Genomic DNA, 461,373 nt, shown 5'->3' on the forward strand with positions numbered 1-461,373 from the left:
ATTAACTGACCAAAACGGAAACCCGCTAAATGACAAAACAGTAGTCCTATCATACGCTGTTGGAGGCAGCGACTCATGGTACGATATAGGTTCAGCCCAAACAGATTCAACAGGACAATACAGTATTCAATGGATAATCGAAGCTTCAGGCACATTCACCCTAAAAACACAATATATGGGAGACACAAACTATAGTGCCTCAAGCGATAGCATGACTCTGAGTTTTCTGCCCTATCAAGAACAGAAAGTTTTCTTTGTAGAATCCAACAGCACTGTTACAGGACTCAACTTCAACAGCAGCACCTCAGAATTAGGCTTTACTGTCAGCGGTGAGACAGGAACAAACGGCTACACCAGAGTCACCATAGCAGATACTTTAGTGCCTAACTTCACTGGTTTTACTGTAACGTTGGATGGACAACAAATAGATTGTACCGTAACTCATTCAGGCGACTGCTGGATAGTAACATTCAACTACAGCCACAGTACACACCAAGTAACCATAAACCTAAACGCAGAAACAACCCCAAAACAAACACCAATCGACACCAACCTTCTAATTGCAGCATCAATCACAACAATAATAATTGCATTACTTGGAATCATAGCCCTTAGAAACAGACGTAAAAACCACTAACCTTTTTCCTATCCACAAATTTTTAGCATATACTTACTGGACAGACCAAAAAAGATAGATTTTAGACTGCGCAATAAACCCAAGTTTTTTTAGAGATATGGCAAGCTCCGAAGGCTTGAGTTGAGTGATTTTTTCTGCGAATTCTGGATGCCGTGGATAGACATTTTTTATGTTAACTAACCTTCTGCGCACACCCGCATCCTTCTGAGAAAGCTCCAACAAAACCGTCTTAACCGCTTCCGCACCTACCTGCTCCATTTTCCGCTCCGAAATGCTTGTTGCCGAAAGCAATGCTGTGTCAAAGCCGAGTTTTTCCAGTTTCTCAAGCGCCGCTGTTACGTGTTTGCTGGGTTGGCTTTCCGTAATTTTCCTCATGCCCGCGTTCTCAAAGAAGGGGTTGTATTTTGCCATGACCGCAACGGTTTCAACATTGGTTCCCACAAGAGACAGCGTTTCTGCAACAAGTTTTTCGCCTAAGCCAATGCTGCGGTATTTAGGGTGAATTACAACGCGGCTGATGGTTGTGATTTCCTTGTTGAGTTGTTGCATGTTGCCTTTCCAGACTTTGGCGCGTCCAAAACATATCGGAGGCGGGTTGCTGTAGACGATGACTCCGCAGAGTTCGTCTTTGCGTTTTAGGGTGAAGATTTTTTTGGGTGGGGGTAGGCGGGTTTCGCGGTAATGGAATTGGCTGAGGGTTTTGTAGTCTGCGGTTGTTCCTTGCGTGATTTCCATTTGTCGGGTTAGGCTGCATTTTTTTGTTTTAGCCCGTGGGTGGTATTTGATGGTGATTTCTTTGCCGTAGCGTTTGTGAATGTGCACGTTTGGCGCAAAATCTTTGAGAATATCCTGATGTGTTGTTGCGGCAATTACTGCTTTTCCCATTTTTCGGGCCAATTTTTGAATGTTAAACGCTAAAATCTTGGCAGTATCGCGGTCAAGGCTGCTGGTGAACTCGTCAAGAACCCAAAACGGCTTACCCGAAGCAGCAAGCAGAGCGGTTTGGTAGCGGTGCTTTTGCCCATCGCTGAGTTGCTGGTATGGGCGTAGGAATAGGAAGGCATCGTTTAAGCCGACTTGGCTTAGGATTTGAATTGCCTGTGTGGTGTTTTCTCCGATGGTTTCGATTATTGGGATTTCTGCGTTTATTGGAACATCTTTTGCGTCTATAGCTTCCTCGCCTAAATCGGCTTTTATGGCTTTAAGCAGTGCGGATTTGCCGCTTCCGCTGTCCCCCGTGATTAGCACTACATCAGTTGGGCTGATTTTGATGTTAACGTTGTCATAGAGGGTGAATTGGCGGGTTTGGTCAACTCCTAATCCGAAGGCTTCGGCAACTTCTTTTGAACGCTCCGTTAAGGTGGCTGGTGCTGTTTGGTAGCTGATGTTGATGTTGAAGGTGCCTGTTTGGCGGTTGTAGGTGCGTTTTAGCCTGTTGATGCAAAACTGCTCGGGTCTGCGTCTTGTCATTTTTGTATCACCCAAAACTTTGGCGAAGGCACCGTCCTGGTCGCGTAGGCTGCCAGCGCGAGTGCCCAAAAGCGGTCATCATGCGGTCCCTGCGGATGGGAAAGAAGGAGTCGCCCGTCTTTGGATAACTCGTAGGTTTCAAGGTTTAACTCTGCAATTAGGCTGCTATCGTAGGGTATTAGGAGGCGTTTTTCTGTGACTGCCTGTTTTAGGTGCTGTGCCATTTCCTGCTTGGACTGCACCGTAAATGTGACGCCCTCAATGTTGTTTAGGCCTGTGTTGGTCATGTCCTCGGTGATGTAGTCTCCTACGCCGCTGCTGTCGACGAGGATTTTATGGATATATTGCCAGCGGTCACTGATGGTTTTCACGTAACCAATAACGCTGGCGTACGGTGTCTCCAGGGGGAAGCGGCGCATGTGGATGAGGCTGATTTTTTGTTGCTCAACTTTCACGATTGCCATTACGCTTGGGTCTTGGTGTTTGCCAAGGTCTATTCCTGCGTAAAAGTTGCCTTTGGCTTTTGTGTCAAATCCGACGTATTCGAGTTGGTGGTTGATGCATGGGGTGATTTGGGCTTGTGTGAGCCAGCTGTTTTGGTTTTCTGCCCAGTCGGCTTGCATTTCGCGTTGCCATCGGCAGGGGTCGCCTTCGAGTTGTCGTTTTATGCGTGTGAGGATTTGCTGTTTTAGGGGTCCGTTGGGTTCGAGGGCTTCTTGCCATGTTATGTGGGATTTGGCGTAATCTGCGTATGCTTGGTTGTGGAAGATTTTATAGAAGATGCTGTCGGTTCGCCAGGGCGTGCTGGTGCAGACGAATTTGCCGTTGGTGGTTCCCAGCGTGAAAAGCATTGCATCGTAGAGTTCTTCATCGTTTGGGATGAAGTTAAATTCGTCGGCGTAGACGATGTGGAGTTTGGGTCCTCGGATGGTTTCGGGGTTGTTTGGGTATGCTTCGATGCTGCTGCCGTTGGTGAGGGTGACGCTGGTTCTTTGGGGTTTTTTGTAGGCGGTTTTGGGGAGTTTTTGTAGGAAATTGTTGATGTGTTTGATTATGAGTTTGGTTTGTCGCCAGCTTGGGCCGACGATGCCGATGTTGCTGTTGGGGTTAGATAATGCATAGTGGAGTAGGAGGGCGCTGATGGTGTGGCTTTTGCCTGTTTGGCGTGCCCATCGTGCGGCGGTGAATTGGCTGCTTTGGAATTGGTGGATGAGTTCGGTTTGGTAGACTGTGGGTGTGAAGCCCAGAGTTTGCTGGCAGAAAATGATGGGGTCTTTGGGGAGGTTGAGTTTTTGTTTTTTGTCCTCAAAATCCATCTTTGCCCTGTTTATGTCGCGCTCCAGCTGCGATAGGGTCATTTTTTATCCATTTCCGCAATGGCTTTTTTGAGCGTTTCAAGTTCATCCTTGATTTGCGTGACATCATAAGTCTTGCTAATGCCATTGATTACTTGGCTAATGTATGTTGCAAGTTTTATCCAATTTTGACGTTCTACTGCCTTGTTACCGCCTGTAGAGCGCGCCTGTTCTGTTGCTATTTCTAAAAGGCTTCTGAGCTCCAAGATAAGTTGGCTGCGAATAGTTTGGGTGTCGCCATCAAATTTTTCAGCCAAATTGGATATTTTTCGTTGAATAAACCGTTTAGGCTGCCCTCGACCCCTCCTATAGGTTTTCTGCATAGGTTGGCTATTAGGCTCCAAATATGTCCGTCTCCTAAGCCTTTTGGGAAATCAAAATCCCCATAACCGTACCCGCCATACCCGTAATGCCCGCAAAAACCTCACTATTCCAGCATCCTGTAACCGCCAAATTCGCAATCTCCACTGCCGAGAGACAAAACGTGAACGCAATCGCAAATTTCGTCCCAAGCACCAGTCGCTCATCAGGCTCCAGTGTGAGTTGCTCTTGCAGGGCGGTTTTGTCGCTGATTCGCCGTGTTAATGCTTTTTTTACCCAATCCGTCAATGGATTCTCACCCTTTGCTGGTGGCATCTGCCTCGGTTGCTGGTGGATTTGTCGCTTTTGGCTTTTTCGTTGAGCGTGAAACTGTGCAGTAGTACCTGTGCTTCATCGGCTTGGACGTGGCTGTTTTGGATTAGGGTGCCGCTGGTTGCCCAAGGCAACGGAATCGCCGTGTAATCGATGTCGTAGAGTCCGTCGGTGTAGCGGAAAGCGTTCTGCGCCAAAATCACATGCTCACGCCGCTTCCCCATAATGCCGATAAAAACGCCCCACGACTTGACGGGAACATCAATGCCCGCTGCGCCGTTGCTTAGGCTTTTGCCGATGCTTGCGTCACACCACTCGATGCAGACTAGGTCGCCTGCTTGTAGGTTTTTGATTTGGTTGGTTATTTCTTTCAATGTCCTTCTCTTCCTCCTCAACCAAGAAAGGACTGAGTCTTGAATATAAAGACTCACGAAATTCAGAAATTTACAAATTATTAAATTTACAAGTACAGACAACTACTCATTTACAAGCTACAGCTTTTTTAACAAAGTTAGCTATTTCATCAGGAACAACTTTATCATTTTTTAGCTGATTAATTATCAAACTTCTTAAAGCTTCGATATTAAGCGTTCTTTTTTCAGGTGTCACAATTTTATTTATTAACTCTTTTAGAACGAGTTTTCCATCACAAAGTTTCAACCAGTCTTTTTCCCACAAGGAGTTAACAACGATTTCTTTTTCTTCAACCAGTTCCTGTAGGGATTTTCTATCCAATTGTTCAGAAAGTCTACCCTTTTTAGTCTCACCAAAAGTAACAACAGCATCTTCTAACTGTTGGAGGGATTTGCCAATTGCCGGAAAATTAAAAGAGTTGGATAATAATCTACGATTAATTTCTAAACCAACCAATGAAGCGATAACCTCCATTTTTAATGAATCTGCAATATTTTTTAATATTTTATCTAATTCATCAGGTGAAGATATAGATTTGACACCCAAGGCAGTAAAAACCTTGAATATTATTTGAGAATCTAAAAGATAGTTTTCCATTGTCCTTCGACTTAGAACTAGAACTTTTTCACCATATTTTTTGTAGATATCACTAACTTTCTCATCTGAGAGCAAATCTCGATCTCTGATCATATAAAATGAATCGTACTGAGCTACCTGATCTAAAAGCGCTGTTACTACTTGACTTAAATTATTGTTAGCTTTAACGCCTTCCGTCTTAACGAAGCTGACCCTATCCAAATGATCTTCAAATAAATTCTCAAAAAACTCTTTATCGGTGGGTCCTTCTACAAAAATAATTTTGTCTGAGATAAGTTGAATTCCTGTAGATGCGCCGAGCAGTTTTAGAGTTTCAAACCGGCTTTTCTTACGTGAACAAAGTTCAATTTGGTTGTTTCCACTTTCGTCGTCAACATTTAATTTATAAAGGTTTTCAAGTGGAATTGAACCAATAATTTCAAGTGAATGTGTGGTTGCCCATATTTGGTTGCCTTCCTCAGCCATCTTTTTAAGATAATGTAATACTTTTCGCTCAAGCGCTGCATTTAAGTGAACATCAGGCTCATCAAAGAGTATTATCGAACCAAAGAGTTTATTCTTGAGAATATTAGCATAGCACATTAAAATTTCTTTTTCACCAGAACTCAAAAAATCAATTTCATGAACACCACACGGTGTTTTTACAGGGAAGTGCCATTGAAAAGCTTTATCTACGGTAACTCCATCAAACTCTTTTGGCTCAAAAAAATCTTTAAAAAATTCTTTTATTCTTGGCAAAAATTGACTAGCTTCATCAGATAGACTTAGCTTATCAAAAACAAACATAGTAACCAAATAATTCTTTAATTTATGAAATTTTTGTTGGGATTTAGCAATTCGCTCTAATGACTCTTCGTCATTAGCAATTAAAAGATCAGCAATACTATTTCTTGAAATAGGTAGTTCCCTATGAGACGGGATGTATTCGAATAAACCAATTTTATCGTTAGGATCATAATGTCCAAAAATTTCAGTTAAAAGCTCGGAGGTAATGATATTTTTAATTTCTCCGCTCTTCCCAATTCTTATAGTGGCGGTTAAAAGCCCATTATTTTTTAATAATTCAATTTTAAATTTTTCGGACAGCTGAGATAAATAAATTTTTTCTTCAGAAGACAATTCAATTACTAGCCCAATTTCAGCAAAGTTTGCGTTAATTTTGACTACATTTTTTAAATCACTTTTAAAATCGTTAGATTTTATGCTATACAACTCACTATTTCCATAAGGACCTATAGCTGCTTTAAATACCCTTATTGCATCAAAAATCGCAGTTTTTCCACAGCCATTTGGTCCAGCTATAACGACAAGATTAGGTAAACTCACCATTTTTAATTGAGCGATACTCTTAAAGTTTTTAATTTCTAATTCTTTTATTTTAAACTTGAGTACACCTTGTTTAAAAGTACCGATTTAGCTTTTAATTCTTTGCTTGTTCCTTGCTATTTTTAAGTATCTTTAGTTTGTTTTTGTATTTGTTGTATTGGTTCTTTTAGTGTTGGGATGTTGGTTTTGATTGCTTTCCAGAGGGTTTCTGTGTCTACTCCGAAGTAGGCGTGGATTAGTTTGTCTCGCATTCCCGCCATTTGTTTCCATGGAAGCTCAGGATACTGGGTCTTTATTTGTTCGGGGATGTTTTTGGAGGCTTCTCCGATGATTTCTATGCTGCGTACGACGGCGTTGAGGGTTTTGCGGTCTTTAACAAATTCCTCATAGCGCATATTGCCCACAAAGGTTTCCACGTCATCGATGGCAACCAAAATGTCCTGCAAATAATCCCGAAAGTCGCGGCGTTTCATACCATGACGACTTCCTCAAGAATCCGCTCACCAATATGTGGCTTGAGCGCTTTTTTAGACACCAAGTCAACTTTTACACCCAGCAAACCTGCGAGGTACATTTCCAAATCCATAAACTCAAACAAGCCCACGGGTTCCTCAAATTCCACCAGCACATCCACATCACTTTTTTGCCGTTGTTCACCGCGCACATAGGAGCCAAACACGCCGATGGTTTTCACTTTGAAGCGCTTTTTTATTTCGCCTTTGTGCTGTGAAAGGGTGTGTTTGATGTCCTCGATGGTTTGCATACTTCAAACTCTGAGAGCAGGGGATTTAAGCTTTTTCAAAATTGGGTTAGTTTGTTTTTTCTTGTGTTTTTCTGTACAGTGCCTTATCGATTATGCGCACGGGGAGGTTTTGTTTTTTTGCGGTTTTGCGCAGTGCTGCCAGCAGTCGGGTGTAGCTTTGGGGGGTTTGTATGCCTGGGGGTACGTTGCCAAGGAGCGGTTTCCATGTGGCTGCATCTAAAACGCCAAATTCTTGGGGATTAAAAAATGTGAGTATTACGCTTGCAATAGCTGGGCTGACGCCTTCTAGTGTGGTTAGGCAGTTTATGCGGAAGATGTCATCGGCTTGGGGTAGGCTGAGGGCTTGGCTGGTTACGCGCTCCACTCTTTCGGGGTCATTGCGGGCGACCAGTTCTTTGGCTCGAGCGACTTTTTCAGCGTCCCCTTTATACTTCCACTCCGCAACCACCAACAGGTCGGATAGTGTGAGTTGTTTGTTTTTTCGGATTTTTGCGCCAAGGTCCCGTTCGCGTCCTGCTTGCCATCCGTAGGCTTTGTCGTATTTGCGGCTCCACATTAGAAAGTCAGCTTTGTCCACACAATTCACCAATGCACAGTAGGTGGGTTTTGGGGTTTTTTTGGGTTGCCCTAAAATTTTTTCAAAAATAAGAGGTGGGGGATTAGTTTTGGTCTACTAGATGGGCTGTGCCGTCGGGGCAATACACTTTTTCACCCTTACCAACACGCTTGTATCGTTCGCTGCAGATGTGAATCATTTCACAGCCGTCGCAGTCTCTGCTCAACATTTTTTCGCCTCCTTTGGGGCGTTGGTGTTGGGCATTTTTTGCATTTAAGGTTTTGTAACATGGACGTATATACAGAGACAAAAATTTTGGGTAAAAAACAAGCGGGGTTATATTGGGGGGTTAGAAGGAGCAGGGGGTGGCTGTCTTTGTTGGCAATTAGCTGTATTGTGCTGCAAGATTGGGCTTGGTGCCAAAGGACTTGAGCGCATGTGCCACGCGGAACCGGACGTACACAATAATCAGGAAGGGCACTAAGCCAAACCTGTACACGCCAATACGGTTAACTCCAAACTTGACACGCCATTTTCCTCTTTGTTTGTTTTGCTCTGGAAAACAAGTATGCATGATTGCGCATTTAAAGGGTTTTGAGAAATGTTCATAAAAATTAAGAAATACCCTACACACGTCAACAAACCATCAGAAACAAGAAGCAGTCTTCCAGTTTCTAGCCCACACAACTAAACAATTAACACGACGTCGCCACGTACTAATCCAAAAAAACATTCAAATCCTCAACCCTAAAACAAACCCACACAACATCCCCAACAGTCACACCCAAGTGCTTGATAAACTGAGAAGAAACCCGCGTCTTCAAAATAAACCCTAAATCCAAAGTAACCATCGTAGTAGAGCGCATCTGAACCATCTCCGAAATAACCGCCCGAACAGAGTTCAAACCCGATTGATTAACAGGCTGCACTGAAAGAGTTACATCATCAGGTTTAACGGTGACTGCCACACGTTTACCCACAAACTCCGAAGCACCAAGAGCCAAAAACTGCATGCCACCCGCATCAACCTGCAGCAGCCCATCCACTGTTTTAGCAGCTTTGCCCTCAAACACGTTAATACCCAAGAATTTGGCGACGTATCGGGAAGAGGGTTTTTCAAAAACGTCAATTTTACCACCGATTTGCTCGATGTGACCGTTTCCCATGACGGCTATGCGGTTTGACATCACGTAGGCTTCAGAGAGGTTATGCGTCACGTATAGCACGGTGATTTTGAGGGATTGCAGATAATTTTTGAGTTCCAATCTGAAGGATTCGCGGAGTTGGGGGTCAACTGCCGAGACAGGCTCATCCAGCAGCAGGACATGGGGTTCGGTGGCTAATGAACGGGCAAGGGCGACGCGTTGTTTTTGTCCACCGCTAAGTTGAGAAGGATAAAACTCTGCATGGTCTTTGAGTCCGACGAGGTCGAGCATATTTTGGGTTTTTTGTTTGATTTCTTGCTGTGACAGGTGTAGGGTTTTTAGGCCGTAGGCAACGTTGTCTTTGGCTTTCATGTTAGGGAAAAGTCCGAAGGTTTGGAAGACGTAGCCGATTTTTCGGTCGCAGGGTTTGGTGCAGACTGTTTTTGTGCCTGCTACTCCGTTAACTAGTACGTTGTTTATGGTGATGGTTCCTTGGTCGGGTTTTATGAGTCCCGCGATTATGTTTAGCAGGGTGGTTTTTCCTACCCCGTTTGGTCCGAGCAGCGAGACGATTTCGTTGTTTTTGATTTCTAAATTCAGGTTGTCAATGATTTTCTTGTTTTTGTAGGATTTGGTGAGGTTTTCTATTGTTATCATTGTTTAACCCCGAATTTTTTCTGCTCCAATAGTTTAATGAGAACAATAACTGCAAAGGAAATGGCAATAAGAATAACGGATAACATTACGCCTGCAAACGGGTCAGAACTCATCAGCACATAAATTGCCAGCGGCATCGTCTGTGTTAACCCCGGCAGGTTCCCCGCAAACATCAAAGTTGCACCAAACTCACCCATTGCACGCGCCCAAGTCAGCATTGTTCCCGAGATAATTGCACTTGAGGTGAGAGGGAGCGAGATAGTGAGGAAAACTCGAAGTCTTGAGCCTGAGAGGATTTTGGCGCTGTTGATGACGTCTTTGTCGAGTTTTTCAAACCCGGTTTTGGCAGCTCGCAGCAGGAAAGGGGAGGCAACGAAGGCTTGGGCTAATATGACAGCGGTGGTGCTGCCTAGAACCTGTAAGCCTAAGAGGTCTATTAGGGGTCCAAAGATGCCTTTTGGCGCAAATGCGTAGAGGAGCGCAACACCTGCGACTGCTGGCGGCAAAACAATGGGTAAATCCACGATGGTGTCAAGTATGGCTTTTCCGGGGAATTTTCTTGTTGCCATAAAGTAGGCTGTGGGAACTGCCAGCACAAATGCAAACGCGGTTGCTATGGCAGAGGTGAATAGGCTTAGTTTGATTGCGTCAATGATTACGCCGTTTTGAAGTTGGTTGCTGACTTGTTGGGGGTCAACTCTTGCGAATATGCCAAAAATAGGCATTATGATAAAAATCATGTAGGTTAATACTATAAGTGCCAAGAATACGAGTGTGATTTTGTTGGATAGTGAAGTTGTGAGGTTTTTGGTCAATATTTTACACCGAGAGAGCCTGATTAATTAAAAAAAGGGGAGAGATATATCATTTTATATTCCGAACCCAAATTGGTTTAGTAATGCTTGCCCGTCAGTGGATAGCCAGAAATCAACAAATTCCTGTGCCAGTTCTGGATGGGTTGTTGTACCGATTGAGGCTATTCCATAAGTGCCGATGGTGTTGACTAAGTCAGGGATTGCCAGAAATTGAACGTTTGCACCTGTCATGGCTCCATAAGTTGCATCTGAACTAAAAGCGATTCCTGCATCACAAGCGCCTAAGTCAAGCGAGATTTTTCCGACAAGATTAGCTACACTTGTCTCGTATGAAACCACGTTTTGGTGTACAGTGGCGTTATAGTTTACGTATTCACCAGTGCTTACATAGTCTGGACTGTTGGGGTTTCCCCAGCTTTGATCGATTTTCCAAAGGGTCTTGTTTGCGTATGATCCGACAGGTATTGAGGGGTCACCTAATACGACGCGTACACCTGATTTTGCTAAGTCGGATAGTGTTTGGATGTTTTGTGTGTTTCCTTCAGCAATTATTACGGATAGACTGTTTGAGGTGAAGTTTGAGTAGGTGTTGTCAAGGGTTAGTGCGTCGTCGGTTAGTTTTATTGTCCATTTGGTGTCTGCGGACATGAAAACGTCGCAGGGGTATCCTTCTGTGATTTGGGTGTAGAGAGTGCTTGAGCCCGCAGAGTTTATTACTAGATGGCAATTGTGTTCTTGTTCGAATGCTTCGGTCATGTTGGCGACTACGTTGTTTAGGCTTGAAGCTATTGAAATGTAAAGTGTGGGTTTTTCGCCTGAGTTGCCGGATAATGCTCCGCTGTAAAAGGCATAACCGGCGATTGAGGCACAGGCTATAACTATGATTACAACCGTGGCTACTATTTTGTTGTTCATTTTGATTCATCCCGATGTTATCGGAGAATCACTTCGTTGGAGATTATAAACGTTTCTCGACCAACAAAAACAAGCAAACATCGAAAGCACCAAAAAATCACATCGCCGCTCAAACAAAAACCAAAAAACACTAAAAAAATAAAGAAATTGGTTAAATTAAGGGTTTACGTATCAGCAAACCTTCAATTGACCGCAACAACTGATAACCAAACAGTATCGCGGCAAAGTAGGTAGGCCACAAAATCACTGGCCAATCACCTGGCGTGTAATGCCACAGCCCCATGGATACTGCAAAAAATTCCATAAGTGCAAGAGAGGCCATGCCGCCAAACGCAAGAAAAACCTGCTCTTTAGCTTCATGTACTGCACCAAACTTGCGCCTTACAAGTGATAGAATTGCCCATGCTGCAAGGAATGCACCGAGCAGTAGGTACCAGTTTAAGTTAAAGTCAAAAAATACATTCATTTAATTCTCACCGTTTTGTTGTTTTTTTCTTTCTCTTTTTCGTTTTTGGTTTGGATTTGCGGTTTGATGGTTTATGGTTTGCCCAGCATTTTTGGCAGTACACGGGTTTGTCTGCTTTAGGCTGGAAAGGTACTTCACATTCTTCGCCGCAACCACTACAAACCGCAGTAAAAGTGGTGTTGGCTTCTTTGTGATAGGGTTTGAAGATTTGGTAGTTTTTTAGTTTAGGCCAACCTGTTTTTGCATACTTTAGCATTTCAGGGTTGTCTTTTAGCCAGCGCATCATGTGGAAAAAGCTTTTACCCCGCTTCTCCTCACGTTCCGCTAAGGGCTCATAGCCTAAATTGCGGATTTCATCCAAATAAGAAATTTCAATTAGCCGTTGGGCTTCACCGATAACTTTTATTCGCTTAACGCGGTCTTCACCGTAAACTTTCCTAAGGTCCTCAGCAGCTACGTCAAAGATGCAGCCTTGGCAAATATGAATTTCTTCGTCTGGAGAAAGGTTAAAGTTTGCGACAAGCTTGGCGACCACTCGGCTGGATTCTTGCAGGTATTCTTTTTCGCAGAAAAGTTCCTGATAGAACCGCACATCAATGAGGTCATATTTGAACTCAGATGTTTCTTCACGGTATGCACCGATTACAACGCCAAAAAGCAAGTCTCCACTGCCTGCGTCGTCAACGATAACTGTCAATTAACTACGGTCCCTCTCTTATCCTTGCCAAGGCAAAACGGCACGCATCTATAAAAATAATTTTCTCAAAAAGAAAGAAAAAACAGGGAAACCGGCATCAACAGAGAAAAAAATCATTCGGAATCACCTCTGAATAAGGGCTAACGCTTAAGCTGCCGAATCAATGCCTTTAACCGTTCCTCATCAGAGAGGCAATCCTTGAGAAGAGCATTTGCCAAAAAATAAATTTTCAAATCGTTCAAAACCGCAAGTTTACGCAGTTCCTTGTGCAGTTCCACTTCAACTTCAATGACCACGCGCTTGTTCAAAATTAGCCCCCTCTCTTTGAGGTTTTGTAGCGGCTCAAGCTTTCAGTTTTAGTTTTCAAAGCGTAAACGTAGTCTGCCAGCAAAGGCTTTTCTCGGCCAAGCTCCAACGAAACCGTCAACATCTGAGTTTTCCCATCCACCAAGTACTCAGCACTAAGCACCCTAAAATAGCCTGAAACATCCTCCTTTGGCAACTCCACAAATACTTTGTCACCAGCCAAAATGGGAGAAGAACCAAAATCAAGCACACTACTCTGCACAGTTAAGCTATCCGCGGGGTCTTTACTGTTTGCCAGCAACGCTTTTGCGTGGGATTCACATTCGGTTTTACTGTAGAGTTCCTCGTTAACCTCAACCAGTTCCCGAACGCCAAAACTTGCTTGGCTCGCGGCGTCCTGTTGTAGGCTGCTGTAGCGGCAACCGCCAAAAAACAAGCCATCCACCCAGAAACTGCCCGTGCCTGTAGTTGCAAACCAGCAGTCCACACGCACCCGCCAAATCTGTGTCCAATCAAACCCGCTGGTTACCTGCCACAAATCCGCGTTTGCGCTGCCCACGGCGATTTGGGTTTGGAACCACTTTTCTGAGCCCATGGTGATTTCGTGTTGGGCGGCTTTGTCGGTGGTATCAAATAGGGTGGGGGTTATGTTGCCGTTGAATGTGTCGTCTCGGCTAAGCCATAGGTTGAGGGTTGGGTAGATTTCTGTGTTTACGATTTTTCCTGCGTTGAGCGTGAATAGACAGCCTGCGCCGTAGAGGTTTTGTGCGTTAGTTTTGATGCTTGCAGAACCCCTAACCTTGTTTGAGGCATCCAAGCTTACTACGCCTGAAACCGCAGTCCATGCACCATCCGAAGGTGTTAAGCTCTCAGTCCAAGCATCCTTATCAGCTGGTGTACTGCAATCAGCGGCGCCATACACGGTGATTTTATTTCGCACTGCACTGATTTCTCGGCTAAACTCGCTACTCTCAATTTTTTCATTAAGGCTGATGGGGCTGGTTTTGCTGTTTTGAGGGAAAAACTCGAATTTGCCGTCAGGAGCCACGCGAAAGTCATAACCTATCACGCCGGATTTATCGCTACTCTTGGCGATTTGGCGTAGGACGTCAAAGACGGGAGTGTCGGAAAAGTCCAGTTTTGTGTAGGTTGTGTCGGTGTCTTCCACGAGTTCACTGCTACCTCTTACATGGCTTAATCCGACATAATAATCCAGCAGGTCACAGATGATGGCCTCACCTTTCATGTTCGCGTATGTTTTAGACACTACACTGCGGAAAAGCCGTTCCCCCCAGCACCTACCCGACACTCGCAAGTAATTTTCCAGTGGAGTTGACTCGTACTTGACGCTTTCCACTCTGCAAGTCAACAAAAGTGGACAGGTGGCGCCTCTGCCAACGCTGATGCTGCCGTCTAATCCGACATTGATAGGGTAGGTGCCGTTGGGGCCGTATTTGCCATTCCAGTTCTGTAGTATAACCTCAAAACTGCTGACCTCCCGAGTGCAACCCAAATGCACTCGAAGTGAAATCACATCGCCTTGAGAAGGGGCAACACTGCCAAAAGCAACTGCAACCGTTGGCGTATCTAAACTCACCTTACTCAACTCCTCGGCGGTACAACTCGTCTTCGCCTGCACGCATTATGCTTCGGCTTCGGGCGGGCATCTCGGCTGCTGTGCTGTTGAAGTTTTGCACACTTGAAGTAGCACTGTTCATACTGTTAGCAAAACTGGCCATTGCGGCGGCTGCGGCAACAATCACAGCAATTCCCACACCAGTCAATGCCAAAAACGTGCCAAAGCTGATGTTTAGGCTGTTTTGAACCATCGTGGCAAATGCGGTTGCGGCAGCGTAAATTTTTTGAGCAGCAGCTACACCCGCGCTAGTTCGCAAAAACGTTCCCATAACGGTAATCATCATCAAAGCACTTGCGATAACTCTTGTTTGGGAATCATCCAGCAAACCGAACTGATTGGCAACATACGCAATTGCTGTTCCTGACGCGCCAATACCGATGATTGCAGAACCCAAATTTTTGATTTTTATAGCTAATTGTTCAGCGTCGGTTCGGATGTTAGCGAATTCGGTGCTTGCACGGTTGACGGCGTTGATGGTTATGGCGATTTCACTAAAGCTCATAGTTGCGCCTCCATCTTTGCTGAGTTTAGGGCTTCGCGTATAACCTGTTCCAGACGGGGTTTGTGCTCTTCAATTGCAGGTCTTAGAAAAGGGTCAGGGTAATGATTGCGTGTACCAAACTCGACTGCAGCAGCATACGCCGCGTAGGCGCCAACTTTCATTTGCCAATTGTGGCTCTCAACGGTGATTGAGCTTCGCAAATAGCCTGTGCGTATAGGTGCTTCCCGTTCCGCTTCAGACTTAACTGCTTCAGCCCAGGCTTCCAGTTGCTCTTGCACTTTTCTTTGCATCTCAACATCAAACCGCTTCATCGCAGCAACAAACTGCTCTGCACCTGCAACATCAACATCAATGGAAACGCTCATGCCGTTTTGCCTCCCGCTCCGCCTTCTGCTTTTCTTCTTCCACTTGCCTGTCTACCTCGTTTAGGATAATGGTGAATTGGTGAATTTTTTGGGCTGACTGCCTGCCGAGTTGACTGGGTGTCCACCCGAATTCTTTGCAGAGGCGGAATTCGGTGATTGCTGGGTGGGGTTTTTGCCGTCGGATTGCTCGGATAAAAAATTGGTTTCCTCCCTGCTGAGCGCGCATAAGCCGTTGACAACCTGCGAGAACAATTCGCCAAGCGCTATGGGAACACCGTTTTCTTCACCCAAAAGTTTCTCCAGAGAGAGAGGATTGCCTTCGGGTTGCTCGCGTAGGGCTGCCCAGATGGTTTCGGCTTGGATAGCTATGAAGTCGCTGTTTTGCACTTGTCCAGTTAGGGAGTGATATTTGGTGTGTTTTTGGATGATGCGGCTGCGTTTTGCCCAGGTGATTTCACCAAAAACGTACTTGCCGGCGTATTCTGCGCCGAATTCTTGTCCTAAAATCATTGTTTGTTTACGCATAACAGGTTGCTCCTTAGGTGATTGTTACTGTTTTTGCTACGAATTGGGTTTTGAGGCTGACGAGGTCTTCGATGCGTGTTGGGGCTGTGGCGTTTTCCCATTTGCAACCGCTGAATGTAGCTTTGGATGTGCCGCCTAAGCCAAATTCTAAGGCGAATTCTTCGTCGTTTATGATGTCGTCGAATTCTTCTTTGGATTCAAACTCGAAAACTACTTCACCTGTGAGGTTACGTTGGCGATTAGGCAAATACTTTAGAATGTTGCCGTTTGAGGCGCGGATGACGGGGACGGCTTTGAGGTTATTTTCTATGCTGAATTTCCAATCGGTGACGCGTTCGAGCACGATTGAGTCTTTTTTGACGTAGCTTTCATAGAAAGGCACGGCTCCTGAGTAATCGTTGTAGGTTGCGCCGTCAATTTTTGCTTCGCCAACAGATAGGTTTTGGCTGAGAAGCTCCACTTCTGCTTTAATTACGTCTTCAATGCTGCATTGAACAGTTGCGCGGTTAAACTTGCAACCACTATAAAGCAGCGAAACTATGTCGGTTGCGGAAGAGAAAACACCCTTAAAATACAGCGCCTGAACGCTCAAAGATTTTCCCAGATCCATCTTTGCGTATTGCAGAAAATTAATTGGGGCATCACTGGGTAGCACATAGCTGATTTTGAGGCTTGGCGCCAACGTGCCCTGTTTGATGGCTTGCAAATCTGCTGAGCCTCCGCCGCGGAGTTTTATGTTGTTGGGGTTTACTGTGGGTTCTATGCTCTGGGCGGGGGCGCTTAGCATTGTGGGGGTTGTGGGGGTTTCTCCATAGGTTGATTCGTCAACGTAGAAGAATTTGCTCTCATTTGAAGTGTATATTTCGGTCATTTTTTTATTCTCCGATGTTTTCGATGAACCATGATTTTAGGGTGAATTCGGTACGGTAAATTGGGGGTTTGAGGTCCACGCGATCATTGTTGCGGTAGCTTGCAACGTCGCAGTAGGTTATCCCGTTGGTTGAGAGAGTACAAGAAACATAATCGCAGAAGAGTTGTGCTGGTTCCTCGCCGTCGCTTGCACCTAAGGTGGAAGCAAAAAACCAAACGTAGCCGTCTTCATCAACATAGTTGGGTATGCTGGACGTGAGCGTTAATGTTCTGGTTTTGTCGCCGGAGGGTGTTATGCTGGTTTGAAAGTTCTGCCAAGCGCCAACTGCCTGATTCCAAACTGCAATTTCATAACCGTTTATTTCAGGTGCAAACCCACAACCTTCAAACTCAAAAACCACGGATTTAGCATCACTTGCTCTACAACCCAGTTTAACTTGGAAAAGCAACGTGGCGAATTCACCGTTTCCACTGCTGATAACTTGATGACGCAGGTCATCACTGTACCAGAGGTTTTCTTTTTGGGCATCCGACAGTTCAACCCAGTTTTCCGTATTAGGGGCAGCTTGACTGTCACCCACGTAGGCTTTGCAGACTGTTTCTCCGACAGCAGGTGTTGCAAAATCGTAAGTTACTGTGTTGGGTGTTGCACGGTTTTGTCGGATTACTCGGTTTACTTCATCCACAATTTTTGTCCGCATTGCTTTTCCTTTTTCTGATATATTTGGCGTGTCGGTTGCCCAAATATTAACTTTTACAGTCTGCATTCTTCGGCGCAGTTTGCCGCTTAACTCAATTTTCTGGTCTAAACTTTCAATTAATCCGACAGTAACTTGACCACCCAATCCCTTCAATGCATCAATGTTTTGGTATTCACCAGACACACTAACCGCTGCTAAGACGCCACTGTCCTTAACGACACGTAACTTGTTTTTTAGCAATCGGGCAATTGTTGCGGTTGGGTCTTCACAGGTGCTCATTGGTTATGCAGTCTCCTAAGGGCAGCTTTTATGAAAGCAGGCTGATTTTGGAAAACGAAATCCTGCACGCTAACAACCTCATAATCTACGCCGTTTCGGCAAATCCTGTCCATTCTGCGAACTGGGGCAAAAACGTGCAAAATCACATAATCATCAACGACATAGCCGGGTTCAAGCAGGATGTTTTCGGCTCTTTGGGGTACAACAACAGCTTTCAAATCCACGCCTGCACCAAAACTTTGGGAATCTCCTGCCTTTGTAATGGAGAAAAGCGTGAGAGTTTCGCCTTTGCTCGCCAGCACCTGCGTAAACCGCGTAACTGGCGCTTGGAAATCCAGCAAAAACTGGCCCAACCAACAAACCGTCGCCATCGCCTGCTTAACCTCCACGTAAGCTAAGTCTGCGTGTTTGGCACCCCAGAACATGAAAGCCTCCGCATTTGCAAGAATGATATTGGCGCTGTGGCTGTAGCTGATTTTATCGTACCCTTCTCGGATTTTTGCGAGGATCCCTGCGGAAACAGAGTCATAGTAGTCGCATGCGGGGGTTTTGGCTTGCACATTTAGATATCCCGCCCAGCAGATTGCGGGGTTGTATGCGGGGTAGATCTGGTTTGCACTTATTGCGGTTAAGGCTTGGTAGGTTTTCTGCACCGTTGGGCTGTAACCTTCATTGTCGTAGAACCCCAGTAGCGCGTATGCGATTGAGTCATCATAAACCTGGTCCTCACCGACGCCTGTGCGGTGCCACTGTCCGTCGCCGTCTGGTTTTGGGTCAAAATAAAGTTGCAAACCCTCAAGCCCATCACGGTAAAAGTCTACAGCATCCCCAATCATACCCTGATACAATTCACGATTTGTGGGATCAGATTCACAAAGCATCTTTAGACCAATTAGGCCATAAAGTGCTTCAACATCCATTTGGCTCAGCCACGCATCCTCCAAGGTGACTGCTCGTGCAAATCCGCCATAGAATTGGTCATGGACACCCAACTGGCTGGGATTGTGTTGCATGTTGAAAAGAAAGGTTCCGGCTGCCAGTTTTGCACTGGCAAGATAGGAGGCGTTGGTGGTTAGTTCGTAGGCTTTCAAGAGTGCGGGCAACACGCGGCAGGCATCCACACTGTAGCAGGCTGTGCTGGTTTCGCTGCTCAAGAAGCCGCCGTATGCTTGTTTTTGGTTGTCTGTGACCTGCTGGGAAATGATGAAGTCGGCGAGTTCAGCGATTTTTTCTTCTATTTCGGCGCTTCGAGTGTCGAACTGGGCGTTGGAGTAGGCTTCGTAGAGGAAATCTACGGCGAAGGCAGCTGAAAAGGCAGCTTTACCCCAAGATAAATCAGGACCCGACTGCGGATTCACATACAAATAAGGCGCATAATCCATGACGAAGTCAAAGTAGGCTTCGGGAACGGGCATTGCTATGCACTCCGAAGGATAGGCTGTTTTAAGCCTTTGAGGACTCGTTCAAGTTCCTGCTGCAAAACATTAAGCGGAGGAGCCCCACCTGCAACGGAGATATTTTCGCCGCCCACACTAAAACTTAAACCCACTGCTGAGCCACCAGTTAAAAAGCAAATCGCGTAAACTGCTGCGAGGAGGGTGATGAATTCTTTTTCGGGTTCGGTGCAGTCTGTGCTATCCACGGATCTGCCCAGTTCGAGTTGTAGGGTGGTTTCTGCACGTTTTATCATTTTTTGCAGTTTACTGTCGGGGATGTCGGTTTCTGAGAGGTTGATTGTGTCTCGTACATCGCTTGGGGTTACGGTTGCCATTTTGGTTTCCTCAAACACCTCTATGCTGAAACGGCAAATTTAACCATTTTTGGCAAATTAAAACCCATATCAAACTGTGTTTAACAAATAACTATTAATTCAAAAGCTTTTTTCTCAATTAAGCATTATTTAATGCTTATTAAAAAAACAAAGGCAACAAAAATTCTGAAAAAAGCAAAGACAGAAAATAAATAAAAAATAAAAAGAAAAATTATTGTTTATTGGTTAGATGTTAAGCTGGAAGGGCTTAGTATCTGCGTGGGGGTCTGCGTTTTGCGTAGCACTCACGGCAGTAAACTGGCCTTGTACCGTCGGGCTTGAATGGAACTTGACATTCTTGACCGCAGTCTGCGCAGGTTGCCTTGTGCATTTCTCGGTTACCATATGACATTTTGCTATTTCAACTCCTAAACTATTGCTTGTGCAAAAAGGACGCTTTTCGCACGTTCCCATCTACAGTGCGGCGATGCTTATAAATACATGCCTTCTGATTTTTGCAGGAAGGGAGGAGACGCTGGTTTTCGGGTAACTGCCCAAAAAACGTTTAAATCCACTTTTTCGGGCAGAAACACGATTTTTTTACGGGTACACTAATATAGGTAAAGTTTGTATGATAAAGAGTATTGTTTAAGGATTATTGAGAAAAAGGAACCGGATATACTGCTTTTTCTCGGATTCTAACAGTAAATGGAGGGGGATATTTGAGACAGAAAAAATCTGCTTTAGGTGAGCATATAGCTCTTATCTCAGTGAAATACAATGTGTACCCTGCTGAGATTTTCCAAGCCTTAATTCAAGCAAGAGAATGTGGTAGAGCAACCTGTGGAGAACTTCACATAGAATACCGAGGACAAATAAAAGGAGAAACCATCTTTTTAATTAAGAGAAATCAAAGTGTTCTGGCTCAGTTCCGTGTAGACGAGCAAGTTCTGCTACGGAAAGATAACCCGTTTGAAAGCTGGATGAGCACAGACAAAATTAAAAAGAAACTCGCTAAACAAAACACTGAAGCCGTATACACCAGCATTGACGACTTACGCTCAGGCATGAAACGCATCAACGTAAAAGCCGAAGTTATCGAAATGCCCAAACCGGCACAAGTGCATACTCAATTCGGCAACACCGTGATGGTTGTCAACGCAGTTGTTGGTGACGATACAGGAACAATAAAACTGTGCCTTTGGGATAACCAAATAAGCGACTTAAGCAACGGGGATGCCATCGAAATCAAAAACGCGCAAGTCTGCACTTTCCGCGGTGAACGCCAACTAAGGCTTGGCAAAAATGGCTCTCTAAATATTGGTCCACAACTCAAAGCCATGAACAATTAAAATGGCTATTTCCATGTGGCTCGACGCTGAGACCACACAAACTTCTTTTTAACATTCAGATTTTGTTTTGGCCGGTTTTTTTGGGTTTTGTGTTTTGAGAGGCATTCTTTGCAGTAGATGGGTTTGCCTTCTTTAGGTTTAAAGGGCACAGTGGTTATTCTGCCACACTCTGAGCATTTCACTTGAGTTACAATTTTTTGCCCCATAAAAACCAGCCTAAAATCGGAACCCTTAATCAGATATGGGTTTGTTCGGTAATTAAACGTATGTTACAATATTAGGATACAACGGCGTTCCCGTTTGCTCTCACACACGTAGACTACCATGTTCAGTAAAGAAATCACTAATATCTGCTATCAGTAGATTCAGGCTTGCTCAAAATGTCTATAATGTATTTTGAAACTGATGGTACAACCTTTTCATCAATTGAAACAATACCTGCTTCTTTCGTGAAGCCACCTGACGAAGCGCTATAGAGATTCATTGAAGAAACAATTGCAACTGTATCATCAATAACTATAATCTTTGCATGTATCTGATTGTCATAATGAATTAGCATCCCCGCCTTCTTCAGACTTGCTTGACACTCTCTTTTGGTAATGTCATCATTATTTTCCTTAGGACGACGAGCGACAACCTTAACACTGATTTTTCTTAAAACGGCGTTTTCAAGATTTTTCGTAAGGTGACAGCTATCAATGAAGGGATTTGTAACTAAAATTTGATGTTGCGCCTTTCCTATCAACACCCTTGCTAACTCATCTAAATATTCGCCTTCAAGAAAGAAATGTCTTGACTCTATTGGGAAGTTGAGATTCCGCATTTCACGCCATTGAATTATCCATTGAATCAAACCAACCTCTTTATTTACAGAAGATACTGGTATGCCTTGTTTTGCTTCCATTACTACTTGTTGTAGTTTTTGCCCTAAATCCGATGAAATATTAGTTGCAAGGTATTTTGTCCATTCTTGCCTAATTACCTCATCAACTAAAAAATAATTTTTGCCTTCATACCTAATTACATTCGCTTGACGAAGCGGAGCTAAGGCTCTTAACAAGGCTTTTGGCGGGAATTCTGTTTCTTCCATTAATTTATTAAAACTAACTGGTTCTTTTCCATGTAAAACGAGTGATTTAATTACTTTCCCTTGCCAAGTCCCCAAATACTTAGGATTTTGTGACAATGACACTCACTTTTAATAATTAGATTTAAGCAATGAATTTAAGACTTGTTAATCTAACGCTAATACTAAACATGTATGCTAACGAATTTTACAACAAACACTTACAACTAATTGTTTAGAACACCAAAAACTCATGCCCTCTTAAGGATAGCGTTTCCCTTGACATAGAGGGAACCAGCAATTGAACCAAAGTAGCCCCGTGCGTGTAGGTATTTTAATTAATTATGCAATGATGCTACTACTCTTCGAGGATGAAAAGCATGGAACCTAAAATCGTACCAGCATCAACCATCAAAGAATATTTGACCCCTGAACACTGCTACATTTTTGAGAACTGGGGCAGCCCCAAAGTCAGCATCGCCCGCGCCCGAGTTGAACCCGGCGTCACCACCGTGCCCCATCACCTAATAGGCGTAGACGAATACTACCTCATCGCTCAAGGCGAAGGAACCACAAAAATCGGGAACCTACAATCTCAAAAAATCGGTGTCGGAGACGTTGTTGCGATACCCGCAGGGGTCAGTCAAAGCGTAACCAACACAGGAAAAGTGGACTTGATTTTCCATTGCATTTGCACGCCAAGGTTCACCCAAGAATGTTACGTAGATGAGTCAAAAGAGAAATTATAAAAGCCTTGATTTTGCCACATTAAACCCGTTTTTGTTTCCGAAAGCTACTTAAGCACTTTTTTGTAAACAATTTTTAAGAGCAACTATTTCTCACAGAAATACTTCAGCAGTTTAGGGAGAGAGCATCGTGCAGTTTGAGCTTGTTGCACCATTCAAAACTTCGCCAGGACAGGAAAAAGCCGTTGAAGAGTTAGTGGAGAACTTCAAAAGCAAAGACAAGCAGACACTTCTGGGCATTACGGGCAGTGGCAAAACCTTCATCATGGCAAACGTGATAAACAGGCTGCAGAAGCCCACGCTGATTATTGCGCATAACAAGATTTTAGCAGCTCAACTCTATGCTGAACTCAAGGAACTTTTTCCCAAAAACCGCGTTGAATACTTCATTAGTTTTTATGATTATTACCAGCCCGAATCCTATCTTCCAGCGCAGGACATGTACATCGAAAAAGACTCTGATGTGAACGACCAAATCGAGCAGATGCGCATGCACGCCGTCAGCAGCATAGTTAGCCGAAACGACACCATCATCGTCGCGTCAATCAGCTGTATCTACAGCTTGGGCAACCCCGAAGATTTCAGAAGCATGTCTTTGAGGCTTGAAGTCGGTGCGCATCTGACCAGGCAGGAACTTCTCCATCAGCTTGTGGACATGCAGTACGAGCGCAATGACATGGTGCTGGAGTCAGGCAGGTTCCGCGTCCGAGGCGACACCATCGACATCGTACCCGCATACGAAAACGACATCATCCGCGTTGAACTTGCAGGAAACCAAATCGCAAAAATCAAAGAAGTCCAACTTTTGACGGGCAACGTGAAGGTTTCCGTGGATAAACTCACGCTTTATCCTGCACGGCAGTACGTGGTGCCTGAGGAGAAGCAGGCTTTGGCGCTTGAGCATATTGAACAGGAATTAGAGCGTCGACTGCAAGAACTACCGCCGTTGGAGGCTCAGCGGCTTAAACAGCGCACAAACTACGATTTAGAAATGATTAAGGAGATGGGTTTCTGTAGTGGCATGGAGAATTACAGCCGCCACTTTGATGGACGCAGACCAGGCGAGCCACCCTTCACGCTGATGGATTACTTCCCCAAAGACTACCTCTTAATCATTGACGAGAGCCACCAAACAATTCCACAAGCCCGCGCCATGTACAACGGCGACTACAGCCGCAAAAAAAACCTCGTCGACTACGGCTTCCGCTTACCCAGCGCAATAGACAACCGCCCCCTCAAATTCGAAGAGTTCGAAAAGAAAATCGGCAAAGCTATGTTTGTTTCTGCCACACCTGCCGAGTACGAACTGGAAAAAAGCGGCGCACCCGTCGAACTCATCACAAGACCCACAGGGCTTTTAGACCCCATAATTGAGTTGCAGCCAATAGCTGGGCAAATGGAGCATCTAATGGCGGAAGCACGCAGAACCATTGAGCAAGGCAACCGTGTCCTAATAACCACCCTCACAAAGCGCATGGCAGAAGACCTCACCGATTACCTCGTCAAAGAGGGCTTGCGCGTGCGTTACATGCACAGTGACGTGGACAGCCTTGACCGTATTGAGCTGGTGCGGCAGTTACGCGTGGGCGATTTTGACGTGCTGGTAGGCATTAACTTGCTGCGTGAAGGCTTAGACATTCCCGAAGTCGCTACGATTTTCATTTTGGACGCTGACAAAGAAGGCTTCCTACGTGACGAACGCAGCTTAATTCAAACCATTGGCAGGGCAGCCCGCAATGAAAACGGCAAAGTAATCCTTTACGCCGACGTCCAAACCAACTCGATAAAGCGTGCCATGGAAATCACTGCTTACCGCCGAGCATTCCAGCAAAAATACAACCAACAATACGGCATCACCCCCAAAACCATCGTGAAAAGCGTCAGTCAGCAAGAAGGCAAAATTCATGGCATCAAACACCTTGCCAAATCTGATGTGCGTCACCAGTTGATTGAGATGGAGTCGCAGATGCGGGAGGCAGCTGAAAAATTGAATTTTGAGAAGGCGATTGAATTGCGAGATGCGATTGCAGAGTTAACGATGGCACTGTCTCGGAAAGAGGAAAATGAGCAGTATACCCAGAAAATTGAGGGGTTTAATGCAACAAAGTTGAAAAGTCCCCATAGTAAAAGAAGAAGGAAATAGTAGTCTGATCGTGTTATGAGAGATAACATTTCTATAAAAGGTGCCCGCGAGCACAACCTCAAAAACATTGACTTGGAACTTCCAAGAAACAAGTTCATAGTTATAACTGGGCTTTCAGGCTCAGGCAAATCCACCCTCGCATTTGACACCATATACGCGGAGGGACAACGCCGCTACGTGGAAAGCCTATCCGCTTACGCGCGGCAGTTTCTAGGGCTCATGGATAAACCCGACGTGGACTCCATCGAAGGACTGTCGCCAGCGATTAGTATTGAGCAGAAAAGCACCAGCAAAAATCCGCGTTCAACAGTGGGCACCGTCACCGAAATCTACGATTACCTCAGACTACTTTTTGCCCACATCGGCACGCATCATTGTCCCAAATGTGGCAGCAGCATTCACCCGCAAAGCCCAGAAAATATCACCAGCATGATAATGGCTGAAAAAGACAAAACCCTGATTTTTCTTGCGCCAGTAATCCGTGGCATTAAGGGCACACATGAGCAGGTGTTTGATGATCTTAAAAAGCAGGGCTACACCAAAATCCGTGTTGACCAAAAAATCTACGAGTCCGATACCATCAAAGAAGAGGTCAAACTGGTTCGTTATGAGAAGCACTGGATAGAAGCAGTCATAGACACTGTAACCATCAGTGAAGATGAGCACGCACGCATCTCTGAGGCTGTTGAAGCGGCGTTGCAGATGGATAAGGGTACCATGATAGTTATCGACGCGTCCAAGCAGGACGGCGAGAAAAAGAAGGAACTTGAACGGTTCCAAGATGAAACAATGTACAGCACTTTTGGTGCGTGCCCAAATCATCCCGAAATCGTCTTTGAAAGCTTAGAACCCAGAATGTTTAGCTTCAACAGTCCATTTGGAGCTTGCCCAGTCTGCCACGGCTTAGGTGAAATCAGCGAAGTTAGTGAGGATTTGGTCATTCCCGACAAGAATCTCTCCATTATGGATGGTGCATTGGCGGTTTATGGTAAGATGGATTTGAGCTGGCGTGCCCAACAACTTGCGGCAGTCGGCAAAAAGCATGGCTTTGACGTTTTCACGCCCATGAAAGACCTCACCAAAGAGCAACTCAAAGTTCTCTTGCAAGGTGACCGTGAACCCATGACGGCGCAGTGGTCAAACGGTGCGAACATGTGGATGCGGGACGGTTGGGAAGGCGTGATACCGCAGACCATGCGGTTGTACCGTCAAACCGAGAGTGAATGGCGCAAAGAAGACATCGAAAAATTCATGACCAGCAAACCCTGCACGGCCTGTCATGGCAAAAAGCTCCAGCCGGTCGTGCTCGCAGTTAAAGTGCTGGATAAAAGCATAATCGACGTAACCGACTTATCCATAGAGGAAGCCGTGGACTTCTTCCTAAACTTGCCACCTCAGCTTAACGAGAAAGAATTAATCATCGCCAAACAGGTGCTCAAAGAAATCAACCAGCGCCTTGGCTTTCTAAAAAACGTTGGCTTGGGCTACCTGTCGCTTTCACGCGCAGCCAAAACGCTTTCTGGTGGTGAGGCACAACGCATCCGCTTGGCAACGCAAATTGGCAGCAACCTCATGGGTGTCCTATACATCCTAGACGAACCCAGCATCGGCTTGCACCAGCGCGACAACGCCAAACTCATCAGCACCCTGCATCGGCTCCGTGACTTGGGCAACACGCTGATTGTGGTGGAGCATGATGAGGAAACCATTCGCAACGCTGACTACATTGTGGATATGGGACCAGGCGCAGGCGTTCACGGTGGTCACATCGTTGCAGAAGGAGCGCCAGAGGAAATCATGCAGAACACGCGTAGCCTAACGGGCAAGTATCTTTCAGGCGAACTAAAAATCGACATCCCCATTCAGCGCCGCAAACCAGTCGGTTACCTCACCGTAAAAGGCGCACAAGAAAATAACCTTAAACAGCTCAATACACAGTTGCCACTGGGTGTCCTGTGTGGTATCACAGGGGTTTCAGGTTCGGGAAAAAGCACCCTGATGAACCAAACCGTTATTCCTGCGTTGCGGCAGATGTTTGGGGAACGTGTTGACAAGGTGGGCAAGCATGAGGGCATTGAGGTTCCAGAGATAGTGCGCAACGTTATTGTCATTGACCAAGATCCCATTGGCAGAACCCCACGAAGCAATCCAGCTACCTACACTAAGCTCTTTGATGAAATCCGAAACATTTTTGCGTCAACCAAAGAAGCAAAAGCCCGCGGTTACAAGCCGGGACGCTTCAGCTTTAACGTGAAGGGCGGAAGATGTGAAACCTGCCAAGGAGACGGCGTCTTGCGTATCGAAATGAACTTTTTGCCCGACGTTTACGTACAGTGCAGCGACTGCAAGGGCAAACGCTACAACAAAGAAACCCTCGCCGTGCTGTATAAAGGCAAAAACATTGCCGAGGTCTTGGACATGACGGTTGAGGAAGCTGCGGAATTCTTCAAAAACACTCCAAGCGTAGCCCGCAAACTAAACACACTGCTGGATGTCGGATTAGGCTACATTAAGCTGGGACAAAGCAGCACGCAATTGTCGGGCGGAGAGAGCCAACGCATCAAAATTACTCGTGAACTCAGCAAACACAAGAGCGGACATGTCGTTTACATGTTGGATGAACCGACAACTGGGCTGCATTTTGACGACACCAAACGCTTAATCAAAGTGCTCAATCGCCTCGTGGATAATGGCAACACAGTATTTATCATTGAACATAACTTGGACGTGATTAAGAGCTGCGATTACATTGTGGATTTGGGTCCTGAGGGCGGCGCGGCAGGCGGAAAAGTGCTGGCAAAGGGAACCCCTGAGGAAGTCGCTATGGTTTCGGGTTCTTACACGGGCATGTTTTTGGAAAAGATACTCCAGATTCCAGAAAAAAGAGTAATGGCAAAGCAACCTGAATGAGCCTGCAAGAGTCCAGAAGGACTTAGAAGCACATTTTTTTATCGCCAAACCCTGTGGGTAAGGATCAAAAGTGACAAAGCTATCATAGCTATTCCAAGCGGAAGAGGCACTATCGCAAAGGACAGGTAACCTACAGAATTTGAGGAAGAGGAAACAGACGCGCTCTCTGCAGGGGGGCTAGAGGATATGAGAGCTAAAAATATACCAATAACAGCACTGATTAAAAGAATCCCCACAAGCAACAGACCGATGGCTACCACCATTCTTAATCCTGATTGATGTGTCTTATTTTCTGCGGGTGCGCGTTCGGGAAAGGTCTTTAGTAAATTGGCAGCGAGCGCGCCTTTTTCTGTGAGATGATATTTTCCCTGGTCATCTTTGGATATGAGAGCGCCTAAAGCTTTGAGATGATAGTTGAGTCTGCCCGTGTTGGTAACTTGTAGAAGAACCATGATTTCAGTGTAGCTAAGGGCATCCTTCTCCACTAGTAGCTCCAAGATGTTTCTTCTTGTTGCATCGTTGAGAATCTTGTGCAGGGCTGACCAGTCAACTTGCTCCATTTTCTATCATTCCATTGAGCCTTCTTTTATTTTATTTCATTTTAACGTTTTTGATAACAGTGGTTATCTAAGAATTATCAAACAACCCCGCGACGTAAACAGGACAATTTATGGCTGCTTAGAGGAAATACTTAATGCATTCTAATACCAGTCAAATAAACAGCGACAAGAGCCCATGATTAAACTGTCCAACCCATCAGAATTCAAAGCCAGCGACATCCCAACCAGCCCAGGCGTCTACATATACAAAAACGAGCAAGACGAAATTCTCTACATCGGCAAAGCCAAAAACTTGCGCTCACGCGTCAGCAGCTACTTTAAAGGCAAAGACCAACCAATCAAAACCCGCCGTCTCGTAGAGTGTATTCGTCAAATCGACTGGGTTCTTGTCAACAATGAGGTTGAAGCGCTACTTTTAGAAAACAAACTCATCAAACAGCACACGCCCAAATACAATATTAACCTTAAAGACGCCAAAACCTACGCCTATATCGCCCTAACCAAAGAACCCATCCCCCGAATCCTGACAAGCAGAAAAGTCAGCCGCAAACTCGAATCTTTTGGTCCCTATACGGACGGGTTTGTACGTCAGGATTTGCAACGGCTGGTAACTCGCGTTTTCAAGCTTAGAACATGCAAAACCATGCCCAAACGCGCCTGCCTCAACTACCATATTCACCTCTGCACTGCACCATGCAGCGGAAACGTCACTGCCGAACAGTACAATGAGCAGGTTGAGAAGGCACGGTCTTTTTTGAATGGGAACTATGAACAGACAATTGAGCAGTTGAAAGCCCAGATGCAGACTTCCTCTGAGCAGCAGAAGTATGAGGATTGTGTGGAGTTGCGTAATCAGATTAACTCAATTTACCTTTTGACTCAGCATCAAATTGTGGATAATGAACGCCGTTTTGACCAAGATGTTTTGGTGTTTCGGCGGGTGGGCGAGAAGGTGCTGGTGGTTCAGATGGGCGTGCGCAAAGGCGTGCTATTGGGTAAAAAAGAGTTCACAGTGGATTTGCAGCCCCAAATCGAACAGGAGTTCCTAAAGGCGTTTTACACGACAAATCAGCTTCCCCGCGAAATCCTCCTAAACAAGCCCTGCTGGCAAAGTCCCGAAGAAAAAACTGCGCTGGAAGAGTTTTTGTCCACGGAACGTTGTGCACCTGTATCATTAATTATTCCTAGACGCGCAAGCAAACTGGAACTGGTCAGATTAGCAGAGAAAAACTTAGAGTCCACCTTGGAAACCGACAGCGCCCTTGTAGATTTACAAAACGCGCTCAATCTGCCTGTGCTGCCACGTATCATCGAATGCTTTGACATATCCAACTTGGGCAAAGAACACGTAGTCTCAGGCATGGTCACCTTCAAAGACGCCAAACCTGACAAGAAAAATTACCGCAAATTCAAAATCAAAACGTTTGTGGGACAGGACGATTTCGCTGCCATGCACGAGGTTGTAACCCGCAGATACAAGCGGGTGATGGAGGAGCGAGATCGCCTGCCTGACTTGGTTATGGTGGATGGCGGTGCTGGGCAGGTTGCTGCTGCTAAATCTGCTTTGGAAAGGCTGGGTTTGTTGTTGCCGTTAATTGGGTTGGCGAAGGAGCGGGAGGAGATTTATTTGCCCGATGAGCAAACGCCACAGTGTTTTGATAAAAACAACCGTATGATGCTACTGCTACGGCGAATACGTGACGCAACACACGAGTTCTCGCTGGGATATAACAAGAAAAGAAGAGAAATGAAACTGCGAGAAGAATTCAAAAAGTAAAAAACCTAAAAACCCTTTTTTGCGAAAGTAGTTTTAGGTGTCACTTTTGTTAGGTTGTGGTTTGGCAGTTTTAGTAAGCCTTAAATCCTTAAAATGTAAATAGTTTATTATTTACAAAGGTTGATTTGAGTTGACTACAACAAAAACAGTAATCAACAAAATACGCGGGTGGTTTCCTCAAGAAACCATACTGCCAAAAAATCTCAGAGCACTACAGCAATCGACCAAAAAAATAAACATGGTAAAAATCGGCGTTTGATTTTGGTAATGTAACAAACGCCAAGGTGGACATGAGTGGGGGAAGCATTGGGGACATGATGATTTATGGGAGATTAGATGCTAACCTTAATGACCTCGCAGAACTGTATTATGATGGTACTCCTACGCTTGGTTTTATCAACACTTGGGGTGGGGCACGCCTGAGCAAAATAAACTATAACAGCACCACATCTTGAACCTTAATTTTCCAGTCAACGCTCGTCTATCAAGCCCGCAATTGCAAGTTTTTCGGATTTTCAGAAAGTTTAGGTACAGAAGGCTTGGATGAAAATTGGTCGATTATTCGATTATAAAAACTTCGTCGTTGGCTTCCTCCAATAATACCACCCACAACTGTGACAAAAACAGCCGCATGATGTTGTTGCTACGACAAATCAGGGATGCTACGCATGACTTCTCTTTGGGTTACAACAAGAAACTGTGAGAAATGAAGTTGCGGAAAGAATTTAACTATAAAAAATAGTGGGGGGCTAATTGTATATTAGCCTACGACGATGTTCTGGACGACGTTGCCGTCGACAACAAAACTGTTTATGGTGACGACTGTAAATGTTGGACCTGTTTTGGGTTGCACCTTCAACGTGTATGTACCGGCAGGAGCAGTTGTAAAATAGTAGCCGTCGCTTTTTGAGTACCAACCAGAAATGTGGCTATCTAAGGAGACAAGGGCTCCAAAAACTGGGTTTCCTGAAGAATCAGTTATGTAGCCAGATACTTTGCAACCTTCGGTTAAAGTGAAGTCTCTATTGATGTCGCCTGTAACTGTGAAAGATTTATCTCTGTAACTGAGGAAATTAGAATCAAAAGATGGCCAAATGCAGAAATCGTAAGTGCCTGCTGGTGCATAAGCTTCAAAGTATCCTGCGTTGTTTGTTAGAACACTTGGGATAAGGTCGGGAACACTGAAAATAATTTTTGCGCCTGCAATTCCATTTCCACTTGCATCTTTAACGTAGCCTGAAACTTTGAATCCTGATGGGCTTGGGATGAGAATATCTTTGCTGATGTCGCCATTAACAATGACACCTGATTCTGTATAGATTTCAAAAGTTGGACCTGTCTTCGGCTGAACCTTCAGCGTGTACGTACCAGCGGGAGCAGTGACAAAATAGTGACCATCACTTTTTGAATACCAACCAGAAATATGATCATCTAAAGAGACCAAAGCACCAAAGATGAGGTCTCCTGAAGAATCCGTAAGATAACCTGACACCTTATGACCTAACTCTAAAGTCATGTTCTTAGCCATGTCTGCATTGACAACAAAGTTTGGCTCATCATAACTGAGGTAACTTGAATCAAAAGGAGGCCAAACATCCAAATGATAAACCCCCGAAGGAGCGGTAATTTGATAATATCCTGAATTGTCAGAGCGGACACTTGGAACAATATCTGGAACTCCGAAAATTATGTCTGCACCTGCCAAGCCGTTTCCATTTGAATCCAAAATGTAGCCTGAGACGATAAAGGTGGATTGGGTACTGCTGGGTGTTGCAGTTGGTTCGCTGTTTTCAGCGGGTATAGCGGTGGGCAATGGTGTGCTTGTGCTTGCGGGGGTTGGTGTGGATTGAGTGGAAGGTAGAGACTTTTGAAGTTGGTCGGCTATTGGTGGGGCAAGGGTGGAGCTTAAGGCAAGAATTGAAGAGGCCAAAATTGAAACGGCAAGAACGGTTACTGTTACAAAGATTATTATGGGTTTGGAGTATTGCCGCAACATTGTGTAACGTGGAGGTTCTGGGCAGGGGCACCATTTAAAGAATTTTTTAAACTGGTGTATCATTTTCTTTTTCTCCCAATATTTTTGAAAATAAAACTTCAGCAAGTCTGGATGGTGAAATTTGGTTTATATCTTCGGTTAAGAGAAAGTTTCTGGCTTTAGCTTCGGAAACAAGCATTTCTCTGCATGTTTTAAGCCGTTTGCAGGTTTGGCAGTGGCCCTCGTGTTTGTACCAGACTTGGACGCCGTTTTTTGCTGAGAAGGTGACAAATGCTGGGGTTTTGAAGTGGGGGCTGTATCCAGATAAGAAGCCTTTGGAGGTGTTGAGGGTTTGTATTTCGATGTTGTTTAGTTGGGCTGCTTCGGTTAGTGCTTCGGTAATTCGCAGGTTGGCAGTGTTTACGGCTTTGTGTACTGTTTGGCGTGTGATGTTTAGTTCACGGGCTATGCTGGCTTCTTGTTGTCCTTTGCTTTTTAGTCCCCAAATGACGCGTTGTTTAGATGTGAGGTAAGCCGCGCTTAAGCTCATGGATTTCACCGCAGTAAGCCTATATAAGCTTACAAAGTAAGATAGACAAGGTTACCATATAAGCTTTTCCAAAACCACAACCAACCAAAAACAAAAAAACATCAGGCAAATAAGTGCTCCAGCAAAATCCTCAAACCAATAAGAATCAGCACGATGCCGCCGACAATTTTTATACGGTGCCCCAACCGTTGACCCAAACCACAACCAAAATAGAACCCAATCAAAGAAAGCCCAAAAGTTACGACCCCAATCGCGACGATAGGCGTAAAAAGGGATACCTGCAAAAATGCAAAACTGAGCCCAACCATTAAAGCGTCAATACTTGTGGCAACTACCAAAACCAGCAGCGTTTTCAGTTTAAGGCTGGTGGGTCCGCCTTTTGTTTCTTCTTTTTTGATGCCGTCGTAGAACATTTTTGCGCCGATAAAAGCAAGAAGACCAAACGCTACCCAATGGTCAACGCTGGTTATGATGCTTTCAAAACTTAGTCCCGCCGCATACCCGATGACAGGCATGATCATTTGGAAACTGCCAAACGCTGTCGCCGTTAAAAGAGCGGATTTGCGTCTGTTTTCTTTTATGGTCAGACCGCTTGCTATTGAAACCGCGAACGCATCCATCGCTAATCCGACAGCGATTAGGTGGATTGTTAGTGCGTCCACAGTTTGCACCGTTAGCCTTTGGTGTCTTGATAAATATAGGTTTTTTGAAAAAAAGGGTTAGATAAACTTCTTTAATGCCCCTTCTAACTCATTGAACCCCTTAATTATTATGTCTGAATGGTAAACTATCCAGGGGCTGAGGCATTTTATTGGAGACACAACGATGACGTTTTTGCCTTTGCGTTTAGCATAAAACATTTCCATACATGCTCCCGCAGATAAAATAGGAAAATAAACCACCATAATGTCACATCGGTCCGCATCATCCAAATCCCGCTGTACAAAATCAAATGTTGGCACCTTATCCCACCAGCATTCCTCCGTGCCATTGTAGAGGACGCGCTCGCGCTTCCAGGGGTCAATAACGTCTAAGCCCAGTTTCTGGCAGATTTCGGTGATTGGTTTTCGGTAGTCTTGCTGTTTTTCCATGCCAAGGATGGGTCCTGAAATGAATACTTGCTTACTCAAGGTAATCAACGGTAGAACCAATGAAACGCTTGATATTATTCTTTCTGAGGGCAATCAATATATCGAAAATGGGAATGAGAGTTTATAACAAGTATGCAATCGTAATATGCCAGAGGGTAAAATATGAAAAAACAAAAAACCCAAACAATCATACTCACCGCTACCCTGCTAATCATTCTCAGTTTAACTGCAGCAAATTTAGCAAGCGCAGCAAAACCCCCCGTATTCACCATCAGTCAAGACAGCGGATGTGTCGGGGACATAATCACGGTTTCTGGAGAAAAATTTGCGCCAAACAGCAACGTGAAAATTGAACTATTCATGTTTGAAACAAAAACTGATGAAAAAGGCAAATTCAACGATGAACTCACCATACCAGGAGAGGGGTTGCTGTGTGCTGGCGAGTACGAAGTTGTAGCAATTGACGACAAAGGAAACAAAGATTCCACAACCTTCAAAATAATGCCCTCAATTGTTTTAACGCCAAACTGTGGCGCGGTTGATTCAAAGGTTAAAGTTCATGGCGACTGCTTCCCAGACGGAAAAATCAAAGAGATATCCATCACTTTTGATGATAAACTGCTTTTGACAATTAAGGAGTATCCGATGGGCATGTTTGACGCGGAAATTACAATTCCAAAAGCATCAGTTGGCGAACACACCATAAAAGCAACAACTTATTATGGAGATACAGCTCAAGCAACCTTCATGGTAACACCTCAAATACCTCTGCCAGAGTACCCCTTTGGCGCCATCGCTGCAATAGCCGCCTGCATTGGAGCATATGCAGTTATTAAAAAAGGAAAAAGCAGACTAAATTATAACAGCCTCATTTAACGACCGCAAAAAAGCTATTTACAAAGAAAAACAGATAAAAATAAACTTGAAAATTAAAAAAAGAAAAGAAGATTACTCAGTTTTCTCAGTATCTTCTGTAGCGGCGGTAGCGTCTACTTCTGTATCTGCGGCTTGTTCCTCGACGACCTCGACTGTCTCGATCGTTTCGGTTGTTGTTTCCACCGCTTCTGGTTGCGCCTCCCCGGGCGCTATGGTAGGGTGGGCTTGAGTTGGCGCTTCCTCTGCTGTAAAATTTTCAATCAAGGTTTCCACAACAGGCACATTTTCTGGAGTGAAATCAATGAGTTTCTCAGTATTTTCAGGAGCAACTTCAGCGGCTACTTCTGACTCTGGAGCGGCTTCCTCAATTGTTACTGCCGGTTCTTCTGGGGATACTTCAACAATTTCTGGCTCAGCGGCGATAACTTCAGATGCTGATTCCTCAATAACTTCTGGCTCTACTGGAGCTTCTTCCACTGCAGATTCTTCAACAACTAATTCAGCAGGTGTATCTTCAACTACTGGTTCTGCTGCTTCAATTATTGGAGCTTCCTCTACCACTGGAGCTTCTTCAACCGCTACAACTGCTTCCTCAACTACTGCTGCTTCAACAGGGGCAGCTTCTTCAACTGGAGCCACCTCTGCTTCGACAGGTGTGTCGGTTACATAGGTTACTGTTTCGTCTGCAACAACTTCTGCGGGAGCAACTTCAGCTTCAACTGCTGGTGCTGCCTCTTCGACTGGAGATACTTCGGTTGCAACTTCAACGGGAGCGGCAGCCTCAATTGCTGGTTCTGCCTCAACAGGTGCAACTTCAGCAGGCACTTCGACTACGGGGGTAGCCTCAACAGCAGGGGTTTCTTCTACAGGGGCATCTTCCACAGCGGGAGCTGCGTCGGCAGGAGCTTCCTCAACTACTGCAGGTTGTAGAACCACTGGAGCAGATGCTTCAACAATTGGAACCTCAACAAGTGTTTCAGTCACAACTGGTGCAGCAGGCGCTACTTCTACGGGGGCAGTTTCTTCAACAACTGGTGTGGGTGCAACTTCAACAGCAACCTCTGCTTGTGGTTCATCAACTGGAGCGGCCTCAACTGGTACACACTCAATTGCTGGCGCAACTTCTGCGGGCGCTTCAATTACAGGAGCAGCCTCAATTTGCGGAGCAACAGGAGCGGGAATTTCAATTGTTGGAGCAGTTGGCTCAGGGGTTACGGGAGCTTCAGGAGCCACTACTGCTGGCGTGTTTAGGGTTGATACTGCTTGCTGGATAGTCACCAATTCATTCTTGGCTGTATCAAGACCAGTGTTTAGAAGGCTGATTTCTCGGCTGTAGGTTTCTTCTTCTATTTCGCCTACTGCATGTTGAATCTCATAGTTTGCTAGGAGAATTTCAAGGGTTTTTACTTGGTCTTGGAGTTCTTGGGTTTTTGCAGTCATTTTATCTAGAAGTTCTTTTTGCTGCTTTTCGATTTCTTCAATTGCGGCAATTATATCTTTATTAAATGAGTCTCGGGTAGCTTGAGAAATTTTTCCGGTCGTATATAAGTTGTCTAGCGCACTCTTTTTCTTGTTCGCTATTTCGTGTTCTTCTTTTAATCTCTTAAATGAGTATTTCCATGAAATCAATTTTAGGCACCGTAGCTTTTTACTGCAAAACTGGAAATAACTTTTGTTAACATGGACATATATCGGTAACTATTAAAAAGACGTTTTATGGTCTGAAAAATGAAATTTATACGTCTAAATTCCAGTTTTGTAGTGGCTGTTTTAGCATTTTTCTATAAATAATTTTAGGCATCAGACAGTCTGCATTAACAGGTTTATGTGAAACGGATTTCTTGTTCGCTTGTACAGTTTGCTTTAAACATCAAAGACCTTGTGTCACATTTTTGGGATTTTCAACCAGAAAAACAGTTTAAATTATCTAAACATTTTAGGGTTTATTCATATAAGTTATTCTAAATTAGAACAAATCTTAAATAGTTAAACAAGACATAACATGCAAACGCAAGGGAAAAACTATGTTAATGTCATCAAGCATAAGCAGTATCGAACGCTCCGAACCAAGAATAGTCAAACGCATACACGAAAAAATAATCAAAAACTTCATGGACACCATAATACTATCCGAACTCCGAACCGGACCAATAAGCGGATACGACGCCATAACCTTCATCCACAACAAATACGGCTTTCTCGTCAGTTCAGGAACAATATACTCAATGATGTACTCGCTGGAAAGAAACGGGTTAATCAAAGGCATAGACCAAGAAAGAAAAAGAGTCTATAAACTCACCGAAAAAGGCGCCAAAACTCTCGAAATCATATTGCACTCCCAAGACAAAATCAAATTCCTAATAAACAACATCCTCAAAGCCTAAAAAACACCAAAACCCTAGCTTTTAGCCCATTCAGAATCGAAACGCTAAAAAACCCCCCTGCTGTTTTCTATCAACGCAACAAATATTCGGCGGGTCCGTAGCTCAGTCAGGCTAGAGCATCGGACTTTTAATCCGAGGGTCGCGGGTTCAATTCCCGTCGGACCCGCCTATATGCACACTAGTTATACTAATGACAGCATTTTTTTGATGAATTTTAGCTGTTTAGAATTGTTTAACTGGAGTAAGAAGTCTTGGTTTTTTGGGCATTCTATAGGTTAAATTTTAAAATTAAAAGCTCAATGTTAGACCCATAGTGAGCCACGAAACGCCCTACTGCTATACCAAGAGGGCGCACTGTTATGATACACAAAGACATTGTCGTAGCGGCGGTCAGCAAAGATGGCCCCGCCTAGTTTTCTAATATCAGAGGGCGTTTTCAGCCAGCTCGATGTCTTTGTATCAAAACTCCCAAGTTTCTGCAACTCGCTGTATTGTTCTTTCGTTAAAAGCTCAATACCCATTGCAGTTGCCATATCAACAGCGTTGCCTTCTGGACGCGCCCCTCGTTTTTCTGCAATCAGTTGCCCTTCATGGTCGTAACAAACCTTTCTGCGACCCAAAGGACTTTCCGCCGAACAATCATAAAAAACATATTCACTAAGCTTTTCATCGTCACCAACAACATCCGGTTCACCACCAGTCCTTTCCATTTCGTTGAGTGACCAAAGTTTTTCAGGATTAGCTTGTAGCTTTGTTTGTATTTTAGCCCATTCAGAACCTTTATGGCGGTTCATGTTTTTCTCAAAACGGGTTTTCAACACATTTAACAATTCTTCAGGTTGCTTTGGCGATAGCCCTTTTTCTGATGGCCTGCGCATAATTACAGTATTAAGTCTAGGTTTATAAAATCAGTTATCAGGGCGACTTTACTGTACAGTTAACTGAAAACCGAAAGGACTACAGGAAAATACTATACCTACAAAGTCCAAGGAATAAACAAAAGGCTATCTATCTCATGTGATGAGTTAGCAAAGCTTTATTATAAACAAAGAAAAAGTAAAATCAACCAAATAAAGGCTTACAATTTTTTGGATTGAACGGTGCTTTGACTGTACAGATGGAGGATTTGGGCTTCTCAAAAGGCATAATTGAAGAAGTTGTACTATCAACCTGCAGCGTTGATGGGCAACCAAACGCCGCGCCTATGGGTGTCACGCTCCAAGACGAGCAACACTTCAGTGTTGACTTATTTAGTCCATCTCAAACATTTCGCAACATCAAAACCAACCGCTACGCCGTCATAAACCTAATCAGCAACATAGAAGCGTTCTATCGTTCAGCTTTTAAAGAAACAAATCCTGAGGGGAAGCTGCCGACAGAATGGTTTGAGAAGAGCCACTGCGTTAATGCACCCAAGCTTTGTTTTGCTGATGCAACAGTTGAGGTCTCAGTTGAGCACATGGAACCTAATGCCGCAGAAAACACAGGGAAGACAAGGGTGATGTTTAAGGTTGAGTTTGTAGATGCGCCAATGAAGTATCCTCAAGCGTTTAACCGTGCCATGTCTCTGACAATGGAGGCAATAATCAACGCGACCAGAGTCAAAGCCTTTCTTGATGACCCCGAACAGCAATATCAGGTTGCGAAACTTTTGGAAGCTATTAATAACTACCGTCAGATAGTTAATCGGGTGGCACCTAACTCGGCTTACTCAGCAGTTATGGATGACTTGACCAGCCGAATTGACATGTGGAAAAAACTCCAGTAAGACTCATTTTCAGGAAAATAACAAAAGAAGGGGCAGTTTACAGTTTTCCGAACATTTTTAGCCCGTTGGCAACCTGCTCTCCAAAGTAAAGGTTGCTGAAAACTGTGCCTTCGCTTTCACGCAATCGCATAGCTTCAACCAGAGGCGCGTATTTTCCGCCTGCTAACCCGTTGGCAAACACTGCAGCGCCCTCAGCAGCTTGCTTAGTGACTTTTGCGTTGCTCTTAAGAACTGTGACACCAGCTTTTACGCCTGTTTGCTCAAAAAATTCCGTGAAGCACCTGGTTAAGTCTGATAGGAACTGTGGTATTCTGATGAATCTGCCGCTGAGAATTATTTCCCTTGGCATAACGGAGGGCAACAGAGAGGAGACATCTTTCACCACTGACTCCAGCATCATCTTATAGCCAGCATTGCTCTGCGAGTTTGTCTGCGCGTTGTTGATGAAGTCGTCCAGTGGTTTGGTTGGGTCAACTTTGGCAAATGAAGACACACCACCTGCAAACAGCATTTGCTTTGAGAAGTCGTCAAGTACGTTGGCTAAAACGTAGGCTACTTCTGAATCAAAAAAGCCGCTTCCAAGAAACGATGGGAATCCTGCGGTGCCAGCCATTGCGTCTACGATTTGCCCATCCTTAACCGCCATTGCGGATGTGTACCCAAAACCTACCTCGACCAGAACAAACGACGTATCAGTGTATGGAATGTTTAGTCTTTCCGCTTGGTCTTTAGCGGCTAAAACCACACTTAAAATCTTGTCCGATGTGCCCATATCGATTTTATTGGCTTTTCGGTACTGAGGCACAGTTTTCAGATGGATTACACCCTGCGTAAAGTAAGTATTCAAATCCTTGGCATCACGAAGCAACAACATAAGCTCACGTAAGCCAATAATTCGTAGTCGTCGTTTCACGTCAGCATCCGTTACAAAGGTTGCCTGAGCAATTTCCTTATTGGTTGCGTCTTGTGCCCGTTTTAGTTGCATGCCATATCCAGAAGGTCCGACGATGGCATCTATTTTGCCTACACGGCTTTCTACTTCTCGTAGTTTTTCTACGACGAGTTGAGCGCTTTTTGTTATTTCATCTCTGGGAATAGCAAGATCAATTATGGTGCTGCCATCTTGGTCATCGAATCCGTAAATGTCCATCGTTTTTGTTCCGGAATCAATCCCTATGGTGCGAACCAAGGTTACTTGCCCCCGATTATGGCTCCAGTGTTGCAGGCTTTGGTGACGAAGACTTCTCCGCCGCCGTTTTTATCCAGGTAATCTTGGAGTTCTTGGTGCAGTGTTTCTGCTGTGCTTGCACTGTCAACTATGCCGTATATGGTTGGTCCCCAAGAGGTTTGGCAGGCGCAGGTGCTTCTTTTAAGCATGATTTTTACTGCGTCCTCAACAACTGGGTGACAGTAGGTTCTGCCGCATTGATACTGGTTCCAGAATTTACCGAGTTCCGAGTTAAACGCTGTTAAACCTTCACCGAAGGATTTGAGGTCTTTTTCAATAATTGCGGGCATGATTTTTACAAGAACTATTCTTGATAGCATATCAGAGGTTTCTTTTGGCATCAAATGCAGGTTTCTAAGGATATTGTCCTCGTCCTCTCGCATTTTGATGATTTTTTCCTGCGGCACATTAGCTATGGCTATAACAAATTGCCAGTTATCAGGAACAGGCTGCTGGAAAATCATGGGGGGAATCATTTTTTCCCGTTGATCCACGCGAAAACCGCCTTCAACAATAAAGCCGCCGACCTTAAAGGCATGTACGCCAATGCTTGTTATTGCGCCTCTTTGCATGGTTAATGCGATTTGTTCAGTGGTTAAGTTTAATCCGTAAATTTTTGCCAGAGCAGCCCCGATTGAGAGCGCCAGGGTAGTGTGGTAGCCCATTCCCACGAATTTGGGGATGCTCTTTTTTACGGTGACCTCGGCGCCTTCCAAATTGTAAGCTTCAACAAAACGTTTTGCGAAAATTATGGCGTCTTTGTCGTCAGATTTTACGCCTTTGCATTTACCAACTTCAACCTCAAGCATTCTGTCAACGGCAAAACCAACTGTTCCATAAAGTCTGCCTAAATCTCCGGTCATGTCAAAATTGCCTGTGTGCAAGTGTGCAGGCGCTTTTACTGTAACTTTGATAGCTTCTTGCATGTTACCCACTGAGTTGATGCTGGGACTTTGGGAATTAAAAGGTTTTCGTTGGCAAAAAAATAACCAACAACTCAAACGCATGGTTTAGTAACACATTAAGGGCTATGTGAAACCTTTACTGTTGCCCCGTGATTGATTACTTTAGAAACAAAAACCTGACCGCCAGCACCTTTATCCAGAAAACCCTGAATTTCTGCTCGCATACTTTTGGCTTCACCACGCATAACCAAGCCATAAACTGTTGGTCCCCAAGAACTCTGCCCTGCACCATAAACACCATTCTCAAGCATGAACTCAATACACTGAGACACAGGATTGCTTGAGTATCTGCCACCTTGAGCAGATGCAAAGCTATCGCCGACGATGCACTGTATCTGCGTCATGGCTTCCCCAAAGTTTTTGATGTTCTCTTCCATGACTGAGGGTAATAGTTTTAGTAAAATAAGCCTGCAAATCTTTCCGACTTCAGTTGCGGGCATTGGAGGCAACTTTTGAAAAGCAGAAGTTTCAGCCTCATTTGCCAGACCTTTTTGCACATTAGGGATTGCTACAACAAACCGCCAGTCTTTTGGGAAGGCTTGTCGGCAAATCAGAGGTATACTTTTCTGGGTTGAATCCTGAGTGTTTTTTCCAGCATCCACAACTAATCCGCCATGCGCAAAAACTGCGGTGCCTATACCTGACTGAGCGGTTCTGCCCATTGCCACAGCCAAATCAGTCACTGAGGCAGCCACATTGTATAGTCGAGCTATAGCGGTTGCGACTGCCAGCGCCAACTGGGTTCCAGAGCCAAGTCCAACATGCTCAGGAATGGCTTCTTTGATGTTTAAAGAAACGTACCCACGTATGCCATACGCATCCAAAAATCGTGAGGCTAAATTTTTGACTAATTCAACCCTCTCACCACTCGCGGTCAGTTCTGGGGCTTTCCGGGCTTCTAAAACTACGTTGGGATGGTCAATGGCAACACCCAGTCCACCAAAAAGTCGCCCCAAATCACCGTTTAAGTCAATAAGACCCAGATGCAGTCTCGCCGAAGTTTTAACCTGAACCTTCATCAGAGTAGTTCTCCCATTAAATCGTCTGCTTTGACGTTTACGCTGATTTCTGATGGGTTATACTTTAATTCGGAAAGCAGCTTTGAAATCGTTTTTTTGTGAATTGGATGCATCAGGTTTGGGGCAATTTCTGTTAAGGGAACAAGAACGAAATCTCTTTCCTCAATTTTAGGATGAGGAACCTTTAAACCATCTTCATCTATAACCTGCTGCCCGTAGAATAGGATGTCTAAATCAATGATTCGGGGACCATTTCGTTCAACACAAACCCGACCCATCCTCTGCTCGATATCTTTAAAAAATCGCAAAAGCTTTTGGGGCGCTAAATCTGTTTCAACTTTGACGACGCCGTTTAGGAACATTCCCTGATTTTCGATGTACATGGGTTTGTTTTCGTAAAGTGCTGAGACTTGGAGAATTTTTAATTTTTCAGTCAGAAATTGGAGGGCTTTTTTGATGTTTACTTTGCGGTCTCCAATGTTAGAACCTAAGGCAATGTATGCCTCAGTCATGGCGACCCCTGTGCAGTTCAATTCCAATAATCGGCGCAACAGAGTACTTTTCCTTCTTAACTGCCACACTTATACCAGAAACAGCCAAATTCTCCAAAACCTGTGAGGCAACTTTCTCAACAAGACGCTCAAGCAATACAAATTCGCCCTTTGTCACCGTGGTAGTTGCAATTTCCACAATTTTTTCATAGTCAATTCCTTTGAGAAAGTCATCAGTAGCGCCAGCTTGCCTTAAGTCACAGAAAACTTCAATGTCCAAAATAACATTTTGAATATTTGAACGCTCATCCTCGGTTACACCGACTTTGCAGGGCAACACCAGATTTTTGACAAAAATTTTATCCATAAGCGCTATTCCTTGCTTTTTGTTTCGAAGTATTCGCACCAGGTTTTTGGTGTTTCCCAAACTCTAACCTTCTCCACCGTAGTTTCTTTTGGGAGGTCAGTTTTGATTTTTTCGTAGATGTAGCGGGAGAGGTTTTCGGTTGTTGGGTTTTTTAATTCTTTACAGTCGTTTAGGCATGTGTGGTCAAACTGTTCGGTTATTTTAAGCAGTTCCTCTTTTAGAGTGCGCAGGTCAGCGGAGACGCCGATTGAATCAAGTTTTTCTGAGAGGAAAAAAGCTTCAACACGGTAGGTGTGTCCATGTAAATTGGCGCATTTACCAGGATACCCTTCGATTTTGTGTGCTGCATCGAATTCGGATTCAACTCTTAACCTAAACATTTTGGTACCTTACCTTTAGAGCATACCGCGCCATTCTGAATAGGCGTTATGGTCGTGAATAGACTCATAACTTGAGCATTTGACGACACAGTTTCTTTCCGAGTATTTTTCTCGAAGAGACTTAACGCATTTTCTTACAACATCTTCAACAAATCGTGCATTTTCATGCATTTGCTCAACAAGCCACTTTTCTTCAGGACGCTTCAAAATTGAGAAAGCCTGCGAACTAAAACTTTCATTGCAAATCCTAATTATGTCTGATATTTCAACGCCGTCTTTTGTGACATCAAGTTCAACACGCAAATTGCCCCGCTGATTATGCGTCAATCCATTGCACATTTCTTTTGAACAAGGACAGGCACGTGCACCATTAACAGAAACACCGATAAGTTTGATTTTTGAAAGAGTTGAGTATCTAGCAAACATTTTAGCTATGCCAGTTTCTTTTTCACCATTTGGTCTTGTTCTTTCAAAGGGTACTTCGCAGAAAACTTTTGTACAGCAGTCAAAATGGTGTCTTTCAAGGGCGCTTTGTGAGATTTTTTTGGCAAGGTTTTCGATTGAGGTGGTTTCCTTGGGGATGTCTTCTATTGATTCTGCAAACCTGCTCATGTGTACGCCTCGCAGGTTGGAGGACAGTTTAATGTAACTGTTGATAGTGACGATTGTATGATAGTTTTGTGTTGGGCTTTTTACCACAACATATTTTCTTAGTCCTTGAACTCCTACTTTGTTTAGTTCTATTTCGTTTTCTGGTTTCTCGTTTTGAACATCTTTCAACATTAAGTCCTCTTTGCCTAATCTTTCGGTTGTTCAATCATTATGAGGGCAAGAAGGTGCCTTGCGTGTAGCGTGTTAATTCACTCAACATTGCACCCTCACGCGGGTTTGCATTATTTTTCAACGTTATGTAGTTTTTTACAGTGGGCAATAAAAAAACTTTTCCCATCAAGCAACACCCTTTTTTGAAGGCTAAAATCAAACAAAACCACACCAGTTAGCATCTGTTTGCCAAAGAGGGTTTATTGAAGGGACACAATAATATCAAGGGAGAATCAGAGCATTGCATGCAGAAATGAAGCACAAGATGCCAATGGAAAACATGCAAGGAATGCATGCGGATTCATCAATGCACATGATGCATACTGGAATGTTTAGAAAAAGATTTTTTGTTTGCCTAATTTTAACCGTGCCTGTTCTGCTTTTCTCCCAAACCATTCAAACATGGCTCCATTACACCCTAACAGTACCATACCAACCATTCATTCTGTTGATTTTAGCCGCAACAATTTACGTTTATGGAGGTTGGCCATTTCTTGTGGGTTTAACGCAAGAGATAAAGAAGCTTCAACCAGGAATGATGACGCTAATTGCAACTGCAATATCGGTTGCTTTCTTCTTTTCAGCAGTCACCGTCTTTGTTCCGGTTGGGTCCGACTTTTTTTGGGAACTTGCCACATTAATCGACGTGATGCTTTTAGGACACTGGATTGAAGCAAGAAGCGTGCTTGGTGCCTCAAGAGCACTTGAAGAACTCGTAAAAATAATGCCCACAATGGCGCATGTTGTTGTGGATGGGGACGTAAGAGAGGTAGCGGTTTCTGAATTAAAAACAGGAGACCTAATTCTGATTCGACCAGGAGAAAAAGTTCCCTCCGATGGCGTCGTCACAGAAGGGGAATCCTACATTAACGAAGCATTACTCACAGGAGAATCCAAACCCGTTCACAAGACAAACCAAGACAAAGTCATCGGCGGCTCAATAAACAGGGACGGAGCCCTGAAAGTCAAAATTGAAAAAACAGGCAAAGAGACATATCTGGCACAGGTAATTGAGCTTGTTGGTCAAGCGCAGAAAAGCAGGTCAAGAACCCAAGACCTCGCCAACAGGGCTGCTGCACTTCTGTTTTACGTTGCCGTTACAGTGGGCGTGATTACTTTTGTGGCGTGGGCTGTTTTGGGAAGTGCCCAGTTTGCGCTTACGCGAACGGTCACGGTTTTGGTTATTGCTTGTCCTCATGCACTTGGGCTTGCAATTCCTCTAGTTGTAGCTCTTTCAACATCTATAACTGCCAAAAGTGGAATGCTCATACGCGACAGAAAAGCTTTTGAAACGGTCAAAGATGTCAAAGCTGTAGTTTTTGACAAGACTGGGACCTTGACAAAGGGTCAATTTGGTGTGAGTGACGTGGTCTCTTACATTTCTGAGGATGAACTTTTGCGTTTAACAGGCTCAATTGAGAAAAAGTCAGAACACATAATCGCTAAAGCCATCATTAACTATGCCAACCAAAAGAAAACTAAAATTCCTGAAGCAAAAGACTTCAAAGCTATTCCTGGTAAGGGCGCAGAAGGAAACGTTGAAGGCAAAAAAGTGCACGTTGGAAGCCCAAGTCTTCTTAAGGAGTTAAAACTGGAATCAAACGACAAAAAAGTAGCTGCTTTACAAGAAAGCGGCAAAACAGTGGTTTTCACGGTGGTTAATGGTGAGCTTGCCGGCGCTTTTGCTTTAGCAGACGAAATACGAGAGGAATCACGCGAAGCTATCAGTAATTTGAAGTCAAATGGCGTGAAAGTGTACATGCTTACTGGCGATGCTGAAGCTGTTGCGAGGGATGTTTCAAGAGAACTTGGAATTGATGATTATTTTGCCCAAGTTTTGCCAGACCAAAAAGCAGACAAAATCAAATCATTAAAAGAAAAAGGTTACCGAGTTGCTATGGTTGGCGACGGCATCAATGACGCGCCAGCTTTGGTTACAGCTGATGTGGGCATTGCCATAGGTGCTGGAACAGATGTTGCAATTGAAAGCGCAGATATTATTTTGGTCAAAAATGACCCACGTGATGTGCCCACAGTGGCGGACTTATCTAAGAAAACTTATGCTAAGATGTTGCAGAATCTTTGGTGGGCAGCAGGTTATAACATCTTTGCTATTCCACTAGCAGCAGGTATTCTGGTTAATTTTGGGGTTGTGATAGACCCTGCAGTTGGGGCAATTTTGATGTCGTTGAGCACGGTGATAGTGGCTATAAACAGCCAAACTCTACGTAGATACCAGCCCAAAACTGAAACATCAACAACAGAAATGCAAATGGAAAAACACATGCACTAATCACTTTTTCAATTTTCCAAGGTACGAGCACTTTGTTTTTTGGTTTTCCTAAGGAAGATTTAAGAGCCTAATCATTCAGCATCTTTTCCAGCAAGAACGCAGAGTTTGACCTGAATGAAGTTTGGCATAATGACGCGTAACATGGAGGCTTGGAGCAGTACCCAAGTACGAGAGGCACTCACAAAACGGGGAATCCCTTATGAGTGCTTCACTTTCCCAAGGCTTGTTGCCCGATTAGCCTACAAACCCTACTTCAAAGTAAACGGCACAAGCATCATAGAAGATCTTGATGCACTAATTATTCGACCCATTGGACGTGGAAGCCTTGAAGAACTCGTTTTCCGCATGGACATGCTCTACAAGCTGGAACGCCAAGGCTTCTACATGGTAAACCCTCCAACCGCCATTGAACACTGCGTAGACAAATACGACATACTCGCGCTACTGGAAGATGAGGGCATCCCTGTTCCCCGCACACTCGCCACAGAAAGCGTCAATGAAGCATTGGCGGCTTTTGAGGAGTTAGGCGGTGACATCGTGGTTAAACCCATCTTTGGCAGCCGCGGGCAAGGAGCAACACGCATAATAGACAAAGACGTCGCCGACACCATATTCAAAGCCATCACTTTCCACCACGGCGTCATCTACATGCAAGAATTCGTCCCGCACGGAACCAGCGACATCCGCGCCTTTGTCATAAAAGACCAAGTTGTCGCGTCGATGCGTCGTGTCGCACAGGGCTGGAAAACCAATTACAGCCAAGGAGCAAAACCAGCAGCCGCAGAAATCAGCGAAGACTTCAAAGAAATCGCCATAAAAGCTTCTCAGGCGGTAGGCTGCAAAATCGCGGGCGTAGACATCTTAGAAAGCCCTGATGGTCCCCGAATTGTGGACGTGAACAGTCAGCCAGGATGGAAGGGATTACAGGCGGTTTCCAAAGTTAACATCGCCGATGAAATCATCAAATTCGTGCTCTCTGAACTTAAAAATAGTTAGTCACGGCTTGCCATTAGCTGCGTGTAGGGGTCAACGGCGGATGCTGGAAAAAGCGTCTCCTTCCCAGCTTTTGTCAAAAGTCTGCATTTATCAAAAGTGAATGTTCCCAAGAAATACGCAGGCAACCCCAAAAGACTCAACACATCAATAACTTGCTGTTTAACCTGAGGAGCAACCGCTGCCAGAATGGTTCCTGTAGAGGAAAGCGCCAAAACCTGCTCATCACTTAACCCAAAATGCTTCTGAAGCGCAAAGACTTCTTTGGATATGGGAAAATCGTTCCAATTAACCCTAAACCCAACATGCGACGCGTCAGCCAGCTCGTTTAGCGCGGTTAAAACGCCACCTTCAGTTGCGTCATGCATCGCATGCACCCCATTGATTTTGGAGAGGGAGAGGGCTTCTTTTACGCAGCTTTGCATAGACACCTGCTGGGTAAGTTCTTGCTGTTTTGTGCCAAAAAGTTCTGTTGCCACAGAGGGGTGGGTAATAGAGAAGATAGAGAGAGTTTCGAGCCCGACGGGTTTAGTGCATAAGATTAAGTCGCCGTCTTTGGCGTATCCAGGAGTTATTAAACCTTCAGGCTCAACAGTGCCATAAACAGTGCAGACACCTACCAAGTCTTTTAGGCTGTCATACATGCCAGTGTGACCGCGCACAACTGCAATTTCTAGTTCATCTGCGGCTTTGCAGGTCTGCTGCATTATCATCTGAAAAAACTCGGGATTTGAGGGTCGGGGTCCCAGCAGGGTTATTGTACAAAAAGCGGGTTTAGCTCCAAACAGTGCCACGTCGGACGCGGCGTAGTTGATTAGGAGCCACCCAAACCAGTCCATTGGTACCCCCGTGCAGGGGTCAGTGGCGACAACCACGTATTTACCGTCAAGCAGGTGCACTCCCGCGTCATAGCCAATCATCGGCGGAATTACCACTTGCTCGTTTTTCTTTATGCAGTTGAGCAGTTTTTGGAGTTCATCGCCACTGAGTTTCATAGTTTGCGCCTTACAGGTAAGCGTTTAGCACGTTGCTTTTCTGCAGCAGATATAGCACAAACCCGCTTATTATCAGTTCGGGCAAAAGGTAACTGCCATTATACACTGCAGAGTACACATACGGATTCAAATCTGGCGCATAAATTGGAGCCCAAGAAATCACTCCCGCAATAAAATGCAAAACAAACCGCAGTGAAATCCCAACCGCCGCGCCAATCACAGGCCATCTCTTAAAGAACCCTGCCACCCCCAAAACTCCAAAAGCCAAGGGGTAATCCAGCAAAATCTGCAGGGGATCAGCTATGTAGGGTAAAAGGACAAATTGGATGAGTCCGTAAAGAATACCTGCGGCAACGCCGATTTTTGGACCTCTGCGTAACGCAAGCCAGATTAGGGGCACCATAGAAGCTGCCGTGATGGAGCCGCCCTGTGGCATGGTGTAAACCACGATTAAGCTTAGGGCTGTGGATAGTGCAACAAAAATAGCTATTTCAGCTAGCACTTGGGAATTTGAGGAAAATCTAGTATTATTTAATGTATTGTTCACTTGTTTTTCCCTCCGCCAGTATTACCTGGTTCAGGTTCGTTGGGTCGACCGCAAAAGCAGTCCTCTCAGCCGACTCAATTGTCAGCTCCCCATGACCTTGCAAAAAAAGATATAGCGCTACCATATTAGTTTTTCCGAAGAAAGTCTCCATGTAGATGAGGAAATTTCTGTCCCGCCGCAGGTTGCAAAAAACGCACGCCAACACTACCCGTTACCTCTCCCCTCTAAGGTATCTGCATTCATCAACTATTTGGAGCCTAATAGGTTGGTGAAAAACGCACCCAAACAAACAAAAAACGCAACAACCACAGCACCTTCCGCATATCCAAACGGGGTACCTTCCAATACAAAAACTAAAATCTGCTGCCAATCCACACCCACACCAGCTTGTAGGAGTTACAGTGACTTCGTTGCTGTTTCAGATTGCCGTCTCGCATGAAACCCTTTTTTATGCATAGTTTTTTAACGCTATTCTGCGTAATTTGTTGTTAAACTGAAGTTGATAAAACAGTGAGAAAAACAGTAATGCTTCTAGCAGCCGCAGCACTCATAATAGTAATGGTAATCGCCACCGTATTCATAGTTGACAGCATGAGCCTGCAGGAAAAACAGCCGTTCTATGTCGGCGTAACCTACTGCGGAGACAGCGCCGATGAAGCTAAACAACTCATTGATAAAGTAAAAGGGTACACTAATCTGTTTGTTGTGCAGTCAGGTCCGTTACAACATTACATTACAGAGTTAGAAGCTACATGTGATTATGCTGTAGATGCAGGATTAAACATTATTGTTTACTTTGGTTCAGACCCGTATCCGTACTTAAGAGACAACATTGTGGATTTCATTGCTGCTGCACCAGCGCGTTGGGGTGACCAGTTTTTAGGAGTGTATTACGGCGATGAACCGGGCGGAAAAATGCTGGATTTAGACCAAATAACCCTGTATACTGCAAGTAACGAAAAACAAGAAGCAAACATAAAAATCGTTAAAGGCGAGCATGGCTACATAGCGGTTAACAATCAAGAAACAGATTCCCCTGAAAACAGATTTCTTTATAACAGCACCAGTATAAGATTTTTTGCGGATGGACAAATTAGCATCCAAAAAAACTACCAAAACAATGACCAAAAAAATCTTGATCAAAAATTTGAGATAACCACATATTTTCCAAACGGAACAATCGCTTATCGTAGAATAAGCGCAGGTGATGCGGACACATTTTTTGGTCCATACAGCTATCAACCAGACGGCACTGTGCAGGATGAAAAGGGCACCGCCGTAACTGGTCAAGGCGACATTTCCCAGTTTGAACCTTACCAGCAAGTTTTAGATTCAAATCCGCTTCAAACAACCTCAAAACTAGCAGACGCTTTTGCAAAAAGCCTACAAATAAGCATCGATGCAGTAAAAAACCAGTCATGCACATTTTTCACTTCTGATTATGGGCTTTACTGGTGGGATTATCAAGGCGGCTATGACGTGGTATTTGGCGAGTTAGGCTGGAACCACACCACAGCACAAGACATCGCGCTTGTTCGGGGAGCAGCTAACCTGCAAAACAAGGACTGGGGCACAATCATAACTTGGAAGTACACACACTCACCATACTTGGCTGATGGCCAAGAAGTCTTTGAACAAATGCGCATGTCATACGAGTGCGGCGCCAAATATCTGGTGATTTTCAATTACGCTGAAAACATGACTGGCCCATGCGGAACATTACAGGATGAGCATTTTGAGGCGCTGGAGCGGTTCTGGAATGATGTAGTGCAGAACCCATGGGTGAACCCGGGAAGCGTTCAGGCTGATGCCGTGCTGGTTTTGCCAGAGGATTTTGGATGGGGCATGCGCAGACCAGATGATAGCATCTGGGGGTTATGGCCTGCAAACAGCACCTCAACGCAAATCTGGACCCAACTCCAAAATATGTTACAGCAGTACGGCACAAAACTAGACATAATCTACAATGACCCGCAATACCCCGTTACAGGGAAATATGCTCAAGTCTACTACTGGAACCAATAGCACATAGAAAAGGGGAAATTATTTTTCTAACAATGTTTGAAGCAGTTTTATTGCTGCCCATGCTGCCAGTGCGCTGGTGTGGGGGTTGTCGGGGTGGGGCTGGTTTTGGAATTGCAGGTGCATTTCGCCATATTGCCATCGGACGTGGATTTCATGCGTGTTGCGGGTGACGTTTGGGTCGCTGATGACTTGAACGTGGACTTTGGCGGGTTTAACCGTGATTGCGAGTGTTGCGGCTACGTTCATTTCGCGTGGAAACTTTTTGGCGGCTTCCTCGGCTGTGCCCTCATAAACAACCTGCTCGGCGGTATTGGTTAGGTTGAAGGCTTTTGGAGGTTTGCGACTGGTTAAAGTAACATTGTCGATGCCTGCGAGGGCGGCACTGGATATGGCATCTAAGCCACCGATTGCACCTGAAGGCACATGCACCCTGCTCATGTCGACATCTAAATCCAGAAGGGCGCCTGTACTCATCACAATTATTGGGATATTGGTTTGGGCGATTTTGGGTACGTACTGTTTGGTGGCTTCTTGTGAGGCTGCTTCCACGATGACTTTGGGCTTAGCCGCGATTAACTCATCTATGCTGTCAACGATGGTTACTGGAAATTTGAGTGCACTCTTAAGCTTCTTTGCCCGTGAAACATCAACATCGTAAACCACCAGTTCATCACAAACCACCAGCCTGCGCTCGATGGCTTCTGCGAGAACCGTGCCGATTGCGCCTGCTCCAATTAGTCCAACTTTTTTCGTTTCTGTCGCCTCAATACTCGATTTTAACTGTGATTTCAGTTTGACCCACAACGCGTCCTTCAACGCTTTTTTCGGAAAGAATTTGGAGGTTTTCAACTTTCAGGGTTGCTGCAAGGTCAGCTTTGCCCGCCTCTATCATTGTGGCTGTTTTGGCATCAGCGGCGTAAACTGTGATGTTTTTGACGGGCGCGTTTAGGGATTTTTTGTTTTCGGCTTTGTCTTTGCGTACCTCAGCCATTACCGCGATGATGGCATCGCCAGCAACTTCTGCCTCAGCGTTTACCAGTGCGGAGTTGAATTTTGGCCATTCTGAGATTTGTATGCTTGCGTAGCCCTTGTTTTCCTTGTAGAGGTACTGATAAATTTCCTCGGTTAAATGCGGGATTACAGGAGCCAGCAACTGCAACATACGATAAATCACCTCATAGAGTGTGAACTGCGCGGCTTGTTTTTTGGGTGAACCTTCTAAGTCGGGGTTGTAGAGGCGGTCTTTTACTGCTTCCAAATAGTAGTCGCATAGGACATGCCAGAAGAAGTTGCGGGTGTCCTCTACGGCAACATTGAATTGACATTTTTCGAGGCTCTCAGTGACTTTTTGTGTGAGGTTTTCGGTTTTGCTAATTATCCATTGGTCAAGGAGTTCAAGCTGCACATCACCAAAGCTGACGGGTTGGTAATCGGCTAAGAGTTTGCTTGCGAATCCTGAAGCATTCCACAGTTTAACTAGGAAACGTCTGCCGTATTCCACGTCTTGGACTCTGTAGGGAATGTCGGAACCTGTAGCTCCACCACCAGCAGCCCACTGTCGGATTGCGTCGGCACCATTCTTGTTGAGTGCTTCGGGCGCTGCGGCATAGTTTTTGAGGGATTTGCTCATTTTTCGTCCGTCAGGACCAAGTACCATGCCGTTGATTAGGACGCTGTTGAAGGGGCGCTCATCAAAGAGTGCGAGGTGGCGTACCATGAGGTAGTATGCCCATGTGCGGATGATGTCGGTTCCGCTGGGGTGCATGCTTGCGGGGAATAGGTGATGCCAATCTTCGCGGTCAGGCCAGCCCGCGTGCACAGCACAGGTGATTGAGCTGTCCATCCATGTGTCCATCACGTCCTGCTCAGCAGCAAAGTCTTTACCGCCACATTTGGGGCAGGAATCAATTCTTGGTCCTTCGAGTTTAGGGTCAATTGGAACCCATTCAGGCGTTGCAACAATGATTTCGCCACAACCCGTACAGTACCAAACAGGAATTGGCGTGGCAAAGAGGCGTTGACGGCTGATTACCCAGTCCCAATCCAGCGCCCGTGCCCAATCGATTAGGCGGTTTTTCATGTAATCGGGGTACCAGGGGATTTGGTTGGCGACTTCCTCAACCTTCCCAGACAGGGGCAATGTTTTCATAAACCACTGTTTGCGCTCAAGAATTTCGACGTGGGTTTTGCATCGGTCGCAGACGCCGACTTCCTGCTGGATTTTCTCGGTTTTTTCAAGAAGCCCAGCGGCTTGGAGGTCCTCGACGATGGCGGCGCGTGCCTTGTTGAGGTAGAGTCCAGCGTATTTGCATCCTGCTTCGGTGATTTTGCCGCTTTCATTTATGAGGCGGATAACTGGGAGTTTGTGTTTTATGACGGTTTTCACGTCGTCTTTGTCGCCGTAGGTGCAGATTTGCACAACGCCTGTGCCGAATTTGGGGTCTACGTTTTCTTCGCCGATGATGGTGACGCTGCGGTTCATGAGAGGCACCGCGATTTTTCTGCCGATGTATTGTTTGTAGCGTTCATCTTTGGGATTGACCTCGACGGCGACGCATGCGGGGATGAATTCAGGACGTGACGTGGCGATTAAGAGGTATTCGCCGTTTGTGCCGTCTAAGGGGAACTTGACGTAATGTAGGATGCCGTCTTTTTTGACGTGGTCTACTTCTGCGTCGGCTATGGCAGTTTCGTCTCTTGGGCACCAGTTTACAGGGTGGGTTCCCTGATACATGAAACCTTTGCCATAAAGCATTATGAAGCTTAGTTGGGTCCGACGCCAATAATCAGAATCCATTGTTTTGTACTCAGTTGACCAGTCAATGCTGCAGCCAAGTTTTAGGATACCTTCCTTCATCATCGCAATGTATTTTTCAACTAACGCCATGCACATGCCTCTGAACTGTGCAGGTGGAAGGTCGCGTTTGCGGATGTTGTTGGCTTTTTCAACTTGAATTTCTATGCCCAATCCGTGGCAGTCCCAGCCCTGCGGAAACAGCACATTAAATCCCTGCATTCGTTTGAAGCGGGCGACTATGTCAAAGTATGTCCAGTTGAGCACGTTGCCCATGTGAAGTTCGCCTGATGGGTACGGTGGGGGCGTGTCAATGCTGAATGGCTGGCGGGCAGTGTCGTTCCAGTCGTATTGGTAGATGCCCATTTCTTCCCATTGTTTTTGCCATTTGGCTTCGATTTCAGTGAATTTGTAATCTTTTGGCAGAGGCTGCATGTTAATCAAACCTATGTTAATTTTTGCTTTAACAAGCTAAGCTAAACCTAAAAAGATTATCCTGAAAAAACCAACGTAACTCAAGGGCTGAAGAAAAAACTGCTATTCACTGATGTTTTTTGGCTTGAGAAGTCGCCATTAGTGACCTCCTCTCTATTGTTTCTGCATGGAATTTCTAATAGGCTCCAAATAGGTGGGTTATGTGGGTTTGGTTGATGCATGCTTAAAATGAAACACAACTAAGCCCGCAACAGCAATAACCGTAACGGCTACGATTATTCCCGCAATAACTGCCCTGCCGCCACCTTCCGTCTGAGATATGGTTTCCCAACTGTTCTCTACTGATGCTTGGCCATAACCCAAATTGGGAAAGAAAATAAAACAAGCTGCTACAAGGATAAAACAAAGAAGCACAGAGCAAACCCTATTCATACCTTGTCCCTCAACAACAAAAATAGTCATTGACCTTTCTTTATAAAACTTGATTAAAAAAAGGGGTTAACTGCAGAGTTAACGGTGATAGCGCCTAAAAAAGACCAAACTGATAGCAATAATTGATGCTATCATCAAGCCGCTAAACAAAATCAGTGATGATGAGATGTCTAGTGAATTGCGGGGTGGTTGAGTTGTTTCTTGTGGAGTAGCGGTAGTTAGAGATGGCGAAATTGAGGATTCTTCGGTGCTGGAGATTTTGTGGGGCGACAGAAGGGGGTGGTTGTCTTGGTTGTTTACGTTTATGTAATAGGGTGTGTTGGCGGTGTTTCCGCTTTTTGTTGCGTCGGGGTATAGGGTGTTGTAGTCGCTCCAGTAGTTGCCCTCATTGCCGTTGTCCCAATTGTTGGCGGCTCCGTCTACGTGTCGTGGGCGATGGGTTTCGTCATAGAGATAATTTTCGGGGTACACTATCGTGGTTGTGATGAATGCTTGGGGTTGACCGTGATTGTTGTTGATGAAATTGTTGTGGTAGAGGATGTTGTCATGTTGACTGCCTTCCAAGCGTATACTCAAACCCTCATTTTCTGATACATCGTTAGATATTATGGTGTTCTGGTAAGCATTGCTAATCCAGAGACCGTTACCATTCTTTGAGATGATGTTGCCTCGCACTAAACCGCCGGGACCATACCCAAATCCAACCCCGCAGCCCTTGTTTTGGGTAATGGTGTTGCTGATAATTTGGGCGTTATGAATATCCTTAAAGAAAATACCGTTTCCCCCATTTCCTGAAACAGTATTGTCCTTTACAAGGCAGTCAACTCCTGATTGGGAATCAGCATTTATGCCATCTGCTGTATTGTCTGTGATTTGATTGTTTAGAATTTCCTCGCCATGAGTGTAGGAGGAGCTTATGCCGTAATTATTGCCGGTTATGATGTTGTTTGTTATTTGGTTATCGTGGGAGTCGTATTGGTTGATGCCGTGTTCTTTGTTGTTTGTTATGTGGTTGTTGTTTATCTGGTTGTTATGGGATTGTTGTAGGTTAATTCCGATTGTATTTTGAGATATCATGTTTTTAGTTATGATTGAGTCAGTGGTGTCAACCAGTAAAACGCCGTTTCCGTTGCCTTTAAGGTTCAAGTTTTCTACTTTGATATTGCTACAGTGGATAAGTATCACTAACCCAGCATTTGAGGGCACGGTTAGGTCATGTTTGTCATACCAGTAATAGGCGGGTTTTCCGTTAACCGTGTTGGAAGTATCCATATCGTTGCCTCCATATTCATCATGAAAGGCGTATTGGTTTGCTTCAAAACAGTTATTTCGGTAGACATCGGAGCCGTGCGATGCCCATACCCCATACGTGTTATCGGCTATGCGGTTGTTTGTTATTTGGCAATCTTGTGACCTAAAAAAGCAGATGCCATAGGAATTGTTAGTTACAGTACAGGATTGGACACTGCAATTGTTGTTATTATTTGAGGTTCCGTACAGGATAGTGAATTTTATTCCGAATTGAAAATTTTGAATATTAAAATTCTTTATTACTAAGTTGCTTCTTTCTTGAACCCAGATACCTGATGAGTCACCGCTTCCCCGTAGAGTGTAGCCTGAACCATCCAGCACTATGCCGTCACGGTGGATAACAATTGGGCAATTGATGTCACCTGTGAGAGTGTAAATGGCCCCGTCACGGCGAAGTTTTTCTCCGGAAAATGTGCCGTCACTGTTAATTACATAACCTGATGGCGGCGGGTCTTCGGGAATAAAATTTGCAGTGCCACACTCAAATGTGCCTATTTCAAGCACAACTGAAAGTAACAGAACCAGAACAATTGTTGATGCACAGTTTTTTCATACCTACCGCCTCCTGGGGGTTTTGACAGCAGTAGCGCATACAATTGAATACGCACGCTAACAGAGCACAACTCAACAGGTGCCCACACCAGTTACTTAATTTGAATGGCTTAAAAAATTTTTGAATAAAAAGGGTTTTGTATAACCAGGTAACCGCTAATGTTTAAGGTATAGAAACCAAGGCGTGCTTGTTTTATTTTGAGTGATTTGGTACCAGTTGTTGGGTGATGAATTTAGTTGGTATGTTAGCTACGCGATGGCGTATTTTCGTTGTAGCCCTTAGTATGAGGATACAAACAAACACTTACTTTCTTTTCAACAAAGCCACCACAACAACAACTAACACAACCACCACCGCCCCAATAATCAAAGCCAATGTCAGGGTATTGTTTGGTTCAGGCGGAAGAGTTGGAATAGAAGTAACTGGATGAGAGAGCTGGCTGAAAGTGTTTACTTGAGCTACCTCAGAAGTGTCACCCCAGATGTCCACCTGCACGCCGTCAATGTAGCCGACCTGTGCAGTGAAATAAACAAAAGCGTTCCAGTACGGATACAACCCTAAAGGCTCACGGGTCACACTGGAGTTAACAAAGTTTAACGCGTCATTTACAGAGTTGTTGAAGGTTTGTCCAGGAATCATGTTTAAGCTGATTTCCACGCGGGAGCTTGACCAATCAGGATTCACGGGGATGCTTGTGCCGTTTTGGGAGGTCAGGGTTATGGCGTAATCTTGAGCTGCCTGCAACGCCAGCGCCTCAGCTTGCTCTTGGCTGATTGAGTTCTGCGCCGCCACGCTATAGAGGCCCCAAGTGTCCGCAAACAAAAAAGAGGACCCAAAACTCAACCCCAATCCCCTACTACGCACATCCACGTCATCAAAGGTGTAGCCAAAGCCGATTTCCACTCCCGAAGCGACCATGCGCATGTTACCCGATGTTGCATTTATGGGTGTGAAGCCGCTAACACCGTAAAAGTTCTGGTTGCTCTGGCTTGATGCAGGTGCGTCTTGAGCTTTATCCAGCAGGGTTAAGGCATCAGAAACTTTGGATACATCTAAGCCGTTGTTTTGCGCCCAAGTTTGGTAGGCGACTAAAATCTGCTGTGCCTGGGCAACGCCGCTGTCTTGGGGCTGCCCGCTGAAAAAGATGTCGCCTGATACGGGGCGGACTTGAAGATATGTAATGTATCCGTTGAGCAGAACCACGCTCACTGATATTTGACTGTCTACGCTGTTTAGGGTGAAGCTGTAGCTTTCCTGCTTTGCAGTTCCTCCGTACTGCGGGGGGGTAGGTTTCGCCGTATCCTTCATCTGTCAAGGTGTATTGGGTCAGGTCGATTTGGAGCACATCACCAAGGAACAGGGGGATTTTTGTTTTTGTGCTATCTTGCGTGGTTTCTGCCTGTGCCGTGCAGCCCCATAATGCAAAAACCATCAAGAGCCCAAGTAAAATAATTGTTAAAATCGGAACTTTTTTGGTCATGCTAGCCCTCCACATACGGGAAAATCAGGTTTGAATTACCCAGCACACGCATTTGGCAGTACCAGTAACCAGTCATGCCCGAACCTAAATTATTTTGGTGCCAATAACCAGTGTTAAGCAGTGAACTGTCAAAGTTGTAAGGTACCCAAAAGCTGTCATAACCAAACGTCATAAATGAAGCATAATCCAGTGAGTCATGAATTGTGTTGTGTTTGCCACTTCCATCCTGCCCCAAAGCGTACTGATAGAAATACACTGGGAAGTAACCAAACTGATAATTTGTGCTGCTCCAATCAGCTGGAACAGGCCATGAAAGCGCGGGGGAATCATTTTCAAAGCCAATGTAGCAGTAGGCTCCGTTGTCGCTGTTGCTGTAACCTGAAGTGCTCATGCCTAAGGTGCCAGTTAGTGCGTAGGGTACGCCAACAATCATTTGGTTGGGGTAGATTGAGCCGTAATACGTGTTAAGGTTAACTGGGGGGGTTGTGGTTGGTGTTTCGAGGGGGTAGGAGATGCCTGGGATAAATAGTTGGTTGCCGTTGGTGTCGTTCCATTGCAGGCCACCATTTACGCAGGTCCAGATTACGTTGATGTATTGGATGCTTTCGTTGGGGGTGTTGGCGTAATTGTAAATGTCAAAATCATAAATGGCTGAATCAGCTGCACCGCCATAAGTGTTAAAGCCATAACTCCACGGGTCAGCATTGTTAGCTGTAAAGTCTCCCACCCAAAACATGCTTGCCCAATCCTTCTCGCCTTGGGGGTTTTGAGCGGTTAGCAGAGCGTTTTGGAAGTTGGTGCTTGTTGTAGCGTCCCAGTAATTGTTTTGGCTGCTGTAGCCTGCGTTTGTGAAGTATGTGTTAATTAGGCTGCAAATTTGATTGCCCCATTGGTATTCGTTTAGGCTGTAGCCGTCAGCTAGGTGTCCCCATTGTGTGGAGACCTGTGCAGTTGCTGCCTCAAAGAATATGGGGTGAAACAGTAAAATCACTCCAAACAGCAGGGCGGCAATAATGATGAGGGGTTTAGTTTTCATTCTTCATCCTTTGGGAAATCGGATTGTATAGGAAAAATGGGTTTGTTTGTTTTTAAGGTTTATTATAAAACCTGCTTTTAGATAGAATTCGGAGGATAAGCATCTTTTGGTGGTCTATATATTTTGCATGGCATAGTTTTATATGAAAAACCTTACACTGGAATATACAAGGTAAGATAATGGTTGAAAAGTTACATCCCTATGTAGTATTTCTTCCAACAGAAAAAAAAGACAAAATCCTAAGCGCAATCTTTGGCAGCAAAGCAGGCGTTGACCTACTACGATTCGCACTAAAACAAGGCATCCAAAAAAACCTCTACCAAAAAGACCTCGTAGCCAAACTAAACTACTCCAACAAAACCATAATTGAAAACCTCAAAACCCTCACTGCGCTTGGCGTTCTAACTGAATATATGGAGAAAAACGAGCGGGAAGACCGAATAACATGGGTAAAAACGTATCAGCTTACAGATTTGGGCAGATGGTTTGCGCTGCTACTTGCAGAGGAAACAGAACTTAATGAAAAAGAAAAAGATGAAATCATGAAAAGCCTATTTCGCACTTACGTTAAGCAGGTTAAAAGATTAGCTGAAGAAATTGGAATAAACAACAAGACACTTGAAGAAATCGTGCGTCAAGAAATCAAAAATAGTGCCTAACAGATACCTTGAGAAGGCGAAAATCTAAAAAGAATGGAGCACCACACATATGTGGGCTAATTACCTACTGTTTAAATATCTCTGGGGGTATGGTGTAGTTTATGACTTATCGAGCGCAAACTGGTTCGCGCAGGGGTTCTGGCAAAAAACCCCAGAAAACCACGCGAAAAACAAAAGCAAAACCTAAAACAAAACAAGCAAAAACAACCAAACGAATTTACACACGCAAAGAAGAGCCTGTTGTTTTGCCCAAAGAAGTAGCGGAGAAAACTGTTGCTAACCTCAACAGGTTAGGAGCCCAAACCTTTGCAGTTTCACCATTTAGCAATTATTTTGATGAGTGGTTAACAAATCTGCGGATGGCAATTTCAGAGTTTGAATCCAGCCCGCAAATCACCGCAGATGAAGAGTTTAACAAGCAACGAGCCCAAATTTTCCTTGATATTGAACGTGAATTGGCTGATAAGCGAATACAAGAAACCGACCTGACAGGAGACGCTAAAACCCTGCATGACCAAAACCATTTGCTGGGCGATTTAGACGCTGAATATGCTAATAAGAACCGTGAGTTAAGTGACAAACGCAATGCAGACGTGCAAAGATTAACTAATAAAGTCCACGAGTTGGAAGTCGCGTTGGATGAGGAGCAAACAAAGAAATTTGGCTTTTTCCAAGTGAGCGCAAAACGGGAATCGGCAAAGAAAATCAGTCAGTTAACTGAAGATTTAGCAAAAGGCAAAAGCGAACTAGAGGTTACTTTGCAGAATTTTGATGTAGAGCAAGAGAAGCTTCATGACAATTATGAGAAGAAAAAGCAGGATGTTATGCAGACGATTCGGGAACTGGAAAAGAAGCTTGAATGGCTTGAAACTGACGCTTCAGTGCAGGCAAGAAAAACAGCTTGTGACGCTTTAGTATCTGCTGTGAACACTTTAATTGGAAGAATATCACCTGTCAAGGATGCAGCCGATAAGTAAATATCGGTGATTCGTTGATAAGTGTTGTTTTTATATAAGAAATGGCAAAGTAAACATGACGATTAAACTCTTATCTCGTTGGACTGTGTATTAATGAGAAAGACTATATTTAAAAAACTTGAAGCTCAAGGCTTAATAGCCAACTATAACAGGCTACGTAAGAACCTGCCGCCTAAGCTTCCAGACAGAGTCTTCATTTGGGATGAAACATTCAGGGAAGGCATAAAGTCACCAACAGTTTTTCTAACCTATGTTGAACAAGTAAAACTTGCCAAGTTAATGGATGAAACAGGCGTATCCATAATTAACGTTGGGTTCCCCGCCATATCCGAAGAAGAAAAACGCAACGTCAAACGCATCGTCAACGAAAGCTTCCAACACGCAAAACTCACCGCTTCAGCTGAACCCACCAAAAACAGCATAGATGCTTGTCTTGAATGTGGCATAAAAGAAATCACTCTTGAAACCCCAATTAACGGATTAAATCTTCAATGTAGACTAAAAACAACCAAAGAACAAGCTACACAAAAAATCTTAGACAGCATCGACTACGCTAAAGACCATGGAGCAAACTTGAACTTTGTGCTTATGGATGGCACACGAACCCCCCTTGAAGACATTTTAATGATTTTTGAAAAAGTTGCTCAGGCAAAAGTGCAACGCATCGGCATTGCTGACAGCGTTGGCTTCATGAGACCCCTTTCTATGCGTTATCTAATTTCACATATTCGGGACGGATTACCTGACGCAGTTAAAAAGAAGATTCCGCTTTCAATTCACTGCCACAATGACTTTGGGCTAGCCACCGCGAATACACTAGCAGCGGTTGAAGAAGGCATCGCGTATGTGCACACATGCATCGCAGGCTTTGGCGAACGCGCGGGCATCGCACCTTTTGAAGAAGTAGTCACTTCACTGGAGCTGCTCTATAATATTGACACAGGCATTGACCTGGGCAAAATCAGCCGTGTAGCACAAACCGCAGAGAAAGCCTTTGCATTGCCAATTCAATTCCACAAACCCATCATCGGCGAAAACATTTTCGCACACGAAGTGGAAGAGGACGTGGATGAAATGCTGGCACATCCGCTGGTTTATGAGCCGTATCCACCTGAAATTGTTGGTAAAGAAACCTCAATTTTTGTCGGCAGAAACACGGGGCAAACCATGATTCAGCAGTTGCTTGAAAAAGCAGGTATTCGTGCGTCTCCGCGGCAGATGGATGAGTTGTTCCGTAGAATTAAAGGTCCACAGGAAAGCCTTGACAAAGGCGAAGCCCAAATGACCTATTATCAGGTCAAAAAGCTTATGCGGGACCTCTTAAAAGGCTACAGCATGGATGAGTTCTGGCGTTTAGCAGAGCAGGTTACAAGACAAAAACCGAAAATACCTAAACCAGAAAAAGGCTCCCATTCAGGGTCATATCAAGGATGCTAAATCAGCCTTTATTTTCTCTATCTCTTTTTTAGTTGGCACCCACGGATAATTGTAAATGGGTCCTGAAGGTTTTTCGTTATAGAAGGGTCGATTGCAGTTTGGGCAACCGCTGGTCTGAAAAGCCGCTCCCCGCTCAACAACACTGTTTAGAGCATCGGGGTTTAATCCGAAACTGGCGATTTGATATTTTTCGTCAAAGACAAAATTGTCCGCGTGTCCTTTGCCGTTTACGATTAAGTAACGTGCAAGCTGAACTCGCCTGTAAGAGCCAAGGTTGGGCGGCGGATGCGTCTCCATTGCAGTTCCACGGACAGGTGTAAACGCGAACAGTGCAGGCAAAACCCCCAAATCCACGCATTTCTGGATGAACTGCACTGCTTCTTTTTCAGTTTCACCCAAACCCACAATCAGATGCGTACTCACATTACCCACACCAAAAACCGCCAACGCCTCCTCAAGCAACCCCAACACATCATCCCAGCGGTAGCAACCACCAGACGCCTCTCCCTTGATAATGTCAAAAAGCTCAGGGGTTGCCGCATCCAAGGCGATTCCGATTCTGTCTGCACCTGCCGGTTTGAGGAGTTGGATGTTTTTGGTGTTGAGGGGTTGGCAGGAAACCGAAACAGGAACCGCCACACAAGATTTTATCGCTGTTATTAGCGCGTAGAGGTCGAGGAAGACTTCGGGGTAGTTGAGGGCTTGGATGCAGACGCGGTAAATTTTTCCAGTTTCAACTGCTTTAGCGAGCGCAGATAGAACGTTTTGGGTTGGAAATGTTGGCCATATCACGCGGGAGAGCAACTCAGTTTTGCTTTGGCTGCCTCGGGCTTGGGGACAGAACCCACAGTTTCCCACGCACTTGCCCGTGTGATGGGTCATGAGGTACGCGGTTGTGGGCGATGCATCCAACTTGCCCTCCGCGAGTCCAAGAACGATGGCGCTGCCTACCGAAACCCTAACAAGTTCAGGCAACGCAGACGTTTTGCTCATGCTATCTCCCGTTTGTTGTTTAGTGGCTAAAGGCGGATTTATCAATAATGGTCAAATTCAACATACTAATGCACTTGAAATCAGCCAATATGGACCTACCCTCTTAGGACTTTAGACCCCTCTATAGTTCCTGCATTGAATTTCTATTAGGAGCCTAATAGGAAATGTTAACGATTCATCTGTCATACCTGAAAAGGAACTAAGCTTTTTTTGATAGACTAATTATGCGGCTTGCTAGCGAAACCAGCCAAAACCCAAGATAGGCGTACTGCACAAACAGGTAAACAGCTTGAGTTGGCAGTAGCAGAGTTAAGACAACGCCGATGTAGAGTGCGCTGCCCATGTATTTGCCGACTAGGTCGTAAACTTTTTGGGTTAAACGGCTGGTAACCACAAAAATCACAAACGAGGCAACAATAAGCAGAGGCAACCAAACAGGATAAAACCCTTCAACGGTGAAAAACACGAAAACCCCAAACATCAACACAAAATCCGTCGCCGCATCCAAAAAAGCTCCAAATCCCGAAGCCACCCGCAATTTGCGCGCTAAGTAACCATCAAAAAAATCCGTAGCCGCCGCAAAAGCCAGCAGTCCCAAACAGGCGTAAATGTTGCCGACTGTGAAAAGGTACACGAAGAAAGGCAAAACTGCCACTCGCAATGAGCTGATGGCAGCGGGAAGAAGGATTTTTGTGTCCGTATTGTTCACCTATGGTTCTAGTTGGCTTGCTTCTTGCTGTAGATATGGCTTGTTGTCTTCGCCGCGGTATGCCTGCAAGGACGCAATCACTGTGCCGTTATAGTCCTGCACTATCTGAATCATTTGTGCCTGAGCATTAAAGGGGTCCATGCCACCTGCAACCACGACTATCACGGTGTTGGTTTGGTTTAGGTCTCCGATTCTTTGCAGTTGCGTAGTGATTGTGGGTCCAGGACTAAAATCGTAGATTGGCCAAAACAGCCCCAGCAAACTATAGTTGCCAATGTCTGTGGGGGCTTCTGGACTGGCAGTGGCGATTTCCACGCGCCAACCCACCGATGCCAACCCTTCTGCGTATGCGTAGGTGTTGTCATATGCGTAGCTGGTTAAGCCTGGATGATAAATTAGAAGTGCGGTTTTTGTGCCGTCCGCGTTTAGCACATCCGTTGGGGTGGCTACTTCACGGTACACACTATACTCTAAAACTCCAACGACTACCAAGAAAGCTGCAAGCAGAACTAAGAAGACTGCAAGAACGATTTTTTTCCATTTTTTCTGTGGCCAAAACCTCATCTTTTCACCTCCACCAGTTGTGTTACCGCATCACATCAAGAGGGTCTGCCAACTCTGAGAGGTTTCCCAAAAAGGGCAAGCAGCACGTAGAAGTAGGTTCATTTTTTGTTTTTGGTTGTGCTCTTTGAACTCTTCTATAAGTTGGATGCTTTGTTATAGCTATTTTAAGTAAGAATTTGTATTTGTGCGTTTCCTTTTTTGCTGGTTTGACAAGCCACGCCCGCAATGCTGTTATGTTTGAGCGGTTCGGTTGAATAAACAAACAAAAAAAGAAAAAGAGACGCCTAAGCGCCTAAAACTTACCCTTACGCGATGAAAACACATCCATGTTAAATCGCGACAGAATAATCAACGCAATCCCCAACCCAATTGGTATGGTATAGAGAGCCACGGTAGCATTAAACACGCCAATAAAAGGCAAAGCCAACACAGCAGCCTCTTGAGGCATTGTAAAACCGAAAGGATAATTCTGTGGAAGGGTAACAAAATTTACAACTGACATCAGAGCAACGCGCAATAGAATACCCAAAGCTGTACCTGTGATAATCACCATTTTGAGGTTTTGCCGCAATTTTTGAGTCAAGTCACCAGTTTTAATGTCGCGAGTAGAAAGCATGTACGGGATATAGACACCTAATAGCATTGACAGTACTGCTGCGAGATTATAGAATGGTCCTGCTGGCAGTGGACCTGGGTTGACTGCTAACAATACAAATGAGTTAATTATGGCAATCAAAACGCCTTCTTTGTACCCTATAGCGAAGAATGCCACAACAAGAGGAATTTCCCATAGTTGATATTGCAGGTATGGTGCGTATGGTGCAGGGAATTTTGGTCCGACAAGGGTGATGGCTACGGTTAATGCAGTGAAAATTATGATTAGGGATAGTTTTTTTGTGTTCATTATTGTTTCACTTGGTGCTTAATGTTCAGGGTTAACTATTTAAGAGTAGCTACTCAAAAAAAAGTACCAAAATTGGGTAAACTGATAAATCATGCCACACCAAAATATCATCGGTGAAAAGCTTGTCGGAAACCACCACCTTCTCAAACATTAACCAAGCAAAAAACTGGCTTCAAACAGAATCAGCAACCACACTAAACCCAGTTCAAGCCAAAGCCAAACAACTCAAAGAAGATCTAGAAGCAACAATACAAAACCTCTCCGAAGCCAGCAAAATGCTACTTGACAACAGCCAACGGGAAATCGAAAAACGCAACATGAAAGTCTACAACCGCGCCCGCGCCCTTAGCAAAATCAGCCAAACCTTCATCGACCGCATCAAAAAACTTGACACACCCCAAACCATCACCTACGACAAACTAAACATGTACGCGCAAGAAACCCAAAAAATCATCCAAGTCACCGAACAAGACACCAAAAACTGGTTCCCCAAAATTTCACCATTCTTCATCATGGACCGACGAAAATTCCTACAGATTCTTGAACGCACAAAACTAACCCACAACACCCTAACCAACTTCTTAAACAAGGAATACATAAAAACCAAAACGCTCGAAGACGCCGTAAACCTTCTGGGCGAATCTGAAACGTTGGAGGAGCAGCTTAACCAAGCCAAGCAAGACATAGAAAACGTGAAAGATGAGCTGGCACCTGTCGAGAGCGAAAGTTTAGCGCTAGAGCAGAAAGTAGACGATTTAAAAACTGACGAGTTAATCAACAAACTCAACAGCGTAAACCAAGAAATAGAAAACCAAAACGCCGAACTCAAAAATGTGCTGCGTCACATGCAGAAGCCATTTTTGAAGATGCAAGCGTTGGCGTCGTTTGGCGGCGGCGCAGGAACTACACCTGAGGAGTCTCAGAAGCTTAACCTGTACATGGAAAACCCGTTTGAAGCATTTTCCAGCGAGCCCCAAGGGTACCCTGTCCTTAAGAGTATTCTTCGCAAGCTATCAGGCTTAATTGAAGAGGATAAGCTTAAACTAAAAAGTGATAAAGCCCGAAAAGCCGAGCAATCCATAGGAGAAATCCTGCAAAACGACACGCTCAAGCAGCTTCAGGTACGCTGCATCGAATTGGCGAAATCAAGACAGGAAATCTCGAACTCTCCGGTGATGGAACAGATAAAATCTGACTTGTCCACGTCACAGGAGCAGCTGGATTTGATTTCTGCCCGAAAAAGCAGCATCCAAACCCTACAAGAAACCAAAGAACAAGCATACAATGAAATATTGGAAAAAATTAACGCCAACAAGCGTACTGTGGAAAAGGACGTGTTGGAATCGTTGGGAAAGAAAATACAAATCCAATAACCCAAGATTCTTGAATTAAAACCTCAACAAACAAAGCCCTTAAAAACAAAACCCATCAAATACTGCTTACATGAAAACGCTCACAGTTGTTGCCAGTTCAGTCCTCATATTATTTTTAGTGTTTTCAGTACTTAACATCAGCATCGTCCAATCATGGTATTATATAAATTCGTCGTTTAATGCACAAAAAGTTTCCGTTGGCATTAATAGCGCTCTTGCTTTAAGCCCTAACGACAATCCAATCATAGTTTTCAACAACCAAGGAATAAAATACGCATATTGGACCGGCTCACAATGGAACATACAAACAGTTGACACATCCACAGACAAAAACACCTACCCATCCCTTGCCCTAGACTCAAAAGGCAACCCCCACATATGCTACACAGGACAAAACCAAGAACTAAAATACGCCACCCTAACCAACACAACATGGAACATACAAACAATAAACTCAACCCATAGCTATGACGGAACCCCCTCCATCGCAATAGACACAAAAGACAAACCCCACATATACTATGCTCAAGCAATGAATGCAGGACCCTTCAAATCATCCGTGAAATATGCTAGCTGGAACAGCACTACCTGGGACATACAAACTGTTGACCAAAACGGTTGGATGGGGCATCTTGTTTTAGACTCAACCGGAACACCCCACATAGCCTACCACAGTACATCTGGAGAGCTAAGATACGCCACTTGGAACGGCACCAACTGGGACACCAAAACGCTATACCGACTTGCAGGTTATTCTTCTCTTGCCTTAGACCCCTCTGGAAACCCACAAATTATCTTTTCGGGAGCATATGGTATAGAGAAAGCTGTTAAAACAGGCACCACATGGAACATACAAATCTTAAGTAGTTCAGACTACTACGGGGGTTTCATATCATTAAAGCTTGATGCCAACACAAAACCACAAATAATTCATTCAGGCGATGGAGGTTTGAAATATTTAAACGGTTCAAGTTTTGAAAAACAGTTTGTATACCATTATAGCAAAGGCATTACATCTATTGAAGGGGGCTCTTTTGTTTTGGATTCAGAAGAAAACCCGCACATAAGCTTTACACATACTGGCGATTTGATGTATGCTTCTTTTGGAACAACCCAAGAAACACCAACAGTCACACCAACAGAAAACCCCACACCAACCAGCCCCACGTGCACTGTCGTCTACATACTCATAGGTGCAGTTGTCATAGTTTTGGTTTTGGCGGTTTTGCTACGGCAAAAAAGAAAAAAGAATTAGCCTTTTAAGAGGAAATGCCAAAGCCAACACCAATACATGTTTTCTGGGATTTCCAAAGTTCTTAAAAGCAAAAAGGCATGCATAGTGTTATAGACGCTTACATGAGTAAATCTGCCTTAACCTGCATAGTTCTCTTCATAATCTTAGCATTTACCCTTGTTTGCAATTCAACCTATGCAACAGACCAAGAATGGAATATGGAAAATTTAGCCAAAAATACGTGGGGGGCTTCACTTGTTTTGGATTCTTATGGCAATCCTCACATCAGTTATAGTGAACTAAGGGGGGATTTGAAGTATATTTGGTGGACAGGAACGAATTGGAATAATCAAACGGTGAAAATAGGCGCTAATCCGGGCTCTATTTCTCTTGCTTTGGATGCAAATAATAATCCCCAAATAGCTTATGCACCTAACGGTGCAGGCGGCATAGCATATGCTAACTGGACAGGAACAAAATGGGACATACAGCTCGTTGCTCGATCCGCTATGTTAGGCAATATCGTCTTAGATTCACAAGAAAATCCACACATAAGCTATACTACTGCAGACGCCAACATCTTAATGTACGCCAATTGGAACGGAGCAACCTGGGACATACAAACAGTCGATGAAACACCCGGAAGTTGGCCGTCCTCTCTTGTTTTGGACCCATCAGGAAACCCCCATATCAGCTACGATAATGACGGTTTAAAGTATGCCAGTTGGACAAACTCAAAATGGACCATACAAGCCATCGATACAAACGCTTATTCAAGTGGTTCTCTGGCATTAGATTTTCAGGGTAAACCCCACATCTGTTATGTTGATTATTTTTCTAACGGTTCAGATAGCTATATTGTTGCCTTAAAGTATGCCAGCTGGACAGGCACAGACTGGAACACGCAAACAGTATACTCCGCTGATAACGTGGACTTTGGAGGTATTTCGCTTGTTTTAGATGCAAAAAATAACCCACACATAACCTATTGTATTGGTAACCCTTATCGTGCAGGTCAAATTCATATTTTCAGCCTAAAATATGCATATTGGGATTCGGAATCTTGGGAGACACAAACAGTAGACCACAGCGGCGGTGGCAGCATTCTAGCCTTAGACTCAACGGGAAACCCACACATATGCTACAGCTATTACTACAATTATGAATTAGGCTTGAAATATGCCTACGTTGGTGCACCAATGGAAACACCCGAACCAACACCAAACAACCATGAGGTACCTGCTGAATACATCTACGCGATAGTTATTGGTTTAATTGCACTGATTTTAGCAGTTTTACTCTTACTTAAGAAGCAGACAAAAAATCAAAAATCCACAAACCCACTTAACTAACAGAAGCCCCTTAATGGCTCTTGATATACGGTGAGAACAACAGGAGTTAGAGAAAAAGTGTTTTTGGGTTGTGGGGTTTGGAGATAGTTTGAGGGGGAGAAGGGAGAGCGTACGAAAATTATTAGTCTCTCCAAACCTTTCCACCCAACCCGATGTCCGGTTCCTTTTTGCCCTCCGTTACGATGATTCTACAGTGCCTTGAATGCCTCAAACCATCTGGTATAGCTGGTTAGCATATCCAGTGAGACACTTGGTTTTCGTTCTTCGAGGATTTTGTGGAAATCAGTCATTTTAAGCGCTCGCGGCTTAGCTTCTTTATCTGCCGCTTTGCCTGACTCAAAGAATTCACCAATTAGGCGCAGTTGTGCTGATTGGCAAACGTCTCGGATGTCGCTGCTGCTAAAGCCGTCTGCAAGTCTTGCCAACTCGTTTAGGTCCACATCAGATGCGATGCGCAGATTACTTGAGTAAATCTTGAACATGTTTAGGCGTGTTTGTTGGTCTGCTAGTGGAACTAAGATACGTTTCTGGAAACGTCTGATAAAAGCCCAATCCAAATCCCAAGGCTTGTTAGTTGCACCAATCACGTAAACGTGCAGGTTTTTGCCCTTGTCAGTGATGCCGTCCATTTCTTTGAGGAATTGGTTTCTGACACGAATTTCGCCGCCGACCTCGTTACTGTGAGTGCCCATAAGAGAGTCCAACTCATCCACGAATACAATGGCAGCTTTGCCTTCTGTTGCGTTTTTGCGTGCAGCATTAAACAGTTTAGACACATTCTGCTCAGCTTCACCAAGCCACTTACTCATAACTGAAGCAGCATCAATACTGTAAAAGTTCGCATCAATCTCAGTTGCAACCGCAGCCGCCAACAAAGTCTTACCGCAACCAGGAGGACCAAACAACAAAATTCCACGAGGCCACCCCAACGGGAACAAGTCAGGACGCTGAACAGGATAAACAATGGCTTCTTTCACAGCTTTCTTTGCAGTTTCCAAGCCGACAACCTCATTCCAGCTGACGTTTGGACGCTCATTAACCACGAGTTCCTCAGCTGGTTTGCCGCCGCTTCCGCCGCCTTCCATTGTAGCACCGCCGCCCTGTGCATCTTCATTGGTTACTTCTCGCATTTCGTTACTGGAAACTGCGCCTTGCAGGGCTTTGATGCGTTCTTGATAGGCGATTGCTCGTTGGACGTAAACCTTGTTTAATCCGTAATCGGGGTAAAGCTGCACAAGTTGCAGCAGGCTTTCGATGGCTTTTTGGTACAGGGTTATTGCTCTGCCTTTTTGGCCTTGTTTATCCATTTTGACAGCTTCCAGCGCATATGCTGTTGCTGCCTTTTCAAGTTCATGTGAAGCGCTCATTTGGTTCCCTCTCCTTGGTTTGGTTTTTACTCTGGCGATTTTACTTCTATCTTAATTTTCCCTTGACTTCCCAAATTCTCTAAGGCATGCTCAATGTCCTCGTTGGAAGCTTGCAACTCATTTGAACAACGACTAAGGTCAATTTCACCGTTAGTTTTACGAACATACTCCAATAGCACATCCTCAAGGGTTTGCTGTTTTACCTTCATGGTTATTTCTTTAATCTCAGATTTCTTGTAAGTAAACATGGTTTTGGAAACATCAAAACCAGATTCCTCAGTGACTTTGCGTCCAGAAGCTGAAGATGACGTAGCTGACAGGGCAACCAGTTCCTTGACAGGCATCTTCTTCTTTTCTTTCACTGGAGCAGCATTAATTGGTGGTTCAGGCAATTCTTGAGCAAGTTTTTGCTCGATGAACCCTGAAACTTCCTTGAGGATTTCTTCGCCACTTTCAGTCTTCTTGCCAACAGGAACTAAAGTTTCAGCATCCTGCTGCATCTTAGTAGCGTGAAGTGTTTCTTGAATAGTTGAGTTAACATTATCTAATTCCGAACTGACATCAGGCAAAACCTGGAAGAGATCTGAAGACACGTTGGAGAGTAGTTTAAGCGCGGGTTTTAAGTCCACAACTATGTCGCTTAACTCTTTGATAGTGTCTAAGCGTAAAATGACACGTTCAATTGCGAGTTGTACATTGCTTAAGAACTGAATTAGTTTGCGTACTTCTGCAATTTCGTTAGCGCACATTGCAGCTCGGTCTTTATTGTTCTTCTTGAGTGCGCTCATACAGTTTTCGAAAAGAATGCGGTCCCGCTCACGAAGGCGGAAACTTGCTTGTTCTAGCTTATTCTGCTGAACTTTAAGCGTATAAATGGATTTTGTAGCAATCTCACGGATAGGTGGAGGGTTAGAATTAGTTAGACCTTTAATCGTCTTGTTCCTCCTTGCCCTCGTATCCATGAATTTTTTTCAGGTTATAGTCCTGATTTTCCGACGTCTTTTACGTAAACGACAACTGGTGGTTCTGGAAGGTCAGTCTTTGTGTTTGTGCTCTGGTTTGCGTTTGTTGTGCTGACGGTTTCTGCGTAAACCTTGTTGGTTTTTGGTGGACTTGTCTCTGGTGGGGGTGAAATGTCGCCAAGAAGGGTCGATGCGATTTTGCTTTTCATCGCTTCAAGGTCTGCTTTTTCAGCGGTTATGCGTTTCTGGTTGTCCAACAACATTGCAGATGAGGTTTTGTATGTATCATCGTCAATTTGTCCGATGCCGTGCTCAATTTCGAGGTTTGCGAGTGCATAATTTAGAGCTTTTAGTGCTTCGTTGCAGTTGTCTATTTCGATTGTTGCCTCGTCTGTTGTAACCTGCGCATCTTTTTTGAGTTGTTCTAGGGCGTTTTCAAAAGACACGTGAAGTTCTTCATAAACTTCAGCTGGAATTCTGTGTTTTTCCATTGCTTCTTTTGCAGCTTGGTCTTTTCGCCAGATGAGGGGAATTTGGTCACAGAGCATAAGGGCTTGAGTTTTAATTTTTGAAAGGAAAGTGATTTCGGAGCCTACAACTTTTAGGTGTTCAATAGGCATTTTTGAGAATTTACCGTTACCAAATTCGATGAAGACTGCATCAAATTTTCCGTTTGGGGTAAGTGTAAAGGAAGCTATTTTTCCGATTATTTTACCATATTCGTTTTTCACGGGTTTACCAAGAGAAAGAAAAAGATTGGGGGTAGACATTTTCTTTTTTTATTCCTCCTATTTTAGAATCCTTCGGTTCTTTGGGCTTGAGAAGCTGGGCTGGCTGGCATTCCTGCGGGTAGGTCTGGGAATTTGTCTTTGATTTTCTGTTCTGCAACTGTTGCTGCTTCGACTAGAATCTTGGATGCATCGTCGTTTACTGCGTCAAAGTTAAGGGTCATTCCGCTGCCTTGGCCTGCTTCAATCATGATTCCACTTAGCATGTTTCCGATTTCCCCAAGTTCATTTTCTGCTTCGGGGAATACGCTGACTAGTCCACTGCGGACTGAACGAAGGACACCAACTGCTGGTCCTAATGTGGATACTACATCACCCAATTCTGAGACGGTACGTAATCTTAATGTGATTTGTTCAAGAGCAAGTTTGGCATTCATGATTAATTTGGACATTTTGCGGACTTCGGCTAGCTCGTTTGCAAAAACGTTTGCTCTTGCAGTGTCGTGTTTTGTGTATGCATCAACGATTCTTGCGAAAATTGCTTTGTCTCTTTGGCTGAATCGGTCGGTTGCTTGGTCAAGTTTTTGGACTTGAAGCTCGATGCGTCTTACTGCAAAATCAAGTCGTGGTTTTAGTGGTCCTGGCGGGTTAACGGCGTCTTTTATGTGGTTCCCGAGGGGTTGTTCATCCCGTTTAGCTTCCCATTTTTTTGCGAATCGTTCTGACAATTAATATTCCTCCTAACTGCATTGAACTGCAGGAAACAATCTTATACATTGTTAATATGGCAGAAATATGCACGTATATACGTAGGTGTATATGCTACGTGAAATTGCCTTTTTTGCTTTAACTTTATGATTAAATGCTGAACGTGACGCATGGTAAATTATACATAAATATGTTAGTTAGACTAAAAAGACGCATGATGTAATTGCTAGACAAAGGTGAAAACATTGAACGACAGATTAAAAGTATTCGTCATCATCGGGGTTCTCGGTTTTGTCGCAGGCATCATCGCCTATTCAGTAGCCACATATTTCATCCCATGGCTCATCGAAGTTATGCCATCAATCAGTGGAGTAGCACCCTTCCTAATATCAGGAATTGTCGGCGCCATATTGACAGTATTGCTGGTAGCCATCTGGGCAATGTTAACAGGCAAACGAAACTACCAATAAACACAGAGCCAAAAGGCTCGACCTTTCTTTAAAAAACCAGTAAACACTCTTTCTTCTCAGCCAAAATTTTTTTGTTCTTTCTGAAAGCAACACAACTCAACTGCCAAACAGGTTTCCTGCAAGACATGTGTAGGGGTAATCTTGAATTTTTAGGGAAATAATATAAATCTTAGACTGAAGCTAACTTTTAAAAGTCAAAGAAAGATATGCACATTTAGCGGTAAAGTGCCTATGGCAGAAAAAAAAGACTATTACGAAGTTCTCGGCGTAGAAAAAAAAGCATCTGACAGCGAAATCAAAGATGCCTACAGAAAACTAGCCATGCAATACCACCCTGACCGCAACAAATCAGCGGACGCAGAGGAAAAATTCAAAGAAATCAGCGAAGCCTACGCGGTACTCTCTGACCCACAAAAACGTCAACAATACGACCAACTTGGACACTCAGGCTTTGACCAACGCTACAGCTCAGAAGACATTTTCCGAGGTGCAGATTTTGACTCAGTTTTTCGCGACATGGGCTTTGGTGACTTATTCCGAACTATTTTCGGAGGCGGATTCCAAACTGAACGCATCAACCGCGGTCAAGACCTTGAATATTTACTAGATATTTCTCTTGAACAGGCAGCAACGGGCATTGAGAAAGAAATTGAGGTGCCCCGAAGTGAGCACTGTGATGTTTGTGGCGGCAGCGGCGCTCAGCCAGGAACTAACCCTAAAACTTGCCCCCGATGTGGCGGACAGGGCAGAGTTCAGAGTATGCGGCAGACCCCATTGGGAACGTTTATGCAGGTAACGAGTTGCCCGATGTGTCGTGGACGGGGAAAAATCATTGAAACCCCCTGCAGCAACTGCCGAGGCTCAGGTATAGTTAAGAAACGCCGAAAAATCACAGTAAAAGTCCCCCCGGGCATGGAAGATGGAATGCATCTGCGTTTGCGAGGCGAAGGCGAAACCCCACCAAACAATGGAGAACCAGGCGACCTCTACGTAGGCGTACGCGTAAACCCCAACCCCGACTTCATCAGAGACCAAGACGACCTCTACCACGTCGAAATGATAAGCTACCCCCAGGCGGCACTGGGCGCAGAAATCACCGTACCAACCCTCATCGACGGCGAACAAACCGTGCGCATTCACGCGGGCACTCAGGTGGGCGAAACCATCAGGTTACGCGGCAAAGGCATGCCACGATTCCGAGGCTACGGCAGAGGCGACCTCATCATCCGTGTGGGCATAGCGGTACCAGAAAAACTCACCAAAAAACAAAAAGAACTCCTCGAAGAACTCGCAAAAGAATTGGGTACTGAAGTATCAAAAGGCAGAAAATTCAGACTATAACTTCTTACATTGCTTTTTATCAAAAAAGCTTTTTCAAGTAAGTAATTGAAGGTTTAACTGCTTTGCCAGTGCCTTGTACCTGTTTCTAACTGTAACTTCGGTGACTCCAGCTGCTTCAGCAATGTCTTTTTGCGTTTTCTTCTCATTGTTTTGTAGACATGCGATGTAGAGCGCTGCGGCAGCCAACCCCATAGGGTCTTTCCCCGCAGCAACACGCTTACGTCTAGACTCCCGAAGAATCGCTATAGCTGCACCTATTGTTTTACCTGAAATTTCATTTTTTTCTGCAATTTTGGAAACATAAATCAATGAGTCAGCAACGGGCATATGAACATTAAGCTCTTGAAGCAGTAACCTATAGCAGCGGGCAACGTCTTTCTTGTCAACCAGGCTAGCTTCAGAGATTTCATGAAGTGACCGGGGTATTCCGCTTTCGCGGCAAGCCGCATAAAGTGCAGCTGCAGAGATAGAGTTGATTGACCTGCCTCTGACTAAGCCTTTTTCTAAGGCTTTACGGTAGGTAACAGCTGCTTTTTCTTTGATTGGTTGAGAGACACCAATATTGCTTGATAAACGTTCAATTTCAGACATTGCTTGTGCAAGGTTTCTATCAACTGACGAATGCACACGACTGCGGATTTGTCATTTCCTTAGACGCCACATTTGAAGCCTAGTTGAGAGGGGAAGTTTTCGTCCGAAGGCATCTCTGTCCACTTGGCTAATTGCAGTGGATAAACCCTTGTCGTGAATTGAATATAAGGTGGGCATACCAACACGACTTCGGGAGGCTTTCTCTTGTACAGTAAAGGCACGCCATTCAGGTCCTTTATCTAACATCTGTTCATATAAGACAAGACCACAGTCTCCACAGATGGTTTCGCCTGTGTCGTAATCGTGAACAAGATTTTTGCTTGCACACTCTGGGCAGGTATCAACTAAACGCTGATGCGGTTTAACTGTTTCTTTGGCTGTACTTAATCGGGTTATACTCATTTTTCCAATTCCATTTTTTCTTGCCCAGAACCATTACTGAATCAGAAAAGCAACATAAGGCAGAAAAGTGAATAATGTAATCTGTGCACCCATTTTCTAAGAGGCACATACCATATATGGCTTTGCCATCAACAATAGGAATATTATACTCTTAGTTGTCCTTAAAACAAGCAAGACAACAAATGCCACGATTCCACGGTTACGGCAGAGGCGACGCCCCCAAAGAAATTGCGATAAAGGTTAAGTCTTAACAGGTTTTGTTATAGCTCGCTCATTCGTGTGCTTAAGCCATCCAACAGTCATAATGAGAGCGCCAATAAAAATTGAAATCATCATTCCATAAACCATGTAGCCATTGTACCAAATTTTAGTGAGAAGGCTAACTTCCTGAAAGACTCCAGCTATAAGCATTACTGCAAGTCCAAGTATAGTTATTTTTAAACCACGACTCAGGTGCAAAATATCGCCAAGTAAATTTGATTTTTGTAGATTTAAGACTTTGTGAAGTTACAATTTCTGCTCTAAAATAAAAACAAAAAAGGCACAAAAAAGAAAAAAGGAAAGGTTCCTTGGAACTACTTTACTTTATAGTCTTCTGAGTCGACCACGTCAGGTCCTTCTTGTCCTTGGTCGCCGCTTGGGGGCGGTGTTGGTCCCGCGCCTGCGCCGGGTTGGGCTCCTGGTTGTTGCTGCTGTTTGGCGTAGTCCTGTGCGGCTTGCTGATACACTTTGGTTCCGACTTCCTGCAGCACCTTCTGCAATTCATCGGATTTGGCTTTGATTGCTGCCATGTCGTTGCTGGCTAAGGCGTTTTTGAGTTCGGTTACTGCAGCGTCGATTTTGCCTGATTCTTCTGTGCTGATTTTTCCTGCAAGGTCGCTCTTGGTTTTCTCAGCGGTGTAGACTAGGCTGTCGGCGGTGTTGCGTGTTTCGGCTTCTTCTTTCTTTTTGCGGTCTTGTTCTTGGAATTGTTCGGCGTCTTTGATTAGGCGTTCTTTTTCTTCTTTGCTGAGTTTGGTTGAGGCGGTGATGCGGATTTTGTTTTCTTTACCTGTTCCACGGTCTTTAGCGGTAACGTTTAGAATGCCGTTGGCGTCAATGTCAAAGGTAACCTCGATTTGGGGTACGCCTCTGGGTGCGGGGGGCAAATCCACAAGATTGAACATGCCCAATGAAACGTTGTCTGCGGACATTGTACGTTCCCCTTGGAGTACGTGGATTGTGACTGCGGTTTGGAAGTCCGCGGCTGTTGTGAACACTTGGCTGCGTTTAGTGGGGATGGTGGTGTTTTTGTCTAGGACTTTGGTCATTACGCCGCCCATGGTTTCAACACCCAAAGATAGCGGAGTAACATCCAGTAGCAATAGGTCGGTGACTTCGCCTGACACGACTCCTCCTTGGATTGCTGCGCCGATGGCGACGCTTTCCATTGGGTCGATTCCGCGTTCAGATGCTTTGCCCAAGATTTGCTCGACAAAGCGTTGCACTAGGGGCATTCTGGTCATGCCGCCGATTAGGATGATTTTATCTACTTGCTGGGGTGTGAGTTTTGCATCTTCAAGAGCCTTAAGCAGTGTTGGTCTTGTGCGTTCCACGATGGGCTGTGCAAGAGATTCAAGCTTGGTTCTTGTCAGGGTCATGTGTAGGTGCTGTGGTCCCTGAGCGTTAGCTGTAAGGAAAGGCAGGTCGATATCTGTGCTCATAAGTGTGGAGAGTTCGATTTTGGCTTTCTCCGCCGCGTCCTTAAGACGAGACATTGCCATTTTGTCGTTGCTGACATCTACGCCTGTTTGGCGTTTGAACTCTTCTAGAATGTAGCTCATGACTGCTTTGTCCACGTCGGTTCCGCCCAACTGGGTGTCGCCGCTGGTAGATAGGACTTGGAAGACTCCTTTGCCAAAGTCCATTAAGGTTACGTCGTGGGTGCCGCCGCCGAAGCTAAAGACGAGAATTTTCATTTCGTGCTGGAGTTTGTCGATGCCATAGGCTAGGCATGCTGCGGTTGGTTCGTTGATGATGCGCATTACCTCGAAGCCTGCGATTTCGCCTGCGTCTTTGGTGGCTTGGCGCTGGTTATCGTTAAAGTGTGCTGGAACCGTGATTACTGCCTTGCTTACGTTTGTGCCAAGGTAGGTTTCTGCGTCTTTTTTGATTTTTTGTAAGATAAAAGCTGAGAGTTGTTGTGGGGTGTATTCTTTGCCGTAAATTTGGGCTTTGTAGTCGCTGCCCATTTTGCGTTTTATTTCAAAAACTGTTCCTTCTGCGTTAGTTGTGGCTTGGCGTTTTGCGGATTCACCTACCAGCAACTGTCCGTCTTTGGTGAAGGCGACAACTGAGGGGAACATTTTTCCCGCCATTGTTGGTCCTTCTGCGCTTGGTATGACCGTGGCGTGTCCACCTTCGTAGATAGCGGCTGCCGAGTTGGTTGTTCCAAGGTCTATTCCTAAAACTTTTTGGGTTTTTGTACTACTATTTTGGTTGCTCAATTTTTTTGTCCTCCATTTGTGACTTTGATGGTTTTACTGATACTTTGACGATGCAGGGTCGGATTAGGCGTTCTTTGAGTTTGTAGCCTTTGCGGATTTGCTCCATTACAGTATTGGGTTCTGCATCGTCACATTCCACGGTGGCTACAGCGTGGTGACATGTGGGGTCAAAAATTTTGCCCTTTGTGTCTTCTACTGTTGTGACGCCTTCTTGCTCAAGAACTTTTCTTAACTTCTTTAATGTCATTTCCACACCATCAACGAGCGATTTTTGTGCGGAATCTGCTGAAACACAAAGAGCAAGCTCTAACTCATCTACCACATCAAGAAGCGCCATAACCAAACGTTCATTCGCGTACGCTTTTGCTTGTTGGGCTTCGCGTTCATAACGTTTTTTTAGGTTCTCCAAATCCGCCTGTAAATATGCCAGCTTGTTGAGGTATTCTTCAGAACGTTTTTTCTCGCATTCCAACTGTTTTTCTAGGTTGGCGTGCGCTTCTTGTTTTTTATCCATAAATAGCTGCAACCTCGCGGTATTACTAATAAGCGTACAGTCTGAGAATAAAAATTTTCTCTTTTATAAACGGACTTTTTAACGTACAATATCAAGAGTTAACGCTTGTTCTTTTGTTTGTTGGAGTTTTGGTTTTTCTGGTGCAGTACATTATTTTTTGGCAATTTTTGGGGGGTTTGGGTTTGTTTTGGCAACAAGTTTATATATCAATTGTGATATCAGTAGCGATAATCAGTAATGATATCAATAGTGATATGAAATGTTTGGCGAAGATAAAGAAGACAGAAAAGAATTTCGGGAACAAATGCGACACGAAAGACGCCACATGTTCCACAAACACAACTGGATGCGCCACAACGCCATGGTCCCCAAAGGCTTCCTACGCTACCACGTCCTAGAAGCCCTAAAAGAAAAACCCATGTCAGGCAGCGAACTCATGGAAGAAATCGGCAAAAACATGGGCGGACAATGGAAACCCAGCCCCGGCTCAATTTATCCCCTGCTGGCATGGCTACAAGACAACACCTACATACAGGAGTTGCCTACCGAAAACGGAATGAAACGCTACCAGCTCACCCAAAGCGGCAAAGACCTGCTAGAAGAGCAAAAGAAGGTACGGGAAAAATTCCAATCCGACTTTGGCTTCATGGGAACCCCATGGTTTAACCACTCATTAGGAAAGATCCCTAAAGAAAAAAGCAACCAAGTACAAACCACAATGAAACAACTGCTCACCTCAGCACTTAGGCTGGGCAAAACCTTGTGTGAAAACTATTCCGAGAAAGATTTAGAGGAAGCCCTCAAAATCATCGATGACGCCAGCAAAAAACTCGATGAAATAAACAACAAACTTCAAGGCGAAAAACAATGAGCCAAGTAAAAGAGAATGTCATAACCGTTGAGGGTTTAACTAAAACATTCAACACTCTAACCGCCGTAGACCACATCAACTTCAACGTCAAAAAAGGCGAAATATTCGGATTTTTAGGTCCAAACGGGGCAGGCAAAACCACCACCATCAAAATGCTAATCACCGTACTCCGCCCCAGTGAAGGCAAAGCAACCATACTCGGAGGCGACATCAGAAAACAAAGCATGGACGTTCGCGCTTCAATCGGCGTGGTCCCTCAAGAATACACTGCAGATGAAGACCTAACCGCTTATGAGAACATTTTGCTATGCGCAGATCTATATGGTATTCCCCGCTCGGTTTCCAAGAAGCGGGCAGAGGACCTGTTGGAGCTGGTGGAGTTAACTGCTTTTAAGAAGAAGCGCGTGCAAACTTTTTCGGGGGGCATGAGACGCAGATTAGAGTTGGCTTGTGGCTTGATTAACCGCCCCAAAGTGCTTTTCCTTGATGAGCCCACGTTTGGTTTGGACGTGCAGACAAGAGCGGCAACTTGGAATTATGTGAAGATGCTAAAGAAAGAGTTTGGCATGACCCTATTCTTGACAACACACTATTTGGAGGAAGCGGATGCTTTGTGTGACCGCGTTGCCATTATTGACCATGGCAAAATCGTTGTGATAGGCTCCCCAACTGAGCTTAAAGACAGCTTAGGTGGCGACATCATCACGTTATCCATTCAGAAAGATGAGGACATCAGCGATTTAATCAGTAAAGTCGAGCACGTAAAAGAAGTTACAAAAGAAGACGGCGAATACAGAATTAAAGCGTCCAACGGCGAATTAACCACACCCCTAATCATCGAAGCCCTACGAAACAATGGACACGTAGTCACCAAGCTATCCCTAACCAAACCCACACTAAACGAGGTTTACTTACAGTATACGGGTAGGTCTATGCGTGATGCAGAAGAATCAAAAGAAGGCGTTATGTCTCAGCGTATGATGATACGGAGGTCTCATGCATGATTCAAGACCCTGAGACACAGGTTTCAAAAAGCCGCTTTCATGGACTTTGGGCATTAACCCATCGGGAACTCAAAAAATGGTATCAGCAACCGTTTGTGTTCATCATGGGCATTGTTCAGCCAATTCTATGGCTTGCCCTGCTGGGTAAAGCAATGAACATAAGCGCCATGTTCACAGGCTCCTCACTGCCACCGCTGCCCGCAATGGATCCAGCATTAACACCTGGACAAATGCAAGTCCTTAGCACATACTTTGCCAGCATGCAAAACTCAATAATGACCTCAACCTTTGGCACAACCGATTACTTCTCATTCATGGCAATGGGTATGGTAGCCTTTACCGTAGTCTTCACAACAGCGTTTACGGGCATGTCGGTGGTTTGGGATAGACGTTTAGGCTTCTTAAACAAAGTCTTAAGCACGCCTGTTTCGCGGTCATCAATAATCCTCTCAAAAGTGCTATCAGCAAGCATACGCGCAATATTTCAATCCGCAATCGTCGCAGTCATAGCGTTTGCAATGGGACTCGTTGTAGGCACTAACTTTGGCTGGTACAGCATATTGGGAATTTTTGCCATCGTGTTCATGGTAAGCGTAGGCTTGTCTTCGATGTTCACGGCGTTAACGTTGCGTTCCACCCGAATGGAAACCCCACAGGCAATCATTCAGTTAATCACGATGCCATTGATGTTTGCAAGCAGCGCATATTTCCCCATCGACAAAATGCCCAGTTGGCTACAAAGCATCGCAAGCGTAAACCCAATCTCCTACACCATCGACGCAGTACGCAGACTCATGATATTTAGTGACGGCTTTGGTCCCCTAGCATTGGACTTCGCGTTTGTTGGAGCATTCGCGGTCATTGTCACGGTGATTTGCGTGGTGCTATCGTGGAGATACCTAAACAAGTAAGGGTCATCCCGTCTTTCCCCTTTTTAGTTCATGTTAGGTAAATAGTCTTTATAAGAAACCTTAATGTCAAAACAGAAAAGAGGAAAAAATCATGTCTTTTCCAGTCGTAGAAGCAATAGACGTTAAAAAAACGTACATGCTGGGTAAAATCCCAGTGGAAGCCCTGCGAGGCGTAAACCTCAAAGTTGAAGCAGGCGACTTCATCTCAATTCTTGGTCCCTCAGGAAGCGGCAAATCAACCATGTTAAACCTGATAGGTGCATTAGATAAGCCTACAGCAGGCACACTGCTAATTGATGGCGTTGACATTGGCAAACTCAACGATAATCAATTGGCAGATTTGCGGCTTAAAATCGGGTTTGTGTTCCAATTCTTCAACCTAATTCCTCGCCTCACCGCCAAAGACAACGTGGAGTTATCCATGTCTATAGCAAGCCTTGGCAAGGCACAGCGGAAACAACGTGCAATGGAACTGCTAGAAACAGTGGGATTAAAAGACAGAGTAAACCACAAACCCGCCGAACTCAGCGGAGGACAACAGCAACGTGTAGCAATCGCGCGGGCGTTAGCAAACAACCCCAAATTTCTGCTACTTGATGAGCCAACAGGGAACGTGGACTCCAAAACAGCCAATGAAGTTATCACCTTAATCAAGAAGCTAAACAAAGAAGATAACGTCAGCATCATCATGGTTACTCATGACCAACATTTGGCAAGCGAAGCTAAACGAACAGTGCAAATGTTTGACGGAAAAATCACATTTGATGAGGTGAACCATCAATGAAGTCCATAGATATTTTAGGGTACTCCTTTAGCGCCATAAAACTGCGTAAGCTCAGAGCGGGTTTAACTACTCTTGGTGTAGTCATCGGCATTGCAGCCATCGTTGCCTTGCTCTCAATCACACAAGGTCTACAAGCAACCATCACTGACCAGCTAAACCAAGGCTTATCCGCCAACAGCCTAATCATAACAGCGGGCAGTGGAGGCTTAGGAGGCGCAGGAGCTGGTCTGGGTGGTCAAACCTCTGGATTTAAGCTTCACACCAACGATACCTTAGCAATTAATGAGCTCTCGCCTGACATAGACGTCTCGCTGGCTATGATTAGCAGGCAAGGATACATTTGGGTTGGCGATACGAACCGTTCGGTTACGATTTACGGCGTGGACTATGAAACATACGCAAGAGTCTACGGTACAACCTTTGTTGCTGAAAACGGAACCATACCCACAAACCCAAACGACACAGACCTTGTTGCAGGCTACAACTTAGCTACGGCACAAGAAACCCGTGGAACAGTCACGGCTGAACCCTTCAATGCAGGAAGCAACATCAACATAGTCTGGACCAACACCAGCACTCTGCCACCCAAAAACGAAACCTACACTGCATACGTAACTGCGACCCTGCCCAAAATCGGCGGCGTTGGCATCGGCGGACCATCCGACAACAGCATCTACATCCCCATTAGCCACGCAGAAAACATCTTTGGAACCGACGAATGCGACCTAATAATCGTGCAACTAAAAAACAGTGACAACACAACAGTCACTAACGTAACCAAAGCCATAACCGACTACTTCGGCGACCAAGTCACCGTCATATCATCAACCGCAGTCCTAAGCCTACTCACCAGCGTGTTCGGAACAATCCAGCTATTCCTTGGAGGCATCGCAGCCATAAGCCTCCTTGTCGCGGGCATTGGCATTATGAACATCATGATAGTGTCCCTGATTGAGCGCACACGCGAAATCGGCATCCTCAAAGCGTTAGGCATGAAAAGCCGAACTGTCCTAACCATATTCCTTGGCGAATCCGTAATCATCGGCTTAATGGGTGCAATCATCGGCATAGCGCTTGGATGGGGACTGGCACTCGCAACCGCACAAGTGCTGGGCGGCGGATTCATCGGTGGTGGGACCGCAGCATTTGCGATAACCCCGTTGCTTACGCCAGAAGTGCTCTTAGGCGCTTTAGGATTCGGCATCGGCGTGAGCGTTATCTTTGCGTTGTACCCTGCGTGGCGCGCGTCAAAACTAAAACCAGTAGACGCTCTGCGTTACGAGTAAACGCTCCTCTTTTTCCTTATTTTTTATAGTTTCTGTCCTCAAAGTTTAAGACACCAGTTTACAATGATTTTGTGGAGATTTACATTTGAAAAGAATGTATCCTGAGCAGCCAGTGGTAGGCATAGGCTCAGTCATACTCAAAGAAGGCGAAATTGTCCTGATACAGCGGGGCAACGAACCGGGCAGAGGAAAATGGACCATCCCCGGCGGCTTAGTGGAGGTTGGCGAGCACCTTGAGCAAACGGTGATTCGTGAAACCAAAGAAGAAATCAACCTAGACGTGATAAACCCCACACTGGTTGATGTTGTAGATAACGTGGATTATGATGCACAAGGCAAAATCAAGTATCACTACGTCATCCTACAATACCACGTGCAAGTCATAGGGGGCAAACTAAAAGCCGACAGCGACGCCCTAGACGTCCAATGGGTACACATTGACAACGTAGAAGAATATGACTTAACTGCGTCGTTTCGTGCTTTTTTTAGGAAAAACAAAAGAAAACTCGAAAAACTCACCTCATACCCCGAAAAAACAGCCGTGTTTCACCACCAGCCTTAACATCCAAAGCGCGGACGCGGGTGACTATTGGGAAGTCATGCACAACTTTTCCCAGCGTGAGACAATGATGCGGTGGTAAATCACGCGCAATACTCCGCACGGTTTCTGCATCCACCCGAGCAGCTCGGCTTACAACGTCGAGGTCGTGCTCATTGGTGAAGTTGAAGAGGAAGATGTTGTCTGCTTGGCGGTAGATGGTTTCTTGGATGGTGTCGGGCTGATTTGTGATGAATGTGGTGAAGATGCCATAATGCCGCATGCGAGTTACGATGTCATCCCAGTAAGTCTCGCGCAAATACAGGTGGGCTTCCTCAGCGAAAAGGAAAACCGCCTGCAACCGCCAATTCGACAGCGAATCCACCAATTTGCCCAGAACATACTCAACCACGATTTGGCGGTCAATATTGCTGGTGTTTTTGAGGTTAATCACAATCGCGCCGCCGTAGTCTTTGGCTTTTAGCAGGCTCTCATCCAGCAAAGTTGCCTCACCAGGGCAATCTGTGAAGAATCCCGAGTTAGCAAAGCTGTGAAACCTTGAAGCCAACGCATCCCGAACGTGCTGGTTGCAGTTTAGGTCACGGATGGCGTCTCCGAGTTCTTGCATAGTGAGTTTGCCCCGTTCTTTAAGAGATTTCCATAGGCGGCGGAACTCACGGGCAGAAGTTCCAGGCAAGTGTAACGCGTTTACCAGTATGCCCATGACGGTGTTTAGGTGGAGCTGGTCAAGGGCGACTTTGAAGTTTTGGCTGGGGGCGAGGGTGTGGATTTTGTCGTAGTACATGTTGCGTTTGCCATCGTTGGTTAAGCCCAGATTGCTGTATTCGCCGTTGAGGTCAAAAATTACTACAGCGGCTTTGTATCCGACAAGGTTGGTCATGAGTAGTTTGCTGAGGTGGCTTTTGCCGCAGCCCTTTTTGCCCGTGATGATGTTGAGTGTACCATCCACGCTTGAAGCATCAATGGTTAGTAGGCTGGAGTCTTTGGTTCCGCCCAAAATAATTGGCAAACGCCCATCCATTTTTGCCAACTTCATCAGCATGGGCACACTGAGCTTTTTGATGAGTGATTGGGAACGGCTGGGTAACCAACTGCTACTGGGGCTAAGCATGTTGTTTTCTAGGGTGGCGCGTATTTTGCACACCAGCAAAGTGGCATCTTGAATGTAGGTTATATGAGGCGCAATTTCCATTGGGTCAATGTCCTCGCCCTGTAATGGCTCGCCACCATCAGGCAACGTACGCAAAAGCTCCTCTAAAACTCCTGGAACAGCAGCGAACTGCACATCAATAACCTGCGCAATAAGGGCTTTGCCAGCATCAGCATCTTCGACCAGTAGGTAATCGCCTTTCTCAGCGCTCTCGGTTGGAAAACTGATGATTTGCAGAACGTTGCCTTCTTTTTTGTAGAGCTTCATGCCGAAAACTCCCTACCAAAGGCGCCAAAGAGCAGCCGATGCATGTCGGGGCGGTTGATGATGTTGATACCGTGCTTGCGGGTTATGAAGTGCTTGATGGCGAGGACTTCGTTTGCGGTGAAGGTGCATAGGATGTGGCTGAGGCGAAGCGTTTCGGGGTAGCTCTGCGAGTACAAATCGTTGCCCAATAGCTTGGATACTGCGTCTAACCGCTGAGTTTCTTCAACCTCACGGTCCACATCAAGCCGAAAAGCCAAGTTTGCCTTGTTTAGCCGCGCAACATACACATCACCCAGCAACACAGTAGGAGGTCTGCTGCGCACTCCCGTGGTTTCCAGCAAATAGGGGGGGTCACGGTTGGGAAGCTGCTCAGTGATGAGCACACCGTTTGAGCGCAGCGTGGTTGCTTTGGAAAAGGCGAGCACTGTGCTGTGGTTGCGTCTTGCGTAACTGAGGATTTCTCGGAGGCGCTGGGCGGGCGTGTCGATTCCCGCGGTTAAGCTGCCGTCAAAGAGGATTACGCCGCCATTGATGGTTTTGGCTATCATGGTTTGCATCCACCGCTCCAACAGTCCCGCAAGGCGCGTGGGCATCTGCATCAGGTTCGGCGCGGAGGGGTGTACGGTGCCGTAAGTGGTGGTGAAGTAGGAGTGCTCCAGCGTGTTGTAGACTTGGGATTTGTTGTCTTCGGTTATGTGAAAAACAAATGGTCCCAGCCGCGAGTATTTGTAGTTGTGGTTTTCGCGCCATGTGATTGCGCCGCGTATGGCTATGATTATGCCTGTGGTTGTTTCGCCGATTTTTATGGTGGAGCTGTCTACTGCGGCGATTAGGGTGTCTTGGTGGTTGGGTTTTAGGGGGAGGGGTTGGGTTTTGAGTTGTAGGTTGCTGGTGTAGGGTTCGGTGCCAAATTGTGGGGTTTGTTGTTGTAGTGGGTGTTGTACTTGTTTGAGTGAGTATAGGGATTGTTCTAGGAAGCGTTGGGGGAGTGCTGTGTCGATGGTTGGTTGGGGAAAGTTATATTTGTTAGGTATTGCATATTGTTCAATCACCATGATTCACCAATATACAATAGTGTTGATGGTGAAATATTTAAGTATTGTGCATGTGCATCTTGCACAATTCAATATACAATAGGCGATAACTTGACAGAAAAAACGCAAAACCCACCAATACGCGTAAAAATGAAAATCGGCGAAATCGAATTCGAAATAGAAGCCCAACCCGACCAAATCCAACCCACAGTCGACAACATCCTCGCCACCGTCACAGACCGCCTAAAAAACACCAATCTCAGCCAAGTCACCCAACGAGAAGCCCCACCCCCACGCGCCGAAACCTGCAAAGGCGTCATCCAAAAACTCTGGGAAGACCAATACTTCAGTGAACCCCACGGATTAGACGAAGTCCACAGCGAACTCGCACGCAGAGGCTTCCACTACGACCGCACCGCCGTAGCCCACGCACTGGTTGATTTAGTTAAGGACAATATTTTAACACGGATTGGCAAGCCCCGACGGTATCAGTACGCACAAAAAAGACCAGCAACATAAGTCTGAAAATAACCTCAGCACCTCAAAGGGATTTTGAGTGGATTATTTTGATTAGTTCTTTGGGTTCAGCTATAACGACTTTGCATTTTTGACAGGTTTCAACTTTTAAGGCTTCGTACATTGGGATGAAAACGTGGACTTTGGGTTCGGAGGTTTTTTGTTCAACAAACAGCTTGTTTACTTCTATATGATTCCATTCCCCGCACTTGGGGCATTTCATTCTGAGCCTCAGAGATAACCCTTCAGAGATTTTGTTGATAACTGCTATTTAGCATCCATTTGAATTCCCTATCCAGAACGGTCACTCTTTCCAGCGTCTTCATCCAGTCGCACTGCAGGCTTTTGGCGATTTCGGTTTCAATTTGGCTGTGGGTTGCTTCTTTGGCTTCGGGGACTAATTCGATTACGATTATGGCTATTTTTTCCAATTTAAGCACCATTTAGAGGTAAGTCGCGTGTCATATTAATATTGTGTAACCAAATAAGTTATGCATATTGCTTAACGGAAAATGTCATGTGTGTGGGAAACTGTGAAACCAAATAAGGTAACTAAAATGCAAGAAGGCACAGGAAAATTCGTCAACCACCCCACACAAACAGGAAAAAAACTCTACGACAAATTTTACGTATACATCCCAACACAAGTCGCAAAGGACGGAACATTCCCCTTCAAAGAAGGCGAAAAAGTCAAAGTAGAAATTAAAGGAAAAACCGTGGTAATAACAAAAGCCAAAGAATAACCAGCATCAACCAACCTATTTGGAGCCTAATAGCCAAGGTATGCAGAAACAATAGAGAGAGGGTCTATTTGGAGCCTATTAGAAATACTATGCAGAACCTATAGAGGGAGGAGCTGCTTCAAGATGCTTTTGGGCTAAAGCCTTAAAACCATAACCTGCATTCTTATGGCACGAGGAACCCCAAGTGAAGATTATCAGTGGACCAGCATCCAAAGAACTTGCAGAAAAAGTCTCCCAGCAAACCGGTTACCCAAACGTGCCTGTGGCATCCAAAATTTTTCCCGACGGCGAATCCTACGTGCGCTTAGAAGGCAGCGTTGAAGGCGAAGATGTCGCAATCATACAAACCACCTGTCCACCTGGTCAAGATGGCAGGCTTTTTCAGCTCTCGTTTATGGCGGATGCGGCAAAACGTGGCGGCGCAAAATCCGTCACCGCAGTGGTACCCTATCTTGCGTATGCGCGTCAAGACAAAATGTTTCTGTCAGGCGAAGGAATCAGCGTAGAAACAATAGCGCGGATGATTAATGCTTCGGGGGTAGACCAGTTGTTAACTGTTAACCTTCACTCTGAAGCTTCCCTCTCCAAGTTCACGTTCCCAGCAAAAACCGCAAGCGCAATCCCCCTAATCGCTCAGTATTTTGTTGATAAAGGCTTTAGTGGCGCATTTGCGCTCTCACCTGACAAGGGCGCTATGTATATTGCTAAGCAGGCACAGGCGGTTCTGGGCGGTGACGTGGGGCATCTTAGCAAAACCCGCGACCGCTACACAGGACAAACCGTGCAAACCGCGGAAGGCTTAAACGTTAAAGACCAAACCGTCATCATCCTTGACGACATCATCAGCACAGGCGGAACCATCGTGGGAGCAGCAAAAATCCTGCGCGAACAAGGCGCCAAGCACGTTTTCTGTGCATGTGTCCACGGTTTGCTGATTGGGAATGCAGCTGAGAAGATTTTGGCAGCGGGTGTAGAAGAAATCATCAGCACAGACAGCGTACCCAATGCCTACAGCAAAGTTTCGCTGGCACCGCTAATAAGCAGTGAATTAAAGGCGTAAAATTAGTGCCCAAGCTCTTTTTTTTACTCTCAGGCGAAAACCCAACCCTTCCAGCAGCGGAAGTCAAAGCTATTCTTGAAGCAGAAGACTACCCCTACAAAAATCCTGCAGAGTATGACCAAGTTCTCAGTTTAGACGCTGACGATGCATGTGTGCACATGATTCAAATACGTTCTGCTTTCACCCGAGTCTGCGCAAAACAAGTTTTCCTCTCCGATGCCACAAACGAAGAAATCTTGAAAACTGCTGCTCAAACCGATTTTAGTGAGGTTTTGTCTGAGGGTGAGAGTTTTGTGGTGCGTATCAACCGCATAAAAAACTATGCCGATGAAGACTTGAACACGATGACGCTTGAGGGTGAATTGGGCGGAATCATCAAAGAAAACAATCCTGGCACGCGCGTCAACCTAAGTCATCCAGACAAAACTTTTATCGGCATAATTACCAGCGACAAACTCATTTTTGGGCTTAAACTAACCGAAATCCAAACCAAAACCTTCAGCGAACGCCGGCCCAGAAAAAAACCCTTCTTCCACCCCTCCGCAATGCCCAGCAAACTCGCGCGGTGTATGATAAATCTGGCACATGCAAAGGCGGACGCGCTGGTTTTGGACCCCTTCTGCGGTACAGGAAGCAGCCTTATCGAAGCCACCTACATTGGATGCAGTGCTGTTGGTGTGGATGCTCAGAAGCGGATGATTTATGGTTGCAGAAAAAACCTGCGTTTCTTTAACATTTCCGCGGAGGGTTTAGTTTTGGGTGATGCGCGCAAACTGCCTTTTTCAAGGGTGGATTGTGTGGTGACTGACCCGCCGTATGGGCGAAGTGCGAGTACGTTGAAGGCGACGACGCGGCAGTTGGTGGTGGATGTTCTTGCGGCTTCTTATGGCTTGTTGGGTGTGGGGCAACGGATTTGTATAGCTTCGCCTAAAACGTTAGGTATAAGCAAAATTGGTGAAGAGTTGGGGTTTAAGCATTTGCAGTCACATTTCGCGTACGTGCACCGAACATTGACACGGGAAATTGCAGTGTTTGAAAAGGTGAATCAGCAATGAGTGTTCGGGTGGTTTTTTTGGGAACCAGCGGCAGCGTACCCACGTTAAAACGTAGTCTGCCCTGTATTGTGGTTCAAACCGACAAGGGCTTGTGGATGTTTGACTGCGGCGAAGGTGCACAGAGGCAAATGATGCAAAACAAAGTCAGCTTCCACAAAAAACTCAAAATCCTAATAACACACCTGCATGGCGACCACATGTTGGGCTTGCCGGGGCTTTTACAAACAATGGCATTAATGGACCGAAAAGAACCCGTGCAGGTTTATGGACCCGTGGGATTGGCGACGTTTTTGCAGTGCACCAAGGACACTCTAAACTTTGGGTTAACTTACCCTGTTGAAATCTACGAAATTATGGGTGAAGGCACAGTTTGCGAAGAGGACGAATGCACTCTGCAAGCGGTTAAATCAAACCATTCCATTGAGGGGTTCTGTTTTGCGTTGATTGAGAAGCCGCGACCTGGCAGGTTTTATCCGCAGAAAGCCAAAGCGTTAGGTGTTCCAGCGGGTGAGTTGTGGTCAAAGCTGCAACAGGGCGAAGAAATTGTTGTTGATGAAAAAACTGTTTTGCCCAGTCAAGTTATGGGTCCAGTGCGTGCGGGCAGAAAAATCGTTTACACAGGCGACACCAAACCCTTCGCGGGGTTTGCAGAGTTTGCGCGGGATGCGGATTTGCTGATTCACGAGTGCACTTTTGATGATTCGATGGTTGAGCGGGCGGATGTAGATGGGCATTCAACGCCAAAACAAGCTGCGGGTCAAGCTAAAGCTGCCAAAGCTAAACGGTTGGTGCTTACCCATATCAGCGCCCGATACAGCGACGCCACTGTGCTTTTAGAGCAGGCAAAAACAGTTTTTGCGGATGTGGTTGTGGCTGAGGATGGGTTGGTTTTGGAGTTGCCCCTAAGCGAGTAGTTGCTGAAGTTTTGTTAGGCTCTGAGGTACCTGAGTGGTGGATTCGATTATTATGTTGCGGTTGTAGCCTGTTTTCTTGATGATTTCCGCGAACCATTTGTAGTCGATGTTGCCCATGCCAATGCCAAGGTGCTCATCGTCGTTGCCGTGGTTGTCGCTGGCGTGGATGTGTATGATTTTGTCTGTTAGCATGTTAAAGAAAGGTTGATTTTGTGCTTCTAGATGTGCGTGTCCCAAATCCAACACGATGCCTATGGGCAGGTTAGTTTCGCGGTAGAAACGCTGGTACGCTTCAGGTGAGTTCATTAAAAACCAGTATTTGCCAGGCAGATTTTCCATGGCAATGTTTACCCCTAATTCTTCGGATTCTGCATAAATTTGCTGGATGCTTTCCATGTTTTGCTGCCATTGTTTGCCGGGGTAGAATTGGCTGATTCCTGTTTGCTGTCCGGGGTGGAATACCCAGAGTTTAGCGTCTAAGGCGTTGGCGTTTTGGAGAGATTGTTTGAGGCGTTTGTGTATAATCTGTAGCATGGTTTTGTTTGGGGAGGCAATGTTTATGTCTGCAAAGGGCGCGTGGATTGAGTATTCGAGGTTGTAGCTTTTAGCGGTTTCCCGTAGTAGCTGTATGCGGGCTTTGTTTAGCTCGTGTGTTCCGTCATCTACAATTTCTATGTATCGTGTTCCGATTGTGCCCAGGCGCTTAACCATGCGGTTGAAGGGTTCGCCAAGACAATAAAGCATTGAAACCCCAATTTTAGCAGTCATTATGCATCACTTTGTTTCTGGTTAAGAATGAAACCTCAGATAAATAACTTAACCTAACAAAATAGAGAATCAAACCAGCCAAGGAGGTTTCTGTTGCTTTTTCTTTTCTGTTCGGTTTAGCAGCCGCATGGGGAACAGCAATTGACAACGAAATCTACGACGCATGTACATATGAACAATGTAAGGACACAGTAAAGAATTAGTAAAAAAATATTTAAGGATGAAAAAAGGGTTATGCTCAAGGTTACATTGTTTGTTCTCCAACCATTGCTACTTTGGGCATAAGCACTTTGTCAATAGCATGACAGACTCCGTTATCCACAACCAAATCTGCCTTGATAATGTTTGCATCGTTAACTTTGATGTTTCGATGTAAATGCCAACGCTTCGCATCAATCCGCAGTTCCCCACCGTTTAACGCTTGCAAATACGTGTGTTTTTCTAAATCTGAAGCCATCATTTTTCCTTCGGCAACATGGAAAGTTAAAACGTTTTTGAGCTGGGCGGTATCTTTGAGGAGCGCGTCAAGGTCGCCTTTGGGGATTTTAGAAAATGCTTCGTCTGTTGGCGCAAAAACTGTGAAGGGACCTTGTCCTTTAAGGGTTTCAACAAGTCCTGCTGCTTTAACTGCTTCAACCAGCGTTTTAAACTCGCTTGAAGCCATTGCTGTTTCAACAATATCCATAAAATTCACCTCCGCTTACAGTTAAGGCAAGAAAAAACATGATTATATGTGCTTTAATTGAAGTATAAACCTTAGCCAACCTGTATGTTTATAGACCACATCGTTAATTTATTGGAAGCGGCTCTAAAAGTAAGGAGATTGTTTAATGGCTGAAGCAACTTTTTCCCAGCTACTCGTGAACGTCGTAATCATAGCAGTCGCCTTTGTTATTTTGAACTGGGCAAGCAATCTCACAATCAATAATGCCGTTAAAGTCTCAAACATAACTAAACTGGGCAAAACCGCTGTTGGCTTTAGCCTGCTTGCCTTCACAACATCTCTGCCTGAACTAACCGTAGCGTTGATAGCGGCCTTTTCAGGAGGCGTTGCACTTTCAATCGGTAACATTTTAGGCTCAAACATTGCAAATATCTGTGTAGTTGTGGGTATAGCAGCTTTCATAGTATTCTATCATAGCAGAAGAGTGAAAGGCAAACACATAGACCGCAACATCATACCCTCGTTTGCTCAGTCTGAATTAAGCAGCATCCACTTTGGACTGTTCATTTCCTCAATTATACCTATTCTTCTAATTTACCTCGCCACCTCATCTTGGATAGTTGGATTAATTTTGATATGCATATTCGTAGGCTACATGTATCAGCTATCCAAAGTTAGAATACCCACAGACGAGGAAGAACCAGTGACCAGTGAAGAAAAAAGCAAGCTATCTCGTTTCCTAATTTTCACTATTGCAGGTGCACTTGGCGTGGTTGGAAGCGCCTATTTTCTGGTAGAATCCGCTGTTGTTATCGCGGAAGCTGCAGGGCTGTCACAGCAAGTGATTGGCGCTACAGTAATTGCGATTGGTACAAGTCTTCCTGAGCTAGTTTTATCAGTGAAATCCATTCTACGTGGGCATTCTGGGCTTGCTTTTGGAGGCATAATCGGTAGCAGCTTTGTTAATATCACCTTAATTTTAGGTGTTAGCATTTTTGTTCCCGCGCTCTTAGGTACGTCTATAGTTCTACAAACTGGTGTCTTCCAAAACATAGTGCTGTTTTCGATTATGACAAACATGTTCTTCTGGTACTTCCTCTCCAGGGGCTACATTGGACACAAAGAAGGCGCCGTTTTTCTCTTCATCTACATCCTTTTCATTATAACTACCATTGGTGCATTATAGCCTCAACTTTTCCCCAAAGTCGCTGCCATAGGCTATCTAAGCTTTCTGTAGCCCCAACAAAAAAGGGGTAATCAACAACTTTAAGCATTGACAAGTCATTTGGTCCATTACCAACCCCAACAAACTTCAAAGAACCACATGTTTCCACAAAAAAATCTCTCAAAATCGTAACTGCTGCCCCTTTATCATGCATACCCATCAAATGATAGTATCTATCACCCTTAACACACCGCAGTTGCTCTGCATCGGCAGCATCAAAGAGGACTTTTTCATCCAAAATCTCTCCGTTAAATGGTTCACTGTATTCCCTTTGCCTGGCTAATAATGCAAATTCTTTAGGCAGCCCCGTGGTCTTGGCGATTTCTTCAGCAGTCAAGTCACCAAAGCCAGTCAGTGCAAAGCCTGTTTTCTTTTTTATCCGCTCAAAACCTTTCCTAATGACGCTGTAGGGAACACCTAACTCAACAACCTCATAATTACCTTTTTTACACGTGAAAAAATTGTTTTTAGAAAAGTATCCTTTTGGAATAAAAATTGCTGCACCATTCTCAGAAACAAACGGGTCATCAACACCAAGCGTTTGCCTGTAATACTCAATCTCTGCCCGGGTTTTGCTACTACAAAAAATCAGGCAAAAACCATTTTCTTGAAGCTTTTCCACGTAGGGTTTGACTGCATGGTAACTATAGTTTTTATCGAGCACTGTTCCATCCATGTCAGCAAAAACTGCAATGCGGCACTGCTTCATTTTTCCATGGACGCCTCTCTTAATTTTTCACGGGCATCAGGCATCGCAGAAAGAATACGCAACCAATCGGGCAACTGTGCACTGGTGGGTTTTTGCAGGTATCTTTTCCCCGCCTGCACAATCACTTCAGATAATGCGTCCACAGTGGTTTCTTCTTGATGTCTGTCGTAATCTAAAGAGTTGCATAGTGCGTCAGCTTGATACTGCCGTATTCTGTCTTGTGCAAACCGCCGATAAATAACCTCCAAACTAAGCAAAAACGCGTTTGAAACATCTATGCCCTCAGTTTCAGTTAGAGTTCGTAGTAAAGTTGTGAAGCTGTCTTCTGCAGTTTTCAGCAATGCTTCATGACTGATTGCTTTATGTTTGTGCTCGAAAAATCCAAGGTCTACTTCGCATATCCGTTTGTTAGACACATTACGATATAGTTCTGCGAGTATGCCGATTTCCAGTCCCCAGTCGCTTGGGCTTCGCAAGTTCAAGGCTAAGTCGGTGTAGATTGCCATTTCTCCTGAGAGGGGGTAACGGAATGCTTGGAGGTAACGGATAAATGTTGATCTGTTGTCGAGTTTTTTCTGCAGTGCCGCTAGCAGAGGATTAATGAAGAGGCGGTATATTCTGCCATACATCTTTTTATTTTCAAGATTTACCCGTGCATAGTAACCCTTAGAGAAAGTGAAGTCTAATCGGGGATCCACTATCGTGTAGAGCAGTTTGGTTGGATATGCTTCTGAATACGTTAGAATATCTGCGTCATGGATTGCTATTGCATGAAGCTCCAGTGAAGCTATGCCTGTTGTCAACCAGACGTCTTTTCCTTTTCCGTTTAGCCCTGTTACGTCTAACCCTTTCTTTTTTAAATCCGCAAGAATCAGCTCAACTTGTGGTCTGTTGCACCATATTACATCGCAGGGAATTTCTATTTTGGAAGTAGCCTTAAGAGTTTGGTTATATTCTGATTCGTCTGCTGCTGAAAGTGCAATGTAGACTTTTTTTAGATACTCACACTTGTTTAATCCCTTAATAATTTTGGGTAAGGCTGGGCTCTCCAAATCCTGCCCAATTATTGGTATAATTACGCCTGAGGGATATTTGTCGCTTAACTCATTTAGTCTGTTTTTGAGGGTTTCAAAATTTATCGAGTAATCATGTATACGCCCAATACGTTCCTGTTCGATATCCAACGCGGGTCTACTCCATAATAATAAGTGCTTTTGTTTATATAAGAATTACAGAAAAATTCTAAAGATAAAAGTAATTTTCCATGGATTCAGAAAATTCTTAAGTACTCGGCTTGCAACTCATACATGATGGCCCTTGGCTGATATCGTTTCCGTAGCTCTCATAATCAGCTCCTTAATTATTCTAATCGGATTCATAGGAAACTATATTTTCAAAAAAACAGGCCTCCCCGACATGCTTATCCTAATTTTCATAGGCATACTTTGCGGTCCAATTTTAGGCATTTTTGACCCTGTAGCCGTTAATAGCTTTGCCCCATTTCTAGCTGCACTAGCCTTAGCTTACATCTTGTTTGATGGCGGAATGGGCTTAAATATTGGAAAAGTGATGCGGAACAGCCCCAAAGCAGTTATGCTGGCAATTGTAGGTTTTATTTTCAGTGTTTTGGGCGTTTGCGCTTTCATGGTGTTTGTGTTTAATGTGCCCTTGGTTTACGGGTTGCTGTTTGGCAGCATGTTTGGCGGAAGTAGCTCTGTTGCGGTTATCTCCTTATCTTCAAAAATAAAAATTGGCGACAAAGGCGCAATCATTTTAATTTTAGAATCCGCAATCACAGACATCTTATGCGTAGTTATCAGTTTATCCTTAATTGATGTTTTAGTAACGGGGCAAGCAGACGTAGCTTTCATCGGTTTAGGTATAGCTGAAAAATTCGTAATCGGCGCTCTAATAGGTGTAGGCTTAAGTTTAGCTTGGTTATTTGCACTGCGAAAAGTCGGTTCAATGCCTTTCTCCTACATCCTAACCTTGGGCATTGTCCTGTTTGGTTACGCGGCATCAGAAAGTTTAGGTGGCAGCGGAGCCCTGAGTGCTTTGCTTTTCGGTTTAATTTTAGGCAATGAAGTGGGTGTGTTGAGATTCTTTAAGATGGATGGGAAAGACACCGTTATTGGTCCTTTTTCTTTAGCGGTCAGTAAAGGTCTGAAACGATTTGAAGCTGAAATTGCTTTTCTGATTCGCACATTCTTCTTTGTTTTCCTTGGCATAATTGCTTCTTTTTCAAGTATAGCTCTGCTGATTTCTGGAGTTGTGGTCTCCTTTATTCTTCTTGCCACCCGTTATGGCACAGTTTGGCTAGCAACCCGCAACAGTGTCCTTGAAATAGACCACAAAATAATGACTGTGATTTTGACGCGTGGTTTAGCCGCAGCAGTTTTAGCTACATTGCCTGCTCAGTATGGATTGCCCTATTCAGGATTGTTTGTAGACATTGCAGTGGTCGTTATCGTGACAACCGCCGTAATAGCAACTGTGGGGTCAATATGGCTTGCACACCAAAAAACTCCAAACCCAATTCCTCCGCCACCACAAGAAATAACCACTTAACATTGATTAAATTTGTGCGCCTGCAACAATCACTTTTGACGTCAACACTTTGTCAATTGCATGGCATACCCCATTATCAGCTACTATGTCAGGTTTTATAACTATCGCATCATTAACTTTTAAGCGACTCATCAGGTTCCAAAATGAAGCATCAATTTTTAATTCGCCGCCTGAAATCGTTTGTAAATAATCCACCATCGCTAAATCAGATGATGTAAATTTGCCTTCAACAATATGGAAATTCAGCAGCGACCTTAACTTTTCAGGGTCACGCAAAAGAACCGATAATTCATGTTTGGGTACGTTTGAGAAGGCTTCATCAGTGGGTGCAAAAACCGTGAATGGACCGGGGCTTTTGAGTTTATCAACTAAACCAGCTATTCTTGCGGCTTCAATTAAAGTGTTAAACATGCCTGTGGCAGATGCAGCTTCAACTAGGTCAGTCAAAACGCTCTCACCTCCCTTTATACACAAATCTGGCTGAAAGATGAAAGGGTGAGGAGAGGCAATAAACATTTTTACAATTTAGAGGTTGACGCTAAAAACGTCAAATTCGAATACGGTGTTTCCAACCGCGGCTCTTGGAAGGGTAATCCACTATTTGGCTTTCTAAAGGCTCCAAGGCCGGAGCAAACACAACGGTTTACGCTGTTGACCCCTGATTTTCAAACGCTTCTACAGCATAACCGTACTCTACAAAAGATACAACACACTGGAAACGAAAACCAGAATAATAAACTAAACCTCTGCACCCAGCAAACGCGCCCTCTTTGAGGTGCAATTCGCGGATTGGACGACTTTCCTGATAAACCCCATTTTAAGGCAAGAACGGTGTGGCTTGGAAATCTGCCATCAGGGACCTCCCCTCTATAGTTTCTGCAAGGATGTTACAGAGGAGTAAGGTGTTCCTGATGACTTGGCTGATTTAGGATGAAAACCAGACTAATACTTGTAACAGTAAATACAGAAGAATAACCAATGTTTTTTCAACTTCGTAGCACCAAATTAGGTTTAGAAAACATTTGGTTTAGTTTTTGTCAAGGTTTCTGACTACACCAGTCAAACTTTCTTGACCAAACAAAAACTGCCTTCAAAGTCACGCGTGGTTTGTTTGGTTGTTTATGAAAACGCTTTTTAGGTTTATTTGCTGCTAAGGTACCGTAAGGGTTACTGGATGTACACTGACAAACTTGTTATTGGATTAACTGGCATGCCCGGCGCAGGCAAAAGCATAGTTGTGCAGGCAACCAAAGACTGGGGATACAATGTCGTTGTTATGGGTGACGTAATACGGGAGGAAACCAGAAACCGCGGCTTAGAACTCACCCCACAAAACGTGGGCAAAGTCATGCTGCAACTTCGAGAAGAATCAGGTCCAAACGTGATTGCCCAAAAATGCGTCCCCAAAATCGCCGCTCAGAACAACCATAAAATCATCATTGATGGCCTGCGCAGTTACGCAGAAGCAGAAGTTTTCATGGCTAATTTTGCCAATTTCGTGTTGGTAACGGTTCATGCGCCGCCCCAGTTGCGGTTTGAAAGGTTAAACGCTAGGGGTAGAAGTGATGATTCGCCAAGTTTTGAGGTTTTTCATGAGCGTGACATGCGTGAGCTCGGCGTGGGAATGGGCGCGGCAATTGGTTTGTCGGAGTATGTTATTGTTAATGATGGAACAATAGATGAGGTTAAATGCAAGGCTAAAGCTGTGTTGGGAAGGATTGAGGAGAAATGGAGCAAGTAAAGATTCACGTAGAGGTTGAAATTAACCCAACTGAAAGCACCGAGAAAGTGCAAGCTGCAATCGGCACTATACTTGAGGGTACCAAGGTTGAGGTTAGAGAAGCCAGAAAAGGCGCAGTCTTAATTGCAACTGCAGAGGGACACGAAAAACTAATCAAACTACGAAAAGCCCTACGCAATGACCGTATACGCGACGCCGCAAGAAAACAGTTACTCCGAGCAATACGCGGCAACACCGTGAGTTTTTGCTTAAATAAGCAGGTTGCTTTTGCTGGTCACATTTCGTTTTGTGAGGAAACTGCCGAGTCACCTCTTGGTCCAATAAAAATTTTAATTGAATCGGATAATCCAACGCAACTGGTTGAGTGGCTTGCCCAAAAAACCTGACAGCCAAAACGATTATGCACCTCATAAGGCGCTAGTTGCAAAAAACGGAGCAGTGCTGCTTGGAGACAGTGTTTCCTGCGATGCCCATGACGCATCTCGTTCATTGCGAGTTGTCACACACGCACATGCTGACCACCTGATGGGGCTCCGTCGGAGTCTAAAGAACTGCCAGAAAGTTCTCATGACCGAAGCAACCAAAGATTTAATCCAAACCATAAACCCCCAATTCAACCTCAACTGTGAATCCGTTCAAACCGTAAAATACGGCAAAACCACAAAGTTTGAAGACGAAAAAATCACCCTACATAAAGCAGACCACATTTTAGGAGCAGCACAGGTGCTGGTTGAGGATGCGGGGGGAATTCGGATTGCCTACAGCGGCGACTTCAAACTGGATAGTACCCCTGTGGTTGAGTGCGATGTTTTGGTGGTTGATGCCACGTATGGTACCCCTCAGTGCAGACGCCATTTTGACGTGGATGTGAAGGAGTTGCTGGTTTCGATGATTGAGCAGCGACTACGGGGCGGAACCGTTTACGTGTTTGGGTTTCATGGCAAACTCCAAGAAGTCATGCAAATTCTCACCGACGCCGCCGTAACCGTTCCCTTTGTAATGCCCGAGCATGTCTACAACATCTCCAAAGTCTGCGAAAAACACGGCATGCACCTCGGATGCCTAACCAGCAGCACCAGCAAAGAAGGACACACACTGCTAAATGAGAACTTGCCTTGTGTCGCCTTTTACCACGTAAACCAGCGCCAACACGTCGGACTAAAAAATGCGCGGATTTGTGTGAGCGGATGGGAGTTTCATAAGCCGTGTCGGCAGATTGGTGACCGCGAGTATTTGGTAGCGTTTAGTGACCACTGCGACTTCGACGGCACTGTTGAATATGTGAAGCAGACACGAGCAAAACAGGTCATAACGGACAATTACCGCGGCGGTTACGGTACGGTTTTGGCGTGTGAGCTTAGTAAGCGGTTGGGAGTTTCTGCGACGGCTATGCCTCGGGACATGGGGCAGACAACTCTTTAAGATGATTCGTTGGGCTTGTGGTGTAAGCTTAAAAAGCAACAATCTAAACTTACATCATCAGCACAAATAGGATTTGAAATCAAATGACAAAGTCATCAGTAATTTCTGGCTTCTACAAGCTCGCGCCCAAAGAACGTTTAAACATCGTTAAGGACTTTGCAGATTTAACACAAGAAGAATGTGACCTACTCGCTCAATCTTGCTCGTTGCCGCTGGATTTGGCGGACCACATGGTTGAAAACGTGGTAGGCACAATCCCAACACCCTTTGGCATCGGAGTAAACTTCCAAATCAACGACAAAGACTACCTTGTTCCTATGGCAACTGAAGAACCCAGCGTAATTGCAGCAGCAAGCTATGCGGCAAAGATGGTTCGGGATGGTGGCGGATTTAAAACCAGCAGCACCGCGCCAGTTATGATTGGACAAATTCAACTGGTAAACCTACCAAACGCGCAACAAGCTAAAGAAAACGTCTTAGCCAAAAAAGAGGAAATCCTAAAAAAAGCCAACGAGCAAGACCCAGTGCTTAACAGTTTTGGTGGAGGCGCAAAAGACCTTGACGCCCGAGTCATCAAAACAACTGTTGGCGACATGGTAATTGTGCATCTTTACGTGGACTGCCGAGATGCCATGGGTGCTAACGCAGTGAATACGATGGCTGAGGCAGTAGCGCCTATGCTTGAACAACTTTCAGGCGGACACGTGTACCTACGTATTATCAGCAACTTAGCAGTAAGACGTCTTGCAAAAGCCACATGCACGGTTCCCAAAGAAGCCGTGGGCGGCGAAGCAATCGTGGATGGCATCGTTTACGCTTCAGCCTTTGCAGCAGCAGACCCCTACAGGGCGGCAACTCACAATAAAGGTGCCATGAACGGCATAATCGCAGTTGTGTTAGCCACGGGCAATGACCATCGAGCCATTGAAGCAGGCGGACACGCATACGCATCACTAAACGGGCAATACACCAGCCTCTCAAAGTGGACCAAAAACCAAAACGGCGACTTAGAAGGCTCAATCGAGTTACCCATGGCAGTCGGATTGATTGGCGGCGCAGTGAAAACTCACCCAATCGCACGCATCGCCGTAAAAATCTTGAATGTCAAGTCTGCTAACGAGTTCGCTGAGATTTTAGCCGCGGTTGGTTTAGCTCAAAATCTTGCCGCGCTCAGGGCACTTGCAAGTGAGGGTATTCAGCGGGGGCACATGTCTCTTCACGCCAGAAACATCGCGGTTACAGCGGGGGCAACTGGGGATTTGGTTGATGTTGTGGCGGCGCAGATGGTTAAGGAGCGTAAGGTTCGCGTTGATAGGGCTAAGGAGATTTTGGAGCAATTAACCAAAAATTAGCCTGTTTCAACCCCGTTTTTGTTTTTTCCCTGTTTTTTGTTCCCTGTTAATCTTTATAACCCCGAAATTCCCTATTTCTTGTGGGATAAGCATGTTTTTGCACAGAGCCGCTTTTGTTTTAGCTGCTATCATCTTGGCAGCAATCATCATTGTCCCCTTGGTTTTCATCAACTTTCAAACCCAAAACATCCTGCAACAGCAAGCAAAGTTTGAACATTCCACCCGAACCAACGCTACTGGAATCCTAATTAACCTCTCAGAACAGCAACAGGCACTTTTTACCACAGTTTTCGTAATTGATATTGTTTTAGCAGTGCTTTTCGGGGTTACCTTATGGTACGCACTTAAAACGCATCGGGAAAAACTTCTCTCTTCAACACCGCCAACTTAGCCTATGACTTGGATGGAGCGGACAAGCATGACCCAAGTGTGCCCATTGATTATCAGATCCTCCGAACCAACACTGCCATATTACATCCCAAAGAGGTTACATGAAAAAGTTCGTCAAACCAACCAACACATACTGAACAGCAATCGCCGCAATAATTAGCGCCATCGCACGAGCAATCACCATCGAACCCGTTTTACCAAGCACCCGATAAACCTCACCGATAAAACGCAAAATAACCCAAGTCAAAACAATCACAACAAGAATCGCTATCGCAGTTACCACTGCACCGTACTGTTGTAGGCTTAAAATCGAAGTTGTTATGGCTCCAGGTCCAACCAGAAGAGGCATAGCTATGGGAACGGCACCTATACTTTCGGGGGACTCCACGGTTTCATGTGAGCCACCAGTAATCAAAATCCTTATGGCAATAATTAATAGCAAAATGCCGCCTGCCACTTCAAAACTTTCAATAGAAATGCCAAACACCATAAAGATTTCCCTGCCCAGAAAAGCAAAAATCAAAAGCACAATAAAACCGACAATACAGGCTGTGTTGAAGATTTTTCGGCGCTCTTCCTTACCCATTTTCTCAGTTAGGCTCATGAGTATGGGGATGCTGCCAAACGGGTCAACGATTATGAATAGAACAATTATGGTTCGGGCAAGGTTTATGGCAAAATCCTCAGGAAAAAAAGACATCAAAATCCAACTAAACTATGATTTGCCCCCGATATTAACCCTACCCAGCCAGCCACCACACAAGTTTAATTAACAAATTCCGCAATCACAACAAAGCATGGTGACACGTAACCCTTTAGCGACGCTCAAACGGATAGACAGGTGGCAGATTTGCCTAATCATCCTCGGCGTAGTTTACGGTGCAGTTCTTGCCACTAATCTGCAGACAAATTCGATGGCGTGGGATGAAGTCGCACACCTAAACGGGGGCTTACTGCTCTCTCGCGGGCAAGTTGTGACGTGGGCGTTGACTAACTCGTTTTATCCGCCAATCTATGACCTGTTTGCCGCGGGTTATTTTCTGGTTTTGGGTCCGAGCTTATTTTCGGCAAGACTGGTTGCGGCTACGTTTTCGGTTCTAACACTGTTTGTTATCTACGCCATTGCCAACTTTCTCTACAGCAACAAGAAAACCGCGTTTTTAGCCGCCATCTTTTTTGCAGTTATGCCTGGGATTTTTTGGCTCTCCAAGCTGGCGATGATTGAGACCATGCTGATTTTTGTTTTGTCGCTGTCAATGTTTTATTTTTTCCGCTGGCTCAAACTGGGCAACGGCAAAGACCGCACAAAAAGCCTCGCCGCAGTTGTGGTTGGGGTGGTGGTGAAGTATCAGATGCTGGTTATTGCGCCGTTAATCATGATTTTTGGCACGTTTTTTTGGAGGAAGGAGAATTTTTGGGCGGATTTCAAAAAATGGTTTGCCCCTAAACGCTTAGCCCTAATGGTCACGGTTTTGGCGGTGGTTGGCGTTGTGTTGCTGGTTTTGTACTCGCTTGGGCTTTTGGATTTGATGCTGTACGCATTTGGCGTAGGCAGTCAAGGCAAATCCGTCTACAGCACACGATATCCGCTACCAATTTTTTACTTGCTCGAAATGGTTCAGGTTGAAAACCCAATACACCCCATCTCGCTTGTGCTGTACGTTTTGAGTCTTGCAGGGTTAGGCTGGATGGTGTACAAGCGAAAGTTCGGCGACAAACTCTTGCTACTCTGGTTTGCGGTAGTATATGTGGTGTTTACGGTGGTTTCTAATCGGGAATGGCGCTACGTCGTCATCCTGTTCCCCGTGCTCGCGATTGCCGCCTCAAACCTAACCATAACCGCGCTGGAGAAACTGTGTAAAACATGGCAGACCGCTGTGGGTTTCATGAGCAAATACGGCACCAAAATCGCCGCAGGTCTGCTAATTGCCTTTGTGGGAGCGGGGCTTTGCTTTAGCTGTGTGGATGCTTACAATTGGCAGATCAGAGACGAAATCGTTGTGCCCATCGAGCAAGCCACCCTCTACGCCGCGCAGGATTTGGGTCCAAACCAGACGGTTGCGGTTGTGTGCTCCGTGAATCATTTCAGCAAATACATGGTGCAGTTTTACCTTGACGTGCAGACTGGGAGGAATCTGAATCAGACGTGGCAGTACCCCTTCAACGCCGCCGACAGCTTCACCCCCAACTTCGACGTAGTCGAGCTCACAGGCATCTGCCAACGCTTAGACACAAAATACGTGATGCTCTACGAATACGGCAACCTAAACTACTACAACACAGAACTAAACCAACAAACAATCCAAAACCTGCTAACGCAGAGCAATTATTTTACGCTGGCAGAAACTTTTGGGGAATCCTCGAATAGAGTTTTCGTGTTTAGATTTAACCAATCAGATTAAGACGACAGCGCTACCTTGCTTTAATTTCCAATGCAGAAAACATAAAAGTCCGTAATCGAAACTAGTTACTGCGCAACCAATACTGTTCGCAACTGTTTTGCCATAAATTCTGCATCTTTCCATCATTAAATTTTCTTTACTGAAGCAGAAAACGCGCAACAAAAATGGAGGAAAAAATTATGGAAAATAATGAGAAAAATCTTTTGCGGTCTGTACCACCTGAGCAGGGTTTTCATTTTTATCGTGATATGGAAAACTGTACTGAAGTGACTAGTTACAGCTTAGAAGAGCTTTGTGGAGCCATTAGTTACGTGTGTAATGAGGCTATTTTGTTTCATTTTGAGCGGGGCGATTTTCAGAATTGGATAAGAAACGTGATTGGTGATGATGAATTGGCTCAGAGTATTGATGAAATAAGCGCGTGTTCGCGTGAGCTTTCTGCGCAGACTTGCAGGGAGGAACTATCTGAGAGGATTAGTATTCGGATTTCTCAGTTGCAGACAAGTGGACCACCGTTTTTTAGTGGAAAAAAAGGATACAAAAAAGATTTTACTGTGCCAACAAGTACGCATTGAGGAATTTTCCTATCAGTTAAAGCTGTTTAAGAAACGCAAATAGATAAATGTTGGACGATTTCCTAAAAGGTTGGACGATGAGGAAATCGAGGTACGGCGAGGTCCAACGGCGGGGACTTAGGCCGTGACTGATGAGAGCTTTTTCCGCTACCGAGTCCATGCAACTAAGCTTATATTCCCTGAGCTTCAATAGTTCTGGATGGTGCTTTGATGAGTTTATTCAAGTTACCATCAATGAGCCGCAGAGAAATTGACGACTTAATTGCTGAGCAGTTTTTGTGCAGAATCGCCTTCACTGGCAAGGCTGGTCCGTATATTGCGCCTTTTCAGTACGTGTTTTTCAACAAACGCCTCTACTTTCACTTTACTGATTATGGCAATAAGATGATGTTTTTCAAGGAGGGCAATCAGGTTTGTGTAGAAATCGAAAAGTACCTGTCTGACATGAGTCAGTATGCCTTTGTGATTTTAACAGGAAACCTCAAACTGGTCACTGACGAAAACGAGCGAGCCATGGCGATTGAGAAGCTGTCACAAGCGGGAGCAGAAAAACTTTCCACAAAATTCTTGGGTGCGCATGGTTTTGATACTGAGGCAGGATGGTCAGCGTTGAATCCAAAGCAGCCGATTTTGATTTTGAAACTGGAAAAAGTCACTTCAATTAAGGGGTTGAAGTCTCCGTAGGTGAACATTGATGGCGCCGCTGGGTAGACTTGAAGTGCTAAACAGCAAACCTTTGGGGAATGGCGAGTTTGTGCTGTATTGGATGCAAGCATCCCATCGTGCACAAGAAAATTGGGCATTAGACTATGCAATTGAGGAAGCAAACCTGAGAGGATTGCCTGTTGTTGTGTTTTTTGGGTTAACAGAGTATCCCGAGGCTAACCTGCGTCATTACCTCTTCATGCTACAGGGTTTGCGGGAAGCTAAAGAGGAACTAAGAGGGCTGGGCATACGATTGGTGATTCAGCAGGTTTCGCCTGAATTGGGCGTTTTGGAGTTAGCCAAAAAAGCATCTCAAATCGTGGTGGACAAGGCTTACCTGCGCACAAACAGGCAATGGGTCGGTTATGTGGCAAAAAAAGCACAGGTTCCACTGGTTCAGGTTGAAGACAACGCCGTGATTCCCGTAGAGGAAGCCTCACAAAAAGAAGAATACACCGCTGCCACATTGCGCCCCAAAATCCTTGCCAAACTCAACAATTACCTTGAAGTACCCCCAAAACTAAACCCCAAAAAATCCTCACTTAAAATGAATCTGCCTTCGCTGCTTCTTACGGACTTGGATAAGGCGTTGTCAGGATTAAAAATCAATAGAACCGTAGACAAAGCACCTTTTCAGGGCGGAACCAGCAAAGCTAAAACCCTGCTGGAAACCTTCATAGCACAAAAACTGGAAACCTACGAGCAAAAAGGCAGCACACCCGACAACGACTGCGCCTCAGAATTAAGTCCATTTTTGCATTTTGGACAAATCTCACCCATCTATGTTGCCGCAAGAATTCTAAAAACAAACACTGCAGATAGGCACAGGTTTTTGGAGCAACTCATAGTCCGACGAGAACTAGCCATCAATTTTGCACACTACAACCCGAACTATGACTCAATTGCTTGTTTGCCACGCTGGGCACAAGAAACCCTAAACCAGCATGCAACAGACCAGAGAAGCAACATCTACAGCCCAAAGCAACTGGAAAATGCACAAACCCATGACCCCTACTGGAACGCAGCACAAAAAGAGATGACGGCTACTGGGAAAATGAATGGATACATGCGGATGTACTGGGGCAAAAAAATCATCGAATGGACACAGAACCCAGAAGAAGCCTACAAAACCACATTGTATCTAAACAACAAATACGAGCTGGATGGCAGAGACCCAAACGGTTACGCTGGGGTGGCGTGGTGTTTTGGTAAGCATGACCGCCCATGGAAGGAACGTGAAATCTTTGGCAAAGTCAGATTCATGAACAGTGCAGGACTACAGAGAAAGTTTGATATGAACTTGTATCTGCAAAAAGTAAACACGTTATGAGTGGGCGTTGGAAAAAGGTTTATTTTGCCCCGTTCTACTATGTTTGGAACTTAGGCGGATCATCATGGTCCGTAGGGATGTGGTCCCCCAGGGGACTGAACCGCAAACAAAAAACACATACAGGAGAAAAACCAGAAATGGCATACAAGTATATTGCCGAAGAATGGGCAAATCCCGAAGAAAGCTTCGTGGCAGAGCTCATGCGCCAACGCTTAATACTGTGGCGTAAACAACCAACAACCCTTAGAATAGAAAACCCAACACGCCTCGATAAGGCACACCAACTGGGCTACAAAGCAAAACAAGGCTTCGTGATTGCACGAACCAAAGTACGCCGTGGAGGATTACGCAAAATCCGTCCAAAGTCAGGACGCCGCCCAAAACGTATGGGTGTTGCTAAATTCAAGCCTGCAAAAAGCATCAGACTGATTGCTGAGGAACGAACTGCAAAGAAATTCCCCAACCTTGAAGTGCTTAACAGTTACTGGGTTGGTCAAGATGGCAGGCACAAGTGGTTTGAAGTTATCATGGTTGACCCCTCAAGTCCATCAATAAAAGCGGACAAAGATATCAACTGGATAGCTCAGAAGCAACACAAGAAACGCGTTTTCCGTAGCATGACCAGTGCAGGCAAAAAAGTTAGAAGCCTAAGACGTCGAGGAATTGGTGCAGAAAAAGTAAGACCCAGCCACCAGCGAGGGGCTAAAAAAGGAGCATAGACAATGCACCACATAAAACCAATCATAACTAAGCACAGCGGCAAACAAGTTAAGGGCAAAGGATTTAGCCCAAACGAGATGAAAGCTGCAGGCGTAAACAAAAACCAAATGCGCAAAATGGGCATGCCAATCGATTACAAGCGTAAAAGTGAACACGCTGAAAACGTGGAAGCCATCAAAGCGCACGCGGCACAAACAAAAGCCTAAACCCCCTTCTTATCTTTCTTCAATTTTTCATTTTTAACCAATTTTGCTGTCTCTTGCAGGGTTAAAAAGAAAATCCCTATATGCCACATCAGGCAACTAAACAGCAAAGGGAATTTCCATGGAAAAATCAGGTGCCCAAACAAACAAAATCGCGCAAATAAACATCCGTGTATCCTCACACGCAACCGAAGACCCAGAAAAAGTCCAAACTGCCATCCGCAACATGCTACCCGAAGAAAACGCACAAGACATAGTTTTTGAGAAAACCAGTTTAACAGGGCATCATGGTAACCCAATCATACTCTTTAGCACAACAATAACAGACAAAAATGTACTTCCAAAAATCGTGGATTTGCTAGGTTTAAAGCTTGCCAGTCTTGACAAAGAAACGCTTTTGCAAGATTTAGCAATGCATTTGGAAAAGTCTAACATGTTTTTACGGTTTGATAAGCAAGCTGCCTTTATGGGTTCAGCACATTTTTCCAGTGTTGACCCCATTCATTTTAAAATTCATTTCAAAACCAAAAACGAGGACGAAATAAAACAAATCCTGCAAAATTCAGGTTTGCTACCATGACCAAAACCTTCTGCGACCTGCATTTGCGCATGAACCCCAAAGACTTGCAGAGTTGTCAGCATGCACTATGTAGAGCCGCAGAATTTGGCTACAAACAAATCTCCATCCCCTTCAACAACAACGCCTCTCAACAGGAAATCGACCAACTCAAAACCGCTGCAGAAGAGGCTGGTTTGGATTTTGTGTCCCGCGTGGATTTGCAACCTAAGAACCAAAACGAACTCATGCAGGGGTTGCGTGCGTTGAGAAGAAAATTTGAGGTTATCTGTGTGGTTTGTGAGGTAAAGGATGTGGCAAGGCAAGCAGCTAAAGACCGCCGAGTGGATTTGCTTAATTTTCCCAGTTTAGATTATCATTACCGCTTTTTTGACCGCGCTGAAGCTGAATTGGCAAGTTCTTGTTTGGCAGCGTTGGAGATTGATGTTAAGCCATTGTTTGTGTTGTCTGGTCCAGCGCGGGTTAGGTTTTTGTCTACTTTGCGTCGTGAAGTAACTATTGCTAAAGAGTTTGGGGTGCCCCTGGTGCTTTCTAGTGGTGTGGGGGAGGAATTGTTTATGCGTATGCCCCGTGACATGGCAAGTTTAGGGTTATTGTTTGGTTTTAACGAAGAGCAAGCCCTAAATGCCGTATCTGTGAATCCAGCGGGGATTGTTTTGCGTAATCGTGAGAAGATGAGTTCAAGTTTTGTGGCTCCGGGGATTCGTGTTGTTAAGGAGGGCAGGGACTGTTGAAGCGTTCGAAGCGTCGTTATTTGGCTTTGAAGCTGGAATGTGAAGGTTTGCCCAGTGAACGTGAGTTTATGGATGCCTTGTGGGGTTCAGTTACGCGGTTGTATGGAGAGGTCGGTGCGAGCCAAGCAGGGTTGGTGTTGATTGATTGTGATGCTGAACGCAAGATTTTTGTGGTTCGGGCTTCGCTTGTAAGTTTGGATTGTGTTCGGGCGTCTGTTGCGTTGGTTACGAGTGTTGCTGGTGTTGCTGCGTGTGTGCATGTTTTGGCGGTTTCGGGTACGATTAAGGCTTTGTTGGCGGGTTTGTAATTTTTTCTGTGTAAAGGCTATGTTTACTTAAGACAATAGTTTTTGAAACTCTGTCATGTATGTCTGTTGACAATCTTACAAACAATAAACAGCAACGTTTATCAATTCTACACAACCGTTTGATAACATTACATTATGACAACATCTTAAAGGTAGAACATCAATGGAACTAGACCAATTCTATTACAAACTAAAACTAAAAACAACCCCAATAATAGACGATTCCACACTTCGCGACGGCATACAAATGCCCGGATTAGCAGTTGGACCCAAAGAATCAGCAAAAATAGCCCAACTACTCTGCGACATAGGAACCGAAAGAATTGAACTATTCCACTACCAAGAACCCGACAAAAAAGCCGTAAAACAAATCTTCGACCAAAACCTACCCATACGAGTAGCCGCATGGTGCAGATCCATCAAAGAAGACATCGACAGCGCCGTCACACTCGGCTTTAACGAAATAGGCATATCCCATCCAGTCTCAAATATACACTTCCAAGCAAAATGGCCCGAAAAAACCCATGAGCAAATCCTTGCAAACATCGTGGATGTGGTAGAGTACGCGGCAAAAACCTGCGGATTACGGACTTTTGTGCATGGAGAGGACAGCACACGGGCAGATTGGGAGTTTGAACGCGAACTAATCAATGCTGTGGCATCGGCGGGTGCGGAGTGTTACCGTATCTGTGACACTGTCGGTATTGGATTGTCGGCTCCTGAAGCGCCATTGCCCAATGGCATCACCGCCAAAGTGGTGGCAATCAAAAAAGAAACCAAAATAGGCGCCATAGAAGGTCATGCACATGACGATTTTGGCAACGCCGTTGAAAACACTATGGCTGCTATTCGAGCGGCGAGCGGGGTTTGGGATAAAATTTACGCCAGCACAACATGTCTAGGGATTGGTGAACGTGCAGGAAATGCAGAAACTGAAAAAATCATCCTTAACTTGTACCTGCATTATGGCATCGAAAAGTTTGCAGGCAAAACAGTAAAGCTCAAAGAGTCAGCAGATTACATCGGAAAAGCCGCAGGATACATTGTCCCACCAAACAAGGCCATTGTTGGTGATTATGGGTTTGCGCATGAGTCGGGTATTCACACGCATGGCGTTATCAGTGACCCTTGGACTTATGAGCCTTACCCGCCTGAACTGGTGGGCAACACACGACGATTAACCATTGGGAAACAGTCAGGCAAAGGCATCATGAAGTACAAAATCCAAGAACTCTCAGGCAATGAACCCGACGAAGCAACAGTAGCGCTGGTTGTGGAGAAGATTAAAGATATATACGCCAACGGCAGACGTGCCTCGCTTAAAGAGGAAGAGTTCAAGAAAATCCTGCATAATCTGAAAATTTTGCCTGAAAATGGCAAAGGAAACTGCTAAGTCTCGCCTTATTTCTTTTTTGCTCATATTTTTGCTTGTGAAAGTAGCCATTACGGGTCCTCCCCTCTATGGTTTCTGCATTGACTTTCTAATAGGCTCCAAATAGACTTTGACCTCTCTCTATCCTTTCTGCAATGATTGGCTATTAGGCTCCAAATAGACAGGTTGAGGCGACAAAATTTGGGCACTACGTTACAGACGCTTTGGGTCTTCCAGAACCTTTAAGTTTTTATTCGTGCACACATTGACTCTAACCCGAATTTGAAAGGGTGCAACCTGTGGGGCCGTCGTCTAGCATGGTTCAGGATACATGCCTGGGGCGTATGCGATCCTGGGTTCAAATCCCAGCGGCCCCACCACACTCTCAGCGACCCTATTTTGTAGGGTTTAGTTACGATAAGAGGCAAATTTTTCTAAACATTTCTTTCTTCCTTTTCCTAAAGAGTTTACTTTGTTAATTCAGAATGAAATCGAATTTTTAATAAAAAAATAAAAGAAAAAGTGGGTCTTCTACTGAACCCATGTTGGGGTTACCAATAACTGAGTCGTAGAAAACTAATATCACTTGAAATAGAGGGTGCGGGGTATTCGCCAGTGAGGTTAATCGATTCTAGGTTATAAGCAATCTTGTCAATCTGGAGATTGTTGAGAGTTGATTGATGGGAACTAGAATATCCAGGAATTAAATACTCATGGTCACAGACAAATTGCAAGAGTCCTTTAACGTTAATGCTATATTGAACTGTGCCATCGGAATAAGCAGTTCTAGTTGTGTAGTGTGGACATTCATTTAGGTTCATTAGCAAGTTGTAGTACTCACCTGGTTGTTTGAGCCACCATGAATTATCGTCAGCTGCGAATCCTCCTCCAGCTATAGGACTGAAAAGTTTCCAATTTGCATTGCCGCCGCCTCTGCTAATATAAAGCTCCATAAAGATGCTGTAACCGCCTGGTTCTATTGCGTACACATAAAACATGGCGCCAGTCGCAGAAAGAGTAGTAACATGAAACTTATTATTGACAATATTACTTACAACGCCTTCAAGGTTTATGCTTGTTTTGCCAGCCACGCTAAGCAGAGGAGGTTGATATTCGTAACTTGAACCATCGTGACTTCCCTGAGTTAAGTCAGTACATTTCCAAGCATCAATAAGCAGGAGGTCACTGGAAGTTCCATGTACCAATCCATTATGAACAAAAGTCATACAATTGTAGCTGTCTCCAGAATATTCAGTTCCAAGTCCAAAGGGGTACCAGAGAAATGAGTGCGTCTTCCAATATTGGGGGGCAGGCTGTCCACCGGTTAGACTAGGGTTGAGGTTCCAAGAGGTTCCTCCGTTGTGGGTTATCGCATTACTCGAAAAGGCTAAAGAGGGTCCTTGTAAATTTACATCCCTAAATAACGTCACAAACCCTTGCACTTTAAGGGAAAGGACACGATCATTCCATGAAACCCCATTATTAAATGTATGCGGGTACCTAATCAAACCAGAATCAGGTATATCAATTAAACCAACATACATTACATAAATGGATCCACTGCAATCCGTTGTAGGATACAAGTAAACAACTCCGTCAACCCAAAGGGAGCTTGCACAACCTAGGCCATCTGTACCACCAAAATCGTAGAGGACTGAGCCTAAATCATGAAACTCAGCATATGTCGTTCCCTGAACTTGAGCAAATAGAGGCATAAACATGCTTGATATTAAAACAAAAAATAATACAGAAGCAATGAGTGAACGCTTCAAGTTACAACCCTCCTCTTCAAGTTGACCAAACTGAAGTCAGGGGATGTTCTTTTTAAGAAAGTTGCAGGAATAAGATATACGTGTGTTTTTATCAAACAGTATTCCTCAAAGCGATTTAGAGGTAAGATGCTTATATAATTTCAGTTAACAAAAATTAATCACATATTTATCTACAAAAAGTGAAATTTCACCCAGAATTGTTTAATTTTTTACAATAATTAAAAATACTCAATAAATCAGTAGTTCTTGTTTTTTGTGAGTGTTAATAACCAAGTTATGCGTAGAATTAGTATTGGAGATATGTTGTTTGTCGGGTGAATTTGAGAAGCAAGTTAAAAAGTTAAAGCTTGACCCTGTGTTTGAGCAAAAACTACTTGAAATGTTCAACGAAGCCAGTAACGAAGACCCCTGTGCGAGTTGTGAATCTAGAGAGGGCTGCGAGAATTTTAAATGGCACAAAAAATGGCTAAACACTGACCGTTGCAATAGCTGCCCCTAACCCCACTTTTGGCTTCTGAATGTAGGGATGAATTGTTTTGTCCCAGATTTTGGAATAGGAGAGCTTGTCAAAATTTTGAAGAATTGAAGAAAAAAAGAAGAAATACCTTGTCTCTGAAATTGTGCAATTACCAGTGTCTTTCGGTTCTTATGTCGCTGCGAAGTTTTTCAAATTCTGCATCGGTAAACTCTTCTTTTAAAGTTATATTGTCCTCGTGTATGGGCCCCATTTTTTCAGCTGGCAAGGGTACAATCTTCTTTTCTAGAAAACCTGCCTTTTCACCGTAAATTTTTGCTACGTCCTCATTCATCTTAACATCAACGACTTTTACCGACCAGTTATTGTCATCGACTTCAACATCTTCAACTTTGCCGATTTTTACGCCACGCCTAGCATAGACGTCAGTTCCTTTCAGTTTATCTAGACTAACCAATTTTTTCACCATATTGTTGGTGGACAGCCGTTCTAAAAAGCGTGTGTAGGCGCACCAATGCTACAACAACTAGTTAAACACACTTTGTAGGAAGCATTTGTAATTTTGAGCTGCAAAAAAGCTGTTTAATAACTGTTAAGCTTATTTAGCGGTAATCTTTAGTTCTGTTGCTATTATGTACCAGTCACAAAAGCTTATACCCTAAGTTAATCCGTCTTTTCTTTAGGCAAAGGCGTAATTGTCAGGCAGAATCAAAGAGCACAAAACGTCCGTAAAGTAGGAGGTGACTTGTATTTCTAAAACGTTAGCAAATATTGGCTTCATTTTAGCCTTAATAGGTAGCATAATTTTAATACTGCTTGGACTCGGAGCAATATTTGGAATCTTTCTGTTAATTTTTTATCCAGTGTACGCTCTGGGCTCATTCTTCTGGGGCATCGCTATGTTAATCGTTGGCATTTTGGCAGCGGCGGCTTCAAGGTTTGTTAGCAATGTTGGTGCAGCAATCTGGTTGATAATTCTCGCAGTCATCGCCAGCATCTTCGGAGCAGCTTTTGTGGCTTGGTTGATTATTATAGGTGCAATACTTGGACTGCTATCACGACTATAACCTTGGCATTTTTAAGTTCAATTAAAATGGAAGGAAAGAGATGGGAGAAAAAGCATCACACAAACTAAGTCATATACTAAAGGTGTTCATTGTTGTATTAGCAATCTTAACCATTCTTTCTCTTCAAGCAGTGCAGACCTGTGCCCAACAACCCGATCAAACTTCTATAAATGAGGTTGATTTTGAAAATAACACAGTGTACATAGGTATCTGGTTGAACAACATCTACAGGTATGAGTATACCGCAGGCGCCTACATTATCGACTTTTACCTGTACTTTTTCTGGATAGACCAAAACATAGAAACAATCGAATGGTACCTGCTAAATGGCTACCCCGTTAATCCAGCAACCACTGTTCTGGTAAACAGCAACCTAACAGGCGAAGTCAAATATGAGATATACCGTATTACTGCAGCTTGTAGCATAACCCCTGATGCAAAGGATTTTCCCTTTGACTCAATTGAGTTAGCCATTGTCATCGAAATACTTACCCATGGACAAAACATAGATTTTGTATGGCTAGAAAACGAGACAGGTGTCGACCCAAATTTTGTCAACGCAGGTTGGGTAACCACTAATATTGATTTGACCACATCAAATCATGTTTACCCTCTGGATGCTGAACTGCCTCGAGCTGAAATGGTCGTAAGCCAGCAAAGACAACTAGTAATATCCAGTATTCAGGGGCTTATTCCGCCTCTAATTTTTGCGGTATTGTCTGCTTTTTCTTTTCTGTTCAACCTCAAAGATGCCTCCTCGGTGGGTTTACGGTTGGGGCTTAACACTTCGATGTTGGTCACAACTTTATTGTTTAATTTCACAATAGCTTCAAGTGTTCCGCCGTCTTCAACGATTACGCTCTATGGCTTGTTTATCATTTCAGTTCTGATTTTTACTGTGATGAACCTTATCGTTACTATTGCAGGTTATGTGCAGTGGTTCTATTATAAAAATGAGCAACAAACAAAGGCGACTAATCGCTGGGGGTTCCTTTTCTCATTAATAGTTCCTGTAGTGTTCTTTTTATTGCTATATTTTTTCAGAGGTTAAGCCCATAATAAGCTCTCTTTTCATGTGATTTACTCTAGTCAGTCACATAACTATATGTCCTCTTTTCTCTTCTGTTATCCTCAGAATTTTTTGGAGGTTCAAATTTTTGTCCCTAAATGAGTATAAACCTGGAAGCCGATTTTCTGGCATTATCGGACGCACTGTTGACCAATCTAGCCCAGCGTGGCCCATGCCGCTAAGAGCCAAAGAAGGTGTACCAAATGTTCTTTTCATAATCTTAGATGACACAGGATTTGGACAACTTGGATGCTATGGAAGCCCCATATCAACCCCAAACATAGACAATTTAGCTGCAAACGGGCTGCTCTACAATAATATGCACACCACTGCCCTTTGTTCCCCAACACGTTCCTGTATCTTAACAGGTAGGAACCATCATTCAAACGGAATGGCGGGAATCACTGAAATATCCACGGGGTATCCTGACTACAACGGGTACATTCCCTTCGAGAATGGTTTTCTTTCCGAGATGCTTCTGCAGAAAGGCTACAGTACCTATGCAGTTGGCAAATGGCACTTGACTCCCGCTAACGAAATTTCAGGTGCAGGCCCCTATGACCGCTGGCCCTTATCTAGAGGATTTGAAAGGTACTACGGTTTTCTATGTGGTGACACTAACCAGTATTATCCTGATTTAACGTCTGACAATCATAGTGTGATGCCGCCTAAATCCCCCGAGGAAGGTTATCACTTAACTGAGGATATAGTGGATGTTGCTATCTCGTTTATTGCTGACTCAAAACAAGTGGCACCCAGAAAACCGTTCTTTTTGTACTTCTGTACTGGTGCAATGCATGCACCCCATCACGTTCCAAAAGAATGGGCTGACAAATACAAAGGACAATTCGATGATGGATGGGATGCATATCGCGAAAAAGTTTTCAAAAGACAAAAAGAACTTGGAATAATGCCAGCAAATGCCGAGCTTTCACGCCATGACCCCGATGTTAAACAATGGAGTGAATGTACTGATGAGGAAAAGAAAGTTTATTCCCGTATGATGGAGGTTTTTGCGGGTTTTCTTTCTCACACTGATTATCACATTGGCAGGCTTCTTAACTTCTTAAAAACCATTGGTGAATTTGATAATACACTTATCATGGTTCTTTCTGATAACGGAGCAAGCGCTGAAGGGGGTCCACAAGGTTCAATCAATGAAAATCTTTTCTTCAATAATGTTCCCGAACTGCTTGAAGACAACATTAAAATGCTTGACAAAATAGGGGGACCCGAAACTTTTAACCATTACCCGTGGGGCTGGACGTGGGCTGGCAACACACCTTTCCGCCGCTGGAAACGAGAAACCTATCGTGGCGGCATAAGTGACCCCTTCATTGTGCATTGGTCCAACGGAATCAAAGCAAAAGGCGAAATCCGAACACAATACGCTCATGCAATTGACTTGGTACCCACTGTTCTTGAAGCGTTAGACATAGAACCTCCTTCTATGATTCGGGGCGTTGCGCAGTCTCCTATTCAAGGCGTTAGTTTTGCTCACACTTTTGATAGCCCCAATGCTTCAAGTAAACATCATACGCAATATTTTGAGATGCTTGGTCACCGCTCAATCTACAAAAACGGCTGGCGAGCAGTTTGTCCATGGCCTGGACCCTCCTTTGCAGAAGCAGGAAAGCCATTTGGCATGCCCATCTCTGCAGATGAATTAACACAGTTGGATGCAAAAGGCTGGGAGCTCTACAACATCAATGAAGATGTAACGGAAAACAAAAACATCGCCGCAGACAATCGACCTCACTTAATAGAAATGATTGCACAGTGGTACGTCGAAGCGGGTAAATATAATGTATTACCTGTTGACGGACGCGGTGTACAGCGGTTTGCTGAGGAACGCCCCCAGATTGCGTTGGAACGCACAAGCTACACCTATTATCCTAACACCCAGCCGATGCCATCTGATGGCGCTGTAAAGGTTCTCAACAGGCCTCACACAATCATCATAGACGCAGAAATAAGCGAGGGCACAGACGGGTTAATAGTGTCACATGGCGCCAGTGAAGGCGGTTATGCTCTGTATGTAAAAGATGGAAAACTGATTTTTGCCCACAACTACCTAGCCAAAGCTATTTACTATGTCAAATCAGAAAAAAATGTGCCCACAGGCAGACATAAACTGCGTTATACATTTGAAGTCACAGGCAAACCTGACCCGGCAAATGGAAAAGGCACTCCTGGACGGGGAAAACTCTACTTTGACGACGAATTGGTTGGGCAAAACGATATACCTGTAACTATTCCTATAGCGATTGGGCTAAGCGGCAGATTCTCAATCGGAGCAGCTCCCAGTGCACCTATAACTCCCGACTATAATGGCGCCTTTAAGTTTAAAGGAAAAATCTACAGCGTAACTGTGGATGTTGGCGGAGAAAACATCGAAGATTCTAGCGCAAAAATGCGCAATGTAATGGCGAGACAATAAACATGCAGAAGAAGGAGCGTTTTTGTCAGAAGTAGGTTCAATCCTAATCCCTCTTTTTGCTTTAGTATTCGTAGTTGGCAGCATGCTGGCTATGGGGTTGAGTCTTACCATTCAAATGATAGCTAAGCCCTTAAAAAAAGTAAAAACTGTAGCTTTTGCTTTGTTCGCTAACTTTGTTGTCATGCCTCTAGTCACGATTGGTGTGCTCTCTGTTTTGCCCTTGCAAGAGGATATTCAAATTGCCTTCTATATTTTGGCTTTAGCTGCTGGAGCCCCGTTTCTTCCAAAACTGGCACAGTTCGCAAAAGCAGACATTGCATTTGCCGTTGGATTAATGACGCTTCTCATGGTGGCCACAGTGATTATTTTACCAATATTTTTGCCCTTGATGCTTTCTGGCATAACAATAAACCCCTGGGATATCGTTCGTCCTTTGCTGTTTCTTTTGCTTCTCCCCCTTGGAATTGGTCTATTAGTCCGACAACGCTATGAAGAATTCGCCAAACACACAGCTAAACTTCTAAACTCGGTAACAACTGTTAGCTTACTGGCGCTGCTTTTCCTCTTCTTCATTGCATACTGGGACGCAATCATCAGCACATTTGGAACAGGCGCAATTGCCTTCTCCATCTTTTTTATTGCTTTTGCACTGGTTGCGGGTTACCTAATCAGCCCAAAAGAGACAGGCATAAGACGGGTATCCAGTTTGGGTACTGCTCAACGTAATATTTCAGTGGGCATTCTTGTTGCTGCAGTAAACTTTGCAGACCAACCTTTGGTGGGCGTCACGGTGTTAATTGTCTCCTTAGTCGGGCTAGTTTTCTTGATGGTTACCGCGGGAGAGTGGGGCAGAAAAAGTCAAAAAGAAAAACAATCAGGCTAAACATAAAAAGAGAGCTGACTTTTGAGTTTTCTAAGTACAGCAGAGGATGTTTTTTCAAACGTTGCTTCTTGGCTGAAGTTAGCCGCGGAGATTTCAAGCGTTGTCCTAATCGGGATAGGTTTAGTGGTTAGCATTTATTTTTTGATACAGCTACTTTTCTCAAAACAAAAAAAGAAGCAGTATCTCAAGCTGCGGTTGAATCTTGGACGTTTTCTTGTCTTAGCCTTGGAGCTTCAATTAGCCGCTGATATCATTGGAACCGCCATTGCTCCAAGTGTGGAACAGATTGGACAACTTGCCGCGATAGCTTTGATTAGAACATTTCTTAACTACTTCCTTAACCGAGAAATTCAAACGGAAGAAAAAGAGAGCACTGAACAAGAAAGCCGCTAATTGTTTGAGTTTAAAAACAGTCAGAAACGGTTAAGTTCACCGGTTTTCTGTTGTGACATTTTGCGCCCACACAATTTAATATCTCCAAAAAAACCTCTAAACTGGTGCTTTTAATAGGAGGGATACTTGTGGCAGACGCTTTAGCCTTCTGGAAAGATACAAACACAAAACAAACCATAGTAAATTACATCTCAAAGGTAACTGACCCACAAAGCAGCCACTTTGTTCCACTACAAGATAGAACGCCATTTTCGATAACGACGGCAAATTGTGGACCGAGTGGTTCAGCATGACGATGAAAAACATGAATATGCCTATAGTGCAGGTACAGAAAAAGAAAAACTGCTGCGAGTGAACATGGCTGGGTTAAGATAAGTATGAAAAATGACTGGAAAACAATTTTCTAGATGCCTGCTCGTTTCTGGAATGTTAAATCTTTTGAAGTTGAACTGAGCAAAGAATAGGTGAGTCTAAATCAGCTACGACTTAACAACAATTGATTTGATTGCAGCGTCTACAAACGCTTTTGCTGGTGCTCTTTTAGCTAGGCGTCCAGATCATTACAAGGGCTATACGCGTATTGGAATTGTGCTTCTTGCCGTAATTGCAGGTATCGGCGGAGGGGTTGTTAGAGATATTATCTTAAATCAAGTGCCTGCGGCGTTTACCAATCCTCTCTATGTAATTTTATGCACCATAATGGGGGTTTTGGCGCTGACAATATCTTATAGAGCGGGACGAAAAACCTACAGGAAACGGAGCGAGGAAGGAAATAATGTCAAGGAAGGTGCCCTAAATTATATGGCTACTTTTTCGTTACCTTGGTATGCGGCTGTAGGCGTAGATAAAGCTCTTACTGCTGGAGTACCCGTATTTCCCGCAATCATAATCGGAATCATTGGACCCACGACTGGTCGGTTTATCGTTGACCTCACGTCAGGAGTGACCCCTAAACATTTCGTCAAAGGAGAATTCTTCGTTACGACAGCAATCCTAACAAGTATCATTTATTACTTACTTTACGTCGCAGGATTATCTATTTGGCCAGCAACGTTAATTTCGGTGGCTTTTGGGTTCACTTTCCGTACAATTACATGGAGAAAAGGCTGGGAAGAAAAAGAACCCTGGGAACCAAAAAGCAGCTTGAAGGTTGCAAAACCTAAAGTTTAGAAGATTAGTATACCTACATGATTACAACATACGCTTTTATTTGCTATAAACAAGTTTAAAGTTAAGAATTTTACCCCTGCCTCTTTTGCAGGTTACTGCTAAGTATTTTCATGGGAACTAGAAGTATGTGCAGTTGGGGTTTTTTCCTGCAAACTTTGTGCTCTTTGCATCATGTATTTTTTCAAATATCGCGACAGCAAAAACCCCGTGATTGAAGCTATAGTGATTGTGGGAATCAAATTAATCTGAGACATTAATGAGACCAGAAGAATAACTGAAATGGGCAAGGGAAAAAGCGCACTTGCAATGGCTGCCATGCCTGCGGTGACTGCAACTCCCTGCGGAATGAACGGTAACACTTGAGTAATAGCTAAACCCATTGTGCCTCCCATGAAAAGATATGGGAAAACGGGTCCTCCTTTGAAGACTGTGTTAAAAGAAAGCGCTGTAACTATGGATTTACCGAACATAAGAAGCAATAAGAACCCAAAACTATAGGCACTGCTTTGGAATAGTATAGAAATTATTTCGTTTTGCCCTGAATAGAGCAACAGCGGAACAAATGAGCCAATAAATCCTACGGTTAAGCCGCCGATTAAGCCTCGTTTAATTGGGCTACTTTCAAATCGTATAAACACATGTTTATGCAGTTTAACGTACAACCACTGATGGTACGCACCAAAAAATCCGCCGATTACACCGATTAAAAGAGCCCATAAGAGGTCAATGAATAAGGGTGAAGCGTATGGCGGGAAAATCAAAATTCCAGATATGGAAACGTTGAAAACATGATAGTAAACTAAGAAACCCACAGTGGCTGAAATTAAACCGGGAACAAGCAGTTCTACATAGGGTATGCCTTGGATAAACAGGTATTCCATGGCTACGAAGGCACCTATAAGTGGGCTTCCAAAGAAGGAACCGAAACTACCTGCCACGCCACAGTAAGTCACAAAAATCACTGCATTAGTTCGGATTTTAAGTTTATCAGCAAGCAGCGTAGATGCGCCTCCGCCTAAATCTGCCAGCCCTCCCTCTGGACCAATTGAAGCACCTGCCCATAGAGAAAGAATACATTGTGTTATTATGCTTGGCAAGTGACGGTAATTGAGGCGTCCTTTGGTTTCAGAAAACTCCTTTTGGGTCGAGCCGAGATGGATGTGTTCTCCCGCATATTTGATTGTTAAGCCTATCAATACTCCGCCTATTGTCAGCAAGATTAGTGGCCAAAACAGGGCATAAGGTGTGCCTTCAAAGGGAGCTTCAAAAAATGATTCCCCCCAACCTGCTAAGAACAAGTAACCTATTGTTAGTAGGCTTGCTAGGGCACCTATGCCGGCGGCTAAAATCAATACTTTAAACAGATAGAGTCCTGAAGCAAAAATAGAATTTTTGTCACTTGCCAATTTATGAACCCAAAAAATTAGTGATGCCTAAAAGTAGGAGCATTGTTTCTTGTTGATAAGACTTTGTTATTGTTAATGTGTAGTCATTATTTTCATCTGAACTTAAGTGAATGTGTTTATCTTGGATGGTTATCTTAGATGGGATGGTTTCCTTAAGGTTTAAAAACGCCTTTCTCTTCTTCTCTAAAAGGGAATATTTGCCCATTTTCTGTCTTGTCTAATTTTTTGGCGGTAAGTATGTCAAAGAATTTTTCGTGGGTTGAACTTCAAAGTTGGCTTCTTGGGTCACGATATTTAATTGTAACCTTGTCAATAATGAGTTTTCTAATTATCCTCCCCTACACTTTTACCCAGTATGTTTATTTCGGACGCATCGTGCTTGCTTTTTGGCTTGCTCTTATATTAGTTGCTCTTAGCCTTTCAGTTTACCGTATAAAGATAGGCGGAAAGATTGGGTTACTATTAATAGCTGTAAATTTAGCTGCGACTATTCTTAATTTGAGTCTTGGGAGTTACCCGATTGCGGTGATAAACAGACTTCTGAATTTTATCACTTTTTCTTTTGTATCAATAATCATTTTTGTTGATTTAGCGACGGTTTATGTTGAAAAGCGCGGGAGATCCGATTACGTCTGGGGCGGCATCGCTATTTACCTATTAATCGGATTAACGTGGGGTGCCCTGTATAATTTAGTGGAATTGGTTACGCCGGGGTCATTTTTAGGTCCAGAATCTTTAGGCACCATAGAGTTTCCACTTTTTGTCTACTTTAGCTACTATGTGTTGACCACCGTTGGCGGTGTTTTAACTCCTATCACTTTGCAGGCTCAATCTTTGGTTATGATAGAACCAATAGTTGGAACTCTGTACGTTGCCATATTAGTTGCTCGACTTGTTAACCATATATCTGCCAGAAAACAAGCAAAACCAGACAGTTCCGAGCAGTCTACAAAATAGCGTTCGTCAGAAACCCTGATTCTGTAATATTGTATTAAGTGTACTTTTTGGATATAAATTGATAAAATCAGAATTGCTCTTAAATAAAAAAGGAAGAGAAAAAAAGTTTTTTTTAAAGGTTTAAGCCGGGATTACTGTTTCCTTCGCAGGTTTGGTTTCAACAATCCGCGTTATTTTATTTACCACTTGGTTTTCAACATCAAAGTTCCAGACCATCTCAGGTATGTTAATGAGAAGGAACAAGCCGCCAGTCATAACTGCCTCAACAGCGGTCACTGCTAAGTTCTGTATCCATTTCCCGATACCCACTTGAACTTCAAAATCGTTTGGTTCGCCTTCAATAAGAATAGTGATTGCTCGCGTTGCTGTTAGTATATCTCTAAGTAGGTCTTCTTTTTTGGCTTGAATTACATAGCCTTTTGATGTGCTGGCAATTTGAGTCTGGAAATCGTCACGCTGCAAGGATGCTTCTATTTTACTCGATAACTCATTTAGGTCCCAATTCCTGTTTACAAAACGTAGTGTTTTTACAGATACCATATAAAAAATCACCAAAAAATATCTCCGAGTAAAAAGATTTAAGGATTTGTGGATACGCTAAGTGGCAACAATAAACGAAAATCTCGTTTTAAATTTACCACGCCACTGTTAAAACAATCCGATTACACTTAGCGGGCCATATTGCTGTCTGATTGCGAATAGTTTGGGATACACGTTAGTTGGCGGAATAGATTGGTGTTGTGTCAAAGTAATCACAAACTAATAAGTAAAAGATTACGTTGATTCAAAATGTTTTTCTTGCGTTTTTTGAGGTGTTTATATGAGTCAAAATAAGAAACCTAATATTCTTGTAATGTGGGGCGACGACATAGGCTGGTGGAACATCAGCTACAACAACAAAGGCCAAATGGGCTACCGCACACCAAACATCGACCGCATAGCAAATGAAGGAATCTCTTTCACCGATTATTACGGGCAACAAAGCTGCACCGCTGGTCGCGCCGCATTCATTACAGGCCAAAACCCTATTAGAACAGGCTTAACAAAAGTTGGCATGCCCGGGGCTAACTTAGGGTTACAATCTGAAGATCCAACAATCGCTGATTTGCTCAAACCCTTAGGCTATGCCACAGGTCAATTCGGCAAAAACCACTTAGGTGACAGAGATGAATTTTTGCCCACAAATCACGGGTTTGACGAGTTTTTCGGCAACTTGTATCATTTAAATGCAGAGGAAGAACCTGAAGACCCCGATTATCCCAAAGACCCTGAATTTAGAAAGAAGTTTGGCCCTCGTGGGGTTATTCATAGTTTTGCTGGTGGCAAAATTGAAGATACAGGACCCTTAACCAAGAAAAGAATGGAGACAATTGACGATGAAATAACTGAAAATGCAATAAGGTATATTGAAGATAACGGCAAGTCGGGTAAACCGTTTTTTGTGTGGTATAACACTACAGCGATGCATTTCAGAACACATCCAGCCCCTAAGCATCTTGGAAAAAGTGGCAAAGGCGGCTTCTACAACGATGTAATGGTTGCTCACGATGAAAACATCGGTAAACTCCTTAGCAAACTCGACGAACTCGGTATCGCAGATGACACTATCGTTATGTATTCTACGGATAATGGCCCACACTATAACGCTTGGCCAGATGGTGCAATAACGCCATTTAGGAGCGAGAAAAACACGAATTGGGAGGGTGCTTGGCGGGTTCCAACATTTGCTCGCTGGCCTAACAAATTCCCGGCAGGTCTGGTTCTTAATGGTATTGTTTCTCATCAAGATTGGCTTCCGACGCTTTTAGCAGCTGCAGGCGAGCCGAACATAAAAGAAAAACTATTGCAAGGGCATACTGCAGGTGTAAAGAATTTCAAAGTACACCTCGACGGGCACAACATGCTGCCTTACTTTATGGGGCAAGAAAAAGACAGCCCACGCCAATCCTTCTTCTACATAAATGATGACGGGCAACTTGTAGCTCTTAGGTACAATGATTGGAAGCTTGTTTTCTTGGAACAGAGAGCTAAAACAATGGCGTTGTGGGGTGAACCTTTCGTATCCCTGCGTATTCCAAAAATGTTTAATTTACGCAGAGACCCATTCGAACGCGCTGACCTTAACTCGAACACATATTGGGACTGGCTTATTGAACACGCATTCTTACTAATTCCTGCCCAAGCTTTTGTTGCAGAACAAATCCAATCTTTAAAAGAGTTCCCACCACGTCAAAAGCCTTCCTCATTCAATCTTGATCGCGTGATGGAACACCTACAAGATGCAGCAGGTGCTGGCCAACATTAACAATCACACTAAGTAGTGATAGTTCAGCACCTTCTTTTCTTTTTAACAGTAATTGAGATTCGATAGATGTGAACAAAAAAGAGCAGAAAATTCAAGCTTTTCATGTAATGGCTAAACCTACAGGCTCCAGATGTAATTTGAATTGTGCCTATTGTTTTTACTTAAAAAAGAAACAGCTCTATCCGAAGAGTAATTTTCAAATGTCAGAGGAAATTATGGAAAAGTACATCCGACAAACCCTTCAAGCCCACAACTCACCCAGCGTAACCATTGCTTGGCAGGGTGGTGAACCAACGCTGATGGGTTTAGACTTTTTCCGCCACGCCACTAATGTGATAAAACAAAATGTTCGTCCAGGCGTAACAGTTGAGAATACTTTGCAAACCAACGGTGTTTTGATTGATGATGAATGGTGCAAGTTTTTGCATGACAACCATTTTTTGGTAGGTTTAAGCAGTGATGGCCCAAAACAAATGCATGATGCTTATCGAAAAGACAAAACAGGGCGTTCAGTTTTTGATAAGGTGATACACAGTGCTCATCTTATGCAGAGATATAATGTTGAATTTAACATTCTTTGCACAGTAAATGCCGTGAACAGTCAGCATCCCCTTGAAGTTTACCGGTTTTTCCGTGATGAACTAAAAACGCCTTATCTGCAGTTTATCCCCATTGTTGAGCGAGATAACGAAACAGGAAATCAAGAAGGCAACTGTATCACTGAACGTTCAGTGAATCCAAAGCAGTATGGAAAGTTTTTGATTGAAGTCTTTGATGAATGGGTTACTAATGATGTGGGTAAGATGTTTGTTTTGTTTTTCGATGGAGTATTAGCTTCCTATGTTAGGGGGTACTCGTCTCTTTGCATATTGAGCCCTAAATGTGGGGAAGGTGTTGTTCTTGAACATAACGGCGATGTTTATAGTTGCGACCATTTTGTGGAACCAAACTACTTTTTAGGAAACATTTCAAACACTTCCATAGCCGACCTTGTTTTTAGTCAAAGGCAAAGAGATTTTGGGGATTATAAATGGAAAACTCTGCCTCGTTACTGCCGAGAATGCGAGTTCTTGTTTACTTGTTATGGTGAATGCCCAAAAAATCGGGTTCTTAAAACGCCTGACGGCGAAGAAAACTTAAATTGGCTATGTGAAGGCTTGAAAGCATTTTTTGTCCATACAAAAGAGCCCATGCAGATGATGGCAAACTTGTTGCTTAGAGGTCGACCTGCTTCAGATATAATGCAAATCTGGCATGAAAAAACAGTTCAATAAATTAATTATGTGTTTGGCACGAGAATATCTTTGAAATAGTGGCTTACAAGTTCTGCCTCAGACATTACTTCTATTTCTTTTTTATGAATCAATTTGCGTATTGATCTTGTTTTTCTTACTTTTCGATATGATGAAAAACTCATGTAAGTGCCAAAAACGGTAAGGCATGTCAAAAAGACAAAAAAGATAATTTCAAATTGAGATGTCTCGGGAAAATAGCTAAATGCGTACGATAAAGTTGCTGCGGCTGAAGGAGCAATTACGGCAAGTGATAACCCCGTGCGTAATTGAGAGAGTTGAGTTCTTTCTATAGCTAGATAGTTCCTTTCTGCTGCAAGCAGTGTACGTATAAGCGCTAAACGTGTGTTATCATTCAAAAAAATCCCCTTTATGTATTATACTATTTGAGGTATATCTTCTTTTTTGCATAAGAATTAGGAAGTAAGTGACTTAGTCACCCCTAATGCAGAAAAACATCAACCGAAAACTCTTTTGGGAAAAAAACAGGCAGAACCCCGCTCGATTGTACCCTCGGCAAAACAATATAATTTTGGATGAGAATAAGTAATACAAAGTTTTAGGTGGTGAAATTTTTTGGTTAGTGTCGATGAGGTTTCTGGACGAAAAGTTGTTAGCATAAAAGGGGATGAAATAGGTGAAATCAAGGATGTCGAGTTTGACATAAAAAAATGGGAAGTTACACACATGGTACTGAAACTTTCTAACAAAGCTGCGGTTTCATTAGGCTACAAGAAGACTATTGGAAGTTATGATGTTTGCATGCCCGTAAGTTTGATATCTTCAGTTGGTGATGTAGTGACAATAAACAAAACTTTGCTTGAGATAGCAGAAAATTTGGATATAAAAGAATGCCCACCGAGAACAATGCATCGCGGGATGACTATTGGACTTTAAATTTTCTTTCATCAACTACAAACCCTTTTTTTGGATAGCTTCAATCAATAAAAAGAAACCTGTACAGGGGGCTTTATTCAGTCAATTTCTTCTTGAGAGTGTATCTTGTGCACCTATGAACAGTTACCAAAATATGTCCCTGCTGCCAATACCTCATGCAGGTTGTGCATTGTTCGTAGCTGTGGGGCTTTACGGCGTTGATTGATGAATTGTTGTGATTTTGTGTAGTGTGTTTGTTTAGTTGTTCATTTTGTTGGTTTGTGTGTGAATGTTTTGCTGGGTGTTTGCTGCACATTCAGGGGTTAAAAACATGTTTGTTCAGTTTATATTTTATAAACTCTATATATGTCCAGGTTTATGCTAAATTGATAGATACATGTTTATTTGCTTAGGTAATTTGTGAACACTTGTGAAAGTTTCACAACTAAGCTTTTAAAGCGTCCCCCCATGAAACTGTGAGGGAGTTAAAAAATGAGACAAATCGCAATATACGGAAAAGGTGGTATAGGAAAAAGCACCACAACCCAAAACACAGTTGCAGCACTAGCTGAAATGGACAAAAAAGTTCTGCTACTGGACTGTGACCCTAAAGCAGACTGCACCCGCTTACTACTACATGGAAAACGGCAACCCACAGTACTAGACGTGCTACGTGACGGTGGCGGCGAATGCTCAGCTGAGATGATTTCAACCAAAGGCTTTGGAGGGGTAACCTGCGTTGAATCAGGTGGACCTGAACCCGGAGTTGGTTGCGGCGGCAGAGGCATTATCACATCAATTCAGACACTTCATGATTTAGACATGTACAGTGAAGACCTAGACTTTGTGTTCTATGATGTTCTTGGCGATGTGGTTTGTGGAGGTTTCGCTATGCCTATACGTGAAGGATACGCCCAAGAAATCTATATTGTTGCCTCGGGTGAATACATGGCACTTTATGCAGCCAACAACATCTGCAAAGGCATCAAAAAATTTGCTGAAGCAGGACACACACGGCTTGGCGGCATCATCTGCAATTCAAGAAAAGTCGAAAACGAAGAAGCCCTGGTTGCGCAGTTTGCTAAGCGCATAAACAGCAAGCTAGTACAGTTTATCCCAAGAGACAACATTGTGCAGCGTGCAGAAATTAACCGAAAAACCGTGATAGATTACGATTCTTTCTCTACCCAAGCTGATGTCTATCGAAGTGTTGCCCGCAAAATAGTCTACAACAAGGACTTCACGATTCCAAACCCCATGACTCTTGATGAGCTTGAAAACCTGATGCGGGAATTCGGAATCGCTGATTAATGGTGCTGTCTATGAAGCAAGCAACTCTCACGTACACTCAATACAAGAGTCCCCAAAAGAAGAGCTACGCTGAAATAATTCAGGAACATCCCTGCTACGACTCTAAAGCACACTTCAAATTTGGCAGAGTTCACCTTCCAGTCGCGGCAGGATGCAACATAGGATGCAACTATTGCGTCCGAAAATACGACTGCGCCAACGAAAACCGACCGGGAGTCACAAGTAAACTCTTAGATGCAAAAGAAGCTATAGAAAAAGTTCGCTGTACAGTGAAGCATGACCCGCGGCTTCGTGTTGTAGGCATTTCTGGACCGGGCGACCCGTTGACCAGTGACACAACATTTGAAGTGTTTGAACAGGTTCACAATGAGTTTCCAGATTTAACGCTTTGTCTTTCAACCAACGGCTTATTGTTACCGCAAAAATTAAGCCAAATCAAGAAAGTAGGCGTTAACGCACTTACAATCACCATAAACGCAGTAGACCCAGATGTGGGTTCAAAAATCTACTCGTTTGTTAACTATCAAGGCAAAACCCTGCACGACAAAGAAGCCTTCCAAGTGCTAAGCAAAAACCAGCTAGATGGCCTTCGAGAAGCTGCCGCTGCAGACATAGCCGTAAAAGTCAACACAGTATACATTCCAACCATAAATGCGGAACACATCCCCGAAATCGCCAAAACCGTCCGCAGCCTAAAAGCTTACATAATGAACATCATACCCCTAATTCCACAGGGCAAATTTGCACACATACCCGCACCCACCCAGCAAGACATCCACACCATCCGACAAGCCTGCCAAGACACCTTGATTCAATTCCACAATTGCGTGCAATGCCGAGCTGACGCTACAGGTGTACCTGGAGAAGAAGCCTGCGGTAGCCGCTTGCCCAATTTTGAACAACATCTAAAAACAAAGGAGACACCATAGATGCCGCTAATTTTACCTGACTGCGACAAAACTGTACCTGAACGCCAAAAGCACGTCTACATAAAAGACTCCAGCGACCCCTTCATGATTCCAGCCTGCAACATTGCCACTGTACCTGGTGACTTAACTGAGCGTGGATGCACTTATGCTGGCTGCCGAGGAGTTGTTGGTGGTCCCGTTAAGGATGTGATTCAGCTTCAGCATGGTCCTATCGGTTGTGCTTATTATCCTTGGGATGCTCGACCCCACGTTGCCACAGGCACCAACTTCCACTTAGCTAACGTGTTCTCTACGGACTTACGCGAATCCAACATTGTCTTTGGCGGCGAAAAAAAACTCTACGATTCAATCATAGAATCCAACAAAGCTTTCCCTGATGCACAAGGCGTATTCGTATATGCCACCTGCGTTGCAGGCTTGATTGGCGATGACATCGAAGCCATAGCAAAGCGTGCAAGCAAAGCCATAGGCAAACCTGTAGTAGCTTTCAACTGTCCCGGTTTTCGTGGCGTAAGCCAAAGCTTGGGTCATCACATAGGCAACGAGATGCTCTTTAACAAAATCGTCGGCACAGAGGAACTCAAAGAGAAAACGCCTTACGACATAAACCTGATTGGTGAGTACAACATTCGCGGTGATGACTGGCTGATTTTGTCCCTGCTTGAATCCGTGGGGTTACGGGTGGTCTGCACTTTCACTGGTGACTCGTCTATCCATGACATTGCCAAGATGCATGCTGCAAAACTCAACGTAATTCGCTGTGCACGTAGCGCCAAATACATAGCTGAGATGATGAAAGAAAAATACGGCACGCCCCATATGGAAGTTGACCTCTACGGTATCGAACAAACCGCTGAGGATTTGCGTCAAATCGCCAAGTTTTTTGGGTTAGAAGCCAAAGCCGAGGAAGTCATTGCTAAGGAGACTGCTGAAATCAAAGAGGAGATGGATTTTTACCGTGAAAAGTTCAAGGGTAAAACTGTCATGATTTATCAGGGTGGTCCGCGTAGTTGGCACTGGCCAAGCTTTATGGCGGAGTTGGGCATGGAGGTCAAAGTGGTCGCTACAACCTTTGGACATGAGGATGACTACGAAAAAATCGTTAAGCGAGTCAAAGACGGCACTGTGGTTATCGATAACCCAAACGCACCCGAGTTCGAAGAGATGATATTTAAGTACAAGCCTGACCTGTTCATCGCGGGGCAAAAAGAGAAGTACCTCAGTTACAAGTACGGTGTTCCCTTCCTTAATGGTCACACATACGAAAGCAAAGGCGGCTACATGGCATTTAAGGGCACAGTGCGTTTTGCCCGTGACATCTATCAGGCGCTCTATTCGCCAGCGTGGCGGTTCATACGAAAAACCGAGGAGGAACACCAGTAATGGTGGTTATCACAAAAACCCGCAGCGTCGCCATCAACGCTCCCAAAATGTGCCAGCCAATCGGCGCAATCTGGGCAACCCTTGGTGTACATGGTAGCGTGCCCCTAGTGCATGGTTCACAGGGATGCTCCACGTACCCGCGTAACTTGATGGGGCGGCATTTCCGTGAACCAATCGAAGTCGCCATCACTTCACTTCACGAAAAAGCAACAATCTTCGGTGGTGCATCTAACCTTAAGCAGGCACTTGCCAACATCATCATACGCCAGCAGCCCGAGCTCATAACAGTCATAACTACTTGCCTTAGCGAAACCACAGGCGATGACATCCACGGCATCGTTAAAGCTTTCCGCGCAGAAAAACCTGAACTTGCCAAGCAATCAAAAATCGTTACAGTCAACACCCCCAGCTACGTTGGAACCCATGTGGTTGGCTATGATAATGCAGTAAAAGCAATGGTGTCTCAGCTCTCAACAGGTAAGGACCGCCCAAGTGACAAAGTCAACGTAATCCCTGGTATAATAAACCCTGGTGACGTAATGGAGCTCAAACACATATTCTCCGAAATGGGCGTACCTGCCATATACATAACAGACATCTCACAAACCCTCAACGCGCCCCTGCGTCTGCCAAAGCCCCATTTCCCACGAGGAGGAACAACAGTGGAGGAAATCGCAGACTGCGCCAACTCGCTGGGTACGATAGCGGTTTGCAAGCATCAAGGGCAGGGTGCAGTTAATTATCTTAAGGATAAGTTTAGTGTACCTGGGCAGTTGTGTGAGACGCCAATTGGTGTAGAAGCAACGGAGGATTTCCTTGAACACATCACCCGCTTTACAGGCAAGAAAGTGCCTGAATCATTGCTTGACGAGCGTGACCTGCTGGTAGATGCAATGGTGGACTCCAGCCACATCACATTTGGCACTAAAGTCGCTATTTTCGGTGATCCTGACGTAGCCTTTGCTCTGGCACGATTCACCTATGAACTGGGTATGCAGCCAATTCACGTGATGACAACTCTGGAAACCCCCAAGTTTGCGCCTGATATGAAAGCGTTAGCAACCGATTACGGCACAGGCGAAGACCAAAACAACCTCATTGTCGGCGGCGACCTCTACGAACTACACCAGAAAATCAAAGAAAAACCCGTTGACCTCTTAATCGGTGACTACAAAGGCAAATACATCGCCAAAGAAGAACACATCCCACTGGTCCGCGTCGGATTCCCTCAAGCTGACCGCTTCGGTTACCAACGAAGAGCAATGCTTGGTTTCCGCGGCTCACTGCAACTACTGGACACACTGGTGAACACTGTAATGGATACCAAAGATTAAAGGGGGGTGGGCACTCTGAAGCTGGACGATTTTTTCTTTAAAATGCCCAGTCTCAAAACCGACCCCATCATCGATGACACTACCCTACGAGATGGCATGCAAATGCCTGGCTTAGCCGCCAAACCCAAAGATGCTGAAAAAATCGCTCAAGCTCTCACCGAAGTCGGAGCCCAACGCATTGAACTCTTCCATTACCAAGATGTTGACAAGAAAGCCGCTAAACGGATTCTCGCCAAAAAACTGGACTGCCGCATTGCTGGCTGGTGCCGCACCCTTAAAGCAGACGTTGACAGTGCAGTTGATTTAGGCTTTGATGAAGTTGGCATTTCTCATCCTGTTTCTTATGCACATCTAAACGCAAAGTGGCCCAACAAAACCTCCGCTGAGTTGTTGGCGAACTTGGTTGATGTGGTAGAGTACGCCGCGAAAACACATGGACTGCGAACGTTTGTGCATGGAGAAGATGGTACGCGAGCTGAATGGAGCTTTGAGAAGCAACTGGTTAATGCGGTTGCAGATGCTGGGGCGGAGTGTTACCGTGTCTGTGACACTGTAGGCATTGGATTACCTGAACTGGATGCACCTCTACCTGTAGGTATCCCCGCGAAAATTAAAGCTCTAAAGAAGGAAACCAGTATAAAATCCATAGAAATCCACACTCATGATGACTTAGGCAATGCTGTAGCTAACGTTATCGCTGCTATACGCGCCGCTTCTGGTTTGTATGATAAAATCTACATAAACACTACCTACTTGGGAATTGGTGAACGGGCAGGGAATGCTGAAACCGAAAAAATCATTCTTAATCTTTACCTGAACTATGGCATAAAAAAATATGAATCAAAAATTGGCAAGCTTAAAGAAACCGCGGATTTCATTAGCCAAGCCATTGGTTTTACAGTACCTCGCAAACAAGCTATTGTAGGTAAACACGGTTTTACCCATGAGTCGGGCATCCACACTTATGGTGTCCTTACCAACCCTTGGACTTATGAGCCCTATCCGCCAGAACTGGTCGGCAACAGCCGAAGCCTAACGATAGGCAAACAATCAGGTAAAAATATAATCAAACATAAAATCATTGAAGTCACTGGTTGCGTGCCCAGCAGTGAAACTGTTGCTGTTGTGGTGGAGCGGGTTAAAGCGGCTTATGCGACTGGACGACGAAAATCGCTTAGCGATAAAGAATTTGAGCGTATGCTAAAAGACCTCAACTTGTTTAACGTAGACCCTGTTGCTGGAGCTATGTTTGTTCAAAATGTTGCTTAAGGGTGTCTGTTTAGAGGTGTTGATGAATAGGCTGTAAGTGATTTGCCTTTATTTGTGGGTTACGTGGTAATTACGGCCATAGTGTAAACTTTTTACGATAATTACAGTTGTTTAGTGGATTTTTTACAGTTTTTCATAATTTTTATGAGAAAACCTCAACTATGTTTAAATCAGGCATCACCAAATCATCTTGACAAACAAACACAACCGTGGAGATTTAGTCATGTGCGGCATAGCAGGAATATTCAACATATCCGAGCCACTCCCAGTAGCCAGAGACAAAGCCCTAAGAATGGCAACCAAAATCAGGCACCGAGGTCCCGACTGGAGCGGCATATACAACGATGACAAAGCCATCCTAGCCCATGAACGCCTCTCAATAGTAGACGTCGAACACGGCGCCCAACCCCTCTTTGACAAGAAAACAGGCAACGCGCTTGCCGTAAACGGGGAAATCTACAACCACATACAACTGCGCAAAGAGCTAAAATGTGAACACTTGTGGCAGACAAAATCAGACTGCGAAATCATCCTATATCTGTACGATGAGTATGGTCCTGACTTTCTTAACATGCTAAACGGCATGTTCGCCTTCATCCTATACGACAAAGCAAAAGGCACATACTTTATTGCTCGAGACCACATCGGAATTATACCCTTGTATGTGGGCTATGATGATAAAGGAACACTGTACGTAGCAAGCGAAATGAAAGCCCTAACCGAGTACTGCACCACAGTTAAAGAGTTCCCGCCGGAACACTACATGCTGGGCAACCACAAGTTTGTTCAATGGTACAAACCTAAATGGGCAACAAAAGCACCAACTAAAAAACTTGTGCTCTCCGATTTACATAAAGCACTGGAAAAGTCTGTTCGTGGACAGATGATGTCTGATGTTCCTTACGGCGTACTTATCTCTGGCGGGTTAGATTCCTCACTAATAGCATCTATCGCTTCAAAGTACCGCAAAAAACGGGTTGAGTCAGGCGGTAAAGAGGAGGCATGGTGGCCAAGGCTACACTCGTTCTCTGTTGGCTTAGCGGATTCACCCGACCTTAAATATGCACGAAAAGTTGCCGATTACATTGGCACAGTTCATCATGAAATCATTTTCACCATTCAGGAAGGCTTTGACGCCATAAAAGACGTCATATACCACATAGAAACCTTTGATGTAACCACCATACGCGCCGCAACCCCGATGTATCTGATGGCACGCAAAATCAAATCCATGGGCATCAAAATGGTGCTCAGCGGCGAGGGCGCAGATGAGGTTTTTGGCGGATATCTCTACTTTCACAAGGCACCCAACAAGCAAGAATTTTACGAGGAAACTGTGCGCAAACTCTTCATGTTAAGCAAATACGACTGCCTCAGAGCTAACAAGGCAACTGCGGCATGGGGTGTGGAAACTCGTGTGCCATTTTTGGATCGGGAATTTTTGGATTTTGCTATGAACTTTGACCCTCAAGAAAAAATGTGCACAGGAGACAGAATTGAAAAGTACGTGCTACGAAAAGCATTTGAAGGCTACATTCCCGACGAGATATTGTGGCGGCAAAAAGAGCAGTTCAGCGACGGCGTAGGGTACGGCTGGATTGACTACCTCAAACGGCACGCAGAGTCTGCAGTTACTGATGAAATGATGGCAAATGCTAAAACGCGTTTTCCAGTGCAAACCCCCAACTCTAAGGAGGAGTACTATTATCGGCAAATCTTTGATGGTTTCTTCTCGTGTCCAGCTGCTGCGTTAACTGTTCCTGTGGGTCCAACGATTGCTTGCTCAACTCCAACTGCTTTTCGTTGGAGTAAAGAGTTCGCTAACACTCCTGACCCTTCAGGTCGTTCAATTAGAGAACATAAGGATGAAGCCGCCCAAAGCCTTGGCAACTAACCTCCACCTTTATTATTTGCTCATCATGTGTTTGGTTATTTTTGCTACTCTTTTTCGGGGCAGGAGTTTTATTAGAAAATGTTGTGTTTTATTGTAAAGCCCAGGCACCACGACTCGTTTGTTTTTCATTAAGCCGTCGTATCCTATTTGAGCTACTTGTTTTGCTTCCATGACGTGGGATTTGAAAAATTTTATGTCTTGGTTTTTGGCGCGTTTGGTAAATTCTGTTTTTGTCGCTCCTGGACAAAGAGCTGTCACCGTTACGCCTGTTCCATCCAACTCCTCAGCGAGACCCTCAGAAAAATTAAGAACATACGCTTTGGTTGCGCAATACACAATGTTTAGAGGTCCTGGTACGAAAGCGCCTATGGATGAGATGTTGAGGATTTTACCTGAACTGTTTGTTTTCATTTTTGGCAAAAAAAGCTTTGTTAATTTGGTTAGTGAGACCATGTTTACTTGCATCATTTCCATTTCTTCTTCAAGGTTAGTGTTTGAGAATTCGCCATAGACATCAAATCCTGCGTTGTTAACTAAAACATCAATCTGTAGCTCTTGTTTTCCGATTTCATTGAAAATTTCGTTTGCTGAGTTGGGGTGTGATAGGTCTTTGGATATGATTTTTGTTTCAACTTTGTACTCTTTGTTTATTTCATATGCAAGTGCTGAAAGTTTTTCTTCATTTCGAGAGACTATTACGGTGTTGTAGCCGTTTTTTTCAAATAGCTTGCTTAGTTCGTAGCCGATTCCTGAGCTTGCGCCTGTTATTAGTGCTGTTTTTTGGCTCATGTTTTTTCCTCCGTTGTTACTATTATTTTGTGTGTTAAGTAACAAAAGCCTTACTCTCAGTAAACAACTTGTAAGTTGTGGGAAAACAAAAGAAAAATACTTGCAAACCAAATAATACCTGTTAGAGGCTTGATGTTGAGCGAATCAAAAATTCTAACCACTATGGGCTTATCCAACTATGAAGCCAACGCTTACTCTGCGCTTCTCTATAATGGTGTAACCACAGCTGAAAAAATCAGTACCTCCACAAAAATACCCAACGGACGAATCTATGATGTGCTTGATTCTCTTGTCAAAAAAGGGTTAATCAACGTACAAAAATCTCGTCCAAAACTCTTTGTTGCCGTAGAGCCTCAGATTGCGCTAAAAAGACTCCTTGAAGCCAAAAAAACCGATTTAGACCGCGAATACTCCCATATGCTCCTGCTTGCATCTGTAGCAGAAAACCAACTGAAAAACAAACTTGCCCCAGCATCCAAACCCAGCATGTTCTGGACAGTTGTAGTTGGGAAAAAAGAGGTTATGCAGTTGCTTGAGCGAACAATTGATGAAGCTAAAGAGGAAGTTCTTTTTTATGGCGCAAATCTTCAAGCGCAGCTTCCTGAATTGGCAAGTCTAGTAGAAGCCTTGGCTCAAAAATATGTTAAAGGTTCAGCGGTTAGTTTCAAGTTTCTTTTTGGGTTATCTGACATTTCAGTGATTTCGCAGATTTTAGGTGAAAAATCTTTCTCTGAACTGATACGCAGCAATGAGGTAACTGCTCAAATCCGCTTTATCGAGGACAGCCCTCTTTGTTATGATGTTATAGATGGGGAACGTGTTCTAATCAAAATAGCTAACCCTCTCAATCCAAGTGAGTATTTTGCGGCAATATCTGTATGGGATAAAAATCTTGCAGTGGAATTAAAAAAGAAGTTTGAAGTACTGTGGCTAAACGGTAAACAACTCGACATTAATGCTATTGAGCAGTTATCTTCTACAGATACACCTTTTCAATTGCGTTAGCACACTAATGATAACGAGCAAAGCCGCGGGTGTTGCTAGCTTTTGGCGTGCATAAACTCTAAAAACTTGCGGCCCATTATTACTGTGAAGTCGTATGAAACTTGACAGCAGGTTTAGCATAATAACCCTAACTACCTTACTAATCCTCTCAACATTGTACATCACAGCAATCGCTCAAACCCCCTCCTTCACTGTTAACACCACAACCGCAATCATCTACAAAGATGGATTAGCACACATAACACAAACACTCACCGCCGACGAGTTGCTCCCCGAAATAATCATACCCATCTTATCATCATCCACCGAAAACATACTCATTCTTGACCAAAACAACCAAGCGATTGACTATCAAACAAACACCACACACCTAACAATATTCACACTGGGTGCTACTCAGATTTTAGTCGAATACGACACCGTACTACTCACCAACAAAAATGCGGACCTATGGACACTGACACTAAACAACCCCTATGACCTAACAGTAATTTTGCCCAAAAACTCCACAATCATGTACCTAAACAATGTACCCGACGCAATAGAAACAACAGGAACTGAATTATCTTTATCTTTAAGCCCAGGGCAATGGGAAATATCGTATAATGTTCCCCTGCAAACAGATGAACAAGCCAGTAACGAGCCAGCAACCGTATTTCCAAGCGAATACCTGTTAATTGGCGGCATCATCACAGCAGTAATAATTGTTGCTATAGTAGTGTTTGTTTTTCTGCAAAAAAAGAAAATTAACACTAAAAAAATCATAAAACAAAACCCAAGTCTGGTTGCCGAAGATATTGCAGTAATTGAATTTTTGGCTCAGCAAAAAGGTAAAGCTTTCGAGGCAGAAATACGCCAAAAGTTTCCAGAGATGCCCCGCACATCCCTGTGGAGATTAGTTAGGCGTCTTGAAGGTTTAGAAATTGTTGAAGTTAAAAAAATAGGACTTGAAAATCAAGTTCAACTCAAAAAATAAAATTAAAGATTTAATTGCCGCCTTTGCCGTTAGAGCCGCCATTGTTGTTGGAGCCTTGACCGTTTCCGTTGCCATTTCCGCCTGCATTGTTTTGTCCTTGATGTTGGGTTATTTCTTGGTTAAGTGATTGTTCCATCTGTTGAACCAGCTGGCTTAGGTCTTGGCAGTTCTGCAGTACTTCTGCAAAGTTGGGGTTGTGTGTTAATGCTTCAATCCTGTTTTGTAGAGCATTCATAAATTGGTTTTTGCTTTGGAAGCCGTGTGCGTTTAGTGCACGGGTGAAGTTAATTCCGTTTTCTTCGCTATATTGGAATTTTTCTTGGATTTTTCGTTGTAGTTTCTCAGTGAAGTTGGCTACTCTCCAACTGTTGGATTCTTCGGCATTAGTTTTCAGGTACTGGTGAATTTGCAGTATAATTTGTTTAGCATCGTGATAGGCTGCTTTGGCCTGCGTTGTGTTACCTTGTAGCAGTAAACTTCGGGCATCATTTAGCAAGTTCTTTGCGTCCTCAAGCTGTGTTAAGATTTCTTGGGGTGTCTCGTTTGGAAGGATATCGCTGAGTTGGTCTGCTCTTTGAAGTTCACGCGCGATTGCTTCAAGTAATCCTGAATTCTCTACTAAGTCACCTTTCTGAAGGTCTGCTGTGTCAAGGATGTTGTGTATTTCACTAAAGGTTTGTCTGAAAACTCTAAAAGCAGCAAAAGCATAATCAACGGCGCCGTCAAAGTCATTTGCGGCAAGCGCATTTTGGGCTGCTGTCAAATTGCCTAAGCCGTCTATTTCGTAGAGGGCTATGTTTTCTTCAAAACTGCTTGTCAGGTTGTATGCGTCTATTTGGTCAAGGGCTGTGTCGTTTGATTTTATTGTGTCGATTAAGTTTTTGACTTGGTAAGATGCTTTTTCCGCAATTGAGACCAGTTGGGTTGCAGGTGACGTTTGAACTTGGGCTTGTGCCAAAAACATCATCGGCGTAGCGGCTAAGATGACAAGGATTAATGCTGTGCCTGTAATGATTTTTCTTTTTTCGTGCATTTTTATTACCGAACTTATGATGCGCGGTGTTGTAGTTAAGGGACACTTTGAAACGAGCGTTTCAAACCAAAAAATAAACAAAAAGGTGGGTGTAAGTGTGCTTTGATTCTGGTGTTAATCAGAAGCCGCTTCCGTCGGGATTTCCGTCGCCTGAGTTAGGTGCGGGTCCCATTCCTGGCGTGTTGGGTTTGGTTATTCCGCTTCCGTCTGGTGTGCCATCACCAGAGTTTGGGGCAGGTCCAGTCGTGTTGGCTGCTGCTACGACTCCGCAAAAAATGCTTGCAACAACTAACAGGATTATCGCGATGCTTGCAATTTTCTTCATTTTCATTCGGCAATATGTTAATGTTTTTTGTATTTAAGTGACGCTGTTAAATTGTGGCGTGTGTTGTATTGTTCTGTTAAACTCCTCTCTTCTGTTTCTTAAAAAAAGTGCAATTGCGCACGTATTTTTTTATTGCCACTATATGTGTCTGATGTTGTGGCTTTTTGAGGTGAATTTGTTTACTTTTTTGTGTTTTTTGTGAATGGTTGTGAACATTTCATAAATAAGCTTTTAAGCACTCACACCATCAAACTGTACGGGTGAAAAGTAATGAACACTATACCTACATGGGATAGAACAGAAATGCGCAAAAAGAGTTGCGCCCGATTAATAGAAAAACACCTCTGCAATGGTGGCGGAGCCCAATACAAATTTAGCAGACTACACTTACCGGTATTATCTGACTACAACGTTGGCTACAACTACTCTCCATCAAGACACATCGTTGGAACAAGTCAACCTGCTGTAGGTACAGTAGATGAAGCAATAGAAAATGTACGAATTGCAGCAAAAACTGACCCCCGCTTACGCATTGTGAGCATATATGGTCCAGGTGACCCATTAGCCACAGATGTCACCTTCAAAACGCTCCAGTTCGTTCAAGATGAGTACTCATACATGACACGATGCGTCGGAACCAACGGGTTACTATTACCCAAAAAAGTAGAAGAATTACAAGAGGCTGGTGTAGCTGCACTAACCCTGACAATTAACGCTATTGACCCCGATATCGGTTCACAAATTTACTCCTACGTCCGCAAAAACGGCGAAACCTTACGAGGCAAAGAAGCCTTCGAAGAGCTGAGCATTAACCAGCTGGAAGGATTACAAAACGCTGCCGAAGCAGGCATGATGGTTAAAGTAAAATCCGTCTATATCCCAGGCGTAAACTCTGAACATCTCATCGAGGTTGCAAAAATAGTTCGCCGCTTAGGAGCCTACATAATGAACATTACCCCAGTGGTGCCACAAGGCAAATTCGCAAACCTACCCACGCCCTCAATTCAAGAAGTAGAAGACCTCCGCAACATCTGCTCAAACATAATCTATCAATTCCACACTTGCGAACACTGCGGCGCTGACGTAATCGACGTACCTGACTAACCCTTCTTTTGGGTTTTTAACCCCTCTAATTTTTGTGTGCACCACTTTTCCATCGTTTATTTTACAAAAGGTCTAATTAGGTTAGGTTTATCCTTGCATACAAGTGACTGTTGTCATGTTGGAGATTGATATTGCAGGGTTTGGACGTTTGCAATTGAATTTTCTGGTTTCAGATTTTAATGGAACCTTAGCCTTAGATGGTAAGTTGCCTCTTGAAGTTAAACAAAAACTAAACGCCTTATCCAAGCACCTAAAACTATACGTGTTAACCTCCGACGAATTCGGATTAGCCAAACAGGAACTCGCAGACGTCAATTGTGAACTGCACATTTTAGAAGAAAAAGACATGGTGGCTCAAAAAGCAGATTTTGTTGTTGCGTTGGGCGCTGAGCATGTGGTGGCTTTTGGCAACGGAATGAACGACAGAGACATGCTCAAAGCTGCGAGGCTCGGCGTGATTATTTTAGGCAGAGAAGGCTGCTCGGTGCAAAGTTTGCTTGCTGCGGATGTGCAGGTGCCCAGCATTTTGGATGGTTTGGATTTGCTGTTGTGCCCTAAACGGTTGCGGGCAACACTAAAATTCTAAGAAAGTAAGTGGTTAAGCGGGCACTTTTTTGGTTGCCCGTTTTTTAGTTGGTGCTTTTGGTTTTGTTTTTTCTGCTTTGTCTAAGGATTGTTTTAGTTTTGTTACAGCCTTCTTGGGGATTCCTGCTTTTTCAGCCTTAATCAACCTGATTTCTGCGAGGATTTTTTGAAGAATCTCCTCATCATTTGGCACGCCTTGCGGTGGGTCCACAACCTTTTTCACCATAATTGGCACGTGGTCCATGCGGTATGCTGTGCCCTCGTATTCGATGCCGCACCACTGTGTTGGAAACACGACATCGCCGAGTCTTGAGGTGCAGTTCCAGTCAGGGTTGATGACGATTAAGGGATGCTCCATCATTTTCTTCAATGATGGCTTAGGGAAGTGCGCACCTGGGTCAGAGCCAATAACTAGAGTTGCGTCATTATCACCGTTCTTTAGCAAGTCAATAGTTGAGAACTCACCTGGATTATATTGAGGGTAACCTTGAGAGAAGTCCATCGCATACGGATAACCTGTTCGCCAAGTAAAAGCCACGTTTGCTCCTGTAATGTTGAAGTGTCCCCTCATAGGCATGATGACGAATTTTGTTTTCTTGTTAAGGTCGCGGGTTAGTTTGACTGCAACTTCGATGTTTCGGAATCTGCCTGCGCTCGCGGTTAAGCCCAACCCGAAAAATATCGCGCCAAAATTGCAGTTCACCATTGCATCGGCGACATCTTTTAAGTACTCAACTGGAACGCCACCTACCTTGTCCACGTCCAATTCTTGGTCGTTAATTAGGCAGCGTAGAGCTTGGAATATTTCGTAGTCCTTGTTAGGTTGGACCTGTACAAAATAGTCTGCTGCTTCTGCTGTCATGGTTTTGATGGGGTCAAACACAATCAGTTTACGACCTTCCTTTTGAATGGACTGCGGTGGCGCATTTACAGTGCATACGTTTGGAGGAATTGGGGGTCTGTGCTGGGCTATGAGCCTGCGGGATGCCGCCTCAACTTTTTTGCGGCTGGTTCCCCCTTTCAGCTTTTCCATGTAACTGTTCCATTCGCTTCGCTCAAAGCGTCCCTCGGGAAAGGCGGTGTAGCGTTCAACGTGGCGAGGGTGTGAAGCCCAAGGATTGCTGCCCCAATAAATTATTAGGTCAGCACGGTGCCGTACCTGCCCAAGGGTACAACCGGGAATACCTGCTTCTTGAACACCCATCATAGAAGGACCATGACAAATACTACAAACATTATCTAAGGCGCAGCCCAATTCTTCTGCCATTTCCACGCCAATGCCCTGAACTTCACCTGTACAGCATTCCCAGCCGAACAACAAGGGATATTTAGCGTCCGTTAGAATTTGAGCTGCTTTGTGCACGGCTTCATCCAGTGATACTGGAACGAGTTTGCCATCTTTGCGTATGTGAGGCTCCATGATACGTTCTTCTTTGTAACCGTGAACCATTTTAGCTTCGCATACGGCACACCCGTTTTTCATTTTTACAATTTCATTGTTTTTCACGGTTACTTCTAGGTCATCACAGAGGCAACCGCAGATTGGACAAACAACAGATTTTACAATGGTCATGGCATTTCCTTTCCGTATTCTTCTTTTAGAAGCTCGTTTACAGTCAAGATGGGCTCGTCTTTTGCGGGTTCAACTTCAACGGGAAAGCCTTTGAAGAGCGGCATGCCCATGCTATAGGTGTCATCGCCACAGACGACGTTTGCCCATAGTCCGCAGGGCATAAAAATTAGTCCAGGATGTGCACCTCGGGGGAACTCTTCAGCTTTTACTATGACTGAGCCAAATCTGGAGGTTACTTGTACGTTACGGTTGCTTCTGATGCCGAGTTTAATTAGGTCTGTTTTATCTAGGTAACAGATTGCGGCTGTGTCAAAATATCGTTGGGTGCCTTTGCCCATTTCTTTGCCTACACCCTGATCTATTGTGCGCCCAGTGATTAGGGTAAGTTTTAGTTTTTTAGCCATCATGCCTCTCACGAGCGCTATTAAATTTTTTAATAGACAATATTAAATTTTTTGATAATAAAATGCAAAACAGACCGTATACATAAGCACAATTGCCGTCAACTCTGTTAATGCTTGTTAAACGGTGTTTTGTATGCGGCTTTTCAGGGTCACCGTTTAGTTGACATTAAGAATATATCTTAAGTAGGCAATACTTGTAAGAGGTATTTCATGAGAGGGGAAAAGGTCATGATAAAAAGTGAATTAAAAAAGTACCGAATCGACATTGGTGCTTACGGCAGCATCGCCATTGAGGCACCAACAAAAGAGGAATGCTTAGACCTATTCAAAGAAGTCACCAAAACCAAACGGGACTCAAAAATCGACCAAGCCATACGATAATCAACAAACCCTTTGAAACACTAAAGAAAAAGGGAGAAAGGTGATGCCTTATTCTATTTTCCACCTTTTAGCTACCTTCATCACCACGATCACAATGAGTGCTACAATGATGAAAGTAACTAATGCAACAATGAAGTTACCGACACCAAACACTTGATTATTGAGCGTCACCGAAAACGTTGCCAAATCCGACATTCCCGGTATTGCAAGACCAATCAAGGGTATAATGAAATCTGTAGCCAATGATTTAACAACTGCACCTAAGTACAAGCCTAAAATGAACGCGACAGCTAATCCAAGAATTTTATATTTTGACAGAAAAGCTTTGAACTCATTTGCGAATCCTTGTGGGGGAGCAGGGGGTGGAGCTTTTTCTACGGCAGCTCTGATTTTTTTTAGTTCCTCTAACATTTCATCTTCTTTAACCAAAACTAACACCGATGGATTACTAATGTAGCGAAGTGTTTTTAAACTTAAGTTTTCAAAAAATCGCTAACTTTTTTGTTGATTAATTAGCAAATCACCTTATCAAAGGTTATTTTCTTAATCACAAAAAGCTCCGCTCTCTACACAAAACAAATGTATCATGTAAAGCCAAAAAAACCGTTTTTTCATCACACCACTGCTACTTTTTTGAAATAAACGCTTATTTTTTGTCCTTTTTAGGTTAGGCGTTAATGATAACCTGCTGTTAACGGTTAGCCCTTGCCGAAGAGTAGGAGGCTAACCTGTATGAGTTTGTGCTTGTTTAAACGGATTCCCGTAGAGGATGTTAAGGCAGCGGCACATGCTGTCTGGGCGGATTCAGAGCTTGCTGACCAAATTGCTAAGGAAACAATTTTGATATTCAATAAGGCGTTTTATCGCAAATTTTCTTTTTTTAATGGTAGACGCGCGAAAAGTTTGGTGGGCGGCATGTTTTATCTTTTAGGTTACAGGTATGACGCGGTTAAGAAGCAAAATGAATTAGCTGATGTGTTGGGAACTACTGATGTGAGCATCAGGACGTCTTACCGATTATGGTTAGAAACTTTCCCAGACTTATTTGTAGATGTGATTGCAAAGTTTGCTCAGGTTAAAGACCTGCGCAGTTACATCTTGTTTACTTTCAAAAATAATGTAGTTACCCCTTAACCTTGCTATACTCTTTCCTCGATTATGTTTGCTATTGCTTCAATGCTTATCTCTTCGTTGAAGGGGGCAAAGTCCATTTTTTCCCACACAAAACCTGTTGATACACTAACATCATTAACGTTTAGGCTTTCAAATATTGCATTTATGCTCTGAATTAATTCGCCTTCATTACCCTTTGTGCAGAAAGCAACCAAAGCCACAGTGTGTTGCCCGTATGTTCGCCATAGGAACCTGACGTTTTTGTGGGCTGTGAGCAGGTTTAGTGTTTTGTCTAACTCGTTTATTGGAACTTTTGCTCCAAAGATGATGGGTGTTATGTCGAGGTGGTCAAAATTTACGGTGCATCGGATTGTGTTTTTTATTATCCCCTTGTTTTCAAGGGCAGTTATTCTGCGGTATATTGTGTTTCTTGTTACGCCGCATTGTTTTGCTAACTGTTCGTATGAATTAGTGCCAGCGGATAGGTGTTGTATTATTTTTTTGTCTATGGTGTCTAAATTCATAATACAACATTTAAGGTGTATGATTGGTTGAACTTATAAGTTGCTGTTGGCAGTACTGCCACAAAAATATCAAAATTTTCATGGTGTTGAAAAAAATAACGTAACTTATTAATATCTGATTCAACCAACACTAAAACTATGTTTATCGGGGACGAAGACATCAAAACCCTCACAGGTCTAGGTGTAAACGGGACCCAAGCAAAAATATTTCTCACCCTCATAAAAGCAGGCACATCAACAATCCGAGAAGTTGCAGAACTCTCTGGCGTAGCACGCCCAGACACATACCGCGCTCTCTCCGAACTACAAAACATGTCTTTAGTCAAAAAAATTGCGGCCACACCCACCAGATACAAACCACTCCCGCTATCCGAAGCAGTCTCCATGCTAATAGGACAACGTGAAAAAGAAAACACGCTACTACAAGAGAAACTAAGAACATTAATCAAAGATTACGAAAAGCAGCAACCTGAAAAGGAAAAAATGAAGGGCGGTGAATTTATTTTAGTGCCGGCGGGCACTGCCAGTTCAAGCAGGCTGGAAAAGCTGATAGAGAATGCTCAAAAAAGCATACTTATTATGGCATCTCAACGTAAAGTAACACGTTTTTTGGAGAAGTATCAGGTACTTCTAAAAGACGCTTTAGAGCGAGATGTTAAAATTAAAATAGCAACGGAAACCATAAAACACAACGGTATAAACAAAAAAAAATTGGGATTTCAGCAAAAAGCTAACTTAGAAATCAGGCACTTGGTAGTTTTGCCGCCTGCGACTTTTTTTATCTTTGACGGAAAAGAAGCCATCCTCTTTGCTACAAACCAAATCACCAAAGAAAGCCAGATTTCTGTTCTCTCAACTAATTCAAGCATTGTAGAATTAACCCAAAACTATTTTGATACTGCATGGTTCTCAGCAGCTGAACCACAAAGTCAAACCTTCAAACGAGACAAACGGCAATTTGATTTCCTAGTTGAGAACATGATGATTGGTTTTATATATTGCCGATACATTTTAGACAAAAAAGGAAAAATAGTTGACTTCAAAATTCTTCAAGCCAACGAAACCTTCGAAAAAATAACCAAATTCAGAAGAAATGAAATAATTGGTCAAACTGCTTCACAAATTATGCCCAGCTTAGTCGTTAAAACACCTGCAATAACTCAAGCATACGACCAAATGCTTAAAACAAGAAAAAGCCAAAAATTGGAACATTTCTTCAAAAAAATAGGCGTTTGGTTTTCCCTTTCTATCTACAGGCCAAAAAGAGGCTACTGTGTATTCTTATTTGAAGACATCAATGAACGGAAAACAACTGAATTGCAAGTGCTGGAAGAAAAAAATCGCGCCGAGCAATACCTAAAGGTTGTATCCCATATTATTTTAGCCTTGAATACTGAGGGGCAGATCACGTTGATAAACAAGAAGGGCTGTGAAGTTCTGGGGTATGAAGAGGAAGAGTTGTTGGGTGAAGACTGGGTTGAAAAATGCATACCCATAAGTGAACGAAAAAATGGTGCAGCGTTAATTGCTGAATTTAGCAAAAACCATGTTCCTCAACTCCATGAAAGCCTAGTCATAACAAAGAAAGGGCAAACCCGCATTTTCCTTTGGCACAATATTCCCTTAAAAAATCAGGATGGCAACCTGATTGGGCTGTTGTGTTCTGGAACTGATGTAACTGAGCAGCGAAAAGCTGAAAAAATAATTTTGGAGTCCGAGAAAAAATATTGTTCTTTTTTCAAAAATAGCGAAGTCCCAGTTGCCCTAATTAAAGCAGATGGCACCGTGTTAGTAGCCAACAGTCAAATGTGCAACATACTTGAAAAAGACGAAACTATGCTTAAAAAATCGGGTTTAAGCTATCTTTTCGAGGTAAACAAAGAACTGCAGGATAAGTTACAGGTAAAAAATGGTGCGACAAACGTGCCCATTCAGTTTAAACGAAAAGATGGCTCAACATTTTACGGGGACGTTTTTCTAAGCGTTTTTGAAGACATTGACATAGAAACCAAATTCATAATGGCAATAAAAGACGTGACAAAGCAAAAACAAATTCAAGAAGCCCTAAAAGAAAAAGCAACCCTAAACCAAATATTACTTGATGCGTTCCCATTTATTGCTATGGTTGTGAACTCTAAAACCCGCGAAATTGTTATCGCAAACAAAGTAGCCGCCAAAATAGGCGTTAGCCCAGGGAAACTGTGCTATGTTGCATGGAAAAAAAGAGTTAAGCCCTGCGTGGGATGTCTTGCACCACAGCTTTTAGAAACAGGCAAACCTCAACATCAAGACATCAAAATAAACGGGGTCACATGGGAAGTTACATGGTTATCTGTAAATGAGCAATGTTTTATGCATTATGCTTTTCCAAAATAAGATTGAATCAAAAAAAGAAAAGGATTATGTTATGGCGAGTTTTTTGCTTTTCTTAGGTTCTTTTTTAGGCAACGTTACTTCTAGGATGCCGTTGTTTACGCATGCTTTTGCATCATCAGAAACCACCATTTCTGGCAGGGGCACACGTCGGTAATACGCCTGTGAGGACCTTTCTTGGCGTACGTAATTCTTTTTCTTTTCTTCCTCTGACATAGTTTTTTTGGCTTGTATGGTTACAGCGTCTTCGGTGACTTCAACGTCAACATCTTCCTTGCTAAACCCAGGCAAATCCACAGTCAAACGGTAGTCCTTTCCTTGGTCTTCCAAATCCACAGACGGCAACATCATCGGCGGAAAAACATGGTGGTGCCTAAATCCATGTCCCCACCTTGCGGGTGGTGTTACCCAGAAATCGTCAAACGCGCGTTGGAACCGCTGCATCATATTGTCAAAGTCTCTTTGGAAAGGGTACAGTTCTCCTTCTGGTTCAGCTTTTTTTATTTCTCCTGCTTTTTTTTCTTTACCACCATAATAATAGTAGTATTTTTTCTTTTTTTCATCTTCAGACAATTTGGGTTACCTCAAAAGCGGATTGCTTCACTTTTTAATTTAAGTTTTTGTGGGCTACACACGCTAGCAACAAGCAACGTCTATTTGGAGCCTATTAGTTAATCATTGTAGAACCTATAGAGGGGAGGGTCACTAATGGCGCTTTTCCAACCAAAAAAGATAACACAATACACTAAAAATTAGATGTTTGGCACGATTTGGATTTGGTAGAGGCTGGGCCAGTTTTTCCCTGTTACAATTAAGGCGCCGTTTTGTGGGTTATAGGCGATTCCGTTTAAGCAATTGATGCTGTCTGCAGAAGTATACAGTCCAGTCAGGTCTATCCATGCCAAAATTTGTCCATCCTGCGGGTTGATTTGAGCAATTTTGTTTTGTTGCCAGATGTTAGCATAAATGGTTCCGTTGACATATTCGAGCTCGTTTAGCTGGTCAATGGGTAAGTTGCCGTCTTTTACGGTGATTTGCCCTGTGACTTTGAAGGTTTCGGGGTTTAGGAAATACAGGTTTGGGCTACCATTGCTCATTATCAGGTTTTGACCATCAAAGGTTAAGCCCCAACCAGCCATGTTGTAGGTGAATTGTTTTATTAAGGTAAAGTTTTCTTTGTCATAAACGAATGCAACCTGGTTTTGCCATGTTAATTGAATGATAGTTCCGTTGACAACGGTTATGCCTTCTCCAAAGTAGTTGCTGTTCAACTCTATGCTTTGCACGATTTCGCCTGTTTCAAGGCTAATTTTTTTCAAAGATGAAGCACCCGTTAAACCCGTGCTTTCGAGCAGGTAGTTTTCGTCAAAGGTTAAGCCTTCAGTGAATGAGTTAGTGCTGTGTGGAAAAGTTTGTTGCACTGTGTAGCTGTAGATTGGGGTGGTTATGGATTGGGGTTCGGGTGTTGATAAAAAAATTATGCTGGAAACCAGAATTATTAATAAAAAAACGGTTACGGTGGCTACTAAACGAATTTTTTCCATAGAGCCTTCATCAGGCTTCAAACTTATATTTTAATTGGTTATGAAGCGGTAAATCATTTAAGCGAAACCCTTAAGTGTATAGAAAATCTAATCTTGTCCGTAACTAAAATACAGGTGTTGAATCAATTGGCAGTAGAAGGTTTTTTCGAAAACAAAAGGCAACCCGTAGATGTTAAAGTCGGAGAGTTAACCCCACAATCTAAAGCGGTTAACGTATTGGCCAAAGTAGTTTCCAAAACAGAAATCAGAGAAATCCCAATGGGCAGAGACGGCTCAGCACACAAAGTCTGCGACGCACTCATCGGTGACGAAACAGGCGTTGTTTACCTGACACTTTGGGATGACAACATCGAAAAAGTCAACGAGGGCGACAGCATAAAAATCGAAAATGGCTACGTAACCCTCTTCAAAGGCAACATACGCCTAAACACTGGCAAATACGGCAAACTAGAAGCAGCAGAAGAACCCCTCAGCGTCGAAGTAAACGAGGAAAACAACATATCAAGCAAAACATACGAACAACCAAGAAGACCATTCAGAGGCAGAGGCGGCGGTGGACGCAGCTTCGGCGGACGAGACAGACGCGGTGGCGGTGGATTCGGCGGCGGCAGAGACCGAAGAGGCTCTGGTGGCGGCGGTTACCGACCAAGATATTAAACTTCTACTATTGTGAAGTTTTTATTTTCTTTTTTTAAATTTTGTTTCAATTTAGTTCATAAAAACACGAAATAATCAGAAGAGTTTTTCAAGAAAACTTAGAGAATCAAGTCTAAAGCTGCTTTTACACTGTTTATAGCGATGGCTCTTGTCTTGGTTATTAACTGTAGAACTGTGGGTTCAGCTTGTTTACCAACGGTTGCAATAGCTTCACCCATATATGATAGAGTTACTGTAAAACCATTGTTGCTTAGAACTTCAGCAATCTCTTTGGCGATTTCCAGTGAACCTGCGAGGGTGTCAGTTTTTTCTGAACTAAAGTTTTTTTGGCTGATGAAGTCTCCTGCCAGTTTGATGAGTTCTTTTACGAAGTCTTTGTTTTCTATGTCAATGTTAATGTTTTTGTTTTGGGCGTCTACTTTAGCAATATTTCTATCTTGACCTGCTAAAACTATGCGTACGCCTTCAAAGGGCTGTTTTGTGGGTTCAGACATTTGGCTTCCTTCCTCACCCATTAGTGTAGGTTTTGAGGTAAATAAGGCTTAATTTGCTTTCACCTACAGCCAACCCTTGAGAAAATACACTGACCGAATAAGTAAAGATGTAAATAATCACAAGTAAACTAGAAAATAAAAATTAAAAAAATTTTGTTGGAAACTTGGCTCTTTTTGTTGTTACCAACCCAACTGCACCAACAGCTGCAAAGCAGGCTAATATCGCTGCGACTGGTGAAGCGTCAGGCAACTCTGCAGGAGTGCTTACAACATGAACTATGACTTCGGTGTATGCACCATCAACGCCTCCACCTGAGCATAGCCAACGGAACTTGTAGTATCCAACTTCGTTAAGGGTTTTTTCAAAATACACTGGAACGCCACTGTCTAGCACTGGACTGTGCTTTGTTCCGGTTCCCCCGTCCCAGTAGTGCAAGGTTGACCAGGAGTCAAATGCATCTGGATCTGAGAGGTCACTTGCGGGTCCACTCATCATAAGTGTACCTGTTCCTTGAACACTCTCAGAACTATTGTAAGTACAGGTTAATGTAACTGTTCCGCCTACAACAATAACACTGTCACTAGCACCGATGCTTCCAGTAACTACTGCAGCATAAGCATAGCTTACAGTAAAACATAATGCTATAGTTAACAACGATAGTACTGATACCAATTTTCGATTCATTATTACGCCTTCTCCTAATTTTGATAGGAGTAACCGTTCAAGCGCATTTAAGCCTTGTGTAAACTTGTACATTCAGATATGATACAAAAAAAATTACCGTTTGACGCATTGTTGGGTTGCAACGTCTAAATGGTTTGTTTTCCCGTAATCACAGTTTTTGCAGTCGTTTCGGTAATCTTGTCCAAATGGGCAACCTTTCAAATCAGCCATTACAATTCATCCAACAAAAGTAATCTTGCAAAACTGAAAGATAAAGGATTCTGCAAAAAAAATTTGCTAAAGCAAGCGAAGCAACAGCAAAGAATTAAGCGCTATACCAATTTTTTACTTGGGTAAAATCAATCTAAAAGCCCAAGATTAACCGCGGTTTTCTTGAAAGTTTTATATATACCGCCGTTTATGTGATTTGTTGAGTGTCATGGCTGAAGTTTGTTAGACATGCGGGCTTCCAAAGGATTTATGTGTTTGTGGAGAAATCGAAAAGGAACAGCAACGTATCCGCATAAGACTTGAAACGCGAAAATTCGGCAGACCAACCACCATTGTTGATGGCATGGATGACAAAAACAGCAATCTGCATAATATAGCTCAAAAGCTCAAGTCTTTTTGTGCATGCGGCGGAACCAGCAAAAATGGTTTAATCATGCTGCAAGGCGATCACAGAGACCGCATCCGCGAGTTCCTGATAAAGAGCGGTTATCCACAAGAAAACATTGAACTCCAGTAAGCAAGCAACCATTAAGGTGCAAGCCCAAAGATGAAAAAGTTAGATGGGTTACGAGACGTATTCAAGAACACCAAGCATAAGAAAATAACCACTATTTATTGTCCAAAATGCGCCAGCACAAAAATTCACCTCGCACACAGCTTAGATTACTGGTTAACACCTAAACAGTATCTGTGCGATGAATGCGGCTATCATGGCCCAATTGTTATGGAACTTGAAAAAGAGGAAACAAAAGAAGAATAAAAGTTGCCAGAAAAAAATTAGTCTGGCAGCTCAAGATTTAACTGCTTTTTTAGTGTCTTGTAGCGGTTACGTACTGTAACTTCTGTTACGCCAGCAGCTTCAGCAATGTCTTTTTGGGTTTTTTTCTCATTATTCTGCAGACATGCAATATAGAGAGCTGCGGCAGCTAAGCCCATGGGGTCTTTTCCCGCGGCAGCACGTTTCCTTCTTGCGTCCCTGAGAATCTGGATTGCTGCACCCTGTGTTTTTCCTGAAATGCCGGTTTTTTCGGCGATTTTGGAAACGTATGTTAATGGATCTGCAATTGGCATGTGTACTTCAAGTTCGCGTAGCAGTAACCTGTAGCATCTTGCAACGTCCTTCTTGTCAACAAGGCTGGCTTCTGCAATTTCCCGAAGCGTTCGTGGTGTTCCGCTTCCTCTGCACGCGGCATATAGAGCTGCGGCAGCGATGGCGGCGATGGATCGTCCGCGAACTAAGCCTTTGTCGAGGGCTTTTCGGTATACGACGGCGGCTTTTTCTTTGATTGGTGGTGGAATGTAAACTTTGTCTGAGAGCCTGTCTAGTTCTGCCATTGCTTGGGCAAGGTTTCGGTCGATTGATGAGTGGACGCGGCTTCGGATTTGCCATTTTCGCAGTCGCCACATTTGAAGCCTAGTGGATAAGGGGAGCTTTCGTCCAAATGCGTCTCTGTCCACTTGGCTGATAGCGGTGGATAAGCCTTTATCGTGTACGGAATAGGATGTGGGTACTCCAACTCTGCTTCTAGAAGCTTTTTCTTCTTGGGTGAATGCGCGCCATTCGGGTCCTTTATCCATCATTTGCTCGTATAAGACAAGCCCGCAGTCACCGCAAACTGTTTCTCCTGTATCGTAATCGTGAACTAAGTTGTCACTACCGCACTCTGGACACTTATCAGCTAGTCGCGGTCTAGGTTGGTCTTTTCTGCTCAAGTTTTTCACTCCGATTTATAGCGTAGAACCTTCACTTCGCCAAGAGGCAATAAAAACAGTACATATGGCCTGCGCAAATCTAACCAAAGTTAATATCTAAGTATTTAAGTTTTGCGGTTTTATTAATCTATTGCACACATACCTTCACAATAACCAATCAAACCAGCAACTGAACAATGGTAAAATTTGAAAAAAAGTGTATATTGCGGACAAACAAAACGATTTTTGTATAAGGAATGCTTATTAAGAAAAAAAGTGCCCATCTAAACCTCTAAGCATAAATAAAAGAAACGTTGTGAATAAACAGACACGCAGCCCGGTGGTGTAGTGGTCAAGCATAGCGGGCTTTGGACCCGTTGACGAGAGTTCGAATCTCTCCCGGGCTACCACCAACCAACATAAAAGTTAAGGGCTATTTTGAGTTAACATACGACATTTCTTGGAGATGAACCTTTGAAGTTTGAAGCACCAGTGCAAGAAATAATAATTCATAACCCCGACGTTATAAGCGTAAGATTTGCTAAACCCAAAGATTTCACCTACAAACCTGGACAATATATGCTAGTAACACTCAACGCAAACGGTAAATCTCTAATGCATCCCTTAACCATGTCTAGCAGTCCAACACAAAACTTCTTAGAGTTCACCAAACGGCTATCCACCAGCGAGTTTTCAAACACGCTCCGAACCCTAAAAGAAGGCGACCCAATATTGCTAGACACACCCTACGGTAAATTCACATTTATGGGCGAAACCACAAAAATCACGTTTTTAGCAGGCGGCATAGGCATAACCCCATTTAAAAGCATAATCCAATACTGCACCGACACAAAGCAAACCGCAAACATCACACTGTTCTACGGTGTAAAAACGGACAAGGACTGCACGTTCAAAGAGGAATTTGAACAAATGCAAACCCGCAACCCCCACCTCAACCTTGTGTTAGTCGCCTCTGAAGCTGGCAACGAGTGGACGGGCAAAAGAGGATACATCAACGCCGACCTCATCAAAACAGAACTACCTGATTATAAGGAGCACATGTTTTACGCTTGTGGACCACCCGGCATGGTAGCGGCAATGCAAAAACTCGTCGCGGATATGGGATTGCCACCGAGCCAGTTGAAGCTGGAAGTGCTGGTTGGGCACAATTAAGAGGAGCTATTCCAAAAAAGAAAAAAATCAAAAAATAAGAGAAACAAGAAGAATATTAGGGGTAGAATCGTCTTGTTGTTCTTGGAAACGGAATCGCATCAATAATGTTTTCTAAGTCCAGCATCCAAATCAGCAATCGTTCCAAACCCATACCAAACCCAACATGCGGAACCGTGCCGTAGCGGCGCAGGTCAAGATACCACTCGTAATCTTCAGGATTAAGTCCCTGCTCTTTCATGCGGGCTATCAGGGTGTCTTTGTTGTCTTCTCTTGCACCGCCTGTGCTGATTTCGCCAACACGAGGCACCATCATGTCCACTGATTTTGCAATTTCAGGGTGATCATCGTAGGTTTTGCAGTAGAATGCCTTAATTTCGGTTGGGTAATCATACACGAAAAATGGTTTGCCAAACTCGTCTGATAAGACTTTTTCGTCTTCATAGCCAAGGTCTGAGCCCCATTTAAGCTCAGGGTTTTTGGGTTGTAATCGTTCGATGGCTTCTTTGTAAGTGATTCGTGGAAACGGGGTTTTTACGGCTTTGACTTTCTCAATATCCGCGCCCAATTCGGCAAATTCTTTTTGGCATTTCTCAGCCACATCTTGACAGATGTACTCCATTAGGCCTTCTTCAAATTTCATCAAGTCTTCCAAGTCTGCAAATGGCCATTCACCTTCCATATGCCAGTACTCGGTAAGGTGGCGGATGGTTCGGCTTTTCTCCGCGCGAAATGAAGGTGCTATGCAGTAGACTTTCTCTAAGCTATACATGAGGATTTCAAGGTACAATTGACTGCTCTGTGTTAGGTAGAGCTCTTGGTCAAAATATTTGAGTTTGAAAAGTGTTGAGCCGCCTTCCACCGCCGCGGATATGAACATTGGTGGGGAAACCTCGGTGAAAGTTTGCTGCTTAAAGTATGCACGCGCAGACTCTATAATTTGAGCGCGAACCTTCATGACAAGATTCATTTTTCTGCTTCTTAGCCAGAGGTGGCGCATGTCACGGATGAACTCTTCACTTTTGTCTTTGCTTATTGGAAAATTCTCGGCAAGTCCAACAATTTCAAGAGTCTCAGCGGCGATTTCGTAACCTCCAGGCGCGCGTGTATCAGGTCTAGCGGTGCCTTCCAAGGTTAGGCTGGATTCGATGGTGAGTTTTTGAGCTTCACCCCAGCAGGGATTGTCTTTTTTGATGGTGCATTGGATTACGCCTGTTGAGTCTCGGATAAGCAGGAAAATTAGCGCTTTTCCTTCGCGTTTACGGTACACCCAACCTCGTATCTGCACTTTCTGGTCTGGGCAGCAACCGTCTAGGATTTCGCGGATTTTCTTTAGAGCCATCGCAATCAACTGTTTTTCTTAACTATTGCTTTCAACCCTAAATGCCTATCGTTTCAGATTTCCTTAACCGTGGGTTCCTGAACCTTCAAAAACACGAAAACCGCTACTGGAACCATAACCACCGCCAACAAAAGAAAAGGTAACCAAGGAGCAACAAACGCATACAAAAACCCAACCAGCACCAGCAAAACCGCCTGCATAATAAATGCGAAAAACTGCATACAGCCAGTTGCTGTTCCTCTCAAGCTGCGTGGAATCAGATCGCCCATCAGAATCTGATAACTGTTAAGTTGAAGAGCGTTTCCCAAGCCGAACAGGAAGAAGGCAAGGAGTAGCGTGTAGAAGTTGCCGTTGAGAAACAGGAGCATGCCTGGGACGCAGAGGAGGTAGCCTGCGATTAGGAAGTGTTTTCTGCCGATTTTATCCATGAAAAATCCTGCGGCAATCACTGGGACAAAGATGCTTAGATACATGAAGGTTTGAATTATTGCCCACTGATAATTGGACATTTGAAGAACTGAAGTTGCATAAACAACAAAATACATCATACAACTCACCACCAAACCGCTCACGGTAATTATTGCTAAGAAAAGGTAAAACGCGGATTTGGGAACTTTACGCCAAACGTTAAAGCTATCTTTTACAGAGCGGGGATAATCGCGGAGCACATCAAGAACTGTAGGCTTTTGGCTGTTGCCGTTTGCAGGCAAAGTCTCCTTTAATCCAAGCCGCAACATTGCAGCCGCAAAATAAGCAATCGTCAAAATCGCGTAAGCAACCCGCATGCCCAAAGTAAAACCAAAATACGACACCAAAAAACTGGCAATCAAAGGTCCAGGTAAATAAACAAGGTTAGTAACGGCGGATTGGAAGCTGAAGCCTGCACCACGGTTTTGCGGAGGCAGAGAATCAAACACCATCGCCATTAATGCTGGACCGTAAATCGCGCAGATGTTCTGGATAATCATTCCCAAAACAATGAAGTGCCATGATGGTGCAAACACAAAAAATAAGCTACCTATTGCTAACCCGAAGGTCATCCAAACCACAAGCCACCTCCGCCCATGCTTATCCGCTAAGTAGCCACCGGGAAGCTGAACTATCGCGATTGCCAATGAACCTGCGACACCAATTATGGAGATGAGGAAGTCACTGGCTCCGAGGTCTTTGTAGTAGAGGCTGGCGTAGGTACCTGAGATGGGAGATGCGCCGAACATGATTATCCAACTCAGCGTGATGAGAAGGAAGTTTCCTCGCAGGACTGCGGATTCGCCTTGGAAGAGTTTTGAGAGCGCCATCATTGTGAAAGCATCAGTTAACCTTTATTTAAATCAACCCAAATTTATCAACCAGAAATCAAATGAGAAATCTGTTTTGCATGGCAAATCTTAAATCACCCTTCAATAAGTAAATTTTCATAACAATGCAAAGCCAAGAAAGCTCTACGAAATTAAGAGCCCTAAAAATTTCGGCTATTGCAATCTTTAGTGTTGTAGTGGTTGAAGTTGTTATAGGATTGTTAGTGAACAGTTTAGCAGTGCTAAGTGATGGCTTGCATGCACTTTTAGATGTTGTTTCTAGTGTAATGTTATTTTTTGCGGCAAGAGCAGCACTTAAACCTCCAGATGAAGAGCATACTTATGGGCATGAAAAGTTTGAAGCGATAGGTGGATTAATCGCTGGAATAATCCTCATTGGCGTAGCCCTACTCATTTTTTATGAAGCAGGAGTGCGGTTAATGTCTAATGCCCAAGTTAATGAAGGCGTAGAATTTGCAGGTTTCATCGCCATAGGATACACACTTTGCATTGATGTTGTCAGAATCACAGTTTTTAGCAAAACCCGACACATAGAGGGCGCCTCAGTCAAAGCAGGCTTCTATGATGCCATCTCTGATTTCAGTTCCACCCTGATTGCCCTTGCTGGATTCGGCTTAGCCACAATTGGTTTTTCAAACATGGATTCAATAGCGTCAATTTTCCTTGGCTTCATGCTCACTTACCTGAGCGTTAAACTGGTTAAATCCAGCATAAACGAATTAAGCGACACAGCAAGCAGAGACCTTGTTTCAAAAATAAAAAAGTGCATCCACGCATACCCGGACGTGGATAAAATCGGGAACCTAAAAGTTAGAAAAGTTAGCTCAAAAATATTTGTGGATGCAACAATCCAAGTTCCCAGTGCAATGAGTCTTGAAGATGCCCACACACTTGCTTCCGACCTTGAAATTAAACTAAAAACAGAATGCGGAAACGTAGATGCCACAATACACATTGAACCCTCAGAAAAAGAAGTAAAACTTGAACAACTCGTACAAAAGCTTGCAAGTGTGGAAGGGGTACATCATGTGCATGAAATCAGCACTGTTTACGTTGAAGGAAAACTCTACATTACTTTACATGTATATGTTAATCCTGCACTTTCAGTGGAAGAAGCCCACAAAATCGCTGAAAAAATTGAGCAGAAAATACACGCGGGAATTAAGCATCTTGAAAACGTCACAGTTCATGTTGAGCCTTCAGGTGTAATGCAAGGGGTTGAGGCTGATGAGGAACAGGTTGAACAGGTTGTTTATGAGGTTGCAAGGATTATCGCGCAAACTCTACATGTTAAACGTGTTGTCACTTATTCTGCCGAGGGAAAACGTTACATCAACATTGACTGTTGCTTCACTAAACAGGTAAAGATTACTGAGGCTCACAAGATGGCCTCGCAGCTTGAAAAAGAAACAAAAGAGCATTTTTCAAACTCTGTGGTTACAGTTCATATTGAACCAGAACGCGCTGATTAGGGCAGGTTAACTCTGTCTATAACGGTAAAGTTTCCTGACAGGTTGTTTAGTTGCACCATCGATTTTGAGATTGTGTAGACTGTTTGGTTTATGTATGCTGTACTAGTAATTGCTTTATTGCTGAGCAGTGTGTAATAGTCGTGTACGTTTGTTGAGTTGGCGTCAATTTGTGTTATGGTGCCTTTGAAGACAACGCCATTTTTAACTGTTACATTAAAAACGTATGCACCCTGCCAAGAATAAGCAGGTAAATCTGCACTACCTGGAATTGAAGGAGCAACAATCTTGTTTATGAACACTGGGATAGTTAGCATACCGTTTTCTGGATTAAATAGAAATGCATGAGGATCATATAGTGCTGGTGTGTTTGAGCCGTTACCAAAGACAAAGTATGATAGCTCAACTGGCTTGTTGAGGTCTGTGATGTTAAAGAGGGAAAGTTTAAAGCCGCTGTTTTGTTTGCCTATGCCGATAACATAGTTTTCATCGTATGGGTATAGATAGCTGGTGTATGCTGGAATCTTGATTTGTCCGGCAATTTTAGGGTCAGCGGGTTTGCTTAAGTCTACGATGTAGAATGGCTCGGTTTGTTTGTAGGTTATAAAGTAGCATTTGTCCTCTACGAATCGGACCGTGTATATACGTTCATTTATTTCGAGGTTTTCTATTTTGCCAACAGTGGTTAGGTTACTGTTTAGTATGTAGAGGCTGTTTTGTTGCTCTTGGTTAATCCATGAACCTGTAGTTATACATGTTGCGATTCTGAAGTAACCGTTGTATTCATCCATTGAATACTGATTTAGGATGTATCCTGGAACTTTACCTTTATCTTCAAAAGCCAATGAGGTACCTTTTATGCTTATTCTGTAAATCACTGTCCCCTGTTCATCTTGATCTGGTGAAGGGAACGTTACATACATGTTATTTTGAGAAACATACATGTTACTTGTTTCACCCATTAACATGGTAACGGTGGAAACATTTGGGGTACCATTGGAAATATCTAAGCCTATAAAAGACGTGTAAGTGAAATATGAGCCTGACTGATCAATGTAGTAAATGTTTTCGGGTGAAATCGTATATGATTGAGCCCCATTATAAATTGTTGGTAAATCTACAGTGTCATTTGAAACTTTGGCTTGTTGACTAACCACTGTATAGAGGTAGTTTCCCACCATTCGCGAATTAAAGTAACTGCCGCTAATTGCAAAGTTTTTAGTTAACTGTGGAACACTTTTGTTGGTTATGTCATAAACCTTAACAAATGTTCGCGCATTTTGGATTATATGCTGATAAATTGAGTCTCCGACTTCTCCGCCATAAGGTGTAGGAACATCCTCAGAGAATGGGTCGTCATATTGGCTTCCTATAACAATCAATCTACAACTGGCTTGGTCAAGAAATAGTCCAGCAGCATATGAGGTGTTGTTTAGTTCAATTTTAGATAAAACTGTGGCGTTTTGTGGGTCAGCATCCAAGATGTAGATTATGTTTTGGACAGAGAAATAGAGGTAGGTTCCGTCTGTTTTCATGTTATCAGCTTCATCTACTCCTGCAAACTGAATTTGAGTTGAAGAATCAATTGGGTTAGTTGAAGGGGAAGATGTTGGAATTGGAGAAGTTGCATTTATTTCATTTATTAATTGCTGGTCAAGCGGTCCTCCCGGATATACTGATGAACTGCTAAATTCTGTATTAGCTACTATGTAATTTTTTATTTCATCACTTGATGAGAAAGTTTTTAGAGAAGCCACATTTGGGGATATTTGGATTGGAGAAGCAACCACATAAATCATTGAGATAAGAAGCACCGCTGATAATATCGCCACTAACCCGTAAATTTTCGTTCTTTTTTGTACTTCTTGCTGCAACATTCTTGTATCTACTTACCCCATTGTACCTATTTTATATTATGCTATCTACACGAACACCGTGTACTAACTGTTAGAATGGTCTCATAGCCCATACTCGATACGCCTCATACCAAAATATGCTACAAACAATGATTCCAAATGTTAAAATAAACAGGTTATCCCTGCTAAAGGTCTGCAAAAGCAGGAAAACATAGCCCAAAAAGAACACTGTAGAGAACAAAGCGTAAAAGAAAAACCTTGGAAACAGCACTTTACCAAGCTTAACATAATGCTTTAGAACACCGATTTTGACTTCTCCAACAAGCACATACTGTCCGCCAGTTTCTTGCTTTTGAACCAGCCCTAAATTTCGAAGTTGCTCCAGATGGTGAAAAGCTACGCTTGGACTACTGAAGTGTAGTGCACGCTGAACCTCTCTTACGCTGGCAGGGTTACCTTTCTTGAGCAGGAACCAGTAAACCTTCCATGCTTTACCTCTAAGCGCGTATTCTAATTCTGTGTCATGTTCCTTTTCTGCACTAGGCAAGAGCTATTGCGCCCTCTCTTCTACAAGTTAGAAGTAAAAGAGCTTTAATAAGTTGACTAAAAAAACTCCAAAAAACATCCTTAACCCTTATAGAACAAAAAAGAAAAATTGAAAACAAAAATGAAAAGAAAAGGGTGTTAAGAAAGAAAACAGCATTAAGCTTTTGATTTGTCGCTACCGGTAGAAAGACCTGGAGGCAAATCTGGGAAGTTCGCGCTTACTTTCTGCTCTGCAACCACAGCTGCTTCATTTAGGATTTGGGCGGCGTCTTCATTTACGTTGTTGAAGTTTAATGAATTACCACCGTTTAAGCCTGCATCCATCATAAGCCCGCTTAGCATGTTTCCGATTTCGCCCAGTTCGTTTTCTGCTTCTGGCAGTACACCGCACATTCCTGCGTTAACGCTGCGAAGCACTCCAATGCATGGTCCAAGGTTTGATACCAAATCGCCAAACTCTGTGATTGTTCGCATACGCAGAGATACTTGGTCTAGGGCTAATCTTGCGTTCATTATGAGTTTGGACATTTTGCGGATTTCTGCTAGTTCTGTAGCATAAATGTTGGCGTGCGCTGTGTCATGCTGCGTGTAGGCATCCACTAGTTTAGCAAAGAGTGCTTTGTCTTTTGTTGTGAAGCGTTCGTTTGCTTGGTCAAGCTTGTTAATTTGTAGGTCGAGTTTTTTTAGTGCCATATCAAGTCGCGGTTTTAATGGTGCTTGTGGCTGCACTGTTTGTTTTACTTGGCTGAGGAAGGAGTCTCCTTCTTTTTTAGGTTCCCATTTTTTAGCAAACCGTTCAGACATTTTGTTAACATCCTGTCAACTTTGAACATGACATGTCTAAGTATTTACGTGTTTTTAACATGCACATATATATGTAGAAGGCTATTTTGAAAAAACGGGCGGGTTTACAAAGATTTTCTGTTCAAACACACAATTTAGCATCATCTTAATATCAACAGAATGTTTCTTTTATTGAACAGCATGACTTTTCAACATAAAACTCGATCGGAAAAACCCAGCCATACAGAAAGCGAAAACAAGAAAGTCATGGTTGCCTTCGCTGTTCTTTTGGGCATAACTGTTCTGGTAGGCGGCGTACTGGATATTTTCTTTCAGGGCGTCCCTTTAGGGTTTAATATTCCTGTAATTAACATGCAGGCAACAGTCACAGCGATTTTGTACTATGTTTCCGTGCTGATTGTTGCAGTATACATCGGCATAACTGGTCTAAAAGAACTCATTATAGAACACAGATTCAGCGTCGAGTTTCTGATGGCAACCGCTGCTTTGGGCGCGCTGTATCTTGATGCCCGATTTGAAGCTGCAACAGTGCTTTTTCTTTACTCAATAGCTGAGTATTTTGAAGGCTACATCGAAGACAGGGCAAGACGCACCATAGAAAAACTCAGCAAATTCATGCCTGATAAAGCCCGAATAATTGCTGATGATACAGAAAAAAGTGTTCCAGTTAGCACCGTGGAGCCTAACATGATGCTGCTTGTGAAGCCTGGTGAGCGTATTCCATTGGATGACAGTGTAGTGGAAGGGTTTTCTCATGTGGATCAGGCGGTTGTAACGGGGGAGTCTGTGCCTGTAGTAAAGAAAGTTAGTGACACGGTTTATGCTGGAACACTTAATATCAGCGGTGTTTTGCGGGTTTTGGTGACTAAGAAAGCCAGTGAAACCTTGGTCTCCAGAATTATTGACCTTGTAGTGGAGTCAGGAAAAAAGAAGGCATCCATCGAGAAGTTGGTTACGCGCTTCTCAAAAATTTATGTTCCCATAGTGATTTTGCTTGCAGTTTTAACCGCGACTGTGCCGACTCTTTTGGGCGCTGGAACCTTTGACAGTTGGCTGTATCGTTCCTTGATTTTGCTGGTGGTTTCCTGCCCAAGCGCGTTTATCATTTCTGTGCCAGCCACAGTGTTTATGGCAATCACCATCGCAGCCAAGCGAGGCGTAGTGATTAAAGGCGGAATTTACATTGAAAAACTAGCCAAAGTTAAACAGGTTGTTTTTGACAAGACAGGCACGTTAACGATGGGCAGACCAAGCGTGCATAAAGTCAGGCTTGTTCAACAAAAAGAAGAAAAAGAAGCCATCGCTTACGCTGCGGCGCTTGAGCAGTTCTCAAATCATCCTGTCGCGCAAGCCATCGTACGCAGAGCAGAAGAAAGAGGCATTGACCTCAGCAAGATAAAAGTCACCGATGTCACCGAAATCTCAGGCAAAGGCATAGTGGGCAACGTGAATGGCAACTTTGTGGCGGTGGGCACGCTTGAGTTGATGAAGGATTTTGGCTGTAACTGCAAAGAGGCTTTTGAGATAAACACTGGCGATGTACATACGACGATTTGTGTCTCTGTAGGTAAAGAGGGTTTAGCGTCGGTTTGTGTGGTTGACCAAGTAAGAGAAGATTCTCTTAGAGCAGTTAGCAAATTGAAGAAAAATGGTGTAAAAACAGCCATGCTCACAGGCGACCGCACAGAAATCGCAAACGAGACTGCTCAAGCACTCAAAATTGATGAAGCTCACGCTGAGCTTTTCCCTGAAGACAAACTGCGCCTAATTGAGGAGATGAAGGCTAAAACTGACGGTTTGGTTGCTATGATTGGGGATGGTGTAAATGATGCGCCTGCGTTGGCGGCGTCTGATGTGGGGATTGCAATGGGTGCAGCAGGTGTGGATGCAGCGTTAGAGTCGGCTGATGTTGTGCTGGTTAAGGATGAATTGGCGCAGGTTCCTTATCTTTTGGAGCTTAGCAAAAAAACCATGACTATAGCCAAACAAAACATTGCTGCATCCTTAATTGTTAAACTGGTTCTGGGTGCTTTGGGCTTGATGGGTTTGATTCCGCTGTGGTTTACGGTTGCTTCGGGCGATGATGGCGTGACAATGCTGCTATTGTTGAATTCGCTAAGACTGGAAAGGCTAAAGGAGTAATCGCACCGACCCGCTTTCGGACTAAAAATTTGCCATTAGTGACCTCCCCTCTATCGTTTCTGCAATGAATTTCTAATAGGAACCAAATAGACAGGGTTGACCTCTCTCTATGTTTTCTGCATAAGTTGGATATTTGGAGCCTAATAGGTGGCAAATAGACCTGTTGCTTTATGGAATAATTTACGCCGCAAAACCAGCAGGTGCACGGGCATCAAACGTAAACTACTTGAGGTAGTGTGGTTAAATATGAATAGGTGAGCATTGTGGTTTTTGAGAAAATAGCTGAAACACAAGAAATACCTTCTGGGCAGATGAAAGCCGTTAAACTTGGCTCAGAAACGGTTTTAGTTGCAAACGTAAACGGCACCTACTACGCGATTGGAAATACTTGTACGCATCAAGGCGGAAACCTATCCAAAGGAACCCTGCAGGGAAACATCGTAACCTGCCCCAGACACAAATCACAATTCGATGTGACATCGGGCAAAGTGGTTTCTGGACCAAAGATGCCCTTGTTGCATCCAAAAATCAAAGATGCAACAACCTACGCCGTGAAAATTGAAGAAACAGCAATACTCATAGAACCAAAATAACAGGCTATGCAATAGTTTACTACCCAGCTTAACGTTGGTGAAAAGCGTAAACATAAACTACCTACGATAAACTGTCTCTTTACTTTTGATATCAAACATTAAATCAATTTTGAAAAAAGATTGTCTCGTTGTGGCATAATACAAAAATATTCCTTTTCTGAAGCTATAAAATATGTCAACAGAACTTGAGCTAAATGTAGCGTTGATTCTTCACTATCTAAGAGAATCTAATACATATGTGACAGGTAATGATATCCAATTGGCTACTGGATTAGAACCTTTTCGAATAAATCATGCAGTAGCATTTTTGAAAGATGACCATCTCATTGAAAGTATACAAAGTTACGATATACCCCCATTTATCTTTCATTCGGTAAAACTTACTGCCAAAGGTAATGAAGAAATTGAACGTAAAAGATGGCAAAGAATACTAAAACCCTTGGAGAAAAAACATGAACCATATGCTACTAATGTTTCAACCATAGAACGTCCAGTTGGTTCACCTTTTGGATTCACTGATAACGATTGGCGAGCCATCTCCGTTTGGAAAAAAAGGAAAAACATTCTTTACGTAGTTTTCGGGTGTAAGTTTGCGTCTGATTATTGTAATTATTCTGAGTTGGGAAAAAATATCAAAAAATTGTTCAAAGAATCCGTTGCACGTTATAATAAAGAGAATCATGAGGATATCGTTGAATTGAAATATAGCTCGTTACATGCGGGTTATGGTGAACACCTATTCAACGAAATTGCACGAGAAATTATTTCATCAGACATAGCCGTTTTTGAGACATCGGATATGGCACCTAATGTCTTCATAGAAATTGGCGTTGCCTTAACATGGGGTTCCAGTGTACTTCTCATTAAAAATGCTAAGTGTCCAATACCGCCTTCCGATATTTCGGGTCAAACATATGCAGATTATAGCGATAATGGAAAAAAATTTGCTGATTCAGATTACTCTGAAAAAATATATCGAATGGTCGAAAAAGCTGTCAGGAAAAAATGTTAGAAACATTTCTCAATCTTTTCATATACTATGGTAATGTTTTAATTGTTATTTTGGGTGTATCGGTAAGTCGAAGGTAATAAGTTTGAGTAGTGATGGTGTTAAGTGTTCTAAGCCTGAGTGCGATAAGTTCGTCGCAATTAATGAGTTAGCTAAACGTAGAGGCTTTTTCTGGTCATCGTTTGAGATTTATGGGGGCGCTGGCGGATTTGTCACTTATGGTCCCTTGGGTACGCGCCTAAAGCAAAACGTAGAAGCAAGATTACGAGAATTATTTGTGAAGAAAATCGGCATTTTCGAGATGGAATCATCCGTTATTGCCCCAGGCAAAGTGTTTCAAGCCAGCGGTCACGTGGATCACTTCAAAGAACCCATGGTGGAATGCCAAAACTGTCACACTCGCTTCCGAGCTGACCACCTCATTGAAGAAAAGGGCATTTCATCTAAAGAGGCGGAAAAGATGACGCTGGATGAGGTGGAAACTGAGATTGCTCATCACGAAATAGTTTGCCCAGACTGCAAAGGCACATTTGGCAAACCTACACGCTACCTCACAATGTTTGAAACCACCATCGGCCCATACGCAGGCTCCGTCGGCTATGGTCGTCCAGAGGCAGCGCAGAACATTTTCGTCGAATTCAACCGCCTATTCATAGCTGCACGTGAACGTTTACCGTTTGGATGCATAAACATTGGCAAGGCACTACGCAACGAAATCTCGCCAAGACAGGGCTTAATTCGCTTGCGTGAATTCACCATTGCGGATTTGGAGTTCTTCTTTGACCCCGCTGAGGGCACATGTAGCAAGCTCTGTGAGGTTGAAGATGAGGTTTTGCCCATTTTGCTCTGTGATACACGCCTCAAAGAATGCGAAGATGTAACCAACTTCACCGTGCGCGAAGCATTAGATAAGAAAATTATCCGTTGTGAATGGCAAGCCTACTTTATGGCTATGGCTAAACGTTTGCTGGAGGAGTTGGGGGTTCCTGTTGAGAGGCAGCGTTTCTTAGAGAAGCTCACTTGGGAGAAAGCCCACTACAGCACACAAAGCTTTGACCAAGAAGTCCTCGTGGACCGCTGGGGCTGGGTGGAAGTTTCCGGTCACGCATATCGAACAGATTTTGACTTGTCCTGTCACATGAAAGCCAGCGGCGTAGACATGTCCGTATATAAAGAGTACAAAACCCCCATAGAAAAAGAAGCACTCACAGTAAAGCCGATAATGGCAAAGCTGGGTCCCGTCTACAAAGGCGATGCAGGCAAGGTCGCGGCGATTCTTGCCAAGGCTGACCCCAACGAGGTTGCCAAGCAAATGGCTGAACAAGGCAGCTACATGGCAGACAATTACCAAGTGCTCCCCGACCAAGTAGAAATTGGTGAGCAGAAGATTGTGGAACGCGGAACCCGTTTTGTGCCACATGTGGTTGAACCCAGTTTTGGTTTGGACCGCCTGTTCTATGTGACACTTGAGTACGCTTATGGCTTGAAGGATGACCGTGTCGTGATGAGTTTTCCACGCCGCCTCGCACCCATTCAGGTTGGAATTTATCCGTTGATGAGCAGAGACGGTTTAGACTGCAAGGCACAAGAAATCCAAAAACTTCTCAGCAATGAGGGTTTCATGACCGAGTATGACGAGGCAGGCAGCATCGGCAGAAGATACGCACGCGCTGACGAAGCAGGCATCGCGTTGGGTATAACGGTGGATTATGATACGCTAAGTGACCAGACCGTGACGATTCGTGACCGTGACTCTTGGATGCAGGTGCGCGCGCCAATTGAGGAGTTGCCAAAGCTGCTGAAGGAGTACTTTGAGGGCAAAATAAACTTCGAAAACTTGGGTATAGTCATTAAAGGTTAATTACTACCATTTTTTTATATCACTTTATACATAGTTTAGTTAGTGTTTAGGCGGTTAAGAGAGTGGTCCTTCCATCAGAAACAGAAGAGCGCGTGAAGCGTAGAGCATTGAACGCTTGTCAAGATAACCTTCGTAAAGTAGTAGATGTATCTAGAAAAATTCCTCAACTATCAGAATATTTTGCCAGCGGAGACCGCGAATCCGCCAAACGATTACTTAGCGAAATCAGAGCAGGAGAAGAAGAAGTCATCAAAGCACGCCGCATGGTCAGCCAAGAGCTCGCATCCATCGGCGCAATCCTAAGCAGCCGAGAAGACTTCCTACGGTTCACTAATCAATCCAGCGAAATCGCCGACTTCTCCGAAGGTATAGCCTTTTACCTTGTCGAAATCATGGAGCACAACTGGGTTATCTCCTCAGACATAAAAAAAGACCTTCTCAAACTCTCCGTTGCCGTGCTCGACAGCGTACTAAAACTACGCGAAACCATGATGGTACTCAACTACGGCTCACAAAAAACCCTAGAAAAAGCCAAGGAAGTAGAAATTGCCGAACGCATAGTGGATGACCAGTACCGCCAGTTAACCATCAAAGCCCTAACTAGCAAACTGGACACGCCTGCGCTTCTGCTACTCCGTGAGGCTTTACAACTTATGGAGAACTCTGCAGATAAAGCAGAGGACGCGGCGGATACGGCACGCATGATATCATTCATCATGTAGTGAAACTGAATGCCTAAAACCAAAGTTGAACTAATCGACAATTACCTAGTCGTTTGGGACCCAGCGGAAGGCTCACAGCTCTACAAGGAAGGCTACTACGGGAAACCTTTAGGCATTCCTAAACCAAAAATCCCCGAATTTTCTGTACCCCTAATTTTGGATTTAATGGAGGGCGTATATCTTGCGGAACAGAAAAAAATCGCCGTCTACGAGACTCAACAGAAAAAAGCTGTAGGACTTAAAAAACTACAACAAAAAGCGCGAGAACTCTACAGTGAATTTGAAGAAAAATATGCGGTTTATCAAGATTTACGCAATAATAATTTGATTGTAACGCCAGGCATAAAGTTTGGCTGTGACTTTGCCGTCTACAAGTATGGACCAGGAGTGGAGCATGCACCGTACATGGTATCGGTAAAGCAGCAAGGCGCAGATATTTCAGCCACAGAAATCGTGAAGGCAGGGCGGTTGGCGACCACTGTTCGTAAACGTTTCATCATAGCCGTGCCCGATATTGAGGGTGACAGCGTGAAGTATCTGATTTTTAAATGGTTTAAGGCTTAGTTGGCGATTACGGTTTGGTTTTGGAATTCGTCACGTAGTTTCTGGTGCGGGTATACTTTTGAGGTTGCCAGTGAACAGCCTTCTTCTAAGGTTACATCGTCTGCAACAACTGATACGGCGGTGATTCGGGTTCTTTTGCAAGGAGACGATTTAACAACCACGTGCCTGCCGATTATGCTGTCATGAATTTCTGCGCATTCTCCAATTATTACACGATCCATTATTGCAGAGTTGGTGACTACAGCATTTTTCTCTATACGGGTAAAGTTGTCTATGCAACTGTTAACGATTCTTGCGCCATCGTCGATGTGTACATGGCGTCCGATGAGGCAGGAGCCTTCAATCTGGATTTTTTTCTGTTTGATTTTGCGGATTATTTCATCGCGGCGTTTTTCAGAATCATTGCTTTCACCCTGCACAAAAATTTGGCTGCCCTCACATAGTCTGCCGCCGAAGTCTTTTAGGGTAGAAAATCGCCCGTGGAGCAAGTTACTCATGGCTTCTAGATAATTTTTGGGTGTACCAACATCAAACCAGCTGCCTTTTAGTGTGTAACCGTAAACGGGACGTCCAGATTTAATGACGTATGGGATGAAATCGTAGCCGAAGTCGAGACGGTTTTTTTCTTTGATTATTTGTTGCACACCTTTTTCTTTGAAAATCTTGCGTACTTCAGGCGAGAGTACATAAAGGCCAGTGTTGGCAAGGTTGCTTGGGGCATCTTTGGGAAGAGGTTTTTCGACAAAATTTTGGATTCTGCCGCATTTGTCTATGTCGGCGATTCCTAAGCCTTCAACGTTTTCGACTTCACGTAGCACTATGGTTAGGCAGGATTCTTTTTCTTTGTGAAAATCCATCAGTTTCTTTACTTTTATGTCAAAAATGTTGTCGCCTTGCACTGCGAAAATGGGGTTTACCAAGTCAAAGTATTCCATGTTTATTTGTGCGGAGTCTGCACTGCCGAGGTCGTCCACGTTGGGCTGATATTTTATGTGTATACGGGGTTTAATGTTGTATCTTACTGAGAAGCCTAATCCTGACTGAAAATAATCGTATAGGTCACGATAGTTCGTGTAGCCCTTTACACCAAAGACGAAGTTTCTAACTCCCTGAGAAGCCAGCGAAAGCAGTGAAAATTCTACCAGTGGCCTGTTGAGTAGGCGCAGTGCAGCTTTGCTGGTTTCCGCTGTTAAGGGCAGAAGCCGCGTGGCTTTTCCGCCGACAGGAATTATAACTCGAAGTTTCTCTGGAGCATAACAGTCCCCAACTAGGGGTGCATAATTGTCACCCAACAGTTAACACCTCTTTTTACCTGTACTAGCCAGATTAACCATTTTAATCTATCTACACAGCAAAAAACCGCTTACTTCTGGTAAACTACTCGTCAAATAGTCGTGCACTTGTCGGTTTATTGATTATATGAAGACTTGACTTTTTGGCGGTTTTCTCTTTCTAGCAAAGTACAAGGCAGGTGCTACTATGAAGCCTGCTATAATTAGTATAAACAGGGAGTTTTCAAGTGAGCTGTCGTCTGTATTTGTAGGAGTTGGTAGAGTATTTGAGAACCAGTTAAAGGTGTTTTGGGGAGAAACATAATCATAATCCACCGTGAACGTTACTGTCAAAGTCATTTCTTCGCCGTCAGTAGCGTGTGAATAAACAATAAGCTTGTGGGTGCCCTCAGCTAAGTCATCTAAGGATGCGTCTGCCACAAAAGCTGTACCGTGTTCCAGAACGCTATCGGGGCTTGTCCAGTACAATCTGTTATCAATTCTTGTTAAATTAGTAAAGGTAACATTGGCAGTGCCATCTATGCTGTAACTGATGGATGTAACATCTGGCTTATCGGTTTCAATGTTGACGATAACTTGAAGCGGAACAGAAGAATTAGCATACACTTTTGCAGAAAGAGGAGAGGGTATTTCGATGGATGGGGGCGGAAAATAGTTTGCTTTAACCAATTGCGAGGAGGCTATTAGTGAAATTGCCAAGAGTATAATAATTGTTAACCCTAATCTGCGATTTTTCATAACTCTACCTAAGTTGATAGCTTTTCTATTTTCGGTTGATTATACAGAAAGCCAGTTATATGTACCTTGCTATGGGAGCACACAAGGGCTTCTGGCTTATCAAAACGCGAGTTTCGACCTCTTTCTAATAAAAAACAAAACAGTCACTGAGGATGCAGCAATAAACGCGATGACAATGAGCCAAAGAGAGTTTTTGAGCTGAAGGAGTCCTTCATTTTCTGTTGGAGGCAGTGTTTCTGTTTGAGAGGATGAGGGAAGTGGGGGCCAGCTAACAGTGCTGCGTGTTGGAGGCACATAAGAATAGTCCACTGTGAAATCTACGGATTTGGTCATTTCGTTACCTTCAGAATCACGTGAATAAACAGTCACTGTGTGCGTGCCCTCAGTTGAGATAGTCATAGATGTGTTTGCCCTAAACGCAGTACCCTGTACAGAGACTCCTTCTGTGCTGGTCCAGTACCACATATTCTCCTCTCTATCTATATTGGAAAGCGTAACAGGAGCTTTACCGTCTATGCTGTAACTAATACGGGTAATATCTGGCGCGTCTGGTTCAACGTTAACAACAACTTGAAGGGGAACAGGCGAGTCGGAATAGATGGCGGGGGCAGAGACAGGTAAGACAATTTCAAGTGATGGAGGCGGCAAATAGTTTGCGTTAGCCAATGGTAAGGAAGCCATTAGTGAGACTGCAAAGATTAGAACAAACAGTAACCCTGATTTTTGAGGCTTCATTGCTCCATCAAGTTTTGGTGCATCAGTTTTCAATAAAAATTTTTGCTATATCCCGTGTTTCTCAAGCTAACTCTATATATGAGTTGAGGAATTTTTGGTGAGCAAGGAGCAAACCATTTTGCATCTGGAAGAAATGAAAAAAGAAATCGAAAACCTCGTAATAACTAAAGGCTTCTACAACAAACCAGAAGACATCCCCAAAAAACTCCTCTTCGCCTTCATCGAACTAGGCGAAGCAAGTGATGCATGGAAAAAAGGAGAGCCAGAAGAAAAAATCGGCGAAGAACTCATCGACGTAATGTTTTACCTATTAGACGCAAGCCGTTTGGCGTGTCCCAGCGTGAACATGGATGAGATGTTTGTTAAAAAACTTGCTAAAAACCTTGGGCGACCTTACCAGTACGGGGAAGGACATCGCAACAAACCACCCTAACAATTTTCCTAAAATTCTAACTTAAGCCTATTCAGGTGACAGGTTAGGGTGAGATTTTGAACAACCAGAATTTTTGTGAATCTGAAGCTTGACTTGTTTGGTTCCATGTACCTACACAGATGTAGCCGCCATCGCTGGTTTGAATCGCGCGGTTAATGGTTGAATAGTAGGCGGTAATGTTTTGCTCAATTTTTAGTTGAGCTTCAAGATTGCCGTTGCTGTCGGTTTTAGCTAGCCAAGAAGTCACTCTGCTGCCATCGTCAGAGTAGATTACGCCAACAAGTACGAATCCGCCGCCTTGAGTGTTAGCAACCGAATGAATAGCGGTGACTTGAGGATATGTTTTGTTCCAAAGCATTGTCCCTTGCAGGTCAGTTTTTACTAGCCAGCCTTTTTCTGGATTTACCAAACTGCCCGCCAGAATATAGCCATCATCGTCTGTTATTACGCCTGAGCTTTCATACGAGGAAATTGCATCTCCCTGATAATCCTTTGACCATAAAAGAGTGCCGTTAAAGTCAAGCTTTGTTAACATATACTTGGTTCCGCCACCGCTTGCTTGATGACTAGCAAAGAAAATGTATCCATCATCTACAGGCTCCATTGAACTGGCTGCACCTACAGAGACTTCTTTTGAAAAAAATGCGTTGCCAGAAGCATCAGTCTTCACCAGATAACCGTGAGAAACCCCATGATAATCCCACGAAAGAGTCCAAACACCAAACAGAACATAACCATCATCTTCTGTCTGGAATAGGCTAATGAAAGCAGTGTTGGTAGCATTTGAGGGGGAAGTGTAAGTTTTTGTCCAAGTAATATTTCCGTCTGAATCAAGTTTGATTAAACAGAATTTACTATACGGAGTGTTAGGGTATATTTGGTCAGGCGAGGTTATGCCACCGATTACCGCATAGCCTCCATCGTTTGTTTGGGCGATATTGTAAAGTTTGGGTGTTAAGTCTTCGACTTGAAAGGTCTGTTGCCATTGCACATTTCCAGAGCTGTTGGTTTTAACCAGAATTGGCTGATTGTTAACAAAAACAGTTTCGTTTGAGGTGTTCTTTGAGAGTTCAGCGGTTGTTCCAAGAGCTAAATAGCCCCCATCAGAGGTTTGGATTACTTTTTCGCCGGTTATGTCGGGCAAAAAGGTTTGCCATTCTACCTGAAGCGTTTCCTCGTTGCCGTTAAACAAGGGGGTAAACAAAGCAAGCAATATGCAAACTACCGCAATAATTGCTAACAAAGTAGATAGCGTGATTACCAATTTTGACTTTTGCATAGTGAATAGGGGTTGGTGCTGTTTGCTTAAATAATTTGTCAATAGTTAAGGTCAAAAAGTTGCATCATGTTTATTTTCGCCAGTTCAATGTAACTGTTGATTATTGTGTCCTTCAATTACCCCCAATGCCAGTTTGAATGCACAAAATGCGGATTATGCTGCGGCGACACCGAGCAAAAAACAAGGCATATTCTGCTTTTAGAAGCTGAAGCAGAAGAAATCAGCCAACAAACCAGCACGCCAAAACATGATTTCTGTGAACCCATCACAGGCAAAGAACCCTACATTTACGAAATGAAAAAAACTGCGGGCAAATGCATTTTCCTAAAAAACAATCAATGCACCGTTTACGAGCTGCGTCCTCTTATCTGCAGATTCTACCCCTTTGAATTCAAGTTTTCAACCGACCAAGACTGCTACCTGTTTGAGGAAACACTGGAATGCGTCGGAATCGGCAAGGGTAAACTCATGAATAGAGCGTATTTTGAGCAGCTTTTCTTGTTGGCACAGCAGCGTTTGGGTTAGATTTGTTCCATAACGTTTGCTTGTTCGAGTATGGTACCGCAGTAGTGGCATTTTAGCATTAGAGGTTCAGGGTTTTTGACGTAAAATTTTGAGTTCACGGGTTCGCCGCTGTTGCTGATGCATGCGGGGTTTATGCATTTGATTATACCCTCAATTTTCTGGGGCAACTTTACTTCTTGTTTTGCTAGGACTTGATAGTTGCGGATTATGTTAATTGTCGCATGGGGGGCAACTAGGGCGATTTTGTTGACTTCCTGTGGGTTAATGGCTCTGCCCTCGATTTTGAGCACGTCTTTGATTTTGAAGCATTTACTTGGAACATTAATGGCTATGGTGATGGTGTGTTTTTCTTTTCCTGTTATTCCCAAAATCCGCACCACATCCAAAGCGTAGCCAGCACGTATGTGGTCAATAACGGTGCCGTCTTTGATTTTTGAAACTCTAAGTTCTTTGTCGCTCAAGCAAATTTCCCCAAACAAAGAATACTGCAAAGCATAAATTAAACTTTACAAGGGCTATGGATTTACTGTCGTAAATCGATAACGGTTGTCCCTGAGAACTTGTCAAAGTATCTGCGGAACAGAACGTTTTTGAGACGCCAACCCACCAACAAGTCAAAAGGCAGCAACGGCAAAAGCTTGCCAAAGTTACGGACTGCCGCATGGTCATAAGACATTTTTTTGCCATCTGTTCGGACAACTTTGAGTCCCACAAGGCGTTTACCTATACTTTGCCCGTTGAAGCCTTCAAGCAGAGTTGAGTAGAGCCACATTAGCCCTATGGTTACAAATATTGTTGCACTAACTACTCGCGCGATTAAGTCTCCTGATTGTATTATGAGTTCGGGAATAATTGTGATTAGAAACGTGATTGCGGTAATCAAAGATAAATCTATTATGAAAGCTGAAACACGTTTTTTTAATGAGGCTACAGAAAGCTGCGTGACTTTGCCTTGTACATCAGCGGAGTCTGCCCAGCTTGCGATGTCGTGAATGATGCGCACTGCACTTTCTCCTGCTCGGCTTAGCGTGTACTTGCCTGAGGAGGTTTGTTCGATGAAAGCGGGGAGGTTTCGCAGGTGAAAACTGAGTTTTCCAGTATCGATTGTTAGTAAGTTAAGCAAGTCGGTGAACGATAACTCACCTTTGTCACTTAGGTTCAACAGTATTTCCCGCCTTATGGGGTGGGATAGAACTGAGAGCACTCTTGTGACACTGTCTTGGTTTTCTAACATATTTATAGCCGAAAAGGTTCGTTTCGGGGGACACTATAGTGTCCTCTACTTAATATAAACACTATGAACCAATAATCTAGAACTTAAAGATTACACAAAAAAACAAAATTTCACATATTGCAATTTATTAGCACAAGCAACCTAAGTATAGGCATGTCAAATGCTGAACTCGCAGTACAAGTATTCAAACAATTAGAAAGCGAAGACTTCCGCATACTACACATCATTGAAGCCGCCATGAGCAAACGCGAGTTCGTTCCAACTCAGCAAATAAAAAAATATGCCAAACTCCCACTTGAGCGCGTAGAGTATACGTTGGGTAAGCTAAGCAAGCTGAATTTAATTTACCAGATGAGCGGCGCATACATTGGGCACACCCTAAACTACACTGGCTATGATTGTCTAGCCATAAATAATCTGGTAAAAGCAGGCGTCATCTCAGCTTTTGGGCATCCCATCGGTGTAGGAAAAGAAGCAGATGTCTATGAAGCACTCAGCCCGCAAAATGTGCCGATAGCAGTTAAATTTCACAGGTTAGGTAGAATCAGTTTCCGTCAAACAAGACGTAAACGTGGCTACATAAATGAGCATGCAGGTTGGCTTTTTCAGTCAAGGCTTGCTGCAGAGAAAGAGTTTGAAGCCCTAAAAATGCTCTACATGCAGGGTATCGCGGTTCCAGAGCCTTTGAGTCATAACCGTCATGTAATTGCTATGGGAAAAATTGAGGGCGGTGAACTTTCCAAATACAAAGACGTTGGGGACCCCAAAAAAGTTCTCAAAGAAATCTATCTAAACGTGAAAAAAGCCTACCAGAAAGCCCACATAATCCACGGAGACCTAAGCGAATACAACATCATCCTAAAACCAGAGGGGCACATCCTCATAATTGACTGGCCACAATACGTTCACATAGACCACCCTAATGCAGTTGAGCTTTTAGAGCGTGATATCAAAAACGTAGCTGTGTTTTTTAGCAGAAAATTCTCTATTTCGATAGATACACAAGAGGTTTATGATTATATTATTGGGAAAGTTGGAAGATTGAAGGGTTAATGCTTGTTTGCATCAAGCACTATGTAGAGGATGTTGTTTCCCCTTAGAAGCACATTGCCATAGTTGGTTAGCAACTGTTCTTCTTTGCATTCTGTGGCGCCTTCCAGCAGAATGTTCATGTGCCCGTCGCATTTTATCATTTTTCCTTTGTATTCACAGCCGTTCTTGAGGACTACTTCGATGTTTCCGTGCATTTGCTTGATTAAGACATTGAGCGGTTTTTTGCTCGGCTCCATCATTGATACGTGATCTCTAATAGTTGACATAAGCATATTGCAAAAACTAACGGATATAAAAGTTTTGTCCATAAAAACACTTCGTCTCTGTTTAGCTAAGGCAACAGTATTTTCCTTTGTCACAAATAGATTCTTTGAAATTCAACAATAAACACAGAACACAACCGTTGTTGTCTTCAGCGCTATATCCTCCGCGTTTATAAATAGAGATGCAAATCTGCAATTTTAGCTCCTTTACATGTACATTCATTAAAAAACATCAGCCACTTCATACACAATCAGCCAACAAACAAATACACCCAATACATGCCATATTTAACAGCACACACCACACAAACCTAACAAATTCACGTTAAAAAAAATGCCCAATGTAGTAAACACCAAAAAACAGAAAACACAAACCTTAAAACCAGAAAAAAACCATTACCAGAAAAGCAAGGGACAAAACATGAGCTTAGCAGTTGACGCACAAAACCTAACAAAACAATTTGGCAACGTTACAGCCTTAAACGGGTTGAGCTTTCAAGTTAAACCCGGAGAAATTTTTGGGTTAATTGGACCCAACGGCGCAGGAAAAACCACCACTCTGCGCATGGTGTGCACACTTATTGTTCCAACCTCAGGCACCTTAAAAATTCACGGGTTGGACACGGTTAAGCAGGCGAGTGAGGTACGCAGAATCATCAGTTACCTGCCAGAGGAGTCAGGGGCGTACCCGAATCTTTCAGGGTATGAGTACTTAGAGTTTATGGCTAAATTTTATCAAAAAGACGGAAACGTCAAAGACATGGTAAATGAAGCCGCCGGCCTCACAGGGCTTGGTGACCGCTTAAAAGATAAAGCCAAAACCTACAGCAAAGGCATGAAACGACGGCTACTGGTTGCCCGAGCCCTAATGACGCACCCAAAACTTGCGGTTCTTGATGAGCCAGCGAGCGGTTTGGATGTGCTTCACGCTTATCATGTGCGGGAAATCGTTAAACGCTACGTGAAGGATTACGGAATCACCGTGATTCTCAGTAGTCACAACATGCTTGAAGTTGAGTACCTGTGCAATCGTGTTGCTTTGGTAAATAAGGGTAAGATTGTTGTTGATGGGCAACCTAAAGAGCTCAAGGACAAGTACAGTTGCGAGAACCTCGAAGAAGTCTTCGCAAAGGTGGTTGGCTATGCTTAAGGGATTCACTACTGTTTTGCTAAAAGAACTCAAAGAGTTGATGCGGGACCCAAAAATCCTCATCGGCATGATAGTGCTACCTTTGATAATGTTTCCAGTTTTGGGGATGGTTATGGGCTATGCAGTGAGCAGCGCTCAGGAGCAGGCGCAAAAAGCAACTGTGCTTGTTGTGGATAATGATATGGGTAACTGGAGTCAAACGTTTATTGGGTATCTTAATCAAACAATGAAAACTGAAGTAATAACCAACACGTCAACACAGGATGTTTTAGACCAGAACCTGCTCAGCTACTATAATAGCAGTAATTTCATGGAGATTCCAGCAGGGTTTAGTCAAAACATGACCCAGCACATGCGAGGCAACTACGACATTACCGCAACCGTGAACATTTTTAGCACTTTTAGCGGAGGCGGCCTATTTAGTGACATAGGCTCAAGTGGCTTAACAAGCTTTGTAACCTTATTCAACCGCGCGGTTGCTCCAGATGTTGTCTTAACCGCTCAGTCAACAATTATCAAAGGACAAGTTCAAGAAGGCATCGACCCCGCCATGGTTTCAAGCCTGATGCTATCACAATCCATTGCTTTGCCCCTAACCATCATGATAATGTTAACTTATGCCATGCAGATAGCCGCGACCAGCGTAGCTATGGAAAAAGAAGAAAAAACTCTAGAAACCTTGCTCACTGCACCTGTTGATCGCTTTGCGATTTTGATGGGAAAAGTTTCTAGCACAGTAATTGTGGCAGGTGTAGCTTCAGTGGCGGTGCTTATTGGCTACTCTTACATGATTGGCTCTATTACTATGGGTGTGCCTATGTCATCAAACATTGACTTGGTGAGTTTGGGCTTAGTGCCATCTCCAGTTGGATACGCGCTTTTGGGGGTCTCCTTGTTTATGACGCTACTTTCTGCGTTGGCATTGGCGGTTATTATGTCAGCGTTTTCAGAAAATGTTCGTGGTGCACAAGCTTTGGTCGGCTATATTTACCCGTTAATCTTCATTCCAGCAATGGCACTGATGTATCTGGACATAAACACTCTGCCAATGGCAATTAAGGCACTGTTTTATGCAATCCCTTACAGTCACCCAATCATCGCATCTAAAGCAGTCATAATGGGCGACTACACAACAGTAGTACTTGGCATAGTCTATGTAGCAATCTTTACAGTGGTTATAATGTATCTTGCATCACGGCTCTTTGCAACTGAGAAAATATTGACGGCGAAGCTGAACTTCAAAAAATCAAAAAAGATACCAACCGACTAAAAGAATACACAAAAAAAGAAAACAAGACGTCTCGAAACATATTCACTAAATTTAAAAACAGAAATCCTTAATGTTATAAGGGTAAACTGCATTAGTATCATAAAAGCGGGGGAACCTTTCCATTCGGAAAAATCAGATGATAGCCATCACGCTTATTGCATCAATGGTTACATTAGCAGTGTGCATTCCCCTCGCAAACGCCGCCGAAGAAAGCAACCAAGGAACATGGAGCACTATGACACCTATGTCAACTGCAAGAAGTGGACTGGGCGTGGTTTCAGTTTTAGGAAAAATCTATGCCATAGGCGGCTCAAATGACCTACAAGTTCTAGGCACTACAGAAGAATACAACCCTTCCACTAACAATTGGACAACCAAAACCGCAATGCCGACTCCGAGAAACGGCTTTGCCATAGCGGTTTATCAAAACAAAATCTACGTTTTCGGTGGAAGCACAGGAACAGGGTCTACTTTTACAGCAAACACGGAAGTGTATGACCCAATAACTAACACGTGGGAGCAGAAACGTTCCATGAGTATTCCACGTGCAGACTTGTCCGCATGCGTTGTAGGCGACAAGATTTACCTAATCGGCGGAAGAAACTACACAAACACAAGCCCCTATTACTGCCAAACAAACATAAACGAAGTCTACGACCCCCAAACTGACACATGGTCAAAAGAAACAAGCATTCCAATCGCCGTCCAAGGATATGCTTCTGCAGTAATGAATGATAAAATCTACATTATGGGCGGCGTTAGAGATGGACAAAGCGGCAACTCAGAAATTTTAAATTACAACCAAGTTTACAATACACAAACCCAACACTGGAGCACCGCAGCTAACCTACCCACAATCAACAGTTACGGAGGCTGCGCAGTAACCAGCGGAAACATGGCACCAGCAAAAATCCATCTTATTGGCGGATGTACCACTACAGGTTTTGAAAATAAAACTCAAACCTATGACCCCCAAACAAACACTTGGAGCACTGATGCAGAAATGCCAAGTGCAAGAGCATATTTTGGTCTTGCAGTGAGTAATGATGTTTTGTATGCGGTGGGCGGATTTGACGGGGAAAAATGCTTGTCAACAAATGAGAAATTCAATCCTGCAGGTTATGGCGAAGTTGCGCCAAAAATTGAAATTTTAACTCCTGAAAACAAGACGTACAGAGAAGTTAGCATTTCATACATAACTAGCAGGTCCACGGATTGGGTGGGTTATAGGTTAGATAATGGTCCCTTGGTTACGATGACTGGGGAAACCGCGCTACACAACGTAGAAAGCGGGTCGCACTCAATAAGAGTTTACGCTAATGATTCGTTGGGAAACATGGGTGTTTCAAACATAGTGTACTTCACCATTGACACACAAGGTCCACAAATAACCGTTTTCAATCCTCAAAACATAACCTACAATTCAGCAAATATTCAAGTCACATTTACAGTTAACGAAAATAGCACATGGACATACAGCCTAGACGGAAAAGACCCAGTTCCAATAATCGGAAACATCACACTACCAGGCATGCCACAAGGACAGCATCACCTGACAATTTATGCAATCGACCAACTGGGCAATACTTCCGAAGAAACCATTTACTTCACAATTTATGCTTTCCCATTGTTCTGGATTGTAGGTTCCACAGCAATAATAACAATCATTTTAGCTGGAAGCTACTTAGCGTTTAAAAGAAATAAAAACTAATCAGATGAGGAAAAACATGGGTTACATTTTGGATTGTCAAGCAGGTGAAACAGAAGGTTATTCATGTCGGCTTTTGGTTGCAGACCGCACGTTTTACATAAAAATTTTCGCTGACCCCACAAAACAGGCGCAGTATGTTTCATGCAATCCAGAGGGCAAAATGGAGAAGGATATTTCCCAGACAGAGTTTGAGTTGTGGCTAAACATTTTGGTGGACAACTCCAAAGAAATAGAGGAAATCAAAAGTAAACTTAAAACAATAAAAAAATATTGAGCAGTTGTTCATAGTTTTCTGTTTTTTTGACTCTAACATTTATATTGCCACTAGAATATTGATTTTTGCGGTGAACGAGAAGGTGACAGTACATTTTGTTTCTTGGGACACCAACAAAAACCTCATGGAAGAAGCAAACAAGCTGTATGATGCAGCTAAAACTTTTGATTACATCAACAAAGGTGACTTAGTCGCTGTTAAACTGCATGTTGGTGAACTAGGCAATCCCTACTATATTCAACCATTTTTTGTCCACGATATCATACGCAGAGTCAAAGAGGCAGGCGGCAAACCCTTCCTAACCGATTCAAACACGTACTATTTAGCCCAAAGAAACAACGCATACGACCACATGATAACCGCGCAAACTAACGGTTTTAGCATGGCACCCTTCATTGTGGCAGACGGCTTAAAAAGTGAAAACTACCGCACCATAAAAACCAAAGGCATACTGCAAAAAATCGAGGTTTCAGGAGCCATCGCAGAAGCAGACGCCATGATAGTAATCACCCACACCAAAGGGCATGAACTGTGCGGTTTTGGGGGAGCAATAAAAAATCTGGGCATGGGCTGCACCCCAAAAGCAGGCAAACTCCGTCAGCACCGAGTTGTCGGCTTAGAAATTGACCAAACCAAATGCATAGGATGTGGAAAATGCAAAGAAGTTTGCCCTATGGATTTACCTGAAATCATTGAAGGAAAAGCAAGAAACACTTCGCCAGTGTGCATGCGTTGCCCCGTGTGTAATGCTATTTGCCCAATAGGTGCTATAAGATTTGTTCATAAAGAAAATCTTCTCAAAGCGGTAGCATCAGCGGCGTATGGTGTGCTATCCACGTTTAAACCTGAAAAAGTATCCTACGTGAATTTTGCAAAAAATATTACACCTTATTGTGATTGCCTGCCGAATCCGGGTAAAATTATGATGCCAGATGTTGGCATTTTTGCAGGGGATTCACCTGTGTCGGTTGATGCAGCGTTTCTGGGCAGCGTGAATTATCGGCGATTTAATGAGGCGTATCATGTGGATTGCATGATGCAGGTTAAAGAGGCTAAGATTTTGGGTATTAATGGGGAATTGAAGCCTAAAATTGAAAAGATTAGTTGATTGAGCCTGTTTTTTATTTTTTTTTGTTTTTGTTGGTACAGATTACACAATTTTTAAATAATTGTAAATAAGTAACTATTTACAAGGATGTTGTAATGCGAGCAAACTGCACACTATCATCACCCCTAAGCCAAAAACAAAAAACCATCTGGTCAATGATAAACAAAGGCCTAACCATAAATGCAATCGCAGAAAAACTCCACACCACCCGGCAATTCGTAAACCAAACCAAACTATCCGCAGAATCCCGACTATCCACAACACTACTAGACGTAGCCCAAGCAAACGACCTACAAGTCACCAAACTCTACCCCCAACAAGGCATACTCCTCGCCTACCACCCAGCCATAAAACGTAAAGCCATCCTCACCTACAGCACCAACTACGGCATAAAAGTCTGGTACTGGCACGACAACCCCGAAGAAGTAACAGACCCCACCTTCCTAAACCAAATACGCCAATACCTACTCGACATAGCCAAAGAGCGAGGCGTAGAAATCGAGGGCGCCGACAAAATCCACCCTGCCAAGCTAGCCCATCAAATATTTTCCAAACTTGTTCCGGAGTTGAAAGCATGACTGCGAAAAGAAGTTTAGAAAATAGACTAAGAGGCTGGATGCCAAAAGAATCATTCTCAATTTGTACACCAGCCAACATCAGTGCTGAACCCAGTCAGCAACCCGTAGTAATTCCGTCAGGGGTTACTTTAAACGCCATAACTGTGGCTGGCGTCAGCGCAGTTGTCTATATAGCCCTCGCAACAGTTTTTATAGGAAAATTTGGGCCAACACAGATTCACATAATGCCTGAAATCGCTTGGATAATTGTGGGAGTAGCAGTTGGAATACTTTCCAACTACATGTTCACTCAAAGCCAGCTTTGCCGACTTTCAAGAAGTTATAGAATTGAAGGACCAAACAAAAAAGAACTTCTTCTCCTTATTGCGCCTTTGTTAACAATATGGGCATCTTCATTCCTTTTTAATTCTTCATTTTTTAATGCAACACAAGCTCTAAATTTATCATTACTTTCTGCGTACATGGCTCTAGTACCGCATATGCCCATTAGATTTTGGATGTTTCATTCATATGAAAAAAAGGAAAACATGAGACTAATGCAAGATTGGATACAAATAGGAACAATAGCAATCCCAAAACCCCCAAATCCAGAAGTGAAAGCATGAAAAACAAGCAGAATACAAAACAACAGAGCAGAGGTTGGGTGCCTGAAGAGCTGAAAATATCAAGTCTTCAACAAACAAAAAACCCTAAAATACCCATAACGGGTGTTCGATTGGGGCTTTTGATTTTTGCGATGGGTTTTGCAGGTGCATTCTTAGGCGGGTTAGATACCGCTTTAGGTTTAGGACTACTCTCAGGAGTAGATCCGCACGTTTTTGTTATACTTTTAGTTGTCTGCATAACGGTTGTAGCAATCACAGTAATTTTGAGCCACAACAAGAAAAGGAACACTAAAACATGAACACTCTAAAATCACTGGAAAATCGTCTCAGAGGCTGGATTCCACAGGAACCTAACTGTACAAACCATTTCCCAGCCCAAGCCAACCCGAAGCAAAGAAACTACACCCCATACATTGCTAGTTTCTTGGCGGTTTATGCTGCTGTATTTCTGTCCATGGGGGCAATGCACCTGTTAGGTTTGGGGGCTTATGATTCCTTTGCAGCGGGCATATCGGGGGCGTTGGCATTCATTGCAGTCACCATCTTTTTAAATAGATCACATAACCAAAGCATGCCCATCACGGAAACGCAAAAAAGAGCAGCCAAAAGAATTGCCATCGTAAACGTGGGGATGGTTGTGGTTTTGTTGGGAACGTATTTGTGGGTTAACCCAAACATTGCAAACAGCACGGTCACGTTGGGCTTGTGGATTGCTCTTTTGTTTGCGTGTTTTTTAGTTAACAATTTGCTGGCTCGGAACTTCAAGAAACAAACACTAATGGAGATAACATGATGAATCCAAAAAATCGCTTACAGAATCACTTAAGAGGGTGGCTTCCCAAAGAACCAACACTTCAAACCAGTCAAGCACCCATTAACCCAAAAAACACACCCATGATTCAATGGACTGCAAAGGCGTTAGTTATTGGTGCAGTGTTAAGTGCAACGTTTTTAGTTCTTGGAGAAACTACAGGTTTAACAGGTGTGGGTAGGTATCTTTGGTATGCAACGGTGGAGGGCACAGTCTGGGGTATAGTGGCGGCGGTTCCTTTTCTGGTTAAACGCAAAACATGCTCACAGAAGGAAGAAACAAAATGGATAGACCAGTAAAATCTAAATTTCCAAGAGGTGGAATAGTGATTTTCACCCTTTTCACAATTATCTCTGTTTGCTACCTCTTTGAGGGTAACGTTTTAGGTTTTGCTTTCCTTTGGTTCTCATGTATACTGGGCGTCTCTGCTTTGCTTGATATTTTGGTTTCATTTGACAGAGAATTTAACATCAAACTTTCCATGGGACTACTGGTTGCAGTCATCAGTTTAGGCGGCATACTTGTTAATGTGTACGTGTTTTCGGTTCCCGCCAACTTTTACGTCCGAATCTTTTCAGTAATTATGCTTGTACTGACAAATGCACCCTTGTTGGTTGCTGTAGCTGCTTATGCATTGGACAAAAAAGAATTATCCAAGAAACTCATAGACAAATTCACTCTACGAGGACACTAACCTCTCAGAATCCCCCTTCAGCCCCAACATTTTTTGCGTATCTACCCAGTTTTTTCTTTTCCAAACCAAATACGCAACAAACAAAACCACAGCAACGACAACAACAGCAATTAACACGTAATGCAGCACACCAGCAACTGCAGTCCAGTTCTGCCCCAAATAGTAACCCACGTAAATAAGCAAACTATTCCATAACAAGCAACCTGCAGCAGTATAAATCAGAAACTTAGGCATGGACATTTTCACCGCGCCTGCAGGAAAAGAAATCAAAGTCCTTACACCCGGCACTAAGCGACCTATGAAAACCATTATTGACCCCCGTTTATTGAACCAGCACGCAGCAGTTTCAAGTTGACTGGGGGAGAAGATAGTTTTGCCAAGGAGTTTGTATTTCAAAAGAAGATGCACACCCTTAAGCCCAATGTAGTAATCAATCAGTGAACCTACAACGCCAGCTATAGTGGATACCAGCACTGTTAATAAGAAACCAAGCTGACCTGTGGACACAAGACAGCCTGCAAAGGGAAGAATAACTTCGCTGGGAATAGGCAAACTGCTGGATTCAAGAAGCATCAAAACAAAAACACCCACGTATCCCCATGAGCCAATGGTTGCGGTAACGTTGTGGGTGAATGAAAAGATGGCGCCAATTACAGGCTCACTTGTTAAAGGGGTACCTTCAACCAGAACGTCTTGAACAATTTCAAACAGCATGTAGGTAGCAAGAGCCAAAGCTAAAACAGTGATAATTATGAGTGGAGCTTTTCGCCGTTTGTTTGGTATGGGAGTTACCACGTACCTCATGAGAATGTGGCATTTTTAGTTTAAAGCCCTTTTGTATAACCCCAAAAAAGTTAAACGAAAAAAAGTTGAGATGTCTATAGCACGGTTGGAGGTTTTTTTCTTGAGCGTTAATTTGGGATTCAACAAAACAATGCAGCTATTGGTGTTTAATAAAGCGAAAATAAAACGTTTTATTTAAAAAATTAAATAGGAAAATAAATTTTTTTATTCAAAACATTTTTCTTACTTGACACCTTAAAATTAGGGAAAGGGAACAGGATGGCTAAAGTCAGAAGTTCTGGGCTGGATTTTGTAGGTAACATAAACTGGGGTACACACATGTGCCAATTTTTCAAAAGCCAGCAAGACCTACTTGATGTTGTTGTTCCTTACTTTGTTGATGGCTTAAAAAATAATGAACTCTGTGTTTGGGTAACCAGCGAGTTTTTGACTGCCCAAACAGCAAACAAAGCCATGCAGCAAGCCATACCTAACTATCAAGATTATGTAACGAAGGGACAAATAGAAATCATACCATACACCGACTGGTACCTGAAAGAGGGCAAATTCGAGCTGCAACGTGTCCTTCATGCTTGGGTTGAAAAACACAATAAAGCCATTGTAGCTGGTTATGCTGGATTGAGGGCTACTGGAAACCCGTTTTGGTTAAGTAACAAAAAAGACTGGAAAGATTTCACTGCTTACGAGACAGAAATAAACAAAGTCATAAGCAACTACAAGATGCTTGTTCTCTGCACATACTCAATTGATAAGTGTCAAGCTGACGAAATCATTGACGTTGTAACAAACCATGAGTTTAGTATGATTAAACGGGAGGGCAAATGGACACTTATCCAGAGCATAGTGCAAAAAAAGACTGCGGATGCTCTGATAAAAACGGAGAAAAAATTCCGTGAACTCTACTCGTCCATGACTGAGGGTGTTGCATTCCACGAAATAATATCTGACGCCCAAAACATGCCTGCGGACTATAGAATAGTTGATGTTAATCCTTCTTTTGAAAAAATCACTGGATTATGCAAAGAAGATGCTGTAGGAAAAATAGCCTCGGAACTTTACGGTACAGAAACCCCGCTGTACCTTGACGTTTACGCTAAAGTAGCAGCAACAGGAAAACCCAGAACCTTTGAAACCTATTTCCCACCAATGGATAGATACTTTAGTATATCATGCATTTCCACAGCCACAGGAAAATTCACAACCGTCTTTCATGACATAACTGAACGGAAAAAAGCGGAGGAAGCATTAAACCAAGCAAAAACTGATTGGGAACGAACCTTTGACAGCGTACCCGACCTAATTGCCATACTTGACAATAATCATCACATTGTACGTGCAAACAAAGCCATGACAAACGCGCTTAAACTTCCTGCAGAAAAATGTATCGGCTTAAACTGCTATGACCACGTTCACGGAACAAGCTGTCCACCGGATTTTTGTCCTCACTCAAAAACCATACAGGATGGCGAAGAGCACATTGCAGAAGTGCATGAGGAAAGGTTAGGTGGAGATTTTTTGGTGAGCACCACGCCGCTGTTTGATGAGCAAGGTTTCATGGTGGGTTCGGTACATGTTGCCCGAAACATTACTGAACGCAAAAAAGCCGAAAAGGACATGGCAAAAATTCAGATTCAACTTAAAGAAAACGCTTCTCAACTGGAGGAGTACGCTAACAAGATGGAGCAGTTGGCTGAGCAGCGGGCACATCAGCTAAAGGCGTCTGAGCGTATGGCGGCTATTGGACAAACAGCCAGCATGGTTGGACATGATATTCGTAACCCACTTCAGGCAATCATCGGCGATGTATATCTGGTTAAAGAGGAACTACAAGACCTCTCTGAATCAGAAAGCAAACAAGTCATCCGAGAAAGCATAACGGCAATTGAGGAAAACATTTTCTACATTAACAAGATAGTCAGTGACCTGCAGGATTACACAAGACCTCTTAAACCAGTTGTTGAAGAAATCAACGTGAAACAGTTAATCCAAAACATTCTCTCAATGATTAAAATTCCTAAAAATATACAAACCAACCTACAAGTAGAAAACAAACTGACGTTAAATTCGGACCCAGCATATCTAAAACGTGCATTAACAAATCTGATAATAAACGCGATACAAGCAATGCCCAACGGTGGAGAATTAACCATAAAAGCCCAAAGCAAAGGCAACATCACAAAAATTAACATAAAAGACACAGGCGTGGGCATTTCAAAAGAAGCAAAAGATAAACTGTTCATGCCGCTGTTCACAACCAAGGCTAAGGGTCAAGGGTTAGGTTTAGCGGTGGTGAAACGTTTAGCTGAAGGTTTAGGAGGCAAAGTCAGTTTTGAGAGCGAAGAGGGCTCTGGAACAGAATTCACCGTTGAATTCCTAAATTTAACCTAGAAAAGCGCCAACAAAAAGTAAGTAATTATTCCGCCAGCCAAACCAAGCATTATCGGAAAAGGCAAACCAGGAAAAATGTCTCGGCGTTCAAGCATAAAGAACGTTATAATTGACCCAATCATAATACCCACAATTGAAACTACATAAGGCACTATGCCCGCAAAGAAGAATACACCTGAGGCAAGCATGGAGTAAAACACTAAATCGCCAAGGCCCATCTGGATATCTTTAAAAGAGTAGCTTAAACCGTGCAGTTCATCCAGTCCAGATGCGGATTCTGCGATTTTGCCCACGGGACCACGATAAACCGCAATAACATCGTAAATTGCAAGGAAAACCAAGATGGCGATGGTGCTGTAGAAAGGCAGGTACTTGCCAAGAAAGACCCCAAGTGCACCACCAAGCAGGATAACGGCGATGTTGCCTGATTTTATTCCGAATCGGAAAATGGCAAGGTCAAGCAGAACCGTGATTATTGCAGCTAAAATTATGACTAAAGTATCAGAATATAATGCTGGACAGAGACGGCTGAAAAGGGCTGGAAGGTAAATCAGTGACATCAAAATCGCTGCGGCAGTCATCGCTATGCCGATTAGGGCAGTGATTACTCGTTTGCTTCGATGCTTGATGAGAATGTAGAACACTGTAGCGCTGATTCCGATTAAAATGACAAAGTAGAAGGCATCAAAAATTGGGGCACCAGGAGTATCGGGGGAAACAGGAGTAACGGAGGGAACAATATTTTGCTGATCCATAAGCAGCCATGTGCAGCAGAGCCCAAAAAGCAGGCTTGCCAGTATAGGAAGCAAATAGATCATTTCAACTTTAAAGTGACTTTTTTGCGCCATATCCGCTACGCCTCGTTGCTTACTGCAATTGCCATTTGTAAGTAGCATTCGTCGCAAAATACGTTTTGCTTTTACTCCAATCAAAACTAGATTTCAAAAGTGTCTCCAGTCCGTGGAGCAACCGCATCCAAACCCAACTCAGTTCGTGCCCAATTCGCAAACAACTCACAGTTACCCTCTGCCCCGTGAACCACAAAAACTTTGGGGTTACCACCGAGCCGTTTTAAGCCTTCTTTTAGCATGCTTGCGCCACAGTGAGAGGAGAAATCAAAATGCTGATAGCGGGCCTTGATTTTGCGGACTTTGCCATCGATGGTACAGATGCCTTTCTCCATTAGTTCCCGCCCTGGAGTGCCTGGAATCTGGTAGCTAACAAGGAAAACAGCGTTTGAGGCTTTCTTTCCCAGTTTTGAGAGGTAAAACGCGGCTGGTCCACCCTTGAGCATACCCGCAGTTGAGACGATTGCACAGGGAGATTTGAGTGCGCGTCTTCGGTCACGCCAGCCTTCCACCCAATCCACGGAGTGCATTGCATTCATGAACATTTTGGGGTCTTTGAGGTATTCTTTGTTGTTCATAATTACTCTGCTGGCTTCTCTTGCCATTCCATCCAAGATAATGGGATATTCAAAATGATTCGATGCTAAGACACAGGCGATTTCCTGCGAACGCCCAACACCAAACGAGGGAATCAGCACGGTTCCGCCTCTCTCAACGGTTTCTGTGACCGCCTCAAAGAATGACTTCTCAAGTTCGGGTCTTGGCGTGTGATCAGAATCCGCATATGTACTCTCAATAATGACTGCGTCTAAGTCACCGTAGTTCATTGATGCACCAGGCAACAGTTTGGTTTCTTCAATGTTGAAGTCACCCGTATATAGGATGCGTTTGCCTTCAGCTTCCACCAGAACCTGCACGCTTCCCGGCGTGTGCCCAGCATTAAACAGTGTGATTTTCATGTCGCCAACAGTTGTTTCACCATTGAACTCAACGTTACGTAGGTTGTGCATCATGGTTTTAAGTTCCAGATACTCAAAGGGCAAATAGTAGCTGGAGAGGTGGATGAAGTCTTGAATCAAAAGTTGGGAGAGGTCCAGGTTTAGTTTGTTTGAGATTAGGGGTTTTTTGTCGTTAATGTAAAAGATTGGGAGCGCGCCAGAGTGGTCAAGGTGGCTATGCGTTAAAACCACGGCGTCCACGTCTTTAGGCGGAACATGCATAGGAAACCCTGGTTGGTTATCCAGCATTACACCGTAATCGAGCACAACTTGGGTTTTTGCAGACTTTACCGTAATACCTATTCGTCCAACTTCTCTTGCTCCGCCTAAAAACCCAATCTGCAAATCAGTCATGTCCCTTATGGATTTATAATTATTTAACATGAAACTTTAGTCTTTTAAATATGTATTGACCCATTTGCCGCTTGTGCAGATACATTTCCCCGCTTTATCGCAGCTAAAACATCATCAACCGTCAAGGACGATTCAATCTTGGAGCACACACTAAACAAGTCAGACAACTGATGCGCATCACTCCCAGCAGTACCAGGTAACCCCAAGATTTTTGCCAATTCCTTGCCCTGACGATTCGCCTCTACCGAAGAGCCCCCGTTTAGCACTTCAATAGCATCTACTTTGACTTTTTTTGAATAATCACCCATGCCATAGAGCCGATACGGATGCGCGATTATGGAGACTGCATCAATGCTTCTAGCGTAGTCTGCGACGTTCTCTGGTGTCCACGGTCTGGGCGGAAGCTCTTCTGTGCCCAAAACGAGCATGTCGCCTTGTGTGGTGCTGATTTCGCATCCGGGGATTATGAGTATGTCTGGGATTGCGCTGGCGAGTTGCATGGTGGCTTTGCATCCGCGGACGGAGTCGTGGTCGGTTACTGCGGCGACTTTGATGTAGCTGTGGATGGCGAGTTGATCAACTAGTGCTTTGGGTTGGATTAGCGCGTCGGATGAGTAGATGGTGTGTATGTGTAGGTCTGCAAATAAGGTGGTTATTTTGACATCTCCAAGAGGTTTACAGAAGCTTTAATGGATGGGGAAATAAAAAATGTTTGTTAATAGAACGTTTGAGTGCTTCCGATGTGCTCATCCTTTCGTTTAAGGTACTCTTTAACGGCTGCTTCCACTACTTCGCTGAGTTTATCGTCTGATTTTTTGAGGTATTTCTTGGTGACATATGCGCAGAGCTGTTTTTCAGTTTCCTCAGAAAGCATTACACAAATTTTAGCCATAAAACACTCATCCTTACTATAGGGTATGGCTGAAAGGCTATTTAAAAACCAAGGTTAACAGCCTAACTGAGCACATAACGCAGTTTTCAATCGGGCAACGGTTTTCTTTTCAGCCTCAACTTGAACTTCCAAACACTCAAACAGTAAACCCGCAGCTTTGCAGGCGGATTCGCAAGCATTCTTAATGTGCTCATTCCAGAGTTTAGAGTCATTTAGCAAAACCACACCCTGATAACCACCCCGTTTAATGAACTCCTCTGTTTGAGCGGCAACATACGCGATGGTTTCTTGCTCCAAAGGCAATGCGGTTTCATGCTGAGACAAGGGGTAAATCTCGTCGAGTTCAAGTGGAACCACACCAAACGGCGCACAATACACACAAACATGAACCTGCTCTGCGTTTTCGCCGAGGCTTCGTTGGGTTTGGCGGATTTTCTTTAATTCGGGTGCTTTGTGGAAGGGTTTGTTTCTTGTTTGTGGCACCAGTAGCAGGGTTTTGGCGTTTGCTGGCGGCTGATAACGAGTTTTTAGGTGGTTTTGGTAATGGGTTATTTCTGGACGCACCAGTCCCACGCTGTCATAGAAGAAGAAGCCGCTGTCTTTTATGGTTGGGCTGAAGGCTTCAAGGAAATCCTCATTGCCCTTGATGCGTTTAAGCGCGGTGAGCAGGGCTGGATGAGCATGGCATCGCATTTCGGTGTGTTCCCATAATCTGCCGTTGCGAATTGCCTGTTTGATGCGTTTTAGTTCGGCTTGGCAAACCCAAAGATTGTGTTCTGCAAGGAAAATCTCCCGCTCCTTTTTGGGCATCTGCAGTAGTTCTTGGGGTGTCATAGTGGCACATCTTGGACAGGAACAAGGGAAATAATCCATCTCCTCAAGTCGCCATGTTCCGTTTTCGGTCATGTAACGGTTCTCCCGTGCGTACAGGGCATAAGCGGCTGAGTCGAAGAGGTCACAGCCTAAAGCAACTGCCAAAGAGAACATTACGGGGTGCCCAGCGCCAAAGAGATGCAGAGGACGTTCGGCTGGGATGCCTTTTTTGGCTGTTAATATCATGTCAGCGAGCACGTCAAAGCGATAGTTTTCCATAACTTCTGTGGGGCTTCCGAGCGCGTGGATGTTGAATGGGAGTTTGCCCATGACTTTAGCTGATTTTGTGACCAAGTCAAGATGTTTGCCACCTTGTACAGGACCAACCCATAAGATGTCATCACGAGTTTTGAGTTTGAAAAAGTCCTTGGCGCGTCGATGAGTTTCCGCCACCGTCAACTCAGCCTGTTCCTTGGTTACGCGCCAGCCTGTTGGGATGTCAAGGATTGTGGCTATGTCGCTTCCGATGCCCTCCTCGTAAGCCACGATTTCCTTTTGATTATACTCCACATCACCATAAACAAGGATTTGATACGCGCCTGAATCTGTCATGATTGCGCCATCATAATCCAAGAATTTGTGTAGGCTTTCTTCTACGGGGCGGTTTTGGAAGCGTTTTTTGAGGATGTAAGCGTTGGTGATTATGGCTTGGAATCCGAACTCTTTTTTGAGGCGTTTGGGCGGCACGGGCTGGACGCTGGGGTTGATGACGGGAAATAGTAGCGGGGTTTCCACTGTGCCACTTTTGGTTCGTAATTTGCCGATTCTTCCAAGCAGGTCTTTGTCTTTAATTTCGAAACTCATTGGAAACCACAACAAGAAGCACAAAGCCAGTATAAAAAACGTTAGCCCAAAAAAGACTTAACCTGCGAATTGCTTCTCGGAATTACCAATCAAAAGCAAACTCAAAACAGCAGAAAACAAAGTTAAACCCATCAGCAACCACGGCGTTGACAAAAAGTAGCCATCAAGAGCAAACTTGACAAACGCCACATTAACCGCCAAGGACACAGAGAGGAAAATAAAAACAAACGTTTGCCTAACCCTCCTAAAACAGAACAAAGCACCTGTTATACCTAAAACAATGGAAATTACACATAAAATCACCAAAACAGCCCAATTAAACCCATGCAAAGATGCTTCAACCCCAACAGCGCTCCAGTACACGCTTACAAGAGAAGACACCAGTAACAGGACACCACCCAAAAAGGGCCTAATCAGCTGTTTTAGGGGTTTTTGGGTTCTGTGCAACCAGAAAATGCCAAGCAACGTTAAAGCAGCAATTACAGCTAAAGCAGCAAAGCCGATGTTGCTCCAGAGGGGTTGGTTAGCGTTATGGGGAAAATCAAAACCTGTACCCGTAGTAACCCAACCATCCTGCGACACTTTTACTATCACGTAAGCTGTTGGAAAAAACGTGGAAACCTCTGCCGTGTAGATGCCGTTTTGAATTTCCGTTGCGGGAACACCGTTTACGGTTACGTTGGCGTCGTGGATTATTTTTGGAAGAAAACTTTGAGCACTGTAGATGGTTTGTGTGGGCAGTGTTAAGCCGTTTTCGGGTAAAAGCAGGTAGGTGATGTTGAATGTTGCAGAGATTTTTTCTGGTATATCGGTGTTGTAGCTTAGAAGTGAAACGTGGAATGTGTCATACCACACTTTGGCTTGGTCACCTTTTAGCCCAACTGCTTGAACCCCATTAATATTGGTCGTTTCGGAATTGAACACTTGACCATCGGAGGTTTTTATTTGAACGGGTGTAAAAGTTAAGATGTCTTCTTCGGTTGAAGAATAATTAAACCGGAAAGTCCCTGAGGTTGTATTGAAGGACCGCGTGACGGGACTATTGTTTGGGAGGTTATCGGGTCCAGAAATTTGTCCAGAAACTAAAATATCCACTGTCGCATTTAACACTGGTTTTCCTGCGTTTGCGCCGTAACTCCAGAATGCCTCAAATTTGAGAGTCCAGATACTTCCTGCGGGCGTATAAAACTCGGCATCTCCAACAGGTTTTACGGTTATCCAAAGGTTCTCGTTTTCCTGCGCGCTTACATGAGTTGCTAACCCAAAAAACACAGTTGCAAGTAACAAAACAGTGAAAAGAGCAACTTGCCAAACATGAATTTTTCGCGCCATTTCAATCAGCTTAACGCTAAACGCTTATTTTCAATATTGGGGTTTGTGCATTTAAAACTAATACTCAAAAGAGGCGTGGTGTTCTGGTTGAGGGTTGGTTTGTTGGATATTTAAATATGTCAAAGATAAATAGGTGAATGCAATCTGAAATAGCAATATTAGGAGAAATGAAAAATTGTCCGTAGTGCAAAGAAAATTTTTCACTGAAGTCGCAGCATTAGCTGACAAAACCGTTTGCGTAGTCACCACTACTGGAAAATCGTTCACGGGAACACTTATCGGCATAAACCCCGACAACTACAGCCTCAGTTTAGCTGACGCCAAAGAAGAAGGCGGAAACACAATCCACCGCGTCTTCCTAAACGGCAGCATTGTGGCTCAAATTTTAACCGCAGAAAAACCCTTTGACCTTAAATCTTTGGCTGGTAGGCTTGAGAAAGTCTTCCCAACCATGGTTAAACTCTATGAGGATAAAGGTTTCATTTGGGTTATGGATAAAGTGAAGCTGACTGAGAGAGGCGTAGTTGAAGGTTCAGGTCCAGCTGCTGAACGCGTACAAAAAGTGTACGAAATCTTCATGCACGAACCTAAAGCCTAAATAAACCATCTAAGCTGCTGCTCTTCCTTCTTCTTTTCTTCTGTAATACTTCTCATTAACCCGAAAATTTCCAGCATCTTCTTTATTTGGTTGCCAGATTCTTCAAGACCAGCCATGTTAATTTCCATATTCAAAAATTTGCCCAAAGTCGTCAACGCATATTTTGCAGCGGTCACATCAGGATTCATACCAGGCGTATCAACCAGAAGCGAAAAACCCTTCATCTCCATAATCTGCGCCAACCCAACCGATAAACCTGCAATACCAAAAACATGCCCAACCATCACTTTAGTGCCAAGATCCAGCGCTTTCTGCATGGTTTCCTCATCCGTCGCTGTCGTGTAGAGTCCTGGAATAGGTACAGCTTCATCTTTTTTGTAGCCACCAATGGATATGACAAAACGACAGCCAAGGTCCTTAACAAGTTCAAGCACTTTTCCACATAACTCATACTGCCCAACAGTTGTTAATGCTTGTGTGTTTCCGTACCAGATTATGAGGTCCTGCTGACCTTCTTCGCGTTTTACGTAGTAGAGTTCGTTGATTGGGCTGCGTGTGCTGCCGTCTTCAGTTGTTACTGCGAAGTCTTGAAAGCTGCTGCTGAAGAGTTGAGCGAATTTTTTGGCTTTTAGCTCGTTGATTAAGTGTAGGCAGGCAATGTTTGCTACAAAACCTATGCCTGGTAAGCCTTCGATGAGGACTGGATTGTTTAGTTGGGGTTTTTCGGTCATGTCAATTGAGATAACCATGGCTTGCGCTTCCGTTGCAGGTATAGATAAACTTGCACATTATAAGTATGACTAAAAACCTAAAGGCGAACACAGGAAAAACTGAAGTATAAAGAAACACCCTTTTGCATATAAAAGCAAAAGTTTTTGGACGCAAAATGCGCCAAACAAGACCGCTCCTCTCTATTGTTTCTGCATACTTTGGCTATTAGGCTCCAAATAGAAACGCAGCTACAACTACCCCTCTATGGTTTCTGCATAGTATTTCTAATAGACTCCAAATAGACGGCAAATAGAATATCGTTTTAACTTACTTGTGAACTTATTTTCTGTTCGTTAAAAACGTTGAAAAGCACCATTTCATCCGTGGTAATTCCTACCTGCTGTAGTTGGACAATGCAGTTTTGGTACTGTTTTTGAGTGAAGTTAACTGGCTTGATGGGTTCATCACCTATACCGTTTGCGCCCTTGGTAAAGCAGTAGGTTTCTTTGCAACGTCTTCCTTTTTTGAGGGCAGCACGCATCCGCTTAAACCTATTCAAAGCCTCACAGTCTTCAGTTAACATACCAAAGAAGGTTTTGGGAAAAAGTCGGCAGCCTTCAGGTCTAATCTCGTATATTGAGCAGGTATTGTTTACCAGAAAGGGACATGAGGTATGTGTGATGTAATTTTCGTATTTGTCTTGGTCTGCTTCCCACATCACACCCAACTTATCAAACAGCGCTCTTATTTTTGCGTGGATTTCTGTGTACTCTGTGGGGTTTGCATTGATTTCACCCGCGTTTAAAAAATCATCCAGTGTACAACAAACGCCACATATGTCACATAGAAAGGGCAGATTAATAGACCAACATGTGGTTTTGCCTTTGAACTCTAAATGTAGATAAAAAGTGTCAGCAATCATGTGCGTTAGGCACTTCTTTTAATTTTTGTTTCTGGTGTCCTTCCATATTTGAACAATAATTTCTACAGGTAAATAAAATATTGACCGCTCAGTATCTATACGCAAATTAATAGTGCATCCACATTTAAGATGAGCCGCCGCTTTTGAGAACCAGCTTCTGCCAAAAAATGTTTTGTGGTCCGTGTCTATGTGAGCATAAGGATGCTTCCCGTGAGGTACAGTGATTTGGGCATTGTATGAGCAGACGCGAACTATCTCTTTTAGACTCTTGTAAGGGTCAATTAGATGTTCCAGAACATGACAGCAATACACTTTTTCAAAAGCATTATCCACAAAGGGCAGATTAAAAGAAGATGCTACAATAAACTCGGAACCGGGTTTTCTTAGCACCCTTCTAACGTCAACATTAACGTCGCCTCTTTGCATTTGACCCGACCCAACATCAAGAGTAAACAACCACATCACCCAGATACGGGTATAATATACTGTAGAAGTTTATAAATTCTAAAGCAAAAAAGTCATGCCTTCTTTTCTGAAGTCTCCAAGGTTTGCTTTAGAAAAATCGAGGTATGTGATGGCAAATCCCGTTCAATCATAACGTTTGCACCCACCCAGCTGTCAGTGCCAACTTTAACGCCAGGCATAAATGTGGAATTAATACCTGTTTTCACATTGTCCCCCAAGATTGCACCGAGCTTTCGTCGTCCTGTATTCACCAACGTGTCTTTTACCATCATTTTTATGCTACCCGCGTCAAGGCGATAGTTGCCCATGATGGTTCCCGCACCCAAATTGCAGCGCTCTCCTAAAACGCTATCACCCACATAGGACAAGTGCCCAACATGCGTGAAGTCCATTATGATGCTGTTTTTTATTTCACAAGCGTTACCAACGCGTACTTTTCTACCAAGACTTGTACCTTCACGGATGAAACAGTTTGGTCCAACATCGGCTTCCTCATCAATGAAAACTGGACCTTCAATGTAGGCTCCTGAACGAACCCGCGCAGTCTCCGCCACTGAAACTGCCCCAATCAGGTGCGCGCCCTGCTCCACTGTCCCCAAAACATTATGCTCCATGCGCCGTAGAGCCCAAAGGTTAGCATCCAATAAATCCCAAGGTCTACCCACGTCAAACCAGTCCTGCCTTGGAAGCTCTGCGGCTAGCACGGTTTTGCCCTCAGCGGATAGCAGGGTTACGGCGTCGGTTAGTTCCCATTCGCCCCTTACGCTGGCTTTGGTCTGTCTGATTTTGGCGAAAACATCTTTGTTAAAAGCATAGATGCCTGCGTTTGCAAGATTTGAGGGAGCTTGACCCACAGCAGGTTTTTCCACGATACGTTTGACGCGTTTTTGGTTGTCTTGCTCGATTATGCCATAGCTTTCAGGCTTATCAACGGGCACCACTGCCATGACCGCACTGACATCGCCGCTTTGATATTGAGAAAGCACTGTTTTCACGGCGTCCACACCAAAGAGCAAATCACCATAAATCAAAACAAAATCGTCATCCACATAGGGCTCTGCGGTTTCTGCCGCGTTTCCCGTGCCTAAAATGGCTTTTTGCTCCACATAAGTGATTTTTAAACCTTGACTGCTGCCGTCTCCAAAATGCTGCTTTATAGTGTCGCTCATGTAGTGGGTTACGATTATGGTTTCTGTTATGCCTGCAGCTTTTACTGAGTCAAGGCAGTACTGCAATATGGGTTTGCCTGCGAGTTTGATAAGGTGCTTTGGACGTGTTTGGGTTACGGGTTGGAGTCTTACGCCTTCACCCGCGGCAAGTATGACAGCTTTCATGGTTCTTCACTCACTATGGCTTTCTGAATTAAGTTTGTTGCCTTCACCGTTAAATCCTTTGCCACCAACTCAGACTCACCCTCAACCGTTAACCGAATAAGAGGCTCCGTCCCCGAAGCCCTAACCAGCAACCAACCACTCCGAAGAGCCAAGCGTACACCATCCACCATAGAAAAGTCCGTGAAGTCTGGAAAAGCCGCCTTCAATTCAGCTTCCAGTTTGGCGACAACTTGATATTTGACTTGGTTTTTGACAGGCAGATTTTCTCTAAGCGTTGTAAACGTAGGAATCTCGCTGATGAACTGGCTAACGGATTTGCCCTCAGATTCAAGCGCCGCCAAAAACATTAACGCGGACAATGGACCATCAGGACACAAATGCTGCCTTGGATGCACCCAAGCACCACAAGGTTCCCCGCCGAAAACTGCACCTTCACGATTTATAGCTTCAGAAATGTAAACATCACCAACCCTTGACCGCACAACCCTGCAGCCAAGGTTTCCTGCGGTTTTCTCAATACCCATCGAAGCCTCAACATTAGTGACCACAATTCCGCCTCCACTATTTTTCAGTGCATATTTGGAGTAAGCAGCCAAAGAGAGGTCAAGGTCCACAAACACGCCACGCTCATCCACAAAAGCCACGCGGTCACCATCGCCGTCAAATGCCACTCCAATGTCTGCGCCAGTTGCTTTGACTGTGGCTGAGAGGTCTTTTAGGGTTTCAGCGTTGGGCTCGCTTTTGCGTGCTGGGAAATGCCCGTCTGGCTGAGAGTTCAGCGCGGTTACTTTGCAACCTGCCGCTTTGAGCAGTGCTGGACCGACGTGATAAGTGGCTCCGCATCCAGGGTCAACAACTACGCGCCAAGCTTTTTTTAGGGATACAGCGGATAGCGCCATTTTGAGGTAATCTTGCACTACGTCAACAGGGGTTGCTGAACCAATTTTTTTCCAATCCGCCAAGCTAAAGCTACTTTCAGACACTACTTTTTCAACTGCGGCTTGTTCGGGGTCAGTGTAGGATAGACTGTCACCTCGGAAAATTTTGATGCCGTTATACTGGGGTGGATTGTGTGAGGCAGTCAACATAAAACCCATGTCTGCACCTAACGCTTTAGTGGCGTACGCCAGCGTGCCCGTAGGAACAATCCCAGCCAGTAAAACATCTACGCCGCTTGCATTTAACCCTGCAACAATGGCATCTTGTAGCATTAACCCTGAGGTTCGCGTGTCCCTTGCTATGATTGCCCGTTTTGCTTTTGCGCAGGCGGCTGTTGCCATGGCGACTTTGCATGCGAGTTCGGGTGTTAAATCGATGTTTGCTAACCCTCGTACTCCTGAGCTGCCAAACAGTTTACCCATAAGCGTCAATCTTCCCTCTTACCTGTGAATGGTGACGGAATTATTTTAAATTATTTGAGTAAAGAATTTTGATTATTTAAAAAATAAGCAGTTGATAGACCTAAAAGGTTTTAAATTAAAACAATCACAAAAATAGTTAAGCAATCAATAGAGGGGAAAAAGTGGACAATATTACAAAGTTAGGGCTTAGCAGCGGTATTCTCGCGATGATGGTTTCATTTGGATTATTCTGTTTTATTGCAATAATTGACAACGCACAAACAGTGATGGGCACTGACGTAAGTCCATTTATTAATAGCTTGTATATTCAGTCTGTAGTTGGCTTTTTTGCAGGGGTAATTGGTATTATTGGTGGCTTACGTGGAAAGAGAAGCGGGGGCGTCTTGATGATTATTGGAAGCATCCTGGTTTTAGTTTCTTGTGGCATATTCGGGTTCTTGCCGTTTGTAATAATGATAGCTGGCGGCATAATGGCAGTCAGAGAAAAAACTCCTCAGCCCATGATAAGAGGCAGAAGGCAGTAACGTTAACTACCCCTCAAAAAACTAACGATTTGTTCCTTAGTTGGATGGGTACCCTCCGAGCTTGAGAGATAACAAGCAGCAACCGCATTAGCCAACAATAAACGGCACTCATCAGACAAGCGGCAACCGTCGCCATAGATGTTGCCTGCATCCCAAGCGTCGCCCGCGCCAGTGGCACGTTGCGGCTGAACTTTGAATGTTGGAACCACAACTTCGCTTCCTCTGTGGAGGGTTGCGGAGAACTCTGTTGTGTGCAAATCAATTCGTGCTGACAAGTGATTAGCTAAAGTGCGTGCTGCTTTAAGGGCAAGCTCCGTGGAAACCCCAGCGGTTTTGTGCTCGTTAATGTCGCTGTCGATTTGGGCGGCGTAGGTTATGGCTTCGTTCTCGTTTAGGCTTAAAATGTCTACATTAACTGACTTGAGAATCTTGCTTATTACCTCGGGAATTTGGGGTTGGTTTGGGGTTGGGTCAGCTGTGTCAAAATAGGTTTTACCCCTGCCCCGCTTTGTTCGCCTAAAAACTGTCTCTGCCAGTTCCGTGCCAAACCGCAAAGTTCCAGCCCAGTTAAAGAGGCAAACAAAATCCGCGTGCTCAATTACCTTGTAATCGCTCTCTGTTAGGTCTTGAGGCCCAAAATCCACAAGAGAACCCACATCCCGAATCATCACATTCACCTTTTCATCACCACCTTTGAACTCCAATGCGGTTGTGATTGATGCTTTAGGCTGAATTTTGATGTGAGAGACGTCTATGTTGCCGTTTTTGAGGTAGTATTGGATTTTGTTTAAGCCAAAACTGTTGGTGCAAACTATTGGGGTGACGGTGACGCCTAATGCTGAGAGGGCTGAGGCAACGTTTATGGCGTTTCCGCCGTTGAGGTCAGTTTGAGAAATTCCATCGAGACTGCCACCTTTACGAGCCACGACATCTTGGAGTTGTTTGGAAAATTCTTGTGCATTCCAGTCCAGACTGATTAGGCGGTCAAGGAAAAAATCAGGCATCACCACAACTGAAAAATCAACTGAAGTTTTGCTTTCCAGATAATTTTGAAGCTCTTTTTTGCTCTGCGCCAAATTCACGGCATGAACACCAGATAGTATTTTCCAAAAAGCTAAAATAACCTTTATGCTTTAAAGTTAAAGTCCTAAGGCAAGAGAGACAAAGGGAAAGATATGCAGTTTAAAACTGAGATTTCACTGTTAATTATTACCATAATATTATTTGCAGTCAGCGCTTTCTTATACACTTACCAAGTAACCACAACTGAAACAGCAGCAAACATGTATGCATTAACCGACACGTTTAATGAGGCGGTTTATCCGTACAGGGGTTTTGCAGTTGATTTTGTTGCTGCAGGCTCTGCTCTTATGGTTACAGCTTCAATCTCGTACATGAGAAGAAGCAAAAATCTTTTGGAAGAAAGCTTAAAGCAAAATTGATTGCAGAATAACCCAAATTATATCTCCGAAAACCAATGCTGCAAGTAAACCGAAAAACACGAAAATCAGCATAGGTAAACCGGGGGTAGCCCAAATGTTGCTGTCAATCTTTTTAGCATCAATTGCTTCTGATAAGCGCTCAACAATTTTGTCTCGCCCCTCATCTTTAGGTACAATCATTAGTTTGCGGTCAACTGCTTCAGCCTCAGCGGATTCTAAGTCTTCTAATGGGTAAATGTGCCATTTTTCTTTGAGTTTTGCAATTGGAACACGATAACCCGTGAGCAACACAAGAATTTTTTTGCCAACCGACTCCTTAGCTAAACTACCCTCAAACATTTTCTGTCCATGCCGCTTATGCCAAACCAAATTATGCAACAACAAATACAATCCGCTTAAAGCCGCGAATAAAACCGAGTTTGTAAAAATCGTTAAAGGATATATGACTTGAGAGAGCGGGGAGTTGCCTTGGGAAAGAAGGGGCAGCGCCAATGCTGTGGGGGCAAAGGGCAGGGCTATTGCAATACACATGAGTGCTTTTGAGTCGGCGCCGCCAAATCCGCCTGTGTAGAAGAGGATTAGAGCAAAAAATATGGTTACGCCGATGCTTAAGCCCAAAAACATAAGGGAAGTGGGCTGGTAGAGTAAAAATTCGATTGTGGTTAATGCAAGAGCTATTGGGGCGTAGTATGCCCAGACGAGGTTACGGACTTCTCGTGTTTGATGGTCTTTCCATGAAGCATACCCAAGAAAAGCTATACTTACGGCGATACGTGCTATGTCTAAGGCTACTTGCATGCTCATGGCAACCATATTCTTTTCTGAATTAATTAAACGTACCTTAGAAATGGTAATCAGAAAAAACAAAAAAAGGAAATGTGGGATTATGCTTTTTGGCTAAACTGCAGTGGTTGACCTGATGTTGTTACTACTTTGAAGTAGTACACGTTATTTGCTGTCCACGACATTGTCACGTTAAAGCTTGAAGTTGAACCTGCATTGACTGTGCTAGAACTGCCATCATTGTAGCTGGGTGTAACCGCTGCCATGTTTGAACTGCTGGTTCCCGCGTAAACTGCAGAAATTGTTGCAGCGGAAGTTCCAGAGTTGCCTACATCAATGATAATTGTGTCAGTGCCGCTGAAGCTAACGTTTGCTTCATAGAGCAGTATGCCTGCTTGGTCTGTTGTGTTTCCCATGTAGGTTGTTACCCATGCATAGGTCGCAACAACTGCTGCAACAGCTATCACGACTAGTAGTAGGGTTGCAAGTATTGGGGATATTGCTTTTCTTGAACGTAGGATATTTTTTATTTTCATTTAGCGTTCCCTTGCCTACTAATGTAAATCACTTTTTAACATATAAAGTATATGAATTCTTCCTACAGGAGTTACGGCATTTCTGAAGACTACGTCACCAAAATGGAAACAAAAGGTATGTTCTGCCCAAAAGGACTTGCACCAATAGTTCCAGTTAATGCCAAGTTAACAGGACAAACTCCAGTAAACATGTCATTGCTCGCAACAAAGCTTGTGGTACTTCCAGGAGCCATTGCAGCAAAAAACACAAGCGTAGGCACAGAATAAGCAAGCGTTTGACTTGTAAACGGCAAAATCTCACCCGTCTCAGCATTAACTTTAACAATATACCAAGTTACCGCCTTATAATTTCCACCTGTACTGGGAAAAATGGAGAAAAGCTCTGAGTTCTGGTTTAAAACGATGTCTCGGCTTTTGGTATCAAAATTTGTAAAGTTAACACAAATAGCAACGGGCGCAGTACTTCTCACGATAGTGTAAGCGCTTGTGCCACTGCTAAGATCTACCCGATAGGTTGACCCTGCGAGCCTAACAGGATAGTAGGTGAAGTTCTGGAAATCCATCGCCAAAGAGCCAATACCCTGAGTGGTCTGCGCTGCAACGATACTGTTTGTGCGTAAAGATTCAAGTGCAAAGGTGTTTCCTCTACTACTTATTAGCCAAGCTGCAAAATGATAAGTACCGCTTGGAAGCGTGCCATTTACTTTCACGGTTGCGTCTAACTGATAGAGTCCACCGCCGCTTACAGCAACGTTTAAACTAGTATAGTTGGAAGCGGTTACGTCTCCGTTTACGCTTAACCAAAGAGTTGTGAAATTGACCGAGTAGCCTCCTATGATGAAAATTTTGGCGCTAACCGACACTGACCCAGTAGTGTTAATTCTGTAGACGGTTTCGGAGATTTGAACGGACTCAGACATTCTTGCCAATTCAAACTCGTTACGGGTCCTTATGGCATCATTGTATAATGCATTCTCGTTTAGCGTGTAGAAAAAGTATGCTGAAGCAAGGGAGCCCACGATTAGAATCATAAATATGGCACCGATAATTGAGGAAACGCCTCGATTGTTGATGCGTTTTTTATGCAGTATTTTAGACAACAAAACTGTATGCAAAACTTAACCCCCTCAAAGTAACTAACTTAACTGTGTATGAACCAGCAGGTAATGCTTGTTCAATAACAACTTGTCGTTCAGTACCAACATCTACCTCATTGCTTGGAGCTAAAGCGCCATCCATATGCTTCATTGTAAACGTAAAGTTGTCTTGTGAAATACTAAGGTAGACTTGGTCTATTGTGATGCTGATTCTGCCCGAATTAATAAAATAAATATGCACTGTACCTCCAGTGGAGTTATAGAAGGCTTGTTCGAACGCTAAGGATTCTTTTAGTTCATCAATATCAGAAGTAACCGAGGACTGATAATCCGACTGGTAGGCTGCTGAAATATTACGGGCATACATCAAAGCAGCAAACCCCAAAACAATAACCACAGCAATAAGAACCAAATTTGAAACAACAGGACTAATTGCCTTTTTACATCTAACCAACCTTCTAACGTACGGATGCTTCCTCACTGAGGCCACTGTTTTTTTGAGGCGCCGAGGTTTTTTGGGTAATACTATTTGGGACATCTTTTTGCTCCTATACAATGGTTATAAATTGCGGAATCAGTTTTGCAGCCAAAATCGAAATCACCACAAGAATTGCCGAATGCTTAAAACCAGCAGCAATGGATTCTTCACTGATTTTTCCAGCCACAATCCCAATTAAATAACTGTTAAAGATAACCGCGGTCATGAACACAGTTTGCATTAAACTATTGTCTGTTGGCGGAGCGTCAACACCAGGCACAGCTATATCTGTGGTTAATCCCATCATCATAACCGTGGTTGCCACCAACAGAATCGAAGCCAAATATGGCATCATAATAAATGGGCGAGTAGACATCTTCTTTTCTTTCTCAACATCCTGTGTCAGATTGTTAAAACGCGCCAAAGACTCAATCATAGCAATCGTGCCGCCGCCCACGTCAATTGTTTCAACTAACAAAAACATGACAATTTGCACCATCCAACTCTTCGTGCGATGCAAAAAATCCATCATCACACGCTTAATGGGTATGCCCCAAGAAATTTCAGAACTAATTTTTCTTAGTTCCTTGGTAAAGCTGCCGTAGTCACGTTTTGAGAGGCTTTCGATGCATTTTTCAGGTGACAAACCTGTTTTTCGCACTTCGGTGAGGTCACGCAGAAAACTTGCGACGCCTTGTTCCATGCTGTTTCGGGTTTTTGTTAATTTAATGTGAACTACTGCGGCGGGGGCAACGGAAATGACAAGAGCAACTGCCAAGGCGATTGAAAGGTCAAGACCTATGGCTTGCAGGTTGGTGATTATGGGAAGTTCAAGCATGCCCATGAAGTTTGTTAACAACATGAAAACGGCGATGGCAACACCACTGGAAATGCCAAAGACTTTGTAGGGACGCATATCCACCATAGGGGTTTTGGGTTGCATACTATGTGCCAAGTACACAAATAGTGCAGAGAGCATGGGCGTGAAAACATACGTGTACATGATAACTCCTGAAAAGTCGGAGATGTCTGGAGCTGACTGGACGGTCGTGCCTGTCTGGATATTGTTGACGGCAAAGAGAATATAGAAACACAGTGACATCATGACCATTACAATAATGAAGGTTTCAAGCAGCATGCCCAATCGTTCTGCCGCAGCTTTAACCCGCAATGCTCGGGTTTTAAAAATGTCCTCAGCTTTACGTTCCAAATAATGCCCGATGTCACCACCAATGATAACAGTTGAAGCATAACCACTCAAGAAATCCTTGTAAATATCCAGCGGATTTCTCTTCGCCGAAGATTCCAAAGCGGACAAGGGGTCTATGCCAAAAAGTTCTACGTCTTTGATGATGTCGTTGGCTTCTTTTCGCATGGTCGGCATTAAATCAACCTGCGTTATGCGTTTGAAGCTGGTATAAGGAGCGAGTCCACCTGAGGACATGACGCTGATGTAGGCAGCGGCGAAAGGCATTTCACGTTCAAGGTTTGAAGAACGGTCACTGGCGTTGGATAGGGGCATAAGCATAAAACCTGCCACCACAAAAACCGGAAGCAACCCCAAAATCAGCAAAGGAAGAACACTAAAGTGCAACGCCAAAAACACAGCCGACACTGAAACGGGCAAGGTTAAAACTATAGCCAAAAGCATGAGGGAAATGTAGGTTTGGGGATAAATTCGGATGCGGGCACGCTCAAGAGGCGTTTTAACTTGGAAACCGTGCTGCATCAGGTACGGTGTGACTTTGCCAAATAGGCGGAAAGAAAACGCTTCAAGCTTTTCGAGCAGCGGCAACCGGCTTTGCCTCCTCAGTGCTCATCACTTTTTCGTAGAATTTTTTAGGTCGCGCATAGTACTCGGCAATGTTTGTGGCAACGTCTTTGTAGCTTCGGATGTTTTGCTGTCGCATCCAAACCAGAACATCTCGGCGGCGATGCAGCTCCTCAATTAACTGTTCCTTGCTGATGCCAAGCCGCTCAGAAATATGAACAAGCAAAAAACTGCAACCCAAATCCACACCTTGAACGTCTTTGATTGGGTCCCATTTGAAGGGGTTAACAAAATTTTGGTGGTCAATGATTTCGTTTACGGAAAGTACGCGGCGGTATGCTTTCTTTTCGCCGTTTTTGACAAGGTGAACGCGCTGAACCGACATCACAATATTCATCAAGGGAATGTACGCGGGGGATATGTCCATGGGTTTCTGTGTTAAACGTTTAACTGCTGACTGCACGTTTTCAGCGTGCATAGTACACATGCCACCGTGACCTGTCGCCAAAGCTTGAAACAGCACATACGCTTCCTGACCACGAACCTCACCCACAATCATCAAGTCAGGACGATGCCGCATACAAGTCTTAACCAAATCAAACAAAGCCACCTCACCCACACTATTACCGCCCAAACCGTAGCTCTGACGCGCAATCAATGAAACCCAGTTTTCGTGCGACAAATTCAACTCAGCAGTTTCCTCAATAGTCATAATTTTACTGCCCGGTTTAACGAGGCAACCCAACGCATTGAGCGCAGTGGTTTTTCCTGCAGCGGTTCCACCCAGAACCATCACAGACGCACGATTTTCTAGACATATCCACAAATAAGCCGCCATTTCCTCGTTGAAAGTTCCAATATTGATGAGGTCAATTATGGAGTAGGGATCTTCACGGAACTTACGGATGGTGAACGCGGTTCCAAAGGGGGTGATTTCTCTGCGGTACGCGACGGCAAGGCGATGTTTTCCGGGGAGAGAGGCGTCAACGATTGGGAAAGCACTGCTTACGTGTTTGCCTGCCATGTGCACGAGTTTGACTACGAGGTTGTCGAGGTCTTCATCACTGTCAAATTTCACGTTAGTTTCTATACTCTCAAACACTCGATGCCAAATGTAAACCGATTTTTCTACCCCGTCGCAACTGATATCTTCAATGTTTGGGTCGCGCATTAGGGGGTCAATTTTACCAAAACCGACAAGGTCACGTTCGGCATGGTAGAGGATTTTGTACCATGAAACATCAGGAAGCCAACCCAAGCTGATGCGATATTTCTCCACGATTTTTTGGGCTTCGTCCGCGAAAAATTTGCGGGGATCGCTGATTTCTTCTTTTGGAGATTCAATTTCTACTAGCAACATTTCTAATATGCGTTGGTAAACATTTTTTTCCAGTGGGTCAAGCTGTAGTTCGTCTAGGATGTATTTGTGTTCGCCTGTTTTGGTGTCTTGGACGATTACGACTTGGGCGAAGGGTTCGTAGAGTGAGTATTTTTCGATGATTTTGAGGTCTTTGGATATTAGGGGTTTGGGGGCTGTTTGGGGTTGGGGAGTGTTGGGTGTTTGTTTTTTGTTTTTGGTTTTTAGGGTTATTTTTGTTTTTTTGGGTTTTTTGGTGGTTTTTTTTATTTTTGGTGTTTGATTGGGGGTGTTGGTTGTGGTGGTTTGTTGGATTTTTCGGAGGGTTTGTCTTATTTTGTAGTCGGTGTTTGCTTGGGAAAGCTTGATTTTTTGTTTTGTTTGTTGTAGTTGGTGTTGTGCTTGTTGTAGGGCTTGTTTGGCGCGTTGCTGTAGCACTGTTGTTCTCCGATACAGATTTCAAATCAGCGTTTATTAAATATTATGTCTTACTACACATCATTAGTTATGTGTTGAACAGTCAAACACATAAACAAAAAAAGCCATAAAAACCGCCAAAACATTTTAAACCCAACATAAATGCATAATCCGCAGGGACAACCCAATGAATACACTAAAAATAATTAACCAAGCACAATCAGAAGGACGCAAAGCACTTCTTGAGCCAGAAGCAAAAACCATCTGTGAAGAATATGGCTTACCAGTACCAAAATTCAAAGTAGCCCAAAACCCAGCAGAAGCCGCCGCCTATGCAAACGAAATAGGCTACCCAATCGTTACAAAAATCGTCAGCCAAGACATCATCCACAAGTCCGAGGCAGGCGGAGTCATTGTGAACCTCAAAAACGCCCAAGAAGTTACTGATGCTTACCAGAAAATTATTCAAAACGCCAAAAACTACAAGCCAGACGCAAAAATCACAGGTGTTTTGATTCAGGAGATGGCGCCGCAGGGAACTGAGGTTATTGTTGGTGCAGTTAAAGACCCAACGTTTGGTCAAACTGTAATGTTTGGGTTAGGTGGAATTTTTGTTGAACTCCTAAAAGACGTAAACTTCAAAATTGCCCCCTTCACCGAGACGGATGCTAAAGAAATGATAACTGGCCTAAAAGCCTACCCGCTCTTAAACGGGTTCAGAGGCAGCAAACCAGCCGATATTGACGCTATCGTAACGATTTTGATGGCAACATCCAAGCTGATTATGGCTCACCCCGAAATCAAAGAGCTTGACTTGAATCCTGTTATGGCGTACCCCAGCGGGGCAAAAGTCGTCGACGCTAGAATCATTCTGGAATAATCAGTTTTTTCTTGTTTTTTTCTTTGTTTTTTGCAGTAAGGATTTTAAGGTCGTAGAAACCTATTTTTGGAGCAGGCAATAGTGATGGCTCCAAAAGCAGTTTTGTTTGACATGTTCGATACGCTGTTTATGATACTTAAAAATCACGAGTTCTACGAAGCCTCACTCAAACGCATGTACAACTTTCTGGTTACCCAAGGCATCAACACGCCCTATGACAAGTTCAATCAAACCTACATCACTGAGCGGGACGCAATCTACGCGGCAGCAGACAAAAACTGCGAAGACCCCCACTTCAACGTACGCGTCTCCAACACCCTAAAAAAACTCAGCTACAACTATGACGTTTCAAGCCCCCTGGTCACGGCTGCTACCGAGCAGTTTTACCTTGAATTTATGAACTTTGTCAAAATAGACCAAAACACCAAACCAGTCCTCCAAACCCTCTATGGCAAATACAAGCTTGGGCTGGTTTCCAACTTTGCCATTCCTGAGTGCGTACAAAAACTGCTTCAAAACGAAAACGTTGACAGCCTCTTTGATGTAATTGTGGTTTCGGGCGCCATTAACAAGCGTAAGCCCAGCCCAGTAATCTTCAACAACGCGCTTGATTCTATTGGGGTTTTGGCGTCTGAGGCGGTTTTTGTTGGTGACACTCCGGATGCGGATGTTGCTGGTGCTCAGGGTGTGGGAATGAAGGCTGTGTATATTGAGCGTCGTTTTGAGGCAGGGTTAAAATTGGTTACACCTGATAGGGTTATTACGAGTTTGCTTGATTTGCCAAATGTTATCGAGTTTTAGGTTTTGGGAAAAAACTCTTATAGTTACACTCTAATGAATTGAAGTAAACGGGAAGGAGAAGTATTTTTGGAAGACCAATGCAGTGAAGTGCGCTGGAAGGTCGTAAAAGCTATGCTAGACGAGTTTCCTGCTTTAAAAGAAAAAGTCAAACAATACGTAAACCAGCCAAACCCAACTTGACACGGCACACGCCCCAAAGAGAAAGGCTTTATTTCCACAAAAAAACTAATCTCACAGAGGAAAAACCATGCTTATTGGCGCAATATCAGACAGCCACGACAACCTCCCCAAAATAGAAAAAGCCGTCACCTACCTCAACCAACAAAAAGTCAACCTTGTCTTGCACGCAGGCGACTACATAGCAGGCTTCACCATCCCCAAACTTGCAAAGCTCAACTGCAAACTCATCGGCGTTTTTGGCAACAATGACGGCGACCGCGAACTCCGCAAAAAACGCTTCAGCCAAACCCCAAACTGCACAATCCACGATGATTTTGCCCAAATAGATGTGGATGGCTACAAAATCGCGCTACTACACGGCACCGAACCAGAACTGCTCGCGGCAATTATTGACAGCGGATACTTTAACGCCGTGGTTCATGGGCACTCACACCTTCAAGGCGTCCAAACCAAAGGAAAAACACTCAGCGTCAACCCAGGTGAATTGTGTGGTTATTTAACGGGAAAATCCACGCTGGCGCTGTTGGATACGGAAAAGAATCACGCTGAAATAGTAGAAATATAATCAAGCCCCAATTTTTGCTTGAAATTCTGCTATGAGGAACCTACCCCTCTATAGTTTCTGCAATGAATTTCTATTTGGAGCCTAATAGGTTGGTGTATTAATACATAAAAGAATCAAAAAGTCAACACTGCAACATAACATTTCAAGGCCTCTTCATCCACAAAACAAGCCAACTTAAGCCCTGAATCCTCCAAAACATCCAAAAACCTGTCCAACGGAAAAGCCTTCTTTAGCCCCGTAACCACCAAACTGCCACCCGCTTTGGTGACCCGTTTCCATTCTTGCAGTGTAATTTGGGGTTCGGGCATGTTTTGGAGAACCGTGAAAGAGAAAACCGCACCAAAAACCGCCTTGATAAAGGGCAAATGGTCAGCATCAGCCTGTACAACGGAAACGTTTGGGAAACTTTTGGCTGTGACTTGTGCTTTTTTAAGCAGTTCCCCTGAAAGGTCAACACCAACAACCAGCCCCGCTTTATCCACAACGTGCGGGAACAATAGTCCTGAGCCACAGCCCACATCCAAAACCGCATCTCGAGCGTTTAAGTGCAGATTTTGTAGGGCATTTTGGTATTTTGCCTCTTGCTCTTCACCGTGGAGTTCGTTGTAGCCTTCTGCGGTTGCGTTGTATCGCTGCATTATTTGCTGTTTTTCCTTCCACGACATAGTGTTTCCTTCAAGAAATCTTATCTACCAAGAAACTGTCTAAAATACCTTGACACGCCATGCAAGAGCAAAATAAACTATCCGTCCTCACAGAACCAACCTTTCAACAAGCAAGCGAACTTATTCAGAGAGCCTTCAAAAAACGATGCACCCTCATAGTCGTAGGCAACTGCCACGTACACTACTCTGGCAGAGCAAACAGCACTTTAGAACCCGGTGAGCGCTTCTTAATCGTCAAATCTGATGGTTCCTTGCTGGTTCATCGTCCAGTCGGCTACGAACCCGTCAATTGGCAACCCTCAACCAGCGCACTCACCGTGAAGGCAACCGAGGACAAACTTGAAATTCACGCGGTCAGACAAAAACCCCGAGAAACCCTCAAAGCCACTTTTAGCAGCGTACTCATGGTTTCCGCGATGAACCTCAATGACTCAGGCGATTTTCTGCTTCACGCCAGCGAGGATGACATGCACCGAGCAATTTTGCTAAAACCTGAACTGCTTGAAGAAGGGTTTAAGCCGATTAGTTGGGAAAAAAAGGTTGAACCAGGCTTTGTTGACGTGTATGGCGAGGACAAAAACGGCAAACTCGTCGTAGTGGAGGTTAAACGGCGAACCGCAAGCAAAGACGCCGTCTTGCAGCTTTCACGCTACATCGAAGCCATAAAAGAGAAAGCAACCAAGGAAATCCGCGGGGTCTTAGTGGCTCCGAGCCTTGGCAAGGACGTGCAAACCATGCTTACAACGATGGGTTTAGAGTTTAAGGCATTGGACCCCAAAAAGTGCGCGGAAGTTCTTAAAAAGTCAAAAACTGCCAAGCTTGAACACTACTTAAATTCTACTTGAGGTTGTGCTTTGTTTTTTGGCCTTCAAAAGCCAGCCAGCTCAGCGGAATTAGCGCGACAAAGAGGTATCGGGTAGTGTTGAGGTTGAAGTATCGAGCTTGGTAATCGGGCAGATAACTGATGGCTTGCTCTGCGGTGGTTTCAAGATTATAGAATAGGGAGCTGGAAAAAATGCCCACCATGATTGACAGAATCATTGCGATGAGCAGAAAACTGTTTTTTTCTTCACGCAGGTAACGTAAAGAGGTTTTTAAGCTACCGACAAAAACCCAACTGTATGCTGAAAGGAAAATTGCTGAGAAAGCTGAAAAAAAGATGACTTCAACAAAAAAGTTGCCCAGGTTATTTACGTTAAAGACAGTGACTTGCCCCATGTAATTGCTGGGAAAAGCCGCAGTAAATAAGCCCAATACGGTGCCATCCCAAAACCGGACAATATTTCGTGCAGTCCAAACAAAAGTTATAGAAAGAAAAACACCAAGTGCTAAAAGGTAGTTTTTGTTTTTGAAAGCTTTCCAGCCGACATAATGATACCTCCAAAGTAATCCGATAACACCTACTAGGATGAAGAAGTAGCCGACGCTGGGTTTTGTTAAGAATCCAAGAACACCAGTTAAACCGGCAAAAATAATGTAGCACTCATTTTCAGGCTTTAAGCTTTCAACAATAAAGTAGAGAGTTAAAATGTAAAAAATCAGAATCAAAGGTTCCGCATAGTTTCTTGAAGTTGCAAAAATATACATTGGAACCGTAGAAACCAACGCTGACGTGATTAACCCAGCAGTTAACCCATACAGTTTTTTGGTAGCAAAAAAAGTGACAAGTAGTGATACAATGAAAATTATTTCAAGAGCAACCTGTGTCCCATAATGAGGTTGCAGAAAAAGGTAAAACTGAGACAAGTAGAGAGGGAAAATGGGACCAGCATGGTGGTTGTACGCGCCATTTAACTCGATAAATTCAGTATTTTTAAGAAATGATTGCCCAAGTTCTTTGTAAATGGTTCCATCATGCAAAAACAGATAATTAGCCTCATTAGAAGAAAAATTAAGGAAAGTAAACACGCACACGCCCACAATTATTGCAGCAAGAAAACAGGCAGCTACAACTTTTTTGGGGCAGGAAAGCAGGTTTAAATCTTTTTTGAACAGAAAAACCAAGGTGAATCCAACAAGACCAACTCCAGTGTAGAGACCAAGAGTAACCAATGAATTAGTATTAGCCATAAAAAGCATCCAATCATCAAGGTTACCCATCAAACCAACAAAAACAAACAAGCCAACTATAAGGTACATAACAAATAATAAAGGCAGAAGCTGCCGCGCACTAAGTAACCTACTTCTCAGCTTTCTAAATCCCAACTTCTGTCTTTACAAATTACGTTTAAAGTAAACAAAAAATAGATTGAGTTCAGCAGGCTTAAGGCACAAAAACCGCTGCAGCTACTGTGGTTGTCCACAAACCATTTTTGTCTCCTGCTGCGGACTGTGTGATGTTTGCGGTTTTGATTATTAAACCTGTGGTTTTGAAAAGCTGTTTGCGTTCATCCCATGCTGTTTCAGGGTCAAACTGGATACCCATAGTTGTTGCTAGCATAGTAGCAGCTAAGTCTTCAGCGTAGTCACCTGCTGTTTCGTCAGTTTGCCCGTTTGAATGATGCTCGGATAGGTAGCCGTACTGATTCTTCTCGGAAGGAATAGCTACACCAATGGATGATGCAACAAGTCGGTGGGGTTCGTTGGTTGCGTTTCTTGCAATAACTACAAAGGTGATTTCGCCGGGATGAATCATTTTTAAGCCTTTTTCGCGTGTGACCAGTTCGCATGAGGGGGGAACAATGCTGGATACAGCGACCAGATTGCACATTTGTATGCCTGCATCTCGTAGGGCTAATTCAAATGATTGGAGTTGTTCTTTGTGTTTTCCAACTCCTTTTGTTAAGAAGAAGTGTTTTGGTATCATTTGGTGTCGAAAAACAATGATTACAGCATTTATTTAAAAACGTTTTTGTGGTAAATTATATTGCTGAATCTACATGAACCCGCATGGTTCAAGCCCCTAATTATTTATTGTTTGGGAGAAGGCTGCTGCTGCGAAATACAATGCAGTGTTCCAAACCCGTACACTAAGTCTTCGCAGTTAATTCCAACAATTTTTCTGTCAACAAACAGGTCCTGCAAAATCTCTAAGGCTTTCTGGTCATTATCATCACCAAAAACAGGAACCAAAACCACCCTGTTGCCAATGTAAAAGTTTGTGTAACTTGCGGGCAGCGACCCATCTTCGCCAAAAACACAAGGCATAGGCAACTTTACAATTTTTAGTTTGTTGCCGTCTTGGTCAACAGATTGACAAAGCAAATCATAATTTTCCTTCAATGCTTCATAGTTCTCATCCAACGTGTTCTCCTCAAAAGCACACACAACCGTAGTTGGATTCACAAACCGTGCAAGGTCATCAATGTGCCCGTCTGTGTCGTCGCCGCAGATGCCGTTTTTTAGCCAGATGATATGGGTTACGCCTAAGTTGTCTTTTAGGTGCTGCTCAATTTCTTCACGGGTCAGGTTGGGGTTTCGGTTGCTGTTTAGCAAGCACTGCTCGGTGGTGATTAGGGTGCCTTTGCCGTTAACTTCAATGGAGCCGCCTTCCAGCACGATGCCCGGTTTGAAACAGGTTATTTGCATTTCTTGATTTATGAATTGGGGGATTTGATGGTCTTTTAGGAGCGTGTCATACTTGTTGCCCCAACTGTTAAAAATCCAGTTCACCATCGCCAATTCGCAGTGACGGTTAATTATGAAGGTTGGACCGTAATCGCGGAACCACACATCCGCATAAGGAAACAAATGAAAACGAACCTTATCTAAATCAACACGCGCTTGCAGTAGCAAGCCTTCAACTTTAGCTCGCATCTGCTCATCCTTAACAAACAGGTTTACGGTTTCGCTTGTGTGGATGTTTTTGATGATTTCAACGTATGTTTGCTCAACTTTTTCTACGCGGTCAGGAAAAGTGGTGGGGTCATAGGGCCAAGCAAGCCAAATTGCATCGTGCCGTTCCCACTCTGCGGGCATGCGGTAACCCAGTTCACGGGGGGTTTTGCAGGCAACATTCTCCGTCAGTAACCCGTAAGTGTCTGGACGACGGTTCCGCAGAAAACCCCAGCCTTCCCGAATACGCAAATTAAAACCCAAATCCACACTGGCAACCAACACTTCCTCTTTATCGCTGCCTGCTTCTGCGAGAACTTCCCCAAAAGCATCACAAACAAACGAGCCACCCCAAAACCGAAGTTGCCCCTCCTCACCGACACGATTAACAGCCGCAACGTGAACGCCGTTTGCTATAGCGTGTCCCCGCTGCACAGTTTGCCAAGCATCATGCCAGTCACCATCAGCGGACTTGTGCCCTTTAATGTAGCCAATAGCAGTGGGGTAAAAGATTATGTCGGCACCTTGCAGGGTGAGGATTCGTGCGGCTTCAGGGAACCATTGGTCATAGCAGATAAGCACGCCAATTTTTGCGTACGCAGTCTGGTAAACCTTGTAACCATTATCGCCGAGTTGGAAGTAGTTCTGCTCATAAAACAGGGGGTCCTGAGGCACATGCATTTTACGGTAAGTATCCAACAGTGTCCCGTCCGCATCAATCACGACAGCAGAATTGTAAAACACCCCATTAGCAGTCTTCTCAAACAGGGGCACAACAATGACGATTTTATGTTTTTTAGCAAGCTCCGAGAAAACCGCGGTGGATTCTCCGGGGATGGATTCTGAGAAGGCTTGAGCATCTTGGTATTCTTCTTGGGGGAAGTAGCGTGTACGGTAAAGTTCCTGTAAGCAAACGATTTGGGCGCCTCTGCTTGCGGCTTGCTCTATCAGTTGCACCGTTTTTGTGAGGTTTGCCTTTAAGTCTTCGGAGACGCTACTTTGGATAAGTCCCACAGTGACGATCTGTCCTTCTTGGGGCACGGTTTTGGTTTTCTCGGGTATAGTTTATCCTTCCTAAATTGCAATAATTCGTGTTTACTGCTAAGAACCTTTCTGAAAAATAAAATCCAAAAGGAAGCAAAAATTTCTTTTGCCACGGATATTTTATTTTTGTTCCCAGTTATGGCTAAGTCGAAAATTAAATAAAAATTTGAATTGCCTACCAGAATCTTGTATGGCAATGATGGCATACTCTTTGGTTTTGACCCAACAGAACACCACAGTAGGGACATTGATAGTTTACGGGTTGATTATAATATGGATATCGATGATAGTTGTTGTAGGGCTGATTGACAGGGGTTTGATATAGTGGTGTTTGATGGTAAACGTTGGTCGCATTGTAGACTCTTGGGCGTGTAGCATAATTAGCTTGACCTCTTATGTCCTTACTTGAAAGCACTAGCCCAATTGAAACAATAGTGGAAACAAGTAAACACGCAATTGGTATCGCCGTAGAAAGCGGTATTAGTGAATTGTCACTAACAGAGTTTTTTGGTGTAACTGTTGGCGCTATTGAATATGATGCAGATGTTGGAGTTGCTGGTGCAGTCGGTTTAACGGTTGGTTTTGGTGTTGACACTGAACTGCTACCAGAGCCACCTGTAGCGGTTGAGGTTACGTTTGTGGTGGAAGTTGAAACTGATGCTGTATAGGGTTTCATTAATGGGTAGGAATCATGGTTGTCTGAATCTATTACGTAGGGTGTATCCCCTATGCCATCATTGTTTGAGTCGGTTCCCTTATAGGTATCCCAATAGTTTCCTCCTGAAGGATAACCGTTGTCCCAAGTGTTAGCACCTATTTTGACACCTTCAATGGGTATTGAAGCGATATTTTCAACGTTATTTATCATATCATTGTGGTAGAATAGGTTGTTTGAGGTTTGTTGTAAATAAAAGCCTTGGTTATTTGACTGTATTACGTTCTCGTACACCCGATTACCAGTAGCGCTCCATCCGCTATCTGACAAACCGATTGAATTTCCAATTAAGTAATTTTTGAAAACTTTTGAGCTGGACATTCCAGTGCCACTTATGCCATGTGCACCATTGTTTGTAACGTTGTTGTAAGATATTGTCATGTTGCTTGAGTGCCATATCCCTAAACCGGAGGGTACAATGGGGTTTCCTGATAACACTTCGTTGTTGTCAGTTATTTGGTTGTATTGGATTATGCATCCTTGGCATTGGGTAAATGATGCACCTATTGCAGCGTTCTTTCTAACTGTGTTATTTGAAAACTCCACACTATTGCAATAACTAAAACCTGCTGCACCATTTGCCATAGCGTTATTGTGATAAAAATAGTTGTTTTGAATTTTAGCGTAGGAACAAGATTCTAGTAGTATGCCTCCTGCATTATCTAGTATGTTATTGCTGTTTATGCTAATGTTAGGTTGGTTAGATGCATAAATTGCTGGTGACCCTTTAGGACTGTTTTTTATTGTAAAACCACTTATTTCCACGTTTCTTGAAGTTATCACGATTGCATTTCCTATGAAGTTTGCATCTATAACCGTTACACTTTTTCCTTGTCCAATTAGACTAATTGATTTGTTTATCTTTATACCGCCAGTATAATATCCAGCTGGAATGTTGACGGTGTCCCCAGAACTTGCTGAGTCAATTAAACCTTGAATAGTATCTGCTGAGATAGTTTCGTGGTCTTCAGCGTCAACAATACTTGTTGCTTGAATGAAACTAACCAAAAAGAGCAGAGCAGTTAAGCAAACAACAAAGTAATTTTTCACTGATTGCAACGTTTACCACAAGTTTTAACCGTTAATTTTTTAATAAAAGCGTTTTTGTCAAGGTTTCTTGACTAAGCTTAGTCAAACTTTCTTGACTAAACATTCCGCCTTTAGGAGGAGGGTCTACTTGGAGGGCAATAACATCTTGAAAAATTGTTGGGTGTATTACGCGTAATGGTTTTATTAAGCGTAATACTAAACAGAAGGATAAGCTGAAATAACAACAAAATACCTTGAAACGGAGACTAACTGTGCCGTACCATAGCAGCGTGTTCAAAGACGAATCCAAACTCGACATCAACTTTGTACCGAACAGGCTACCCCACCGCGAAACCCAACAACGCCTGCTCACAGAGTTCTTTAGGTTTTTGGTCACTTGTCCGCAGCGCATGGCACAACGCGTCATAATCACGGGTGACGTGGGCACAGGCAAAACCGCTCTTTGCCAGCGCTTCGGAGCTGACGTAACCTCGGAGGCTAATAAGCGGCAAATCAAAGTCCGATACCTCCACGTTAACTGCCGAGAGCACCGCGGCATCCTCTCCACGATTCTGCACCAAGCCATAACCGCCTTTAACCCACAGTTCCCATCACGAGGCTACTCCCCACAGGAAATGCTAAGCACTCTTCTGAAGATGCTTGATGAGCAGGACACGTTTCTGGTTTTGGCGCTTGACGAGTTTGACAGCCTAATTGAAAAAGAAGGCAGTGACGGAGTCTACAAGCTCACGCGGTTGCAGGAAACCCGCATTGGCAAACCTCCACGTGTATCATTCGTTTTCATTCAGCGAGACTTAACTGCTATTGAAGATTTAGATGATAGCGCAAAAAGCACGCTTCAACAAAACATCATCCGCCTCCAACGCTACGGCAAACCCGAATTAACCACGATTTTAAACGACCGTGTTTCTTTGGCGTTTGAGCGGGGTGCAGTTCCTGAGGATACTGTGAGTTTGGTGGCGGAAATGGCAATCACCGAAAACGGCAACGCCCGCTTCTCCATCGAGCTGCTTTGGCGTGCAGGCAAGTACGCGGATGCGGAGGATTTGGAGTTGGTGGTTCCTGAGTGTGTGCGAAAAGCAGTTAGCAGTGTATTGCCCAGTTTTAGGCACAGTGACTTGGGTGCGCTTGGGTTCCATGAACGCATGTTCTTGTTGGGTGTGGCGCGATTGTTTAAGGCATCTGAGAAAGCCTACAGTTCCATCACAGACGCAGAGCAAGAGTACCAGGTGATTTGTGAAGAGTTTGAAGTAGAACCTAACAGTCACACACAAATCTGGAAGTACATTCAGTACCTCTTCAAACTAGGCATACTAAAACCCGAAACACAAGCGGGTGAGGGCAGAGGGCACCCAACCACGTTTTCGTTACCCACGATTCCTGCGGGGGAGCTGGAGAAAGAATTGAGTTCCTTGCTTCAACAGGGAGGTTGTGATGATGGAGTTTGAGGAAGTTTTCTCGTCCAAGCCGCGTGTAAAAATTTTGGTGCTACTTGAGCAGTTGTGTTCGCTAAATGTTACTGAAATCAGCAAACGCATAGGCTTAAACTATGTCGCAACCGATAAGCACCTAAAAATTTTGGAAGATGAAGACCTCATTGAAGCCCGCACCTATGGTAGGGTACGGATGTTTCGGTTCAAAGAAGGCTCAGAGAAAGCCAAAGCAGTGCAGAATCTGCTGGAAACATGGAAAAAAAGCGGCACTACCTGAGGTTTTTTTCTTGTTCTTTACCTTCCTCTATTAATCTGCGGACTTTTTGCCCACCCATTCGTCCTGCCTCTTCAACAGTTAAATCCCTGTTCTTGCTTTTTCGCGACAAAACGGTTCACCTCCCCAAGTTCCTACGGGGTTATGGCGTATGCTATCGCGTTAATTGTTTAGATAAAGCTATGTGGTTGCCACCCTGCAACATGCACCCTGCCTACTCAACATTATTATGCGGGGAAACCCAGAAGTACCCTACAGATAAAGGGCTTATTTGGAGACATGTAAGTTGGCTATGGTTGATGTTTCAGCAAAAGCAGAAATTTATCGGGAAGCCACCGCAAAAGGACAAATCAAACTTAAAGCGGAAACCACCCAGCGCATTTTGGAGGGAAAAATCGCCAAAGGAGACCCCCTCTATACTGCAAAAATCGCGGGAATCCTCGCAGCCAAAAACACCAGCAACACCATCCCCCTCTGCCACCCGCTCCCATTAACAAATGTGGAAGTAGACCCGAAGGTTGCAGACCAAAATACTGTGGAAATCTCCGCCACCGTAAAGACCCGTGCGCAGACGGGCGTGGAAATGGAGGCTCTCGCGGCGGTTTCAGCGGCGCTACTTACGGTTTGGGATATGACTAAGCAGTACGAAAAAGACCCAGAGGGGCAGTACCCGAGCACAGCCATAGAGGACATTCATGTCGTGAAAAAGGTTAAGCAGGCATAATTATGAGTGAAACAAGCAAAACCCACAAGGCCAAAGCAGCCAAAACCCTCAACTACGCAGTTTACATCTGCAGCACCAGCCGCGCCAAAGCAGCCGAGAACAAAGAAGAAGTCAGCGATTTAGGCGGCGACAAACTCGTCGAACTCCTCAAAGCAGGCGGACAGAATGTGCTGTTCAAAAAAATCATCGCCGACGACGAAACCGAAATCCAAGACGCCGTAATGTACGTGCTTGGCATGCCCGAGATTGACGCGGCAATTTTCAGCGGCGGAACAGGCATCACCCCAGCGGACGTCACCATTGAGTCGGTTGCACCGTTTTTTGATAAAACGCTACCTGGGTTTGGCGAGTTCTTCCGCAAGATAAGTTTTGATAGTGTGGGTTCGGCGGCGGTGCTCTCGCGGGCAACTGCGGGCGTCGCTAAGGGCAAGGTGCTGTTTTGTGTTCCTGGTTCCCCTAATGCTGTGCAAACTGCGGTGGAAAGGCTTATACTTCCCGAGGCGCCTCACATCGTTAGGCACGCACGGGAATATCGATGAATCTGAAAGATTACTGTGGGCGACCTCTCCTAAACCTGCGAATCAGCATCACACAACGCTGCAACCTAACATGTACCTATTGCCACCGAGAAGGAGAAGTCCGCCGAGCAAACGCTTCCGCCGAAAAAATGACGGTGGAAGAAATCACAAAAATAGCAAAAACAGCGGTCAGCTTGGGCATCAGTCGTGTTAAACTCACAGGCGGCGAACCGCTAATGAGAGAGGACATCCCCGAGATTATCCAAAAAATCCACGCGATTTCTGGCTTGCGGGATTTGTCACTTACCACTAACGGGCTACGCTTAGGCGACGGATTGGCAAAGCGACTCTACGATAGCGGCTTGCACCGTATTAACATTAGTTTGGCTTCTTTGAACCCTGAAACTTATAGAAAGTTGACAGGCGGCAACCTCCCTACAGCACTATCAGGCATCCAAGCAGCGGTAGAAGCAGGCTTTAACCCAGTCAAACTAAACATGGTGGTTTTGCAGGGCGTGAATGTTTCTGATGTGCCTGCCATGATTGATTACGCTGCCAAAATGGGCGTTATACTGCAACTTATTGAGCTTGACCCCATCAACGTGGGCGAGTCCTATTACAGTGCGCATCATCGGGGGTTGGAGGAGCAGGAAAAAATGCTGGCTGAGCGAGCGGTAACAGTTGAGCAGCGCCCGTTTATGCATAACCGCAAAATCTACCACCTCAAAAACGTAGACGTAGAAGTTGTGCACCCCATCGAAAACATGGACTTCTGCATGCACTGCACACGAATGCGCGTTACCAGCGATGGGAAACTGAAACCGTGCCTGATGAGAAACGACAACCTAACTGACATACTAACCCCACTTAAAAACGGCGCCACAGACAAGGAACTACGGGAATTATTTAAGCGGGCTAATGAGTTAAGAGAACCCTACAACAAAAACAATTGAGTGCTTCTTGAAGAATTTTGGTTATTTGATAACTTATACGTCTACATTTCTATTTGCTGTCTATTAGGCTCCTATTAGCCAACTTATGCAGAAACAATAGAGGAGGTCTACTTTTGGGGCAGGGTTTGGCTTTTGTTTAGTGGGTTTATTGAGTGGGCTTTGCTTTTTTTGGGGTTTAGGGTTTGTTGGGTGAGTGCTTGTTTGCAAGTTAGTTAAACGGATTTCTCAAAAAGCATTAATTATCATCAGTTTTCCTTTTAGCGGCATTTAGGGTAAGGAGAAGAAAATAGTGAGTATGCAAGTGATTTCAGCTGATTTGGATGCTGAGTTAATGTTAAAATCGGTTTTGTCTCCGATTAATTTAAAAGCGACCCTGCATCAGTATGCCAAAATCGGTAAAACAGAGCAACTTAGATTAATCTCTGAGGATACCAATACTAATGTTAACGCAACAAACCATTACAACACAACGCTTCTGGCTTAACATTTCGGTAGAGCCAGTAACCTTCGGTTATTGTGGGAGTCTTTCATAACTAAACTTTGTTTCCATAATAATTAGGCGGTATGAGTTTTGGAAAAAGCAACGTCTCTGCAAATAAACGAGCTCTTTGAATCTTTAGGTTCCTCACCTGAAGGTTTAAGCAGCACAGAAGCTAAAGAACGCCTAAGAAAACGAGGCTACAACACTCTTACAGAGAAAAAACAAGTTCCATTCATCAAAAAATTCATCCAGCACCTAAAAGACCTCTTTGGAATACTGCTACTCTTTGCAGCTTTACTCTCATTTATCAGCGAAAACATCTCCTTAGGCATAATTATTCTAGCAGTTGTTTTTGTTAACATTTTCGTCAGCCTATTCCAAGAATCCCGCGCTGAAAAAGCCATGGAAACCCTCAAAAGCTGGATGCCAGAATACGCCAAAGTCATCCGCGACGGAAACCTAACAAAAATCCCTGTAAAAGAAATCGTGCAGGGAGACGTGATTTTCCTTGAAGAAGGCGACCGCGTACCAGCAGACGCACGTTTGATTGAAGCGTTTGATTTATGGACAAACAACGTGCCCTTAACAGGTGAATCTGAACCACAACCAAGAAACGCGGATACAGTGCAAACTGTTGAGAAAGCCTACTTATACTCGCCTAACCTTGTTTTCATGAGCACCAGCGTGGCTAAAGGCAATGGTAAAGCCCTTGTTTATGACACTGGCATGACAACCCAGTTTGGAAAAATAGCCAGTTTAACCCAGACAATCCAAGAAGAAGCCAGCCCACTTCAAAAAGAAATTGCCTCAATGGCAAAATTTGACTTCACCATCGCCGTTATCGTGGGCGTCATTTTCTTCATAGCCAGCGCATTATTTTTACATGTTGACGTGTCAACCAGCATCTTCTTTATGATAGGTGTCATGATTGCCTGCGTTCCAGAAGGATTACAAGTCACAGTTTCCAGCGCATTGGCAATTAACGTGCTTAAAATGGTTAAACAAAGCGTAATTGTCAAACGCTTATCCGCCGTGCAAACACTGGGCAGCGTCACGGTTATTTGCACGGACAAAACAGGCACTATAACCAAAGGAGAAATGACCGCAAATAAACTCTGGGTAAAAGACCAAGTTGTGGATATTTCTGGTCTTGGTTACAAACCTGTTGGAAAATTCACCCGAAAGGGGCAACCAATACATGAAAAAGATTCAGTTTCAGTGGATAGGCTCTTAGAAATTGCGGCTCTTTGCAATGGTGCCAAAGTGAATCCACCAAGCGACAAAAGCAAAACTTGGAGCGTTATTGGTGACCCAACCGATGGCGCTTTGATGGTTGCTGCCTTGAAGTACGGCTTAGTTATTGAAGAGAAATTATCAGAAAAACCCGCCGTTTCAGTGGTTCCCTTCAGTTTTGAACGCAAACGCATGACCACCGTTCACTTCCATAATAGCGAGTTTTATGTTTACACCAAAGGCGCACCCCGAAACATACTAGACGTATGCAAAAAAGTCGAGTTTAACGGGAAAATTGAAGACTTAACCGACGAAAACATGGCACTGGTTGAAAATCGTATCCATGAATTTGCCAATCAAGGCTTGCGCGTCATTGCCCTTGCATATAAGAGAACCCCTGAGAACCAGTATGTTGAAGGTGAAGGTATAGAGAAAGACCTGATTTTTGTTGGGTTAATTGCGATGCGTGACCCGCCAAGAACAGGCGTGAAAGAAGCAGTACTGAAAGCTAAAGAGGCAGGAATCCAAACAGTCATAATCACAGGCGATTACGGACCAACAGCCCAAGCCATCGCAAAAGAAGTCGGAATTGCAGAGCAGGAATGCTGCCAAGTCACCCGCGGCGTGGACCTTGAAGAATTAGATGACAAAGCCATCGTGGACGAAGTTAAAAAAGGCAACGTGATTTTTGCCCGTGTCTCCCCCGAGCAGAAACTGCGAATCGTCAAGGTTCTCAAAGAAAACGGAGAAATTGTCGCTGTAACTGGTGACGGCGCAAACGATGCACCTTCACTTAAGGAAGCCAATATCGGCGTTGCCATGGGCGCTTCAGGTACAGACGTGGCGAGGGAAGCAGCCGACATTGTTTTGCTCAATGACAGCTTTGCTTCAATTGTTAAGGCTGTGGAGTCGGGCAGGGCAATTTACGAGAACATCAGAAAATTCATTGTGTACGTGTTCAGCCATAACTGGGCAGAACTTATCCCGTTTGTGCTCTATGCCACACTCAACATTCCACTGCCCCTGCTGGTGGTTCAAATCCTCGCTATTGACCTAGTAATTGATGTTATTCCCAGTTTAGCGCTTAGCCGTGAACCCCCAGAAGCAGGAATTATGGATGAACCCCCAAGAAGCATCAAAGAACGCCTCTTCACGCCCAAAGTTTTCGCGCGTTCAATCTTTATTGGCGCAATAATCGCAGTTGGCGCAATGATTGCCTGTATGAGTGCATGGACTGCCCCGGGAAGCGGCTGGCAGTTTGGTATGCCTATTCCTGCAGATTGGCACTTTGGCGGCAGTTTACCCAACAATAATCCATACTACATCAAAGGAGTCACCATGGCATTTGCAGCCATCGTCGTAGCACAGGCAGGAAACGTGTTAGCATGCCGAACCAGCAAGCAATCCATCTTCAAATCAGACTTATCCAAAAACAAATGGATAATCGTTGGCATAGTGGCGCAACTTTCGATTTTAGCCATGCTAATTTATGTGCCGTTTATGCAACAGATTTTCGGAACCGTTGCGCTTGGACTATTTGATTGGCTGATGTTAAGTGCAATTGCGTTGGTAGTGATTTTCGCTGAGGAAGTGCGAAAACTGTTTGTTAGGCAATTCTCTAAAAACAAATAACATGCTTTCTTAGACGCCTAACCTCCTTTTCAATTAAATGCGAAACAACTCATGCCAGCAGTAGATTTAGCTAAAACTTAAATGATTACATAGGGATTCTCTATGTGAGTGAGGAGTATGAAAAAAAAGGCATGTGCTGGTTTAGCCTTTATTCTTTTATTCGGATTGTTCTTTACTGGTATTTCAAGTTTTAATTGTGCATCTGGCGCTGTTTCGGTTAATGGGATTATCTCGTCAGACACAACATGGACAAAAGCAGATAGCCCCTACAGCCTTTCAGGCAATGTATTAGTGGACTTGGGGGCAACACTCACAATAGACGCTGGAGCTACAGTGAACCTCAACGGTTACTACATAAAGGTCAATGGAACCCTGCAAGCACATGGCTCAAGCTCTGAGAGAATAACTTTCACAGGTTCAGGTTACGTTCAGTTCACAGAGTACAGCACCTCTTGGGATGAAACTACAGGTTCAGGCTGCATAATAGAAAAAGCCGATTTTGACCAAGGCTTTATCAGCACAGACAGCGCGCCTAAAATAATCTATTGTTCAATGACACGTTTAGTTGCTGCTGGCTCACCAACAATTACAAACAACACAATTGTAAATGACCTCTCCTGCTGTAGCGGTGATGGAACAAACCCAGTAATTGCCAACAACACTGTTCAAGGACTCTTAACCATTCCATACCACTGCGCGTATCCTTCAGGAACAATAAAAATCACCAATAACACGCTAATTGGCGGAATACAAGCCGATTATAAACGTGGCACAATCGATATTTCGTATAATACCATTTCAGGTAAAATAACAACAGGCACTCAGTACCCAACCGAGGGATTGATAACTTTTTCACATAACACAATTTCTTGCGAGGTTTCCCTTTCAGGTTTAACAGTTTTCTCTTTCAACATGGTAACTAAAGAAGTCGACATCTTTGGCTCAAATAACACAATAACCAACAACACATTGGTTGGTAATGGTAACTTAGCAGACAACACTGTCGGAATAATTTTATCACAGGCAGGAATACTGTTCTGCCAAAACAACACAGTAACCAACAATGTAATTTCGGGCTTTACAAACGGTATCTGCGTTGGCATTTATCAGGAAGGATCTCTTGCTGGTTTTGAAATTGAAGGCAATCTAGTTCCGTTTATTGGAGGAAATAATATTTCAAATTGCCAGTATGGAATCAATGCCCGCGGAAGCGCACTAATTACAGATAATGTTGTAACTAACAATTATTGTGGAATAGATGCTCATTGCAAAGGAGCTATTGAATACAATCAAGTAACCAATAACTACTATGGTATGAGCCATGCCAGTGCAGTCAACTATAACACTATTGCCCATAATGTTTACGGAATAACCGGTGGAGGTTCAACCCTTCAATACAATAACATTTACAACAATACACAATACAATCTAGATTTAGGCTCAAATAATACATGGAAAGGAATAGGAAGAAGCACTTTTGACACACCAAACAATTGGTGGGGAACAACCGACACAAACACAATTGACCAGTCAATTTATGATTACTACGAAGACTTTGACTTAGCAAAAGTCAATTACACACCCATCTTAACCGCAGCAAACACGCAAGCAGTACCCCGACCAGTCACAGTACCAACATGGACACCTACACCAACCACAAGCCCAACCCCAACAGCAACACCACCACCCACAACCAGCAACCCAACTGCAACGCCGACCCAACCAAGTGGCACAGGCGATAATTCAGGCTTTAACTGGGATTCGATAGCTTTACCATTGATAGCTGGTGTTATTGTTGGCATAGTGCTGGCAATAGTTATTATCTTCTTTGTTCGGGGCAAAGCAAGCCCTAAACCATTTTAGGGTGAAGTATAGCAAGTGTTAAAAGGAGAAACGTAGCCTCTACTTTTAGGGAGCAATATGCGCAAAGCCTTAGTTCTTACGTGTACGGTTGCGTATGTGCTAGTTTTTGCGCTGTTAACCTCCGTTTCTGCCTTAACTATGGCTCCAGGGTTAACACACAAAATTTTAATCAAATCCGATGGAAGCGTGGAACCAGCTGATGCACCTATTGAACGGTCGGGTTCCGTTTATTCTTTAACGGGTGACATCAATTTTACTTCCATTAAGGTTTCCTGTAATGGTATAGTTCTTGATGGGAAAGGTTTCTTTGATAGGGGTTATGAGGGGTATGATAAAGCAGTTATACTGGATAACACTATAAGCTGTGTTGTTAGGAATTTTAATTTCTTAAAATTTAGCTCCCAAATAAGCATTGAAGGAGGCACAGGCAACATGGTTTATGGCAACACGTTTACGGGTGCATACTATGGTGTGGAGATTTATTCAAACAACTGTCAAATATACCAAAACAAGTTTGTCAGTACTAAACCAGGCGACTGCTACGGAATTGAAGGAGAATGCCAAAACACAGTAATTTCAAATAACATCTTCACCAATTTTGGAGCAAGCATTCAGTTAACACACAGTGAAAACAACACAATTACCAGCAACTCTTTTGCTGACGCAACAAGCATTATGTTTTATCGGCAATGTAACAACAACACAATCACCAAAAACACAATCACTGGAGTTGGCTTGAGCGGAACAGGCATTTACCTGCTGGGTAGCAACCACAACCTTATTTGTGAAAACGAAATTTCGGATAAAGCAAAAAATTATCAGCCTTCCTTTGATAACTGTTTTGGGGTCTGGATTTATGAGTCATCAGATAATATTGTAAAATGCAACAACATCACAGGTAACCTTGTCGGAATCCAAATTGGTCACAACTTCTACCCTGAAGACCCCCCATCAATCAACAATTATTTTGCTCTAAACAACATTTATAATAACGTAGCAGGCGGAGCTAATGTTGGATTGACAAAATATGACACGTACCCAGTTAACTTTTGGGATAACGGAACATACGGCAACTATTGGAGCGAATATGCAAAAAGATATTCTGGTTCATCAGGGATTGATGATTTAGGTTTAGGTACCACACCTTACAATATAACAGTAAATAACGTAGACCAACATCCGCTACTGGCAATAATTGGAGCTAATAAACAGGCACCTACACCCACCTCAGACCAAACCGCCTATGACACAGATTCACCAACGCTACCAGAGGATTCGGGCAGTAGTTCAAATCAAAGGTCAATTTGTGATTATGTTGCAATTGGGTCAGCTTCAGTTGCAGCAGCAGGTTTAATTGTCATCGCTGTTTACAGGAAAAAAATATTGTAAACAAAGAATGTTCTTGCAGATTTTGGGGTTACAGGTTGGGGCTTAAATGGCAGATTAGATAACTTTTTAAGGCAAACCTTCTCAATTTGTTAATGGAGATTTTATGGCGATAAACATTGAAGCAGTACTAATAGGTTTCTTTGTACATGCAATAATTAACCTCATAATCTTGTCACCTGTTCTTTGGGGTGCAGGAAGACTACTTGCAGGCAAAAACGCAAAATTCACGGATGCCTTATGGATTGTGTTTTTGGGCACACTAATTTTCGACGTTGTCGGCTACTTCATTGAAGGCATAATTGCAAGTATAATACTGTTCGTTATCTGGCTGGCGTTGGTTAAGCACTTCTTTGACTGCGGCTGGCTAAAAGCATTGGCAATAAGCATAATCGCACTGATATTCCTCATAATCGTGTGGATGGTTTTGGGATTTATCCTTGTGGCGATTGGTATAGGAACCGGCTGGATTCCTGTACCGTGGTAACTTCCTTTTTTCCCTATTTTTTAAATGATTGTTTTTGTTAATTTTTTTAGCAAGGTTCCCCTTGAAATAAGTAAAGCTTAAAAGTGCATTAAATACTACTTTTGTTTGTGATAAACGTGCGAAAAATTGTTTTTGCCATAATTTTTTCGCTTACATTAACTCTCATACCCTGCATATTTGACTATGCATACTCTAACCCCATAGCCCCTCCGGGACCAGTTGATACAATGTATATCCATGCAGATGGCAGCATTGACCCCTCAACAGCACCTCTGCAAAAGTCAGGTTCCACCTATAGTTTAACACAAAACTTGAACTGTACGTCCATACAGGTTGAATGTAGCGGCATAACCCTTGATGGACAAGGTTTCTCAGATTCGGGATATAGCATGTGGTACACTGCAATTACGTTAAGCGGGGTCAATGATGTGACCATTAAGAATTTTCATTTTCACCAGTTTAGCACTCACATTGAAATGGGCGGCGGCACAAATATTATAATTTCAGGCAACTCCTTCACAGATGGCGATTTCTGTATTCAAACATCTGCCACCAATTGTCAAATAATAGGAAACAAATTCTATAACAATTTTAATCCTGGACACTGGTATTGCATTCAAGGACATTTATCAACCTCAACAATATCTAACAATCTCTTTAGCGATTATGGGATAAGCATCCAACTTTTCGGAGGCGGCGAAAACATGATTTCTGGCAACCAGTTTACAGATGGAACAAACATTTTCCTGCAAGATTGCAGTAACAACATCATAACAAAAAATATTATGACTGCAGGTAACCCTGTGGGTCTTGCTGGACTGCTTATTAAAGAATCAAGTGGAAACACAATTTATGAAAACTCCATCACACAAAAATACTATAGCTCTACGGCAACCATTCCTGATTGCTATGGAATCACGATGTATTATTCTTCGTGCAACAACATCGTTTATCGAAACATAATCAGTAGCAACCTTATCGGCATCCAAATTGGAATCCCAGAAGTAGCCAGCACATACAATCCAGCCCTTGGTGAAGCCCTCTCTGACCTTAACAATCAAATTTATCAAAACAACATAATTAATAATATCAGAGACAACGCAGCTGTTGGAAAAACCTTAGACGGTGGAAGACCAGATGACAGTTGGGATAATGGCGTACAAGGTAACTATTGGAGCGATTACTTAACCAAGTATCCAGAAGCAACAGAAGTCTCAGACACTGGAACAGGAAACATACCCTATGTTATTGCAACAAACAATGTTGACCAGCACCCATTAATGAACCCAGTTGACATCCACGTGCCGACCCCCGCAATTGTCACCACTTCCTTAGCAACACCACCAGCAGAACCCTCACAGACTTCAACAGCAACACCTACACAAAACACAACACCTAACCCTACAGTAGCACCGTCAAATCCAACGGTTCCACCAACAACTGGTACGCCAAACCCAAACACTAAACCAAATTCATATTCTGATTCTCGCAGTATTGATGATTATGTTACAGCAGGTTTGGTTGCCGTGGCAATTGTCTGTGTATGCTCTTTTGTTATCGTTTACAATAAAAATAGACGAACATATCACAGCCCTATTACTACTAGTTTAAGATAAAATAATAAAAAAAATAAAAAAAGATTGTTGGAAAGCTTATTTTTCTAGTTGCTTTCGCAAATCTGCGTATGTTGCTTTGATGTCCTCGATTGAGCCTTCATCTTCAATAGTTGAAGTGTCACCCAATGGAGCACCAGTCAACACTGCCTTTAGCAGTCTACGCATGATTTTACCGCTTCTTGTCTTTGGTAGCTTGTTAACAAACACAACTGCTTCAGGAGTAGCGATTGGACCAATGGTAGCGCGAACGTGCTTTATGAGTGTGGTGCGTAGTTCATCTGATGGACTAAATCCGCCTCGCAAAACAACAAATGCAACTGGAACTTCGCCTTTAACTGCGTCTTCTTTGCCCATGACTGCTGCTTCAGAGACTGATTCGTGTGCAACAAGTGCAGATTCGAGTTCGACAGTGCCGATTCTGTGACCTGCAACTTTGAGGACTTCATCTGCTCTTCCAAGTAGCCAGAAGTACCCGTCAGGGTCTCGGATTGCATAGTCGCCGACATAGTATATGCCTGGCCATCTGCCGAAGTATGTTTGTTTGAAGCGGTCGGGGTCTTTCCAGATTGTTTGTAGCATTCCTGGCCAAGGTGACTTGATTACTAGGTAGCCTTTGGTTCCTTGTGGGACTGATTGTCCTTTATCATCGAAGATGTCAACGTTAACTGCTGGCAAGGGTAGTGTTGCTGAACCTGGTTTTAGCGGTGTTAATTCTATGCCTGATGCAGGAGAAATCATAAATCCGCCTGTTTCAGTTTGCCACCAAGTGTCGATGATTGGTAATTTTTCTTTGCCGATTACGCGGTAGTACCATTTCCATGCTTCTGGGTTGATTGGTTCGCCGACTGAGCCGAGTTCGCGTAGGCTGCTGAGGTCGTGCTTGTTGACCCATTCTTCGCCGAATTTCATGAACATACGTACTGCGGTTGGTGTACCGTAGAGGATGTTTATGCCGTGGCGTTCGATCATGTCCCACCAGCGGTCTTGTGCAGGGAAGTCGGGAGTTCCTTCGAATAGGAAGGCAGTGAGACCATTGCTGAGTGGAGAGTAAACGTTGTATGTGTGTCCAGTGATCCATCCGATGTCTGCAACACACCAGTAAATGTCCTCATCAGTTGGGTTAAATGCCCATTTGAGAGTCCAGTGTGCCCAAAGGAGGTAGCCGCCTGTTCCGTGCTGGACGCCTTTTGGTTTGCCTGTGGTTCCTGAAGTGTAGAGGATGAACAGTGGGTCGGTTGATTTCATGCTTTCTGGTTCAACATATGCATTAGCGCCTGCTTGTGCTAGGGCATCGCTGTACCAGACGTCTTTTTCGCCCATTTGGATTTCTTGACCTGTACGTTTGACAACGATAACTTTTTCAACGTTTGGCATGTTTGGCAGTGCACGGTCAGCGTTGTTTTTGATTGCAACTGGTTTGCCTCTGCGGAATGAGCCATCAGCAGTTACAAGGATTTTTGCGCCGCAGTCATTAACACGGTCTGCCAATGCTTCAGCACTAAAACCAGAGAACACAACTGCATGTACTGCACCAATTCTTGCACAGGCAAGCAGTGTAATTGGGAGCTCGGGAATTACTGGCAGAAACACTGCGACACGGTCGCCTTTTTGGACGCCGAGGTCTTTGAATGCTTTTGCAAGTTTGTTTACTTCACGGTAGAGTTGATAATAAGTGTAGGTTTTTACTTCGCCCATTTCGCCTTCCCATATGTAGGCGAGCTTGTTTTTGCGTGCGCCTTTAACGTGCCTGTCCAGCGCGTTATAACATATGTTTAGTTCACCATCTGGGAACCACTTGTAGAATGGCGGGTTTGAGTCATCGAGCACTTTACTAAATGGCTTAAACCAGTCAATTGCTTTTGCTTTTTCGGACCAATACTCTTGAGGGTTTTTAATGGCATTTTCCCATTCAGCTTTGCGTTTATCTCCAGAAGAAACTTGAACGCTGCCTGGGCTGTATTTTTCGTCGAAAGGTAAACTAGCTTCTGACATGTTCTCAACCTTGAGTTGGGGACAGAAATAAAACTTAAAGAATATAAGCTTTTTCAATTAATGCAATCTTAGAAAAAATCCAAAATCAAATACAACTGAAAACTGAAAAATCGTGCTATTGTGCTTTTGTGGGCGTTCAAGGGTTCAACAGCTCACAAAGGAAGCTACGCCGATTTTGTGTTGCAATCAATGGCTGTTTTATGGAAACTATTTTTTAGGCGCACCTAAATCTTTATATGTCTTCGCGACTGGAAATTTAGGTGAACCTAAAAACAGGGGGAGAGAACAAATGGAACAATCAACCCAAAACTACCTAAAAGCCATATACAGCCTATCCAAAAACGGCGATTTAGTCAGCACCACCCAAATCAGCCAAAAACTAAACGTTGCCCCAGCCAGCGTAACAGAAATGCTCAAAAAACTAGCCCAAGAAAACTACATAAACTACTCACCCTACCACGGTAGCACCCTAACAGACAAAGGCACCCGTGAAGCAAAAAAAATCACCCGAAAACACCGCTTACTCGAAACATTTCTCTCCGACGTTTTGCACATCGGAAAAGACAAAGTACACAGTCAAGCATGCGAGCTTGAACATGCACTTTCTGATGAAGCAGAAGAATCCCTGTGCAGATTACTAAAACACCCCGATACTTGCCCAGACGATGGCAAACCCATCCCTGCTTGCAACTTGCCTTTCACCAGTTGTGAAGAATGCATTGAACTGCACAAAAAAGGCTTAGAAGAGGTAGGAAAACGTAAAGAAAACTTGGTTGCTTTAACAGAACTCAAGACTGGACAGTCAGGAAAAATCGCATTCATCCGAGGCGGTCACCATGTTCTTCAGCGCCTTTTAGACATGGGTTTAACCCCCAACACAAAAATCACACTCATAAAAATTGCCCCGTTTGATGGCCCCATCGAAGTTTCTGTTCGAGGCTCAAAACTTGCAATAGGCAGAGGCATAGCGTCAAAAGTTTTCGTAGACCCCCACAGCGAAAAACAGTAAGGAGACAAATCAAATGTTTCACAACAACAAAAACAGCAAACAACCCATCAAAGGCAAGCACTTAACCATCGCCCTAGCTGGAAACGCTAACGTGGGTAAAAGCGTAATCTTTAACCGATTAACGGACTCTGACCAAATCGTAGGCAACTGGCCAGGCAAAACCGTTGACCGCGCAGAAGGTACACTACACTTTGAGGACCACGAAGTCACCTTAATTGATTTGCCAGGTATTTACTCCTTTTCTACGTTTTCCATGGAAGAGTTAGTTTCACGAGACTACATTGCACTTGAGAAGCCTGATGCAGTTATCAACGTGGTTGATGCTTCGATTTTAGAGCGGAACCTGTTTTTCACAATTCAACTGATGGAAATGGGTGTTCCCTTAATTGTGTGCCTAAACCAAGTGGACGTAGCCAAAAACAAAGGCATAAACATTGACAAACAAAAACTCGAATCCGCCCTTGGCGTTCCTGTGGTGTTTGCGGTAGCCCCCCGGGGTGAAGGCATATACGAATTGGCAAGAGAAGCCATAAAAGTAGCCGCCCATAAACCCAAGCCTAAACACTTAAAATATCGACATGATGTCGAAGAAAAAATCGAAAAACTACAACAAACAATAGAAAAAGCAAACCTTGACCTACAATACCCCGCACGTTGGCTATCAATCAAACTGCTCGAAGGCGACAGCGAAATCACCAAACTCGTAGCGGAAAAATCCAAAACCGTAGCCGACGCCGCCAAAACCATCTCACAAGAACTCTCCAGCAGTTGCCAAGAACCCTGCTTCTCAATTGTTGCCTCAGAACGGTATGCCCTTGCAAGTTCCATTGCCGCGTCTGCACTTCACCAGAGCGAAATAAAGAGCACCTGGTCAGAAAAACTTGACTGGCTAACGACCCACCATGTTTTGGGTTATCTCACTTCGATGGGTGTTATTGCAGGATTACTGCTGTGGACATTTTTTGTAGGCAATGCCCTGTCAGGGGTAATCTCTGATGTACTAAATCAGATTCAACCGCTTGACCCCGCTCTGTCAGCAGACCAGCCGCTTCTGTCAATAGTAGTTAACGGTGTTTGGGGCGGATTTAACGCAGGCTTAACTCTGATTATCCCGTTTGTGATTCCATTCTACCTGCTACTAGCCATGATTGAAGACTCAGGCTTGCTCACACGGGTTGCCTTCATGATGGACAGCGTTATGCACAAAATCGGTTTACACGGCAAAGCCTTAATCCCAATAATTCTAGGCTACGGCTGCAACGTACCCGCCATTCACAGCTGCAAAATCATGGAAACAAGACGCGAACGCCTACTAGCAGCGTTTGCCATAACGTTCGCGCCCTGCTCAGCTCGAACCATAATTCTGTTTGGCATGGTGGACTTGTTTGTTGGGGTTCACTGGGCTTTACTGCTCTACGTGGTTGATGTCGCCGTGATTTTCCTGCTGGGCCGTGTTGCCATGAAGGCTGTTCCCGGAAAATCTACAGGATTAATCATGGAAATGGGCGCATTCAAAGTACCCTCGCTCAAGGTAGTGCTTAAGCAGACATGGTCACGGACAAAATCAATCATTTACGTGGTCTTCCCAATCTACATTGTAGGCAGTGCACTAATACAGGTACTTTTTGTGCTTGACGTATTAACTCCCATCAGCAACGCAATGACACCCTTAACGGTTTGGTGGCTTGGATTACCCGCCATTGCAGGCATACTGCTGATTTTGGGAACTGTACGAAAAGAACTCATACTAGTCGGCGCAGTTGCAATGCTTGGCACCACAAACCTGATGATACAACCAGACGGATTCACCGCTGTACAACTAGTCATTATGGCACTTGTGGCAATGCTCTATATCCCCTGCGTGTCCACAGTGGCGATTTTGGGTAAAGAGTTTGGGTGGAAAGCAGCAACAGTCATCACCCTGGCAAACATTGGCGCAGCACTGCTAGTTGGCGGATTTGCCTTCCGGCTTCTGTCACTGTTTGTTTAGCATTTCCTTTTCTTTTTTAGCACTAACTAAAAAGCGTTTACTAATCGGTAACTAATTCACCGACAAGATAGGTTTCAGGTGCCTTAGTTACCTTGACTTTGAGAGTTTGTCCCAACAAATCATTCCCACTTTGAAGTACGACAGGCTTGTAGGCAAAATTGCGTCCAACCCACGAACCAGCCTTTTTACCACGCTCATCAATCAGCACCTCACCAACCCAACCTAGCCACCGTTGATTTTGTTGGGCTGAAATTTGCCGCGCCACCTGTGCCGCCAAGGTGCTTCGACGCTTTTTCTCAGTAGATGGCACTAAGTCTTGGTTGATTTTAGCTGCGGCGGTGAGGGGGCGTGCGAAAAATTTGGAAACGTTGGTTACGTCGGGTTGGACTTCGCCTAAAAGCTTGAGGGTATTGTCAAAGCCGTTTTGGTTTTCTCATGGGAAGCCAACGATGATGTCTGTTGCAAGGGTTAGTTCGGGAATTTTGGAGCGAAATGCCGCCACGATTTGTCGGAATTGGTTTGCAGTGTAGAATCTTTGCATTCCCTGCAGAACAGAATCGTCGCCGCTTTGGATGGGAAGATGTAGAAATTTAAAAAATTTGGGGCTTTGGAACGCTTCAATTAGTGGTTCTTGCATGTCAAAAACCATGTTTGGCGTCATCATGCCCACGCGGATTTTAAAATCACCTTGTAAGTTTGAAAGCGCTGATAGCAACTGGGGCAGATTAGTGCCGATATCTCGTCCATAGCAGGCCGTGTCTTGGCTGGTTAACCAGAACTCTTTAGCGCCAGCATCAAAATCCTCCCTGACACGCCCAACTATTTCGCCTATTCGGTAGCTTCGCAGGGGTCCACGAGCAAATTTCACAGCACAATAGCTACAAGAACCCAAGCAACCGTAGTTAATCGGAATGACACTAATTAATGCACCCGACTTGACTCTTGGCAGGTTGAACCGGGGCGTGTTAAAACCCTCAAAATCCACCACACGCTCTCCAGCCATAACACGCAAAACCACATTCACAATACATTCGCCAGCAGCGGCACCCAAAACAGCGTCGAAGCGAACTTCACGTTCCAGCCTTTGGAAGCTAATTTTTGGTAGACACCCGGTGATGATGATTTTTTTGGTTTTGGGGACGCGTTTGATTTCGTCAATTACTCGGTTTTCGGTTGGTCCTTTTACTGCGCAGGAGTTGAAAATTATTAGGTCTGCTTGGTTGGGTGAGTTGGCAAGTTGGAAGCCTGCTTGGGTTAGGCATCCTGCTAGTGTTTCGCCGTCTGCTGTGTTTGCGGAGCAACCGTAGTTTTTTATGTGTATTCGCACTTGGGCACCTTGGGTATGGTACGTTGCATAGTCAGCAAACAATAAAAACGTAAAGGTGAATGTTGCTGAATTTACAGATTGATGCAACAACACCTTTTTTGCGTTTATATACTAAGTAACGAACATGTTTAAAACATATTTGTAGCATAACATATAGAAGTATAACTCTGAATAAGGCTTAATGAGTCATCAACAAGGGAGAGAACGTTAATTGAAGCTAATCACTCTGTATCTGCCTGAAACGTATATAAAAGCTTTGGACCAGCTTGTCGACGAACGGTTCTACCCCAACCGCGCCGAAGCTATCCGAGTGGCAATTCGCGACTTAATTTCCGCTGAAGTGTGGAGGAGAAAAGGCGTTGACTAAACACTTACATGAAGACGCATTAAAAATGCACCTAACCGCTGAGGACCCAAAAATCGAAGTTACACCAGAAACAATCGACAATTCTCTGGTTATTAGCACAAGATGCATTCCTCAGCCCAAACCAAAACAAGCAAGGATGGTTAAACCAAAAGTGACAAACAAAAAAAGCTGCCTAGACCGTGCAACAGCTTGCCTATTTGACTTAGAAGCAGGCAATGAACCCGAAAAGAAACTCGACATCGACTTCGGGCTCTACCAAATGGAAGACTTCTAATTCTTCCCTCCTCATTTTTAAATATCAAAAAACTTAAAATTTTCCGCCAACTGCTCATTCATCATGCAAAGCCTTCTCAGCCAAATACGAGCAGACCTAAAAGCCAGCGTTAACCAACAAACCCTCAAAACAGCACAGCACTTCTTCAAAGAACCCATCAAGGTTTACGGCATAAAAACAGCTGTTGTCAGCAAAATCGCCAAAAAACACTGGAGCCAAGCAAAAATGTTGAGCAAACTAGAGCTTTTTGAGTTATGCGAGGAACTGTTCCAAGCTGACTTCATGGAAGAAGCCTTCATTGTTTCTGAATGGTTACCCCGATATATTAAGCATTTAATCCCAGATGATTTGGCAACTTTTAGGGGGTGGATTGAAAAGTACATCAACAATTGGGCAAAATGTGACAGTTTCTGCAACCACACCATCGGCGACCTATTACAGAAATACCCCGAAACAATCAAGGAAGTACAAAGCTGGGCAAACAGCCAAAACCGCTGGCTCAAACGCGCCTCGGCAGTTTCGTTAATTGTGCCCGCCAAAAAAGGCTTATTCCTCAAAGAGGCCATTGAAATAGCTGACGCCCTTTTGCTTGACCCTGACGATTTAGTACAGAAAGGATATGGTTGGCTGCTTAAAGAGGAAAGCCGCAAACATCAAAAAGAAGTCTACGAATACGTGGTTAAAAACAGGCAAATCATGCCAAGAACTGCACTTCGTTACGCCATTGAACTGATGCCTAAAGAGTTAAAGGCAGAAGCAATTAAGAAAAAGTGAATCAGATTTTCCAGTCCACCGCGGTCTTTTTCCCGCCAAAAAACACTTGAAGATGCCCAATTATGATTATTGCCATCCAAATGTTGGCGTAAAAGAAGTAATACGCAAACAACTCATGAATTTTCATTTCAAAACCCATCTTGCGCGAGAAACCATAAAAGATGGCGGCTGTAATGCCAAAGCTTGAAAATGAAATTAGCAAAATTTTCAAAACATCCGCAGTTGCTAGCGAAACAAGAAAAATCGGCAGAACCAAGTTAAATTTTACAGACAAAAACAGTGAAAACACAAGCATTGAGTTATACAACCAAATACTTGGCACTAATGCGCTGACAAGGAAAATAGCAACGGACGGATACAAAAAGAACAGCCCAGGCAGAAAAACTTGGGGTTTTTTGATGAACCGTTTGCCAAGTTCACGCCACCACTCCTTAAGCCATAACGCTTGACCAACAGACCAACGGCTTCTCTGAGTGAGCCAGTTACGCCAATCCGAATGCACAACATTTCTAACTTCCACATCAGAAGTATACGCAAAACTGCCCTCATTTAGAAAAGAGCGCGTAGCAATGTCAATGTCCTCTGCAACAACTTTTCTAAAACCATTAACTTTCTGAAACATTTCACGTTTCATTGCAAATGCTGCGCCGTTAACTGCGGGGCATTTGTGCAAGCATTTAGAGGATAACCATGCGCTGATGTTGAAAGTAAAGTATTCGTAATATGCCATTCGGGAGAGGAACGAGTTGTCCTTTGTAACTTTCTTTTTGATATCTAAAACATCCACGTGTTCAAGTTCCATAACGATTTTTTTTAAAAAATCAGGGTCGTCTGGAACTTCCACGTCAGCATCCAAAAAAAGTAGCGCTTTCCCCGATGACAGGGGCACGGTGCTGTTGAGCGCGTTTGCTTTGCCGACTCTTTCCTTGTTAACTATGACTTTGGCTTTTTCAGAAAAGTTTTCGATATTTTCTAAAAAATCTTTTGAAGGCGCATCAACTGTTACAAATATTTCCTTAGCTACGCTTTGAGAACTAAGCTTGTTAATCATATTGCCTAGCTGGTTTGATTCTTTGTAAACGGGAATGAAGATGCTGATGTCCACAGCTAGTCCTCAATAGACGCGAGTTATAGTGATTGATATCCGCAAATTGCCTTTTAAATTATTCGACAGTTCAGTAGACAAGTGGACACTATACAGAAAAAAAATGGATAAATTTTGAAAAAAATTAGGTAAACAACTATATTTCAACAAGATTTTCCAATAAATCAGGAGCAATAGGACCAATCCTAAAGAGCACTTCAGCCTCATGTCCATCGTTCTCAAAATCCTCTTCACTAAACAAAATAGTCTCCTGATAACTCGCTTTCAGTAACAATGCAATTTCAACAAAGTTCTTTCTGGAAACCTTATTAGAAGGATTAATAGTGCCCTCAAAAAATTTTGCGCCAGCCTGCCTTATTTGATAAAGCAACAAAGTTTTCTGCAAACCAAGACCGCGGTAATCTTTGTGCACCACAATTTCCCAATTAAAAAAAGTATCAGGTCGTTTTGGCGGAACATAACCTGAAGAAAACGCAATCAAACGTTCACCATCAAGTACAATCATGCAGGTGTCAGAGAAGTCTCGAGCTAAAAGGAAGTAGGTATAACGGGAGTTTAACCCGACGTAAGGTCTGTTAGCGACAAGTAGCTTGTAGACTTCTTTTATGTCGCTTATGTTCACATTTCTGATTGTGAAGGCTGTGGCAGTTTTTTTGGGCATTATGGTAGCCCTGGATCATTGCTTTTTCTGCGTTGTAGCCTAATGTTGCCCTTTGGTACAAGAGATATCTCTTTTTTAGAACCATCGGTAAACAGTTTTTCGAGACCTACAAGATTTTTTTCGTCTTCGTCAAGTTTTAGTTGCAGGGCGCAGTTTTGGCAGTCTCGATTGCAACGCACGGGTTTGTAATCTTCAGGTTCATTGTAAGTTGTGATTACGCCTTCATAATTGCGCAGTATCACCTTGTTACTTGACCAGGAAATGATGTAATTTGGCATTACTGGAATTTTTCCTCCGCCGCCTGGTGCATCGATGACAAAAGTTGGAATTGCAAACCCGCTGGTGTGACCAAACAGGCTTTCCATGATTTCTATGCCTTTCCCTACAGAGGTTCGGAAATGGGTAAGTCCCTCGGATAGGTCACATTGGAAAAGGTAGTATGGACGCACTCTGTTTTGGACAAGTTTCTGGCAGAGTTTTTTCATGATTTGGGGACAATCATTAACTCCAGCTAAAAGAACTGATTGATTGCCTAAGGGTATGCCTGCATCTGCTAGTTTTCTTAGGGCTTCTTTTGCTGATGGGGTAAGTTCACGAGGATGATTGAAATGAGTGTTTATCCATAATGGATGATGCTTTTTGAGCACATTTACCAGTTCATCAGTTATTCGGTAAGGCAAAACAACAGGTGTTCTAGTTCCAATTCGTATAACTTCCACATGTGGTATATTGCGAAGTTCAGTTAAAATCCAGTCAAGGTATTTGTTAGGTAGCATTAGTGCATCGCCACCTGAGAGGAGAACATCGCGGATTTGTTTGTTATCTTTGATGTATTTTATGCCTTTGAGGATCTGTTGCTTGGATGGGTTATGGTCTGAATCGCCGACTTTTCTTTTTCTTGTGCAGTGCCTGCAATACATTGCGCAGCGGTTGCTGATTAAAAAGAGAACACGGTCAGGGTATCGGTGAGTGATTCCTTCTGTGGGGCTGTCTTTGTCCTCATGTAGCGGGTCTTTCATGTCATATTTTGAGATTTTTAGTTCTTCAGGGTTTGGGAAGGATTGCTTAAAGATTGGGTCTTGACGGTAATTTTCTTTATCAATCAAAGAAGCATAATATGGTGTTATGCTAAGAGGAAACTTTTCGATGGTTTTTTTGAGTTCTTGTTTTTCTTTTGTAGAAAACTTTATTCCTGTAAAATTTTCAAAATCTCTAATGGTTTTTATAGAATTTTCAATTTGCCATTGATAGTTTTTCCATTCAAGAACTGTTACCGTTCTATCAAAATTTTTTGAAACATAAGATTGATAACTGGTAAGAGGCTCACTTTTCTCTTTAATCAGATCTTTCGCTCTCCGAAATTAGACGTTTGTGTAAACAACCCATCTTTTTTATATATTTTGGAAAAACGCAAATTGAAAAAAAATGGAAGAAACACACCAAAATTAGCTGATTTTACCTGTTTTGAAGGCAAATTATTATTTGTACCCAAATACATAGGTCAATTTATGACTAAGGTTAAAGCAGTCAGCCTATTTTCTGGCGGGTTGGACAGCATTCTTGCAGTCAAGCTGATTCAAAACCAAGGCATAGATGTAGTAGCCTTCCACGTTAAAAGCCCCTTTTATGCACTAAAAAACGAGGGTGCAAGCGAATCCGAACTTGCAGCTAAACAGTTAAACGTGCCCTTGGTCACCGTTGACGCAGGCAAAGAATACATAAAAATGGTAAAACACCCCAAACACGGCTACGGAAAAAACATCAACCCCTGCGTAGACTGCAAAATCTTCTTTTTCAAACTAGCCAAAAAATACGCCAAAAAAATCGACGCTGACTTCCTCTTTACAGGCGAGGTATTAGGAGAACGCCCAATGTCTCAGCATCTGCCCCAGCTCAAAATAATTGAGGAAGAAGCAGGGCTAAAGGGAAAGTTGTTGCGTCCTTTGTCGGCGAAGTTGCTTCCTGAAACCGCGGCGGAGCGCAAGGGCTTAGTTGACCGCAGCAAACTGCTGGATATTTCAGGCAGATCCAGAAAGCCTCAGTTGAAGCTGGCGGCTGAATTTGGCGTTAAGTGGTTTCCGTCTCCCGCGGGCGGTTGCCTGTTGACCTGTAAAGAGTACGCAGAAAAACTTGAGGACATTTATAAGCATAAAAAGAGTGTTTCTGCCTCTGATGTTGCCTTGCTGAGTGTGGGGCGTCATTTTAGGGTTGGAAAAAATAAGATTATCGTTGGCAGAAACCAGACGGAAAACAAGCTGCTTTTGGAGAATAAGGGCTTTAACGATTTCTATTTTGAATTGCCAGACGTGGTGGGACCAACAACATTGCTGCAGGGACCAAAAACCAAAAAAGCCATTGAAACCGCCGCGGGCTTAACCGTGTATTACTCTGACGCAAAAACCCATAAAGCCTCCGTAACCTATGGACGCAAAAGCCTAAACAAAATAATGGTTGCAACAACTCCCAGCGAAAACCAAATTAGCAGACATAAAGTCGGCGCCAAAAAATAGAAAGCACTACTGGAAAAAAATTGTCAATTCAGCTTCAAGTTTGGCTTAGGGATGGCTAAGGTTTTTATGGTTCTTACGAAATTACATCACTGCAACCCAACAATGTGGGGCTTTCGGCTAGCTTGGTCTAGGCTTGTAGACTTGGGCTCTATAGACCCCGGTTCAAATCCGGGAAGCCCCACCAACTTACTTAAATTAGAGCTTAATTCTGTCTTTTTTAGGTCTATGTTATTAGGTTGACCCATTTGACCTATTGCTTTAGAATCAACATCTTTCGGTAATTCCTTAAGTTTATTCGCTATATATTGTAAAGTTTGCTGATGATACTCAAACTGTGGCTTACCATTTACTTGACCTAAATAATGTCTGGCTCTAGCATACTTTACCACTGCACTCTTATTGTAAAAAATTTGAATAGAAGCTAAGTTGCCACATACTTCACATTGGAACTTTACACATTTAATCTTCATACTCAGACTTCCATATGCTTGGAGCCCTCACGAGTATGCTAAGTTGTATTTAACGACCTCCTAACAAAAAGTTCTGGATAGTATTACCGTATATGCACTAAGATTTAGGTGTGGAATATTAACTCAATATTAACTAGAAAATGGGAAACAAATATGCGTTATAAACAGATACAACAGTTAGAACATAACATGCTTGTTTACCCTTTTTCTTAATGTGAACCAATCATCAGCAAATGCTTGGGTGTACAGTGAGTGTTACCTTCTAGTTATTCCCATATACACTGGAAACTATGCTTGTGGTCAATAAATAACTTGCATCAGACTCTGGACTATAACTCTACAAACTCAATGATGGTCAACATACCGGATAGAATAAAGTAGTTAATCCCTTTTAGCTTCCAAAAGAGCTGGAGGGTCATAATTGGGTGTAGTTATTTAATTAAGCCAATGCTGAGAATATAGTATGTGATATATGTGTTTAAAATATTGCCATGACATAATGGAAAGTTGCCATTTGGGCATACACTAGAAATCTGATTTTGCAGAGGTTAAAAAAAATTAGGGGCTAAAACTAAAAATTTTGATGCTTTCTGCCTCTCAAGAGCTTTTTTTCCATGCTTTTTCGCTAAAAATTGGAAACCTTTTTAAGATACCGAGAAGCAATGGTTAAGTGCATCAAAATTTTTAGCAGAGGTAACTCTGAATCGTTTGGTAAATCAAAAATCTAGGCTAGATGCATCTAATTAATAGGATTATGTTATTTCTCTCAGCATATTTGATGTTACTGCATTAGTTTGAGCGTTTAGCATATTTCTTCTCGCTGAGGCTCGGTCTAGACCTTAAAAATATTTTGGATGTGCTATTATGAATATAGACAACAGTATAAATGATGAAGAAAATTTTGATTGGAAAGAACTTCTCTTTGAAGACCTAGAAGATGAATCCTCCGAGGAAGAAGAAACTAATTTAACAGAAATATTTACCCCTGAAGAAATTGAAGAATACTTTTACAGCAACAAGAAACCAACACCATTCTCAGAACTTAGTAATTCCTTGAAGGGTGTACCCCTTGAGCAAGTGATTAGAAGGTATTGTACTTCAAACAAACTTAAGTATAATATGCTATTTACAGACTTAGCCAGGAATAAGAACCGCAAAGGTGCTAAAGGAAAAAAAGATGTTGATTTTGTAATAAATAATTATGCTGCAATAGAATCAAAGAATTGGGACTGTTTTGGAGGAACACAGTATACAATATCACCAAGGGACATGAACAACCAAGTTCTCAATAAATTTAATAATTATGCTAACCTCAAGAAAATACTAATTATTGCTAATCCTTGGTGGAATAGAGATACTATAAAGTATCTCATAAACAATAAAGTGGAAATAATTGAGGTGGGTTTTCAAGTTACCTTTGATACAACACTAATGGAGACAGCTTTTTGGAAAATAAAACCTCAGTTAGATACCTTACTATATATCCCATATCAACAGTTACACAGAATAGTTTTCACTATCTAGTATAAAGTATAAACATACATCTGCTCTGATGCTTCTTTACTCTAGTTTATCCAGTAATAATTAGCTTCTAGTTATAGCCTAAAAGGGCTTAACATAAAATAAAGAGAGAGGTGATTTTATGCAAGTTATTTGTCCTAGTTGTAATAAGGTTGGTCTTCTGCAAACTATTACACCAAGATATCACAGAGTTAGGCACTCACATAAAGTTGAAAATATTGCTGACAATGGACGACATTATATTGTAAGAGAGTTCACATATTGCAGAATCCCAACACTTTGGGCTCTAGATCAAATTAATGCTGAAGAGTTAAAATATCAAGAATTTGTTAGGCAATTAATGGCAGGAAAGTAAAAGATAAGAAAATACAGTCCCTCTTGTGCTAATTAAATGACTATTTTTCTATCAATTAGGGTTCATATAGATACAGCGTATATTACCATAGTTTTTCCATAGATTTTATCAAAGTTTTCATTTCAGGCAAAATTAAGTATAAACTTAGTTCCTTAGATACAGCGTATTACATTACATAATTTTCTGGTAGGACAGATTTACAATACACAGTAGCACAAGAAAACATACTATAGAACATAGCTGTCTAGGATAGGTCAATGGTTATCCTATTTTTTGTTTAGTTAAATTAAGTTTTAAATTTTAAAGAGGTGATAATCTGAAAATAAACGTTAGATGCAAAACTGATGTTCTAGTTCCTTCAAGAACTGCTTTTGGTTGGACCATAAATCCTTACAATGGTTGCAGGCACGGGTGTCTTTACTGTTACGCTAGAAAATATGAATACAACAAATGGATTAAACCTACACCAAGAAAGGACGTAATTGAAAAACTAAAAAAGGATATTAAAGTTCTAAAGAGCACAGATAAGATATGCAATATTCAAGACATCCTTCTAGGCTCAAACACTGACTCTTATCAACCACTAGAAGCGGAGTATAAGCAAACAAGGCAGGTTATTGACGAATTAATCTCCAATGAATTACCCTTCAGCATCCTAACTAAAAGCAATCGAGTTCTCAGAGATATTGATTTGTTTAAGGGCTATCAATGGTGCAGAGTTGGAGTTACTCTTACTTCTTTTGATGAAACATTCAGAAGAGACCTAGAACCATATACTGTTAGCTACGATGAAAGAATCAAAGTTTTAGTTGCTCTGAAAGAAAATGGCATCAGCACATATCTTAGTGGAGAACCCATAATGCCCGTTGAAGCATCAAATCCTTTGGAGATAGTGCATAAACTCAAAGATGTTGTGGATTTGTTTGAGTTTGGTTTGTACGATGATAAAGAAGATTATGATTATACGCCAGTAGCTTACAAAAAACATTACAATGATGACACTTATCATGCACCTATTTTCAGAGAGCAGATTCAATACTGTCAAGAGAATAACATTAACTACTGTAACTCATCACATTCTAGAGCGTTCTTTAAGAAAAACAATCTTCCATTCCAAAAATATCCACTGCTAAAGCCCCCGATGCCTAAAGCACAACAATGTTTAACAGCATTTTGCTAAGCCATTTAGAGATTTAGCTATACCCCATTTTTATTGCTAACTAAAACCTGTCTTAGACAGGTGTGATAATTCTGTATTGATAAGCGCGGTATTGCAGAAATAGAGATTGATAATATTACTAGTTTTATGCTTAAGCATTAGGTAAATAGGTATTCAAGGAAATACCTATAATGATATATCATCATCAACCTTAGCTACTAACATAGCCATCCTTTGAGTTTTTATTTTTGCCTCAAACTACATTGATTCTTCACGCAGAAGCAATCTATGGGTAGAACTCAACCATAGTACTAGCTAATCCCACAACTATATGCTGACTAAGGATTTGTTTCCGATGAAATTAAGCAACTGTTAATTGCTCAATTGATTGAGCCATAACTCGGCATATAAACATAGTGCAAAACTCTGCAATCCCAAAAATACAAAAGTGTTATAGGTTAATTATTATTTTTGGAGTTGGACTGAGATGGCTGATTTAAAGGAAGATATTGGATTAATATTAAGCTCAGCAATAGCTGGAGTTGGTGCTTTCCTTAGTTGGTTTTATCAATCAGGTCTCCTTGGTACAGTCACAGGCATAGTTATTGGTGCTGGAATAACTTATTTTGTACAAACTAGAACACAAAAGAGGCTATGGAAAAGGGAATACACCATTAAGATAACGGAACAGGTTTATGGTGAACTTTTTGGAGAAATAAAAATAATAATCAATAAACTTGAAAATGATTTTAATGAACAAATTATTCTCGAGAATAAATGGGCACAGATTCAAAATGACCACAGGTATTTCATGGTTGACCAGAAATTCAGAGAAGAACTTGATTCCTTTTATGCATCTCTTTCCCGGTATAACACAGCTTGTTGGAAATTAGGTTCTGAGGCTAAAAGGATATTGGAGAAAAGTGCGAAGATTATTTTTGATAAAAAGCCTGATAAAACTCCGCAGTTAACTTTTTCTTATGTTGATAGCGAGGGTAGAGAAAATTCTACTTTATTGCTTATTGATTCTGATCTAAAACATTTAACGACGCTTAAGCAGATGGAACAACAATGTCTCAGAAATTATGGACAGGACATCGTGGAAAAACAATTCAAAGTTAGTTTTCAAATAATCAACGGCACTCGTCCTTTTGAAGTTGATGATTCAGACCCCAGAGTTTCAAGCTATTGGGAACTCTGTTTAAAATTATTCAAGGAAGATGAAAATTTCTTAATTGCTACAAAGGAAAAAAACTATCTGGTTAAGCAAGCCCCTGAAATCAAGAAGGCTCTTGAAAAGCGAATTAGTGAACCTTGGAAAATTTAGAAGATTTGTGCTAACCACCAAGAGTAGTAAATTCCTATTAAAAGTGCGTAAATGAAGGTGAAGACTATTCCAAAAATTAGTAGGTTGTTAGCTAGTTCTTTGTCATCATCTTTTACGCCAACATAACCAATTAATCCACCTAAGATACCAAACAGGATTGGAACAAGAACCCATGCATTAGAGGGTTTACTTTTTTGGCTGTTCACAGTTAATGCGAGTTTTGTTTTCTCTTCATTTGTGTGAGTCTCATAATGTCTTAACATTTCTTCTTTAGAGTTAAACCTTCTCTCACAAACAGGACACCGATGTAATTTTCGCATACCCTTTCACTAGCGTATGTTTATTGTTTGGTTCTCTTTTTAAAACTTGCTATTTGGTGTCCTAATTTGGTTAGTATTTTGAGGTCTCACAAGCCATAATGCTCTTTTCTCTATGATACACAAATTAGGTAGCTAAAATGTTGGAAGCAGAAAGCAAACTAGTAAATAGACCTACAGTTACAGGCAAAAAATCATACTCCAAATTCTTTGTTTACTTACCATCTGAAATAGTGAAAGATTCTGCTTTTCCATTCAAAGAAGATGACAAACTCAAAATAAAGATAGATACAAAAAACCGTAGGCTAATAATTGAAAAGCCTTGAGCATAACTAAAAGATTAAAAGTTATTGCTCAATAAATCAAACAAACCTTCAATCAATGATTTCAATCTTTCAGACTCACTTCTCACGTGCTTAATTAAATCATCTTCATCAAGCATAGGCTTCAATTTCTCAATAAATTGATTAAATTCTTCCTTTGGTATCTTCTGGGTTTTAATTTTATTATCTACTTGATACATGAGAATAAACTGGGCATCTAAAATTTCATCATGAGGGAAATCTTTCTTCCAAAAATCAAGTGGTTGTTGCTTATTCAATAATGCATCATCTATACATGGAGATTGTTGCATTGTCTCTGTTTTTATCCATATACTTAAAGCAGAGCCCATCCCAAAAGAATGAGAAAAGGCTCTTTTATGAAAATATTTTGTGGCAAAAGCTGTAATCAGCTTTGCAAGTCTGTATTTAACTGGTTTTATGGCTTTATTGTACTTCTCGACTCTTTGATAAAAACTGCCTAATTCAAGGGCCAAATCTTCATCTTGTTCTAAAAGAAACGCTCTCTCATTTAGCACTTTATAATAATTAATCACATGCAATTCTTTAATTTCTGCTTCATTATAGAAAATATATAATTCATTGAAAATAGGGCCATAAACCGTATTCTGTAAATCAAATTTTTGAATATAATTTAGCTTAATCATTGAAACAACTTGCTCATGACCCAGCTCTTGAGTTTGGGAGTTGAGACGTGTATAATAAATATGGTTAGCCATATGTGGCGGATTATTGCTCTTAGGGACATCAATCAAAAAGATGTTCTCGTTTACATTACGGGGGTTTTCAACAGGAAAAATCTTGATGTTTTCATGCCAAGGTTGCAACCTTGTGTAAAGGCTATTCTCTAAAGAATCTTTGTTTGTATAAGTTGTCCAAGTAAATTTATCAGGCAAGTGGTGTCCATTCTCTACTTTTTCAGAGATGCCCACTATTATAATACCGCCCGAGGAATTCAATAAGCCAGAGATGGCTTTAGCTACCCCCTCATAACTAATCTTGTTATTATAAACTCCTTTGTATTCAAGCTGATTGAACTCTTCCATTCTATTGTCAATTAGTCTCTGAATATCTTCAAAGCGTATGTCCTCAAGTTTCTCTTTGTTGAAAATATGCTTAAGATATGCCATCTACGTCAACCTTATTTCTTATATTTAGTTCTTGATTAATTAGCTTAGCTTAACCTTTTAAATGCTAACTTAGCAATAAGATAGAGATTAACTTGACTGAAAAAAGAAAACAAACAGAAAAGAAATGGTGGTTAATTAATCATAATTTAACTGTGTATCGAATTTTTCAGGAAAAAGATGGAAGAAATATAATAATAAATTTAATCGACAAAAACAATGAACCACTAGACCCTAATTTTAAAAATATATCAAATGGCAATCTCATCGTTTATTATTCAAACTTTGAAAAGGTAATAGTGGGGATATTCAAAGTAATTTCGGATAAAGGTTTGTCCATAAAGGGAAACAGGCTGTATGAAAACATAGATTGGGACTTTGCCTATTTCAAAATAGAACCACTAAAACAAACAAAATATTTTATCGATATAACCAGTCTACAGCCAAAAGTAGATACGTTTGACCGTTTTCCAGACGGATTATTGTATGAAGAATTCAAAGATTCTTATTCTATTTGCAGATTACTTGAAGATAAGGACTTTGACAAATTTGCTCAAATTTGTGCTAACAAAAATTACGCCAAGCGTTATACTGAAGAAACAACTATCAACCTTTTTACCTCACTTCTGGACTTCTATGGAAACAAAGCAGCCTCTTTTGCTAATCTATTTTTAGTGTCAATCTTTGGTATTGTGACTTTATCAGCAATAATAAGAACCACAAGCGGGATTCCAACAGCTATATCCATTATTCCATTTTTAATTTTTAGTATACTAGGATTATATACATTGAACAAATATACCAGCTACGGAAATAGAGCAACTGCCATTAAAGGGGAGTACATTGATGAACAGCATTATGATAGCCTAAACAACCTCATATTTTATGATTCCAAAGAAAAGAAGTATAAGGGATATTCAGACTTTTTTAATAATCAAAAAGGCACAGCTATAACTGATAAGAAAAAGCATTCTTACAGAAAAGTCCTATATGCAAATTCTTCACTGAAAAAGCTTTATGAGAGATTTTTCGAGAGAAACGGCTATTTTATAATATGGTATGTTGCTATTTTAGTAACTTTAGCATTTGTTGTTTATTGGGACAAAGGATTAAGTTCCTTACTTCAGGATATTACAAACTTTTTATCTCAAATTAGGTTGTCTTAACAATTGGTCTTACGTCTTAGTACCTTTCAAGATACTTTTTCGTCTTTGACCCTCCAAGCAAGCTGGACATGCAAACATGAATATAAAAGTCAAGGATGAAGGACAGGAGTAAATTAACTAAAAAGATTGGTTAATTCGGCCTTACTCAATACTTCACTCATATGCTTTTCCAAGATTTTATAGAGTTCAATAGTTGTTATGAGTTTGAAGCCATGTTTTTTTATCAGGTCCATTGCCTCCTTTGTGGCAGGACTACCTCTTTTAGAAGGCTCTTCATTCCTAAAGTGGTTAACAAAGAAAAATCCTCTTACATTCCTTTGTTCAATGTCTCTCTGCTCAATGTAATAATCTAATAGTTGTCTTAAATCTTGCAAGTTTGCACTACCGCTAAGTCCTTTAACCTCACAAACAGCCACTACATCATCAGGAAGGCTGACTTCTAGGTCCACATGACTGCCTTTCTCAAGTTTTTTTACACTAAAGCCTATCTCTTTTAAAGTATCAACTACTAGTTTCTCTAATGGCTCACCGTTTTCCCAATACAACTGCTTAAATTTACTATATTTTCCTAATTTCTCAGAAATTTTGTTATATTTGTCCAGTAGTAGTAATTCACTTTGAGATGCAATCGAGCTAGCCCAAGTAGGTATTGCCAATGGTGCTTCATTGATCTTTCTTTCAGACTCAGGAATCAATTCCATTCCTCTTTTTAGTAGCAAATCAAGCAAAGTCAAATTGTTAATATCATTTAAGATTGAATCTGGGCAGGGAGTGGGCAGAAAGACACAAGCACCTGATTTATATTGAATTGAAAAACTAATTACATCATTAGCTCTATTTGTAGCTATAATCTTGCCTTCTTTAATATCGAAGAAATGATTCCAAAAGAAAGGGACAGAATCAAATAGAAACTTAGCCCGTCTATCAATACATATTAGAGTTTGTCCCTTAGTATTTTCTACCGTAAATTGATCAGCAAAAGGGCACCAATCATAATTTGAAATATTAAAGCAATGTTCTATCCTTTCTGTTATTACTATACAGACACCTTTGTTTTCAAAAAACTTTTGGAATTCCAATTTTTTGTTAGTTAAATAGGTGAAATAATTTTGTCTAGAGCATGGTCTCAAATCTAAAATAATAAATTCATAATCAAATAGCGTGGGAAGATGAGTCCCAACACTGCAATAGGTATATCCACAGTTTTCTTTACCAATACCAATGCAAAGGGTCCTCAAGTGGCAATCCTCAGATATTACTTAGCCATTGTTTACTTAACATTTTGCATAAGAAAAATAGAAAGTTAGTTAGAAATAAGCAAAGATTTCTCTATAGCAGGCAGTAACTCAATTATCTTGTCACTTAATAGTTGGGGGTTCTCTTTGAAGTAATGCATTAGAAAGATGCTTTTGCCTATTCTTCCCTCCATTAAATCTATTTGCTCAGACAATAAACCTAGTTTTCTCATTTCTGTGGCATAGTAGCTTCTTAGCTTCTTTATTTTCATTGGAAGGTTAGCTCTGTTTAATCTTTTATCAATAGCAATATAGCTAATATTACTAGAGTGTGAAATATCATCTAGCAGTTGCTTAGGTACACATGACACATAGCAGTTCTTACTGTTTCTGAGAAATAGTTTAGGGAATCTGAAGTGTTCTAGAAACTTTGTATTCTCATTATAGTATTCAGTTGTGTATTTGCTGCCCATCTCAGCTATTAGGTTGAAGCTGTTGATTCCTTCCATTGCTCTAAGTCCACTAAGATGCATAAACCTCAGATACAATTTTTCATTATCATTAAGCACAGCCATTGCAGAGTTATACCATTCAGCTAAGCCATTGTGGGCATTACTGCTAAAGATTCTAGTAAAGGTGGCTATTGGGTCAGGTTTGTAGCGTTTAATCCCATGTAATTCCATATCCTTCTTAAAAGAATCATAAGTTCCTATGTATCTGCTTAGTGCGGTTAGGGCGTTTATGATGTTGTTTCTAACTGTAGGTTTAGCTAGTTGTATTTTATTTACATCTTTAAGGTAGCTGTGATACTTTGCAGAGTATTCTAGAATTGTGTAACTGTAAGACTTAGCATATTTTGCTTCAACATATTTTTTAAAATCTGACCAAATAAGGGACTTGGGCTCTATAGACCCCGGTTCAAATCCGGGAAGCCCCACCATTGATTTTGACGGCGATAATTAGGAAATAGCGCTCCATTCAGAAGTTTGAAGAACTTGTCCAGAAATTGCATCTATTATCACTGTTTTGCCATGTGCTGAATAGGATTGGAATAAACCGTCTGTTTCTTGAAGAGTGTTTTGAACTGACCAAACGTAAGCACTTCCACCCCAGCCAAAACTCGCATGCCAATCAGATATGCCCTGCTCTAATCCAGCGTTTCTTGCAATTTCCCTTGCCTGCTTCTCATCTATTGTAAAATTTACTGCGGCGGGATTATGTACTATGTCGGGGATTCCACCCATTATCTTTTCATCAGACACAATAGTGCCGTTTGAGTCAACATGAAACTGTATTGTTTCATCCACAAACGGTTTTTCAGGCATTCTAAAATTGTATACGATAAGGTAGTAAGGATAAAGCAAGTACTCATGTGCTACACTATCATGGTGATCAAGGGTATATTGGCTAGGTGGAATGTAGCTACTTTTTTCAGGATTAAAATGTATGTACTTGTCGAAAAAATCTTGCCCAACCCTTGTTATAATAAACTGATTAGGCGATTCAAGTATTGAATTTGGAATGTCATGAGAAAAAGGAGGCGAGTTTTCTTTCACCCCAGATTGCGATGAAATGTATATTGAAATTGCCAAAATAGATATTAGAAAAATTACTATGATACACAGGCACTTTCTTGGAATTCTCCATTTAAAGGAACTTTGAAGCATATTTCTCAATCAATACAAATATGTAATCATGAGAGTATAAACTCGTTGTCGTTCTGTGGTTTAGTATGCTTCGTAGATGCCTGCGCCGATGAGCCAGTCTTGATTTACCATCAGGACATAGCTGACTTTGGGTTTAATCATGAAGTCATCATCGGGGTCAACGTACAAATAACGTACAAATCCTCCGCCAGACTGCGCCGTCTGAATTATTTCTTGAATAAAGGTGGTTCCGTTTGCGTCTGTTGCGTTCCACCGGTTTGTTCCGATGATTTCGGGTTGGAAGGGAAGTGCCAAGGTGTCACCGGTCATGTCGTAGGCAAATATGTAAAGTTCGCCTTGTACAAACATACCTGTTTGGTTGTTAAATTCGTTTAAGGCGGTTTCTTGGCTGGTTTGTTGGGCGTATTCGTAGGCTGCTTGGACAAACTCGACAAGTTCTTCTGGAGTTGTGGAGGTTCCCATTGTTGGAACATATTTGCCCAATATTTTTTCGTAAGCAGTCATTCCGGTGTTGTCTTTTTCTTGTTTAAGCTCGTCAATTGCCTGCTGGAAAGCGTTTACTGTTGAATCTGAAATGTCTTTGCTAAATGCGTAATAGTAATCATAATAGCTCAGTTGAAACGCGTTTTTGAATGCATAATAATTGCCTGTTATCTGCTCCGTGAGGGTACGTCCTACCACTTGTGCATAGCACCAAAAATCGATGTTGCCGCTGTTAAGGTCGTCTATGATTGCTGATGCGTTTGTGAAGTATACCAGTTGGCTCTCATTCACGCCTGCGTTTGTGAGTTGTGTGATTGCAGCGGAGTCTTGGATTACGCCGATTGTGTAACTGTTTAAATCAGAGGATTCTTCAATTGTTACGTCGTTATCCCAGCGGGTAAAGAGTGCGTACGTATCAGTGAATAAGGGTCCTGCCCATTTGAAAGAATCCTCTCGTGAAGGCAACCGTGCTGTTGAAAAAAGAACAGTTTTTTCGCCTGTTAGGGCTGCTTGGTATGCTTCGGTCCATGGAACTATCTGGACTTGGTCAGGGGTTATTTTGTGACCCATTTTGTCGGTGATTGCAGTTAAGAGGTCAACGGCGATGCCTGTTGCTGTTTCATTTTCTTGGTAGTTGCAGGGTGGGAACTGTTCAGTATAATAAGTGAAGGTGCTCAAGGGGCTGGTTTGTTGCCCAAATTGTAAAACGTAAACAGAGCCAATGGATATGGATACTGCAAGCGCTAGGGCTAAAAGGTAATAAGCGTAACGTCTGGACATAACAGTACAGGCTGAATGTTTATATTTAAAACTTTACCGCACCATTGAATTTTAGGCAGATTTGTTGAGGCTATTTAATGGTTAAAACTTGAGTTCCAATATGAAAAAGCATTATAATTGCCGTTCACATAATAATTTGTAGATTTTTTAGTGGAATTTAAACATGAGCAAAAATTCTGAAATTACTTCTGCTCAAAAATACATGGCAGAACTTATCGGGACTTTGGTACTTGTTTTGATGGGTTGCGGCAGCGCTACTATTGCTGGTCAAGCAGTTGGAAATTTGGGGATTGCTTTCGCATTTGGTCTTGCAGTTTTAATTATGGTTTACACGATTGGCAATATTTCAGGTTGCCATATTAACCCGGCAATTTCAATTTCTATGTTTATCGCGGGTAAACTAAGCCTAAAAGATACAGGTCTTTACATTATTTTCCAATGCATAGGAGCCATCATCGGAGCAGGCATTCTTTACATGATTGCCATAGGAAATCCATCATTTAATTTGTCTATAAATGGTTTAGGTGCAAACATGTACTCCACTTATTCTTTAATATCTGTATTCATTACCGAAGTCGTCTTTACTTTCATATTCATTCTGGTAGTTCACGGTGCAACCCATGAGAGAACCCCCAAAGGATTTGCTGGATTAGCCATTGGTTTAGCTTTAACCCTTGTTCACATTGTAACAATACCTATTGATGGCACATCAGTTAATCCTGCAAGAAGCCTTGGTCCAGCAGTTTTTGTCGGAGGCACCGCACTAAATCAGCTCTGGGTCTTTTTTGTTGCACCAATAATTGGCGGAATTTTGGCTGCTTTAGTTTGGAAACTATTCAAATAACATCAAAACATAACTTCTAAGCGTTTTAAATTATTGAGTGTACCTTTTGGAAATGTGAAATGCTAAAAGCGTATAAGGAACTGTGAGGTTACCGCGAGTTTTTTGAGGCAAAGCTTGATGTGAAGGAAAACCAAATATAGCTTAATTGACATATTTTTAAATAAGCGTAAGGGTTTTTGCTGAGTAAAACATTGTTTAGGTGTTTTGCTGATTCTTAACTTTTAAAACCACAAGCAAAGCAGAGATTATTGTTAATGGAGAAAAACAATTGACTGTTCTGGAAGCATTAAACAAGATTCAAAGTGAAAGTTTATGCACCACGGTTTACAAGCCACAATTAGCTCCCGTATGGAATAGTTTTGTGGCAGATTCAAAAAATGGAACCTTTCTTTTTCACAGAAACTATATGGACTATCACAATGACCGATTTGTGGACCATTCCCTGCTGTTTTACCGCAATAAACAGCTTGTTGCTTTAATGCCTGCCAACATATCCGATGATGTACTGTACAGTCACGCTGGCTTGACCTATGGCGGCATTTTATCGGGCTATGATATGACTGCACCGCTGATGCTTAACGTTTTTGAGGAGCTTAAAAGGCACTGTATAGACCATGGAATTAAAAAAGTAATCTACAAGGTTATTCCTTCAATCTATCATTGCGCCCCATCCGAAGAAGACCTCTATGCATTATTCCGCAACGACGCTAAACTAATTGGCAGAAACTTATCATCCAGCATCTTTTTACCCACCAAAAAAAGGTTCCACAAAAAAAGACGAGAAGCCATCACCAAAGCCAAAAACCACAGTCTCACCGTTAAGCAAAGTTTTGATTTTGAAGGTTTCATGGGGATGGTTGAGCAGGTTGTAAATGGGCGGCATGGGGCTAAACCTGTTCACACGGGGACGGAGATGGTTCTTCTTGCTCAAAGGTTTCCTGAGAACATTAAATTGTTTGGTGCGTTTAGGGATGACAAAATGTTGGCTGGGTGCCTAATTTATGAGTGCAGACATGTAGCGCATGGGCAATATGCTGCAAACTTGGATGAGGGAAGAATGCTGGGTGCACAGGATGTAATCATAGATTATCTTGTTAATTCATATTATGAGAAGTTTAGATTTTTTGATTTTGGAATTTCAACGCTTAATCTTGGACAAATACTAAATGAGGGCTTAGTTAAGCATAAGGCAAGTTTTGGGGCAAGCAGCGTTGTGCATGACTTTTATGAGCTTACCGTAAAATAGGCAAAGTAGTTGTCTCTAAAGAAACGTTTAATAGCTCACAAAGCTCTAAGATTGTTGTAGTTTTAGGAGTGTTTTTTTTGCCAGGTTTTTCTATTCCAGCTGATTTTCAACCTTCAACCATGGAGCAAATTGGTAAAAGAAACGAAAAATGGAATATGCCCATAAAAGACGTTTACGGCTGCCTGAATCCATCAGTTTTTGGTTCAGGAAGAACAGGCTCAGCAATACATCAAACCTCATTTAAAGACCTAAAAAAATATGTTGACTCATGCAACAAAAACGAAGTCCAATTCAATTATGCATTAAATTTTAACTGTGCGTCCAACATGGAGTTCACCGATAAAGGCAAAAAAGAAATCACCAAATTTTTGCATAAACTCCATGATATAGGAGTTAGGCGATTCACGGCGGTTTTACCTTCGAGTATGTTGTTGCTTAAGGATGTGTTGCCTGATGCTAAGGTTACTGTTTCGGTGATTTCTAATGTGGATTCATTGACTAGGCTCAAAGTTTTTCTTTCCTTTGGTAATGTTGACCGTATTATGATTCCTGAAAGCATGAACCGCAAAGTGGGACGACTGGAAAAAATGGCAAAGCAGGGCAAGGATTTGGGTGCTGAGTTTGGAACAATTGTTAATGGACTCTGTTTAATTGATTGTCCTTACCGAGAGTTTCATTATTCTTTTAACTCGCATGCTGTGGGTAAAAAAATCAGTTACACACCTGGCGATTTCTACGTTGCACGATGTACGTTGTTTAAGCTGCAAAATCCAGTTGAGATTTTAAAGATGGGATGGATAAGACCAGAAGACCTCAAACATTACATCAACATGGGCATAAACGTGTTCAAGCTTGCGGGACGAGAAATGCTCAAGCCAGATTTTCTGCAAACAGTTGACATTTACAATCAAGGAAGCTACGATGGAAACCTATGGGAACTGTTCAGATGCTTCTCATCGGTACCGTCTTCTGAACCCAGAAACTATCCTAAACTGTTTAACATACAAAACAAAGATATGGAAGCGTTTACTCAGCGGTTTTTTGAGTCAAAATATTTCTGCTCCACCAAAGACTGCGAAACCTGCAACTACTGCACCGCCAACGCACACCTGATTAGTGTGAATGATTTTGACATGTGGAATCAGTCCCTGCAAAAAGAACTGGCAACATTCACAAACAAAAACTAAACTTGGTAGGTTCACGGTGTGGGTTGTAGGTTTGAGAGTTTTTGTGCTATGTCAATTCCCCGTTGTGTGACTATGTAGTCGCCTTTGTTGTTTTCCTGCGCTATTAAACCCGTGTCCACGAGTTTTTTGATGTGAAAAATCAGATGCCCACCCTTCAAGCCTGTTAGCTGAGTTAGTTGTGAGAAGCTTTTTTTGCCTTCGCTGATGTTAACCAGAATTTTGAGTCGCACCGTGTTAGCTAAGGGTTCCAGCACAGATTCCACAAGCTCATCAATGTTGAGGCTTTGTTGGTCGGGGGCTTCGGATTTTTCCACGAGCACGACGGTTTGAAGGGAGCGTTTTTGTCGTTTGAGTTTTTTTTGGAGTTTTTGGTGGCATTCTTCGCATGGGGCGCCTTTGGCTTTTTGGATGGTGTTACCGATTTGGCTGATTTTTGTGTCGAGGTCTGTTAGGGCTTCTTGGATTTTGGTTTCTTTAATGATTTTTAAGTTTTCTTCTGTGAGGGTTTTGAAGTGTTGGGTGCATTTTTGGCAGTTTTTGCAGTTGGGGTCAGTGAGTGTGGGGACGTCTTCGTTTAGTTCGTCTTGGAGTTGGTTTGTGTAGAGTAGGAGGCGGTTTTGGGTAAGGGCTTGTTGTGTGGCTTTTAGGCGTTCATTTAGGATGCTGCCGTGGAGTTGGTTTAGTTCGTTGCGTAGGTTTTTGATTTCTGTTTTGAGTTCGTGTATTGCGTTTACTGTGGGTTGGTTTGGGTTGGGCATACTCCTGCACTTTAGTATATTTTTGTTACCTAAAACTATATAAAAATATCCACGGATTTTGAGACAAAGGAGGAAAAATACACGACAAAAATCCTAATCGCATACTACACCAAAACAGGCAACACCCAAAAAACCGCAGAACAAATTGCCCAAGGCGCAAAAACACCCAACACCACCACAGAAGTAAAACCAGTAACCGACATCACCCCACAAGAAGCAGCCCAAGCAGACGCCATAGCATTTGGCTCCCCCGCATACTTCAGCTTAATGAGTGGACCAGTACTCACCTTGCTAACCGAAATGTACTTCATCAAAGACAAGTTCGCAGGCAAACCCATGACAGCATTTGCAACGGGTGGCGGAAGCCAAACCAAAACCGTCGAAAACATCGAAACCATACTCAAAGTCTTCAACCCAAAACTCACCCCAGGCGTAGCAGTTAGCAGCGACCTCACAGAAACCGAGCAGGAGCAAGCCAGAAAACTCGGTGCAGCCCTCGCCAAAGCTACAGAGAATTAAGGCAGGCTGAATGGGCTTGAAGGAAACAAAAGCCCCGTTAATATTAGGTTCTCGAAAAACCCGGGTATTCAGGCTCCAGCAAACAAGCACAAGAAGGCTGAACAAAAACGTTCAACCCCCCATTTTTTATTAAACAGACGTCCTTAGTGTTGATTTGCGGTAAGTCTAATAGGTGAGTGAGGCTTCTAGTTTTTGGTGATTGTTTTGCCTCATGTTGTTTTAAATGGTGAAATCAGTATAGAGGAGGTTTTCAAAGCGCTTAGCCCCCTGTTTTTCAGAAACGAAAACATCATCCTCAAAACAAAAGAACTCTATCTTGAACGCAACAAAATCGATATCCTCATCGACTCCTTAGCCCTTGAAGAGGGCAAAAAAACGGCGTTTTTGGCGTTGATTTCAGGCAGAGATGACGGTTTAGTAGTTAGGCTCTACCCGAATGCTATTGTGGAAAAAACCGCGGGTGTCAAACGGGTTTTGGCTGAGTTAGCTAAGCAACTACTAAAGGTGTTCCCTCAACTTAAAGTGGGGGAAACAAACCTAACCGAATACTTGGAAAGCTAGAAGGGCGCAAATATTCCTATAAAGACAAGCCATGAAAGCATTGTTTTAGCCACAAAACTCAGCACGATATAGGCGCGTTCGCCGTAGAGGTAGTCCCGCCATTTCCCGATGCCTGCGTATTGTAGAATCATGTTTAGGGCAAACACGTTGAACACTGCAAAGTAAATAAAGAAAATCAGGTACACGAACGCGGGCGGGTTGGTGCCTGTGGAAGTTACGGCTGCTATAAAGTAAGCAAAAAGCACAACCCATGGGACACCACCAGATACACAGCCTGTAATGAATGCGGACCAAGAGGTTTTTTCAGTTTTCTGATTGACCACTTCCATGAAGTAGCCAAACATTATCATCATTGCGTTTAAAACAAAAATCATAACCAGCGACCACAAATCCCAAACCCCAACAAAAGTTGCAATAAGCACTATCATTATGGAGCTTGAGAAGGCGTATTCGTACCAGCGGTAGGGGTTTATGCCTTTTTTGAGGTTTTCATTGTAGGCTTTATTTTTTGGAAAAGCAATCAAGAAATGCGCCAGCGATGAAAGAAGGGGAAATGATGCAACGATTACGCCGATATAGCCGAGGGTGAATGCGATTTGGGGGTTTGGGGCTATGTCAAAGGTTGGTGGTGTTCCCGGGGTTATGGTGAATTTTAGGTAGAAAGTGTAGATGGAACGTTCCCAAGTGAGCAGAGTGCCCAGTGACAGCATTAGTACGCCTTGGATAAGATGTAGAATGCCAGCACCAAGGTTGAAGCGTTTGAGGTAACTATAAGAGATGGGCGATTTTGCGATTATTTCCTGTCTTTCTTTATAGTTCAATCCTGTCACATCACAGTGAAGTCACTTAATGTTTTCTAACACATAGTTTTAAGCACTAAATGGGTGCACAAAAAATATTTCTATCAATTTTTATTAAAAAATATGTGATTGAACCACAACAACCACAATTTTTTAAATTAAAAAAGAAAAATGGCGATTATAGTCTTATGTCTAATGAGCAAGGAGGTCAAATCGGTCAAGGTTCATCACTTTGTTCCATGCCGCTACAAAATCGTGCAAGAACTTTTCTTGGGAGTCCCCGCATGCATAGACTTCCGCCAAGGCTCGGAGTTGAGAATTCGAACCAAAGATAAGGTCAACACGTGTACCAGTCCACTTGAGGTTGCCTGTTGCGCGGTCACGACCCTCAAATACCTCTTCGTCTTCTGAAGTTGCCTTCCATACAGTATCCATATCGAGCAAATTCACAAAGAAGTCATTAGTAAGCGTCTCTGGCTGTTTAGTGAAGACACCCTGCTGGGACTTCCCATAGTTAGCATTCAAAACGCGCAGACCACCAATGAGAACTGTCATTTCAGGCGCAGTTAACGTCAGCAATTGTGCTCGGTCAACTAGTAGTTCCTCAGCTGAGACGGCGTATTTGGCTTTTTGGTAGTTACGAAAACCGTCTGCAACAGGTTCGAGAACGGCAAATGACTCCACATCAGTTTGCTCCTGCAATGCATCTGTGCGTCCAGCTTTGAAGGGAACAGTAACGTCGTAGCCTGCTTTCTTTGCTGCTTACTCAACGCCTACGCATCCACCCAGCACAATCAAGTCGGCAAGCGAAACCCTCTTCACGCCTGACTGGGCACTGTTGAAGTCCCTTTGGATTCCTTCAAGAACCTGCAACACCCTTTTTAGTTGGGTTGGCTGGTTGACTTCCCAATCCTTCTGTGGTGCAAGACGTATACGCGCCCCGTTCGCGCCTCCGCGTTTATCAGAGCCGCGGAACGTGGATGCAGATGCCCAAGCGGTTGAAACCAGTTCCGAGATTGACAAACCAGAGTCAAGGATTTTGTCTTTAAGACCAACGATGTCCTGCTCATCAATTAAGTCATAATCGACTACTGGAACAGGGTCTTGCCAGATTAAATCTTCCGCTGGGACTTCGGGACCGAGATATCGTGATTTGGGACCCATATCACGGTGGGTAAGCTTGAACCATGCTCGGGCAAAGGCATCTGCTAGCTGGTCTGGATGTTCATAGAAGCGCCTTGAAATCTTTTCGTAGATGGGGTCAACCCGCAGGGCAATGTCAGTGGTAAGCATTGATGGCGCGCGGCGTTTTGTTGGGTCATGGGGGTCTGGGACGGTCCCGGCGGCTGCGTCACCTTTGGGTTTCCACTGGTAGGCACCGGCTGGGCTCTTGGTCAGTTCCCATTCATAGCTAAACAGGTTTCGGAAGAAGTTATTGCTCCACTTAGTAGGCGTCTGGCTCCAGATGACTTCTGGACCACCGGTGATTGTATCGTCGCCTTTGCCTGTACCAAATTTGCTCTTCCAGCCAAAACCCTGGTCCTCAAGAGGGGCGGCTTCAGGTTCGGGACCCAACAGTTTGGGGTCACCTGCACCGTGAGTTTTGCCAAAAGCGTGCCCACCCGCTATGAGGGCCACGGTTTCTTCGTCGTTCATGGACATGCGGGCGAATACTTCGCGGATATCTTTGGCGGCAGCAAGCGGGTCGGGGTTGCCGTTTGGACCTTCAGGGTTAACATAGATTAGCCCCATCTGTACTGCAGCAAGCGGGTTTTCAAGGTCCCTTTCTCCTGAATAGCGGGTATCGCCTAGCCAGGTGGTCTCAGAACCCCAATACACGTCTTGTGGGGGTTCCCAGATGTCTTCGCGTCCGCCACCGAAACCGAAGGTTTTAAAGCCCATTGATTCGAGTGCACAGTTGCCAGCAAGTATCATCAGGTCAGCCCAAGAGATTTTTTTGCCATATTTCTGCTTTATTGGCCAAAGCAAACGGCGTGCCTTGTCGAGGTTAACGTTGTCTGGCCAACTGCTGAGGGGAGGGAAACGCTGTGCACCTCCGGAGACACCACCGCGTCCGTCGCCTTTGCGGTATGTGCCTGCGCTATGCCAGGCCATTCGGATTATGAGTCCTCCATAGTGACCGAAATCAGCTGGCCACCAATCCTTTGAGTCAGTCATCATTGCATTAAGGTCCTTTTTCAAGGCTTCATAGTCTAGTTTCTTGAATTCTTCAGCATAGTTAAAGTCCTTGCCCATTGGATTGGACAGGGATGAATGCTGATGTAACATGGTTAGATTCAGCTGGTTTGGCCACCAGTCTTGATTTGACGTACCTCTAGGAGTATCTCCTTTTTTTTGGTTCATCTTATAAAATCTCCGTCTAATTCAAATAATCTTAAAAAAGTATTTAAGAATTATTATTACCTAGTAAGGCACATGCAAAACTCACTGAAAAATGACTCTGCAATCATTGGGGCACTGCGCAGCAAAGGCTACAAAGCCACACCCCAAAGAATCACCATCTGCAAAATCACACTGGGCAGCCGCGAACACCCCAACATCCAAAAAATCTACACAGAAACAAAAAAAGTCCACTCAACCGTTAGCCTAGCCACGGTTTATAGCACACTCAACATCCTAAAAGAAAGCGGGTTAATTCAGGAACTCAATTTTCCACAGGGACAAACCCGCTACGACCCATACTTGGAACCTCACATTAATTTGGTGTGTTTAAACTGTGGCAAAATCCAAGACATAAACGAGCCCGCAGTAAAAGAAATAATCAAAACTGTTTCAACAAAAACACAGTTTACTCCTACGACTCAACGTATTGATGTTTATGGTATTTGTCAACAGTGCTCTAAAAGTCAGAAGTAAATAGGATATTCCTTTTTTTGGAGTTGCTGGTTTTTGATTGGGGTTTAGTGTCGTTTTGTAAAATTTGTTTTTAGCTAACTATAAAAGCTACCGCTTCCATAATAAATTTGAGTTGACTACTTTTCAGGTTTGAGTTCTAATGGAGAAAACGCAGTCTGCTCTGCAGATTTGTTCACGTTGCGTTCTGCCGAGTTCTTTTCCAAGGATAAACTTTGACGACAAGGGGGTTTGCTCGGTTTGCAGGGAATATGATAAGTCATGGGGTGATTGGAACACAGAAAAAAACCAAAAAAGCAAAATTCTTGAAAAAATCTGCAAAGACGCAAAAAACAAGCATAAAGAGTTTGATGCTCTGGTTCCTCTTTCAGGAGGAAAAGACAGCACTTACGTGTTATATGTTGCCCAAAAAAAACTTGGGTTAAACTGCCTTGCCTACACCTTAGACAACGGGTACCTATCACAACCCGCCAAAAACAACATTGAAAAAACCTGTAGAACCCTAGGCATTGAGCACCTATACTACGGTCTAGACCCAGACCTCACAAACAGGCTGTTTAACTTGTTCATTAAAAAAACGGGGTGGTTCTGCTCAGTTTGCATGCGCGCCATTCAAATGTCCACTTTCCGAATAGCAGACATGTACAAAATTCCCCTCATCATCAAAGGCAGTTCCATGCGTACAGAAATGCCGTTATCCCGAGAAATGTTTCAGGGAGGCGATCCCGCACATTTTCAAGCTGTTCTAGAAGGCGAACCAATTGCACGTGAATGTGGGCGCTTGTGTGATAGGGGTGCAAGTTTTCAGAGGTTGCTGGGTTACATGATGTTTTTGCTCTCAGGACAGAAGAGACTGCGGTCTTATGCTTACTTTAACCTAGCAGGGTATGTAGATTGGGATTACAAAATAATTCAGGACACCATACAAAAAGAAGTCGAATGGACAGCCCCTGATGAAGCAGAACACATGGACTGCGCAATCCATCCCATACAAAAATACATTCATAACAGGCGATTTCCAACCCTAAAGATGAACAGGTTAACCTATGCAAGGCAAATCATGGCGGGAACAATGACTCGTCAAGAAGCAATGCAGAGGCTGGAAAAAGAAGAAAACACGCCCTGCCCTGAGAGCGTCATGAACATGTTTCTGGGCAATATTGACATGACACGCCAAGAGTTTGATGACTACATAGATATGGGTCCAAGGCATCTGCAGTATCATCCAGCCCCTAATCTTTCGTTGAGATTGGCAAAAAAGGTCTTTCCAATTCAAGATGCTGGTACGTACTAAACGCTTACAACTAAGGCAAGCCTTTTCAAACGCTATCTGCTCATGGTTTTGTTGCTGCAAAGAAAGCTATAGAAGCAGGAATAAACAGAATTGTGTAGCAAGGCAGGAAGCGTAGATTGACCAGTATAGTTGCTTCAATAAAGCGTTTAGTAGCGTTTCTAATAGTGATTACAGTATCTGCTGTTGGCGCAATTTACATTTTCGACCTGTTTGTGGCTCAACCCATAAACCTTCCAACGTTGCTTCAGCAGTCATTTGACATAATCATAATCTTGGCGTTTTGGTTAACCGCAATCTTCCTGCTACTTAAACTAAAAAATCTCCTAACCCCGCATGTGGGCACTCAGGTGGCAACAGCGCTTCAATTCGTAAGTCTCATAATATCCGTTATCATCATGAGCTTTGGCATTCTCGAAACGCTGGGGGTTTCCCCTCAGGCACTTTTGACTGGCGCGGGAATCATCAGCATCACCGTGGGCTTAATCATCTCCACTTTTGTGGGCGGCATCCTGTCTGGTGCATTAGTTTTCACAACCTACAAATTCAAAGTAGGCGACGAAGTGCTCGTTAATAATGTCCCCGGAAAAATCAGTGACATGACTACGCTTGTAACCCGAATCCGCACAGACACAGGCATCATTAGCATCCCAAACAACGCCATCGCCTCAGGTGGTGTAATCATCACAGCAGTACAAAAACCACCCACAACACAAGAAACCAGACTACACTACACAGTAGATGACCGCGTAATTACCTCTTACAAATATGAGGAGGGCATAGTCAAAGAAATCACTGCATACCACACACGGGTTCTTTTGGATTCAGGAAAAGAAATCATTTTCCTAAACAACAGCGTACTCTCAGGCGCCGTTCCAATAGCAAAAATAGCCTCTGCCTCAGAAGAGAGAAAATAGCCCTTTTCTTAATCAGTACCCCTTAGCAGTACCAGTCCACCAAAAAATATTGACAAAGTCTTTAAATGCACTTTTAACCAACTAAGCGGTAAAAAGAGAGAGGGGTTATCATGCGGAAGACAGTTGTGGAAGTAAACGGCTTAGTTAAGCAGTACAAGGATGTACGGGCAGTTAACGAGATTTCCTTTGAGGTTTATGAAGGCGAAATTTTTGCTTTTTTGGGACCCAATGGTGCAGGAAAAACCACAACTGTCGAAATTTTAGAGTGTATACGCTCTTTAACAAGTGGTTCAGCCAAGGTTTTAGGGTACGACGTAACCAGTAGCGCGGAAGTTAAAGAAATCAAACGCAGAATCGGTGTACTCCCGCAAGAATACAGTGCCTTAGAAAAACTGACCGTGAAAGAAAACATTGAATTTATCGGGGAAATGTACAAGACTCATCTGGACATTGACAATGTCATTGAACTTTTGGATTTACGAGACAAAACAAAAGCACGCTTTGAAAACCTCTCGGGTGGGCTCAAGCAAAGAGTTGGCGTGGCGGCGGCACTCATCAGTGACCCACAACTAATTTTTCTTGACGAACCCACAACAGGCTTAGACCCCAAAGCCAGAAGAGACGTTTGGAAAGTTATTGCTAATTTGAAAAAACTGGGTAAAACCGTGTTTTTAACCACTCACTACATGGAAGAAGCACAAACGCTTGCTGACCGAATCGCCCTTGTACAAAAAGGAAAAATAGCAGTCATCGGGTCACCCCAAGAACTCATAAGCAAATATGGCGGCTCAAAAACCCTAATCATAAAAGGCGGCACCAAAGAAATCACGCAGGAAATCAGCAAAAAACACCCCCACGTGAACATGAATGGCGACAGTGATGTTTTAATCAAAATTCCAAGCGCTGATGAGTTCTGGAATGTTATGGCAACCTTAACTGAGATGAAACTGGACAAGGACATAGAAATCCAGACCCCAACTATTGAGGACGTGTTTCTCAAGATTACGGGTGGACGCATAACTGATGAAGGAGAGCTCAAACAATGAAATTCATAGCTGTCTTTAAAGCGGTTACCAAAAACTGGTTGCGGTCACGTTCAGGACTCTTCTTTAGCCTCATGTTCCCAATTTTGTTACTGCTGGTTTTTGGCGCAATCTTTGGCGGCATAGGCGGCGGTTCAACAAGCTACGGGCTTTACATACAAAACCTTGACACAACCAGTGATGGACAACCAACTGAAGTTTCAGACGCGTTCATTCAAGCGTTAAATAGCACTGAAACCTTCAGCATGACCCCTATTCCTGCAACCGCAAATGCTACGGATTATGTTCGGGATTTGCTTGGACCTATGGGTGGAACCATGCGAATACTGGTAATTTCGGAGGGGTTCCAAGATGATTTAATTAATGGCACGCTTAAGGTTCGCTTGGGAATAATTCAAAGCACTCTAAACATGACCTACCAGTACTTCATACAGTACCTTAACAGTTCAGAGCAAGCCGCCTTGCAAGACGGATTAAACCAGATGAACCAGTTTGACCAGTTATTCCCTGACACTAACGCCACCCTAACGATTATTCTGGACCCCTCAGACCAGTCAGGCGCCATAGTTCAAAACATCATAACCAGCGTAGCAAACTCATTCAATTACCAAATGATAGGCGCAACTAATGTTATAACCTTCCAAGAAGAAGCAATCTCAACTACTCAATTCCGCACCGTAGACTTCTACATCCCAGGCATAACCGCAGCTTTCATCATGACCAACGGCATCATCGGCTTGACCTCTACTAACACGGAGTTTAAACGGCGTGGCGTAATCAAACGGTTATCCATAACGCCTCTGACAAAGATGGATTGGGTAGTCGGCTGCATTCTTAGCCAGACATTGCTCAATGTTGTTTTGGCTTTTATCATGATAGGGGTTGGCTGGGTAGTTTTCAGCGTGCAAGTTATTCCTGACCTCTACACGATACTGCTAATCTTTTTAGGTTCACTACTGTTTTCAGGCATAGGCATGACCCTTGCAGGAGTAATAAAAGACATAGAAGCAGCCAATGCTATTGGAAACGCCATTGCTTTCCCAATGATGTTTCTTTCAGGAACCTTCTTCGCAATTGACATGATGCCAAGCTACCTTCAAACCGTCTCCAAAGTATTGCCGTTGACGTACTTCTCTGAAGGACTCAAAGCCACAATGATAACCAAGTTCCCCGAAACCATCTGGTTCAACATAATTATTGTGGGTGCATTGGCGGTTCTTTTTATCGTGATTGGCGCGTTGGTTACAAGATGGAAAGAGAAGTAAATCTTTTCTTTTTATTATCGAAAGTGCAGTCTCACTTCAGTAGGTGTTTCTGCTGGTTTAGACCAGCGAATTCTTGATTTTTAACATTTAATGTATGAAAACAAGCCATTAGGGCTCTACCCCTCTATAGTTTCTGCAAGGAATTTCTAATAGGAACCAAATATGTTGGTTGATTATACGTAGTCGTTTGATTGATATGGAAATCAACTGCTTAACCATCTTATTCTTGGCGAAAAAGCATATATGAGAATTTGAGTCATTTTGTCTGACAAGTGAAATTGGCATGGCTGAAGAAAATAACAACGGCGAAATGGTAGTTACACCCTGGGAAGTCAAGGGCAAAGTAGACTATCAACGCTTAATCAAAGAATTCGGAACTCAACCCCTCACACCCCAACTGCTCTCTCGCGTAGAAAAACAAGCAGGCAAACTCCACCTGCAGCTGGAACGAGAAATTTTCTTCAGTCACCGAGACTTAGACACCGTGCTTGACCTCTACGATAAAGGCACCAAGTTTGTGCTCTATACGGGACGCGGGCCAAGTGGGCCAGTCCACATTGGACATCTTGTACCATGGATTTTCACGCTGCACATGCAGCAGAAATTCAAAACACGGCTTTACTTCCAAATTACTGATGATGAAAAATACCTAATCAACAACGACCGCGGTCTTAATGAAACTGAAAAGTGGAGCTACGAAAACGCACTGGACCTTATCGCTTTGGGTTTCAAACCCGAGGATACCTTCATCATTTATGACACTAAAGACATCGACTTACTCTACGACATCACCTTAGAGGTAGCGCGCCGCATCACCTACAGCACTGCCCGAAGCACGTTTGGCTTCCAAGACAGCACCAACATCGGTTGGGTGTTTTGGCCAGCAATCCAAGCAGCCCCTTGTTTTATTCACAAAAAACTTACAGGAGAAAACGTACCAGCCCTAATCCCCGCAGCCATTGACCAAGATCCCTACTGGCGAGTAACCCGCGATATCGCCCAAAAACTGGGCTACTACAAACCCGCACAAATTCACTGCCGATTCCTCCCCGGCCTTGGCGCTGGCGGAAAAATGAGTGCGTCCATGCCTGAAACCAGCATCTTCACCTTGGATGAGCCAGATGTTGTGAAAAAGAAGATTTGGAACGCTTTTACAGGCGGCAAAGGCACAGCGGCGGAACAAAGAAAAGAAGGCGCCAACCCAGAAGTATGCAGCATATTCCAGTATTACTATTATTTGTTTGAAGAAGACAGCAGCAAACTTGCCGAACGGGAACGTAAATGCCGAGAGGGTGAGATGCTTTGTGGTGAATGTAAAAAAGACATTGCTGAAAAACTCAACAAGTTTCTTGAGGCACACAGGGACCGCCGAGAAAAAGCCAAAGATATCATCGAGCAGTTCCACATTAAACGCTAATTTTTTGTTTACATCATCATCTTGATTTGGTCAGTTGTGACTTTTACCTTTATATCGGTGCATACGTTGCTTGCTTAAAACATAAATTAAAAATTTAGGCATATTCATGACCAACCTAACAAGCAACCGCAAGAACATAGCACTCATTGTCCTCTGCACTGTGCTATTTGTCATCGCAGTCGCAGACACAGTCCTAAACTTAGCGCTACCAAACATATCAGGCAACCTAAACGCCACAGCCAGCCAACTACTCTGGATAGTAGACATTTACCTTCTTATTGTTGCCACACTCCAAATCGCTTTTGGCTCCATCGGAGACCACTTCGGACGAAAACGCCTCCTCCAAATCGGACTTGTAATTTTTGGTATCGGCTCGTTAGGTTCAGCATTTTCTAACACAGCAATCTTGCTTGTCTTCTTCCGAGCCATCACAGGGTTAGGCGCAGCTATTATGATGCCCTCAACCTTGTCTATTTTGACGGATGTGTTTCGTGAACCCAAAGAACGCGCTAAAGCAATAGCCACATGGTCTAGCGTGTTTAGCATCGGCGCAGGATTTGGTCCCATAATCGCAGGGTACTTGCTTGAAACATTCAATTGGACAGCAGTGTTTTACCTAAACATTCCCATAGTAATTGTAGGGTTAATTGGAAGCTACTTTTTCCTTCCAGAATCTCGAGGTACTCACGGCGCCAAACTCAACTATGCAAGCATCAGTCTCTCCGCAGCGGGCTTGGTTGCTTTTGTTTATGCCATCATCACGGGCGGGGAGTATGGGTGGCTTTCCTTGGATGTGATAGTTTCGTTTGCGATTTCAGTTGTAATGATTATTGGGTTTGTGCTCTGTGAAAAAATGTCTAAAAACAACATGGTCCCATTGGCTTTCTTTAGAAACATGTCCTTCACAGGCTCCATCATCTCGTTGACTATCTGCACATTTGCTATGATGGGCTCCTTTTACTTCTTTAGCCAATACTTCCAATCCATACAAGGCTTTAGCGCACTTGAAACGGGACTTGCTATGCTACCACTTAACGTTTTTGTTTTCATATTCACGTACATGTCTGTGCCTTTAGACCGCAAAATCGGCACCAAAGCCACAGTCAGCTTAGGCTTAATCGCTATGGGCTTGGGCTTGCTACTGTTTAGCTACACCGCCGAAGTCACAACCTCATACGCCATATCCTTTACTGTGCTGTTTCTCATTGCAGTTGGTCTTGGCTTTGTCATGAGTCCATCAACCAACGCCATCATGAACTCCATCCCCTCAACCCACGCAGGCATCGGCTCAGCCATGAATGACACTACACGCCAAATCGGCGGTGCCTTGGGTATTGCAGTTTTAGGGTCACTGCTAAACTCAAGATATATCGCAACAATTGATTCCTCAGCAACCATAAACAACCTATTTAGCGAAACAGCTGAACTAATCCGAAAAAGCCTACAAAGCGCGCTTATCACAGCAAACCAGTTACCCAGTGAAGCTGCCTCACAAGTTATTGATATTGCAAAAGGCGCATTTGTGGCAGGGTTACATGAAGCCGTGTTTATCGGAGCTATAATCATGTTCGTGTCAGCGGCTGTAGCGGTGGTTCTGATTCCTAAGCGAACCAAACGAGCAGTTGAACCAGAACCGGGTTATTAAACAAAAACCAGTTTAGGTTAGAATCATTTTTTCAGGTTTACGGGTACGTTGTTTGCTGAATGAGTGAATATTATTGGTGAAATGATAAAGCGTTTGTAATGTTTTCTTTTGCTTTTTGTTTCTCTTTTTTTGAAAGCAAACGTGGAAATGGCTTCCCACAGAAAAACCCAGCCGCCAATAGTAATGACTTCCAACGCCGTAACAAACACAACATTTTCCGCCACCCGAATCAAAGAGTAAGAAGCAAAAAGCAACAAGAAAGCTATCACCACATAAACTGCGCTTTTCTTGTAGGACTCAGTGATTTCCCGCGCAAGCTGCCGTTCAATGAAAGAAAAATATGTTTTTAACCCAAAAATTATTCGTTCTTCCTTTTTGGGGTCAACTGACTCATTTAACACTGTAAACTGCAATATTGTACTGTATTTTAATGGGATATCAAAGGAGCAATCTTCCAGGTAAATTAGGAGGTCAGGGTTGAGGTCTCTTTTCTTAAAGGGCGCTGGGTCTAACTCATTAAAGATGTCCGTGTACCGGTCAATAGCAACGGCAACAATGTAACTGCCTGTTTGGAGGTCGCGTTCATAGATTTTTTCCAACGAATTATCAGTGCCCAGCACGTTTTTTCCTTTCAGAAAAAAAGCCACGCCCCAAGCAACCTAAACCAGCCCCGTGAAATGAGCCAAAAACCAATCCGCTGACAACTCTGCAACCTGCTCCAACGCACCAGGTTCCTCAAACAAATGCGACGCCCCCGACACAACCTCCAATTTACGCTCACCCCGTACCAACGCAAAAGCCTGCCGATTAAGCTCCAGCACCTCTAAATCGTTCCCGCCGACAATAAAAAGTGTAGGCACCCTGATTTTTGGCAGGTAATCCATTGCAAGGTCAGGTCTGCCACCTCGGGAAACCACCGCTTTAATCTCATCGGGAAAGTTTGTGGCTGCAATTATTGCGGCTGCCGCGCCTGTGCTTGCGCCAAAGTAGCCGATGGGGTACGTTTTGAGGTCTTGCCGCTGCTTTATCCAGTTGGTGACTTCAAGTAGCCTATTAGCAAGCAAGGTGATGTCAAAGCGGTATTGCCCCGTGGATACATCAATTTCTTCCTCAGACTGCGTGAGCAAATCAATCAGTAACGTTGCGATGTTTGCGTTGTTTAGGGTTTTTGCTACGGCTTGGTTTCTGGGGCTGAATCTACCGCTTCCGCTGCCGTGTGCAAACAGCACGATGCCAGTGGCGTTTGGAGGCTGAGATAGGTTGCCCTCAATTGTCTGGTTCAGTATGGGAATTTTTACGTATTCCTCAAAGATTTTTTCCATGCTCAAAATCCTCTCTTGCTTTCTTGAGTAATGCTTTGACTTCTGCATCAGTTGTCTGGGTAAAATCAGTGTAGAACTCGCCAATTGCGTTAAAGACTCTGGGCTTATAGAGAAACACTACCTCATCAGCTATTTCTTCCAGTTCGACATCAGCTGAGAAGGGACCAACAGGAACAGCCACAATCAAACGTTTAGCACCGTTTTTTCGGGCAGAAGCCAACGCCGCCTTCATTGTAGAACCCGTAGCTATACCATCATCAACCAAGACAACATCGCGGTCTTCAAGGTTAAGTGGGGGCTGGTCGCCTCTGTAGGTTTTGAGTCTACGCTGAATCTCCAATCTTTGCCGCTCACTCTCCATCGTCACGTAAGCCTCAGAAACACCAAGGTACTCCATGAGTTTTTTGTCCAAAACAACTGTCCCGTCTTCAGCTATGGCGCCTATTGCGAGTTCGGGGTCACCGGGAGCACCAAGTTTTCTGGGAACAACCACATCCAATTCAGCGCCCAATTCACGTGCAACTTCAAAACCAACAACTACACCACCCCGTGGAATAGCCAAAACAATCACGTTTTTGTCCACTTTATCTTTTAATGCCTGAGCTAAAAGTTTCCCAGCAGCAATTCTGTCAGAAAAAAACGCCATAAAAATCGCCTGAACTACATTAATTATTAGGGTGTACCTGTTTTAAAAATCTTCAGATTTTAGCCCAATATTTTTGTAAATCCACAAAACAGGCTCTTTGAGATAATATTTTTGCTTCATCTATTGATTTTATGGGTTTTACCGACAAAGCATTTTCCTTGACTTTAGACAAAATTTAAAAACAAACTCAAAACAAGGTGTATTAGTTGATTAATATGAACATGTTCAAAAGAACAGTAACGTGTAGCTTAATCCTTATTTTAACAATATCAATACTCTTTTCAGCCATTAACTTGGCATCATCATCCACGGGAGGAACCCAAGTTAGTGGTGTACTATCGTCCGACACCACATGGACCCAAGCAAACAGCCCATATAATCTAACGGACAACATTCTTGTTGACAGCGGTGTGATTCTTACACTTGAGCCGGGAGTTATTGTGAATCTGAAAAATTTCTACATAATGGTGAATGGAACTTTTCAGGCTATTGGAGCTGGAAGTAACCCTGTTGAACTTAATATGGATGCCAGTGGACAAATTATTTTTACTAAATTTAGTGTAGACTGGGATGAAGCAACAGATGCGGGCTGCAAAATTGAAAACACTATAATAACTTCTGAAACAGATAATATCGTCATAGATATTTCCAATTCTCTAAAAATATCTGACAGCACAATTTATGGCTCGATTAGAAGCCTGTCTGGTGCCGAGCCAACGATTTTGAACAATAACATTTTTGGACAGATTAATTTGATGTTAAATAGTTATGCTCCTAAAGCAGTCATCCAAAATAATGTGATATCGGCAGGCGGAGTTGATGTTTGGATAGCGTCAGGTGATTGTACGTTGCTGCTAATAGAAGATAACATAATTTTTGGATGTTCGGGTTTAAAATTTTCAGGGGTTTTATGTCAGGGTACGGGTAACCCGATAATACGAAATAACTTGTTGTTAGACAACACAAATGGACTTACTTTGTCATTGGACGCAATTACTGAGGAGTTGACATTAACCATTACTGACAATACAATAGCTGATAATTCTAACGGAATTATGTTTTATGGGGCTGGCATAGCTGCTGTAGCAGATATTCAATACAACAACATTTTTAACAACACAGATTACAATTTAAAATACGATGGGTCTCAAAACATTAACCTTCCAAATAATTGGTGGGGAACTACTAACACAGCCATCATTGACCAATCAATCTATGATTTTTATGATGATTACAATATTGGCAAAGTTATTTATACACCATTTTTGGATGAAACTAATCCTCAATCACCAGTTATACCGTTTTTCACCATAGTGGCCACTGCGGGTAACAACGGTTCTATAACCCCAAATGGTTCAGTGTCTGTCAAACTGGGAAGCGATCAAACTTTTACTTTGACTCCAAACTTTGGATACCACACAGATGATGTAATTATAGATGGAACAACACATCTAGGCGCAGTAGATTCATTCACCCTTGATAATATCCTCGCTGATCACACTGTAGCCGCAAGCTTCGCAATTAACACATACAATATTACCGCTTCCGCTGGAGCTGGCGGCTCTATTAGTCCAAGCGGAAACGTCAGCGTAACTCATGGAGAAAACCAGACGTTTACTGTAACTCCCGATACTGGCTATCAGATAGAAAGTGTCTTAATTGATGGCTCTCCAGCAACAGCACCCTACACATTTACCAACGTCACCTCAGGGCACACAATCTCTGCAACATTCCAATCAACTTCTAGCGCTAGTCCATCCCCATCACCAACACCCACAATACCAGAGTTTACCTTCCCAATAACAATCCTAATGCTCGCAATGATAACGCTGGTAACCATGGTTGTACTCAGGACAAAAAGCAAGACAACACTAAAACTGTAAGCCATCCCCTTTTCTTTTTTTAATTAATTTTTTGTCATCATTATCTTATTGAGACAAAAGAAATAAGAGGGAAACACCTTTTCAAATGTGATTATTATGTCTGTAAAAACTCAAGTCAACTTTTCCTCTGCATACAGGCTTCTACATCCCATGCACACGGTTTTAGTGTCTTGCGTGGGTAACGCTGGCAAACCCAACATCACCACAGTAGCATGGGCAATGCCAACCAGCGTCAAACCAGCCCTTGTCGCCATAAGCCTAGCAGCCACCCGCCACTCGCACAAGCTGATTGAGGAGTCAGGCGAATTCATCATCAACATTCCCACCCTTGAAACCTTGCAAGCCGTCTACGCCTGCGGTAACCTGACAGGACGAAGCTTTGATAAATTCAAAAAAGCCAACCTAACCCCGATGCCAGCCAAAAAAGTCAAAGCCCCCGCAATCCAAGAATGCATCGCCCACATAGAATGCGAAGTTGCAGACCAATTCAAGACGGGTGACCACACGGTGTTTGCAGGTAAAATCCTTGACGCCTACGCGGATATGGGAGCTTTTAGTGAACAAGGCTACGATAATAAGAGGGTGCATATGCTCTATCATGCGGGCGGAAACAACTTTTTGGTTTTAGACCCCAAAATCTACAAAGCCTAACCCCCACTTTTTATCCAAACTGCTTAACGCTAACTAAATGGAAACCAGAAAAAAGTCAAGCTAAGCCCCACGTAGCACACCAACCTATTTGGAGCCTAATAGTTAATCATTGCAGAAACCATAGAGGGGAGGTCGCTAATGACGCATTTCTAAACCAAAAACTGTTACTGCGAGAAAGTGTTTTCTTTTCTTTAAAGTTTGTTTTGGGTTTAGTAATGGCTAAATACTGCTAATCCTAATTTGCCATGTTAAATTTAGAGCGTGGGAAGAGAGAAATTGGAAAACATGAAAGATTTAGTGGCTCACCTTATTGAGGCAAGCAAAACTCATGAGCAGTACCGCGACCAAGAATGCATAAACATGATAGCATCCGAGGGCACCAAATCCCCAGCGGTTAAACAGATGCTGGACATGTCCCACGACCTATCCGTAAGGTACGCGGAAGGCGAAAACGACCTTGAAGGACACGTTAAAAAACGCTACTATCAAGGCCAAAAATACATGAGCCAAATCGAAGACACCACAACCGACATCATGAAAAGCCTGTTCCGCTGCGACTGGTCCGACGTGCGCTTAGTGTCTGGAACCCACGCAAACCTAGCAACATTCAAAGGCCTCTCCATGGCATCCAAAAACAACAAAATGGTCGTCACCCCGCTAAGCTGCGGCGCGCACATTAGCCATGACTACACGGGGCTTGCAGGTAACATTTTAGGTTTAGACAACATTAATCACGTTTATAACATTGACGAGTTCAACATTGACCCCGACAAATCCGCCTACGTTATCCGCGCGGCAAAACCGGGCATCGTCACGTTTGGCGGCAGCCTGTTTTTGTTCCCTCATCCAATACAGGAACTCAAAGCAGTCTGCGATGAAGTAGGCGCATACGTAGCTTATGATGCCAGCCACGTTCTGGGTTTAATTGCGGGCGGTCAATTCCAAGACCCTCTTCGTGAAGGCGCAGACTTTATTTCTTCTTCAACTCACAAAACCTTCCCAGGACCCCAAGGCGGCGTAGTCATGGGCAACAAAAACAGTCCTGCACTCGAAAAGGCAGTCAAGAAAATCCAGTTCGCCATTTTCCCACTGAGTGCATCTAGCACACACCTTGGCAGACTCCCCGCACTCGGAATTGCAGCATTGGAGATGAAGGTTTTCGGTCAGCAACTCGCAGCCCAAATTGTCAAAAACGCCCAAACCGCAGGTCAATACCTGTGCGAGAACGGCATAAAAGTCATCGCCGAACACAAAGGCTTCACAAGAAGCCACCAACTCGCCGTTGACATCCGCAGTTATGGCGGCGGAAACAAAATCGCACAAGACCTCGAAGACGCAAACATCATCCTAAACAAGAACCTACTGCCCTATGATAATCAGAGCGGCAAAGAAAACCCCTCAGGTTTACGCATTGGCTTCCAAGACGTAACCCGTCATGGCATGGGCGAAGGTGACATCAAACACCTCTGCGACTTAATGCTGGACGTAATTAAGGGCAAACGTACCCCAGCGCAGGTTAAGGTGGATGCGATGGCTCTTAAGAAAGAGTTCATCAACGTTAAGTATGGCTTTGAAAGCGTGGAAGAAGCCCTTAACTACGCTAAGGCTTAAGCCTATCTTTTTTCTTTTTTGCGCTAAACCTATATTAGACCCCCAAGTTAATTGTTGGAGTTGAGGTAGGCTCTTGGACCTGTTTTACATTCTGGTTCCCGTCATCATGATTGGTTTTATAGTGCTCTTTATTCTGCTGCCCAGGTACGGTCCACACTACACATCAAGGCTAACCTGTCCCAAGTGTCGTAAACAGTTTAATTTTCACTGGATTCCCGGTGCATCCCTCACCTCGCTGATTAACCGAAACAACCGAACCCTAAAATGCCCCTACTGCCACGTTAAATCAACCTACAACATCATGAATACCCGCTACAAAACACCAAAAAAGGTTAAACCAAAACCATAAGTTCGCCTTGTTTTGTCGGGAATACTTTATTATACAACATTAACCACTCATCGATTGTGGGATTACCATGAAAGTATTGCTTAATGATGGCTTAGAAAAGGAAGGCTTAGCACTCTTCCAAGAAGCAGGCATCGAAGCAGATGCCAAAAAACGAGACACAACCGCGCTAATTGCCGAAATCGGCGATTTTGACGCCTTAATTGTGCGTAGCGCAACCAAAGTTACCCGCGAGGTTCTGGAGGCAGGAGCCAAAGGAAAACTCAAAATCGTTGGACGCGCAGGCGTCGGCGTTGACAACATTGACATTCCAGCAGCTTCCGAGTTAGGCATTGTTGTAAAGTCCGCACCTTATGGTAGCACAAACGCTGTTGCAGAGTTAACCATCGCATTAATGCTGGCTATTTCACGCAACACTCCTCAAGCACATCATTCACTGAAAAATGGTGTTTGGATTAAAAAGAAACTTCAAGGCAGAGAAGTAGCCTACAAAACATTAGGCTTAATTGGCTGTGGCAGAATAGGCCAAAAAGTGGCTCAAATTGCTAAACTGGGCTTTAATATGGACGTGATTGGCTATGACATTAGACCTTGCCCAGAGTCAGGTATCAAATTCTTAGCAACCAAAGAAGAGGTTCTGAAAAATGCTGATTACATCAGCGTTCACACAGGCGGCAAAGACATCATAATTGGCGAAAAAGAATTAGCCATCATGAAACCAACCGCTTTTATCATTAACACCAGCAGAGGCAACAACATTGACCAGCAAGCACTCTGCAATGCCCTAAACGAAGGCAAAATCGCAGGCTACGCCACCGACGTCTACAAAGAAGAACCCAAAGTAGAAGGCAACCCCTTCAGCGACAAACTATGCGAACTCAATAATGTCGTAATGAGCAGTCACCTTGGCGCATCAACAGTTGAGGGACAAAGAGAAACCGCAACAGAGATGGCACGTGTGGTAATTGCCTATTTGATGGGCGGCGACTTCACCAATGCCATAAACGCTGGCGAAAGCATTGACGTGGAAGAAAAACCCGTATACACCCTATTCATACACCACAAAGACGTCCCCGGCGTATTCGCTAACATTGACAAGGTACTAGCTGATAGCGAAATTAACATACGCGCTAACTACTCGCGTCAAATTAACAGCGGCTATGCAATCTCGGTGTATGTGCTGCATCAGAAAGCCACACCTGAGATTGCTGCTAAACTCAAAGCTGTCCCAAACGTTTGCAACGTAAAAATCTAACTTGCCATTTCAACTGGCAGTTTCTTTTTCTTTTAATTTATAAGAAAAAGGATTTGAGTTATAGTTTTATGTCGATTTTGTCTTTTGTGCCCAGTTTTTCTGCTTCTTTCTTCCAGCGGCGATTTGCAATCAGCAGAAACAGCCATCGAGGAATCACCAGTTTTCCCATCAAATCTACTGCTTCCTTGGAGATTGCCCTGCCCTCAAGCAAATCTTTAGCGGCGATATCTAAGGAGCTTCGGGCGTTCTTAGCAGCCATCCCTGCCTTTTCAAGTGGTACCCCATGTATTGCTTCGCCGCCGCCATACATTAATCCGCCAGCCCACTGCATACCCGCCTCAGAGGCAAAGCAGCGGCAGATATCCACGACAGTGGTATTCTGGAAGGCTTCTGGAAAACCACTGTTAACAATCACTGCAAGCCGAGTCTGCTTTGGCGGGGCTGATTTCTGGTTTTCTTCCGCAATCATCTCTAAAGCGGGGATTAGCCGCGCGTGTAAACTGTCAATGTATAGTGGGAACGCAAAGATTATGATGTCGCTTTCACGGGTTTTCTGTAGTAGCGCTTTTTTTGTTGCCTCAGAACGCATTGCAGCCTGAACATGTAGTTTGCCTGTTTCAAAACCTGCTTCATGAAACTTATCCAGAAGATAGGTTCCCATAGAGTTGGATGAACTTTTGAAACCGCGAGGACTGCCAACCAGAAGCAACGCCTGCTTGGTTGTGGTTCTCAATTTACTCCTGCCTCCGCGATGAGCCCTTTTATGGTTTCACGAATCTTCTCGGGGGAATCATCATTGTAGATTACTGCTACGGCGTAGGCGGGTGCATGAGCATTTAGGGCGATGCGTCCTGCCAGAGTTTTAAAGATTCTCTCGTACTCAGGGTTAGGCTTTGGCAACACACCTACTGTGATTATGCGTGAGCATTTATCGTAGCGTGGAGGATGATGGATTTCACCGTTAAATTCTGCCAGAAAAGGCAACAGTTCGCTAAGGCCCTCGCGGTCTAGAATCTTTTTCAGTTCATAAGAGTAGCCGCCGAAAACCACTGGTGTCACAAAAATTCTAAGGTCTGATTTGATGATTTTGGGAGTTATTTCTTTTCCCGCATCATTGATTATGCACTGACCGGGTGTTTTAAGCCAACATGCAAAACAGCCCATGCAGTCAGCTATTTCCATGTCACGCATTTTATAGGCTGTAACATCTCCAAGTTGACTTAGCACTGACTGCAAGATGTCGCTTGTTTCATCCACCTTACTATCTTGCGGTCTTGCTCCATTAATCACAACAATATTCATGCTAAATTGACCCAAACGACTCTTTTGTAAGTAACTGGTAAATAACATGATTCCCCTCACAATATATAAGACGCTTTTAAACTAAATAGTCACGATGAAACTGGGAATACTATTTTCAGGCGGCAAGGATTCCACGCTTGCAATGCACATAGCAGCCCAAAAAGAGCAAGTAACCTGCCTAATCACTGTGGCATCCAAAAACAAGGAATCCTTCATGTTCCACACCCCAAACATCGACATCACCGCCCTTCAAGCTGAGGCGTTGGGATTACCGCTGGTTACGGTGGAAACAGAAGGCAAAAAAGAGGAAGAACTCGCCGACTTAGAAAAAGCAATCCTGCAAGCTAAAGAGACGCTTGGCATTGAGGGCGTAGTGACGGGCGCGGTGGAATCCGTTTATCAGTCTGAGCGGGTGCAACGTATCTGTAGTCGGCTGGATTTGTGGTGTTTTAACCCGTTGTGGAAGCATGACCAACGCGAGTTGCTGGAGGAGCTTTTGGAGCGGGGCTTTGAGGTTTTGATTTCAGGGGTTTTTGCTTATCCATTGGATGAGTCGTGGCTGGGAAAACGTCTTGACCAAAAAATGATTACCCGATTAGTTGAGCTTCAAAATTCCATCGGGCTAAGTCCCACTGGTGAGGGCGGCGAAATAGAAACCACCGTTTTGGATGCGCCGTTGTTTAAGCAGAAAATCCAAATTCAACAATCCGAGACCGTGGCGCGGGGCAACAGCGGCGTATTTAGGATTCTAAAAGCGGGGTTTGTGGCAAAATGATTTTGATTGTGGATTTGAATTGGAAGAAGGATTCGTTGGCACAGTACGAGTTCGTGTTGCCCATAGTGTCCGCTGCGGTGCCACGTGAAGAATGCAAGATAATTCATTACTCAGAGGTTGCCCAAAAAGAACTGGATCAATGTAGCAGGGTTATCCTGTCAGGCAACACTCTAAAAGACCAAACAGTTCCAACGCATCCTGAAAAATTCAGGTGGTTGCACGATTTTGATAAGCCCGTTTTGGGTATTTGCGCAGGAATGCAGGCAATTTGTCTTGCTTTTGATGTGCCGCTGCTACCGTGCCTACAGATTGGCATGACACCAATCACAACCAACGAAACCAACCCGCTTTTTTCTGGTAGTTTTAAGGCGTATTGTCTGCATAACTTCACGGTTGCGGATAACGAAAATTTTGTAATTTTAGCCAAATCAGACAGATGTAGCCAAGCCATTAAGCACAAGCAAAAACCCCTCTATGGCGTCCTGTTTCATCCTGAGGTCAGAAATAGTGAAATCATCGAAAACTTCACCCAAATATAGACGCTGTTAGCGTTGTATTGAGATTTTGCTCACGCCATCCTCTTTCTCAAGGTTAATTGCGTGTTCGGCTTTGCTTGCAAAGGCTTCACTGTGAGTGACCGCTATGATTTGTTCGATTGCTTTGAATTTGCTGATGGCTTCCGCGAGGTGCTCGATGCTGCCGTCTTCACTACCCAAGTTCTCGGTTGGCTCATCAAGCAGCAGCATGCCCAAGCCGTGTCCCGTGCGTGACTGCATAATCAACTGCCCCAAGCCCAAACGATACGCAAAAGCCAAAAGTGTGCGTTCTCCGCCTGAGAGATTGCTGACTTCGCGGTTAGTTCCTGATTCGCTTTTGACGTATGGCGTGTAAGTTTCATCAATTGTGATGTTAAGCAACGCGGTTTCGCCTCCGACAAGGCTGTCAAGAACCTGCTGGACAAAATTGCGTAGGACCTTGATGAATTCGCTTCGAAGTTTTGGTTGAATGCTTCGGTAGGAGTCACGGATGGCAGACAGGATTTCGATTGTTCTTCGAATCTTCTCAACGCGTTCCAGCTTTTCTTGCGCCACATTGATGCGTTCACGGATATCATCTAAGCGGGCAAACAGGTCCTTTTTACGGTTCTCCTTAGTTCGAAGCTCTGATTGGGTCGCGTAAAACTGCTTAAACGCGTTTTCCCGCTGCTCTTTTGCTGCGGAAAGCTCTGATAAATCAAAACGGACAATCTCCGCCACGGCCTGCTCATGCTGCAGTTGCGTTTCAAGCTGCAACCGTTGCTGCTCCTCTAAGTCACCCACAAGTTTTTTGAGACTGACTTCTTCTTCGCTTAATCGAACCTTCAAATCCGACGCTCTTGTACTGGCGGTTTGCAGGTTACCAATTGCTTCAGCCACGAGCAACTTGTTTTTCTGCAAACCCGCAATATCTATTTTCAGCTGGGCAAGTAGTTTGGTGCGTTCAGAATTTTCGTATTCAATCCGATTGAGTAAATCGGTCTTGTATTCTCCGTCTAACGGCTGAATGCACAGGGGGCACTTGGACTCTTTGGCTAATTCTATTGTGCGTTTTTGGTCTTGTTGCATGCTGCGCTGGGTTGCCTCATGCTCTGCTTTGAGATTGCCGATTTTTTCATCAAACTCACTCAAGCACTCACCCAAATTTTCCAGTTGAACCGCAGATAATCCTGCCTGTTCTAGCTTGACTATGCATTGTTTGGTTTGGTTCTCAAATGAGGTTTGGCGGGATTGCAGGTTGTCAATTACGGTTTTTTTGTCTTGGATGTTCTGGGTTGCCCGCGCAAAAGCACTTTTAATGTTAGTTAAGTTAGCGTGTAGACGGGTTTCTTTGCGTTTGAGCTCCTCCAGCGCCAGCTTTTTCTGCTCCAGCATCCGAAGCTTCACATCAGCAGCATCTAAGCTTTTTTTTGCAAGAGCCAGTTTTTGAGCTGCGCCTTCCAATTCGATTTCAAGGTAGGCGTATTCTTCACTGGCTTTGCTGTATTCGCCACTGATTTTTTCTAAACTGTTAACGTCAGGGTCTTTTTCCAACACCCGCTTCTCAGTTTCGTAATCTCGCTGATACTGGGCAATGTTGCTCCATGCAGCTTCATAATCGGAGAGCCCAAACAATTCATCTAGGCGTCTTTGCCTGTCCCGTGGCGGCGCGTCGAGGAGTTCTTTGAGGTGTTCTTGGCGGAACCAGACGATTTCGCGGTATAAGTCCTTGTTTAAGCCTGTTATCATTTTAATTTGCTCGGCGATGGCTTCGTTTTTTTGGCTGGCTATGAGTTTGTCTTCTTCGAATAGTTTGAGGTCGTCAAAGTCTTGGCTGATTCCTTTGCCACGACGCTTGAGTCCACGGATGATTTTGTAAGTGTTGCCATTCTGCGAAAAAACAACAGTTACCTTACAAGATTCCGCGCCTTCCCGAAGCAAATACTCAAAACTTCGACCAACCGCATCACCAAACAAGGCAAAATCAACCGCGTAGAGCACACTGGATTTTCCACAGCCTAAGCCACCGACAAGGCAATTGAAGCCGCTTGTGAAAGGCACAGTGGATTTTGTGTGTGAGCGGATGTTTTCGAGCTGGACAATTTCGATTCTCATTTTACCAGCTCCTCGATTTCTTGACGCACTTTTTCTTCTTGACGCTTGTTTAAGGGTTCAATTAAGCCCAAGGCGCCATGAGCGATTTTTTCGGCTTCCTCTTTGCTGTAGCGTTCCTGAAAAATCTGCAAAAAATACTCAAACGCTTTGGTTTTGAGGTCTTTGAACTCGCCCTCAAAAATGCTCCGAACCACCTCATCAGAAACCACACTTTCTTTTAGCTGAACAACTGGGTGAACCAGTAGGGCTTTTTCTGCTGCACTACGAATTTTTCCGATGTCCACTTCGGTTCGGCTGGCTTCCGCGGGCAATGTGCCTTTTAAGATTGGGATTAAGATGGCGTTTTCTTGGTCATAATTTTTGACCATTTGAACGGCGAGTTCGGTGATTTTAGAGGAGGACATGCCTGTGAAGTCTTGGTCATCAATAACAATGAAACTTCGGGGAGACTCCAGCATCATAAATTCAGGTTTAATCTCACCCTTAGCGTTAACCTGCACATGATAGAAGCCCTTTTGCAGTTTGCCCTCGCGGTAATCCGCGGTTTCGGTGCAGCCACTGTAGGCTAAATATCCCGATTTGAAAGCACCCAAAAAATGCTCATGCACGTGCCCCGCTGCGTAATAAGCAAACCCGTCAGGCAACTGTTCAGGTGAAAGTTCCGCTTCAATATAGGGCGGCTTTACGCCTTGCAGGTCTACGGCGCCGTGGAATACGAAGATGTTGCAGAGGTCGGGGTCTGGGTTTGGCGGGTTTATGACTGTGAATTTGGGAAGTTCTTGAGCAGTTTTGTATTTGCTGCGATAGTTTGGGATGCCATAGACGTAGCAGCAGTCTGGTTTGGTCCAGCATGCGCCGCTGTGGCGGGGTAGGTGATGGATTAAACCTGCACTGTCCAGCGGGTGGAGAATTGTGCCTGTTATGCTGTTTGGGGCGCAGTCATGTGAGCCATCTACGGTTAGTACGGGGATGTTTGCGTCTTTTAGGCGTTTGAAGCTTTTAATTGTGCTTTCAAGGGTGACGTTTGTGGGTCTTGCTTGATGGAACAGGTCACCTGCAATTATCATAAAATCGGGTTTATGCTGGATTGTTTTATCCACCAGTTCAGAGAAGGCAGCGTCAAAATCTTGCCTGCGCACTTCTAACCCGTACTGAGCGTAACCTAAGTGTAAATCGGATGCGTGGATAAAACTAAACGGTTTCAAGCTTACCCCTTCTTTCTTCCCTTGATACTTACCTTTCAGAATTGCAGGTTTTAAGGTTTTAGCTGAGGTGTTTACCCGTTTTATTGGCAAGTTATTAGTAATGTATGCAACATACGGGGTATGGGTGATGTGTTTGCCGTTTACGCCGCTTCATTTGGGTCCAGCATTAGCCGTGGGGCTTCCTCTTCGAAGGCACCTGCATGTGCCAACATTCATCTTGGCCAATGTTGTTTTGGATGTTGAACCGTTAGGGGTCATGATTTTTGGGCTGCACTATCCCTTACATGGATACGTTCACACGTTTCTTTCTGCAGTGGCTGTTGGTTTGCTTTTGGGCAGCGTTATGTTCCTAATTGAAGCGCCCCTACAACCAGTTTACAGAACAATAAAACTGGAAACCGACAAAACATTAAAACTCAAATCTTTTCTGATTGCAGGCGTCTTTGGCACTTCACTGCACGTCCTATTTGACGCATTAATCTACCCAGAAATACAGCCATTCTTCCCTTTATCGGCAAATCCGCTACTGGCGCTTGACGTGTCTATGTATAGTGTTTATTTGTGGTGTGTTTTGTTGGGCGTATTTGGGCTAATTTATTATGGTATATTATTTGTTCGCTCACCAGTTAAGGCAAATCGTTGAGAGATATAGAGGTTATTTTCAGGTTAAAACGGGGCATTTTGGGGAAAAATTTAAAGCATCAATATGTTCCTTACAAAGGGAAGGCGCAACTGACTCATGAAATGCCAGAAATGTGGAACTGAAACCTTGATGCCTTTTCAATGTCCCTACTGCGGAGGACAATTCTGCAGTGCGCACAGGCTTCCAGAAAACCACGAATGCCCCAAAATTGGGCAAGCACAATCGCAAAGACGCGCGTCAGTAGGGGATAATTTTGCGACAAAACACAATTCATACCAGTACTCGGTCACATTCGGCGGTCAACCGTTCAAGAAAAAAAGCCACATCCGCTTTAGCCAAAAAGAAGTCCAGCACATCGGAATCGCAGCGGCACTTGTTGTCGGCATAGGATTTTCTATTGCTTTTTATGGTTTTTCATGGTGGGGCTTGGATGCTATGGCAGTTTTTGCTACTTTACTAACTGTGACCTTTTTGACTCATGAATTTGCTCATAAAATTTTTGCGCAGAAAGCAGGAATGTGGGCAGAGTTTCGCCTGACAACATGGGGGGCATTGTTAACGTTTGCCTCGGTGTTTTTGCCTTTCAAAATGATTGCGCCAGGAGCCATGATGATTGGCGGGTCTATGCCTAACCCCAAAGACATGATGAAAATTTCTATAGGTGGAGTGATAACTAACATGATCTATTCAGTTGCGTTTCTAGCTTTAGCATTTGTGTTGCCTATGAGTTTTCCATTCTTTGTTATGCTGCTATTTGCTTCGTACATTAACGCTTTCATGGCAGTCTTTAACATGATTCCATTTGGCGTTTTGGATGGCTTTAAAGTATTTAGTTTAAACAAGAAAGTTTGGGCAGCCACATTTATTCCTGCAGTAATTTTAACCATTTTCACATACTGGATACTCTTTGGTTAACTGCTGCCAATCAAAAGTATTTCTTTATACTTCTCCCTCTATAGCTTAGGCTACTAAATAAAAAATAAACAAAAAAAAGTACTCAAAAATTAGATGAGCTCAATTGTTACGTGAACTTCTTCTGGAACACGTATACGCATAATTCGACGCATAACACGCTCTTCTGAGTCAATGTCGATTAAGCGTTTGTGAATGCGCATGTCCCAGCGGTCCCATGTGGCTGTTCCTGAACCGGAAGGAGCCTTAAGGACTGGAACGCGTAAACGTTTGGTTGGCAGTGGAACTGGTCCATTGATTTTTACGCCTGTTTTCTGGGCGATATTTTTCAGTTCTCCACATACATCTTCCAGTTTTGTGTAATCTGTGCTTGTGAGGCGTATTCTTGCTTTTCTTACCATTTAGTTCAATCCGTTTTTTACGTTTACGATTTTTCGTAAGTGTTACTTTAGACACTTAAGAGGGAAATAAAAACCTTACGACGAAGGACGCTATGGTTACAGCGTATATTCAACTATATCACAAACAAACAATTAACCCTGCTGGTTTAACCTCATACAATCACACTTTAAGCCAAAAACACTTTTTCAAAACCCACAAAAGACAACAAGCAAACCCTGCAGTTTTTTGTGCAGACTTAGGTTGTGGTTGAAAAAGTTTTAAACCCGTTTGTGGACAAGGTATATCATAAAGTGATTGAATGACTTCAGCTTATCATTACATGCAGCTTCCCCGAGAGGTCATTATTGGAAAAGGAGTTATAAGCAGAGTTACCGAAGTTGTTGAGCGCCTCAATCTCAAAGGTGGAGCACTTATTGTTTCAGGTTCAAGAAGTTACAAAATTGCGGGAAGTACCGTTTATGATTACCTTGAAGATGCAGGCTTAACAGTTGACGCTCGCCTTGTGGAGTCAATCACAACCAAGGACATTAAACTAATCGAAAAAGAAATAAAAATCCTAAAACCCCAAGTTGTCTTCGGCGTCGGCGGCGGAACCATCATCGATGCAGCAAAAGTCAGCGCCTCAAACCAGAACCTACCCTTCGTAAGCGTGCCAACCACGGTATCACATGACGGCATCGCCAGCCCACTTGCCTCAATAAAAGGCTCAGATAAACCCTACTCAGTTATGGCTCAAGCACCCCTCTCAATTATTGCAGACACAGACATTATATCTCAAGCACCTTGGCGTTCAGTAATTAGCGGTTGCGGAGACACCATCGCCAAATACACGGCAGTAAAAGATTGGAAACTTGCCCATTTAGAGCGAAAAGAGTACTATGGTGAGTATGCGGCAAGCCTTGCATTGATGAGTACCAAGCTGGTTATTGAAAATGCGCGCTTAATTAAGCCGGGAAACGAGGAGGGCCTGCGGATTTTGTTAGAAGCACTAATTAGCTGTGGGGTTGCGATGAGCATTGCAGGAAGCAGTCGCCCATGCAGCGGTTCAGAGCATCTATTTAGTCATGCACTTGACAGGATTAATTCTCATCACGCCATGCACGGCGAGCAAGTGGGTGTAGGTTCGATTTTGTCGGCTTTTCTTTATAGTTCTAATTGGCAAAAAATCAGAAGCACCCTTAAACGGTTAGGTGCACCTACAACAGCGACGGAACTGGGCGTTAAAGATGAAGATGTCGTGAAAGCATTGGATATGGCAGCAAAAATTAGACCTGAACGCTACACTATCCTGCATAAGTTGAACCTGAGTTATGCAGCTTGCGCGTCGGCAGCTAAGGGCGCTGGAATAATTGGCAATTAAGGTTTTAGTGGTTCAAGCAGTGCAAACATGTTTCCTTCAGGGTCTTCAACTGTGGCTATCCATCCTACGTTTAAGACTTCTTGTTTTTCCTGCAGCACTTTTCCACCTGACTTCTTGATTTTTTCCAAGTAATTATTAATTGATTCAACCGCGAAGTAGTTTACTGGCTTGTTTTCTGCCGTCATTTTGTGGTACATTCCGCCGTTAACCCCGGGTCTGTTGGGCATGCCATTTTCGTCTGTGGGTACGGTTTGGATTATCCAATACTCTATTGGGCCTTCTGCTTGGATGATTTTCCAGTTGAATACTTCTTCGTAGAATTTTTTTAGTTTTTCAATGTTTTGTGCAGGAATTTCAAAGTGGACTATTGTGTGGTCCATACTTTCACCTCCCTAACACTTCAAGTTCTCATTTGGATAAGAGAAGATTTACTAATAATTAGTGATGTTTGAGGATTTATCCTTTTTTAAATAACAAGCATTGCAAAAAGGGACTGGTTTCTTACTATTTACTCTCAATCCACAAGACTATTAATTAGGAGATAAGTTAATTATTTAGCAAGATTCAATATAAAGTGAACAAGAATGGGTGACCAAAAAAGAATATTAATTGTTGATGACGACGAAACCATACGCGAAACCCTTTCACTGCTTCTGGAAGAAGAAGGCTACATAGTAGACAAAGCTGAGACCGGACAAAGCGCAATTGCAAAATCCAACAGCAACTTCTACAACCTAGCAATAATCGACTGGCGATTGCCCGATATTGAAGGAACAAAACTTCTTGCAAGCCTAAAGGAAACCGTTCCGCCCATGGTTAAAATTATGCTCACAGGCTTTCCATCCATGCAAAACGCCATTGACTCAGTAAATGAAGGCGCTGACGCATTTGTCCTCAAACCTGTTGAAGGCGAAGTCTTACTAAACAAAGTCAAAGAACTACTCAAGCAGCAGGATGAATCACGCAAATTCAGTGAACAAAAAGTAGCTTCATTCATTGAGACAAGAGGAAAAGAACTGCTTCAATCTAAAAAGTCTGCTCGTTTTAAATGAGCAGAAGAAGGAGTTGCATTTGCCAAAAATAATTAGTGAGCAAGAGATTCTAAAAATAATTGACATGGGGTTTAGCGCGCTTGGTGGGAGTGTTAAAGAATCCCTTTGGTTCTATCTTGCACAGAACTATGGGTACACTCGAGCAAACGCGGTTTCAAACCTTCAAGGCTTACAGGCAGCTCTAAAAAAATTCTTTGGGGCAGAAGGTTACAATTTTTTAAACAACCTTTTCTGCCAGAACCTCTCTGAAGTAACTGGAGAAAAAATAGAGGCAACCACTGATTTTATCCAGTATGTTGATGAAATGCTGATTAAAGCATAAATTTTATGGGTTACCATTTGTCCCGTTTACTTAATGCTTCTTTCTTGGACTCTTTTGTCATCTCTGCATAAATTCCCTTTACATTAGGCAAAACAACACTTAACCCGTTGCCAGCAACGCTTTTAACAGTAGGAATCTTCACCAACCGAGCCGCCCTTGTCACAGGAACATACTGGATAAAAGTGTCTTTTTGGGTATGATTGAATTTTTCATTTTGCCAAGTTTCAAATATTTCCACTTTAATCAGATACTGCCCCTCAGCAATGCCTTTCATATCTAAAATGCTTGGAAACTCAAAGGTATCCGTGGCAAGCGCCCCTTGGGGAATGCTGAGTACTGGGGACGTTAGCAACTGGTTTTGGAAAAATAAGTCAAGATGTAGCTTTGAAAAATGAATCCTTGATGGATGCAAACTAAAGCACACGTTAATTTTTAACTCATCTTCTTTTATTGCAAAGCCAACTTCGTCGATGGTGATTGTTTTTTGGGGTTTTTGTGCTTCCTGCACAGGTGGTTTTGGGGTATATTGCTGCTCTAATGTAAACTGTTTAGACTACACAACATGTGCTTTCATTTTTTCTCTTTGAGTCTGATTTTTGGTTAATTTAGTCATGCTATGACCTACGGAAGGTTTCAAACTGGATTTTATAGGTGCTCTGTTTCCAGAGAAAATCAAAGGATTTATGCTCAGGGTCTAAAACCTCAATTATTTTAACGTAAGAATCAGGAACAATAAGGATTAGGCAGAAAAACTCGCCGTAATGCTCTCTAAAACATGCCAGCTTAAAGAGGATTTCAGGGAGATTATTTTTTATGCCGTGAGGTTCAAGCAGCACTTTTCTGCCCTGAAAAGTGAACTGGGGGAGCAGAAAATCAGGCTTATACGTCAAAATGGGATTATCTTTGGAAAGAGAAAACTCCATAAACTCATAATTAAAAATCACCTGCTGACTGCGCAGAAAATCATAAACGTCAAGCTCCAAAGCCGAAAAAGCGCCCGGTTCAATGCGTTCGCCGATTCTGTTGTAATGATAAACCACCGTTAAGTACTGCATAAGCGGCTGTAGAAACTCTTGATGCTTTTTAATGAAGAAGCAAATTGATTTTTCAACAGAGTTAATTGTTAAATCCGAGTATTCCAGCCAACTGCCCAGAACATAGAAGGGAAAGTCAACCTTTGCAGGGTCGTGTGGGAAAAGGGTTTTGGCGAATTGGGCGAATTTTTCTGCGTCTGTATCAAACTCTTTTGTGCTGTCCCACCAGCTTTCCGGCCTGTTTTTTGCGTTAAGGTCAAAATGCAGGTTTTCTTTACTGCTTAAACCCAAGGCTACGTAAACTCTGAAGGTAGCAGTGGTGAGGGGCGCCATTAGGTCTTGGGGGCTGAACTGGAAAAGCCCAAGGTCAGGCGCGTAACGGGTCATCCAACGCAGATACCGCCACGACTTGGATTTATGCTGCTTGTTCATTCGTCTAACACCATAGGAAAGTTGTTGAACGAAATCTTTGGGTTTAAGTCCCCGCTCATTTAATAGGCTCGTATAAGCCAAAAGGTCACCGTTGGCTTTTTGCGCAACAAACTTGTTTACTGAACATAAAACCTCTGGAATCTGCGCTTTTTCTAAGCCTAAGCGGTCAAGCATCTGAGTTTTTTCCTCAAACAACTGGATTTCCCGCTTAAAATCGGCGGTGGTTTTAGATTGGTAGAGTTTGCCACCAAGGGTTTCGTGTAGGTGACTGAGTAACATTCGGATGTTTCTGGGGTTACCTGTTAGGCTGTAGTCGCTAATAGATGCTGCAAGCAAAAAATAGTGTGCAGCTTCCTTTTTTGTTTCGTAACTTTTTAGGGGCATGAACCATAGTTTGGGTTCACGGTTTGGGTCAAGCTCAAAGTCCACTATGTCACTGTAGGTATCTACAAATTTTATGAGTAAATCTTTAAGATCGTGGGTTACTTCTTGGGTCATCAAAGGAAAAAAGGCATGGTGTCTTAATTGTTTTCTCCCAATTTCCATGAAAGGGGCAAGAGTTAAAATCCACAGAACAACACCATGTAGGCATGGTGCAGATACGTGCAATCCTGTTTGATTTAGATAACACCTTAGCTGACTTTATCGCCATGAAACAGCAAACAGTCAAAGCAGCCGCCAACGCCATGGTCAATGCAGGATTACAGATGAACACAACGCAAGCATATGAGCAGCTTTTGAACGCTTACTTTGAGTTTGGAATAGAATCTGACCGTGCATTCTCGGATTTCTTAAAAGACAACGGCAAATTTGACCACAAAATCTTAGCCGCTGCAATCAACGCCTACTTAGAAGCAAAAAAAGATGCACTAAAACCCTACCCAAACGTCCAAACAACACTAGAAACCTTGCAACAAAAAGGCATGTATCTCTCAATCGTAACAGACGCCCCAAAAACTAAAGCCTACCAGCGACTCCTAAGCATGGGGCTTGAATCCTATTTCAAATTCGTAATTGGCTTTGAAGACACAGGCAGCAGCAAAACCACGGGTTTACCCATCCTGATGGCATTGTCAATGTTGCGAAAAGAAATGCCTAACCTGCCCAGTAGCGAAGTCTTGATGGTGGGGGACTCCATTGAAAAAGACATCAATCCAGCCAGAAACCTTGGCTTAAAAACTGCATTATCTAAATATGGGCAACAATTTCCTGAAAAAGGAAGCGCCGATTATGAACTGTACGAATTCATGGATATCTTACAAATTCTAAGTTGAGTTTTGCCTTTTTTATGGGCAATCTATATGAGGATAAGCACAGAAAAATTTAGTATTAACTGGTGGCTGTGTTTGCAGAAAAAAGGACCCCTATACATTCTGCCTTGGCGATGCACTTTCCAATGCAACTTTGGCTGTGCACACTGCACTTCAGCATGTAGCGCCGCGGCTCAAAACGAAATGAGCACTAAAGAAGCCCTAAAACTGGTGGACCAAGCATACGAGTTTGGCGCAAGCTTTTTTGGAATAACCGGCGGAGAAGCACTGCTACGCAAAGACCTCTTTGAAGTGCTCACGTACGCCCATAAATTAGGCATGGGTACAAGCATAATTACGGATGGCAGGCTTTTAGATGAGAAAGCTCACGATTACATCGTTAAAAACGAAACAAAAGTTTCAATCAGCATAGACGGCGGCAAAGTAACCGATGATGCCGTGCGAGGCGTGGGCTCTTATGATGCATCCGTTAAAGCAATAGAGCGCCTATCCAAAGATAACCTGCTCAACTGTCTCGTGTACACTTTGGTTAACACTGACAGCAAAGTCACCAACGTTAACGAAGCCGACTTCAGAGACGTGCTGGATTTAGCTGCAAAGTATGGGGCGCGCTGGGTAATTTATCACGGCATGATTCCCTACAGCAAAGAAAGCCTCAAAAATGTGCCTTCTCCCGAGCAGAATGAGTGGGCATGGAACAAACTCTACGATTTAACCATCGAGTACAAAGGAAAACCTGGGCTTAACGTGTATTATCCCTCATACGCGCGTGTTGCTAAGCAGCGGGGAATACCTGATTGGGATAACTGGTATAATCACTTCTTTTTGGGCAGATGTTTCTTTGGCAAATTCATGAGCATCGCAGAAAACGGTGATGCTATCCCCTGTAGTTACAATGATGTGCACCGCTTTGGAAATACCCAAAAACAGTCCATGCAAGAAATCTGGGACACACTGCAAAATAGTGAACTATTCACTCAAGCTAAAGACAAAAACCTGCTCAAGGGTAAATGTGGTGTGTGCGAATTCAAAGACATCTGCGGCGGATGCAGAACCTCAGCGTACTTCTACACTGGAGACCTGCTGGGTCCTGACCTGCAATGCGCATATATCCCCAAAGCCTTAAGAGAAAAATAAGGTAATTTTTTCCTTCTTTATCCTGTTGTGTAGTTGATTGTGACATCGTAGAGAACAGGCGTTACGGTGTTGTTGCTTGTGGATAGTGTGGCTTCGTATTGTATCCAACGGTTCTGGTTAACACTGAGTGCTGAGTTGCTTGTATCATAATATTGTGACCATTCAGCAGATGATAGCTCGGCTTGTGAAGCGGCGGTTCTTACTCTGAACTGCACTGATGTTTCATTGGATGTTAATGCTGTCCATGAAATCATGTTCCAGTTAGTGTAGGCTGAGCCAGAATCAAAGGCGGATGAAACAAGCGTTCCAGAAGCGGCGTAGTAATAGGTGGGTTCGCTGACGGTTAGGCTGGTGACGTTAACCCAGTCAAAGCTTGCATTGCTGACGCCAAATGATTCAAAATTGATGAGTCCGCTTGAGTAGCTGTCATCGTTTACGTTGAATTTTAAGTCGTCGTCATAGTAGCATTTGATGTTTGACCCGTTAAACTCCATCTTTACATTGTGCCAGTTGGTATCGGTTGTTAGAGAGGTTTGTCCAAGCAGAACTCCATATATGTCATTCCACGAACTGAATTTAAACAGGTAAGCCATGTTTGGACCACCTAATGCGGGGCATATCATCAATGAGTACCGTGAGCCTGTTGCAGGGTCGAGTCTTGCGCTAAGTTCGCCTGTGTACTCTCCGCTGATATAGCGTACTCTGGTTTCAACTGTATAGTCAGTCCATGAAGAGTTGCCCGCGTAGGTTAAAATCACGTTATCCGAAGAACCAACCATGTTATAGCAGCCATCGCTGACCGTCCATGAACCAGAAAGAACCGTCCATTGATTACTTGTCCATGTTGCATTGCTGAAATCGTCCGAAAAGAGCACTGTCGGTGCGCCAGGGTCCTGCTGTAATGAAAGCATTAATTGCCCCGGAACCGATACTGCATCAAGACTGCTAAGTACACCTGCTTGAAAATCTTCTTGGCTTGTTTGAACCCAGTCAGCTGAGGTATCTATGCTGTATGTTATTGTGACGTCGTAGAGGATGGGGGTAACTTCAGTGTTGTTTGTTAGCAGTTCTGCTTGGTATTGTATCCATTGATTAGGACTGCTGGATATTGCGGTGTTGTTTGTGGTTATGTAGCTTGACCAGTCAGCTGAGGTTAAGCCTTCTTGTGTTGCTGCTGTTCGGGTTCTAAACTGCACTGCAGTACCCTCAGGCGTATTTGCGGTATAAGAAAAGTGGTTCCAGCTTGTATTGCTATTTTCTGAATCAAAAGCACAAGATGTCAATGTTCCCTGCGTGTGATAGACTGAGGGACCTGTTGGGAGGGTTGTAACGTTTACCCAGTCATAGCAGGCATTGCTGCTCCCGAAGGATTCAAAATTAATCATGCCCTCTGGTAAGCTGCTATCAGTCACGTTGAAAACCAATTCGTAATCATAGTAACATTTGATACTTGATCCGTTTAGCTCCATTTTCAGCAGATGCCAGTTGGTGTCTGTTGTAACTGAGGCTTGACCCAGCATTGTTCCAGTAATATCCGTCCATGAATTAAACTTTACAAGATAAGCAACGTTTGGGCCATCAGTTTCAGGGTCTGGACAGGTGAAAAACGTGTAGCGGGCTCCCGTGTTGGGGTTGAAACGTGCTCCAATGGCGCCTGCATATTCCCCGCTGATATAACGTTCACGGGCTTCAACAATGTAGTTGCTCCATGAAGCGTTGCCGCCATACGTTAAAAGCACTGTACTTGGGGCACCAGCCATGTTGTAGAATCCATCGCTGACCGTCCATGAACCAGAGTAGACTGTCCAGTTGCTGCTTGTTGAAGTGGCATTGCTAAAGTCATCAGAAAAGAGAACAGAAGATTGACCTGTTTGAGACATTGCAAGGCTGAGTTGCCCTGGAACGCTAGTTGCATCAAGATTGTTTAGGGTGCCTGCTTGGAAGTCTGCTTGGCTTGTTTGAACCCATGTGCCACTGCTCTCTGAATCGATGGAGTAAAGAACTGTTACTGTAGAGGATTGACCTGACTGCACTTTAATTGTTTCACCAAAAAGGCGATAATCTGAAGACGGAGATCCGTTTAAGAAAACCTGCAAGCTGCTTACAGATTCCAAGTCCACGGGCAAATTGACATCCAATGCAATGTCTGATGATGCCGCCCCCGTAACGGTTAAGGTTAGGTTGTATAGTCCATCTGATATTTCAGTGAACTGAGGCGTTATGGCGGCTTGCTGTCGGATTTGGTACCAATCACACAGTAGCGCGGGTGTAGCGTTCCACATGTAGGGTTTTGAGAGGCAAGACGTGATGAAAGTATAGGGCATGCCTGATTCTGAGGAACTGTGGCTATATGGACTAACTAGTAAGCCTCTGTTGTAGTAGAAATCGACAAGATCAGGCATGTCGTTGGGTGCATAGTATGCTATTTCTTCCATGTTTTGGCAAATGTTCCCTGAACTGGTTATCCATCGTGAGAAAGGTATTTGCAGAAAGCCGTAGGTTTTATTTTCGGTCACCAACGAGAACCCAAACTGCGGGAAAGGTGCCGTTGTAAACTCGCCGGAACTGGAAATCCCCACGTCATCTATAACTTGGAAGCTTTCATCCCAGCACGCTTGTCCACCGGGAGAAACCCAAATGTCAGATCGACTTCCAACCCAGTTCTGCAAATCAACAAATGATAACACAATTGACTCATTAGCATAAGCCATACCATCGGTTAACCCCGTTGGAAAATTAGCTAAGCAATCATCTAAGGTCCAGTGGTAATACTCGTAATCGCCATATTGTACCTCTGGTTTCCATAGTGTGCAGTTTAATCCTCCATTATGAGACCCAACTTGAGCACCTAACTCGTAAGCCTGCTGAATGATACTGATTAAGGATGCATTATTCGGTGAATCCCTGACATCACCTGTAACAATGTAGTATTGAGCGGTTAATCCCAGATTTTTTTCTGTTTGAGCAGAGGAGAGCATCCAATTTACAGCATCAAAAGAGAAGTCCATGTCATGCCGTATGATAAAAGCAGAGTTGTACTGGTAGGGCCAAGGACTAAGTTTAACTAAGGGTACATTGAGGGTTTGGAAGGCCCATGAAATGGCTTGGCGGATAATTAGGTACTCGTAAACCATGGGGCTGTAGAGGCTATATGACGCTAAAGGAGCCAGTTCTGAATTGTAAATAAACCAGCCAGCATTATGCTACTTAATCGCAAACATGATTCCCCCGTCAATGGTCATTAGAACCTGTGCTGGACTAACCTCCGTCACCGATGTCATCCAAGCATAATGTGGTTCAGCTTGGTAATCATCTAACTTCACCAGCGTATGGTCCTCCAAGGGCAACCGCCAATTCAGGTTAACGTTTGCAGGAACACAGTTTACCAGTTGATGGTCCGCTACTCTTCTTGCAGTTTGAACCGGGGCCCAATTGTTTGGCGGCAAATTGGCAGAGCTTAAGCCCATTTGAGCAGATAAAGCAAAGTCACTTCTTTGAGTGCCATCTTCATACCTTGTCCACGATGAGGCACTAGCGTAGAGGAATCCGCCTGCGCTAACATAATTGTTTAGCTGGGTGGCTTCTTGGTCTGAGATGCATTCACAGGCTATACTGAAAAGTATCGGATATGTGGGTGTGCCTGAAGTCATCAGTTCTCCTGCTTCGATTTGGGCATCTGAGACTTCGACGAAGGGGGTTCCGTCGGATTTGAAGGCTTCTTTGAGCATGGTGTATAGTGCAAAGTAATTCCAGGAGGTATATGTCCAATGTTCCTGTGTGTATTCTGAAACGTGTATGGCGACTATGGGTTTAGTTTGAGGGATTGGCTGCGCGTTTACTGTTTGGAAAATCAGTGTACTGGTTAATAATGTGGGAATTAAAAAAATACAGATTATCAGATTATTTTTTTTATTCATCAAAACACCTCTAAAATGGAAACTATTTTTTCAACTTAACAGTTGCTTTTAAAAATTAGTTACCGTCCTACATGTTAAGGGGTACTGATATATTTAACTTGTTGATTACACAAGCGAGCAACAAACAGCTAAAAGGTATTACAACAGCTGTCATGTCAAACAGATATACAACATTTTCAACACAAAACAGGTTAAAACAAAACCAAATTAACGCTAAATTAACGCCAACATAGCGCTTAACCTGCTCACTTGTAAAACAGTTAAATCAAACTCCATACCAAAAAGATATTTCGATTTTCGACATATATCAAAGATGGATAGCTCAATTAGAAGGTAGGCTATCCAGAGGGAGTTTGAATGGCTAAAGAAGGTAAAAACCATCAAAAACCACTCGCACCACATCTGCAATGGCTCCAAACTTGGAAAGAGTCCGAACAAAACGTCTCAGAACTACCTAACTGGACACAAAAAATTATCCTCCAAAACCAAATAACAACAATGCAAAAAGCAAACCAAAAAAGCAAACATAAAAAAGTAAAAATCACCCCCGGAGAGCACAAGCAAGATTTAGTTCAAAGTATTGAAGGTGAAAACTAAAAATGCAGAGTACAGTTGCAACCCTGCTTCTGGTTACCTCAGCAGTTATGTTATGCTGTTTTGTGGTTAACTACGCAATAACTGTATCTGAACAAACAATACAAACAGAAGATAATCCCCAACTGGATAGATTACGCACCCTTGAAGAACTACTGCTAAACCAAACCAGCCAATTGCTAAACCAAACCCAAATTGGAATACCAAACGGTGTATTGCCTTAACTGAAGAAATTTGCCTTACATTTTGTGCCCATCTGAAACCACATACATTTAATTAGGCATTTTTCTTTTAGGAAATGGGCGAAGTTTATGCATCACTACAAAAAATATTTAGCCGTAGCAGGAGTAGGTGCAGCGATAACTGCCGTGGGCGTTGGAATGTTTATAAAAACCAAAAAAGAAAAACACTGAACCATCACCTACACCCAATTTCTTTGAATAAAACAGGAACAAAGTCTGGAGTTTTAAGTTTTAGAATTTTCCTCAAACAGATTTGACCGTTAACCTTCGAGATGTTATCGCAGTCGAAACTTTATCCGAATTGTTCCAGCACTTGTCGTCCAAAATTAGTTATTTCCACTGCATAAAAATTGTAAGGCGGCAGATTTTTCAAAGCATCTGGCACGTTCACCAGCAAAGATTTTGCCAGAATCCTAACGGCATCATTTATGGTTATAGGAGTTAAACCTGTTTTTTTATGTATTAACTCACCCTTCACTAATTCGCCTTCACTGAATTCTGAGAGGGCAACGAGAACTTTTTTTGCATCCATATCAATCATGTTAAAATCTTCAAGGTCAAAATCAGATATAGTCATACAAAAACCTCACTAGAAATAGTTGCAGGTTTCCAATAAAAACTATTTGAAAAAAGTAGCTGAACAGTTGAGCTGATGGGTTGTTATGTGTAGTTGGCTGTGACAGTTACATCAGTTGAGGGCACTGTGAATGTTGTTGCGGTTTTTGTTAGTCCATCACCGTTGGTCCAGCTTGAGAAGTGATATACAGCATTGTCCCACCCCTTTAGAGGCGAAGAAGCAACAACTGTGTGTGTTGAACCAATTGTCCAAGAAAACTTTGTGTTGGCTACGTCCCATCGGTCATAGTTAACACCATCAATAGTGAGAACGGTTATGCCACTATCAAGCGTGTTCAAACCTGAACTTCTAAAACTCACATAAACTGTTGACTGCACATAGTTTGCTGTAACTGTGACGGATTCGTCTGGAACAGTGAAGGTTCCTGAAGCATCAACTAAGCCGTTGCCGTTAGTCCAATTATAAAACACAAAACCCTTAGACGGAGTATCCCACGTGTAAGCTGGACTTAAAGCTTCAACAGTATGGGTATCTCCTGAAACCCAATTGAAAGTTAAATAATCTACCCATTTATGCGAAACCCCATCAATTACGATACCTTGACCATCAAAATGAGTTAAATTGGTTGCGAATCTTATGGTGACTGGTATTCCGGGAACTGGTGTTGCCGTTGGAGTGGGCGTCGCAGTTGGGGTTGGAGTGGGCAGTGCAGGAGTAGAAGTAGATGGAGTACCCGATGATGGAGAGGCAACAATGGAAGTGCTTATTTGATTACCGTCTGCAAAAATCACTTTTACGGTGTATGTTTGACCTACTGTCAAAGTTTGACCTGCAATGCTAAGAAAGGCTACATTTTCAGATGGGATAGTGGGGGTCCACACGGCAGGGGGAGTTGTGTTGTTTGTGACAGTTACGCCTTGCACATAAATTTTGTTAATAGTGATAGAATCCATTCCAGCGTTTCTAACGTATAACCGTATAGTTCCAGTCGTGGAATCTGCTGAGGCAAGATCAATTTGGGGCATGCCAACGCCAGTCGAACCCAGCCAGCCTGTAACAAAAGCATAAAGCGCAACTCCGGAAACCACTACAATAACCACAAGTAACAAGGTGCCAATAATTGGTGAAATAGCTCTTGTTTTCTTCCACAGGTTATACATAATCATTCCATGTCTATTATTGTAGTTAGGCTATTGAACTGCTTTAAGTCTTACGAATCACTAATCAATATCGGGGAAAACCTTATAAAAATTTATCAAAACCGCATTCTTTTCTTATGCTTTTGTCTCAAAACAAGAACAGCAACCACTATAGCAACAATCACCACCACACATATCAAGAGCCAGACAGGAATCGTTTGGCTCACAGGAGCACCAACAAAAACAATTGACACTTCATGCGTACTAAAATGCGTTACATACCAAACATAATAGTTCTCTGCATCCTGAGTATAACCTTGGTCTGCACATAAAACGCCATCAACATAAACCTCTGGCGCGTCCCCGTTGGGTATAGCATTTTTAGGTATAGTAACGTTACCAAACCCAACCTCACCAGGTTCACCAGAAATCATAAAGGACACAGAAGTGGTAGCGGATGTTTGATTTGTAGTTATGACAACATTGCTCATTTGAGAAACTGTGATGTTTCCAGATATTGTAAGATAAACAATTTGACCAGTATCTGTTGTAGCTTGAATTGTGCCCGTACTTTCAGTAGGGGTTGGTGTAGGAGTGACTATTGGGGATGCCGTTGGAGTAGGCGTACTAGGTCTAAAGCCTCCGCCACCCCCACCGCCGCCTCCGCCCCCACCTGAAGCGGAAGAAAGGGTGATTGTATCATTGTACGTGTTAGAAACTAGTCCAGCGTTATCCCTGACCTGATAGTAAACAGTTTTTTCACCAGCACCCGAAGTTAAAACCCAAGACTTCGTAGAAGAAGCAGTCTCCCAGGCACTCCAACTAGAATCATCATTGCTGTAGCGGGCTTGCCCAACCCCAGAGGTTGCATCAGAATATGTTAAAGTCAAAAGTACACTTGTAGACCCAGTGCTTAAATCATTAAAATTAATCACAACAGAACCAGTGGGACTAACAGTGTCCAAAACAATAGTGCCCAAAAAAGAATCAGACACAAAACCAACATTATCCCTAACTTGGAAATACACCGTCTTGACACCATCACCCAGAGCTAAAACCCATGCCTTGGCTGTTGCAAACGCTTCCCAGTTAGTCCATGTTGAACCGTCACTGCTAAAACGCATCTGGCTTACGCCTGAACCACTATCAGAAGCAGTCAAAGTTAAAGTGACATCAGTGGAAGTGACATATTCATCACCTGAGTTGATAATAATTGACCCCAAAGGACCTGAAGTATCTAAAATTATTGTGCCACTGTACGTGCTTGAAATTAAGCCAGCAGCATCTTTGATTTGATAATACACGGTTTTTGTGCCATCATCAGAAGTTAAAGTCCAATCCTTACTTGCAGATGTGCCTTCCCAACTGCTCCAAGAAAACCCATCATTGCTGAAACGCATTTGGCTAACCCCAGAGCCACTATCAGAGGCAGTTAAAGTTAACAAAACACTCGTAGAAGTTGTGTAGGCATCACCGCTGTTAATAACAATAGAACCCGACGGGTTAGCAGTATCTAAAATGATGGTTGCAGAATATGAAATGGAAGTGAACCCTGCGTTATCCTTCACTTGATAATAAACGGTTTTTGTCCCATTACCATCGGAGAGCATCCAAGTTTTACTTGAAGCCACATTTTCCCAACTGCTCCATAACGTGCCGTCATTGCTAAAGCGCATTTGGCTCACTCCCGAACCCTCGTCAACCGCCGTTAAGGTTAATGTTACGTTTGCAGAAGTGGCATAAGCATCCCCATTGTTGATTATGATGGAACCGGTGGGAGCAGTGGTATCTAGCACAATTGATGCGGAGTAGGTATCTGATACAAATCCAACGTTATCTTTGACCTGATAGTACACTGTTTTTTCGCCATCACCTGCACTTAACACCCAAGATTTGTTGGTAACTGGGCTTTCCCAAGACTCTGTGTCCCAGACGTCATCATTGCTGAAGCGCACTTGGCTGACTCCTGAACTGCCATCAGCGTAGGTTAGTGTTAACGTGACGCTGGTTGAGGTTGTGTAGGCATCTCCATTATTGATGAGTATCGAGCCAGTTGGGGAAGTTGTATCTAAGAGTATAGTGTCTGAGTATGTTGAAATTAAGCCTGCATTATCCTTTATTTGATAATAAACGGTTTTTGCACCATCACCAGATGGCAGGTCCCACGATTTAGTTGAAGCAGGAGTCTCCCATGCACTCCAGTTTGTTCCATCGTTGCTATACCGAACTAAACTAACTTCTGACCCCACATCTGAATAAGTCAAAGCTAAAGTTACAACAGGCGAGGTTGTGTATGTATCCCCATTATTAATGACAATAGAGCCCAAGGGCGGGATTGTATCATGAATTGAAAAGCTGATGTCCTTTGTTCTGGAATCCGAGAAGACAACATAAGGGTAGCATGTGCTGCTTGAAAAGTGATAGTTAACACTGAGCCCCGACCCTACCCAAGAGTCACTGACAACAATAGTAGGTCCCCAAGTTGTGGGCTGTGAGCTGTCTGATGCTTTGTATTCTGCAAATTGTCCCGCCTTGCAGATGGCATAAATTGAACCACTGTCACTACTAGTTAATGATACCGCTTTTTCATCTTGTGAACTGGAGGCAAAAAGAGAGAGTCCTTTGGTCCAAGTGGATCCCTTATCGTTACTGTAAGAATAGCAAATGTTACTGTCACTTGCACTAAATTGATACTGGAACGCAACCATAACAATATCATCGCTATGTGTTGCGGTAATTGAAGGAAATTGACAATCATTTGTTAAGCCATCAATATTGGTGAATTGGCTCCAAGTAGACCCAAAATCAGTTGACCTCTCGACCCTAATTTCGCCTGAACTATCAAAGTCCACTGTATATCGATAAGCAATGTAGAGGTAACCTTGAGCATTTGTTAAGCTTGTTTGAGTATACACATTGCTGTCTGGCCAATTGCCATGTATTTTGCTATTTGTCCAAGTGGCGCCGTGATCTGTTGATTTAGCGAACATCAAGTCGCGGTCGTCGTTATTGTAGACGCACTCATAAGAAATGTACTGACGATTGAAACCGCCATACTGATATTCGCTACTTATGGAAGGGAAACGGTAATCTTGCCCAGAATCACTATCAACACATACCCAACTCCAAGAACTATCACAGTACCTTAAAACCCAGATTTGATGCTCGCTTGCAGAAACTTCGAGTTCCGCTGCAACATAGATGTCATTGTTGTAGGGGTCAATTGCTATTGTCGGATTCAGTAAATTGTTGTAATCAGAGTATCCTACAATTGAGGTTGACCAAGTTTGTCCAGTATCTGTTGATTTCTCAACAAAAATACCGGTATAGCCTGACAACTCATAGAAGTCCTGATAGGCAACATAGATGTTTCCTAAACTATCGGTTGCTGTGGCAATTTTTCCATCAATAGAATCTTGGTCTGTATTAACAGTTGCAGGGTTTGTCCATGTTGTTGTGAAAGGAGCCAAAACGATGTTTAAACATACGCTACTTCCCGCTGGGATTGCGCAGGGAGCATCTTGTGAGTTAGAAAGCTCCACTGAATATCGTGACAGCGTTGTTGAAGTGATTCCATAATTAGTAATTTTTAGAAAGAAGTTTTGGTTATCGACACTTGACACGTAATTTTTGAATTCAGTTATGTCAATAACAAATTGGTTATGGTTTAGTTGCTGGGTGCCACCATTAATGAAGGCTGTCAAATATTTCGTACATATAGGTGAACCAGGGGTTCCCATGCCTAACTCTATAACCAAATTACCCCTTCGTCCATCTGTTAAAGTAAATGACTCAGCTAATTGGGGCGTGTAATCAATCACATCGTTATAGACATAACACGTTTTAACCCATTGCTTTGCCGCTTCATAGGAAATCCAGTAAAAACCATCAGGAACATGTTCACCAGTAAAACCTACGCCCCACGAATTTGCAACTTTAAATGCCCCATAATGTGTGACCCCATTTTCTGTGTATGCCAAGTTATCATCGTAACCTACGATTGTGTTTGCATGGTTTATGGTGGGAGAGTAATAGTTGTCAGTAGTCCACATGTCGTCGCTTGTCAGATACGTAAAGCGTCCTGCACCAACCCCGATAGACGCCAAGTTTCCTGAGGCAATCCAATTCTTCAAAGCAGTGATTCCGTTATCGGTTGTGATGTCTATATATTGAAGACTTGAGGCAGCACCACGGTATAATGTTGCTTCCGTCCATGCATCCCCCGAAGGCCAAGACGTGTAATCACTATCTGAATAAGGCATTTCTTCCCATGAACACAAACCAAGGTTACAGACCAAATCAATAGCAAAAGAAACACTTGAACCAGAATCAACCCCTCCATTAATCAAATTGTACAGAAAAGCAGGACTCATTATTTTGCTCTGAAAACTTGTGGTCTGCCATGCAGCATTAGAGACATCCCAGTTGTGCTCTTTGGCTTCTTGGAATGTTTTCATGTAATATGCAATTGACCAAGCCGTGCAGGAGCCCTGTTGACCTTGATTGCCTATTGGGGGAAACCAAATGGATGCTGATTGGTCAATCGAGGTGGGTGCGCTGAGCCCTGTATTTATTGTATCGATTAAAGTCAAGTTTTCGGCAATCAAGTCCCATTCTTGCTCGGTTGGAGGACAAAAACCGGTTCCGTAGCCATCAATTATCTGGCTATAGTTTTTTCCTTCTTCGTAAACTCCAATTTCACTTTTAAGCTGGTTAATCTCTGAGGGGGTTGCTATATGTTTGCTGATGCTTACGCTTCCAGAGGAAGTGTACAGTTGTGTGTTCGTGTCTTCGCTAGGTACAGCCAAACTTGCTGAAGTATTTTTATCTGTTGTATTGGCACCTAAGGCTTCAGACTCTTGAACTATAGATACAAAGAGCAAACAACAGAAAAACAATGCTATTAGCAAATTCAATAGCGATTTTTTCAAGCAATTCAACTTCCTTAAGGAACTACTTTACAGGTATTCAAGTTCTATAGGGTTAACAGGCTCATTTTATGCAAAGGACACTTTATGAATCTTTCCAAAATCAAACTGAAAACGGGCATCTTTGCAAACAACTTAGCCTTGTTTGTTTCTAACTAATTTTCTTTATAGTCTTTAACTTTCTATAAATTAGCCATATCATAACGCCAACAACAATTAAAACTGTAACAAACAATTCAGCATAAATATATTGAGCCTCAATAGCCGCTGAAGTTGGAGTTATTGTCTGATTATTTGTAGGTTCTGTAGATTGTGTTGGCTGTTGAGTAGTGGTTGGGCTTGATGGTATTGGTGTTGAATCTGAAACTGTAAAATCTGTTTCTTGGAAGGCAGCCCAATTAACTTGGTTAAATGACAGCATATTTCTTTCGTTTCTAGCCCAAACAACTAAGCTGTGAGAGCCATAAGTCAAATTTTCAATAGCTATACTGCCTTGATAATACCCCGCAATGTATGAAAGAGGTACTTTTATTGTTTTAGCTACTACTTCATCATTATATGTAGATTGCCAATAACTTGCCTGAGTCCATAGTGCATCCACAACTTTTTCCTTTGGATAATCAACTAAACAGCCAGCAAATATGTATTCTTCAAATAATGTTCCGCTCCAAACTACAGAGTATCCTGAAGGCGCTTGAATCTTAAAATTTAGTACAATTGTATTTTGGTCTAGTTGTTTTATAGAATTCAAGATTTCAATATTATCATTTGTACCATAGACATCAGTTTCTTGTGCTGCAACAAAACCAATGAACCCCAAAGAAGAAACTAAAAGTACTGTCATTAGCAGCAGTACCATGCTTTTGCTAAGTTTCTTTTTTACTGTTTTCACCTTCTACTCTCAATTTCAAACTATGCTTCCTATAAACAACCAACAAAGCAACAGCAACAATAACGGCTCCTGCAATACCGCCAGAAAGAAGTAGTGGTGTTCTTGAAAATGAAGTATTGGGTATTTGGGAAGTCTGGTTCGTTTGTGCTGCTATTACTTTGAAATTTACTTGAGCGTCAAAGGATTCATCAACTGGAATGGCATAATACATCCAACTGAGATGGACCGCACCAGTAATTTGAAGTGTATGTTCACCTTGCGCCAGATTGTTTAAGACTAATCCTCCGCCTGTAGGTAATGGCGCATTGTAAATTCTTGAAGGCTCATCACTTGAATAACTCTCAGGAATCTGTTGTTGAGAAATCAGTTGCCCATCTAAATAGTACTTAACGATTGTTGAATTGAGCAAAAACCAATCATCGGCATTTCTATAAGTTATAGAAAATTGAACTGGAATGTCGCTACCATAAATAGAACCTTCAATAGGTGATTGAACCGTAAAAGTAGTAACCTTGTTTTCGCAGTTCACGTGAGGTACACAGCACATAAAAAGGGCAATGAAAAAACAAGAAAGAACCAAACAATCCTTACTAATTATCTTTGTTTTTCTTGGCAGTTAAAGCACCATATTTGGCTTTAACTTGTTTGAAATAAAAGGATTTTTGTCAAAGTTTCTTTACTTGGCTAAGTCAAACTTTCCTGACTAAACATTTCAACTACAAACAATGATAAGCAAACTCTCATCCTTGACTGTTATATTCATGTTTGCATGTTCCAGCCTGCTCGCCACCCAAAGAGGATAAGTATGGCGGGTCCGGAGGGATTTGAACCCTCGACCCTCAGCTTAGAAGGCTGATGCTCTATCCGTGCTGAGCTACGGACCCAATGGGCTTGAATAGTTGATACATTCACATATAATTTTACCTATCGCTTAACCCAAAAAACAAACCATAATTAAAGAAAAAAATGTCAATCTTCAATGGTTGCCAGTTTTTGTCCACACTTGATACAGTACTGTGAAGCCAGCTGGTTTTGTGCGCCGCAACGATGACAATACTTAACCTCTACGGCGGGGGCGGGTGGCGTGTAGAGGGGTTCTGGTTCAGGTGGCGGAGGTACGATTCGGAAAAATGAAGCCGCCAGCAAACCCCAAACCACATACTGCAACAGCCCAACTAACCCAGTGACGATGGTGAAGTTGGTTTGGGAAAAGGAGGTGTTTAGCACAAGTATAGCAGCTACTATGTCGATTACGGCTATGGTTATTGCGCTTGCCAGTAGCACTTTGGCGGTTGTCTTAAAGAGGGCCACGCCTGATTTTTCTGCAAGCACATTTAGGGAACGTATGAAAAACACTGCAAACATTACAGTTGCTAAGCCTGCAATTACGGGTTCAGAAACTGAAAGCAACTCAGACGTGAAAGATGGCGTATCGGCAATTGAAACTACGCTAACTGGGTTAGGGGTTAAGTTAGGGTTTAATTCTGAGGCACTAAACAGTAAAGCTGTGATACCTATGATTACTCCAACAATTGCGGCTGTTGCGATAAAGGCTATAGCGCCATATAGGATATTGTTGAATATGCCGTGTTCTTTGTAATCGCGTGATAGCCCAAACATGCTTACCAAAAAAAGAATTATTCCAACAAACCCTGCAAGACCAAGTAAACCACCGAAAACACCTAACACTAACCAATTAATCGTGCCTACGGCGGAGGCCGCGTTGCCTGCAACAGTTAAAACTGACCCGGCACCACTTACAACCATCAAAAGCGAGCCAACCATCCCTAACATGCGATTTGACGCAACAGTCACTTTAACCACCAACAACAGTAAGCAACGTTAAACGGATAAGCATTATGCCAAACAAAGCATCCACCTATTTGCCATCTATTAGGCTCCAAATAGAAAGTCTATGCAGAAACTATAGAGGGGAGGTCAATAGTGCATTTTCCAACCAAAAACAGTTCCGCCCTTAAAAGGGGGTTACTGGGGTTTTTGCAACCAATCCTCCAAAGCCTGACGCAGCTTCTCTGGATTTTCAAACACATGTGCGTCTTCGGTAGCTTCGAGTTTACGGGTTTGTTCAGCTTCTTCTTTACGTACGCGTAGTTTCATTTCTTTGCCATTTGGGAGTTTAGTGTAAATCACATTTTCCTTGTAATCAGTGGGCATAACGTAGAGGGGCACAAACGCTTTTAATCCCATGATTGCGGTGTTAGTGAGTAGGGTGTCGCCGATGCCGTTAACGATTTTAGCCACTGTATTTGAGCTTGCGGGGGCTATGAGGAATATGCCGTAGCGTTGGCTTTGCACCATCGCAGCAAGGAAAGGCGTGTTAGAGTTGACTTCAACCATGTATTTTGGGAAGGTTTCTTTGATGGTTTTTTCGAGGTTGTAGTATTTGAGCATGGTTTCGCCTGCTTTGGACGCGAACACTTCAATCGCTAAACTATCAGCGTATTTGGTTTTGATATCCTTCATTGTCTGCACGACTTCAGCGATTTTGTCTCCGCCACCGCTGATGCCCCATGCAATCTTGCGTTTCTTAACTTTAACTGGGCTTGACATCTGTTTTTTCTCCATACCGTTCAATGAAAACTGTGAATCGTTTAACTGTTTTTTTGAGGCTTCTAAACCCTTCCTCATCCGCCTTAACACTATCCAACGTGTCCTTAGTCCAAAACGTCGCGCCAAGATTCGCGCCAAAAAAGCCGCCGCTAACAGGAATAGCCCCATTTAGGATTAGGAAAGTGTGAATTTGGGTTAACGCCATTTCTTGTCCTCCAGCGCGGTCGCCGCCCAACGCGATGCCCATGCCGATTTTACCAAGGAAAAAGTCCTTGTCCGCTGCAACTGCCGCGCGGCAACGGTCCATGACGATTTTTGTTTGCGCACTGAGCATGCCGTTGTAGGAGGGTGTGGCAAAGATTATGCCGTTAGCCTGCTTCATGAGCTCGATGAGTTCAGCCATGTCGTCTTTGATTGCGCATTGTTTGTTTTTTAGGCAAAAATCGCAGTGTCGGCATGCGGAGAGGTTTTTTCCTCGGACAGTCCAGAATTTGGTTTCGCAGCCTTTTTCATTGAGCATTTTGAGGGCTTCATGCAAGACATGCTCTGTTGCTTGCGCTCGTGGGCTTCCGCAAACTCCTAAAATCATGATGACTCAACAAGAAAGCAATGCCACGGCTAAGCTAAAAAGATTACCTAAACCAAAAAATAAAAATTTAAAAAGAAAAGTTGATAGCGGATTAAAAAACCGCTTATTCGTTTTCGAAGTATTCCTCTGGCTTTGGTGGAATCGGGTTTAGTCCTCTGCGTTCACGAATCTTCTTAACGGTTTCCGCTTGCATCTGAGCAGGAACTGGCGCCCACCTGCTGAACTGTGTAGCCCAGAAAGCTCTGCCTTGTGTGCTGCTGCGGAGTTCATCAGCAATACCGAAAGATTCGGAAACTGGCATTTCAGCTTTAACGGTAATCATGTCTTCTTCGCTGGGCATGTCACTGATTTTGCCGCGGCGCTTGTTAACCAGTGTGATGACGGCGCTGACGAAGTCGCTTGGGACTTTGCATTCAAAGCTAATGAGTGGTTCGAGTAGGATTGGGTCGCTAAGGAGGATTGCGCAGTAGATTGGTCTCCAAGTCATTGGGATTGCTTGTGCTGGACCTCTGTGAACTGGGTCTTCGTGCAGGGTAATGTCTTCGAGGTTAATTTTTAAGCCGTAAGCTGGTTCTTTTGCCATTGGGGAAGTGTGAACTGCTTCTCGGAACCCTGATTTTATGTGGTCAATGATTTCTTCCACGTATTGGCGTCCTTTGATGCGGTTGCAGAGGATGTTGTTTTCTTCTACGGCAACTGCACCTTTGGCATCGTCTGGGTCCCATCCGAGGCTACGCAGGACCTTTGTGCGCACATCTTTGTTTTGCATGTCAGTGATTTTTTCTGCTTTGATTGCGTCAATGACTTCTTGTGATATTTTCTCGATGGTTATCCAGAGTTTGTTGTGTTTGTTGGGGCTTTTACCCATGATTGCTGGACCCTTGTAGTCGTGGCTGATGGTTTCGCGGAAGATGACGATTGGCTTGCTGAGTTTGACTTTTAAGCCTGCCTCTTGCAGTCGGTACGCGGTGATTTCAAGGTGAAGCTCACCCATACCTGATAGTAGGAACTCGCCAGATTCTTTGTTCATGGTGAAGTGAAGGTTAGGGTCTTCGGTTGTGATTTTGTGCATGACCTTGTCAAAGAGTGGTAGGTCTTTAACATCTTCAGGTTCAACAGCGACGGTTACGACTGGGTCAGAAACGTACTGTAAACCTTCAAAGGAGTGAATCTCAATTCCGGCTTCACCAATAGTTTCACCTACACGCAATGCAGGTAAACCTGAAATGGCGCCAATGTTTCCTGCTGGAACACGGTCAACAAACACACGGTCAGTTGCCATGCTCATGAAGACTTGCTGGATAGTGCCTTTTTGATTGGCGCTGACAAGTTGGACTTCTTTGCCTTTAGTGACTGAACCGCTAAAGATACGCCCGATGGCAACAGTGCCGCTGTGTGGGTCAACTTCAATGGTGGATATGCACATGAGTAAGGGTGCTTTGGGGTCAACTTTTGCCATGCCCTGTCCTACTGCACTGTCGAGTTCACCTGGCCAAATTTGTGGCTGACGATAGGGTTGTGCTTGTAGTGGACTGGGTAGGTGGTAGCAAAACATGTCAAGGATTGGTTCTGGCAAGGGTGCTTTCTTGCTGAGTTCATCAACTTTTTTACCAACATCTGTTGGGTCACCAGTGTATGCATCAATAATGTCTTGGAAGCTGATTTTCTTGAGCTTCATGTGGTCAAGGTTTAAGCCCCATTTGTGAAGGGCAGAACCAAAAGCCACACGGCTGTCTTCAATTTTAACTTGCCAGTCCTTTTTGTGCTCTGGAGGAGCATATTTCTCAATTAATGTGTTAACGCGGAGGAGAATCTTTGCGAATTTCTTTTGAATCTCCTGAGGTGTTAGTTTGATTTCTTTGATTAATCTGTCCACTTTGTTAATGAACAAGAGTGGTTTGACACGTTCACGTAGAGCCTGCATGAGGACGGTTTCTGTTTGGGTCATGGGTCCTTCAACTGCATCAACCACGACGAGTGCACCGTCGACGGCTCTTAGGCTTCTTGTGACTGCACCTGAAAAGTCAATGTGACCAGGTGTGTCGATGAGGTTAATGAGGTAATCTTTATTATTGTATGTGTGGACAAGGCTGACGTTTGAGGCGAAAACGGTCATTTGACGTTTCTGTTCAAGGTCCCAGCTGTCAAGGAATAGTTTTTGTCCTGCGGTTTGGGTGCTGATGATACCTGCGTGTGCAAGAAGGCTGTCTGATAGGGTGGTTTTTCCGTGGTCTACGTGGGCGATGATGCTGGTGTTTCGGATGATAGTGGGGTTGTCCATTAGTTTTACAATTTCATCTGTTTGTCTATAACGTGCCATTATGCAATCTTCCTTTTGATTATATTTGTTACTTGAAATGCTTGTTTTTTAATTAATTGTAGCATTTTTATTTCGCTCATGAATTGATAAGCTACAGGGAAATTGAGTTTGTAGCCTATTAACCTTATGGCAAAAAATTTTAAAACAAAAGGAGCTTTTTTGCAGGTGTAGCTAGACAAGTTAACCCTAATTTTTGAGTTTTTTGTCAAAAATAAAACAAAACTTGAAAAAAGAACAGTCATAGAAGAACAGTTTGGTTTTAGAACCTTATGACGATAGTTGAGTCAGGATTGAATTTTTGGTTAAGCCACCGTTTAATGTCAGGTTTTTTGCGCCAAGCCGATTCTAAAAGCCAGCAGCCACTCGCGTCAATGATAACTTGGTCAGGCTGGTTTTTAAGAATTATATACACATCACCTATAACATGCGATTTCGCAATTACACGCTCAACAAGTTCTGTTGAAATAGTGTCATCATCTAGTGGACGGATTAACTGTTTTTGTAGGCTGGTAAAATCGTCAATAGCTATAATTACAAAATTATTTTTCTGAACCTGCGCCCGCTCAATCTGCTCCTTGCTTAAATGAATCTTAGAAGCCACAACTGACTTAGCCAGCAACGAATACGCAAACATTTTCATTTCGCCATAATCGGTTACTTCTAAAATCGGCTGCTTCTTGGCATAAACAGGTTCAGGCGCAAACCTCAAAGAGGAATCCCTGATGATTTTTTTGACAATCAAAGAGAGGTTTCTGCCAACCACGTTATGCTCGTCAACTTCTTCTTCATTAATCAGATTCCTAACTTGGATTTGAGAATCAACTGTGATGTTTGGCACTGGATAAGAAACATACGCGGGTTCAGGCTCCACTTCTGGCTCAAGTTTTAACTCAACCAAGTCGCCATCAGTTACCCGCTGCTCCTGTTTTGTTTCTATTTTCGGCTCAGGTGACACCTCTGGGTTAAAGCTCACATGCATTACTGAAACGGGCACCGCTGGTTTTTCTTCAGGCTCTGCTGGAGTGGGCTCTTTCTCAACTTCAATGGGTTCTGGAGCGCTCAACTGTATCGTGGGAACCTGCTCAGGTAAGTCTTGTTTAACCACAACTGTTGGAGCGGTCTTTTCTTCAGCTTTTTCTTCTGGGATACTGAGCTGTATTTTTGGGGCAGGCGCAACAGGTTCAACTTGTCTCTCTTCAACCATGATTGGGGCGGGTGACTCCTCAACTTTGGGCTCCAAAAGGGGTTGTTCAGTATCCAGCGCAGGTGCGGGTTCGGGTGTCTCCGCTACGGCGACGAAGGGTTCTTGAATTTCAATGTTCTCGCTTTGACCGCCATCCAATTGTAAACTCACGGGCGCAACTGGTTCCTCGTTAACTTCTAAAGTTTTCGGCTCTACCTCTTCAACTTCCAAGGCAGATTCTTGAGCAAAATTAAGTTCTGCTTGGGGTTCAGGCGCTGATGCATCAGGGATTTCCAAAGGTTCCTCTTTAACCTCAACCAGTTCGCGGGTTACATCAGTTTTTTCAGGGACAATTACACCTCGCTCAACAGTTAACGGCAAAGGCAAAGTTGGAGTTGTTGCGGGCGTGATTGGTTTAATTTCAACAGACACCGCCAAAGGCGCTGGAACAGGAACTGGAGCGGGAACCTCAACAATTTTCTCCACAACCTTTTCAACCTCCACCACCTTTTCCACGATTTTCTCTACTTCAACAGGAACTTCAACAATTTTTTCCACTTCAACGATTTTAGGAACCTCAACCACTTTTTCGACGATAACAGGTGGTGGCGGGGGGTCATTGCGTTTGGCAACTAACTGTTTAACCTCGCCTGTTTCAACTTCACCTGCTAATCCCACCAAGTCCGATGCGTAATCGCGCAGTTCAAGCTCGCTTTTGCCGCAACGCAGACTGTGCATTTTTATGGTTAAGTCAAGGCGGTCAAAGCCGAAATGAGGCAGCAGGTTCATTGCTAAATCGCGGTTCTCGGTTAGCATATTGTTGAATTGTTCTGTGCCGATTAATCCTTCAATGTTACCTCTGCTTGCAACCACCAAAAGGTTCCTTTCCGTGTCTTGGCTTGTTTTGATTGGAACCCACACGTCCGTTTTCAGATTCGCCAACCAAACAACAGGTAATACTTCATGAGACTGCCCGCACGAACAAGTAACCAAAACACTCCGCTCTAAACTTGCATTCTCAGCAACATAGCTTGTGAAAAAATCAAAAAGCAGTCCTGCAGCTTCCTTGTCGCGGGAGATTTTTGCGGTTACCTCATTCCAGAGTGGCAACACGGTTACTGTTTGGTCTGGGGGGCAAAGGATTGTGTGTTCGCCATCGGAGATTATTTGGTTGCCAAACAGGATTGCCCGAAGCTTCTCTGGTGACAATGTTACTTCTTGACATTTTTGGGGAACCTCAAAAATAAACGCTTCAAACCCACGCATAACATCAATGAGTTGGGTTTTCTTTGGTTCCTCAACATCTAAGTAGACGCTGTTAAGGATTTTGTTTTCAGGATAAATTGCCTCAAACTTTTCATTCACCGCGTTTGGCATCAGCAAGCTTTCAATGTGCAAATCCTCAATGCGGGTCACGTCAAGGCTTTTTGTGACAACTGGGAAACCTGCCGACAGTCTACCATTTAGGATGCACCAGTGGAAAAGTTCAACCCAGCCAACAATCCGTTCCTCAGTTAAACTGGAAACCTGCGCGGGCAATGCAAGCGTTTCAGCAGAGAATAGTTGCTCTAAGAGCGTGTCAACTGTGAGGGTTTCTTTGATGTAGTCTTGAATTATTTTGAAGCCAGCAAAATTCTCGTGTACCAGTCCGCTGCGGATGGATTTGCCGATTTTAGCGTAAATGTCTTTGAGGTCAGAGGGTATGGGGTTTTGGGGGTCTTCAAGTACAAGTTGGAATTCGGCGCCTGTGCTTGCCATTTGCCTTTTTAAGGGTCCAACGATGTCTGTTTGGCTGGGCAGAAGGTACTTGGCAAAATCCACAGGAATCAGCTGCGCAGCATAAAACGTGTCGATTAACCCAAAATAGTGCAAAAGCAACGTTTGTGAATCTGTTTGGAATTCGTGGGTTAACTCATCAAATGTGTGCAGGCTATTTTCATAAAATAGAACTTGAACGATTTCGTTTCGTAAATCCACAAAAGAGTAAACAGAAACCGCCTCAGGAAAAACCCGTTGCACCTGAGATGCAGCAGAAACCCAATTGACAAACTCAGCTTTTTCAGGTACAGCTTTGCCCATTTCAACCAAAAAAGCACAGAACGCATCAAAACTTGAATCGTCCATGTCTTTGTCGTCAAGTTGTCGGCTGGGGAAAGTTGTGGTGTTGATTGTTTTCATGCCAGCATTTGTTTTGATAAGTGGGAGGCTGGAGATGATTTTTTGTACGGTGGGGTACTGGAGGTTGTTGATGTGGCTGACGATTGGGTTTTGGTAAAGATAACTTTGAGTTTGCGCTGATGGATATGGAATGATGCGGTATAGTCGGGTTAACTCGCGGCTTTCTCTGAACTGAAAGAGACGCTCAAGCAACGTGACGTATAACTCAAAACCGCTGCTTAAAAGCTCAAAGTTTTTTTGTGTATTCTCTAAGGAATCCCCATATGAATTGGCTTCAAATGCTGGACTGCTTATGCAGAAGGGCAAACTTGCAAGTTCAGATACGCCAGTAAGGGGCATGCTTGCAAAGAGTGGTTGAGCTTTTGATGTTTCGCTTACTCCTTCGTCGTCACAGAGTAAGCCCACTTGGATTTGGGGTTTATCATCTGATTTTATCAGGTAAATACGGGAATCATTCAGGGTAACTTTGCTTATGCCATTAGCTGTTTCAACCTTCTTTTTAACATAGGTTTGTGCGCCTACACTAATTTCCTCAATCGGGTTAAACGCCAACAGAAACTGTGCATTCTCAATAATCTGTGGAATACCTTCCGCGACGGCTTTGGCACCTAAATTATCCATCACCAGATATGCGTATTCAGTCCAGTATTCTTGACCCTGAGAAACCGCTTGTATATTGTCAAGCTGACTAAAGCAGGTTTGTATGGAGTTGGAGATTTCTTCGACGGTTTCGCCTGTTCGGTCAAGGTAGAACTGGAAAAAATAAACGCCCATGCCTTCCCGCAGAAAACCTCGCACCTTAGCTTTACGGCTAACCAGATGTGTCGCCAAAAAGTCCTTGCCGAATCCTTCTAAACTTTCAGAACGGGCATCATGAGAGGATACTTTGGTGCCATAAATGAGACCTTCCAGATTGTCAAAGGTGAAGTAGCCTGCATTGTGCCTAAACACGAAAACTTTGCCGTCATACTCAATCTCGATTTTAAGACCCTGCTTGCCCCTTGCCTTAGCAACATCTCCCGCGTTTTGCATCAAACAAAAAATCCACTGTTTAAACGATACTGGTCCGTTACCGTCTCGGATTTTTTCGATTGATGCCAAGATGTCTTGGGCTGCACGCCTCGCTACGAGTTCAACTGCTGAATCTTTGGCTTTCTCCCCTAAACGCACCTTTTCGCCCCCTCACCGTAACTAACGCTTGCTCGGTTAATGCATATTTAAATTAACCTTAAATAGATTGGGATAAAATCAAAAAAGAATAGCCTTTTAACTAGCAGGTATGCTGGAAAGGTCAGATTTTTGTTATCTTCCGTATCAAACTTCAAAATTTAATTTGGTGCCTGCTGGGAAATCGTGGACTTTTTCTTGTCCAAATTTTTCCTTTAACTGACTGATTACTTTGTTGCCGGTGCAATGGCACAAATATAATTCAGGCAGCCCATAAAGGTCTTTTAGGGTTTGTGCAACATGCTCCACATCTTGCAGTGAATATTCTGCCATGTGGGTACCGCCGATTATGGCGGATATGTTTCTTTTGAACAGTGTCGTGGCTTTTTTGCATACGTTTAGAATTCCAGCGTGACAGCAACCCATAATCAAAACCAACCCATCCTTTGCATTCAGCACCAAGGATAAATCATCAACCACAGCGTCCCAGCAGTATGCTCCATCCACTTTATGCAACACCCCAGTAGCAACCCCCTGCTTTTCTAATCGTTCGCTGAGTGGGATTTCCCCTGTTGTGTAGAGGTTAGGCAAGACTTCCATTGGTTTGGCGCTTAATTGAAGTTGCATTTTTGCGGCTAAATCATTGGGGATTGGGGGTAGTCCTGCGGGGAATTGGGTGTTGTTCATTGTGGCTGCTTTTTCTTCAAGGATGTTGGGGTGCGCGATGATGGGGATTGGAGTGGCTCTTGCTTTAAGGAAGGCAGGTAATCCGCCTGTGTGGTCACTGTGCGCGTGTGAAAACACGATTTTGCTGATGTCCTCGGCGTTTAGGTTGAGTACTTGCAGGTTGTGCGGTAAGCATTCGCCTTTGCAGCCTAAATCCATCAAAACCGCCTCGCCGCCCAAGGCTATGTAAACAGATAAGCCCCAACCAGTCTTAAGTCCACTGTTTGGCAGGGCTTTGTCACTGAAAACGTTTAGGATATGAGCTTTCATCCAATCACACGGTTACTTCAACGGTTTGGATGGCTATAAAAATTTGTTATTGGTGAATAAAAAATTGAGAAGAATAGGGGCAGGTTATTCTTCGATTGCTTTTTTTATTGTGTCGACCTCTTTTGTGAGTGAGTCTATTTTTTGGTTTATTTCTTTCATTCCGTTTGAAAAGGTTGTTTCAAACGATTTTTCCTTTTCAGAAAGACCTGCATTCATGGGTAATCCAAAGGTTACAATCAAAGCAACTAAGATGAGCAAACCAATCGGCATGAATACCCCGAAAAATATGTCGCCTCCAAGGTACCCCCCGCCTAGCGCTACCCAAAGATATACTGAAGCGATTACAGCCACAGATATCCAGCAGCTTACAACTACAAGCACTCTATCGTTTATCGCTACCACCTCCTTGTTTTCTGAGAATTTCAGGCGAAACATGGATATCAAAATCGCCCAGAGTATAGTATCTTAGAGCTTTTGCTTCACCTTCAACTAGAACGACACGGCTTTTTACGATTCCACCGCGTTCAAGTTTTTTGAGATGTATCTTGGCTAAAGCCCGGTTTATTTTTAAACTGTTAGCTATCTGGTTCAGGTACATGTCCTCTCCTTGATTGGCCAGTAAAGTTGCTATGTTTAGCCTGATGGGATGGGCCAAAGCCTTCAACTTCTCTGCCATGTTTTCCACTAACATTTAAACAACAGATTACATGTAACAAAAATATTACATTTAAATTTTCTTGTCAACAATAATCCCCGTTAAACCAAAAAACAATTCCCCACAAGATTTTTGAAACAATGTTGGTAGCCCGGAAGAGACTCGAACTCTTGTCAAGGGCTCCAGAGGCCCCTATGCTTGGCCACTACACCACCGGGCTGCAACTCTTAGAAATTGCGCCTTCTCCATATTAACCTTAACGTTTCACACAACCAAAACTACAGAACATAGACATTGGAGACTCTGATTTTGGCTTACGTTCTAAGCCTTCCAAGTATTCTACCGTCAACATTTCTATTTGGTTCCTATTAGAAATTCTATGCAGTTTCTATAGAGGGGTAGATGTGGCTGCAGTTCTATTAGGCTCCTAATAGCCAACCTATGCAGAAAAGATAGAGAGAGGTCACTAATGGAAGCAACAGTGTTTTTGCTGATGTTCTTTTATACTTTTATAAGTACCAGTTGTCCTTTGTTGGAAACGTGAAGTGAACGTTATGCCTTATGACGCCGAAGAGATGGAAAAATTCAGGTTATCTGGCAGGATTTTGCGGGAAACACGCGAAGAGATGCGCAGTTTTGTCAAAGAAAACATGCCAATTATTGAGGTTTGCGAAAAAGTAGAACAAACCATACGTGACAAAGGCGGCAAACCAGCCTTCCCATGCAACGTAAGCATAGACGAAATCGCAGCGCACTACACTTCCCCACCAGACGACACCTCAACCATTCCAGAAGGCACAACCGTAAAAGTTGACCTCGGCGTACAAATTGACGGCTACGTAACCGACACTGCATTTACCGTAGCATTCAACACCGAAGGCAAAAGCATGACCACCGCCGCGGAGCTTGCCCTAAAAACAGCAATTGAAAACATTCATGGTGACATGCAAGTGGGCAAAATCGGACAAATCATCGAAACCACCATAAAAAACCGCGGATACAAACCCATCTCAAACCTGACTGGGCACTCTGTTGGCAGATACCTGATTCATGCGGGAACAAGCATCCCAAATGTTGCAGCCACTACGCCAATTAAGGTGAAAACGGGGGAGGTTTATGCACTTGAACCCTTCGTCACCCAGCCAGATGCAGAAGCATACGTGGAAGATGGCAACATAACAACAATTTTTAGGCTGCTAAAAACTAAGGCACCAAAAAATCCCTATTCCAAAAAACTCCTAAAACATATCGAAGTAAACTTTCACACGTTACCCTTCGCTGAGCGGTGGTTGATAGGCGTGGTTCCAGCGCAGCATCACGCGGCTGCGTTTAAGGAGTTGCTATCATCAAAATCAATTATGGGGTACCGAATTCTTGTTGAGGCAAGTACAAGACCTGTTGCTCAAGCAGAGCATACCTTGCTGATTAAAGAAGATGGGTGTGAAGTTTTAACCTAGATATTGTAGGTTTTTTCTTTCTCTTTGACTTCTTTGTAGATTGCGGTTATCATTTCTTTGTTACCGCATTTTGGGCAAGCAACGCCTTCTTTGAACACATAGTCTCCACGTTGGTATTCGCGGACTGTTTTGCCGCATCTTCCACAATCAATGGTAGTCATGACTTTTGGAGTTTCGATTTTCATACTAATCGTCCTCTTTGATTGAAACAGGAAATACATAGATAAAGCCATCGCAACAAAACCCGTAAAACCCAAGAAAGCACCAACAGTAACATCACCGGTAAAAAACGCATTAAGCGACAAAGTAAGAGCAACAAAAGAAAGAGACAAAATAATCAAACAAATCAAAAGGAGATAGGTGGCGATTTTGTTGGCTACAGCAGTTTGGTTGTTGCTACGGTTGCTCATCGCTAAGGCTCCTATTGTCCAACGCCGATGGAGTTGCCCACACCGACGATTAGGACTTTGTCGCCTTCTTTGGTTCGTTCTTTGATGACTGCTTTGACACGTTCAATGGCTACGTCGACTGCATCGTTGATTTCTTTGCGCATTGGTGAAACTGCGTCGCCTACGTCTTCTTTGATTATGACGGCGTATAGTGGGAGCTTGTATTTGGTGACTTTCTCTTCAATCTTAAAGGCGTCAACGCCTGGTCCACCGATTGCTGCACCGATGCCTTCTGAGACTTCTCCGACTGCTTCACCTTCCAGTTTCAAACCAGCATCAATCATGATGACCATGCCGATTTTGCCCTCGTTTTCTTCGATGACGGTTTCGATTGCTTCGCCTGGTTTGCCTACGTTTCCGCCTGGACCTTCAGCTTTGAGGACTAATGCGGTGCGTCCTTCCAGTGGAACAGATGCGACTACGCAGTCTTTGGGTACCTTGCGGACTTCGTTACCGCGCATCAGTTTAGCGGCAATTAAGGGTCCAACGCTGTCTCCGATTGGTTGTCCATACGCGAAGGCTTTTAGCGCGCTTGAGTATGCTTCGGCTTCTTTCATAACCATTGGCAAGATCATTTGTAGCTGCATGATTACGTAGAGGCTTAGGGTCTTTTTGCCTTGGATGTAGTAGTGGCGTACGACTTTGAAGATGAAGTTAAGTGCCATGGCTGCTTCCAGCGTGTTTTCTAGGTTGTTGATTTGAACTTCATCGCTGGCTGGAGCCATCAGTCTGACTTCTTCTTTTAAGCGTTCATCTCGGATGTCAAGGATATGGTCTAGCTTGTAGACTATGCCTTGTGGGTCCATGCTTTGTGGACTGATTGTGAAGTATTCTAGGTAACGGTCAACACGTGCGGACGGGTCAATTGTTGGCTTGCCAATTTCTTTTATGGCTTCAATGGCGGTTTTGCGTCCTTCTTCTTTTATGATTTTAAGTTTTTTGAGGCTGTTTTCTACTTCCCGCACCATGATGTACATTTGGATGCGTTGTCCGTAGAATATGAAAATAATAAAGACACCGTAGAATGCCCAGCTTACTATCTGTGAAAGTAAATCTCCGCCATTTGATGGAAAGAACTGATTAGTGTAAATTGGTTGTGCCAACATGTTCATTTCTTCCTGTTTGTTCCAAAAACAACATCACAAATTTATAAAGCTATTCCAAATTGCTCGAGATTTCAAGGTTAAATTATTGTTAAAATGTTGCCAGCTTTCCCAAGTTCACGTGGCCTAAGACCACACTACCGTTGGGAACGGAACACGGTTTAACTTCTGAGTTCGGTATGGGATCAGGTGGAACCCGCGCCCTCTGGCCGGCAAACAAAATCCTAATGATAGGCTTTCCTTTATTAACCTTTAGTTTTTCAGAAGCCATTTTACGTGGAAAAACCCCACTTCCGCAAAGATACAAAAATGGCAACGATGGAAGGCTTGCTGAATTTTCAAACCTGAGCAATAATTAAGCGTTTGTTTTTGGACTAAAATTTTGTTTAGGGACCTACCCCTCTATAGTTTCTGCAATGAATTTCTAATAGGAACCAAATAGACGGAAATATGAAAGCAAATGTGGCGGGTAAATGGTGGGGCCGACCGGATTTGAACCGATGACCTACGGGTATCTTCACCCAGCTCCAGAATTATATCATTCCCCCAAATTGGGAGTCATATTACCCGAAGCTATTTCTGGAGCCCGTCGTCTTAACCGTGCTGGACTACGACCCCACCCTAAACCCCAAAAATAAACAAACCAATATTAAAAGACTATGGAGACCACAACAAAGCACGCACCATGCCACACGCAGGGTAAAAAGATGCAGGCAGACACAACCCCATGTAAGAAACACCGAACCAGCAGCACAGCAGCTTTATAGCGTCTTACGATATACATATACGGCGCGATTCAAGATGACAAACCAACAACACACCCAAACACTAAACAAATTAGAAGAACTAACAAGCAAAGCAGACCCCAAAATCCTAAACCTATTTCCAAGCCTCAACTCAAACACCCCAAAAAGCCACAACGAAAAAGTCAAAGTTCTTTGGCGTTTGGCATTTTTGAAAACAATAGGCAAAAAAGGGAAAGCAACTTCAGCAGATTTACGCACAGAGCTAAAACCCTCGCGTCCAAGAACAAGCAGAACCCTGACAGAACTATCAGCCCTGTCACTCATTAAAGCAGAAACAGACGAAAAAACATGCACATACACGCTTACAACCTCTGGGTTTGTTGCTTTAGTTGCCTTTGGAGAGTTTCAAGATTGGACAAAAATCAAATCAGCCTTAAGGGCACCTCAAAGAAAAAACGACCCCTTAGCATACGCGCTTTTAGTGGCAGGATTCTGCGAAAATAAAGCTGACAGCATACATCAGACATTGTGCGGTTATGCAGCCCAAGGAAACATCATAGAAAATACTCCAACAGATACCACAGCAGAGTCCATATTACTTTTCCACCGCCGAAAACTACAACTTAACAGCCCAGTTCCACCAACCTACTTGAGCGTGTTCAAAGAGTTTACGACAAAAGGTTTCCAAGAAGTCTTCCAAATGCTCATAGCCGCCATTAAACCAACGGCAGAGGACTATAATTGGCTTATAGAATTTTTCGCTGAGGTCTCTGAATTCTATTTTGACCCCGCCAGAGTAGCCTACGTTAATCTTCTACGGGAAAACCAGCCACTACAAGCAAACCTTGAAGCATTCAAAAAAGCCCAAGACCAACAAATCAAAAAACAAGACGGAAACTTGGAAGTTACCTTTACCATTCCCGGCGCGGGCATGTCAAAAATTGATTCAATGCCACCTCACCTACGAGCGGTAGGTATGCGGCTTATACTTGAACCAGCTAAATTCATAAATAAAGAACTGGCCAACTTTTTCTGGATCAGCTAAAAAAAATTATTTTTTGGGATTGTCTGAGATTGATGAGTCTTTTGTTAGTGCTTTTATGGTGTTTAGCAATTCTTGAGAGGGTGGGGTAGGAACTACTGTTATTCGGATTGTGCTTGAGGTTTCAGTTTTGTAGGAGTACATGTTTTGGTATTTTGCGTCGATGGCGTTGGTTTTGAAGAGGTAGGGTGAGCGGTCACGGATGGTTTTTCCTTTGGTATCTGAAGCGGTTGGGTTGTTTGTGGCGGTTAGGGCGGTTTTGAGTTCAATTGTGCTGCTTTGGATGCTTAGCAGTGTTGGTAGTACACCAAAGGCTAAGGCGTTACCTTTGATTTCACGTTTTTCAGCTTTGCCACCGTTGTTTTTTGTGTAACCAATAGTTACATCTGTGTCGGCTAGTTCTTCAATGCCTGCAATGAAGGTCTTGTTTGCTTCGTTTTGGGAGTACACCATTGCCAAAAGCAAATCACGAACCATGTCTCCAAGAGTAACGTTTTCTAAAGCAGTTGACAGGGTTGTCACCTAAGCGCGTGTTCTTTCTGTGATTATTTTAGCTGAATCGATCCAACGTTTAGTATTCTCAATTGACAGCTGATAGTTTTTGGGAACCTTGACTTTGCCCGATTTTATTGCGTTATCCATTATTTTTGTAAGTTCCTCAGGAGAATACTGGGCAAGTTTTTCTTTGGAGTCTATCTTGCTTGCAACAAGTAATTCTGCAACCTGTTCATCAACGCCTTCGACACCTGCAATGTCGCTTTTAACCATCAGTTTTGCCATGCTTATGAATTCAGCGGCTTTTGTTTGAGTCACATTTGCCTTAGCTAATTGTTCTGCAGAAGCAAGAGCTAGATCACTTATCGTCTCAATACCTATGGCGCGTAGTCTTTCCCCGATAACTGTGCCTATGCCTTCGATTATTTCAACGGGTTTTCTATTGCTGGATGGTTTTACTTCTAACGGAATAGGTCGCAAAGTCAAGTTCACTGTGCTCATAAGGTTTGGGTCAAGTTCACCCTGTTTTGTTGGCAGAGCAAGCAGGGTTTTTTCGCCTTCTTGGGTTACAACAGCTTTTAGTTGTATTGTAAAGTCGGCAAGCACAAAAGTTGTAGAGCGCTCCTGAGCCATTGCATAATCATGGACACGTAGCAGGTCTTTTTGAAGAGAGGTTATCAAGGTTGCGGAGTCTACTTTTGAAGTAAACACTTTGGGGTCTACTATTTTTTCGGCGGTTACGCTTGGATTGACAATTTTTTTAATATTTTCATTACCTGACATAACTTCACCTAATTTTGTTTTGGTTTAAGTTTGAATGTTAGTTTGATTGTGCTTTCCCCTTTTTTGCCAAAATAGTTGAGTGTTTGGGCGTCTGAGGAAACAATTTTTAATTCACTATCTTTGATGACAAAGCATTTTATATCCATTTCAATTTGGGGGATAACAAATTGGGAAGGCTGGTCTTTGCTGGCGTCCAATGCCTGATTTAAACCAACGTTTGCTTCGCTTATTACTCCAGAGATTAATGAAAAAAAAGAAAGAAAGGTGGTCATGTTGATTACGCTGGTGTTGCTGGTGTAGCTTCAGGTTGGGGTGTTGTGTCTTCGGTGATTTTTTCGATAGCTTTCATCAACGGGGCTGGTGGGGGGGCTGGCGCAACTTTTATTTCAAGAAAGCTGGAAGCTTCAACAGAGTATGAGTATTTGCTTGAGTATTTTGCGTCCACGGATGCTGAGAAGAAGGCCCAACCGCCTTTAGCATGCATCTTGACTTCTGCTTCTCTTGTTTTCTGCATTGTTATGACCATCTTGATTTGGATGGTGCCGCTTTGGATTTGTAGCAGTGTGGGGAGAATTCCGAAGGCTAATGCGTTGCCGCTGATGGTTGTTTTTGTGCTGGATGAATCGCCTGCTTTTGTGTAGCTGAGGTTGATGGGGGTTTCAACTAGGTCTTGTACGCCGTTTATGAATGATGTGTTTGCGTCGTTTTGTGCTTCGACCATTGCTAATAGCAAGTTTCGTATCATCTGGTCAAATGGCACGCTTGCCAGTTCAGTTCCAATAGAAAGGGCTGACATGATGTTTCCTCAATTTTCATAAGTCAACAGTCTTACTATTTAAGAGTTGAGAAAATTGTCGCCAAAAGAACACTCGTAGAACAAACAGGCAGATACAGCACCCCAAACCACACACAAACAACAAAATTGAACCTAAAAACAAACCATTACACAAACCTACCGCACAAAACCAATCAAAAAGCCAACTCTAATCAATAATTGAAACATTGAACAAAAACACGTAGAACAAAAAATATTTGAGGCAACCGAGTAAATACAACACTCACTAAATTAAAAGAAAAAGGTACTTATCGCCAGTTTTCTCTTCGCCTAGACCAAACGTTTTTTTCACTCTCTACATCACGGGGTCGGGTTTGCACTTGTTTTGCGAATCCAGTTCTGGCGGTACGGTGTTTACCTAAACACTCATTACAATAGACAGGTTTACCTTCAGCGGGTTTAAAAGGAACAGTGGTAATTTTACCGCAGTCACTGCATTTTATTTCAGTTGATACTCGTTCAGACATTTGTTATATCCTGTTAATTTTTAAAAGCTATAAAAAATAGCGGTAAACTAACGTTGGGGAATTAAACTGTAAAGTAACTTAAAGGTTTGCGTTTAAGAGGGCAAATTTGCCATTTGGAGTGTAATGCAAAAATTGCCTAGTTACAGTTAAAGTGTTTCCGCACTCTGTGCATTTCAGAATTATGCTTTTCAGGTCTTCGCTACATGGTCAGGTAATTGTGTTTCCTTAGCCAGTCAGATTGGTTTTGTCGGTATCGCCAGAAAATGTCGCCTCTTGTATCACTTTGGAAATCCCATGGAGAAACTAGTACAATATCTCCTTCACGTATCCAAACGCGCTTTTTTAGTTTCCCTCGAACACGGCACATCCGTTCTTTCCCATCCTGACATTTTACTAGTATTCTTTCTGCACCAAGCATTTTAACGGCTAAGCCTAAAACATCATTGGAGGAAGGTAAAACCATTTTATTGAGGTCACTCTCATGCGTAATTTTTTTTCTACCCATAAATACACCCAAATAGGGATTTTCAACTTTTTAAATCAGAACAAGTCTAAAGAAAAAGATAGCTTTCTTGCTTTTCCTCTAAATAAATTCCAACCCTTAATTAAAAGGGTCAACAACATATTAAAGGTATGCAATAAAACAGATTTTTCACCCAAATAAAAACCAGAAAAATTTTGAGTAATAAAAACTTGATTTATTTTTTGGAAGACATTAGTGAGTAAATCGCACTTACCTCAGCTTACTGCTGAAATCATGCTCATTTAACATTTGGAAAACAAACTAACTTATCAACGATTTTTACCAAAATTCGCTTTGATGCAGTCCCTCATAAGTTTTGCTTATGCTTTTATTTTGCGTGGTTGAAAAGTTTTTTTGCATCGACTACGTTTGACCAAATTAATTTGTTTGGGGTCAATAAGTTTAAGACGCCTCTTTAATTCGGTTTTAACTGCAACATCGCTTTCACGTTTTAGGGCATCATTTATCAGGTCCATAGCAAAACCTAAACTTTTATCGCCAAAAAGTGTGTTAAATACAGGTCCGCCATTATTTTTTCCTTGAGATAGCTTAACGGGCAGCATGCAAACAAAATTTGCAGGATAAGTGGATTTATTGCGGTTCACAACTGCGAAACGGTAAACAGAACCTGTCCCCCCAGTGGATTCATACTTAAAAACTTGTAATCTGCAATCCATACAACCAACACTAAAAAATGGAGAAGGCAACTAATATCAGTATGCTTTAATGCAGTTTCCTATTGTAAACCGCTAACACCAACAAACAATTAATCATCACCAAATACGCTGGAAAGGCTATTCCACTAAAAGCCCAATTAGGCACTGCAGCAAAACTGGTCAGCGGACTGAAAACACCAACAAGATAAGGCCACACAGACTCGGTTTCAGGATTGCTCCATGCCTTCCGCAAAGTGGGCAGGGCAGCAAACGCGTCACTGGCAATAGCCAGAATTATGCCCGAGTTTGCATTCATGGTAATGTACCATACTACAAGCGCCAAACCAGACAGCACCCCACATAAGTAATCTATTTTTGATAGCTTCCAGTACGATTTTTTAACAAAAAATGAAGCACAAAAAACCAGCAAAGGACAAAACCCTGCCATAAACACGGGCAAAACTGCCCAACCCACACCGCTGTAAACCTCCGCCGCCGTGCCAATCAGGGGCACAATACTCCACATTAACCAGGTAACCCTGTTAGGTTTGGTGCCGCTTGTAAACATTGAACGAATATACGCCAAAGCAGCTATCAGAGAGGCAAAGGCTGCGGCAAACACGAGGTATTCTATCATGAATTGTTACTGTGCGGCGGGTGTATTTATTTAATCACAGCTTATTTAAGAAAAACATCATGTCAGTGATTTGTTGCTAGCAGGGGTTGCCAACTAGTGTTTTTTAACGGTTAAGCGGAGAGTTAATTGAGGGTCGTGCCCTGTTTAATTATGGCAAACCAACAATTCTGATTATAGACGATGATTTGGGTATTCTTGGAACTTTTAGGAGACTGTTTCAAAGCAGAGGCTTCAACGTTGCATTAGCAGAAAACGGCAAACAAGCCATCGAAAAAATAAACCACACACATTTTGACGTCGCCCTAATTGACTTATGCCTACCCGACATGGAAGGCACCCAGCTTTTCCCCTACATCCGAAAAACAAATCCCCACGCCATCAAAATAATGCTCTCAGGAAAAAGCCTGCAGGATATACAGGGAGCAGATGTTTTGCTTTCAAAACCAGTCCAAGCAACAAAGTTGCTAAGCATAATTGATAGTAAACTGAAAGATGCAGAAGCTACATTTTAGAAAGCACGCCATCTTTGAGCATAAAATCGCAAACGGTAGGCAGCTTATCGTAGAGGTCTGTTGAAGTCACCACAACCGCAACCCCTTTTTCCTTGCATATTTTACCCAAAAGCTCGTTTAGCAACTCTGCATTCTCATCATCAAGGCTGGAGGTTGGTTCATCAGCCAAGAGGAATTTAGGGTTATTAACTAAAGCACGGATGATAGCGACTCTTTGACGTTCTCCCCCACTCAAATTTTCAGGATACCGCTCAGCAAGACGCGCCAAATCAAAATATTCCAAAAGCTCCATTGCCCTGTCTATGCGAGCGGGTTTTTTTGTTCCTGCCAATGCCATGGGCAACTCAATATTTTCCTGCACAGTGAGTGTGGGTAGCAAGTTGAAGAACTGGAAAATTAGACCGATTTGGCTGAGTCGAAGCTGGGTTTTCTGGTCATCACTTAAGGGTGCAGTGTCTTTACCGAACAGATTTACAGCGCCGTAGTCGGGTTTTTGGAGTAAACCCATGATTTTGAAGAGATTGGTTTTGCCTGCGCCTGATTTGCCTCGTATTGAGATGTAGTCGCCCTGTTTGATGGATAGGTTGACGCCTTTTAGTATTGGTGTTGTGCCGTAGCTTTTGTGCACATCAATTATTTCTATGACTTTATCGTTTGACATAGATGCTTACCTCACTGTTAACATAAACACAATTGTAACCTGACAGTTTATCTGTCCAATTAGAGGGTAAAGTCACAGGTGAACTCTGGTAGAGAACGTACCCGTTCTGGTTCATCTGATCATAAACGTAGAGTACAGATGGTGGTTCACCGTCCCCACCCAAGTAGCTATAACCAGCCATCACATCAACACGCCCATTAAAGTAACCATCAATCAGATATTGCACCTTAACATCGCTAGCCACAGTTTGATTACCGCCATTTTGAGTCACCCACTCAGATGCCTTAAACTCGGAAGGTTCATACCGCCAAAAGTACCCAAGATAGGATTCTTGAAGCGAAACCGCCGCATACACACCATAAACACTCAAAGCAATCATGGAAAAAACCAGCACCAAAACCCCCGCTTTTGCCCAAACCCGTGCGCTTAGTTTAGGGATTTTGTAAAACTTGTATAAACCAAACGCGGCAAGAATTGCTAATGGAGCAAGCAGAAAGTTGAGCGTACGGTAAACGTAACTGACCCCACTAATAGAGTTACTAAACAAAGCATAACCACCAAACACAAGCAACACAACAAACCAAACGATTGGAAAAAGCAAAGAGCCCTGTTTCTTGTCAGAGCCCGTGACTGCAAACACCATAAGAGGAGTTGCCAAAATAAAGGGGAGAGCAAACACCAGATATGATGAGGGAATAATGGGTGCATTAGGCAAGATTGAAGTTGCAGTTATCAAAACCAACATTAAACACACAAAACCCAAGCCTACAACTTGCCCAAGAATACCTGATTTTTTTGATTGCCGTTTGGGTTTTAAGGCAAAGTACAACACAACTAAAAGTCCCACAATTTGATAGGCTCCAACAGACAGTAAATCGCTCCCTGAGAGAGCAAACTGGAAAGCAGGCAACGCGTACAGCACAAAATAGGCACAAGTTACCCCTGAAAAAAGCACAAGCAAAAACATGTTGGATTTGAACGAATTATCTAACTGCGGGTTCTTTTTGGTGACCAGCGATGCAACCGTCAACCCCAGTAGTATGCCTATTGTTAGAAAAGCGGTTAGGTGATGGGACAAAACAAGCGCAACGGAGGCTACGGTGAAGAGAAGGGTAGTTTTCCAGTTCTGCTTTAGCAAAAATAACAGCATAACTGATAGGTAAATTGGGCTTGCAAAGGTTTCCTTTGTTACTCCCGCCATAAAAAGTGCGTAAGGAAAAGCTGTAGAAAAAATTGCAGTAGCCATTAATGCGAGGTCACCGTTTCCAGTTAGCCGCTTCACCAAAAAATAAAAAATGGGAACCGCCAAAGCAGCCACTATGGGCATTCCCAATGCCATAGCAGTAATAGGAGATAACCCCAAAATTTGAGAAAACACCACACCAAACAATTGGTTTGCGGGCCAAAAATTATTGTAACCGTCAAAGAGTCCGCTGCTAAGCGAAACTGGTGTGTTTTGCAGTAGCAACTCTGTGTTTCGTATAAGTGGCCAAGCATCAGTTGAGAAGGGCATTTCGCTGATTATGGTGGGGTAGAGGCGTACTGCAAAAGTAACAAACAATATCAGCACGATGGTTATGGCAGTGTTTGTTTTCATTGTTTAAGCTCCATACGTGCCATGTTTATACCAATTATAAGAAAGAGAAGCATGAAGTTAGCCACCACTATTACAGGGTTGAACTGGAAAGTAATGATGTGAGAAAGTACCTGCAAGTATCCTGTGCTCTGGAAAAGCATGATTACCACCACGCTGACAGCAGTACCCAGCAGTGTTGCCAGCAGAGCCCAAAAAATCATTTTCAAAGTTAGGTCCACACGCATCTTTCTTTCTGTTGCCCCAATGGAACGAAGAACCGCAATGTTTGCCGTGTGCTGCCTAACAAAAAGGGTAATTGCACAGGTGGAGACCCCGCTGGCAAAAACAAACACTGACATAGATAAAACAATCAATGCATCCTTACTGATGCCGTAACGGTCAAGATAATTTTGCATAAACGTCTGCGACTGCTCAACACCGATTACACCCACATCCACGTTTGCTCGAAGGAGCGGCAGGATAGCTTGGAGGGACTGTTGGGTTGAACTGGGGGAAGCTGAGGGCGAGGGGGTTGTTTGGGGTTTGTTTTGGCTGGTTAGTTCCTGGTACAGTTGGGTGGTGGTGATTTGGTTGAGGTCTAGTTTTGCCCGTATTAGGGTAGCATAGTTATAGCTTAAGCCGCGTAACCATTGTCCCGCATAAATTGGAACCAGTACCTCATCATTTAGAGCTGAATCAGACTGAAAAACCCCTAAAACCTGCAGTTCAAGATAATGCTTTGATAACACACCAAAAACCAAAAGCCGGTCTCCAACCTGCAGACGCAGACGGTCAGCCAAATTTTTGCCTACAAGGGCAGAGTTTGTATCAGTTAAGGATAGGTTTTGCCCAGTTAGGATTGTTAGTTGGTTTAGGTTTTTGAGTTGTTCAGGTATTATGCCACGTACAAACACTGATTGTTCAGTTATTGTGCAAGGCGCTATGACTTCCGGGCTAACAGTCACCACGCCGTTAACTGCGCTTATGTTGTCTGCCAAAGAGAGGGGCATTATGCCAGTAAACGGTGTGCTACCTACTTTGCTGTAGACAGCGACAACATCATCTTCTTCGCCTACATAATTTGTAAAACCGTTGTAGAACCCTAAAAAACTATAAGCAGTCACTGAAAAAAGCACCGAAGCCAACGTCAAAATAACGATTAAAGCAAACACGCGTTTTCTGCTCAAATACCTAAAATTAATCATGCTCATTGCTGAAGCTCCTGCAAAGTTTGTGCACCTTTCAAGGCAGGATAAACACAACCGATAAACGATGCCAAAAACGCAAGCAACAAAATCATCAATGCTTGATTCACTTCAAGAAAGGGTGCAAGCAAAGAACCACTACCAATCCACCGTAAAAGTGATGACCCCACCTGAGTGCCCACAACACCTAAAGACACCCCAACAACCGAGCCGACAACTGCAACAGATAACGTGTAAAATAGAACAGAGTTGAAAACAAATTTCTTTTTTGCCCCAAGCATCCTAAGCATTGAAAGCTCATATTGCGCTTCATTCACTATACGAGTTGAAATAACATAAGATGCCGCAACCACAACAGCATAAATAGCAAGTGACCACAAATCTATGAAAGCAACAGTTTGATTATTAACGTCCTCAACAAAAGTACCCACTTGCTGCAAACTGATTATATGAACATTGGAAGGCAAAATTTGGGTGAGACTGCTTATGGTTTTGTTGGCTTGGCTTGTGTCTTTGACAGAAAACTCGATGAATGAAGCGTGGGTTGTTTGGGTGATGTTTTGCAGGGTTGATAGGGGCAGGATGATTTCACTGTCACTTTGCTCTTGAGATTGCACAATTCCTGAAACTTTAAGTTGAAGTGGCTGATTGTTTACTGAAAAATTCAACAAATCACCTCTATTGATTGATGTGAGTTTTGAGAGGATTGTTCCCAAGTTGACTTGGTTCTCTTTACAAACTGAACCGCTAACCCACGCATGACGATCACCAAAAAATGCCGCCACATCATCAACACCCCTAATAGTAACCGAGTATTGCCCACTGTTTGCTGACAGGTTTGCTTGTGACAATTGGTGGCAGGTGGCGTATTGGATTTGGGAGTTGTTTTTGAATTGATTAATTAATAGGGGGTTTATTTGGCTGTCAGTTAGGCAGGTTGAATTTTTGCTGGTTATAAGGTAGGCTTCGCCGGCGGTGGCTAATTTTGCGATAGCTGATGTTTGTGCATTAATGTTGTTTACTATACCATTTACAGAGGCTACTAAAGCAACAAGCAAAGCCACCGCTATAATGGCGGATATTGTGCCTTTTCTTTGAAATAGCAGTTTGAAGGTTAAAGACTGCATTTCTGAGACCTCATTTTACTAATTAGCTGGCAGGAGCAACTATGTTAAGCCAAAGTTGTCCCCATCGTTGATGATACTGAGTTTGCTGAGTGGTTGCGTTGTAGAGCCAGAGTTCAAAGATAATTCGCTGACTATCCCCCACCGTGGTTAAGGAAATATCAATTGGAAAGATCCAACTTTGATTATGTGCCAACACTTGACTGTACTGCTGAATTGACGTAACTGCGGCAGGGTTCACTTGCGTGTCATTGTTTCCAAGTTTGACCATAACCGTGTAATACTGTGGCTGCCCCATGCGGTTCCCCACGTAACCGTAAAAATGAACCGTTTGACCTACAATAATTTCAGAAGGATAATCCTCAAGCTGTAGGTTAGAACCCAAAATACCCAATTCAGAAAAAGGCTCGCCCTGCTCATTAGTAAACAGTCCAGAAACAGATACGGCCGCAATAAGTATTGTTAAAACTAAAAATACAGCACATACTTGTTCAAAAGTCACTATTAAATCTGCTTTGGAGGCACCATTTATTTTTTTAAAGTTCACACGATAATTCCTTCTGAGGTGTAACCATGATGCCCAAAAAAATTTTGGACCAAAAAAATAAACAATAACACCCACAGCTATAACCAAAATAGCGGCAACAACTGGGAGGATAGGCAGTATGGAAAGTGTTGACTGGTCTGCGGCGTTTGCTTGTTGTGTTACATTTTGGGTTAATAAATGGGCTTGATTGAGGTAGATTGCTGCTTGTTGAGGATCACTGGAGGCTATTTTTTTAGATTGTTCAGTTAGGTTTATGGCTTGATTTAACTGGCTTATCAGATGGCTTGTGTCGGCCCCTGTAGCGGTTGCTTTGACAATTGCGTTGTAAGCGTCAGTTATTGAGTTTTGTGTAACTTCGAGGTTTGATTGTGCCCAGACGAAGGAAGGGGTGAGTACCAAAACTATTAAATAAGCGACAAGCAGTGCTGTTTTAGTAACCATATGTCTGCCATGCATGAAACTAAACCATGCATTAGATGTATATAAAAAATTCCACAGAAACCGAATAAAACGGAGTGTTAAAGGTTGAACATAAACCTCCAAGACATAGTACTGGAAACATCTAAAACTCTTAGCCAACCCACGCTCTCTGAACTCGTCAACAGCCTAGTAAAAAAAGGCATCCAACCCAAAGACGCAACCAAAGCAGTCTACATTGAATGGAAAAAAGGAACCCTAAACCTAACAGAAAACAACCCCCCAACAAACTTGGCAAGCTACATGTTTAATTTAGAAAACCTCTGGCTCTGGGCAATCACAAGCGTAGTAGCCATAACAATGCTGGTTGTTTTCACAGCTAACGCTTCCGCACTCCTCTACGTCAGGTACGCCTTAGGCGGCATTTTTGTTTTGTTCCTTCCAGGTTTTCTGCTTCTTTCAGCACTCTACCCTCGAGGCGGAGAGGTTGATAGCCTTGAAAAAGTAGCGTTATCCATTGGGCTTAGCCTTGCTATTGTTCCTCTTGTAGGGCTTGTGCTCAATTATACGCCGTGGGGAATCAGGCTTGAACCTATCATGGTTTCGTTGGCGTTGTTTGTGGAAGTTATGGCTGTTGTATGTGTTGTGAGACGGTTTAGGTATTTCCAGCTTAGCCTCAGGTAATTGCAGGTCACTATTCGAGTTAGTTGGTAAACGTTAAATATGAAATCCGTGAAACCCCCAGCAAAAAACAAAATCGCAGAAGTGAACACAATATTATTCACGAATGATTACAAAATACTTGCGGCAAGCCTATCATTAATAGGAGTATTGCTCTCGTTTTTCTCATACACAATACTATACTCCACACCATTAACTGCACTAGGAATATCCACAGTTATAATCAGCGCCGCCGCATTTGCCATAGCCAAAGGTCAACCCAAAATTCCCCCCGAAGCCAGCGCCGTCTTACTCCAAGCAAGCGTAGAAAATATTTCATCAATAGTAGAAGAAATAGGACTCAAATCCAAGGCAATCTATCTGCCCTCAACTATAACAGGCGATAAACCCAAAGCACTCATCCCGCTGGATACACAAGCAATTTTGGGCAACAAACAGTTACCGAAAAGGTTAATTGTCAAATACGGCAAAAACCCCCAAGATGTTGGCCTACTAATCATAACACCTGGCTCCACAGTAAGCAACATTATTGAGCATAAACCAGATAGCTCCGCTCAAGACCTAGAATCCGCAATTTCACAGGTTCTTTTGAACACAGTAAATTTAGCAGATAACGTCAGGGTAATGATGGATGCTGAGAAGGTGTTAGTGGAAGTCACGAATCCGCGACTTGAGAACAGCAACATGTGGATTTACCAGATAATAGGCACACCTGTAGCTTCCATAATTGCTTCCGTAACCGCACAAGTTTTAGAAAAACAGGTTCAAATAAAAAACGAACAAGCCAGCAAAGGCAAAGTTCTTGTTGAAATAGAAAGATTGGGGGAACGGAGTGTGTGAAAACAACCGACCGATACCTTTTCTCGTTAACTCTCACTTACACATTCACCACGTTTTTTATTTCTTTTTTTAGCGGTAACACTTTGGACTTATACATATCAGTTTACATTGTTGAATACTTCATCATAACCTTACTACATGGCCAGTTTAACCCCCGAAATCAAAAAATCATTAACATAACAGGTTATGCACTTTTTTCAATTTTCCTTCTTATCGTGGCATTTAAAGTGCTTGAAATATTGGGCGGAGGCTAAAATGAAAAAGCAGCCATTCTTTTTAATTATTTTATTAGTAACGGCAACTTTTATGCCATGTCTAACAGTCAACGCCCAACCAAAAAACACACCACATGAAGACCCAGATGCAAGTCAAAGCACAATCGATGCATATACGTTCCTGGTACAATACGCTCAGGTTTTTGCGTTAATGTCAAACAGGGACTACACAAACGCCAGCATATTAAGCGAGGAAATAACCCACATCAGCATACCGCCAGACTTGAGCTACATCATAAACAGATACAACAACATGACACAACAGCTTATAAACACCCTCAAAGACCTACAAAACACATTAGACAAAGCTTCAACCCTGTTAGACCAATACAGACTCACAGAATCCAAGCAAGTTTTAGACCAAGCAGCGATTCTAGTTGCGCAAGCCCAAATTCTGATAAGCGACCTTGAAAGCGCAACCACAACATTAAGTCAACGTTTAGGAGTCTTTGCAGCTTCAGCCCAAGACAAAGCCAAACAGGCATACAACCAACTCCAAAACATGCTACAACAACTAAAATACCTAATTGACAGATACCATAAACTTCTCCAAGAAGCCAACCAGAAAGTCAAAGAAATTGAAACAGAAAACCTCAAACAAACAACTTTGAGTTTAACCTTGAACACAACAAAATGTTTTGTCGGCGAATACCTAAAAGCAACAGGAAAATTAACCACTCAAGGATCGATTTTGGCAAATCGAGATTTAAACCTATTTTTAGACGACTATAAAGTTGCAGAAACAAAAACACTGGAAGACGGAACGTATAGTGTAATAATAAAAATGCCCTACAAGTACGTTAACTCTGTATCAATTAATGCGGTTTATACTCCGTCTGGTAGCGATGTAGGGGTATATTTAGCGGCTCTTAGTTCCACAATCACTGTTCAAGTTCAATATTACAAAACAGTACTTGAAATTTCCGCGCCAAACACTGTAAGACCAGGAACCACAATAACAGTCAAAGGAAACATCACAACAGAAGACGGAACCACGCCAAACCAAAGACAAATCACCATATACCTTGACAGCAACAAAGTAAACCAAGTAAAATCAAGCCAAAACGGAACCTTTGAAACCAAAGTCACAATTGACCCCCAGACTACACTGGGCACACACACCCTAGAAGGTACAGTTGACCCCACAGGTCGATACGATGGCACAAGCGTCCAAAAAATGTTAACAGTACAAGAAATATCAACCAACCTAAAAATTCATGCACCATCATTTGTTGTGCTTCCATCACAAATGCAAGTCAGCGGCACAGTAGAATCAAGCTCACAACCACTGCAAGGCACCACAGTGCTAATACAATTTGGAAACACATCGGTAAGCACTAAAACATCAAACGATGGAAGATTCAACTACACAATCAACATGCCATTAAGCACGTTTCTAGCAGGCTATCAAGAACTCACAGTACAAGCACAACCTACAGAACCCTGGCAAGCCACTGCACAAGCAAAAACTAGCGTTTTTGTTTTAAGTTCAATCAGCATTGGTCTTGCAGTTTTGTGTTCATCAACTGTTTTCTTGTTGTCTTTCCTCAAATTTACAAAAACAAACAATAAAAACAAAAAAACAATCAATGAAACAGCAACAACAAGTTTACCCCAAAACACACCCTCGCCACCAACCACAACAACTATTCAATTAAAAATATCAGGCAACCAAGGAGCTGTTCTTGAGGCATATATTGAAGCATTAAATAGGGTCCAACAAAAAACAGGCGAACAGTTAATGTCGGATATGACCCTGCGTGAGTACTTACAGAAAACTCAGCTAAAAATCTTCAAAGCCGCGGGTCCATTTGGAAAATTAACAATGATTGCGGAAAGAAGCTTGTATTCGCCTTATCAGCCACAACCAGAGGATATAGAAAAAGCCCAGAACTGGGTCGATGAAATTAGGAGGGAAATAAATGCAACCGCGTAAACTTTTGCCGCTGCTAATTTTAAGTGTAACGCTCCTGTTTGCGGTGATAATTTGGTTTTATCCGCCCTCAAGTGACTTCACAGTTGGCAATCCTTTCTGGAATGGGCTGCAAACATTTAGCAGTCAAACCAAAACTACAACACTAACCTCTTATGACAACCTGCCCACAAACCCAAAAGGAACAACAACAATCGTAATACCCTACGAACCGTTCACAACCACTGAACTTTCACAACTACAAAAATACATTTCAAACGGCGGAACCCTGCTGCTCCTTGACGATTACGGGTATGGAAATCAAGTTCTCAACAGCTTAGGATTAAATGTACGCTTCACAGGCACGCCGCTTTTAGACCCTTTATATGATTATAACAATAAATGGCTACCAAAAATAACCGACTTCAAAGCCACATCAGTTGGTGGCAACCTAAGCAGCATCGTGCTCAACCACGCAACCAGCCTAAACCAAACCACAGGCACAACAGTGATAGCACAATCCTCAGTCTTCAGCTTCTTAGACTTAAACAGTAATGGAGAATGGGACACAGATGAACCTAACGGACCATTTCCAGAGATGGCATACACCAAAGTTGGCCAAGGATACATCGTACTAGTAGCAGATCCCAGCATACTAATCAACAGTATGATAAACCTTGACGACAACCAACAATTCATAACAAATGCCATCAACATCCAAACTACAAACTCACAAGTCTACATAGACCAAAAACATCTACCAGCCACATCCCTTGATGAAGCAAAAACCACGCTCACCATTGTCTATAACGTTATTGCTTCACCAGCGGGCACAATTTGTTTGATAGCCGTTTTGTTAACAGTAACATTTTATCCAATTTTAAGAGTGAAAAAATATGACACAACTACTTGAAAAACAAACAACACTTGAAACCCCAAACAAGATACTCAATGAAATAGCAAAAATCGTAATCGACAAACAAGACATCCAAGAAATGCTACTAGTTGCACTCCTAAGCGAAGGGCATATACTAATCGAAGGCTTACCAGGAACCGCCAAAACCTTACTAGCAAAAACCTTCGCCCAGGTCATCGGAGGACAATTCAAAAGAATACAATTCACGCCTGACATGCTTCCCGCTGACGTTACAGGCTTCTACCTCTACACTCCAGACGGCAAAAACCGACTAATCGAAGGACCAATATTTGCAAACATTATCCTTGCAGATGAACTCAACAGAACCACCCCAAGAACACAAGCAGCACTAATCGAAGCCATGCAAGAAAAACAGGCTACCATAGAAGGAGAAACACGATACCTACCCAAGCCCTTCATGATCATAGCCAGCCAACTACCACACGGTTCCGAAGGAACATACCCGTTAACCGAAGTGCAAGCAGACAGATTCATGTTCAGAGTATGGAGCGACAACCTAAGCAGAGAATACGAAGAGCAAGTTCTTTCAAAAATAGACTACATTGAACAACCCGACATTCATGCAGTTATAACTTTAAACGAAATCATGTAAATACAACAAGACATTAAAGAAATCTACGTCTCAGAAAAAGTAAAACAATACATAATCGCCCTAATAATCAAAGCCCGCCAAGACCCCGACGTTCTGACAGGTCCCAGCACAAGAGCAAGCATAGCCCTATTCAAAGGCTCAAGAAGCCTCGCGTACCTGCAAGACAGAGACTATGTAATACCAGACGACGTAAAAAAACTAATCCAACCAGTTTTTGCCCACAGACTAAAAGTAAAAACAGAAGCAGAAATGGAAGACATAACCCCAAACACAATTATCGACCGCTTAATCAAAGAGGTCCCCGTTCCAAAAATAGACTAACAAAAAGGAACAAAAATGCCCAAATTAACCCTAAAAACAATCATCAAAGCATACCTCATAGTAATACTCTTACTGGGCATCTTAATTTCGCCTCTGCCACAATTCGCATTAGCACTAACACTTCTGGCACTTCAACTCTACACAACCTACAGACCACCCAACCCAAAAATGAACTTAGCAATAATCTTTGGCACACTCACTCTTACCCCATTAACCCTGACACCGCTAGCCGGAACCACATTCTCGGTCTTATTCATAACGCCAACTATCTATCTATTAGACCAAAACCTGCAGGAAAACGCCCAAGACCAAACATCGACACATTCAAAAAACGCAAGAACACCAACAATAACTCTAAAAATACTCTCAACAGCTTTATCCATCGTATTTTTAGCAACCCTCATTACACTTAACATAACACTTCTACTATCAACAACCATTCTCATAGTGTATCTTACAGCAATTTTAGGGCACAATTTAATAAAAATCCCCAAAAACCCACTCAAAGAAACAAAAACATGGAACAGAACCTTAGCAGGCAACCCATCAAACAACACAATCGAAATCACCACAACCTCAAAACTACACCTCCACACCACATTAACAGCAACCGAATCATGGATACAAATAACCCCCACGAAATACACAACAACCAACACGTCTCAAACAGTAAAAATAACATACACACCACCCCTCGCCGGACCCACAAAACTGCAACTCCACGCCACAACCATCGGTCCAAGAGGCTTAATCCCAACTAACCAAACACTCCAACCAGTTGACCTACACATCATCCCCAAAGCCAAATACGCACAGTGGCTAGCCAAAAAATACCTTGAACAAACCGCTACAGGAACAGCCTCAGCATTAACAACGTCCCCACCACGAACAACAACGGCAGCAAAATACGGCTTGGAATACTATGGCAGTCGCCTCTACCAGCCAGGAGACAGACTAAAAGAGGTAGACTGGAAACATACCTTCACCCTTGGTGAACTAGTCGTAAAAGAGTATTCAGGTGCCCACGGACAACCCACAATTATAGCAGCAGACTTAACCGCCAAAGATACGCAAGATGCTGACAAACTCGCATACAACCTGATAATAGTGGCGTTGACCTCAGCCAGAGAATCTTTGCCATCTGCACTAGCAGTCTATAACCAAAAAGAAAGCATTGCATCAACAGCACTTAATAACCCGCGAGAAACACTGAAAGAAACACTGAAAATAACTGAAAAAATAACTATAGTTGATCAAGCAGCTAAAGCTTTGCAACCGACAGAAATACGGAGACTCAAAAAGTTTAAAGAAGAAGTTGAAAAAACACAAAAAATCCTTGCAAAAATTCTGGATTTTGAGGTTGAAGCAAAACAAGCGATCACCAAACAACACCCCGCAACTCAAACACTCAATAGATGCATTGATAAAACACCGCCTCCAGCAATTATAACAGTCGCCTCATCCATGACACAGGATATGGAAGTATTATCGTTGACTTTAGAAAAACTCAAAACACAAGGGTATACAATCGTACTGATGCCCAATTAAACTAATTGGAAAAACATAGAATATTAAGAAAAGAAGGAAAGCTTTCTGTTGAAAGGTTAGATACGTATCGCTTTCCAAACAAGCATTTCGTTCATAAAAATTAAGGGTTTACGCTTTGTCATCATGCTAAAAAATAACCATGAATACTGGAGCAGACGGATCAAGCGGGTGTAATAAAATTGTGGCTGACCAATAATCCAGTAGTTAACTGAATACGCGGATTCTTTCAAAGTTTTGTTTAAAGTTAACGGGGAAAAACGGTTATGTCGATGACCATAGTATTCACCTGAAAATTTCATAACCAACGGGGCAGCAATTGAGGGCAGATTTGTGTCAATCCATAATAGAGGATTTAAAACATTCGTTGTGCAGCCGACAAAGAAACCGGCTTTTTTAGTTATCCTTGAAAATTCGCGAAACACTCCTTTCTTGTCGTCTATATGCTCAATAACGTTTATGCACATAATACCATCAAACACATCTGCCTTAAAGGGCAAATTGCTCAAATCAGCAAGCACAAATGCAGAAGCACGATTTTGTCGACGACACGCACGCAAATTTGAACACAGTAAGTCAACTGCAATACGTTGAGCATTATTTACGGCTTTTTCCATGTTGACACTAACACGTTCTCCGCCACATCCAGCATCTAAAAGCAGAAAGCCTTCACGAGATAGTTGCTTTGTTAAGGTAGCTAACGCTTTTGCGTAGAACCCATAGTAGATATATTTTACCAATTTAATATTTTCAGACATTTTTTAACTCACCAAACATAACCAAAATGAACTGAGCAAACTCAATTTTTTCCTGCTAACTGCAGGATATGATACTGATAGAGTATCATTGGCTTAGCGAGTACCCTAAGTAATGGTACACCTTGAATGACGCGCCCAAGCACTGAAAGCTCGGATTTGCCTACAACATTAAGCAAGGGAATTAATGTAATGTAAACTAACAGGAAAAAAGTGGTTCCTAAAACCAGAGTTATAATTGATGGAAAGGAAGTTCGCAGTAAAAAGACCAACGGAAGAGGACAAGAAAGCAATGTAGCTAAGTAGATGCGGCTAGTATGAGCGAAATCAAATTTTATCTTAAGCTGTTTTGTTGCAATGTAGGCGCCATAGATGGTAGCTAAGGCTCCCGCGATAAGATGCGCAACTATCACACCTATTATGCCATAAATTTGCGCTAAAAACGGTGATAGAATAATTGTAACAGAGAAATATATTGAAGTGAACTTTAAGGTCAATCTAGTTTTACCTATACCGTTAAACAAGCTTGTTAAACCCAGAAAACCCGCACCTACAAGATAATAAATTAAAACGCTAGCAGTCAAATATAGAGCAGCAGAACTGTAACTTGGACTAGTATAGATTAATTCAACAATCTGCTTAGAAAAAATCGCAACCAAAGTTGTTGCAGGAAGCATCAATAAACAGGAATACTTGTTTGCTTTACTGAAGAATTCACTGACCTGCACTGGACTTGATTCCAATTTGGAAAATGCTGGTAGAAGAGTAGTTGTAATTGCAGTTGGAATAACAGTTAAAAGAGTTACAAAATTGCTTGCTGCCTTAAAATTGCCAATTGCAGCATCAGTCGTGAAAAAAGCAAGAACCACCTGTTGATACAGCGGAAACAAACCAAGCATAACAACAGAAAAGTACAAAGGCAAACCATATTTTGTCAGAACTTTAAGAGTCTGAAGCGATTCTTCCTTTTCAAATCTTATACTTGAAACTACTGGTTTAGGTTTCAAAAATTTAGAAAAAAGGATAACTGCACCAAGAACAGAGGCTACTGCAAATCCTCCAATATAACCTATCAGTACACCTGTTAAGCTAAAACTAAAAATCAGCAAGATTATCTGAAAAACAGTCTTCATTATAGCTTGAATATTGTTTGATAACGCACTATACTGAGCTTGGTCAAGACCTACAAACGCAGAATTAGTTGTCGTAAAAATCACTTGAAAGACAACTGATAATGAAGCTATCTGAATGTAGAAAGCGCTGTCAGGTCGGTTAATAATTAAGCTGAAATAGTTAGCAAATACAATACTAAAAATAGATAAGGCTATAGCGATGCTTAACCTGAAGAGCAAGCCTTGACGGATGATGACGGGAACACGCTCTTCCTGCCCTTTGGCACGAAGGCTTGCAACAAACTTTGTGACACCAGCATTTATCCCAAAGTCTGTGAACAGAAGCAAGAGGGAAGGAATAACAAGAACAAGGGTGTACTGACCATATAATGAAGGTCCTAAGATGTTTCCTATCAGAATAGCAGAAATAGCCATAACAGCTGTTGCCACGGTTGCCCCTGAAAAAAGGAAAAAACCACCCCTAGCGGATTCTGTAGTAACTTTGGTTAGCTCATCGGTCAAGCATTTTCAACGCGTTTTATATTCTATAGGCTGGAACGTTTTTCTGCAAAAAAACACCACTTCATCAGGGTTTAATGCAAATCTGTTGGTTGAATAATCAGTTAATTTTATCTCTTCAACTATAAACCCTACAGATTGCAAACGTTTAACGTAATCATTTTTACTGTAGATTCGAACATGACCTGATTGACCAAACACTCGCTCGCATTCCTCACCCGAAATAACAGAAGAATCCTCAAATGTTTCTGCCAACATTGGCGAATAAGGAATCTGTAAAACAGCCCAACCGTCTGCCTTCAAAACCCGGTATAACTCTTTCATTGCTGATATATCGTCAATTATATGTTCAAAAACATGATTGCAGATAATAGCATCAAAGGAGTTGGAGGAAAAACTGTTTTTTCGAAGGTCAATTTTTATTTTTGCTAAAGGACTACTCAAGTCAGCAGGTAAATAGGTTATTTCTTGTTTTTCCAAAATCTTTTTTAATACTCTTTCTGGCGCAACATGAAGCAGAGTTATTTTTTTATTTATCAATTGATGGGTTGTTAGAAACAGGTAAACAAGTCGTTCACGGTCTCCTGACAAACAGTAGGGACAAATGGCGTTCAACCGATAACCCCCACCGACAATTTTTTTCTCTTTCAAAACAGGCAAGTCCAACCCAGTAGGCAAGAATTTTCTAAAAGAACGCGAACAAAAAGGGCAAGTAAACTTATTTCCCAGATAAAAAAGGGAACATATTGACCGTATTGCTAATGAAGCAAAATTTCTTAAAGCAATGCTATGAGTTCTCGGCAATATTCTGTTGACTTGTTTTATTTTCAAAGTACACCTTTTTTCGTTGGTTGCATAATGTTCTGAACATGAGAAAAAACACTTTGTTCTTTCTGGATGTTTGCCGTTGTGCAGCTGATTTTTTTGGTTTCAAAATTGCAGGTACTGAGCATTTGTTGGAGTTTTTCGTTTATTTTTTCCGAGTGTACTGTTTTTCGGACATCAAAAAAGAAGTCCATCTGATTAAAGCGTTGCATTAACTCTTCATATTTTATGGCCCACCCGAGGACCAAAGCAGGCACCCCATTTTTGTAGGCATGGATTATGGCATGATAACGGGAAGCTATAATGAAATCAAATTGTTTTATCACATATTCTAATTCGAAAGAATTCAGATCATCCACAATAACTTGCACATTTTTGTCATCTGAGAAGTGACTCTTGATTTTATTGGTAACCTCCAAGTCTTCAGACGAGTGCCTTAGCAAATAAACTGTTTTCTTAGCTGACAATAAGGTAGCTATCATTTGGAAATAAAGTAAGTAAATTTCTTTAGAATTTGCGTGTTCAATAACTCTAAGGTTAGGAATGATACCCACGGAATCAGGGTCAACATGGATAAGTTTTAGCTGAACATGCCCTGAATATACGCGTAAAGGATCACAACTGTTTTGAAGCACAATATCATAGCCTTTTTCTGCATTTTTACTAAAAATTCTTGCATAACGTAACCCTTCTTGTTCTCTTGCAAATATTTTTTGTGGATATTTCAGATATGTTGACAATAATGGGGTTAGCATGAATTTGAATTTTAAAGGATAGCTAAATGGACCTATTGACTGAGGAAAAATATAGTAGGGAACAGAATGTTTTTTGGCAGCAGCTATATTTAACAAGTAACTGATATTTCGTAGCAAACCCCATTGTGAAGATAAAGCAAATCCACTGATATCTATAAAACAGCAAGAATCGTCTACAACACTATTTAGTAAACTATGCAACAACTTATGCTTGCTTTTGTTAACGAATAATTTGCCGTTGAATGCGGAAAACCAAAGTCTAGTTTCAATATCCCAAGGAAGTATTCTAAAACTGTAACGCATCTTTTCCAATTCATCCCGGTCATAATCCGATGCTGAAAGCATTATGATTTTTTTGTCAGGATATCTTTGCTTCACTTGGTCAACCACAGTAAAAGTCATTGCTTGGGCCCCTTTATTGAACAAATCAGCACCAACAATGATTACGTTCTGACCGCTGTGATTTTTCAATCTTGACCCTCGAGTTAAAACATCAGTGCCCACTATAGATGCAAAACCGACTCCTAACTCTAAAATTTTCTTTGCTTTAAACAGATTTTGAGAAACATTACTCAAAAATATTGCAGACTTTATTTTGACAACATTATAAGTCATGCCCCACATAATTTCTTTAGGGGTTCCAAAAAAAATGTTTTTTACTTCAGGAGTTTTTAGGTCCTCACCATATTTTGCTATTAAAAACTGTATATTAGTGATGTTTTTGGTTTTTTCTTGGATAACTTGAGATTTCTCAACTGAAGCCATAGAAGATTTTTCTACTGTGAAAAACTTGGAGTACCTTTCAAAAATGCTCTTGCCTTTTTCAGTTCTAATTATGACACTTGATTTTCCACAGTAATCATCTTTCCCTTTTATATAGCAGTCGCCCACGGAAATATCAGCATATTTGTTTAGTTTATTAATACAAAACCGGCACCGGTTCAGTTGAAAAAAATCTTGGAGATTTATTCTTACGTTTCTATGTATGATTTTTTGTCTTCCTGAATCAAACACCATCTTTGTGTGTCCAGGCCAACCACTTTTTTCTTTGGTTCGATATTCAAACTTTACAATCTGCTCATCACCTGTTTTGTATGTGTCTTCAACAAAGCGCAGAAAGTTGAAGTTCAGATTTTTATCACAAAAAAGCCCAATTAAGAAAAGATTCTCTTTATTGATTCCAAATTTTTGTATGAAATGGGTAATTCCCCAGATTTGGCAGGATGTACCCACGATTACGTATTTTTTGTCTTCCCTACGTTTCAACACTTTTATAACATTATATACCGAAGCAGGAACATACTTGGATTTTGCACATCTCATCACCTCGGCAACGTCGGTTGCAACTGTTAATCGAGCGGGTTTACCTTCAAACTTGTCAAAGTCTAAAACAAAAGCAGCATCAAACTCTTTGTTTTTTAGTAACTCAACAATTAAAGTCGTAACTAATCCGCCACTAGTCGAATTCAGCCGCACGTCAGGGTTATTGCTGTATGCAGTATAGCAGCCTAAACAATTGCCCATCATAGCAGATACTGTATTCTTTTTTCCAATTGCATCTACAACATCAAGATTGATGCCAGGACAAAACTCCAAACAGAGTCCACAACGTGCACATTTTTTATCATTGACTTTTGGTAGGAACTGACCGAACTTATTTTCCATTATGATTGCGTTTTTTGGGCAGACGGCTGCACAGATTTCACATGACACACATAAATGGTGGTTTCTTGTTTTTGTCACGTTCGATTCCGAGAAGTTAATCGAGCTGGTTAGGACTTGCTTACTCATATATGAGGTCATAACCATTGTTGTATACAAGATTGAAGAGGTCAGGTAACTCTGCAACATATTTTTCTGCGGTTATGTCACTTACGCCTCCGACGGTGGTATAACTCAGGGTTGCAGAACTAATTATGATTGCATCTGAAGAGTATTCAAAGTTGTTATCGTTAATTTTGTTGTTGAAGTCCCGTGAAAAACTTACAAGGTTAGGCCAAGCAAATAATTTAACAATTCCACCAAAACGTAAATCACCATTAAAGGATTGTTCATCAACACTATGTTGCGAAGCAAAAACAGCTGTGTCTACGTTTGCATCGTTAAAACATGAATAATACATAATTGAGTAAGAGGAAGCATTAGTTATCGGCGAGATGGCAATTGCACCAACAAAAAGCACCATTATTAAGCCATAAACAAACTTGTTATGTCTCAGCTTCCAACAAATCACAAATACACTAATTGAAGTCAGCAAAATGAGGAATTTGTCAAAAATAAATAGAAAACGTTCACTAAAGCCAATAGGGACACCAACCCCTAATGCAAACCAGATTGCACCAGTAGTCAAAGCTACTGAAGCAAGAAGCAGTATACGTATATACTGAACATCGAGTCTCTTCTTAACAAACAGGTATAATGCCCACAACAAAACAGGAACAACCACTGCCAACGGGAGAAAGAAACGAATAAACTTGCCCAACTGCGACATTACCGCAAGCTGATCTGCAATTTCAGGAATCAAAGGAGAGGTAGCAAATGCACCGCGAGCAACAGGCGTTATTTCGCCAATAACCATGCTTTCTAACGTGAATACAGAGGTTCTGAATACAAATAATGAAGAGTAAAGCCACCAACAAATTGTACTAACCAGCAAAATCAGAGCAACTGACAGGTATTTTCTGAAGGGAAAGGAAAAAATTTCTATGGAGAAACGCGAGAAAAATTTATAGCTACACACTATGACCAGCAGTAATAGCCCTAAAGTAAGTGGGAGGTAAGCGTGGTATGCAATGCTTACAGCGCCTATGAAGAAGGATAGAAGTAGGAATCCTTGTTTATGAGTGAATAATCCGTAAAAAAATATGAACAGCGAAATAAGAATCAAAGAAAGTGTTATAGTGAAAGGTGAATAGTGTATTGATTTTGGCTCAACCAAAATGAGTAGCACAATAGAAAGTATACCTGCACGTGGTCCAAAGAATCTCTTGATAAAAACAAAGGACACAAAAACTAAGAGACCTTGAACAATTATCGCAAGAATGCTAGTGCTTAACGGAAAAATTGTGCCAGTGACTTGTTCAAAAACGTCTGTAAGCAAAAATGTGTTGGGCCAGTAAAGGTAGCCACTGGCTTGTATTCCTTGAGACGCAAGGACGTTAACGTTTAGATAATGGGTAAATATATCGTAGTGCACTAGCCCGTTAAAAAGGTAATAGGGAAAAATTATTTTTATAGAGAAAGCGCTTATGGCGATGAAAAATGCAGCTAAGTAGTAGTAAATGCTTTTTTTGATTTTAGGTAAAAGCAAAAACACTGAAAGTCCTGCAAACCCTAACACAACATTGAGCCAAGGGAAGTTAAGCCAAAAATTTAGCGGACCACTGTAGGCAGTTAGCGTCAAACTTTTGTCAGCAGTTATGAACAGTATAGCAGTTAATAGTATGAAAACAAGAATTAACGGGACTACTGCAAGCTGCTGCTTAAATGAGGTTATCTTATTCAAACGCTCGTTTATTTATTGATGAAAGCATCTGTTCAGCCACTACCTCTGGCTTATGAGAAACAACGTACACATTTAAATGCTCAGAAACCGTTTTAACTATCTTAAACCTCAAATCATCATCAACAAGCAGTCTCTGAATTTTTGAAGCCCAACTCTGAGGCTCATTTTCATCAACAACCATGTATTCTTCTACCCCAGTTCCAGACAACAAATCAGTTATTGCATCCGTTTTAGTTGCGACAATGGGCACATTGGCTACTACTGCTTCCACAAACTTCATCGGAACCACATTATTTAGCAGTTTTGACCGCGGAATTAAAAGTAAATCTAACGAGTTGTAAATCGCAGGCATCTCTTTCTCCGGAACACGCAAAATCAAAGAGCCTTTTACATTTAAACGCTTCATCAACTTGCTTACCCGTGCTTCATCGCGTAAATCGCCGGTACCCACTATGAGCAGTTGAGAATTAGACACGACTTTTTGAACCAAACTCATTGCCTCAACTACGACATCAACCGAGTGAACCGGTGAAAGGTTACCCACATAACCAACTACATACTCCTTTTTAGGCAATGATGAAATAGGAGTAGGTCTACTGAAAAGTTCAAAAGAAACAGGTTGCGGTAACACAACAATGTGATTATCGTTTCCTCTTATTTTTGCAATTACATTAACAAATCCTGGAATTGAAAAGATTGTATCAGCGTTTTTAATAAGGTATTTTTCCAAAGACCAACCCATATTTGTGGCAATTCTCTTAAAGAGGCTTTTCTTTCCAGCATAAAGGTGATCAGATGAAATAGAGGCAATCTTTACTGCAACAGGACCTAAAATCTTTCGCAGTGTAACAAAACCAAAAGCTAACCAGGTTCCCCTAATATATATCACGTCAAAAGACCGCGTTAATTTCAGGAAGACAGCAATTGAAGATAACAGAAAACCATAGATTACCAGTTGTAGCATATAAAAAAATGGACAAGGCGCAGGTATTCTTGGAAGAGTTATTGTATCCATTTTTTCAGTGTTAACTGGTTCTCTTGGCTGCATTATACTTTGAATGGTACTAATGGCAATAACCGATACGTGCTCTACTCGCTTGTGAGAAGCAAGACTGGTTGCAATACGCCGTTCATTAACAGCATTTCCCACAAGACCATGAAAACCTTCCAAAATCATCAGTACCTTAACCAATTTGCTCACCTACTTTAACGCGTGATATTCTGCCGTTTGTTATTGTTTCTTTTTCAGGGTGTTTGCAGCCAAGTTTAGCGAGATTGCCAGCACATCTAAAAATCGCCACAAAAACCGCTTTTGAGCTAGAAATATTTGCAGGTATGTTATTATAGCATCAATATAAGCTGAAGGTGTACCTGTTGGTAATGATTGGTTATAAAAGGGGGTTTTCTTACCTAAGAGTTTGAAGATCTCAATGCGTGCGCTTATATAATTTCGTTTACGGATTAAAGCGCCTTTCTTGGATGCAATTACTTCGCTACTTTTTGTTTTTGTTAGGTCTATTCTGTTGTCTGCCAGTGCATTTGCTATCAAGTTTTCCGCAGATGCCGTTCTGGATATAAGTATGGAGCTACCAACAGACTCTTTTTGGTAATTGGGCATCCAGTTGTCCCCAAAGGAGATATCGGCTAATTCAGCTGTATGATCAAGACACATAGTGCAGCGGGGTAAATATAAAAAAGACCGTAACCATTTATTGTAGTATTGAGTGTAAGGTACCGAGATTTTTTGCCCATTTTTTAGTTTAACACACAGGTAACCCAAGTAACCTTGTCCTCGATAGTCTAAAACAGCTACATCGTCTTTTTTTATACATAATTTTTTTAGTATATACTCGGTCGCCAGAAAATTTCGATTGTAAGAGCACATAAGACCAAAAGTGAAAAGTATTCGCTCACCTATTTTTTTATTAACAGATATAGCTTTTTTAACGCCCTGTATATGACAAGGCAAACCAACTATAGCAAAACGCCCATCTGTTTTAAGAACTTCTTTTAACACAACATTTGTTGGCACAGGACAATATTTGGACTTAGATGCTGCCACAATTTCTTCTTTTGTCTTCGCTAAGACAATTTCGGGACGCAGAGGATTTTGATCACTCATCCTTGTCACTATTGCACCATCGATAATCCGCTTTTCTAGGGCATAAATCAACAATTCAGTGATTAATCCACCAGAAGAAGAATTGTACCGTATCTCATAATTAGTTGAATTACTAACGTAAAAATCAAGGAAATTGCCCACCAGAAAATCCGCAGGCTCTTTCCCAAACAGTTCCAGATTTAACTGTTTAAAGTCAACAGATTCGCCAGGGCAACAACGGAGACAGACCCCACAGTTAATACATTTTTGAAAGTTTATCCGCGGAAAAAAATTGCCTCTATTTTTATCTTCATACATTTTAATGGCTGATTGTGGACATACACCCTCACAAGTCCCGCATGCTGTACAAAGACCAGCGGTAACTGTCCTACTGATTGTCTGTCTATTTTTGTCTTGTAGAAGTGCTTGTGTCATATTCTCAAGACAGCTGCCTTAAAAATTGTCGATAACGTCACAAATACCCCAAACTTGCTTTTTCAGCTCTTCTGCTTTAATGGATAATTTATTTTGTATTTCAACTCGTGCGGATATCATGGTGTTTATTTTTAAAATCAAATCCTCACAGGTTAGTGTCCTAAAATGACTAACAAATTCATCCAGACCCACCATCCGCATTATTCCGGGGGTTTTTTGGCTGTACGCTATTCCAATAGTCGGAACACCCATTGATAACGCAGCAATTATCGAATGTGTTCTTGAACCAATAAACAAGTCACACTGACCAATTATTGCTTTTAAGATATCAGCTTCAGACTCGTCAGTGACTGGAATTATGTTTTGTTTTTTAGTTACTTGCGAGTACACCTTGCGTACTGCATCAAGGTCGTCTCCGCCGATTTTTGCTGAGTGAGAAGGGGGGTCACTTATTTTCTTTAACTGTATTTCATGCGGAATAAGAAGGACTGTAGCGTGCAAGTTAGTGACCAAATAATCCGCGGTTTTTGCAAGTATTTCGGTGTATTTCTCTGATTCAGAACTTATCAATTGTGAAGCACCGATGCCCACTATGAGACTTTTACTTTTTAATTTGGAAAAATATTCAATAGATTTAGGTGATGCCTCCTGTACAATAAAAGCGACATCTGGAACGTCAAATATGATGTTCTTGTTTATGCCAGCAGCTAAAAGGTACTTTTTAGAAAGCGGTTCTCTAACCATCACGGCTCTGGCCCTGTTTAGGAGATTTTTAACGAAGAATCTGTCAAAGCTCCGGTTAAATGGACCCAGAGAGGATGGGAAAATAAGCAATGGTTTTCCAGTCGCGTCGATTAGAAGGAGCTTAACGATAAAATCGAGATAAAACTTTGAAAGAAGCACAGAATTTTGTAGTTGGTTTCTACCAGTAAAGCCATCACCATACACTCCTACAATCAGGTCTGCCTTGAAGTATTCAGAAAGAAGAACGGGAATAGCCGCAAAGAAAGATTGTTTTTGTTTTGTTATTTTTACATCAAAATTAAGCTTACGGCACTGCTCATGTTCCTCTTTTGGATGAGCAGAAACTATGCAAAGTTTTGCGTCTGGTGCATATTTCTTAAGTAACATGAAAGCACCGATGCCCATTTCGCGGGTGCCCAAGCTACGATGAGTAAAACTGGCGCCGTCAACAAATATTCTCTTTGGCTTAGTTGAACTGTTAGTGTCTTCTTTAAAAACCATATCTAAACCAAGTTTTTGTAAACTTCAAGATATTGTCCAGTAATTTTCTCGATACAGTATGCATTTCTGGCAAAGGCACGAATATCATTGCTGAACTGAGGTAACAAATGTGAGTTTTTCAGGGTTATTACTTGATTGGTTAGGTCCACCATTCCGTCACCCAGTATACCATATTTCCCTTCTTGAGTTAGTTCAGAGGAGAAAGGTAATTTTAGCATCAGGGGGATCTTTCCTAAACACATACCTTCCAAAAGGGTCATCGGGCAAGCTTCATAAAAACTGGGAATTAACACAAATTTGCAGCTTTTTAGGCTCTTTATTAGTTCCCGTTTTGAAGTGAACCCTTTTAGCTGGACATTTGTTAATCCCAAAGCTTTAATGCTTTGCTGCATTTTGCCAAAAAGAGGACCAGTACCATGAACAATTATTTTGAAGTTAGTATTCCTCTTTTGCAGCAAGTAAGCCATCCTAATCACGTTTGAAGCACCTTTTCGCCAGTACAAACGACCAGCGAATAGAATTTTTTCCTCTGATTCGTCAATGCCGTCTGTGTTTTCGCAGTAGTCCTTATCAAGCGATTGCAAGTCAACACCGTTATGTATAGATTGGATTTTGTTTTCGTATTTTTTGCCCATTTCGATCAGGATTTCAGATTTCAAAGCTTTTGATACGGTTATTACAGCGTTAGAGTATTGAAGTTCCTTTTTGTAACTCATGTGCCAAGCAGGGTAGCCCAAGAAGAATTTTGAGAAGTCATCGATTGTTCCACCACGAAAAATTGATTGTGAACTTGCAATCTTGTCAAAAAGGGCGCTTCCATGAAAGGTAACAAGCACGGGAGCATTCTTATTTAGATTTTTTACTAAAGGATAAGTACAACCTGACTGCCCGTGGATAACGTCAACGTCTAAGCTTTGGATTATTTTTGATATTCTCTTAAAGTTCCAAGCTTGAAAAATTGTATGCCTAGGCGGAATGCTTGGGTACGGAAGTCTAATAACATCCACAGCATTTTCCATTACCCGTTGAAAACGCGTAGTTCCAATGGAAGAGATGTCTTCGGGATGACCAGTTATAACATGAACATTGACTCCTCTATGTGAGAGCCCTTTTGCCAACTCAAAAGCGAAATTGCCAATTCCTCCAAAAATGATAGGAGGGTAATCGTGAGTAATCAAAGCAATATCCAAAGATTCACGCTTGATTTTTAAGTATAGATTATGCCTATACCGAATCCTTTCTGATTGGAACTTGCAACAATCTCCTGATGCTTGTAGATAGGTTTTATTTCATTCCAAAACTTGCTAACACCACCTACTAATTCCTGAGGACCAGCACAAATATCATGGAACGCTATTAAGCCGCCTTTTCGAACAAGCGGACTGTACGCATAAAAATCGTTCTTTACGCCTTCATAGGTGTGGTCAGCATCTATGAAAATAAAATCTAATTTTTGCTGGTTCAGCAGTGTTTTGATTAAATCAACAGTTGAACGAGCATGAGAATCCTTTCGAACTAGATACAGTTTCTGTTGATCTATTGCAAATGAACGGTAAAGCATCATTTTCCAGTTGGGATACCATACACCGCCGTATTCGCCTTGCGGCAGGTCAACGCTGATTATAGTGGCATTAGGTTTTGCAATACGTGCCAACAGGAACAATGCGCCACCTCGTGCGGTTCCAAGTTCCAAAACATATTGTGGTTTATTTTTTTCCAAAATTTTAAGAAGGCTGGCGAATTCTTTTTTGATTTGAAGAGGAGCGATATTTAACAAAATATATCTTGTGAATTTGAAGGCTAAATCAACAAATTCCTCTATACTGGTGCACTGATCTGCCTCTTTCTTTAGGTGGTCTGCTGTATGCAAGGAGAGTGATTCGAAAAAACCTTGAAGGGCAGGCATGAAAAGAAAACGTAGAATAACTTTTCTTAACCATGGCCTGTTGACAAGAATTGTATCGTAATTATCAAGCAGGGCCATAACTTACCATTGATACTGAAAAGTGTAAGTGTACTTAATCATGCTTAACTTTTGCCACAATAATGAAACCGAAAGGGAGAATTTTGAAAAAGACATTTCTTAATGCAAGAAGATGCCCAGAAGCCTTAGAAGTTGGGACGCCGTAGTTAACATTTTTTACAATAATGAAGCCACTTTTTGTTAATTCCTTTATTGTTTCATTTCTTGAAGGAACACTGACATAATCATAATAAAACAAGCCATGTAATCTGGACGGCAAATAGCCAACAAATGGAAGAAATGAATGGTGCTCGATAGGAAAATATCGGTTAGGCAATTGTATGATGAAAAGACCATCTTTTTTCAATATTGCTTTTACTTCTTCAAAAAATTGTTTCCGATAGTCTTCAGGTATGTGTTCTATCAAACTAAAAGCGCTGCAGAAACGAAAAGATTGCCCTTTGAAAGGCAACATACAACTGCTACCTACTATGTAGGGTGCTTTATCCTTGGCGCTAAAAAGGTTAGTTATATCAATACCAACTGTGTTGAGGTCATATATTTCAATGATTTTTTCCGTTAAGCTACCTGTCCCGCAGCCAATGTCAAGCAAGCAGGGTTCTAATGAAGCAGTATTACTGGATAGGTTAAGTTCTTGCTCCACGTTTTCCAGCATATTAGCGAGAAAGAGGTCTCTTCTGGGGGAAAGGGTAGCTGCAAAAGTGGTCCATATTTGATGTTTAACGTATTTGTACATGCCACGCCAAAACAAGTTCGCTCTCAAATAGACCATCTAAAGACTGTATAGGTAAGATTAGTCAGCGTGATGGCCATTGGAGAAATTATGGAATGATTTTGCGCAGACTTCAACCATACCATCTACTGAGTAGCCAATTTTGTATTTCTCATATACTTGCTGTTTCATCTGATTGAGTTTATCAGTGTCTATTTTTTCAATCTTTTTTATTATTTTGGCAAGATTCCCAGAGGTTTTATTAAAATATAGTGCGCCTATTCCGGCTACTTCCCTGTTAAATGAAACATCTAGAGCAATTATTAAGTTATGACAACTCAAAGCTTCGACGAGCGTCGGGTTAGTTCCTCCTACTTCGTGACCATGTATGTATACAAAACAATTATGTCTCAGCATCCTTTGCACTTTAGGCTCGTATATGCCGCCTAAAAAGAAAACCCTATCAGATTTTGACTTCAAAAGTTTTTTAACATATGTGGTTTTTTTTAATGGACCAACGATAACCAGTTTTTTGTCTGAATTTGATTTTAGGTATTCCTCAATTATTATGTCAATATTGTTTTCGGGCTCTAGTCGAGCTATTACTAGATAGTATTGATTCTTCTCAAGATTATATTTCTTTAAGAAGGTTGAATCCAAAGGGGGGATTTCACGGGTGCCGTATGGTATGTAGACTGTGGGAGCCTTGTATGCCTTCTGGTAGTAAGTACAAAGGACTTTTGAGTCGACAACAATATAATGGGCTATTTTTAGGGTAAGAACCTCAAATGATCGAAGCAAGAATCTTAATGCATAACTGTATTTTCGTCTCTTCCATTCTAAACCGTCAGGATTCACAACAACAACTTTACCAAAAAGCCTAGGCAAAATTAGAACGGGTACAGAAGTGTATGCTAACATGTATATTATATCTGCATTAAAAGTTGCCCAAAAAACTGAAAGTGCATCATAAACTGCAGGTTCAGAAAGATTTCTCAAAGAAGTGATAACTGGAAAATACATCAAGTTAACATCTTTGTATGTTCCATGTTTTATTGTAAAATCTTTAGATTCACAGGTTACCGATACTTTGAAGCCTTTCTGAACCAACCCCAGACTTAACTCTTGAGTTATCGTTTCATATCCACCATATTCAGCTGGAATCCCCCGGGAACCCAAGATCGCAACCCTAATCTTTTTTTGGTGCTCCTTTGCGTTTAGATCACTGGAGCTTGAATTAGAAAAAACAGTAGACAGATTTAAAAATTTGAATAGACGCAATTTCAATTAAGGAAGCCTTTTTTGGCTAGGCGCTGAGTGATTCTTTGTTCCATCCGTTTTATCAAAGCAGATGTGGCTGCAACTGCAATAGCTTGCGCTGCAAAAAGTAGTAAAAGGACACCCACTAGTGCCCAGCCGCTATGCCAGATGCCTACAGTGGATTGACGAAAGATAACCCAGCCAAGTATACCTGTTGCTGGTATAATTGCTGTGCTGGCAAGAGCGGAGAATAGTAAGACGGGATTATGTTTCCAAGACAATTTAACTAATGCACTAAGAATCCCAAAGCCATTCCAAGTAGAGAGTTTACCTTTACCTATCCGTTGTCTATATCCAATAGGAACTTCTGTTATATTGTATCGTGCAGCGGTTTGAGCAGCGATCTCCACTTCAGTTATGAAGCCTTTGGAGCTAAGTTCAAGCTGCCGTGCTACTTCAGTATTTAGAAGATACATACCTGAGCATACATCGGAAAGGTTTGCGCTAAACAGCAGATTGAAGGCTTGTGTGATTACTTTATTCCCAAATCTGTGGATATAACTGATATTTTTTCTGTCACGTACACCTATTACCTGAGAGTATATGTGGCAGTGTGCAAGCAGTTTCCAGATGTCTTTAGCTGGGTAGGTGAAGTCTCCGTCAATAACAAGCATGTAGGGTGTTGCGACGTTGTCTATGGCGGTTTTTACTGCACCTGTTTTGCCTCTGCCATGCTGGTGAATGAATTGTACGCCACTTTTTTCTTTTATGATGTTTAGGGTGTTGTCGGTTGAGTACCCATCAATGACCAGAATGTTCTGGTAGCCTTCTGACAGTAGTTCATCTATTACTTTGCTGATGGCTAATTCTTCGTTTTTAACAGGGATAACTATGGTTACTTGGTCTTTCCTGATGGGCGTGCAGTTAGATGTGAAAACGTTTTGGGTCACAGCAGAATTGTTAGTTGCAGAGTCTTGGGTTAAAACCACTTTTTTCAGGGCGAAAAATTTTTTGAGACAGCATTTTTTGGCATCTTTATTGTTTGTTGCTGGTGGTTTTGTGGGGTTTCATCACGACAAGGGAAAGGAGAATGAAAGTAAGTTTACCGCTCAACCCTTTCACACCGTAACTGCAAGTTTTCTGCTTGCTTGATACATTGGCAGATTGTTGACTTCGGTTACTGTGAGGTATCTGACGAAGCCTTCATCATTTGCCCATTTGTGAGATAGTTTGTTTCCCCAGACGTGGGCTATGCTGCTTATTTTTTGGGCAAGTGGAAACCCGTAGCTTATCATGCCGGATCGTATTTTGCCTATGAAAGCGGGCAAGCCACCGATGGCGCAAAGCAATTTCTCTGATAGTTCAGTCATAAGTTTTAGAAGCAAAGAGCTTTGGATCCGGTCAACAGTTTGGATCACAGCTTCGATAAATCTTCGTTTCTCTAAACTTAGGACTTTGAACCAAGAATTGTTGCTTCGGATTGCCTTCTGTTTAAGTTTAATCAAAAATTGTCTACCGCCAGTTTTAACCATGCTGCCTATATTTTGAGTACGCCCTGTTTGATTTGTCTTACCAAAAATTTCGCGTTTCATTGATGAACCTCACTTTTTTTTCTTGCTTTTTTTGGATGCTTTTGAAAACTAGGCGTCACGGAGGTTTTTTTCTGGTTGAGGATATTTTTTGGGGGTTTTTGTGGTGAGGATGATTCTTGGTTTTCTTGTTGCTGTAGGTAGTCTAGAATGCTTATGCAAACTCGTAAGCAGTCTTCGCACAAAGTGAAACCGTATTTTAAAAAAAGAAGCGGTTTTGTTTCCTTGCAGATTGGGCACTTACCAGTTTTTATTCCAACAAATGACAGATGTTTGAATAACGGTTCTGTTTCTTGCTGGGTTTCTTTTGGTTGAGTTCGGGGGCTCATCATACAATTCACTTGGCAGACAAACGGTGATTGTATGTCTTACAAGTGGTATATATCTTTTGCCCGTTTTCTGAAGTGATAAAAAAGGCTTTGAAAAAACAGCAAAACAACTAAAGCATTTAAATCAGCCATAAACCTTTAAATTCAGCTTAACTAAAGAGTGTTGAAAACCAAAGCAACATAAAAGACTGCTATGCCGAGGTCTCCTAGCCAGGCAGGGAGCAAGCCTGGAGATGCACTCTTTTCAGGGTGCACCAATCAGCTTGTGGCCTCTCGGGGCCACGGGGGTTCAAATCCCCCTCTCGGCGCCACCATTAATCCATTATTTGGCATTTTTTGGTTTACCCATCGGCACTAAACCAGCCGAGATAGCCAGTATGGGACCAACAATTAAGCCAGCCCACATAAACAAAGCCACTATACCCATAACCACAAAAGAGACACGCTTTTTAATTGTGACTCTCGGGCTGCTTTTAAGAGAAAGGTGAAGAACCAATACCCCAAGAAGGAAGGGTATAAGTGCAAAGATCATTGTGACTATGGCTTCTGCACCTGCATTTACTTGCAATGCTGCAAAGATTAACTGGTAAAGTGTTGTTGCTGCTGTTCCAATAAAGGTAATTCCTGCTATTGCACCCAGCCAAGCCATTAAATTTGTGAGACTGTTTTGTTTTTTTAGTTTCCAAGCAACCAAAATTCCACCCACTACAAGAGATGCAAGCATGGGTGCAAAAATTATGGCGAGACTTTGTCCTTCCCACTGATAAATGCTGATTAGGCTAAACGGTATTAAAATCCACTCTTCAACAGTGTATATTTCTAGGTCACCCACTGTTAAGCCATAATTTCCACCTTTGGGTTCATCAGATTGCTCAAAAACTACAAGATAATACTTTCCCGGTGCAGGATTTTCCAACGTGAAATCGGCTAACTCTACAAATACGCTTGGAGAAAAGGGTTCAAAGGTGGGTTTTTGTTCTGTGTTATTTATGAGTTGGGCACCATATTCAGAGGGCACTGTAATTTCTTCTGGAATATTGCCATCGGAGGATATTTGTGGTCCCATCAGAATTATTCGCGGATTGAAGTTTTCGTCTTCAACTCTTATGGATTTGTAGAGTAAGGTGTGTATGTTTTGTCCAGCAGTTATGTTAAAAGTGTAGTATTGGGCATCGCCGTCTTTGTTTAGTGTTGAGTATATTGCCCAAGATTTGGCGGGGTCAGGAATAACTGTAGCGGTATCGATTGATTCGTTATTGTCTGTTTCTAATGGAGAATGAGCTATAACTATTGGAACAAAAAAAGCCATCAGCAAAGCAAAAGGTATTGTTACGGTTAGGATTTTTCTGTTCAAACTCTAACCCCAATCAATATTTTCTTACTTGTAACTAATAAATCTCTGTCAATTGCTCAATTGAGATAACATCTGCTGATCTTACGTGTTAAGTGTAACTTAGATAAAGAATAAATGTGTGGTTTTGTAACTTTTTAATGAGGTTTTTGTTATGACTACTTTACCAGCAGAAAAACTTAGGCGAGCCTGTGATGCTAATTTTATGCACTGTGAATCCACCAAAGATTTAACTCCAATAAGCGAAATCATTGGTCAAGAAAGAGCCGTCAGAGCCTTACAGTTTGGATTAAACATCAAAAACCACGGGTTCAACATTTACGTGGCAGGCTACTCGGGGACAGGAAGAAAAACAGCAGTTAAAAATTTTGTTGAAGAGCTAGCTCAAAAACAGCCCGTGCCTTCAGATTGGTGTTATGTGAACAATTTTGGTAATCAATATGAGCCTAAAGCCATCAGGTTGCCAGCGGGTAAAGGCAAAGAGTTCAAGGATTCGATGAAGAGTTTTATTGACAGTATAAAATCGGCGTTACCTAAAGCTTTTGAAAGTGAAGATTATGCATCCAAAAGAGCTGCAACCGTTAAAGAACTGGAACGGCAAAGAGCCGCCCTTATTGACCAGTTAAACTCAAAAGCCCAAGCGGAAGGCTTTGTTATTCAAACCACCCCAATTGGTTTACTTCTTATTCCAATTGTAAATGGGAAGCCGTTAAATGAGGAAGAAATCGCAGCACTGCCTCAAAACATCAAAGAAAAGCTTCAAGAAAAACGTGACAAGCTAGAAGGCGATTTACGTAACACCATGCGGCAACTCATTGACATGGAGCGAAAAATCCGTGAAGCACTCAAAAAGCTCAACCGCGAAGTTGCCCTCTACGCGATTGGAACCCAAATCGACAGCATGCTTGAAAAGTACACAGAAACTGATGAGGTTACAGAGTATCTAAAAGAAGTTCAAAAAGATATTTTGGATAATTTACAGCAGTTTACCAAGCAAAATGAGCCCAAGCAGCAATTTCCATTTGCTATACCGTGGATGAAAGAAGAACCCTACAAAAAATATGAAGTAAACGTGGTTATTGACAATTCTGAAACCAAAGGCGCGCCAGTTATTATGGAAACAAACCCTACATACCACAACCTTCTGGGAAGAACCGAAAAAGAAGCCCAGTTTGGCGCGTTGACAACAGATTTTAATATGATACGTGCAGGAGCCGTCCATAAGGCCAATGGCGGATACCTCATTGTGCCCGTTGAGGATTTGCTACGTAGCCCATTTGCTTATGATGGCCTTAAACGGGATATCAGGGACCAAAAAATGTACATTGAAGAACCAGAAGAACGCTACGGGTTCATCAGTGTTAAAACCCTAAAACCTCAACCAATTCCCATGGCAACTAAAGTGATTTTGATTGGCAACCCCGAAATTTACCAGTTAATGTTTAGCATGGACCAAGATTTCCGAGAACTCTTCAAGGTTAAAGCCGAATTTGACACAACAATGCCTAGAACAACTGAAAATGAGCAGCAATACGGCGCTTTTGTGTGTGCTCTTTGTGAAAAAGAGAAACTAAAACATCTTAATGGGGCAGCATTGGCTAAACTTATTGAGTACAGTTCAAGACTAGCTCAAGACCAATACAAGCTAACCACGCATTTCTCCGCCATCGCTGACGTCATCAGAGAAGCAAACTTTTATGCGGAACAAGACAAAACCGACCTGATTATAGGAGTCCAGGTAAAGAAAGCTATTGAAGAAAAAATTTACCGCTCAAAACTAATCCAAGAAAAAATTCAAGAAATGATAAAACGTGGCTTCTTTTTGATTGACACCGTTGACCAGAAAACTGGACAGGTTAATGGTTTAGCGGTTTCAGGATTGGGAGACTTCATGTTCGGCACGCCCTCTCGCGTGACAGCAAGCATCGGTTTAGGCAAGGAAGGCGTGATTGATATTGAAAGAGAAGCAAAAACAGGCGGTCCAATCCACACCAAAGGCGTCCTTATCCTAAGCGGCTACATCAACGACAAGTACACCAAAGACAAGCCACTGAGTCTCTCAGCGCGGCTGGTTTTTGAACAGAACTACGGCGGAGTAGAAGGTGACAGCGCATCAAGCACGGAACTCTATGCTATGCTCTCAGCTCTTAGCGGGTTACCCATTAAGCAAAATATTGCTGTAACGGGCTCGGTTAACCAGAAAGGTGAGGTTCAGGCAATTGGCGGTGTGAACGAGAAAATTGAGGGTTTCTTTGAAGTTTGTAGAGCTAAAGGCTTCACAGGTAAGCAGGGCGTGATGATTCCAGACAGTAACATTCAAAATCTTATGCTTAAAGAAGAAATAATTGAAGCAGTGAAAGCAGGGCAATTCAGCATTTACTCAGCTAAAACTATTGATGAAGGCATTGAAATTCTCACAGGCACCAAAGCTGGCGAACGTGAAGCAGATGGAACCTTTGAGGAAGGCACCGTGAATTATCTTGTAGATAAGCAGCTTAAGGCTATGGCAGATAAACTCAAAGAGTTCCCCCTCTTTGAAACCCAGAAAAGAGCATAAAACTAAAAACGCTCTTTCCCCACACATTTTTAATGCAGTTTTGTATCATGAATTGGCGTTTTAAGGCAAAAACGCTTGATAAAATGCTTGTTTTGTAGCGCTTTGTTGTTGCAAATGCACAACCACAACGCCATTTATACCAGCTTAGGTTTGTTTATTGTGCGAGAGAAATAGCCATCCAAGAGATACACCCATCTTGGCGGGTCAGCAGGTTAAACAGGCTGGCGGTCAGGGTCTATTGCTCGGGGCGAATTTTTTGACCCCTCCTGAATAACAGTGGCGGCCCGCTAAGCTCCTTTTTGGATCAAGCTCGCATAAAATTATCACCGTTATTGTAAATAGTGTTTATTAACCGTTAACCATACTTGCATGCTCAAGGGTTAACTTTGAGTTACAAACGTCACATGCATCCAACAGTTAGCAAAGCAGAAATAGACGTGTTCAAAGCACTCAGCGCACAAGGCTTAACAGGCGGCATGCTAACCCAAAAACCCATCATCCTAAAAAGCACCATACCCGATTTTTGCTGGCCTGAAAAGAAAAAAGTGGTCTATCTTGATGGCATACCAGTGCACAAAAAAGACAAACAACTTGAACATGACGAGGAAGTAACAGATTTGCTTGAACTGCAAGGCTGGGATGTGCTGCGAATCCGCTACGACCCGCCGTTGACAGAGAAGGAATGCGCAAAAGTTATTGCTCAAATTAAGAAGTTCATCAATTTTGATGAAGAAGAAATAGAGTAGACCCCTCTATCGTTTCTGCATTGTATTTCTAATAGGCTCCAAATAGAGCTTTGACCTCTCTCTATGTTTTCTGCATACCTTGACTAATAGGCACCAAATAGGCAATAGTGTTAATTGAAAAGGCCTTAACTGTATGGAATGGTTTTTATTTTTCTGTTTAGCATGATATACGCTAAGGAAGTTTTAATTATGGATTTTAAGGGTAGCCAAACAGAAAAAAACCTCCTCGCATCCTTTGCAGGAGAATCCCAAGCAAGAAACCGTTATACATTCTTTGCCAGCGTAGCCAAAAAAGAGGGTTACGAGCAGATTTCAGCCATCTTTGAAGAAACCGCAGCCAACGAAAAAGAGCATGCCAAACTGTTCTTTAAACATCTACAGGGAGGCGTTGCAACCATTACTGCTGAGTATCCCGCAGGCGTAATTGCCTCAACAGCTGACAACCTCAAAGCTGCAGCAGAAGGCGAAAAACTGGAATGGACCACACTATACCCAGATTTTGCTGCTGTTGCTGAGAAAGAGGGCTTTTTGGATGTAGCGAACACTTTTAGGATGGTTGCGCAGGCAGAAACCGCTCATGAACGCCGCTACAACAAACTGCTTGAAAACATCAACACAGGCAAAGTCTTCAAGAAAGACGCACCGATTAAGTGGAAGTGCCGAAACTGCGGCATGGTCGTTGAAGGCACAGAAGCACCAGACAAGTGCCCAACATGTGCACATCCGCAATCATTCTTTGAAGTTTGGGTAGAAAACTACTAACCAACTTTTCTTTTTTATCTACTATAAAGTCCTAATAGTTCGGCTTTTGCGATTACGTGTCCTTGCAGGGCAGCCTCCAAATCCTGCTTATTCGATTTCTTGCTTAGGGCGAGTTCGCAGTCCAGCGCGTAGATTTTAAAGACGTAACGATGCGTTCCATATGGCGGACACGGTGGAGTGTAACCTATTTCGCCGCCACTGTTTAAGCCCTCAACACCCGGTGCGGTGTCCTCATTGATTTCGCTTGTTTGCGGCGGGATGTTCCATATTATCCAGTGCACAAACGTTCCTGACGGCGCGTCGGGGTCATCCATTATCAGCGTCAGTGACTTGGAGGTTTTGGGTACGCCAGATATTGACAGCGGGGGGCTGGTGCCGGTTTGGTCGCAGGTGTATTTTGGCGGAATTTGTTTGCCATGCTCGAAGGCTTTGCTTTTTACTGTTAAGGCTTCCATAATTTTGGTCTCCAAAAATCATTTAAAATGTGGGTTGGGCGGGATAAAAATTTATGCTGGATGTTTAGGTTTCGGCTTTTCTTATCAGTTCCTCTGCACTGCCAATGTCTATTTTGTAGAAAACTCCAGTTATCACTGATGCGATTACGCCGCTGATTATTAGTGGAAGCACCAATGAGAAGTCAAAGTTGAAAATTAAAGTGCCTGTGGTGCCTACGGAGAAGAGTGCGCTTATCACTGCTGGGGCAAAGGGCGCCAAGATTGCCAAACCTGCCAAGCCGCATCCGATTATGGATATGAAAGCCCATTCGGTACGTATCATTCTGGCACGTCTAGATACACTAAAATCTGCACCTCTAAAGCCCATGCAAAGTGAAATTGACGCTACCGCCACGCTTAAGAATACGCCTTCTACTAACGCGAACACTATAAAGCCTGGGTCTGGTTTGTAGAAGAAGATTCCGACAACTGCACTTATTACCATAATGATTAATGAGAATAGAACGTTAAATGCCAGTTTGCTTTTAACCAAGTTTTTGGGCGAAATCGGCGAGGCATAAATTCTCCAGACGGATTGTCCCTCTTCTCCGATTAGCATGTTACCAAGAGCCATTGCCATTACAGCTGCAGGCAACAGGAACATCATCAGAGAGAAAATCATTGATAATTCTGCTGGGGGCGATGAACCCGAGGCGCTACCACCGGTGATGCCTAAAGATTGCATGAGGAATACTAGTATGAAAACGATTGGGACAATGAAGGTTTGCATTAGTTCGCGTCGTCTGGTGAATGCTCGCAGGTCTTTTCGGATTAGGGCTGCTTCAGCTGTTGAGAACCCGATTTTGCCAAGAAAACCTGTTTTTGGCGTGTAGACGCCGCTTTTCTGTACTTTGATTGCTGGTGGCTCGTAGAGTCCAAATTTGACGTTTAATGTTACTGCAAGGTAGTATATGCCTGCGATGAAAAGAACGGATAAACCAAGAAAGAGTAGTCCTTCAAGATACATTCCACTGGCAAGGTAGAAGACGGTTGTTGCTGGCCAAACGAAGGGGATGTACCATGCGCTGCTTTGAAATGCGGTTAATCCTTGGAAGAAATCATAGAAGCCTTGCGTTATTGTGAAGTATATGACGTAGAATATGATGAAAAAGACAAGTGTGCCGATGAATCTTACCCAGACTGCTCCTCTGCCGCTGGATTTGTAAACGGCTCCTGTGAAGCGTATTTGCAGGATTCGGATGATTTCGGTTATGGAGCTTGCAAGAAACGCTGAAGCAAACATTGCCAATGATACTAGCAGTGCAGGTATTATTATGCCGTTGAAGGCTGAGAAAGCTATTACTCCTGCAGCCATTCCTAAAACGATGCCCATTGGGAACCCAAACAGGTTTGCTAGAATGGATGCTGCAGTGTGTTCCTGCCATGTTACAGGTAGCCAGTAAATCATTTGTGAGGCTGCTTTTAGGCCTGCAAGCTGAAACTGCTGAAGCATCGTTAGAACAACAGCAAAAATTAACACTATTGTGGGTAGAATGACAAAGATACTTACGGCTCCGTCTTGGACATTTGGAAGGTCAGGGATTTCATTGGTTAAACTTGGGTAAACAGAGGCAACAACAAAGTTAGCAAATATTCCCGCTACTACACCGATGACTATTGCTGTCCAGTAAGGCCAGTAAGCGATAAAGCTGTTTTCTTTATAGCGAGTTGTTTTTTTTCCCCTCAGCAGTCTACCTGATTTACGTTCAACCTGCATGAGGAGAAGGATGTTTTTCCAATTCATTTGACAAGTTCCTCGACAACTGCGCGTAAGTCCTCGGTTCCTGTAAGTTTGAGGAATATGTCTTCAAGACCTGAACTTGGCAAGCTTGCCCGTTCACGCAGCTCAGTCATGTTGCCCAGTGCGAGTATGTTCCCTTTGTACATTATGGCTATGCGGTCGCATACTGCCTCAGCGATTTCTAGCACATGAGTTGAGAGGATTGTGGTTACCCCTTGACGTTTAAGCTCGTTTATGAAATCTTTGACTATACGTGCGCTTCTTGGGTCCAGCGCGTTTAAGGGTTCGTCAAGGATAAGAAGTTTGGGTTTATGTAAAAAAGCTGAGATGAGGCTGATTTTCTTTTTCATGCCGTCACTGTAACTGTTAATCATGTCGCCTTCTCTGCCTTCCAATTGCAGGGCTTTTAGGTACTCGGTGATGCGCTGCTGTTTCTCATCTGCCTGCATGCCGTAAATGTCACCGATAAAATCCAAATACTCAAGTCCCGTCAAAAACTCATAGATTGCGGGGGATTCAGGAACATACCCGACAAGCTTTTTTACTTCTACAGAGTCCCGCTGGGGGTCTAAACCTAAAACTACAACAGAGCCGCCATCCGCTTTCACTAGTCCCATAAGCATTTTCAGGGTAGTTGATTTTCCTGAACCGTTAGGACCTAAAAGTGCAAAAATTTCGCCTTTGTTAATGGTTAGGTTGATGTTGTTTACTGCAACCAATTCATTATAGCGTTTGGTGACGCCTTTCAATTCAACAGCAGGTGCGCTCATGCTTACCGATACCCCAGCATGCAATAGAAAGCTATCAATATTTAAATTTAATGTGCAAACACCCAGCCCCGTCTCTATAGTCTATGTATTAATCAACTGCACTTAGCCAGTTAACCGCCCTGTTTTGTGGCTGTTACTTAAAGTTTAACTCAAAACTGATTGGCACTGCCTCACCCCAAGACTGCCGAATCGGACAAATCTTCTGTGCCATGCCATAAACCATAGTTGCTTTTTTGCGTTCATGCTCGCCATCTTTCTCCAAGCCCACATCCATAACAAAGTGCACATCAGTGAAAATCAATTTCTCCATGCCCTCCACATGCATCTTCAACTTAGCCTTAGTTTCCAAACTTTTCAGTCCCAACTGCGAATTTTTAGCTATCAACAAAAACAGCGTGTTCATACAGGACGCGAGTGCGGCGGCGAATACATCTTCGGGGCTACAGTAGCCTTCTTTTCCTCCAAACGATGGCGGCGGGCTTACTGTGGCTATTTGTTTTCCTTTCACGGATAGGCTGCATTCGGTGCCGCTTTCCCAAGTGGCTACTCCTTCAAAATTCATTTCAGGCAAAACAAATCATCCTCTAAGTATTTGTGGGGAAAAGTGTAATTTAATGTTTACGAAGCAGCACGTGCGAGCGTGTTAGTGTTGTTTTTCTTGTTCTTTTTTTAGTCTTTGATATTCTTCCTCGGTCATGCGGTCATAATATCCTAAGTACGTAAACGAGGTCATGTAATGTGCTGCAAGCCCGATGCCCCAAAACACCAGTGGAAACAAAAACCATGGAAACGTACTTAATCCGCCTGTAAAGAACCATATAAGAAACAGCAACGTGTTCACAGCCGCATAAACGGCGGCATGGATGTAGAATGAGAGTTTAGCACCTGCTCGCTCTCGCGCTTTTTGCCGTAATTGTTCATCTGAACTCAATGCTTTCACCAAAACCCATTCACTGTGTAGGTAACAGGTGATATTTAAAACCAGTTATTACGTGGCATCTCTGTTTTATGCGCTTTCCTCTTTTGTTGGTGAATAACCTTAAATCGCCCAGCGTTCCACTCCTAAAAGAAGTACGCCTTATGCCCTATACAATCCAAACCCGTCAACTCACCAAAATCTACAACGCTTTTAATGCAGTTGACCAATTAGACATCGAAGTGGAAACAGGCGAAATTTTTGGATTACTTGGACCCAACGGTGCAGGCAAAACCACCACTATCAGCATGCTCTGCACGATTCTAAAACCAACCTCGGGTTCAGCAACAGTAAACGGGTTTGACATTGTACGGGAAGCTAACAAAGTCCGCAAGTCCATCGGCATAGTCTTTCAAGACCCAAGTGTCGACGACCGCCTAACAGGACGGGAGAACCTGTATATGCACGCAAACCTCTACGGCGTACTTCCATCTGAGCAGAAAGAACGCATAGGGCGCATCCTTAAACTTGTGGAGCTTGAGGATAGGGCTGATGATTTGTTGCGGACGTATTCAGGTGGTATGCGTAGGCGATTAGAGCTTGGACGCGGCTTAATCCATTACCCCAAAGTGCTATTTCTGGATGAGCCAACCGTGGGTTTGGACCCTCAAACGCGCGACCACATCTGGAAATACATCAAAGAACTAAAAGAAGCCCACGACATCACCGTAGTGCTAACCACACATTACATGGATGAAGCTGACAGGCTCAGCGACCGCATAGCCATCATGGACAAAGGAAAAATCGTGGTGCTAGACACGCCTTCTAAACTTAAAGAAGCTCTTGAAGGTGACGTAGTGATTGTAAGGGCAAACCAGCCTGAAAAGTTATCGGCGTTGGCTTCTAAATGGCTGGGTTTTTCACAATCCAGCATAATTGATGGCGCTGTCGAGTTTACTGTGCACAATGGCAAAGCAGCCATGCCTAGAATCATGGAGTTGGCAAGTCAAAACGGCATTTACGTGGAATACCTTTTGCTTCGTGAACCCAACTTGGAAGATGTGTTTTTGCATTACACGGGCAGAACCATAAGGCAAGACACAGCTAAGGAACTGCACGGATTCGCCGCGGCAAGACGGAGGAGTATTAAATGAGTGAAATCCGCGGATTTTACACGCTTTGGCTGCGGGAAGTCAAACGCTTTATCCGTGACAGAACCCGCCTCATAACCAGTTTTGTTCAGCCGCTGCTTTGGCTGGTGATTTTCAGCGCTGCCTTCAACGCAAGATTCACTCTGCCTGAAGGTTTAAGTTATCAGCAAGTGATTTTGCCCGGTATTGTGGGTCAAACCCTGCTTTTCACGGCTATGTTTATGGGTATTAACGTGATTTGGGATCGAGAATTTGGTTTCATGAAGGAAATCCTTGTTGCGCCTGTGTCGCGGTTGACGCTGTTTTTGGGCAAGATGGTTGGTGACAGCACAGATGCAATGTTTCAAGGCTTAATCGTCTTTGTAATCGGCATAGCCATCGGAGTCCCCATTAACCCCATAGCAATCCTCTACGCATTACCCATCATGATACTGGTCACCTTTGGCATGGTCAGCATCGGCTTAACAATCGCCAGCTTCATGGGCAACCTCGAAGGCTTTGGCGCAATCCAAACATTCGTAAACTTGCCCATCTTCTTTTTGAGCGGTGCACTGTTCCCTCTAAAAGGCGGGAATCTACCCGAATGGTTAACCACAATCGCCGCAGGCAACCCCCTCACTTACGGCGTAGATGCATTAAGACAGGTGGTTTTGGGTGATGCTTGGATGCCGCTTGCGATTCAGCCCTTGTGGGTGGATTTAGGCGTGGTTGCCCTCTTTGATTTGGTTATGATTGGCATTGGCACTTGGGCATTTTCAAAAATGAAATAAACCGTTTTACAAAAATAGCGTTTATTCTTTGTTTGTCATATCGTTAATCTGCTGCTCCATTACGTGTCCACGGCAGAAAACCTGAACCTTCTTTAACCCCTCAACCGTGACTGCGGCGGCTTTGAGGTCTTTGGCAAGCTTAAACGCAATAGGGCAGAACGGGCTGGTGGGCACGAACTCTACGGAGACTTCGCCGGGCGCGGTTTCTTTGACGCTGTGAATCATCTGCATTTCCTCAAAAGTTTGCCCAGTTTCGGGGTCTTGCACGTTACCTACGGCTTGCCGCACTTTAGTTTCAAGCTCGGTCATAAGGTTCACTTAGCATTATTTGAGTGGCAGAACTTATAAACTGATTGATACATGAAATAACTGAGGCACAAGCATGAAAACTGACCAATCCTGCATATTTTGCAAAATTGTGAAAAGCGAAATCCCGTCCAGCAAAGTCTACGAAACCGACACCGTTCTGGTCTTCATGGATATCAGGCCCTTAAGCGCTGGACACACACTGGTCATCCCCAAAGAGCACTGCGTTGACCTCTTTGACATCCCAAACAAGCTCCTATGCGACGTGTACAATGCAACAAAAATGGTTGCCGCCGCCGTCAAAGAAACCACAAACGCCGACGGAATCAGTATCATTCAGCAGAACGGTAAAGCCGCAGGACAAGACATCTTCCACCTCCACGTCCACATTGTTCCTCGACATGATGGACAGAAACTGCCGCCGTTTAGCGATTTGCAGATGGCACCGCGTGAACAGCTTGAGGAATTGGCTAATAAAATCCGCCAAAACCTGTACTCGCGCTTTTTCAATAATACTTTTCCTTTGACCTTGATTGGTGAAGTTATGAAAGCAGCACACGTAATTCGGGACATGCAAAATGCCCACAAAAACGCAGAACAAGCCTTCAACACTGGCAACTATCAAGGCTGCATCGACAACTACAACAAAGCCCTAAAACTTTCCCAATTACTCCCAGACAAAGAAGGATTTGATAAACGCAGATTTGAAGCTTCAATACACGCTGGCTTATCAGGAGCGCTGGGACGATTGGGCAAGCACATGGAAAGCTTCGCGGCAGCAAACATGGCACTTGTTTTCTATGAGGTATGCGGCGAAAACTACCCAGCGGACACGGGCAGATGGCTTATGGCACAGGTAAATCAGGGCACCGCGTTGGCGTCGCTTGGATGCTTACCTGCAGCATTAGAGGCGCTTTTGAAGGCAAAACAAATCTTTTCCGACAAGGGCTTGGATGCTACCCAGAATAAGGGTTGGCTGGAAATGGTTGACGGCAACATTGTAGCCATAAATGCTCAGTTGAAAAAGTAAGAGTGATAAGTTATACTTTTAACGTTGAAGTAAGTGTATCTCCGTAAGTGAACTGTATGGATACTTGGCGTTATCTTCCCCTGCAAATCTGCACCCCACAGATGAACATGGCAATCGACGAAGCCATCCTAAACGCCCGCGTCGCCGACAAAATCCCAAACACACTACGGTTTTACCGCTGGCAACCCAGCGCCGTGAGCATCGGCAAAAACCAAAACCCAACCGAGCAAGTCTACCTTGAAAATTGCAAAAAATTGGGCGTGGACGTTGTTAGGCGTATCAGCGGCGGCGGAGCAGTCTATCACGATTTTGAGGGCGAAGTCACCTACAGTGTGGTTGCCAAGGTGTCTGATTTAGGCTCAGCCGATGTCACCAGTGTTTACACTAAAATTTATGGTGCCGTTTATGATGCATTGCGGCTTTTGGGGGTTCCTGCAGACTACAGCAGCGGAGACGCAAAAAACTGCCCCAACCTTGCCGTAGATGGCAAAAAAATCAGCGGCAGCAGTCAAGTCATCACCCGCGGCGTCGTCCTTCAGCACGGCACGCTACTGCGCAGCGTGGACATAGATAAAATGTTTCAGCTTCTCCAACTCAAAGGCGCCTCCTGCACCTTAGCATCAGACATTGGCAGGCGCAAAATCACCAGCATCCAAAACGAACTCGCCCACAAAATTTCACCCGACACTGTTGCAAACGCGATGGCTCAGGGTTTTAAGGCAATCCTGAAAATCCAGCTCCGCGAAGATGAACTCACATCCGAAGAGACCTCGTCAGCGGAGAAACTCAAAGAAAAGTATACGTCTGAAAAGTGGACTGTTGAAGGGAAAGTTTAGGCTTACTCTTTGTGCCACCTTACGCCTTGTGCAGTGTCTTCGAGTACGATGCCCATGGCTTTGAGTTGTGCGCGGATTGCGTCGGCTTCTTTCCAGTTTTTGCTTTTGCGGGCTTCCTCACGCTTCTGCACCAGTGCATCTATGTCACTTGGCAATGCTTCGACCTCAATTTTGCCAATTACGCCCAGCACCGAATCAAACCGCATCATTAACTCAACAACTTCTGTGGCTTCTGCCTTGCTAACTTTTCCCGCATCCATGAGCAAGTTAATTTCCCGCACATAATCAAACAACGACGCCAACGCAATGGCAATGTTGAGGTCATCATCCATAGCACCGCCAAAACACGCTAAAACTTTGCTGTTCTGCGTTGCAACTGCGCCGTCGCTACCCTTGCCGTCCGTGTCATGTAGGCGTCGCACAAAATTTCTTAGTCGCTCAACTGCGCCTTTGGCTGCTTCTAAGCCTTCGAAGGTGAAGTTGAATTGTTGGCGGTAATGTGTGGACATCAGGAGGTAGCGGATTGCGATGGGGTCATACCCTTTTGCGAGGAGGTCGCGCAGTGTGTAGAAGTTTCCGAAGCGTTTGCTCATTTTTTTACCCTCTACCTGCAAGTGCTCATTATGCATCCAATAATGCACAAAGGGTTTGCCCGTGGCGGCTTCGGACTGCGCAATTTCATTTTCGTGATGCGGAAACATGTTGTCGACTCCTCCGCAGTGAATGTCAAAGGTTTCACCCAGATACTTCATACTCATCGCCGAGCATTCAATGTGCCAGCCTGGTCTGCCCTTGCCCAACTCGGTTTCCCAATAAACGTCGCCGTCGTCTGGTGTCCATGCTTTCCAGAGTGCGAAGTCTTGGGCTTCTTCTTTGGCGTACTCGTCTTGGCATACGCGGGCTCCTGCTTTGAGTTCGCAGACTTTAATGTGGCTTAGTTTACCGTACTCTGGGAATTTGCAGACACTAAAGTAAATGGAGTTATCCTCGCCCTTGTACGCGACGCCTTTTGCCAGCAGGGTCTTGATGAGTGTGACCATTTCGGGGATGTGGTCTGTGGCTCTGGGGTAAACGTCTGCGGGTTCAATGTTTAGCGCTTTTATATCTTCAAAAAACGCGTTCCCATACATCTCCGTAAACTGCCTAAGTGGGATACCCTGTTTCTGGCTGCCCTTAATTGTTTTGTCGTCTACATCGGTAAGGTTCATTACATGAATGACTTTGAAGCCGCGGAACCTCAGCCAACGCTTCAGCAAGTCCTCAAAGAGGAAAGCGCGGAAGTTGCCGATGTGTGCGTAGTCGTAAACGGTTGGTCCACAAGTGTACAGTTTAACTTTGCCTGTTTCTATGGGCGATAAGGCTTCTTTTGTGCGTGTTAAGGTGTTGAAAAGGCAGATGCTTGGTTGGGTGGAGGTCACAATCTCAGCTCAGATATGGGTGCGTGACTAAATTATTTAAGCATTAACTTGGGTTTCTTTGGCGTTTAGATACGAGGACATGTATTGTGTTGGGTTTGTACAAAATCTTATAATTTGGGTTATCGGTAACTTGTATCTCAAATAGGAATAGACTCCGTATGCGTAAATCTGAGCTTGTGTCAATAATTTTAGTTGTAGCCTTAATCGCCTCAGTGATTACCAATGTCTACTTTGCAAACCAAAACCTAACCCTAAACAATCAAACCGCTGCACAGGCAAGAGTCGACATGACCACCACCTTAACACAAGCCCAAGTAAACATAACCGCAGAGTTAGAACACATTGGCACAAGTTTGGTTTATGCCTCAAACCAGCTATCCGCTGCAGGTTTAACGGGTGACCAAACTGACGCAATTTTGTCTGACTTGGCATCTAACAGTTCCTTTATAATTAATGCGGCAACCGTGAATTTGGATAACACAATCGTGGCTGTTGCACCTGCCAACTGGAGCTACATAATAGGCAGAAACGTGGGCGAACAAACTTACTACTTAAATCCCGTTGGTGAAATTTCGCCTGTGATGACGCCAGTTGTAGCCGTACAGTCGGATTTGATGGCTAACATTGTTGCTGCTCCCATCTTTAACAATCAACAACAATTTATTGGCACAGTTTCTGTAATCTTTAATCCGCACGTTCTTATCGGTGCCTGTGCTTCTGATGCATTGGACGGTAAACCTTACGAGTTAATCGGTATGCAACTTGACGGCTTGATGATTTATGATTCCGACCCTGAGCAGCAGTGGCGCAACATGTTCACTGACCCTGCTTACGCCAACTTTACGGAGCTTTTAGCGCTTGGACACCGAGTCGTGGCTGCCCCGTCAGGGTATGGCACATACAACTTCAACTTAATTGGCTCCACAGAGGTTGCTCACAAGGAATGTTACTGGACAACTGTTGCAGTTTTTGGGCAGCAATGACGGTTGGCTTTGAATCATGCATTATAGATAAGTGATGTGGCTGGTTTTTGTTGTGAAAGTCTTATTATCAAGTTATCAATAACTTGTATCTTTAATAGGAAGAAACCAACGATGAGTAAATTTAAACTTGTAGCAATAATTTTGGCTGTAGCACTAATTGCATCAGTAATTGCCAATGTTTATCTGGTAACTCAAACTTCGCCTAATCAATCAACAAACGATACAGTCAGAGTCGGAATGGTCGACACAATCAATCAAATACAAGTTCAAGCCGACGCAGAAATAGACCGCATGGGACAAAGCCTAATCTACGCATCCGAACAACTTACCACATCAGGATTAACAGGTACCCAAGCAGACACAATCCTTAGCGCTTTAGCAGCAAATAGCACGTTTATTGTTGATGCAGGGACACAAAACTTAGACCGCATAATGGTCGCAGTACAACCCCCAGAATACAATAGCATAATAGGCATGGATGTCGGCGAACAAAAATGGTTAAACCCCAATCCTCTCAGTGCAATCACGCCAGTAATGACGCCAGTTATACCGATGGTTGAAAACTTTAGTGGTGTAGCAATAGCCGCGCCAGTCTTTGACAGCAACAGAGACCTAATTGGCGTAGTAAGCGTAATCTTTGACCCACAAGTACTTCTAGATGCAGTAATCTCTGAGGTAACTCAAGACCCGCAATACGAATTCACAGTCATGCAACCAAACGGGTTAATGATGTTTGATTCAAACCCCGATGCACAAGGCAAAAACCTCTTCACAAACTCAGAATTCGCAGACAACACTGACATCATAAATGTAGGACACCAAATCGCACAAGACAGCGCTGGATATAGCACATATGCAACTGGTGATGACCAGCAAAAACAGTGCTACTGGAACACAATTAGCAACTACGGCGGCGAATGGCGGCTGATAATCCACCATATCCTCTAACTCTTTTTCTAAAACCAACTATTTTTTTATTTTTGCCTTGTAACTCTTATTTCTTGTAAAAAAAATAAAAAGGAAAAATGGGTTGCCTACATCATATTGGGTCTGATTCTTGTTGCTGGCATGGTTGCAGTGTTGGTTACGCCGTCTAGTGTGCGTATTTTGTCGCCTACAAAATGAACTGCGTTTTCATTGCTGTCTGCTTCAAACCAAATTGCGATGTCCCAGTCTCCAAAAACATTGTAGGATGCGCTGACTTTTACGCCTTCCATTGGGTTCTCAGATATGCTGTTTAGGCCCTCAAAGAAAGCATTAGTTTTTGAAGGGTTCAGCTTCACTAAAACAAGGTATTTCTGCGAACGATTTTCCATAAAATCACCATTAAGCCAATCCTTAAAGAGCAGTTTAAACCTGTGTGATTGTGAAATAGGTGCTACAGGCACTAAATTTTAAAGCAGCCTCAGAGTCTGCTTAATTTGTGCTTGGCACTGACGGCATTTTATCATGAACTGCTCTGATTCCAAGGGACCGTGAACATCGCAGACTATCCTTGAGCAGTTATCATACGAAAAACAGCAAACAGGAACCCTACTAGATTCTTTAAACGCGCCCTTAATGACTGCCAACTGTGCAGCAACATTTGATGATGCATGCTCATTGGGTTCAACACCTAAAGAAGACAACACATCTAAAACGTTGTCTAGTCTTTTTTTAATACTGGTAAACCCTTCTCCCCTCACTCAACTCAAAAAGCGAAACGGGCGCTTTTTAAAGTTGCTTAAAAAACAAAAGAAAAATCAGGCGAAAAGACAGGTGTGTTGCCCTTTTAAACCAGTCTATTTGGTTCCTATTAGAAACTCATTGCAGAAACTACAGAGGGGAGGGTCCCTAATGATGTGTTTTCAAACCGAAAACTTATTTGTATTCCATAAAGACTCGGGCGGGCAATAGATGGGTGCGGGTTTGTTTGTACCGTAGCTTTTTTATGGTAGTCACAGGTATCTCATTCTCTATTAGGAGCAAGATTATATGGCTCAAGTTAAAGTTGCATTAGTCGGCGTTGGAAACTGCGCTTCTGCGTTAGTGCAGGGACTGCAGTTTTATAGCAAAACCAGCGATTTCACAGGCTTACGAAATCCTACATTGGCAAATATGGCGCCAAGCGACATAGAAGTTGTCGCCGCCTTTGATGTGGATGAGAGAAAAGTTGGTTTAGACCTCTCTGAGGCAGTTTTCGCAGCACCCAACAATACCCCAAAAATCACCAGTATCCCCAAACTCAACGTCCCAGTAAACAAGGGTCCACTTCTTGACGGAGTTGGCGATTCCACCAAACCCCTAATCAAAATCAGCCCAATCCCAGACGCAAACATAACAGAAATCCTAAAACAAACAGGCGCAGAAATCCTAATTAATCTGATTCCAAGCGGCGCCGCCAAAGCCACCGAATACTACGCGCAGGCAGCCTTGGATGCTAAATGTGCTTTTGTTAACACTACACCAACCTTTATCGCAAGCAATCCTGAATGGGCGAAAAAGTTTGAAGACGCAAACCTGCCCCTTGTCGGCGATGACCTTGTCGACCAAGTTGGCTCAACCGCGCTGCACAAAACCCTGCTTAAACTGCTAAGTGATAATGGAGTAAAAATCGTGGAAACCTACCAGCTTGACGTTGGAGGCGGAACCGAATCCGTTGACACCATGGACCGCACACGCGACCAAAAACGCATCATCAAAACCGAATCCGTTGCCTCAGCGCTATCATACAAAACCGAAGTAGTCGCAGGCTCAACAGATTATGTAGATTTTCTGCAAAACAAACGAGACAGCTACTTCTGGATAGTAGGCACTTACTTTGGCAATACACCAATGAAAATTGACCTAAAATTCCAAACCGTAGACGCACCAAACGCGGGCTCAGTGCTTTTTGACGTGATTCGCGCGGTGAAACTGGCGTTAACCAAAAACGCAGGCGGCGCAATCGAAGCAGTTTGCGCATACGGGTTTAAGCGTCCACCAAAACTGGTTTCTATGCAGACTGCAGAAGCAGAATTTTCAAAGTTCGTAGATTAAATCTACACCTTTTCCTTTTTTGCTCTGTATGTTGAACCTTCCGTTTTACAGGTGCCACAGGAATACAAATTAAGGCAACAGTACTTTTGGAGCGCAACGTTTTTTGGTGTCGGTTGTAGATGTGACGAAATAATTTTCTGTATATCTGCAAAGGGTAAGGTAGATTAAGCAGAAGTTAGCAGGTGGCTAAAAAACAAGTTTAAAATTAAGAATATCGTCTGACCCTTGTTGCCTGTGGACCAACCATGTTAAAAATTATGCCAAATGAAACTCGCTCTCCTCCGTGAAAAGTTCCCTCAATGTCCTGTCGTCTAACTTGTAGGGGACCACGATAGCCGTGTAATGAGGTACATTCAATTTTGCCATATTTCCCATATGTAGGAGGATCAATTAGAATCCCCAAAATTTCTTTTAGTTCCCCTCTTTCATTCCACCGATTTTCAGGACTCTGTGTTAATCTCATTGGGTGGTCTTTAGTGCGTTCTTCAAGTTCCTTAAACAATGCTGAAGCCGTCTTGTAATCACTATTTTTAAAAGTACACATTGCAAGTTCGAAAGATAATGGGACATCAAATCTTTTATCGGCTAATCTAACATAATCTTGTAAGGCGATTGATATTTTTTGATTATCTTCAGGGTTTTGTTTTTTAATTAAATAAACATTTAAACGAATTAGCCATAGTAAAGATGGATCTTCTTTCAGCCCTTTTGCCACATAAATGATTGCCTTTGGATAATTTTCAAGTCTGATTGCCTCTTCTGCAAGAAATGCAAAAGCAGCCCCTTTACCGACTTGAGCCCTTATCCTGCTAATTTTTTCCTCATCCAACTTCATTGAATAGAGTAGCTCTAAAACTTCTTTTTTTAGAGAGGATAACCCAAAATTCCTATTCACACCCAGATATTTTTCCGTATAAACACATTCTTGCATAGCTAGTAATAGGTAACACCATCGAGTTTCATCATCGTCAGCTATCTTTGCTTTGTTCACATAAGTCTTGCCTAAACCTTGATATGGATGTGGTGTCGCTGAAGGGCTTATTTGGGCATCATAGAAATAATTTTGAGCTTTTTCAAAATGGTCCCATGCTTTAGATTTATCTTTATCCTTGATGGCTACTTCGCCCAATTTGAGTTCTAATCTTCCTTTGACATCTATAACATGCTCTTCAGGCTCGTCAAAATCAGGGATATGGGCAGACATAGCTTCTCTCAAAGTTTCAGCCGCCAATTCTGGTTTATCGGAGCGTACCTGAAGCATAGCAAGATGAAGCAAAAGGGGTCTAGAACGTACTGTACTGACTGCGTTTTTTAATAACTCTAATTTTTCTTGAGGCTTTAGGTGTGTTCCAAGTTCGCCTCGTAACCGCTCGGTTAATAGCAGGTGAAGTAAGGTCATTTCCAATTTGTTTCCTAAATTGACTGACTTTACAATATTTCTCAAGGTGTTATATAGTTGATCTGAAGTTTTGAAAGTATGGCGAGCTATTATATCGGCAACAACTCTATTTGCAGTTACTATCTCATATTCCCCGGATCGATATTGTAAAACGCCACCTAAGCGCCCCTTTTCTAGCTCTGCATCTAACCAATCTTTATTTTGTCGACTCGCTGATAATGTTAAACTTACTGGTGGCGTTAATATTTGAGATTGGAGTAAAGACACAATCGAATAGGTCACTCGAGAAGGTTCGTCCAAAGTTAATAACTCATCAGTAATTATGTCTTCTAGGGATTTTTGCACCCCTTTCACGGTAGTAAAAATTAAAGCAAAAAAGGATGTGTTTATGGTTTTATCAGCTAGATTTAATGACAACAATTCTCTATTCAAAACATCTAAATCACCGAAATGATTAATAAAATCACCCCATTCGTCACGCCTAACTGTATCATCAACTGACAAAATCAAGTCAACATTGGCTCTTTTTATTTTAGCAATTGAAAGATCGGTGATTCGAGTAACCAACAAAATATCAACGGGCTTACCAACCCCTTTTAAGTGACCACTTGTTTCTATGAGTTGTTCTAACAAAGCACCACAATCATCGGCAACTAAAAGAAATCTTAAAGGGGCAGGATTTGGGAGTTTAGTTTTTGTTATTTCACTTCGGTATTTTTCCCATATTTCATCAAGTAAACCATCTAGCGCAAGTTTATCAAGTGTTTGTGTTTCGGGGTCTATAAAAATCACCGGGTTTCCACTTCGATACCAATCAAATGCAATTCGATTAGCGACAACTGTTTTACCAGACCCAGCAGTACCCACTAATGAAACAACAATATTATGGGAGGAATTGCCATCTTGAGTACGTTTATTGAAAGTTTCCGTATCAAACTCTTTTAATTGGTTATTTGAAAAATCTGTTCTTTTTATTTTTCTTTTAAAATCCCAATTTGCCACAAAAGGATAAAAAGATTGGTCATGCCCTTCAAAGAAGTGTTTATAATCCTTGGAAAAAGGTTCGAGCATTGTTACGTCAAAGATTCTGAATTTTCGCCAAGTATTATCTACAGTTGCCCTGTCTAGTTGCATAGGAATATTATGAACGTTAAACTGATTTACTATTGAAGCAGCACTAACAGGTACAAGACCAAAAATTGAAACTGCGGTTTTTACAAAATCTTCAACACTACCCTTAACCCAAGTGATTCCGAGCTTTTCCATTTTCTTTAAAACAGGTTCGTCTGGTTTGTCAGGCATTATTGCATAACTTTTCCAAGGTATTGCCTTTAAAACGAATCTCATTTCTTGCAACAGGTCAAAAACAAGATTATCTTTGAATGAGTAACCAAGATAAATAATACTTCCTGAAGAAGAGAGGCTATGGAACATTTTAAAAAATATAGACCGCCTGTCAAATGCTATTTTGAGATCATTGGACGATAAGACCATCCAACCGCCATGCGCGAAGGTATAATTGATGTCCCCAAGAAGTTTAAAGCAGTATAAGACATCTGGTTTGCTCGGATCTATTGGATAATCAACTTCTGGATTAACAACTGGTACAATTAGCCGCCTAGCGTCTAAACTTTTTGTAATCAAATTTGGTAAATTGTCATAATTAGTAGTAATAACAGCCCGCCAAGGCATTGAAAAAAGATATTTGTGCATCTCCAGAGGAGAAATAAGAGATAAGCTCTGTTTTATTTTCGACTCTATTTCATTTCTATTAAAATTATCAAAATCAATAGTATCTTGCATAAAACTGAAGAAATCAGCAGCCTTACTTTCAACATACTGTTTTTTAAGGGCGGTTAATAATTGCTCGCCATTGGGGCCACCGCAACTTACACAAACTCCAGCACCATAAAAAAGACTAGTTGGTTTCTTTTGCATCTCTCTAATAACTTCTGAAAGCTCCAACCCGATTACACCCATTACAGATTATGGATAAATTCTTTGTTATGTTTTTCGGTAATTAAAAAAATACAAAAATAGATTTAATAAGAAAAAGTCTTTTAGAACATTTAATGGTGCAATCAAGAATATATTACCACAAATAGAAATAATCTGTTGTGGTTTTATTCTATGTAGATTGCTGGTTGATATGGCAACGCGTTCGCGGCGCGGTTTTTGGGGTCAAAGCGTTCAGCGTCGTTTTCAGCGTAAACTTGTACTTCAGCGTTAAATCTGTCTTTTAAGAAATCCGTTGCGCCTTGCACGGTTGCTTTTTGGTCGGCTAAGCCGATTTTGAGCATGTTGGCTTTTCTTTCGCCTGAGAGTTTTGTTAAGCCCTTGATTACTTTGGGCACTAAGGCGGCAATGTTTTTCATGTGTGGCTTCAATGTGGGGTCTTGGCTGAATTCGCGCATGAGTTCGTTGATTTTAGCTTCTCCCGAGACGGTTTTTTCTACGATTTTGAGGTAAACTTGCCATTTCCAGTCTGCTGCGGTGTAGTAAACGATGGTTTTTGGTTCGATTTTCATGGCTTTTAGGATGTTTTGGGTATCATCCAGTATGTCCTGCACAAGGTTCTCGTGCTCTACTGCGGCAACATCAACTTTCGCATCATCTAAGCTTGGCCAAGCGGCTGTGCTTATGAAGCCTTCCTCACCTGTTTGACTCCACAATTCCTCACACATAAACGGAGCAAAAGGCGCCAAAAGTTTCAGCCAATCCTTCACTGCATCCACCAAAACCTTGTTGTCTGTGCTGCCTTTGCGTTGAATATACCAGCGCAAATCATTCCAAACCTCAAAAAGCGCCACCTGCAAGGAAGTACGGGTTTTTAGTTCGCTTAAGTTGGTGGTTACTTCACCTATGCGATGCTGCATACGGCTAATTAGCCAGCGCTCCAAAACACCTTCTTCATCGTTTTTGGCGTTAGTGATTATTTGGCTGGCAAAACTCATCAATCCGCCAAACTTTATCTGCAAATCCTTAACGTTGTCAGCGCGCCAGTCAGGGTCATCCATACCCTCCGCACCCAACAACAAAGCGCACCTTGTAGCGTCTGCGCCATATTTTTCTACGGCGCCTTTCATGGTGATGAAGTTGCCTTTGCTCTTGTGCATGCCTTCACCCTCAACCATTAGCATACCGTTGACGCCGATAGCGCGGGGCCAGTGTTCGGGTGGGAAGAGTGCGGCGTGGTGGAAGACGCAGAAGGATAGGTGGTTGGGTACGAGTTCTTTGGCTGAATTTCGCAGGTCCAGTGGGTACCAGTAGAGGAATTCGCTACGCATTGCATCCAGCAAATCCACAGAGATACCGCTGGTTTGGGCAAGAGCGGTTTTGTCGCCTTTTCCATAGAAAATGTAATCAAAAACCTCAGGCGTTAGGGATTCGGGTTGGATGTTGTTTTGGCGGATGTGCTTGTTTATGGTGTAGAATGCCATGTATACGGTGCTGTCGCTTAGGGTTTCAATTATCCAGCCTTTTCCCCAAGGCATAGGCGTTCCAAACCCAGTGGTTCGCGCACAAGCCCATTCCCGCAGCCAATCAATAACCGTGTTAAACCAGGGTTTTGCTACGTCGGGGTAAATGTTCATTTGGTTAATGGCTTGGTGGGCTTTTTGTTTCCAGCCCTCATCGGAGTAGTTGAGGAACCATTGGTCTGAGAGAATCTTGACTAAGCAGGGGGTCATGCAGCGGCAGATGACGGGTTCAGGCAAATCGTACATGCGGTCAGCTACGCCTGCTTTTTTGAAGTCGGCGATTAGGATGTCTTTTATTTCTCGAACAGTTTTGCCTGCGTAAGGTCCACAGGTGTCTTTGAGTTTTCCGCTGTGGAACTCTTTTTTGTAGAGCGTGTTGGTTGCTTCGTCACCTTTCTTGTCATGCTGGTTAACTATGCCCATTTGCTCCACGATTTCAACTGCGGGGTAATCACCGTAACCGTCCACTTTAATGATGGAAACAGGCTTAATCGCCCTCACCATTTCAGGGTCAACACCAAAATCCTTGAGAACATCGGGTTTTTGCTGCAAATCCCGAAGAGCCAACCAGTCAAAAGGCGCATGCGCAGGAACACTGTAGACTACGCCTGTGGCGACTTTGGGGTCAACAAACCAGCCGGGCAGAATCGGGAAGGTGGCTTTGGTTATGGGGTTTTGGAAGGTTTTGCCGATGAGTTCTTTGCCTTTGAATTCGCGCTGGATTCGGATGGTTTTTTCTTGTTCTTTAAGTTTCTCAGAGGCTTCTTTGCTGATTATCCAAGTTTCCCCATTAACGTTGGCTTGTACGTAGGTGGCGTCGGGGTTTATCCAGATGTTAGTTATGCCGTAGATTGTTTCAGGCCGGAAGGTTGCCGCGGGCAAAAATGTACCATCAGCTAGCACGTACTTGATTAGGGTGTATTCTTCAGGTGTTACGCCTTCGCCGCTTTGCCTGTCATGGTCGCCTGTTGGGCTGTTATCTTTGGGACACCAAACTACTGGGTGGGTGCCTTTGGTGACGTAGCCTTTTTCTTTGAGGTTCTTGTATTGCCATTCAATGAATTTTTGGAAGGTAGGCCAAACTGTTGTGAATTCGCGGCGCCAATCCACCGAGAAACCAATACTCTTAACCGCCAGGCGCCCTCCGTTAGTGTAATACTGAGCCATATAGAGAGGGTCAACAAACTTTTTAAGCTCTGATTCAGGGACCCCGTCAACTTCACGTAAAACTTTGATGTATGCTTGGTCTCCTCGGGCAACACGTTCGCTAGCGCCAAGCAATGGTTGTCCTGTCCAGTGCCAAGCCCATGGCCAGAGCACATTGCAGCCTTGCATGCGTTTAAAGCGTGCGTATGCGTCCACGCGGGAGGCAGTGAAGGTGTGTCCAACGTGTAGTGGACCGTTCATGTATGGAAATGGAAAAGTCACCATGACTTTTTGTCTTTGAGGGTCGGGGTCGGCTTCGAAAATGCGGGCGGTTTCCCATTTGGACTGCCATTTCTGTTCCATTTGCTTGGTTTGGCTCATAAAACCCTTTCAAAGAGCCATCGGCTATTAAGAGTTTTGCTTTATACTTACAGGTTTATCTAAAAAGACAAATATCCAGCTAAGACAATAAAGAATTGACAAGCTATGGCAACTGATAAAAAACTAGTGTTACAAACAAGAGACCTTTTGTTTGAACGTGGACAAAAAGGAGTGGATAAAGCAAGGCAGTTGATGATGCAGGAAAAAATCCCTTATGCACCACTCAAGGTTGCAATAGATTACTTTATGGATTCCTGGAAGGATGTTGTGCATCCAGCTTTGCTTTCTCTTGCCTGCGAAGCAGTGGGAAAAAACCCAGAAACCACAGTGGACGTGGCGGCTGCATTTGTCCTTCTTGCAGGTGGCGCAGATTTACATGATGACATAATTGATGAATCAGAAAGTAAAGATTCAGAACCAACTGTTTTTGGCAAATTTGGTCGAGCGTTTACAGTTCTTGCGGGGGATGCCTTGCTTTTCAAGGGAATTTACACGTTACATGAAGCTTGTTCTGTTTTACCTGAAGCAAAAAAAGAGCAAATTTTGGACTTAACTAAGCAGGCTTTTTTTGGCATAAGTAGCGCAGAAGCAAAAGAAACTACGCTTAGAGAAAAATTAGACGTTTCAGAAGAATATTTAGAAATGATAAAAATGAAGTCCGCCGTTTCAGAAGCAACTATGAAAATTGGTGCCATTCTTGGAGACGGGAGTGCTGAAGAAGTTAAGTTAATGGGAGATTTTGGGAAAAATTTTGGTGTTCTTTTTACTTTAAGGGATGAATTTATTGATATTTTAGATTTTAAAGAGCTTGAAACTCGCTGTAAAAAGGAATGCTGGCCTTTGCCAATTCAACTTGCTTTAAAGGATTCAAGTAAACAGATGGACATTTCAAGGGTAATTGGGCGGGTGCCATTAACAAAAGATGATGCCGAGCAATTATTTGATATGGTTATTGACTTAAAAGAGAACGTTAAATTGAAAAATGAAATGCATGCTATTGTTAAAAGAACGAATAATGAAATAAAGCTTGCCAAGTTACATAAAAAGAACTGCTTAAAATTATTGATGAAATCTATGGTTGAGGACCTTTAAAGGTTAATTGCAAAAAAAATAAAAAGGAAGAGGTGAAAATTTTATGACCAAAGTTGCCTAATTGGCCCTAATGGTCTTTTTGCTGATGCCTTCATCTTTCTCTCTCCTGTATTTATGTTCTACAGGTAGACTTAAAAATTTTGTGGTAAAATGAAAGATATCAACTTAAGTTCATCTTTATTATACACTTTAAAATGATAAAAAAATTAGAATTTCATTTTTTGTGTCAGCTATTGAAAGGAAATGTGGCTTCTGAATCCTTAATATTTATTTACACAGGCACGAATCAAAGTCTATACGTAGATGTCTAAATGCTTTCACAAAAATTCGGAAAGATAACGAGAAAGTTAGTGATTAGCGTAGTGTTAATCACAAACGCGTTTGTCTGGTACTACTGCATTAGTGAGTTTTTAAAAGACATCATGAACACATTGACAATTGACCAGTACACGTCTATACTAATTTGGAGTGCACACTTTGGCGGAATTATTGGTTCTGCAATTATAGGTGCCTTAATAATCAAAAAAATAAAAAGCAGAACAAATTTTCTGATTTTATGGATGGTTCTGGGAACTATTTCTTCAGTTACGTCAATGTTGGTTGACCTTACAAATATAGCGACCCTTTTTAGTGTAGCATTATTTTTGGGTATTTCTTTAGGAATAGGCATGCCTTGTTGCATGGGCTACTTTACTGAAAGCATTGGAACCGAAAGGCGTGGACGAGTAGCGGGAATAATGCTACTTTTAACTGGTGTCTTCATGGTTGTTTTCGGATTGATCAGTGGAAGCATTATAAGCCAAATATTGATTTTTTCAGCTTGGAAAATTTTTGGTCTAATGTTTTTGCTCATCTTTAAAGGAACAAAAGAAGACGCACTAGAAAAAGTTGTAAAGCCAAAATCATATCAGTCGTTGACTAATCAGCGTTCCTTTATACTATACCTTGTTCCATGGATCATGTTTTCTTTAATAACCTATTTGACTGCACCTATTCAGAACGACAGCATCAGCAGTTCATATATTAGCTTTATGTTAATCACCGGAAATGCTTTAATCGCAATTTTTGGTGTAGTGGGCGGTTTTCTTTTAGATATTGTTGGACGAAAACGTATGTCTATATTAGGATTTGTTTTGCTTGGTCTGGGCTATGCCGCATTAGGACTTGACGTGTCAAACATGTTAAGTTGGTATTTCTACACCATTGTTGATGGCATCGCCTGGGGAATTTTGTTTGTTATCTTTGTCGTAACAATATGGGGAGACCTAAGTTACAACAGACCCAGCGACATGTTTTACGCAATCGGGGTAACACCTTTCTTTATTTCAAAATTTCTCCAACTTTCCATAGGCAGTCAAATAGCTGCAGATATCCCAGCGACATCAATTTTTTCGTTAACAGCATTTTTCTTGTTCCTTGCGGTTTTGCCGTTGGTTTATGCTCCTGAAACGTTACCTGAAAAAACAATGAAAGACCGCGAATTGAAAAACTACGTAGATAAGGCTCAGAAAATGGCACAGAAAGAAAACGATAAACGACAAAATAAAGAAAAAGAAAAACCAGCTAAAGAAGAGTCCCCTGAAAAGAAAAAGGAAAACGGCAAAGAATACGAAGAAGCCCGTGAATTGGCGGAAAAATACTATTAACCAGAACTGCGTAGCTGTAGAGTCATGTTCTTTCATGTAATGCTGACCAGCGAGTGCAATCTGCAATGCAAATACTGCTTTGGCGAAAGCTTGGAGGATTTTGATGAAGATTTCGGGGATGACATAGAAGTCGAGTATGCCTTGCCAAAAGAAGTCAGCTATAACATGGAGACTCTTGACAGGTTCTGCAAAAAAGATAACGATTGCACCTTAACCTTTTACGGTGGAGAACCACTGCTCTGCATAGACCAACTAAAACAGATAATGAAGAGTACTTCACCTAAGCGGTTTATGATTCAAACAAACGGGCTACTGCTGGACAGGTTAGAGCCCAAATACATTAACAAGTTTCACACAATGCTTGTCTCAATTGACGGTGAAGAAACTTTAACCAATTATTATCGTGGAGCAGGAACATTCCGCAAAGTCATAAACAACCTAAAACTTATCAAACAAAACGGCTACACAGGCGAATTAATAGCGCGAATGACCATAATGGAACAAACCGACATTGAAAAACAGGTTAAATGGCTCCTAAACAACCAAGAATTTTCCTTCACCTCCGTGCATTGGCAGCTTAACGCGGGTTTTTGGGGGAACGACTTCCAAAGACGCAACTTCCAAGAATGGGTCCAAACCAGCTATAACCCCGGCATCCGCGCTCTTGCAGAGTTCTGGGTTGACCAAATGGAACAAAGAGGCGTCGTGCTTAAGCTTTACCCGTTGCTGGGAATTGCGTACTCGTTTTTGCATGGTGAAAAAAATTGTCTTATGCGGTGTGGCGCGGGGTGGATAAACTATGCAATACAGACGGACGGCCATATTATTGCTTGTCCAACCATGTGGGGTATGGAAAAATATTATCTGGGGCACATCGCCGACACGGACCCAAACAATCTGAAGCAGATGTTTGTGGCTGATAAGCCATGTGTGGATTGTAAAATTTTAGGGATTTGCGGTGGGAGATGCCTCTATACCAACCTTGTTAAGCGTTGGAAAGATGAGGAATACGCTTTTGTGTGCCAAACTGTCGAGAATCTTGCCGATTCTGTTAAGGCGCAAATTCCAAGGATTCAGAGCTTGATTGAAAACAAAAAAATAAGCCTGTCACAATTTGACTACGTCAAGTATAACGGTGCCGAAATAATCCCCTAAAATTTTCTTTTTCAGCAAGTAGTTATTCTGGAAAACGCAACTTTCTACCCCATTGACAAGGAAATTCAACTGAACGAGTAGTTTTATGCTGCTGTTGCCGCAGCCCCAACGCTAAATCAACAAATTCTTTGACCTTCACGTGCTCAAAATCCCAGTTTGGCGTTCCATAGCTCAAGCCGCTACACATTGTATCTGCATAAACGTAAAGTTGGGCTTTGCCATAGTTGAATATCGCTTGTTTTTCTTTGCCATATTTTGGTTGAGAGAGAACTTTGAAGGGCCAGAGTTTACAGGCATCAGGCTTCATATCTTGTAACACACAAGAATAATTGAAGGCATTATTACGAAGAAAAGCACAACTGCCATCGCTACCTCGTTTAATAAAAAACCGATTTAGACCAGTCACAGTGTTTTCCACGCCAAAAGTTTGGCTGATTTTGAGCCATTCAGGAAAATTTAAAACTACGCCGTAGAGTTTGCAGCAGTAGCCGCATCCTTTGCAATGCCAATCTGCAACGTTTCGCCATGGAACAAACTGCATGTTTAAGCGCTCTTAAACCGCAAATGACAGAGGGGGCAAATTAAAAAATTTTCCCAAGAAAACGTGGAAATCATGGTTTTTTGTACAGATAAAGTGTATGTGAGGGATATCCCAGTTGGGGGTTTTCGCAGAAATTCTCTATTTTCTCAGGTCGCCAACCGATAACCTCATAGTCATGCGAGACCACACGCACGCCTTTTTTGAGTTCCCGCTCCAGTTTAGGTTTAATTCGTTCATTAGCGCTTGTTGTTAAGTAAAGGAAAACCACATCTGCTGAAGTTAAATTCACAGTAAACATGTCCCCGTTAACGATGGTTATGCGGTTTGAGAGATTGTTTTCTTCAACAGAACCCATAGCTCTTTTTGCTAGGTCTTCTCTGAGTTCGATTCCTACGCCTCTTGCACCAAAGTCCTTAGCCGCCATAAGAAGGGTTCTGCCATCACCTGAGCCCATGTCAAAAAGAATCTCTCCAGCTTTTAAATCAGCGATTTTGAGCATACGCTCTACAACACAGATTGGGCTTGGAACAAAAGGAGCAATAAACAATTCTTTTCAACTCTCAATTTAGATTAAGAAACATAGCCGTCTTGCTTGGATCGGGGTCGCTTAGCTTCACCGCATTTAACGCAACTTTGCGCGCACAGTTCAAGATATTTAGCTTCGTCACCTGAACCGATGGCTTCGGCTGCTTTTTGACATAGTTCGCTTGGTTCACTGCACCCGTCTTCTTTGCATAAGCTTGAAATGTAGGTGCAGATTTCTTGGACATCTTCTGGTTCAAGCACCGCACGATGTGTACGTACAAGCAAGCAGAGTTCACGGGCCATAACGCAGGTTTTCACGAATTTTATGCGTTCCAAAACTTCTTTTCTCAGATTTTTTCGGCTTATCTCCACGCTTTAAAGTCTCCTACTGACAACATAGCAACAGATAACCCAAAATAACCATTCTATACTTAAAAAGTTGCTGTTATTTGCACTGTTTGGCTACTCTTAACGCATTATTTGTTTACGAAAAGTTATTAATACGTTTTTTTAACCAATTGCATCCAAAGGATGGCTAAATTGAGCAACATCAAATGGCTGATAAAAGAAAAAATTGTGTCACTTCAAAAAAACAAAAACAAGAAAACATTATACATAATCATAGCTGCAACGCTTGTGAATTTTTGCATTTTTCTTTTTGCCTTCCCAGACGCGTTTAAACTGCCAGCTGATGCCACGTTTGCAAGGGATTTTTCGGCTTATTATATTGGGGAATGGCGGCTGTTTAATAACCCAACCCAAGTGTACTATGGCGGCGGATTGCCCACTGACTACCCGATTTACCCCATGGTTCAATCCTTTAAGTATACGCCTTCTTTTCTGGTTATGTTTGCACCTTTTGTTTTGCTGAGTTATGAAAACGCGCTTGCAGCCTTTGACTTGTTAACGGTTGCGTTGATTCCTGCTTTGGCTTTTTTTGTTTACAAACTGGTAAAAGACAAAAACATCATCTTAGCCGCGGCAGTTGCCATAATTGTCCTGATAAACCCTCTACCAGCCATACAAATTAACAATACAATAAGTTATGCAGCAGGATACTATTTTGGGTACCTTTTAGGAAACGCCCACATACTGCAAGCGATTCTGTTAGTGGGCGCATTATACTTTGGGTTTGCAAAGAAACCGTGGCTGTCAGCCTTGCTCTTTACTTTCGGAGCGTTTGACCCCCGCCCCGCGTTGTTTGCGTTGCCGCTGCTTTTATGGTATAACAGGGGGGAACTGGCGAAGTTTGTTTCTGGCACTGCTGGTTTGGTTGTTTTGACTAATTTGCCCTTTTTCTTCTATTATGGCGTGGGTTTTGCGTTTTTAAGAGAAATTGGGCAGGCTCATATTGTTTCTCAATGGTACCCGTATGATTGGGTACCCATATATGCGGTTTTAGCCTTAACAATAATGGAAGTAATCACGACCCTAAACAAAAAATATCCCAACCTCAAAACTCAATTAAGGGTTTAGAGGATGGTTTCTTTTATTTTCTGGTCAACAAGCTTAGCAAGCAACAAATTTGAGACAAAAACACATTTAACATCCAATAGTTGCGCCAGTTCAGCAGGTTTTTGGTCCTCAGTCACCAAAAGCAACCCGTTCTTGCCCGCATATTCGACAACTTCACGGTCTTTAGCACCGCTTAACCCTACCTCCTGAACGGTCTTAACCTCATAGCCCAGAGTTTCAAGGTATTCTTTTAACCCTGCATACATTTCATCGAGAAGCAGTTTCATAAGTGTTTGAAAGCTGGTTCCATATTAATTTAGCTTTCTAGCTATTAGAGGGGTGTGTTTCAAGTTAGAAGCGTTTGCTAAGTGCTTTACGCTCCGCCTCAAGCACCAGTTCATAGAATTGCTCGGAAAACTTGGGCTCCTTCTCCAGCAGACCCTTCACATCAGCAATCGCCACCCGCCGAGCACTCAACGCAACCGCCGCCAACCTGCCATACTTTTCAATTAACTCCGCGGTCTGCAATGCGATTTGCCGCATTTTTTCCTCACTCTTAGCCAAGTTCTCGCCACGCTTATCAATCAAACCAGAGGCACGTTCCTCATCAATTTTAAGCATGCCTATTGCGTGAGAGCCACATCTGGGGCATTGGGGTTTGTTGGGTAGGTCTTTGATGCGTATCATCTCCATGTAATCCCAGCAAGACGTGCACACGAAATTGCCTGTCTCGTTAAGCAGTCTTGCCTTGGCGGATTCCACGAGTACGGCGCGCATACGTTCAGGCGGAATTAGGTCGGTTTTCATGCTAACCCGTTCAATGCCGACTCGGGCAACAGGGGTTGCTTCGCCATGATTGTTGATTACTTGCAGTTTTGACAGCCCAGCACGCATCCGTTTAAGCGCCATAATTGTGCCGTCTATGTCGAGGTCTTTGCTGAAAACTTCTTTTAAGCCTTCATCATAAATTGGGGTTCCTTCAAAACTGGTGACTAACTTTTGGATGCTAACGTTACTAAAATCTGCCCATTTTTTGAGCGCCCCAAACCGCCGCGCAACATGGACAACACGGCGTTTGAATAAGCCTGTTTTCACAGTGGACAACGTTAGGGTGTCTTTCACGGCTTGCTCAGAGAAGGTTTGCAGCTCCGAAAACACTTCTTTTATGCCTTCCGCGTTCATGGAGCCCATGGTTTGCACAAAAACCCGATAGGGGTCATGCTGAACCACAATACCCCTGCCCAATTTATCGCTAAGCACTTGCCCCAACAACTGCGCCAGTGCACGATTAACCAGCGAGCCGAAATTGCAGTGCACAATCACAAACTCGCCCCAGTCCTCAAACACCACCCGCTCCTCAGTAGGAACAGCCAAACCCAAATTAACCTGCTCCAAAGTTTCCGCTATAGCACGCAAAATCGTGTCTTTATCAGCAGGGTATTTTTCTGTAAGCATCATGCTGACTTCTTCAGGGCTGTGTCCAGCTTGGATTTGCTGCTCCACGAACCCGCGGATTTGAGCGACTTCTTGCGCTACGCCGAAGGGCACGGGGATTTCTTCGCCTATCCAGCTGGGGATGGAGCCTGCGGAGTCGGTTACGGGGCGCACGTATACTTTGTCTTCGGTGTTGTGCATGATTTGCCATGGGCTGCCGCGTATGATGAATTTGGTTCCGATTTTGCCGTATTCCGCCATGAATGCCTCATCTAAAACGCCTATGGCAGTGTTCATTGATTCATCGATGACGAGGAATTGTTTTTCTTCGGGAATCATGGAGAGGTTGTCAAAGTAGTATTCAAAGAGTGCCTTAGACTGGGAGGGCTTGAGTACAACTTGGTCTTCAAAAGATGCCCACGCGAGTCGAGGGAACCGTGAGTGCATGTATTTGAGGGCTTTTTCCACATCCTGCAAGGTCAAGTCCTGAAAAGGCGCGGCTTTCTGCATAAGCTCAAGAATCTGCCCAAAGCTCAGTCGCCGATTTTTAAGGAGTAAACCCGCGATTTGATTAACCAACACGTCATAGGGCTTGTCGGGGATTTCTACAGGTTCCAGCTCTTCTGATAGAGCACGACGGGCTATAACCATCGCCTCCAAAGTGTCATCAGAATCCATCCCAATAATAACGCCTTCCGCTATGTCACCGTAACTGTGTCCTGCCCTGCCAACCCTCTGAATCAACCGCGTAACCTGCCGTGGACTCATATACTGAATAACAAAATCGATGCTACCAATGTCGATGCCCAATTCTAGGCTACTGGTGGCAATCAACCCGTTTAGTTGTCCGCTTTTTAGGCCTGATTCGGCTGCGATTCGGCTGGTTTTTGCAAGGGAACCGTGATGGATTGAGATGGGGAAGTCGATGTCCCAGACTTTGAAACGGGAAGCCAAAACTTCACTGACCGAGCGCGTGTTGGTGAAAAGCAGAACGGATTTGCGTTTGCTCATGAAATCGCGGATAATGCGCAGTCGCGCTGCCACTTCGGGGTGCGTGTAGATTTTTGCGGCTAACCGCGTGTCTTCTTCGGTGGGTTTTGGATAAATCACTTGCAGTTTGACCAGTTTAGCCACAGGTGTTCGCACGATTTCCACAGGACGCTTATCGCCAACGAGAAACTGGGCAACCCGCTCAGGACTGCCAATTGTTGCTGAGAGCCCAACCATTTGAAAATCTCTGCCAATCAGGTCACGGATGCGTTCAAGCGCCAAAGAAAGCTGGCTACCCCGTTTGCTATCTGCGAGCTCATGCACCTCGTCAATCACCACACACCGAAGTGCTTGTAGGTGTTGACGCAAAATCCAGCCAGAGAGGATGGCTTGCAATGTTTCAGGGGTTGTGATTAGGATATCAGGTGGGCTTCGGGATTGCCTAGTGCGTTCTTTGGGTTCAGTGTCACCATGACGAACTGCAAGTTTAATGTCCAGATTATTGCACCACCATTGAAGCCTGCCCAGCAAATCGCGGTTCAGGGCACGCAGAGGCGTCAAGTATAACACCTTTATGCCAGGAGTTCTTGGTTCTTGTAAGAGTTTGCTTAGGACTGGGAGGAAGGCGGCTTCGGTTTTGCCTGTGGCGGTTGGGGAAATTACTAGAACGTTTTTGCCGTCGAGGATTTTTGGTATGGTTTTTTGTTGGGGTTCGGTTGGTTTTCGGAAGCCTCGCTGTTCGATGAGCCGCCGAACTGGCTTTACGAGCAAATCAAAAGCATTTTCAGAAGCATCCTGCAAACTGCAAAGACCCCAAATATTATTGATGGGATAGGCTTTAAGTAAATAAGTTTTGGGTGAATCTTAAAAGAAATGTTGCCTTAGAGCGGTCAGCATTTTCTACACCGTCAATCAAAGCAACTAAAATCGGCGGGTCTCAAGTGAAGAGGGCAAGAAACACCGTTTTTACACAACTTTTAAAAACAAACAATCATGATAACGTCAAAGAAAGAAGGCGAGTCTGTTTAAGCTAAAATTTGCCCTCTTAATTTGTGTGTTCTTGGTTTTGTCGCCAGTTTTATTGAACAGTGTTGCTGCTGAGTACTTCACAGTTAATGTTGAGTCTCCAATTGAGGAAGCAACCTACTATGGCGACAGCATTATAGTTAAAATAAACGTGACCTACCCAGCTACATTAAACGCCGATCCCTATATTCGACCTGTCTGCTATTTAGACGGACAACTATATGACCGAATAAGCTTAACTGAAAAAGACAGCGGAGACTGGCAGAACAAACCAACAGTTGCGGGTGGAGAAATTATTTTGAAAAATTTAACTCAAGGAGAACACACCATAACAATCAACGGTACAGCAGCAAGCAGTTGGTTTATTGTTCCTGCACCGCGTGTTTACGAGAACTTAACCTCTATAAACGCCAGTTTTTTTGTTGACTTAACACCGACAGAGAAGCCAACACAACAACCGCAAGCCTTCACTTCAGCGGCGATATTTATAGGAGCAGTTATTGTAGTGGTTATCCTAGCTGCTGTAAGCCTTCTGATATACCGAAAAAAGACGGGTAATTGAAGGTTTTAAGTTCTTGAGGCTTAGAGTCAGGCTTTCTGTGTTATTGTATAATTTTGTGCTTGCCGTAGTGGTTTATTGACGTGTTTAATATTGGTTTGAAAAAAAAGTGTTTCTTAACTTAAACAAAAAAATGTTTAAAATCCATGAAGAAACAGAAAATATGTACCTTAACATTATGGAAAGTCTTTTATCCAATCAGTAATAACGTAACATGGAGGAAAAACTTATGGCGAAATGTCCAAAATGCTCAACAGACGTTGCAAAAGCAAAGAAAACATGGAAAATGGCAGGCCGACCAGACAAACAAGGAAAACGCATGCAACTAGAAATCGGCTTATACGAATGCCCAAAATGCGGCAACGTATTCCGAGAAGTTCTCAGCAAAAAGAAAATTTAAATCGTAATCACCAACAATCTTCCTTTTTATTTTTTCATAACTTAGCGACAAGTTTTAAAACCAAGAACACCTAATCAAGGAACACATGCCAGCTAATTGAGGCAAAACAGTGCTGACCATAAAAAAATTATTCAAAAACGAATATTTCACAACTGTTCTGATTATTGTCATCATGATAATTTTCGTGGTTGGCTTTTTTTACGGTTCACAATTGTTTCTCAACACGACCAATCCAATAGTTACAGTTGAGAGCGGTAGCATGTGCATAGAATACGGCGGCAACTGTGACGGATGGAGTCACCCCTTTGACATGACCTTGCATGTCGGTGACATACTGATAATTCAAGGATTAAAAACTGAAGACTACAAGACCGACTACCCAAACAGCGACATTATAGTCTACCGTGACATCGCCCATGATAGATTGATTGTTCATCGAATAGTAGGAGAGCATACAATCGATGGCAAGATATACTTTTACACTAAAGGAGACGGAAATGGACCAACCCTTTACCCAAACATACCTAACTCCTCAGAATATGACCAGTTTGTTGGTCCAGACGGCGTCAGTGAAGACCTTGTAGTCGGAAAAGTTGTTGGTAGAATTCCATGGTTTGGGCACATAACGCTGTTTATGGATCCTGAGAGAAACCCGTGGGGACGCCCCATCGTCATAGGCTTGATTATTCTGCTTATAGTTATAGAGTTTATTTTGCCTTTGGCAAAGAAAGGGAAGCGAATAGCTGAACAACAACAAAACGTGGGTGTTCAAACATAGGTGTATTTATAAAGTCAGCTATTCATAAATCCATATCAACAGGGAGTTGTGGGGATAAGGGTGTCCGTTACTAAAGTAAAAGCAACACTGAGCATTGAAAATGTGGTTGCCTCTGCAACTCTAAACCAAAAAGTTGACCTAAACGCTGTAGTAAAAGGATATCCCAGCGTAGAATACCGCCCTGAACAAGTCCCAGGCTTAGTTTTCAGGCTTAAACGCCCCAAAACTGCGACTTTAATTTTTAATTCTGGAAAAATGGTGTGCACAGGCGCCAAATCCGAAAAAGAAGCCCGCCGCGCAGTAATGAAGGTTATAAAAGAACTCAAGAAAAGCGGCATAATCATCATCAGCAAACCTGAACTAAAAATCCAAAACATCGTGGCTTCAGGAGTGCTTGGCGGAATAATTGACCTTGAAAAAGCCGCATATGCTCTTGGAAAAACAATGTATGAACCCGAGCAGTTTCCAGGCTTAATTTACCGCATGGATGATCCCAAAGTGGTAATCTTGTTGTTTGCTAGTGGAAAACTGGTTTGCACAGGCGCCAAAAAAGAACAAGACGTATACACTGCAGTAAACAAGCTGCATGAACTGCTTGAAGAAACAGAACTAATATTTTACGAGTAAACTTTGGGTTTCTTAACCTGCTTAAGAATAGTTTTATGGTTTTCCTTATCTATCGCGCCCATTTCATAGAGCGTATTTGCTATCTCATCAATTTTCAGCAATGCATGAAGTTCAATGCCTGCTGCTTTGAGTTTTTCTCTTCCACCTTCTTCACGGTCCATAAAAGCAACCGCATCCGTAACTACTCCGCCTTCAGCCCGGATTGCATCTGCAGCTTTTGTAAGCGTTAAACCAGTAGTCACCAAATCATCAATCAACAGAACTCTGTCACCAGAAATTAACACGCCTTCAACGCGGCGTTCTCTACCATGTAGTTTGATTCCTTTAGGAACATACAAAAAGGGTTTTTTTAGGTTATAAGCAATTTGGGAGGCAAAAGGCATACCTGCCAGTGGAACACCTGCAATACGTTCAAAATTTTTAAGACCAATTTGATTGGAGATTGATTCAGTGTAAAAGTCACAGATTTCCCTGTATGCATCAGGAAAACTGGGGATAACCCGCAGGTCAATGTAGTAGGGGCTTGGTTTGCCGCTGGAGAGTTTAAAAACGCCGAATTTTAAGGCGTCAAGTCTAAAAAGAATGTTGGAGATTTTGTTTTTCTTTTCTTCAAAAACCTGTTTTTCCATAATTACTGCTTCCTTGAGACCTGATAGATCTTGTTTTGTTCAGCAATCAAACAAGCGGTTTTAGGCAACTCTTTTCGGACCAGTTTTTGAAAAGCGCTTTGGCTTTCCGAGGTGCTGGTGTGATAGGGGATAGCAACTTGAGGTTTTGTAAGCTGTGCAATCTCAAAACCACTCTCTGGCGAACATGATGGCGCAATACCCACGGTGCAAAAGACCACATCAAAGTTTTCTTTTTGACCAATAAGTGCTAGTTCTGGGAAGGGCAGGCTGTCTGCGGTGTGATATACTTTTACGCCGTCTTCACTGGTTATAATGTAGGTTACTGGTGAGGATGCTTTATGCTCACATTTCTCGGCTTTTATTGAGACTTCGCCTAGTTTTATTTCTTCGCCCACGCTAACTGCTTGAAGCTTCTCTTGAGGGATAAGGTGCTGGAGTCTTTTATAGGATGCTAAATCCGCGATTACTTGGCAGTTGCTTGCCTTGTAGATTTCCTCGATGAGTCTTGGGTCGAAGTGGTCGTAGTGTTCATGTGTGATTAGTACGGCGTCTGCGTTTTGAAGGCTTTTAGGTTTGATGTCCACAGGATCAATGGCAATAGTTTTTGTGGGAGTCTTAAGCAGCACACCTGAGTACTCGTTGAACCATACAAAGAGTATAGAGCCTTTCTCTGGGATTTTCTGAACAGACAAGTTTAGTTTCCTCCAAAATAATAGTTTCCCCAAACAATTTAAACTTACAAGCAAACCAAACATCTGTTGCTTTCTGATAGATTCCTCACATAAGCAGTCATTTAGCTAAGGAAAACGATAATTTTCTTTAACATTTCCCATAGTACACCCTCAACAAAGCTAACGTTTAGCCGTAAGCACTTTTAATAATTTTACTTTTTTATTTTGCTGAGCCTGGTTTCAATAAATTCAGTTATTTTCACTTCACTGTCTTTCTTCTCCTTTTCCTGAAGGCTCAACTGCTGGGCTATTACACTTAACAGGTCATCCACATTTACTGGCTTTAGCAGGTACGCATCAGCATTTAAGTTCACTGCTTCAATTGCATTGGACATTGATGGATGCCCTGTCAAAATGACTTTTCGGGTTTTAGGCACTGCAGCTTTAAGTTGTGATAAAAGCTGGGTTCCTTCCATGTCTGGAAGCCGAATGTCAATTAAAGCAAGATTATAGCTGATTTCGTTGGATTTTGCTAATGCTTCAGCACCATTCACTGCTGTGTCAACAATATAACCTTCATCAAGTAAGATAGATGACAGCGTTTTTCGGATGGTTTCTTCATCGTCGATAACAAGAATGCGTGGTCTAATCAATATTTTTTTCACCTCCAACCAACGGTTTAATGGGTAATGTTACTGTGAAAGTTGTTCCTTGCCCAACTGCACTTTTAATGCTTATTCGTCCGCCATGGGCATCCACGATTCTTTTACATATTGCTAAGCCAAAACCCATACCTTTAGCCTTTGTAGTAAACAGGGGAGTGAAGATTTTACTTAGCACCTCATCAGACATGCCAATACCTGTATCCGAAAAAATAAAGTCCACTTCATCCTCTCGGCCTTCACTTCTGACCTCAAGCATACCACCATTTGGCATTGCATCAAAAGCATTTTTTATAAGATTAATAAAAACTCGCTTTATTTTATCTTGGTCAACAGTTACTTTGGGGTTTTTCCGCATTTTATTTATAAATTTAACATTATTGGGGATTTGCATCATGATTAAGCTGTCGTTAAGAATCAATTTAGGTGAACTTTCTGAATAGTCCAGCCGAATCTCTCTTGAGTACTCTAAAAGGTCATTGATGATTTTGTTTGCATGATTCACAGCTTTATCAATAAGCTCAAGCATTTGCTTTTCTGATTGGCTTGCTTGTGGGCTCTGCTTCTTTTTAAGGAAAAAAGTAGCATTTTTTATGCCTGTTAAGGGGTTACGCAGGTCATGACCAACCATGCCAGACAGTTCACCGATGGCGGCAAGACGTTCTGCTTTGAGAAGTTGAGTTTGAGTATCCTTTAACTGCTTTGTTCTTTCCTCGACCATCTTTTCCAGATGCTGAGAGTAACTTTGAATTTCTTCAATTTTTTTGACATTACTTATAGCTGCGGCAACATGCTTAGCTAAAACTTCAAGCAGCATTTCATCCACTTGGTCAAAGGCGTTGATTTTTTTGTCCTCAGCATGCAGTACTCCAACAACTTCTGCATCAATAAGCAATGGTACGGCTAACTGAGATTTTATGTTTTCTTGAAATCTAAAAGTTTTCTTGCTGTAAACGTCAGAAATTATGACAGAAGATTTACTGTTTACCGCTTTTACAATAATACAATCTTTATGTTCATCCAATCGTAGTGTTGTACAGAAAGGCTTACTGTAACCTCTTTGTTTTACGCATTGAAGCTCATTTTTGTTCACAACAAAGATTGTCGCGTTTTCCAGCCCTAAAAGCTGCGACATAGCCTCTAAAGTTAAATCATGAATTTCATCACAACTTTTTGCTGAACCCAGTAAACCACCGTAATGATTTAAAGCCGAAAAGTAATCTTCCATGAATTTATCTTCGGTAACATCACGGACAGCCCCCCGGTACCCCCTCAAAGAACCGTCAACGTTAAAAATTGGTATTCCACTGACTTCCACAACTTTTGTATAACCGTCCTTATGGTACAGTTTGCCGATGAACTTGCTGAAACGCTTGTTCTCCTGGAAAACTTTGAGGGCTTTCTGTTTCGTTTTTTCTTCTTTTTCAGCGAAAGATAACTCATAGAAGTGTCTACCTAACATTTGTTGCGGACTGTACCCTAAAATTTCGTTAACTGCACCGTTAGAGTAAGTGAAGCGACCCTGATTGTCAACTTCCCAAATCCACTCTCCTAAGTTACTTACAATATCCTTAAAACGTGTCTCACTTTCAATTAACGCCCGTTCAGCCATTTTTAACTTAGTTATGTCGTTGTATGTGCTTAACAAAAATTTCTTGTTTGACAAGTCTATGGTTTGAACTGCAACCATTACATCGCGGATTTTGCCAGTTTTGGTTTTATGTTGTGTGATGAACTCGGTTTTTCCTGTTTGAAGAACATTTTTTATCCTAGCTGTTATTTGTTCAGGTGTTTCAATTGCCTCAAAATCTTTTATGCTGACATTATTAAATTCCTCTTTTGAGTATTCTAACTGTTTACTGGCAAACTTGTTAAACTCAACAGGAGTTAACGATTCCGGGTCAGCAACTACAATTCCCAGGGGAGCCTGTTCAAACAATGCGTGATACCGTTTTTCAGCTTCTATAAGCTTATTTTCAATTATTTTTTGTTCGGTTATATTTAGACCCAATTCTAGTGCGGCGATAATTTTTCCATCCGCATTTTTTAATGGAACAGCGGTTTTCTCAATCCATTCTTCATTACCCTTGAAAGAGCGGCGTTTAGCTACATTGATAACTAGGGGTTTGCCTTCAAACACTTGTCTCACAGAACAAGCATCACAAAGCGAACCACGGTTGTGGAAAGCTTTGTAACATTTTTCATATTGAACATCTCCAAAAATATCTCTAAAAGCCTTATTTAACCATAAAACACGATAATCTAACCCAATTATAGCTACGCCTACACCTGTATTGTTTGTTATTGCCTCAAGAATTTCTTTTGTTTGCGCCAAACTCTGAGAAACAGCGTCATCTAAAGTTAAGGTAGATAACGCTTCACCTTGAAAAAGAGACAGGTTATTTTGTTTTTTCAATTAAGCCACCAAAACTTGTTCATATTTAGCTTTCAGTAAGTGAACGTACTCAACAAATTTTAGTTCAGAATCAAAAAGTTCAGTTTTTGGCAGGTTAAAATTTTCTTCAAGTTTAAAGTAAAGCTGCTTCATGAATAAAATCTCAAGATATCGAGCACCTATTCCAAAAATTTTTTCCAAAGCATCAGATAACTGTTCAAGATTGTCAGGGATTTGCTCTTTTTTTATGTGGTATGTGTCTTCCAGATGAAAGTAAATGGAGGTTTTGATATCTTCACCTAACGCGGCAAGTGCTTCATCAATCGAGCTTAGCAGTATTTCATTGAAGCTTTTTTTGTGTTGTTTATGCAATTTTACCACTCGGTAGGTAAACTTTGAAAGGTGTTAATGGCTATATTGCTTGTGGGAGAGAGGACAACTTGCCTGACCCTTTCAAGACATAAAAAGATAGTCTGCCTTATAAGAGAAATGAATTATTGATAAAGAAGATTTTTTAAAAAAACAAAAAAAGAATTAGGTAATAACGATTTCAGTTTTTTCCATACTCAAAGACCTGTATTCTCCGCAGTATTCACCTCCCCCATGGACACAAGTAAAATTTTTGTTTGAAAAATAGGTGCACACATGCCTGTAGGGGCATTTTTTGTTAAGTGGGTCTTTCATTTGGATTTCCTAGAAACGGGTTATTCCTTGTTAATTTTTGTTTTTTTAGTTTATAGAATTATGTGATTGTATAAGCACAGTTACAATTAAAAATTATAGTTCTCGTTCAATCATGTAATGAACAATGCCTTTTATGAAACGTTTATCTTCACTGTCCACAGCGTCTTTGTAGGCTATGTCAAATTCTTTTAAGGCTTCATTAGCAAGATGACGCGCACTTACAATAGCGTGCTTTATGCTGCCGTACCGCATCATCAAATTAAAAATCCAGTTAACTTCCCCACGCAAACGCTTATCACGGGGCTTAGCAAGAAAAATCCGAATCTTCTCCCGCTCAGAACTGGTGCAATGGTTAAGCAGGTGAATCAGCACCAAAGTGCGTTTACCTTCCCAAATGTCACCACCGATTTCCTTGCCATACTTTCTTTTTTCACCAATCAGGTTTAAAACGTCATCTTGAATTTGGAAAGCAGCACCCATATAGTAGCCAAACTTGTTAAAAACGTCAAGGTTTTCTGTTCCACCACGCCCGATTAGGGCGCCGATTCTGCATGGGTGAATGTAGGTGTACCAGCAGGTCTTCTTTAGAGTCATACGCAGGTAATCTTTGTCGGTTAGTGTGATTTTGTTGTCATGCATCCAGCCAAGCTCAATTGCTTGACCCTCAACGGTTTCTCGGACCATGTGAGAGATTTCATAGAAAACCTCAGAAGACAGTTGCGGACCCAAAATATCAGTATTCTCAATTAAAGGTGCAGAGGCTAAACAGTTCATGGCATCTCCAGCGTTTATTGCCAAAGGAGTCCCATACCGTCGATGCAATGTGGGTTTTCCACGTCTAAACTCGCTGTAGTCCTCAATGTCATCATGAATAAGAAACATGTTGTGAAAAAATTCTAAAGAAGCAGCAGAACGAATTGCGCTGTTTGTGCTACCTCCGAAAACCCTGCAGGTTGCTATGCAAAGACCAGGCCGCAGTCCTTTGCCGCCTCTTTTAGGGTACTGGGGTAAAAGGTCGTAGAGGTACCGTTTGGGTTCTTTAATCACAAAGAAGGGTTCCATGGCTTCGCTTGTTATGTCACGATATTTTTTCAGCATCGACTCTATAAACTCGAATTTTGCGTTAGCCATACCCTGCACAGTTCTTATTTTTACTCTTCAACGTTGATTACTATTTCTGAGCGAAGCTGATTCATGTTTGCTGCAAGCACTAAACCACAGTAAACACCTGGATGCGCATCGCTTGGAACAGTAACCATAACCATAATTTTCTCAGACTTGTGAGGTTCAATCTTGACTGTTGGCGGCATGAATTTTAATGCGTCAGCAGATATGCGGTCACCAGAATCACTAATCAAATCAGTGCTGTAAAGATTGAACTCGTCAGTTTGGACATCGCTACTGTTTTCAAGAGAGATAGGAATCTCTGAGGTTTCTCCAGCTTTCAAAGCGTTAGGCACCGTGATTGTCGGTTGCTTTACAACTGGAGCTTTTTCAGGTTTACCCGTTTTCAGGGGGCTTTTAATAACCATCGTGTTGGTTACTTTTTCCATGTTCTTTAAGCTGACACCCACTATATCAATGAATATATCCACCACTTCGTGGGCATCGCGTCGGAATCTTTGCATGACTTCATCAGGTTTTTCATACCTGAATTTTTCAGAGTTAAGAACCTGTTTTTCGGTCTTTTTAAAAGCTTGAATACCAGCGGCGATTTCTGTCTCCAAAATGTTTGCTGCTTGAGAAACAATTTTGGAAGTTGTGCCTGAAAAGTCCTGCGCTGCCATCAAAAGGTGAAGGCGTTCTTTCTGTTTTGCAACGGTAAGTTTTTCCTCATTTTTTTCTGAGGGAGCATTTGCATTATTGTTTGACATAAAAACAGCTAACGTCAACATACATATATAACATTTATGGCTTGAACGGCTACTTGCAACATGTACCCAGTTTCTTTAACATGGCGTCATTTTGCATTGTGTACCATCACAGTCACCTTCAAGACGACCATGACAAAGGACACACTCAGGTCGTGTAGACTGTATAATTATGTATGGGGGTTGCCTGCGGTTCCACAGGAAAAGCAGAAAGAGCGGTAAAACAAAAAACAGCAAAATTGTAACCACAATTTCAGGAATTACATCTTCGTACCAGTTCACGCCAACAGGTATCAGTTGGTTGTAGGTTGCTGTACCAACTGTGCTGGTGACTGTGAGAATAACAATATAGTTCCCAGCGGCAGTGTAAGTGTGATATACAGTAGGACCAGTTCCGGTGGTGCCATCCCCAAAGTTCCATTCATAACTGACAATGCTTCCTGAACTATAGCTTGCCGTGCCGTTAAAAAAAACCTCCCCGTTCACTGGAGGATGCTCAGGCGTTACTGTGAAATACGCTTTAGTGTAACCAAACGTGATTCCAACATACTTATTGCCGTCTAGTTGAAGCGGCAGGGGAGCCTTAGAGGGATACTCAGGGGCACTTGCACTAATCATGTAGTTTCCAGAAGGAAGACCAATAAAGTAAGCCGTGCCTGTATTATCTGTCACTCCAGTCTGTGACACAGCACCTGAAATAGTCACTACCGCACCTGATATTGGCTGCTGATTTGGGTCATATACTGTGACGGAAAGGTCATAGTTGGCGGCGGAAACCTGCTGGCTTGATAGGCTAAAAACAGTGAAGGCTAAAATAAGTAATAATAAAAAAGAAAACTTGGCACTTTTGTGATAGCCCATTTTATTATCCTTTATTTAGATGTACTTTAAAGGCTTTTGTAAGATAACGTAGGAAGCAGAGATGTAGTTTGCTACTTATTTCTTCTTTTTCTGGTACACCACGAAAACTGCAGCTAAACACGCTATGATTCCTGCTAAGCTTCCTATTGGACCGTATTCGGGAAGTTGCAATTCAGGTCCATCCATAACGGTCAAGATTGTGCCGTTGCTCATGGATGGGTCAGTATTAAATGATGTTTGCTGTGTGCCGCTGATATATTGTGCAGGTTGAATCAAGTTAACACCAATTATAGCTACAATTAAAAGCGAAGTTATCGCTGCAAATAATAGGGCAAACTTTGTTGTAGATGCCATGTCCTTTCTGACTCCTTTCTAAGTTAATGCTTACTTTAGTGCTATTTATACTTAGTTCCCTGATTTGACAACTGAAAACTGAATTATTTAAAAGCCTCAATAATTATATAGCAAAACCATCCTAAATTTAAAACAAACTAACAAGGAGGGCAGAGTAGATTCAGACGGATTGGATTGACTCCATAATGCTTGAAGAAGACGAAAAAATCGTTGAAAAATGGGAAGGCACCAGAGAAATCCTTGAAAAAATAAAAGACGAAAAAGCCAAAGACAACGGAAAATGGAAAGTCAAAGAACAACACCAAGGCGTACTAGTTTTAACCGACCGAAGACTACTCTTTGTAGAAGAACAAACAAACAGTGAACTGCCCTTTGATGCACCAGTTGAAGTGCCCCTAGTTCACTTGGATAAAAGCTGGGTAGAAAAACCGCCCTTTGAATCGCTTAAAGAAAACCTTAAAGTTGAAACCAACGTTTTTAGGCTGAAAAAGAAAAAAGATTACGAAAACCTGCAAAAACTAATGAAAAAGTATCAAGATGAAAGACGCCAGATTCTTCAGGGTGAACAACATAAAGGCGTCAGCTTCAAATCATTAAACTACTACTGAGTCAATGATTTAGTCATCACAATTTCATCTACAAAGTTGCCGCGCCATAGATGCCTTTTTGGGTTTACAGCCGATTTTGAAAAGCCAAGTTTTTCATAAAAATGGATGGCTTGCGTGTTGGTTGCAAAAACTTTTAAAACCAAACCTGCCAGTTTAAGTGCAACTGCTTGACCAGTCAGTGTTTCCATAATTTTGGTTCCAACACCTTTGTTTCTGTAATCCGCCAAAACAGCAATGCCAATGGTGCCAATATTGTCTTTTTGCGTGTCAACTTCGCCTGTAGCCACGATTTTACCGTCAGATTCAGCCACCAAAAAGAAAAGCGTGCCCCGCTCAGTAGCCAGAAATGTTTCAGAGAGCCAATCAGCTTCTTCTTCTCGAGTAAGTTTGTGGTTTACTGCAACTTGAGCACCTTCATCCACCAAAGAATTTACAAAAAAGAGAATACTATCCAAATCTTGATGCTGAGGCGCTCTTAAAATGACCGTTTGCCCGTTGCCTAGACAGAATTGCTCAAAGATTTTTGCTTGCTGCATCAAAATGTAAATTGATGGAGCTTACTTATTTCCTTTCTTAAAAAAGCATTTGGACTAAGGTTTTGCTTAAGTGCAAACAAAAATTTTGCAGAGAGAGGGGGGAATCATAAGCCTGCACTTAAGCCAACCTCAGCTTTTCCCTTGCGCAATGATTTGCGCGTTACATAATAACTGCATGATGAACCATAAAAAATGATGTGGGTGTATTCACACTGTTACAAGTTAAAACCATGGAAGGCAAACACATGTATGGAAAATCCACCGTTCATTATGCAAACAAAGAGTTAAATGTGCGCATGCTAAACACGTGTAAAATGATCAAACCAACCCTGTTTTGTCAACTTCAGTTGCTTTGAACTCGACTTTACCACACCGTGAACACACATAAACAATCACAGGCAACACACTGTCAAGTCTTGAATGTGAACCTTGCCACTTGTCCACGCTCAATTTTGTTTTAGCCCAAGACATTTCAGTTCCACAGCACCAAACAACAGGCACCGCTTCAGAAGTACTCTGGGCGTCTGTGCCAGCTTCAAAAGAGTTTTCCAATTCTGCTTTGGGAGCCTCAACGGTCACGGTTTCAGCAGAGGGTTTACCCAGAAAATTGCAGCTAATAGCACAGACTGATTTAAAACTGCACAGATAACAGCAAGATAGCTTTTCGTCATTTTGACACCCAGCCTGCCTTTTTGCCTTTGCTTTCTCACTGTCCAACACAGCAGAGCACTGTTTTTCAACCGTCAAGTATTCACAGCAATTAGCCAAATCTGACATGCATTCTCTTCCTTTCATTGTATATGTTGAGTTTTTACCTATCTTTCTTTTGGTCACCAGCGCCTAAAAGCTACTGTGCCATTTTCTGTTTAAGTTGAGCCACAAAGTTCTTGGCGTCATCCAAGTCCTGATTATTCGGGTGCCCCTTGTTAACTCCGCCAAACAGTTTGAATATTCTGTAATAGTCAGAAAAACCTCTACATGAAAACTCATCAATCACAATATAGCCTTTCGCTGTTAACTTTTCTTTTAGCGCTTTATGATATGTTTTCTCAAAAAAGGAGTTTCTGCCACGTGTAGAAAAAATAAACATTTTCTTTTTTGCGTCAGGTAACCCGTCAGTGAAGGCAAGCAAGTCGGGGTCATGTGTGGAAAAATATATCCCTGAACCCAACCCGATTAAATCATACATGGATAAATCCATCTTTTTTGCTTCAGCTGGTTCAACCATAGTTGCGTTTAACTCGGATGCAATAGCCTTTGCAATCTTTAGGGTGTTACCATAATACTTGGAAACGTAAACTATCAAAGTATTCATGAAGCGCCGCCAGAAAAAGAGTTTAGGGCAAGTATAAAAGGTTACCAAGCCTCAAAAAAGTTGCTTCTGCATTCAACTTTGTCCCTAAAATAAATCAACTCGTTTTGGGCATGTTTAAATATGTTTGATTTAGTTGAAAGTAGTGGTTGATTGCTTTATGGTTGTGCTTGAAGTTAAGGATTTATCCGTTAAAGTTGAGGGCAGACTTATTCTTGAAGACATGACGTTTAGTCTCCAAGACGGCGCAAGCCACATCCTATTTGGACCCAACGGTTCAGGAAAAACCACCCTCATCAGCACTCTTATGGGACTACCCGGATACGAGGTAGTATCAGGCAAAATACTTTTTCAAGGCATAGACGTAACAAACAAAAGCGTAGATGAACGCGCCAAACTCGGAATGATAGTCAGCTTCCAAAACCCACCCGAAGTTACAGGCGTAAAACTTGGTGACTTACTAAAACTTTGCCTTGGCAAACCCTCAACCGAAGACTTCAGCCCAGAAGAAAAACAACAAATCGAAGCATTCCACCTAACCAGCTTCTTAACCCGCGACATCAACGTTGGCTTCAGCGGCGGCGAACGAAAACGCTCCGAGATTTTGCAGCTGATTTTCCTAAAACCCCGTTTGCTACTTTTGGATGAACCTGACTCAGGTGTGGATGTTGAAAGTTTAAGGTTGATTGCAACTGAGATTCAAAAGTACGTGGAGAGCACGGGTAGTTCAGCGTTAATTATTACTCATAAAGGTGACATTTTAGAGTATATTAAAGCCTCTTATGGCTGCATTCTCTTAGCAGGCAGGTTCCACTGTTTCAAGAATCCCTTGCGCATTTACGAAGATATCAAACGCGTAGGGTATGAGGAATGCGTGTCATGCAGGATAAAGACAAGTGTAGGATGGAAAAGCAATGGCAAAACCCAATAACCTAACAGGCATACCCCACAAAATTCTTGAAGAAGCCCAAAAAACCGGCATCGAAACCCAAGACAAAAACCGCTCCGCAACCTACTTCCACCTAAACCAAGAAACAATAGCTGCACAAGTCAACGCGCTCTATGAGGGCAAACTGGAACTCATGGACATCAAATCTGCGCTGGAAAAGTATGACTGGCTAAAAGATTACATGTGGAAACTGGTTGACAAAGATAAGGACGAGTACACCAAAAAAGTCGCTGAAGAATACAGCGGCGGTTACTTCATGCGCATCATGCCAGGAGCAGAAATATCTTTCCCACTTCAATCATGCCTCATGATTACAAAAAACCATCTCGAACAACGCGTGCACAACATAATCATTTGTGAAGAAAACTCTAAAGCACACATAATCACCAGTTGCCTACAACATAGCAGTGTTCCTGACGCGTCACACTTGGGTGTTTCAGAAATTTACGTGAAAAAAGGTGCTCTGCTCAATTTTACCATGATTCATCAGTGGAGTGAAGGCACAAAAGTTAGACCTCGAACGGGCACGTTGGTAGAGGATAATGCCATGTATATTTCAAACTATGTCAGTATGCGACCTGTACGTGACATGCAAATGTACCCTGTAGCGTACTGTAAAGGAGAAAACAGCCGCGCCAGCTTCAACAGCATACTGTATGGACAAAAAAACAGCGTCTTAGACGTGGGCTCCAAGGCTGTTTTAACGGGTAAAAACAGCAAAGCAGAGATGATTAGCCGCGCCATTACCCGTGAAGGCTCCAAAATGATTGTCCGCGGCTTAATAGAAGGACACACCCCTAACTGCAAAGGACACTTAGAATGCAAAGGCCTCATCATGGATGATAAATCCTTTATGCAATCCATCCCCGAACTCATCGCCACCAAAAACGGCGTAGAAATCACTCACGAAGCAGCAGTGGGCAAAATCAGCGAAAAAGAAATAACTTATTTGATGACACGCAAAATCTCACGAGAAGAAGCTGTCTCGCTTATTATACGTGGATTCATGGACGTAAGCATACTGGGCTTGCCTGACGCGCTAAATGAAGAAATTAAATCGATTGTGCATTCAGCTGCAGAGGCTGATTAATACAGCTACGAAACGGATGCTAAGCTGAAGCGCTGACTATACTGTTTAGGGCAAAGATGAACACGGCAAGAATTACAATAAATATCACGCCTAACAGAAACAGCATGCCCTTCTCGTATTTTCCGTACTTCAAAGAAAGTATACCATTGACAACAGGAAATATTGCAGCAACACCAGTTAACCATAGTAATTCGGATTTATCAGCCCAACGGTTAGCAACGCCGTCAAATCCAAAGTGAACAGGCACAATCTGCGGCAAAGAGAAATAAATCCAAAAGAAATAACCCAAAAAAGCCACATACGCAAGTGACACAGCTAAAACTTGCAGGTAAGCAAGCCGTTTTTGAGACTGCTTAAGCTCTGAGATTTCCCGTGTGCTTTGACTGTTAAACATGACGCCTTTACCGTTTAGGGCATCAACAAATTGTGCGGGTTCTTGGGGGGAGAGAGCTATTTTTTCGCCATTAGCCAATGTGATTAATACAAATTCACCGTTTATTTTTGTGGCATAGACATGAGCATTGCCCATGGTGGTTCTAAACAGGCCCCAATGGAATCCAGGTAAACTGGCGCCGAAAAGACGCAGGGATAACTGTAAATTAATTTTTTCTACGTTCGTGATTTGGCGGTAGGGTACGCGTTTTTTTAGTAAACCAAAATTTATCTGAAACTCTTTTGGGGTTACGTCATATTTGAGCGAGCCACTGGAAAAGGTAAAGTAAGCTAAAACAGCGAGCACACCCAAAAGAACAGAAGACATACCGATGGAAAAGAGCAGGGGACCTTCCAGTGTTAAGTAGAGTAGGACGCCGATTGGGATTGCTATGATGAGGATGAAGATTAAACCGTAATATTTTGTTTTGCCTGAAGAGTGGGGCAGATAGGTTTGGGTGTTTTGATGGGTCATTGGAAAATCAAACGTACTACATTACTAATATATGTAGCCTAATGTTGCAGAATATGGGAAAATGAGCAGGTTATTTTTTTGTTTGAACCCTAAATTGTGTTTTTGTTTTGGGTTTGTTTTGCAAAAAGCAAATAAGGGCTCAGTAACACTTTTTATGTTTTAGGTAATACATCATGAATGTTGAAGAAATCAGAAAAACATGGACCAACCAAAACAGAAACATCCAATCCGAAGTAACAATGTGGAACTCACAAGCCAAAGACCCCGTCTACAACATAATGCCCACTTTTAAAGACACAAAATTCCTCCAACTACTACAACAAGAAAACATGATAAACCCAGCCTATGACGTGCTTGACGTTGGATGCGGCGTGGGAGTCTACGCAATGGCGCTCGCCCAAAAACTGCATTCCGCAACAGGAATCGATTTTTCACCTGAAATGATAGCACACGGAAAAGAAAGACTGGAAACAGAAAAAATCGCAAACGTAAACCTTGCCTGTATGGACTGGAGCACCGTTGACCTTGAACAGCAGGGTTTCAAAGAGCGGTTTGATTTGGTTTTTGCGCACACAAGCCCAGCGATTTGTGATGCTGCCACTTTTGAGAAAATGAATGATGCCAGTAAGCGTTTCTGTGTGATATCTAATCCGAGCAGGATGATTGAGCCTGTTTTAAGGGAAGTCCACAATCTCGTGGGTTTAACTGGCGACAGGGGAAATTGTGGAGACAACCGCGTCTACATTTTGGATATGCTGTTTCACATGGGATATCTGCCTAAACTTGCGTATGAACATCAAGTTTGGCCTATGAATCAGTCATACGAGGATGCATGCTCATACTATCTTGGCAGAACCATGATGGCAAAACAGTTATCACCCCAAGAAATCAACAAAGTCAAAGAGTATCTAGCAAACATAACCAAAGATGGCAAAGTTGTGGATCAAATAAACACGACCATAACCACAATTTACTGGGAAAAAATAACCAGTTAACCCTTCTATTTTTTAAATAAAAAAGAAAAAACGGACTTTAACAGCAAATCAGCAGGGTATTATCAGAGGTCTGCCCTGATAAGTCTCCACATTAACAGGAAGACCATACACAGCCTCAATATTTTCAGGCGTGATTACGTCGTGGTCACCTGCTGCGAAGATTTTGCCGTCTTTGAGCATAAGGAATTTGTCAGCGTACCGCAATGCAAGGTTAAGGTCATGCATAGTCATGATGGCAGTTAAATCAGCATTTTTCACTACATCAACCAATGTAGCCATGATGCGGTGCTGGTTGCAGAGGTCTAAGCTGCTGGTGGGTTCATCTAAAAGCAGAACCTTAGGTTCCTGTACTAGGGCGCGGGCGATTTGCACTTTTTGGAGTTCTCCACCGCTTATCTCGTCGATGTATTTTAATGAGAGGCTATCCATGCCAAATTGGGTTATGGCATCTTTAGCTATCTGAATGTCCTTTTTAGATACGTCCCAAGTAATGTGGGGTTTTCTACCCAGCAAAACCGAGTCAAACACTGTAATCTGCGACACATCCGCCCGTTGCGGCACATACCCGATGCGTTTTGCTACTTCAGTGCGTCTCAGTTTATAGATGTCCTCGCCGTCCACGAACACTTTGCCTTTTTTGGTTTTCAGCAGTCCGTTGATGCATTTTAGGAGCGTGGATTTTCCTACACCGTTAGGTCCCAAAATAGCCAGAACCTGATGTATGCCAACATCTAATTCCACGCCATCTAGGACTGAGGTGCCGTTTTTGTAGGAAAACTCTATGTCTTGAATTTTCAACATTTCTTTTTGTACCCCCTGATGAGAACATACAGGAATAATGGTCCGCCCATAAACGAGGTGATAACCCCCACAGGTAAAACCAGCGGCGAAATAATCGTCCGTGCCAACGTGTCAGATATCACCAAAATTAATGCGCCAACCAGCATAGAAGCGGGAAGCACAAAGCGGTTGTCTGAGCCGATTACTCGTCTAACCATATGTGGCGCCAGTAAACCTACGAAACCAATTATGCCCATCAATGAAACAATTACTGCCGCGGTAAGTGAGGCGAGCACCATGCCGACGGTTATGTGGCGTGTTACGTTTACGCCCAGGCTGTTTGCGGTGTCAACTCCTGCGTCGATGGCGTTGTAGTTCCAGCGGTTATACATGAAATAGATGCAGATGGGCACAGAAACCGCTATAATCAATGACAGGCTGCTCCAAGTTATTCTGCTTAAGTCTCCGAAAGTCCAGTAGATGATAGAGGCGATTTGAACGTCACTGGCAAAGTATTGAACAGCAGTCATTCCCGCAGCAAAGATTGAACCTAGCACTACACCTGAGAGCACAATGGATTCGGGTGATACTTTGGTTAAGCGTGTGAGCGCAAGAATTATAGTGGTAGATATCATACAAAAGCAGAACGCGCATATTGTGACTGTGTACTGGTTGCTAATCATCACTGCATCTTTAGCATTACTGTGCATTGCACCCGCACCCAAAACTACAATAGCAAATGCGGCGCCAAACGCGGAGGCTTGGCTTAAACCCAAAGTGTAAGGTTCACTTAGCGGGTTCTTAAGCAAACACTGCATAACGCCCCCTGCAATTGCAAGCATGGCACCTGCAACCACGGCGACCAGCACGCGGGGAAGCCGAATGCTCCAAGCGATGCCGTTTTGGCTGAGAATCTGGTTTAAAACCTCCGTGACAGAAAGATTCGCCGAGCCTATGCACAAGGTCACCAGTGTGATTGCAACCAAAGCAACCGCGCAGATGGTTATGAATAGGACTTTTTTGCCTACATATTTGGTGTAGCCAGAATCGGAGGCGTTTTTGGCGATATCTGTCTTGTCTTGTTTATTATTTGCCATCAGGTTCTGCTTCCACCATTCAAAAGCTTACGTGCAATGGTGATTTCAGACATTTTATCCAAAGGAAAAGTACCCAGCAAACTTAGCCCCATGTTTTCCAACTGCTCTAGGTATGTTTTTTGATCCATAACCGCGTCGGAAGAGTGTGATTTACTACCGATTTTCTTGCCCTCAAAGCCCAAAAGGTTCCAATCCAAAGTTTTCAGGGCACCTTCCCTCGAGGCATCCGTGAACCTACGCAGAACCACATAACCGCCAGGAACCAAAGCCTCAACCATTTTACCCAAAAGATTAGGGTCACTGCAGCTTTGGTTAAACGATGAAAAAATCACGTCATAATCTTGCCCGATGCTGTCTTTGTAGAAGTCACCGGGTAAAATATGTACTCTTTGAGCATCGTATTCTTTGACGTATTTTTGGGTAACTTGCATCATTTTTGGAAGGTCAAAAACGTATGCGGCCAAGTTTGGGTTTAGAGCTGTGAAAGCAATAGCGTACAAGCCATGCCCTCCGCCTAAATCGAGCAGTCGCCGCCAAGGTTGAGGGTCAATATGCTCTGAGACAACACGTAAAGTGTTTGCTACTGCACCTGCGGCTGCCCATTCTGCGATGCCGATTAGCCAGTTTTCGTTAAAAAAGTCTGTTCTGACGTGGGGGAGAGGACCATTTTTTATGATTTGTGGAAGTTGTGTCCAGCGGTTTATGTTTGCTTGGGTGTTTTTGAGAATTTGAGAAAGATAATGGGGCGAGTTACGGCATAAGTATGTGCTTGTTAATGATGCGTTTAGGTAGGTATCATCCTGTTTGGTTAACAAGCCAACCTCTACTAAAGCGTCACAAAACAGGCCCATCATAGTCTCGTGGTAGCCGCCTAATTCTTGAGCTATTGTTTTGGGGTTTTTGGGTGATGTGGTGTGTTCAAACAGCCCAATTTCCCATGCAGTTGTTATTAGGTAAGATATTTTGAGCCCTTCCGTTGAATTCTCCAGCAGGGCAGAGAGAACTTTGGAGTCAGGCGAGGGGGATGTCAGTAATGTTTTGGGATCTTTCATTTCTTATCACATTCCTAAATTTTTAACATTGATTGGAAACAACAAAGAAAGAAAAAAGGGAGATTTCATTTTATTTACCTCATTCAACATTGATTGGGCCAAAGGGTCCATAATTGGCAACCATTTGGTCGTAGAGCGGTGCACCGCATAGGAACGTGTAGATTTCATCTGCTTTCTCTTGTGGGTTTATATCTGAGAATTGATCGGGGTAGAGCACTGTGCCTACATAGTAAGTGTCTGCGAGGGCAACATCAAAGTTCAAAGCGTAGTTGTTGTAGCTGAGTACACCGTAGACTTTGCCGTCTTGGATGGCGTCAAGTTGACCGTACACATCCATGTGGTTATGTATGTCATCTAAGCATAAAGACAATCCAGCGTAATCAAGGAATATGACATCAGGGTTTAGGTCTGGCAACGCTTCAACGTCTACGTTTACTACCTGTGTAGAGTTGCTTGCCATCTCAAGAGTAATCACGTTTTTAGAGTTGGTTAAGGTGAATGGTGCATAAGAGGCGCTTGTTGAAGTGAATCCGTGAAGACCACGCGAGGAAAGCCCGCCAATGTACACTGATGGCTTGTCAGCATCAGATATACTTGATACTCGTACATCGAAATCATCAAGGATTCCCTGTACGTAGTTTATGACTTCAGTAGCTCGATCTTCTTTGTGTAGGATTTGGCCTATAAGGTTGAGGCCGTCGTAGAAATCTTGACGATTCTCCTCAGTATCTAATCCACCGTAGGCAATGCCAATGACGGGTATTCCAATTTGGCTTTGGAGTGAATCAAGATTATCAATTGTTTGGTCGGTTATGAAGACCACGTCTGGAGTTTGGGAAGCAATGAGTTCAGGGTCACCGCCGAATTGCGGACCAACAACAGTTATGTTTTGGTATTCAGGATGAGCCATCGCATAGGTACGACCAGTGTTTGTTAGTTCTGTTTGTTCAACTCCGCAAACAAGCTCACTTGCCTGCATGTAAGTAATCAAACGTAAACCGCCATAATTCAACGCAATAACACGGTTAACATCAGTGGGAACAGTAACGGTGCGACCAGCCATATCAGTGACCTCCTGTGTTTCTGAAGAAGGCCCACCTGAGGATGAACCAAGATAATTTAAAGCCACAACAGCTGAAACAGCGAGTATAACAACGCAAATAATTGCATAAATTGCAGTTTTATTCATACATATCACCTCCCTTAGTTAGGCTCCTTTTTTAAAACATTGAGAAGAAAACTTGTAATTTGGGCAATTTGGGGAAGCTCCAAGTCGAGAACTTCACCGTTTAAGCCCTTTTCTTGAATTGGAGTGTCAAAGGGAATAAACCCAATAACCTGTTGTTTACCTACTTTGGAAGCAATTTTTTCTGCCGTTGCCTCGTCAACTTTGTTGAGAATGAAATAGACGTTTTTGCCTGCCTCTTTTGCCATGTCCGTAATTTTCTTTGATAACTTTATGGACTCGTAGGAGGGGTCTAAGATGGCTAAGACCAAGTCGACTTCGCTTACCATGCCTCTGCCTAAGTGTTCTACGCCTGCTTCAGTGTCAATTAGGGCGACATCTTTTGTGTCTAGTTGGAGGTGTTTTAGGAAATCGCGTGCGAGTCCACCCATGGGGCATGCGCAGCCTTCGCCGTAGTGTTTGACTTTGCCTATTTGGAGCAGGTAGAGGTTGTCTTTTTTTGAGACGCAGTCGGTGGGTATGCCGTCTATTTGCAAGTTTTCGGTGAATAGAGCGGCTTTTTCACCGGTGCCTCGGGCGAGAAACATTTTTTCGAGTATGGCTTTTTTGCCGCCTATTTGGTCTAGTAGTTCTTTGGGGTCGTTTAGGCCTAGTTGGACGCTTAGTCCGTAGTTTGATTCATCGGTGTCTATGATTAGGATTTTGTAGCCTTGGGTTTTTAGGTTGTTTGCTATTAGGGTTGTTATTGTGCTTTTTCCGCTGCCGCCTTTTCCGCATATTAGGATTTTGGGCATTTGTTCACCTTTCTTTTGGTATTACTTTTTAGCAGTTAAGTAACACCTATTTTAGTGTTACTAGTGTTAAAAACAGTATTACCATATCAACCTGCAAAAAAGCGCTAAAAACCAAAGTAAAAGGGGCAAAAACCCCTCAACTCAAGAAACAGAACGCTTATGTTCCCTATAAATTAAAACGGCAACCCACAACATAGACAACGTCGCCACAAAAAACACAGGATACATAACGGCGTTAGAAACATCTGTGGATGTTAATCGCACCAAATCATAGAACACATAGATGCCAAAAGTCAAGAATATGCCGTAACCAAAGAAACGTTTCTTCTTAACCGCCAACATCAACCCCAACGCAGCAATCACACCTTCTACCACGACAGCCACATACTGCAACGGCGCCACAACAGCCTCATAGTCTTCAACGTATAAGCCAGAACCTACAAGCAAAACTTCACCATTAAGCTCTACGCCTTTGATGAAGGTGTGTTTAACTGAGGGTGTGGTTTCTCCGGGTTTAGGCCACTGATAATCCACCCAGCCCTCACCTGTTTCGCTTAGTGCAGCATTTATGAAAAGTTGCCCAATCGCCTTTCCCGTTACATCTAACAGTGAGGTCATGTTTTTGCCTTCCCCACTTATGTCTGGTGGATAAACAAGTCGAAGCCCATCGGTTTGCCATACAAAGATGTAGGTGTCACCTTGGAACCAGTGACTGCCCTCTACTCTGAACTGTGAGAAAGCGGTTTCGCCATCGGTTGAGATTAGGTCTGCTGCTTCTATTACGAGCGATTTTACTGCTTCTTTCTGGTTGGTCTGCTGAGTTTGATTAACAAAACCTGCGACAAGAACGCAAGCCAAAACTAAAACCAAAACTCCTAACACTAAACGATTCCGGTCCATTTCAAGTGTCCCTTTAACAGTTTAGCGCAATCACGCCTAATATCATTAACTACAGCAAGTCTTGACAGACGAGAAGGATTATGAACCACGAAGGTGACGTTGGAGCCTATATAGATTATGCTTCTTTCGGTTTTTGTGTGAAGAAAATTTTTAATTATCTTGCTTGCTTTGCTCTTTTTAACATGATGTTAGCGGTAACATGTGAAGAGATAGGGCTCTTTTTCTTGCAGGGGAGCTTTTGAAGTTGCACGCAAGTTTTTTTAAAAGTGACCATAGACCCATGTGGGTTAGCGCTGTACTCCCCTTCAACATCGCGTTAGGTCCCGTTTCAACACTGGTGCAACTGCTGATTTTAAACCTCAACGGCACAGTCGTGGAAGTCGGCTTAGCAATCACCCTCTTTAATGCGGTGAGCATTCCAGCTGCCCTATTTTGGGGGTTTGTTGTGGACCGTTTCCATCGACGAAAACTCTTGGTAATGTGTAGTTTTCTGGTAACGCCTCTGCTTTTGCTGTTATTTCTGTTTGCAAGCACAACGTATTGGGTTTCTGTTTTGTATGCTTTGTTCTCTATTGCCATAATGGCTTCAACTACACCTCTTAACTTGCTGGTTATGGAAACCGAAAAAAAACCCAAGTGGGCATCTGCCTTTGCCGCATTTTCAATGATGTCTAGCATTGGACAAACTTTGGGGTTACTTTTGGGGATGATATGGTCATTTTGTATTCCCATAGAGTACCTTGTTATTCCTTTAGCGGTTTCCTCGCTGGTTTCCACAGGGCTATCAGCGGTTCTAATTAAGGAGCCCCCAATGGTGTTTGAGAGACAAATGATGGTTATGGACAAACACAGCTTCTTCCACCGCCTCCACCACCTACCATACTTATTCCTAAAAATACCAAGCGCACACGATTTTAAACGCATTTTCAGAAAAATGCCCCGTGGATTACTGCGATACACCAACTTGCTGTATCTTGCGATTTTTGGGTTTTTCCTCTCCTCAGGCATCTTTAACACTGCCCTGGTTCCAGCCCTAAAAATTAACGGCGTATCGAGCTTGCTGGTTTTCTCAGTTATGATGGGCGGCATGATTGTGCAGATAATTTCCTTCAGGTATGCAGGAGCCTACACGGAACATAAGTCGCCAGTAAAAAGCGCCATTGTAGGCATGGGGTTGCGAGCTGTTGCATTGGGCTTAACGGGTGTTTTTGTTTACTTTTTAGCTGGGGCTTGGCTGGTAATTCCTGCTTTGGTCATGTACGCGCTTGCTGCAGGAGTTGCCTACGCAATTTACTACACCGCCTCAAACACCATGATTTTCAATTCTCTTAGCCCCCGACGTAACGGTTCAGCCCTTGGCGTATACAGCGCATTAGCGGGCGCCGCAACAATGCTGGGTTCGTTTGCGTCAGGGTTTTTGTCCTTCTACTTGGGTTTTCATGTGACATTTATCGTTTCAGCCGCAGTCTTGGTGGTGTCGGCTTTGCTGCTATATTTGACAGAAAACTCAAAGGTAAGCATCAACCTATCAACCCACGAACTATTCAACCACCACAAAAACGACGATTGTCAAAAGCAAGGATAAACGGTGGACGAGAAAAATTTGAATCCTTGACCTGCCGGATTGTTGTTAATTAGCATTTAGTTTTAGTGCCCAATCAGCGACAAGTCTGCCCAACGCCTTACAGTGTGTAATTCCTTCTTGATTGGGGTTTCCTGTTAGGGCAACACCATAATGCATATCGTCTGCTCTGCCAGGGATGACCATACCGTGAATAAACATTGCTATTATCATTGAAAGTAGTGTTGTTTCTCCACCAGACGCAACGCCTGCTGAATTGGTAAATACACCACCAATTTTTCCAGCGAGTTCTTGCCATACTTCGCTTTTATCGATGAATGCTTTCATGTTCGCAGACATTAGCCCGTAATGTGTTGGAGCACCAAGTATAACGCCATCGGCATCAAGTAAGTCATTCTTTGTTGATTGAGTAACATTTTTAACAATAACTTCCACTCCAACTTCTCGTGCACCTTCAGCAACTGCATGCGCCATTGTTTGTGTATTTCCTGTCTGTGAATCATAAATAATTATGACTTTTACCAACTTTCTTATCTCCTGTGTAACACTTTTGTCAGATAATGCTTTTAAAAATTGTTTCAATGAACCAATAAATTCTGGCACCCAAAAAATGTTTACGTCCTATGAAAAAGTTAACTGAATGGCGGGCGGGGAGGGATTTGAACCCTCGACCCCCAACTTAGGAGGCTGGTGCTCTCTGCGGCGCAAAACCAAAGGATTCTGCGAATCCGTACTGAGCTACTCGCCCACACCAAATAGCATAGCTAAACATAACTTAGATAAACAAAAACCTATCGACAACCAACAAAAAGAAAAACCACACTCTCAGGTAGCGAGTACACCCTCCTCGCACACAATGACTCTTCTTTTGCACAACAAACAAAAAAAGACGATGTGCTAACTAACAAATAATTTGGGTATTACCCAAAATCTATTGTGACCCTTGAACAGTCTCTTCGGGCAAATTATTGTTTGATTTCTTTTCCCTTAATTCAACAAATAATAAGGCTGTCAAGGCTGGGAAGAAATACCAAAGACCATATACTGAAGAACCCCAAATTTGGAGGAGATGATATTCAAGAGCCACAAGGGTTGAGCCTAAATGACTACCAAAAACGACAAAATAAAATACGGAGTCGCACATATACAGGATTGAAGAACCTAGAAAAACTCCTGTGAACAATGCTAAAGTTGTTGGTTTCATAACAATGATTTTTGCTCGTTTTGATAGAAAATAAAAAACACTGAAAGATACTGCAAGCCCAAATAAGATTAACAACCGGTTAATTAATGAGGAAATTGTCGAAAACTCGGCAGTTTCAATATTGCTAAAGAACACGGAAAGGGTTACTATCCTAACGACCATGGATAGAAGCGTCAATCCTAATGATAACGCAAAAGCAACGATAAAAGTTAACTGATATTTTTTCACTAACCTTTACCTCAAGTGGTAATTTGATTTGTTAATGGTAATAAGATTTGCCTAAGTTTCGCTTCAGCTATCGCTTCTCAAAACCAAGAAAAGTCCCTGTTAAAGCAAAAAAGACAAAGAAAGCCTGTTTAAGCAGATATTTTGAAAATGCTGAGTTGACATAAATTTTTTAAGTCCAATTGAGCTCCTTTCAACTTGGTTTTTTTGAACTTAAAGAGGTGATACTTGTGGGAACATTATCAAAAAGCATTGAAATTGAACGACCAGCCGAAGATGTTTTCAGGTTTGTAAATGATTTTGATAAGATGAATGCTGCTCATTCTGGCTATACTGAGGCTCATTATACTTCAAAAGGACCTGTGGGTGTTGGGTCAACTGCTCATTTTGTTGGAACACATGGAGGCTCTAATATGGAGTGGGATATGCGTTTAACTGATTTTGAGGAAAACAAAAAAGTTAGATGGCACACCGACAAACCCAGCAAAATGACAAACACTCTGCTTCTAGAACCAACCAGTAAAGGAACGATACTAACGCATATTGTCGAATACGAACTTCCATATTCCTACTTAGGCAGAATAATTGACAAATTAAAAGTAAGAAAAGACGTAGAGAAAGAAATGGACTCTTGGCTAGAAAACGCAAAAAACATAATTGAAGAAAAGAACGTAGAAATTCCGGCTTAGAACGATTGAAACTTAATCAGGTGCACATTCAGCTAATTTTGCCTCAGACACCGAGTTATCTGTGATGCTATGGTTGATAGGTTTCGTAGTTGTCTATTTCTTTCACAACCTCAACATTCATACCAGCACGTTGCAGACTATCAGTTATTTTGTGGACGTAGGCGCCGTGTGTACCCAATGAAAGCCCCATAATCCCCGATGACCCCGCACTGGAAATAATCTCTAAGCTCGTTTGGGCAGCGCCTGCTTCTTTAAGAATCATCAGCACCGCGGCGGTACCGTTTACTCTAAAAAAATAGGATTCCCCAAAAACCACTGCAACTCTGCCTTCTGATGTAGTCCAAGCTTGGGTGTGGATGCCACCAAAATATTTGCCTAGGTAATCAAAAAGCTGCTCAAAACTGTATGACACATTACATAGCATATAGTGTGAGGTCAATTAGTTCACCAGGTAGGTTTGGGTTGCGTTTTATTTAAGATGAGCGCTGACCTATTTGCCGTCTATTTGGAGCCTAATAGCCAACCTATGCAGAAACGATAGAGAGAGGTCAAAGTCTATTTGGAGCCTATTAGAAAGTCAATGCAGAAACCATAGAGGGGTCTAAAAAGCCCTAAGAGGGGAGGTTTGTATGATGGATTTTCGAGCCAAACCAACAGGGTTTTTCATGGGAATTGCAGTACCCATTGATTTCTGCTGCAAACCAAAAAAATTATGTTCCCCTAAACAAAACCCTTAAACAAGACCAACGCACAAAAGAATAGCGCGAGGTGGCGGGGTATCCGAGCCAGGTCTAAATGGGCGGCCAGATACAACATTTGCCCCTAAGATATGGAGGAGGACTTAAGATCCTCTGGCGCAGGCCTTCGTGGGTTCAAGTCCCACCCCCGCCACCACCAAAAAATACTGGGGTTCATCCCTGGCGAACCCTTACAGTATTTTTGAAACCTTTTTACATATAGAAAAGATAAGTTCTGTGGGGGTAGATCTACTCCCTGTAGCAAAATAAAATTCTCAACTTTTATTTTTTGCTAAGACGCCTGCATTATTTTTCCGAAAGGTTCAACACAAATAAGCGGAATAGTGCGATTGATTTTTATGTGTTGGTGCCCAGTTGCCCGAGTTAACTTTGGCGTTTCCTGTTGACATTTAAGAGAATCTTGCTGGTAAAACCTTCTGGGAGAAAGGGCTTGAGTTTTTCTTTTGATTTAATACCTATAGGTTTAGAATACATTGCCTCATACATCAAAGACGCAGTTGACCAAGTCAGCATAGTTGACCTTGAACTTGACAACAGAAAATTCCAAGACATCATCAACTTCTACAATCCCGACCTCATCGGCATCACATTATCCGCCGCTGAACACAACCAAGGGTTACACTTAGCAAAAATTGCTAAACAAAACAATTTACCAACAGTTGTAGGTGGCTACCACCCAACAAGTGTTACTGACTTAATGCTTTCCTACCCACAAATTGACGCAGTTGTTCGCGGAGAAGGCGAAGCCACCATGAAAGAACTGGTAGAGACAGGTTCTTTTGAGAATATTTTAGGACTTTCTTATAAGAAAAACGGAAAAATAATTCATAACGAGGACCGAAAAAGAATTGAAAACCTCGACACACTCCCTTTTCCCGCGAGGTACCTAAGACAATATCCTTACAAAAGCCAAGACCGCGTAACAGATTGCGATGTATTAACGATGTATAGAGGCTGCAATGGACTGTGCAGTTTCTGTTGTGAACCAAGCATGAGCCAAGGTTATTTGAGAACAAGGTCACCAGAGAACGTGATGAAAGAAATCTTGGAGATGGCGCAGTTTCATAAAGGAAAACCTGTGAATGTCATGTTTGCAGACCCGAACTTTATGGGAAACCCCAAACAAGTCGACCGCCTCTGCGACTTAATGATGAAACATGATTTAAAAATGGAATTCTGTGCCCTAGTTAGAGCAGATGCAATGGCAGCGCATCCGCAAATCGTAAAGAAAATGTGTCAAGTAGGCATACGCCGCTTTGAAATGGGTATCGAAAGCCCAAATGCTAAAGACTTAAAGTCCACAAAGAAAGGCATAACCAGCAAGGTTCACGGCGAAGCAGCTAGAAACATACGGGAAAACGGGGGCAGAGCTGGGGGAACATTTGTGATAGGTTTGCCTGAGCAAACGGAAGAAGAAATCAGAATGTTTCCAACTTATGCTAAAGATATTGGGTTAACTGGTGCTGCTTTTGGTATTGCAACGCCTTTTCCAGGCACAGACTTTTACAAGGAAATGGTTGAACAAGACCTAATTTTTGAGACTAACTGGGACAACTTTGATGAGATGCATTCAGTATACAAAACTAAGCATCTGTCAAAAGAGAAAATTGAAGAGATGGCCACGTATTGCATGGCAAAATTCTGGAATCTGGACACATTTATTGACCACGAAAAAGTCTCACAAAAACGAACTAAGCAAAAAAAGGCTATAGTTGATTTCGCTCAAGAAAGAGTGCTAAATCTTGGTTTCATGGCTAATAATGGAACAACCCTGCAGAAGGATAATTTTGAAAAGCATATAGCGACGTTTCTTGAGGCGTACATAGACCCACGAGTAGAAGCATATACTCAGTCGGTTGGAGTACACAATGTCTTAGAAATGAGACGGTTCATTAGCATATTGGGTACACAAACAATTCAATGCACATTAAACCTGGAAGATAAAACCACCAGTTTTGTGTTTAAAACCAGTAAAACCGATGTTGAGTACATACGGGTCATAAAAGGAAGACAAGCTGATGCCACCATACATCTTGAGGTTGATTTGAAGTGGCTAAGTGAACCCGAAAAGTCACATATTCTTGAGCGGCTTGTTTTGGTTTTTTCCCATTCCTTAAGTGTCAAAAAAATCTGGAACACCTTTAGGCTTTTCACCGCAGTTGGAACAGAAGGTTTAGCATGGACTCTACAAAAATTAGCAACTAAAAAAATAAAAAAGTAATGTTTTGCCAGAGCGCTAGTAGGTTTTGGAGACTATGTCATTTGCTTTGCTATATGGATTGCTTACTGCCGTTGAGAGGTTGCCTGCAGCTAAGAAGAAGCTTTGATTTATGTTGCTGCCAATGGATGCGTTTGGGCCGAGGTAGATTCCGTTTCCGCCTGCGCCTGCGGTGCATTTTTCGTGATTAAAGTTTATCAGGCAATATTTGATTTCGCCATCAACCCACATGCCTGTGCAGGCTTGACTTGACCACACGTTTGCTTTGATGAAAGAGGCGTAAGGTTTGCAGCCTGTGCCGATTTCAATTCCTCTTAGATTAGCAGTATCATTCAAAGATATACCTACATCTTCTATGTGGGTAAACCCGAAATTGTTTGTTGCCCCGGGAGCAAATTGGATGCCTTTATTCACGTAAGACATGCGAACATGTTGTATATGGTTGGATTGGCTCCAGCCGCCATCGCTTGAGATCAGTTTGATTCCGATATCACAGTTGACGATGGTGACGTTTCTGACTTGACAGTTGTAGATGTTTTCAAGGAGAATGCCAATGTTTGAGGTGTTTCCGCATAGAATCACGTTTTCGATTACGGCGCTTTTGTAGTTCTCGGCGAGATTAGAGTTTACGCTTATAATTGGGTTAGCGGTTGAGGTTATGACGATTTGTTTGCTGCCGACACCTCTAAGGAGACCATCACTTGGAAGATTAATCGTTGTGTTGAGGGTTTGATTGGTATTATATTCAATTAAAGTCATATTTTTCACCTTAGTAATGTTTTTCAACTATGTCGTTTCCCAGACCCGATTGGTCATAAACCCAGCGGTTATTCTGCATATTACCACTGGACAAAAAGAAACTTTGATTATTACAGACGTTGCCGTTTGCTGCAATATGAACTCCGCTGCCACCTTGCCCCGCAGTTGTCTTCTCATGATTAAAGTTTATCAAGCAAAGGTTAACTAAGCCATCAATCCACATCCCATCACAGGCTTGACTGGACCACACATTTGCTTTAATAAAAGAACTATAAATTCTGCAACCCGTTCCAACCTCGATACCGCGCAGATTTTCAGCATTGTTAAGAGAAATCCCAACATCATTAATGTAAGTGAAAGCTCGGCTATTATCTGGGCTACCACCAGGAGTAAATTGTATGCCCTTATTCACATCTTTAATACGAACATGCTCAATCTCGTTTGCCTCAGTCCAATTATCACCCGAAGCAGTCAACCTTACACCCACATCACAATTAACAACCGTAATATTCCGTATCCTACAATGAACAACATTCTGCAAAAGAACACCCACATTAGCACCGTTACCAACGATAACCAAGTTTTCAATCAAAGCACTTCTTGTGAACATACTAGCAAAGTTTGAACCAACAGAGATTATAGGATTAGCAGTTGAAGTTATAACGACTTGTTTGCTTCCAGTGCCTCTCAGTAAACCGTCGCTCGGAAGGTTGATTGTTGTGTTAAGGGTTTGGTTAGTGTTATATTCAATTAAAGTCATATTTTTCACCCTTACTTGATGGATGGATTATCCATCCAACCATTAAGCATACAAGCACTAACAAATATATAAACAAAACTGCAACCTCAAAAGCGTACTTTCAGAAGTAGGGACATCAAGTAAGGCCTAAATAGCGTGTGCTTTCATTCATGGTGAACCCTCACAGTATTTACTCACTTCAAAAAATTGTCTTAGAAAAGTGTTTTGACGCAAGGCCCTTATTTTCTATAAATCCTAATATCAAACATGGATAAAAACAGCAAAACTTGTGCAATATGCTCTATTCTAATTACTGCAATAGCATGTTTGAACTTGCTGTTTGTTAACCCTGCAAATACTCAAACAGAACTTAAGCCTTCTGTGCCAGAGTTCACTGCAAAATTTACCGAGTCTTCATTAGAAACAACAATCAAGAATCAACCATTAACGGAATTTGAAGAAACAAACGGTGACAACCCACGTCTTTACTATGGATTCCGATTTAAAGACCAAGCCATTCCTTATAACTGGAATTATGCTCCACCATTTTTTGTTGGCATTTCTTCTTATGGAACATATTATGAAGCATCTGCCTCAGAGTACACTGTTGTTTCATTTCCATTTGGTGAATATCCATTTGAATCTGATAATAATCGGGCAGGAATTTCAGAGGGTGGACCGATAGACATGCAAGTTATGGCACTTATCGGGATTGAAGTTCCAACTGACTTAGAGAATGGCCAAGTGTATTATTTTGAAGGAGTTAATATTAATTGGAGTAACACATTAACAGTAACTTCTCGCGGGAGCTATACGGCGAGCCCGAGCCCTACTTCAACCACTATACAAACAAACATTCCAACAGCTACCCTGCTAACACCAACAATACCCGAACTATCTTGGTTAGCAATACCCGCCTTGCTTCTTTCTCTTTTCGCTATTGTTTTAGTGTTTAGGCACCGAAAAGAGATAACCTGAATAAGTAGACCACCTGTTTTGGTCAAAAAATATTTAATTTCTAACCAATCAGTATCTTGCATGACAAAAGAGTTAGTTATCCAGAAAGTTGACGCCCAAAACTTTGATGACTTTTTAGGATTAATTGATAAACTTGCAGAATTTGAAGAGCTATCCCCTCCAGATTTGGAAGCAAAAAACCGGTTACGGCGAGATTGCCTCTCGGATAAGCCAAAGTTTGAGGCTTACATCGGAAAAATTAGAGACACACCAGTGAGTTATGTTGCATATTTTTTTACATATTCAACGTTTCTTGCTTTGCCTACGCTTTTTTTGGAAGACATTTTTGTCCTAAAAGAGCACAGGCAACAAGGAGTGGGCGAAGAATTATTTGCTTTTGTTAAAGAAAAAGCTAAGCAGAAGGGCTGTGGCCGATTGGAGCTTGCGGTTTTGAAATGGAACACGGTAGCGCAGGAATTCTATGAAAAGTACAAGGCTAAACGGTTAGAGTGGTTCATGTACCGTTTAACAAAAGAAGAGTTCTAGTCTATCAGAGCTTTTCTTTGCAGGAAAATATTAACGGTGTCTATGAGGGCTTGGCAAGCGAACCAGCGCTCCTCAAGTGAATTGTCCGTTTCTAAGTCACGGATTTTTTTCTTCAGAGCCATTATCTGCTCCAAAACAGGTTCTCTATCTGTGTGGTATTTGTTTTGAAGAAGTTTTTGTTGCGCCCTAAAATCCAACAATGCCACCTCAAGCTCTTTTTGCTTATTATCTAATTCCTCCGCGATTTTGAATTCTTTTTGTTCCCGCTCCTTTTTGGAAATCCCCCGCAAAAACCCAGCTTTCATCTTAATAATTTGGGTTTGCTCTTTTTTTAGTTGCTCAATGCTACTGTGGAGGGGCTTGTTTTTGTGGTTTTTTCTTTGCCGCAACTCATTTGTCAGGGTTGTATAGTTGATGTTGATTTGTTTGAGGTTGCTTTTGCAGTAAGAGAGGATTTTTTGTTCGTGGTCAAGGATAGCTTCTTTTTGGCGGAATTCTTCGAGTTGCAGTTTGATGGCGTTTAGGGTTTGAGCGCCCTCTTTTTCGTATTGTTCATCCACTGTGATGTCTGGGTGGGCTTCAAATTCGCTTAGCACAGTTTCTACGTTAATTAGCCAGCGGTCGAAGTGGTCACTGAAGGGTGATGAGCCAAATTTTTGGTTGCCCAGAGTATGTAGTTGTTTGAGGGTTTTTTGGCTGATTTCTTTTTCTGTGGTCATGGTTTTTTCTGTTTGGGGTTGGTTTTGGTGTTTAGATTTTTTGTTTTTTGGACGTAGGGGGTTTTTGTATTTGTGTGTGTTGTTTCGAGGTGTTTTTATGTGCGGCTGGTATCCCATGGGAGAAGTATCGTTTTTGTGGTATTTAGTTTGTTCTCTGTTGTGTTTTGGGTGGGGTTTAGTAATGCTTAAATATAATATTATGTTTACCTAACATAATGTTAGGTATAAATAACTAAAAGTTATCATTACCTAACAAAAAATAAAGAAGGAATAAAAATGAAAACAAAAACCCTAATCACACTCGGTTTCATAGGAGTAGCCCTAGTCATAACAACAATAGCAATATACTTCGCAGCCACCCAAAACATAAACCTCACAGAAATCGCCACCTTCGCCATAATAGGACTCATCATACTCTTTGCCCTCTACGTCCTCTGGGATAAAACCCGAAACGTAACCAAAGGCTTACCCGCAGCCGACGAACGAACCAAAATCAACTCCTACAAAGCAGGATACTACGGTTTCATAGCCGCCATCTGGAGCGCCGTCTTCACCCCCATAGTCGTTGACATACTCTTTAACTATGAAATGGAAGGCAGTCAAGTATCTGGCGCTGTGGTGATAATCGCTGGCTTAGTGTTTTTCATCTCGTACCTGTTGATATCTCGGAAGGGGACTAATTGAGAACTCGCATCAAGGAGCTTCGAGCTCGCCACAACCTAACACAAGAAGACTTAGCCAGAAAAGTGGGTGTCCGCAGAGAAACCATCCTCTTCATAGAAAAAGGCGAATACAACCCCTCCATAAAACTGGCTCATGAAATAGCCAAAGCCCTCCAGACAACACTCGATGACCTCTTTATTTTCGAAGACACCTAAAACACGGCTTAACCATGTCTTTCATCTGTTTGACAGAACCATTTCTGGGTTTTCTCATCGAAGGAGAGGGGATTGCCGCAGATTGAGCAGACAGGCACCTTAAAATCTGGTGGCGGAGGGGGCAAAATGGGTAAAAAGATGTTAGCGCTTTCCTGCTTTAACTTTTGGATTTCGATTAGCCATTGGTCGTTGTCGTTAAAGCTGAAATAGAGGGGACTTGGAAGGTCGGCTTGTTGATGGGCGAGCTTCACTGGGTTTGTTCTGATTTGGCTTGATTGTTCAACTTCACGGATTTTTACGAGAAACAAAGAAAAAATTAAGGGACCGACATTAAGAAAAACGCTACTTGGCCAAAAACTCATGGCAGCCTTCGTGTTTTCCCACGTATTTGTGGATTCATGCCCTTCAAAAATTAAGCGCTGATTTGTGAGGTATGCATCACCGGTGAAGGGTTTTTTGGTGAATAGTTTTCCGTTTTTGTCAAACCATAAAATCGCGGTTGCGCCTAAGCCTTTGCTTTTTCGTATGACTTCTTCTTGGGGCAACAGCGGTGTGTATCTTGGAGTGCTGGACATGATTTGTTTCTATTGGGTGTTGGTGTAGGGTTGATATAAGCTTTAAGAAAAAGACACTGACAACTGGAAAAGGTTAACAAAGCCACCCAATTAACCTCTAAAATTGAAATAGAGAGCCCGGTTGAAAAGGCAAGAAAAAAGAAAAGATGTTTAAGCATACTTCTTGCAGCTATAGCAGTACCAACGTTGATACTGTGGAATGTAGGTTAATGCGCCACCGCAAGTTTTGCATGTTGGCTGACCTGAAGAAGTTGCCTGCTGGGTTGACGTTTCTTGTGTTGTACTGGCGTGTGTAAGAGTGGATGCTGCTTCAACAATTGCACTTTCAAGTTTTAGAACCACAAAGTCTTCGGCACCTTGAATGTTTTCCCAGGGGATGTCTTGTGTTTCGCCGCGTTCATTCTCTATTGTTAGCGAGATTCCAGCTTTTCCGATAGTAAAGCCAACATCTTTGACTGTACCGACAAGTTTCCCTTCTGCACTGATTACTTTCATTCCAACAAGTTCGTCTTTTGTTACACTTTTTTCTTTAGGTTTACTGGACAATGTGAAACCACCAAACTATACTATTTGGGTTAACTGGTTTAATAAGCCTTTCAGTAAAGCAGGGTAACAGTCACCTGCTTGACAGAAAATCATAATAACACCAGCATATGAATTTAAATCATGGAGAATAAAAGATGACGACAAACACAGAAGTAGACTTAACGCATTGGATTTACCGCTTAATCGCATACGTTATCGACTTTGTCATTATTTACATTCCAGCAATCATAATCAGCATAATACTTGCATTTGCAACAGCCTTCATCAGCGGCTTTTTCGGCGGCGTAGCTTTCATGGCATACCTACTTTCAGGGGTACTCTTATTTTTGTACTTCTCAGTTTTAGATGTCATGTGGGGTGGAACAATCGGAAAAAGAATCTTTGGCTTGCATGTTCAGACGGTAAATGGCGGCAGAATAACATACGGTCAATCAATAGTCCGTAATATCAGCAAATTTTTCGGTCCCATCCTACTCTTAGACTGGTTATTAGGCGTTATATTGCAAGGTGATAAAAGGCAAAAATTCACTGACCGCATCGCAAACACAGTCGTAGTAAAGCAGGCAGCTCAATCGGTGCCACCACCACCTCCGCCGCCACCGCCACCATAAGAAAAAGCTATTCTTTTCTTTTTTTATTTTTTTAAGCTTTAATGTTGATGATTTTTTGTACGGTATCGCACCAGGGGATTATGCATCTACCTTCCATTATATCAAAGTAGATTTCGTCGATGATTGTGTTGTTGGGCGTGTTTTCGCTTTCTTGGACAAGTTTGATTTCGATAAGCATTTTTTTTGTCATATTTGGCGACCAGGGGGTTCAATTTTAAGATGTGTGGGGTGCAAATTTATAATTTATTATTCGTTCGGATTTAGAATATAACAATAATATAACAGTAAACACTCTACATATTTGGTAACATTTTTGAAAAGTAAAGACAATTTACGTAAGAGAGTAATCCGCAATTTTATGGATATTCTGATTCTTGAGGAGATGAAAAAAGGCATGATGAGCGGCTATGATGCCATGACTTTTATTCAAAAAAAATTTGGCATATCCGTAAGTTCGGGCACTGTTTATGGTTTACTGTACTCAATGGAGCGGCAAAAACTAATTGAAGGCTTCCAAATCGAAAACAAGCGCATGTACAGAGTTCTAGAAAACAGTGAAACCGCAAAACTGCTAAAAGTGTATCCGCCGCTTCAAACCTTCATTAAGAGCTCAAACCGAACAAAAATAAAAACGGAGGAGTAATCAAGAACATGTGACTTTCAGAAGTAGACCTCCGTATAAGGACGCTTTAGCACAACTAAAGGTTCTGATTCCGAACATGTAATACTGCTCTAATGTCAACAAGAGTACATTAACTTAAATTATTAAGGGCGTCAAATTGAAAAACAACTTTAAAGTTGGAAACCAAACCACATATTTTACTTGAAAACATGCTGGTGGGAGGGAATAAAAAATGGAAAATGAACCCAATAAAAAAATCCGTGCGAAATGGATGCAAATTTGGTTATGTTTCCAACAACAAATTGCCACTTTGCCCCCGTGGGCACAAGATACACTACTTGACGACATAAACACGGCTGTCCAAAGCCGAATTGTTGTTTTACAAAAAGCCCACAACTGATACTAAACAAGAAAATAAAACAATTATTGAACATGTTTTCCAAAAAAGTTCTCAGAGAGCTTCAAAATTTTACTGCCCCGTACACCCAGACCAGTTCTTCATCAAGAGAAAGGGATAGAAAATAAGAAGTACTGTTAAGTGAATGGTTGATTGAAAAACCTTAAAACAACAGAGCACACATATATTATAGCCAATAAAAAAGGGATAGAGAAAATGCAAGCCGTAAGCATAATACTGTTCATAATCAGTGTCGGAATAATCGTAGGACCAATAGGTGTGGTAGTATTAACCAGTTCAAATGACTTAACTCAACTAGTCATTCCACCAGAAATCAAAGACAAAATTATAGGCGACAACAGCCCATTACACGGCGGAGGAGGCGGAGATAACAATAGCACAGGCAACGATTCAGGCGGAATAGCGGGGCTTATAACTCCTGAAATTGTAAGCCAATCAATTGATATTTCACAAAAAAGTGCCACTGTCACGTTAAACTTCAAAAATGACTTAGGTTTTGACATGACAGTGAACACACTTCAAGCAGAAATTCAAGACAAAACAACAGGTCAAACATTAGGAACCATCAGCCTAACCAACCCCGTTATAATAGCATCAGGCGAAACCAATTTGGCGACAATTCAGGGTTTATGGAATGATAACGTAGAAGAAATACTCGGTCAAGCACAATCAATTAATGCAAACTTGGTCAACTTAACTGTGGACATCGACGGTGTTATAATACAATTATCTGAGTTTAACATTGGTGACATACCCTTAAATTATTGAGGTGAAGGTCATGTTTAACAAAATAAATTTTATCGGATTGGCTGCTGGAATTGCAATGTTGCTTTTGCTGGCAATATCATACTATGTACCGTGGTGGGTTATTTCAATTGGAACGGTAGCTCAAATCAATTTGTCTCCAGTAAACTTTAGCATGGCACTCTTTGGGGAAACACTCAATCAACCATTAATTTGGGCAATGAACATGATAGGAATACTAACGCTGCTTTCTGCCGGAATCATTATGATAATCTACTCAATTTTACCAAACAAACCATACTCAAAAAAACTGCTAGGATACGGATACAGCAAACCAGTGTTCATTGTTGGTATGTTCATTGCAGAACTAGCGATAATGTACTTTTCAGTTAAGGCTTTAACAGGGTTTGATTTCCCAGTAATTGGTTCATCTACCCTACAAATGTCAGTGAGCAACGTAAGCATAAGCGTAACTGCCAACTCAAGCCTTCTGTGGCCAGTTTACTTTGCCATCGCCGTTGCTATCCTGTGTGTTGCCGCTAGGGTATATCACAGAAAAGTTGCTCAGCCAACAGTGCCACCTGCAACGGTTTCGCCAGCAACAGTTAATTAACCCAAAATTTTCTCTTATTTTTTTTAACTAAAATTTAGCACATAACAATGCTTTTAAATTGTTGACACCTTAAAAAGTAGTTCTAAGTGATAACTGATGAAGATGAGGCTCATAAAATTAAGCCCTGAACTCGTAATAGAACTGTTGCAAGGCAAAACTTTTAGCTTAAACTTACCCCAAGACTGCGAACTATTGGATATAAAATATGACAGTTTCACCCATGAAGTGTCAGCAATAATCAGAAGCGACAGTTTTGAGGAAATAACTGAAACCTATCCCATTCCAGAATTAATCCTGACCAAAACAGTCAGTGCCAAACCAGCCGCATCTACCCCTGCACAAGCACCTGCCCCCGGCGTGCCAGTTGAAATTAAAACAGAAGACAAACCTGCTCCAAAACCAGCAGTTCAGCCGCAGCCAAGCCCTGTAAGTAGCATGGAAGATGAGTTTAGTCCTGATCAACGTAAACTGCTTAATTTTGTCCAAAAAGAGGACTGTCTCATTGTTAAGCCTGCACAGTTTTTGAAGGAAGAATGGGCAGAAATTAACGATTTAGTTAAAAGCTTGGGTGGCAAATGGGTTAAGGGAGACATTATAAGTTACTGGGAGATACCTAATCAGTAAACTATCGTTAAGTTGCCTTCAAAATTAAATATTCAAAAATAATTAAATATAGTGTGAAAAGCATGAAATTCGCTGAAACAGCCATACTCCTTAGAGAAATAGTTGACAGATGCCCTGGGCTAGATGGGGCAGTCATAACATTAATCCCTCAAAAAGCAATATACCCACAATATCTGGGTTATCACATAAACATCAAAGCTGATATTAGCAAGGAAAGCATGGGGGGACTTCGTAAAATCGTGGAAGGACACGACTTATCCATGAAAATTAAAGTTGACTCAGTAATCGTTTACGAAGCAAGACAAACCTGAACCGCTAAAAACAGCTAACGCTTTTTTGTCACCAAAAAGCCAAAAGGTAATCAACTAATATTTAGTCACAGTTCACCCAATCTTTTTGGTGAAACGCGCCATGAACAAGCTTGAAGAGGCTGAAAAATTAACAAAGGTGAAATTCAAAAACCTCAACAAAATTTTTTACCCTAACCAAAAAGTCACCAAGGCACAGGTTATTGAGCATTACATCAAACTTGCACCAAAAATCTTACCCATCATCAAAGACCGCCCGCTGGTTCTAACTAGATATCCCGATGGCATTGAGGGCAAAACTGCTTTTTATGAGAAAAACGCACCCGAAGGCACACCATCTTGGATTAAGACGTTGCCGATTTACTCGGAAACATCCAAACGGGAAATAGACTACATAATATGCAACGACCTTGACACGTTGATTTGGCTTGCAAACCTTGCCGCACTTGAAATCCACATGCCCTTCTGCAAAGTTAACGCATTGGATAAGCCTGATTTTTTGTTTTTTGACCTGGACCCAGAACCTCCAGCCACATTAAATGACGCGGTTGAAGTGGCTCTTTTGCTTAGGGATATGCTTGTGGATTTGGGGTTGACCTCGTTTGTTAAAACTTCGGGCAAGAAGGGCTTGCATGTGGTTGTTCCTATTGCGCCCGAGTACACGTTTGAGCAGACAAGAACCTATGTTCACAATATGGGTATTGAATTGGCAAAGAAAAGCGTGATGGTTGTTTCTGAGTTCAAGGACACAAAGAAGCCCGGCAAGATTTTTGTGGATTATCTACAGAACTCACCACTGCGAACAATGGTTATCCCGTACAGTCTGCGTGCCACACCTGAAGCGTCAGTTTCCACTCCGCTTGAATGGTTGGAAGTGCGAAAAGGCATAAACCCATCAGACTACACTATTTTCACTGTAGATAAACGGAAAGAAAATCCGTGGAAGAACATTTTCGATTTAAGATGCAAGCTGGAGATAAATTATGGAGAAACAAGAAACAAATGAACAAACCAGTAAAATCAGCGCTGATGTGCCAAGGCGTTCGATTTGGTCAGGGAGCATCACCATCGGCTTAGTGAATGTGCCCGTGAAACTCTACAGCATGATTTATGATAAAGGCGTCACGTTTCATTTTCTGCACAAAACCGATGGGCAACCGCTTAAGTACGTTAAAATGTGCACCAAAGAAAACAAAATCGTGCCCTGGAACGAGGTAACACGGGGCTATGAAGTCGCCAAAAACGAGTACGTCACCTTTGACAAAGCAGAACTCGACGCAGTCAAACCCGAATCTGACAGGCGCATCCGCATCAGCAAGTTCGTTGATTATTTTTCAGTTGACCCCATCTACTTTGACAAAACCTACGCGTTGCTACCTGACAAAAGCAAAGACGCCTATAGTCTGCTGCTGGCGGCTTTGGAGCGGAAAAATAAAGCAGCTGCTGCAAGAATCACACTGCGAACCAAGGAGTATCCTGCACTACTTCACGCCTATAAGGGCGCGCTGGTTTTGACCACGCTGCGTTATGCTTATGACGTTGTGGACCCTCGCGGGTTTGAGGAACTACAAAAGCTTGCGGAACCAGAAAAGTCTGAGTTAGATTTGGCAGTCAAGATAGTTAGTGACCTTTCGGGCGAGTTTGACATAACCGAGTTTGAAGACACATACCAAAAAAAGGTTGAGGCACTGGTTGCACAAAAGCTGAAGGGTGAAAAAATTCATGTTGAAGCAGCACCGGAGGTTGAAGCAAAAAGCCTCATGATTGCCCTACGCGAAACCCTCAAGCAGTTGGAGCAGAAATGACCCGTCACATCTACAAGCCCATGCTTGCAAAAGAAGCCAAATCCCCGTTTTCTAGTGAGGATTGGGTTTTTGAGGTTAAATGGGACGGCTTTAGGGCAATCGCGTATGTGGAGACGTCGTTGAGCATTAAGAGCCGTAACGGCAAAGAACTTAAAGCCAATTTTCCCGAATTGGAAGAATTAGGCAAGCTGGGCAAAAACATTGTGATTGATGGCGAAATCGTTGTGCTGCACAATGGCAAACCTGATTTTCAGGCGTTACTGGAACGGGGGCAGGCGGTTTCCAGCCTTGAAATCCAGCGGCAAACTAAGCAGTCACCTGTAGTCTATGTTGTTTTTGACATTTTAGAGAAAGATGGACAGGTGCTTACGGAGCTTTCGTTGTTGGAGCGCAAAAAAATCCTTTCTGCCGTCCTTAAAGAGGGCACTTATGTGGTTTTGTCTGATTTTGTGGACTCCCAAGGTGAAGCGTATTATCAGTCTGTTTTAGAGAGAGGCTTAGAGGGCATTGTTGCAAAAAGAAAAGACAGCGCCTACGAGGAAGGCTTGCGAACTGGGAGTTGGCTGAAAATAAAGAAGCTACGCACCTGCGATTGCATAATCTTTGGTTATACCAAAGGAAGCCAAGCAAGGGAAGCCACATTTGGAGCTTTGTTACTAGGAGTTTATGACGCACAAAAGAATCCAGTTTATCTAGGTAAAGTTGGAACTGGTTTTTCCAAGAAAACACTGTACGAGTTAACAGGCAAGTTTGAAAAAATGAAGACTCATGTTGAACCTTTTACGGCTGAAGCGGGGGATGTGGTGACTTGGCTTGAGCCTCGACTAGTGTGCGAAGTAATATATCAGATGTTAACCAAAGATAATCGATTGAGAATGGCTCGTTTTCAACGCTTAAGAGAAGACAAGCCAATTGAGGAATGCACTCTGGAACAATTCAAAGACACTAACCCCAACCCCAAACTTTCTGAATACATAACCAAACGCAACTTTCAAGAAACACCCGAACCCAAAGGCGGAACTAAAACTGAAGAAAAACCTATTTTTGTAGTTCAAGAGCATAATGCGCGCAGGTTGCATTGGGATTTTCGGCTGGAAAAGGATGGTGTACTGAAGAGCTGGGCAGTTCCAAAAGGTATGCCAGAAGACACAAAGCAACGTCATTTAGCAGTGGAAACTGAGGATCACCCTTTAGAGTATGTGGGTTTTGAGGGGAAAATCCCGGAGGGGCATTACGGTGCGGGCACGGTTAAGATTTGGGATAAAGGCTTTTTTGAGGTGAAGCTGTGGGAGAGCAACAAAATTGAGGTTACGCTTGACGGAAGCGTGCTTAAGGGCAGATATGTTCTAGTGCGGCTGAAAAAGGGTTCGGATAATGATTGGTTACTGCTTAAGGGTAAAGAAAAAGCCTGATTTTGATATATAGAATATTTATCCTATTTATAATAAAGGGGAAGAATATCGAAGGTTTTTTATTTATAAGCTATGAATACTTAACACGTTAAGCAAGCAGGGGGCAACTAAAGTAAAGGCAAGTAGAAGTCGAAGTTTCGGCTTACTAAGCAAAAAAAGGTTAGTTGCACTTAGGTTAAAAGCTGTCCGCTCGGGCATCTGGTTTAAGGCGCTACACAGAATTGACAGAGCACTTATAAACTTGACAATTAAGGTAACTGACAACGTAAAAAGCAAAACCTTAGCCAACAGCATAAACACTATCATAAACAAACTTGACTTGCTTTCAAAAAACAACCGCATACAAACAGGAAAATGGGGATTTATTCTCGCAGAAAAACTAAGCACAATTTGCCAGCAATGGGGCAACAGTTCAGCATTAAAATGGGTGGTTGATTGCTCATTTGTTAAATACTTGGCTGTGATGTATTTAAATGAAAACAACGTCAGGAACTAAAAAAATAGTTATTCGATTTGATACAGCATGATCGTTTTTGAAATAATCGCTTTTGTTCTGCTTGTTGTGATGATTTTTTGGGTAAGCTACAACGGCTACATTTTAGTTATTGGTGTTAGAAAACGCCACGCTAACAAGATACTTAATATCATAGACCTGAAAATTTTTCCTAAAGTTTCAATTATTGTACCCACCAAAGATGATGAATCCGTTATTGGACGTTGCCTTGAATCCATCCTAAAAATTGATTATCCTAAAGACAAAATGGAGGTAATCGTGGTTGAGGGCAACTCAAAAGACACTACATGCAAAATTTGCCAAGAATATGCAGAAAAAAACCCTCAAACCATAAAGCTCATAAGTGAAAAAGCCGCCAAAGGCAAACCTGCAGCTTTGAACCTGGCCTTGCACCATACAACTGGAGAAATTATAGGTATTTTTGACGCGGACAGCATTCCAAATGAAGATGTACTCAAAAGAACAGCGGCATACTTTACTGATGAAAAAATAATGGCCATTCAAGGAGAAACCCATTCACTAAACGAAAAAGACAATGTGCTCACAAGAGTGACCGCTATGGAAGAGAAAGCGTGGTATCAAGCCTTAATCAATGGAAGAGAAAATCTCAAACTGTTCGTTCCCTTAAATGGAAGCAATCAATTCGTCAGAAAAAAGGTTTTAGACGAGCTTGAAGGTTGGGATGAAAACTCGCTTACAGAAGACGTGGAGTTAGCGTTGAGACTTGTTGAAAAACAGCACCAAATAAAATATGCACCGGACGTTCGTGCTGGACAAGAAACACCTAACAGTTTACATTCACTGTTTCATCAGAGATTACGCTGGTACCGTGGCTACATGGAAACAGCAATCAAGTATGGACGATTGATGGATAACTTGAACCGTAAAACCCTTGACGCAGAAATCTCACTGTTTGGTCCATTCACAATGATTTGCTCTTTTCTCAGTTACATTAACTGGGGCTTTTTGATTTTGTTCCCAGGCACCGGTTCAATGCTTAACTTGACAGCTTTGGCGATAACTTTAACGGCAATATCGCTTATTTCGCTGGGGATTGCTTCTGCCGCCGCTGAAAAACCCATAAAAGCCAAAAACCTGTTGTGGGTACCTTCAATTTACGTTTACTGGTTTATGCAAACAATATTTGCATTCTGGGCTTTTCTCACAATGCTGTTTAGAAGACAGCGGGTTTGGAGCAAAACCGCAAAGAACGGTTCCATAAGCATAAGCCCAAAAATGAGCACAACATGAAAAACAGAAATCTAATTTTTCCGCTTTTAGCGTTTCTTATTCCCTTAACAGTCAGGTTTATCCCTGAACTGCTAATGGGACCCTTTGCAACAGGGTTTGACACAATCGGCTACTACACCCCAAACACGATATTATGGCTAAATCACGGCGTGAACTTTTGGACGTTCATATCCGAGGCACCACTGATGTACATATTCTTAATGGGGGCAGTCTCTGTGGGAGCACCAATAGTTCTTTTGTTTAAAGTATTGTCTCCATTGCTTTTGGGTTTACTTGGCTTAACAGTTTACTTCTATGCCAACAAAACCATTTCATGGTCACAAAGAAAAAGCTTGCTTGCAGCAGGTTTTGCAACAATTTACTTTGTTGCGTTAAGGATATCATGGGATATGCTTCGAACTGAAATCGGGCTCATATTCCTGTTTATCAGCCTCATTCTGTTAGCAAAGAAACCAACTTTAAAAAATACGACTTTACTTGCGATTGCAATGCTTCTGACAGTATTTTCCCATCAACTAATAGCAGTTATAATGTTTTCAATTATACTAGCAACCATCTTGCAAGCAACGCGGAAAAAAACGTTAGGAACAATAAAGCACCTGTTTACATGCTCCGCGCCCGCTGTTTGCTTATTCATTGTTATAATATATTCGTACAGTGCGGTAGGTAATCCGATTCTAAGAAGTTTTCCCAACCAAATTTCAGGCGGAGATGCCGCACTTTTAGGATTTTCTTCACAGGCAGATTTGATTTTGAACACACTGGCGTTTGTGGTTGTTTGCTTTTTGCCTCTTGTACCTCTACTGTTTTTTGGAGCAAAACGTTTCAAGAATAATTTCCACATGAATGTTTGGATTTTATGGATTTTTCTTGCTTTGCTGTTGGCGTTCATTAGTCCGAGCACTTTTGCTGTTTACCCTTACCGCTGGGTGTTACTACTTACGTATCCGTTGGCTTTTTTTGCAGCGGAAGGGTTTTGCGCGGTTAAGAATAGGTACAGGCTGGTTTTAGTTGTGATTTTAGCGGTCTTTAGCTTAAGTTTTGCTGTTTTGCCTAACAGCGACTCGAATGCGTATTACACATTATATCCAAACTATATTCCAAAGTCAATGCTACAAAACACTGTCCAATTAAGCGATTGCCAAGACACCATAAACGCGTTACAATGGGCAAAAAGTAACATGACAGCGGATTCGCAACTTTTGGTTCATGATGTTTTTTATGGGTGGGCACTGCTGAATTTCGATAATACCAGATTGATTAATTATGATTTTGATTATCCAGATGCTGCAGCAGCAGAACTGATAAATGACGGCGTGCAGTCAGCGTATTTGATTTGGTGGATTAATGGCAGCGGCTGGTATGGTCAGCCAATAGTATCAGGGAATTTTAGTCAAGTTTATTGTAGTGGGAACGTTGCAATATACTTATATAAAGTACAAAATTCATAAAAGATATATTTTACTGAGAAAAAATTTCTATAAGTGCACTGTACTAACAAATAAGCATTTAAACTAAACTTTGCATATTTGAGCTAACTAATAGGTCAGAAGGCAATATGGAGAACAACACTAAACAATTTATTTCCAAAACAAAGATAAATAACGCTGAAAGTGTATTTTTCAGTACAGTTGTAGCAGCAGTTTTAATGGCGGTAGTTACCAAAGTTTTAAATTATTACACCTATTTTTTTGATAGGGGGCATACATTTACAGTTTGTCTTTCTTAAAAAGAGGGAAGAACAGAAGAATTGACACAAGTTGATTTATCATTTATTGTTCCCGCATACAACGAGGAAAAACACATTGAAACAGCTCTTTACGGACTTGATGAAATTGTAAAAAGCAGAAACTGCCCCTACGAAATCGTTGTTGTAGACGACGGAAGCAATGATGAAACATTAAACAAAGCCAGAAAATACGCCAGCAAAAACGGGCACGTACGAGTCATAACGTATGACCATAACTTAGGCAAAGGCTACGCGGTAAAGAAGGGGTTCATGGAAGCACAGGGGCAAGTTGTGGTTTTTGTTGACAGCGACATGAACATTGAAATGGACACGATACTTGATTACATTGACGCCCTAAAGTACGGAGACATTATTATTCCCACTAAATGGCATCCCCAATCCAGAATCAAAATGCCTATGAAAAGAAGAATCCTAAGCCACGGATTCAACGTTCTCGTTCGCACACTTATTGGAGCTAAACTCAAAGACACCCAGGTTGGACTTAAAGTGATGAAAAAAGACAAGTTCAACCCCATCTTCCCAAGACTCTGTGTTAAACGCTATGCTTTTGATGTGGAGCTTTTGGCAGTGGCAAATCTGTATGGCTTAAAAATTGTTGAAATGCCAACTAAGCTCAGAATTGAGGGACTATTTAACATTAGAGAAATCTTTAAGATGTTTATTGATTTACTCGGAATCGCCTACAGACTAAAAATTACCCATTGGTACCAGCGACCCCTTAATATTTAAGAATACACAATACCTGATTTCAGGTTGATGCATTGACCCCCAATCACATGGCTTCCATTATTATTCCCTGCAAAACAATAGACCCGTACACCAAAGAATGCATCAGCCACTGCAAACAATTAAACTACCCAAATTTTGAAATAATCGTACTCCCCGACAGCGACAGTACCCCAATTGAAGACGTAAAAATAATTTCTACAGGACCCGTCTCGCCTGGATCCAAAAGAAATATAGGCATAAAAAACTCCAACGGCGAAATCTGCGCCTTCATCGACAATGACGCTTATCCACGCGTGGACTGGTTAACTCAGGCAGTAATACTTTTGCAGGACAAAAGCATCAGCGGGGTTGGTGGACCAGGAGTAACGCCAGAAACCGACAGTTCAGGTCAGAAAGCCAGCGGCTATGTGCTTTCATCGTTTATGGTTGGAAGCCTAGCCAGCAGATGCAAAGGCAAAGCGATATTTGAATCAACGGACATTCCCTCATGCAATTTCATCGCGCCCAAAGCTTTAATTTTGCAGGCAGGCGGTTGGAATGAGAAGTACTGGCCAGGTGAAGACACACTCATGTGTCTTGAACTGCGTAAGCTTGGCAAGCTGGTGGAGTCTTCAGAAATTGTGGTTTACCATCACAGACGCAGCCTCTTTAAGCCACATATTAGGCAGGTTTCACGGTTCGGCGAACATCGCGGTTTCTTTGTAAAAAAATATCCCGAAAATTCTATCAGACCAACCTATTTTTTGCCCAGTTTGCTGGTTGCCGCTTTTGTTGTGGGGCTTGTGCTTTCCTTGTTTGTTCCCTTGTTCGCGTATATTTTTCTGTTGGGTATTGCAACGTATCTTGTGTGTGGTTTAGCCGCATCGGTTATGCAGGTTAAAGATGCGCGGATGGTTTTTCTTGTGTGGGCAGGGATTATCGTAACTCATTTAATTTACGGGTGCTACTTCGTGTCTGGACTGGCAAAGAGTGATTTGAAACGATGAAAATCAGCATTTCCTACCCACCCCTGCCCTCAGAGAAGGGCGTGCCCCTGCTTAGCCAAAACAGGCAATTTCAATACTTCAAATCACCAACCTACATTTACCCCATGGTTCCCGCCTACGCCGCAACACTTCTCAAAAATGCAGATTACGAAGTGATCTGGGATGACGGCATCGCAGAAGAAAAAACTGACGAGGACTGGAAAAAAGACATAGAACATGAAGCCCCGGACCTTGTTATGATTGAAACCAAAACCCCCGTGGTCAAGAAGCATTGGGCAATAATCAACGAGCTAAAAACGGTGATGCCAGCCTGCAAAGTCGTTATGGTCGGTGACCACGTAACCGCGTTGCCAAAGGAATCTATGGAGAAGTGCTTAACCGATTTTGTTTTAACAGGCGGCGACTACGACTTTTTAATGCTAAATTTAGCAGAGTTCTTAAACGGCAAAACCAAGCAGCTTGAAGAGGGCATCTGGCACCGCGAAAAAGGCAACCTCAAAAACACTGGACAATTCAAGCTAAACCACAACTTAGACGAGTTACCCTTCATTGACCGCGACCTAACCAAATGGCAACTCTACAACAAACAAAACGGCAACTTCAAACAAGTTCCCGGTGCCTACACGATGGCTGGCAGAGATTGCTGGTGGCGCAAAGACGGCGGCTGCACATTCTGCTCATGGCCAACACTTTACCCGACCTTCCGCGCCATGAAACCCAAGCGATTGGCGGATGAGGTGGGCTTGCTAATTGAGCACCACGGCGTTAAAACCGTTTTTGATGATACGGGTTGTTTCCCAGCGGGAAAGTGGCTTTCAGAATTTTCTCAGTTGATGATTGAACGCGGCTACAATAGCAAAGTGGAGTTTGGCTGCAACATGCGCTTTGGCGCACTTGAGCGTGAGGATTATCGTTTGATGAAGCAGGCAGGTTTTAGGATGCTTCTGTTTGGCGTAGAATCAGGGAGCCAAGCGACGCTTGACCGCTTAAATAAGGGTACAACCGTTGAAAGAATTATAGAAGAATGCAAGATTCCTCATGAGGAAGGCTTGGAGCCACATATCACGATTATGGTGGGTTATCCATGGGAAACCCGCAAAGACGCCGAGAGCACGCTGGATTTGGCGAAGATGTTCATGCAGAAAGGTTGGGCAAACACGCTACAAGCCACAGTCGTTATCCCGTATCCAGGCAGCAAACTGTACGCGCAGGCACTGGAAAACGGCTGGTTCCGTGTGGACCCAGCGGATTATGAGCGGTTTGACATGAAAGAGCCAGTGATGACCACGATGGATATGACAGCAGAGGAGGTTTTGGAGCTTTGCGACCAAATCTACAAAGTATTTTTAACGCCACAGTATATGCTGCGGCAGCTTGCTCGTGTGCGGTCTATGCGAGATGTTAAATATTCAGTTAAAGGTTTAGTAAAAGTTCTAGGACACGTCAAGGACTTTGGCAAAGACAAGTAACCCCACCGTTTCCGTGGTAATAACAACAAAAAATGAAGAAAAAAACATTGATAACTGTCTAAAATCCATTAAAAATCAAACATTCAAAGATACCGAAGTCATCCTAGTTGACAATTACTCTACTGACAAAACCGCCCAAATCGCACAAGAACACGGCGCAACCGTCTACTTTAAAGGAAACGAGCGGTCAACCCAGCGAAACTTTGGCGTTAACGTTGCCCAAGGCAAATACGTACTTTACCTTGACGCAGACATGATTCTTAGTCCCAATCTGGTCGAGAAATGTGTTGAGAAATGCAAAAACGATGGGTTGGGGGCGCTTTATGTTCCTGAACGCATCGTTGGAGAGGGGTTTTGGATTAGGGTCAGGGATTTTGAGCGGGGCTTCTACACGGGCACAGTAGTTGATGCGGTGCGGTTTGTTCGCAGGGACCTGTTTTTGGGGGTTGGCGGGTTTGACGAGTGCTTGGTGGGTCCTGAGGATTGGGATTTTGACCGCAAAATAAGAAAAGCAACCCAGACAGGCATAGCAGACTGCGAGCTTTACCATAATGAGGGCAATTTTGATCTGAAGCGGTATCTGAGTAAGAAAAGCTACTACACGGATGGCATCAAAAGGTATGTTGATAAGTGGGGTGCTGATGACGCGGAGACAAGGCGTCAGGTTGGGGTGGCGTATCGTTTGCTGGGGGTTTTTGTTGAGGATGGCAAATGGAAAAGGCTGCTGGCTGGGCTGCCTTTTGCTGTAGGCATGTATTATTTACGTTTTAGGGTATCGTTGAGGTACTTACAAAAAGTCTAAGCGTAATCCGTTGCTGAAAAGGTTTTTACCTAAAGAAGCCAAATATAAAAAATAATCTGCGAGAAAACAAAATGTCTGAGCCTGCACCCGTATTCTACAAAGTTCTGGAACAATGCCGAGAAGTCTTCAAAGAAACCGTCTTTGACTTCAAACACAAAGGCGCAGATTTTGACTCCATGGTTTATGCTGAAGGAGTAAGAAGCCACATCGACACAGTTAAGCAGTACATGGGCAAAACCAGTGGGCTCATGGCGGATTTGGGCTGTGGTAAAGGGCACATTTCTGTGCTTCTAAAGGATGCGGGTTATGAGATGATTGGACTGGATATTCCTGAGCCAACAGGCGAGTTCAGCCATTTGTCTTTAAGGTTGTGGCAGAAAAAATCTTGGAAAGCCCTGGGCAGACGATTTGGCACAAGCTATGGTTTATCTGACATCAAAACGTTGCCTATAAAAGATGGCGTACTCGACGGCGTGATGATGTACGCAGTGATTGAGCACATATCCACAGAGCAATCTGAAGTTAAAAAGAACATAGACGAGGTCAAACGTGTTCTCAAACCAGGCGGATACCTGTTCATTTTCCGTTGCCCACGGAAAGGTTCTTACGCTGAAAAGCTCGCTTCTATTCTTGGACTACCCAAACATGACAAGCTGTACGGTGACTCAGAATTGAAGGAAATGTTGGCGTCTAACTTTACGGTTTTAGAGTTTGCCAGAACAGACATGATTTTGGCGTTTATGCGTTGCCAGCCGCTTTGGAATAAGCTGTCGCCACTGCTTTTGGCGTTGGATAGTATTTTGCTTAAAACCCCCGTTAGTGTGTTGAGTCATCATTTGATGGTGGTTTGCCAGAAAAGGTGAAGCCTATGGAAACAAGTCTGAAATTGAAGCTGCTGTTCGTGCTGGGGCTGTTGCTTATTGTTTATGTTTCAGCAATTAACATGTTTCCACAGGGCTATGTTTTTTCAGGCAACGATGTGGTCCAATTCATCAACCTCAAAAACACTTATGGGAACCTGTTTTATGTTTGGAACCAGTTCTCTGGCACGGGACAGTTTCTACAGTACTTTTCTTACTCATTATTCTATTACCCGTTCTACCTGCTCAGCGAGCTTTCTGTTAGCGCAAGTGCCCAGTCGTTTCTTTACTACTTCATTTTCTTAGCTGCATCGTATGTATCCTTCTTTTTTGCGTCAAAAAAATTCATAAAACCCCAATTCAACCATTCATTCGAACTCAGACTTCTGTTTTCACTAATTTACACCTTCAACCCCTATACACTATACGTTTTCACCTACACATGGGGGTACTCGCCGTTTCTGTTCCTGTATCCGTTAATCCCCGCAATTTTCTCATTAACCTACACATATTTCTCCAGCCAAAATGTGCTCAGTAGAACCTTGCCAGCGCTGGGGGTAGTGTTCTTTGCGGCAAACATTGCCTTTGGCAACTTCTCATTTTATGTTGCGCTGAACCTGTTTTTGCTGGCGTTCATCGTTTTATTGTACATTTTCCGTTTAGCCTCAGGGAAAATCATTCCAAAATTTTTCGCGTTCTTCTTTGTGATGGCGGTTTCCACTTTTTGGATTTTATTCACGGACATAGTTGGAATGATTTATACTTACTCTGCCATGATGGGTTCATCCGCTTTTGATTTGGGAAGTTGGATTCTCTATCAGCGCTTGTCTTTGCTACCGCAGATATTTCTGTACCCTAACCTTGACTACTTCATAGGTGCTTTCCCATTGTTTTTTGTGCTTGGCGTGGCAGGATTTATCGGGTTGCTTGCAACTTCACTGCTAAAAATCAAGAAACTATCTGTGATTTTTGTGGTTTTAACTGCAATATCTATTTTCATCACCTCAAAAGGTGCAGGGTTGCTTTCAGATGGTATAGCGTTAAACTTGTTCACTTTGCCAATTCTTAATACACTGAGAAGCTATGATAAAACGTTTATTTTTCTGCCGTTTTTCCTGTTTATGATTATCTTTTTGGGTATTCAGGAGTTCTATAGCAGAAACCCTGTGGCGTTTAAAAGAGTGAATTTTGGGAAGTTGAATCTGCATTTGAGCCATCGACGGCTTGTTTTGGTGGCGTTTGTTTTGATTATGGTTTGGGTGACCCCCTTTTTTATGGGCGGAATCCAGACACGCTACAGTTACATAATCGATCCTGGCTCGGATTATCAGAGTTCAACTTACAGTTACTTAGTAAAAATACCTGATGACTACTATAACGCTTCAAACCTTCTAAGTGAAGATTTACGGCAAAACAAAATCTTAGATTTACCCTACAGCGTCTTAAACAGTGTAGGCTGGGTTAATTACCCCAAATGGCAACTGGTAAGCGCTGACCCCACCGAGCAGCTGTTTAGTAAAACCAGAGTGCAATCTAACGGTGCCTACTTCTACCAGTACAGCCAACACTGGAGCACAATGAACACTACAGAGGCCAAATGGATAGTTAATCTGATGTCACTCTACAACGTGCAATATCTGATTTACCACAAAGACGTAGACGAGAAATTCATCAATCAAACCCAAGAAAAAATCATGTACCTACAAAATGAAAGCTACATAACGCTGATGGCTAACTACACAAACTTTGACCTCTACCAACTAAACAGCACCTACTATCGACCCAGCATTTACCCTTCAACCAGCTCAACATTTGTTAATGGCTCCACAAGTCAACTAGTTGACGCACTACGAGAGGTCAGCTTAACGGACAACACTATCTTCTTTTTAACTTGGCAAATCTCCCCGCAACAACAGCTGACAGCAAACATCAACCAAACCGCAACACCAAAAATAACTTTCCAACAAGACAACCTCAGCAAGTACCAAGTAAAAGTTGAGAACGCAACCAGCCCGTTCTTCCTTGTCTTCTCAGAAAGCTATGATCCATGGTGGAAAGCCTATGTGGAAAACAGCCCCGCAACTTTTGGTGATGTTGTGGGAAGTTATGAAAACTTTGGAGTAGAAGAAACATATTGTAACCAAAGCGGCTTAGTAGATAACATGAATTATTTGCTTGGGGAACCACTGCCTGAAAACACGCATTATATGGTGAATGGTTACGCTAATGCATGGTTTATTGACCCTGAAACGATTCCTAAGAATGCAGATGGCAGCTTTGAAATAACACTTTACTATGTGCCTCAAAGCTACTACGAAGTGGGATTTATTGTTTCAAGCGTTACTGCCGTAACCTGCATTGTCCTTGTTGCTGCTCAGACATTTGTGCCTAAAATCGGATTTTCAGTTAGGAACCGCAAAAACAGGGCTGCCTAAGCAGGCAGTTTCCGCTTTTATAGGCTTGCCCAATAGATTATATAGTTAATATAGTTCTGGGAAAATGCTTTTATTAGATAAGACCGAATGTGACGTATATTTGAGCCTTAAGGCAGGCGGATGAAAACAAATAGTCACCCAAGCAAACCCGTCATCAGTCACCGTAAAACTTGCACACGAACATTATTTAGACCGATGGCTACATTTATACGAACTAGACCAGTACAGGATTTGGCTCATTTCAGGTGTTCTAAAAAACCTAAAAAAGTACAAAGCAAAAGGCAATGTTTTGGAGATAGGTTGTTCCAAAGGCTATCTATCTAATATCTTAAACAAAAACGGTTTCAGCAGCATCGGCGGAGATATATCAAAAACTGCCCTCAAACAATCCAGCGGCATCAAAACGGTACGTATGGATGGTGAAAACCTGCCGTTCCCAGATAAAGCCTTTGATGCTGTACTTGCCATAAGCGTAATTGAGCATATCCCTAAACCTGCCTGTGTGGTTAAAGAAGCCTTCAGAGTGCTAAAGGATAACGGGGTTTTTATGTTGGTAACTCCCAACAAGGACAGCGGGTTAGCAAAAATCGGCAAGCACTTAGTGAAGTACACTTCAGTTAAAAATCCTTACCACGTCAGCCTCATGAACAAGCATGAACTCAACACTTACTTAACGGGCGCAGGCTTTTTTGACTTCATGGTGTATCCCTTCCACAACGGCTTCTACGGCGCACCCTTAATCCAGAAAGTCACAAATCAAACCATAATTCCGCTACCATTCAAGTTTCCAGTGCCCTTCGCACACCATTTACTGGCGATTGCAAGAAAAAACGCTTAACGCCATGTGTTAGGCTTGAGCCTTTGTTTCTCCAGCAAACCAGTTAACAGTTTTGGCTAAACCTTCCTCAAAACTTACCATAGGTTCCCAACCGACCAGTCGTTTCAGTTTAGCAATGTCTGGACATCGCCGTTTAGGGTCATCTGTTGGCAATGGGCTGAAGGTTATGGGTGAAGTAGTTTGGGTTGCTTGCTGAATTTTCTGGGCTAACTCAAAAATGGTAACTTCATGGGGTTTACCTATGTTGACGGCTTCGCCGTTAGCAGTTGCAGATTGAGCGAGCAACAACAATCCAGTCACGTTATCGGTTACATAGCAGAACGAGCGAGTTTGTTTGCCGTCACCATAAACTGTGATTGGCGCACCTGATTGCGCTTGCATGATAAATCGTGACATTGCCCGTCCATACAAACCGTCCTCGCGCAGTCGTGGACCATACGTGTTAAAAATCCGTGGAATCCGCACATCTAGACCATGCTGCTTACAGTAAGCAATCAACAGTGCCTCTGAAAAACGTTTACCTTCATCATAACAGGAACGGATTCCGACAGGGTTCACTCTACCCCAGTAAGTCTCAGGCGTAGGAACCACTTCTGCATCACCATAAACCTCCGAAGTAGAAGCAAACAACAAAGTGGCATCACATTTGCGTGCGAGTTCAGCCATGTTTGTGCTACCTACTGCGCTGGTCTGTAAGGTTGCAATCGGGTGAATTTGGTACTCGTCAGGTGAGGCGTGCCCTGCCAGGTGCAGGATTATTTGATATTTATCAGGGGTTTTGAATGTACATACGTCGGCTTTTAGGAATTTGAAGTCGGGGTTGCCGATTAAATGGTCAATGTTTTTTGTTCTGCCTGTAGACAAATCGTCAACAACAGTGACTTTTGCGCCGCAATTCAACAGCACATCGCACAGCCAACTGCCGATAAAGCCAGCGCCGCCTGTAACCAAAACATTTTTCCCGTCAAAGTAGTCCGCGTTTATTTTTGATTTTATGATTTGAATGTCTGCTTGAATTAGTTTATCCATCATTTCAGTATTCCGTCACAAAAGTTTTGTAAGAAAGCTCCAACGCTTCCCAGTACCGCTCAGGGCTACCAATGTCAAGATGCGCATAGCTCCGATCCAGCTTAACCGCGTAAACCTTTAGGTTCCAATCTACCAGTTTCTGAATTGCATCAGTGAGTTGGATTTCACCATTTTTACCTGATTTTGTTTCCGTCAGTGCCTTGAAAATTACGGGTTTAAAGATGTACATAGCTAAAATCGCAAGGTTTGTGGCTGGATTCTCGGGTTTTTCCACAACCCGTTTAACCCTGATTATGCCTGACTCAACCTCGTCGCCTTCAACTATGCCATACTGTTTAGGGTTATCGATTTCCAAAACAATAAAGACGGCATCAGCTTTCATGCGCTCGTAGACGTCGATTAACCGCTTGAGGTAGTCCATGTCTTTGGAGATAATTGCACTGTCTCCCGCGTGAATTAGGCAGTCCTCGTTTTGCACAAACGGCTGCGCCATCAAAACCGCATTCCCCAAACCTTTGGGCTGGGGCTGGTTAACCCACATGATTTTGCTACTCTCCAGTTTCTGATAGAAAACATCAAGGTCAGATGCAAGCCCGTTTTTACCCATGCACGCCAAGTTTTTAATACAGTCCATATCTGGAGTAAAGTGGTCTTCAATGCCACGTTTACCTCTTCCAACCACATAACAGAACTCCCGCAAACCCACCTCGTAGAGCTGCTCAAAAACCAGTTGCACAACGGGTTTAACGCACATGCCACCCAGCGAAGTTTTGGAAAATATTGGCAACATCTCTTTGGGTTGCTCTTTAGTTGCTGGGAATAACCTTGTACCTAAGCCCGCCGCGGGAATAACCACTTTACTAATCATGCGTTTCACATCTAAACCTAAAGGAGCTTCCAAATTTATAGATTGTTACTTAAACAATTTGCCACTCAAAAAACAAAATATAAAAAATTGATGAGCTTTTGAGCTGTTTTTTCTGTGTTAAGAAAATAAGAAATGAAAGGGTTATTCTCTGCTTGAGAGCACCACTATGTAGTCGGCTGTGTCAGCGCATGTGTCTGCGGCTTGCTCAATAAACTCGACCATGTCATCAATGATTACCATGACACCGTGGTTAATGTTTGCGCCGTACTTGATGAATAGGCTTCGGGTTTTCAGGTACTCAGTGTCTACTTCGTGCTCGATTTTGTTGACTTCTTGGGCTTCACGCACAGCTTTTGGCGTGTCAGAATTTATTTTTTCAACACTGCCCTTAAGTATCTGAACCATATCAACCAGTTTACCCGTCATCAAAACCGTTTTTTCCAAAAGCTCAGCTGGAACTTCGGCTCCCCAAAGCATCTCGATGCATCTTGCCGCATCTTTAGTGTGGTCTGCTAGCATGTCTGCACGTTTAACAATGTGCAACAAGTCCTCGCGGTAATCAGCCATAAGCGCAGTGCCCTTAGAAAGCTCCATGAACGCTTCAGTTCTAAGCGTGTCAACACCTTCCTCGGTCTTGTAGAGGTTTTCAATTTGCTTTTTTGCTTCTGTAAAGTTTTTTTCTGAAAAACTTTTGGTTGCCTTATGCAAGCAAGTTACGGTATCAAAAGCTTTGATAACTTGTTCATGTGCAATTTCTACGCCTTTGCTTCTTCGACGCTGCAAAAACCAATCAGGACTTTTCCTTTCCAAACCACTTTCACCAACTAATTTCTGTGTCTTCTTATCCTATCTTGACGCTGGGACTTCATGCGCCAATCCTTTTTACGTTGCGTCTGCACGGTAAAGCGTTCTCTTTGCATGGGCGCTATTTTGCGGTAACGTGCAATATTTTGATAGAATGATTCAACATCAATTTGGCCATCTTTTAGGTCTTGGATGTTCTGGTTTAGTTCGGCTCTGTCGCGTGGATTGCTTGTTTTGTCAAAAGCGTCCTCATAAACCATGTAAGCAGTATGGAACTGAAAATTGGAGAGGTCGTCGATTAAAAGCTTCTCAACGCGGGGTTCATTATTTGTTTGGTTGGGTTCCTCACTCATCTTAGTCAAACTTCGTGTAAAGCAATGTATTAATGCCGATGTTTATAGATGTACCTCTTATAAACTATAACCCAACCCTATTTTTTCCCGCATTTTTTGAGCATCCCGTGCTAAGTCTGAATCAGTATATATGAAATTGCCATGATTAAACAGGGTTTCTTGTGTGAAAGGAATAATATGCACATGCAAATGAAAAACCACTTGCCCCGCATCTGCCCCGTTATTCTGAACCAGCCTAATTCCTTTAACCTCAAAAGTATCTCTAACAACACCCGCAAGCCACTTAACCGCCTTAAACAAAACACCAACCTCATCCTCGGGCAACTGGTAAATGTTTTCATAATGCGCTTTGGGAACCACCAGCAGATGACCAGGGTTAATTGGGCGGTGACTAAGAAACGCAATCAGGTTTTGGTCTTCATAAACTATGTGTGCGGGTTTTTCTTTGTGTATTATCTGGCAGAATATGCAGTCAGACATGAACTTTTCATACCTTTTAGAAGGGTAAAGGTAGGATATAGCTTTAATATAATTTCCCGCCAGTAAAGGGTATGGAACCTTTAGTTGATGACATCGGCAGTTTCCCCTTGCCAGCGGGAATCACACGGGCAAACTATGCCAAAGCATACGAACAAGCACGAGAAGCCCTAACCCACAACCAAGACATCACCACCGACGAGTTTTTGAAAAAAAACTTTTACGACGTAGTAGTTTACTCGTTTCGCAGAAAACTATCTTGCGGCTTAGACGTTATAAATTTCCCACAGCACTTTAGCGGCATACGACAAGTAGGCGACGCCGTACATGAAGCCATGGCAAAAGGCTCCTTTATTGTAGACCAAGAAAAAGCCTTCTTCCCCGAAATCCGCGTCCTAAATCAAGAAGCAAAAAACCTCAGCGAAGAATTCGGCAAAAAAATCATGTTACGCGTCTGCATTTTTGGTCCCATCGAGCAGTACCTGCATGAGGTAGGCGCAACGGCTTATCCTGACGTGCTGGATGGGTTTGCTCAAACAATAAATCGCTTTGCCAAAAACAACATCATAAACAACAAGTACATGGAAACCAAGGTGGTTTCTATTGATGAGCCCAGTTTGGGACATAGCAATTTTACGGGATCACCAGAATTAATACAAGAAACTCTAAGTAAAGCCTACGATTTTGCTGGACCAATAAAACAGATTCACCTGCACTTCACAGGGGGCATTCATGACCTGCTAAATGTTGATGGGTTAGATGTTCTCTCCTTTGAGTATGCGGCATCCCCCCGAAACATCAATGACGTATCAAAAAGCATGTTGCAGAGTGCGGATAAGCAAATCCGTGTGGGCATCGCAAGAACCGACATTGACGCGATTTGGGCAGAACAATACGAAAAAGGTAACACCCAACCAACCGCAGAGCAACTGGTCGAACCCGTGGAAGCTATACGTAAACGGTTCCTGTTTGCTAATGAAAAATATGGGGAAACCATGACATTTACGGGTCCCGATTGCGGATTAGGCAGTTGGCCGAGCCAAGAAGCAGCTGAACTTGTCCTAAAACGCGCGGTTGAAGCAGTAAAAACTGCCTAAACCTGCTCTTTTTGCTCATCTATCCAAGCCATCAATTCATCCGATAACTCATCACGTTCAGTGACTACTTCGATTAGGCTGAAGCATTTTTGGGTGTACGCATCCTCAAGTGCGTTGTAGAGTTGCTTGCAGTTGGTGCATCGGTATCCTTTGCCGCCCCAAAGCTGAGCTAACTCTGCGTAATGCCAATCCTGTAGTTCATTGAATTGGGCGGTGGGATGGAACAGTTGCTCCATGCCCCAGCGCCTATTGTTGATAACGACAAAGATTGGGTTGATTTTGAAGCGTGCGCAGTGAATGATTTCTTGCCCTGTCATTTGGAAGCTACCGTCCCCGACTAGTACTATTGGTCGTGTTTTTGTTGAGAGGGCGTAGCCGATGGCGGCGGGAACCGCAAAGCCCATTGTGCCATAAAAGCAGGGTGCCAAAACGCTAAAAGTTTCAATATCTAAGGAGGCAAAGAGGCTATCACCCGTATCCGCAACCAATTGCATAGGGTCGTATTTGCCAAAGAGCCAGTTGATGGCGTCGATGACTTCGCTCATGATTAGGGTTTTGGCGTTGGCTTTGCAGGCGCGGTTCACTTTCAGGGGGATTTTGGCGGGTAACTGGGTGGTTTTTGGGGTTATTTGGGCGTTGCCAAGCGCATCCACTAATGCCCTAAGTGAAACATTCTCAAAAACTTGGTCGCCAATGTTTACTTCACCTGAGAAGCACCAGCAAAGACAGCCCCGCTTAGAAGCCGAAAGCTTCGCGCCTAAATTCACATCCGAGAGCATCTCGCCTAGCACCAAAACAAAATCTGACTCCGCCACGAGTTGATTGGCAGCTTTGTTTCCTGCAACTCCTAAGTAAATGCCGTAGAAGTTGGGCTCATCAGTGGGCAGGTGGTCTCGTGATAGCATTGTACATATTACAGGGATGTTGAGGCGTTGGGTGAAGGTGAGAATTTGGGGGGTTAGGTTGTAGCGGTCGGATTCTACGCCCATCATTACAACTGGGTTTTGAGCCTGCACAAGCCGCTGGACGATTGCCGCTGTTGCTTGCTTAATGCGGGCTTCATCGATTTGCAACGACGTAGGCGTTTTGGTAATGCTGATTCTCTGGTTAACCACATCTGCGGGCAATTCAATGTAAACTGGAAGCATACGCTCTTGACAGGCGCGAAGGGCGGTTTGGATTTTTTCTGCCGCCGTCAAGGGGTCATCTAAAAGAACTGCTTGCGTGGTGACTTGAGCCATGGCGTTTTGCATTGACGCACAGGTCTTTACGGTGTGGTGCATGAAAAAATCATGTCGCCTAGCCGAGAGAGGGGGACCACCCGCAACCAAAATCAGGGGGGCTTTCTCTGCGTACGCACAGGCAACCGCGTTAATCACGTTCAACACTCCCGGACCATAGGTTACCACGGCAACGGCGGGTTTTCTTGTGGCTTTCGCATCGGCAACCGCGGCAAACCCAGCGCCCTGCTCATGCGAGAAAGTGTAAAGCTCAATTTCAGGATCGTCTTCGAGGAGTTTGAAAAAGTTTATGACAAAATCTCCAGGAATACCATAGACCCTTTGTGTTAGGGTTTTTAGTTGGTTGAGCAGGTATTGTCCTACGGTTAAAGAATCAGTTGACATTGATGGTCAAAAAGAAAAAGGGGACACAGACAATTAAAGATATCAGAACAAAAAGGAAGGAGGCGAAGCCGCCTAGTTCCAATGCTCATCAAGGTAGAGCTTGATGATGGGGGCTTGGGTTGCACCGTCTATGATTTTGGGAGAAAAAGAAGGTTTACGTCGAAGAGGCGGCGCGGGCATTGGATGTGGCGGTTCAATATCTATGGGCATGCGGTTTATCAGTCTTCTTCGCCTCCGTGTACCGTTGGGGTAACTGTGATTTCGTAGGGGGTTTCTCTGCGAATAATTGTCAGTTTGACTTCTTTGCCAACCACCTCCTGAGCCAGCAATCGAGGTAGGTCATAGAAGTCCTTGACGGGTTTACCGTTAAACTGCACCAGCACATCACCCATCGCCAAGCCTGCTTTACGCGCGGGACTGCCAGGTTCAACGCTGAAAATCATCACGCCAGTCTCTTGCTCCAAACCTGCATGCTCAACAATTTCCTCAGGAATAGCTACAGTGTTTGCGACGATGCCAAGGTAGCCACGTTGTGTGGTGCGTCCTGTCATGAGGCGGTCGGAGATGCCTTTGACTTTGTTAATTGGAATTGCTATGCCGCGTTGCCATACATACGCCGTGTTTATACCGATGAGTTTACCATCCACGTCCACGAGTGGTCCGCCGCTAAAGCCGGGGTTTAATTGGGCATCGGTTGCGATTACGTTTTCCATGGCGGTGCCTCTCCAGCCGCTGAGAGTGCTGTTTACGGTGGTTATCATGCCGCTGGTTGCGGTTGGCTGCGCCTTATTGAAGGGGTTAGCTATTGCAAGGGCGTATTGTCCAACGTTGAGTTTTTCTGAGTCTCCCAGTTCGATTGGGGTGAATTCGCCTTCGGCTTTGAGAAGTGCGATGTCGTTGTAGGGGTCGGTGCCTACGATGCGGGCGTTTAGGGTTTTTTCTCCTTGCCCGATTTTGACGGTGTTGCATCCGGATAGGACGTGGTTGCAGGTTACGATGTAGCCGTCTTTGGTTAATACTACGCCTGTGCCGCGTGACATCTGAGCTCTCACTGCCACCACGGACTTAGAAACTTTACTTACTAACGTGCTGGTTGCGTCTGAAACTGATTTTAAAACCTCTAAAGGGTTAACAAGTTCCTGAGTCATTTTGGAATCACAGATACCCTAATGGGCAAAAGGGTATATGTTGACTAAGGAATACACAAACCCAGTCACAAATGCCTCATATTTGGAGCCTATTAGCCAACATATGCAGAAAAGATAGGAAGAGATCACCCCTGTCTATTTGGAGCCTATTAGAAAGTCTATGCAGAAACCATAGAGGGGTCTTTGCCTCTTTGACTGAATTTTCAACCAAAAAGAGAAGCAGGTTTAGCTTGGGGGGCTAAATCCGCCAAAGTAAGCCACATTTTGCACAAGCGGCGCAGTTCGGGTGGGTCTTGTGTTCTGGCAGAGCTTACCAATATTAGTCATAAGCTGATACGACACCTTCAACGCTAAGTCGAGGTTGTTGCTTGCGATGAATTTAGCTTCAATTGTTAGGGCGGTTCCTGAAATGTTAGCTGCAATTTGTATACCGCCGTCCTCAGTAACCCACTTAAGAGTTACACCGCGGTCATTTTCAGACATGCCAAGCCACCGCAGCAATCCAAACCATCTACCTCTAAGAGCATCAATTAATCGCTGGGGCATCAAGTCGGATGGCAAAAAGGTTTGCACCAGTGAGGCTGTGTGCTCAGTTTTTTGGGTTGGGCTAAGTTTTAGTTTGGTAATTTTTGGGGTTACCTTGTAGCCTTGTGATCCCTTTTTGATTATTCCTTCATCTTCTAATCTGCTAAGAATGCGACTGAGCGTTTCAGGATGCATACCTGTACGCCGTTTAAGCCCATCAAACGTGAACAGCGCTAAGTCTTCCTCTTCAATGAGGGAAAGCACATCGGTATCGCGTTCACCAAAGCTATAACCTGTAGGCAGAATTTGCCAGTTAACATCAAGTAAAGGAACCATTAACTACGTTTGCGTAATGGGGGCTTTTGAATATTACTCCAAAAAAGGAAAAAACCCAATGAAGAAATCTGGGGTTATCTTAGGATGACTTTTTCGCCTGTTGCAATGTACACTATAGACTCGCAGATGTAGGTGGCGTGGTCAGCAATTCGCTCAAGATAGCGGGTCATCAGTGAACTGGATAGGATGCATTTGCTGCTTGCCGAATTGTCTTCGATGAGCATGTTTTGGAAGTCAAAGTACATTTTGTCAACTTCCTGCTCAGGTATGGTTATGGATTTGGCAAGTTCAATGTCATATTTGCGTAGCGCGTTGAGACTGATTTTTACCATGCCCAAGACTTTCTCACTCATTTCTGCAATGAATTCCTGCTGTGAAATGGAGCATTCTTTTAAGCCGTTGAACTGGTTGTTGAGGGTGGATATATCGAGGCTGTATCTGCCGTACCTTGCAAAGTCATTGGCAATTTTCATGTAGGATTTAATTGTTCGCAAGTCCGTGGCTACGGGTTGGTAACGGGCAATAAGCTGGAAGGTGGTGTCTTCGATTTTGTCAGCCATGGAACCTAGCATTTGAGACATTTCATGTACTTGGGGGTGAACGTTTCTGCCGTTAATGTATCCTCGGATAGCTGTCTCAAGGGTTTCATATGTTATCTCTGCCATCTTTACAATCAGCACAGATTGCTGCTCTAAACCTTTATCGATTATTCTGCTCATACCATTCTCACTCTTTCTAACCGAATTCGCCTGTAATGTACTTTTCAGTTAACGGGTTCTTTGGAGACTCAAAAATCCCCGAGGTTTCCCCAAACTCTACAAGTGAACCCAAATAGAAAAATGCTGTGTAATCAGACACACGCGACGCCTGCTGCATGTTATGGGTAACAATAACCACAGTGTAATCCTTCTTAAGCTCAATCACAAGCTTTTCAATTTTGGCTGTGGCGATGGGGTCAAGTGCTGAGCAGGGTTCATCCATCAAAATCACTTCAGGCTGAAGCGCAATAGCACGCGCAATGCAGAGCCGTTGTTGCTGTCCACCTGAAATGCTGGTACCAGGCTTTTTGAGGTCGTCTTTGACTTCCTCCCACAGTGAAGCTTGCTGTAGACTGCGTTTTACGACTTCGTCAAGGTTTTTGCCTTTTTTGGCTCCGGTCAACTTTAGCCCAGCAGCCACGTTATCGTAGATGGACATTGTTGGGAACGGGTTAGGTTTCTGAAAGACCATGCCTACTCGGCGCCGTACCATCACGGCGTCAACATTTGGGGCGTAAACGTCCTGACCGTCTAGGAGCACTTTTCCGGTTAGTTTTGCATTTGGAGTGAGTTCATGCATGCGGTTTAAGGTGCGAATGAAAGTGGATTTTCCACAGCCTGATGGACCAATGATGGCAGTAACAGAGTTTGCCTCCATGGAGAGGTTAATGTCCTTTAAGGCTTGTTTAGTGCCAAACCAAACATTCAAGTCCACACTTTGCAATTTTATGTTTTCCAATTTTTTGTCACCTTGTTAATTTACTAAATTTGCCGCTGCTGGCTAATCTAACTGTTATGTTAAGGGCCAAAACTATTAAAATCAACACCAACGCTGCACCCCACGCTGCAGATTGCGCTTCAGCAGAGGGTAATTGTGAATTGAGGAAAATCCTAAGCGGCAAAGCATCCATCGGCTCGTCAAAACCGCCAAAGAAGAAGTTGGTACCCAAAATCGTAAGTAAGATTGGGGCGGTTTCCCCTGCGATTCTTGCTATAGCTAAAAGTGACCCTGTGACTAAACCATTTTTTGCAGACGGGATTATAACGCTAAGTATTGTGCGCCACCTGTGAACACCTAAGGCCATGGAGGCTTCACGGACACTGTTAGGCACAAGCTTTAGGGATTCTTCTGTTGTTCTTGCAACGATAGGAATCATCATAAAAGAAAGCGCGACTGCCCCAGCGAGTGGGGAAAAGCCTGTGTACAAAAAGCCGACAACAATTATCGAATAAGCAGTAATACCAACTATTATTGATGGAACCTGCGTTAAAATGTCATTTGTGGTTCTTAACCAAGATGCATATTTGTTATTTCCAAATTCGGACAGGTATACTCCTGTTAATACGCCAATTGGGATACCTATAAGACCTGTTAAGCCAATGAGAATCAATGTGCCCTGAATAGACTGCCCGATACCGTTATTTGCACCGTTAGCAATTAAAAAGTTGAGATTTATCACGGGCGCACCGCGAATTATAACTTCTACAAGTATGCTAATCAAGGGCACTATAGCTATAATAACGCAGACGAGGCAGAGTACGAAGAAAAGTTTGTTCTTAAACTTGCGAAAAGCATAGGTATTAAGATTAAACTTTTGCAAAAACTCGCCAAGTTTGCTAAGCATTACTCAACGGCGCCTCCTTTCACCTTTAACACCCGTGTCACTGTAAAGTAGGCTACGATGTTTATGATTAAACTGATGATTAGCAAAACCAATCCTGCAGCTATGTAGGGTGACTTATCAGTGGATTCTTTAAATCCATTAGCAATTAAGGAGGGCAAGGTTTGGCCTGCCTGAAAAAGCGAAGTGGGCATAGCGCTTGGTCCAATAGCGTTACCTATAACCATAGTGACCGCCATGGTTTCACCTACTGCGCGCCCTAACCCAAGGATTATGGCTCCAAAAATGCCAGAGCGTCCATAGCTGAGCACCCAGTATCGTATAACTTCCCATTTTGTAGCACCAATGCTGTAGGCGCCTTCCCGAATTGAGTTTGGAACTGCACTGATGATTTCTCGGGAAACAGAGGCTATTGTGGGGATAATCATTATTGCTAGAATTATCCCTGCAGTGAGAAAGTCTAAGCCAAAGGGTGTATCGCTGAAAAGCGGAATCCAACCTAAATACGCATGCAGAGGCTTTTCTATGTTATTTAGGACCCAGAAACGCAGTACAAATATGCCCCAGAGCCCGAAGATAACGCTGGGTACTGCGGCAAGCAATTCAACAAGGTACGAGCAGGGGACTCTGATAACTTTTGGAGCCATCTCTACCAAGAAAATGGCGATACCTAAGCTTAAGGGCACACCGATTAGCAGGGCAATGCCTGATGTGATAAGGGTTCCAAGAATATAGGGAAGCACCCCGTATAGCTGAAGATTAGAACTCCAGTTTGTCCCTGTTATGAAATTAAAATGGTACTTGGATAGGGCAGGCAGTGCACCGTCAACTAGAACGAAAGCATTAATTAGTAAAATGATAAGGGCTGACGTGGCGGTAACAGCAACTATAACTTTAAAGATGTTATCGCCGGTTAGCTTTGTCATATTTATCTGTCCCGAATGTTTATTTATCAAATAAAAAAAAGTTTTGGGTGAAGATTACTTTACCTCACGCAGTTTTAGCTGGTTGGTATAGTTTCTCCGTTGAAGGTTATTGAGTTCAGTGTTGCTTCGTTAATTGCAATCAGGTTTGATGGCAGAGCTGCATATTCTAAAGGTGCTGCGAGGTCTTGACCATCATGCACGACATACCAGATGTATTGAACTATAGCGGTTGCTCGTTCCATTGTCATGTCTGGAATTACACTGAGGTCTTGGTAGACTAAGAGATATGTTGGAGTTACTATTGGGTATGCTTGCGCGCCTTCAGTGTTGAGTATGTGTACGTCTGCCCAGCTTTCACTTCCTGTTGGAAGGTTACTTGGCAGAGATTGAGCTGCTGCAGTTGTTGAGTCAAGTGAGGGCAACACAAAGTTTCCCGCGGGGTTTTGAAGTGCGGCAACTGTCACATCGTTCTCTAGTGCATAAGCTAATTCGATGTAACCAACAGAGTATTCGGTTTGGTCAATTGTAGCTGCGACACCAGAGTTTCCGCTTGAACCAACGCCTACTGGCCATTCAACTGTAGTGTCTGCACCGACCATAGTAGCCCAGTCTGAGCTGACAATTGAGAGGTATGTTGTAAACCAGTTAGTAGTTCCTGAACCTTCAGAGCGGTGGACAACGGCTATTTCATGATCAGGTAGTGTCAAGTCTGGGTTTAGCGCGGTTATTGCTGGGTCATTCCAGTTTGTTATTGCGCCCAAGAAAATGTTGGCAACAACTTCACCTGTTAATTTTAAGCCTGTGTCAATGTCTGGGATGTTGTATGCTACGGTGATTGCTCCGATGGTTTCGGGGATGTGAAGTGCGTCGGGTGCTTGGGTTCTTTGGTCATCAGTTAATGCTGCATCTGTGCCTGCGAAGTCGACCACTTTGTTTATGAAGTCGGTTCTACCTTGTCCGCTACCGCCACCTGCATAGTTAATTTGGACGTTAGTATGCAGTGAGGAGTATTCTGAGATTGTTGAGTCAAGGAATGGCTTGGGGAATGTTGCTCCAGAAGCATTGAGTGTTATGTTTTCGCTTGGGCTTGAATTATAAGTGTATGCTATTATGGCTCCTGCTATTATAGCGATTGCAACTATTGCTATTACGATTGTATATTTAGTATTCATTTTTTATTCTCCCTGTTTTGTAACTTATGCAACAAATGGTCGTTATATAGTAAACCTCCATAGAATTAATAGACTATATAGATATAACTAATATAACATAACTTTATAGGGATATCAAATTGGAGTCAACATTGTCCAAGCAAACAACAGAAAAAGTGAATGATGAACAACGTAAACTACAGGTAACAGGCGGCTCAACATTCATACTATCACTACCCAAAGACTGGGCTACCCGAAATGAACTAAAAAAAGGCAGCTCAATGGTAGTCAGAGAAGAAGAAGACGGAACACTTTCAGTTGCACCCTCAAAGTTTGCAAAAAAAGAAAAACAAGAAGAAGCATTCATAAGAGCAACCTTAACCGACAATTCAGAGGCCATCATGCGAACAGCCATTTCAGCATACCTAACTGGCTACAACATTATACACATCCGAGCTCAAGGACAAAAAATGCTGTCAACAAAGCTCCGAAATCACCTAAAGAATTTTGCCAGAAACTACCTTGTTGGAACAGAAATCGTAACTGATACACCAACAGACTTAACACTACAGGTTCTGCTGAATTATCCTGAACTCACAGTCCAAAACGCGTTAAGCCGAATGTCAATTATTGCTTCATCAATGCATAAAGAATCCATAGGAGCGTTTAGGAAAGCGGATAATACGGCTGCAAAATCCGTTATTGAAACTGACCGAGAAGTAAACCGGTTTGGCCTCTATGTTGTAAGGCTTCTTAAACTGGCAGTCTCAAACCCCAGAATCGTTAAAGAAATTGGGTTAAGTAACCAAAAAGACTGCTTAGGATACAGACTAATCGCAAAAGCTGTTGAACGAACTGCTGACCACGCCACAAAGATAGCGGAGAACACGCTACTTCTTAAAGGGGAAATTAATCCTACGGTTTCAGAAAAAATCAGCGAACTTAGTGCACTAGCTATTTCAATGTTTGAAGACTCTATGGAGTCACTATTTAAGCACGATTTTAACCTGGCTGAAAGCGTAATTGAAAAGCTATCCCAAGTGCATAGGCTTGAAAAAGAAACAGTTATTGCCACTCATGATGCCAACATTGAAGAGATTGTTAACTTGAGATTACTGATTGAAAGCGTAAGGCGAACTGCTGAATATGCAAGCGACATTTCAGAAGTTGTACTGAACTTAAATGTTGAGTCGGTTCTCAACTAATTTCTCTATTTTAATATAGAAAATAAGGCAAAGTCAGATTTATTCTAAAAAGGGAACAAAAATTAAAAAGGGAAAAAGCTGGTTTATTGAAACGCTTCAAGAAAAGCGATAACTTCTGGGCACTGTATGCTATACAGGTCAACTAAATGTGCTGTTCCATCAGGGCAATAGACCTTGTCGCCTTTCTTTGCTTTCTGGTAGCGTTTGCTACATTCTCTGAAATTAGAGCAGCCATCACAATCTCGTGATAACATTTCTTTTTTTCACCTCATACCTTATTCAAGATGTTACATGACAAACAGCACCTATATAGGTAACCTAAGTAAAATATATAGAAACTATATGTGGGTGAGAAGTAAATCAAAAACAGAACATTTAATCATGTTCAAAACTCAGCACCCAACCAGAAATGTTTTTTAAACAATCAAAAGAACAACAAATAGAGATTCATTGCATGAGCGATAAAATTAATGCTAAAGGTATTTTCTTGGATTTAGATGGAACAATTGTGGATTCCAGCCAAGCATACCTGCAAGCAGCCCAAACCGCTTTTTTAGCCATTAAAAAAACCCCACCGACGCTCACGGAAGCGCTTGAGATCCCCAAAAGGCTTGAACAAGGTTTAGACATCAGCCATCTTGTCAATGGAGAAACAAACAAGTTTCTCAATATATACCTAAAAACGTACTACACAGCTACCAAAACCAAAACCAGACTCCTGCCAGAAATCACCTTCACCCTTAAAATGCTCTCTAAAAAGGCAAAACTTGCCCTAATCACAATGCGCCACGTCCCAAAACAAGACCTAATTTTAGAACTACAACATTTCGGGTTATCAAAATATTTTTCACAAGTAATAACTGCAGCCGACACCGTAAAACCTAAACCATCACCCGAAGCCCTAAACAAATGCATCAAAGACTTAAACCTACAAATTAGTGATTGCCTAATCGCAGGTGACTCAGTAAATGATATCCGCGCGGGAAAAGCTGCAGGTGCCAAAACTGTGGCAGTACTGTCTGGACTGTATTTATGTGAAGAATTAGAAGTTGAGAAACCTGATTTAATCTTGCCAGATTTGAACGTGCTTCCAGAATATTTACACTAATTTTTTTGGTATGTCATTTTCTGTAATATTTCGGTTTTTTGCCTAAACCAGTTATATTTCACATGAGAAAATAAGGTTTAATTAAAACCTCAATCCTATCAGTGTGAGAGAAGGCTTCGGAAGGGGAATCATAAAATGAACTTTGTCGAGATAATACTAGGGGAGAAACTATCGGAATTGGATCCCAACATAGATGTTATGGGTTCAGACTACAAGGTTCTACAAGTTGCATGTCAAGATTTCATTAATTACTTAAAGTTCCATTGGAACATAGCTGGAAAAGAAAACAGCCAACTTGAAATAGTGGAAAAACTGGAAAAGCTATTCAAAGAAGACGAAAAAGAACTAGAAGAGTTCATGATAGTATGGGCAGGAATATGGTTTAAAAAATGGAAAGAACGCGTTAAACTCCTAATCGGCGAACAAAACGCAAACCGCTGGAACAAAGTCTCAAAAGTCCTTACAAACGCGGAGCCATACTGGAAAAAAATTGAAAACAAAAAAGAACTCCAAGAAATCGTAGTCACTACACTGCTCAAAAATGGGGAAATCTGCGGAACAGAAATCCTTGCAGAAAACCTTCTAAAAATGGAGATAGGAGAAAAATGTATTCAAAATCTATGCGACAAGGAATATTTGCTTGTTGTTTTGAATAATTCGTTGCGTAAAGCAAGGGAAATTGCGTTGAGCAGGGGACCACTGATTTTTGTTAAAGTCGACAAGGGATACTATAACACGAACTAACTCATTTTTTTATGTAATCCAAGTTTAAGGCTCAGCAGTGTTATTATCACATTTATGGACAGAATTACCTTTGTAGTAAGCCGTAGTATCAACTAAAAATTATTTTTACAAAAAAAATAAATAAAATTATTTTACAAAAGAAGCTGCGGCTCTTTTGGAAACGGCAATTCTATTTCTTGACAAAGTTTTAGTTTGCCATTTATAGTGCCTAATGGTTGTGGTTTCGCCAAATCCACATGCAGCACATCGCTTATTGCGCACGTGATATGCACGTCTTCCACAACGCCTGCATTTAATGTGGACAACACGCCCTTGACGTTTGCCCATTGATGGAGTTCCTTTTCCCACTGCAATCACCTAGGTGGCGGTGAGATAAGAACCACGTTATCTCCGCGTACAATTATTAATCCGAGTTTTTTCTGGTTTTCAACCACCGTAGTGTCTTCTGTTTCTTCTAGTACAAGGTTTAAGTGCTGGTCGAAACCCTTAAGTCTTCCACGCAGGCTTTTGCCTCCTTTAAGGCGTACAAGCACGATTTTGCTTAGGTTTTGTTCAAGGATTTCGGTTGTCATTTCGCTCATATTGGAATCCTCAAGTATCTTTATCCTTTCTATACTTTAACTCTCAACATTTAAACCTATCTCAAAGACTCAAGAAAACAATCACTCAACAACACGTTTAACACCTGAAACGTTTGGCAGCCACCATCACACCTAAACAATAAAACGCATACTCGGTAACACCTAAAAAGCATATCCTAAAACCAAAATAATATACCTGCGTACAAAAAATTAGCAAAGACACCATCAATCAGTACTCAACATAACCCTATCCTTTTTCAAGTTTTCAAGTGGGTATTTCAGAGAACCTTAGCTTGCACTTATAAAGTCCCTTTACACTAAACTTGCAAGGATGTGCAAGAACCCAAATGGCATCAATACTTGACTTCATAATCATATTCGCCGTAGCCATGGGGTTCAACCTAATACCATTTGCAGGACCCTCAAACCTTCTGATTGCCTCCACCGCCGCCATAGGATTAGGAAACGTTGACGCCCTCAGCCTTATACTCATCGGCGTCCTGATTGCATTAGGCGCATCCATAGCCAAAGGAATCCACTACATGATAACATTTTTCATCAGCGGAAAACTCAGCGAAAAACGGCGACAAAGACTCGACACAGATGCATCAAAAATTAAGCGCTGGGCATTTCTGCTGCTCTTTGTTGCAGCTGCTTCCCCGATTCCTGATGAACCCATAGTTATCCCACTGGGACTCATGAAGTACAGCCCCACCAAGTTTTTCACTGCATATTTCCTTGGAAAACTCTCCATTGCGATTGCAGGGGCTTTTTTGGGCGGTTTTGCAGTGGACATATTTTCAGGCATAATAAGCCCCGAAGTTATGACAATTATATCCATCGTGCTGACTATTGTCATAACAGTGATTCTTCTTAAAGTGGATGTGGGTAAGCTGGCGGAGAAGTATCTGCACAGAAAACCCAAAGCAGATACAGTGTAGGAAAAAGCCTAATAACGCCGAAAATAACGACTATTGAAGTGCACATTTATGCCCACCAAACAACGCAGATACCCACTAAAAACCAAAGACGCAAAAACCATCCTAAAACAAGCCTCAGAAAAACTCAAAATAAACTTAGCATTAGCCTCTGAGGAAAAAACAAATGTAGAAATTGTAGAGGCAGACGTGGGAACAATTTATTTGATTGCTGGCAAACCTGCATTAATAAAAACAGGCGACAAATTCATGCCAACCCTCATGTTTACCGAGTTTACATCTCATGCTCCCAAAATCGTGGTTGACATGGGCGCTGTGCCGTATGTTTGTAAGGGCGCGGATGTAATGGCGCCAGGTATCGTGCGAATTGAAGGCGAGTTTGGAGTGGGGGATTTTGTGTTGGTTTTGGATGTAAAGTTTGGTAAGGCGTTGGCTTTGGGTGCGAGTTTGCTGGATTCGGCAACGGCACGTCAAACCAAGAAGGGGCCTGTTGTGAAGACGCAGCATT

471 protein-coding genes, 10 tRNA genes, 1 rRNA gene, 7 pseudogenes and 1 riboswitch (2 of these 490 cut by a window edge) are annotated in these 461,373 nt (G+C 42.9%); of the genes and pseudogenes, 227 read left to right on the plus strand and 262 right to left on the minus strand.

The genetic code is table 11. The features are described 5' to 3' along the window. Positions 1–637, plus strand: the end of a protein-coding gene (locus NWF01_09820) for a carboxypeptidase-like regulatory domain-containing protein (GenBank protein ID MCW4025314.1). It extends 758 nt beyond the left edge of the window; the window shows 637 of its 1,395 coding nt (coding positions 759–1,395); its start codon lies off the left edge, out of view; its stop codon occupies positions 635–637. Positions 638–670: 33 nt separating this feature from the next. Here the strand turns inward: NWF01_09820 and NWF01_09825 are convergent, their stop codons facing one another. The 26 genes from NWF01_09825 to NWF01_09950 all read right to left on the minus strand — a co-directional run bounded on the left by NWF01_09825 (position 671) and on the right by NWF01_09950 (position 19,795). Continuing rightward, a complete protein-coding gene (locus NWF01_09825; GenBank protein MCW4025315.1) occupies positions 671–2,176 on the minus strand; it encodes an ATP-binding cassette domain-containing protein in 1,506 nt (501 codons plus the stop codon). Further along, a complete protein-coding gene (locus NWF01_09830; GenBank protein MCW4025316.1) occupies positions 2,104–3,465 on the minus strand; it encodes a terminase family protein in 1,362 nt (453 codons plus the stop codon). Before NWF01_09830 ends, NWF01_09825 begins: the two co-directional genes overlap by 73 nt. Further along, positions 3,462–3,806, minus strand: coding sequence for a hypothetical protein (locus NWF01_09835; GenBank protein MCW4025317.1), 345 nt, complete (start codon positions 3,804–3,806; stop codon positions 3,462–3,464). The genes NWF01_09830 and NWF01_09835 overlap by 4 nt, the downstream gene beginning before the upstream one ends. 13 nt (positions 3,807–3,819) lie before the next feature. After that, positions 3,820–4,071, minus strand: coding sequence for a hypothetical protein (locus NWF01_09840; protein ID MCW4025318.1), 252 nt, complete (start codon positions 4,069–4,071; stop codon positions 3,820–3,822). After that, on the minus strand, positions 4,068–4,469 hold the full coding sequence (locus NWF01_09845) for a hypothetical protein (protein ID MCW4025319.1): 402 nt from the start codon (positions 4,467–4,469) through the stop codon (positions 4,068–4,070). Before NWF01_09845 ends, NWF01_09840 begins: the two co-directional genes overlap by 4 nt. Before the next feature lie 106 nt (positions 4,470–4,575). Beyond that, positions 4,576–6,483, minus strand: a complete 1,908-nt coding sequence (locus tag NWF01_09850; GenBank protein ID MCW4025320.1) for an AAA family ATPase — start codon at positions 6,481–6,483, stop codon at positions 4,576–4,578. Between the two features lie 71 nt (positions 6,484–6,554). Continuing rightward, positions 6,555–6,905 (minus strand): DUF86 domain-containing protein, encoded by a 351-nt coding sequence (locus NWF01_09855; protein ID MCW4025321.1) that lies wholly within the window; start codon positions 6,903–6,905, stop codon positions 6,555–6,557. Continuing rightward, positions 6,902–7,195, minus strand: coding sequence for a nucleotidyltransferase family protein (locus NWF01_09860; GenBank protein ID MCW4025322.1), 294 nt, complete (start codon positions 7,193–7,195; stop codon positions 6,902–6,904). Before NWF01_09860 ends, NWF01_09855 begins: the two co-directional genes overlap by 4 nt. Before the next feature lie 46 nt (positions 7,196–7,241). After that, positions 7,242–7,772, minus strand: a complete 531-nt coding sequence (locus NWF01_09865; GenBank protein ID MCW4025323.1) for a hypothetical protein — start codon at positions 7,770–7,772, stop codon at positions 7,242–7,244. 82 nt (positions 7,773–7,854) lie between these two features. Beyond that, the gene (locus tag NWF01_09870; protein MCW4025324.1) at positions 7,855–7,980 is read right to left on the minus strand and encodes a hypothetical protein; all 126 of its coding nucleotides are present in this window, start codon (positions 7,978–7,980) and stop codon (positions 7,855–7,857) included. A gap of 156 nt (positions 7,981–8,136) precedes the next feature. Next, entirely contained in the window at positions 8,137–8,325 is a 189-nt protein-coding gene (locus tag NWF01_09875) for a hypothetical protein (protein ID MCW4025325.1), read from the minus strand. A 142-nt stretch (positions 8,326–8,467) separates the two neighbouring features. Continuing rightward, on the minus strand, positions 8,468–9,553 hold the full coding sequence (locus NWF01_09880) for an ABC transporter ATP-binding protein (GenBank protein ID MCW4025326.1): 1,086 nt from the start codon (positions 9,551–9,553) through the stop codon (positions 8,468–8,470). Continuing rightward, positions 9,550–10,368 (minus strand): ABC transporter permease, encoded by an 819-nt coding sequence (locus tag NWF01_09885; GenBank protein MCW4025327.1) that lies wholly within the window; start codon positions 10,366–10,368, stop codon positions 9,550–9,552. The genes NWF01_09880 and NWF01_09885 overlap by 4 nt, the downstream gene beginning before the upstream one ends. 54 nt (positions 10,369–10,422) lie before the next feature. Next, positions 10,423–11,283 (minus strand): molybdate ABC transporter substrate-binding protein, encoded by an 861-nt coding sequence (modA, locus tag NWF01_09890; protein MCW4025328.1) that lies wholly within the window; start codon positions 11,281–11,283, stop codon positions 10,423–10,425. 151 nt (positions 11,284–11,434) lie between these two features. Next, complete coding sequence (locus NWF01_09895; GenBank protein ID MCW4025329.1) at positions 11,435–11,749, minus strand: hypothetical protein; 315 nt, start codon at positions 11,747–11,749, stop codon at positions 11,435–11,437. 7 nt (positions 11,750–11,756) lie between these two features. Continuing rightward, a complete protein-coding gene (locus NWF01_09900; protein MCW4025330.1) occupies positions 11,757–12,446 on the minus strand; it encodes a hypothetical protein in 690 nt (229 codons plus the stop codon). Between the two features lie 140 nt (positions 12,447–12,586). After that, positions 12,587–12,754 (minus strand): hypothetical protein, encoded by a 168-nt coding sequence (locus NWF01_09905; GenBank protein MCW4025331.1) that lies wholly within the window; start codon positions 12,752–12,754, stop codon positions 12,587–12,589. Between the two features lie 2 nt (positions 12,755–12,756). After that, entirely contained in the window at positions 12,757–14,349 is a 1,593-nt protein-coding gene (locus NWF01_09910) for a hypothetical protein (GenBank protein MCW4025332.1), read from the minus strand. 1 nt (position 14,350) lies between these two features. Further along, positions 14,351–14,893, minus strand: coding sequence for a hypothetical protein (locus tag NWF01_09915; protein ID MCW4025333.1), 543 nt, complete (start codon positions 14,891–14,893; stop codon positions 14,351–14,353). Then, positions 14,890–15,258: an HK97 gp10 family phage protein gene (locus NWF01_09920; GenBank protein ID MCW4025334.1), complete on the minus strand. Its 369-nt coding sequence runs from the start codon at positions 15,256–15,258 to the stop codon at positions 14,890–14,892. The genes NWF01_09915 and NWF01_09920 overlap by 4 nt, the downstream gene beginning before the upstream one ends. Positions 15,259–15,318: 60 nt before the next feature. Then, the gene (locus NWF01_09925) at positions 15,319–15,783 is read right to left on the minus strand and encodes a hypothetical protein (GenBank protein ID MCW4025335.1); all 465 of its coding nucleotides are present in this window, start codon (positions 15,781–15,783) and stop codon (positions 15,319–15,321) included. 13 nt (positions 15,784–15,796) lie between these two features. After that, entirely contained in the window at positions 15,797–16,654 is an 858-nt protein-coding gene (locus tag NWF01_09930) for a phage tail tube protein (protein MCW4025336.1), read from the minus strand. 4 nt (positions 16,655–16,658) lie between these two features. Continuing rightward, on the minus strand, positions 16,659–17,633 hold the full coding sequence (locus NWF01_09935; protein MCW4025337.1) for a hypothetical protein: 975 nt from the start codon (positions 17,631–17,633) through the stop codon (positions 16,659–16,661). After that, a complete protein-coding gene (locus NWF01_09940; protein ID MCW4025338.1) occupies positions 17,630–19,048 on the minus strand; it encodes a hypothetical protein in 1,419 nt (472 codons plus the stop codon). The genes NWF01_09935 and NWF01_09940 overlap by 4 nt, the downstream gene beginning before the upstream one ends. Positions 19,049–19,050: 2 nt before the next feature. Next, entirely contained in the window at positions 19,051–19,404 is a 354-nt protein-coding gene (locus NWF01_09945) for a hypothetical protein (protein ID MCW4025339.1), read from the minus strand. Between the two features lie 247 nt (positions 19,405–19,651). Beyond that, positions 19,652–19,795 (minus strand): DNA-directed RNA polymerase, encoded by a 144-nt coding sequence (locus tag NWF01_09950; protein MCW4025340.1) that lies wholly within the window; start codon positions 19,793–19,795, stop codon positions 19,652–19,654. 310 nt (positions 19,796–20,105) lie between these two features. Between NWF01_09950 and NWF01_09955 the strand changes: the two genes are divergently transcribed. Further along, a complete protein-coding gene (locus NWF01_09955; GenBank protein MCW4025341.1) occupies positions 20,106–20,735 on the plus strand; it encodes a hypothetical protein in 630 nt (209 codons plus the stop codon). A gap of 86 nt (positions 20,736–20,821) precedes the next feature. Here NWF01_09955 and NWF01_09960 read toward each other — a convergent pair. Both NWF01_09960 and NWF01_09965 read right to left on the minus strand, forming a co-directional pair. Beyond that, a pseudogene (locus NWF01_09960) lies at positions 20,822–20,941 on the minus strand (DNA-directed RNA polymerase). A 137-nt stretch (positions 20,942–21,078) separates the two neighbouring features. Next, the gene (locus tag NWF01_09965) at positions 21,079–21,921 is read right to left on the minus strand and encodes a phospholipase D-like domain-containing protein (protein ID MCW4025342.1); all 843 of its coding nucleotides are present in this window, start codon (positions 21,919–21,921) and stop codon (positions 21,079–21,081) included. A gap of 260 nt (positions 21,922–22,181) precedes the next feature. Between NWF01_09965 and NWF01_09970 the strand changes: the two genes are divergently transcribed. The 3 genes and pseudogenes from NWF01_09970 to uvrA all read left to right on the plus strand — a co-directional run bounded on the left by NWF01_09970 (position 22,182) and on the right by uvrA (position 27,600). Continuing rightward, positions 22,182–22,550, plus strand: a complete 369-nt coding sequence (locus NWF01_09970; GenBank protein MCW4025343.1) for a cupin domain-containing protein — start codon at positions 22,182–22,184, stop codon at positions 22,548–22,550. A gap of 127 nt (positions 22,551–22,677) precedes the next feature. Then, a pseudogene (gene uvrB, locus NWF01_09975) lies at positions 22,678–24,582 on the plus strand (excinuclease ABC subunit UvrB). 123 nt (positions 24,583–24,705) lie between these two features. Continuing rightward, positions 24,706–27,600, plus strand: coding sequence for an excinuclease ABC subunit UvrA (gene uvrA / locus NWF01_09980; GenBank protein ID MCW4025344.1), 2,895 nt, complete (start codon positions 24,706–24,708; stop codon positions 27,598–27,600). A 38-nt stretch (positions 27,601–27,638) separates the two neighbouring features. On the opposite strand, the gene NWF01_09985 is transcribed toward uvrA, so the two are convergent. Continuing rightward, positions 27,639–28,160, minus strand: a complete 522-nt coding sequence (locus tag NWF01_09985; protein ID MCW4025345.1) for a helix-turn-helix domain-containing protein — start codon at positions 28,158–28,160, stop codon at positions 27,639–27,641. Positions 28,161–28,335: 175 nt separating this feature from the next. Here NWF01_09985 and uvrC point away from each other — a divergent pair, with 175 nt between their 5' ends. Next, a complete protein-coding gene (uvrC, locus tag NWF01_09990) occupies positions 28,336–29,937 on the plus strand; it encodes an excinuclease ABC subunit UvrC (GenBank protein ID MCW4025346.1) in 1,602 nt (533 codons plus the stop codon). Positions 29,938–30,227: 290 nt separating this feature from the next. Then, positions 30,228–30,392 (plus strand): hypothetical protein, encoded by a 165-nt coding sequence (locus NWF01_09995; GenBank protein MCW4025347.1) that lies wholly within the window; start codon positions 30,228–30,230, stop codon positions 30,390–30,392. Positions 30,393–30,697: 305 nt separating this feature from the next. Here NWF01_09995 and NWF01_10000 read toward each other — a convergent pair whose 3' ends face one another. The 4 genes from NWF01_10000 to NWF01_10015 form a co-directional block, all read right to left on the minus strand. Continuing rightward, entirely contained in the window at positions 30,698–31,996 is a 1,299-nt protein-coding gene (locus NWF01_10000) for a hypothetical protein (protein MCW4025348.1), read from the minus strand. Next, positions 31,980–32,462, minus strand: a complete 483-nt coding sequence (locus NWF01_10005; protein ID MCW4025349.1) for a hypothetical protein — start codon at positions 32,460–32,462, stop codon at positions 31,980–31,982. Before NWF01_10005 ends, NWF01_10000 begins: the two co-directional genes overlap by 17 nt. 101 nt (positions 32,463–32,563) lie before the next feature. After that, entirely contained in the window at positions 32,564–33,124 is a 561-nt protein-coding gene (locus NWF01_10010; protein MCW4025350.1) for a manganese efflux pump MntP family protein, read from the minus strand. A 57-nt stretch (positions 33,125–33,181) separates the two neighbouring features. Further along, the gene (locus NWF01_10015) at positions 33,182–33,592 is read right to left on the minus strand and encodes a nucleoside 2-deoxyribosyltransferase domain-containing protein (GenBank protein MCW4025351.1); all 411 of its coding nucleotides are present in this window, start codon (positions 33,590–33,592) and stop codon (positions 33,182–33,184) included. 123 nt (positions 33,593–33,715) lie between these two features. Here NWF01_10015 and NWF01_10020 point away from each other — a divergent pair, with 123 nt between their 5' ends. Then, complete coding sequence (locus NWF01_10020) at positions 33,716–34,429, plus strand: hypothetical protein (GenBank protein ID MCW4025352.1); 714 nt, start codon at positions 33,716–33,718, stop codon at positions 34,427–34,429. A 72-nt stretch (positions 34,430–34,501) separates the two neighbouring features. Here the strand turns inward: NWF01_10020 and NWF01_10025 are convergent, their stop codons facing one another. Further along, positions 34,502–36,058 (minus strand): CdvA-like protein, encoded by a 1,557-nt coding sequence (locus NWF01_10025; protein ID MCW4025353.1) that lies wholly within the window; start codon positions 36,056–36,058, stop codon positions 34,502–34,504. 395 nt (positions 36,059–36,453) lie between these two features. Here NWF01_10025 and NWF01_10030 point away from each other — a divergent pair, with 395 nt between their 5' ends. Together NWF01_10030 and NWF01_10035 are read left to right on the plus strand one after the other, a co-directional pair. Next, on the plus strand, positions 36,454–36,813 hold the full coding sequence (locus NWF01_10030) for a PadR family transcriptional regulator (protein MCW4025354.1): 360 nt from the start codon (positions 36,454–36,456) through the stop codon (positions 36,811–36,813). 91 nt (positions 36,814–36,904) lie between these two features. Continuing rightward, positions 36,905–36,979, plus strand: a tRNA-Lys gene (locus NWF01_10035). A 136-nt stretch (positions 36,980–37,115) separates the two neighbouring features. Here the strand turns inward: NWF01_10035 and NWF01_10040 are convergent. Next, on the minus strand, positions 37,116–37,691 hold the full coding sequence (locus NWF01_10040) for a DUF4256 domain-containing protein (GenBank protein ID MCW4025355.1): 576 nt from the start codon (positions 37,689–37,691) through the stop codon (positions 37,116–37,118). A gap of 227 nt (positions 37,692–37,918) precedes the next feature. Between NWF01_10040 and NWF01_10045 the strand changes: the two genes are divergently transcribed. Further along, positions 37,919–38,581: a DUF447 family protein gene (locus NWF01_10045; protein MCW4025356.1), complete on the plus strand. Its 663-nt coding sequence runs from the start codon at positions 37,919–37,921 to the stop codon at positions 38,579–38,581. 37 nt (positions 38,582–38,618) lie between these two features. Here the strand turns inward: NWF01_10045 and NWF01_10050 are convergent, their stop codons facing one another. The 7 genes from NWF01_10050 to NWF01_10080 form a co-directional block, all read right to left on the minus strand. Then, positions 38,619–39,770: a DUF1464 family protein gene (locus NWF01_10050; protein MCW4025357.1), complete on the minus strand. Its 1,152-nt coding sequence runs from the start codon at positions 39,768–39,770 to the stop codon at positions 38,619–38,621. 2 nt (positions 39,771–39,772) lie between these two features. After that, positions 39,773–40,735 (minus strand): GHMP kinase, encoded by a 963-nt coding sequence (locus NWF01_10055; protein ID MCW4025358.1) that lies wholly within the window; start codon positions 40,733–40,735, stop codon positions 39,773–39,775. A 95-nt stretch (positions 40,736–40,830) separates the two neighbouring features. Further along, positions 40,831–41,793 (minus strand): hypothetical protein, encoded by a 963-nt coding sequence (locus NWF01_10060; GenBank protein MCW4025359.1) that lies wholly within the window; start codon positions 41,791–41,793, stop codon positions 40,831–40,833. Next, positions 41,793–42,305, minus strand: coding sequence for a 2-amino-4-hydroxy-6-hydroxymethyldihydropteridine diphosphokinase (folK, locus tag NWF01_10065; protein MCW4025360.1), 513 nt, complete (start codon positions 42,303–42,305; stop codon positions 41,793–41,795). Before folK ends, NWF01_10060 begins: the two co-directional genes overlap by 1 nt. Beyond that, a complete protein-coding gene (locus tag NWF01_10070; GenBank protein MCW4025361.1) occupies positions 42,298–42,651 on the minus strand; it encodes a dihydroneopterin aldolase in 354 nt (117 codons plus the stop codon). Before NWF01_10070 ends, folK begins: the two co-directional genes overlap by 8 nt. Positions 42,652–42,656: 5 nt before the next feature. After that, positions 42,657–43,031 (minus strand): 6-carboxytetrahydropterin synthase QueD, encoded by a 375-nt coding sequence (gene queD, locus NWF01_10075; GenBank protein ID MCW4025362.1) that lies wholly within the window; start codon positions 43,029–43,031, stop codon positions 42,657–42,659. Between the two features lie 15 nt (positions 43,032–43,046). Beyond that, on the minus strand, positions 43,047–43,811 hold the full coding sequence (locus NWF01_10080) for a GTP cyclohydrolase I FolE2 (GenBank protein ID MCW4025363.1): 765 nt from the start codon (positions 43,809–43,811) through the stop codon (positions 43,047–43,049). 313 nt (positions 43,812–44,124) lie between these two features. On the opposite strand from NWF01_10080, the gene NWF01_10085 reads away from it, so the two are divergent. Both NWF01_10085 and NWF01_10090 read left to right on the plus strand, forming a co-directional pair. Beyond that, positions 44,125–46,146, plus strand: a complete 2,022-nt coding sequence (locus NWF01_10085) for a copper-translocating P-type ATPase (protein MCW4025364.1) — start codon at positions 44,125–44,127, stop codon at positions 46,144–46,146. Positions 46,147–46,260: 114 nt separating this feature from the next. Beyond that, a complete protein-coding gene (locus tag NWF01_10090; protein MCW4025365.1) occupies positions 46,261–47,142 on the plus strand; it encodes a RimK family alpha-L-glutamate ligase in 882 nt (293 codons plus the stop codon). Here NWF01_10090 and NWF01_10095 read toward each other — a convergent pair. After that, on the minus strand, positions 47,139–48,134 hold the full coding sequence (locus NWF01_10095) for an AIR synthase-related protein (GenBank protein MCW4025366.1): 996 nt from the start codon (positions 48,132–48,134) through the stop codon (positions 47,139–47,141). The genes NWF01_10090 and NWF01_10095 overlap by 4 nt on opposite strands. A gap of 10 nt (positions 48,135–48,144) precedes the next feature. Then, positions 48,145–48,681: an energy-coupled thiamine transporter ThiT gene (gene thiT, locus NWF01_10100; protein MCW4025367.1), complete on the minus strand. Its 537-nt coding sequence runs from the start codon at positions 48,679–48,681 to the stop codon at positions 48,145–48,147. Continuing rightward, a riboswitch (TPP riboswitch) is annotated at positions 48,672–48,783 on the minus strand. Its footprint overlaps the gene before it by 10 nt. A 408-nt stretch (positions 48,784–49,191) precedes the next feature. Between thiT and NWF01_10105 the strand changes: the two genes are divergently transcribed. Continuing rightward, positions 49,192–50,706, plus strand: a complete 1,515-nt coding sequence (locus NWF01_10105) for a hypothetical protein (protein ID MCW4025368.1) — start codon at positions 49,192–49,194, stop codon at positions 50,704–50,706. An 18-nt stretch (positions 50,707–50,724) separates the two neighbouring features. Here NWF01_10105 and NWF01_10110 read toward each other — a convergent pair whose 3' ends face one another. The 6 genes from NWF01_10110 to NWF01_10135 all read right to left on the minus strand — a co-directional run bounded on the left by NWF01_10110 (position 50,725) and on the right by NWF01_10135 (position 58,747). Then, a complete protein-coding gene (locus NWF01_10110) occupies positions 50,725–51,510 on the minus strand; it encodes a DUF108 domain-containing protein (protein ID MCW4025369.1) in 786 nt (261 codons plus the stop codon). Beyond that, positions 51,470–53,935 (minus strand): valine--tRNA ligase, encoded by a 2,466-nt coding sequence (locus NWF01_10115; protein ID MCW4025370.1) that lies wholly within the window; start codon positions 53,933–53,935, stop codon positions 51,470–51,472. Before NWF01_10115 ends, NWF01_10110 begins: the two co-directional genes overlap by 41 nt. Positions 53,936–54,133: 198 nt before the next feature. Next, the gene (locus NWF01_10120) at positions 54,134–54,397 is read right to left on the minus strand and encodes a hypothetical protein (protein ID MCW4025371.1); all 264 of its coding nucleotides are present in this window, start codon (positions 54,395–54,397) and stop codon (positions 54,134–54,136) included. 48 nt (positions 54,398–54,445) lie between these two features. Continuing rightward, positions 54,446–56,182, minus strand: coding sequence for a right-handed parallel beta-helix repeat-containing protein (locus NWF01_10125; GenBank protein ID MCW4025372.1), 1,737 nt, complete (start codon positions 56,180–56,182; stop codon positions 54,446–54,448). 352 nt (positions 56,183–56,534) lie between these two features. After that, positions 56,535–57,539, minus strand: a complete 1,005-nt coding sequence (locus tag NWF01_10130) for a hypothetical protein (GenBank protein ID MCW4025373.1) — start codon at positions 57,537–57,539, stop codon at positions 56,535–56,537. Positions 57,540–57,712: 173 nt separating this feature from the next. Further along, a complete protein-coding gene (locus NWF01_10135) occupies positions 57,713–58,747 on the minus strand; it encodes a hypothetical protein (protein ID MCW4025374.1) in 1,035 nt (344 codons plus the stop codon). A gap of 179 nt (positions 58,748–58,926) precedes the next feature. Here NWF01_10135 and NWF01_10140 point away from each other — a divergent pair, with 179 nt between their 5' ends. The 3 genes from NWF01_10140 to NWF01_10150 all read left to right on the plus strand — a co-directional run bounded on the left by NWF01_10140 (position 58,927) and on the right by NWF01_10150 (position 61,820). Then, positions 58,927–59,406 carry a hypothetical protein gene (locus NWF01_10140; protein ID MCW4025375.1) on the plus strand — a complete coding sequence of 160 codons (480 nt, stop codon included), beginning with the start codon at positions 58,927–58,929 and terminating at the stop codon, positions 59,404–59,406. Positions 59,407–59,507: 101 nt separating this feature from the next. Then, positions 59,508–60,383 carry a hypothetical protein gene (locus NWF01_10145; GenBank protein ID MCW4025376.1) on the plus strand — a complete coding sequence of 292 codons (876 nt, stop codon included), beginning with the start codon at positions 59,508–59,510 and terminating at the stop codon, positions 60,381–60,383. A 93-nt stretch (positions 60,384–60,476) separates the two neighbouring features. After that, entirely contained in the window at positions 60,477–61,820 is a 1,344-nt protein-coding gene (locus tag NWF01_10150) for a hypothetical protein (protein MCW4025377.1), read from the plus strand. Here NWF01_10150 and NWF01_10155 read toward each other — a convergent pair. The 4 genes from NWF01_10155 to NWF01_10170 all read right to left on the minus strand — a co-directional run bounded on the left by NWF01_10155 (position 61,803) and on the right by NWF01_10170 (position 64,990). Then, positions 61,803–62,813: a radical SAM protein gene (locus NWF01_10155; GenBank protein ID MCW4025378.1), complete on the minus strand. Its 1,011-nt coding sequence runs from the start codon at positions 62,811–62,813 to the stop codon at positions 61,803–61,805. The genes NWF01_10150 and NWF01_10155 overlap by 18 nt on opposite strands. Before the next feature lie 199 nt (positions 62,814–63,012). After that, a complete protein-coding gene (locus NWF01_10160) occupies positions 63,013–63,522 on the minus strand; it encodes a CDP-alcohol phosphatidyltransferase family protein (GenBank protein ID MCW4025379.1) in 510 nt (169 codons plus the stop codon). Next, positions 63,523–64,086 (minus strand): hypothetical protein, encoded by a 564-nt coding sequence (locus tag NWF01_10165; protein ID MCW4025380.1) that lies wholly within the window; start codon positions 64,084–64,086, stop codon positions 63,523–63,525. Between the two features lie 292 nt (positions 64,087–64,378). Continuing rightward, positions 64,379–64,990 carry a hypothetical protein gene (locus tag NWF01_10170; protein MCW4025381.1) on the minus strand — a complete coding sequence of 204 codons (612 nt, stop codon included), beginning with the start codon at positions 64,988–64,990 and terminating at the stop codon, positions 64,379–64,381. A gap of 122 nt (positions 64,991–65,112) precedes the next feature. Here NWF01_10170 and NWF01_10175 point away from each other — a divergent pair, with 122 nt between their 5' ends. From NWF01_10175 to NWF01_10185, 3 genes are all read left to right on the plus strand, one after another. Continuing rightward, complete coding sequence (locus NWF01_10175; GenBank protein ID MCW4025382.1) at positions 65,113–66,363, plus strand: hypothetical protein; 1,251 nt, start codon at positions 65,113–65,115, stop codon at positions 66,361–66,363. A 70-nt stretch (positions 66,364–66,433) separates the two neighbouring features. Continuing rightward, positions 66,434–67,618 (plus strand): hypothetical protein, encoded by a 1,185-nt coding sequence (locus NWF01_10180; protein ID MCW4025383.1) that lies wholly within the window; start codon positions 66,434–66,436, stop codon positions 67,616–67,618. Between the two features lie 77 nt (positions 67,619–67,695). Beyond that, positions 67,696–68,949 (plus strand): hypothetical protein, encoded by a 1,254-nt coding sequence (locus NWF01_10185; GenBank protein MCW4025384.1) that lies wholly within the window; start codon positions 67,696–67,698, stop codon positions 68,947–68,949. Positions 68,950–69,137: 188 nt separating this feature from the next. Here the strand turns inward: NWF01_10185 and NWF01_10190 are convergent, their stop codons facing one another. The 4 genes from NWF01_10190 to NWF01_10205 all read right to left on the minus strand — a co-directional run bounded on the left by NWF01_10190 (position 69,138) and on the right by NWF01_10205 (position 72,734). Next, on the minus strand, positions 69,138–70,316 hold the full coding sequence (locus NWF01_10190) for an AAA family ATPase (protein MCW4025385.1): 1,179 nt from the start codon (positions 70,314–70,316) through the stop codon (positions 69,138–69,140). 26 nt (positions 70,317–70,342) lie between these two features. Then, positions 70,343–71,104, minus strand: coding sequence for a hypothetical protein (locus NWF01_10195; GenBank protein MCW4025386.1), 762 nt, complete (start codon positions 71,102–71,104; stop codon positions 70,343–70,345). A 188-nt stretch (positions 71,105–71,292) separates the two neighbouring features. Continuing rightward, complete coding sequence (locus NWF01_10200; protein MCW4025387.1) at positions 71,293–72,048, minus strand: CdvA-like protein; 756 nt, start codon at positions 72,046–72,048, stop codon at positions 71,293–71,295. 23 nt (positions 72,049–72,071) lie between these two features. Next, the gene (locus NWF01_10205) at positions 72,072–72,734 is read right to left on the minus strand and encodes a Snf7 family protein (protein ID MCW4025388.1); all 663 of its coding nucleotides are present in this window, start codon (positions 72,732–72,734) and stop codon (positions 72,072–72,074) included. 225 nt (positions 72,735–72,959) lie between these two features. Between NWF01_10205 and NWF01_10210 the strand changes: the two genes are divergently transcribed. After that, on the plus strand, positions 72,960–73,184 hold the full coding sequence (locus tag NWF01_10210) for a hypothetical protein (GenBank protein ID MCW4025389.1): 225 nt from the start codon (positions 72,960–72,962) through the stop codon (positions 73,182–73,184). Between the two features lie 231 nt (positions 73,185–73,415). After that, positions 73,416–74,525 (plus strand): molecular chaperone DnaJ, encoded by a 1,110-nt coding sequence (gene dnaJ, locus NWF01_10215; protein ID MCW4025390.1) that lies wholly within the window; start codon positions 73,416–73,418, stop codon positions 74,523–74,525. A gap of 33 nt (positions 74,526–74,558) precedes the next feature. Here the strand turns inward: dnaJ and NWF01_10220 are convergent. From NWF01_10220 to NWF01_10230, 3 genes and pseudogenes are all read right to left on the minus strand, one after another. Beyond that, positions 74,559–75,518 (minus strand): annotated as a pseudogene (locus NWF01_10220) (transcription initiation factor IIB). A gap of 575 nt (positions 75,519–76,093) precedes the next feature. Beyond that, positions 76,094–78,004, minus strand: a complete 1,911-nt coding sequence (dnaK, locus tag NWF01_10225) for a molecular chaperone DnaK (protein ID MCW4025391.1) — start codon at positions 78,002–78,004, stop codon at positions 76,094–76,096. Further along, the gene (locus NWF01_10230; protein ID MCW4025392.1) at positions 77,988–78,518 is read right to left on the minus strand and encodes a nucleotide exchange factor GrpE; all 531 of its coding nucleotides are present in this window, start codon (positions 78,516–78,518) and stop codon (positions 77,988–77,990) included. The genes dnaK and NWF01_10230 overlap by 17 nt, the downstream gene beginning before the upstream one ends. Positions 78,519–78,777: 259 nt before the next feature. Between NWF01_10230 and NWF01_10235 the strand changes: the two genes are divergently transcribed. The 6 genes from NWF01_10235 to NWF01_10260 all read left to right on the plus strand — a co-directional run bounded on the left by NWF01_10235 (position 78,778) and on the right by NWF01_10260 (position 83,936). After that, positions 78,778–79,389, plus strand: coding sequence for a helix-turn-helix transcriptional regulator (locus NWF01_10235; GenBank protein MCW4025393.1), 612 nt, complete (start codon positions 78,778–78,780; stop codon positions 79,387–79,389). Continuing rightward, entirely contained in the window at positions 79,386–80,393 is a 1,008-nt protein-coding gene (locus NWF01_10240) for an ATP-binding cassette domain-containing protein (protein MCW4025394.1), read from the plus strand. The genes NWF01_10235 and NWF01_10240 overlap by 4 nt, the downstream gene beginning before the upstream one ends. Then, positions 80,390–81,304 (plus strand): ABC transporter permease, encoded by a 915-nt coding sequence (locus tag NWF01_10245; GenBank protein ID MCW4025395.1) that lies wholly within the window; start codon positions 80,390–80,392, stop codon positions 81,302–81,304. The genes NWF01_10240 and NWF01_10245 overlap by 4 nt, the downstream gene beginning before the upstream one ends. Before the next feature lie 91 nt (positions 81,305–81,395). After that, positions 81,396–82,088, plus strand: a complete 693-nt coding sequence (locus NWF01_10250) for an ABC transporter ATP-binding protein (GenBank protein ID MCW4025396.1) — start codon at positions 81,396–81,398, stop codon at positions 82,086–82,088. Beyond that, the gene (locus tag NWF01_10255) at positions 82,085–83,374 is read left to right on the plus strand and encodes an ABC transporter permease (GenBank protein ID MCW4025397.1); all 1,290 of its coding nucleotides are present in this window, start codon (positions 82,085–82,087) and stop codon (positions 83,372–83,374) included. Before NWF01_10250 ends, NWF01_10255 begins: the two co-directional genes overlap by 4 nt. Before the next feature lie 94 nt (positions 83,375–83,468). After that, positions 83,469–83,936: an NUDIX hydrolase gene (locus NWF01_10260; GenBank protein ID MCW4025398.1), complete on the plus strand. Its 468-nt coding sequence runs from the start codon at positions 83,469–83,471 to the stop codon at positions 83,934–83,936. Here NWF01_10260 and NWF01_10265 read toward each other — a convergent pair. Further along, the gene (locus NWF01_10265; GenBank protein MCW4025399.1) at positions 83,890–85,350 is read right to left on the minus strand and encodes a DUF87 domain-containing protein; all 1,461 of its coding nucleotides are present in this window, start codon (positions 85,348–85,350) and stop codon (positions 83,890–83,892) included. The two genes, NWF01_10260 and NWF01_10265, sit on opposite strands and share 47 nt — an antisense overlap. After that, positions 85,347–86,402, minus strand: coding sequence for a hypothetical protein (locus NWF01_10270; protein MCW4025400.1), 1,056 nt, complete (start codon positions 86,400–86,402; stop codon positions 85,347–85,349). The genes NWF01_10265 and NWF01_10270 overlap by 4 nt, the downstream gene beginning before the upstream one ends. 93 nt (positions 86,403–86,495) lie before the next feature. On the opposite strand from NWF01_10270, the gene NWF01_10275 reads away from it, so the two are divergent. Continuing rightward, positions 86,496–86,903, plus strand: coding sequence for a hypothetical protein (locus tag NWF01_10275; GenBank protein MCW4025401.1), 408 nt, complete (start codon positions 86,496–86,498; stop codon positions 86,901–86,903). 22 nt (positions 86,904–86,925) lie between these two features. Here NWF01_10275 and NWF01_10280 read toward each other — a convergent pair whose 3' ends face one another. Beyond that, the gene (locus NWF01_10280) at positions 86,926–87,123 is read right to left on the minus strand and encodes a hypothetical protein (protein MCW4025402.1); all 198 of its coding nucleotides are present in this window, start codon (positions 87,121–87,123) and stop codon (positions 86,926–86,928) included. A gap of 22 nt (positions 87,124–87,145) precedes the next feature. Beyond that, positions 87,146–87,331, minus strand: a complete 186-nt coding sequence (locus NWF01_10285; protein MCW4025403.1) for a hypothetical protein — start codon at positions 87,329–87,331, stop codon at positions 87,146–87,148. 102 nt (positions 87,332–87,433) lie between these two features. Here NWF01_10285 and NWF01_10290 point away from each other — a divergent pair, with 102 nt between their 5' ends. The 4 genes from NWF01_10290 (at position 87,434) to rnz (ending at position 90,672) form a co-directional block, all read left to right on the plus strand. Beyond that, positions 87,434–87,643: a hypothetical protein gene (locus NWF01_10290; protein MCW4025404.1), complete on the plus strand. Its 210-nt coding sequence runs from the start codon at positions 87,434–87,436 to the stop codon at positions 87,641–87,643. A 184-nt stretch (positions 87,644–87,827) separates the two neighbouring features. Then, positions 87,828–88,703: a ribose-phosphate diphosphokinase gene (locus tag NWF01_10295; GenBank protein MCW4025405.1), complete on the plus strand. Its 876-nt coding sequence runs from the start codon at positions 87,828–87,830 to the stop codon at positions 88,701–88,703. A 5-nt stretch (positions 88,704–88,708) separates the two neighbouring features. Further along, positions 88,709–89,758 carry a TRM11 family methyltransferase gene (locus NWF01_10300; protein MCW4025406.1) on the plus strand — a complete coding sequence of 350 codons (1,050 nt, stop codon included), beginning with the start codon at positions 88,709–88,711 and terminating at the stop codon, positions 89,756–89,758. Next, complete coding sequence (rnz, locus tag NWF01_10305) at positions 89,755–90,672, plus strand: ribonuclease Z (GenBank protein MCW4025407.1); 918 nt, start codon at positions 89,755–89,757, stop codon at positions 90,670–90,672. Before NWF01_10300 ends, rnz begins: the two co-directional genes overlap by 4 nt. On the opposite strand, the gene NWF01_10310 is transcribed toward rnz, so the two are convergent. Together NWF01_10310 and NWF01_10315 are read right to left on the minus strand one after the other, a co-directional pair. Further along, complete coding sequence (locus NWF01_10310) at positions 90,661–91,440, minus strand: sugar phosphate isomerase/epimerase (protein MCW4025408.1); 780 nt, start codon at positions 91,438–91,440, stop codon at positions 90,661–90,663. The genes rnz and NWF01_10310 overlap by 12 nt on opposite strands. 244 nt (positions 91,441–91,684) lie before the next feature. After that, the gene (locus NWF01_10315) at positions 91,685–92,125 is read right to left on the minus strand and encodes a fasciclin domain-containing protein (GenBank protein ID MCW4025409.1); all 441 of its coding nucleotides are present in this window, start codon (positions 92,123–92,125) and stop codon (positions 91,685–91,687) included. Positions 92,126–92,270: 145 nt separating this feature from the next. On the opposite strand from NWF01_10315, the gene NWF01_10320 reads away from it, so the two are divergent. Next, the gene (locus tag NWF01_10320; GenBank protein MCW4025410.1) at positions 92,271–93,290 is read left to right on the plus strand and encodes a sodium:calcium antiporter; all 1,020 of its coding nucleotides are present in this window, start codon (positions 92,271–92,273) and stop codon (positions 93,288–93,290) included. Here the strand turns inward: NWF01_10320 and NWF01_10325 are convergent. Both NWF01_10325 and NWF01_10330 read right to left on the minus strand, forming a co-directional pair. After that, positions 93,271–94,038 carry an HAD-IIB family hydrolase gene (locus tag NWF01_10325; protein MCW4025411.1) on the minus strand — a complete coding sequence of 256 codons (768 nt, stop codon included), beginning with the start codon at positions 94,036–94,038 and terminating at the stop codon, positions 93,271–93,273. The two genes, NWF01_10320 and NWF01_10325, sit on opposite strands and share 20 nt — an antisense overlap. Beyond that, positions 94,035–95,222 carry a glucosyl-3-phosphoglycerate synthase gene (locus NWF01_10330; protein MCW4025412.1) on the minus strand — a complete coding sequence of 396 codons (1,188 nt, stop codon included), beginning with the start codon at positions 95,220–95,222 and terminating at the stop codon, positions 94,035–94,037. The genes NWF01_10325 and NWF01_10330 overlap by 4 nt, the downstream gene beginning before the upstream one ends. A gap of 133 nt (positions 95,223–95,355) precedes the next feature. Between NWF01_10330 and NWF01_10335 the strand changes: the two genes are divergently transcribed. Next, positions 95,356–96,606, plus strand: coding sequence for a cation:proton antiporter (locus NWF01_10335; GenBank protein MCW4025413.1), 1,251 nt, complete (start codon positions 95,356–95,358; stop codon positions 96,604–96,606). Positions 96,607–96,612: 6 nt separating this feature from the next. Here the strand turns inward: NWF01_10335 and NWF01_10340 are convergent, their stop codons facing one another. Beyond that, positions 96,613–97,053: a fasciclin domain-containing protein gene (locus NWF01_10340; GenBank protein MCW4025414.1), complete on the minus strand. Its 441-nt coding sequence runs from the start codon at positions 97,051–97,053 to the stop codon at positions 96,613–96,615. Positions 97,054–97,780: 727 nt separating this feature from the next. Here NWF01_10340 and NWF01_10345 point away from each other — a divergent pair. The 5 genes from NWF01_10345 (at position 97,781) to NWF01_10365 (ending at position 101,512) form a co-directional block, all read left to right on the plus strand. Continuing rightward, the gene (locus NWF01_10345) at positions 97,781–98,347 is read left to right on the plus strand and encodes an AAA family ATPase (GenBank protein MCW4025415.1); all 567 of its coding nucleotides are present in this window, start codon (positions 97,781–97,783) and stop codon (positions 98,345–98,347) included. Further along, positions 98,335–98,733, plus strand: a complete 399-nt coding sequence (locus NWF01_10350) for a hypothetical protein (GenBank protein ID MCW4025416.1) — start codon at positions 98,335–98,337, stop codon at positions 98,731–98,733. The genes NWF01_10345 and NWF01_10350 overlap by 13 nt, the downstream gene beginning before the upstream one ends. Then, the gene (locus NWF01_10355; protein MCW4025417.1) at positions 98,717–99,769 is read left to right on the plus strand and encodes an MBL fold metallo-hydrolase; all 1,053 of its coding nucleotides are present in this window, start codon (positions 98,717–98,719) and stop codon (positions 99,767–99,769) included. Before NWF01_10350 ends, NWF01_10355 begins: the two co-directional genes overlap by 17 nt. Positions 99,770–99,852: 83 nt before the next feature. Then, positions 99,853–101,121: a hydroxymethylglutaryl-CoA reductase, degradative gene (locus tag NWF01_10360; protein ID MCW4025418.1), complete on the plus strand. Its 1,269-nt coding sequence runs from the start codon at positions 99,853–99,855 to the stop codon at positions 101,119–101,121. Between the two features lie 91 nt (positions 101,122–101,212). Next, a complete protein-coding gene (locus tag NWF01_10365; GenBank protein ID MCW4025419.1) occupies positions 101,213–101,512 on the plus strand; it encodes a hypothetical protein in 300 nt (99 codons plus the stop codon). A gap of 96 nt (positions 101,513–101,608) precedes the next feature. Here NWF01_10365 and NWF01_10370 read toward each other — a convergent pair whose 3' ends face one another. Continuing rightward, positions 101,609–102,211, minus strand: a complete 603-nt coding sequence (locus NWF01_10370) for a MarC family protein (protein MCW4025420.1) — start codon at positions 102,209–102,211, stop codon at positions 101,609–101,611. A 97-nt stretch (positions 102,212–102,308) separates the two neighbouring features. Here NWF01_10370 and NWF01_10375 point away from each other — a divergent pair, with 97 nt between their 5' ends. The 11 genes from NWF01_10375 to NWF01_10425 all read left to right on the plus strand — a co-directional run bounded on the left by NWF01_10375 (position 102,309) and on the right by NWF01_10425 (position 110,817). After that, positions 102,309–103,913 (plus strand): glycosyltransferase family 39 protein, encoded by a 1,605-nt coding sequence (locus NWF01_10375; protein ID MCW4025421.1) that lies wholly within the window; start codon positions 102,309–102,311, stop codon positions 103,911–103,913. A 164-nt stretch (positions 103,914–104,077) separates the two neighbouring features. Then, on the plus strand, positions 104,078–104,488 hold the full coding sequence (locus tag NWF01_10380; GenBank protein ID MCW4025422.1) for a hypothetical protein: 411 nt from the start codon (positions 104,078–104,080) through the stop codon (positions 104,486–104,488). Between the two features lie 210 nt (positions 104,489–104,698). Beyond that, complete coding sequence (locus tag NWF01_10385; GenBank protein MCW4025423.1) at positions 104,699–105,172, plus strand: pyridoxamine 5'-phosphate oxidase family protein; 474 nt, start codon at positions 104,699–104,701, stop codon at positions 105,170–105,172. A gap of 10 nt (positions 105,173–105,182) precedes the next feature. Beyond that, the gene (locus NWF01_10390; protein ID MCW4025424.1) at positions 105,183–106,523 is read left to right on the plus strand and encodes a deoxyribodipyrimidine photo-lyase; all 1,341 of its coding nucleotides are present in this window, start codon (positions 105,183–105,185) and stop codon (positions 106,521–106,523) included. Positions 106,524–106,660: 137 nt separating this feature from the next. Continuing rightward, positions 106,661–107,242, plus strand: coding sequence for a 50S ribosomal protein L15e (locus NWF01_10395; protein MCW4025425.1), 582 nt, complete (start codon positions 106,661–106,663; stop codon positions 107,240–107,242). A gap of 3 nt (positions 107,243–107,245) precedes the next feature. Then, positions 107,246–107,449 (plus strand): ribosomal protein L13e, encoded by a 204-nt coding sequence (locus tag NWF01_10400; protein MCW4025426.1) that lies wholly within the window; start codon positions 107,246–107,248, stop codon positions 107,447–107,449. A 118-nt stretch (positions 107,450–107,567) separates the two neighbouring features. Beyond that, a complete protein-coding gene (locus NWF01_10405) occupies positions 107,568–108,026 on the plus strand; it encodes a hypothetical protein (protein MCW4025427.1) in 459 nt (152 codons plus the stop codon). Further along, a complete protein-coding gene (locus NWF01_10410; protein MCW4025428.1) occupies positions 108,023–108,757 on the plus strand; it encodes a hypothetical protein in 735 nt (244 codons plus the stop codon). Before NWF01_10405 ends, NWF01_10410 begins: the two co-directional genes overlap by 4 nt. Further along, the gene (locus tag NWF01_10415) at positions 108,754–109,065 is read left to right on the plus strand and encodes an Rpp14/Pop5 family protein (GenBank protein MCW4025429.1); all 312 of its coding nucleotides are present in this window, start codon (positions 108,754–108,756) and stop codon (positions 109,063–109,065) included. Before NWF01_10410 ends, NWF01_10415 begins: the two co-directional genes overlap by 4 nt. Positions 109,066–109,228: 163 nt before the next feature. Further along, the gene (locus NWF01_10420) at positions 109,229–110,458 is read left to right on the plus strand and encodes an isopropylmalate synthase (GenBank protein MCW4025430.1); all 1,230 of its coding nucleotides are present in this window, start codon (positions 109,229–109,231) and stop codon (positions 110,456–110,458) included. A gap of 280 nt (positions 110,459–110,738) precedes the next feature. After that, positions 110,739–110,817: transfer RNA gene (locus NWF01_10425), tRNA-Pro, on the plus strand. A gap of 171 nt (positions 110,818–110,988) precedes the next feature. Here the strand turns inward: NWF01_10425 and NWF01_10430 are convergent. Next, positions 110,989–112,209 (minus strand): hypothetical protein, encoded by a 1,221-nt coding sequence (locus NWF01_10430; protein MCW4025431.1) that lies wholly within the window; start codon positions 112,207–112,209, stop codon positions 110,989–110,991. 307 nt (positions 112,210–112,516) lie between these two features. Here NWF01_10430 and NWF01_10435 point away from each other — a divergent pair, with 307 nt between their 5' ends. Further along, positions 112,517–112,708 (plus strand): hypothetical protein, encoded by a 192-nt coding sequence (locus tag NWF01_10435; GenBank protein ID MCW4025432.1) that lies wholly within the window; start codon positions 112,517–112,519, stop codon positions 112,706–112,708. A 127-nt stretch (positions 112,709–112,835) separates the two neighbouring features. Here NWF01_10435 and NWF01_10440 read toward each other — a convergent pair whose 3' ends face one another. After that, on the minus strand, positions 112,836–113,141 hold the full coding sequence (locus tag NWF01_10440) for a PRC-barrel domain-containing protein (GenBank protein ID MCW4025433.1): 306 nt from the start codon (positions 113,139–113,141) through the stop codon (positions 112,836–112,838). Between the two features lie 442 nt (positions 113,142–113,583). Between NWF01_10440 and NWF01_10445 the strand changes: the two genes are divergently transcribed. The 6 genes from NWF01_10445 (at position 113,584) to NWF01_10470 (ending at position 119,706) form a co-directional block, all read left to right on the plus strand. Next, entirely contained in the window at positions 113,584–113,751 is a 168-nt protein-coding gene (locus NWF01_10445; GenBank protein MCW4025434.1) for a hypothetical protein, read from the plus strand. A 40-nt stretch (positions 113,752–113,791) separates the two neighbouring features. Beyond that, positions 113,792–114,802, plus strand: coding sequence for a hypothetical protein (locus NWF01_10450; GenBank protein ID MCW4025435.1), 1,011 nt, complete (start codon positions 113,792–113,794; stop codon positions 114,800–114,802). 106 nt (positions 114,803–114,908) lie between these two features. Further along, entirely contained in the window at positions 114,909–117,260 is a 2,352-nt protein-coding gene (locus NWF01_10455; protein MCW4025436.1) for an arylsulfatase, read from the plus strand. A 22-nt stretch (positions 117,261–117,282) separates the two neighbouring features. After that, on the plus strand, positions 117,283–118,143 hold the full coding sequence (locus NWF01_10460) for a bile acid:sodium symporter (protein MCW4025437.1): 861 nt from the start codon (positions 117,283–117,285) through the stop codon (positions 118,141–118,143). A gap of 21 nt (positions 118,144–118,164) precedes the next feature. Continuing rightward, complete coding sequence (locus NWF01_10465) at positions 118,165–118,536, plus strand: DUF1622 domain-containing protein (protein MCW4025438.1); 372 nt, start codon at positions 118,165–118,167, stop codon at positions 118,534–118,536. A gap of 501 nt (positions 118,537–119,037) precedes the next feature. Further along, positions 119,038–119,706, plus strand: a complete 669-nt coding sequence (locus NWF01_10470; protein ID MCW4025439.1) for a TRIC cation channel family protein — start codon at positions 119,038–119,040, stop codon at positions 119,704–119,706. Between the two features lie 98 nt (positions 119,707–119,804). Here NWF01_10470 and NWF01_10475 read toward each other — a convergent pair whose 3' ends face one another. Further along, entirely contained in the window at positions 119,805–121,112 is a 1,308-nt protein-coding gene (locus tag NWF01_10475; protein MCW4025440.1) for a chloride channel protein, read from the minus strand. 237 nt (positions 121,113–121,349) lie between these two features. Here NWF01_10475 and NWF01_10480 point away from each other — a divergent pair, with 237 nt between their 5' ends. Beyond that, the gene (locus tag NWF01_10480; GenBank protein ID MCW4025441.1) at positions 121,350–122,069 is read left to right on the plus strand and encodes a hypothetical protein; all 720 of its coding nucleotides are present in this window, start codon (positions 121,350–121,352) and stop codon (positions 122,067–122,069) included. A gap of 120 nt (positions 122,070–122,189) precedes the next feature. On the opposite strand, the gene NWF01_10485 is transcribed toward NWF01_10480, so the two are convergent. After that, positions 122,190–122,609, minus strand: a complete 420-nt coding sequence (locus tag NWF01_10485; protein ID MCW4025442.1) for a hypothetical protein — start codon at positions 122,607–122,609, stop codon at positions 122,190–122,192. Positions 122,610–122,889: 280 nt separating this feature from the next. On the opposite strand from NWF01_10485, the gene NWF01_10490 reads away from it, so the two are divergent. Together NWF01_10490 and NWF01_10495 are read left to right on the plus strand one after the other, a co-directional pair. Next, complete coding sequence (locus NWF01_10490; GenBank protein ID MCW4025443.1) at positions 122,890–124,374, plus strand: arylsulfatase; 1,485 nt, start codon at positions 122,890–122,892, stop codon at positions 124,372–124,374. Positions 124,375–124,481: 107 nt separating this feature from the next. Then, entirely contained in the window at positions 124,482–125,648 is a 1,167-nt protein-coding gene (locus tag NWF01_10495; protein ID MCW4025444.1) for an anaerobic sulfatase maturase, read from the plus strand. A 5-nt stretch (positions 125,649–125,653) separates the two neighbouring features. Here NWF01_10495 and NWF01_10500 read toward each other — a convergent pair whose 3' ends face one another. Next, positions 125,654–126,025 (minus strand): DUF202 domain-containing protein, encoded by a 372-nt coding sequence (locus NWF01_10500; protein MCW4025445.1) that lies wholly within the window; start codon positions 126,023–126,025, stop codon positions 125,654–125,656. A gap of 217 nt (positions 126,026–126,242) precedes the next feature. Here NWF01_10500 and NWF01_10505 point away from each other — a divergent pair, with 217 nt between their 5' ends. From NWF01_10505 to asnB, 7 genes are all read left to right on the plus strand, one after another. Further along, complete coding sequence (locus tag NWF01_10505) at positions 126,243–126,563, plus strand: PRC-barrel domain-containing protein (protein MCW4025446.1); 321 nt, start codon at positions 126,243–126,245, stop codon at positions 126,561–126,563. Positions 126,564–127,034: 471 nt separating this feature from the next. Continuing rightward, positions 127,035–127,853 carry a nitrogenase iron protein gene (nifH, locus tag NWF01_10510; GenBank protein ID MCW4025447.1) on the plus strand — a complete coding sequence of 273 codons (819 nt, stop codon included), beginning with the start codon at positions 127,035–127,037 and terminating at the stop codon, positions 127,851–127,853. Positions 127,854–127,864: 11 nt separating this feature from the next. Beyond that, positions 127,865–128,782 carry a radical SAM protein gene (locus NWF01_10515; GenBank protein MCW4025448.1) on the plus strand — a complete coding sequence of 306 codons (918 nt, stop codon included), beginning with the start codon at positions 127,865–127,867 and terminating at the stop codon, positions 128,780–128,782. Beyond that, complete coding sequence (locus NWF01_10520; protein ID MCW4025449.1) at positions 128,783–130,165, plus strand: nitrogenase component I subunit alpha; 1,383 nt, start codon at positions 128,783–128,785, stop codon at positions 130,163–130,165. After that, positions 130,165–131,499, plus strand: coding sequence for a nitrogenase molybdenum-iron protein subunit beta (locus NWF01_10525; protein MCW4025450.1), 1,335 nt, complete (start codon positions 130,165–130,167; stop codon positions 131,497–131,499). Before NWF01_10520 ends, NWF01_10525 begins: the two co-directional genes overlap by 1 nt. Before the next feature lie 42 nt (positions 131,500–131,541). Continuing rightward, on the plus strand, positions 131,542–132,768 hold the full coding sequence (locus NWF01_10530) for an isopropylmalate synthase (GenBank protein MCW4025451.1): 1,227 nt from the start codon (positions 131,542–131,544) through the stop codon (positions 132,766–132,768). A 223-nt stretch (positions 132,769–132,991) separates the two neighbouring features. Beyond that, positions 132,992–134,662: an asparagine synthase B gene (gene asnB, locus NWF01_10535; protein ID MCW4025452.1), complete on the plus strand. Its 1,671-nt coding sequence runs from the start codon at positions 132,992–132,994 to the stop codon at positions 134,660–134,662. 12 nt (positions 134,663–134,674) lie between these two features. Here the strand turns inward: asnB and NWF01_10540 are convergent, their stop codons facing one another. Then, on the minus strand, positions 134,675–135,451 hold the full coding sequence (locus NWF01_10540; protein ID MCW4025453.1) for an SDR family oxidoreductase: 777 nt from the start codon (positions 135,449–135,451) through the stop codon (positions 134,675–134,677). A 135-nt stretch (positions 135,452–135,586) separates the two neighbouring features. On the opposite strand from NWF01_10540, the gene NWF01_10545 reads away from it, so the two are divergent. Together NWF01_10545 and NWF01_10550 are read left to right on the plus strand one after the other, a co-directional pair. Continuing rightward, positions 135,587–136,456, plus strand: a complete 870-nt coding sequence (locus tag NWF01_10545; protein MCW4025454.1) for a hypothetical protein — start codon at positions 135,587–135,589, stop codon at positions 136,454–136,456. A gap of 94 nt (positions 136,457–136,550) precedes the next feature. Then, complete coding sequence (locus NWF01_10550) at positions 136,551–137,432, plus strand: hypothetical protein (GenBank protein ID MCW4025455.1); 882 nt, start codon at positions 136,551–136,553, stop codon at positions 137,430–137,432. Positions 137,433–137,442: 10 nt separating this feature from the next. Here NWF01_10550 and NWF01_10555 read toward each other — a convergent pair whose 3' ends face one another. Together NWF01_10555 and NWF01_10560 are read right to left on the minus strand one after the other, a co-directional pair. Beyond that, positions 137,443–138,465: a hypothetical protein gene (locus NWF01_10555; GenBank protein MCW4025456.1), complete on the minus strand. Its 1,023-nt coding sequence runs from the start codon at positions 138,463–138,465 to the stop codon at positions 137,443–137,445. A 118-nt stretch (positions 138,466–138,583) separates the two neighbouring features. Next, a complete protein-coding gene (locus tag NWF01_10560; GenBank protein MCW4025457.1) occupies positions 138,584–138,790 on the minus strand; it encodes a hypothetical protein in 207 nt (68 codons plus the stop codon). A 270-nt stretch (positions 138,791–139,060) separates the two neighbouring features. On the opposite strand from NWF01_10560, the gene NWF01_10565 reads away from it, so the two are divergent. After that, positions 139,061–139,894, plus strand: coding sequence for a radical SAM protein (locus tag NWF01_10565; protein ID MCW4025458.1), 834 nt, complete (start codon positions 139,061–139,063; stop codon positions 139,892–139,894). Positions 139,895–140,009: 115 nt separating this feature from the next. After that, positions 140,010–140,480 carry an ATPase P gene (locus NWF01_10570; GenBank protein ID MCW4025459.1) on the plus strand — a complete coding sequence of 157 codons (471 nt, stop codon included), beginning with the start codon at positions 140,010–140,012 and terminating at the stop codon, positions 140,478–140,480. 12 nt (positions 140,481–140,492) lie between these two features. Here the strand turns inward: NWF01_10570 and NWF01_10575 are convergent, their stop codons facing one another. Then, positions 140,493–142,052, minus strand: coding sequence for a formylmethanofuran dehydrogenase subunit B (locus tag NWF01_10575; GenBank protein ID MCW4025460.1), 1,560 nt, complete (start codon positions 142,050–142,052; stop codon positions 140,493–140,495). After that, positions 142,049–142,459, minus strand: coding sequence for a molybdopterin dinucleotide-binding protein (locus tag NWF01_10580; protein MCW4025461.1), 411 nt, complete (start codon positions 142,457–142,459; stop codon positions 142,049–142,051). Before NWF01_10580 ends, NWF01_10575 begins: the two co-directional genes overlap by 4 nt. Positions 142,460–142,684: 225 nt before the next feature. Here NWF01_10580 and NWF01_10585 point away from each other — a divergent pair, with 225 nt between their 5' ends. Continuing rightward, complete coding sequence (locus NWF01_10585; GenBank protein ID MCW4025462.1) at positions 142,685–142,837, plus strand: hypothetical protein; 153 nt, start codon at positions 142,685–142,687, stop codon at positions 142,835–142,837. Between the two features lie 48 nt (positions 142,838–142,885). Here NWF01_10585 and NWF01_10590 read toward each other — a convergent pair whose 3' ends face one another. Continuing rightward, positions 142,886–143,266 (minus strand): MscL family protein, encoded by a 381-nt coding sequence (locus NWF01_10590; protein MCW4025463.1) that lies wholly within the window; start codon positions 143,264–143,266, stop codon positions 142,886–142,888. Between the two features lie 303 nt (positions 143,267–143,569). Between NWF01_10590 and NWF01_10595 the strand changes: the two genes are divergently transcribed. Continuing rightward, positions 143,570–143,971 carry a hypothetical protein gene (locus tag NWF01_10595; protein ID MCW4025464.1) on the plus strand — a complete coding sequence of 134 codons (402 nt, stop codon included), beginning with the start codon at positions 143,570–143,572 and terminating at the stop codon, positions 143,969–143,971. 5 nt (positions 143,972–143,976) lie between these two features. Here NWF01_10595 and NWF01_10600 read toward each other — a convergent pair whose 3' ends face one another. Next, on the minus strand, positions 143,977–144,474 hold the full coding sequence (locus NWF01_10600) for an Lrp/AsnC family transcriptional regulator (protein ID MCW4025465.1): 498 nt from the start codon (positions 144,472–144,474) through the stop codon (positions 143,977–143,979). Between the two features lie 138 nt (positions 144,475–144,612). Between NWF01_10600 and NWF01_10605 the strand changes: the two genes are divergently transcribed. Next, the gene (locus NWF01_10605; protein ID MCW4025466.1) at positions 144,613–146,850 is read left to right on the plus strand and encodes a PAS domain S-box protein; all 2,238 of its coding nucleotides are present in this window, start codon (positions 144,613–144,615) and stop codon (positions 146,848–146,850) included. A gap of 24 nt (positions 146,851–146,874) precedes the next feature. On the opposite strand, the gene NWF01_10610 is transcribed toward NWF01_10605, so the two are convergent. Both NWF01_10610 and NWF01_10615 read right to left on the minus strand, forming a co-directional pair. Continuing rightward, positions 146,875–147,420: an Hsp20/alpha crystallin family protein gene (locus tag NWF01_10610; protein ID MCW4025467.1), complete on the minus strand. Its 546-nt coding sequence runs from the start codon at positions 147,418–147,420 to the stop codon at positions 146,875–146,877. Between the two features lie 179 nt (positions 147,421–147,599). After that, positions 147,600–148,391: a glutaminyl-peptide cyclotransferase gene (locus tag NWF01_10615; GenBank protein MCW4025468.1), complete on the minus strand. Its 792-nt coding sequence runs from the start codon at positions 148,389–148,391 to the stop codon at positions 147,600–147,602. A gap of 126 nt (positions 148,392–148,517) precedes the next feature. Between NWF01_10615 and NWF01_10620 the strand changes: the two genes are divergently transcribed. Further along, positions 148,518–149,048, plus strand: coding sequence for an OB-fold nucleic acid binding domain-containing protein (locus NWF01_10620; GenBank protein ID MCW4025469.1), 531 nt, complete (start codon positions 148,518–148,520; stop codon positions 149,046–149,048). 98 nt (positions 149,049–149,146) lie between these two features. Here NWF01_10620 and NWF01_10625 read toward each other — a convergent pair whose 3' ends face one another. Next, positions 149,147–149,542, minus strand: coding sequence for a hypothetical protein (locus NWF01_10625; GenBank protein MCW4025470.1), 396 nt, complete (start codon positions 149,540–149,542; stop codon positions 149,147–149,149). 142 nt (positions 149,543–149,684) lie between these two features. After that, positions 149,685–150,227, minus strand: a complete 543-nt coding sequence (locus NWF01_10630; protein MCW4025471.1) for a hypothetical protein — start codon at positions 150,225–150,227, stop codon at positions 149,685–149,687. 418 nt (positions 150,228–150,645) lie between these two features. On the opposite strand from NWF01_10630, the pseudogene NWF01_10635 reads away from it, so the two are divergent. Both NWF01_10635 and NWF01_10640 read left to right on the plus strand, forming a co-directional pair. Then, positions 150,646–150,954 (plus strand): annotated as a pseudogene (locus NWF01_10635) (translation initiation factor). A gap of 30 nt (positions 150,955–150,984) precedes the next feature. Continuing rightward, positions 150,985–151,197, plus strand: coding sequence for a hypothetical protein (locus NWF01_10640; protein ID MCW4025472.1), 213 nt, complete (start codon positions 150,985–150,987; stop codon positions 151,195–151,197). Positions 151,198–151,214: 17 nt separating this feature from the next. Here the strand turns inward: NWF01_10640 and NWF01_10645 are convergent, their stop codons facing one another. Further along, complete coding sequence (locus NWF01_10645; GenBank protein ID MCW4025473.1) at positions 151,215–152,150, minus strand: transcription initiation factor IIB; 936 nt, start codon at positions 152,148–152,150, stop codon at positions 151,215–151,217. Between the two features lie 313 nt (positions 152,151–152,463). Here NWF01_10645 and NWF01_10650 point away from each other — a divergent pair. Together NWF01_10650 and NWF01_10655 are read left to right on the plus strand one after the other, a co-directional pair. Beyond that, positions 152,464–152,539: transfer RNA gene (locus NWF01_10650), tRNA-Gln, on the plus strand. Between the two features lie 64 nt (positions 152,540–152,603). Further along, positions 152,604–153,302 (plus strand): FAD-binding oxidoreductase, encoded by a 699-nt coding sequence (locus NWF01_10655; GenBank protein MCW4025474.1) that lies wholly within the window; start codon positions 152,604–152,606, stop codon positions 153,300–153,302. A 55-nt stretch (positions 153,303–153,357) separates the two neighbouring features. Here NWF01_10655 and asnS read toward each other — a convergent pair whose 3' ends face one another. Both asnS and NWF01_10665 read right to left on the minus strand, forming a co-directional pair. Further along, on the minus strand, positions 153,358–154,641 hold the full coding sequence (asnS, locus tag NWF01_10660; GenBank protein ID MCW4025475.1) for an asparagine--tRNA ligase: 1,284 nt from the start codon (positions 154,639–154,641) through the stop codon (positions 153,358–153,360). Positions 154,642–154,694: 53 nt separating this feature from the next. Beyond that, positions 154,695–155,942: an MFS transporter gene (locus NWF01_10665; protein MCW4025476.1), complete on the minus strand. Its 1,248-nt coding sequence runs from the start codon at positions 155,940–155,942 to the stop codon at positions 154,695–154,697. A gap of 122 nt (positions 155,943–156,064) precedes the next feature. Here NWF01_10665 and NWF01_10670 point away from each other — a divergent pair, with 122 nt between their 5' ends. Then, positions 156,065–157,432 (plus strand): cation-efflux pump, encoded by a 1,368-nt coding sequence (locus tag NWF01_10670; protein ID MCW4025477.1) that lies wholly within the window; start codon positions 156,065–156,067, stop codon positions 157,430–157,432. On the opposite strand, the gene NWF01_10675 is transcribed toward NWF01_10670, so the two are convergent. The 3 genes from NWF01_10675 to NWF01_10685 form a co-directional block, all read right to left on the minus strand. Continuing rightward, positions 157,429–159,306, minus strand: coding sequence for a beta-propeller domain-containing protein (locus NWF01_10675; protein ID MCW4025478.1), 1,878 nt, complete (start codon positions 159,304–159,306; stop codon positions 157,429–157,431). The genes NWF01_10670 and NWF01_10675 overlap by 4 nt on opposite strands. 70 nt (positions 159,307–159,376) lie before the next feature. Next, a complete protein-coding gene (locus NWF01_10680) occupies positions 159,377–159,832 on the minus strand; it encodes an ArsR family transcriptional regulator (protein ID MCW4025479.1) in 456 nt (151 codons plus the stop codon). A gap of 155 nt (positions 159,833–159,987) precedes the next feature. Then, the gene (locus NWF01_10685) at positions 159,988–160,635 is read right to left on the minus strand and encodes a Snf7 family protein (GenBank protein ID MCW4025480.1); all 648 of its coding nucleotides are present in this window, start codon (positions 160,633–160,635) and stop codon (positions 159,988–159,990) included. Positions 160,636–160,815: 180 nt separating this feature from the next. Here NWF01_10685 and NWF01_10690 point away from each other — a divergent pair, with 180 nt between their 5' ends. The 6 genes from NWF01_10690 to endA all read left to right on the plus strand — a co-directional run bounded on the left by NWF01_10690 (position 160,816) and on the right by endA (position 167,526). Then, a complete protein-coding gene (locus tag NWF01_10690) occupies positions 160,816–162,777 on the plus strand; it encodes a cation-translocating P-type ATPase (GenBank protein ID MCW4025481.1) in 1,962 nt (653 codons plus the stop codon). Between the two features lie 263 nt (positions 162,778–163,040). Then, positions 163,041–163,370 (plus strand): Rieske 2Fe-2S domain-containing protein, encoded by a 330-nt coding sequence (locus NWF01_10695; GenBank protein MCW4025482.1) that lies wholly within the window; start codon positions 163,041–163,043, stop codon positions 163,368–163,370. 172 nt (positions 163,371–163,542) lie between these two features. After that, positions 163,543–164,382 carry a hypothetical protein gene (locus NWF01_10700; GenBank protein ID MCW4025483.1) on the plus strand — a complete coding sequence of 280 codons (840 nt, stop codon included), beginning with the start codon at positions 163,543–163,545 and terminating at the stop codon, positions 164,380–164,382. An 82-nt stretch (positions 164,383–164,464) separates the two neighbouring features. After that, positions 164,465–166,240: a glycine--tRNA ligase gene (gene glyS, locus NWF01_10705; protein ID MCW4025484.1), complete on the plus strand. Its 1,776-nt coding sequence runs from the start codon at positions 164,465–164,467 to the stop codon at positions 166,238–166,240. Positions 166,241–166,302: 62 nt separating this feature from the next. Beyond that, positions 166,303–166,962 carry a DUF47 family protein gene (locus tag NWF01_10710; GenBank protein ID MCW4025485.1) on the plus strand — a complete coding sequence of 220 codons (660 nt, stop codon included), beginning with the start codon at positions 166,303–166,305 and terminating at the stop codon, positions 166,960–166,962. 9 nt (positions 166,963–166,971) lie between these two features. Then, complete coding sequence (gene endA / locus NWF01_10715; protein ID MCW4025486.1) at positions 166,972–167,526, plus strand: tRNA-intron lyase; 555 nt, start codon at positions 166,972–166,974, stop codon at positions 167,524–167,526. Here endA and NWF01_10720 read toward each other — a convergent pair. The 3 genes from NWF01_10720 to NWF01_10730 all read right to left on the minus strand — a co-directional run bounded on the left by NWF01_10720 (position 167,523) and on the right by NWF01_10730 (position 170,291). Then, positions 167,523–168,818, minus strand: coding sequence for an NDP-sugar synthase (locus tag NWF01_10720; GenBank protein ID MCW4025487.1), 1,296 nt, complete (start codon positions 168,816–168,818; stop codon positions 167,523–167,525). The two genes, endA and NWF01_10720, sit on opposite strands and share 4 nt — an antisense overlap. Positions 168,819–168,941: 123 nt before the next feature. Further along, positions 168,942–169,556 (minus strand): hypothetical protein, encoded by a 615-nt coding sequence (locus tag NWF01_10725; protein ID MCW4025488.1) that lies wholly within the window; start codon positions 169,554–169,556, stop codon positions 168,942–168,944. 99 nt (positions 169,557–169,655) lie between these two features. Then, positions 169,656–170,291 (minus strand): hypothetical protein, encoded by a 636-nt coding sequence (locus tag NWF01_10730; protein ID MCW4025489.1) that lies wholly within the window; start codon positions 170,289–170,291, stop codon positions 169,656–169,658. 97 nt (positions 170,292–170,388) lie between these two features. Between NWF01_10730 and NWF01_10735 the strand changes: the two genes are divergently transcribed. Further along, on the plus strand, positions 170,389–170,724 hold the full coding sequence (locus NWF01_10735) for a hypothetical protein (protein MCW4025490.1): 336 nt from the start codon (positions 170,389–170,391) through the stop codon (positions 170,722–170,724). A gap of 43 nt (positions 170,725–170,767) precedes the next feature. Here NWF01_10735 and NWF01_10740 read toward each other — a convergent pair whose 3' ends face one another. After that, the gene (locus NWF01_10740) at positions 170,768–172,003 is read right to left on the minus strand and encodes a hypothetical protein (GenBank protein ID MCW4025491.1); all 1,236 of its coding nucleotides are present in this window, start codon (positions 172,001–172,003) and stop codon (positions 170,768–170,770) included. Positions 172,004–172,108: 105 nt separating this feature from the next. Between NWF01_10740 and NWF01_10745 the strand changes: the two genes are divergently transcribed. Next, positions 172,109–172,528 carry a YkgJ family cysteine cluster protein gene (locus tag NWF01_10745; GenBank protein ID MCW4025492.1) on the plus strand — a complete coding sequence of 140 codons (420 nt, stop codon included), beginning with the start codon at positions 172,109–172,111 and terminating at the stop codon, positions 172,526–172,528. Here the strand turns inward: NWF01_10745 and pyrI are convergent. Together pyrI and NWF01_10755 are read right to left on the minus strand one after the other, a co-directional pair. Beyond that, complete coding sequence (gene pyrI / locus NWF01_10750; protein MCW4025493.1) at positions 172,525–172,995, minus strand: aspartate carbamoyltransferase regulatory subunit; 471 nt, start codon at positions 172,993–172,995, stop codon at positions 172,525–172,527. The genes NWF01_10745 and pyrI overlap by 4 nt on opposite strands. A gap of 56 nt (positions 172,996–173,051) precedes the next feature. Then, the gene (locus NWF01_10755; GenBank protein MCW4025494.1) at positions 173,052–173,762 is read right to left on the minus strand and encodes an RDD family protein; all 711 of its coding nucleotides are present in this window, start codon (positions 173,760–173,762) and stop codon (positions 173,052–173,054) included. 153 nt (positions 173,763–173,915) lie between these two features. Between NWF01_10755 and NWF01_10760 the strand changes: the two genes are divergently transcribed. Then, the gene (locus tag NWF01_10760) at positions 173,916–174,815 is read left to right on the plus strand and encodes a serine/threonine protein kinase (GenBank protein ID MCW4025495.1); all 900 of its coding nucleotides are present in this window, start codon (positions 173,916–173,918) and stop codon (positions 174,813–174,815) included. Here NWF01_10760 and NWF01_10765 read toward each other — a convergent pair. Further along, positions 174,812–175,081 (minus strand): ribonucleoprotein, encoded by a 270-nt coding sequence (locus tag NWF01_10765; GenBank protein ID MCW4025496.1) that lies wholly within the window; start codon positions 175,079–175,081, stop codon positions 174,812–174,814. The two genes, NWF01_10760 and NWF01_10765, sit on opposite strands and share 4 nt — an antisense overlap. 418 nt (positions 175,082–175,499) lie before the next feature. Here NWF01_10765 and NWF01_10770 point away from each other — a divergent pair, with 418 nt between their 5' ends. The 11 genes from NWF01_10770 to NWF01_10820 all read left to right on the plus strand — a co-directional run bounded on the left by NWF01_10770 (position 175,500) and on the right by NWF01_10820 (position 183,279). Further along, the gene (locus NWF01_10770; GenBank protein ID MCW4025497.1) at positions 175,500–176,228 is read left to right on the plus strand and encodes an ABC transporter ATP-binding protein; all 729 of its coding nucleotides are present in this window, start codon (positions 175,500–175,502) and stop codon (positions 176,226–176,228) included. Next, complete coding sequence (locus NWF01_10775) at positions 176,221–177,498, plus strand: ABC transporter permease (GenBank protein ID MCW4025498.1); 1,278 nt, start codon at positions 176,221–176,223, stop codon at positions 177,496–177,498. Before NWF01_10770 ends, NWF01_10775 begins: the two co-directional genes overlap by 8 nt. Before the next feature lie 136 nt (positions 177,499–177,634). Further along, positions 177,635–179,209, plus strand: coding sequence for a hypothetical protein (locus NWF01_10780; protein MCW4025499.1), 1,575 nt, complete (start codon positions 177,635–177,637; stop codon positions 179,207–179,209). Positions 179,210–179,225: 16 nt separating this feature from the next. Continuing rightward, positions 179,226–179,483: a hypothetical protein gene (locus NWF01_10785; protein MCW4025500.1), complete on the plus strand. Its 258-nt coding sequence runs from the start codon at positions 179,226–179,228 to the stop codon at positions 179,481–179,483. A gap of 82 nt (positions 179,484–179,565) precedes the next feature. Further along, positions 179,566–180,591, plus strand: coding sequence for a DUF362 domain-containing protein (locus tag NWF01_10790; GenBank protein ID MCW4025501.1), 1,026 nt, complete (start codon positions 179,566–179,568; stop codon positions 180,589–180,591). Positions 180,592–180,686: 95 nt separating this feature from the next. Further along, positions 180,687–181,169, plus strand: a complete 483-nt coding sequence (locus NWF01_10795) for a hypothetical protein (GenBank protein ID MCW4025502.1) — start codon at positions 180,687–180,689, stop codon at positions 181,167–181,169. Then, positions 181,166–181,774, plus strand: a complete 609-nt coding sequence (locus NWF01_10800; GenBank protein ID MCW4025503.1) for a hypothetical protein — start codon at positions 181,166–181,168, stop codon at positions 181,772–181,774. The genes NWF01_10795 and NWF01_10800 overlap by 4 nt, the downstream gene beginning before the upstream one ends. Then, a complete protein-coding gene (locus NWF01_10805) occupies positions 181,771–182,073 on the plus strand; it encodes a hypothetical protein (GenBank protein MCW4025504.1) in 303 nt (100 codons plus the stop codon). The genes NWF01_10800 and NWF01_10805 overlap by 4 nt, the downstream gene beginning before the upstream one ends. After that, positions 182,070–182,567, plus strand: coding sequence for a hypothetical protein (locus NWF01_10810; protein MCW4025505.1), 498 nt, complete (start codon positions 182,070–182,072; stop codon positions 182,565–182,567). Before NWF01_10805 ends, NWF01_10810 begins: the two co-directional genes overlap by 4 nt. Beyond that, positions 182,567–182,884, plus strand: coding sequence for a hypothetical protein (locus NWF01_10815; protein ID MCW4025506.1), 318 nt, complete (start codon positions 182,567–182,569; stop codon positions 182,882–182,884). The genes NWF01_10810 and NWF01_10815 overlap by 1 nt, the downstream gene beginning before the upstream one ends. After that, the gene (locus tag NWF01_10820) at positions 182,869–183,279 is read left to right on the plus strand and encodes a hypothetical protein (GenBank protein MCW4025507.1); all 411 of its coding nucleotides are present in this window, start codon (positions 182,869–182,871) and stop codon (positions 183,277–183,279) included. The genes NWF01_10815 and NWF01_10820 overlap by 16 nt, the downstream gene beginning before the upstream one ends. Here the strand turns inward: NWF01_10820 and NWF01_10825 are convergent. Beyond that, positions 183,265–184,074, minus strand: coding sequence for a DedA family protein (locus NWF01_10825; protein ID MCW4025508.1), 810 nt, complete (start codon positions 184,072–184,074; stop codon positions 183,265–183,267). The two genes, NWF01_10820 and NWF01_10825, sit on opposite strands and share 15 nt — an antisense overlap. A 267-nt stretch (positions 184,075–184,341) precedes the next feature. Between NWF01_10825 and NWF01_10830 the strand changes: the two genes are divergently transcribed. Continuing rightward, on the plus strand, positions 184,342–186,471 hold the full coding sequence (locus tag NWF01_10830) for an MEDS domain-containing protein (GenBank protein MCW4025509.1): 2,130 nt from the start codon (positions 184,342–184,344) through the stop codon (positions 186,469–186,471). Here the strand turns inward: NWF01_10830 and NWF01_10835 are convergent. The 6 genes from NWF01_10835 to NWF01_10860 all read right to left on the minus strand — a co-directional run bounded on the left by NWF01_10835 (position 186,468) and on the right by NWF01_10860 (position 192,572). Then, a complete protein-coding gene (locus NWF01_10835) occupies positions 186,468–187,319 on the minus strand; it encodes a presenilin (GenBank protein ID MCW4025510.1) in 852 nt (283 codons plus the stop codon). The genes NWF01_10830 and NWF01_10835 overlap by 4 nt on opposite strands. Before the next feature lie 86 nt (positions 187,320–187,405). Beyond that, entirely contained in the window at positions 187,406–188,671 is a 1,266-nt protein-coding gene (locus NWF01_10840; GenBank protein ID MCW4025511.1) for an MBL fold metallo-hydrolase, read from the minus strand. 44 nt (positions 188,672–188,715) lie between these two features. Further along, entirely contained in the window at positions 188,716–189,270 is a 555-nt protein-coding gene (locus NWF01_10845; GenBank protein ID MCW4025512.1) for a hypothetical protein, read from the minus strand. Between the two features lie 116 nt (positions 189,271–189,386). Beyond that, positions 189,387–189,563 carry a hypothetical protein gene (locus NWF01_10850; protein ID MCW4025513.1) on the minus strand — a complete coding sequence of 59 codons (177 nt, stop codon included), beginning with the start codon at positions 189,561–189,563 and terminating at the stop codon, positions 189,387–189,389. A 54-nt stretch (positions 189,564–189,617) separates the two neighbouring features. Continuing rightward, positions 189,618–191,240: a tRNA guanosine(15) transglycosylase TgtA gene (tgtA, locus tag NWF01_10855; protein ID MCW4025514.1), complete on the minus strand. Its 1,623-nt coding sequence runs from the start codon at positions 191,238–191,240 to the stop codon at positions 189,618–189,620. Positions 191,241–191,297: 57 nt separating this feature from the next. Further along, complete coding sequence (locus tag NWF01_10860) at positions 191,298–192,572, minus strand: hypothetical protein (GenBank protein ID MCW4025515.1); 1,275 nt, start codon at positions 192,570–192,572, stop codon at positions 191,298–191,300. Between the two features lie 184 nt (positions 192,573–192,756). Here NWF01_10860 and NWF01_10865 point away from each other — a divergent pair, with 184 nt between their 5' ends. Further along, on the plus strand, positions 192,757–193,170 hold the full coding sequence (locus NWF01_10865; GenBank protein MCW4025516.1) for an Lsm family RNA-binding protein: 414 nt from the start codon (positions 192,757–192,759) through the stop codon (positions 193,168–193,170). Here the strand turns inward: NWF01_10865 and NWF01_10870 are convergent. The 5 genes from NWF01_10870 to glmM all read right to left on the minus strand — a co-directional run bounded on the left by NWF01_10870 (position 193,167) and on the right by glmM (position 197,963). Beyond that, positions 193,167–193,919 (minus strand): PAC2 family protein, encoded by a 753-nt coding sequence (locus NWF01_10870; GenBank protein ID MCW4025517.1) that lies wholly within the window; start codon positions 193,917–193,919, stop codon positions 193,167–193,169. The genes NWF01_10865 and NWF01_10870 overlap by 4 nt on opposite strands. A 284-nt stretch (positions 193,920–194,203) precedes the next feature. Further along, entirely contained in the window at positions 194,204–194,803 is a 600-nt protein-coding gene (locus NWF01_10875; GenBank protein MCW4025518.1) for a YkgJ family cysteine cluster protein, read from the minus strand. Between the two features lie 18 nt (positions 194,804–194,821). Further along, positions 194,822–195,259, minus strand: a complete 438-nt coding sequence (locus tag NWF01_10880; GenBank protein ID MCW4025519.1) for a class I SAM-dependent methyltransferase — start codon at positions 195,257–195,259, stop codon at positions 194,822–194,824. Between the two features lie 62 nt (positions 195,260–195,321). Further along, a complete protein-coding gene (locus NWF01_10885; protein ID MCW4025520.1) occupies positions 195,322–196,602 on the minus strand; it encodes a sugar phosphate nucleotidyltransferase in 1,281 nt (426 codons plus the stop codon). Then, positions 196,599–197,963 carry a phosphoglucosamine mutase gene (gene glmM, locus NWF01_10890; GenBank protein ID MCW4025521.1) on the minus strand — a complete coding sequence of 455 codons (1,365 nt, stop codon included), beginning with the start codon at positions 197,961–197,963 and terminating at the stop codon, positions 196,599–196,601. The genes NWF01_10885 and glmM overlap by 4 nt, the downstream gene beginning before the upstream one ends. Before the next feature lie 161 nt (positions 197,964–198,124). Between glmM and NWF01_10895 the strand changes: the two genes are divergently transcribed. Continuing rightward, complete coding sequence (locus NWF01_10895) at positions 198,125–198,487, plus strand: hypothetical protein (protein ID MCW4025522.1); 363 nt, start codon at positions 198,125–198,127, stop codon at positions 198,485–198,487. Between the two features lie 2 nt (positions 198,488–198,489). On the opposite strand, the gene NWF01_10900 is transcribed toward NWF01_10895, so the two are convergent. Next, positions 198,490–199,569: a carbohydrate kinase family protein gene (locus NWF01_10900; GenBank protein MCW4025523.1), complete on the minus strand. Its 1,080-nt coding sequence runs from the start codon at positions 199,567–199,569 to the stop codon at positions 198,490–198,492. A gap of 93 nt (positions 199,570–199,662) precedes the next feature. Between NWF01_10900 and NWF01_10905 the strand changes: the two genes are divergently transcribed. After that, positions 199,663–199,929 (plus strand): hypothetical protein, encoded by a 267-nt coding sequence (locus NWF01_10905; protein MCW4025524.1) that lies wholly within the window; start codon positions 199,663–199,665, stop codon positions 199,927–199,929. Here the strand turns inward: NWF01_10905 and NWF01_10910 are convergent. The 6 genes from NWF01_10910 to NWF01_10935 all read right to left on the minus strand — a co-directional run bounded on the left by NWF01_10910 (position 199,915) and on the right by NWF01_10935 (position 206,389). Beyond that, positions 199,915–200,733: a prepilin peptidase gene (locus NWF01_10910; protein ID MCW4025525.1), complete on the minus strand. Its 819-nt coding sequence runs from the start codon at positions 200,731–200,733 to the stop codon at positions 199,915–199,917. The two genes, NWF01_10905 and NWF01_10910, sit on opposite strands and share 15 nt — an antisense overlap. A gap of 80 nt (positions 200,734–200,813) precedes the next feature. Then, complete coding sequence (locus NWF01_10915; GenBank protein MCW4025526.1) at positions 200,814–201,248, minus strand: hypothetical protein; 435 nt, start codon at positions 201,246–201,248, stop codon at positions 200,814–200,816. 89 nt (positions 201,249–201,337) lie between these two features. Then, positions 201,338–202,363: a hypothetical protein gene (locus NWF01_10920; GenBank protein ID MCW4025527.1), complete on the minus strand. Its 1,026-nt coding sequence runs from the start codon at positions 202,361–202,363 to the stop codon at positions 201,338–201,340. Continuing rightward, on the minus strand, positions 202,341–202,883 hold the full coding sequence (locus tag NWF01_10925; protein ID MCW4025528.1) for a hypothetical protein: 543 nt from the start codon (positions 202,881–202,883) through the stop codon (positions 202,341–202,343). The genes NWF01_10920 and NWF01_10925 overlap by 23 nt, the downstream gene beginning before the upstream one ends. 10 nt (positions 202,884–202,893) lie before the next feature. Further along, positions 202,894–204,618 (minus strand): type II secretion system F family protein, encoded by a 1,725-nt coding sequence (locus NWF01_10930; GenBank protein MCW4025529.1) that lies wholly within the window; start codon positions 204,616–204,618, stop codon positions 202,894–202,896. Further along, positions 204,596–206,389 (minus strand): type II/IV secretion system ATPase subunit, encoded by a 1,794-nt coding sequence (locus NWF01_10935; GenBank protein MCW4025530.1) that lies wholly within the window; start codon positions 206,387–206,389, stop codon positions 204,596–204,598. Before NWF01_10935 ends, NWF01_10930 begins: the two co-directional genes overlap by 23 nt. Before the next feature lie 166 nt (positions 206,390–206,555). Between NWF01_10935 and NWF01_10940 the strand changes: the two genes are divergently transcribed. The 3 genes from NWF01_10940 to NWF01_10950 all read left to right on the plus strand — a co-directional run bounded on the left by NWF01_10940 (position 206,556) and on the right by NWF01_10950 (position 208,794). Beyond that, positions 206,556–207,248 carry an acetate--CoA ligase family protein gene (locus tag NWF01_10940; GenBank protein MCW4025531.1) on the plus strand — a complete coding sequence of 231 codons (693 nt, stop codon included), beginning with the start codon at positions 206,556–206,558 and terminating at the stop codon, positions 207,246–207,248. Positions 207,249–207,332: 84 nt separating this feature from the next. Beyond that, complete coding sequence (locus tag NWF01_10945) at positions 207,333–208,049, plus strand: HAD family hydrolase (protein ID MCW4025532.1); 717 nt, start codon at positions 207,333–207,335, stop codon at positions 208,047–208,049. A gap of 247 nt (positions 208,050–208,296) precedes the next feature. Continuing rightward, the gene (locus NWF01_10950; GenBank protein ID MCW4025533.1) at positions 208,297–208,794 is read left to right on the plus strand and encodes a metallophosphoesterase; all 498 of its coding nucleotides are present in this window, start codon (positions 208,297–208,299) and stop codon (positions 208,792–208,794) included. Positions 208,795–208,907: 113 nt separating this feature from the next. On the opposite strand, the gene NWF01_10955 is transcribed toward NWF01_10950, so the two are convergent. Continuing rightward, positions 208,908–209,459 carry a class I SAM-dependent methyltransferase gene (locus NWF01_10955; GenBank protein ID MCW4025534.1) on the minus strand — a complete coding sequence of 184 codons (552 nt, stop codon included), beginning with the start codon at positions 209,457–209,459 and terminating at the stop codon, positions 208,908–208,910. A gap of 59 nt (positions 209,460–209,518) precedes the next feature. On the opposite strand from NWF01_10955, the gene nucS reads away from it, so the two are divergent. Beyond that, on the plus strand, positions 209,519–210,304 hold the full coding sequence (nucS, locus tag NWF01_10960; GenBank protein ID MCW4025535.1) for an endonuclease NucS: 786 nt from the start codon (positions 209,519–209,521) through the stop codon (positions 210,302–210,304). Here the strand turns inward: nucS and NWF01_10965 are convergent. The 4 genes from NWF01_10965 to NWF01_10980 form a co-directional block, all read right to left on the minus strand. After that, positions 210,297–211,529, minus strand: coding sequence for a glycosyltransferase family 39 protein (locus NWF01_10965; GenBank protein MCW4025536.1), 1,233 nt, complete (start codon positions 211,527–211,529; stop codon positions 210,297–210,299). The two genes, nucS and NWF01_10965, sit on opposite strands and share 8 nt — an antisense overlap. A 193-nt stretch (positions 211,530–211,722) precedes the next feature. Continuing rightward, positions 211,723–212,265, minus strand: coding sequence for an arginine decarboxylase, pyruvoyl-dependent (locus NWF01_10970; protein MCW4025537.1), 543 nt, complete (start codon positions 212,263–212,265; stop codon positions 211,723–211,725). A gap of 104 nt (positions 212,266–212,369) precedes the next feature. Continuing rightward, complete coding sequence (locus tag NWF01_10975) at positions 212,370–214,274, minus strand: agmatine deiminase family protein (protein MCW4025538.1); 1,905 nt, start codon at positions 214,272–214,274, stop codon at positions 212,370–212,372. A gap of 178 nt (positions 214,275–214,452) precedes the next feature. Beyond that, positions 214,453–216,042, minus strand: coding sequence for a right-handed parallel beta-helix repeat-containing protein (locus NWF01_10980; protein ID MCW4025539.1), 1,590 nt, complete (start codon positions 216,040–216,042; stop codon positions 214,453–214,455). 251 nt (positions 216,043–216,293) lie between these two features. On the opposite strand from NWF01_10980, the gene NWF01_10985 reads away from it, so the two are divergent. Both NWF01_10985 and NWF01_10990 read left to right on the plus strand, forming a co-directional pair. Further along, positions 216,294–217,490: an ORC1-type DNA replication protein gene (locus NWF01_10985; GenBank protein MCW4025540.1), complete on the plus strand. Its 1,197-nt coding sequence runs from the start codon at positions 216,294–216,296 to the stop codon at positions 217,488–217,490. Further along, positions 217,480–217,752, plus strand: coding sequence for a winged helix-turn-helix domain-containing protein (locus NWF01_10990; GenBank protein MCW4025541.1), 273 nt, complete (start codon positions 217,480–217,482; stop codon positions 217,750–217,752). Before NWF01_10985 ends, NWF01_10990 begins: the two co-directional genes overlap by 11 nt. Here the strand turns inward: NWF01_10990 and NWF01_10995 are convergent. Further along, complete coding sequence (locus NWF01_10995; protein MCW4025542.1) at positions 217,745–217,861, minus strand: small, acid-soluble spore protein, alpha/beta type; 117 nt, start codon at positions 217,859–217,861, stop codon at positions 217,745–217,747. The two genes, NWF01_10990 and NWF01_10995, sit on opposite strands and share 8 nt — an antisense overlap. A 159-nt stretch (positions 217,862–218,020) precedes the next feature. Between NWF01_10995 and moaC the strand changes: the two genes are divergently transcribed. The 9 genes from moaC (at position 218,021) to NWF01_11040 (ending at position 228,642) form a co-directional block, all read left to right on the plus strand. Beyond that, positions 218,021–218,473, plus strand: a complete 453-nt coding sequence (gene moaC, locus NWF01_11000) for a cyclic pyranopterin monophosphate synthase MoaC (GenBank protein ID MCW4025543.1) — start codon at positions 218,021–218,023, stop codon at positions 218,471–218,473. Positions 218,474–218,475: 2 nt separating this feature from the next. Continuing rightward, on the plus strand, positions 218,476–219,012 hold the full coding sequence (locus NWF01_11005; GenBank protein ID MCW4025544.1) for a molybdenum cofactor biosynthesis protein MoaB: 537 nt from the start codon (positions 218,476–218,478) through the stop codon (positions 219,010–219,012). Further along, positions 219,009–219,944, plus strand: a complete 936-nt coding sequence (gene moaA / locus NWF01_11010) for a GTP 3',8-cyclase MoaA (protein MCW4025545.1) — start codon at positions 219,009–219,011, stop codon at positions 219,942–219,944. Before NWF01_11005 ends, moaA begins: the two co-directional genes overlap by 4 nt. Before the next feature lie 289 nt (positions 219,945–220,233). Next, entirely contained in the window at positions 220,234–220,428 is a 195-nt protein-coding gene (locus tag NWF01_11015; GenBank protein ID MCW4025546.1) for a hypothetical protein, read from the plus strand. 87 nt (positions 220,429–220,515) lie between these two features. Further along, positions 220,516–223,290 (plus strand): cation-transporting P-type ATPase, encoded by a 2,775-nt coding sequence (locus tag NWF01_11020; protein ID MCW4025547.1) that lies wholly within the window; start codon positions 220,516–220,518, stop codon positions 223,288–223,290. A gap of 117 nt (positions 223,291–223,407) precedes the next feature. After that, a complete protein-coding gene (locus tag NWF01_11025) occupies positions 223,408–225,153 on the plus strand; it encodes a hypothetical protein (protein ID MCW4025548.1) in 1,746 nt (581 codons plus the stop codon). 57 nt (positions 225,154–225,210) lie between these two features. Beyond that, complete coding sequence (locus NWF01_11030) at positions 225,211–226,542, plus strand: right-handed parallel beta-helix repeat-containing protein (GenBank protein ID MCW4025549.1); 1,332 nt, start codon at positions 225,211–225,213, stop codon at positions 226,540–226,542. Positions 226,543–226,645: 103 nt separating this feature from the next. Continuing rightward, positions 226,646–227,026, plus strand: coding sequence for a hypothetical protein (locus NWF01_11035; protein MCW4025550.1), 381 nt, complete (start codon positions 226,646–226,648; stop codon positions 227,024–227,026). Positions 227,027–227,142: 116 nt separating this feature from the next. Continuing rightward, complete coding sequence (locus tag NWF01_11040; protein ID MCW4025551.1) at positions 227,143–228,642, plus strand: right-handed parallel beta-helix repeat-containing protein; 1,500 nt, start codon at positions 227,143–227,145, stop codon at positions 228,640–228,642. Positions 228,643–228,678: 36 nt separating this feature from the next. On the opposite strand, the gene acs is transcribed toward NWF01_11040, so the two are convergent. Then, positions 228,679–230,634 (minus strand): acetate--CoA ligase, encoded by a 1,956-nt coding sequence (gene acs, locus NWF01_11045; GenBank protein ID MCW4025552.1) that lies wholly within the window; start codon positions 230,632–230,634, stop codon positions 228,679–228,681. 289 nt (positions 230,635–230,923) lie between these two features. Between acs and NWF01_11050 the strand changes: the two genes are divergently transcribed. Together NWF01_11050 and feoB are read left to right on the plus strand one after the other, a co-directional pair. Next, positions 230,924–231,643 carry a metal-dependent transcriptional regulator gene (locus tag NWF01_11050; protein MCW4025553.1) on the plus strand — a complete coding sequence of 240 codons (720 nt, stop codon included), beginning with the start codon at positions 230,924–230,926 and terminating at the stop codon, positions 231,641–231,643. Positions 231,644–231,656: 13 nt separating this feature from the next. Then, positions 231,657–233,633, plus strand: coding sequence for a ferrous iron transport protein B (feoB, locus tag NWF01_11055; GenBank protein MCW4025554.1), 1,977 nt, complete (start codon positions 231,657–231,659; stop codon positions 233,631–233,633). A gap of 40 nt (positions 233,634–233,673) precedes the next feature. On the opposite strand, the gene NWF01_11060 is transcribed toward feoB, so the two are convergent. Then, positions 233,674–233,943, minus strand: a complete 270-nt coding sequence (locus NWF01_11060; protein MCW4025555.1) for a TRAM domain-containing protein — start codon at positions 233,941–233,943, stop codon at positions 233,674–233,676. Between the two features lie 123 nt (positions 233,944–234,066). Continuing rightward, a complete protein-coding gene (locus tag NWF01_11065; GenBank protein MCW4025556.1) occupies positions 234,067–234,960 on the minus strand; it encodes a tRNA (N(6)-L-threonylcarbamoyladenosine(37)-C(2))-methylthiotransferase in 894 nt (297 codons plus the stop codon). Between the two features lie 211 nt (positions 234,961–235,171). Between NWF01_11065 and NWF01_11070 the strand changes: the two genes are divergently transcribed. The 3 genes from NWF01_11070 (at position 235,172) to NWF01_11080 (ending at position 236,375) form a co-directional block, all read left to right on the plus strand. After that, positions 235,172–235,327, plus strand: coding sequence for a ribbon-helix-helix domain-containing protein (locus NWF01_11070; protein MCW4025557.1), 156 nt, complete (start codon positions 235,172–235,174; stop codon positions 235,325–235,327). Beyond that, positions 235,320–235,601: a hypothetical protein gene (locus NWF01_11075; GenBank protein MCW4025558.1), complete on the plus strand. Its 282-nt coding sequence runs from the start codon at positions 235,320–235,322 to the stop codon at positions 235,599–235,601. The genes NWF01_11070 and NWF01_11075 overlap by 8 nt, the downstream gene beginning before the upstream one ends. A gap of 63 nt (positions 235,602–235,664) precedes the next feature. Then, positions 235,665–236,375, plus strand: a complete 711-nt coding sequence (locus NWF01_11080) for a DNA alkylation repair protein (GenBank protein MCW4025559.1) — start codon at positions 235,665–235,667, stop codon at positions 236,373–236,375. A gap of 1 nt (position 236,376) precedes the next feature. Here the strand turns inward: NWF01_11080 and NWF01_11085 are convergent, their stop codons facing one another. The 3 genes from NWF01_11085 to ablA form a co-directional block, all read right to left on the minus strand. After that, entirely contained in the window at positions 236,377–237,480 is a 1,104-nt protein-coding gene (locus NWF01_11085; GenBank protein ID MCW4025560.1) for a glycosyltransferase family 2 protein, read from the minus strand. 136 nt (positions 237,481–237,616) lie between these two features. Next, on the minus strand, positions 237,617–238,141 hold the full coding sequence (locus tag NWF01_11090; GenBank protein ID MCW4025561.1) for a GNAT family N-acetyltransferase: 525 nt from the start codon (positions 238,139–238,141) through the stop codon (positions 237,617–237,619). After that, complete coding sequence (gene ablA, locus NWF01_11095) at positions 238,141–239,484, minus strand: lysine 2,3-aminomutase (protein ID MCW4025562.1); 1,344 nt, start codon at positions 239,482–239,484, stop codon at positions 238,141–238,143. The genes NWF01_11090 and ablA overlap by 1 nt, the downstream gene beginning before the upstream one ends. A 165-nt stretch (positions 239,485–239,649) precedes the next feature. Between ablA and NWF01_11100 the strand changes: the two genes are divergently transcribed. The 5 genes from NWF01_11100 (at position 239,650) to NWF01_11120 (ending at position 245,483) form a co-directional block, all read left to right on the plus strand. Next, positions 239,650–240,651, plus strand: coding sequence for a hypothetical protein (locus NWF01_11100; GenBank protein MCW4025563.1), 1,002 nt, complete (start codon positions 239,650–239,652; stop codon positions 240,649–240,651). A 106-nt stretch (positions 240,652–240,757) separates the two neighbouring features. Beyond that, positions 240,758–240,835 (plus strand) — tRNA-Pro (locus NWF01_11105). A gap of 1,150 nt (positions 240,836–241,985) precedes the next feature. Next, a complete protein-coding gene (locus NWF01_11110) occupies positions 241,986–242,645 on the plus strand; it encodes a hypothetical protein (GenBank protein MCW4025564.1) in 660 nt (219 codons plus the stop codon). A gap of 734 nt (positions 242,646–243,379) precedes the next feature. Next, on the plus strand, positions 243,380–244,177 hold the full coding sequence (locus NWF01_11115; protein ID MCW4025565.1) for a radical SAM protein: 798 nt from the start codon (positions 243,380–243,382) through the stop codon (positions 244,175–244,177). A 466-nt stretch (positions 244,178–244,643) separates the two neighbouring features. Next, complete coding sequence (locus tag NWF01_11120) at positions 244,644–245,483, plus strand: hypothetical protein (protein ID MCW4025566.1); 840 nt, start codon at positions 244,644–244,646, stop codon at positions 245,481–245,483. On the opposite strand, the gene NWF01_11125 is transcribed toward NWF01_11120, so the two are convergent. Further along, positions 245,480–245,803: a C2H2-type zinc finger protein gene (locus tag NWF01_11125; protein MCW4025567.1), complete on the minus strand. Its 324-nt coding sequence runs from the start codon at positions 245,801–245,803 to the stop codon at positions 245,480–245,482. The genes NWF01_11120 and NWF01_11125 overlap by 4 nt on opposite strands. 137 nt (positions 245,804–245,940) lie before the next feature. Here NWF01_11125 and NWF01_11130 point away from each other — a divergent pair, with 137 nt between their 5' ends. Continuing rightward, on the plus strand, positions 245,941–246,126 hold the full coding sequence (locus tag NWF01_11130; GenBank protein ID MCW4025568.1) for a hypothetical protein: 186 nt from the start codon (positions 245,941–245,943) through the stop codon (positions 246,124–246,126). Positions 246,127–246,140: 14 nt separating this feature from the next. On the opposite strand, the gene NWF01_11135 is transcribed toward NWF01_11130, so the two are convergent. After that, positions 246,141–247,271, minus strand: a complete 1,131-nt coding sequence (locus tag NWF01_11135) for an ATP-binding protein (protein ID MCW4025569.1) — start codon at positions 247,269–247,271, stop codon at positions 246,141–246,143. Between the two features lie 92 nt (positions 247,272–247,363). Here NWF01_11135 and NWF01_11140 point away from each other — a divergent pair, with 92 nt between their 5' ends. Beyond that, positions 247,364–248,434: a hypothetical protein gene (locus NWF01_11140; GenBank protein ID MCW4025570.1), complete on the plus strand. Its 1,071-nt coding sequence runs from the start codon at positions 247,364–247,366 to the stop codon at positions 248,432–248,434. Positions 248,435–248,547: 113 nt separating this feature from the next. Here NWF01_11140 and NWF01_11145 read toward each other — a convergent pair whose 3' ends face one another. The 4 genes from NWF01_11145 to NWF01_11160 all read right to left on the minus strand — a co-directional run bounded on the left by NWF01_11145 (position 248,548) and on the right by NWF01_11160 (position 252,599). Then, positions 248,548–249,672, minus strand: a complete 1,125-nt coding sequence (locus NWF01_11145; protein MCW4025571.1) for a hypothetical protein — start codon at positions 249,670–249,672, stop codon at positions 248,548–248,550. Positions 249,673–249,737: 65 nt separating this feature from the next. Continuing rightward, positions 249,738–250,610, minus strand: a complete 873-nt coding sequence (locus NWF01_11150) for an integrase (GenBank protein ID MCW4025572.1) — start codon at positions 250,608–250,610, stop codon at positions 249,738–249,740. A gap of 18 nt (positions 250,611–250,628) precedes the next feature. Next, entirely contained in the window at positions 250,629–251,033 is a 405-nt protein-coding gene (locus NWF01_11155) for a hypothetical protein (protein ID MCW4025573.1), read from the minus strand. Between the two features lie 363 nt (positions 251,034–251,396). Beyond that, the gene (locus tag NWF01_11160; GenBank protein MCW4025574.1) at positions 251,397–252,599 is read right to left on the minus strand and encodes a cache domain-containing protein; all 1,203 of its coding nucleotides are present in this window, start codon (positions 252,597–252,599) and stop codon (positions 251,397–251,399) included. 163 nt (positions 252,600–252,762) lie between these two features. Here NWF01_11160 and aqpZ point away from each other — a divergent pair, with 163 nt between their 5' ends. The 3 genes from aqpZ (at position 252,763) to NWF01_11175 (ending at position 255,876) form a co-directional block, all read left to right on the plus strand. Continuing rightward, positions 252,763–253,443, plus strand: coding sequence for an aquaporin Z (aqpZ, locus tag NWF01_11165; protein MCW4025575.1), 681 nt, complete (start codon positions 252,763–252,765; stop codon positions 253,441–253,443). A gap of 268 nt (positions 253,444–253,711) precedes the next feature. Next, a complete protein-coding gene (locus NWF01_11170) occupies positions 253,712–254,689 on the plus strand; it encodes a GNAT family N-acetyltransferase (protein ID MCW4025576.1) in 978 nt (325 codons plus the stop codon). 77 nt (positions 254,690–254,766) lie between these two features. After that, positions 254,767–255,876: a hypothetical protein gene (locus tag NWF01_11175; GenBank protein ID MCW4025577.1), complete on the plus strand. Its 1,110-nt coding sequence runs from the start codon at positions 254,767–254,769 to the stop codon at positions 255,874–255,876. An 11-nt stretch (positions 255,877–255,887) separates the two neighbouring features. On the opposite strand, the gene NWF01_11180 is transcribed toward NWF01_11175, so the two are convergent. Then, positions 255,888–256,634 carry a winged helix-turn-helix domain-containing protein gene (locus tag NWF01_11180; protein MCW4025578.1) on the minus strand — a complete coding sequence of 249 codons (747 nt, stop codon included), beginning with the start codon at positions 256,632–256,634 and terminating at the stop codon, positions 255,888–255,890. A gap of 96 nt (positions 256,635–256,730) precedes the next feature. Between NWF01_11180 and NWF01_11185 the strand changes: the two genes are divergently transcribed. Then, a complete protein-coding gene (locus NWF01_11185) occupies positions 256,731–257,153 on the plus strand; it encodes a flavodoxin (protein MCW4025579.1) in 423 nt (140 codons plus the stop codon). Positions 257,154–257,357: 204 nt separating this feature from the next. Further along, positions 257,358–257,714, plus strand: a complete 357-nt coding sequence (locus tag NWF01_11190; GenBank protein ID MCW4025580.1) for a hypothetical protein — start codon at positions 257,358–257,360, stop codon at positions 257,712–257,714. On the opposite strand, the gene heR is transcribed toward NWF01_11190, so the two are convergent. Both heR and katG read right to left on the minus strand, forming a co-directional pair. After that, positions 257,711–258,535 carry a heliorhodopsin HeR gene (gene heR / locus NWF01_11195; protein MCW4025581.1) on the minus strand — a complete coding sequence of 275 codons (825 nt, stop codon included), beginning with the start codon at positions 258,533–258,535 and terminating at the stop codon, positions 257,711–257,713. The genes NWF01_11190 and heR overlap by 4 nt on opposite strands. A 171-nt stretch (positions 258,536–258,706) precedes the next feature. Continuing rightward, positions 258,707–260,878 (minus strand): annotated as a pseudogene (katG, locus tag NWF01_11200) (catalase/peroxidase HPI). 72 nt (positions 260,879–260,950) lie between these two features. Between katG and NWF01_11205 the strand changes: the two are divergent. The 7 genes from NWF01_11205 to NWF01_11235 all read left to right on the plus strand — a co-directional run bounded on the left by NWF01_11205 (position 260,951) and on the right by NWF01_11235 (position 268,966). Then, positions 260,951–261,391 carry a transcriptional repressor gene (locus NWF01_11205; GenBank protein ID MCW4025582.1) on the plus strand — a complete coding sequence of 147 codons (441 nt, stop codon included), beginning with the start codon at positions 260,951–260,953 and terminating at the stop codon, positions 261,389–261,391. Positions 261,392–261,530: 139 nt separating this feature from the next. Then, positions 261,531–262,682 carry an N-acetyl sugar amidotransferase gene (locus tag NWF01_11210; GenBank protein ID MCW4025583.1) on the plus strand — a complete coding sequence of 384 codons (1,152 nt, stop codon included), beginning with the start codon at positions 261,531–261,533 and terminating at the stop codon, positions 262,680–262,682. A 116-nt stretch (positions 262,683–262,798) separates the two neighbouring features. Further along, positions 262,799–263,596, plus strand: a complete 798-nt coding sequence (locus NWF01_11215; GenBank protein MCW4025584.1) for a mechanosensitive ion channel family protein — start codon at positions 262,799–262,801, stop codon at positions 263,594–263,596. 110 nt (positions 263,597–263,706) lie between these two features. After that, positions 263,707–264,642, plus strand: coding sequence for an ABC transporter ATP-binding protein (locus tag NWF01_11220; protein ID MCW4025585.1), 936 nt, complete (start codon positions 263,707–263,709; stop codon positions 264,640–264,642). Continuing rightward, positions 264,639–265,904 (plus strand): ABC transporter permease, encoded by a 1,266-nt coding sequence (locus NWF01_11225; GenBank protein ID MCW4025586.1) that lies wholly within the window; start codon positions 264,639–264,641, stop codon positions 265,902–265,904. The genes NWF01_11220 and NWF01_11225 overlap by 4 nt, the downstream gene beginning before the upstream one ends. Before the next feature lie 283 nt (positions 265,905–266,187). Continuing rightward, complete coding sequence (locus NWF01_11230) at positions 266,188–267,321, plus strand: tryptophan--tRNA ligase (GenBank protein MCW4025587.1); 1,134 nt, start codon at positions 266,188–266,190, stop codon at positions 267,319–267,321. Between the two features lie 106 nt (positions 267,322–267,427). Continuing rightward, on the plus strand, positions 267,428–268,966 hold the full coding sequence (locus NWF01_11235; protein MCW4025588.1) for a DHA2 family efflux MFS transporter permease subunit: 1,539 nt from the start codon (positions 267,428–267,430) through the stop codon (positions 268,964–268,966). A gap of 23 nt (positions 268,967–268,989) precedes the next feature. Here NWF01_11235 and NWF01_11240 read toward each other — a convergent pair whose 3' ends face one another. The 3 genes from NWF01_11240 to NWF01_11250 are packed head-to-tail and all read right to left on the minus strand — an operon-like array spanning position 268,990 to position 270,934. After that, complete coding sequence (locus NWF01_11240; protein ID MCW4025589.1) at positions 268,990–269,613, minus strand: hypothetical protein; 624 nt, start codon at positions 269,611–269,613, stop codon at positions 268,990–268,992. 12 nt (positions 269,614–269,625) lie between these two features. After that, positions 269,626–270,288, minus strand: a complete 663-nt coding sequence (locus tag NWF01_11245) for an alpha/beta hydrolase (GenBank protein ID MCW4025590.1) — start codon at positions 270,286–270,288, stop codon at positions 269,626–269,628. Then, positions 270,272–270,934, minus strand: a complete 663-nt coding sequence (locus tag NWF01_11250; GenBank protein ID MCW4025591.1) for a phosphoribosyltransferase — start codon at positions 270,932–270,934, stop codon at positions 270,272–270,274. The genes NWF01_11245 and NWF01_11250 overlap by 17 nt, the downstream gene beginning before the upstream one ends. A 215-nt stretch (positions 270,935–271,149) precedes the next feature. Here NWF01_11250 and NWF01_11255 point away from each other — a divergent pair, with 215 nt between their 5' ends. From NWF01_11255 to NWF01_11275, 5 genes are all read left to right on the plus strand, one after another. Next, positions 271,150–272,817: a hypothetical protein gene (locus NWF01_11255; protein ID MCW4025592.1), complete on the plus strand. Its 1,668-nt coding sequence runs from the start codon at positions 271,150–271,152 to the stop codon at positions 272,815–272,817. A 96-nt stretch (positions 272,818–272,913) separates the two neighbouring features. Beyond that, the gene (locus NWF01_11260; protein MCW4025593.1) at positions 272,914–273,468 is read left to right on the plus strand and encodes a flavin reductase family protein; all 555 of its coding nucleotides are present in this window, start codon (positions 272,914–272,916) and stop codon (positions 273,466–273,468) included. Between the two features lie 285 nt (positions 273,469–273,753). After that, positions 273,754–275,079 (plus strand): serine hydroxymethyltransferase, encoded by a 1,326-nt coding sequence (locus NWF01_11265; protein ID MCW4025594.1) that lies wholly within the window; start codon positions 273,754–273,756, stop codon positions 275,077–275,079. 73 nt (positions 275,080–275,152) lie between these two features. After that, on the plus strand, positions 275,153–275,428 hold the full coding sequence (locus tag NWF01_11270; protein MCW4025595.1) for a hypothetical protein: 276 nt from the start codon (positions 275,153–275,155) through the stop codon (positions 275,426–275,428). A 67-nt stretch (positions 275,429–275,495) separates the two neighbouring features. Beyond that, positions 275,496–276,680, plus strand: coding sequence for an ACT domain-containing protein (locus NWF01_11275; GenBank protein ID MCW4025596.1), 1,185 nt, complete (start codon positions 275,496–275,498; stop codon positions 276,678–276,680). Between the two features lie 58 nt (positions 276,681–276,738). On the opposite strand, the gene NWF01_11280 is transcribed toward NWF01_11275, so the two are convergent. Further along, on the minus strand, positions 276,739–277,413 hold the full coding sequence (locus NWF01_11280) for a hypothetical protein (GenBank protein MCW4025597.1): 675 nt from the start codon (positions 277,411–277,413) through the stop codon (positions 276,739–276,741). Next, positions 277,410–277,982: an NAD(P)H-dependent oxidoreductase gene (locus NWF01_11285; protein ID MCW4025598.1), complete on the minus strand. Its 573-nt coding sequence runs from the start codon at positions 277,980–277,982 to the stop codon at positions 277,410–277,412. The genes NWF01_11280 and NWF01_11285 overlap by 4 nt, the downstream gene beginning before the upstream one ends. A gap of 94 nt (positions 277,983–278,076) precedes the next feature. Here NWF01_11285 and NWF01_11290 point away from each other — a divergent pair, with 94 nt between their 5' ends. Both NWF01_11290 and NWF01_11295 read left to right on the plus strand, forming a co-directional pair. Continuing rightward, positions 278,077–278,757 carry a diphthine--ammonia ligase gene (locus NWF01_11290; GenBank protein ID MCW4025599.1) on the plus strand — a complete coding sequence of 227 codons (681 nt, stop codon included), beginning with the start codon at positions 278,077–278,079 and terminating at the stop codon, positions 278,755–278,757. Further along, positions 278,754–279,296: a hypothetical protein gene (locus tag NWF01_11295; protein ID MCW4025600.1), complete on the plus strand. Its 543-nt coding sequence runs from the start codon at positions 278,754–278,756 to the stop codon at positions 279,294–279,296. Before NWF01_11290 ends, NWF01_11295 begins: the two co-directional genes overlap by 4 nt. 6 nt (positions 279,297–279,302) lie before the next feature. Here the strand turns inward: NWF01_11295 and NWF01_11300 are convergent, their stop codons facing one another. Continuing rightward, complete coding sequence (locus NWF01_11300) at positions 279,303–281,387, minus strand: SMC family ATPase (GenBank protein ID MCW4025601.1); 2,085 nt, start codon at positions 281,385–281,387, stop codon at positions 279,303–279,305. After that, complete coding sequence (locus NWF01_11305) at positions 281,384–282,592, minus strand: DNA repair exonuclease (protein MCW4025602.1); 1,209 nt, start codon at positions 282,590–282,592, stop codon at positions 281,384–281,386. The genes NWF01_11300 and NWF01_11305 overlap by 4 nt, the downstream gene beginning before the upstream one ends. 133 nt (positions 282,593–282,725) lie before the next feature. Here NWF01_11305 and NWF01_11310 point away from each other — a divergent pair, with 133 nt between their 5' ends. Beyond that, on the plus strand, positions 282,726–283,235 hold the full coding sequence (locus NWF01_11310) for a hydrolase (protein MCW4025603.1): 510 nt from the start codon (positions 282,726–282,728) through the stop codon (positions 283,233–283,235). A gap of 96 nt (positions 283,236–283,331) precedes the next feature. After that, positions 283,332–284,150 (plus strand): hypothetical protein, encoded by an 819-nt coding sequence (locus tag NWF01_11315; GenBank protein MCW4025604.1) that lies wholly within the window; start codon positions 283,332–283,334, stop codon positions 284,148–284,150. An 89-nt stretch (positions 284,151–284,239) separates the two neighbouring features. On the opposite strand, the gene rpsJ is transcribed toward NWF01_11315, so the two are convergent. Next, the gene (gene rpsJ, locus NWF01_11320; protein ID MCW4025605.1) at positions 284,240–284,548 is read right to left on the minus strand and encodes a 30S ribosomal protein S10; all 309 of its coding nucleotides are present in this window, start codon (positions 284,546–284,548) and stop codon (positions 284,240–284,242) included. Between the two features lie 299 nt (positions 284,549–284,847). On the opposite strand from rpsJ, the gene NWF01_11325 reads away from it, so the two are divergent. Further along, positions 284,848–285,909 carry an NAD(P)-dependent glycerol-1-phosphate dehydrogenase gene (locus tag NWF01_11325; GenBank protein MCW4025606.1) on the plus strand — a complete coding sequence of 354 codons (1,062 nt, stop codon included), beginning with the start codon at positions 284,848–284,850 and terminating at the stop codon, positions 285,907–285,909. Here NWF01_11325 and NWF01_11330 read toward each other — a convergent pair. Further along, on the minus strand, positions 285,906–286,289 hold the full coding sequence (locus tag NWF01_11330) for a VOC family protein (GenBank protein ID MCW4025607.1): 384 nt from the start codon (positions 286,287–286,289) through the stop codon (positions 285,906–285,908). The two genes, NWF01_11325 and NWF01_11330, sit on opposite strands and share 4 nt — an antisense overlap. Positions 286,290–286,493: 204 nt before the next feature. Here NWF01_11330 and NWF01_11335 point away from each other — a divergent pair, with 204 nt between their 5' ends. Both NWF01_11335 and NWF01_11340 read left to right on the plus strand, forming a co-directional pair. Next, entirely contained in the window at positions 286,494–286,961 is a 468-nt protein-coding gene (locus NWF01_11335) for a response regulator (protein ID MCW4025608.1), read from the plus strand. A gap of 19 nt (positions 286,962–286,980) precedes the next feature. Beyond that, positions 286,981–287,283 carry a hypothetical protein gene (locus tag NWF01_11340; protein MCW4025609.1) on the plus strand — a complete coding sequence of 101 codons (303 nt, stop codon included), beginning with the start codon at positions 286,981–286,983 and terminating at the stop codon, positions 287,281–287,283. Positions 287,284–287,293: 10 nt separating this feature from the next. On the opposite strand, the gene NWF01_11345 is transcribed toward NWF01_11340, so the two are convergent. After that, positions 287,294–287,791, minus strand: coding sequence for a hypothetical protein (locus NWF01_11345; GenBank protein MCW4025610.1), 498 nt, complete (start codon positions 287,789–287,791; stop codon positions 287,294–287,296). A 106-nt stretch (positions 287,792–287,897) separates the two neighbouring features. After that, positions 287,898–289,247, minus strand: coding sequence for a DUF2400 family protein (locus NWF01_11350; protein MCW4025611.1), 1,350 nt, complete (start codon positions 289,245–289,247; stop codon positions 287,898–287,900). A gap of 92 nt (positions 289,248–289,339) precedes the next feature. Between NWF01_11350 and NWF01_11355 the strand changes: the two genes are divergently transcribed. Together NWF01_11355 and NWF01_11360 are read left to right on the plus strand one after the other, a co-directional pair. Further along, positions 289,340–290,023, plus strand: coding sequence for an HAD-IA family hydrolase (locus tag NWF01_11355; protein ID MCW4025612.1), 684 nt, complete (start codon positions 289,340–289,342; stop codon positions 290,021–290,023). A gap of 72 nt (positions 290,024–290,095) precedes the next feature. Beyond that, positions 290,096–291,157, plus strand: a complete 1,062-nt coding sequence (locus tag NWF01_11360) for a radical SAM protein (protein ID MCW4025613.1) — start codon at positions 290,096–290,098, stop codon at positions 291,155–291,157. A 17-nt stretch (positions 291,158–291,174) separates the two neighbouring features. Here the strand turns inward: NWF01_11360 and NWF01_11365 are convergent, their stop codons facing one another. Together NWF01_11365 and NWF01_11370 are read right to left on the minus strand one after the other, a co-directional pair. Further along, complete coding sequence (locus NWF01_11365) at positions 291,175–294,291, minus strand: hypothetical protein (GenBank protein ID MCW4025614.1); 3,117 nt, start codon at positions 294,289–294,291, stop codon at positions 291,175–291,177. A gap of 69 nt (positions 294,292–294,360) precedes the next feature. Continuing rightward, complete coding sequence (locus NWF01_11370; protein ID MCW4025615.1) at positions 294,361–295,074, minus strand: hypothetical protein; 714 nt, start codon at positions 295,072–295,074, stop codon at positions 294,361–294,363. 357 nt (positions 295,075–295,431) lie between these two features. On the opposite strand from NWF01_11370, the gene NWF01_11375 reads away from it, so the two are divergent. Then, the gene (locus tag NWF01_11375; GenBank protein ID MCW4025616.1) at positions 295,432–295,671 is read left to right on the plus strand and encodes a hypothetical protein; all 240 of its coding nucleotides are present in this window, start codon (positions 295,432–295,434) and stop codon (positions 295,669–295,671) included. A gap of 2 nt (positions 295,672–295,673) precedes the next feature. Continuing rightward, positions 295,674–295,892 (plus strand): hypothetical protein, encoded by a 219-nt coding sequence (locus NWF01_11380; protein MCW4025617.1) that lies wholly within the window; start codon positions 295,674–295,676, stop codon positions 295,890–295,892. Between the two features lie 310 nt (positions 295,893–296,202). On the opposite strand, the gene NWF01_11385 is transcribed toward NWF01_11380, so the two are convergent. From NWF01_11385 to NWF01_11455, 15 genes are all read right to left on the minus strand, one after another. Next, a complete protein-coding gene (locus tag NWF01_11385; GenBank protein MCW4025618.1) occupies positions 296,203–296,487 on the minus strand; it encodes a hypothetical protein in 285 nt (94 codons plus the stop codon). A gap of 83 nt (positions 296,488–296,570) precedes the next feature. Further along, positions 296,571–297,653 (minus strand): type IV pilin, encoded by a 1,083-nt coding sequence (locus NWF01_11390; protein MCW4025619.1) that lies wholly within the window; start codon positions 297,651–297,653, stop codon positions 296,571–296,573. An 89-nt stretch (positions 297,654–297,742) separates the two neighbouring features. Further along, positions 297,743–302,434 (minus strand): hypothetical protein, encoded by a 4,692-nt coding sequence (locus NWF01_11395; GenBank protein ID MCW4025620.1) that lies wholly within the window; start codon positions 302,432–302,434, stop codon positions 297,743–297,745. 271 nt (positions 302,435–302,705) lie between these two features. Then, positions 302,706–303,446 (minus strand): hypothetical protein, encoded by a 741-nt coding sequence (locus tag NWF01_11400; protein MCW4025621.1) that lies wholly within the window; start codon positions 303,444–303,446, stop codon positions 302,706–302,708. After that, entirely contained in the window at positions 303,421–303,975 is a 555-nt protein-coding gene (locus NWF01_11405; protein MCW4025622.1) for a hypothetical protein, read from the minus strand. Before NWF01_11405 ends, NWF01_11400 begins: the two co-directional genes overlap by 26 nt. A gap of 277 nt (positions 303,976–304,252) precedes the next feature. After that, positions 304,253–304,330 (minus strand) — tRNA-Arg (locus NWF01_11410). A gap of 85 nt (positions 304,331–304,415) precedes the next feature. Beyond that, positions 304,416–305,261, minus strand: coding sequence for a DUF996 domain-containing protein (locus NWF01_11415; protein MCW4025623.1), 846 nt, complete (start codon positions 305,259–305,261; stop codon positions 304,416–304,418). 171 nt (positions 305,262–305,432) lie between these two features. Continuing rightward, positions 305,433–306,017, minus strand: coding sequence for an archaeoflavoprotein AfpA (gene afpA, locus NWF01_11420; protein MCW4025624.1), 585 nt, complete (start codon positions 306,015–306,017; stop codon positions 305,433–305,435). Then, positions 306,001–306,606 (minus strand): flavodoxin family protein, encoded by a 606-nt coding sequence (locus NWF01_11425; protein ID MCW4025625.1) that lies wholly within the window; start codon positions 306,604–306,606, stop codon positions 306,001–306,003. The genes afpA and NWF01_11425 overlap by 17 nt, the downstream gene beginning before the upstream one ends. 103 nt (positions 306,607–306,709) lie before the next feature. Beyond that, positions 306,710–308,926: an elongation factor EF-2 gene (locus NWF01_11430; protein ID MCW4025626.1), complete on the minus strand. Its 2,217-nt coding sequence runs from the start codon at positions 308,924–308,926 to the stop codon at positions 306,710–306,712. A gap of 259 nt (positions 308,927–309,185) precedes the next feature. Next, positions 309,186–313,457 carry a hypothetical protein gene (locus NWF01_11435; protein MCW4025627.1) on the minus strand — a complete coding sequence of 1,424 codons (4,272 nt, stop codon included), beginning with the start codon at positions 313,455–313,457 and terminating at the stop codon, positions 309,186–309,188. 144 nt (positions 313,458–313,601) lie between these two features. Further along, positions 313,602–314,450 carry an MBL fold metallo-hydrolase gene (locus NWF01_11440; protein ID MCW4025628.1) on the minus strand — a complete coding sequence of 283 codons (849 nt, stop codon included), beginning with the start codon at positions 314,448–314,450 and terminating at the stop codon, positions 313,602–313,604. Between the two features lie 84 nt (positions 314,451–314,534). Continuing rightward, complete coding sequence (locus NWF01_11445) at positions 314,535–314,801, minus strand: hypothetical protein (protein MCW4025629.1); 267 nt, start codon at positions 314,799–314,801, stop codon at positions 314,535–314,537. 31 nt (positions 314,802–314,832) lie between these two features. Continuing rightward, on the minus strand, positions 314,833–315,126 hold the full coding sequence (locus NWF01_11450; GenBank protein MCW4025630.1) for a helix-turn-helix domain-containing protein: 294 nt from the start codon (positions 315,124–315,126) through the stop codon (positions 314,833–314,835). Between the two features lie 123 nt (positions 315,127–315,249). Continuing rightward, positions 315,250–315,325, minus strand: a tRNA-Gln gene (locus tag NWF01_11455). Positions 315,326–315,659: 334 nt separating this feature from the next. On the opposite strand from NWF01_11455, the gene map reads away from it, so the two are divergent. After that, positions 315,660–316,562, plus strand: coding sequence for a type II methionyl aminopeptidase (gene map, locus NWF01_11460; GenBank protein ID MCW4025631.1), 903 nt, complete (start codon positions 315,660–315,662; stop codon positions 316,560–316,562). On the opposite strand, the gene NWF01_11465 is transcribed toward map, so the two are convergent. From NWF01_11465 to NWF01_11480, 4 genes are all read right to left on the minus strand, one after another. Next, positions 316,559–316,972: a hydrogenase maturation nickel metallochaperone HypA gene (locus tag NWF01_11465; GenBank protein MCW4025632.1), complete on the minus strand. Its 414-nt coding sequence runs from the start codon at positions 316,970–316,972 to the stop codon at positions 316,559–316,561. The genes map and NWF01_11465 overlap by 4 nt on opposite strands. 11 nt (positions 316,973–316,983) lie before the next feature. Then, on the minus strand, positions 316,984–318,117 hold the full coding sequence (locus NWF01_11470) for a DUF1512 domain-containing protein (GenBank protein ID MCW4025633.1): 1,134 nt from the start codon (positions 318,115–318,117) through the stop codon (positions 316,984–316,986). 94 nt (positions 318,118–318,211) lie between these two features. Continuing rightward, positions 318,212–318,331, minus strand: a 5S ribosomal RNA gene (rrf, locus tag NWF01_11475). A gap of 257 nt (positions 318,332–318,588) precedes the next feature. Further along, positions 318,589–318,732, minus strand: a tRNA-Trp gene (locus NWF01_11480). Between the two features lie 183 nt (positions 318,733–318,915). Here NWF01_11480 and NWF01_11485 point away from each other — a divergent pair. After that, positions 318,916–319,905 carry a hypothetical protein gene (locus tag NWF01_11485; protein MCW4025634.1) on the plus strand — a complete coding sequence of 330 codons (990 nt, stop codon included), beginning with the start codon at positions 318,916–318,918 and terminating at the stop codon, positions 319,903–319,905. Positions 319,906–319,911: 6 nt separating this feature from the next. Here NWF01_11485 and NWF01_11490 read toward each other — a convergent pair whose 3' ends face one another. From NWF01_11490 to NWF01_11525, 8 genes and pseudogenes are all read right to left on the minus strand, one after another. Next, complete coding sequence (locus NWF01_11490; GenBank protein ID MCW4025635.1) at positions 319,912–320,424, minus strand: hypothetical protein; 513 nt, start codon at positions 320,422–320,424, stop codon at positions 319,912–319,914. Then, the gene (locus NWF01_11495) at positions 320,425–321,180 is read right to left on the minus strand and encodes a DUF4332 domain-containing protein (GenBank protein MCW4025636.1); all 756 of its coding nucleotides are present in this window, start codon (positions 321,178–321,180) and stop codon (positions 320,425–320,427) included. It lies immediately after the preceding gene. Between the two features lie 8 nt (positions 321,181–321,188). Beyond that, entirely contained in the window at positions 321,189–321,452 is a 264-nt protein-coding gene (locus NWF01_11500) for a hypothetical protein (GenBank protein ID MCW4025637.1), read from the minus strand. A gap of 5 nt (positions 321,453–321,457) precedes the next feature. Then, entirely contained in the window at positions 321,458–321,976 is a 519-nt protein-coding gene (locus tag NWF01_11505) for a hypothetical protein (GenBank protein ID MCW4025638.1), read from the minus strand. A gap of 386 nt (positions 321,977–322,362) precedes the next feature. Then, positions 322,363–322,482: pseudogene (locus tag NWF01_11510) on the minus strand (DNA-directed RNA polymerase). A 199-nt stretch (positions 322,483–322,681) separates the two neighbouring features. Continuing rightward, positions 322,682–322,987 (minus strand): translation initiation factor eIF-1A, encoded by a 306-nt coding sequence (eif1A, locus tag NWF01_11515; protein MCW4025639.1) that lies wholly within the window; start codon positions 322,985–322,987, stop codon positions 322,682–322,684. Positions 322,988–323,325: 338 nt separating this feature from the next. Then, positions 323,326–323,682, minus strand: a complete 357-nt coding sequence (locus tag NWF01_11520; protein MCW4025640.1) for a hypothetical protein — start codon at positions 323,680–323,682, stop codon at positions 323,326–323,328. A 46-nt stretch (positions 323,683–323,728) separates the two neighbouring features. Beyond that, entirely contained in the window at positions 323,729–324,298 is a 570-nt protein-coding gene (locus NWF01_11525; protein ID MCW4025641.1) for a hypothetical protein, read from the minus strand. A 173-nt stretch (positions 324,299–324,471) separates the two neighbouring features. Between NWF01_11525 and NWF01_11530 the strand changes: the two genes are divergently transcribed. Beyond that, positions 324,472–324,810: a response regulator gene (locus NWF01_11530; GenBank protein ID MCW4025642.1), complete on the plus strand. Its 339-nt coding sequence runs from the start codon at positions 324,472–324,474 to the stop codon at positions 324,808–324,810. Here NWF01_11530 and NWF01_11535 read toward each other — a convergent pair. From NWF01_11535 to NWF01_11555, 5 genes are read right to left on the minus strand one after another with little or no spacing between them, the layout of a single operon-like run. Further along, entirely contained in the window at positions 324,800–325,471 is a 672-nt protein-coding gene (locus NWF01_11535) for an ABC transporter ATP-binding protein (protein ID MCW4025643.1), read from the minus strand. The genes NWF01_11530 and NWF01_11535 overlap by 11 nt on opposite strands. After that, positions 325,458–327,068, minus strand: a complete 1,611-nt coding sequence (locus NWF01_11540) for a hypothetical protein (protein ID MCW4025644.1) — start codon at positions 327,066–327,068, stop codon at positions 325,458–325,460. The genes NWF01_11535 and NWF01_11540 overlap by 14 nt, the downstream gene beginning before the upstream one ends. Further along, the gene (locus NWF01_11545; protein ID MCW4025645.1) at positions 327,065–328,258 is read right to left on the minus strand and encodes an ABC transporter permease; all 1,194 of its coding nucleotides are present in this window, start codon (positions 328,256–328,258) and stop codon (positions 327,065–327,067) included. The genes NWF01_11540 and NWF01_11545 overlap by 4 nt, the downstream gene beginning before the upstream one ends. Further along, the gene (locus NWF01_11550) at positions 328,255–329,379 is read right to left on the minus strand and encodes an FtsX-like permease family protein (GenBank protein ID MCW4025646.1); all 1,125 of its coding nucleotides are present in this window, start codon (positions 329,377–329,379) and stop codon (positions 328,255–328,257) included. Before NWF01_11550 ends, NWF01_11545 begins: the two co-directional genes overlap by 4 nt. 22 nt (positions 329,380–329,401) lie before the next feature. Further along, entirely contained in the window at positions 329,402–330,364 is a 963-nt protein-coding gene (locus NWF01_11555; protein ID MCW4025647.1) for a DUF1616 domain-containing protein, read from the minus strand. 84 nt (positions 330,365–330,448) lie between these two features. Between NWF01_11555 and NWF01_11560 the strand changes: the two genes are divergently transcribed. The 7 genes from NWF01_11560 to NWF01_11590 all read left to right on the plus strand — a co-directional run bounded on the left by NWF01_11560 (position 330,449) and on the right by NWF01_11590 (position 337,446). After that, positions 330,449–331,024 carry a DUF1616 domain-containing protein gene (locus NWF01_11560; protein ID MCW4025648.1) on the plus strand — a complete coding sequence of 192 codons (576 nt, stop codon included), beginning with the start codon at positions 330,449–330,451 and terminating at the stop codon, positions 331,022–331,024. 39 nt (positions 331,025–331,063) lie between these two features. Then, positions 331,064–331,861, plus strand: coding sequence for a hypothetical protein (locus NWF01_11565; GenBank protein MCW4025649.1), 798 nt, complete (start codon positions 331,064–331,066; stop codon positions 331,859–331,861). Then, positions 331,858–332,115: a hypothetical protein gene (locus NWF01_11570; protein MCW4025650.1), complete on the plus strand. Its 258-nt coding sequence runs from the start codon at positions 331,858–331,860 to the stop codon at positions 332,113–332,115. The genes NWF01_11565 and NWF01_11570 overlap by 4 nt, the downstream gene beginning before the upstream one ends. Positions 332,116–332,167: 52 nt before the next feature. Then, positions 332,168–334,072, plus strand: a complete 1,905-nt coding sequence (locus tag NWF01_11575) for a hypothetical protein (protein ID MCW4025651.1) — start codon at positions 332,168–332,170, stop codon at positions 334,070–334,072. Next, a complete protein-coding gene (locus tag NWF01_11580; GenBank protein MCW4025652.1) occupies positions 334,059–334,961 on the plus strand; it encodes a DUF4350 domain-containing protein in 903 nt (300 codons plus the stop codon). Before NWF01_11575 ends, NWF01_11580 begins: the two co-directional genes overlap by 14 nt. Then, complete coding sequence (locus tag NWF01_11585) at positions 334,945–335,577, plus strand: AAA family ATPase (protein ID MCW4025653.1); 633 nt, start codon at positions 334,945–334,947, stop codon at positions 335,575–335,577. The genes NWF01_11580 and NWF01_11585 overlap by 17 nt, the downstream gene beginning before the upstream one ends. Positions 335,578–335,913: 336 nt before the next feature. Beyond that, positions 335,914–337,446 carry a DUF58 domain-containing protein gene (locus NWF01_11590; GenBank protein MCW4025654.1) on the plus strand — a complete coding sequence of 511 codons (1,533 nt, stop codon included), beginning with the start codon at positions 335,914–335,916 and terminating at the stop codon, positions 337,444–337,446. A 56-nt stretch (positions 337,447–337,502) separates the two neighbouring features. Here NWF01_11590 and NWF01_11595 read toward each other — a convergent pair whose 3' ends face one another. The 14 genes from NWF01_11595 to NWF01_11660 form a co-directional block, all read right to left on the minus strand. Continuing rightward, the gene (locus tag NWF01_11595) at positions 337,503–338,201 is read right to left on the minus strand and encodes a class I SAM-dependent methyltransferase (GenBank protein MCW4025655.1); all 699 of its coding nucleotides are present in this window, start codon (positions 338,199–338,201) and stop codon (positions 337,503–337,505) included. 41 nt (positions 338,202–338,242) lie between these two features. After that, positions 338,243–339,832 (minus strand): oligosaccharide flippase family protein, encoded by a 1,590-nt coding sequence (locus NWF01_11600; protein ID MCW4025656.1) that lies wholly within the window; start codon positions 339,830–339,832, stop codon positions 338,243–338,245. A 6-nt stretch (positions 339,833–339,838) separates the two neighbouring features. Then, complete coding sequence (locus NWF01_11605; GenBank protein ID MCW4025657.1) at positions 339,839–340,660, minus strand: class I SAM-dependent methyltransferase; 822 nt, start codon at positions 340,658–340,660, stop codon at positions 339,839–339,841. Continuing rightward, the gene (locus NWF01_11610) at positions 340,657–343,005 is read right to left on the minus strand and encodes a Coenzyme F420 hydrogenase/dehydrogenase, beta subunit C-terminal domain (GenBank protein ID MCW4025658.1); all 2,349 of its coding nucleotides are present in this window, start codon (positions 343,003–343,005) and stop codon (positions 340,657–340,659) included. The genes NWF01_11605 and NWF01_11610 overlap by 4 nt, the downstream gene beginning before the upstream one ends. Positions 343,006–343,192: 187 nt before the next feature. Then, positions 343,193–344,914, minus strand: coding sequence for a hypothetical protein (locus NWF01_11615; GenBank protein ID MCW4025659.1), 1,722 nt, complete (start codon positions 344,912–344,914; stop codon positions 343,193–343,195). Next, positions 344,907–346,091 carry a glycosyltransferase gene (locus NWF01_11620; GenBank protein MCW4025660.1) on the minus strand — a complete coding sequence of 395 codons (1,185 nt, stop codon included), beginning with the start codon at positions 346,089–346,091 and terminating at the stop codon, positions 344,907–344,909. The genes NWF01_11615 and NWF01_11620 overlap by 8 nt, the downstream gene beginning before the upstream one ends. Positions 346,092–346,145: 54 nt before the next feature. Continuing rightward, positions 346,146–347,450 (minus strand): Coenzyme F420 hydrogenase/dehydrogenase, beta subunit C-terminal domain, encoded by a 1,305-nt coding sequence (locus NWF01_11625; GenBank protein MCW4025661.1) that lies wholly within the window; start codon positions 347,448–347,450, stop codon positions 346,146–346,148. Positions 347,451–347,468: 18 nt separating this feature from the next. Continuing rightward, positions 347,469–348,695: a polysaccharide pyruvyl transferase family protein gene (locus NWF01_11630; protein ID MCW4025662.1), complete on the minus strand. Its 1,227-nt coding sequence runs from the start codon at positions 348,693–348,695 to the stop codon at positions 347,469–347,471. 2 nt (positions 348,696–348,697) lie between these two features. Further along, positions 348,698–349,885 carry a glycosyltransferase family 4 protein gene (locus NWF01_11635; GenBank protein MCW4025663.1) on the minus strand — a complete coding sequence of 396 codons (1,188 nt, stop codon included), beginning with the start codon at positions 349,883–349,885 and terminating at the stop codon, positions 348,698–348,700. Positions 349,886–349,902: 17 nt separating this feature from the next. Then, a complete protein-coding gene (locus NWF01_11640) occupies positions 349,903–350,679 on the minus strand; it encodes a class I SAM-dependent methyltransferase (protein ID MCW4025664.1) in 777 nt (258 codons plus the stop codon). Between the two features lie 34 nt (positions 350,680–350,713). Next, positions 350,714–351,322: a class I SAM-dependent methyltransferase gene (locus NWF01_11645; GenBank protein ID MCW4025665.1), complete on the minus strand. Its 609-nt coding sequence runs from the start codon at positions 351,320–351,322 to the stop codon at positions 350,714–350,716. 150 nt (positions 351,323–351,472) lie between these two features. After that, complete coding sequence (locus NWF01_11650; protein MCW4025666.1) at positions 351,473–352,678, minus strand: DUF1972 domain-containing protein; 1,206 nt, start codon at positions 352,676–352,678, stop codon at positions 351,473–351,475. After that, on the minus strand, positions 352,675–353,640 hold the full coding sequence (locus tag NWF01_11655; GenBank protein ID MCW4025667.1) for a glycosyltransferase family 2 protein: 966 nt from the start codon (positions 353,638–353,640) through the stop codon (positions 352,675–352,677). The genes NWF01_11650 and NWF01_11655 overlap by 4 nt, the downstream gene beginning before the upstream one ends. A 129-nt stretch (positions 353,641–353,769) precedes the next feature. Further along, the gene (locus NWF01_11660; GenBank protein MCW4025668.1) at positions 353,770–354,243 is read right to left on the minus strand and encodes a hypothetical protein; all 474 of its coding nucleotides are present in this window, start codon (positions 354,241–354,243) and stop codon (positions 353,770–353,772) included. Between the two features lie 521 nt (positions 354,244–354,764). On the opposite strand from NWF01_11660, the gene NWF01_11665 reads away from it, so the two are divergent. After that, positions 354,765–354,880, plus strand: a tRNA-Ser gene (locus NWF01_11665). An 11-nt stretch (positions 354,881–354,891) separates the two neighbouring features. On the opposite strand, the gene NWF01_11670 is transcribed toward NWF01_11665, so the two are convergent. Next, positions 354,892–355,923 carry a hypothetical protein gene (locus NWF01_11670; GenBank protein ID MCW4025669.1) on the minus strand — a complete coding sequence of 344 codons (1,032 nt, stop codon included), beginning with the start codon at positions 355,921–355,923 and terminating at the stop codon, positions 354,892–354,894. Positions 355,924–356,074: 151 nt separating this feature from the next. Between NWF01_11670 and NWF01_11675 the strand changes: the two genes are divergently transcribed. From NWF01_11675 to NWF01_11685, 3 genes are all read left to right on the plus strand, one after another. Further along, entirely contained in the window at positions 356,075–358,477 is a 2,403-nt protein-coding gene (locus NWF01_11675) for an AAA family ATPase (protein MCW4025670.1), read from the plus strand. Positions 358,478–358,863: 386 nt separating this feature from the next. After that, complete coding sequence (locus tag NWF01_11680) at positions 358,864–359,223, plus strand: endonuclease domain-containing protein (GenBank protein MCW4025671.1); 360 nt, start codon at positions 358,864–358,866, stop codon at positions 359,221–359,223. A 186-nt stretch (positions 359,224–359,409) separates the two neighbouring features. Continuing rightward, on the plus strand, positions 359,410–359,985 hold the full coding sequence (locus NWF01_11685; protein ID MCW4025672.1) for a rubrerythrin family protein: 576 nt from the start codon (positions 359,410–359,412) through the stop codon (positions 359,983–359,985). Positions 359,986–359,999: 14 nt separating this feature from the next. Here NWF01_11685 and NWF01_11690 read toward each other — a convergent pair whose 3' ends face one another. The 5 genes from NWF01_11690 to NWF01_11710 all read right to left on the minus strand — a co-directional run bounded on the left by NWF01_11690 (position 360,000) and on the right by NWF01_11710 (position 363,921). Beyond that, entirely contained in the window at positions 360,000–360,440 is a 441-nt protein-coding gene (locus tag NWF01_11690; GenBank protein MCW4025673.1) for a YbhB/YbcL family Raf kinase inhibitor-like protein, read from the minus strand. A gap of 64 nt (positions 360,441–360,504) precedes the next feature. Continuing rightward, the gene (locus tag NWF01_11695) at positions 360,505–362,223 is read right to left on the minus strand and encodes a hypothetical protein (GenBank protein ID MCW4025674.1); all 1,719 of its coding nucleotides are present in this window, start codon (positions 362,221–362,223) and stop codon (positions 360,505–360,507) included. Then, a complete protein-coding gene (locus NWF01_11700) occupies positions 362,220–362,990 on the minus strand; it encodes an ABC transporter ATP-binding protein (protein ID MCW4025675.1) in 771 nt (256 codons plus the stop codon). The genes NWF01_11695 and NWF01_11700 overlap by 4 nt, the downstream gene beginning before the upstream one ends. A 133-nt stretch (positions 362,991–363,123) precedes the next feature. Then, the gene (locus tag NWF01_11705) at positions 363,124–363,552 is read right to left on the minus strand and encodes an OsmC family protein (GenBank protein MCW4025676.1); all 429 of its coding nucleotides are present in this window, start codon (positions 363,550–363,552) and stop codon (positions 363,124–363,126) included. A gap of 81 nt (positions 363,553–363,633) precedes the next feature. Next, positions 363,634–363,921, minus strand: coding sequence for a 2TM domain-containing protein (locus tag NWF01_11710; GenBank protein ID MCW4025677.1), 288 nt, complete (start codon positions 363,919–363,921; stop codon positions 363,634–363,636). Positions 363,922–364,070: 149 nt separating this feature from the next. Here NWF01_11710 and NWF01_11715 point away from each other — a divergent pair, with 149 nt between their 5' ends. Together NWF01_11715 and NWF01_11720 are read left to right on the plus strand one after the other, a co-directional pair. Further along, entirely contained in the window at positions 364,071–365,060 is a 990-nt protein-coding gene (locus NWF01_11715; GenBank protein MCW4025678.1) for an ATP-binding cassette domain-containing protein, read from the plus strand. Continuing rightward, the gene (locus NWF01_11720; protein MCW4025679.1) at positions 365,057–365,827 is read left to right on the plus strand and encodes an ABC transporter permease; all 771 of its coding nucleotides are present in this window, start codon (positions 365,057–365,059) and stop codon (positions 365,825–365,827) included. Before NWF01_11715 ends, NWF01_11720 begins: the two co-directional genes overlap by 4 nt. Before the next feature lie 21 nt (positions 365,828–365,848). Here the strand turns inward: NWF01_11720 and NWF01_11725 are convergent, their stop codons facing one another. Then, on the minus strand, positions 365,849–366,136 hold the full coding sequence (locus NWF01_11725) for an iron-sulfur cluster assembly protein (GenBank protein ID MCW4025680.1): 288 nt from the start codon (positions 366,134–366,136) through the stop codon (positions 365,849–365,851). Positions 366,137–366,209: 73 nt separating this feature from the next. Here NWF01_11725 and NWF01_11730 point away from each other — a divergent pair, with 73 nt between their 5' ends. After that, the gene (locus NWF01_11730; GenBank protein MCW4025681.1) at positions 366,210–367,163 is read left to right on the plus strand and encodes an HIT family protein; all 954 of its coding nucleotides are present in this window, start codon (positions 366,210–366,212) and stop codon (positions 367,161–367,163) included. 56 nt (positions 367,164–367,219) lie between these two features. Continuing rightward, positions 367,220–367,999, plus strand: coding sequence for a lipoate--protein ligase family protein (locus NWF01_11735; GenBank protein MCW4025682.1), 780 nt, complete (start codon positions 367,220–367,222; stop codon positions 367,997–367,999). A 2-nt stretch (positions 368,000–368,001) separates the two neighbouring features. Here the strand turns inward: NWF01_11735 and cysS are convergent, their stop codons facing one another. Continuing rightward, positions 368,002–369,417, minus strand: a complete 1,416-nt coding sequence (gene cysS / locus NWF01_11740) for a cysteine--tRNA ligase (protein MCW4025683.1) — start codon at positions 369,415–369,417, stop codon at positions 368,002–368,004. A gap of 158 nt (positions 369,418–369,575) precedes the next feature. On the opposite strand from cysS, the gene NWF01_11745 reads away from it, so the two are divergent. Both NWF01_11745 and NWF01_11750 read left to right on the plus strand, forming a co-directional pair. Next, positions 369,576–370,400 carry a cache domain-containing protein gene (locus NWF01_11745; protein ID MCW4025684.1) on the plus strand — a complete coding sequence of 275 codons (825 nt, stop codon included), beginning with the start codon at positions 369,576–369,578 and terminating at the stop codon, positions 370,398–370,400. A 111-nt stretch (positions 370,401–370,511) separates the two neighbouring features. Beyond that, the gene (locus NWF01_11750; protein MCW4025685.1) at positions 370,512–371,348 is read left to right on the plus strand and encodes a CHASE domain-containing protein; all 837 of its coding nucleotides are present in this window, start codon (positions 370,512–370,514) and stop codon (positions 371,346–371,348) included. Between the two features lie 86 nt (positions 371,349–371,434). Here the strand turns inward: NWF01_11750 and NWF01_11755 are convergent, their stop codons facing one another. Next, a complete protein-coding gene (locus tag NWF01_11755) occupies positions 371,435–371,716 on the minus strand; it encodes an Lrp/AsnC ligand binding domain-containing protein (protein ID MCW4025686.1) in 282 nt (93 codons plus the stop codon). A 658-nt stretch (positions 371,717–372,374) separates the two neighbouring features. Between NWF01_11755 and NWF01_11760 the strand changes: the two genes are divergently transcribed. Further along, positions 372,375–373,418: an inositol-3-phosphate synthase gene (locus NWF01_11760; GenBank protein ID MCW4025687.1), complete on the plus strand. Its 1,044-nt coding sequence runs from the start codon at positions 372,375–372,377 to the stop codon at positions 373,416–373,418. A gap of 205 nt (positions 373,419–373,623) precedes the next feature. On the opposite strand, the gene NWF01_11765 is transcribed toward NWF01_11760, so the two are convergent. Continuing rightward, complete coding sequence (locus NWF01_11765; protein ID MCW4025688.1) at positions 373,624–376,782, minus strand: SIR2 family protein; 3,159 nt, start codon at positions 376,780–376,782, stop codon at positions 373,624–373,626. A gap of 158 nt (positions 376,783–376,940) precedes the next feature. Next, positions 376,941–379,823 carry a leucine--tRNA ligase gene (gene leuS / locus NWF01_11770; protein ID MCW4025689.1) on the minus strand — a complete coding sequence of 961 codons (2,883 nt, stop codon included), beginning with the start codon at positions 379,821–379,823 and terminating at the stop codon, positions 376,941–376,943. Between the two features lie 105 nt (positions 379,824–379,928). Between leuS and NWF01_11775 the strand changes: the two genes are divergently transcribed. The 3 genes from NWF01_11775 to NWF01_11785 all read left to right on the plus strand — a co-directional run bounded on the left by NWF01_11775 (position 379,929) and on the right by NWF01_11785 (position 383,716). Then, positions 379,929–380,915 carry a polyprenyl synthetase family protein gene (locus NWF01_11775; GenBank protein ID MCW4025690.1) on the plus strand — a complete coding sequence of 329 codons (987 nt, stop codon included), beginning with the start codon at positions 379,929–379,931 and terminating at the stop codon, positions 380,913–380,915. A 350-nt stretch (positions 380,916–381,265) separates the two neighbouring features. After that, positions 381,266–382,561, plus strand: a complete 1,296-nt coding sequence (locus NWF01_11780) for a hypothetical protein (GenBank protein MCW4025691.1) — start codon at positions 381,266–381,268, stop codon at positions 382,559–382,561. A 24-nt stretch (positions 382,562–382,585) separates the two neighbouring features. Beyond that, entirely contained in the window at positions 382,586–383,716 is a 1,131-nt protein-coding gene (locus NWF01_11785; GenBank protein ID MCW4025692.1) for a TIGR04084 family radical SAM/SPASM domain-containing protein, read from the plus strand. Between the two features lie 22 nt (positions 383,717–383,738). On the opposite strand, the gene NWF01_11790 is transcribed toward NWF01_11785, so the two are convergent. The 3 genes from NWF01_11790 to NWF01_11800 all read right to left on the minus strand — a co-directional run bounded on the left by NWF01_11790 (position 383,739) and on the right by NWF01_11800 (position 385,154). Next, entirely contained in the window at positions 383,739–384,257 is a 519-nt protein-coding gene (locus NWF01_11790; protein ID MCW4025693.1) for a YkgJ family cysteine cluster protein, read from the minus strand. 70 nt (positions 384,258–384,327) lie between these two features. After that, complete coding sequence (locus NWF01_11795; GenBank protein MCW4025694.1) at positions 384,328–384,804, minus strand: methyltransferase domain-containing protein; 477 nt, start codon at positions 384,802–384,804, stop codon at positions 384,328–384,330. A gap of 23 nt (positions 384,805–384,827) precedes the next feature. Next, complete coding sequence (locus NWF01_11800) at positions 384,828–385,154, minus strand: hypothetical protein (GenBank protein ID MCW4025695.1); 327 nt, start codon at positions 385,152–385,154, stop codon at positions 384,828–384,830. Between the two features lie 168 nt (positions 385,155–385,322). On the opposite strand from NWF01_11800, the gene NWF01_11805 reads away from it, so the two are divergent. Next, positions 385,323–386,258, plus strand: coding sequence for a glycosyltransferase 87 family protein (locus NWF01_11805; GenBank protein ID MCW4025696.1), 936 nt, complete (start codon positions 385,323–385,325; stop codon positions 386,256–386,258). Here NWF01_11805 and NWF01_11810 read toward each other — a convergent pair. Further along, positions 386,255–386,524 carry a DUF5615 family PIN-like protein gene (locus tag NWF01_11810; GenBank protein ID MCW4025697.1) on the minus strand — a complete coding sequence of 90 codons (270 nt, stop codon included), beginning with the start codon at positions 386,522–386,524 and terminating at the stop codon, positions 386,255–386,257. The genes NWF01_11805 and NWF01_11810 overlap by 4 nt on opposite strands. A 64-nt stretch (positions 386,525–386,588) precedes the next feature. Beyond that, entirely contained in the window at positions 386,589–389,462 is a 2,874-nt protein-coding gene (locus NWF01_11815; GenBank protein ID MCW4025698.1) for a DEAD/DEAH box helicase, read from the minus strand. Between the two features lie 265 nt (positions 389,463–389,727). On the opposite strand from NWF01_11815, the gene NWF01_11820 reads away from it, so the two are divergent. From NWF01_11820 to NWF01_11835, 4 genes are all read left to right on the plus strand, one after another. Then, complete coding sequence (locus NWF01_11820) at positions 389,728–390,249, plus strand: hypothetical protein (protein MCW4025699.1); 522 nt, start codon at positions 389,728–389,730, stop codon at positions 390,247–390,249. 226 nt (positions 390,250–390,475) lie between these two features. Then, positions 390,476–390,646, plus strand: a complete 171-nt coding sequence (locus tag NWF01_11825) for a chorismate-binding protein (GenBank protein ID MCW4025700.1) — start codon at positions 390,476–390,478, stop codon at positions 390,644–390,646. A gap of 109 nt (positions 390,647–390,755) precedes the next feature. Beyond that, on the plus strand, positions 390,756–391,424 hold the full coding sequence (locus tag NWF01_11830) for a hypothetical protein (GenBank protein ID MCW4025701.1): 669 nt from the start codon (positions 390,756–390,758) through the stop codon (positions 391,422–391,424). A 60-nt stretch (positions 391,425–391,484) separates the two neighbouring features. After that, positions 391,485–392,051: a TATA-box-binding protein gene (locus tag NWF01_11835; GenBank protein MCW4025702.1), complete on the plus strand. Its 567-nt coding sequence runs from the start codon at positions 391,485–391,487 to the stop codon at positions 392,049–392,051. Here the strand turns inward: NWF01_11835 and pyrE are convergent. The 10 genes and pseudogenes from pyrE to NWF01_11885 form a co-directional block, all read right to left on the minus strand. Further along, on the minus strand, positions 392,042–392,680 hold the full coding sequence (gene pyrE, locus NWF01_11840) for an orotate phosphoribosyltransferase (protein MCW4025703.1): 639 nt from the start codon (positions 392,678–392,680) through the stop codon (positions 392,042–392,044). The genes NWF01_11835 and pyrE overlap by 10 nt on opposite strands. Before the next feature lie 2 nt (positions 392,681–392,682). Continuing rightward, entirely contained in the window at positions 392,683–393,372 is a 690-nt protein-coding gene (locus tag NWF01_11845; GenBank protein ID MCW4025704.1) for an MBL fold metallo-hydrolase, read from the minus strand. A 191-nt stretch (positions 393,373–393,563) separates the two neighbouring features. After that, positions 393,564–394,004 (minus strand): response regulator, encoded by a 441-nt coding sequence (locus tag NWF01_11850; protein MCW4025705.1) that lies wholly within the window; start codon positions 394,002–394,004, stop codon positions 393,564–393,566. Then, positions 393,997–396,429: a PAS domain S-box protein gene (locus tag NWF01_11855; protein ID MCW4025706.1), complete on the minus strand. Its 2,433-nt coding sequence runs from the start codon at positions 396,427–396,429 to the stop codon at positions 393,997–393,999. The genes NWF01_11850 and NWF01_11855 overlap by 8 nt, the downstream gene beginning before the upstream one ends. Beyond that, the gene (locus tag NWF01_11860) at positions 396,430–396,780 is read right to left on the minus strand and encodes a hypothetical protein (protein MCW4025707.1); all 351 of its coding nucleotides are present in this window, start codon (positions 396,778–396,780) and stop codon (positions 396,430–396,432) included. A 405-nt stretch (positions 396,781–397,185) separates the two neighbouring features. Then, complete coding sequence (locus NWF01_11865; GenBank protein ID MCW4025708.1) at positions 397,186–398,223, minus strand: polyprenyl synthetase family protein; 1,038 nt, start codon at positions 398,221–398,223, stop codon at positions 397,186–397,188. A 20-nt stretch (positions 398,224–398,243) separates the two neighbouring features. Beyond that, on the minus strand, positions 398,244–398,966 hold the full coding sequence (locus NWF01_11870; GenBank protein MCW4025709.1) for a hypothetical protein: 723 nt from the start codon (positions 398,964–398,966) through the stop codon (positions 398,244–398,246). A gap of 75 nt (positions 398,967–399,041) precedes the next feature. Beyond that, positions 399,042–399,539 carry a PKD domain-containing protein gene (locus tag NWF01_11875; protein MCW4025710.1) on the minus strand — a complete coding sequence of 166 codons (498 nt, stop codon included), beginning with the start codon at positions 399,537–399,539 and terminating at the stop codon, positions 399,042–399,044. Continuing rightward, a pseudogene (locus NWF01_11880) lies at positions 399,537–399,824 on the minus strand (carboxypeptidase-like regulatory domain-containing protein). The gene NWF01_11875 and the pseudogene NWF01_11880 overlap by 3 nt, the downstream one beginning before the upstream one ends. Before the next feature lie 75 nt (positions 399,825–399,899). Then, a complete protein-coding gene (locus NWF01_11885; GenBank protein ID MCW4025711.1) occupies positions 399,900–400,178 on the minus strand; it encodes a hypothetical protein in 279 nt (92 codons plus the stop codon). Positions 400,179–400,363: 185 nt separating this feature from the next. Here NWF01_11885 and NWF01_11890 point away from each other — a divergent pair, with 185 nt between their 5' ends. After that, positions 400,364–400,786, plus strand: a complete 423-nt coding sequence (locus tag NWF01_11890) for a hypothetical protein (protein ID MCW4025712.1) — start codon at positions 400,364–400,366, stop codon at positions 400,784–400,786. Here NWF01_11890 and NWF01_11895 read toward each other — a convergent pair. The 3 genes from NWF01_11895 to NWF01_11905 form a co-directional block, all read right to left on the minus strand. Further along, positions 400,780–401,322 carry a GNAT family N-acetyltransferase gene (locus NWF01_11895; GenBank protein MCW4025713.1) on the minus strand — a complete coding sequence of 181 codons (543 nt, stop codon included), beginning with the start codon at positions 401,320–401,322 and terminating at the stop codon, positions 400,780–400,782. The two genes, NWF01_11890 and NWF01_11895, sit on opposite strands and share 7 nt — an antisense overlap. A 318-nt stretch (positions 401,323–401,640) precedes the next feature. Then, positions 401,641–402,099 carry a hypothetical protein gene (locus NWF01_11900; protein MCW4025714.1) on the minus strand — a complete coding sequence of 153 codons (459 nt, stop codon included), beginning with the start codon at positions 402,097–402,099 and terminating at the stop codon, positions 401,641–401,643. 70 nt (positions 402,100–402,169) lie between these two features. Beyond that, the gene (locus NWF01_11905) at positions 402,170–402,637 is read right to left on the minus strand and encodes a flavodoxin family protein (GenBank protein ID MCW4025715.1); all 468 of its coding nucleotides are present in this window, start codon (positions 402,635–402,637) and stop codon (positions 402,170–402,172) included. Between the two features lie 157 nt (positions 402,638–402,794). On the opposite strand from NWF01_11905, the gene sufC reads away from it, so the two are divergent. After that, positions 402,795–403,565 (plus strand): Fe-S cluster assembly ATPase SufC, encoded by a 771-nt coding sequence (sufC, locus tag NWF01_11910; protein ID MCW4025716.1) that lies wholly within the window; start codon positions 402,795–402,797, stop codon positions 403,563–403,565. After that, on the plus strand, positions 403,549–404,673 hold the full coding sequence (locus NWF01_11915; GenBank protein ID MCW4025717.1) for a SufD family Fe-S cluster assembly protein: 1,125 nt from the start codon (positions 403,549–403,551) through the stop codon (positions 404,671–404,673). The genes sufC and NWF01_11915 overlap by 17 nt, the downstream gene beginning before the upstream one ends. A 19-nt stretch (positions 404,674–404,692) precedes the next feature. Here NWF01_11915 and NWF01_11920 read toward each other — a convergent pair whose 3' ends face one another. Continuing rightward, positions 404,693–405,580 (minus strand): PH domain-containing protein, encoded by an 888-nt coding sequence (locus tag NWF01_11920; protein MCW4025718.1) that lies wholly within the window; start codon positions 405,578–405,580, stop codon positions 404,693–404,695. Positions 405,581–405,753: 173 nt separating this feature from the next. Here NWF01_11920 and NWF01_11925 point away from each other — a divergent pair, with 173 nt between their 5' ends. Further along, positions 405,754–406,575, plus strand: coding sequence for a class I SAM-dependent methyltransferase (locus tag NWF01_11925; GenBank protein MCW4025719.1), 822 nt, complete (start codon positions 405,754–405,756; stop codon positions 406,573–406,575). A gap of 48 nt (positions 406,576–406,623) precedes the next feature. Here the strand turns inward: NWF01_11925 and NWF01_11930 are convergent, their stop codons facing one another. The 6 genes from NWF01_11930 to NWF01_11955 form a co-directional block, all read right to left on the minus strand. Next, complete coding sequence (locus NWF01_11930; protein ID MCW4025720.1) at positions 406,624–407,376, minus strand: ABC transporter ATP-binding protein; 753 nt, start codon at positions 407,374–407,376, stop codon at positions 406,624–406,626. Then, positions 407,370–408,452: an iron ABC transporter permease gene (locus NWF01_11935; GenBank protein MCW4025721.1), complete on the minus strand. Its 1,083-nt coding sequence runs from the start codon at positions 408,450–408,452 to the stop codon at positions 407,370–407,372. Before NWF01_11935 ends, NWF01_11930 begins: the two co-directional genes overlap by 7 nt. Beyond that, on the minus strand, positions 408,452–409,504 hold the full coding sequence (locus NWF01_11940) for an acetylserotonin O-methyltransferase (GenBank protein MCW4025722.1): 1,053 nt from the start codon (positions 409,502–409,504) through the stop codon (positions 408,452–408,454). Before NWF01_11940 ends, NWF01_11935 begins: the two co-directional genes overlap by 1 nt. A gap of 79 nt (positions 409,505–409,583) precedes the next feature. After that, positions 409,584–410,693 carry an ABC transporter substrate-binding protein gene (locus NWF01_11945; GenBank protein MCW4025723.1) on the minus strand — a complete coding sequence of 370 codons (1,110 nt, stop codon included), beginning with the start codon at positions 410,691–410,693 and terminating at the stop codon, positions 409,584–409,586. Positions 410,694–410,707: 14 nt separating this feature from the next. Next, a complete protein-coding gene (locus tag NWF01_11950; protein MCW4025724.1) occupies positions 410,708–411,484 on the minus strand; it encodes a P-loop NTPase in 777 nt (258 codons plus the stop codon). A gap of 141 nt (positions 411,485–411,625) precedes the next feature. Beyond that, positions 411,626–412,384 carry a cache domain-containing protein gene (locus NWF01_11955; protein MCW4025725.1) on the minus strand — a complete coding sequence of 253 codons (759 nt, stop codon included), beginning with the start codon at positions 412,382–412,384 and terminating at the stop codon, positions 411,626–411,628. Positions 412,385–412,622: 238 nt separating this feature from the next. On the opposite strand from NWF01_11955, the gene NWF01_11960 reads away from it, so the two are divergent. Next, complete coding sequence (locus NWF01_11960) at positions 412,623–413,969, plus strand: MFS transporter (GenBank protein MCW4025726.1); 1,347 nt, start codon at positions 412,623–412,625, stop codon at positions 413,967–413,969. A 45-nt stretch (positions 413,970–414,014) separates the two neighbouring features. Here the strand turns inward: NWF01_11960 and NWF01_11965 are convergent, their stop codons facing one another. The 3 genes from NWF01_11965 to NWF01_11975 all read right to left on the minus strand — a co-directional run bounded on the left by NWF01_11965 (position 414,015) and on the right by NWF01_11975 (position 415,398). Continuing rightward, positions 414,015–414,569, minus strand: a complete 555-nt coding sequence (locus tag NWF01_11965) for an NAD(P)H-dependent oxidoreductase (GenBank protein ID MCW4025727.1) — start codon at positions 414,567–414,569, stop codon at positions 414,015–414,017. A gap of 38 nt (positions 414,570–414,607) precedes the next feature. Further along, a tRNA-Arg gene (locus tag NWF01_11970) sits at positions 414,608–414,714 on the minus strand. A gap of 183 nt (positions 414,715–414,897) precedes the next feature. Further along, a complete protein-coding gene (locus NWF01_11975; GenBank protein ID MCW4025728.1) occupies positions 414,898–415,398 on the minus strand; it encodes a hypothetical protein in 501 nt (166 codons plus the stop codon). A 227-nt stretch (positions 415,399–415,625) separates the two neighbouring features. Here NWF01_11975 and NWF01_11980 point away from each other — a divergent pair, with 227 nt between their 5' ends. Further along, on the plus strand, positions 415,626–416,084 hold the full coding sequence (locus NWF01_11980; GenBank protein ID MCW4025729.1) for an SRPBCC family protein: 459 nt from the start codon (positions 415,626–415,628) through the stop codon (positions 416,082–416,084). Positions 416,085–416,151: 67 nt separating this feature from the next. Here the strand turns inward: NWF01_11980 and NWF01_11985 are convergent, their stop codons facing one another. Then, a complete protein-coding gene (locus NWF01_11985; GenBank protein MCW4025730.1) occupies positions 416,152–416,523 on the minus strand; it encodes a hypothetical protein in 372 nt (123 codons plus the stop codon). A 331-nt stretch (positions 416,524–416,854) separates the two neighbouring features. On the opposite strand from NWF01_11985, the gene NWF01_11990 reads away from it, so the two are divergent. Continuing rightward, positions 416,855–416,978 (plus strand) — tRNA-Leu (locus tag NWF01_11990). 294 nt (positions 416,979–417,272) lie between these two features. Next, complete coding sequence (locus tag NWF01_11995; protein ID MCW4025731.1) at positions 417,273–419,063, plus strand: B12-binding domain-containing radical SAM protein; 1,791 nt, start codon at positions 417,273–417,275, stop codon at positions 419,061–419,063. 15 nt (positions 419,064–419,078) lie between these two features. Here the strand turns inward: NWF01_11995 and NWF01_12000 are convergent, their stop codons facing one another. Together NWF01_12000 and NWF01_12005 are read right to left on the minus strand one after the other, a co-directional pair. Then, complete coding sequence (locus NWF01_12000; protein ID MCW4025732.1) at positions 419,079–419,819, minus strand: hypothetical protein; 741 nt, start codon at positions 419,817–419,819, stop codon at positions 419,079–419,081. A 10-nt stretch (positions 419,820–419,829) separates the two neighbouring features. Next, a complete protein-coding gene (locus NWF01_12005) occupies positions 419,830–420,579 on the minus strand; it encodes a hypothetical protein (GenBank protein MCW4025733.1) in 750 nt (249 codons plus the stop codon). Between the two features lie 312 nt (positions 420,580–420,891). Between NWF01_12005 and NWF01_12010 the strand changes: the two genes are divergently transcribed. Continuing rightward, complete coding sequence (locus tag NWF01_12010) at positions 420,892–421,536, plus strand: hypothetical protein (protein ID MCW4025734.1); 645 nt, start codon at positions 420,892–420,894, stop codon at positions 421,534–421,536. A gap of 60 nt (positions 421,537–421,596) precedes the next feature. After that, positions 421,597–422,061 carry a GNAT family N-acetyltransferase gene (locus NWF01_12015; protein MCW4025735.1) on the plus strand — a complete coding sequence of 155 codons (465 nt, stop codon included), beginning with the start codon at positions 421,597–421,599 and terminating at the stop codon, positions 422,059–422,061. Here the strand turns inward: NWF01_12015 and NWF01_12020 are convergent. Then, positions 422,058–422,780 (minus strand): hypothetical protein, encoded by a 723-nt coding sequence (locus NWF01_12020; GenBank protein MCW4025736.1) that lies wholly within the window; start codon positions 422,778–422,780, stop codon positions 422,058–422,060. The genes NWF01_12015 and NWF01_12020 overlap by 4 nt on opposite strands. A gap of 276 nt (positions 422,781–423,056) precedes the next feature. Between NWF01_12020 and NWF01_12025 the strand changes: the two genes are divergently transcribed. Beyond that, entirely contained in the window at positions 423,057–423,464 is a 408-nt protein-coding gene (locus NWF01_12025) for a hypothetical protein (GenBank protein MCW4025737.1), read from the plus strand. Continuing rightward, positions 423,461–423,658, plus strand: a complete 198-nt coding sequence (locus NWF01_12030) for a helix-turn-helix transcriptional regulator (protein ID MCW4025738.1) — start codon at positions 423,461–423,463, stop codon at positions 423,656–423,658. The genes NWF01_12025 and NWF01_12030 overlap by 4 nt, the downstream gene beginning before the upstream one ends. Positions 423,659–423,666: 8 nt before the next feature. Here NWF01_12030 and NWF01_12035 read toward each other — a convergent pair whose 3' ends face one another. Together NWF01_12035 and NWF01_12040 are read right to left on the minus strand one after the other, a co-directional pair. Next, positions 423,667–424,233 (minus strand): hypothetical protein, encoded by a 567-nt coding sequence (locus tag NWF01_12035; GenBank protein MCW4025739.1) that lies wholly within the window; start codon positions 424,231–424,233, stop codon positions 423,667–423,669. 150 nt (positions 424,234–424,383) lie between these two features. Beyond that, positions 424,384–424,779, minus strand: coding sequence for a PRC-barrel domain-containing protein (locus NWF01_12040; GenBank protein MCW4025740.1), 396 nt, complete (start codon positions 424,777–424,779; stop codon positions 424,384–424,386). Between the two features lie 134 nt (positions 424,780–424,913). Here NWF01_12040 and NWF01_12045 point away from each other — a divergent pair, with 134 nt between their 5' ends. After that, positions 424,914–425,390: an RDD family protein gene (locus NWF01_12045; GenBank protein MCW4025741.1), complete on the plus strand. Its 477-nt coding sequence runs from the start codon at positions 424,914–424,916 to the stop codon at positions 425,388–425,390. Between the two features lie 31 nt (positions 425,391–425,421). Here the strand turns inward: NWF01_12045 and NWF01_12050 are convergent, their stop codons facing one another. Continuing rightward, positions 425,422–425,580, minus strand: coding sequence for a hypothetical protein (locus NWF01_12050; GenBank protein ID MCW4025742.1), 159 nt, complete (start codon positions 425,578–425,580; stop codon positions 425,422–425,424). Positions 425,581–425,703: 123 nt separating this feature from the next. Here NWF01_12050 and NWF01_12055 point away from each other — a divergent pair, with 123 nt between their 5' ends. From NWF01_12055 to NWF01_12145, 19 genes are all read left to right on the plus strand, one after another. After that, positions 425,704–426,033 (plus strand): PadR family transcriptional regulator, encoded by a 330-nt coding sequence (locus NWF01_12055; GenBank protein ID MCW4025743.1) that lies wholly within the window; start codon positions 425,704–425,706, stop codon positions 426,031–426,033. 211 nt (positions 426,034–426,244) lie between these two features. Further along, a complete protein-coding gene (locus NWF01_12060) occupies positions 426,245–426,412 on the plus strand; it encodes a hypothetical protein (protein MCW4025744.1) in 168 nt (55 codons plus the stop codon). Positions 426,413–426,625: 213 nt separating this feature from the next. Beyond that, entirely contained in the window at positions 426,626–427,198 is a 573-nt protein-coding gene (locus NWF01_12065) for a hypothetical protein (protein MCW4025745.1), read from the plus strand. A gap of 10 nt (positions 427,199–427,208) precedes the next feature. After that, positions 427,209–427,787: a hypothetical protein gene (locus NWF01_12070; protein ID MCW4025746.1), complete on the plus strand. Its 579-nt coding sequence runs from the start codon at positions 427,209–427,211 to the stop codon at positions 427,785–427,787. Positions 427,788–427,889: 102 nt separating this feature from the next. Continuing rightward, the gene (locus NWF01_12075; protein MCW4025747.1) at positions 427,890–428,411 is read left to right on the plus strand and encodes a hypothetical protein; all 522 of its coding nucleotides are present in this window, start codon (positions 427,890–427,892) and stop codon (positions 428,409–428,411) included. Positions 428,412–428,473: 62 nt separating this feature from the next. After that, complete coding sequence (locus NWF01_12080; GenBank protein MCW4025748.1) at positions 428,474–428,722, plus strand: hypothetical protein; 249 nt, start codon at positions 428,474–428,476, stop codon at positions 428,720–428,722. Positions 428,723–428,822: 100 nt separating this feature from the next. Further along, complete coding sequence (ligD, locus tag NWF01_12085; GenBank protein MCW4025749.1) at positions 428,823–429,725, plus strand: non-homologous end-joining DNA ligase; 903 nt, start codon at positions 428,823–428,825, stop codon at positions 429,723–429,725. Next, positions 429,703–430,524: a Ku protein gene (locus NWF01_12090; protein MCW4025750.1), complete on the plus strand. Its 822-nt coding sequence runs from the start codon at positions 429,703–429,705 to the stop codon at positions 430,522–430,524. Before ligD (NWF01_12085) ends, NWF01_12090 begins: the two co-directional genes overlap by 23 nt. Continuing rightward, complete coding sequence (ligD, locus tag NWF01_12095; GenBank protein MCW4025751.1) at positions 430,521–431,936, plus strand: non-homologous end-joining DNA ligase; 1,416 nt, start codon at positions 430,521–430,523, stop codon at positions 431,934–431,936. The genes NWF01_12090 and ligD (NWF01_12095) overlap by 4 nt, the downstream gene beginning before the upstream one ends. A gap of 241 nt (positions 431,937–432,177) precedes the next feature. Beyond that, positions 432,178–432,432 (plus strand): hypothetical protein, encoded by a 255-nt coding sequence (locus NWF01_12100; GenBank protein MCW4025752.1) that lies wholly within the window; start codon positions 432,178–432,180, stop codon positions 432,430–432,432. Between the two features lie 27 nt (positions 432,433–432,459). After that, on the plus strand, positions 432,460–433,701 hold the full coding sequence (locus NWF01_12105) for a glycosyltransferase family 2 protein (protein MCW4025753.1): 1,242 nt from the start codon (positions 432,460–432,462) through the stop codon (positions 433,699–433,701). Then, a complete protein-coding gene (locus NWF01_12110; GenBank protein ID MCW4025754.1) occupies positions 433,641–435,152 on the plus strand; it encodes a hypothetical protein in 1,512 nt (503 codons plus the stop codon). The genes NWF01_12105 and NWF01_12110 overlap by 61 nt, the downstream gene beginning before the upstream one ends. A gap of 299 nt (positions 435,153–435,451) precedes the next feature. Further along, on the plus strand, positions 435,452–436,180 hold the full coding sequence (locus NWF01_12115; protein ID MCW4025755.1) for a glycosyltransferase: 729 nt from the start codon (positions 435,452–435,454) through the stop codon (positions 436,178–436,180). Between the two features lie 32 nt (positions 436,181–436,212). Continuing rightward, positions 436,213–437,166 (plus strand): glycosyltransferase, encoded by a 954-nt coding sequence (locus NWF01_12120; protein ID MCW4025756.1) that lies wholly within the window; start codon positions 436,213–436,215, stop codon positions 437,164–437,166. Beyond that, positions 437,163–438,635 (plus strand): radical SAM protein, encoded by a 1,473-nt coding sequence (locus tag NWF01_12125; protein ID MCW4025757.1) that lies wholly within the window; start codon positions 437,163–437,165, stop codon positions 438,633–438,635. The genes NWF01_12120 and NWF01_12125 overlap by 4 nt, the downstream gene beginning before the upstream one ends. Then, complete coding sequence (locus NWF01_12130; protein MCW4025758.1) at positions 438,619–439,437, plus strand: glycosyltransferase; 819 nt, start codon at positions 438,619–438,621, stop codon at positions 439,435–439,437. Before NWF01_12125 ends, NWF01_12130 begins: the two co-directional genes overlap by 17 nt. 71 nt (positions 439,438–439,508) lie before the next feature. Further along, the gene (locus tag NWF01_12135) at positions 439,509–440,300 is read left to right on the plus strand and encodes a class I SAM-dependent methyltransferase (GenBank protein ID MCW4025759.1); all 792 of its coding nucleotides are present in this window, start codon (positions 439,509–439,511) and stop codon (positions 440,298–440,300) included. 5 nt (positions 440,301–440,305) lie between these two features. Then, complete coding sequence (locus NWF01_12140) at positions 440,306–442,732, plus strand: hypothetical protein (GenBank protein MCW4025760.1); 2,427 nt, start codon at positions 440,306–440,308, stop codon at positions 442,730–442,732. A 238-nt stretch (positions 442,733–442,970) separates the two neighbouring features. Next, positions 442,971–443,570, plus strand: a complete 600-nt coding sequence (locus NWF01_12145; protein MCW4025761.1) for a class I SAM-dependent methyltransferase — start codon at positions 442,971–442,973, stop codon at positions 443,568–443,570. 9 nt (positions 443,571–443,579) lie between these two features. On the opposite strand, the gene NWF01_12150 is transcribed toward NWF01_12145, so the two are convergent. The 5 genes from NWF01_12150 to NWF01_12170 all read right to left on the minus strand — a co-directional run bounded on the left by NWF01_12150 (position 443,580) and on the right by NWF01_12170 (position 447,143). After that, entirely contained in the window at positions 443,580–444,602 is a 1,023-nt protein-coding gene (locus NWF01_12150) for an SDR family oxidoreductase (protein MCW4025762.1), read from the minus strand. 1 nt (position 444,603) lies between these two features. After that, positions 444,604–445,467 (minus strand): sugar phosphate nucleotidyltransferase, encoded by an 864-nt coding sequence (locus NWF01_12155; protein MCW4025763.1) that lies wholly within the window; start codon positions 445,465–445,467, stop codon positions 444,604–444,606. Positions 445,468–445,608: 141 nt separating this feature from the next. Continuing rightward, complete coding sequence (locus tag NWF01_12160) at positions 445,609–446,277, minus strand: DUF47 family protein (GenBank protein ID MCW4025764.1); 669 nt, start codon at positions 446,275–446,277, stop codon at positions 445,609–445,611. Between the two features lie 14 nt (positions 446,278–446,291). Then, the gene (locus NWF01_12165) at positions 446,292–446,624 is read right to left on the minus strand and encodes a hypothetical protein (GenBank protein ID MCW4025765.1); all 333 of its coding nucleotides are present in this window, start codon (positions 446,622–446,624) and stop codon (positions 446,292–446,294) included. A 57-nt stretch (positions 446,625–446,681) separates the two neighbouring features. Then, a complete protein-coding gene (locus NWF01_12170; GenBank protein MCW4025766.1) occupies positions 446,682–447,143 on the minus strand; it encodes an HIT family protein in 462 nt (153 codons plus the stop codon). 32 nt (positions 447,144–447,175) lie between these two features. Between NWF01_12170 and NWF01_12175 the strand changes: the two genes are divergently transcribed. After that, on the plus strand, positions 447,176–448,198 hold the full coding sequence (locus NWF01_12175; protein MCW4025767.1) for a hypothetical protein: 1,023 nt from the start codon (positions 447,176–447,178) through the stop codon (positions 448,196–448,198). Here NWF01_12175 and NWF01_12180 read toward each other — a convergent pair. The 9 genes from NWF01_12180 to pstS form a co-directional block, all read right to left on the minus strand. Continuing rightward, on the minus strand, positions 448,195–449,823 hold the full coding sequence (locus tag NWF01_12180; protein ID MCW4025768.1) for a thiamine pyrophosphate-binding protein: 1,629 nt from the start codon (positions 449,821–449,823) through the stop codon (positions 448,195–448,197). The two genes, NWF01_12175 and NWF01_12180, sit on opposite strands and share 4 nt — an antisense overlap. A 72-nt stretch (positions 449,824–449,895) precedes the next feature. Then, on the minus strand, positions 449,896–450,033 hold the full coding sequence (locus tag NWF01_12185) for a hypothetical protein (protein ID MCW4025769.1): 138 nt from the start codon (positions 450,031–450,033) through the stop codon (positions 449,896–449,898). Positions 450,034–450,041: 8 nt separating this feature from the next. Beyond that, positions 450,042–450,971 (minus strand): trypsin-like peptidase domain-containing protein, encoded by a 930-nt coding sequence (locus NWF01_12190; GenBank protein MCW4025770.1) that lies wholly within the window; start codon positions 450,969–450,971, stop codon positions 450,042–450,044. Between the two features lie 225 nt (positions 450,972–451,196). Further along, complete coding sequence (locus tag NWF01_12195) at positions 451,197–451,832, minus strand: hypothetical protein (GenBank protein ID MCW4025771.1); 636 nt, start codon at positions 451,830–451,832, stop codon at positions 451,197–451,199. Positions 451,833–451,906: 74 nt separating this feature from the next. After that, complete coding sequence (locus NWF01_12200; GenBank protein ID MCW4025772.1) at positions 451,907–452,551, minus strand: hypothetical protein; 645 nt, start codon at positions 452,549–452,551, stop codon at positions 451,907–451,909. A gap of 16 nt (positions 452,552–452,567) precedes the next feature. After that, entirely contained in the window at positions 452,568–453,329 is a 762-nt protein-coding gene (pstB, locus tag NWF01_12205) for a phosphate ABC transporter ATP-binding protein PstB (GenBank protein MCW4025773.1), read from the minus strand. Between the two features lie 7 nt (positions 453,330–453,336). After that, positions 453,337–454,215 carry a phosphate ABC transporter permease PstA gene (pstA, locus tag NWF01_12210; GenBank protein MCW4025774.1) on the minus strand — a complete coding sequence of 293 codons (879 nt, stop codon included), beginning with the start codon at positions 454,213–454,215 and terminating at the stop codon, positions 453,337–453,339. Continuing rightward, positions 454,215–455,138 carry a phosphate ABC transporter permease subunit PstC gene (pstC, locus tag NWF01_12215; protein ID MCW4025775.1) on the minus strand — a complete coding sequence of 308 codons (924 nt, stop codon included), beginning with the start codon at positions 455,136–455,138 and terminating at the stop codon, positions 454,215–454,217. Before pstC ends, pstA begins: the two co-directional genes overlap by 1 nt. Before the next feature lie 74 nt (positions 455,139–455,212). Then, positions 455,213–456,310 (minus strand): phosphate ABC transporter substrate-binding protein PstS, encoded by a 1,098-nt coding sequence (gene pstS / locus NWF01_12220; protein MCW4025776.1) that lies wholly within the window; start codon positions 456,308–456,310, stop codon positions 455,213–455,215. A 131-nt stretch (positions 456,311–456,441) separates the two neighbouring features. Here pstS and NWF01_12225 point away from each other — a divergent pair, with 131 nt between their 5' ends. Then, complete coding sequence (locus tag NWF01_12225; protein ID MCW4025777.1) at positions 456,442–457,494, plus strand: phosphate uptake regulator PhoU; 1,053 nt, start codon at positions 456,442–456,444, stop codon at positions 457,492–457,494. A gap of 83 nt (positions 457,495–457,577) precedes the next feature. On the opposite strand, the gene NWF01_12230 is transcribed toward NWF01_12225, so the two are convergent. After that, on the minus strand, positions 457,578–457,748 hold the full coding sequence (locus tag NWF01_12230; protein MCW4025778.1) for a hypothetical protein: 171 nt from the start codon (positions 457,746–457,748) through the stop codon (positions 457,578–457,580). A gap of 200 nt (positions 457,749–457,948) precedes the next feature. Here NWF01_12230 and NWF01_12235 point away from each other — a divergent pair, with 200 nt between their 5' ends. Further along, a complete protein-coding gene (locus NWF01_12235; GenBank protein ID MCW4025779.1) occupies positions 457,949–458,602 on the plus strand; it encodes an HAD family hydrolase in 654 nt (217 codons plus the stop codon). A 135-nt stretch (positions 458,603–458,737) separates the two neighbouring features. Then, positions 458,738–459,346, plus strand: a complete 609-nt coding sequence (locus NWF01_12240; GenBank protein ID MCW4025780.1) for a hypothetical protein — start codon at positions 458,738–458,740, stop codon at positions 459,344–459,346. Positions 459,347–459,472: 126 nt separating this feature from the next. Here NWF01_12240 and NWF01_12245 read toward each other — a convergent pair whose 3' ends face one another. After that, positions 459,473–459,694: a 50S ribosomal protein L37e gene (locus NWF01_12245; GenBank protein MCW4025781.1), complete on the minus strand. Its 222-nt coding sequence runs from the start codon at positions 459,692–459,694 to the stop codon at positions 459,473–459,475. A gap of 5 nt (positions 459,695–459,699) precedes the next feature. Beyond that, positions 459,700–459,927 (minus strand): LSm family protein, encoded by a 228-nt coding sequence (locus tag NWF01_12250; GenBank protein MCW4025782.1) that lies wholly within the window; start codon positions 459,925–459,927, stop codon positions 459,700–459,702. Positions 459,928–460,274: 347 nt separating this feature from the next. Here NWF01_12250 and NWF01_12255 point away from each other — a divergent pair, with 347 nt between their 5' ends. Both NWF01_12255 and NWF01_12260 read left to right on the plus strand, forming a co-directional pair. Next, on the plus strand, positions 460,275–460,868 hold the full coding sequence (locus NWF01_12255; protein ID MCW4025783.1) for a VTT domain-containing protein: 594 nt from the start codon (positions 460,275–460,277) through the stop codon (positions 460,866–460,868). Positions 460,869–460,916: 48 nt separating this feature from the next. After that, positions 460,917–461,373: the 5' portion of a DUF1947 domain-containing protein gene (locus NWF01_12260; GenBank protein ID MCW4025784.1), read on the plus strand. It continues 47 nt past the right edge of the window; the window shows 457 of its 504 coding nt (coding positions 1–457); the start codon lies at positions 460,917–460,919; its stop codon lies off the right edge, out of view.

It is taken from the genome of Candidatus Bathyarchaeota archaeon (assembly GCA_026014585.1).
GTDB lineage: Archaea > Thermoproteota > Bathyarchaeia > Bathyarchaeales > Bathycorpusculaceae > Bathycorpusculum.

Excerpts from the sequence above, each read along its gene's own strand:
- NWF01_10625 (MCW4025470.1), bottom strand. The coding sequence starts at position 149,542 with ATGTCTGAACCCACAAAACAGCCCTTTGAAGGCGTACGCATAGTTTTA.
- NWF01_11025 (MCW4025548.1), top strand. The coding sequence starts at position 223,408 with ATGAAAAAAAAGGCATGTGCTGGTTTAGCCTTTATTCTTTTATTCGGA.
- NWF01_10265 (MCW4025399.1), bottom strand. The coding sequence starts at position 85,350 with ATGAAGCTCTACAAAAAAGAAGGCAACGTTCTGCAAATCATCAGTTTT.
- NWF01_11520 (MCW4025640.1), bottom strand. The coding sequence starts at position 323,682 with ATGGATTGCAGATTACAAGTTTTTAAGTATGAATCCACTGGGGGGACA.
- rpsJ (MCW4025605.1), bottom strand. The coding sequence starts at position 284,548 with ATGGTAAGAAAAGCAAGAATACGCCTCACAAGCACAGATTACACAAAA.
- NWF01_10190 (MCW4025385.1), bottom strand. The coding sequence starts at position 70,316 with ATGAGCGCTTCACATGAACTTGAAAAGGCAGCAACAGCATATGCGCTG.
- NWF01_11050 (MCW4025553.1), top strand. The coding sequence starts at position 230,924 with ATGGAACAATCAACCCAAAACTACCTAAAAGCCATATACAGCCTATCC.
- NWF01_11725 (MCW4025680.1), bottom strand. The coding sequence starts at position 366,136 with ATGACCGAGCTTGAAACTAAAGTGCGGCAAGCCGTAGGTAACGTGCAA.
- NWF01_11690 (MCW4025673.1), bottom strand. The coding sequence starts at position 360,440 with ATGGAAGCCTTAACAGTAAAAAGCAAAGCCTTCGAGCATGGCAAACAA.
- NWF01_12050 (MCW4025742.1), bottom strand. The coding sequence starts at position 425,580 with ATGACAAAAAAAATGCTTATCGAAATCAAACTTGTCCAAGAAAGCGAA.
- NWF01_10690 (MCW4025481.1), top strand. The coding sequence starts at position 160,816 with ATGACTTTTCAACATAAAACTCGATCGGAAAAACCCAGCCATACAGAA.
- NWF01_12045 (MCW4025741.1), top strand. The coding sequence starts at position 424,914 with ATGACGACAAACACAGAAGTAGACTTAACGCATTGGATTTACCGCTTA.
- modA (MCW4025328.1), bottom strand. The coding sequence starts at position 11,283 with ATGAACAACAAAATAGTAGCCACGGTTGTAATCATAGTTATAGCCTGT.
- NWF01_10370 (MCW4025420.1), bottom strand. The coding sequence starts at position 102,211 with ATGTCTTTTTTTCCTGAGGATTTTGCCATAAACCTTGCCCGAACCATA.
- NWF01_09945 (MCW4025339.1), bottom strand. The coding sequence starts at position 19,404 with ATGGCAACCGTAACCCCAAGCGATGTACGAGACACAATCAACCTCTCA.
- NWF01_11540 (MCW4025644.1), bottom strand. The coding sequence starts at position 327,068 with ATGAAAACAAACACTGCCATAACCATCGTGCTGATATTGTTTGTTACT.
- NWF01_11495 (MCW4025636.1), bottom strand. The coding sequence starts at position 321,180 with ATGTCAGGTAATGAAAATATTAAAAAAATTGTCAATCCAAGCGTAACC.
- NWF01_11565 (MCW4025649.1), top strand. The coding sequence starts at position 331,064 with ATGAAATCCGTGAAACCCCCAGCAAAAAACAAAATCGCAGAAGTGAAC.
- NWF01_12200 (MCW4025772.1), bottom strand. The coding sequence starts at position 452,551 with ATGAGCAGAATAATCGATAAAGGTTTAGAGCAGCAATCTGTGCTGATT.
- NWF01_10575 (MCW4025460.1), bottom strand. The coding sequence starts at position 142,052 with ATGACCATTGTAAAATCTGTTGTTTGTCCAATCTGCGGTTGCCTCTGT.
- NWF01_12090 (MCW4025750.1), top strand. The coding sequence starts at position 429,703 with ATGGAGAAACAAGAAACAAATGAACAAACCAGTAAAATCAGCGCTGAT.
- NWF01_11260 (MCW4025593.1), top strand. The coding sequence starts at position 272,914 with ATGTCTGTAAAAACTCAAGTCAACTTTTCCTCTGCATACAGGCTTCTA.
- NWF01_12135 (MCW4025759.1), top strand. The coding sequence starts at position 439,509 with ATGTCTGAGCCTGCACCCGTATTCTACAAAGTTCTGGAACAATGCCGA.
- ligD (MCW4025751.1), top strand. The coding sequence starts at position 430,521 with ATGACCCGTCACATCTACAAGCCCATGCTTGCAAAAGAAGCCAAATCC.
- NWF01_11125 (MCW4025567.1), bottom strand. The coding sequence starts at position 245,803 with ATGCGAAAATTACATCGGTGTCCTGTTTGTGAGAGAAGGTTTAACTCT.
- NWF01_11720 (MCW4025679.1), top strand. The coding sequence starts at position 365,057 with ATGAGTGAAATCCGCGGATTTTACACGCTTTGGCTGCGGGAAGTCAAA.
- NWF01_10180 (MCW4025383.1), top strand. The coding sequence starts at position 66,434 with ATGAAAACGCTCACAGTTGTTGCCAGTTCAGTCCTCATATTATTTTTA.
- NWF01_10230 (MCW4025392.1), bottom strand. The coding sequence starts at position 78,518 with ATGGATAAAAAACAAGAAGCGCACGCCAACCTAGAAAAACAGTTGGAA.
- NWF01_09985 (MCW4025345.1), bottom strand. The coding sequence starts at position 28,160 with ATGGAGCAAGTTGACTGGTCAGCCCTGCACAAGATTCTCAACGATGCA.
- NWF01_12035 (MCW4025739.1), bottom strand. The coding sequence starts at position 424,233 with ATGTCCAGCACTCCAAGATACACACCGCTGTTGCCCCAAGAAGAAGTC.
- NWF01_09855 (MCW4025321.1), bottom strand. The coding sequence starts at position 6,905 with ATGAAACGCCGCGACTTTCGGGATTATTTGCAGGACATTTTGGTTGCC.
- NWF01_10095 (MCW4025366.1), bottom strand. The coding sequence starts at position 48,134 with ATGAAACTCAGTGGCGATGAACTCCAAAAACTGCTCAACTGCATAAAG.
- NWF01_11575 (MCW4025651.1), top strand. The coding sequence starts at position 332,168 with ATGCCATGTCTAACAGTCAACGCCCAACCAAAAAACACACCACATGAA.
- NWF01_10360 (MCW4025418.1), top strand. The coding sequence starts at position 99,853 with ATGACAAAGTCATCAGTAATTTCTGGCTTCTACAAGCTCGCGCCCAAA.
- NWF01_11810 (MCW4025697.1), bottom strand. The coding sequence starts at position 386,524 with ATGAAACTGCTTCTCGATGAAATGTATGCAGGGTTAAAAGAATACCTT.
- NWF01_11375 (MCW4025616.1), top strand. The coding sequence starts at position 295,432 with ATGGCTAAAGAAGGTAAAAACCATCAAAAACCACTCGCACCACATCTG.
- NWF01_10420 (MCW4025430.1), top strand. The coding sequence starts at position 109,229 with ATGGAACTAGACCAATTCTATTACAAACTAAAACTAAAAACAACCCCA.
- NWF01_11950 (MCW4025724.1), bottom strand. The coding sequence starts at position 411,484 with ATGCCCAAAATCCTAATATGCGGAAAAGGCGGCAGCGGAAAAAGCACA.
- NWF01_11785 (MCW4025692.1), top strand. The coding sequence starts at position 382,586 with ATGTTCTTTCATGTAATGCTGACCAGCGAGTGCAATCTGCAATGCAAA.
- NWF01_10730 (MCW4025489.1), bottom strand. The coding sequence starts at position 170,291 with ATGAAGCCTCAAAAATCAGGGTTACTGTTTGTTCTAATCTTTGCAGTC.
- NWF01_11450 (MCW4025630.1), bottom strand. The coding sequence starts at position 315,126 with ATGGCAGAGAAGTTGAAGGCTTTGGCCCATCCCATCAGGCTAAACATA.
- NWF01_10835 (MCW4025510.1), bottom strand. The coding sequence starts at position 187,319 with ATGGCGCAAAAAAGTCACTTTAAAGTTGAAATGATCTATTTGCTTCCT.
- NWF01_11920 (MCW4025718.1), bottom strand. The coding sequence starts at position 405,580 with ATGACCCATCAAAACACCCAAACCTATCTGCCCCACTCTTCAGGCAAA.
- NWF01_09970 (MCW4025343.1), top strand. The coding sequence starts at position 22,182 with ATGGAACCTAAAATCGTACCAGCATCAACCATCAAAGAATATTTGACC.
- NWF01_12185 (MCW4025769.1), bottom strand. The coding sequence starts at position 450,033 with ATGCCCATAGATATTGAACCGCCACATCCAATGCCCGCGCCGCCTCTT.
- NWF01_11760 (MCW4025687.1), top strand. The coding sequence starts at position 372,375 with ATGGCTCAAGTTAAAGTTGCATTAGTCGGCGTTGGAAACTGCGCTTCT.
- NWF01_11585 (MCW4025653.1), top strand. The coding sequence starts at position 334,945 with ATGACACAACTACTTGAAAAACAAACAACACTTGAAACCCCAAACAAG.
- NWF01_10480 (MCW4025441.1), top strand. The coding sequence starts at position 121,350 with ATGTCAAAGAATTTTTCGTGGGTTGAACTTCAAAGTTGGCTTCTTGGG.
- NWF01_09940 (MCW4025338.1), bottom strand. The coding sequence starts at position 19,048 with ATGCCCGTTCCCGAAGCCTACTTTGACTTCGTCATGGATTATGCGCCT.
- NWF01_11915 (MCW4025717.1), top strand. The coding sequence starts at position 403,549 with ATGGCAAAACCCAATAACCTAACAGGCATACCCCACAAAATTCTTGAA.
- NWF01_11295 (MCW4025600.1), top strand. The coding sequence starts at position 278,754 with ATGATTTTGATTGTGGATTTGAATTGGAAGAAGGATTCGTTGGCACAG.
- eif1A (MCW4025639.1), bottom strand. The coding sequence starts at position 322,987 with ATGGGTAGAAAAAAAATTACGCATGAGAGTGACCTCAATAAAATGGTT.
- NWF01_10530 (MCW4025451.1), top strand. The coding sequence starts at position 131,542 with ATGCCCAGTCTCAAAACCGACCCCATCATCGATGACACTACCCTACGA.
- NWF01_11930 (MCW4025720.1), bottom strand. The coding sequence starts at position 407,376 with ATGTTGAAAATTCAAGACATAGAGTTTTCCTACAAAAACGGCACCTCA.
- NWF01_12080 (MCW4025748.1), top strand. The coding sequence starts at position 428,474 with ATGAAATTCGCTGAAACAGCCATACTCCTTAGAGAAATAGTTGACAGA.
- NWF01_12060 (MCW4025744.1), top strand. The coding sequence starts at position 426,245 with ATGGAAAATGAACCCAATAAAAAAATCCGTGCGAAATGGATGCAAATT.
- NWF01_10630 (MCW4025471.1), bottom strand. The coding sequence starts at position 150,227 with ATGAATCGAAAATTGGTATCAGTACTATCGTTGTTAACTATAGCATTA.
- NWF01_11005 (MCW4025544.1), top strand. The coding sequence starts at position 218,476 with ATGAGTGAAACAAGCAAAACCCACAAGGCCAAAGCAGCCAAAACCCTC.
- NWF01_11315 (MCW4025604.1), top strand. The coding sequence starts at position 283,332 with ATGAAATGCCAGAAATGTGGAACTGAAACCTTGATGCCTTTTCAATGT.
- map (MCW4025631.1), top strand. The coding sequence starts at position 315,660 with ATGCCTTATGACGCCGAAGAGATGGAAAAATTCAGGTTATCTGGCAGG.
- NWF01_11355 (MCW4025612.1), top strand. The coding sequence starts at position 289,340 with ATGGTGCAGATACGTGCAATCCTGTTTGATTTAGATAACACCTTAGCT.
- NWF01_10005 (MCW4025349.1), bottom strand. The coding sequence starts at position 32,462 with ATGAGCTTAAGCGCGGCTTACCTCACATCTAAACAACGCGTCATTTGG.
- NWF01_10405 (MCW4025427.1), top strand. The coding sequence starts at position 107,568 with ATGGAAAAATCAGGTGCCCAAACAAACAAAATCGCGCAAATAAACATC.
- NWF01_10140 (MCW4025375.1), top strand. The coding sequence starts at position 58,927 with ATGGTTGAAAAGTTACATCCCTATGTAGTATTTCTTCCAACAGAAAAA.
- NWF01_10040 (MCW4025355.1), bottom strand. The coding sequence starts at position 37,691 with ATGCGCAGGCCATCAGAAAAAGGGCTATCGCCAAAGCAACCTGAAGAA.
- NWF01_11935 (MCW4025721.1), bottom strand. The coding sequence starts at position 408,452 with ATGGCAAATAATAAACAAGACAAGACAGATATCGCCAAAAACGCCTCC.
- NWF01_11080 (MCW4025559.1), top strand. The coding sequence starts at position 235,665 with ATGCAAAGCCTTCTCAGCCAAATACGAGCAGACCTAAAAGCCAGCGTT.
- NWF01_11545 (MCW4025645.1), bottom strand. The coding sequence starts at position 328,258 with ATGAGCATGATTAATTTTAGGTATTTGAGCAGAAAACGCGTGTTTGCT.
- NWF01_10810 (MCW4025505.1), top strand. The coding sequence starts at position 182,070 with ATGAACACTCTAAAATCACTGGAAAATCGTCTCAGAGGCTGGATTCCA.
- asnB (MCW4025452.1), top strand. The coding sequence starts at position 132,992 with ATGTGCGGCATAGCAGGAATATTCAACATATCCGAGCCACTCCCAGTA.
- NWF01_12155 (MCW4025763.1), bottom strand. The coding sequence starts at position 445,467 with ATGATTAGTAAAGTGGTTATTCCCGCGGCGGGCTTAGGTACAAGGTTA.
- NWF01_11825 (MCW4025700.1), top strand. The coding sequence starts at position 390,476 with ATGGCGAAATGTCCAAAATGCTCAACAGACGTTGCAAAAGCAAAGAAA.
- NWF01_11230 (MCW4025587.1), top strand. The coding sequence starts at position 266,188 with ATGGCTGAAGAAAATAACAACGGCGAAATGGTAGTTACACCCTGGGAA.
- NWF01_09930 (MCW4025336.1), bottom strand. The coding sequence starts at position 16,654 with ATGACCGAAATATACACTTCAAATGAGAGCAAATTCTTCTACGTTGAC.
- NWF01_12075 (MCW4025747.1), top strand. The coding sequence starts at position 427,890 with ATGAGGCTCATAAAATTAAGCCCTGAACTCGTAATAGAACTGTTGCAA.
- NWF01_10135 (MCW4025374.1), bottom strand. The coding sequence starts at position 58,747 with ATGAAAACTAAACCCCTCATCATTATTGCCGCCCTGCTGTTTGGAGTG.
- NWF01_10800 (MCW4025503.1), top strand. The coding sequence starts at position 181,166 with ATGACTGCGAAAAGAAGTTTAGAAAATAGACTAAGAGGCTGGATGCCA.
- NWF01_11255 (MCW4025592.1), top strand. The coding sequence starts at position 271,150 with ATGAACATGTTCAAAAGAACAGTAACGTGTAGCTTAATCCTTATTTTA.
- NWF01_12230 (MCW4025778.1), bottom strand. The coding sequence starts at position 457,748 with ATGTTATCACGAGATTGTGATGGCTGCTCTAATTTCAGAGAATGTAGC.
- tgtA (MCW4025514.1), bottom strand. The coding sequence starts at position 191,240 with ATGAGTTTCGAAATTAAAGACAAAGACCTGCTTGGAAGAATCGGCAAA.
- NWF01_10945 (MCW4025532.1), top strand. The coding sequence starts at position 207,333 with ATGGCTCCAAAAGCAGTTTTGTTTGACATGTTCGATACGCTGTTTATG.
- NWF01_10515 (MCW4025448.1), top strand. The coding sequence starts at position 127,865 with ATGAAGCAAGCAACTCTCACGTACACTCAATACAAGAGTCCCCAAAAG.
- NWF01_11245 (MCW4025590.1), bottom strand. The coding sequence starts at position 270,288 with ATGGAAAAAATCTTTGAGGAATACGTAAAAATTCCCATACTGAACCAG.
- NWF01_11945 (MCW4025723.1), bottom strand. The coding sequence starts at position 410,693 with ATGAATAAAACTGCAATTTATGCAATTATTTGCGTTGTTATACTCGCT.
- NWF01_10120 (MCW4025371.1), bottom strand. The coding sequence starts at position 54,397 with ATGACTATTTTTGTTGTTGAGGGACAAGGTATGAATAGGGTTTGCTCT.
- NWF01_10540 (MCW4025453.1), bottom strand. The coding sequence starts at position 135,451 with ATGAGCCAAAAAACAGCACTAATAACAGGCGCAAGCTCAGGAATCGGC.
- NWF01_10675 (MCW4025478.1), bottom strand. The coding sequence starts at position 159,306 with ATGTTGCAGCAAGAAGTACAAAAAAGAACGAAAATTTACGGGTTAGTG.
- NWF01_10345 (MCW4025415.1), top strand. The coding sequence starts at position 97,781 with ATGTACACTGACAAACTTGTTATTGGATTAACTGGCATGCCCGGCGCA.
- NWF01_09925 (MCW4025335.1), bottom strand. The coding sequence starts at position 15,783 with ATGCGTAAACAAACAATGATTTTAGGACAAGAATTCGGCGCAGAATAC.
- NWF01_11090 (MCW4025561.1), bottom strand. The coding sequence starts at position 238,141 with ATGCCCAAAAAAACTGCCACAGCCTTCACAATCAGAAATGTGAACATA.
- NWF01_10395 (MCW4025425.1), top strand. The coding sequence starts at position 106,661 with ATGGCATACAAGTATATTGCCGAAGAATGGGCAAATCCCGAAGAAAGC.
- endA (MCW4025486.1), top strand. The coding sequence starts at position 166,972 with ATGCCTAAAACCAAAGTTGAACTAATCGACAATTACCTAGTCGTTTGG.
- NWF01_10760 (MCW4025495.1), top strand. The coding sequence starts at position 173,916 with ATGTCAAATGCTGAACTCGCAGTACAAGTATTCAAACAATTAGAAAGC.
- pyrE (MCW4025703.1), bottom strand. The coding sequence starts at position 392,680 with ATGGAAAAACAGGTTTTTGAAGAAAAGAAAAACAAAATCTCCAACATT.
- NWF01_11130 (MCW4025568.1), top strand. The coding sequence starts at position 245,941 with ATGTTGGAAGCAGAAAGCAAACTAGTAAATAGACCTACAGTTACAGGC.
- pstS (MCW4025776.1), bottom strand. The coding sequence starts at position 456,310 with ATGAATACTAAATATACAATCGTAATAGCAATAGTTGCAATCGCTATA.
- dnaJ (MCW4025390.1), top strand. The coding sequence starts at position 73,416 with ATGGCAGAAAAAAAAGACTATTACGAAGTTCTCGGCGTAGAAAAAAAA.
- NWF01_11440 (MCW4025628.1), bottom strand. The coding sequence starts at position 314,450 with ATGAAAGCTCATATCCTAAACGTTTTCAGTGACAAAGCCCTGCCAAAC.
- nifH (MCW4025447.1), top strand. The coding sequence starts at position 127,035 with ATGAGACAAATCGCAATATACGGAAAAGGTGGTATAGGAAAAAGCACC.
- NWF01_11900 (MCW4025714.1), bottom strand. The coding sequence starts at position 402,099 with ATGTCAGATTTGGCTAATTGCTGTGAATACTTGACGGTTGAAAAACAG.
- NWF01_10375 (MCW4025421.1), top strand. The coding sequence starts at position 102,309 with ATGGTGACACGTAACCCTTTAGCGACGCTCAAACGGATAGACAGGTGG.
- NWF01_12165 (MCW4025765.1), bottom strand. The coding sequence starts at position 446,624 with ATGAGTGAGGAACCCAACCAAACAAATAATGAACCCCGCGTTGAGAAG.
- NWF01_10915 (MCW4025526.1), bottom strand. The coding sequence starts at position 201,248 with ATGAAAATAAAAAATATCCTACGTTCAAGAAAAGCAATATCCCCAATA.
- NWF01_11285 (MCW4025598.1), bottom strand. The coding sequence starts at position 277,982 with ATGAATATTGTTGTGATTAATGGAGCAAGACCGCAAGATAGTAAGGTG.
- glmM (MCW4025521.1), bottom strand. The coding sequence starts at position 197,963 with ATGGGTAAACTGTTTGGCAGCTCAGGAGTACGAGGGTTAGCAAACATC.
- NWF01_10585 (MCW4025462.1), top strand. The coding sequence starts at position 142,685 with ATGATAAAAAGTGAATTAAAAAAGTACCGAATCGACATTGGTGCTTAC.
- NWF01_09950 (MCW4025340.1), bottom strand. The coding sequence starts at position 19,795 with ATGTCATATGGTAACCGAGAAATGCACAAGGCAACCTGCGCAGACTGC.
- NWF01_11505 (MCW4025638.1), bottom strand. The coding sequence starts at position 321,976 with ATGTCAGCCCTTTCTATTGGAACTGAACTGGCAAGCGTGCCATTTGAC.
- NWF01_11955 (MCW4025725.1), bottom strand. The coding sequence starts at position 412,384 with ATGGACCGGAATCGTTTAGTGTTAGGAGTTTTGGTTTTAGTTTTGGCT.
- NWF01_10775 (MCW4025498.1), top strand. The coding sequence starts at position 176,221 with ATGCTTAAGGGATTCACTACTGTTTTGCTAAAAGAACTCAAAGAGTTG.
- NWF01_12250 (MCW4025782.1), bottom strand. The coding sequence starts at position 459,927 with ATGAGCGAAATGACAACCGAAATCCTTGAACAAAACCTAAGCAAAATC.
- NWF01_11150 (MCW4025572.1), bottom strand. The coding sequence starts at position 250,610 with ATGGTGGGGCTTCCCGGATTTGAACCGGGGTCTATAGAGCCCAAGTCC.
- NWF01_11325 (MCW4025606.1), top strand. The coding sequence starts at position 284,848 with ATGACTTCAGCTTATCATTACATGCAGCTTCCCCGAGAGGTCATTATT.
- NWF01_11470 (MCW4025633.1), bottom strand. The coding sequence starts at position 318,117 with ATGTTGGCACAACCAATTTACACTAATCAGTTCTTTCCATCAAATGGC.
- NWF01_11275 (MCW4025596.1), top strand. The coding sequence starts at position 275,496 with ATGAAAGTATTGCTTAATGATGGCTTAGAAAAGGAAGGCTTAGCACTC.
- NWF01_10490 (MCW4025443.1), top strand. The coding sequence starts at position 122,890 with ATGAGTCAAAATAAGAAACCTAATATTCTTGTAATGTGGGGCGACGAC.
- NWF01_11205 (MCW4025582.1), top strand. The coding sequence starts at position 260,951 with ATGCAAAACTCACTGAAAAATGACTCTGCAATCATTGGGGCACTGCGC.
- NWF01_11335 (MCW4025608.1), top strand. The coding sequence starts at position 286,494 with ATGGGTGACCAAAAAAGAATATTAATTGTTGATGACGACGAAACCATA.
- NWF01_10560 (MCW4025457.1), bottom strand. The coding sequence starts at position 138,790 with ATGAAGAAAATTGCAAGCATCGCGATAATCCTGTTAGTTGTTGCAAGC.
- NWF01_09860 (MCW4025322.1), bottom strand. The coding sequence starts at position 7,195 with ATGCAAACCATCGAGGACATCAAACACACCCTTTCACAGCACAAAGGC.
- NWF01_10850 (MCW4025513.1), bottom strand. The coding sequence starts at position 189,563 with ATGGCTAAAATTTGTGTAATGCTTTCTGAGGAAACTGAAAAACAGCTC.
- NWF01_11180 (MCW4025578.1), bottom strand. The coding sequence starts at position 256,634 with ATGCCCAACCCAAACCAACCCACAGTAAACGCAATACACGAACTCAAA.
- NWF01_11500 (MCW4025637.1), bottom strand. The coding sequence starts at position 321,452 with ATGACCACCTTTCTTTCTTTTTTTTCATTAATCTCTGGAGTAATAAGC.
- NWF01_10030 (MCW4025354.1), top strand. The coding sequence starts at position 36,454 with ATGTTAATGTCATCAAGCATAAGCAGTATCGAACGCTCCGAACCAAGA.
- NWF01_11550 (MCW4025646.1), bottom strand. The coding sequence starts at position 329,379 with ATGCAGTCTTTAACCTTCAAACTGCTATTTCAAAGAAAAGGCACAATA.
- NWF01_11030 (MCW4025549.1), top strand. The coding sequence starts at position 225,211 with ATGCGCAAAGCCTTAGTTCTTACGTGTACGGTTGCGTATGTGCTAGTT.
- NWF01_11365 (MCW4025614.1), bottom strand. The coding sequence starts at position 294,291 with ATGGTTTACGAGTACCTAATTATCCGCCAAGCCATTTCATGGGCCTTC.
- NWF01_10155 (MCW4025378.1), bottom strand. The coding sequence starts at position 62,813 with ATGAGCAAAACGTCTGCGTTGCCTGAACTTGTTAGGGTTTCGGTAGGC.
- NWF01_10905 (MCW4025524.1), top strand. The coding sequence starts at position 199,663 with ATGCAGTTTAAAACTGAGATTTCACTGTTAATTATTACCATAATATTA.
- NWF01_10685 (MCW4025480.1), bottom strand. The coding sequence starts at position 160,635 with ATGTCTGAACGGTTTGCTAAAAAATGGGAACCTAAAAAAGAAGGAGAC.
- NWF01_11580 (MCW4025652.1), top strand. The coding sequence starts at position 334,059 with ATGCAACCGCGTAAACTTTTGCCGCTGCTAATTTTAAGTGTAACGCTC.
- folK (MCW4025360.1), bottom strand. The coding sequence starts at position 42,305 with ATGACTGAGGCATACATTGCCTTAGGTTCTAACATTGGAGACCGCAAA.
- NWF01_11790 (MCW4025693.1), bottom strand. The coding sequence starts at position 384,257 with ATGCAGTTTGTTCCATGGCGAAACGTTGCAGATTGGCATTGCAAAGGA.
- NWF01_11350 (MCW4025611.1), bottom strand. The coding sequence starts at position 289,247 with ATGACCCAAGAAGTAACCCACGATCTTAAAGATTTACTCATAAAATTT.
- NWF01_11120 (MCW4025566.1), top strand. The coding sequence starts at position 244,644 with ATGGCTGATTTAAAGGAAGATATTGGATTAATATTAAGCTCAGCAATA.
- NWF01_11220 (MCW4025585.1), top strand. The coding sequence starts at position 263,707 with ATGCGGAAGACAGTTGTGGAAGTAAACGGCTTAGTTAAGCAGTACAAG.
- NWF01_10310 (MCW4025408.1), bottom strand. The coding sequence starts at position 91,440 with ATGACTGCTAAAATTGGGGTTTCAATGCTTTATTGTCTTGGCGAACCC.
- NWF01_10770 (MCW4025497.1), top strand. The coding sequence starts at position 175,500 with ATGAGCTTAGCAGTTGACGCACAAAACCTAACAAAACAATTTGGCAAC.
- NWF01_10060 (MCW4025359.1), bottom strand. The coding sequence starts at position 41,793 with ATGAAGGTTCAGGTTAAAACTTCGGCGAGACTGCATCTGGGTCTTATT.
- pstC (MCW4025775.1), bottom strand. The coding sequence starts at position 455,138 with ATGACAAAGCTAACCGGCGATAACATCTTTAAAGTTATAGTTGCTGTT.
- NWF01_12125 (MCW4025757.1), top strand. The coding sequence starts at position 437,163 with ATGAAAATCAGCATTTCCTACCCACCCCTGCCCTCAGAGAAGGGCGTG.
- NWF01_10755 (MCW4025494.1), bottom strand. The coding sequence starts at position 173,762 with ATGTTAGAAAACCAAGACAGTGTCACAAGAGTGCTCTCAGTTCTATCC.
- NWF01_10115 (MCW4025370.1), bottom strand. The coding sequence starts at position 53,935 with ATGCAGCCTCTGCCAAAAGATTACAAATTCACTGAAATCGAAGCCAAA.
- NWF01_11225 (MCW4025586.1), top strand. The coding sequence starts at position 264,639 with ATGAAATTCATAGCTGTCTTTAAAGCGGTTACCAAAAACTGGTTGCGG.
- NWF01_12015 (MCW4025735.1), top strand. The coding sequence starts at position 421,597 with ATGACAAAAGAGTTAGTTATCCAGAAAGTTGACGCCCAAAACTTTGAT.
- NWF01_09870 (MCW4025324.1), bottom strand. The coding sequence starts at position 7,980 with ATGTTGAGCAGAGACTGCGACGGCTGTGAAATGATTCACATCTGCAGC.
- afpA (MCW4025624.1), bottom strand. The coding sequence starts at position 306,017 with ATGTCAAGCCCAGTTAAAGTTAAGAAACGCAAGATTGCATGGGGCATC.
- uvrA (MCW4025344.1), top strand. The coding sequence starts at position 24,706 with ATGAGAGATAACATTTCTATAAAAGGTGCCCGCGAGCACAACCTCAAA.
- NWF01_10860 (MCW4025515.1), bottom strand. The coding sequence starts at position 192,572 with ATGGCGCGAAAAATTCATGTTTGGCAAGTTGCTCTTTTCACTGTTTTG.
- NWF01_10150 (MCW4025377.1), top strand. The coding sequence starts at position 60,477 with ATGAGAAAGACTATATTTAAAAAACTTGAAGCTCAAGGCTTAATAGCC.
- NWF01_12105 (MCW4025753.1), top strand. The coding sequence starts at position 432,460 with ATGATCGTTTTTGAAATAATCGCTTTTGTTCTGCTTGTTGTGATGATT.
- NWF01_11640 (MCW4025664.1), bottom strand. The coding sequence starts at position 350,679 with ATGGCCCTGCTTGATAATTACGATACAATTCTTGTCAACAGGCCATGG.
- NWF01_11925 (MCW4025719.1), top strand. The coding sequence starts at position 405,754 with ATGAATGTTGAAGAAATCAGAAAAACATGGACCAACCAAAACAGAAAC.
- NWF01_11035 (MCW4025550.1), top strand. The coding sequence starts at position 226,646 with ATGGCGATAAACATTGAAGCAGTACTAATAGGTTTCTTTGTACATGCA.
- NWF01_11465 (MCW4025632.1), bottom strand. The coding sequence starts at position 316,972 with ATGAGCAACCGTAGCAACAACCAAACTGCTGTAGCCAACAAAATCGCC.
- NWF01_11385 (MCW4025618.1), bottom strand. The coding sequence starts at position 296,487 with ATGACTATATCTGATTTTGACCTTGAAGATTTTAACATGATTGATATG.
- NWF01_10670 (MCW4025477.1), top strand. The coding sequence starts at position 156,065 with ATGCAAAGCCAAGAAAGCTCTACGAAATTAAGAGCCCTAAAAATTTCG.
- NWF01_11700 (MCW4025675.1), bottom strand. The coding sequence starts at position 362,990 with ATGAGCGCACCTGCTGTTGAATTGAAAGGCGTCACCAAACGCTATAAT.
- NWF01_11370 (MCW4025615.1), bottom strand. The coding sequence starts at position 295,074 with ATGAATAAAAAAAATAATCTGATAATCTGTATTTTTTTAATTCCCACA.
- NWF01_11485 (MCW4025634.1), top strand. The coding sequence starts at position 318,916 with ATGACAAACCAACAACACACCCAAACACTAAACAAATTAGAAGAACTA.
- rnz (MCW4025407.1), top strand. The coding sequence starts at position 89,755 with ATGAGTGTTCGGGTGGTTTTTTTGGGAACCAGCGGCAGCGTACCCACG.
- NWF01_12255 (MCW4025783.1), top strand. The coding sequence starts at position 460,275 with ATGGCATCAATACTTGACTTCATAATCATATTCGCCGTAGCCATGGGG.
- NWF01_10965 (MCW4025536.1), bottom strand. The coding sequence starts at position 211,529 with ATGGCTAATACTAATTCATTGGTTACTCTTGGTCTCTACACTGGAGTT.
- NWF01_12240 (MCW4025780.1), top strand. The coding sequence starts at position 458,738 with ATGAACTTTGTCGAGATAATACTAGGGGAGAAACTATCGGAATTGGAT.
- pstA (MCW4025774.1), bottom strand. The coding sequence starts at position 454,215 with ATGCTTAGCAAACTTGGCGAGTTTTTGCAAAAGTTTAATCTTAATACC.
- NWF01_10925 (MCW4025528.1), bottom strand. The coding sequence starts at position 202,883 with ATGTCCCAAATAGTATTACCCAAAAAACCTCGGCGCCTCAAAAAAACA.
- NWF01_10640 (MCW4025472.1), top strand. The coding sequence starts at position 150,985 with ATGAAAAAGTTAGATGGGTTACGAGACGTATTCAAGAACACCAAGCAT.
- NWF01_12070 (MCW4025746.1), top strand. The coding sequence starts at position 427,209 with ATGTTTAACAAAATAAATTTTATCGGATTGGCTGCTGGAATTGCAATG.
- NWF01_12175 (MCW4025767.1), top strand. The coding sequence starts at position 447,176 with ATGGAACCTTTAGTTGATGACATCGGCAGTTTCCCCTTGCCAGCGGGA.
- NWF01_11590 (MCW4025654.1), top strand. The coding sequence starts at position 335,914 with ATGCCCAAATTAACCCTAAAAACAATCATCAAAGCATACCTCATAGTA.
- NWF01_11870 (MCW4025709.1), bottom strand. The coding sequence starts at position 398,966 with ATGTCAAACAATAATGCAAATGCTCCCTCAGAAAAAAATGAGGAAAAA.
- NWF01_10410 (MCW4025428.1), top strand. The coding sequence starts at position 108,023 with ATGACCAAAACCTTCTGCGACCTGCATTTGCGCATGAACCCCAAAGAC.
- NWF01_10325 (MCW4025411.1), bottom strand. The coding sequence starts at position 94,038 with ATGAAGCAGTGCCGCATTGCAGTTTTTGCTGACATGGATGGAACAGTG.
- NWF01_11750 (MCW4025685.1), top strand. The coding sequence starts at position 370,512 with ATGAGTAAATTTAAACTTGTAGCAATAATTTTGGCTGTAGCACTAATT.
- NWF01_11210 (MCW4025583.1), top strand. The coding sequence starts at position 261,531 with ATGGAGAAAACGCAGTCTGCTCTGCAGATTTGTTCACGTTGCGTTCTG.
- NWF01_10525 (MCW4025450.1), top strand. The coding sequence starts at position 130,165 with ATGGTGGTTATCACAAAAACCCGCAGCGTCGCCATCAACGCTCCCAAA.
- NWF01_10910 (MCW4025525.1), bottom strand. The coding sequence starts at position 200,733 with ATGAGCATGCAAGTAGCCTTAGACATAGCACGTATCGCCGTAAGTATA.
- NWF01_11940 (MCW4025722.1), bottom strand. The coding sequence starts at position 409,504 with ATGAAAGATCCCAAAACATTACTGACATCCCCCTCGCCTGACTCCAAA.
- asnS (MCW4025475.1), bottom strand. The coding sequence starts at position 154,641 with ATGGCTCTAAAGAAAATCCGCGAAATCCTAGACGGTTGCTGCCCAGAC.
- NWF01_10840 (MCW4025511.1), bottom strand. The coding sequence starts at position 188,671 with ATGACTGATTTGCAGATTGGGTTTTTAGGCGGAGCAAGAGAAGTTGGA.
- NWF01_10665 (MCW4025476.1), bottom strand. The coding sequence starts at position 155,942 with ATGATGGCGCTCTCAAAACTCTTCCAAGGCGAATCCGCAGTCCTGCGA.
- NWF01_10785 (MCW4025500.1), top strand. The coding sequence starts at position 179,226 with ATGGGTTACATTTTGGATTGTCAAGCAGGTGAAACAGAAGGTTATTCA.
- NWF01_10195 (MCW4025386.1), bottom strand. The coding sequence starts at position 71,104 with ATGAGCGCACTCAAGAAGAACAATAAAGACCGAGCTGCAATGTGCGCT.
- NWF01_10185 (MCW4025384.1), top strand. The coding sequence starts at position 67,696 with ATGCATAGTGTTATAGACGCTTACATGAGTAAATCTGCCTTAACCTGC.
- NWF01_10235 (MCW4025393.1), top strand. The coding sequence starts at position 78,778 with ATGTTTGGCGAAGATAAAGAAGACAGAAAAGAATTTCGGGAACAAATG.
- NWF01_10170 (MCW4025381.1), bottom strand. The coding sequence starts at position 64,990 with ATGAACACAAAAAAACTATCCCTAATCATAATTTTCACTGCATTAACC.
- NWF01_10450 (MCW4025435.1), top strand. The coding sequence starts at position 113,792 with ATGGGAGAAAAAGCATCACACAAACTAAGTCATATACTAAAGGTGTTC.
- NWF01_10740 (MCW4025491.1), bottom strand. The coding sequence starts at position 172,003 with ATGCAAAAGTCAAAATTGGTAATCACGCTATCTACTTTGTTAGCAATT.
- NWF01_10990 (MCW4025541.1), top strand. The coding sequence starts at position 217,480 with ATGGAGTTTGAGGAAGTTTTCTCGTCCAAGCCGCGTGTAAAAATTTTG.
- NWF01_10795 (MCW4025502.1), top strand. The coding sequence starts at position 180,687 with ATGCGAGCAAACTGCACACTATCATCACCCCTAAGCCAAAAACAAAAA.
- NWF01_10940 (MCW4025531.1), top strand. The coding sequence starts at position 206,556 with ATGAATACACTAAAAATAATTAACCAAGCACAATCAGAAGGACGCAAA.
- NWF01_11250 (MCW4025591.1), bottom strand. The coding sequence starts at position 270,934 with ATGGCGTTTTTTTCTGACAGAATTGCTGCTGGGAAACTTTTAGCTCAG.
- moaA (MCW4025545.1), top strand. The coding sequence starts at position 219,009 with ATGAATCTGAAAGATTACTGTGGGCGACCTCTCCTAAACCTGCGAATC.
- NWF01_11715 (MCW4025678.1), top strand. The coding sequence starts at position 364,071 with ATGCCCTATACAATCCAAACCCGTCAACTCACCAAAATCTACAACGCT.
- NWF01_10600 (MCW4025465.1), bottom strand. The coding sequence starts at position 144,474 with ATGAATTTAGACACCATAGACAAAAAAATAATACAACACCTATCCGCT.
- NWF01_11525 (MCW4025641.1), bottom strand. The coding sequence starts at position 324,298 with ATGATAGAATACCTCGTGTTTGCCGCAGCCTTTGCCTCTCTGATAGCT.
- NWF01_10565 (MCW4025458.1), top strand. The coding sequence starts at position 139,061 with ATGAACACTATACCTACATGGGATAGAACAGAAATGCGCAAAAAGAGT.
- NWF01_10400 (MCW4025426.1), top strand. The coding sequence starts at position 107,246 with ATGCACCACATAAAACCAATCATAACTAAGCACAGCGGCAAACAAGTT.
- NWF01_12235 (MCW4025779.1), top strand. The coding sequence starts at position 457,949 with ATGAGCGATAAAATTAATGCTAAAGGTATTTTCTTGGATTTAGATGGA.
- NWF01_11775 (MCW4025690.1), top strand. The coding sequence starts at position 379,929 with ATGGCAACTGATAAAAAACTAGTGTTACAAACAAGAGACCTTTTGTTT.
- NWF01_09875 (MCW4025325.1), bottom strand. The coding sequence starts at position 8,325 with ATGCATACTTGTTTTCCAGAGCAAAACAAACAAAGAGGAAAATGGCGT.
- NWF01_11905 (MCW4025715.1), bottom strand. The coding sequence starts at position 402,637 with ATGAATACTTTGATAGTTTACGTTTCCAAGTATTATGGTAACACCCTA.
- NWF01_10165 (MCW4025380.1), bottom strand. The coding sequence starts at position 64,086 with ATGAGGTTTTGGCCACAGAAAAAATGGAAAAAAATCGTTCTTGCAGTC.
- NWF01_10820 (MCW4025507.1), top strand. The coding sequence starts at position 182,869 with ATGGATAGACCAGTAAAATCTAAATTTCCAAGAGGTGGAATAGTGATT.
- NWF01_11705 (MCW4025676.1), bottom strand. The coding sequence starts at position 363,552 with ATGAATTTTGAAGGAGTAGCCACTTGGGAAAGCGGCACCGAATGCAGC.
- NWF01_10445 (MCW4025434.1), top strand. The coding sequence starts at position 113,584 with ATGTTAATCGTTGGCATTTTGGCAGCGGCGGCTTCAAGGTTTGTTAGC.
- NWF01_10240 (MCW4025394.1), top strand. The coding sequence starts at position 79,386 with ATGAGCCAAGTAAAAGAGAATGTCATAACCGTTGAGGGTTTAACTAAA.
- NWF01_10145 (MCW4025376.1), top strand. The coding sequence starts at position 59,508 with ATGACTTATCGAGCGCAAACTGGTTCGCGCAGGGGTTCTGGCAAAAAA.
- NWF01_11330 (MCW4025607.1), bottom strand. The coding sequence starts at position 286,289 with ATGGACCACACAATAGTCCACTTTGAAATTCCTGCACAAAACATTGAA.
- NWF01_12150 (MCW4025762.1), bottom strand. The coding sequence starts at position 444,602 with ATGATGGATAAACTAATTCAAGCAGACATTCAAATCATAAAATCAAAA.
- NWF01_10245 (MCW4025395.1), top strand. The coding sequence starts at position 80,390 with ATGATTCAAGACCCTGAGACACAGGTTTCAAAAAGCCGCTTTCATGGA.
- NWF01_10495 (MCW4025444.1), top strand. The coding sequence starts at position 124,482 with ATGGCTAAACCTACAGGCTCCAGATGTAATTTGAATTGTGCCTATTGT.
- NWF01_11730 (MCW4025681.1), top strand. The coding sequence starts at position 366,210 with ATGAAAACTGACCAATCCTGCATATTTTGCAAAATTGTGAAAAGCGAA.
- NWF01_09880 (MCW4025326.1), bottom strand. The coding sequence starts at position 9,553 with ATGATAACAATAGAAAACCTCACCAAATCCTACAAAAACAAGAAAATC.
- NWF01_10550 (MCW4025455.1), top strand. The coding sequence starts at position 136,551 with ATGAAACTTGACAGCAGGTTTAGCATAATAACCCTAACTACCTTACTA.
- NWF01_09915 (MCW4025333.1), bottom strand. The coding sequence starts at position 14,893 with ATGAGCTTTAGTGAAATCGCCATAACCATCAACGCCGTCAACCGTGCA.
- NWF01_11535 (MCW4025643.1), bottom strand. The coding sequence starts at position 325,471 with ATGTCAAACGATAAAGTCATAGAAATAATTGATGTGCACAAAAGCTAC.
- NWF01_10200 (MCW4025387.1), bottom strand. The coding sequence starts at position 72,048 with ATGTCTACCCCCAATCTTTTTCTTTCTCTTGGTAAACCCGTGAAAAAC.
- NWF01_12180 (MCW4025768.1), bottom strand. The coding sequence starts at position 449,823 with ATGTCAACTGATTCTTTAACCGTAGGACAATACCTGCTCAACCAACTA.
- NWF01_11735 (MCW4025682.1), top strand. The coding sequence starts at position 367,220 with ATGGATACTTGGCGTTATCTTCCCCTGCAAATCTGCACCCCACAGATG.
- NWF01_11660 (MCW4025668.1), bottom strand. The coding sequence starts at position 354,243 with ATGAAACGCGAAATTTTTGGTAAGACAAATCAAACAGGGCGTACTCAA.
- NWF01_09935 (MCW4025337.1), bottom strand. The coding sequence starts at position 17,633 with ATGAGCACCTGTGAAGACCCAACCGCAACAATTGCCCGATTGCTAAAA.
- NWF01_11620 (MCW4025660.1), bottom strand. The coding sequence starts at position 346,091 with ATGATTTTGGAAGGTTTTCATGGTCTTGTGGGAAATGCTGTTAATGAA.
- NWF01_10085 (MCW4025364.1), top strand. The coding sequence starts at position 44,125 with ATGGAAAACATGCAAGGAATGCATGCGGATTCATCAATGCACATGATG.
- NWF01_10700 (MCW4025483.1), top strand. The coding sequence starts at position 163,543 with ATGTCAACAGAACTTGAGCTAAATGTAGCGTTGATTCTTCACTATCTA.
- NWF01_09920 (MCW4025334.1), bottom strand. The coding sequence starts at position 15,258 with ATGAGCGTTTCCATTGATGTTGATGTTGCAGGTGCAGAGCAGTTTGTT.
- NWF01_11380 (MCW4025617.1), top strand. The coding sequence starts at position 295,674 with ATGCAGAGTACAGTTGCAACCCTGCTTCTGGTTACCTCAGCAGTTATG.
- NWF01_10055 (MCW4025358.1), bottom strand. The coding sequence starts at position 40,735 with ATGCAAGAAGCTATCAAAGTTACAGTAAAAGCGCCTGCACACTTGCAC.
- NWF01_10765 (MCW4025496.1), bottom strand. The coding sequence starts at position 175,081 with ATGTCAACTATTAGAGATCACGTATCAATGATGGAGCCGAGCAAAAAA.
- NWF01_10870 (MCW4025517.1), bottom strand. The coding sequence starts at position 193,919 with ATGGTTATCTCAATTGACATGACCGAAAAACCCCAACTAAACAATCCA.
- NWF01_11885 (MCW4025711.1), bottom strand. The coding sequence starts at position 400,178 with ATGGCATCTACAACAAAGTTTGCCCTATTATTTGCAGCGATAACTTCG.
- NWF01_10615 (MCW4025468.1), bottom strand. The coding sequence starts at position 148,391 with ATGGAAAAAATTCGTTTAGTAGCCACCGTAACCGTTTTTTTATTAATA.
- NWF01_11265 (MCW4025594.1), top strand. The coding sequence starts at position 273,754 with ATGAAAGATTTAGTGGCTCACCTTATTGAGGCAAGCAAAACTCATGAG.
- NWF01_11695 (MCW4025674.1), bottom strand. The coding sequence starts at position 362,223 with ATGAATTGGAAAAACATCCTTCTCCTCATGCAGGTTGAACGTAAATCA.
- NWF01_11110 (MCW4025564.1), top strand. The coding sequence starts at position 241,986 with ATGAATATAGACAACAGTATAAATGATGAAGAAAATTTTGATTGGAAA.
- NWF01_10815 (MCW4025506.1), top strand. The coding sequence starts at position 182,567 with ATGAATCCAAAAAATCGCTTACAGAATCACTTAAGAGGGTGGCTTCCC.
- NWF01_10365 (MCW4025419.1), top strand. The coding sequence starts at position 101,213 with ATGTTTTTGCACAGAGCCGCTTTTGTTTTAGCTGCTATCATCTTGGCA.
- NWF01_10725 (MCW4025488.1), bottom strand. The coding sequence starts at position 169,556 with ATGAAAAATCGCAGATTAGGGTTAACAATTATTATACTCTTGGCAATT.
- queD (MCW4025362.1), bottom strand. The coding sequence starts at position 43,031 with ATGTTTAGGTTAAGAGTTGAATCCGAATTCGATGCAGCACACAAAATC.
- NWF01_10970 (MCW4025537.1), bottom strand. The coding sequence starts at position 212,265 with ATGATACCAAAACACTTCTTCTTAACAAAAGGAGTTGGAAAACACAAA.
- NWF01_10250 (MCW4025396.1), top strand. The coding sequence starts at position 81,396 with ATGTCTTTTCCAGTCGTAGAAGCAATAGACGTTAAAAAAACGTACATG.
- NWF01_10260 (MCW4025398.1), top strand. The coding sequence starts at position 83,469 with ATGTATCCTGAGCAGCCAGTGGTAGGCATAGGCTCAGTCATACTCAAA.
- NWF01_10520 (MCW4025449.1), top strand. The coding sequence starts at position 128,783 with ATGCCGCTAATTTTACCTGACTGCGACAAAACTGTACCTGAACGCCAA.
- NWF01_11865 (MCW4025708.1), bottom strand. The coding sequence starts at position 398,223 with ATGGCTAACGCAAAATTCGAGTTTATAGAGTCGATGCTGAAAAAATAT.
- NWF01_10380 (MCW4025422.1), top strand. The coding sequence starts at position 104,078 with ATGGAGGAAAAAATTATGGAAAATAATGAGAAAAATCTTTTGCGGTCT.
- NWF01_10805 (MCW4025504.1), top strand. The coding sequence starts at position 181,771 with ATGAAAAACAAGCAGAATACAAAACAACAGAGCAGAGGTTGGGTGCCT.
- NWF01_10280 (MCW4025402.1), bottom strand. The coding sequence starts at position 87,123 with ATGAAATGCCCCAAGTGCGGGGAATGGAATCATATAGAAGTAAACAAG.
- NWF01_12195 (MCW4025771.1), bottom strand. The coding sequence starts at position 451,832 with ATGGTTCCTTTACTTGATGTTAACTGGCAAATTCTGCCTACAGGTTAT.
- NWF01_10255 (MCW4025397.1), top strand. The coding sequence starts at position 82,085 with ATGAAGTCCATAGATATTTTAGGGTACTCCTTTAGCGCCATAAAACTG.
- NWF01_10000 (MCW4025348.1), bottom strand. The coding sequence starts at position 31,996 with ATGATACACCAGTTTAAAAAATTCTTTAAATGGTGCCCCTGCCCAGAA.
- NWF01_11595 (MCW4025655.1), bottom strand. The coding sequence starts at position 338,201 with ATGTCTGAAAATATTAAATTGGTAAAATATATCTACTATGGGTTCTAC.
- NWF01_10875 (MCW4025518.1), bottom strand. The coding sequence starts at position 194,803 with ATGATTGCTGACACTTTTTATCTACATTTAGAGTTCAAAGGCAAAACC.
- NWF01_11290 (MCW4025599.1), top strand. The coding sequence starts at position 278,077 with ATGAAACTGGGAATACTATTTTCAGGCGGCAAGGATTCCACGCTTGCA.
- NWF01_10595 (MCW4025464.1), top strand. The coding sequence starts at position 143,570 with ATGAGTTTGTGCTTGTTTAAACGGATTCCCGTAGAGGATGTTAAGGCA.
- NWF01_12065 (MCW4025745.1), top strand. The coding sequence starts at position 426,626 with ATGCAAGCCGTAAGCATAATACTGTTCATAATCAGTGTCGGAATAATC.
- NWF01_12140 (MCW4025760.1), top strand. The coding sequence starts at position 440,306 with ATGGAAACAAGTCTGAAATTGAAGCTGCTGTTCGTGCTGGGGCTGTTG.
- NWF01_10605 (MCW4025466.1), top strand. The coding sequence starts at position 144,613 with ATGTTTATCGGGGACGAAGACATCAAAACCCTCACAGGTCTAGGTGTA.
- NWF01_11895 (MCW4025713.1), bottom strand. The coding sequence starts at position 401,322 with ATGCAGCAAGCAAAAATCTTTGAGCAATTCTGTCTAGGCAACGGGCAA.
- NWF01_10020 (MCW4025352.1), top strand. The coding sequence starts at position 33,716 with ATGAAAAAACAAAAAACCCAAACAATCATACTCACCGCTACCCTGCTA.
- NWF01_11555 (MCW4025647.1), bottom strand. The coding sequence starts at position 330,364 with ATGGTTACTAAAACAGCACTGCTTGTCGCTTATTTAATAGTTTTGGTA.
- NWF01_10320 (MCW4025410.1), top strand. The coding sequence starts at position 92,271 with ATGGCTGAAGCAACTTTTTCCCAGCTACTCGTGAACGTCGTAATCATA.
- NWF01_11745 (MCW4025684.1), top strand. The coding sequence starts at position 369,576 with ATGCGTAAATCTGAGCTTGTGTCAATAATTTTAGTTGTAGCCTTAATC.
- NWF01_10885 (MCW4025520.1), bottom strand. The coding sequence starts at position 196,602 with ATGAAAGCTGTCATACTTGCCGCGGGTGAAGGCGTAAGACTCCAACCC.
- aqpZ (MCW4025575.1), top strand. The coding sequence starts at position 252,763 with ATGAGCAAAAATTCTGAAATTACTTCTGCTCAAAAATACATGGCAGAA.
- NWF01_10130 (MCW4025373.1), bottom strand. The coding sequence starts at position 57,539 with ATGAAGGATACGGCGAAACCTACCCCCCCGCAGTACGGAGGAACTGCA.
- uvrC (MCW4025346.1), top strand. The coding sequence starts at position 28,336 with ATGATTAAACTGTCCAACCCATCAGAATTCAAAGCCAGCGACATCCCA.
- NWF01_12000 (MCW4025732.1), bottom strand. The coding sequence starts at position 419,819 with ATGACTTTAATTGAATATAATACCAATCAAACCCTCAACACAACGATT.
- NWF01_10090 (MCW4025365.1), top strand. The coding sequence starts at position 46,261 with ATGAAGTTTGGCATAATGACGCGTAACATGGAGGCTTGGAGCAGTACC.
- NWF01_10315 (MCW4025409.1), bottom strand. The coding sequence starts at position 92,125 with ATGGATATTGTTGAAACAGCAATGGCTTCAAGCGAGTTTAAAACGCTG.
- NWF01_12020 (MCW4025736.1), bottom strand. The coding sequence starts at position 422,780 with ATGACCACAGAAAAAGAAATCAGCCAAAAAACCCTCAAACAACTACAT.
- NWF01_11235 (MCW4025588.1), top strand. The coding sequence starts at position 267,428 with ATGACCAACCTAACAAGCAACCGCAAGAACATAGCACTCATTGTCCTC.
- NWF01_12005 (MCW4025733.1), bottom strand. The coding sequence starts at position 420,579 with ATGACTTTAATTGAATATAACACTAACCAAACCCTTAACACAACAATC.
- NWF01_10955 (MCW4025534.1), bottom strand. The coding sequence starts at position 209,459 with ATGTCGTGGAAGGAAAAACAGCAAATAATGCAGCGATACAACGCAACC.
- NWF01_10950 (MCW4025533.1), top strand. The coding sequence starts at position 208,297 with ATGCTTATTGGCGCAATATCAGACAGCCACGACAACCTCCCCAAAATA.
- NWF01_11425 (MCW4025625.1), bottom strand. The coding sequence starts at position 306,606 with ATGATTTTAGGAGTTTGCGGAAGCCCACGAGCGCAAGCAACAGAGCAT.
- NWF01_12025 (MCW4025737.1), top strand. The coding sequence starts at position 423,057 with ATGAAAACAAAAACCCTAATCACACTCGGTTTCATAGGAGTAGCCCTA.
- NWF01_11390 (MCW4025619.1), bottom strand. The coding sequence starts at position 297,653 with ATGATTATGTATAACCTGTGGAAGAAAACAAGAGCTATTTCACCAATT.
- NWF01_09895 (MCW4025329.1), bottom strand. The coding sequence starts at position 11,749 with ATGAATGTATTTTTTGACTTTAACTTAAACTGGTACCTACTGCTCGGT.
- NWF01_09995 (MCW4025347.1), top strand. The coding sequence starts at position 30,228 with ATGAGTGGGGGAAGCATTGGGGACATGATGATTTATGGGAGATTAGAT.
- NWF01_10830 (MCW4025509.1), top strand. The coding sequence starts at position 184,342 with ATGGCTAAAGTCAGAAGTTCTGGGCTGGATTTTGTAGGTAACATAAAC.
- NWF01_10485 (MCW4025442.1), bottom strand. The coding sequence starts at position 122,609 with ATGGTATCTGTAAAAACACTACGTTTTGTAAACAGGAATTGGGACCTA.
- NWF01_10390 (MCW4025424.1), top strand. The coding sequence starts at position 105,183 with ATGGCGCCGCTGGGTAGACTTGAAGTGCTAAACAGCAAACCTTTGGGG.
- leuS (MCW4025689.1), bottom strand. The coding sequence starts at position 379,823 with ATGAGCCAAACCAAGCAAATGGAACAGAAATGGCAGTCCAAATGGGAA.
- NWF01_10070 (MCW4025361.1), bottom strand. The coding sequence starts at position 42,651 with ATGGATAAAATTTTTGTCAAAAATCTGGTGTTGCCCTGCAAAGTCGGT.
- NWF01_11630 (MCW4025662.1), bottom strand. The coding sequence starts at position 348,695 with ATGGTTTTTAAAGAAGACACTAACAGTTCAACTAAGCCAAAGAGAATA.
- NWF01_11160 (MCW4025574.1), bottom strand. The coding sequence starts at position 252,599 with ATGTCCAGACGTTACGCTTATTACCTTTTAGCCCTAGCGCTTGCAGTA.
- feoB (MCW4025554.1), top strand. The coding sequence starts at position 231,657 with ATGTTTCACAACAACAAAAACAGCAAACAACCCATCAAAGGCAAGCAC.
- NWF01_10580 (MCW4025461.1), bottom strand. The coding sequence starts at position 142,459 with ATGATGGCTAAAAAACTAAAACTTACCCTAATCACTGGGCGCACAATA.
- ligD (MCW4025749.1), top strand. The coding sequence starts at position 428,823 with ATGAACAAGCTTGAAGAGGCTGAAAAATTAACAAAGGTGAAATTCAAA.
- NWF01_11300 (MCW4025601.1), bottom strand. The coding sequence starts at position 281,387 with ATGAGAATCGAAATTGTCCAGCTCGAAAACATCCGCTCACACACAAAA.
- NWF01_12190 (MCW4025770.1), bottom strand. The coding sequence starts at position 450,971 with ATGACTCAGGAACTTGTTAACCCTTTAGAGGTTTTAAAATCAGTTTCA.
- nucS (MCW4025535.1), top strand. The coding sequence starts at position 209,519 with ATGCAAGAGCAAAATAAACTATCCGTCCTCACAGAACCAACCTTTCAA.
- acs (MCW4025552.1), bottom strand. The coding sequence starts at position 230,634 with ATGTCAGAAGCTAGTTTACCTTTCGACGAAAAATACAGCCCAGGCAGC.
- NWF01_11100 (MCW4025563.1), top strand. The coding sequence starts at position 239,650 with ATGACTAAGGTTAAAGCAGTCAGCCTATTTTCTGGCGGGTTGGACAGC.
- NWF01_10350 (MCW4025416.1), top strand. The coding sequence starts at position 98,335 with ATGGAGCAAGTAAAGATTCACGTAGAGGTTGAAATTAACCCAACTGAA.
- NWF01_10385 (MCW4025423.1), top strand. The coding sequence starts at position 104,699 with ATGAGTTTATTCAAGTTACCATCAATGAGCCGCAGAGAAATTGACGAC.
- NWF01_10555 (MCW4025456.1), bottom strand. The coding sequence starts at position 138,465 with ATGCACGAAAAAAGAAAAATCATTACAGGCACAGCATTAATCCTTGTC.
- NWF01_11890 (MCW4025712.1), top strand. The coding sequence starts at position 400,364 with ATGCTTGAAGAAGACGAAAAAATCGTTGAAAAATGGGAAGGCACCAGA.
- NWF01_11675 (MCW4025670.1), top strand. The coding sequence starts at position 356,075 with ATGACTACTTTACCAGCAGAAAAACTTAGGCGAGCCTGTGATGCTAAT.
- NWF01_11755 (MCW4025686.1), bottom strand. The coding sequence starts at position 371,716 with ATGGAAAATCGTTCGCAGAAATACCTTGTTTTAGTGAAGCTGAACCCT.
- sufC (MCW4025716.1), top strand. The coding sequence starts at position 402,795 with ATGGTTGTGCTTGAAGTTAAGGATTTATCCGTTAAAGTTGAGGGCAGA.
- NWF01_10780 (MCW4025499.1), top strand. The coding sequence starts at position 177,635 with ATGATAGCCATCACGCTTATTGCATCAATGGTTACATTAGCAGTGTGC.
- NWF01_10570 (MCW4025459.1), top strand. The coding sequence starts at position 140,010 with ATGTTGGAGATTGATATTGCAGGGTTTGGACGTTTGCAATTGAATTTT.
- NWF01_09830 (MCW4025316.1), bottom strand. The coding sequence starts at position 3,465 with ATGACCCTATCGCAGCTGGAGCGCGACATAAACAGGGCAAAGATGGAT.
- NWF01_11135 (MCW4025569.1), bottom strand. The coding sequence starts at position 247,271 with ATGGCATATCTTAAGCATATTTTCAACAAAGAGAAACTTGAGGACATA.
- NWF01_11625 (MCW4025661.1), bottom strand. The coding sequence starts at position 347,450 with ATGACACAAGCACTTCTACAAGACAAAAATAGACAGACAATCAGTAGG.
- NWF01_11430 (MCW4025626.1), bottom strand. The coding sequence starts at position 308,926 with ATGGCACGTTATAGACAAACAGATGAAATTGTAAAACTAATGGACAAC.